Consider the following 461,373-nt stretch of genomic DNA (forward strand, 5'->3'; position numbering starts at 1 on the left):
ATATCCTAAACGTTCTAGCAATTCGTAACATTCATCCATACATCCATGAATATCTCCGATAATATCTAAGCCATTATCAGCATTTAAATAGTACGAAGCTTCTTCTGTTTCGATATTCACTGACTCGTCCCGATCTCTAATATAATATATTGCATGATAGCTTTCCCTTTGGATTTTGCGGATTTCCTGACGCATTACTTCAAATTGCCTTCTCACCTTCCCTTTTCCTCTCGGATAGGTGCGCTTTTCGTCTCTTTCAAGGAGAATAGGTAAAGAGAGATCAAAAACAATCGCTACTACAGGAACATGATATTTTTTTCCAAGAATTCGATATTTTTCCCGTTCTGCCTCTTTTAAATGGGTTGCATCGATATAGCTTCGCTTATTCAATGTCGCTCTTGCACTAATCATTTTTTCCATCATTTCAAAGGCAGCTCTTGAGATTTGGCTATATTCTTCCATCAAATTGGCAGCTACTTCTTTAGGCTGATTTGTCCAGTCTAAAAAGTCAATATTACTGACTAATTTCCGAAAATGATCGGAACTAATTACTTCTTCCGGTTGCAGAAAGCCTTTGTTTATCCAATTTTCCAATGTTGTAGATTTCCCACTATTTGATGGTCCTATTAGTAAAACAATACTGTTATGGGGTATTAGAATCGTTTTCATTTATCCACCTCTTTTCTGCGAAAATATTACCATCTGTGTAGGATAGCCGTAACCTTCTACATATTCGCCAATCCCATCGATTTGCGCCTTATAATTAGCATGACTTTCCCAATACTTGGTCCATTCTTTAAACTGTTGCTGCGTCCATTCAAAGCGATGGTCGCTGTGCCTTTTTGCCTCATTCATATCATATACAGCATTGTAATCTTGATTTGGTGTTGTCACAATTACATGATAAGGCTTGTATTTTGTAAAAATGGTGTCAAATATCTTCCCTAATCGATTTTCGTCAATGTGCTCGATGACTTCACAGAGAATAAAGATATCTTTCTTTTCCAATTCACTATCATAATAAAATAAAGAGCCCCATTTAAAAGTTGGAAGAAGAAAGTCAGACTTACCCACTAATGCCTCGATTCTTTTTTTAGCTTTTAACTGTTCTCGTTCAGAAGGTTCTACTGCGACAAGTTCTTCTATTCCCCTTATAAAGCCTAATTGGGCCGTTAACTTTCCTTCTCCAGCCCCCATATCCACAATTCGGCTATTATGCGGAAGCCCTTTTACAGTTTCTATAATTTTCTCATAACGCCACTGATTTAAGCTTTTCTTTTTTGTCAAAGGTGCTTGTTTTTCCTTTGAAGGCTTTGATTCTATTAACCTTGATTTTTCTATTAAATCTGAAAAAATAAGCGATTCCTTTATAATCTCATTTCTTTTCGGATGGAAGGAAAGCCATCCTTCTCCATATCGCTTCAGCTTATCCACTTCTTTTTCATCAATATAATAATGTTTATATTGGTCCATTACCGGGATCAGCACAAACAAATGGCGGAAACAGTCTTGAATCGTCTGATTTGCCTTCAGCGTAATAAATTTTGCTGAACTTTTTTTCGCGAATGACGCTGGTAAAAGTACCTTTCCATTTTCGATCGTAAGCTCGTATCCTAATGGTTCAAAGAGTCCTGCTAATTCATGATTGGTTAACTTGGTGGATAACGGTCCAAATGTAATTTCTAATGGAAAAGAATAGTTCACCCACTCTTTGAATTCATCTTTTGGCTTTCCATTCAATGCAGTTCCAACTGCTTTTCGTAAAACCGAGCAGAAAATACTGCTGACAGCACTTTCTCTATCATTAATATAATGCGTAATAGACGAAAAATTAGTTTGATTTTTCGTTAATTCCATATTATCTACTGTAACGAAAAATAATATATGGACTTCATGCTCCTCATTTTTGGTAAAAACAATGCGCACTAACCCGCCCTTTTCTTTTCTTTCATATAGGTTATGGGGATTTTTAGCAATAAGATGGGAGACCATCCTAGCATGCTCGCCATATACCTTTAGACTTATTTGCATATACTCACCTCTTTTTCTCTTAAAACCATTTGAATACTATTTTACCATATTTTTCTTTACAGAATTGTGCATATTTTATCTATAATTAAATAATGACTTTTTTTGAAAACAATACAGATTTTTAATAGGGATAATTGGCTGTTTTTCATAAAAAAGAACCACTATTACTAGTGGTTGCAGAATGAGGTCAAACTCCTTGAATTAGGAGTTTTGCCTATACTCTTTTTTGTAATCCCTTCTAATAGAGATGTTGTTTTCCGCTACAAATGTTAAAAAGGGGTTCAGAATGAAAACATTCTAATCCCCTTTTGTCGACAAACTGGAACCTCTATCCTCGTGGTTGTCTTGAGAAGGATTTTAAGCTTCTTCTAGGCTTGCAATGTCAACTTCTGTTTGTTCTTGACTTCCGCCTACAAGATGAACGATTGCGGTTGCATCTTTTTCTTTAATATCTTCCATCCAAACAGAAGCACCGTTATACTTTACTTCTATTTCTGCTGATGAGGAAAGTATTTGCTTTGCTCTGTTAATATCCATCATTCCACCTACTTTCTATATAAAGAACTGCTTATTTTCCCATAGTGTTTCCTTTGTTAAAATAGATGCTTTTTCATTATGTGAAAGTAGGAGGAATTCTATTCTCTTCATTTTTTTTGCCTTACTAAAAAAACTATTTAAGATGTTTTTCAATCACAATAAAGCAAGTGCTATCAGGAAATTTAACCACGTTTTGAGACGAATCCATCAATTTTACTTTCGGTAATAGATGCTCTGCATAGCCATCTTGTAAATAATGGTCAAACAATAGCACTTTCCCCTTATTGCCAATCACCCTTTTAATAACATCTTTATATTCAGCAGGGGTAAAGTACCCGAACTGCTCTTGTACTTCATGCGGATAGGCCTCTTCTCCCCATGTATAAGTATATAGAAATTCCATCGCATCATTTATCGACAATTGAACAGTGCTCTCGTTAATTTGCTCAAACTCGATCTGTCTGCCTTTAAAATCATTTACATAGCGTTTAAAAAAATCCAAGCCATTTGGCAGCTTAAATTCAATTTGTCTCCATTCTTCTTTCGGCTCGGTCATGATACCATCTCTAATAATGATTCTGCCACCTGGTTTAAGGACTTCAAATGCACTTGTCAAGCTATCCAAAATAACCTCTGGATTAAATTTCATCCCTTTATACGGAATATAAGAATACATCTCATGAAGAATCGAAGAAAATATAATGGTATCCATGCTATTCACCGCAAAAGTTTCTTTTAATTGCAGAGCATCTGCCTGTTTAACAAGCCATGTTTTCTTTTCTCTTATCTTCCTTTTTTCTAATGCCTCGATAACATTGGTAGAAATATCAATGCCGATAACAGTTGCATCGGGGTGGCAATCCGATAGAATATCTAACATAATTCCACCGCCTGCCCCTATATCCAGCAGCTTATTTCCTATTGCATAGTCAGCAATCATCTTTTTATGGTCTTCAGCATTATTCATATCAGCAAGATAGTTTTGTTCATTCTGCATTCGATCAAAGCCATCCTTTCGAAAACCAAAAAAATCATATAAAAGAATGATTGCCCGTTCATAAAGGGGTGATTTTTCTGCTTCCTGACAAAATTCAATTAATTTCTCCCCAGCCTTTGAATAAACAAATGTTACGCTAATATTTTCATTTAAAGAGTCAAGCGGAATAATCACTAATTCGACATGTTCATTTGCGCACTCTGTGCCGGCAATTAAATCATCAATCGTTTGTTCTTTCAAAAATGCCTCAATGATTCTCTTTTTGTATAAGTTAATTGTCTTTTTACCTTTATAGTCATAATAGATGTCTTTCATAAACGGTTCAAAGCTGATTTGCTTTATCGTTAATGGATCGACTTTTTGATAGATTAATAGGAAGATTTTCAAAAATTCTTCCAAGGAGAAATCATGCAGAGCAGACTCCACATACCACATATCCGTTTTATGAAAAAATAATTGAAGCAATTCAATTCTTTTCGATTCTTTTAAAAAACGACTATACTCTTCATCAAAATTTTCTCCGTTTTGGATAGCGGCTTTTCTCAGCCTCTTAATTCTTTCCTCTAATGGTAACTCTTGCTCCCTTTTCCCTTCCAAAATAGAGCTAATAACTTCTTTAACTTCCTCTTGAACTTCCTTCCATATTTGCGGTGAAACAGCTTCGATGATACATTGATTCAAGACATATAATAAACGGTACCTATCCTTTTTATCTACTACGAAGTTTTTATTCATAGATAAAATTAATGGTTCTAATTGACAATAGCGAACTTCTCCTCTTATAAATTGACCAATTAATCCATGTGTATAAATAAGTGTAAAAATAAGCTCTTCTAAAACCAAGTTACGTTCGCCATTTGTTGTCTTTCTTATTTCTTCTGCATATATTTGCGCAGAACCAATATTATGAATGCCTAATTGAAATCCCCGTTCTCTCCAATATTTACGCTGAGAAGGAGAGCCGCATTTTGCTACATCGCTCCATATTAAAACCTGTTCAATTATTTGTTTTTCAGCATTATTTAAACTTGTACAATTATCTAAGATTAATAGAGTCTTTTCCACATAGGACAAAACTGGATTGCTTTCTATTCCTTCTAACGAAGGAACTTGTTCTAAGTTTACATTCTTTTCTTTTGTTATATAAAGATATTGCAGCCATTTCTGTTGTCGCAATACCTCTTTATTTCCTTGTCTCACTTCTTGAATTGCCTGTAGAGAGGCCAGCATTTCATTTCCCTCCTGACGAAAATGATGTATACAATGTTATCACCGGACTTAAGTTAATTCTAAACAGTCTTATTATCATTTACAAAGCTTAATACTGTCTCTTTAAACGCATCTTGATTCTCTATGTATGGATGATGCCCGCCATTAATATAGTGAACGACCGCATCTTTACATGGAAAAGTTAAATGATGGTTTGGTCCAACAGCGTGATCAGATGTACCAGCTATAATTAAAGTCGTTTTTTTTATTTCTTTCATAAGTTCTGTAAAATCGTGATAATATTCTTTTAAGGAGAAAACCTTCTTTTGGAAATAGGGGTCAGTTCTTAATTCCTTATCTATCCTATCTACTTCTTTTTTCTTGTCTATATCGGTATATTGAAAATGATCGTAACTTCCGTTCTCGATTAATTTAAAAAGAATCGAATAGAATAATTCTATATAATCCTCCTGTGGGTCAGACGGGAAGATATTTCGTTGTTCTTGTAAAATTTCAAGTCCTCTATTTATTTGATACTCAAACGATTCATACATATTCAGTGTTACATTGACTAATATTAGCCCAATGGTATGTTCCGGAAATCGAGCAGCATAGTTAACTGCAAGAATGCCGCCAAAGGAATGCCCCATAATATACCATTTATTAATTCCTAGCGAAATTCTTAATTCTTCTAAATCCATGATTAATCTATTTAATGAATAATCCTGAGATAGGCAATGTTCAGATCGGCCGCATCCCCGCTAATCTAAATATATCATTTGCAAATCTTTTTCTAAAAGCCCATGGGCAAATAGCTGGAAAGGTTTGCTCCAATATCCTGGACCTCCATGCAGATAAAGGCATGGATCTCCGTTTCCACTCATTTCATAATATACTTGTAAGCCATCACTTGTTTTTACATACATGATTGTCTTCTCCTTTTACAGCAAATTACCTTATGAAGTCTCAATAAAAAGGTGCTAACAAATTAAAACATAGACCTTTATACCATTTAGTTTCATGATGCTTGCTTCAATGATTTTTCCTTAATAAAAATTCCGTTACCATTTTACTAAACCATTCTGGACTTTCATTATGAGGCGTATGCCCACACTGCTCTATTATTTGAATTTCTCCTTGTCGAACATTCTTATCAAAAAAATCTATTTGCTTTTCACAGGTTACTGGATCATATTCACCTACTATTAAAAGACTTGGTACTTGTATCTTCTTTAATAGTGGTAAAACAGATTCGAAGATCTTGCCTTCATTCCTTAATCTTGCAAAATGGATTTCAGACTTATCATAAAAACGATCCCATTGTTCGTCTGTATAAATACTTGTTTCTAGATTAATAGAATGCAAACTATATATTTCCATTCGTTTTTCTTGCAAATAAGAGCTTAGCTGCAAATAGCCTTCTACCAATTCTTTTGGTGACACAGCTTTAGCAATTAAACGATTGACTTTCTTCTGTAATGGCATCATATTATATCTTGCAAATAAGCTAGCCGTTCTTTTTAATAAGGATTTTGCTGTTAATTCGAAATCAAATGTAGGACACTCAAAAATTAACTTTTCGATAGCATATGGATAGCGATTTGCATATAGGACGGCTAAATATCCACCGAAAGAATGCCCTATAATCGACCATTTAGAAATACCTAGTTGGACACGTAGTTCTTCACAATCTTCTATTAAATGGTTTATTCCAAAAGACTCCTTCTTAAAAATTTCTTCAGAGCGACATACTCCTCTCTGATCTATAACAACTAAACGAAAAAAATTGTTTAGACGATGTGTTTGATTCATGGAAAAGTCAAAACACCCTTCACCTGGGCCGCCATGCAAATATAGAATAGCTTTTCCTGTGATTTTCCCATGCGTCTCCACATATAATTCTTTACTATTAATGTGCAAGTAGTTTACTGCCATCGATTTTCATCCTCCCTTTTTCCATTCTTCTTATGCCTATTGAAAAGGGAGGAGCTCGTGGAAATGGCCATAACCTTGAACGTTAATGGAAGCCTTCAATTAAATACATAAATATTCCTCCTACTCCTTATATTTTGTTTGTACAGGAAAAAGGATTTATCACTTCCCAGCCAATTCCTTCAAAAAACTTTCTTAACAGCCACAAATGGTCACTGCCAATAAGAAGCAAAATACAATCTTGATCATTATCCTTTGTAATCTCTAGCACATTATTAAATATATACAATTCTCTTTTCATCCATTTATCTAGAAATGGAATACCAATTTTTACACCCTGTTTATTTTCAACTAAGACAAAAGATAAATAAAGATCCTCAAGTCTATGTATATATGCGTTCTCATTCAATCGGCGAAATGCCTCTATTAATGAACTTGTTGCAGACAATACGGGACTAGCTTTATTTAAACTTTCCATTTTTTCAGATATTTCTAGATAATTTTCCTTTATTTCATTAAATAGGTTTTGAACATCTTCTTGCCCTAATTCCCCTTCCCAATTTACCCCATATACCTTATCATGGTGTAATTTATTCGCTAATCTAAAACCAATTTGTTCAATCTCATCTGAAGAATATTGATTACTTTCTTGATGAAATTTTTCAATAAGAAGCTGCTCATCTTTTTTATCCCATTCTAAGGCAATTTTGGAAGGTCTCCATTCTGCTAATAATTGAACTAATGCTTCGATCTCTTCGTTTTTCCTTTTTAACATATCAGCATTTTCCGCTAAATGAAAAGTGCCTACTAATATTATCTTCTTCCTCACATACTCACCACCATCGCTAAAAATAATTTATCGTTAATTATTGCTTTTGCCTCTTTTTTGAAATTCTATTTTCTAATTCTATTAAAAATAATTCAGCGTTCTGCGGCGATATTTTTACACTGCCAAGGCTCGCTGTCATGTAAAATATTTCGATTGCTGGTTCGCATGTTAAGTCGAAAACCAGTAAATATATCATTCGTCTTAGCAACTTTAGTAATATTTTCATAGCGGATTTTACTGTGAAAAGGTCCCCCTTTTACTATTAAATACTCATCAGTAAACACATACTTATTCCCAAATGTAATCCATGCAAAAAAAGAAGTACATAAGATAAAAATGGTGCTCATAATAATACTAGGCAATATGGTTCGTTCCTTCTCTATAAACAATGGACCTAACGTAACAAGCCTCATACTAAAAATAACGACTAACAACATGATAATAAAGAAGCGATCTACTTTCGAACGGAAAATCATGTTTTTCCCCCCTCCTCTTACCATACGTATAAGGATAATAGTAAGTTTCAGTCAATTGTCTTTTCTTTTATGTAAGCACGTTGAAATAAAATTTCATTTTATTATTTGTTATTAATTATTGAAATTTCATTTTAGTTTTATTATAATCATCTCAAGGAAATCGCTTTCAAATCTAAACAAACTTGGAGAAGGAGTATTTACAATGGAAGAAAAGCTTGAGCTATTAACAACAGAATCTCGAAATGAGCAAACAATGCAAATCGATACGGCTGAACCAATAGAAATATTGCGGTTAATGAATGAACAAGATCAACTAGTGGCTCTTGCAGTCAAGGAAGTCTTATCTGATATAGAGGTAGCCGTCCAATACGTTTTTGAATCCTTCCAAAAAGGCGGTCGCCTTATTTATGTGGGCGCAGGAACGAGTGGAAGATTAGGCGTTCTCGATGCTGTAGAATGTCCACCAACATTTGGTACAGATCCCGAAATGGTGCAAGGACTGATCGCTGGTGGAGAAACAGCCTTTTTTAAAGCGGTCGAAGGAGCAGAAGATCAGCCAGATCTTGGTATCAAAGATTTAAAAGCTATAAGTCTTTCAAAAAATGATACGGTGATTGGTATTGCCGCCAGTGGAAGGACTCCTTATGTTATCGGAGCATTGCAGTATGCAAGAGCAGTTGGAGCAAAAACAATTGCCTTATCCTGTAATAAAAATGCAGACATCAGTAAAGAAGCAGAGCAAGCAATCGAAGTGATTGTCGGTCCTGAGGTGCTTACCGGTTCAACCCGGTTAAAATCAGGCACTGCACACAAAATGATTTTAAATATGATCTCCACTTCCTCCATGATATTGCTAGGAAAAGCATACGAAAACTTAATGGTAGATGTTCATGTAAGCAATGAAAAGCTTAAGGAACGAGCAATCGCTATTATTTGCAAAATTGCAGATGTCTCCTATGAACAAGCATTAGAAACATTGGAAGAGGCAAACTTACAAGTCAAAACAGCAATCGTCATGTTAAAAACAAATTCAAGCAAGCAAGAAGCAGAGCAGCTTTTAGCAAATGCTAATGGTTATGTAAAAAAAGCAATTCAAAAGTAATCTGAAAAGGTGGTTTAGAATGTGGTAGCAGGTGGTTTAAAAATTATTCAAAGCATGTTGGAGCAGCTCCCCGCTTCCGAGCGAAAGATTGCTGCGTTTATACTAGAAAATCCAAATATGCTCTTAAACAGTACCGTTCATGAAATCGGCGCACATGCAGGTACAAGCGGAGCCGCAGTTATTCGACTCTGTAAATCCTTAGGCTTAAATGGCTTTCAAGATTTAAAAGTTAGAATTGCTGGCGATTTAGTGAAGCCCCTTGAACAAGGATATCGCGATATTGAACCTGATGAATCCTTCTACTCTATTGTTCAAAAAACAACTAGTAACAGCATTCAGAGTATCCGTGATTCTGAAGAAATAATTAATTATGAAGAATTGGAGCGCGCTGTCCACACTATATCTGCTGCAAAAAATGTTCATTTTTTTGGGATTGGCGCTTCCAATATTATCGCTAAAGATGCTCAGCAAAAGCTTCTGCGAATTCATAAAAACGCTACTGCCTTTACTGATATACATCTTGTCGCTACATTAATCGGAAATGCTGGCAAGGATGATATTGTTTTTGGAATCTCCCATTCAGGCGAAACTCCTGAAGTAATTAAAGTCATGTCACTTGCCAAAAAACATGGTGTAAAAACAATCAGTCTAACAAAATACGGTCAATCCTCTGTTGCTTCATTATCAGATATTAAGCTGTTTACTTCCTATTCAGCGGAAGCTCCCTTTCGAAGTGCAGCCACATCGTCACGTCTAGCTCAGCTATATATCATGGATATTTTGTTTCTTTCAATGGCAACAGCTCAATATGAGGACACTATTACCTCTATTGATAAAACAAGAGAAGCTATTCAATTTATTAAAGAAGGAAAGTAGCATTCGCTTAAATGTGTCTTCCCTATCTAGAAACAACATGGTGCCTGGACACATTTGATGGGATTGCAAAAATAAATAATAGTGGAGAGAAGGGAATTTAAGATGGCTGGTGAAAACAACAAAATTTTAGCAGAAAAGATTCTCAAACAATTAGGTGGTCCTGAAAATATTGTTAGCTACACACATTGTATGACAAGACTTCGTGTCACACCGAAAGATTCTTCCTTAATCAATAAAGAAGAATTAAAAAAAGTGGATGGAGTATTAGGAGTTGTAGTAGAAGAAACACTGCAAATTATTCTTGGCCCTGGAAAAGTAAATAAAGTTACAGAAGCCTTTAGTAGATTAATCGATGATGCTGGCGGGATTAATTTAAAAGAAAAGGCAGCAAACAAAAAAGCTGAGATTAACAAAAAGAATGCAACACCTTTCAAATTATTTTTGCGCAAAATTGCTAGTATCTTCATTCCTTTAATTCCTGCTCTTGTAGCTTCGGGATTGATAACAGGAATTACAAAAGCCATTGTCCAGGCCGGTGTGCTGGCAGAAGAATCACAACTTGCCATCATTTTATCTGTGATTGGCAGTGGATTATTCGGATACCTCGGCATATTAGTCGGCTCAAATGCAGCAAAAGAGTTTGGCGGTTCGCCAGCGCTTGGAGCTATTGCCGGTATTTTGATAATAAACCCCGCTGTTGCTGGCATTCATTTATTTGGCACAGATTTACTGCCTGGTCGAGGCGGATTAATTGGCGTGCTATTCGCAGCTATCTTTATCGCATTAGTTGAAAAACAAGTTCGTAAATATGTGCCAACCTCACTAGATCTTTTTATTACACCGACTGTCGCTTTATTGCTTACTGGTATTTTGACTTATCTTATATTTATGCCGCTTGGTGGTCTTATTTCCGATATTATTACAAAAGGATTAACCTCCTTACTGGATATTGGGGGCGTAGTTGCAGGATTTGTTCTTGGAGCAACCTTCCTTCCCCTTGTTGTCACTGGGTTACATCAAGGGTTAACACCAATTCATCTAGAGTTAATTAATACAATTGGTGATGATCCTCTTCTGCCAATTCTTGCAATGGGTGGTGCTGCCCAAGTAGGTGCGGCGTTTGCGATTTACTTTAAAACAAAGAAAAAACGATTAAAAAGAGCTATTGCTGGTGGTCTTCCTGCAGGGATTCTTGGGATTGGAGAGCCATTGATATTCGGTGTTACCCTTCCGTTAGGACGTCCCTTCTTAACGGCATGTTTGGGAGCTGGAGTCGGCGGAGCATTTCAGGCTGCATTCGGAGTTGCTACTGTAGCTGTCGGCGTATCTGGTATACCACTTGCATTCCTAGTTGTTACTGGTCAAGTGTTTCTATATTTAGCAGGGGTTTTAATTGCTTATGCCGCTGGATTTGTTTTTACGTATTTATTTGGCTTCAAAGATGAAATGGCTGGTGAGTTTGAATGATTGGCATATCCTTTTATTTAAAGGATCCTTTTGCGGAAGAACGAATTATCCGCGCTGGAAAATTAGGAGTAAAGCGGGCATTCACCTCTCTCCATATTCCGGAAGAGTCTGGGGAATTAGCGACTAGAGCCAAAGCGCTTATGACTCTGGCTGCTGAAGCAGGAATAGAGGTTTTTGCCGATGTTTCCTTAAAAACGCCTAGTCATTTAGGATTAAACAGTTTAATGGAGTTAAAAAAGCTAGGGGTTATTGGCCTTCGATTAGATGATGGTTTTGATAATGAAATGATTTTAACCCTTTCCAAAGCTTTTAAACTGGCTCTTAATGCTAGTACTTTCCAAGAGGAGGACTTGTCTGCACTTATAAAAGCTGGTCTGAACGCCAATCAATTGATAGCATGGCATAATTTCTACCCAAGACAAGAAACAGGATTATCCATTTCCTTTTTTCAATCACAAAATGAAATCTTCCAGCGTTTTGGAATACCTATTAGTGCATATATTCCAGGTGATAAAGAAAAACGCGGCCCCCTATTTGACGGTCTGCCGACATTGGAAAATCATCGGCACTTAGAGCCATATCATGCTGCATTAGAGTTATTTCTAGCAGGGGTTGAGGATGTTTACATTGGTGATTATGGAGTCAGTGAAGCACTACTTCATAAATTAATCGATTTTGACCAGCATCATTATGTCTCCATCCGCATCCAGGGTTACCAAGAAGGCGAGTTCCAGCTTCGTCCTGATCTTTCCCGAGATGTTCTCCGCTTCCTAGATACGAGAAGTCTAGAAAATATCTACCCGGAGAACACAGAAGCACGTCCAGCCGGCACAATCACAAGAGATAATGACCTTTATGGACGCTATCGCGGAGAAATACAAATCACCCTGTGTGATCTTCCAGCAGATGAGCGAGTCAACGTTATCGGAAAGGTGGTTGATACAGATATACCGCTTCTATCCTTACTAAAACCTAGTCAAAAAATAAAACTTGTTCCTGTTTACTCCTAATTAGAGCAAAATTGTAAAGAGGCAAGTTACAAAATATAAAAACATCCCAAATGCTTGCTTGGGGTGACAGTTTGTCGACAAAAGGGAATCAGAATGTTTTCATTCTGAACCCTTTTGTAATTTAGGGTCTTTTTCGTTATTTTATTGTATTTTGATTTCTTCTTTATGCTCTTCTTAAGCTGTTACCAGACTCACCCAAGTCCAGTTGGCGTTCATGGATGCAAAAATAAGCATCGCCTGCATAGACAATTTTTTAAGCCCCCTTAAAGTTGTCCATCGCATACCATGCTTTTCTTTTCCATCTGCGAAAACACATTCAATCGTTTCTTTTTGCATAAATTTTTCTGATAACTTGTTTATGTCGAAGGTGATCTAAAGCAAGATTTCTTTGAATAGAAGAATGTTTGGAAAGCATGACTTCACCTCTAAAAATTATCTACCTATATTTTAAAACCAGAACTCGCCCCATGAAAAGCGAACCCCTGTAGAAGAAATCAATACCCTATTAGAAGAGGACACAAAAAAGACCATAGGCAAAACCTCAAATTTCAAGGAGTTTGTCTACAGTCTGACATCCCAAAATGCTTGTTTAAGATGTTTTTATTTGCAGCTAAAGAACAACTTGTTTATACAGTAGTTCTTTCAATAAAACGAAAAAACATTTCCTCTTTCGTTATTTCTTTGCTAATAGCTTGTTGAAATAAGTTCTTTCCCATCTCTAAAAGCGGAATTTCCATTGTAGATATTTCCATCAGTTTTGCAATAGATTCGTTATGATAACCTATTATCGCAAGCTCTTCTGGAATTTTGATTCCTTGTTTTTGACAATAGATAACAATTCCTGCTGCAACTTGATCACTTGTCACAATTAATGCAGTCGGACGATTATCCATTTGCAGTAAATGATCCATCACTATTTTGGCATCTTCAAAGTAATTACAGTGATCGATAATATATTCTTCACAATAAGGAAGTTGATGTTCCGAAAGAAACTCTTTATAGGCATTTGCACGTAATTGGCTGCTTGGACCAGTTTTTCTTCCAATACAGTAGCCGATTCTTTGATGCCCCTTTTTATATAAAAATGCTAATGCTTCTTTGAAAATTTTATACTGGTTAACAAATGTAGAAGAAACTTCCTTCCCCTTTGTGTCTTCACACAAAACAATTGTTCCATAGGAAAGATATTCTTGAATTACAGACCATTCGCAAGTTCGCGAACAAATGATGAGGGAGTCAATTTGCTTTTGCTTCAACATTTGTAATGCCTCTAATTCCCTGCTTTCCATATAATCCGTCTGAAACAATACGAGTTTATAATTATTCTCCAGCGCTTGTTTTGCTATCCCTTTTAACAGCAACGCAAAATAAGGATGGTCAGAAAAAGGAAGGACAACACCAATCATTTGTGTTTTTCCTTTACTTAAATGAACTGCATTAATATTTTGTTCATAATTACTTTCTTTAATTGCCGCTAGTACAGCATTTCTCTTTTCCTTGCTTACATATGGATGATTATTAAGGACACGGGAAACAGTTGTTACAGAAACACCAGCCATCTTTGCTAGATCTTTAATGTTTGTCATACTTTTCACCTTTTCAAAACCCAATATCTTTTTTACCTTATATATTAAGAATACAGTTTCTGGTCTTTTCTGTATACCCCAATGAAATAGCCTGCAAAAGATGAAATTTATGTTACATCCATTGATTGTCCAGACGACTTTAAGCAAACATAAGCTAAGCTATAAAATAGAAGCAAAATAAATTTCTGCCCCGCTTATCTTATTTGCTTAAAGTGTAAAGGATGAAACGCATACCAGGTTAATGTGAAAAAACAGATAAGCATGGTAGATCTATGTATATTTTTCCAATGTATCCTATTTAAATAAGAGTGCCATTATAAAAAAATTAGGATACAAATACAAATGTCCATTTTTTATTTTTTCGTGCTTTTCTATCAGTCTTGGAGTAATTAATCCATCTCATTTGATTAATTCTGGTCATAATCATTAAATCGATTTCTGCTTGGGCCTCATCCATAATCTCCTTAATTGCTGACAAACTGAGGGAAAAATAACTAGACGCCTCTTTAAATGGGGAATGGTTAACCATTAGCTCCATAAACTGTTTCTCGCTCACAGCTATCTTCTCTAACTCTTCTTCTTTAGTCGTTATGTATTGATAAATTTCCCGTTTTTTTTCTGGCATATTTGCAATCGCGCTTCGATAAAAAATTTGCACTAATACAGGATTAACGGAATTCATTTCTGATTCCTCCATTTTTTGTGTAGATAAAAGTCGTCAAACCCATAAGCTGACGACTTTTCTTTCTATTCATTACCAGCTTGATTTTTTCACTCCTGGAATTTGTCCTTTATGGGCATATTCTCTAAAAGCAATGCGGGACATTTTAAATTTTCTTAAGTACCCTCTTGGTCTACCAGTCACTTCACATCTATTTTTCAAACGAGTCGGTGAGGAATCTCTTGGTAGCTTTCTAAGTGCTTCCAAGCCTCCCTTTTCTTTTAATTCCATTCGAAGCGCTTCATATTTTTCAACCATGGCTTGGCGTTTCTTTTCTTTTACTACTTTCGACTTTTTTGCCATTTCTGCTTCCTCCAATACATTTGAATTACATAAAACGAAATGATTACGATTTAATAACTATAAAAAAATTATTTTGTTTCTCTGTGCAAAGTGCGCTTTTTTAAACGCGGACAATACTTCATCAACTCGATACGGTCTGGATTATTTCGTTTGTTTTTGGTTGTAATATAATTTCTATCTCCTGTTTCTGTACATGCTAAGGTAATTTTCACTCTCATTTTTTCTTCCTCCTAATAAAATTGAATTTTTTTACTCAAAAAAACGCAGGCAGTGGATCAATAAATTTAGTCCAATCCTTTTTCATTTCCATATCAGTCAATAAACAAGCATCTAGCTCTTCTTCCATTTGCTGTTGATTCATGCCAATCCCAATAAACACTAACTCTGTCATGCGATCTCCGTAAAGAGGATCCCAACGTTTTTGTAAATCTGCATCTTCCTCCAAAACTTCTTTCTGCTCGCTTTCCGAATAAGCTGCTACCCACATGCCCGCTTCTTGTATGGTTAAGGACGGTCCAGCTTGGGAAAGTAATCCGGCAATATCATTTCTCGTGGCCAGCCAAATAAATCCTTTCGCCCGAACTACTTCAACTGGCCAGTCTTGCAACCACTGCATTAATCTCACAGGGTGAAAAGGTTTATTGCTACGATACACAAAGGAAGAAATTCCATATTCCTCTGTCTCTGGAATATGCTCTTCATTTAATTCTTTTATCCAGCCTGCACCTTGACTAGCAGCGTCAAAATCAAATAACTGAGTATTTAAAACTTGATTTAAAGGAATTCTGGAATATTCACTTTCTATAATTTTGGCTTCCGGGTTAAATTTTTGGATAACTGCTTTCAGTTCCTGTAGTTTGCTTTCCGAAACTAAATCCGTTTTATTTAACAAAATGACATTCGCAAATTCAATTTGATCAATTAACAAATCTGCTATTTCTCTTTCAGCCATTTCACCCACTGCTTGCTTTCGGTCTAAAAGACTTTCACCAGATGCATAATCATGCCAAAAACGATGAGCATCTAAGACTGTAACCATCGTATCTAACTGACAAAATCGCGATAAATCAATCCCTACACTCTCATCTACATATGTAAATGTTTGCGCAACCGGAATCGGTTCGCTAATTCCGCTTGATTCAATTACGATATAATCAATATCACCTAATTGCACAAGCTTTTCCACTTCAATTATTAAATCCTCCCTAAGTGTACAGCAGATGCAACCATTTTGCATTTCCACCAATTTTTCATCCGTTCTTGAAAAACCGCCCTGTTTCACCAATGAAGCGTCAATATTTACCTCACTCATATCATTGACAATCACAGCCACCTTTAGGCTTTCCCTATTGGATAGAATATGATTTAGCAAAGTAGTTTTGCCTGACCCGAGATAACCGCTTAAAACAGTAACAGGGATTTTCTTATTATTCAATACTCTCACTCCTAAAAAACAAATCGTTATCATTCCGATTTAAACTTTACACTTTAGTTATTTCTGATGAAGTAATAACTATTCTATAATAAAACGAAATGATTACGATTTGCAAGTGTTTATTATATACTTTTTTATTAGGAGTGACATTTAGTTACGGAAGGGAAGTTAAAATTTATGTTAAATTCCCCTTCTTCTGCTATCTTTATACTATTAGTCTCTGTATCAAAAATTCTAGTGCGAATATCATCTTTAGAAAGCAATAAATCATTTCCCTCTTGATCAAAAAAGTAAGCAATTGGGATAGAAAAACCGCAATTTCTATAGGAACCATCAGCATGACTTGTCTGCTAATTTCAACCTCCACCAAAACGATTAACTAGCTATGTTTGTGGTTGACCTGGCATGATATAAGTCGGTATATCTTTCAACATACCATTTTGCACTTCCTTCTTTTAACTTCTAATGTAGTAAGGTAAAACATAGGGCTACTAAAAAGAGATAAGTAATTTCTGAGTTGACCATTAACTAAATCAATTTTCCATATCTTTAAAATTTATCTTACTCATAATTTGTAGCTGTAATAAAATCAAAAGCACCTGTTGAGCTAATTTCATTTTGATATTGAAAATTATATATTAAAATCACAGCATTATATGATTTCTTTAGATTTATACTTTTCTGGATTTTTGGGATGACAATTTCTTCATACGAACACCCATCTAATAATGTTGCAATATCACTACTACTATTCTTATACACTTCTTTTTCTATCGTATCCTCATCTGTTTCATCCACATCAATCTTAAAATCGATAAAGAATTGGGATGGGACAGACTCGCCATCCTCATCATAAGTTAAATCTACATACTCTCCTATTGAGTCCTCATCGTTTATATTCCCTAACCAAACTGAAACCCACCCCTGTTTTTCCATTATAGTAGCCTCCTATTTTAGTCTTAAAGTATGAGGCAGAGACATAACTCCACCCTCTAATCTATTACTGCTAACAATTATCATGTGCTTTAACGGGGCTTCCCCCTACATAATCGGGATTGACATCTGATATAGTTGTTCTTATATCTTTAATCTCTTCAGTATTAAATATATCCACACTTAAATTGAGGAACCCTTTAAACTAAGTTCTACTCATGTAAATCTCCTGATTTTCTAAGTTAACGTGCATTTTTCTTTCTATTTTTTTATTTTTAATCCAATTTATAAGCAATAATTTTTCCTTCTGGATAAGCACCATTCCAACCGCAAGGAAAGGCACCAAGTTGATATATCTCAAACAAATCTTCAAAAAAAGATTTATTCTTTCCGTTTATCGCTCGATTAATGGCACAATTAGTAAGATCAGCTACAACATCGTTATAAAATATACTATATTTAAATGAGTTTTTGCTCACATTACCAGCAATAACTTCTAATAATTCTTCCAATCCTTTAGGCTTTTCCTTTTCTGACATTGCGTAATAAGTCTCCCAAACTTCACTCATTTCCAATTCTCTGATATCTTTCCAATTATACTCTTCCTCACCAAAAATCTCATCATAAGCTAAATATTCTGCTTTTTTTATATCATTAATAATAACAATTTTATTGATAATATTATTAGTAAGTTCGCTCTGGAAATTTTTCGAGAACCGAATTACCTCTTCAACTAAATTATTAAATACACCATAGTTCATTACTTTTATACCACCTTTCTCAAAGTCAACGGTTACCCCATCCACCTGCATGTACCATGTTATCTCACCTAATTATCGTCTTATTTTCACAAACCACTTAAAATATAATGCCTTGATGGTACTAGGATTCTAAGCTCTCCGTTCTCAAACAAAATTTTCTTTTCGTTTCACTAAATATCAGTTTAATTTATTATAAATTAAAAAAACCTTGAAAAGGCACTTTGCCAATCAAGATTTGTAATTTTTTTATTTTAAGGCACATACACAATAATTTCACCAATCGGGTATGACCCCTTCCACCCACATGGCCACCCTCCTTGCTTATAAATCTCAAAGATTTTTTCATAAAAATTGTCTGTTTTCCCATTAACTAATCGATTTAATGCACACATCATGAGGTCACCCTCAACTTCCTCATTAATATCAATATAATCCAAAGGAAGAAAGTCGTTCGAGTAATTGTTATAGTCATTAAAAAAATCATATAAATCATCTTGTTCAGTTACTAAATCCAAATCATATACCTTTTGAACAATACTTCCTGCTTCCTGTGATTTAACATTTTCCCATACAGTATCAACTTCACTTGAGTCCTGAGACCAGGCAAGGTTTTGTGCTTCCTTGAAATTATTTATTACCTCTAAATTATTTACATGAAAGTTAATCATATTAAACATCTTATTATGACGAATAAAATCCATTACTTCTTCTACTAATTGAGTGTTTTCACCCAATTTCATTTAGATAACCACCTTTCCCTTAATTCTTCTATTTTTCTTACAATATTGTTATAAATTGCTTTGAAAGCAACTATGTCTAGATAGACTACTAACATCGTCAAAAGGTATAGGTAAAAATACACCATTTGTAAAGTCATTCATTTTCATTTTTAATAACTGGAAGTTTATTTTATGGAATAGGAATTTTATATCTTGCTTGATAACCTATCCAACTTATAGAGCCGGGGAATCCCATTAACTCTAGTAAATTTTTTCCTAGGATCGTGTGAGATAGGGTTTCCAGAAGGACATGGAATAAGTCTATTTGCCTTATCTATAACTTTAGGAATATTTAAAAATAATGGCCGACATCCTATCGCTTTTGATTGCCTTGTTTCGTCTTCTTATCGTTTCATATGCAATGCTATATCTACCCCTTGCTTGACCTTGTGTAGATACTCGAATATTTCTGATAACTTCATAACATGTTATGCTTTAGGATTACCGTAACGCTTAGCCTCTATATTAATCAAATCATTGTATGGGGCTTTTGCGATGCAATCAACCCCTTTACCGATTAGTTCTCTTCTTTATATGCTAAGGCAATCTCTACTACTTCCTCTGGAGATAAATCCTCATCATTCCAAAAAATTAAGTCACTCGGAGCAGGATGAGGAACATTTTCTTCCAAAATTTCTATATATTCACTTACCTTTTCATCAGACTGCTTAGGATTACATATTTTTTTTACTAGTTCAACTAACTCATCTTTAGATAACTTTTTACTCATTTTTCTACCATTCCTAAATTACTGCCCTTTCTTTCCAAATTGATAAGCAGTTTTTTAAATATTTTAGTGTATTTTTGATGAAGTAATCATTAAATTATCAAGTTTGAACACTTCTTTACCCTTATCTATAGGCTTTTATGTAAGTATATATGATTTATGTTTACCATCATGTTCTACTATAGGAGCAATAGAGGTATTTCCCTCTAACATCCTTGAAATATTACGGTTGTTAGACTCCTTTGTAAGTCTATGATTTTCCACAGTCTTCTAAATCTCTTTTTCTAAAATTATCAAAGAATTAAATTGCTTACCTAACAGTTTTATCTCCTTGGCATTACACTAATTGACTCTTTTTATATAAGTTTGGTGTGGGTTTGAAGACTTCTGTCTAATTTAAAGCTATTACATTTTAAGGATTTTCCTATACGCGAGAGGTTATTCAAATAGATTTTCAAACTCAGTAGACCAAAAGAATCCTGCTTCCATACACTTACTATCAATTTTCTCTAGTTCCCCTTTTAGCCACTCCATTACTACTTTAGGTATATCGTTATCAATATAGGCATCCTCTCCGTTAATCTCTATTGCTTTATCAATCATGGATACATAAGCTAATATACATTCTGCAAACTGATTCAGAGATGAATTAACAAATATCACTTTATAATTATCCCCATTAGTAAGTGACACTATGTTTTCATCCTTCTCCGTTATACAGATTGGATTCCCCGAACCAGTTGACCCTAACTGTTCTGGCATATCAAATACATCGGTAATAGGTTTAAATTGGGACGAAGTAAATTCCAAATACGGCGGTGGAGTCTCCGGTAGACCTCCTATAGACAAAAACCTCTTAACTTCATCCGAAAAATATGTATTCATTAAATCTACTTCTTTAAATTTGTTCAGTGGGCCATTCTTAATACAATCCCATTTATTAATAAATTCTTCTGGTGTCATCACCATTCTCTCACCTTCTTGAATCTTTTATAAAGGTATCCAGCCTTCTTGCAGTTTCATCATCTATTCCAGCCCCTAATCCATTTTCCATATTATGGATACCAACAGTAGAAGAACCACCACGTTTTCTAGATTTGTGATTTTTAATATCCTTTTGACCTTTTTGACTTTCCCAGTAATAGGTTTCATCCTTTTCTACTATTCCTTTAAATAAATCTATATTCTTTAGCGAGTACAAAAAACACTTTATGTCTCAAATAAAAAGCAGTAACGTGAGTATACCAACTATCTTGGTTATCTCGGGCATCTGCCTACATTCCATTGAATCTGTCACCATTATGAATAGTTGTTCACTGTATTCCAATAGGTACTAGGTTCATTTTATCTGGTGCCAAATCACACATTCTAGTCTTCTTCCAATTACGGTATCTTAGCCATTCAAATTGTGCCTTGACATTACTTTAACCAGAGAATTTCTGGTACATCTTTAGTTTCTACCACAAGTCCAGCACCCTTGAAAACTACAAAACCAAATTCCATTCCAACTGCAATTGCTTTTTACTTTATCAATTTTCGCTTGTGGATAGTTAAATACTCTCCACCAATAAATGACTTTTTCCGTGACCAAATTTTGTTTGCTGAATTTTTCCACTGTAATGCCTAAAATACCAGTTAATTTATTATAAATTAAAGAAGGCGTAAAAACATTCAAGATATGTTTTATTACCGTTCTTTAATCAGGTAGTAACTCCAAGTAATAATTATCATTTTCTTCCATCTTTCTTAAAAATTCTTCAAGAGAAGTGGCAATTTGAACGTCATAATAATAAACTGGATTTCTATTATTATTATTCAATTCGATGGACATTAATGCCGATTCACTGCCTTCAAAAAATATTAGTTTATTATTCTCAAATTCTTCATAGATTTCTATGCCGGGATAAAACTCAAAATCATTAACTCTTAATCGAAAATCTCTTACAGAATAGGGACCCATAATTCGATTAATATTAAATTCTGAACCTTTAATAAAACCGTAGCCCACCTCTCTATAAAAATGAACTAACTCATTAGGGAATTTTAAATTAAGTGCCTTCTCAGCCTCTTTTATTTTGTTTTCAGCCACTGGATAAAAACTATTTTCTTGGTTTGTCTTAATAAATTCATAGCTCATTATTTTTTACCTCCTATACATAGGGTATTTGCTTTTGGGCTTTTCATGTATACCAGCTTGATGCGCATTTAGGAATATTAATTGTGTTAGTACAATCATTTAGCTAACTCTTCTTTTGTATTTCATCTGCAAATTCAATGCCTAGCTTTTGTTTACAACCCTTCTTTATAACTATATCTAATTAATACTTTAGAATAGAATCTTCTGTGTTTTTTAAAAGTATCTTGAAAATTGTTAGTAAGTATTTATTTGGCCTCCCTATCACTGTCAATGTCCAGAAGTGATAAATTTTATCTATTACCTATCATCTTCTGAGGTTTATTTTTCCTTTACTCTCTTTCTCATTAAAAAGTTTGTCTATGTAATTAATATTATCAAAAATCCAGTATCTATCCTCTTCAGGAATATAACTAGTAAAATCATCACGAATCCCTGTCCAATTATTAGGAACATAATTTTCAAAAGGTAATAGCTCAGGATAAAGGGAGAGAAGCTTTTTTTGATTAAAGTCTATAAATAATGATGGCCTCAATTCTAGAATAGTACTTCCATAATCTTGATGATCAACTAACTTTTTTAATTCTGAAGACGGTACGATATTATCAGTATATTCTTGTAAATAGAGACGATAAGTCTTTTCATTTACAACTGAAATGTTATTTCTTAGAGAAAGAGCAAAGTCCATATCAAAACTAAATCCATTTTTTTCATATAATTTTTTATATTTTACTATATCTAGTATCCAAACATCTCTTTCTGTTAGATACCATGAGAATTGAGAAGAAGTTTTTACCCCGACTATTATATTTTGGGCATACTCCGGTTTTAATAACAACGAAAACACCACTTTCTCATTCTATTTTTGCATAATGTTTATATTCTAAATTCAAACAAATCTATTATTCAATGATTTCTTACCTACCTAAGTTACGATTTATTTCTCTTCTTGTTAATAAAATAGCATATTGCGTATTTTCTTTATCTTGTTCTAATTCCTTTTCCATAATAAGTTTTCCATTAGCGTCCCATTCTTTATAGTTCAATTCAATTGATAACTCGACTTCACTTGTCGATTTAACATTTCCATTTTCATGCCAACAAATACTTTTTCCATTAACTAGTCCATATTTAAAGTACTCTTCACATTTTATTTTTCCACTTTCATAAAATTCGCGATTTAAACCATGAGCTAATCCATCTTTATAGAAACAAAAATAAATTAGATTCCCATTTTCGTACAGTTCGAATGCTAATCCGGTAAATGGCTTTCCACCTTCATCTTCAGGGTTATCAAGAATCTCGTCACTATATGAAGTAAACCATAAATCATCAAAGTTTACACCGTTTTTCAAGACAAAATCCTTTGTATATTTACTATCATTTTCCATAATTAAGCACCTCTAGTATATATTAAGATCAGGCTATGATGTATGCATAGTGTGGATATCTTATCTTTTTCTTTTTGTACCCTTTTGGCATGAAATTATTGAGCTTCCTTGCACGGATTAAATATACCATAAATTCTTCCAGCTTCGCATCAGACCTCGCCACTAATTCCTTCATCTCTAAAAACATCCATCAAGTCGTTTTCATCACAGTAGGCTTTAATTTCCTTTACTTGATATTTAAAACTTTATCCATCTCTTGCTTGTACTTACGTTGAACACGTCTATACCCAACAACGTTCAACCTCTTCACCCTACCGTTGCAGAAATTGTACATTATGTAACCTTTTTTGGTTATCCATTGTTTAGCGCACGTGCATTATTATTCATTTTAGTTTAAGTGCTTTACAAAAAGGAGCCCGTATCTTTAGTTAGTATTACAACCGTACTCCATAATGGTATTGCCATCATGGGGTCTCTATTTCAAGCAGTATTATTCATTCGCTTAACTAAGCATATTACATACAAACAAGCACTTGATACCTTAAATGTGATCAAGTGCTTATCTTGAGATTGGTTCTATTTAATCGGTCCCATAAATTCTGTAATAATAAGAATGTGTTCTCTTATTTTTACCTTTTTTAGATTTTCTACTTTTTCAGATCCACCTAGACCTAGTAAAGGAGTGTATCCAAAACATTCGTCATAATCAGGTCTACCATACTTACTATAAGCTTTAGGGTATGGTTCCCACCGTAATTCATCATTTATGAAGTCATTATCCTTTAAATCATCAAAAAAGAAATTAAAGCCAGATGAAACAATGTGCACGAGTCCTTTCCTAAAGTTCAACAAGTTAACATATTTATTTTTTTCCCACACTATAATATCACCCATCGAGGTCGTAAAAATTGGAATTGCTTGTTCGTACCTTCTATAACATCTTTCTAAAATATCCAAATACTCATCTGGATTAATTAATTTTAAAAAACCGTTTAATAATGTTCCAAAACCATATTTATACCATACTTCTATCAGTTCTCCCGGAAGTTTATCTTTATATTTTAAGATAATCCTTTGATCAACAGTATGATGTTATAAAAAATTCTCAAAGGTATCCAATTAAAATGCTCCCTTAATTTAATTTGTCAACTTTACATTCAAATAAGTATTCTTTGGTGACTTCTTGACATATTATTTTCCACTATTTTTTATGTCGTTACGCCATAGGATGTTCTCTTACTTGATTCCATCGATTCAAGAACGATTACTGGATCGTGTATAATCGCATCGACCGTTTCTGTAGCACTTTTCAAGAAAGTTCATATAATAATAGAGTCATAGTTAATTGTATAGTTGTAATTCCTTTAAAATTTCTGTCCGCCAATCATTCGCAATATTCCCATTCTTATAATTATCCAATAAAAAATTTATTCTTTGAATATAACTATCTGCATTCTCTACACATTTTCCAAAACAATCCATAAAATGGTCTACTAATGTATCATCAACTAAAGCTATTGGTTCTGGATAATATTTGACACCTTCTCTTTCAAATGCTTTTCTACTAATATAAGCAACTGCATCAATAACACAATTCCAAGCTATGACGTCTGTTTCATTATCTGACATTTCTTGAATTATTGTTATACCATTTTCCTCATTATCTAATAATTCATAAAGAATAACCCCTATATTTTCTTTCCCTTTTAGCCATTCCCAACATTTATATATAACTTCTTGGGCTAACATTTGATCTTCCTTGCGAGAAAATACCGACAAAACTTTTTCTGAGAGTCCAAGGAAAAATATTACTTTACCATCTTCTGTTAAACTACTAAAGTTAGCATTTTCCATAATTAACCTCCCACTAATCATTAATCTCCATTTTTAATCATTAAATTAAGCCTACTAGTTATTTTTATGCTTTCACCCATTTCTGATGTTACTTCGATTTTATCTTAACGTATTTTAACCTCTCATTACATAAATGTTAATTTTCGTAATGCTATTTAAACGAATAGCGAGTACTATACGACCATCTCTAGTAATAATACAACTTATATTTCACGTTACCCTATTGTTTATCGCCACGAGCTTTGTCATTGTCTTTAGTTTGCGGGTTTTGCAGTATCATAAGTCCCCCACACCATGTAAAATGTCAAATCATCCAATTTTCGTACTTTTTTATCAATCCTATATAAAATAAAACTCCATGATGTGCAGTACCTTCATGAAGTCTCTATTTTTCAAACATATCATTGCTCTTTTTGTCCAACTCAAATATCTTAATTGTATTTTAATTCACTTGCTTTATGTACACGTAAACCCTTTCGTATAACTAATTTAAGCATTAGAGTACTCTAAACACGTTATCTTTCCTCTTTACACAAATAATTGTAATGACCAAATTCAGGAAATACATCCCAGTTTCTTTCAAGGATATCGCTAGTTTCGCGCTCCTCGACTGAACCGGTCTTTAAATCTCTCTTTTCCATTGCTATAAAGCCATCTTCTCGGAAGCCCAAAATCAAGGTGCTTACTTCTATGTCAGTTTCATCATCATATTCCCAATACATGGCTGTTCTTAAAAAAATCTTACCATCACTCATAACTTCAAAATCATAATTTAAATATTTACGAATCAGGTCATCATAAAACCCTAACGAAACCCATTCATTTGTAACATTTACAATATACTTAGGTTTCTCATCCTCTAATAATACCGCCGTATATGGTTCTTGTTTTTGATGGTATGTGTATGCAGTACGGACATCAAGTATGTTCCAAGGCTTCTTTTTGATGTCCGACCATTCGTCACAATAATAAATTTTCATAGTCAATTATACACCTTCCCCTTAATATCCCTAATAATAATCCTGCTTTTTGCTGCCTCATCAAGAATTATTTGCTGAATTGGTTTATTTTGTACAGGTATTTCTAATATTAATTCACTTTAAGTCGCCCTTCTTTGAAAGCGTTAGAATTAAAAGTCCCATTTGTTATTTTAGAACCCGAAGAATGTTTTTTGTGATTTCATTTAAGTAACTCTTAGCTGTTTTTTTCTTGCACTTCACTAAGTTGAGTAAATTTTCTCGATACTATTTCCTTGTTGGGTGCATTCGAGTCAACTACTTACTTTTTACCCCTACTTCTTTTGCTTCCAACTCTACCTCATCATTATAAGGGAAACGAGGACGATTTTCCTTATTAAAATTATTACCTGCTTCCCAACGCTCTTTAAGCAAATCTGGTACAGATTTCTTTTTAGGAGTAACATCACCCGTACCCTTAGGAATATCTAAATTAGTACTTAATAAAGAATGAGAGCAATTAATAATCACTGCCACATGGTGCTGTTTATGTAAGTCTACACCCACATAAATGTGTTTCTGTTTTTCATGCATGGTTCATCCTCCTATTCAGTTGTCAATGATTGAATAAAAATGCCGGCAACCTTAGTTCGAGCGTTCACCTATCGGTGCGCTTTGGTACGAAAGCCTATCCATTTTCACCTTTACATAAGAATATATAAGAAAATGAGTCTCTTAAGTAACCATTTAAATTATTGCTTCATGTTTACCATTTGCTTGTATTTGTCCGTATATATATCCCTTTATAAAAAACTTTCTCAGTCTAATATTCGCTTCACTTGTTCTTTCGTAAATGCTTTCCCCTGGGTTGTTTGATACCCTTCTTCATTCAAAGCTTCTGTCAACCTAGACAGTGACCATTTTCTGTGTAAGTTTTTCAATTCAAATAACCGTTTCACTACTTCTGCATGCCCATTGCGTATTTTTTTTAGTTCCTTTTCCCCCTTTTGTTTGGTATAGCCAAATGTCGCCCTTCCTCCTGCATATCCACCTTCCTTCGCTTTCTTGTTTCTTCCTTTTGTTAGCTTTAGCGCTATCTCAAGCCGTTGATATTGGTCTAATAACTCCATTAAGCCATTTACCAAAAAGTCATTGGGGTCTTTCTTATGGATACTGTACATAGGTTGTTCAATGCTTTTAATGTCACAGTCATATTTCTTCAGCTCTCGTTGTATGAGTACCTTCACTATATCCGACCTCCATAATCGGCTTGTGTTCAGTACTACCACATAATCAACTTGGACAAACGAAAGGTGAGCCAACATCTCCTGTAAGCCCACCCTGTCTATTTCAAATGCTTCGTCATTCAATTTGGCGCCGCTAATTCCTTCCTCTCTAAAAATATAGATCAAGTTCCAGCCTTGTTCTTTACAATACCCTTTAATTTCATCTTCTTGATATTTCAAGCTGTATCCATCTTTTGCTTGCCCTTGTGTCGAGACTCGTATATACCCAACAACGTTCAACTTCTCACCCTCTCGTTACGAAAATTTAAATTTAGGTAACGCTTTTTAGCGACTAGCGAGTATTTATAGGTTCTTCTCTAATAAAAACTCAACCCACAATTTATTAAACCAACGCAGCTTATGGACTCCCCTTCACGTTTCCAATTGTTTATCGCCACGAGCTTTGTCATTGTCGTTAGTTTGTGGGTTTTGCAGTATCATTAAGTCTTCCTGCCACTTAAAATGTCATCTCGCCTGTTTATCATACTTCTCACAAAATCCAAATATAAAATCAATACTCCATGATGATACTATCTTCATGATCTATGAATTTCAGTAAAGCAATATCCAATATCGTCCATAGTTAAAATTTATAAAAAAACAAAAACACCTGATTCCTAATAAGGCAATCAAGTGCTTATGGTAAATTCTATAACATACTCCCGAATATTACTGAACTGGTCCCATAAATTCAGTAATAATAAGAATATGTTCCTTCAGTTTGACTTTTTTTAGATTCTCTACTTTTTCTGCTCCACCTAAACCTAGTAAAGGTGTATAGCCAAAGCATTCATCATACTCTGGTTCTTTATATTTTTCTATTGCTTCTGGATAAGGAAGCCAATCTAATGCCTTCTGTCTAAACGTCTCTTCCTCTAAAAATCTAAGAAACAAGGAATATTTTGAAGCTACCACTTTTGTTTTACCTTTTCGATAGTTAATCATTACAAGATAGGACTCTTGGTTTTCATCCTTTTCAAAAAGTATAACATCACCCATGGATGTACTGAAAATAGGTATTGTTCCTTTGCTTCTTAAATAAGAGTCATTTACTAAAGAGCTAAATTCATCCGGGTTAATTATTTTTAAATACCCATTCATAAATGTACCATACCCATATGTTTTCCATGCTTCAATCAAAGCTTCTGGAAGTATATTTTTATATTTATTAATTGTACACTCCTTTACTTCACTTACTTTCTTAAAATCTTTGAATAAGCTCAAATTACAAACCTCCTCTAATGTGTAAGCTTAACATTTAAATAGGTACTCTTTCGCTGCTCAGGTGTCATTAATTTAGCTAGTTCCCCTATTTGTTCATCCACAATATCGATTCTATATTTCCACTGTGATCCAATTGATGAGTTTATTCTTTTATCTCCCATACCACCAATATTTAGCAGATTACCTCCAGCTATTTGGTCTGGATTGTGAAGTGCTGCTTGCGTTTTCAACCAACTATTTGCTTTATCTCAGCTTCTTCCCAAGACATACCACTTTCAAATAATTCTTCTATTTTTTTATTTAAAGCTTTTTCTCGAGTCGCTTGTTGTGCAGCGTTACCTTCAATTGCACGCCCTTGTTCAATATACTTCTCACGATTTTTTAAATACTCATCAACTGTTAGTTCATTCATACCTTTTTCTGGTCTTTCAATTGTCTTGCAAACTCTTCGAAGTCATGTTTATCATTTCTTTTAAAATTAACTTCAACTTCTTTTATTCTTGGTACATCATCTAAGTGTTTTACATTACCCGTACCCTTAGTAGTCCCCTTCCCTTCCACTTTCCTCAAAGAGGCCGGAACGATTGAATTCATCCGATTTTCTATCGTGACTCTGCTCCACACATTGATAGGAGCTTGATTCGCTGTACTTAGTTGGAAGGACGGATTGGGCATAAAGTTTTGTCTAAAGAAGTGGGTGACTTCTTGGACATATTGTTTTCCACTATTTTTTATGCCATTAGGCCATAGACTGTTCTCTATCTTCCTTCCATCGATCCGTTGGAGCGATTCTGTTGATTTTTGTGAAATGGCTGAACGGATTCCGTTGGCTTTATTTTTACTTTTTTCTCCTTTTAACAGCTTAAGGTATTTTGCTTGGCCGACATATGGGAGGAAGGAAGTGGCTGCACTCTCCGATACATACATAATCCCTTCTTTTTCGGCGGTGTCTGTTATAGACTGCGTCATCGATTCAAGGACGATTACGGGATCGTTTTATAACTACATTTCGAATGCTTTCCAGCTGCTGTTATTATATCTGCTTCGCTCTCTTTCTTCCTGTAAGCCCACCCTGTCTATTTCAAATGCTTCGTCATTCAATTTGGCGCCGCTAATTCCTTCCTCTCTAAAAATATAATCAAGTTCAGGCCTTGTTCTTTACAAAACTCTTAATTTTCATCTTCTTGATATCTCAAGCTATATCTATCTCTTGCCTTACCTTGAGTTGAGACTCGTATATACCCAACAATGTTCAACTTTTCACCCTCCCGTTACATAAATTATAATTTGTGTAACGCTTTTTAACGAATAGCGAGTATTATACGACCCTCTCTAGTAAAAATACAACCCAATTTTTGTCTGCCTGATGCTAAACTAGAAATGCTATTTTAAATATGTACAATAATGCTTGGATAAATATGTACAAATTTGCTTTCATTTTACATACTAGTCTTGAGGTGACTAGTCATGTATATATCATTAAATGTCGATGTTAATTTTGAGATTAATAGTCTTTCAGACTTACCAAAATTCAAACAAATAATGGAGCATATGAAAATGAAAATTAATAAGAGTAAATTGGCTGAAGAACTTGGAGTAGATCGACGAACAGTTGAGAAATATCTAAATGGTTTTGTCCCCAAGAGGACAAGAAAAAAGTCCTCAAAAATTGATGAATATTATGAAGTGATCGCTGCTCTTTTATCTGAGGATTCTAAACAGGTGTTTTATTATCGGCGGGTGCTTTGGCAGTACTTAAAGGATAATCACGGTTTAGACTGTGGTGCTTCGACCTTTCGAGCCTATATCGCTCGAATACCTGAATTTAATGCTTACTTTGTGGAGGACAAACGTATTGCTTCTCCGAAGGGGACGGTTCGCTATGAAACTCCGCCAGGTAAACAAGCTCAATTAGATTGGAAGGAAAATATTCAATATGAAACAAAAGATGGCGAGCAGGTCGAGATCAATGTAGCTGCGCTTATTCTATCTACTTCAAGATTGCGAGTATTCCACTTGAGTATTTCCAAGTCACAAAGTACGCTGTTTTCCTTTCTAACAGAAGCTTTTGAAACGTTTGGCGGTGTTCCTGAGGAACTCCTTACGGATAATATGAAAACAGTGATGGATGAAGCAAGAACGGAACATTATCCGGGTAAAGTGAATGCAAAGTTTGAGCAATTCGCAAAAGACTTTGGCTTTAAAGTGAAAGCCTGTATCGCTGGCAGACCAAGGACAAAGGGAAAAGTCGAAACGACAATGAAATTGTTAGACGAAATTCATGCCTATCAAGGACAATTCTCTTTAGAGGAACTGCATCAATTTATACAAGAGTTAGCCAACAGAGTGAATCACCAGATTCACCAAGGGACAGGAAGAATACCAATGATTGAATATAAAAAAGAAAGGAACCACTTACTCCAGCTACCAACTGATAAAGTAAGAGATTCCTATCGCATTAAGCACACACAAGTAAAAGTCAATGCATCCAACATGATCTCCTACAAATCAAACCAGTATTCCGTACCACCAGAATATCAAGGAAAGAAAGTAGGTTTACAAGTGTATGATAACAACTTATGGATTTATTATAACATGAAACTTATTGCACAGCATCCAATCAGCAAAGCGAAGCTAAATTATCAGGAAGCACATTATAAAGCAGGTTTGGCTGTTTCAGCCCCTTACTATAACTATCCGGAAATCGATGATTTGGCAAAGAAAAATCTAGCAACGATTGGAGAAGTGTATAAATAATGAATCTATCCACTAATTATCAACAATTATTAAGAAACCTAGAGTATCTAAAGCTGAAGCAAATGACTCTACATTTAAATGAAGTAATTGATTTCGGAGTCCAGAACCAGCTGTCATTTATTGATACGTTAATCAAGTTAACCAACTATGAAATTGATGTGCGAGAACAAAATATGACGCAGTCGATGGTAAAGGTGGCTGCATTTCCACATATGAAAGAAATAAAAGATTTTGATTTCACTTTCCAAACCTCAGTCAATCAGCAACAGATTCAAGATTTTCTAACCTTTCGCTTTATTGAAGAGAACGAGAATATTGTTTTCTTAGGACCAAGTGGTGTTGGCAAAACACACTTGGCCACCGCCATAGGGATTGCGGCAGCAAAGAAAAGAACAAGTACCTATTTCATTAAATGCCATGATTTAATTCAGAATTTAAGACGAGCACGATTGGAGAACCGCTTAGAAACTCGTCTAAAACATTATACAAAATATAAACTATTAATCATTGATGAGATTGGTTATTTGCCAATTGATCAAGAAGATGCGAAATTATTTTTCCAACTGATTGACATGCGATATGAAAAGCGCAGTACGATCTTAACAACGAACGTAAACTTTAAGGCATGGGATGAAGTATTTCAGGAGCCTAAGCTGGCAAATGCCATCTTAGATCGCATCTTACACCATGCGAAGGTTGTGACAATGGTGGGAAATTCCTATCGTTTAAAGGATCATTTAGTGCAAGAAAACGAGTGATTTTGTACATCCTTAAACGAGCGAAAATGTACATATTTGTGTTGACATTTATAGCTAAACTAGTAACCTTCTTACGTAACCTACCTTTTATCGCCAAGAGCTTTGTCATTCTCGTTAGTTTTTTAGCCATTCCCTGTAATAACTACCCCTGCCATATAAAATGTCATCTCGCCTAATTATCGTACTTTTCTTACTATCCAAGTATTAAAACGATACTCCTTGATGGTACAACCATCATGAGCTTTCGATTTTCATGTAAATCATTTTCTTTTTGTCTCACTCAAAAATTCTCACTTTCTTTTTATTCACTAGATTTATGTATCTGTATCGTTACCCCTTTATCATTACGAGTTTTGTCATACCATTAGTTTGTGTGTTTTGCAGTATCATAAGTCCTCTTGGAATGTAAAATGTCATCTCGTCTGGTTATCGTGCTTCTCGCAAAATCCAAATATTAAATCAATACTCCATTATGGTACTACCTTCATGAGCTTTGAATTTCAAACTGGTCTCATTCATGTTGTTCTTACTTCACCAAAAACAAAAGCACCTGTCGCCTAAAAGGCAACCAAGTGCTTTATAGTTTACTTTTCTTCAAATTCCTTCATTCTCTCTAATAAATCAAAATCTAGCTGTTCTTTGTTTTGACTTATATATTTATATTCAAAATACTTAATTCTATCTGTTGGACCAAATTCACTTTCATGCCAATTTGTATAATCAAAATGTACGTTTAATTTACCTGTATCATTTAATATTAATGTCACTGAAAACCAAGGTTCTTGGTCATTATCAGTAAAAACTTTTTGGAGTTCAACAGTAAGTTGAAATAATTTATGTAGTTCTTTATTATAAGCCCTCTTATCTACACTATATAATTTTGGAATATAATGTGAAAAAATGTGTTGTTCCTCACCTTTTGGCGTAAAAAAGAAGAAAACTCCTCCTTCTCCTTCCTTAACTTCACCATTAAAATAGAAATTATCCCATTCAGTTGGAATCATATCATTAACCTGTTGTGCAATTTCTTTATATAACTCGTTTAATTCTGTTTCAAAACTCATCAATATCAGCCTCCTGATTTATTTGCAATCTCGTGGATCACTGGAAATTGGCCTTCAATTTCATATTCGACCATAAAGGAATCTGGTCGCATTGAATTATTAGAATAGATCGGTTCAATACTAACAGAGACTTTCTTGGGTGGTAGCTCTTTCAATGCATTGGCCCATTCAGTCTCCATTTCGTACCAAACTCCCCCCCTCCTATTAATTTGACTATTTTGTGGTACAAGATTATCAATATCAGGAGGACCATTAAATTGTGCTCCTATTAAATGTCCGCCATCATCATCTGGTAATCTGTCTCTTCCCCCTACATTTGCCTGAGCGTATTTATTTCCATTAGCCTTTTTCAATACAAGTTCGGGAGCATCTACATTTACAATACGTCCAAGTTCATCGGTAGTATATTTGTAGTTATCATTGGTTACGTACTTAGTATTTGGGAGTAGTTGTTTCTTACCATTTTCACCTTTTATTATGTGCTTTCCAAAATCAATTTCTTTAACTTCGTTGACTATATTACCATTACCCGTACCCTTAGTAGTCCCCTTCCCTTCCACTTTCCTCAAAGAGGCCGGAACGATTGAATCCATCCGATTTTCTATCGTGGCTCTGCTCCACACGTTGATAGGAGCTTGATTCGCTGTACTTAGTTGGAAGGACGGATGGGGCATTAAGGTTTGTCTAAAGAAGTGGGTGACTTCTTGGACATATTGCTTTCCACTATTTTTTATGCCATTAGGCCATAGGCTGTTCTCTTTCTTGCTTCCATCGATTCGTTGGAGCGATTTTGTTGTTTTTTGTGAAATGGCTGAACGGATTTCGTTGGCTTTATTTTTACTTTTTTCTCCTTTTAACAGCTTTAGGTATTTTGCTTGGCCGACATATGGGAGGAAGGAAGTGGCTGCACTCCCCGATACATACATAATCCCTTCTTTTTCGGCGGTGTCTGTTATAGACTGCGCCATCGATTCAAGGACGATTACGGGATCGTTTTATAACTACATTTCGAATGCTTTCCAGCTGTTGTTTATTATATCTGCTTCGCTCTTTTTCTTCCATATCTGTATCGTCAAACAGACTAAATAGAAGGCTGGGGGACCGATACGTTTCCCGAATGACGCGGCTAAGTCTATAGCTTACTCCCCATATAATTTGGGTGAGATTCCCCCAAATATCGTTCCGATCGACTCTCATCATGCTGTTTCTGGAAATAGGGGGAATACCTTCCTTTGCCTTCTTGTTTCTTCCTTTCGTTAATTTAAGGGCAATTTCAAATCGTTGGTATTGATCTAACAATTCCATTAAGCTGTTTACCAAAAAGTCGTTTGGATCTTTTTTATGGATACTGTAAAATGATGTTCAATGCTTTTAATATCACATCCATATTTCTTTAGCTCTCGTTGTATCAACACCTTTACAATGTCTGACCGCCATAATCAGCTTGTGTTCAGCACCACCACATAATTAATTTGGACAGACGAAAGGTGAGCCAACATCTCCTGTAAGCCCACCCTGTCTATTTCAAATGCTTCTTCATTCAGTTTTGCGCCACTTATTCCTTCCTCTCTAAAAATATGTACCAAGTTAAAACCTTGTTCTTCACAATATGTTTTAATTTCATCTTCTGGATATTTCAAGCTATCCCCATCTCTTGCCTGCCTTTGAGTGGAGTCTCGTATATACCCAACAACGTTCAACTTTTCCCCCTCCCGTTACATAAATTTTAATTTTTGTAACGTTTTTTAACGAATAGCGAGTATTATCCGACCGTCTCTAGTAAAAATACAACCATAAGTTAATTTTCTTATACAATAAAACAGCACCTCTTTACGTTACCCATTGGTTATCGCCACGAGCTTTGTCATTGTCATTAGTTTGTTAGCCAATCCATGTCATAACTACCCCTACCATATAAAATGTCATCTCGCCTATTTATCGTACTTTTCTTACTATCCAAGTATTAAAACGATACTCCATCACGGTACAACCATCATGAGCTTTCGATTCTCAAACAAATCATATTCTTATTGTCTCACTCAAAAATCTTCACTTTTTATTATTCACTATCTTTATGTATCCGTATCGATACCATCTTTAGCATTACGAGCATTGTCATTCTCTTTAGTTTAAGTGCTTTGCAGTATCATAAGTATTCCTACCACTTAAAATGTCATCTCGCCTGTTTATCGTACATCTTACAAAATCCAAATATTAAATCAATACTCCATGATGGTACTACCTTCATGAGCTATGAATTTCAGTAAAGAATAATCCAATGTCGTCTAAAGTTAAAATTCTAACAAAAAAACAAAAACACCTGTTGCCTAATAAGGCAATCAAGTGCTTATAGTTAGCTATATAGAGTAATCTATTACTAATCCTAATTTTAAGCTATCGAGCATGTTTAAAATTATTAGTTTTCGCCATTTCCCCTGTAATTTTACTTCAATACATTTTAATTTTCATCTCGACTAATTATTGTACTAATTTCCCATTAAAATATGGTTAAAGATTGTTATGGTATAACAAATAGTATATTTAGATTGCTACATCTTGGTACCCTACTTCATTCACCTGTTCATTCAATAAACGGAGTCCCAACCCATTTTCTATATCCCATGTACAATCAAATGTTATTCCAATATCACGTTCATCATAAATATCCCCATACGGAACAACAATACCAACTAGGTTAATCATTTCAAGTATTTGATCAGTTGTTTCAATTTCCGGGTAATTCTCATTGTGGTCAATATCATAACCCAATTCATGTCGCGTTTGTTTATAATAGTTTAAAATTGGTTGCAATATACTGTATTGTATTTGTTCCCATTTTTGCATCAGTGAGTTATAAGCAATATATTGTTCTTCATCAAACTTACCATCCTCTTCACCTTTTATCATAAGTGCTACCTCTGCTTCTTTTCCACAAAATTCTATAGTAGTGTACCTAGACCAACCATATTCATATTCAAGTTCACCAAAAACTGTATCATTTATTTTCATATTAGAATCACCTTTCTACTATTATTTTTTAGCAAATCCCCCAGGTTCAAACGCGCCTGCATTTATCTCACCTACACCACCAAGATGTCCGAATGTCTTGTTTATCTTTGATGGCACAAGTTGTATAGTTTTGACATCGTTTAATTCATGCCATGTTAATTTATTTCTTTCTCGGTATCTTTCTATATCTCTAGCTTTTATTCCACCAGCTTTCATCCCGAAATTTCGAGCAAGATTTGGGGAACTATTAAGCTGATCTGCTAATTTTTGATCTGCTTGAGCGAAATTAGCTCTTCTAGCATTTGTTCCTCTGTTTCCATTTCCACCTAACATGTAATCAATATCAAATTCGGCTTTTGCAACTGGCGAAAAATCAGGAACAGCATTTTTATATTGTATTCCATCAACACCAGCTTCATTTAATATTTTTTTCAACTGTGGATCCGGTGGTGGTTTAAGTGTACATTTAGATTCCCCTCTTGTTCCTTCAAATCCAACCTTTTGATTAATTAGTGAAGGTGTCTGATTAAGCCTTTCTTCATAAGAACTAGCAAATTCAGTTTGTCTGAAAGCAGCTGGAGTGTCTTTACCCGTACCCTTAGCAGTCCCCTTCCCTTCCACTTTCCTCAAAGAGACCGGAACGATTGAATCCATCCGATTTTCTATTGTGGCTCTGCTCCACACATTGACAGGAACCTGATTCGCTGTACTTAGTTGGAAGGACGGATGGGGCATGAAGGTTTGTCTAAAGAAGTGGGTAACTTCTTGGACATATTGTTTTCCACTATTTTTTATGCCATTAGGCCATAGGCTGTTCTCTTTCTTGCTTCCATCGATTCGTTGGAGCGATTTTGTTGTTTTTTGTGAAATAGCTGAACGGATTTCGTTGGCTTTATTTTTACTTTTTTCTCCTTTTAACAGCTTTAGGTATTTTGCTTGGCCGACATATGGGAGGAAGGAAGTGGCTGCACTCCCCGATACATACATAATCCCTTCTTTTTCGGCGGTGTCTGTTATAGACTGCGCCATCGATTCAAGGACGATTACGGGATCGTATATAATCGCATCGAGTGTTTCTGTAGCACTCTCTATCCTTTTCGTAGAAGCTTTTTTTAGAAAATCCGGCTCTATAGAATCTGGAATGATTCCTGATGCGGCCACGATTCCAGCATCGATAACAAGCGTAATAAGGCCTTTGGCTATCTCATAAATCGCTACTGCGAGACCTTTTACAAAATCCCAAGCTCCCTCTGCTGTTACAGAAATCACATCGCTTACCCTTTCAGAGAAGGTTGTATAGCGATCCTTGACCCGAGAGGCCTTGTTTGCATATTCATCATCTGTGTTTTCATACTTTTTTACTTTTGACTCATAGAGATCCCACAGCTCTTCCATTTTATTTTTTAGCTTGGATTGAACAGATTCCATATCATTTCGAATGCTTTCCAGCTGTTGTTTATTATATCTGCTTCGCTCTTTTTCTTCCGGATCTGTATCGTCAAACAGACTAAATAGAAGGCTGGGGGACCGATATGTTTCCTGAATGGCGCGGCTAAGTCTATAGGTTACTCCCCATTCAATCTGGGTGAGATTTCCCCAAATATCGTTCCGATCGACTCTCATCATGCTGTTTCTGGAAATAGGGCTAATATAGGCCGTTGTATCAGCCACATAGTTTTCAAACAATGTTAATAAATCCTCTATTTGCGTCTGATAGCTTTGGATATTTTTCTTAGATTGCTGCATGAGCTCTTCCCAGGCTTCCAGGCTCTTTCCCGCGTTCCTCTCTGTATAGCCAGCTATCGTATGCAGAGAAGTCTGCATCTGATGAAGAGCCCGCTTATATGTATGAAGCTGTTCAATGATCTGATCCAGAATCCCATAGTTAATTTTTAAGTCCCGTTTCATGACTGGCCGCTCCGAATGTCCTTGCTGATTTCTTCGTCTGCCTTTGTCATTTCTTCCAATATGCTTTTACCGGCTGTATAGACAGCATGCATATTTTTTACTAACTCTTTATTTACATCATTATTCATATGATCCAGAATAGCATCTACTTTATCAATGAAATCAGAATGAAAGTTTTTCAGCTGATTTCTTGTGCCCGTACGAAAGGTGTCTGTGTAACTACTAAACTCATCGATACTGGATTGCAGGGTTTGTAAAGTAGCCTGTAACTCACGGATATCCATCTTTATCTGTGCGGTTCCCAATGGTAAACTCCTCTCTCCTATTTTCTCATCTAAAAGGAACGGATTCAATAGCGACAATCAGTCGATTCAGTTCTATAATCATTTCTTCTATTTTTTCCCGCATCTCTTCTTCCACAGAGGCATTTTCTAAGTCCATTTGCTCAAAATTTTTCTGTATGCCCTCTTTGGCATCTTCCAAAAAAGAGATCATATTTGATACTAAGCTAGAGGAAAAGCTTGACGTATAGTTTGCCATTATCCTTCACCAGCTCTTTCCATTTCCACTTGTAACGATTGCATGTCCTGTGCGGAAAACTCAATCGATGTCATCTTTTTTTCTACAACTAGCTCTTCTTTCATAAGCAGTTCAAATGCTTCTTCCATCTCATCTTTAAAACCCATATGTATGACATTTGTAATCAAAGGCTCTGTGAAATAAAGGATGGCATCTTTCTTCATTTCTCCTACAGGATAAACCACACCGCCGTACGGAAAAAACGTTTGATAACCTGTTGGAACGGTATAACGCTTGGTGATGACAATTTTGGCTGCTGAAGAAGTTTGCTGTTCTGGCAGAAAGTAAAGCGGATTCAGTTCCACAACTGACCCTAATGGCAGCACTTCTCTCATTATTTCTATGCAGGAAGTAACGAAGGGGAAGAAAAGATTGTCCTGTAAACGATAATGGGACTGTCTAAACTGAATCACATGCTCCTTATCCTCTTTTCTATAATAAATGATTTCCTGGTTAGTGCTCTTTATATCATAGGAATGGAGCCCTTGCTTATAAGCAAAATAGAGTTCCCGAAAGACGAGCTCGTCCTCCAAATATAAGTCAGCAAACGCATGGATTGCCGCACGATATTTCCCCTTTGATTCATCGGATAAAGAATCCATGAGCTGAGCTATTTTTTTCATTGCCAACGCCTTTAACTGTTTTCTATCATTCAAATGGCTCCCTCCCTGCCATGTAAATATTTTACATACATATATTATAAATGAGGGAATTGGAAATGATAAGGTTAAAAATAGCTAAATACCAAAGACCTACTTATATTCCTTTATTTTCCTAAATACCCCTTCATTCAAATGCTGTCTACTAATAATTTTGAAGCCGGAAAGACTGACTCAATCAAAGGCTAATTTTGCTTTTTCCTACTAAATTTTCTAAATCAGATTCTATCCTCCTTAGTATATTTTTTGAAATCCCTGCAATCCTTGACCCTTATAAGGATGAGATGGATTTATTATTTTATTGCTTTTAAAACATATTAGCTCTGTTCTTTGGTAAAATATAGAATAGTTCAAAAATAAATTAGAGGATTTTTTTATGATAAATGTGATGAAAGGTTTTTTCGCGAGCTTTTTTTGTTATCTATTTCTTTATGCTATCTTATTTTTAATAGAAAATAAGATAGATGAACTTTTTGAAGCTCTTATTTTTCAGTCTATTAGTGGATTTTTCATTATTTTAATCCAGGCCATCATAATGGAGCTTTGTTTTAAAATAGAAGGATATAACCGATTGTTTGCCATAATGATAGGATTTATATACGGTGTTGCCATTTCTATTATATTTTCTGGAACACTTGATACGGAAATCTCCGTTCATTTATGGATTGGTTTTATTGGGAGTATTTGCAGTTTTATCTATGCGATTACTCGAAATGATTTCTAAATGAGGGCTGCCTACAGCGTTCTAAGAGAGATACATAAGGGCATTGCTTTACCGACAGCAAAAGATTATGATATGCAACAGCGGCAATTTGAAAATTTCATCCTTTTTTTAGAAAATGAAGGATTTATTGAAAGAGTACTAAGAATCGATCCCTTTTTCTCCATAAAACCAGCTAGATTAACGAAAAAGGGACAAGCCTTTTTGGAAAAATACAATTACTTAGAGGAAACTTATCCAGATAAACAAAATATGATGAAATGGATCCGAGTAGGAAAAGAAGTGTACTCGAATGAAGCTAATGAGGAAAACTAAAATCAATTAATAATAGCTCCAAGACTTCATTCCCATCAAGGAGCTATCTGTTTACGCTTTTTATTTCTCATTATTATTTAAGCTGGTTTTTTTCCCCTTAACCAGCTTCAAAGTTGCCACAATAAGAAAGCTAACTATCACCAATAATAGCCATGAACTCACTTTCCCAACATGAACAAGGCTCCAAGCATCTTTTTGATTGGGATATTCCCATGCACTAAAATAAGTTGCAATGTTTTCCGCTATCCAAATAAAAAATCCAATCAGTACAAAAGAGAGTGCTAGCGGCATTCGATATCTAATACCATTTACCTTGTATAATACCCATGATTTCCAAAACACGATTAGGACCAATCCAGATAAATACCAACGAATATCTATCCAAAAATGATGGGTGAAAAAGTTCAAATATATAGCAGCAGCAAGTGGCACAACAACTAAAAAAGATGGCCAATTTACTAGCTCTACCTTTAACCTCCGCCATGCCTGACATAAAAAACTCGCAACACTTGCGTACATAAAGCCACTAAAGAGAGGGACGCCAAAAATTTTTGTAATGCCCGCTTCTGGATAAGACCATGAACCCATATGAACCTTGAAAAGCTCAAGGGCAAGTCCAATCAAATGGAAAACGGTTATAACCTTTAACTCATCAATCGTTTCCAAACCAGTACGGACCATCACCCACTGCATAAAAAGACAGATAAGAAGCAGCCAATCGTATCTTGGTAACAAGGGAAGTTCTATCATTTTTGTCATTGCCAGTGACGCAAAAATAGCTAAAGGAAAAACACAAGCTAAAGCTTGTTGCCATCCGAAACAAATAAGCTGCTTTAATGCTCTTATCACTAGATTTCCTCTTCGTTTCTATATTCCAGTATATCGCCTGGCTGGCAATCCAATGCTTTGCATATTGCCTCTAATGTTGAAATACGGATTGCTTTTGCCTTTCCATTTTTCAAAATAGAAAGATTAGCCATTGTTATTCCAACCTTTTCCGATAATTCTGTTACACTCATTTTTCTTTTTGCTAACATTACATCAATATTTATTATAATTGCCATTTATATCACCTCAGACGATTAAGTCGTTTTCTGATTTTATATCAATTGCCTCTTTTAATAGCTTTTGAAGTACTGCAGCAAAAACGGCAATGACCATCGAAGCAAAAATCAGAACAAGTCCAATTAAAATAATTCCTGGCGCATCATCCCTTTCTGCTAAGAGGTAAAATAACGGCAATCCCACCACAAAAATCGCGCTTATAGAAATGGCACAGTTTTTTATTTTCTTTAGTGCATTAACGGACAACTCCGAAAATGCTTCATTCTTATCAATATAGTTTAACAGTTTAAATGCTTGATATAATGCGAAGTAGAAGGGAAATGCTGCTGCATAAAAATCAAGCATTATCAAATATTTTAAATAAGCATCATTAGGATACAACTCAGCAGCAAAATTTCCGATTTCTGGTACTAAAAAGATACATAAGGCCAGAATAGGTACGCCAATAAGAATAACAGCAATCTTTAAAAAGAGCGTTGATACTTGTTTCATCAAAAACACCTCACTATTTTATTTCTATTTGAATTTATCATACGATTTATCGATTTACAATAAATTTTTATTATTAATTATTTATTTTTTATTGTTTATAATAAAAAAGAGTAAAATAAAAAGTACCTCTTATAAAAAGAAATACTTTAACAATAAAATTATTTATCAATAAACTATCCTGTTACAAACATAAAGTCTTGTACAAATACGGAAACGGCCTTTAAATCAATCCGCTGGTTTTTATACAATGCTTCTGCCTTCTTCAGTTCTTTCTTTACTTCAGGAGAAATTCTTTCTGCTTCTTTTAACGAAATGTCTCCAATTAACAAATCAATTGCTATTTTTCGGATGTTTTCTTCGCGAGACTGATGCAATATGTAGGAAATACAACTAATTTGATCCATTCTTACACCTCTCTAAACATATTTTTATGAATAATTCTATGTTTAGACAGAAAATTCCTTCTTTTTCAAATAAAACAAAAAAGACAGTTCTCAGCTTCCTTTCAGAAACATTAATACTGTCCCTATGCGACTATTTTTTGCCGGCAAATTTATGTGATCCATCACAATTAGGCATTTTTTGGGAAAGGCCACAAATACAGTCATTTAATCCCTTGCCATTTAGGATTCTCTCCATTGCTTTTTCAATCCTTGTTACTTTTGTTTTTGCTTGCTTTGGCTGGGAAAAATGAAGAATGTATGCTCTTTGGCGTCCTGGTGTCAATCCTTCAAAAGCTGTTTTTAATGCTGGTATTTCTTCAAATTTCATTTCAAGTTCTTCAGGAATACTGAATTCTTTATGCTCTTTTATCGTCACTTCCAAACCGGATTTTTCCACTTCAATTGCTTCAAGAATATATTCTTTTATGACAGATTCCATTTTCACTATTTCTTGTAAATTCTTAAAGCGGATTTGCCGTGCTGCCTGGACATTTTCTGTTTGTTGGACTAGAATTCCTTGAGGATCCTTTAAGAGAGCACCTTTATGAAATAACAGGGCACAATACTCTTTAAATCCATGAATAAGCACAATGTTTTTATTTTTATAAGTGTAGCATGGATGCATCCATTTAAATTCTTCGGTCAGTTCTTCGCACTCAAGAGCAAGCTGTCTTAGCTTCACATATTCTTCCTGCCATTTGCTATCTTTGCTTAAATATTCTTCCACCTGAGGATTTAATTTTCTATTTGTCATACGAGTACACCCTTCTATTATTACTCTTTTCTCCAAAATGTCTTACAATTTGCTTTATCAGTAATATTAAAGTCAATCATTTTTTCTAATAAAGAAAAATCAACGGGATTGTCCCACTTTATTCGTACGAGCTGCTTCGTATGATCATAGCCAGCTTGCACAATTGCTTCTGAAAATTGGATGATTCCCGCTCGTTCAGGTGCAACTGCCAAATGCTGCTTTGCAATACTAAAGCCAATTATGAATGTTTCATGATCTGTAAACATCGGCTGATTCCAAGCCATTTTCGGAACTAAATTGGGGAATTTCTTCATTACCCACTGTAAAACCTCTTCTGTTCGAGACCGATGCTCTGGATTATCAATCCCTGCTAAAAAATCTGCAAATACTTCCATATTTATCCTCCAACATACATTCTATTGCCACTTAATGTTATTTTGATTCTGAGTCTATCATATCGTATATTCATTTGTTATTCTAGCTACAAAGAAGGTTAAGATTCAACACTTTTGCTATAGTTATAAGTTCTTTATACTTATTGTCTTAGCTATTATCCTTAAAAATATACTACACTTAATCCAACATAAATTAACATAGAAATGATAATAAACACTGAAAAGAATAGCCCCTTGCCAAAGCTAGACCAGTTTTTCATCCATCCCCATCTGCTTTTATTTCTATCAAGCCAAAAACAATCTGTAAGAACAACCAATCCTATTATTATCATTAAGACAATCGGATTCTTCTTCTCCCTCCCTTATGATCATTATATGAAAAGTTATTCTATTTTAATCTTGCTCTAAAAGTTCTTTACCGATTAGCTAAAATTCTCTTTTTTCTTCTATAAATTTTGTTATATTAAAAGAACAGTAAAATTCAATAAGTAATATACAAACACAAGGAGACACTTTGATGAAGGAAATTATATTTGTAACAACCAACAAAGGAAAAATTGCATCTGCTGAAAAGGAATTAAAAAATATAAAAGTGACTCCTATACAGGAAGAGTTAAGCGAGCCACGTACTGACGATATTAAAGAGATTGCTAAACAAAAAGTCTTGCAAGCATATGAAATCGTTAAGAGACCATGCGTTGCTTTAGATTCTGGTTTTTTCATCGAAGAATTAAACGGTTTTCCTAGAGCATATGTAAACCATATGTTAGATACTATCGGTATTACTGGTATATTGAAATTACTAAAAGAGGAAAATAACCGTGCTTGCGAATTTAGATCTTGTTTGGCCTATTATGATGGTGAACAAATAACCTACTTTGAGAGCAAATCACAAGGAACGATAGCTGAAGAAATAAGAGGTTTAGATAATGATAAAAAATGGTCTGATCTCTGGTATATTTTCATTCCCAAACATTTTAATAAAACACTTGCTGAATTTACGGAAGATGATTTCCATATATATGAAGAAAAGAAAGAAGAGTCCTGTATTCGTAAATTTGGAAAATGGTTTGAAGCGTTGTGATAGAGAAAATCTAATAAAAGCGGTGCAAGAACATACTTAAACACAATATGTTCTTGCACCGAAAAAGCAAACAAGGAATGCTTGGATTCTATTATCTTCATAATCTTAGTTTATTTTATTATTTAACAAATGAACATATAAATTGTTTATAGCAAATCCTTATTTTTGTTATAAGAACGTTTTAAAGAAATGTAGTTAACGAAAAACCATAGCAAACCTGCGAACACTATTAACACAATTGTTTCCATCCATTCATTTATGTTGGCTGGAAAACTTGAAAAAATAGCATAAAACAAGAAAAATAAAATGACAAAACTACTTGTTTTCATCACAATACTTCTTAATTCTTTCTTATAAGAATCTTCTGTTGCAATATCTGCATACTCAATGCCAGATAGTATATACCGCCCTAACACATAAAGGAGAAATATAGCAATAGGTAGTAATAGAGATGTTTTAGCATCTAAATTAACATAGTTATTCAGTATAAGCATTCCTGCAAGGATAAGCAAAAGGATTATTGCTCCTTCTGAAAAAAAGTACAAAATCCTTTTTTCCTTATATTCATCATTAGGTAATAAAAAAGATATCCAAGATCTCATGACAACTCGACCTCCCAAAATAAATCATCTAATGTTGTATTTAATTCTTTAGCAATAGCAATACATAAATTCAAACTAGGATTGTATTCTCCTTTTTCAATCAAACCGATAGTCTGCCTAGTAGCATTCACTCGTTTTGCAAGCTGTTCTTGTGTTAAACCTTTTTCTATTCTTGCTAGTTTCATTTTACTTGCCATATACTCACCTACACAATGAAATATATATTTAACAATATGTAAGATTTATCTTACATTATATATTTATAAAATGCAAGATAAATCTTACATAAAGGATCTTTTATTCGTAAAACTAGAAGAAGAACAGACCAAATCCTATGCAATTTGGTCTAGTTTATTAGTATTCCATTTTTTATCATTCGCCCTTAAGACGGAACAAATTTATTTTTTTAGTGGAACTTCAATTTCTAAATCTGTTAATATTTGAGGAGCTTCTTCTTGCATATATTCAATCGTTAGTCCTTGTCTGGGGATATTTATAAATTCTTCTTCGATAATGTAATAATCCTTTTCTTTAAAGGTTATGGATGTACTTGCTCCATAATATACTTTTCCCATACGATCCTTTAATGAAAAATGATTTGGATTTAGAAAAGGAAAGCGGCTATTTAATTCATACATTAATTTCATTACATTTCCCGTATACTTAACGCCAATAATATTGATTTTCCCCAAATCGCCTAAATCTAATTTAGTCCCCTTCCCTCTAAATGGTATTTCGATTAGATTATTAGTCTGATTAAGATTAGCAATCATTGGTTGAATGGTCACTGAATCTGTATTTTTTTCATCCAACCCTTCAAATGATTCCTGAATAGAGTTCATTACTTCTATATCGGTCTTTTTCGTGCCTTCTATAAAACCATCTAAATAAGGTACTACTTCTCCTTCATTTGTGATTAATTGAAACATTAGCATTTTATCGTTATTTTTTTGCACTGGACGTTTAAAGCTCATATTAACAACTGTAGTGATTGGTGTTCTTTTTATCTCCTTCACAGTAAATTCACTCTCATTGTTTTGTCTCGTAATCATCGGAGCAATCGTTTTTACGTTTTCCGTTTTGCTAAGTTTAAATTCAAATTGAAAGATCTCATACTTTCCGTTTATTACTACTGCATAATAGGGATGAACTTCAATTTCCTTTGGTAATTCCTCATTTTGCAAAAAATTTACTGTTCCAATCCCGGCTACTTTATTGGCAGTCACCTTTTCATAGTTCTCAGCATCTGTTGACTTACCTATAGCTGCTCTTGCTTCTTCCTTAAAAGAAATATTAAAATTATCAATCTGATACTCACTTATTGGCTCCTTCGATTCCACTACATAACTAAAGGAGATTCTTTCCCCATCATAAATTGCTTCCTCTATCGTCATTTCAACGTCATTACTTTTTGAAGTGGCTACAATATTTGATACTAATTCGCTGTCCTTCCCTTTCTGTAATCCACCATCCCCATATGCTTTGAAAATTGAATCGATAAAAGGGAGAGAGGAAAGTGTGTTTGCAAGAGTTGGAGACAATTTTGAAAAAGTCAGCAGCATCGAGATAAATAAACAAAACGTAATAGTTGCTACGACATGCTTTTTATATAAAACAAGTATATTAGGATGCGAGACATTCTCTTCCTTCAACTTTTTCACTTCGAATATAACTTTCTGTCGATCACTTTCAGAAAAGTTTACATCTTCCATAACATTTCCTAGTGTCTCTTTTATAAATTTGGAATCATTCTTCATCTGAATTCCTCCTTATGTAGAAATGGCAATAGATTTTTTCTACCTCTTCTCAGTCTCGTTTTCGCAGTATTCTTAGAAATTTGAAGAATATCTGCAATTTCATTTATATCTAGCTCTTCATAGTAGTATAAAAGGATTACTTCAGCGTATTTTGGCGGAAGTCTTAAAATTATATTTTTTAGCTCTGCTTGTATCGTTTGATTCATTACTACGTCTTCTGGTGACGGTATAGTGGCGCTCTTATGATTTATATCTTTCTTAAATAAGCTAAACCGCCTCGCATAGGCACTTTTTATATGATCCTTACACTTATTGATTGTAATTCGGTAAAGCCATGTCTTTAATTTTGCTTCTCCTTTAAACGTCTTTAAATGGGTATAACACTTAATAAAAACAGTTTGCACAATATCTTTTGCCGTTTCCATATCTTTTACATATGTATAAGCTAACCTTGTCAGTTCATCACCATACAAAATCATAATTTCTTCTAACAGCTCTTCTAATTCATTTTCTTCTAGCTCTCTTAATAATGAATGTTCTAGTCTTTTAGAAATCACTTCTTCCCCCCCCTTATAGATTCGCTAGTTAGACGATATAGTTATACCGTAGGATTCACTTTTTAAGGGTAATAAGTTTTCTTCCGTAATGATAATTACTCTTTATTCCTCTCCATCATAATTACTTGATAAATAAAAAAGCTAAATTCAGTTAAGAATTCAGCCAATCATTTTGCATCTGAATATTTTGTATTCAATAACAAGATTTTTCTTTAAACATAGCAAATTACTCCTGTTAAGAAGGATTCATCGATAAAATAAATATTAGGTAAAATAAAAACTTCACTAACAATGGAAACGCCTCGAATATCATATAACATGCTCCTATCCTATTCGATTATCTAATATATAATATGAAGCGACTTCTTTTTTTGTAAGCGTTATCTTTATGATAATAAAAAAAACTCTCAAACAGAGAGTCACCTTAACTAACTTTATAAAACTTATCAATCTTACCAGCCAATATTCTTAGAAAGTCATTAATGGTCATATTTTCAATTTTTTTAGAATACCATGACAATTTATTCCCCATGTCTTCTCCATCATAATTAACATTTAATGGAACATACCCTTTTGTTTTGGAAGCTAAAGTATGATCGAAGGCAATGATTAATACTTTCCCCTCAGGCGTTTCTAACTTCACTTTATACCTTGGAAATTTGTAATCTGTGCTATACTTTACACCTTTAATCTTAGCCTTTGTTTTCATACATTCTCCTTTTCGAGTGTGTCTATTACTATTATAGCTTAAATGGAGATAATTAGACATCTTTAATTGGGATAATGGAAACAATGGGTATATATTCATCACAAAACAACAAATATTTCTACCTATCTTACACCTTTTTCCCGTAAGTTATTATTCAGTGTCCGCTATTACCTCTACAGAGCCCTCCTCACTGTAATGGATGATATTCACAATTTTGTAATAAGCTTTTTCAATGACAATTGTTTCTCCAATGGAGGGAGGAATTTGATAAATAACTTGCTTTGATTGCCAGCCCTTTACTTTATGCTGATATAAAGTATTTAGTCTCACCATGTGTTATCGCCTCTTTCTAAGAATGATCCAACAACTAGTAGCTATATGAATATGTATGCATTTCTAAATTTGTCCTTTCCTTTTAAATAAAAAAACTGAAGCCGGTTTATGACTTCAGTTAAGAAAGAGCGCATTCCATAAAAAAAGCTCCATAAATATTCACAAAATCTCTCTCTCTATCCAGTGTTTGGGTCTTTCAAAATAGTTTGGTATTTTAGTATGAACATCGCCAATAGCGGAATTAATTTGCGATTGTGTAAGGAAGAGCGCAGCTTCCAGGTTTGCTGCCCTTAAGTCAGCGTCTCGTAGATCTGCACCAATAAAATCAGCTCCTCGCAAATCACTATTCCTTAGATTAGCAGCAATCATGAGCTTCCCTCGAAAATTTTCCCCTTGTAAATCTAATCCTTTTAAATTAGCCCCTATAAAGTCCGATTTATTTTTTAATCTCTTTCTCCCTTTATTCATCCAACTCTCTCTATACTTTATGCTTGAATCAATTAAGAGCTCGTTAACTTTCCTTCGATGAGAATTAAGATCAATTGTTAAAATCTCTTTCGGTGTTCTCTCGGTTAGTTCAACGGTTTCATCATAAATACGTTGAAGTTTGTCATGAAAAGAAGAAGTTTCCTTTAACGTAAGTGCTTGATTTAGATACCAGAGCATTTCATGTAGTTGTTGAACAAGCGGAAAGATAAGGAACATTTCTTCTGCATGCTTGCCCCTCCGCCAGTCCTCCCCCTTGTAAATGGTTTGAGATACATGCTGCCCCGCACCGAAGCATTCATATGATACACAACCGCGGAATCCTGTTTTTCTCAATTTATCATGGATGGAACAAGCATTGTCTGAACATAAATTTCTGCATGGCATTCCACTCTCTTTATCAAAGGGAAAATCTGCTGATTCTCCATATGGCAATGCTACACAACATAATCCAAAGCAATTTTGACAATCTGACTTTAACGCATTAATCATTTCCAAAACTCCTAGTAATTATTTATAAGCTTCTCGGTGAATCAGACATACTATTTACTAAAATAATATAAATAAGAATGGATATTGGTATAGTAATTATAAAGATTAAGCGAATACCTAATGGCGTAATACCAAGAAATTCACCTATCCCCCCACAAACGCCATAAATCGCTTTATTATTTTGGGATTTCCTCATTTTGCGATTCATCCTAACCCTCCCATTTCATCAAATAAGCATGTGAAATTTCATTATCCTTTTTTCTCATTTCAGAACTTTTCAAGAAATTGATTTCATTCTTCTTCAACTAATTGTGTCTTTATCATCATTTCCTTGCAATAAGTGTAAATTCCCAAGGGATATTCTCCTTTTTCCAACCACGGTGTTCCTCAAATCGATCGATTGTAAACCTAGCCGTAATAACTGCATTAAGAATTTCGCTAAGTGTATAAAAGCGGAGAGAAACATCGGGAAAACCAACTTGCTCTTCTTCAGGGAAAAAATGTTTATATGCGATATCGCCTGTATGTATTTCCGTATCAAAATAAGCATGCTTCGCCGAGAAATCCTCATTCAAGCATTTCAGCAAAGGATGATAATCGCTTAGAATCATTGTGCCACCCTTTTTTAAAAGGGAAAATAAAAGGGACAGAAGTTTATCTAAATCATAAAAATAATGGAGTACTCCACCTTCTAAATAGAGAATGTCAAACGTTTCTCCGTATGATTGTAAATTGATGTCATAAACATCTCCTACCATATAATTTATGGACGTATTAGCATAATACGCTAGCTCTTTCGCGTATCGTTCATTTTCCTTTGATAGATCAAAGACTGTCACCTCAGCTCCTAACAGTGCTAATGGCACTGCTTTCCTACCATTTGACCCACATAGATTTGCTATCTTTTTGTTCTCGACATTCTCTAAAAATGCTTGATGTTTTTTTAAACATGCTCGAGGGTTTTTCCTTATTTCTTTCGCTTTTTCCTTTGGGTGGCCATCTCGCTTTATCCAAAATTCATAGGCACGGTATTCCCATGCTGCTTTATTAGTCGCACTTTGCTCATTCATAAGAAAATCCTCCCCTTGAAATCACTCCCATAATCTTTCCACTTCTACTAATTCATTTTTCATAAATTTCATCCGGTAAATATCTGGCTTTGTCGTATGAAGTAAAAAATCTAAATCAAACCGCCTATCGTAGTAGCTCATCATTAACGTCATTACTACCCCATGGGTTCCAATTACAATCTTTTTTCCTACATATGTAGTTAGTAACTGTTTTAAAACCTTTATTGCCCGTTTTTGACATACTCTATTAGACTCAGCTCCAGCTAAGGCATGATCTGGATTCGAAAACGACTTACTAAGATATGGATACAATTCATTATTAGTTAATGGAACGGCATCTAGACTAAACACTTTTTCTTTTAAGTCTTCCATAATGAACACCTCTTTGCCCAAGGCTGCAGCTAAATCATTAATGGTTAAGATAGCACGTTGATAAGGACTGGAAACAAAAAGATCAATTTCTTCCTTTTGTAGCATTTTGCTTATACGTTCAGAATCCTCTTTTCCTTTTTCTGTTAACCCTCTTGTTCTTTCTGTTCCTTGGGCTTTTGACGATTCACCGTGTCTTACCATGTAAATATATGTTATCATTTTACTCTCCCACATTTTCCACTCTAATACGTAACCATTCCGTAGGTTTTTTCTTAATAAAGTGCTTTTCGATAAAGGTAAGAACTTCGTCATTTCCTGGCAGTGTTACGAATTCCTTTGCTTCTTCAAAAGACAACCATTTATACTCACTATGCTCATTATTTAACCGTACTTCTTGATTTTCCTCTACGATGCCAACAAATACTGGGGCAATATATAGGTAGTTTTCTACAGGCGAATATATTTGGTCAAATGTATTCGAACTATAAAAGGCTAGCTTGGTAATACCTGTTTCTTCCTTTACCTCTCTTAGAGCTGCTTCCCAAGCTTGTTCCCCTTGTTCTAGGCTTCCCCCTATGTAACACCACATATCTTTAAATACTGGAGTTGCTCGTTTCAATAATAAAACTTTATCTAAACCATTTATTTTTTTTAATAACACAACAGCAATTCCAGTACTGCAAATCGGTGTTTGTATCCCTTTCATTTTTTCACTCCAAACATTATGATAAATATTTTGTAAAGTTAAGTCCTTTTTTATTATAGTTCTTTTTTTTGAAACTGGTAATATTTCTTAGATTTTAATTTGGTTAAAAGGGTATAAAGCTATTAGTGAGTTTCATAACACAAAAGGAGGTTAAAAGATGAGTGTATTACAGAAAATTGCCTTAATACTTATCGTAATCGGTGCTATTAATTGGGGACTTATCGGCCTATTTCAGTTCGACCTTGTCGCGGCGATTTTTGGATGACAGCATGCAGGATTCTCTCGAATTATCTATAGTATAGTTGGAATCGCTGGTTTGTTGAGTCTTAGTTTACTTTTCTCATCAAAAAGCTTATCAAAAACAAGTTCCAAAAAGCGTACCGCCTATTAAATTGGAATATTCGCGCTTAATAATTACATGTCGACTATATCGTCATTAAAAAAATTAAAACGGCAAACAAAACTATGCATTTGTTTCGTTTGCCGTTTTTTCAATTATTATCTTGTTATAAAATATTCGCCACTAACTGAATTCCACTTAAGAACAGACCGATAATAAATCCGCATACGGCTCCGTTTACCCGAATCCATTGCAAATCTTTACCAACATTATTCTCAATCATATCGACAAGTGTTTCGTTATCCAGCTTATCCAGATTTTCTTTTACTAAATTGCCAATTTGATCATGGTTTTTCTCGATAAAATGAGAAATTTGGTGAATAATCCAAGGATCAATCTTTTCGCTATTTTCTTCGATTTTTTCCACTAACTGCAGAATAAATGGAAGAGCTTTTGTTTCCATAAACTCCTTATTTTCAAGAAGTTCGATTGCCTTCTCTTGTGCTTGCTTCAGACTTGTTAAGATTGTATGATTGGACTCAAGTGAATCAAGTACTTTATCCTTCCATGTATTGATTCCTGCTAATACTTTCTCGTTTTCTGGAAGGCTTTCAATTTCCTTTCGAATGTACAAAACCAGTGCTTCACGGTTTTGCTCCCCATCTTTTTGAAGACTACGCATTCCACTCAAGCAGAGATTTTGGACAATTTGCCCTAACTTTTCCTCTGTTAAAATATTCTGCAATGTTTTTAACGCAAATTGCAGCATGCCGCTTGCCTCGACATTATTTAACACATTCATCGAAACAGAGCCAAGTTTTCGAGCTGTTTCTTCTTTTCGCAGCCAAGCTTCCGTTTTTACTAGAATATGATCCAAAGCCTTCTTGTCAACTTCTTCTGAAATTAATTGATTTGTAAGCAGATTTAGAATATTACTTATTTGCACATCTGATAGAGCCGCTGACATTTGCTTACGCACAAAGGGAGTTATTTTTTCGACGTCTATATTTCTAATTGCTTGCTGTGTAGCCTTTATCATTGCTTTCTTTACTGGTTCTGATTCTATTCTTGTGTTGATGGCAGCAGTGATTTTTTCGGTAAAAGGAATATTCTTCACTTTATCCTGGATACTTTCCTTTGATAACCAATCTTTTTTCAAAACATTCACTAACCCATTTACCATCCTATCCCTATTTTTAGGTAGTAAAGCAGTATGTGGGATTGGCAAACCTAAAGGATGTCTAAATAGTGCTGTAACGGCAAACCAGTCTGCTAGTCCTCCGACAAGTCCAGCCTCAAAACCGCCATGAATTAGATGTATCAAACTATTATCTTGAAAAGGAAATGTCAGGATAAACCCCAATCCCATAATAAGCAGTGAATACCTTGCAAGCTTTCTTGATGATTTTTTTTCCACGCATTGTCCCTCATTTTACTTTTAAAATCGTTATTACATCTTTTTAGAGGTAGAACCTCTATTCTGTAGTATACCAATAATCACCTAAAAACAGAAAGAGAAAGTAGATATTTAGCGAATTTTTTCTTATGGTACAACAAAAGCCAAAAGATCTGTTCGACCTTTCAGCTTCCTCGCGCCGCTTTATCACTTGTCTAATAGCGATAAAAATTCATTCATTACCTTTCTATACTGTTCAGGTTCTTCTATATAGGCCATATGGGCACTTTCTTCAAATACATGAAAAGCTGCATGTGGAGTTCTGCTACTATAATATTCTGTTGATGCAGGTGTTGCTTCATCATAGCGCCCACAAGTATACAATGTTGGTATAGAAATTTTTGATAGCTGTTCTGTACAATCAAATGTTTTTAAGTTCCCTTGTACAGTAAATTCGGAAGGTCCCCACATTATTTGATACACATGTGGATTTCTAAAGTGCTTACCTTGTTTTAAATGTTCTGGATAAGGCTTTAATCTACATACAAAATGATCATTAAACACTTCAATCGCTTGTTGAAAGGCAGGTGTATCTGTATTTCCCTTTTCTTCACAGCTTCTGATCGTTTCTTGCACCTCTAGTGGTAATAAAGCTAAATTTTTCTTTTGATCTTTTTCCCACAATGGTGCACTTAAACACGGACTGGAGAAAATAATGCTGCTAATTCCTTCTGGATTATTAAAATAAGAAGCAGCTGCAAGAGTAGTGCCCCATGAATGGCCAAGAATATGGACTTTTTTCAACCCTAAACCTGTACGAACTTGAGCGACTTCTTCTACAAACCTAGCTAATGTCCATAGGGAATCATCATCTGGTCGATCTGACTTTCCACAGCCTAACTGATCATACAATATTACTGGTCGATCGGTTGCCAATTCTTTTAACCCTTGTAAAGAGTAAGAGCTAGAACCTGGTCCTCCATGTAAAACAAGCAGTGGAGTACCTTCTGCTGTCTCATTATGTATGATATACCATACTTTTCCCCCTGTAACCTCTAAAAATCCTTCTTTCATCCGCTTACTCCTTTTCGATTATACTAACTAGTTTAGCCTATATAATTATTCCAATATCTTTCTTTCAATTATCTCCACGCGGTTTCCAAATGGGTCACGGAACTCAAAGCGCTCATAGCCTTCAATAGGAATAGAATTGGTGATTTCAACTCCTAAATCACTAAGTTTATTTTTCCAATCCGACATACTATCTACTTGGTAAGCAAGGTGAGACTTAGTAGAATAACGATCAAATCCATCTTCTGTTCCAACATGGACATCCATATTTCCTAGTGATAGCCAAAAACCACCTCTTCCTTGCAAAGATGCAGGCTTCGCTATTTCTTTTAACCCCAGCTCGCCACAATAAAAATCCTTAGCCTTTTCTTCCATTCCTTTAGGAATGGTTATTTGCACATGATGCACACCAATTATATTCATCTTCGCTATTCCTCCCTATATCTTCGTCCTATTAATCTTATAATGAGCTAACCTAATAAAACCATATCGTAAAACTAATCACTTATGATTAGAAAAAATAATGGAGAATAGGGGTCAAGAAGTCATACATTTCCTGGCTTCTCGACCCTACGTAATAGGGCACAGAATAAATCATACATTAAATCATGAGACTAGCGAAGGTACTAAATACTTTTTACTCCTACAATTAGGTTTTTATTATTCCTTACCAAGCGAAAATCCCGCAAACAGCTTGCCGCCATACGGCTTTAATACTTTTTCCGTAAGCTCTATAATTTTTTCTTTTTCTCTGGTTCGATAAAAGCAATCAAATGCTTCAATAAACTCATCCGCTAATAGAGAATCATAGTGCCGTAAACTCCTGACCATCCATTTCGATGTACCAACCCATTGCTTATTTACTCTTAAAACAAATTCGTGGAGAAGAAAGCTTAATGTGCTCGCAATGAAAATTTCCTCTTGTTTATTGTCTGCTCCGATCAAATCATCTAGTACATCTGTTATAAAGTAACGCTTCGTACGAATTGTTTCCTCTGACCATTCTTTCGGTCCTTCTGCCAGCATTTGTTCTGCTTCTTGTTTGATTGCTTGTAAAGCTCCGTCGTCTCTTAACACGATTCCTTCTGTGATCATTCGCTGCATGGAAGGTTTTGCTATATTATAGTCCATTAAGAAGAAATCTTTATAGGAAGATAAATTATGTACAAATACTTCAATTGGCCAACCAAATTCCATCATGGACTCTCTATAAGAAGAGACGATCTTTTCATCAAAAATGACAATATCAAGGTCGGAAGTAGCTGTTGCTCGTGCCCTTACTACACTTCCTGCTAAAACAGCAGCATTACAATGTGAATAATATGTATCTATAAAAAGGCGGGCTGCTTCCACTGGCTCTAATCTTTCCATTAATTATCCCCCAATTCTAATCACTAGTATCATCAATCAATAGTTATTTTTAATTCCTTGACAAACACTGCAGTTCCACTAATCTCCACATCCAATTGACCATTCCTCTCAGAAACAATAACAGATACTCTCCCATCACGACCTATCTCCTGACCTTGTTCAATGACAATAGTTTTATTTTTCCATTCCTCATCCACATATGTAATATAATATGCCCCCATCACTCCCGACGCTGTTCCTGTAACTGGATCTTCGCTTGTACCAGAGTAAGGAGAGGAAAAATGCCTTCCATGCATAATTGCATTTACATCGTAGGTTTCCAGGCAAAATGGATGAATGGACGCATGAGGAATTTCCGCTAAAATAGCTGGAAACAAGTCATTTTTCACAGCCATTTTGGAAAATACACGCAGTTCTTTAATAGGAACAAGGAGTGTCCACAGCCCCGTATTGCCATAAAGAATCGGAATATTTGTATCTAAATCAGATTCTTTAAGACCGATTGCTTCTGCTAATGCTAATCGTGAACCTTTGAATTGTTTAAATTGTGGTGTAACTTGCTTCATCGTAATGGCAGGAGAAGACTGATCACGATAATCAATTTTAATCGGAAGCACACCCGCCTTTGTTTCGATAGAATAAACTTCTTTTTCAGAGAGCAGCCCCATCGTTTTAAGAGCAAAAACAGTAGCGATAGTAGCATGACCACAAAGATTCACTTCATGTCCGGGGGTAAAATAACGAATTTTTAGATCAGCACATTCTGATGGTGAAACAAACGCCGTTTCATTAAAGCCCACCTCTTTAGCAATTTTCTGCATTTCTATTTCGGTATATTTCTCTCCCTCTAACACAATTCCAGCAGGATTTCCCTTATCCGGCTTATTAGTAAATGCATCATAATGTAAAACAGAAATTTTCTTCATTTCAATTTTCCTCCTACAAGTCTATTTATCTATCATATTCCATCCGCTTTGCTGTTTCCCTTCCTATTTCCTTGCCATATAACTTCTCTACTATATGAAAGGACATATTGATTCCGGCAGATATCCCGCCAGAAGTTAGTATCTTTCCTTCATCTACAAATTTCACTTTCCTAACTATCTGAACCTTTGGAAATTCTTGCTCCAAGCGATCGATATCCATCCAGTGCGTGGTAGCCTTTAAATTATCCAACAACTCAGCCTTCGCTAATAAAAATGCTCCTGTACAGACAGAAGTCATATATTCTACTTTCTTTGATTGCATTTTAATCCACTTAATGACAACAGGATTATAAATTTCGATTTCTTCTGCTCCATAGCCGCCTGGAACAATGAGAATATCCAAATCAGGATGGTTTTCAAAAGAAAAATCCGCTTCTATTCTAAGACCATTTCTTGCTAAAATAGTTCCTCCTTTTTCTGAAATAGTATAGACATGAAATAATTTATTCTCTCCACCAGCTAAAGAAAACACTTCAAATGGACCAGCAGCATCCAATACTTCTACTTCATTAAAAATCAATATTCCAACAATGCGAGCCTTCATAATTCCCCCTAAAATAGTATTCGTATGTAAAATAATGAAAAATCAATTAAGAACCCTAGTCTTTACATCCTACCACGTTTTGTGAATTTTTAAATAATATTCCCACCAAATTTCTTATAAATAAATGGTATAATATTTGTTCGAATGAATTATTTGGGAGGAAAATATGATTCAAGCAATTGGCGTCGTTGATTTTCATTACAAACCAACGCGAACAACGAAATATAGAGAGAATGTAACAAAAAGGATTAACGCAAAAACTAATAAATACGATGATTCTTTTGAAGTTCTGACGATTTCAGAACCATATGATATGGATGGAGATATTTTTGTCCGTGTATCCTGCTCATTTACCATTTATATGTACGAAAAGGCCTATATTCGAAATCCCGAAGAATATGTTGGATCTGTATTTCCTACATTAAAAGAACGGATTACACCGCATATCATTGCAACAAAGGTTTATAGTTTAACAAAAAGAAGATGATTAAATGGGACTGTGCACATTTTTAGCGATTGTTAAGTTATAATAAAGTCATTTAGAATTGTATATAGTTGTTTGCAAGTCCTCCTTTAACTAACGTGGCATTTAGTACAATTAGAATGGAGGAACTAATAACCTTAATATCGAAAAGAATATACAAAACGTAAAAATCAAGAGGAGACACTAAAAAAATAAGAAGTCAACAAAACAAAGCAGGTGGGATATATGGGCGAAAGAAGCAAAAAAATGGAAACATATTATAATACAAAGGATATTGCCAAACGCAATGCACTATTAAAGCAATTAGTATTTGACTTGCCAGATGACGGAAAGGACTTTTTTTTAAGAGCTTATAAAAAAGAGCGATATTTAGATATGCGACTTACTGCCATTCGAGGATATGCTGCCTTTGCAAGCGAAGAAGAGGTGGCAATTTTAATGAATAGGATGTTGGAAATCTTAAAAAAGATCCCCGAAAGTACTCCATATAATTATCAGGAATATGAAATCTTGCGGTCAGCTTTTTTGATGCCCTACCTGCTGGAAAAATATAATTATGACTGTTTCAAAAAATTTAATGAACAGTTAGAAAAACAGTACGATGCCATGCCCGAAGTTTTCAAAGGAATTTTTACCTGCAATGAAAAAGGTGAACATATCCAACTGGTTCTCCCAGCAGCAGTACAGAAACGGATTAGAGCTTTCCTGCGTGGGTCAAAGACATCCCTGAGTGATTCTTGAACCCACAAGCCGCTTTTATCATCATGCTCGTAATATTCAATAGAAAATAATTTCGCCCCGCTATCACTTGGTATCTATGATAACTTTTAAAGAAGCTCCTTTGAGCACAAATATATATAATCTACGGAAATTAAACAACTTTAAAGATCTAACACTAATATGTATATCTTTCTATCAAATTTTAATAGCTTTAATATCATTTCAAAATTAGCAAGTATTACTGTTAATTTTCCTATTACGCAAATGGTTAATGGAGTAATAGGTATTCATACTATGGTGCCATTTGTTAATGAAAGTGGGAGGTTATAGCTTGGAGAAAACAAAAGGAAAAAAAGCGAAAAAGGACTCCTTTTTTGGGAGCCTGTTAGACATTTTAATAGACTTTTTTGAGATTTTTTATGGATTTTTCCGATTTTTATTTCGCTCGCTTTTGAAATTCTTCTAAATGTGCATATTTGGAGAGAGGCGGAAGAAGAATCCTTTCCCTCTCCTTTATTTATATTTTTCAGCCTTTCTATTTCCTTCTTAATTTGCCTTAAAGTTATACAAAGGCTTAATAATTTCTGCAATATCAATAGTCTCTGCTGTATGTTTAATTATCTCTTCCATTGGTTTATAAGCAAATGGACTTTCATCTAACGTACTATTCTTCACGGAAGTACTCCAAACTTCTTTCATGGCTGACTCAAAATCTTTTAAGCTAACGGTCTTTCTCGCTTTGGTCCTTGACATTAATCTTCCTGCGCCATGAGGAGCGGATTGGTTCCAGTCCTCGTTTCCTTTTCCAAAGGCAATAATGCTGCCATCTCTCATATTCAAAGGAATAATTACTCTTTCTCCTTTTCTAGCAGAAATAGCTCCTTTTCTTAATATCATATTTTCCATATCAATATAATTGTGAATAGTAGTAAATTGATCTAAAACTGCCCAATTCATCTTTGTAACAATAACATCAATCATGGCAAGTCGATTTAAATAAGCATATTGTTGCGCAATCTTCATATCATGCATATAGTCTTTAAATCCTTGGGACTCTAAATAAGCAAGTTCTTTGTTTATTTTTGGTAGTTCCATATTTTTTAAGCTTGCTTGAATTTCAGCATGCCTCCCCTCTTCCTTCAATTTAGCAATCATTTCTTTTTTGATCCCGTCGATATTAACTAAATTATCGTAAGCAAGTGTTTGGTAATATTCTGCTACTTGTGCACCTAAGTTACGGCTTCCACTATGTATAACGATATATACACTTCCATCAGCTGCTTCATTTAACTCGATAAAGTGATTACCTCCACCTAAGGTTCCAATACTATGTTCTGCTCTTTTTTTATTTATAGGAGCTTTCACCTCATCTAAATCAATTTGTTCCCTATATGAATGAGCTTTATCTCTGATCGAGAATCCGCTTGGAATAAACTTACGAACCGTTTCATCTAGTTCATCAAAATTCAAACTTGCTCTGTCTATCTTTAATTTTGCTACCGCCATACCACAACCGATATCTACCCCTACTAAATTAGGGACAATTTTATCTTGAATAGTCATAGTCGTACCTATCGTACAGCCCACTCCCGCATGCGTGTCCGGCATAATTCTAATCTTACTGTTCTTAGCAAATTCCTGATCACATAATTCCTTAATCTGTGCTTCAGCCACTTCTTCTAATTGATCCGTAAATACTTTAGCTCTATTATATTTTCCTGTTAATTCAATCATTTGGTCACTTCCTTTTTTCAGTTTTTTTACTTATAAAGCTTGTATAATCATTGACGTATAGCTCCAATTTGTTATACACTTAATATAACAGATGAAACTGGAATGGGAGGAATAAAACGAATGAATTCTATTTATATTGGGATATCTCTGCAATTATTTCTGGCAGTAATAGTTCCTATTATATTAATGGTGTATTTACAAAGAAAAAAAATGATGTCTTGGAGATCCTTACTTGTTGGTATTGTTATCTTCATTGTATTTTCGCAAATTCTTGAAAAAATCGTTCATTTCATCGTGCTTAGCCCTACTGGAACGGAGTTGAAATGGAGCAGCAATCCTTATCTTTTTGCCTTATACGGCGGCCTAGCTGCAGGTATATTTGAAGAAATTGGCCGCTATTTTGCTTTTAAAGTATGGTTGAAGAACAATCATCAATTTAATGATGGACTATCATATGGATTAGGACATGGAGGAATAGAAGCTATATTTATAGGCGGCATGTCAGCACTAAATTCTCTGCTCATCTCATCTATGATCAAAACTGGGAACTTGGAAACAATATTGGGCCCTGCTGCGACACCTGAAGCCATTAACAACATTAAAGAGCAATTTGAACAAGCTAATGTAATGCTTTTTGCATCTGGTGGTTTAGAAAGAGTCTTTGCCCTTGCACTGCACCTTGCATTATCCATATTAGTCCTTTATGCAATTAGACAGCAAAAATTTATATATGTTATTTATGCGATTCTTATACACGCAGCTATCAATTTCTTCCCAGCATTATATCAGGCGGGTACTATCACCAACCTACTTGTAATGGAAGTTTTTCTAGGGATAATTGCTGTACTATCCATCCTATTTATTGTAAAAATGAAACCAAAATTCGAGAAATAAATATTAGATATTCTGCTCTCCTTTTTATGGAGAGCTTTTTACCATTGTTCACCTTCCCATTCATCCATAATTACTATATCTTCTGTTGCGGCACCTGAACTGGTAATCCCACCATTTTCATAGCTATTAAGTGGTACTACATAATTATTTTTCTTATCATATCCTTTAACCCCATAATATAGTCCTTCACCATTGTAAGAAATAAAATCTTCCTCCTGATTCTCTATCTTTATTTGTGCTGCATTCCATATGGCTCCCCATTTATCTGGCACTTTGTATATACCATATGGTTTTCCACTGATTGATACGTCTTCCTCGATTTGAATTGCTGGTTCATACCATTCACCGCTCCAGCCACTTGTAAAATGTCGGTCTCTTATTAAATAGAAAGTAAGAGTTTCTATCTTTTTTTTGGAATCAAGATTCCATAGAAAATAGGATTCTGACTGATTTCCCGCCTTTATCCTCCATATAAGCGGTTCTCCAGTGGTTGATACATAGGTTACTTCCCATTTATTATCTATCCATTCTAATAAACTATAGCCATATTGATTATCACTAGAAAGATGTGGAATGAAAATATGCTTTTCATCTAAGGCTCTTTGGTCAAAAACTCTATTTATGTTCATTTCACCAGTATCTTCAATCATTTTTCTTATACTAGTTTCATTAGGAAGATCGGATGGAGAGCTTTCGGCTTCCTTTAAGAAAAGAAAAATAAAAAAGCATATAGCAATCATGACTACAACTAGTAAATACCATACTCTTTTAAATTTCATCTAATCTGTTCCCCCTTTTAATACAGATTCAGAGGAGCGAAAATAGTACTGACCCTTTTCTGTTGAAATAAGCATCCCCTTTCCATCTCTTTCCATATAAATGGTAGATTCATAGCCAATCCCCCACTTTGGAGTCGCTCCTAAAAGAATATAGGGAAAGCGTTCCATTGTCTGATGTGGCATCTGTTCTTCCTCTTCCCATTCTTCCTCCTTAATTTCTGGAAATGATTCATAATACCATTGCTGTGTATCCATTTTCCCAATCTCCCAAGAAGACAGACTTTCTATAAACAGCTCTTTATTAAGAACTGCTTGTTTGCCTGAAGGATGAATTAATAGAATGCCAGGATTATTTAGTTCAGCTAAAAAAGTCTCTACTTTATTGGTTGGATACAACAAACTCTGTACCAGAGTACTAAGCAAGGTTGTAATAAGAAAAATATAATTTCCAAAGAATCCAAGCCAAGCAAATGGTCGATACACCTTCCAACGTTCTTTCCGCTTTCCAAAAACCAATATAAGTATCCATACACCAAGTGGTAAAATAGCTATCTTTACTGGTGTTTCACTAACCATAAATGAAAAGTTAAAGCAAAATAAACCGATGTATAAAATAATGGCCATTTTCCATATAACAGGTTTTTCTGTTTGTTTTCTATACACATAACATACTGCACCAATAAGTATGCCCCAACCAATTATAGTCATCATACTTGTACTTAACGGAATGGGAATCCAATAATCAAACATATACATCTCCTATAAATCCATTGAATTAATCCTTATTTTAGCACAATTACCAAATAACAACATCTCATTTTGTAAAAAAGTGAATGATATCGTAATTGTAGAAATAGGATTATATTAGATGGTTTTAAAAGCATATGGTAAGATATTTTTATATGAGTGAATGGAAAATATAAGGAGTGCATGGAATGGAAAATTGGATAATAGAAACGATGGAAAATTTTGGATATACAGGTATTTTGATATTGATTATGTTTGAAAATATCTTTCCACCCATCCCTTCGGAAGTTATTTTGACCTTTGGAGGCGCTATGACTGTAAAGACTAGTATGACCATTACAGGCGTTGTCATCGTATCTACAATTGGTTCTGTACTTGGAGCTATTATTCTTTATTTTATCGGTTCCTTATTGGATATAAAAAGATTGGAAAAAATTATTGATAAATGGGGCCATATCCTTCGTTTAAAAAGAGATGATTTATATAAAGCAGATCGCTGGTTTGATAAATTTGGCTATTGGACAGTCTTCTTCTGCCGCTTTATTCCACTTATTCGAAGTTTAATTTCGCTGCCAGCAGGCATGGCAAAAATGAATTTTGGTATTTTTCTATTTTTAACAACGATAGGTACATTCACATGGAATTTCGTTCTTATTCGTATTGGAGCAACAGTTGGTGATTCATGGGAAGACATCGTTCATTATATGGACATGTACTCCAATGTAGCATACGTGATAATTGCTGTAATAGGTCTTGCTTTTATTGGACAATACATATATAAACGAGTCATTAAGCAAAAATAAAAGGTCGTGGCTGGGACAAAATAAAATATATAATGGATAAAGAAGAACAATCTCTAATTTAGTGGTGAAACCAATTCGTTCCATTACACTACAGACACTTGATGAGTCGGGGAGCAAACTAAGCCTCCTCATATAGTGAGGAGGAGGATTGGCGCTCGCCCGATGGAAAGCGAAGTGTATTCAGACAGCGGGTGATTACCACAAACCTCCATTCTTAAATTTAATTAACCCCCGAACAACTATACGAATATTTATTAGTGTGTACATATAATTGTTCGGGGTATATTTGATTGAAAGACTTATGTCCTACCCTCTTTTTGTTCCTTTTCATTTCGGTAACAAGATTTCTATTTTCCAACTAATCTATTTTTTAATCCAAAGCGCTATCCTAAGAAGGAGTTATTTTACCACCAATTTTGAACAGAAAAGGAATAAGCGCCACTAAAATAATCCCTACTGTAAATGTGGCAATGACTAACTCATTCCATCTAATTAAATTTATGGAAAACATATGATAGATTACGAATGAATTGATTGGAAGGTTAAGTAATAAACCAGTAAGAAGTCCAGGTGCATACTTTTTCAAGAAAATAGTTGCAACAAGATGAGGAAAAATAGCATTTAATATCATTGAACCTAAAAATCCAACAAAAATCCATTTCGCTAACACTGATTCTGGCCAGTATAAAAAGCTGGTTGCAGACACATAAGCTAATATAGTTACAAAAATAACAGCAATATAGAATTCACTTGAAGTAACTGGCTTTTGAAACCTCGAAGATTGCTGAGACCATTTAGGAAGCCAAATTGCCTCTTCTATATTATGAAGTGTAATAGCAAAACAAAAAAGTAGTATATGAGAATAGTCCATATCCCTTTACTCCACCCTTAAAGTAATTTTTCCATTTATCCGGACTTAATTTTTATGTTTCCAAATAATCCGGTTTAAAGAATAGTATGCTGCGACAATTAAGAGAAAAATAAGATATACATTTACTGGATGTGTGTCGATAATTCTTCCATGTAAAAAGGCAAACAAGAAATGACAATTATCCCAAGAACGAATATCTTTACTACTAATCTTTCATCCTTCATCCATTATTCTCCACATTCTCAGATGATTATAGAAAGCACTTTGTCTTTCCTATAAATAATGGAAAGTTATAGCTTTAATCAGGCTTCTTTAAGTTTGCAGCTTGAATTATGACTGCTGTCAAACCAGTATCAGATCCTGTTTCATGCCATTCTCCTTGCTCCCAAAAGACTGCCTCCCCTTTCTTTATAAGAAGCTTCCTATTATCGGTATCTCTAACCCAGCCTTCACCCTCGACTACATGGAACAGCTGTGGAACCGGTGCTGGATGATTACCTAATATTCCTTTTGGACCAAGCGTTATTATCCCAATATTCGTAGCTTCTTCTGTTTTCATGATTTTACAATAGCTAGCAGAAACAGAATTGTATTGCTCTATGCTTTTTCCTTCCCCAATTGTAATTAATTTCATTTACCATAATCCTTTCTTTTTATCGGCACAGAATAAACAGTTATTTATACGTTTTTATTTTCGTCATAAAATCCTCTATATCCTCACTAATAAGCTGTTTAAATTTTATTGTATCCTTTTTATACTTTATCGTTATATATTGATTCATTAAATTTCGCGTTAACTGAATTGCTTCTATATTTGCATAATCAAAACTTTCGATTAGTTCATTTCCAGGAATGGAGTCTGCACAGAAAATTAATCGTTTTTCTGTTGCTGCCAGCATTCCTGGACGCACTATTTTTTTATAAATAAACACTTCCAATGAGCATCTAATAGATCCTTGTATCGTTTCGTTTTTCTTTAGTTGTTGGTGCAATATTTGCAAATCTGCTATCATCATTTCTTCCTCCTTCGCCTTTTAAATTACTTTACGGCTGAAGTCGGCAAAAGATTCCTAATCTATTAACCTTAATCATTAGGATTAATGATAGCCAGAATTTGATGGTCTTTCCACTCTCCGTTTATTTTCACATTGCTTTTGGCTACTCCCTCTTTGTGAAACCCAGCCTTTTCCAGTACGCGAATCGAGCCAATATTATGGGGCATCACTCCTGCTTCTAATCGATGTAGACTAAGTGTATGGAAGGCATAATCAACTAATTTTTTCACAGCAAGAGTCATATAGCCTTTGCCGTTACTGTCTTTATCAAGAACATAACCAACAATAGCATTATGTGCCGGCTCTCGTCTTACCATATATAAATTAACACTTCCAATTAACTCATTGGACTCTTGTAGAAAAATGCCAAAATGATAATCAATGTCTTGCTTTGCATTTTCTTTCCATGTGTTAATAAGCTGCTGTTGAAAATTCAATGTATAGAACTCTTCCTTGCGAGCAATCGAATATTCCTTAAAGAAATCTCGATTTTTTAATTCGAGCTTCCATAGTCCCTCTGCATCCTTTTCCTCTAATAATCTTATGTAAATAGAATCAGTTGTTTGAACCATTTTTTATCCACCTCTCTAAATCCTATTTGTAATCATCTTTACAAATGAATACTACAAAATTTTCTAGAAATAATAAATGCAATTTATCATTTGATTTTCTGCTTTTTAAACTAGGTTATAATGAATATCTTTCTAGCAAAAAAAGGTAATTGCAAAGTGACTATATTAAAGGTCTTTTTTTCTATTGGTTAAATTTGATTGCGTAAAATTTATATTCCTATAAAAAGTTGATATTTTCCATTTCTTCGAGACGATTGTTTTTAATCTGAAAAACATTATTTCCTTCTACAGCCATTAACCGATTGTTATAAAAATACATTCCTGTACCTTCGTCTATTCCAAAATGTTCATGGGGCTGAAACTTAATAACAGCTTTCCTTAAATGATTTTCATCCATCCATTCACTAAAATGAACAGCAATAACCGTGTTTTTCAACAGCCCTAATCCTGTTTGCCACTTAAAAATTCGATCTTCATTGTCATTTGCTGAAATGATACAATGCTCCATACTAATTAGAGCTCCAGCAGAAAAACCAGCAATTGGTACTCCTGCTGAAAATTGTTCTTTGAGAATCCTTGATAAAGTAGTCTCGACAATATACTTTGCATAATGTTCCGTATTACCACCACCGATGATAATCCCGGCACTATTCTTTAGCAGTTCAGCGGCCTCTTTCTCTGAAATAGTTGGCAAAGGGATAAATTGGAATTCTGTTATTCCATTTTCCACTAATATTTTTGTATACTTGGGCATATATTCCTTCCAGTTTGGTCTATCGATAATTAGCAAAGAAATTTTTCCTGTTCGTACCGAGATCAGTTCGGAAAATTTTCTTGCCATTTTATATGTAAATGGCGGGCCGCCGCCAAATAAGAATAAATGTCTATCCATTATTATCCTCCCATATTCTCTGAACCGTTATTAATTGATTTCCTTTAAATATTAATTTATAAATATCAGGCATCTCTAAATTCTTCCAAAATGAATAATCATAGTCCTTTGAAAAATAATTCATGATTAAAACCATGATATTTCCATGTGTTCCGATAACAATTTTTTTATTTTCATATTGCTTTAGTATTTGAAATAAAGCTTGGACTCCTCTTTGTTGGGCTGTTATATTAGACTCTCCACCATCCCAGAAAAAGGTTTCCTCTCTCCAAACTTTTTCGATGGCAGTATTAAAATCAGGAATAGATCCTTTTGCCAATTTACGTTCTCTAAATTCGGAGATAAGCTTGATATCTGTTTGAAAATATTCTGCAATTCCTTCTATTGTCTGAATCGCTCTCTTATATGGGCTCGATAAAACGATATCGATAGCTTCCTTTTCCATTCGTTTAGCTACTTGTTTAGCATCCGAGCTGCCTTTCTCCGACAAAGGTCTGCCTCTTTCATCTTCGGAATAAATGGAGTGTGCATGCCTGACAAAATAAATCGTTGTTCTAGATTCCAAATTGCTCATCCCATCCAGCATTTTTTATTCATCTTTCAGAATAGAGTATACATTTATATCAAACGCCTTTCCATTCTGTTCATAGTACTTTCTCAAAACACCTTCATGCTGAAAGCCAAGCTTTTGAATAAGTTTATTTGATGCTTCGTTTTCTAAATAAATCATCGCTCCTACCCGATTTAAATGAAGCTCTTCTAATGCATAGGAGACAACTTTTTGGACTGCTTCAGCTGTATAACCAGAGCGCCCATATTCAGGATGGATTTCATATCCGATTTCTGCTCGTTTATGAGAAAGTACTAAATTGTTTAAACCAAGTGTACCAATAAGTCGGGTAGTCCCTTTGAGCTGCATGCCCCATCTAATTCCTCGTTGATTTTCAAAGTTATTAGAAAAATGCCCTATTAATGCTTCTACTTGCTCTATACTTGTAAATGCCTCTTGCCCATAATACTGCATGACTTCTTTATTAGAAAAATAAGCAAATAAATCCCCAGCATCCTCTTTCTCAATCTCTCTTAATAGCAATCTCTCTGTTTCTAATATTGGAAACATCCTTATTCCCCCTTTTCTCTGTTGATCTTTATTTTACCATAATTTTCTTATTATAAGGGATAGCCTTAGATTATCCTAGGGGAACTATTTTAAATATTTTCACTTCCCTTCAATTTTTTATTCTCATCCAAACATTTGGTTAAAATAGACAGAATCCAGATTATAAATCATTCTTCCTTAAAAAATGTCTGACTATCTATACATTTTATATGTAGAAAACGTTTTTCTTTTTCTTTTATTTTCCATTACAATTATTAATGCATGTTATAATAGTTGGTAAGCGATTAAAGGGAGGATAAACATTGGCGGCAATCTATTTTGTTTTTATTACGGCAATGATTTTATTGATTGTTCTTTCACTCATCTATTTTTGGTGGCGAACAGATAAATATGTGGAAAATCTCCAAGCAATTCGAAAATCATATTATGTTTTATTTTTTCTCCTTGTTTGCCTTGGAATTTTGACAAAGCAGCTGCAAATGGCTGACTGGACCATGATTTTATCATTAGCATGTGCAGCAGTGTTCATTGATATTGCGGTTTTTCAAACACCTGATATTCTTAAAATTTGGAATACTGAATTTCAACATAGTAATTATATTCGGAAAACGATTCGCAAAAATGAAGAAGTATTAGGCTACAATGCTAAAAAGGTTCAGAACTTCACTGAAGTTATTTCCAAAACAGCTGATCATTTTATGGAACGCAATCTTCCCCAGCATTGGCGTCAATATAAAGATGAATTACGGACCTATTTAAACCTATACGCAGACACATTTCAATTTCATATTGCGATTTTCCCTTTTGCGATTAGTGCAAGTGCGGAAGATTTAAAGCAAAACTTAGAATCTGCTTTTAATAGTGTAGAAATTTGCTATAATATTAGCTTTTTAGACAGAGAAGTGAAAGAAAATGTTATTCAAGATCTTCTCGCTGGAAAAAGTATCCCCTTAAAAGATCCAGAAAGTAATATAAATAATGAGGATTTAGTTAAAAATGTTTTCATCGTTGCATATTATGGGGAAAGTTACAATATGTTGATAGGTATCAGCTCCCAGTTCGTGGAAGTGGACGGAATTGACGCTTCCCACATTCTTAATTTAGCACAAATTTTCGATTGGTACATGGTTTAAGGCTCCTTTTTACCTGTTTTGTAGTATAATAATATGTAGAAAAAATGCATGAGCAAAATTTCACGATCTAAAGATTTATAGTTTTGGAGATTAATAGCTTGTGCCGGATTTTATAAAATTTTTCTATAAAGGAGGAATTGATATGGCAGAAAAAAAGAAAGCTGCAATTGCTTCCACTCCTACACCATTCAATAAACCAAAGAACCAATCAAAAAAATCAATGAATCCGAATAGGAGAAAGATGACAGTAGCAGTATCAGAAACATTTGAAGATATTCATGACATGAATAAGAAAGCATTAAACTTACTAGCTAAACGTGCCTAATGAAACAGAGTCTTTAGACAAGGAGGGGAATTTCTGCTCTAAAAAATTCCTCTCCTTGTCTAAGACTCTTCTTTTTTTCCGGTATATATTAAAATCTGTGAGATGTGCGGCTTAATATATGATAAATGGTAAATGATTGATTAAAAATAGGTTCGGAAATTCCCCACTAATTTTTTTTGAAAGCAAGCTATAGCTTTTTTGCATTATTTTATCAGACGAACAACTACCACCATTTATTGTTTATTTTCTTGCTGCTATATTTATCATCCTGTATTTCGTTTCCTGAATGTTCACTGCAGAAAAATAATAATTCAACGAGGAATGCTGCAAATAACAATTTACAAGCTAATGATTAGAAAAATTACTTGTATAAAAACACTAATTATACGGACAACCTATAAATAAAAAGTCACGAGGCTATTTTTGTATGACATTAATAAGAAAACAAAGCCAGAATCCCAATAGACGGCATATGTCTGTACCAGCCATGCATTTTTCTGTTTCCGTATACAATAAACAGGCTTTAGCTATTTTAGAAACGATTGAAAAAAGAAAAAGATGATCCTTTTCCTTCCATGGCCACTATTTTATTTTAGGTTCTTTCTTACTGTACTGCATATCTGCTTCTAAATGCTTATCCATATAGGAGTAAAATTTTTCCATTGTATCTTTTTCTTTTAAAATGCTTTGAAGCTTTTGAGGATCTTTCCTAACTACCTTATGTTTTTTTAATAGCTGAAATACATCTGGCAAAATACTGATATCTTCACTTTCTAAATGTAAAATGGATTGGTCCTTTAATTGAATAATTATATTGACATGTAAAGACGAGCCTAAAAGGTATAGGTAGACAGTAGGAACACGGTGTACATTAAATTCCACAGAGACGATGTCTTTATATCGTATTGTTCTTAAATCCCGTTTCTTTTTCCGTCTAAATAACCCGCATGGTGTAAACAGAATTCCTAAATCATTAAAGCTTGTATAATATATGGGATAAAGCTTACTTGCATAAGGAGGATATTTCTTTTCATATACCTCGATAATAACTGGTAAGACTCTGTTCTTTTTAGGTGATACAAACTCACTCCACTTCATTTCCGCTCCCTCCCAATTGTTAATTGCCTCCTTCAACCCCTTTTATCATTCGCTCTTTGATTATAATCTATTTTATTCTGTTACAATAATTATATTGCCAAGCAAATTCTTCTTTTTTAAACTCTATATTCAGCATAGTATATTCTATGTCTAAAGAAAAAGTTATAAAGATTCGTACATTAGATAATTTATTCGTTAAGTATAAGCTATTTTCCTCTATCTCCTCTGAAAATACAGCAATTTTCTACAGCATATTTTTTAGCTCTCCCCTTTTCAATCACCGTCAAAAAAAGGGGAGAAATGACAAAAATTATGAATGTTTTTGTCCCATTATCAGCAGATTTAGCTCTTCTTCTATTAATCCTAAATCTAAGCGCGCAAAAAGTGGCGTGACAGATAGTATTTCCTCAGGAAGTGTAGGCTGTAATCGCCACTCTAAATTTGTAATCCCAAGCATTGCTCTAATTTTCTGGGTGGAAAATGGGACAAAAGGTTCAAGAAGCTGGGCAAGATTGACAATCATAAATGTACAATTTGCTAATGTGATTTCACCAGCCTCCTTATCATTTTTTACTTGTTCCCACGGTTTTTGTTGATCAAAATAGCGATTTGCAGACCGAATATAAGCAAAAATTTCTTCTAACGCTTTTTTACTTTTTCCTCTTTCTATCCAATTACCTGCGCTTCGATAAACTTCGTCTGTGCTAGCAATGATTTCTTTGGAGACTTGTCTATTGGGAATCTTGCTGTTGTATGCTTTTTGAATAAACTTTAAGGTTCGATTCACAAAGTTCCCATAGGCGCCTAATAATTCACTATTATGACTATAAATAAATTCTCGCCACGAAAAGTCCGTATCTCTGGTTTCTGGAGCATTTATCGTTAAAAAATACCGAAGCGAATCAGGATCATATTTCTGCAAAATATAAGGAACCCAAACAGCCCAATTTTGACTAGTAGATAATTTCCTTTTTTCTAATGTTAAATATTCACTGGAGACAATATGGGTTGGTAGAGAATTTCTTCCCAATCCAAGTAAAATACTCGGCCAAATAACTGTATGAAATGGAATATTATCCTTTCCATGAACATAGTAAGATATTGTTTCAGAGTTCCAATAATCATCCACATGGAGACCTTTTGCTTTACAGGCCTCCATACTTGCTGTTAAGTAGCCTGCTACCGCTTCGATCCATACGTAAATTTTCTTTCCTTCAAAACCTTCTAATGGCACATCAATCCCATTAGGTAAATCTCTAGTTACTGCCCTATCTGGTAGTCCTTCTCGCAAATATCTTTTCGTTAAGGAAACTGCATTTTCATTCCAGAGCTGATTATCTTCTGCTTGTTTTACATAGTTTTCTAGCTCTTTCTGAAAATTGCCAAAAGCGAAATAGAAATGTTCTGTTTTCTTAATGACTGGCTCCTCCCCACAAATTTTACAACGTTTATCTTCTAATTCTAGTGGGTCTAATATCGAAGAACAGTGATCGCATTGGTCCCCTCTGGCTCTTTGCTTGCAATAAGGACAAATTCCTTCTACAAATCTGTCTGGCAAGAACTGATTATTCTTTTGGCAGTATGCCTGCTCTACGGTTTTTTTGGATAAATACCCCTTTTGCAATAAGCTTAGAAAAATCTCTTGAACAGAAGCATGATGATGCTTTGCATCTGTTCTTGTGAAAAGATCATATGAAAAACCTAGCTTAGAAAAACACTGGGAAAATTCAGCATGATAGCGATCCGCTATTTCTTGAACGGATGTATTCTCTTGTTGGGCGCGAATAGAAATAGGTGTCCCATTACAATCACTTCCTGATACGTAAAGAACTTTTTCTCCCTTTTGCCGATAATAACGGGCTAAAATGTCCCCTGGCAATAATGCTGCCACGTGCCCTAAGTGCAAAGAGCCATTCGCATATGGCCATGCTCCTCCTATAAATATACTCATATTTACTTCCTCCTTTTATAGAATTGCTTCTTTCGTTCATTTGAAATTATTTATCCAAATAAAAAAAGCATAAAAAAACGCCCTAATCTAAAAAGATTAGGACGAGTTAACCCGTGGTACCACCTAGCTTCACAAATAGTTTACACTATTTGCCTCTATTCAGTACGTCTTTAAAAAAAGAAGAGATACTGCTGCTGTTATAACGAGTGCCTATCTCGTCGTAGTCTACTCACGGATCTTTTTCGGTACGAAGCTCCAAGGTCATTTTCAATAAGGTTCATTTGCCTCTTTTCCACCGTCAGAAGCTCTCTATAAAATCTCCCCTTATTTACTTTTCCTTTTCAACGCCTACAAATTTATTAAGACTTATTGTAATTATATCCATGCTAAATGTCAATATGTTTTGAAAAAACAGGATAATTTCTACCATCCACCCTATATGACAGCGCCTACATAAACATGCAGATCATTAGGAACGATAATGTTTCCATCTTTACTGTACTTATCGAAAAGAAACCCCAGTTCTTCTACAAATTCATCATAAAAAGGATCACCTTTTTGCGGAGAATAAGATGCAGAAAGATTTCGGCCAATAAAATGTTCTTTATTCATTTTTAATGGATTGGATACCGCATAATGTTCATATCCATTTGTGAAAAAATGCTGCAGACCTAAACGATCAATATTTATACCGCCACTAAAACCTTGGAAATTCGGACAATATCTTTTGGATATTTTAGCAGTTTCTGAATTTAATTGACTCGTATGATCACGACTATTCCAAATGAGCATCACCTGACCATTTTTCCTTAGTATACGTCTGCATTCTTTTTTAAATGCATCCGCTTCAAACCAATGAAACGCCTGTGCAACTGTAATTAAATCCACACTATTATCTGCGATTCCTGTGTTTTCGGCTGAAGCATCTAGGCAAGTTACTTGTTTGAAGTCTTCCATTCTTGCTTTAAGAATAGATCTCATATCATCATTTGGCTCTATAGCGATAATATTTGTGCCGATATTTGCAGCTAGCTCGGTAAAGATTCCTGTGCCTGCTCCAATATCTGCGATGACAAAATGATCATTTGAGCCACTATACTCGGAAATAAGCTCCTTAAAAAAACGTTTAGGATAACCTGGACGATAGTGATCATATAATGTAGACTTCCCTGAGAATTTAGCCTCTGAATTCATTGTATTCCCCCTCTTTTTAACCAGACCATTTCCTTCTGCCCTAATTAATCCTATTTCCACCATATTAAATAAATATTCCACAAATAGCATTACATTCCTGCTATTGTTTGATTAGAAACAGTCCAGCTTCCATTCAGACTTCATGCTGGACTGTAATCTTATAGATTAGGCTTTAGCAACATAACTTGCCAATGCTTTTTGGACGTCATAAATACTGTTATCTTTTTTAAACTGTTTTGAAATGGCGGGCAATTCTGCCCCAGAGATCCAAATTTTTAATTCAGCATCCAAATCAAAGTGACCTGCCGTTTCTATACTGAAACGCGAAATACTTTTATATGGTACAGACATATACTCAACTTTTTTACCTGTCAGTCCTTGCTTATCAACAAAAATTAGTCGTAAGTCTGTGAATACAATTAAATCTCTGACTAATTTATAAGCAAGCTCGATTCTTTCATTCGAACCGATTATGCTGCTTAATTCTTTTTCTAGTTCTTTCAAATCTGTTTCACTTGCATTTCCCAACAACCCATTTAAAAAGTCCATTTAATCAACTCCATTTTTTGTTCATATAAAAATTTAAGATTTGTAGCTTAATTTAATTATCTACTTTCTTGCTAATGTTTGCAAAATATTCGATAATCATCTACTTGATTTTCTTTTACACCTGTAATAAAATTATTACATATGAAACATATAAAAAATGGAGACAAATTACTTCTTGTTCTTGAAGCATTATCAAACCCATACCGTTTGAAAATTATCGCTATCTTGAAAAATGAAAAGAAATATGTCAGCCAACTAGCAAGAGAGCTTGGAATCAGTAGACCGTTATTATATTTACATCTTCAAAAATTAGAAAATGCAGAATTAATTAAAGGTCATCATGAAATTTCTGAAGATGGAAAAGCAATGAAGTATTATGTGTTAATCCCTTTTTCGCTTCCTTTATCAGAGGAATTAATTGCAAACCTGGCTGATAGTGTCACGATTAAGAAAAGAAAGGAGTAAATAAAAAAATATTTTAGGGGGAACAAAATGCAAATATTTAGTATGATCAATCTCTTTATCGTAAGTATTCCTATTCTAATTGTACTTGGTTTCATATTTTATTTAGCAAGATATATGAAAAGAGCGGAAACTCGAGCAGATGAGAAGTTGAACTTAGAAAAAGAAAACATAGCTTATCAAAAAGAACAAATAGAAGCACTCCACAAATTGAAAGAAAGAATTGTGAACATCGAAAAATTGTTAAATGAGACAAATTAAAGGAGATAAACGATGAGCGTTCTTTTATTATTCTTGCCAACTTTAATTCTTTATATTTTTATTCCAGCTTTGCTGATTTTTATTCTCGTACGTTTTCTAAAAAGAAAAGAAGCACGAGCTATAGAAAGACTAAAAGTAGAAAAGGAAAGCCTTTCGATACATAAACAGCAAATGACCATTATTAATGACTTAAATAAAGAACTTTACGCGATTGAAAAAATGCTAAAAGATGTAGAATAATCTACACCATTTAGCATTTTTTTCTTTATCTTCATACATTATTCATTCAAAAAAGGGAAAAATAGTATTAAGACTAGGAAGGAATGAAGTGATGTATGAAAAGACAAACAAATTTACCATTGATAATCATGGTTATCCTCGCACTTGTTATTCAACCTTTAAATGCTTTCGCCATTTCACCGAATGTTGTTATTACAAAACAATATAAAAATATTGAAGAACTAAAATATCCATCCCTTGTTAGTGCTCCTAACAACAAAGCGCAGAATAGCGTGAACAAAATCTTATTACAACATATAAAAGCATCGTATAATCAATACATAAAGTTGATGAAAGAAATGGAAAACCTAAAAAAAGATCCAATTTGCAAAGAATCAGCATCTGCCTGTCAGTTTGAATATATAACCAACTATCAAGTCAAATATAACCAAAATAATAAATTAAGCATTTTGTTTTCTGACTATCAATTTACCGGGGGAGCACATGGGAATACAGTGATAACAACCTATAATTTCGACCTCAAATCAGGAAAGCTATTAACATTAGATGACTTTCTACCTTCCAAGGAACATTATGGCAAAGTCACAACTTATGCGATAGCATATATGAAAAAACACCCAGAAATTTTTTACTCAGATGCAAAAGAATTCACCGATTTTAAAGTGACAGACGAAACGAATTTCTATTTAGCAGATAACGGGATAGTGCTCATTTTCCAGCAATATGAAGTTGCCCCGTATGCTTCTGGCAATCCCTCGATATTCATCCCGGCATCTGTATTCTCTATATAAGGAATAATAATTTAAAAAGTAAAGGTGCATTATTATACATTGCTTGAAGCCGAAACAGCTTCATCTAAAAAACCGATTCTGAAAGAGTTATTTTATGCGAACTAAAATAACTCTTTCAGAACCGTATTATAATTAATGAAAAACACGAATAATCATTAGAAGATCGTATGTGAACTGCCCCCTGTCAAGTAGACAGTGGAAATAATAAAAAAGATCTAAGCGGCTTTAACTCTATATTCCATAGGGCTAAGGCCGTTTAATCGTTTTTGATATCTATTGTTATTATAAAATTGGATATAGTCATCTATCGCAAGAGAAAGTTCCTCAAAGGTCTTATATTTGTGTAAATAATACTTTTCGCATTTCAGTGTCCCCCAAAAAGACTCCATTGGACCATTATCAATACACTTTCCAACTCGTGACATACTGTGTGTTATCTCTGCCTCGTCTACTTTAAGCTTAAAACCTTTTGAAGTATACTGATACCCTCGATCACTATGGATAATTGGATGTTCTTCCTCCAATAAAAGTACGGTTGCTTGATCAAGCGTTTGGAATACAAGTTCATTATTATTCGAATGTCCTAAAACATAGCTAACAATGGATCCATCATAAAGATCCCGAATGGCACTTAAATATGCCTTCTTTGATGAACCATACTTAAATTCTGTCACATCCGTCACCCACTTTTCATTTGGTTTTGTTGCGGTAAATTCCCGATTTAAGATATTCTCTGCCACTTGTTGGGGAACGGAGCGTTTATAACGTTTTTTCTTGATACGAATGATCGAGCGTAAGCCAACCACTTTCATTAGTCGATAAATTCTTTTATGATTCAATCTTTCTTTAAACTGTCTATTCATGTGAAGGGTCATTTGGCGATAACCGAAGATGCCCTCCACTTTTTCATGGAGAATTTTCATCTCTTTCATGATTTTCTCATTCAATAGCTCTTGAGAAGAAGGAACGCGATGAAGCCACTTATAATAGGCGGATCGTGCAATTCCCGCTATTTCACTCAGTAAACGAATGCTTATATTCTCTTCCTGATGGATCTCTTGAATAGCGATATACTTATCCTCCGATTGGATTTGACTTATTTTTGCCTCCTTTCGATCTCCTCTAACTTTTTTAAAAATAAGTTTTCTGCACGTAATCGCTCATTTTCTCTTTCTAACTTCTTCATTTGAAGAGTTATTTTCTCCTCTTGAGTTAGCTCGGATTCCTCTTTCGTAGAACCACGCCTATCTTTCAATGCATCTACTCCGCCATCTTCATACTTCTTAACCCATTGATAGATTTGTTGATAAGAAACCTGATGAGTATTAGCTGCTTCTTGATAGTCTTTTTTGTTCCCTAAACAATCTAGCACAATTTGTATTCGTTCTTCCCAAGTCGTTTTTCTTCCCTTAGTCATAGAGCTCGTCCTTCCTTGTGACGTATCTTTTATTTCACTATGACTATTATACTTCTTAATCCACCTTCTAAGGACAGATGGATCTGATATTTCATACATTCTCGTAATTTCACGAATCGAGTAATTTCCAGAGGCATAATCTTGAATAGCGGATAACTTTAGTTCTTTAGAATACTTTTTCCAGGAAGAAGTCTCTTTTAGTCCTTCTAAACCGAATGTATCAAATTTATATTTCCATTCCAAAACGGTAGAAAAGTGCACCTTATAAATCGATGAAACTTGGAGTGACGAATTTACTTCCCCTAAAGCTTTCACTATTTGATATTTCTCTTCTACAGAATAAGATTTTCTAGGCATAAAAATACTCCCCTATAAGTAACCAGATTTTTATTTTTTAATCTGTCTACCTATAGGGGAGCATATCAATGCAGGCTTCTAATAATTATTCGTGTTCGTCTTTTTAGTGGATATTCAACTGCTATTTTCCTTTATTTTTTCTTTGTCTCTCTATTTCTGCTTGCAGGCGGCCTTCAGGAGCAAAGTCTTTTTCCCAATTTGGCGGCTTAATAATTTTACCATCTTCTTCTCTAAATCTTGGTTTACCATCTTCAAATAGCTTACCCATATTTGCTTCTTGAACAATTTGGAAGAGAGAAAATGGTTCAACACCAGCAATGACAAAACTTCCTTGATTAAAGTATTCTACATCCGTTAAAGCATCCATTTGTGCTACTAATTTATCGTCAACGGGTTTCTTTTCCGAAAGTATTTTATCAGCAGCTTTATTTAGTCCCTTTAAAAACTGCTCATATAATGCTTTAAATTTACTTTCGTCCCCTTCTGCTGTTGCATATAAAAATTCTACTAACTCTTCTCCAGTCCAAACAGCTCGATTAACAGCTGTTTTTTCTGCGATTGCAGTAGGTTCTGCAGCTACTTCATGTCCAAATGCTTCATGAAATTTTTTTACCATATGATACATTGTATTATTATCCATTATTACTCCTTCTCACAACTTTAGCCAATTCCCTCAACTAGTCTAGCTTGGTTTAGTTAAGAATTGCTGACTTAATTAATTAATCATAGATATTGTACCATTAGATTCCCTGTTTTGCAGGGGATTCGATTAATTTTAAAAAATTTCACGGCAAAAGGCTTCTCTATCTTTTATATAACACCTTTAAAATCCTATTATAATAATCTTTTTCAAATAGTGAAAAAACACTAATTTACTACAGTTTAATAGCCTGTTATAATACTAGAGGGAAAGAGGTGTTTAATCAATGGAGATATTTAGTATTCAAGAATTAGAAAAAGTAATACGTCATGTCGAAATTGAAGGACAAGGGGGAATTTTTCAAGAAGAAACAGGGAAACAACCTAAAGATTATCCGAAGGAATTCCTTGGTCGTATCGTTAATTACATTACTGATAATCAGTTAATTAAAAAAATCCAGAAATTAACCGATGATGAAGCACTTCACTTATTTGTAAAATCAGTATACGTTGTCTGTATTAAGGATTTACATAGCGCTGATGATATCCAGGAACAAGATCTTGTACAAAAAGTTTTTTCTGATTATTTAAAAGAAACATCGATGGCCTAATAAAATATAAATATATTTTGCAACATAACAAAGACTAGGATGGCTTCCACCCTAGTCTATTTTTTCCATTGATTTAGTACGGTACATATTACTGTATATAAGCTTTGTCGGATTTTTTTTGTATAATTTTTCATATTTCTTGTGGGCCATTAAGTTATCTTTCCAATTAGGAGGAAAGACGATTTTCTCTTTTAATTCTTGAAAAATACTCATGTTTTTCCCACCCTTATCTAGATGATAATCTTCGTATACCCGCTTCCACTCCTTCTTTAAACCTAATTTTCCTAATCCATTTTTATTTTTTAGTATGGAAAGGATTTTCCCAAAAAGAATCACACAATAGTTGTACTTCCCTCCATCTTTGCGTAAAATAAATAAATAGTTATCTATTTTTTAAAGGACAGGAAGTTAATTATGACAAAATTCGGTTGGTTTTTATCGTTGGTTGGATTTCTTGCAATCTTAAGTAGTATTCTTTATCCATTTGATGTTATTAGTAAGCAAACAGTCTTGATTCTTCTTTTTGGAGGCGCTGGAACTATGTTTGTTGGTTCAATGATTAGAAATTTATCCCTTCTTAAAAAAATTCCAAAATAACTGGAGGAAAACGGGAATACTAAGCTAATGCCCCATTTCTATCCAGTCACAAGGCTGTCTCTACAAACGGGACAGCCCTTTTCAATCAAGAGGAGGAAGGAAAATGGAAATTAGACAGCTACATTACTTCGTTGAAGTGGTGAAACAAAAAAATATGACAAAAGCCTCGGACAAGCTGCATATTTCACAGCCTGCTCTAAGTAAAGCGATCAAAAGCTTAGAAGCGGAGATTGGCTTAACCTTAATTCACCGTTCCAATAAAACCCATGAACTTACAGATGCAGGCTCAGTAGTTTATGAATATGGACAAAAAATTATTGCTCAAGTGGAAGAAATGTCATCCACCTTGCATGATATGACCAATTTAACAAGAGGAAATATTAATATTGGTCTTCCGCCGATCATTGGAAGCTTATTCTTCCCCAAAATAATAGCCGCATTTCATAAAGCATATCCAAATATCCAAATAAATATAAAAGAATATGGGGCGGCAAAAGTTGTGAAAAGTGTCGAAGAGGGTGAATTTGAAATGGGTGTCGCTGTTCTTCCTTTAGCAGATGAGGCTTTTAACGTCTTCCCACTTGTAAAGGAAGAAATGAAATTAATAGTACCTGTATCTCATCGGCTTGCAAATAAAAAGAAGGTGCAAATGAAAGAATTAAAAGAAGAAGAATTTATTTTTTACAGTGAAGAATTCGCCTTATATGAAATTATGCGCAAAAAGTTCATTCAAGAAGGTTTTGAACCAAATATTATCTTCAAAAGCTCCCAGTGGGACTTTATGGTTGAGATTGTGGCAGCGAACCTAGGAATTTCGATTCTCCCCGAATCAATATGCAATCGAGCAAATAATAATCAAGTTCGCTTTGTTGATTTAGAACCTATTACCAATTGGGAACTAGTTATCATTACGAAAAAGGATCGCTATTTATCCGTTGCTAGCAGAAGATTCATTGACTTTGTTCTTAACAATGAATAAGGTCTATATAGCTCTGCTAGCATCATTATAACTATTAGTTATATTAACTATAATTACTATGTATTTTACGAATAACCAAGTTAAGCGTATGATATTCATATACGAAACAGATGGAAGATTTCATTCCATCAAATGAATATCAGAAGGTGATCTCATTGAAGAATATAGTGATAATTGCTGGGCAAATCATATTCCTTCACGTTTTTCTTTTTATCGGGATGGGAATTAAAATGATTGTTACGATACCAATTCCTGCTTCAATGATTGGATTAATAATTCTTTTTATTGGATTAAAGCTTAAATTAGTGAAAGTGGAATGGGTAGAAAAAGGAGCAGCTTGGCTGCTTGCAGAATTGTTATTATTTTTTATTCCATCAGCTGTTGGAATTGTTAATTATAACGAAATTTTCAATATAAAAGGAATTGAAACAGTCTTACTAATTGCAATAAGCACATTTTTTGTTATGGGGGCTACTGGTTTTACTGCTGAAAAAATTTATAACAGAAAGAGACGTTTTAGCAAATGATCAAAATTATTATTCTTACCATTATGACTTATGTACTTTATCGAATAGCAAAAGCATGTTATAAAAAATATAATATGCCGCTATTTCACCCATTATTAGTTACCCCCATCTTGCTCATCTTATTTATTACTGTTTTTCATATTCCAGCAACAACTTATATGAAATCAGCTCAGCCTTTAACCCATTTATTGGGTCCAGCGACTATCGCTTTTGCTGTTCCTATTTATAAAAATTTACATTTATTGAAAAAGCATTTTTCCATTATTATCGTCAGTGTAACAACAGGCACATTGGTTGCTATCTTTTCATCCTATTTATTATCTATTTTGATTCGATTAAACAATGATTTTATTATGAGTATTTTACCGCGTTCCATAACTACCCCTATCGCTATTGTTGTTTCAGAAGAAATCGGTGGTCTGCCGACATTAACAACAATATTCGTCATTATAACAGGGGTTCTTGGAGGAATTATAGGTCCTTATGCTATAAAATGGCTGTCCCTTCGTTCTCCCATTGCAAAAGGCTTAGCGCTTGGAATGGGAGCACATGGGGTTGGAACATCAAAAGCAATGGAAATTGGTGAACAAGAAGCAACCTTCTCGACATTAGCCATGATATTAGCAGCATGGATCACTGTCCTATGGGGTACATCCTTAATTCCATTAATGCTTAGTTTGACTGTATGATTAATCGAGTTTTAGGGACAAAAAAATTTTATAGGAGCTGCATTAAAAACGCAAAAATAGTGCTAGAGACATTAAACTCCTAAGGAAAGGTGAATGTCTCTAGCACTATGGAATGTTCGATAAAAATGATCAAAAGAGCTCAAACGATATATGTTTGCATTTATGTATTTATTTGCGTTTATTTTAAGCTGGAAAATAAACGCAAATATCAAAAAATCTCCATCAGTGGTTTGGACCATACAAGATTTATCCCACTAAATATAACCTTCAGTGGAAAAGTCTTGTGAGGTCCATCCTATTTTGGAAAATTCCTCTTTTATTTTGAATATATACTATTATTATTTACTACTTGAAGCTCTCTAGTTGTTTTTACCATGTCACTTCCGCAGATTGGGCACTTTGGTGTCTCACTGCTTTTAAAATTATCACGAATCCAACATTTACATGTGTCTGATGTACAATCCCAAACCACCACTTCTTCTTTAACAATTTCTTCATTATTTCTTCTACCAAATCCCATTGCCAAATGAAGCACCTCCAGGAAGCTAATTATTTGTTAAAACTTCGATTCCCATATACGTTCATAAAAGTAAATCATTACTGCTACGAACTAAATAATGAACTACAAAACGATAGTTTTAACAGGATAAAAATAAAAAACACTTGTAAACCAGAGAAAAACATAAAAATCCCTAAACAAGTGTAAACAAAAAATATGAACAAAATCTATTATTAAATATACCATATCCTGATAAAAATGTCAAACTGTTTATTATGCCATACTTTCTACCCTCAATGCAAATATTATTTTAAAAAACTACTTTATTTTTTTTAAATCGATTAGAGAGCAATTTAGTCCTAGCAAGAATACAATTAGCTATTCCCGCTTTTATATGATATTATTTTCAGAGTGAAAACACTATAATATTGTTGCGAATTTATTGGAGGTTTATGGAGTGAACATTAAAGAATATACTGTTGAGGAAATTAACGATCCTACCGGCATTCTTGCTGGTCAGCGCTTTGAATTTTTTCTTACTGTCGAGTTTGATGAGGAAGATGAATTAGCAGATGAAGATCATTTACAAATAAAAATCTTATTTTCAGTAGACGAAAATGGATCCCGTATATTGAATTATCATTTTTATAATAGTTTAGAAAATAAATATTTGGATTATGGTTTAGAGGATGAAGAATTAGAACAAATACAAGCATTTTGCAAGAAGCATTATTTAGAGGATTAATATTAAACCAATGCCGTTCAGATGGAATTACGCTAATAAAGCTGGAGAAAATAATCTCCAGCTTTTTTCTTTATACTTCTACCGATTTTCCATCCTCTACAATATGGTGCATTAAATGAGCCAGATAGTGAATAGGGCCAAAGTCCTCTTCCTCTTCTTCTCCTTCTTCATATTGGAGATCATTTAGGTGCAAGGCAACAAATTGATAAAAATCTTTTAGTTGAAAACTAAAGCATGCTGTTGGTTCTTCCTTTTCTTCTTCATATTGCAGAACTAAGTATGATTCTTTACCTTGTTCATCTTCAGCGTCAAAATAAATAAAAAATCCGATATTTGTATCTAATTCAAATAATTGACGTGTACCGCCACTGGTAACACGATTAAAATCGTCCTCACTTAGTTTTTGCACAATCATTTGGTCTACTCCATCTTCTACATGAAAATTCACTGTAAATTCTTTCATGTTCTGCACCTCTTTCTTTCTCTATATCACTTAACAGATCAAAATAAACTCCACTTTAAACTCAATGTGGAACACAGCTGCATGAGCCGATAAGAAACAAACATCAAGGAAATTTTTTTCCCGCTTGATGAAAGTATTCTATCTTATTTTATCCAAACAGTTTCCATTTAGCAAAAAAAGAGCCCCGTAGGACTCTTCCTTACATTTTATAGTTTTGTTACATTTACAGCCTGCGGCCCGCGGCTGCCTTCTTCTATATCAAAATTAACTTCTTGACCTTCGTCTAAAGTTTTGAATCCTTCTGTTTGGATCGCTGAATAATGTACAAATACATCTTCTCCGCCATCTACTTCGATAAATCCAAAGCCTTTTTCTGAATTAAACCATTTTACTTTACCTGTTGCCATTTTTTTATTGCCTCCTAGATTTAAATAACAAGGATATATCCTATCCTTCATTTACCTAGTTTCCCCAATTTATTTCTTTTAAAACGCTGAAACATTAAATTCCATTATTTTCTTCCTACTATTAGGGAGACATAGGTATAAAGTAAACTTAAAACGATTACTTACTTCTGTTACGACTTCTAGGTCTTCTATCACCAGAAGAGTTCGGGCGTTTTCTATCATAGCTGCCTCGTTCTCCCCCACGATCAGAACGACGTCTACGATTACCGCCGCCAGATCGGTTATCTTTTTTCTTTGAACGCAGTGGTTCAACAGCCGTTAATTTAACTGGTGTAGCATCTGGCTCTTTTGTAAGAAGCTTCAATGCTGCTGCAAGTAGTGTTACAGAATCTGTTTCTTCTAATAAACCTTCTGCAACTCGCTTATACTCTGCATAGTCATTTTCTTCGATTGTTTTGGCAATTTTACTAATTGTTGCTTGTTGGTTTCCAGCTAACACATCTGTTAGAGAAGGAATCGGCTTCTTCGTCATTGATTTCTTCGTCACATTTTCAATAATACGTAAATGATCAAGTTCTCTAGGAGAAACAAATGTTACAGCAAGACCTTTTTTACCAGCACGTCCTGTTCTACCGATTCGGTGAACATAGCTTTCTGGATCTTGTGGGATATCAAAGTTATAAACATGAGACACACCGCTGATGTCAAGTCCTCTAGCTGCTACATCTGTTGCTACCATAATATCAATGCTTTGTTCCTTGAAACGACGAATTACTTGGTCACGTTTACCTTGTGGAATATCACCATGAATTCCTTCTGCAGAGTATCCACGTTTAATAAGACCTTCCACCACTTCGTCCACACGTCTCTTCGTACGACCAAAGACAATAGCAAGTTCAGGTGATTGAATATCCAGCAAGCTGCATAATACATCAAATTTTTGACGCTCTTGTACTTCGATATAATGTTGCTCAATGTTTGTAACAGTCATTTCTTTCGCTTTCACTCTTACAACTTGAGGTTCAACCATAAATCTTTCAGCAAGGCTTTGAATTCTTTTCGGCATTGTTGCTGAAAACAATAACGTTTGACGAGACTCTGGAGTTTCGCTTAAGATTCTTTCAATATCATCAATGAAGCCCATGTTAAGCATTTCATCTGCCTCATCAAGAACAATCATTTTTAAATCTTGTAAACGAATTGTCTTACGCTCAATATGGTCAATTAATCGACCAGGTGTAGCCGCAATAATTTCCGGCTTCTTTTTAAGTCCGCGAATTTGGCGGTTAATGTCTTGTCCACCGTATATTGGCAGGGTACGGATTCCTTTTACTGAGCCAATACGATTTAATTCTTCTGCTACTTGGACTGCTAATTCTCTCGTTGGAGCAATAACTAGTCCTTGAACTGCTTTGCCAACCTCAATTTTTTCTAATAAAGGCACACCAAAGGCAGTTGTTTTACCAGTACCTGTTTGAGCTTGTCCAATCATGTCCTTACCTGATAATGCAATCGGAATCGCCTGCGCCTGAATTGGTGTTGGCTCTTCAAATCCCATATTTGATAATGCTTTTTCTAAACTGCTGCTTAATTTAAAATCTGAAAAAGTTGTCAATACTTTTTCCTCCTTGTTATTGTACTCCGTTGATTGATATTCCTTAGAATATAGGGCCAGAAATGTCGTAGGATAGGATCTTTATCATTTTTAAATGAATGGATCCCACTAATTTTAGCGCATGATTACTCTTATATAGACCTTAAAACACCGCCCTATTATTAGGGACATTATTTGTTTAGAAAATACCAACCTAGAGTGTATTGTTTTATTTTGTTATAAATATATACTCTCCATTTTATTTCACTTTTTTTCATTTTCCAAAACATTAAGGTAAATAGGACCAATTAAAAGCCTGCATACCATACTTTAGTGGGAAATTATGTGGTTTTTTAACGGATGAATATAATGAAGTTGATGGAGAATTTTTTATCCAAATGCTAATCTAAGCCATTGATTTTTGTTATTCTTCCTTTCAATGAAAAACAAAAGCTTTATGGGAAACATCATTAAAAAAGGTGATGCATTTTGAAAGGCATCACCTTTTTTTGTTTTCTTATTAAGCTTTAGTTACGTTAGAAGCTTGTGGTCCACGGTTACCTTCAACGATTTCAAAAGTTACGTCTTGGCCTTCTTCTAAAGTTTTGAAACCTTCTGTTTGAATTGCAGAGAAGTGAACAAATACGTCTTGACCTTCAGAAGACTCGATGAATCCAAAACCTTTTTCTGCGTTAAACCATTTTACTTTACCTGTGTTCATTGTAAAACCTCCAAAAATGTGTTACACACTAAGCACCTAATATAACTTTTAGGAATCGATACGTCATTCAACATGAAAAAGCCGTAACTGAAATGATGTAGAAGAAATCGCCTACATACATTGCAGCTACGACCACCTTATCCATAAAACATATACCGAACTTAATTGCGTTACACTTATAATATAATTTTTTTACGTTTTTGTCAATAACGTTTTCAAAACTTATAATATTACACCAATGGTATATTTTTCCTATTTGATTTTTTAACGTTATTCCCCGATTGCTGCTTCTGCAGAGTCAACCGTATGCTTTAACAGCATACTAATCGTAACTGGTCCAACTCCTCCTGGAACCGGGGTAATGGCAGAGGCTTTTTCAAAACAAGCTTCATAATCAACATCTCCGATATTGCCTTTATTATAGCCGGCATCCAAAATAACTGCACCTGGTTTAATCCATTCACCTTGAATAAAATTAGGTTTTCCAACAGCAGCAATCACAATGTCTGCTTGTCTGACATGATTTTCTAAATGAACCGTTCTTGAGTGGCAGGTTGTCACGGTTGCATCTTTATTTAAAAGCAATGCAGAAACAGGCTTTCCTAAAATTGGACTACGCCCTACTACTACCGCATGTTTTCCATTAACTTCTATATTATAATGCTCCATAATTTTCATTATAGCTGCTGGAGTACAGGATGGATATTTACCAAATCCTAAAGCTGTTTGCCCATATCCAAAACTAGTAACACCGTCCACGTCTTTCTCAATCTCAATTGCTTCAAATGCTTTCCGTTCATCTATATGGCTTGGAACTGGATGTTGTAAAAGAATCCCATGCACCTTTTCATCCTTATTTAATGAATGAATCGTTGCTAACAACTCTTCTGTTGTTGTTTGTTTATCTAAATGAATTTTTCTTGATTCTATGCCGAGCTTTGCACATGCATTCCCTTTCATTCGTACATACGTTGCGGATGAAGGATCATCGCCAACTAATATTGTTGCCAAGCATGGAGTAATCCCTTTTTCCTTTAAAGCACTTATTCTTCCTCTTAATTCATCTTTTACTGCATTTGCTACTACATTTCCGTCTAAAATTAATTTTTCCGACATGTATATACCTCCTGGTAAATTATAAAAAAGAAGTGCTTTTTTGCCCTTCTGCCCAGACGACCGGCTATACATATACACAGCTCCCATATGGTTATTTCCATTTATGTCGTCAGTCACTATGTATTGATAAGTTCATTTGTATCATATCATAGCTCCCTTTCAAATAAAATAATCTTCCCGTTATTTTATTTGAAAGATAGTGGAAAGTACCAGATTAGTTTTATCAAATATAAAAGGACCTTTTAAGTCTGATGATCAACTCAGATTTAAAAGGTCCCATTCATGTATTCATCGATCGAATACAATTAAGCAATGCATATATTTAAGGAAATACACTTCTATTAAAAATGGTGTAATGCCTAAAACAACGAAAGCCCTACCTCTCTTTCATCCTTACGGTTCCTAGACCGCGCCAGTGTGAATTTAGGGTGAATTGTGCAGAACACAAAAATACATTTTTGAAAAAATAATGGAAGGATTAATCCGCATTAGGAAGGATTTAAATGTGTTTTTGAAGATAAATGGAGTGTAATTGTTTTGAATGCTATTATATAGTTGTTCCGTATACTTATAAATTTCTTGTTACTTTACACAATAATTCTACAAAATTCTGTTAAACCTCAAATACATACAAGGAACATCTTATCGCAAAATTTGCTTATAGTCAACTATTAGTTTCCCTATTTTTGTAAAAACGCTTATTTTGTGCAAGGGTTAATCGATATTCTCAATATTATCAGGCACTCGTTTCCCTCCATTTCATACACTTAATTACCATATTGTAATCAATGAGCTTCCTATCCTGTTGTCTGCTCGAGGCGACCGCATGAATCACTTACGTGCGGTCGCTTCGAGCTAACCAACCTATCATTTGTTCTAAAGAATTTCATTAAATGGGAAAGCCTTATTTCCTATTAACTTTCCATTACCCTGCGAACGGAATAGTTGCTTTGTGTATTTCTTTTTCTAGTTCGGCTGTTAGGGTATTAGTTCTTTCGGTGCTCCAATCGTAATATTCTGCCATGTATTCAATTACTGCATCTTTTACTTCCTTTACTTTAGCAATATCAAATAAAAGCATTGCTGTCCGTCTTAGTAGTACATCTGTCGGAGTTATTGCATATTCATATTCCATTGCATAGTGAATCCGTGCAAGTAGGACTGGGGAAAGTTCTTCATATTTCCCGCTTAACTCCTTTGCAATTTCATAAAGAATAGGCGCATTGCTGCCATATAGCCTTGCAATGTTTTCTGCTTCCTCTTTTGAAAGTCCTCCATTCATTCCCTTTGATACAACATCTTGGATATACGTAGAAAAACCTTTTGAACCACCAACATCTCCACCAGAGATTGGCATCGACTTTGTCATACATTGTTTAAATGACTTCCCCGTCTTCTCTTGCAATCTAGTGGAAACAAGATTAACAACTGTTTCAGCCATTTTACGATACCCCGTTAATTTCCCTCCAGCAATAGTAATAAGTCGACTGTCAGACTCCCAGATTTCATCCTTGCGAGAAATTTCAGAGGGATCTTTTCCATCTTCCAAAATCAATGGTCTAACTCCCGCCCAGCTTGACTCCACATCTTCTGCGGAAACGGAGATCGAAGGAAACATAAACTTAATTGCTTCTAAAAGATAATCTCTATCTTCTTTCGACATCGAAGGATGAATGGGATCTTCACTATAAAAAGTATCTGTTGTCCCAACATATGTTTTTCCATCCCGTGGAATAGCAAAAACCATTCTCTTATCTGGTGTATCAAAATAAATCGCTTGTTTTAAAGGAAATACAGATTGATCAATAACTAAATGAACCCCTTTTGTCAGCTGAAGCGCTTTACCTTTTCGGCTTCCATCAATCGTTCTTAATGTATCAACCCATGGTCCAGTTGCATTTACCACAACATTGGCATAAATAGGGTAAACCGTATTTGTGATAAGATTTCTAACTTCTACACCTTCTACTTTTCCGTTTTTATCATATAGGAAGTTCTCTACTTTCGTATAGTTAATCGCAGCTGCACCACAATCTACGGCCTTTTTCATTACCTCTACAGTCAGTCGGCTGTCATCTGTGCGATATTCCACATAATACCCTCCGCCTTTAAGACCATCTTTCTTAATTAATGGCTCTTTTGCAAGTGTTTCTTCTTTCGATAGCATTTTTCTTCGTTCCGATTTTTTTACTCCAGCTAAGAAATCATATACTCTTAGACCAATATTGGTGGAAAATTTTCCAAACGTTCCTCCTTGGTGTAACGGAAGTAACATCCATTCTGGTGTAGTTACATGTGGTCCATTTTCATACACCACTTCTCTCTCCTTCCCTACTTCTGCAACCATCTTCACTTCAAATTGCTTTAAATAGCGGAGACCACCATGGACGAGCTTTGTTGATCTGCTTGAAGTTCCTGCTGAAAAATCCTGCATTTCTACAAGAGCAACTTCCATTCCTCTAGCTGCGGCATCTAAAGCAATTCCCGCTCCTGTAATACCTCCCCCGATCACTAACACATCAAATTTATTATTCATTAACTGTTGTTGTATTTTTTCTCTACTACTTGGCTTCTTTTGCAAAGTAAAACCCTCCCTATACTTAAAAAACTTGTTAGTTTAATAATTTCCTTTCGTAATACATTCAAAACAATTTAGTTTGTACATGATCTATATACAAACAAAAAGAGACCACAAAGTTACATTACCAATAGAACGATAATGCTTTGTGGTCTCTCCATTTCTCCAGACAAAAAATATTAACTTGTGTTTATTATATCATATTAACCTAGATATTCATAGTATTTATATTATTATATTAAACTTTAAAACAGTAGGTTCCCCTTTTATTTAAAAGCCATTGTAGCCTTAACAGCTTTCTTCCATCCAGCATATAATCCTTCTCTTGTCTCTTCCTCCATTTTTGGTTCGTAGGAACGATCTAGGCTCCATTGTTCCGCAATTTCCTTTTGATCTTTCCAGAAACCAACAGCTAAACCAGCAAGATAAGCTGCTCCTAATGCAGTTGTCTCATTTATAACTGGTCTTTCCACAGGAACATTTAATATATCTCCCTGGAACTGCATAAGGAAATTGTTTCGAACGGCTCCTCCATCAGCTCGTAATGTTTTAACTTGAATATTCGAATCAGATTCCATTGCAGCCAGAACATCTTTTGTTTGATAGGCAAGTGATTCTAGTGTTGCCCGAATAAAATGCTCTTTTGTTGTCCCTCTTGTTACTCCAAACATTGCCCCTCGCACATCACTGTCCCAGTATGGAGTTCCTAATCCAACAAACGCTGGTACAATATAAACTCCATCTGTAGAATCTACTCTGCTTGCATAGTCTTCGCTGTCTTTCGCATCTTTTATCATTCTTAAGCCATCTCTTAGCCACTGGATAGCAGATCCTGCCACAAATATACTTCCTTCAAGGGCATAATTTACTTTTCCATCTATCCCCCATGCGATTGTTGTTAACAAGCCATGGTCTGATTTTACTGCTTTTTCACCTGTGTTCATTAACATAAAGCAGCCCGTACCATAAGTATTTTTCGCCATTCCCGCTTCAAAACATGCCTGACCAAATAAAGCAGCCTGTTGATCTCCTGCCACTCCTGCAATTGGAATTCTATTTCCAAAGAAATGTCCTTCCACTGTATGAGCATATATTTCAGAAGATCCTTTTACTTCTGGGAGCATCGATTTTGGAACTGTTAATATTTCAAGTAGTTCTTCATCCCATTTTAATTCATAGATATTAAACATTAACGTACGTGAAGCATTTGTATAGTCTGTTACATGCGCTTTTCCACCAGATAATTTCCAAATTAGCCATGTATCAATTGTACCAAATAATAAATCCCCGTTTTCTGCTTTTTGTCTAGCTCCATCTACATGATCTAAAATCCACTTTACTTTGGTACCTGCAAAATAAGCATCAATTAAAAGTCCTGTTTTATCACGGAAAAGCTGATTATATCCTTGTGCTTTTAGTTCTTCACAAATTTCATTTGTTTGTCTTGATTGCCATACAATGGCATTGTATACGGGCGCCCCAGTATTTTTATCCCATACAACAGCCGTCTCCCGTTGATTGGTAATCCCAATACCTTCTATTTGTTCCGGCTTAATATCTGATTCTGATAAAACTGTTGCAATAACAGCTAAAATAGAACCCCATATTTCATTTGCATTATGTTCAACCCATCCTGGCTTCGGAAATATTTGTGTGAATTCCTTTTGGGCCACATGCACAATATCCCCTTTTTTGTTGAAAATAATCGCCCTTGAGCTTGTTGTCCCTTGATCTAATGATAATATAAATTTTTCCATGAATAAAACCTCCCATTAGTAAATGATTATGCTACTTTTTTACCAATACTTTTACTTTCCCCTTTTGTCTTAAAAAATGCAAGTAATAATACAATGACAGTAATCGCTATTACAATCCAAAAGCTTGATAAGACAACCCCTTTAAAGATATACGTATAAAAAACGGCTGCTAGTGATCCGCCTAAAATGGGACCAACAACTGGTATCCAAGCATAACGGAAATTGGATGATCCTTTGCCGGCAATTGGTAAAACAAAATGGGCAATTCTTGGACCAAGGTCACGTGCAGGATTAATAGCATAGCCAGTTGTTCCCCCTAATGACATCCCAATTACAACAATAAGCAAGCCTACAGCAAGCGGGTTCAATCCCTCAGCAAAACTATTTGCTCCAATAAACAATAAGCCAAGCACTAACATAAACGTCCCTATCAATTCGCTTAATATATTTCCAAAGGTATGTGGAATAGCAGGACCTGTTGAAAAGACTGCTAATTTTGCTTCCGCATCCTTTGTTGCACCCCAATGCGGGAGATAGTGTAAATATACAATACATGCACCTAAAAAAGCGCCAATCATTTGTGCCAAAATATACGGCAATACTTGATTCCAAGCAAAATCACCAGTGATTGCAAGCGCGATGGTAACAGCTGGATTTAAATGGGCACCACTAATACTTCCGACAGCAAATGCTCCCATTGTAACTGCCAATCCCCAGGCAAGAGTAATCACAATCCACCCTCCACCATTAGAGAACGCTTTCTTTAAATTCGCACCAGCTACAACGCCTCCCCCAAATATAATCAAAATCATGGTACCAACAACTTCTCCCATAAACGCAGACATCAAAATCCCCCTTTTCCTTGTTTCACTCTGTTAAAATTCTGACAATGAATTATATTAAACTGCTTTACCCCTAAACTACCATCATACTAACATTTATTTTTATCATTACAGAGTGATTGTCATATAACATGCAAAAAAAGGAGAACACGACAGATTAAGCCACTAAAATTATGGTGACTACTGCGTGTATCTCCTTTTCTCCAACACATTAAATTAACTTGTAAGGTTATTGTAAACGCTTCCTGTTGGTCTGTCAATTATTTTTATTGTTTTCACTATAAAAAAATTATTTACTTTATTTTTTGCCATAATTCTTTTTTAGAAGTAGTTATACTAGTAGCCCCTGCTTCAATTGCATTGCTTATATCCTTATCCGTGCGAATCAAACCACCTGCAAGAATGGGTACATTTAAACTCTCTTTAATTTCTTTAATCATCCAAGGCATTGTTCCTGGAAGCACTTCGATATAATCTGGATGTGTTCGTTGTACTAGTTTAATGCTTTTCGCTATTGCATGACTATCAAGGAGAAATACCCTTTGAATTGCTATCACGTTTTTCTGCTTTGCTTTTAAAATAACCGATGATTTTGTAGATATAAGTCCATATGGTTTAAATTCTTGACAGATAAACTCTGTTCCAAAATCATCACTTTTCAATCCTTGGATTAAATCAACATGATAAATCATTTTCTTATTTGCTTTTTTTGCAAGCAAGCTTATATGTTTTAACTGTGAAACATGTACCTCTAAAAATACGCCAATTTCATAATCGCTTTTTAAAAACGCTTCGAATTCCTTCATATTTGATGATGCTGGAATAATAGGTTGATTCATTTCATTTCCCCCAAAAAGTTTCATTCTTAATCTCTTCATGACCATTCAAGGCTTCCCAACATTCACTACCGTTTCGTTTTAAATTCATATAGGCGAAATGCTAATATGCAAACAGCAGAATAGGCGATACCTATTGAGTAGCCACCTACAACATCTGTTGGATAATGGACACCTAAATATACTCTGCTTGTTCCTATTAAAAGAATAAGCATACAAGCAATTATGTAAGCCATCACTTTCTTTCCAGTTGAATTAAGCAAATGTATACATAAGTACGCACATGAGCTGAAGAAAATAAGAGAACCCATAGAGTGTCCACTTGGAAAACTATAGCCTTTTTCTATTATAACAGGCAATATATCCGGACGCTCTCTTTTGAAGAACCATTTAAGAAGCGTATTTAATAATGCACCAAAACCATTAGCAGAAATAAAAAAAATGGCTAAAGCATACTTTTTCTTCCATAGTAAAAGTACTGTAATAATTAGTATCGCTGCTGCGATAAACAAAATAGACCCTAAAAAGGTTATTCGTTCAACCCATATTGTTAATTCGTCTGAAATAAATGATTGAGTAAAATGGATGATTGTATCATCAAATGAAATAATATCTGAGCTCTTTACATGTCTTGCAATAATATAAAATAGCCCGCTAAAAATCAGGATAACTGCTAACATTACACCGATATATTTTGACGTTATTCTTCTCTCCATGTAAATCCCTCGCTGTTATATTTTAGTGCTAGCTATTTCGCAGTAGCTAGCACTTTATTTTTAAGCTTCTTTGACAACTTTCTTTCTTGTGGTCTTTTTCTTTTTTTCCTCTGTTTTCTTACTAGGCTTTGTATTATCAATAGATGCTTGTAGTGCAGCCATTAAATCCATGACATTCGATTCCCTTGGTTTATCTGTGCCTGTCACTACCTCTTTGCCAGCTTTCTTTGCTTCAATCAATTCAAGAAGAGCTGTTCTGTATTCATCTGTATATTTCTCTGGAGTAAATTCAGTGGTTAATTGATCAATTAATAAAATCGCTGTTTCTAATTCTTTTTTCTCTATTTGATTTACTTCCGGAACATTTGGTACATCGTCCACCTTACGAACTTCATCAGGAAAATGAATAGTTTCCATTACGAGAGTATTTTCATAAACCCGAATAATTGCCAGCTGTTCTTTGGAGCGAATAATAATTTTCGCAATTCCCACTTTCCCTGTCTCAAGTAAGGCTTGTCTTAATAAAGCATATGCCTTATTACCACCTTCACCGGAAGACATATAATAACATTTTTCAAAGTAAATAGGATCAATCTCTTCCATCTTCACAAAATCAATAATCTCCACTGCTTTATCTTCATTCTCTTTGTACAGGTTTTTCAAATCTTCTTCATCAAGCACAACATATTTTCCTTTTGCATATTCATATGCCTTTACGATTTCTTCTGGAGCAACTTCATTTCCACAAGCAGAACATTTCTTTTCATATTTAATTGGGGCATGACAAGCCTTATGAAGTGTTCTAAGCTTGATATCTTTATCTTCTATTGCTGAATGCAGCTTAATCGGTATGCTTACTAATCCAAAACTTATATTTCCTTTCCACATTGTATGCATAATTAATCTCCAATCTTATTAGTTGAACACAATATTTCTTTTATGAAAAAAGCAATATTCATCACTTTTTCTTCTATCTATTTATACATTGTGTCACCGTTTTTTTTTCATACTATTTAATTATTGGCAGCAGACACTGTTCATACTATGTACTTAAATAGATATACTAATAAGAGTTAGATAAATCAGGAGGATAGACAAATGCATACAGCTGCATTTTTTATTAGTAATTATTATAAAAAAACAGACTCATTTGGTGTCAGTGTCGTTGGAAACGAGAACATTATCACTGTAGGTTCTTTTCAAAAAGGCTTAAAAAAAGCAGAAAAAACAGCATTAATACAGATTATAAAAGAACATGCTATAAAGGAAGATGACGATTTATATTATTTAAATCCAGGAATTTGCGTAGAATTACAGTTTTCCTCCTTTCAACAGTATAAACTGAGCAACCCCGTTTTTATCCAATTTTTATATAATATAGATTGGAAAGACTGTACATTAGAGAAACTCGTCGCAACAGAGTCTACGCCTATTACTCATGCTGATAAACCTCTATTTCCCAACACCACGATTACGAAACTCGATTATATTTTATATTTAAAAGAGGTCAGTCCATATTTACTTCCTTTTTTAGAAAATCGCTTATTGACTACGATTCGATTTCCCCATGGTTTATTTGGAGAATCTTTTTATCAAAAACAATGTCCAGACTACGCTCCATCTTATGTACAAACATATAAGAACGACGACATAGAGTATATCATTTGCAATAACCTAGAAACGCTTATGTGGCTTGGAAATCAATTAGCGTTTGAATTTCATATACCATTTGAAACCATTTATTCTAATAGCATGCCTTCTGAAATTGTCTTTGATTTAGATCCGCCTTCTGTGGAACATTTTTATATGGCTATTAAAGCGGCAAAAGTTCTACAACAGATTTTGGAACGATTACATCTTTTATCTTTTGTGAAAATATCAGGAAATAAAGGAATTCAGGTATATTTACCACTTCCAGAAAAAACATTTACTTATGAAGAAGTACGTTTATTCACAGAATTTATTGCAAACTATATGATTGCGGCAAATCCAGAGCTTTTCACCATAGAACGATTAAAGAAAAACCGCAAAAACAGATTATACATTGACTACATCCAACATAGTGAAGGAAAAACAATTATCGCTCCCTATTCTATTCGCGGTAATAAAGGAGGATATGTTGCATGCCCAATTGAATGGGATGAATTAACGGAAGATTTACATCCTCGCCAATTTTCAATGGACGTTGTTTTACAAAGACTACAAAAAGGGATTCATTCCTTCGCTGGTTATTTTGCGGCAAAAGAAAAACAACCTTTTCGTCAAGTACTAGATGTGTTAACAAATGTCCAAAACACTGAAGGGCAGAAAAAAATCTGAATAGATGATTGCGAAAACTTTCTAATCATATCCTTGTATGCAAACATAAAGACAATAAAACGCCCAAACAAAGGAACGGAAATTTTTCTGTCTAATGTTTGGGCCTATTTCTAGAATAATTCTGGCTATGCATGTTGTTATACTAATTTGCATTCTTCAATGGGGATAGTGACAAATGACTCGATGACTGGATGCCTTAATGTTCTGCCTTCTGTCCATTCTAAAAAGGAGATTTTGACAGTAAGTGCTGGCCGCAGCCAGACTCCATCTTTCGCTTTCCTGAGATTAGCAAAAGGACTCTCATTTATAATGATTGGCTCAATCGCTTTTGAGACAGCAGCCCAGTCATTTGCGGTCAATTTACCCGAACCAGCACTTCCAATATAAACCAGCTTCCCCGACTCATCAAATAACCCAAGGTGGAGAGAATGGACCGTTTTATTTTTAAATGTTACTCCTCCCACTATAGCGATTAAATCCTGCTCTTTTTTTCGCTTAAGCCATCTGGCATCCTTTCCGCCCAGAACATAGGAACTACTAAGATCCTTGCAGACAATTCCTTCTAACTGATGTTGTTGACAAACAGCAAATAAACCTCTCATATCTGTAAAGTTTTCAACTAGACGAATATCTTTCGTCTCAGCTACTTTTTCATGCAATATTTTTTGTCTTTCCAGTAATGGTTTGTCTACCAGCCACTGTCCATCGAGGAACAGGATATCAAAAATCATATAGGTAATCGGGATTTCCTCTTGCAGCTCACTTAATCGCTCAAGTTTTCGCACTCTGTCCCGTCTCATTACTTCATAAAAGGATGGTTTCCCATCCTGTAAAGCAATGACTTCGCCGTCGAGAATACAATTTTTTGCCTGTACAAAGGAACCGGTCTTTAATAATTCAGGATATTGCTGCGTTCTTTCATTTTTCTTTCGATTAAATAATTTTGTGTCCTCTCCATCATAGTAGGAGAGAATTCTTGTTCCATCCCACTTAACTTGAGCAATCCATTGATCCCCTTTTGGAATTGCTTCTGTTAGTAGTGGTTCAAATGGCTTTATTGGTTTCATGTGCTTTTATTCCTTTTATTCTTACCATTTGCTAATAGAACAAAATTATACAAGGATCTTATCTATCTCAAACTGCAAACAAACCTCAGAATTTTAGAAATAGTAGTTGGTCTTTAGGATATTTTTTAATTTCTTCGAATAGAGATGAGATATTGCTTCCCGTCGGGCTCGCGCTGAGCCGCGGTCTGCCTTCAGTCTGCAGGGTATAAGACTGTCTCGCTAATCACGCAGGAGTCTCCCCCTTAGACTACAAGCAGCGCATAAAAATCATTTTTAACTTTTCTAAAATCATTTTGTCAACAAACTAATCTATTTTTAATTTTTTTGACGCTCTTAACCTTGCTGTTTAACTACTAATAATGCTAGAAATGAAGTTTGTCCATTTTCTAATCACTTTATCATCTATAACAAAAAGGTCAGTTTCTATTCCACATAACAGAATGTTGAATAGACCTAACCTTATCCTTCCATACTAACCAACTACTGTTCTCTCCAAATTTATTTTAAATGATTTTCGACATATTGCTTTGCTTCTTGTTGTAGTTTTTTATATTGAACAGCTTCTTCCTCGAAATATATCTTATTCGTTACGGCATAGTTTTCTATTGTATCCCATTCAAATGATACATCTGCACGATATACATAAGTAGCGTTGCCAATTAAATCAATTCGATATTGATCATTTTGATAATGTACATAGCAGCGAACTTTGCCCCCATTATTATACACATCCACATAGGTATTTTTTTCATTAAACCCATTTAGTATGGAAACAAGAGTGGAAGCAGACATAGCAGTCCCACAAGCATTTGTAAACCCTACTCCTCGTTCGTATGTACGCACATAAATACTTCCTTTTTCTAATATTGAAACAAAGCTAACATTTACACCGTCTGGAAAATACTCATTCGGACCATTCACATATTTACTTATCGTTTCTTGAATATCCGAATCAAGTACTGCCTTATCTACAAGTGTAATTAAATGCGGATTAGGTACAGCTAAAGCAGTAAATAATAAATCTTTATTTAACCCCGGAATTTTCTCATTTATTAGTGTAGTCGATTCTACCTCAAGCGGCAGATCCTTCGTCTGAAAAGATACAGGAGATATTTCTACCAAATACGTTGGGATATCCGGATAAATATCTGTTTCATTTTTCACTTCTAAATTTGCTTTCATTGTTTCAATCATCGCTTCCTCTACCTGAAGGAGTTCACAAACATATCGAGCGACACAACGAATACCATTTCCACACATCGATGCTTCGGAACCATCGGCATTAAAAACTCTCATTCTTGCATCAGCAACTTGACTAGGCATTACAAAAAGAATACCATCCGCTCCTAAAGAAGAAGCTCTATTACATAGCGTTTTAGCTATTTCTGCTCTTTCTTCTTCGGTAAACTGATAGGCGTCTGAAATTTCATCTATTATTAAAAAATCATTGCCACTTCCATGACATTTTGTAATTTTTATATTCATTTCATCGTTCCTCCAAGCTATATTTGTTTCTTATTTATTTTACTGTTCCTTTGTCTAACCTGCAATCAATTCTTCCTTGCCCAAAAAAAGAGAAAACCTTAACAGCTTTTAGTCAAGTCGTTAAGGTTATTACCATTCATCCATATAAATCATCATCTAATAGCTTCTTTGCCCATGAAATAGATTCTGCATATACTTTAAACAATTCCTTTTCTTGAATATCCAATTCTTTACAACCAAGTGCAATTCCCGACCAGTCAGCTGTTTCTGCTGCAATGACCAATTGAAGCACATCATATTGAACATTTTTCTGTCCTGATAAAGCTTGTACAATTGTCTCATCCAATGGTAGATCGGAAAGAATGGTATCCATATCCTTGTTCATAATGGTATCCATAAGAGAGAACATTCCCGTCAAAAAAAAACTTCCATATTCTATTCTTCCCGGTATAAGTTTTGCTACCGCTTCGCACATTTTAGAACGTATTAAGCAATTATGAATCACTTCTAAAGAAATTCCATTCTTCCAGTCCTTTTCCCTAACTGTAAGAATATAAATCCATTTTCGAAGTTCTCTAAGCCCAATATATACAATGGCATGTTTAATACTGGTTACTTTTTGCTTTACTCCATATCCTAGTGTGTTAATTAATTTCAATAACTTATATGATAAAGAAATATCCTGTTCAATCAATTTAGAAATACGGGTTATATCTGGATTTTCATCATGTAATAGCTCAAGGATCTTATAATATGCCGTCATATAGGTTGGCACATCATGGGAAGACATGATGACTGGTCTTGAAAAATAATAACCTTGAAAATAATGATAGCCGCTGTTTCTAGCTTGTTCATACTCCGTACTTGTCTCAAGTTTTTCAGCAATTAATTCAATGTGATGCTTTTTAGCAATCGCTTCTAATTCTGTTCGCACTTCTTTAGTCGTATGTTGAAAATCGATTTTAACCATATCTGCTAATAGCAGTAAAGAATAGGAGTATGGGTTACTTTTCTCTAAATTAAAATCATCTAAAGCCAATTTGTAGCCTAATTGTTTGAGTTCTAAACAAATATCTATAATTTTTTGACTTGGAACAACAGTTTCTAGAATCTCTATTACAATATCCCTTGGCTGAAAATATGTAGGAAGTTTAAGTTCTAATAAATTCTCAGTAAAATTAATAAAACAAGGTTTACCGTCTGATAATTTATCTATGCCAATATTAAGAAAACTGTTAATAATAACATTTGTTGTCGCCTGATCACCATTTATATTGGGGAAGGAATTAATATTATTATGTCTATATAGTAGTTCATATCCATAAACTTCTTCCATTCGATTAAATAGTGGCTGTCTCGCCACAAAAACTTCCATTTATTTACCTCCGTCAATCTTTTTGCGCTTAGTTATTGTCATTTTAATAAATTTATTAGTAGAAGGTTGTCGAACCTTGCTTGTAAGAAAATAAAATTCTTACCAGAAATGTCATCGTTAATGTTTAGGGGTCATCTAGGTTGTATTTAAAGGGAATGGAGAAAAGATTCTTTGATTCAAGGCTATATATAATCAAAATGATAGCTAATCCAGAAAAAAGAACTTTTTTACATTCTATTTTTCTAAAAGATATCTTGAATAAAACGGGGAATTCTAAAAATACAGGGCAGTTTAAAATACCATTAAATAGAGTAAAGCTATAGAGACAAAAAGCTTATGCACAAAAACGAGTATAGTTAGACAGCTAGTAACAACTTCTGAAAAAAGAAAATGACTTTCTAATTTCAGAAGTGATTTTGCTATTAATGTGTATATTGAAGTAAAAAATTAATCAAAAATAATGAGGATATGAAATACAAAGGCAGTGATACTTCTTTCGCTTTACCTAAAGCAATCTTTAAAATTGGGTAAAGAATAAACCCAATAGCCATGCCATCTGCGATACTGTACGTAAACGGAATCATTGCAATAATAAAGAAGCTAGGAAAACTTTCACTTAAATCCTTTAAATCCAGATTTCGGATATTCTGTAGCATTAATCCTCCAATAATAATTAAAATTGGTGCAATCGCACTATCTGGAATTAATTTTATGACAGGAATAAAAAATGCTGAACAAATAAACAGAATACCTGTCGTTACAGCTGTTAAACCTGTTTTTCCACCAGCGGTCATACTTGCTGAGCTTTCAACTGTAGCTACTGTTGGACTTGTGCCAAATAAACTAGATAGAAAGACAGAAATAGAAGTAGCTCGAAAAGCTTTTTGAAATCGCTCAGATTTGTTTATAAATTGGACATGATTGTTGACCAATCCAATATTCTCAAACACAAGGACCATTGTAAGAGAAAATACGGCAATCCAAAAAGGAATCGATGCAAGTTTGTCAAAAGACAGATGACCAAACACACTTTTGTATTCTTGAAGGTGAACCGACTGGCCACTTCCTGCATTTACATTAATCAGTCCAAACATCCAAGCAATGAAAGTACCAACAATAATCGTGATCAGAAAGTTTCCCTTCACATTTCTTAAAAATAGAATAATACTTATTAAAAATGTGAGTACTGTTGCTAGTACATGTAAATCATTAAAAGATCCCAAGGCAATAATTGAATTTGTTCCTCTTTCTACTATCCCGCCTTTTTCCAATCCAATTAGCATTAAAAATAGACCTAAACCAACGCTAATCGATTCTTTTAATGAAACAGGAATAGAATCACTGACAATTCTAGCTAGTTTCGTAAAAGCAACAATCATAAAGAGAATTCCAGAAACAAACACTACTGCCAACGCTTCTTGCCAGGTTAGGGCCATTGAATTTACAATGGTATAAGAAAATAACGCATTGATACCCATACCTGGTACAAGCAAAATTGGCACATTTCCATAAAAACCCATTAAAAAACAGCCAACAACGGATGTTAAAATGGTTGCAATGATTGCTGCTTCCAATGGAATACCTGCTTCTGCTAAGATTAAGGAGTTTACTACCACGATGTATACAACAGTAAAAAAACCAATAAACCCTGCAAGCACCTCTTGTTTAATGGATGTTTGACTTTCTTTTAGCCGAAAAAATGAAAAAATATAATCTTTCATCTGATATACCTATTTAGTTGTATCCCTCTCCCTACCCGCTTCCCCTATAAAATGCAAGTAAAGCATGTCAAAGACTGACATGACTTTTAGCATTCAATAAGGTAGCCACAAGAAATTATAATAGCAGATTGCCAATGTTTTGCCAATGTTTTTTAGGAGAAAATACTCATTTTTTCCTATTTTCCTTATTGCTATTTCTTATTATTTAGTTATTTTTCCTTAAATCAGCTTATCAAAGAAAAACTTTCTGTTCTAAAACTCCATCCATATTAATGATTCGTATAAGCGAATAACTTTGTCAATATAGCATAGAGGTGAATAATTTCTTTATCAGACGCATGGTGATCAATTGACAATAGCGGCAGATTAGGATCTTGAAAACGTTTGGCCCACTCTTTTGGCATCCAGCCCTTTCTTAACTGGGCCAATTTTTGACCATCTTCTTGCTCAAACTGATACTCCATTTGTCCAAAGGTTTTTTTCATTATGATTGTGTCTTCCCCATAAAGAAATTGGATCACTAATCGTTTTTCTGTCTTTATTTCTAGAATTCTGCTGATTATTTTTTTATCCTTATTTTTTATATCTATTCTATCTTTTTTTAATGTAAAAACATATTGGAGATCCCCTTGTGTATTATAAAAGCCATACGATTTTGTATAAAATCGATCGAATAAGAACGGCAAATACCAACGAATAATCGAGAATTTTTCATCTTTTATTTCTCCTATCTCTTGTCCATCTCTATCAAAAACAACCATTCTTAAGGATGGCGCAGGTAAAAAAGATAAAACCACCGTATTTGTTTTCAAAATTGATCTTGCTTGTCCCGCGGAGAAAAAATTCTCCATTTTCTCTAAACGTCGTTTATGTAAATAAAATTGACTAAAGCAAATTACACTGTATATTGCGAATGGGACTAAAAGGTAAAGAAAAATGATATTTGAATGATTAAATAGAAAGATGCCTATAAAAAGAAAGATAGGAATACAACTAATTAAACTAGCGTTCAAGGAAGATATGGCTGTATATTTATAATATTTTTCAATATTCATCATGAAGACTCCTTTATATCCATTCTTATAATGAAAGGTTAGCGCGACTGTGCACTTATCTTTCTCTTTCTTTTTATTCTATTAATTTCTAATGAAATCTATGATTAATTAGAAGAAAAATTTTAAAAGAGTCTAAACTATCATGTTACCTATTATTAAGGTTTGAATGTGGTAATATAAAAACCGAAGAAGTAGATGGTGGTTTATATGTTCATGCAGGGAAGTTGAGCTTTTTCAGCACATTGGTATGTATATGTGAGAAAAAATAAAATGCCAGCCTATTCGTTAAAAAGCGAGTCACCGAAATTGGTCGCTAATTTAAACGAATAAGCTGCCATTATAAAAAGGTTAATGATCTATATTATTTGATAAAACGAATCGTTAAAGGAATATGATAATCCTGGCCTTCATAAGCCTTAATAGCAGCAATGATTGTAAATACAAATGCCATAATTCCGATTATTGGTAAAATAATAAATCCGATTAAAAGAAACACAAGAATCCATGCTATGAAGGAATAAATGGCATAGGAAATTAAAAAGTTAAAATATTCTTTACCATGATAATCCACAAAAGGCGAATCTTTCTTCACGAGCCAGATAACTAATGGTCCGATAAAAGTAGTAAAAAAACTAGACACATAAATCAACATTGCAAAAACTCTATCATCATTTGATGATCTGTCTTTATTTAAATCCATGAAAGAAACCTCCAACTAAAATAATAATTGCTATGTTATTATATACGATTATTCTATATAAATGTTTCATTTTCTCATAATAATTGTCCAATTAATTCAAATAAGCTTTCATCCGTGACATTTATCATTCTTTCTTGCCTGTTTATATACTTTATCGGCAAGAGTTAAACCCTTTCTGCTATTGTGAATTAGTTTATCTTTCTTTACAATGATTCATTAATTTTTTACAATTTGTTTGTATTTTCCTATTTTCAATTTCACCGAAATTTTGTATGATATAGAAAAGTAATTTGTTATCATGAGATAATAATTAAAGATGGGAAGGCAAATGGTGCGCCACCGCTTTGGTTCTAGTGGGTTCGATTCCCACCCCGAAATTTTTTTTCAATTGGATTAAAAATTTCGAGGGTGGGCTTTTTCTTATGCATGAATAAGTTCTGCTCTCAAATGGAGGGATTATTGTGTTAAAAAAAAGAGATCTTGAAGAATGTCAAGCATTATATCCTTTAATGACGCATCCTGATGTCTTCCCTTTCGTGCGTCAAAAAGCTTCTTCTTATGAAGAATACCTTTTTCTTACCAAACAGACTATAGAAGCGGAAGAAAGAGGAGAACTCATTTCTAGAACGATATTAGATGAATGGCAAAATCCGATTGGAACCATAAATCTATATGATATAAACGAAAATATCGGTTTCCTCGGAACTTGGTTAGGAAAACCTTATCACGGCATGGGATACAATCAAATAGCAAAAGATTTATTTTTTGCTGAAGCATTTTTTGAGCTGAATATCGAAAGCATATTAATGCGAATTAGAAGCAATAATATCCGCTCACTAAAAGCAGCTGAAAAGCTTCCCTATGTGGTTTCTGCAAATGAAACAAGAAGTAATTTGTTACAAATTTTAAATACTTCTGGGATCCCTTATCAACTATTTGAAATTCCTAAAGATTTATTTACTCTATACACATTACGTCAAAATACGGAAGAGACGACAAATGATTGCAGAGAGGCGTAATTTAGCTCCGATAATAAAATAAGATCAGTCGATAGGAGAATAACTATCACTGATCTTATTTTATTCTTCTATAATATTGTCAGCGAATTGGATGAAAAAAAACCTCCATATATTCATCCCCGCCTCTGATTGAAAGATTATAGTAATTTATTGCTTCTTTTTATAGCTTTGATAATTCTTATTTCCACCAGAAAGATTATAGATATTCATAAATCCTAAATTACGCAGGATATTTTGGGCAGCATTTCCGGTTACACCACTATTACAATAAGTAACAGTGAGCCGATTTGGATCTAGCTCCTTGCATTTCTCTCGCAAATCGCCCAAAGGGATATTAATAGCGGTATCCACACATGACACATTAAATTGTTGTGCAGCTCGTGTATCAATAACTTGAATGGATTCCTCTTTTTCTATTCTTGCGGTTAAATCTTTTGGCGTGATTAATTGATTTTTCTTTTCAATTGCATTATGCAAAGCCATCCCAGTATACATGACAGGATCTTTTGCCGTACTAAATGGCGGCGCATATGCAAGATCAAGATGAAATAAATCTTCCGCTTTTGCATTAAATGTAATGGCTGTAACAAAAACATCTATTCTTTTATCGACACCTTCTTCCCCTACTATTTGTACACCCAATATTCTGCCTGTTTTCCGATCGGCAATTGCCTTGATTACTAATTGTTTGCCACCCAAATATTCAGCTCTAGCAGGCTTGATATTATGAAGAACTTCTATATCATAGCCTTCCTCCAATGCTTCCGTTTCGTTCATACCAGTTTGTCCAACAGCTAAGTCAAAAACACGAAGAATAGCAGTTCCTAAAATTCCTCTATGTTCTAATGATCCTCCGGTTATCACATCACCGGCTATTCTGCCCATTTTATTTGCTGTGCTTCCTAATGGCCGATATAGGGGTTTCCCGGTTATAAGGGAATAGCTCTCAGCAACATCCCCTACCGCATATACATCAGGTAAGTTAGTTTGCATCTTATTATTTACGGCAATAGCTCCAGAATGTCCTATATTTACACCGATTGACTCTGCTAACTGAACATTAGGCCGAACCCCTGTTGCTAAAATAACCAAATCTGTTTCTATAATATTTCCTGATTTTGTTTTTATTTCATTAGTAGTTATTTCACTAACTTCCTCATTCAATAGAAGGTTAACTCCTTTTTTTTCTAGATGGTCTTCTACATATGTAACAATATCTATATCCACATGTGATAATATGTGATCACTGCGTTGTACTAATATAACATCTAACCCTCTATTTGTTAACTGTTCAGCCATCTCTAAACCAATATACCCTGCCCCTATAATCGCAGCTCTTTTTGGCTCGTTCTTTTTTATAAATCGGTCAATAGCACTTGTATGTTGAATGGTTCGAATGTGGAAAACATGATCTTTATCTGCCCCCTCCATTGCTGGAGTGTAGGGTGATGCTCCTGTTGCAAATACTAATACATCATAAATATCCTCAATTACTTCATTTGTATTCAAGTTTTTCACTTGAATCTTTCTCCGCTTTGCATCTATAGCGATAACCTCATGCCGTACAAGAATATCTACATTATATCGTTTCTTAAACCAAGCCGGATTTCTCGGTGTTAAAGTTTCTAATTCATCAACTTCTCCGCCTAAGAAATAAGGAATTCCACAACCGGAGTAAGAAATGTCATAATCTGCATTATAAAGTGTGATTTCTGCCTGCTCGTCATTTCTGCGTGCTTTTGTTGCTACTGAAGTACCTGCCGCTACTGATCCTATAATAACAATTTTCATGATCATCCTCCTATAAACAATAGTGTATTTTATAATTTATCTTTTCCTGTACTGATACCCCATAAACGATTTTTCTAATGTCTATTAAGAAATGATTGATAGCCATAAGTATAAACCAATTAATGTAATCAAAAGGGTTGGAATGGTTAAAATTATCCCTGTCTTAAAGTAGGTTCCCCCTGAAATCTTTACCCCTTTTTGAGACAATACATGAAGCCATAATAAAGTAGCTAATGAACCAATCGGCGTAATTTTTGGTCCTAAATCCGAACCGATAATATTAGCATAAATTAAGCCTTCTTTTATTACTCCTGCTGCATTTGTATCCGCTATAGCTAAAGCATCAATCAAAACAGTGGGCATATTATTCATAATAGAAGAAATAACAGCCGCAATAAATCCCATCCCTATTGTCGCAAGAAACAGTCCATGGTCGGCAGCAGTTTGAATAAGACTTGATAACAAGCCAGTTAAGCCTACATTACGAAGTCCGTAAATGACTACATACATTCCTATAGAAAAGAAAACGATTGACCACGGCGCTCCTTTTATTACATTGCTAATGGATACTGCTTGCTTCGTCTGGCAAAAACAAGAAAAACAAGTGAAAGGCTGCCAACAACAGCGGATACCGGAATCGCAAGAAATTCACTGCCAAAATATCCAATTAGTAGAAAGGCTAAGATTATCCAAGAAAATCGGAACATTTGCGGATCCTTAATAGCTTCTGCCGGCAACCTTAGATGGTTTAAATCATACATTTCAGGAATTCTCTTGCGGAAGTAGATATATAGAACAAGCATACTTGCCAATAAGGAAAATAAATTGGGAATAATCATTCTAGAAGCATATTCAACAAATCCGATTTCAAAAAAATCTGCAGAAACAATATTTACTAAATTACTGACGACTAGAGGCAAAGAGGTTGTATCTGCAATAAACCCACTTGCCATGATAAATGGAAAAACCATTCTTTCTTCTACCTTTAATGCTCGAACCATCGATAGCACAATCGGGGTTAAAATAAGCGCTGCACCATCGTTTGCGAATAAAGCTGCCACAAGAGCACCTAAAAGGGAAACATAAAAAAACATTTTTAGCCCGCTTCCATTAGCCATTCGAGCCATATGTAGTGCTGCCCATTCAAAAAAACCTATTTCGTCTAAAATAAGGGAAATGATGATAATAGCAATAAATGCAAGTGTTGCATTCCAAACAATTCCAGTCACATCTGCGACATCATTAAAATCCACTACCCCGACTAATAAAGCGAATATTGCTCCCCCACAAGCAGACCAACCAATAGAAAGATTTTTGGGCTGCCAAATCACAAATGTTAATGTTAATAGAAAAATAATAATTGCCAAAAATGTGTGTAGCAAATTAAGACTCCCTCCATTAGTTACATATAATTTTAATCCCTTTTTATTCCAATACTGTTATATCCTCACATCCATTTGATAAAAATTGTAAAATTTCATTTATCAGTCCATAATATTTACATGTCTTGTTTAATGAATAAAAAACCCATTGACCTTTCTTTTGTTCTTTAACAATCTCTAAGTCTCTCATTTTACGGAGATGCTGACTAATAGCTGGCTGCGACATATTATATATTTCTACCAACTCACATACACAAAATGCTTTTTCAGACAACAAACTAACAATAGATAATCTTGTCTTATCTCCTAACAGTTTTAATACATCTGCTGTCTCTTTTATAGATAATACAGGTAAAGATTGGTTTTTCTTCATCATTTCCCCCCTTATTTATGCTACATATAAGCATATACTTATATATTTATGGAAAAGGTAACAAAAAACAAACACATTATTAATCAGTATTTGTTATCCTGTTATGATTAGAGAAAACTATTCTATCCTTTGAATCTTCATAATAATGGGAGTACTTTTACTTTGCAAGCAAAAAAATAATCGCGGTTGTCCCCCTCTATTTTACGAACAAATTTGAAGTTTTCGTTTTTTCTCTCCTTCAATCACCCTATTTATGGTATAATACGAAACGTTATTGTAAAGAAAGAGGACAAGCAGATGAAACAAACATATTCTATCAAACAAAAGCTATCTCAAATGATTATTATTTTATTTCCTGTACTGGTTACCCAGGTTGGTATTTTTGCATTAAGCTTTTTTGATACAACGATGTCTGGACATTATAGTCCGGTTGACTTAGCTGGAGTAGCAGTAGGCAGCTCCTTGTGGACGCCAATATATACAGGACTTAGTGGTATATTGCTTGCTTTACCTCCGATTGTCTCCCAATTAATAGGAAAAAACGAGCAAAAAGGGGTATCATTTTCTGTTATCCAAGCAGCATACTTATCTTTTAGTATGGCTATCGCCTTATTAATTATTGGTTACTTCTGTTTAGATTCAATTCTTGCAAATCTTGGCTTAGAACAGGATGTCTATAGAGTCGCATATCATTACTTAATCGCATTGAGTACCGGAATTATTCCTATTTTTCTATACTTTGTACTGCGTTCTTTTATTGATTCTCTTGGCCAGACGCAAATTACCATGTTTATAACGCTAATCGCAATACCGATTAATATTCTCTTAAATTTTGCACTAATCAATGGCATTTGGATTTTCCCCGAATTAGGCGGAGTGGGAACTGGATATGCAACTAGTATTACTTATTGGGTAATGCTCTTTATTGCGGTTTATATTGTCCATAAAAAAAATCCTTTTGTAGCTTTTCAGTTATTTAGCCAATTTCCGGCCGTATCATGGAATAAATGGAAAGAAATATTGACAATTGGCGTCCCGATTGGTTTTTCTGTATTCTTTGAAACAAGTATTTTTAGCGCAGTCACGATTTTAATGAGCAATTATGATACCAATACAATTGCTGCCCACCAATCAGCTATTAATTTCGCTTCTCTTTTGTATATGGTTCCCCTCAGCATTTCTACTGCTTTAACCATTCTTGTTGGTTATGAAGTTGGAGCTAGACGAACAAAAGATGCTAAAGCCTATAGTTGGTTAGGTGTTGGACTTGCTGTAATCATCGCATTTATTAGCGGAATGATTCTTTTGACGTTTCGAACTAACATTGCTGGTATTTATACGAATGACTGGGAGGTTCTCCATTTAACAGCCCACTTTCTTATTTATGCGATATTCTTTCAACTATCTGATGCAATACAAGCACCAATTCAAGGAGCTTTACGAGGGTATAAAGATGTAAATGTTACCCTTATCATGAGTTTTCTATCATATTGGGTAATAGGTCTGCCTAGCGGATATCTTCTTGCCACTTACACTAACTTAGGACCCTTCGGATATTGGATTGGACTCATTATCGGCCTTGCAACCGGTGCAATTTTCTTAACAAGCAGACTATTTAAAATTCAAAAACACAAATTTAGTGATAAACAATATGAAAATTAACACCGAACTGTGTCAATTAACACAGTTCTTTTTTATGAGATAAAAATAAATTCCTGCCCTAAATCTCCCTTTAGGCAAATACACACTTTTGGCATATGTGAATACAATAAAAAATAAGCATATATTTGTAAGTGAGAAAGGATGAATTTCCAATGTTCCCGTGGAATTTATTCCCTTTTAATAAAGATGCCAAAAGTAGAATGGACCAAATGAATCCGCAAGATATCCAAAAGTATGTGCAAGAAATGATGGATAAACTTATGCCTGAATCTCTACAAAAAATGGAACCAGAGAAAATGTTTCAGAGCTTTTCAAAAGGAGCAAATTATCGTAACGATAATCTTAACCATGCCGAGAAATTTAATTATGTTGTTTTTGAAACACATCATCATGTCTATGTCAGAATTCCTATTCTTGATAGCAGCTGGTTAGAGCATATTAAGATTTTTTATACATCCAATCAACTTATTATACAGCATATCCCCTTATTTGAAGATAAACACACAATCACACTTCCAGCAATTGTTCGAAAAAAAGGATCTGTCGCACTTTATAAAGATGATATTTTAGAAATAAGAATTCAAAAGAATATTGATATTCACTATTCAGAGATTGATGTTACAGAAATGAATTAATAGAAAGAGGAGATTTTTATGAGTTTTGATAACTTAAAAAAAATCTATCAATTTTCAGAGAATAGTCATAAGGAAGACTACTGGAAAGATATGTTTGGATCAAATGAAAAAGCATGGTTCTCCCATCCATCTGCATCCATAAAAAATAGTGATGCGTTTCCTGCTTGCGATTTTTATCTATTCCATTCTCGATATTATATTGACATAGAGTTACCAGGAATAGATATGAATCAGCTTTCGATACATTTAAATAACAATCTTTTATGTATTGAAGGTTATTACCAAACCATTATTCCTGATTGTGCCTATCTTTTAAAAGAACGGCAAAACAAACATTTTATTAAAAATATAACAATACCCAATTATGTAAATCAAAAAGATATTGACAAGAAATATGATAATGGAATATTACAGCTTTCTTTTCCCTATAAAGAAAAGGAGGGAAAGTAACTTCCCTCCGACTAATTATCCTCTTTAAATTTACCGATAATAATTATAGAAATAATTTATCATAGCAATAAAACGGTTTGTCTTTTCCATCAAAAAATGTCGAACCAACCTTATTATATCCATTCTTCACAAATAAGTTTTGGGCCTTATCATTTAATGAATATGTATCCGTTTTTAAGTAAAAAATATCTTGTTCAATCGCATACACTTCAGCAAATGCTAGTAAGTTACTTGCAATGCCGCCTCCACGAATATCAGGATCAACAACTAAACGGTGTAAAACCATATATTCCTTATTATCATAACTCCAATCAATTTTCTCATAATTTTTACCGCCAATTCGATCTATTGTAATAGAACCAACGACTTTATCATCCATAATAGCTACAAATAGATTATTGGTTTCCATATCAGCCAGGAAGCTGGCTTCGTTTGGATATTTATGAGACCATTGATCATTACCTTCTTCTTGCATAATGACCAAAGCCTTTTTTACAATCTCCATAATAACTGGTAAATCATCTATATGTCCTTGTCTAATTTCCACAAATAATTTCTCCTATACAATAATTTATTACCTGATGTCCTATTCTTTATTTTGCTTTATATAAAAGTAGATATTCAGGAAAAATCATTATATAAATTTCTAATCAAAAATACCACTATTTTGATTAATAATAGCGCTTAATCTAGAATTTCCATTTTTCAGATAAAAATATATCCGGACACAAAAAAATACAGCCTCATCATCAATAGATTGAAGCTGTATTTTTAAAAAGTTGCGGAAATTTATACTTTATTTACCAATAAATTGCTGCGTCCAATAATTACCATTTTCTACATAACCAACACCAATATGGGTAAATTTATTGCTTAAAATATTCGCACGATGACCTTCACTATTCATCCATGCATTTACTACTTCTTCTGGCGTTCTTTGACCTTTGGCAATATTTTCTCCGGCTGCTTTATACGTTACACCAAATTGTTTCATCATATCAAATGGGCTTCCGTATGTTGGGCTTGTGTGATCAAAATAATTATTTGCACTCATATCTTGTGACTTTGCTTTTGCAACTTTACTTAATTCATTATCTAGAGTAAGTGCTGGCAATCCATTCTTCGCTCTTTCTTTATTCGTTAAATCTACTACTTGCTTTTCAAATGCGCTCACGGAAGAACTTGCATTAGCTGAATTGCTTTTTGTAGATTCAGGGGTAGTATTTTGTTGTGTTGTATTAGATTTTGAATTTGGTTGCTGCTGTACATTACTAGTTACTTTTGGTTTCGCTGTTTCTTTTTGTACTTCTTTCGGTTTGACTGTTTCTTTCTGTACTTCTTTTGGTTTGACTGTTTCTTTTTGTACTTCTTTTGGTTTGACTGTTTCTTTTTGTACTTCTTTTGATGTTTCCTTCTGTTTAGTAACAGGATAAAAAGCCTGTTGGTTATCCATAGATCCTATTAACTCGTTCAAAACTTTATCTATATCTATATGATAATTAGAAGATATATTATGGAAAATTTTATTTAACTGTTCTTCTGAAAGATTGTGTGCTTGATAGATTGTTTTAGCTTCTTGTGGTTGAATCGTTGAAGCCTCCGCTTTATTTGCTAGTGGAGTTGCCATCAATAACGTTGAAGCAGCTGCCACTGAAAAAATTAAATTCTTCTTTTTCATTGTTTATTTCCTCCTTGGTTATCCAAATCGAAATAGTCGTAGATTTTGTTGTTTCGACTTACAACAACATCATACCATACGTTTTTTTGTCATATTTCTGGATATTAAAACCAATAGAAAGAAATTGGAATCATTTCACATGGGTAAAAAAGGGATATATAATAGGTTAATAGCTATATCAACTAATTTATCTCCCTTTGTTTCTACAAATATGAATGGTTATAAAATCCTTTTCTTATATTTTATAGTAACTGAACTATATTTTAGATTAAAAAACATCCTTGACAAACTTTTTTGGACTAACTTTAAATAACATTAAAGACAAACAGTTTACAAAAATTTAGGGTTTATTACAAGCTTTCAGTGTTTATTCTTATTCCTTAGAATGCATAAAAAACGGTAAATTTGGAAACCTAATATGGATTAAAATACCTTATAAAGAATGGAGTATTGATATGAACAAACCGTATTGCTGCCCCAATTGCAAAACAAATCGCAGTCGCTTTAATATTATTCAGCAAGTTCCTCAATCCGTTAAGCTAGATCCGCAAACAGGCAATGTTATAGAGGAATATTCATCTGAGAATTTATCTCCTTTTCATATGGGTTATACTGGTCCAGATTATCGAATTCAATGCGCTGCTTGTGGTTTGGTTGAAGATGAAAAAACCTTTATTAAGTTTGGAGAAATGAAAGGATAATAAACGGATTTAAGCATAATGGTAAAAAATGTGGGTGGGACAAAACAAAATATATAATGGTTAAAGACGAACAATCTCTAATTTAGAGGTGAAACCAACTCGTCCCATTACGTTACAGACATTCCATTTCACACCGTTTTTAAAGATTATTTCTTTCCAGCATTTATTTCAAAAGAAACTAAATGGAGCAGCCATGATACACGTAGACTCCTATGGGAGCTGCGAGAAAGTCCAAGACCACACAGGAAAGAGGAGGCTTGGCGCTCGCCCCATGGAAAGCGAAGTGTATTCAGGCTGCGGGTGATTACCACAAACCTTCTTTCTTAAAATAAATAAAAAAACCAAACAATTATACGAATTTTTTAGTGTGTACGTATAATTGTTCGGAGTTAGATTTGGTTGAATTACTTATGTCCCACTCTCTATCTTTTACCTGAACTATTCAAACGGATGTTCCTTCACTTTTACCTTCCATCCTTCTAATGGTGAAGTCCGAACTAATACTAGATCTTTTTTTATATTTCTTGTTCTGGCATTTTTCATATATACATTACATTCAATGGTAAGAGTAACTTGCAGCGCCTGCTCATAAACTTCAGGATTAACCACATTTAAACGATTTATTTTGATATTCTCTATCATAGCTAGTTCTGAAGACCAATCTTGCTTCGTTGTAATGTATGATAAAATGGTTGCATCTTTTTCTTTTATCCCTGCGATAAAGGCTTTGACTACATCATTGGGATTCATTTGTTCTAAGTACTGTCTTAATTGACCTGCTGCTTTATAGATCATTAATTTATGAGAAAAATCCATCTTATCTGTTTTATGTGTTGTGCTCCCTAAAAAATGCACACAAAAATGTCCAGGAAAGTTATTTGCTAAGGCACCTGCTCCATGAGGCATGCCATGCATGGAAGCTGCGAACCATTGATCATTTACCATAATGAGAATCGCTCTTCTTCTCCAACTCCATTTCCCTTCATAAATACCTTTCATTATCTTTGTATCTTTTACAGTTAATGGCTGTACATCTGCATGTTGGCTGCCCGCTCTCCGTTGTACCTTAAACTGCTTACCTGTTTCAATATCTAAAATAGTAAATTTGCTATATTTTGGAATAATCTCATTAATGGCATTCCATGATAATAATTGAATATCAAAACTAATCGGGGAAGAAATATTTTCTTCGGCTCCCATCACTAAAGGTGCCGGAGTTATAAGAATACAACAAAGAAAAAGTAATAGGAATTTTTTCTTGTTCACAATAAACCACCTTCAATATGATTTCCTATTGAAAGTTTGCCCTATTTTCTTCTCCGTACTCTGATTTATCTTCAATTGTTAAAATATCATGCTATTTATAATTGATCCAACGCTGCCCCTATCTTCTTCCAATCGACATTTTCTCCAATAAACACCATATTCAGTGGCATTTTCATGTCTTCTCTCATAAATAAAGGCATGCCGTATGAATATTGAAATAAGTCTGGATGTTTTGCTTGGTGAAATTGAACATATCCTTTTATGCGATAGATCGTATCAGGCAGCTCTCTTAAGAAATCTTCAAATTGATCTGCTCCAATGCTCTTTTGGAATGTATAAACAAATGTACTTAAATGCAAAGAATGGATGGATGTTTTTTCGATATCCTTATAGTAATGGCTCTCCATTTGGAGTAATTTTTCAAAAGGGAATTTGGAATAAGTAGTCAGCAAACTAAAAGCATGTGGATTAATCGATTGAAGCTCAAAGCTAATTTTTGCTTTTTCAGCTTCTGTTAACTCGTCTTCTTTATTAATAATTAATATACTTGCATGCCTTGCTTGCTCTAGAATAAGTTGTTGAATTGGTGCGTTTAAAGCTGATCGCTCAAGCCACTGTCTTCCATCTATAACTGTTATGATTCCTTTGAATCGTAGACGATTGGCAAAAAGAGGAGAAAGAATCCCATCTATCGTTTCAACAGGATGAGCAGCTCCAGTTGTTTCAAAATAAATAACATCTGGTTTTTCTTCCACTAATAATGTTTGTATTTGTGCTTCCACTTCATCTTGGATCGTGCAGCATACACACCCACCAAGTAACTCTTTTAATGGAATATCACCATCTATTTCATTAGAGTCAATGGAAATCCTGCCTAATTCATTCATTAAGACAGCCACTTTTCTGCCAAGCTCTTTCTCTTTTTTTAATATTTCTTTTAATAATGTTGTTTTTCCACTACCTAAAAATCCGGAGAGGACGTATATATCTGTCTGTTTCATCTTATATCTTCCTTTATTTATAATAATTTTTGAAAAAAGAGCATGCTTACTTTTTGAAAACAGCCTAAGAAAAAGAGGATGACAATTGTCTGTCACCCTTTACCATGAAGATCTTATTTTTTCATTTCATCTTTTAATACTTCTATCGCTTTTTTCATTTGTGTATCTGATTTTTGAAGTTTTTCCCGGAGTTTATTCATTAATTCTGTTGTTGTTTCTCCGGTAATAATTCCATCTTCTTTTAATTTTTCTTTCTTTTGAAATTCTTTTGCAGCATTTTCCGTACTATCATCAAAATAGCCATTTGTATTGTCTACATCATATCCTAATGCTTTTAGCATTTCTTGCGCCGTTTTAACTTCTTCTGAATTGCTGCCTTTTTTCAATTTACTTTCTGGATTAATCATTGTTAAGCTTGCATAACTTGGAAGTTCTACTTTATAGGATGGTTCAATCCCTTTTTCATGAATCCAGCTACCATTTGGTGTCAACCACTTATCTACCGTAAATTTAATATTACTTCCATCTGTGAAACTTTTTGCTTGTTGAACGGTTCCTTTACCAAACGACTTAACGCCAACAAGTGGAACATTGGCAGATTGATTAACCGCACCAGCTAATATTTCTGAGGCACTTGCACTTCCACCATCGATTAACACAACAAGTGGAATGTCCATATTACTGCTATTTTGCGAAGTAACTTTTTCTACAGTTCCATTTTTATGTTCGATTTGATAAATAATTTCCCCATCTGGGACAAATAAACCAGCAATTTTCTTTACTTCTTCTAATAAACCGCCTGGATTATGACGTAAATCAAGGACAATACCTTTCATACCATCCTCTTGATATTTATTTAAGATATCGACTAATTCCGTTGCTGTATGCTCCGAGAAGCTTGTTATTTGGATTTTAGCAATTTTATCTTTACCCATTTCTCCATAAACAGTCTCAATCGGAATCGTATCTCTTGTAATCGTTATTTTTAACGGTTCACTTGCACCAGACCGTTCTATTTCTAATTCTACATTTGTCCCTTTTTCACCACGAATTAAAAGAACAGCTTCTGAAGAACTCATTCCTTGTAATGACTCACCATCTACTGTAAGAATTTTATCGTTCGGTTTAATTCCTGCCTTTTCAGCTGGTGATCCTTTTATTGGCGATACTACTACAATGCTATCATTTAATTGCTGAATTTCTGCTCCTATGCCTTCAAAAGAGGAAGAAATACTTTGTTGGAAGTTTGCAGCCTCTTCTTCATTCATATAATCAGAATATGGATCATCAAGTGCTGTAAACATCCCGTCAATAGCACCATTCACTAAATCTACTGAATTTAAATCCTTGTAATAGTTATCCATTAATGTATCATACGCTGTATACAGTTTATTGAATTCTTCCCTCTGATTATTTACCGTAACAGCAGGCTCATCACCAAAAGAAAAAGCAATCGTTGTAATCCCAGCAGCGGCAATGACTACTACAAATAAAAGCATGACAAAATAAAACTTCTTAATTTTTATATATCCTTGTTCGCTTACTTGCTCTATTTCTTTTTCTGTATTATTGTTACTGTTATCCAAATACTTCACCACTTTCGTTTCCAAGAGAGTTTTACACTATGTATGCAAATAGAATACCACGTTTATTTTTACTTAATCAAATATAAGGAAATTCTTCTATTAATAGGGAACAGAAAAGGAATGATTGATGTGGTATTCCTCCTTTTCTGCGCCCTAGCTTATATTTTTCGAACGACCTTAAAGTACTCTTCTAAGGTCCAGTCATTTTCATAAATATCTTTTGCAGATTTTTTACCTACATATCGAAAATGCCACGGTTCAAATTCATATTGTGTGATTTTCTCCTTCCCTTTCGGATAACGGAGAATAAAGCCATATAAATGAGCATTTTCCTTTAACCATTTTCCTTCTTTCGTCTCTCCGAATTCCTCTGTTAATAAGAAGTTGGCACTCTCACTTGATATATCCATTGCAAGTCCTGTTTGATGTTCACTATTTCCAGGGTACGCAACTGCTTGTACCGCCTTCTCTTTTCCAACCCGGCTAACCTCCGCATCATAGACCTCCGTTTGACGGTTGTAAGAACGATAACCAGAAACTGCATAAAGTGTAATGCCACTTTTCTTTGCATCGTTAAACATGTCCTGCAACGCTTTTGCTGCTTCTTTTCTCATATAACTTTTTTCAATATCCTGATTACCAAAGGAAAATTCAACATTTGGTCTCACTAAATCCTTTGGAGCATAGCCATCTGGTAAGCCGAATTCTTTATTAACAAGAGAAACAATATTTGTTGGATTTTGAATGATCTTTCTTCCATCAACCTCTTTTATGTCATTAAAAAAAATAGATTCAAGTGTCCAAGGTGTTTTTTCTTCCTCTGACACTGTCTCAGAAGGTTGTTGCTCCTCATCCTTGACCTGATCCTCTTTGTTAACTGGTGTTTCCACTTCTTGTTCCTTTTCAGTTTTATCCCAAAAAGAAACTTTGTCTTGTATTGATTTTAAATCTACTTTTTCACACCCTGTTAACATTGCAATCGCTAATGCTAAAGATGAGATAGCTACTGATTTCTTCATTTATGTCACCTTACATATCATTAAATTTTCTACACTACTGGATTTTATAAAGGTATGCAAAAAGCATACCTTTTTCTATTGCTAATTATTTTATTGCTGCTTCTAAAGCCACTTCAATCATTTCATTAAATGTTGTTTGTCTTTCATGTGCTGTTGTTTCTTCGCCAGTTAAGATATGATCACTTACAGTTAAAACAGAAAGGGCTTTACGATTAAATTTAGCAGCTATCGTATAAAGTGCAGCTGTCTCCATTTCTATTGCTAAGATTTGATATTTCGCCCATTTTTCCAGCTCAGAATTATCGTTATAAAACATATCTGCGGTAAAGACATTTCCTACTTTTAAAGATAGTCCTTTATCCAATCCACTATCATACGCTTTTTTCAGCAAATCAAAGTCCGCTGTTGGCGCGTAATCTACTCCTCCAAAGGTTAAACGATTCATTTGAGAATCCGTTGAAGCACTCATTGCAAGAATGACGTCTCTTACTTTTACATCCTTTTGGATTGCACCACATGTTCCAACACGAATTAAGTTTTGGACATTATAGCTGCTAATTAACTCATTAATATAGATAGAAATAGATGGAACTCCCATCCCTGTACCTTGTACACTAATTCTTTTTCCTTTATATGTCCCTGTATAACCAAACATATTACGAACTTCATTATAGCACACTGCATCTTCTAGAAAATTTTCAGCAATATATTTTGCTCTTAATGGATCCCCTGGAAGTAAGACAGTTTCTGCAATTTCCTGTTCTTTTGCACCAATATGTACACTCATTTTTATTTCCTCCAATTGACACTCATTTCATTGTTTCAATCCAAATATTACATGCTTATGAAAACTTCACTATTTGTACTATATCATATTCTAATATGCTGTAAAACATATTTAATTTTAGCATAACAAATTTTTGATGAGGTTATACTAAAATTAGTTTTCCTACACTAAGAGAGGCAAAACTAATTTTTATCCTATTTTATAGGAAAATAAAGGATTCTGTCATGAGGGGGATTATAATGGGTAAAAAACATCGAAATAGGATTAATTCTCCAAAGAAGAATAATCATATACCAAAAGAGGCTATTATTGCAGAACAGGAAGCGCATGGAAAAGAATACTCTGCAACGGGACGCAAACGATAATATGACCTTTCAAGCTATTAGAGTGCTATAAAATTATGTATAAAAAAATGGTGAGATTTCCTCACCATTTTTATTATCTTTATTCATCAAGTTCTTCGTCAATAATGCATTTGTCCAATAAATATTCAAATGTAATGTCAGCCAATTCTTCCATTTCACCTTCAGTAGGAACGAATCCCCTTTTTACTAGCTCACGAAAGAAAAACTCTGCTATTTCCTCAGTATCAATAATTACGTCGATTTCTTTCATGCTTATCGCCCCCCTTTTTTAAAGAATATATGTGACATTAAGAAAAAAATGCTTTCACAATAAAATTATCTGATAAAACAGGCTTTTTTTCAAGAAATATTATCTAGTATATAGCAAATTAATTGAAAAAATAGACATGCTTTGCATCCGGTCCACATATAGTTTAAATAAAAAAGGGAGGCATTTAATAATGAATAAAATCCAATTCGTAGTCGAAGAAATAAAAATAGATTTGAACAAGGAAAACAGTGAAATCCTCACTATTTTTCATTCCCTTTTACAAAAGCTTTTTTCCCTTCTAGTCATTAGCAGCATACCGATGTTTATCTATCTATTATTCTAGATTTTCGTTTCATTATCTTTATCAGATCTGCTGCTGACCAACTTGAGTTTTCGAAGGGTTAACTTCATAACCTGCTCATATTCGGTATCTTTAAATAAAGAATATAAAATACTGTAATCATTATAGATATCTAGCAATCCGTCAATGAGCTCTTTCTTCTCCTTACTTCTTTCTAATAATTCTTTTTCGGTCTGCTGGAAAGAGCTATTCGCCTTTTTTAACTCAATGGATTTTTGTTTTTTATCCAATATATAAAGTAGTCCTAATTTTTGTATAAATGAATCTGCACTATCTGCATCTGCTACTAGGGTTAATTCATCTTCCCCTGCTTCTAGCCATTCTCCATCACTTACTCTAGAAAGCTCATAAATTACATCTTCCCATGCATCGTTTTTATATCTCCAAATTTCTGTTCGAAACCCCATTATTTTAAAAAGATTGGATCCATATCCTTTCACTTTGACTAAATCACCAATAAAGAAGCGAAATTCAATATCAATCTTCTCTGAATCCATAATTTCACCATCATACTCAGAAAGCATTTGCAAACTGGATTCCAAATATAAACCTTCACTTTTATTTACTTCATATACATGCATATGATCCAAATATTTTACATCCGTGATTTTTCCGACCGTTCCATATATCGTGATCACGACTGTATCACCAATTTTGAATTTTGGTTTTTTTCGATTCGCCATAATAACAAATCCTCTCTAAACAAGATTGTGTGGCACTGCTACTTATGCGTTTTTCCCCCACACTCTTGAATAGAATATTTGATCCATGAAGATGGGGGATATTAAAGGAATATTATCCTATCTTCAATTACCATGTAATTTCCATCCTTTTCCGGCTATACTTTCACTTATTTGGTACTACTATCATATGCAACAAACCACTATTCGCGCATAAAAATTCTCTATCTTCCTAATTGTGTTATTGTCACTCCTTAAACGGTTTATTCATTATATGTGTATAGGTTAAAAGGAAGAATACTTTCCAATGTTTAAGTACAAGCATCAGCTCTTCCTTTTTTTCTTCTTATTATTTAAGGAATAATTAACCTTTTAGACAGGCAACATTAAGAAGATAAAAAAACATCCAAACAAATTGTGGTTGGATGTTTTCAATAGCTATAATTCTTCTTTTCTTCTTGAAATAAATATTTCTCCCATGCCTCATCAAAAATACGCATGCTTGGAAGATAATGACCATTCAATTCTAGATAATCGCTTATTTCATCATAATCAAAACTATTTTTGGGAAAATCATGATCAAGATAAGCTTCATTCGCAAATTCGCTAATTTGATCATTTGGTTCGGGATGTCTAAACTTCATAAGAAAATGATAAAAAGATTTAGTCATGATCTCACCTTCCTTGATCGATAGATATAACGTATACTATACATAATTGAAAATAATGGTGCAAGTGATTTAGTTGAATTTAAATTCATTCAATAGTAATTGTCCGAAGAGCCTAAATTTCTTCTCATTCAAAATACAATAAAATTACTGGTTACCTTGTATTTCTGTAGGGTAATTTAATGAACAGGATATTCGTTAATTAATAAGGAGGGTAAGAAAATAGAAAAATGAAAAAAGGATTGAAATATTTTATTTACTCTCTTATTTTTATTGTCATAACCAGCATGGCATATGCATTAGTTCATTCTGAACAACCGAAAAGAAATGTTTACAAAAAAATTACGGATGGAAAACAAGTGAACTATTTAATTGTAGGCGATAGTATTGGCAGGAGTTCAGGGGCAAGCAACAATCATCGAAAATGGTTTCACCTTATGGAAAGGAGCTTAACAGAAAAATATGGAGGCTCATTTAAAAAACAGTTAGTAGTACAAAGCGGAGCCACTGCATTTGAAGGATTATATAAATTGAAAAATAGTTTATCTAAAAATATTGATTTAGTATTTATTGTATTTGGAGAAAATGATCGAAAATATATGGATGATAAGCAATTTTATTTCTTTTATCAGTCTTTGTTAGAAGAGGTTGTCCTCCGTTATCCTGATGCAGAATTAATAACAATTACAGAAAGCAGTCTAGATAATGAGGACTTTGTGAACGTTATAAAACAGATATCTAAAAACTTTTATGCAACAAATATTGATATGAGAATTCCTTTTCGAGAATCTAGATTATCAACTGAACGATTAACAAATGATCTTGTACACCCAAATGACTATGGATATTATCTATATGCTCAAGAAGTCGTTAATACGCTGCAAAAAGCAATTCACGATAAAAAGAAAGTACTGACTTCTACTATACCTGTTAATGAGGTATCTAGTTTGAAGATGAAAACCAGTTATCCTATTGATTCAATCGACCCTTCTTTCCGAAAAAAAGATGGTTATTATACATCCGGTAAAATTGGCGCAAATATTGAATATCATTTTAGTGGTTCTTTTTTAGGAGTAAACGTAATCAGAAGTGAAAAGGGTGGAATGATGGATGTATTTATAGACAATAACTATGTAACTACTATTTCCACATGGTGGCCATTTAAAAAAGAAAGATCACTCTATGTCACTAGCGGTCTAAAAAATACGGATCATAAGGTTACTTTTCAAATTTCCGCACATAAATCAAGATATAATATAACCGATCAACATTTGATCCAAATATCTTCTATTATCACTAATTAGCAAAAATACTTCCTTGAAGAAAGGGGGGGATACCTATCATGGCATCCCCCTTTCTTCTATTATCTAAATAAACTTAAATACTTACCGTATCCTTTTTCTTCCAATTCTTCTTTTGGTATAAACTTCATCGCTGCTGAATTCATGCAGTATCGTAAGCCTGTAGGTTGCGGACCATCATTAAATACGTGACCAAGATGAGAATCAGCCTCCTTACTTCTCACTTCTGTGCGTATCATTCCATGACTAGTGTCTTTCTTTTCCGTTAATTCTTCTTCATCAATTGGCTTTGTAAAACTTGGCCATCCACAGCCAGCATCATATTTATCAAGGGAACTGAATAATGGTTTTCCTGAAACAATATCGACATAAATCCCATCACCAAATTCATCCCAATATTCATTACGAAATGGTGGTTCTGTTCCATTGTTTTGTGTTACTTCATATTGTATGGGTGTTAATTTTTCTTTTAGTTTGTCTTTTTCCATTACTCATCTCTCCAATTCTCTTGAATATATGCTGCACGTCCTGATCCAATATGATAACGATTATAATGTTCAGGATTCTTTCTGTAATAATCCTGGTGATAATCCTCCGCAGGATAAAAAGTAGATGCTGGAAGAATTTTTGTTACAATCGGTTTACTAAATCTACCACTTGATTCTAATTGTTGTTTAGATATTTCAGCTGCTTGCTTTTGTTCCTCACTATGGTAAAAGATTGCTGTTTGATAGGATTGACCGCGATCATAGAATTGCCCCCCTGCATCAGTTGGATCAATTTGCTGCCAATAAATACTAAGCAAATTTTCATATGAAAAAACATCTGGATCATATGTAATTTGGACTGCTTCATAATGTCCCGTCGTTTCAGAACAAACTTCTTTATAGGTTGGATTCTCTTTATGTCCTCCTGTATACCCAGAAACAACTTTGATAATCCCTGGCTCCTGATCAAAAGGCTTAACCATACACCAGAAACATCCTCCTGCAAATGTTGCCACTTTTACATTTTCCTTCACATCTATACCCCCCTAAATAACTTTCTCCTCTTTTTTATTCCCTTATCTCCATGATTTCACACTATTAGCTTAATGTTTATAAGAGAAATATGCAAAAATTAAGTCTCTAAAAGAAACGTAAATCCCCTGATTCATAAGACCAAGGGACTTTTTATAAAAACAATCAAGTAACTACATCTTCTTAAATTGTTTATTCCTATTTTTCCATATTTTCTTTTGATCTGATTGTGCTTTTTTATCTTGTCGTCTCTCAAGAAAAGCCAGTTCTCTTAACAGCTTTTTATAGCTAAGTAATCGTTCTTCTTCGATTTTCCCATTTTCAATAGCAAGCTTTACTGCGCAGCCAATTTCCTTTTCATGCTGACAATCTCGGAATTTACAATATGCTGCAAATTCTTCTATTTCAGAAAAACTATTAGAAATACCCTCTTCACTATTCCATAATTGCAGCTCCCTCATTCCTGGAGTATCAATTAATACTGCACTATTCGGCAACAAAACCATCTCTCGATTTGTAGTAGTATGTCTTCCCTTTGCATCGGACTCTCTAATTCCTTGGACTTCCTGTTTATTGTATCCGCATAGATAATTTGTTAAAGTAGATTTCCCGACACCAGATGAACCTAATAAAGCGACTGTCTTTCCAGGAGAAAGAAATGTTGTCAACGTTTCTAATCCAATGTTATTTACAATACTTACTACTATAATAGGAATACCAAAAGCTACTGATTCTACCAAAGTGACTTTTTCACTAATATCATCTACTAAATCCGCTTTCGTTAAAACAATGACCGGACTTGCTCCACTTTCCCATGTTAAAGTTAAATAGCGTTCTATTCTTCTTATGTTTAAATCTTCATTCAATGAATTAACTAAGAAAATAGTATCAACATTGGCTGCTACTATTTGTTCTTCGGTACTATTACCTGCTACTTTTCTAGAAAATTTGCTTACTCGAGGTAATATGTTTATAATGGTTCCTTTTTCTTCAAGAATTCTCGGCGAAACAATCACCCAATCGCCAACTGCGGGTAATTCTTCTCTTGACTGTGCAGTGTATGCTAATTTTCCGGATACTTCACATAAAAGCTCACCATATTCCGTCCACACTCGATACATTCTTTTGTGTTCTAAAGAAATTCTGCCAATTATTTGATTTTCCTTTGCAACCATTTCAAACGCTTCTTTGATAGTTTCGTTAAAACCAATCTGGGTTAATTCCATGTATAGACCTCCAAATATTTGTAAATTAAAAAACCATGGTGCATACAGCCCATGGTTTCCCTACAAACATTTAGAAGTCTCCACATAAGAACTTATCCTCTATCTATAGATGACAAATACTCATTTATTGACGTAACCGTTTGGGCTGTATGCTATATGAATAAACGATTTAAAAAATGTATTGTTACTCATAAGACATCAGCCCCTTTCACTTATTAATTTTATTATATAAATATTCATTTAAATTGTAAAGCCTATTTTATTAGGCACTCTCCCTAATCTTTAGCATATTCTATTTTCAGAAGACTCATTTCTTCATCTGTCAAGCTGGATTTACTTTTAAATCGTAATGGAAAGTAAGAGAATTATGAATATTAGGGGGAAGTTCCATGACAAGAGATCATTTTCACTCCATCCAAGAAGCTGGAATGTATAACGTATTAAGTGATTACTATAAATATACGAATCCTGAATTACATGTATATTATTATCATAAGCATCTTCAAAGCTTAACCCATGCTTTAAAGAAGGAAAGTAAGTCTGCTATTGTCTCGGACATCCAGAGGCAAAATGAATATGGGAAAGTCAGGTTTTTACAAGGCACTAATAACTTGCCTGCTGTTGATATTTACATGAATGGTATATGTCTGTTAAGAGAAGTATCCTTTAAAACGATGAGCAATGAATTAACATTGCCTGCTGGAAAATATCAACTGGATATATATGAAACTGGGAAGCAGATAGATCCATTATCCAGTCAAATATTGAATATTGATTGTAATGCATATCATACTTTTGCTCTTGCTGGCAATGAAAGAAACCTCACAATACATTCATTTCCTGAATTTCCAATTGTACCAGCAAACGAAACAAAACTACGAATTATTCAACTGGCAGAAAACCTGCCAACCATTGATATCGCCGTTCAAAAAGGAGATATCGTATTTCCATCCATTCCTTATAGAGGAGCAAGTTCTTATTTAGGATTGTTTCCAATGACTGTCTATTTAGAAGCAAGAAATACAGAAACAAAGGAAGTATTAAAGAAATTTCCTGCTCTCCAATTAGAAGCCGATAAAACATATAGTGGATTTATTGTCGAAGAAACCGATGAAAAAACTTGTGAATTATTAATTTTTTCCTGTTAGCATAAAGAGGCTATTCTCAAAATCTCCCACCAATAATCCATTTACATTTGGGATAGGAGACTTTTTAGAAATAGCCTTTCATACATTACTTATTCAGTTGGCAGCAATAAATTAAATTGAATTATATTTTGCTCTAAATCAAATGTTTTCGCCTCTACTAACATTCCGTTTTTCAAGTCCATCTTAGTTAAATGAACATATATTTCTTCTTCATTTGGCTGAATATCAACCCAATCTGGAAAATTATATTGATTTTCAATGAAATTCATTACATAAGATACGGGTAACGGCAGATGACCAATACTTATTTCTTTTTGTTTTAATAATAAATCCCCATTTTCTAATGCTATTGGTTCAAAGGTTAATTTCATTTGAATATCTGTTTGAAAAATCGGCATCGTACCATATAGCTCTACTTGATCCGCTATATTTATTTCATAATGAATCGGACCATTAAGTCCTTCTTTTTCTAGAAAATGATTAATTAGCTTCGTCAAATCCTCACGATTTGTTGTAACAGCAAATGGAACTTCTTCTCCTTGCTGCTTTAATATCGGTGTCTTCTCAACTGGTTTAAATATCATTATCGCTATATAAATGATACCAAGTACAAGAACACCTGCTAATGTTAAAAATGCTAGTTTCCACTTGTTCTTAAACAACCTTTTCTCCTCAATTCTCCGTCTGCAAATTCTCCAGTATATCAGCTAGTGGCGCTGTTAACATCTTTTCATAGATGGCTTCAGCAATAAGCTGATATCCCTTGTCATTAGGATGAAAATAATCTTCATAAAGTAAATCTGATGTTGGATTTTCAAAAATATTCTCGATACTCACGAAATATGTATGCTCATATTTTGCTAATACCCTTTCACTTGTACTATTCCAATCGGCCACAATTTGATTCATTTCTTTGATATCGGAAAACATCTTGATAAATGGGTTATAGACCCCAACTACTATTACGACAGCTTTAGGATTGTATTCTCGTATACTAGCCAAAACATTATTTAGATTATCTTCATATTCGCTTAATTGTGCCTTAAAAGAATCCATTTGCAAATTGGTAATATTATTTCGTACAACTTTCATAATATCATTTCCACCAATAGTAATAATTACACCATCTGCTTTTTTAATTGACTCACTAACTTCCTCTGTTTTAATTCTTTTTAATAACTGATCGGACCTGTTGCCTCTTACCCCATAATTCAAAAAATCTGCCTTATTTACTCCTTTAGTTTCTTCAAGTAAAGTTTGCAGATATGGAATATATCCCCCTTTTCCAGTGCTGTCACCAACACCTTGTGTAAGAGAATCTCCAACAGATACTATTGCTAATTCTTTTGGTAAAAAACTGACTGGTATATCCTTTTTATTCAAAACTACCATATCTTTTTCTGTATTATAGAGTGTCTGATTGGAGCAGGAAACAAGCATTAAAAGAGAAAATAATAAAACAAGAAAGGTAAATGGTTTTTTCATCTTTTCACCTACCTTCATTTTTTATAGTATAGCATATTGAAGAGAATTCGAAATGAATTTATGCACTTATTTTTTTCCAATAAGCTCCCAATATGCATCCTAATCACTGCGAAATAAGTAAAAAATTCTCTTATTTAAACTTTTTCTTTTAGGAAACTCTAAATTCATCCATATGTAAGGAGAATTACTTTTTTTACTCATTAAGATAGAGAGGGATGAAAATTCTAAATAACGTGCCCCTTCCTTTTTCGCTTTGTACTTCAATATGTCCTTTCATCTGCTCAACCATCTGATAACAAACCATTAAACCCATCCCAGTCCCCTTTTCTTTTAACGAATAAAATGCAGTACCTAATCGGTTTATCTCTTCTTCTGTCATTCCTATTCCAGTATCCTCTATTTCAAATACCCCATATTTCTTTACTGGATAAAGGTTAATAGTTATCGTTCCTCCATTTTTCATTGCTTCAATTGCATTTTTTAAAATATTTATAAGTACTTGCTTTAATTCATTATTATTAGCTTCTAGGTATACTTGTTGAATATTCTTTTTAAAGTGAATACCTTTGCCCATCATTGCATAAGAGTGCATTAAGTCAATGACTTTATTTGCCAATGCTGCTCCATCAACCTTTTGTGATTGTTCCACATCAGGCTTTGCTAAAGATAAATAATCATTAATAATTGTTTCTGCGCGATTCATTTCCTCAATCATTAATTTAATATATGTTCTTTCTTCTTCACTCATATGTTCTTTTGCATAAAAAATTTGCAAAAAACCTTTGACGACAGTCATCGGATTTCTTATTTCATGAGCAACAGATGCAGCAAGCTGACCAACTGCATTCATTTTCTCCGCTCTTTGTAATTCCTTATTCATTTTCAAGTAATCTACAATATTATCCATTTGCATAAGTGCTTCTTCCATTGTAGTTAGTTGAAAATCCTTTGATATTGTTCCAAGCTCTTTTGCAGTATTGGTTAAACGATAGAAAAGAGACGCAAGATTAGCAACAACTTCATTATAATTTTTCATCAACCCTTGTAATTCTGAGTTCTCATTTATCTCCATTTTAACATCAAAATTCCCACCACTTATTTCATTCAAACCTACCATCATTTTGTTAATAGGGTGAAGGATTTTATTTAACCAGTTTCTTATATAAATAAACAGAAAGATAAAGCTAATTAAAAGGAAAAATATCATTTGAAGTGCGAGTTTTTTCAGAAAATAGAACTGGTCATTGAGTTTCCTTTCCATTCCAATAACGCCCACCAAATGGCCTTTTTTATCATAAATAGGAATGAAGGAACTCTTAAAATGGTCTTTATTAAGTTTGTATATGCTACTGTGCTGAACTTCATGCATAGTAATTGTTCTCTTATATACAGGCATTATATTTTCTGCTAGTCTATCAACATAATGAATTCCTATTTTTTGATTTTGCTGTGAGATAACAGCTATATGATTTTGCTTCTCATTTTCTGCTAATACCGATATATAAATGCGTTCCTTTATTTCCAAAATGCTTTTATTAAAATCTGGAGAGTTGATTATATTATGAAGTAGTTGCTTAGAATCAGTCCTTTTCGATTCACCCATATGCAAGGAAACATTATCACTTAATAATGTTAAAATTTCTTCCCCATCCTTTTCAAAATATGTCTTCCACTCTTTATACTGGTAATAGAATATGAATGTTACAAAAAGCATGAGAAGAAAAAAGGGCAGAAAAAAAGAAACAACTTGATATTTATTTACAAACGGAATAGTATTATATTTTTTTATCATACTGGCCACCTATTTCTTATATTCCTTGGTTACAAAAGACATACTATACTTGAAACTACTTCTCCCAATTACAATTGAATTATATATCGTTATTTATGTTCGTTATCTTAATTTATATGTTGATTCGACATTTTCACTTAAATTCCCTTTAATTACCCCATTTTTTTAATTCACTAATTTTAAAAAAAGAGGAGGTATGAATTGCTCTTTCCTTCTAATGAATAAGAGGATTCTACATTTATCCTCACAAAATCAAAGTGTTTCAGATATAACTTATTTAGACAGAAAAAGCCAAACAATCACAGGATGTTCCTATGATTGTTTGGCTTTTATTGTTTTTATATTCCTATAACCCACAACATTCTTTTTGTCGAGCAGCAATCTGCCTTTTGCTGAAAAGAATGATTATTCCATATAATAGCTAAACCCGATTGCCCCTGGTCCCGTATGGGTGGAAATGATAGGAGTTGTATAGTCAATATCAACTCTATTAAAACCAGTAGCCTTTTCTATTGCTTCTTTCAATTTAAGCGCAACATCTAGGCTGCCAGCGTGTGTAATGCCTACCCCTTTGATCTTTTTTCCTATGCTGTCTTCCGCAAAGGCATTAGCTAAATATTTCACTGCTTGTGAACGACTTCGTACCTTTGCTACAGGTGTATATACACCGTCCTCTAGAGTTGCAATGGGTTTAATATTTAATAAAGAACCTAGAAACGCTTTCCCTTTTCCTATTCTTCCGCCCTTCATTAAATTCTCTAATGTATCTACTACAACAAAAAGTTTCGTATGTTTTTTCACATGATTTAATCTTTGCAAAATTTCGGCTGCGTTATGCCCGTTTTTTACCATTTCGGCTGCTTCTAATACTTGAAAAGATAAACCTTTAGAAATAAATTCTGAGTCTACAACAAAGACGGTTGCCTTTGTTAATTGGCTGGCACTTTTAGCTGATTCTACTGTCCCACTCATTCCACCAGTCATATGAATGGAAATTATATCAAAGCCTTCGTCTGCAAGTTCATCATATTTTTCCACAAAAGTGCCAACAGATGGCTGGGAGGTTTTAGGTAGCTCATCTGCTGCTATCATCTTATCGATAAATTCCGCTGGTGAAATATCTACTCGATCCAAATATGATTTGTTATCAACATAAATAGATAAAGATACTACCTCAATTTCATATTTTTCTAAAATTTCTTGTGATAAATCTACCGTTGAATCTGTTACAATTTTGATTTTTTTCATTTCACACTTCCTATTAATCATTCATTTTTCAATTAAGCGCTTACTTTATTATACATTTATTTTTATTATATTCCTATGCTGCTTTGTATTTTTTTGAGCATCTATTATCCACTATACCACAAATTAAGCATTTCGTAACCTGTGAATCGCATCACAATCTCTGACGAAATAACTGAACTCAAAACGCTTTAAAAAGTAAATGCATGCTCAAAAAACCATGCGCTCAATAACAACGCGCATGGCCATATTAGATGGATTAGACCAGTAAATGGAATAAGTTAGAATCTCTATTCACTTCCGTATACGGAAATCCTTTTTTATCCATTCGTTCAATTAATTCTCTGTAATCATCCCTATTTTTCAGTTCTAAACCTACAAGTGCAGGACCACTTTCCTTATTATTCTTTTTGACGTATTCAAATCGAACAATATCGTCATCAGGTCCCAAAACATCATCTAAAAACTCTCTTAGTGCACCTGCTCTTTGTGGAAAATTAACAATAAAGTGATATAATAAACCTTCATATAATAAAGAGCGTTCTTTAATATCCTGCATGCGATCAATGTCATTATTACCACCACTAATGACAACCACAACATTTTTGCCTTTTATTTTTTCCTTATACAAGTCTAGCGCAGCAACTGGAAGAGCTCCAGCTGGTTCAGCGACTATGGCATGCTCATTATATAAAGACAAAATAGATGTACATACTTTGCCTTCAGGCACTAACACGATATCATCTACATAATCTCTGCAAATTTCAAAATTCTTTTGTCCAACACTCTTGACTGCTGCCCCATCTACAAATTTATCAATTTTATTTAATGTTACTACTTTATTTCTAATTAAGGCTTCCTTCATCGAAGGGGCACCAGCTGGTTCTACACCAATCATTTTCGTTGCTGGAGAAACGCTTTTCATGTATGTACTTAACCCTGCCATTAAGCCACCGCCACCGATACTTGCAAACACAAAATCAATCGGGACATCAATATCATTCATCATTTCGATTGCCATTGTCCCTTGACCAGCAATAACATTTTCATCATTAAATGGATGGATAAATGCTCTTTCTTCCGCTTCTGCACACGCTACTGCTTCTACATATGAATCATCGAAAGTATCCCCTATTAAAACAATTTCTACATTTTCTTTGCCAAACATTTTAACTTGTGTGACCTTTTGCTTTGGAGTTGTTGCAGGCATAAATATTTTTCCATGCACATTTAAATAACGACAAGAATAGGCCACTCCTTGTGCATGATTCCCTGCACTTGCACATACTACGCCATTTTTCATTTTCTCTTTTTCCAGCATCTTCATGGAATAAAATGCTCCTCTTAGTTTGAAGGAACGAACATGCTGTAAATCTTCCCTTTTTAAATAAATGTTGCAATCATATTTTTCGGATAACCGATAATTTTTTTGTAAGGGAGTATGGGCTACTATGTCTTTAATACCTTGGTATGCAATAATAATATCCTCCAATTGCACCCATTTTTTCATTACATTTTGTTCCATTTCCACACCCTCATTTCTAACCATTTTAATTTGTACATTATATCATGAATTATTCTTTTATCACTAACAAAATTTTAAATTTTCATTTTTTTTAAACTTTTTTGACCACGTAAAATTATCTGATTGCAGCGTATTCGGCAATTGTTTGTTTTTATGAAAGAAATCCATTACAATTAGGGGATAAGGAGTGAATAAAATTATGAATTTTTCGATTAAAGATTTCTCATTAAAAGAAGAGATTGCAAATAGTATTACCCACGGGATTGGCTTTCTTTTAAGTATACCTGCATTAGTGATGCTGATCATTAATGCTGTTGAAACAGATAACCCATGGAGAATCGTCAGTTTCTCTATCTTTGGAGCAACCATGATTATCCTATATTTATGCTCCACCCTATTGCATAGCATTACCCATGAGAAAGTGAAGGACTTTTTCGAGATACTCGATCATTCTTCTATATATCTTTTAATCGCAGGTACCTATACTCCTTTTGTTTTAGTTGCTATCCGTGGCGGGTTAGGCTGGACACTATTTGGAATCGTATGGGCTTTGGCCATTATTGGTATTGTCTTTAAATGTTATTATGTAAAAAAATATATAGTTACTTCCACCATCTTGTACGTTATTATGGGCTGGCTGATTGTAATGGCTATTGTCCCGTTATATCATGCCATTGGCACAACTGGTTTTATGCTTCTCGTAGGCGGCGGGCTTTTATATACGATCGGAAGCATCTTCTATGTCATGCAAAAGATTCCCTACTTCCACGCTATTTGGCACCTATTCGTATTAGCAGGGAGTGCTTTAATGTATTTTTGTGTGTATCTTTATGTATAGATAAAAGTGAATAAAATACACTATTAGTAAATAAGAGGATGGGATATAAGTATCTTGTCTAGAAATAAAGCCAAACAATATACGAAAGTTTGTCGTATAACTGTTTGGCTTTTTTATTAACTTTAAAATGAAGTGTAATGGAGCTACTCTCTGCGGGATGTAGAAACGCTTTATATAGCCCACACAGAGATCAAGCTTACTCAATTCGCATAGGTGGTAGAGTGTCTGTAGCAGAACGGAAACAAATATCTTTCCCTTCTCACACTCTCTCATAAACTAAAAAGGTATGCGGGTAAATATTTTGGTCATCAACTTCCCCTTTTTTTTCACTTACCAGCTTCCATTCCTGCCAATTTAATGCCGGAAAAAAGGTATCTCCTGAAAATTCATGATCAATTTGTGTTAAATACAATCTATCTGTTTTCTTAATTGTTTCTGCAAAAAGCTCCGCTCCGCCAATAATAAAAATTTCCTCAGTCTGTTTCTCTTTGCACCACTCATAAAAATCTTGAATAGAATGGAGAATCGTGCAGCCTTCACACTGATAGGCAGAATTTCTCGTTATGATGACATTTTCACGATTAGGCAAATTTCTGCCAATTGAATCCCTTGTTTTTCTACCCATTACGATTGGATGCCCAGTTGTTATTCTTTTGAAATACTTTAAATCATTCGGCAAATGCCAAGGTAATTGATTATTTACTCCTATTACATTGTTACGATCCATGGCAACAATTAAAGAAATCATACGCTTACTGCTCCTTTAATATGAGGATGGGCTTCATAATTGATAATTTCAAAATCATCAAATTCGAATGAGAAGATATCTTTTACATTTGGGTTAATTTTCAACTGTGGCAACGGCTTAGGATCTCTCGTAAGCTGCAGCTTTACTTGCTCAATATGGTTCGTATAAATATGAACGTCACCAAATGAATGCACGAATTCTCCTACCTCTAAATCACAAACTTGTGCAATCATATGTGTTAGTAAGGCGTAGGAAGCTATATTAAAAGGCACTCCTAGAAATACATCTGCTGATCGCTGATACAATTGACAAGATAATTTGCCTTCTGCTACATAAAATTGAAATAAACAATGACAAGGTGGTAATGCCATTTTCTCAATATCTCCTACATTCCAAGCACTCACTATTAGTCTTCTTGAATCAGGATTTGTTTTGATGGCATGAATTAATTCCGAAATTTGGTCAATTGTATTCCCTTCTCTTGTCGTCCACGAACGCCACTGATGACCATAAACAGGACCTAAATCCCCTTTTTCATCTGCCCATTCATTCCAAATGCGGACATTATTATCTTGTAAGTATTTCACATTAGTATCACCATTTAAAAACCAAAGTAATTCATGGATAATTGAACGTAAATGAAGCTTTTTTGTCGTAATTAAAGGAAAACCTTCGGAAAGATCGAAGCGCATTTGATATCCGAACGTACTAATGGTTCCAGTTCCTGTACGATCTTCTTTTTTTACACCATTTGTTAAAATATGTTCGCATAGATCTAAATATTGTCTCATTTTTTAAACACCCTTTTTTTATTAATCAAGCTATTGAATAGAAGCGATATAATGATATGTTTTTGGAGCATACTCAAAAAGTTTTTCCTTTTCCGTTCCACCAACATAAAACATAGCAAATGTTTCGGCGAAATATTCTTCCGCATATTGTAGAAAATATTGTCTAGTTGGAAATAGTCTACTTTTTTCTTCATTCCATATTGCTTTATATCCTTCTGTTTTACTTCCATATTTTAAAATTTTATAGTCAATAGAATGGGCTAATTCATGATACTCTAAATTAACTGAACTATGACCTTTTCCCTTTTCGCTTGCGCCAATCTTCACTAGCACAACCTTGCCTCCCCCAATACCAGGTACATCATCCCATGGTTTTTGGGAGGTGTATCCTCTAGGAATAATACCAGCGAATTTCTGTGCCGTTTTATTATCTGTTAATTTACCTGTAAATAATTTCACCTTTATTCCACTAGATTGTATCTTATTTAATAGAGTAGGAGGTAACTTATTTAATCTTTCAATTATAGTAGCTGCTTCTGTTTGGTCAAACTTCGCATCAGGCAGTATAATAATATTCCCTAAATTTTCTTTTGCATCGGTGGAAAGATGTGCTTTAACAACTGTTAAATCAGACAGATTTTTTAAGTATGTTTCATTATTTGGAAGCTGTGAGTTTCCCATAAGAATACTGGTTGCTGCTATCATTCCTACTGGTGCCAATCTTTTGAGCCATCTCATCCCTCTTCCTCCCCAATAAACCGACTGCACTTTTTATCCATTACTCATTCATCGGATAAGAATATACTAATCTATTAAAATTATATCATGTGGAGTCAACGCAAAATACTAGTTAATATTGGGTAAGAATTCCTAAAAAAATCCAAAAGAATAAAACATAGAGAAATCACCGCATACTTCTATGTTCACTCTTTTGGACATATGTCAGCAAGGAGAAAAATCAAGACAAAATTTTAATAGTTTTCCTCATTAAACCTCTAAACCATAATTCCGACATAGTGCAGCAAGTCCTCCAGAAAAGCCGCTACCTATTGCGTTAAATTTCCATTCTCCGCCATGTTTATAAAGTTCGCATACAATCACAGCTGTTTCAACTGAAAAATCTTCCCCTAGATCAAATCGGAGAATCTCCATATTATTATCTTCATTTACAACGCGAACAAATGCATTTGAAACTTGTCCAAAATTTTGTCTTCTTGCTTCAGCGTCATGGATGGTTACTGCAATCCCAATTTTGCTTACATGTGCAGGGATTTTTGTGAAATCGATAATGATTTGCTCGTCATCCCCATCGCCTTCTCCTGTACGGTTATCACCTGTATGTTCCACACCGCCGCTAGGATGAATAAGATTATTATAGAAGATAAAATCCACATCATTTATCACTTTCCCATTGTCATCGGCCATAAATGCCGATGCATCTAAATCAAAGCCAGCCCCACCGTCATATTGGTTAATATCCCAGCCTAATCCAATAATTGCTCTTGTTAAGCCTGGATTTGTTTTAGTTAAATCAATTCGTTGTCCTTTAGAAAGATTAATACTCAATTTCTATTCCTCCCTCGTCAAATAATAGATGGATCCTCAAATTACTATTGCTTTACCCCTATCATGAAAACGATTTAACCAACTCTCCTAAACTACCAGCATTTGTACCTGTGCCAACAGCCGCAAACTTCCAATCCTGTCCATGTCTGTATAATTCTCCAGCTATTACACTAGTTTTCCCTGCATAATCATCTGATAAATTGTAGTGAATAAGTGATTGATTCGTCAATGGGTTAACAATTCGAATAAAGGCATTTTGAATCATTCCAAAATCTTGTCTTCTTTTTACTGCATCATAAATATTAACAACAAATATGAGTTTATGTATATGTGCAGGAACTTTACTTAAATCAACGCGGATTTGTTCATCATCTCCATCCCCGTCACCTGTTAAATTATCGCCTGAATGGATTACACTGCCATCGCGACTTTTTAAATTGCCAAAATAAATAACATCACTATTTGCTTGAACCTTTCCTTGTTCATTTACCATAATTACAGATGCATCACAGTCAATACTTGCTGCCTGTCCTCCACCAAAAAGAGAACCGAATAAGCCCCCGCCCTTATTTTGTTGAACAGGATCCCAACCAAGTCCAATTAAAATTCTGCTTAATCCTGGATTCCCTTTTGTTAAATCAACTCTCTGACCTTTTTGCAAATTAATCGCCAATATTCCCAACTCCTATGTATGATATAATTTTACTTTTTTAAAGTTTTTTATTTTAACACTAATTCACACCGATTATTTAGCTCTAAAATAACGTCTTTTAATATTTCTCTACTATCTTATGATTCTAAAGTGCAATCAAACTCCTAGTAATAAACTAGTATCTTTCCCGATTAATGTTAAGATGGATGATATATTTTCTAAGACAATTTCTCGCCTCAGAAAATATATCCATTTCAATCAATGCAGCTAAACTTTATAGAGTTTCGAAACACTTTTCTTATCAATTATTCTCATGATAATTCATAAAAAGTGATTGGAATTAACTCTCTCATTAACCTTGAAGTTTCATTTGCTTAAAGTTATTTTGTAATTCTTCTAATTTCTTTGTGCCTTCTTCTCTTAACCGCTTATTTTCTTCTTCAATTGTTTTTGTTTCTTGCATTCCTTTTATAATAATATTCCAAGATTCTTCAATCGTCTCAATCTTAATGCTGGGACTTCCTGCAAGTCTTGCAATATCGACGCTTTGCTGGGATATATTTTGCGCATTCTTGACAAGCATTTCATTTGTTCTTCTGTCCAGTTCACTCATGCTATCTGCGACTAATTTTTGTCTTTTGGCAGCAACAGCTTGGATTAGTCCATTTTTGAAAATTGGAATCGTCGTAACAAATGCCGAATTAATCTTTCCAATTAATTTTGTATTTCCTCTTTGAAGCAAACGTATTTGCGGTGCTGTTTGCAGAGCAACCATTTTGGCCATTTCTAAGTCATAAACCCGCTGATCAAGGAGCTCTATCGCATTTCTAAGGGAGTCGAGCTGCATACCCGCTAATTGATCTCCAGCAGTTGCTTTAGCTTCGATTTGCGGAAGCACTTGTGTCTTTAATTCTTCCGACTTCATTGCCCCTGCAACTGCATATTTTTCGAGCGTCAAATAATATTGATAATTTTGCTCATACATTTCATCAAGCATCGTCGTCGAATCAACCATTTCATTTTGATATTTCGATATTTCAACATATACTTTATCAATCTCTTGTCCCATAGACTGATATTTCCCAAAAAGTTTTTCCATAATCTTTTCGCTTTTTTTAAACAGTTTGCCAAAGAAACCTTTTGACGCATCTTCAAAATCTTTCTTATCAAATTTATCCATTATTCTGCCGAGCTGTTTTAATAATTCTCCGGAATCTTCCACTTTAGTAGTTCTCATATTGTTAAGAATTTTATCGGAGAATTTTGAAATTTGCGTTGCCGGCTCTTTCCCGAATTCAAGAATCTGAATTTGATCCTTTTCATCAATAGACTGGGCCAATTTTTGCACTTCTGGCTCATTTCTAAGCGCTAATTTAATTTCTGATACTTTTTCTTCTGTTAATAATTCTGCGACCTGGTTATCCGCATTGTTTATATTTGATGGTTGCATGTTCATCCATTATCTCCCTTTCTACTCTTTAAAAATCCGCCAAACAGTCCCCTTTTCAAAAAGGATGGCTCTTTATACTCCATATCAAATACAACGTCCTCGAGCCAATGGGCATCAAATAAATTGTCTTGTATAAAGTTCTCCATATCGACATGTCCAGGTGGATTATAAATAATAATATCAACACCCAATGCATTCATTAAAATTAACATTGCTGCATCTTCTCGCGTGAATACGCCGCTTTTTTCTGTTTTAAATAATACAATACTTGGTACTTCTTGAGAGTAATCAAATTTTTGCAGCATTTTTAAAAGTTCATCTGGTATAAGTAAACATTGTGAAAATAGAAAAATTGCTACATCTTCATCTGATTCATCCGATTGTTTTATAAGTACTGGTCTTGAGCATACTCTTGAAATTGCAGCAGCTATCCCTTTTTGTAAGCCGGTTGGCAGCTGTTTATAATTCCAATAATGGGCACTCATCATCTTTTCCGGATCAAGTAAACCGTTTCTTCCCAGCGCTCCGCGATAATGATATCGGTAATCGCTAATAATTGCTCTTGTAAACGGAAAATCTTTAATCAATAGCGTATCCTCTCGATTGACTATTCCGTGAATACGATCCCAGTATTCTTTGCGATTTTTACTTACACCAAATATTTTAGCAAAAATAGCAGGGATATGCACTTCTCCATTTTTCACTTCAAAGTTTGGTCGAATCATAGCAAGCTCTTTCTCCAAAAGAAAAATTTCATCATATGTAGTTTTTAGGGTAACCGAAAAGGGGATATAATCTCTAAATTGCCATGGTTTATAAAGATTGGATCCCTCATGATGCAGTATACTCTCAATTTCCTTTGACGCTCGATATGCTACAGTCGCTGTTCTTTTTCTTTCTTCTGTAGGAAAGCTTTCAGGTTCTTTCCGTTGTGGATATTGATGCTGAAAAAACAGCTCCTTATCTAGCTTTAACTTTTCTAAAATATCTGTGCCATTAGGATGAACCATTACAATATCACACCCAATGGTAAGGAGATAATAGATAAAATAGGACTGACTTTTACTTGCATCACCATACCAAAGAAACTTAGGCATATTTTCATTTAATTCGGTTTCTTCTAAGACAGGCTGTAAATGATTAATCGACCATTTTACAATATCCACTACTAATCTTCTTAAATCCTTATTTTTCAAGCCGTTTTCTTCCAATTCTGCGAAATGCTGAATTACTTTAATAAAACTTTCCCGCAATTTCCGATGAATAGCTGGAACAGAGGATTTTATCAGTACATTCTCTCCGTCAAGAAAAGCAACAAATCGATTAATGGATAAATTCTGCTCATTCATTCGATTAAATACTTTTTGAATAGATTGGAAATGCTGATTATCGATTGTCCTATCGAGTGTTTCATCTGTTAATAAGTGTAAACCAGTATTATCTTTATGTATCCAATTAAACAGCTGATTATAATATTCATCCTCGTCTAGCGATATTCCCAGTAGTTTAACGACTGCCTGCCCGAAAGTAAATATACGATTACTGGTATCATATAATGGTCTTTCTTTAATAGGCTTTAGCAAAAGTTTAAACCAGTTTTCTTCAGACAATGGAAGTATTATATTATTAATGGTATAAAAGTCTTTATTCATTTTCTCCACTTCCTAATTTTAAACCAAAGATAACTTTCTATCTTTATCATAGCATAGCTCCTTGTAAACACTAAACATTCTACTTTATATTTATTTACGAATTTTTAATAAAAAAGTTTCATTTTTTGTAGTCCGAAAAGAAATCTTTCGTAAGATTTTAAACTGTATATAAACCCACAGAATTTTAGAATTATAAGTTTGTCTATAGTATATCCTATGTATAGGGTTATTGCTTTTTGTTTCAGGGGTTCACGCTTAGCCGCGTTCTGCTTTCAGACTGCAAGGTCTCAGGCTATCCCGCTTATCCTACAGGAGTTCCCCCCTAACCACCACAAGCAGCACATAAAAATCCCATTTAATTTTACTAAATCATTTTATCGTCACACTGAAATCTTTCGTAAGATTTTTCTTTATACTCTTCAACCTGTGTTTTTAGCACCTAACCTTCTGTTTGTGCATATAATACAGTACAATAGGCGAGTAGGTGCTAACTATGAGATCATTTTTTCGAAAATACACATATCATGAAATTGAGACAGATTTAAATTATGTGCAAAATGTTCTATCTTCCAACATGTATGTTTTTATTGATTTAATCTTTATTTCTCTAATAATTAGTTTTTTTATGGCCATCTTTTTCGAATCTATCTTATTTGGGATTATTATATTTGTTTGCTGCTATTTATTCTTTGTCGCCATTTATTGTTTATTGCTCAAATTGATAAAAGATTCACCTGATGATCTATAAAATATATTTATCTTCATTCAAATCCATCTCTTTAACGACTCTAAGGCGACCGTGATTCGGTCGCCTTAGAGTCGTTAAAGAGTAAATTCTTTATAAACTTTTCTTAAGATTTCTTCTCCAGCAGACGCACCTTTATGAGCTGTGGCTTTATGAGAGTATCTACTTGATTCACCACATATTAACTCGCCATGCCTAGGAATAAACGCTGTTTGGCATATATTTAAAAAAGGTAGATCCAATAAGGAATCTCCAGCTCCAATTGTTTGCTCGATTCCTTCTCGTTCCTTTATATACTTTATTGCCTCTCCTTTACAAACAGGACTCGGCATAAAGTAAAGCTTTCTTCCTTGCAATGAGATATTCCAGCCATTTGCTGCTGCTATTTTTGCTAGTTGTATTTTTAAATCGGAGTCTATAGTGGTATTTAGCACATAATAAAAGAAAAGATTATCAGCAATTTTCAATTCTCCAGGGAGAGAATACTCTCGGAGCATTTCCAATATCTCCTCTTTTTCGATACATTCCACACCAAGCTTCCGCTTTAGCCTTTCTTCCCACTCTTTCATGATTTCTCCATTATGATGTATTCTTGCCCCGTTACTGGTTACACAGTAAGATACCGGTACATCTCTTTCAAATATAAAGATCCGCTTATATTGCTCATATGTTCTTGTTGTCACAGGAATAAATAAATAGTGGGAAGCAATCTCTTTCAATAAACCATAGCTCTCCTTTGTCATAAAAGAGACATACTTCCCATTCTTCTCTTCGACCCCAATCATCGATTGATTCCAAGGAGTTTCCATTTCTTCTAAAGCACGTTTGGAATAAATTAATGTTCGATCTAAGTCAGATGCAAATAATTTCATCCCTCTTGCACAACCTTTTTAATCAAACCGCAGCATGTATAGCTCATTTGGGGATATGGAATTATTTCTACGCCTCTTTCTTCGGCAAGCAAAACGATGTGCTGCACATAAGGACTATCCGGATCTTTCATTAAAACCTTCCATGGCACTCTTCTTAAAAGGACTCTTGTAGTTTCTCCAACGCCTGGTTTAACATAATGCGTGCTCTCAATATGAAATTCCTCCTTAATGGCTAGAACTTCTTTCATCCCTCGAAAATCAACGGATTGATCAAAGCCATTCTCATTCATTCTTTCTTCAACTTGCTTTGAATTAATATTTTGAAAAGCCTCAGTAATTTTATCTAAATAAATATTTGATACATCATATGGCTCTAATTCCTGATAATATTTAGCACCATGAAAATCATCCATTTGAATATATCTTTCATTTAGTACGGTACGGCTGACAAGTCCAGACACAGTGGAATTTAAGCAAGCACTCGGTATCAAGAAATCTTCTCTCGTACCATAGAGTGTAGTACAGTATCCTGGATCTGCCAGTACAGCTAATGTATCATCTAAGTGAACCTGATATTTATTAAAAAAACTTTCACAGGCTTTTGTTAATTCAATTGAAATAGCTCCTTTACCTGTCCATCCATCAATAAATTGGATAGCAGATCCTTTATGTGTTTTTAATATGTACTTAATGGCATTTTCATCTATCCCTCTGTCTCTGATGATCGAAATACTATAGTGCGGTAAAGAAACATGATATTTTTCTTTTAAATATCGCTTAATTAATATCCCAATAGGAGTACCAGCTCTTGCTAATGAAACTAAGACCGTTTGTTTTCCATGTTTACGATAAATCTGCTCTGCGACAACTGCGGTACTAAGTGCTACCTTATCTTTATAATCATGCAGTGTCTTCCAAAAAAGCTGTAAATACTGTTCTGGTGGATTATATTCGATTGGTAATGTTTCGCTATAATGTGCTCCACTTTGAATCTTTTTTTCTCGTTCCTCGGTGGAACCTTCTAGTATAATTCCGTTTAAATTTTTCAAAAGAAAAATGACATCTTCACTATTATAAGATCCGAATTTCACTTGCTCATTTATGTTTAAATGCATCTTTACCTCCCGCTAAAATAGACGATATTAATCTTTTTTACCTGAACTGCTTTTAATGCCGTCAGCAGCTCTTTTAAGCTATCTTCTTTCACATTTCTCTCAAAGAATAAAAATATGTCATCATATTGATTAGGCTTTACATTATATAAGAAATTTACAATCTCTTTATCTTCTGGATTTGCAAAACAATATGCTGTTTGAGCTCCATAATGCTCTTCATTATGTGGATAAATTGGACTTCTTGTAGTCGATTGATAAGATATGTCTTCCCCCATGAAGCTAGCTAACTTCATGGGTATATACATAAATTCTCCTGTTCCGACACAAAGACTAGTTCCCCTCCTCTTCTTCTTGAGCATCTTTGCAGCCTCTTTTATCCAATCATCTGTTCCTTCTTCTGTATGAATCCCAAACCTGCCAGTATCCTTTAAATATCGGAAGCTATTGCACTCACCCGCAAGATTTGAAGACGTCAATGGCACAATGCGATCTTTCACATAATTTTCTAGACTAATATATTCTATCAATGGATTCCCTTCATTTGTTACCAAACTCTCCATTTTAGGTGTAAGATTTATTTGCTCCCCAACTAATTCAAAACTACCTTTCAATAAGGAGACAGATTGCACCGTTATTTGCAGCTCTTCTTCAAGAGCTTTCATTTCTAATTGCCATTTATTAGAGCGCCAATCGAGAATGGATGCCACCGTATATTTATCTCTTGGATAGTTTCTATGGAGATCTCGGATAATATTAATCGCTGTTTTTCCAGTTGTGAGTTCATCATCAACGAGAATTATTTCCCGATTATTAGCAAGAATATCCGTTTTTACGTAACATCGATGGGAAGTGGCATGTGAATGTTCTTCTTCAAATGAAATGATTGGATCCAGCTCGTTAATCTTTTCTCTTGTGGTATGAAAAAAGGATGCTTGTTTAAAAGCCTTGAAAAAAGAGTGGCCAAGTGCAGTTGCTGTTTCGGCAAAGCCAATAATAATAGGATTGCAAACTTCTTTTTGGATAAAAGGCTTATCCAGGAAAGGCAAAGAGGAATCATGATAAATCTCCAATAATTTCTCCTTTTGCGGTGAGTGCTTTCCTGTCATAATTTCTTCATATCTCGCTGCAAGCATAAAACCTGTTAGCAGACCTTTTTTTGGTTCTATTGGCAAATGCTTTCCCAGTAGTCTACTGACAAATAAAAACGCCCGTCTTTTATTGATTCTTGCAGCCATTTTAAAAAAGTCCTCGATAGGAAGCTGAAATGGATTTTCTTTAACATAAATGTCCATCTGTAAATGATCAATGATTGGTAATGAAATTTTCTTGTTTAAGTAAGTCAATGTATGTAAATCCTTCATGGAACACCCCGTAAACCTTTGATTTTAAAATAATTTTTTGCGCCCAATATAAATGAGGCTTAATTTCATTCATTTTATTGGAGAAACTACTTTTTATAACACCAATTTCTCCATTATTGCTATCCATAATATTTAATGCATCCAAATATTCTTCATAGGAAACAACGTTTAATGCCTGAACTGGCTTTATATGGGTCGGATGAATAATCGTTTTCCCTGTTAATCCATTCGTTATATCCATCATAACTTCTCTTATTAATCCGTCCATATGTTTATCAATTAGCTGTGTTCGCATACTCATTCCTGCTTTTCCATAACGTTTTCGAAAAGGTGTCTCTCTTAATTGAGGAATTAGAAATCTTTCTTTCGTCGTAAAATACTCCCAGACTGGTCCAGAAACAACATAGGCACTATCTGCCCGTGTAAATATATTAATAATATCTGAAATACAATCTCGAATAATGGCAATATCATATATGGTTGTTTCTGGGCTTCTACGTATCCCATATAATCCACAAAAATCAGTTGCACCTATTCTAACATTTAAAATTAAGTGCTTATAATCATCAAGCACTTTTTTTATGGAGAGAAGCTCATTCATTCGCGTTTCTTTTTCAATTATTTTTTTCGTTTCCAATATCGGCATTGCATATAAACAGTATCCGAGCTTGTTATATTTTTGTAATTCCTTTAAAATAATTTCTCCTGCTTCTGCTTCAAATTTTGGTATTACAATACCTGTTAATAAAGCGATCTTATCACCAAGTATATCCATTAAACTTAAAAACTGCGCAATGGAACGGATTCTAATAAAAATCAATGGCAATTCACTCTTTATCAGGGAGCCATTTTGGATAGCATGATCAATATCGGTTAACTCTTCTACTAATTTTCTTTCTGCTAAATCGACCTCATGATCGCCAATAGAATCCTCCAGACAAATAACCATAGAGGTTAAAGCAGGATGTTTCTTTCTCAATAAGTCCTGATAAATATTAGGTCTAGTTGCAGGCATATACAATGTCGAAGCAAGTGCGTAGGATAATACTTCTTTCTCCGAAGTGCTAAACACCTCTTCTGGTAATTTGAAGAAAAGACGTTCCAATTGTTTTTCATTTAAGTCAGAGAATAATTTCATTTCCTTTGCTCCATTCCAGTATTTTCATTCCATTTATATACTATTCTGAAAATTCACAAATAAATAGTTTTGTTTGAAAGAGGATAATTATTACTATTTTACTATAAAATTCATTTTTTGAGTATTATTTCGTTATGAATGGCTTTAGCTGCATCCATAAGGTTTTTATAGAGGTTTTCGGGAAGGGTTACAGCAAAGAAGTTTTCTTATTAATAAAATAGAGGATATCCCTAGTACTAACTATTGACAGAAACTAGAAATATCCTCAAAATTATTAAGCCTCGCCTTGTTGTTCTGCTTTCTTTTTATTTTTAAAGTGAATAACGAAAGTTGCTCCAAATGCTATTACTAACAATCCGAAGAAATAAATATGTTCGATGTGAATATCAAAAACGCCTAATAGCATCTTAACTGCGATAATCAAGATTAGAATATAAGCAGTTGCTTCCAGCTCTGGAATTTTATCAATTAATTTAAGGAAAACACCCGCTACACCACGCATCATAAGCACACCAAGAATACCACCCAGTAATAATACCCACACTTGGTTACTGACACCAAATGCTGCTAAAACACTATCCACTGAAAAGGCAATATCCATTAATTCAACAGAAATTACCGTTCCCCAAAATAATCCGAATGTGCGAATAAGAATTCCATTTTTGTTGATTCCTTTATTCTCTTCTTCTCCGTCTTCTGGTTGATTCGCAGCTTTTTTACGATCCACGAAGTACTTAATAGAGAGATAGGCCAAATAGGCCGCTCCTAGTATTTTCACCCATGAGAATTCGATTAAATAAACACCAATACCGATAGCTATAAAGCGGAATATGTATGCACCTAGTAACCCGTAAAACAACGCCTTTCTTCTTTGTTCTGGTGGTAAATGCTTAACCATCACGGCAAGAACTAATGCATTATCCGCTGATAACAAGCCTTCCAATATTACAAGTGTTCCAATATAGCCCCAGCTGACTGGGTCTGTTAGTACCTCACCCCACATTTGCCAGTTAAAAAACTGCGCATATGTATCTATAATCGTCTCAAATATCCCCATGAAAAAAGGTTCCTCCTAAAATATGCTTATAAAGTCTTAGCCAATTTGCAGACCAAAGTCTGTTGCTAATGCAGCTAAACCACCTTGGTAACCACTGCCAATAGCACTAAATTTCCATTCATTATTATGACGATATAGTTCCCCAACAACTAACGCTGTTTCAATAGAGAAATCCTCTCCTAAATCGTAACGAATCAATTCCTCATTAGATTCTTCGTTAACAATACGTACAAATGAATTAGAAACTTGTCCGAAATTTTGATTCCTTGCTTCTCCATCATGAATGGTAATCGTAAAAGTAACACGTTGAATATTAGCTGGAATACTTTTTAAATCTACGATAATTTGTTCATCGTCTCCTTCGCCTGCGCCTGTACGATTATCTCCGGAATGAACAATCGCACCATTTCCACCTGATGGATTATTGTAAAATACAAAGTCAGCATCATTTGTTACTTTTCCATTTTCGCCAAGTAAGAATACAGAAGCATCTAAATCAAAATCAGTTCCGCCATCATACTTATTTAAATCCCAGCCTAAACCAATAATTACTTTTGATAAACCAGGATTGCCTTTTGTTAAATCTACTTTTTGTCCTTTGGATAAACTAATTGCCATAATCTTTCTACCTCCAAGTTTTTTCAGTATAGTTCCTTTACGTAATCATAGATAAAAAAGTTTCAATTTCCCCTTTTTAGCTCATCCACTTTGGCGGAGTATTTTTATCCCAGTAAATTTCTCCAAGTGCATAATGAGTTTGGAATTGATCATGATACGTGTGGTAATGGAAGTTAAAATAATAACCTTCCTGTGGGGGACGATCCCTTCTTACATGAAATCGGATAATATCCTCGTTATCTCTCGTAATATGAAATATCCGTTCACTTGTACCTGCAGCAGGAAATTCAGTTACTGTTAAATAACTTAACTCTTCTTCTGGAAAAATATGAGTTACTTCATTAATTGCTTTTTCCATATTTGGAAGAACAACTAAACGAAATTCATCTTCAATTACTGGTTTAATTTTTGGCCCGAATTTTAAATAGCTTTGTGCTTCTGCTTCCTTCATCATATTGCTGATAAAATCTGCTCTTGAGAAATTTCCCTCAGTACTATCAACAAATATCGCTTCATCTTCGATACTTTCTCTAGCAAATGGTACTTCTCGCTCATCAATTGGTTTCTTATCATTATTATTATTATTTAAAAAGGTTGCTGGTGATGGTGAAACAAGACCAAACGTTAAAATAGAAACAAATACGACCAGGCTTTTACGAAGCCAATTAGGCATTTATTACACCTCGCTTTCCGCATCCTGATGTTAATATATGAAAAAATATTTATAGAATAAGTATATATTATTTACTAGCTAATCTTCTACTATTATCCTTATCATAGAGGTTATTTTTTTATTATTCTTTTTTTAACCAGATTCCATAATGGAATTTAGCTGTTTTACGCTTCACCTGTTCAAATTGAAATTGGTTAAATCTGCTGCTCCTAAAATGATCTTTCCATACGACTCTTTCTTTCGCCACTCGCTTTGCTTGATTGATTAATTCTACCGACACTTCTTCATAAAGTGCTAGTTGTTTTAACGGGTTGATTCCAGCTGATGAAATAGTTTCCTCAAACATAGGATCAAAATATACGCAATCTATACTATTGTCTTCTTTTCGAGCAAGTGCCTCTAATGCGTTAATATGCTTGACTGTAACCCTTCGCATTGCCTCATCAACAGCGGCATTACTCGTCTCCCATTCTTTCAAACCTACTTTTACAAGAAAAGCAATCACTTGATTCGCTTCTAATCCTTCCACTTTTCCGCTACTGCCCACGACATAACTTGCAACAATACTATCTGAAGCAAGTCCTAAAGTACAATCTAAGAAACTCTTTCCCTTTGTTAAATTGGTTGCGTCAATAAAAGGATCATTTTCCTTATTCATCAGCCTTTTTATTCGAAAGACTGCTGAATTTGGGTGAAAAAAGAAAGGCTCCTCTCCATTTAACGAACAGAACTCAAATCTATTTTTCCCAATTATCAGAATATCTGATTGATATTGCTCTTTTAAGTGCTGAATAGATACTTTTTCTCTCCTGACATATCTGCAGTTGAAGTCTTTGGCAATTCTATCTGCGAGAATTTGCATGTCCTTATTTGTCCTACCGGCAGTTGTTACAATCATATTTTTTCTCCTACTTCTATGTAATACTATATTCAATACGAATCATGTTAAGATTAGGTCATCATTATAAAATAGATAAATTTAAATTATCTATCGACGAATATAAACCCTATACAAAAAACCTAAAAAAGAAAGTCCATGAGAAAAAAGGTAACCCTTTATTCTCATGAACCAAGTTTTTAGCAATATTGTTCAAAAGCTGATACAAGATTTTCCATAATTGCTTCCATTGAATTTCCTTCAATATCGTAGCGATGAATAAAATGAACAACTTTATTATCTTTGATTAATGCCATGGACGGAGAAGAAGGCTCAATATCCCCGAAAAATTCGCGCATTTTTGCTGTTGCCTCTTTATCTTGGCCAGCAAATACTGTTACTAGTTGATCTGGCTTTTTTTCAGATGCAAGCACTGCCTGCGTTGCTGCTGGTCTTGCTAAACCTGCAGCACAACCACAAACAGAATTAACCACTACTAAAGAAGTACCTTTGTTTGTTTCAATAAATTGTTCCACAGCGTCTTCTGTCAGCAATTCTTCAAAGCCTGCTTGGGTTAATTCTGCTCTCATCGGTTTTACCACTTGTTTCATATACTCATCATATGCCATTGACATAAGTAATCCCTCCATAATATACGTATATTTTATTCCTAAATATACATTAGAAATGTTTTTCGTACAATCTTTAGCATTAGGAAAATATAGTTACAGCTTATTTTCGCGCTTCGGTCATTTGTTTCCAAACAGAACCTTTTGCTTCTTCTCCTAGTTCAATTCGCTCAATTGCTAGTTTTATTTGTAAGCTCACTTCAAATTCTGGATCATCCTCATGAGCCTTAAGTGCAGCCAATGCTCTCTCATCTCCAACTTCATACAAGAACATAGCGGCTCTCCATCGAACAATCTTGCTTTTATCATCTAATGCATGGATCATTTCTTCCATTGCTTCTGGAAACCCTAAGTCGGATAAGCAATCTCCTGCAGTACGCCGCACTGTTACCGTTTTATCCTTTAATGCTTTATATAAGGAAGGAAGAACAGCTGTATCTTCAATCATTCCAAGATAGACAGTCGTAAGTCTGCGGATAGATGGTTTTTCATCATCTAATGCTTTCGTTAGTACAGGAATATCATCTACTGTAGGATCTTCGCTTTGTTCCAGCTTTTGATATCTAACTTTCCAATCTGGATTCTCTAAATCTGCAAATGACAGCCTTGTTCGCACTCGTACCGGTTTTTCATTTGCTTCAGTTTGCGGATTTTTTGCATGCTCAATAATCGCATTAATTCGCTCTTGTGGATATGCTGCAACAAGTTCTTCCACCATTACATGCCCAATTTCCTCAAAGTCACCGTAGCGCACGCCGAAATCTTTCCATTTACGAGTCATTACTACATTATCTTCAGGTGTACGAACTTCTGATACTGCTTGAATAAAGGAATCAGGTAAACCGAACCTTCTTTCTTCAGTGCCATCCGATAATTTAATTTGCATGGGAATCCCTTTATACATTTGAACTTGAACATTTATCTCTCCATAATGTTCATTTATCTCTTTTGACTCCTCTGTAGCCTCGTCCTCCCCAAAGACATTCCGCACTTTTGAAAGTAATTCTTTCCAATCATAGCGGGCATTTCTTTCAACCGCTAGAAAATCAGCTACATGGTAAACCCCTTTAATCCCTTCAATGGAAAGGATATTTTGAATTAATTCAGGTGCTTCCGCTGAATTATCAACCTTATAATTATTACTTTTTCCCATTGGCAGCTCTTGGTCTAAATTAATTTTCATCGTATTAGGACTTGGTGTTGGCTCTATAGAAATAATTCTCATTTTCCATCCCCCTCTTTTTCAACATTTATCTTATCACGCTTAATGCTATATCGAAAATAAACAGCTTTTCTACGAATTATCAGCGATTTCAGATAAATAGCTCCAGCGTTCAATTAGGTGTTCTAATTGGTTATTTAATTGTTCTTGCTCTTTCATTAACTCAGCTGCTTTTTCGAAGTCACTGCCAGTCTCGGCTAATTCTGTTTCTATTTTAGCTAATCTTTCTTCGACTTTTTCGATATTCTCATCAATGGTTGCCCATTCCCTTTGTTCATTATAGCTTAGTCTTACTTTTTTCTCTTTTACTTCCTTTTTAGCAAGTGGTATTTCTGTTTTATCTTTTATTTGTTGATCTTCTTTTCTCTCCACCTCTAAATATTCACTGTAATTGCCATAATAGGTGTCGATAACACCATTTCCTTTTAAAATCAACAGTTGTTCAGCAACCTTATCGAGAAAATAGCGATCATGGGATACGGTAATAACCACACCATTAAAATCTTCTAAATAATCTTCCAGAACCATTAATGTTTGTGTATCTAAATCATTTGTCGGCTCATCTAATAAGAGTACATTTGGTTCTCCCATTAGTATTTTCAACAAATAAAGTCTTCTTCTTTCCCCACCAGATAGCTTCCCAATAATCGTTCCATGGGTATGAAGAGGAAATAAGAATCTTTCCAGCATTTGGGCAGCTGTAATGACTTTTCCATCGGAGGCTTCTATAACTTCAGCCGTTTCTTTTAGAAATTCAATCATTCTTTTAGATGTATCCATATCTTCATTTTCTTGCGTATAGTAAGCCACTTTTACTGTTTGACCAATGATTCTTTCGCCAGAATCAAGGGGTGCCTTGCCTGCTAAAATATTTAAGAAAGTTGATTTACCAGTCCCGTTTTTACCAATTATTCCAATTCTATCCCCTGGTTTTACAAGCAAATTATAATTATTTAAGATTATTTTATCATGGAAACGTTTGTTTGCCCCCAGCAATTCAAAGACTTGCTTACCTAATCGACTACCTTTCAAGGAGATATCTAATTTATCTTTAGCTTTAACATTAGCTAATTTATCATCTAATGCGTCAAAACGCTGAATTCTGGCTTTTTGTTTAGTAGAACGCGCTTTTGCCCCTCTTCTAATCCATTCTAATTCTCTTCTAAATAAATTCTTTTGCTTATCAAGAGTAGCTGCTTCATTTTCTTCCCTGATAGCTTTGGCCTGTAAAAAGTCACCGTAATTGCCTTTATAGCTATACAAATTGCCCCCATCTAATTCAAACATTCTGTTTGTGACACGATCTAAGAAATAGCGGTCATGCGTTACTAATAATAGTGCTCCTGTGTACCTGCTTAAATAATCTTCCAGCCATTTAACTGCCTCAAAATCAAGATGATTTGTCGGTTCATCTAAAATAAGCAAATCTGGTTCTTGAATCAGAACTTGTGCTAAAGCAACCCGTTTTTTTTGCCCGCCTGACAATTCGCCAATCTTCTTATTAAAATTAGTAATACCTAACTTCATTAATACCGTCTTTGCATTTGTATGAACTTCCCAGCCATTTAAAGCATCCATTCTTTTTTGTAAATCAAATAATTTTTCATGAAGCTTATTGTTCTCAGGATCATGGTTGATTTCCATTATCATTGCTTCATAATCTTTAACTAATGCTAAAACCGGTGCATCACCAGCATATACTTGGTTTAATACGGTAAGATCTGGATTTAATTCTGGACTTTGGGCAGAATAGGCTATACGAAAATCCTTGGGTGCTATGATATCTCCTTCGTCTGGAATATCTATTCCTGCAACAATTTTTAATAAGGATGATTTCCCAGTTCCATTGATGCCAATTAAACCTACCCGTTCTTTTTCACTTATTGAAAAAGAGATGTTTTCAAATAACTTTTTCTCTCCATATGTCTTTGTTACATTTTCAATTGAAATACTCTTCATTTTGTACATTCCATTCTTTATAAAATTCTTTTAGAAAGCTTTCCATAAATTGATGCCTTTCCACGGCCATTTTTTTAGCACTGTCTGTATGTAAATGGTCTTTAATTTTCAATAGTTTTTCATAGAAATGGTGAATAGAAGATGAGTTGTTTTTTCGATATTCTTCTTCTGTCATCTTTTCCCTTACTGCTATATGTGGATCATAGATAGGACTTCCTATACTTCCTCCATAAGCAAAAGTACGAGCGATGCCAAGTGCTCCAATCGCATCTAATCGATCAGCATCTTGGACTATTTTTGCCTCCAGGCCATTGGGAGTTATCCCATTTCCTCCTTTAAAGCCAACTGTTTCGATGATAGCTTTAATCTGTTCCTTCTCTTGATTCGCAATTGGAATCTGCATTAGTATATTTGCTAATCTCCGTTGCCCTTCGCTTTTTGATTTATTTAATTTTTCATCTGAAATGTCATGCAATAACGCAGATAGTTCAATAGTATGAGAATACCCAATTCCTTCTTTTTCTGAAAGTAATAAGGCTATTTTACGTACTCTATCTACATGATACCAATCGTGACCACTAGCATCATTCTCCATCTCTTGCTTTATTATATTTTCAACTTTCGTAATAAGCTTCATTTATTCTCACATCCAGCAATCTATTATGTCCATATTGTATCATGAAAAGTAGTTTTTCGAATATGAAAGAACAATCAATATAAATATGAAAGCCGGAGTAGAAAATAAAACTATTCTACACCGGCTTTCGTTTCATTATTCATTTCCTATTTCTTACTTAAAAAGGGCTTTATTTTTGGAAATACCTTCAATGCTGTTCGATAAAATACGTCTTCATGGTAAGTTTCTGGAATGAGCTTTTTTATAAACTCTATATATGGTTCAAATGGGGCTAGCGGCCAATCTGTCCCAAAAAGCAATTTATCATATGATTGGGCAAAAACTAATGCATGGCGTAAATGATCGAGAAAAATCCCTTCATGTGCTTCTTCCAGTTCTTTTTTTGTTCCAACGATTAAACCAGATAAATCGGCATATACATTCGAATTTTTATAAATAATTTCCGCACCAGTCAATGTCCAAGGATCACCGAAATGTGCCATCATAAAATTCACATTACGATGTTTCACAGCCACTTCATCAATTGCTAGAGGATGACTATATTTTAAGTATCCTCTTTCAGAGTATGTATCTCCAGTATGGAACACAACTGGTAATTGATACTTTTCTGCTAGTCGATAAACAGGTTCATATACTTCATCATAGGCATAAAAAGGGTAGTAGCCTAAATAAATTTTTATTCCCACAACATGTGGCTTTTGAATCTCCTGCTCTAATCGTTCTTGTGCCGATAAATCCATATCATATGGATTTATCCCAGCACAGCAGACGACATTGTCTGGAACCAATAAGTCCAAATCTAATCCCATTGGAGTCTGGGCCTTATAATCAGGAAAGCCCATCTCCGGCGTTTCTGTAACCCCCATCCCAATCGCAAGGACAATATCAGCCTTCCTCATCTCTTCTTTCAAGCCATTATAACTATAATCTACAAAGGAAAGATCTCGAGCTGTCTCTTTAAACGATCCAATATTTGAGTAGTGTATATGGGCATCAATTATTTTCATCTACGTATTCCCTTTCTGAAAATGCTATTTGCCTTACCTTATTAACTAAAGAAGACTGTAATTCCCCCTCGGTAAACAGAAGATAGGTTGGTTCTGTAAATAAGCGGTTCTCTGTTCTTCTGCACTTAGCATAGGAAATCAACTGTATCACATCTTTATTACTATAAAAATCTATACCTTTTGATTTATCACTTGCAATATAATAACACTTTTCTTGCTCTAGCGATAAATAGGAATGACCCTTTATATTAACTTCTTGCTCTTCTGAAGCAACCATATATTGTTTCGTACTCACCTTGTTATCCTGAATATGGAGAACAGCTTTTTCCTCCTCATTGCAAGTGATAAATAGGTTTGTATGCCATTCTTCTTCTGCCATACGTCTGCCTGCATCATCGATTATTTCTATAAATGTAATGAGCAAAGGAATCCCTGGCATTGTAAGGAAATATTGTTCATACTTTAACCCCTTCCATTTCTCATGATGCCTTATCGTTGTTACCAGCTTCACACCAGTCCATTCGTTATGATGGATATCTTTTAGACTAGTAAATGCACAAGCTGTCTCTTCCTTTAAGAGAGAAAATACATTTAAATCTGGCGGACCGTTTTTTATACCTCCACACCACGGATTCCACCAACTTTTTGCGATAGGCTTAGGAAAAGCATGCTCCAACCATTCCTTCCCATTTACTACTAAAGAATAGACGCCTGGATAGTAAGCAGGAGAAGCTTTAAAAGATACTATTCCATTCGAAACATGGTATACGGTAACTCCTTCTTCTATTTTTACTTCTGTTGTCATGTTCTTTCTGCTTGGCACAAAAAATAAATCATCGTTATCTATTATTTTTGCCGGCAAAGAAATGGTTGTTTTCACTGTGTTTAGCCCTAATTGAAGATCCCTTTGAGGCTGAATTTGGTAGATTTCTGATGCCCCCGTATCAATTCTCTGTGAATCTCCCTGTCTTTCATTCATTGTTATGGTCATTTCACCTTGTATTGCTTGATTACTATAATTCTTTATTCGTACTTTTAAGTCATTATCTCTATCTATAATGAGATTTGCCTCATTAAATTCAACCTTAAATCCTGGGGTAACAGTACTTGCGTGCTCTCTCTGTAACCCTTCTGCTGCTAACTCCCATTGCTGCCAATTACGATAGGCACCGATATTTACACTAATGGGCGAAAAAGCAACGGATTCATTTTTTCCGAGTATGCTTGTCGCCTCTACATGCACCTTCCAATTATCCATTTTGATGCGGGCCTCTTTAGCCCATGCAACACCGAATGGGGTAGAGTTTGGAGAAGTAAAATACCAATTCCCCGTTATATCCTTTGAATTTAATTCAAAAGGTTGTACTAGGTTCCATTCATTAAAGGAAACAACTTCCCCATTTAAAGGGAAATAGAGATTCTGCCATATGTCAAAAAATGTTTCCTGTACACTGATTTCTTTTTCTTCCAAACTATTATTAGTAATTGTTATCCAACGTTTAATCAACCCTTCTGCAAAGAGCTGATTTGTTAACATAATATCCAGATACGGAAAAGCATTAGACTTAAAGAATAGCTCTAGTTTAATACTGTTTCCAGTCTTTTCTGTACGAACTTTATATGGCTTTTGTTTAGACAGCTCATTGGAATAAGGCTTTCCAATAGACGGTGCAAACAGAGCAAAGTCTGTATGAGCAATTTCTGTCGTAAGATCTATTTTGCTTACGGTAAGTTGATGTGGACCATTATAAACCTGCCAACTCTTTTCTTGTTCTACTACAAACTGTTCGCCAATCCCTTTTAAGGCAAGCGCAATTTCCTTTTCAAATGTTAAAATCCCCTGCTCATTCTCCACAATTTCTCCTATGATTTTTTCTTTAAAACTGCCGCAGCTCTTCACTTGAACCGGAATTCGAATCCACTTCTTCGCTTTTTTAGCCAGTGCGAATGAATACTTATCCCCTTCAAAATATAAGTGGCCATTTTTGGGAATGGTGAAATATCCATTAATATCTTTTTCTAAATTATTACTAATCTCTAAATCTAAGTAAGTCTTCATTCCATTCGCTAAAATGGCCTCTATTTCCTTTCCCTCTATAGAAATAGGCGCTTGCGGGAAAACCCCCAGTTGTAAGCTTGTTTCTAATCCATTAATTCTAACTGTAACCTTTAATGCTGGAAAGGTCTTTCCATCTACAGGTTCTTCTCCTTTTTTAATCGTAAAGGGAGAAGAAATCGCTATTTCTTGATTACCCTTTATCTCTTGTGAACTTTGAAAACTGCATTGAATTCTGCCCTGATTATCTGCCAATGCTTCTAAGGAAAGCGGGTTTGCTGTTTTATTTTTCATCTTTAAATAGACCTTATGCTCTATTTCTTCTATACATTTATGATTGTCCATTGTTAATTCAATCTGAAAATCCTTTGTTTCCAAAGAGCAGATTCCTCTACTTGTTTTTTCAAATTTTACAACAACAGTCTCTGTTTCTTTTTGCCAAATATATTCATAATGTGTAAAACCTCTTTTAAGCATCCCATCTGGCTTTATTTCAAGATTTCTTTTTAAATCTGCATACCAATCCATGTTCTTTAAATAATGATTCATTACTTCATCATTTCGGACAGTTGGGATAAAATTCATAAGATGAGTATATTGGTCATTATCCTCCCAAAAAAAACCGCAGCGTTTATATAATGGAACTGCCTTAAGATTACCTGCCCAAGTATATAAATCAAGTCTTGGCCATTTTAATTCTGTCGCTGCATTGAGGGCATGCAGTAAAAGCAGCTTACCAATTTTCTTGCCATGATAATCTGGACGAACATTTAATAAAGGAACATACAAGGCCCCTGCATCTTCTTTATAAACAGAAAAACCACAGTACCCTACTACTTCTTCTCCTATAACAGCTAAGAATGTATCAATATTATCTGAGCTTTGCTGTTGATCGCGTACTTGTTCTTCTGTTTTTCCTGTTCCTCCCCAAGAATCTTTACTTTTTGTCCACATGTCGGCCACTTTACCAGCAAGACCATCATGGTAGCTTACTATTTTAATTGCCTCTGAACCCTTGATTATCTTTTCCACTAAGAACCCTCTTTCCTCTTATTTTCCATTTTTGTTTGCATTGTTACTTCTTTATTTGTATTCATCCTAACTCCTCCTTTCTTTATTGTAGGAATGTTTTTCCAATATTCCTATTCTATCGTATTATTATTGAGAATTTTTGTAAAGATAGCATAATAATAATTTTTCTAATAATTATGTATATCCAACAAAACTAGACAAAGCTCGTCAAAGGATTTTTTTTTCTTTTCGCGAAAATTATAAAGACAAGGGTTTTAAACGTCCTTCTTGCCATTGGTCTGTTTCAATTATTTTATAATGAGGGGTGTGTAGAATGTTAAGCATACAATCAAAAGAACTTACGATTAAGGAAGAAAACAGCAAATTATTAAGTGTGAAGGAAGCTGCAGAATATATTAATGAAGGTCCTGGAGTTGTTCGAAATTGGTTAAGAGAATTGAAAACACTCATACCAGTTATTATTGGCGAAAATGGCTACCGATATTTCGATCAAAAAAGCTTAGACATTTTAGTAAAAGTTAAACAAATGCGTAATGAAAAACAAATGTCTTTAAGACAAATTGAAGATGAGCTGACAAGCCCTTTACCCTCTATCCCCATTGCCGCTGAAGCTACGGAAAAAATTCTTCAAGATTTACAAACAATCAAAGAAGAATTAGAACTTCAAAAAAATTTCAATCAAGTATTAGTACAGCAACTAAAAAAGCAGCAAGAGCATATCGAATTTCAACAAGAACATATTGCCAGTCAAGAAAGAAAAATAACTTTATTAGAAAATCCAATTGTTCTAAAAGAAAAAGAGGAACAATACTATGCTAAATCTAGAAAAAAGAAGCTGGCCGATCTTAATGAGCGGGAAACAAAGGAGAAAAAAAGTGGATTTATCCGCCTCTTTTCTTATCGTTAATCGTTCCTTATCATAAAAAATAAGGATCTTCAGCCCTTTAGTGAAAGGGTGTTCGTTCACTAAAAGCAGAAGATCCCTATTTTTTTCTGTTATCGGATGAGCTTTTCAATATCCGCTTTTATCTCACTAGGACTTGTACTTGGTGCATAGCGGTCCACGACATTTCCATTTCGATCAATAAGAAACTTCGTAAAATTCCACTTGATTGCTTTCACACCTAATGTACCTGGTGCTTCTTTTGTTAAATATTGATAAAGAGGATCTGCCTCTTTTCCATTCACATCAATTTTAGCAAACATCGGAAAAGTCACACCGTAATTCATTTCACAGAATGATTTTATTTCTTCATTCGTTCCCGGATCTTGACTCATAAATTGATTACTTGGAAAACCTAGAACAACAAACCCCTCCTCTTTAAACTTTTGATACAATTCTTGCAGCTCTTTAAATTGAGGAGTAAAACCACATTTACTTGCAGTATTCACAATTAATATGATATTCCCTTTAAAATCGCTTAATGCCTGCATTTTTCCATCCATCGTTTTTACTTTAAAATCGTAAATGCTCATTTTACAATCTCCTTATACAGTTAATAATGAATCAATCGATTGAAGGGCAGCTAAAGTTTTTTCCATAAATTCCATCATCGTAATCATATCATCTATCTGTTCTTCTGTGATTAAACGATTAAAATCAATCGTAATATGATTCAGTATCGTTTGCTCCGCCTCAAGTGGCTGATAGCTGATTTCTTGCCTAATCTTCAAGTCTTTTCCCCATATATCTTCCACTAATTGCTGTAATAGTGGATAAAGAGTTTTGTCTTGCTTATGGCGTAAAAAAAGATGAATATAAACGGTAGCACCAATCCATTTTTCTTTTTTTACACTTTCTAATAGTTCCGCCGATAAATTTTGTAAATCAGCGGATAATTCAAACATTAGCTTAGCATTTTGTTGATTTTTCAATCGAAAAGTAATGGTATAATTTCTTGATAGCTTACTACTATTAAATACATCATTTCGATCTAAGACAATAATATCGCCATCTAAATCTTTATCATATATTAAGCCTTCCATTACTGTTCTCATATTTTCAAACGCAGTGGGATCAAACATCCTTTGTTCTCCTTTTTCCTAAATACAACCGTATTTTAAAACAATCCAACTGCTTTACCGTCTTCATCAACGTCCATGTTTAAAGCAGCAGGAGTTTTCGGTAAACCTGGCATTGTCATGACTTCACCAGTGAGTGCTACAAGGAAGCCTGCCCCAATAGATGGCTTGAATTCACGAATTGTAATCGAAAATCCTTCTGGTCTGCCAATTAATGATGGATCATCCGATAAAGAATATTGTGTCTTCGCCATACAAATAGGAAGATGTCCCCAACCATATTTTTCAAAGTCGGCAATCTGTTTCTTTGCTTTAGAAGAATATTCTACCCTATTCGCACCATAAATTTTTGTTGCAATCGCATGCACTTTCTCTTCTATCGTAGTATTAAGCGAATATAAATGTTGAAATCTTTGTTCCTTCTTTTCGAGAATCGCTAAAACCTTTTGAGCAAGCTCTATACCGCCATTTCCACCTTTTTCCCAAACCTCTGTTAAAGCAACGGGAATCTGTGCTTGTTCACAAAGCTCTTTTAACACGCTAATTTCTAATTCAGTATCTGTTACGAATTTATTAATAGCTACAACAAAAGGTAAACCGAATTCTTTAATACTGTCCACATGCTTTTGTAAATTAGCGAAACCTGCTCGCAGCGCTTCTATATTTTCAACCCCAAGCTCCTTCTTTGCTACTCCTCCATGCATTTTTAACGCACGAATTGTCGCAACTATCACGACGATTTCCGGATCTATCTCTTTATTTCTAGCCTTAATATTTAAAAATTTCTCTGCTCCTAAATCCGCACCAAATCCAGCTTCTGTGACAACATAATCTCCTAATTTGGCAGCAGCAGCAGTTGCTATGACACTATTGCAGCCATGGGCAATATTGGCAAACGGACCGCCATGAATAATCGCTGGAGAATGCTCGATTGTTTGAACCAAGTTTGGTTTAATTGCGTCTTTTAGTAGTAATGTAAGCGCACCTTCTACTTTCAAATCTCCCACGGTTACAGGTTCTCTGTCTACATTATACGCAACGACCATTCGAGCTAATCGAACTTTTAAATCCTTAATATCTGCAGCCAGACATAATACAGCCATAATTTCAGAAGCAACCGTAATGTCAAAGCCATCCTCTCTCGGAACTCCTTGTAATGGACCACCTAAACCAATCACTACTTTTCGCAGCGCACGATCGTTTAGATCAACTGCTCTTTTCCAGACTATACGGCGCTGATCAATACGACATTCATTCCCTTGATGTATATGATTATCTACTAAAGCTGCCAGCGCATTATTTGCTGTTGTAATGGCATGAAGATCTCCAGTAAAATGCAGATTAATATCCTCCATAGGTAATACCTGTGCTTTACCGCCCCCTGCAGCCCCTCCTTTTATGCCCATTGTTGGACCTAAAGATGGTTCTCTCATTGCTATGACGGTTTTTCTCTGTAATTTATTCAACGCATCCCCTAATCCAACTGTAACAGTTGATTTGCCTTCTCCAGCAGGAGTTGGATTAATAGCCGTCACAAGGATAAGTTTACCTGATTTATTCTTTTTCAACTTATTTAAGGTAGATGCTGTGATTTTCGCTTTATATTTTCCATATAATTCAAGATCATCTTCTGATAAACCAAGCCTCTCAGCAATATGTATTATTGGTTTCATAACTGCTTGTTGAGCAATTTCGATGTCAGATTTCATTTACGTCTATACCTCCATGATTATCCTCTGCTAATTTCGGTCTTCCTTTTAACATTGTACATTAAATGCGACGTGATACATACACGTTTCGACAAAATCATTATCTTACAAACATACTTATTATGTATCCACTAATCCTTTTTAACATTTCTTCCTTCCAAAAGATTATATAATATCTTTCAAAAATTCAAAACATTATGATTGCGACAAATTCAAATCAAACTTATAATAAGCTATGATATTGATGGGAGAAAGTAATAACTAATTTATCGTTTAAAACCGATTGTTATGAAAAAAATGCAGTAAGCACCACTGACATTACTGAAAAGACGATTATAACTTTAGGAGGAGACATACCTTTATGCCTATTAGAATTCCTCAACTTTTGCCAGCACGAGAAATACTGGAAGATGAAAATATATTTGTAATGGAAGAAGGGCGTGCAAGAACCCAGGATATTCGACCATTAAACATATTAATATTAAACTTAATGCCTCAAAAAGAAAAAACGGAGGTACAAATATTGCGATTGCTTGGTAACACTCCTTTGCAGGTCAATATCTCCTTTTTAAGAACAGCATCGTATGAATCAAAGAATACAAGTTCCTATCATTTAGAACAATTTTATCGCGATTTTGCAGCAATAAAAACAAATAAATACGATGGAATGATTATTACAGGAGCCCCTGTTGAATTAATGAGTTTTGAAGAAGTAGATTATTGGGATGAGTTAACCCAAATAATGGAATGGTCGAAAACAAATGTGACATCTACTTTACATATTTGCTGGGGTGCACAAGCAGCTTTATTTCACCATTTTGGGATTAATAAGTATGAACTGGATCAAAAGTGTTATGGAATTTATTCCCACCATGTATTAAATCCGTCAGATAAATTAATGCGTGGTTTTGATGACAGCTATTTAGCTCCACATTCAAGATATACTAATGTATCAAGTGAAGAAATCAATGCACACCCAAACCTTGAGCTGCTGTCTGCCTCTGATGAAGCTGGCGCCTTTATTATTAGTGGAAATAAAGGCAAACAAATCATGGTTACTGGTCACTTAGAGTATGATGCTAGCACACTTGCTGAAGAATACAAACGAGATAAAGAAAAAGGTTTAAACATTCATCTGCCTCTTGGATATTTTCCCGAGAATAATCCGAGTAAAAAGCCATTAAATAGCTGGCGATCCCATGCTCATTTACTATTTTCGAACTGGCTGAATTATTATGTCTATCAAGAAACACCTTATGAGTGGAAATAAAAATGCACCAAGTAAAAAAGACTGGCACATAAGATTCAAACCCAAACGAAGATTATCGTTTGGGTTTTTTAATGATAGACTATTTAGCTGTTATTTCCTCCATTATTCGAAAAATAAACTTCTTCATATGGCTGAATAACCACAAAGCCCTCTCCGGAAAATTTCATTTGAATAGATTCTCCGCTGCCTCTCCCAAAAAACGATTTAAGAGTTATGTCTGTTACAAATTCTGGTTGTAGACTTCCCGACCAAGCAACTGTCGCATTAGGATCTGTGAATACCGGGTTATTTGGAGTAACTCTTAACGTTAATGGTTCGTAATGTGACGTAATGGCGACGATGCCACTTCCTGACAGGTTGATATTAAATAAGCCGCCAGATAGCATCCCGGCAATTCTTTTCATTAACTTAATATCCCATTTGATAGACGGCTCAAATGCCAGTAAATCATTTCCATTTACAAAGATAGAATCACCATTTAAACGGAGAATGGATATTTTCTTTCCTTGGTCAGCTAAGTAAAGCTTCCCCGTTCCTTCTGCTTTCATTAAGGAAGCACCTTCACCAGTTAACGCTTTTTTAAACATTTTACCTATTCCATGTTCCAAAATACCTTCGCGGGTAAAACGAATGTTTCCTCGATAAGAAACCATACTTCCTGCTTTCGCCCAAATTTTATTTGTTAAATTAATTTCAAGCATTCTTTCAGTTTCTAGTTCGAAAACTCCTTCATTTTTATCTTGCTGCTCTGTCTTAGCTAAAAATTCCTCTAAGTCATATCTCCCCATTTTCTCACCTCTTCTAAAATTGTTAATTTAAGGATATCATTTAGCTAGTTGCATGAAAATAAAAATATAGGGTAAGGTTAAATATATTTTCTTCTATAATCTATCACTGCAGCCGGCAATTCATGATAATTTTAAACGTGTTTGTATATACTATTTTATATACATTAATTGGTAAGAAAAAAATCATATGTGATTACGAAGGAAAGGGGCTAATTATGGAAAAAATTGTTGCAGTAGAGCGAAATTATATGGGAGACATTATTAGTTTTAAAACATCTAATGGTAGAGTAATTTCCTATCGAAAAGCTTTGCTTGATATCGAAACTGGGGTAATTGATGGAGTAGATGTTGTGGAAAATGAAAGAGAGCAAGAAGATTTATCCTACTCGATAATAGATAACTTTGACAATTATCCACCTATTTTTTAACAGTTTCTTAAAAAATCAAGGGCAATTCTCTGTAGGCGTTTATTCTGCTTTATTAAAGCACACACCTAGAGAAAATTGCCCTTCCTTTATTCGATCGAATCGTTTTTTTGTTGGATTATTTTTAACTCTTCTACATGTTGTGGATTTTCTTCAAAAAATTGCACTAAATCCCCAATACGATCAATAGAGTCCCAGCTTAAATGGTGTTCTATTCCTTCCACATCATTATAAATATTTTCTTCTTTAACCCCAATAATTCGTAATAATTGCTCTAAAAGCTCATGTCTATACACTAATCGTTTACCGATTTTCTTTCCTTTTGGGGTCAAAACCAAGCCTCTATATTTTTCATAAACAAGATATTCATCCTTATCCAATTTCTGAACCATTTTTGTTACAGAGGAGGGATGGACAGATAGGCCTTCGGCGATATCTGATACTCGTGCATATCCTTTATCTTCTATTAGGTTGTAAATGCGCTCAATGTAGTCTTCCATACTAGGTGTCGGCAATTCAACCCCTCCTTTACCAGGATTACTCCTTTTTTCTATTCTATTCCATCATGCTTGTCTACGTTATATGTATGTAAATACCTGTTCAAACAAAAAATTCGCCTCTTTATAGAGGGAATAAGCGTTTTAAGGATAAGCTAGTTAAACTAGGATGGTATAAAAGTGTTTCTTAAGCATTTTACTATAAAAAAAATAAGGAAACAAGATTCTTTCTAACACAACCTTCTAAAAAGACTGTTTCCTTATGTAAAATTCCAATGTGCTATACCCTTCTATTTTAGCACTGTTGCAAATTTGTAGCAAAATCTATTCGGGAAATTCCATTTTCCAACTAAAATACTCGTTATCCTGATTTTTCTCATATTTCATGATAGCATCAAATTTATTTCCTTTTTTGCTAATTAATCCTTTAACTGGTGCTTTCCCATTCTTGAGTAGTGCTTTAACCATCGTTTTCGTCGGCTTCTTCTTCATGGTCGCAAGAAATTTATCATTTTTCCAAATGACATATTTACAGCCATTTTTCCAGTTACTGCAGCCAAACCCCTTTTTTCCTTCTATAACAGCATGACCACAAAGGGGACATTTTCCCAATACTTCTGTTTTGGCCTTAGCATATGTAACTTCTTGGATAATGATATCTTCTTCCTTCTTTATTGTTTCAACCGCGTTTGTTGTGAAGCTGCTAATTATTTGCAAAAATTGTTGTTTACTAAATTGTCCTTTTTCAATATCATAAAGTGCTTTTTCAAGTCTTCCTGTGAAATCTAAGTTAAACAAATCTTTAATCGGAAAAATTTCGACCATTCTTCTTCCTAACTCCGTACAAACTAAGCTTTTATTTTTTGCTTCTATATAACCGATATCTTTGAGTTTTTTGATCGTTTCAGCGCGAGTAGCTGGCGTCCCAATGCTAAATCCGCTTAAAATGGATAATACATCTTCCTCTGTATCCGCATCAAAATTTTTTCCGCAAGTTTCCATCAGCCGAAGCAGTGTCTTTTCCGTATGTTCCTTTGGCGGCTGTGTAGTATGGGTGCTAGTGGCTGCTTTTTGTGTAAAAACCTCTTCTTGCAAGTTTACTAACGGAAGCATAACATCTTTCGATTGTATATTCTCAATCTTTTTCCAACCCTCTACTAATTGAACTTTTCCTTTTGTTACAAAGCTACCTTTTAATTCCACATGATTCATGCTTGTGATGATTCTTGTCTCTTCTACCTCAGCAACAGGCATAAATTGCATTAATAACCGATTTTTTATCGCTACATATACTTGTTCTTCCTCTTGGCTTAATTTTTTTGGGAGGACATAAGTAGGAATAATCGCACTGTGGCTTTCCACTTTTTTATTATCAAAAATCCGTTTGGATGGAACAAATTTCACTTCATTTTTAAATGGTAAATCTGCTGCGAGGAGATTTACCACTTTTTGTGTTTTTGCAATTAGACTTTCTTCCAGGGCAATACTCGCTGTTCTTGGGTACGTGATATACTTCTTTTCATAAAGACTTTGCGCAACTTTTAATACTTTATCGGCCGTCCATCCCTTATATTTGCTAGTTATATAGCCTTGAAGATTAGAAAGATTAAACAAAAAAGGCGGATATTCCTTTTTCTTTTGCACTTTCTTATCTGTTACAATTGCTGTTTTGCCTTTAATCTGTTCTTCTATTTCTTTCAAATATAGTTCTTCTTTAAACTTTTCTTCTTTTTTTTCAGTATAAGTACCTATATAACTGCTTCCGTTTTCTGTCATAAACGTTGCCTGCAGTTTATAATAATTTTCTGGAACGAAATTTTCGATTTCTTTATCACGATCATAAATGATTTTAAGAGTTGGCAACAAAACTCTTCCAATATTTAATGCCTTCCCTTTGCCTTTTTGATATTTCAAAGTTGCCACAGAGGTTAAATTAATACCAATTAACCAATCGGCCCATTGTCTGCTGACACCAGCATCTTGAAGAGGACGTAACTCTTTATTAGAGCGAAGATTATTTAATCCATTCAATACTTCATTAGGTGTCCATTCATTCAGCAATAGGCGGTAAACTTCTTTTTCCGTTTTTAAATTATAAATAATACTATCTCCAATGAGTTGTCCTTCTCGATCATAGTCACATGCAGATATAATGGAATCTACATCTTGTCTTTTTATTAATCTATGAATAATTTTCAGTTGTTTTTCTGCTCCACGGTCAGGTTTGTCTCTATCTTTCGGATCAGACTTTACTTTGTATTGAAATTTTGGAGGGATAAATGGAAAATTTTCTAATTTCCATGTAGACATTTTTTCATCATAATCTTTTGCATCATTTAACTGCAATAAATGGCCAAAAGCCCATGTAACAATATAGCCATTTCCTTCAAAATAACCATCTTGTCTGTTTTTTATTTTTAAAGCATCTGCAATGTTTTTCGATACAGATGGTTTTTCTGCCAATATTAATTTCATCTATATCACCTTTTTTCATAACTTACGTTCCTTGTTATTTTATACAAAATAATATTATAATCGCAAAAAAGATAATTGTATAGAAAGGGGAAAAGCTGTAGAAATGCAACTAGAGGATATTGAGGTATTTTCAATTAACTTATAAGATTACTATATTTTTGCTACTGATTTAACCATACAAAAAGGGGGTTCCTTCCATACTAAATAGACGGAGAACATGGCCTCCGTCTTTCCTATAGTAACTAATATGCCACCTTCAGGGATTTTTTAATTTGTAAATACTGTTCTAATTCTTTTAAAACAAAAAAGACATGCGCCTGTTCTTCAAATGAATCCCAGTCATCAGGCAGTTTATCATGCTTGATCAGCTCTTCTACTCTTTGCAGTTTACTCAAAAATAATACGGCTGTATTTCCTGAATGGACACATAAACTAAGTTCTTCCAGAAAGTCTGCCACAAGCTCTCGTTGATTATCTAATGTCTCTACAGATAAAATCCGATCAAAAAGCCTTGATATGATCTCTAATTGCTTTTCTCGAATTGTGAAGTAATGATAATAATAATTCTCTTTTCGAGTAAAATGATTTTCAACATCACGATAGGCGACTGATTTTGCACATTGTACAATATCAGATGCACGCTTTAATTTTGAAGCATACTCTTCTGTGATTTCATTTGTCCGCAAGTAAACAACCATATCCATCAATAATGCTTTAAAATAGTACTCTATATCTTTTTGATGAACTTTCATTTCCTTATCTAGACTAGGCATATAGCTATTAACAAGTAATGCTGCTCCTATTCCAATTACGATTAATCCCCATTCATTAAGAACAACGTCCCAAGTCATATGGTTGGTGGAATATATATGGAGGATAATAACAGTACTTGTTACAACCCCTTCATTTACCTTAAGTAAGACAGTGGTTGGGATAAATAATAGCAATAATAAACCAATGATATACGGTTCATATGCCATACCCTCAAAGAAAACATAGGAAAATGGAATGGCAAGTATACATGCGATAAAACGTGAAAATGCACTATGCAAAGACTTTTTCTTCGAGTTTTGAACACAAAGTATGGTTATAATTGCTGAAGATACATAGAAATCTAAGTGAAAAAACTGGGCGATAGTTATTCCTATACTTACCGCAACTGCTGTTTTAAAAGTTCGATAACCAATTTTATATTTTTTCAGATTTCGCAAAGCTCTATGCATTCGCATCATCAATCACAACCAGTAACTAATAAATCATCCTGTAAAGAAGCTAACCTCGTATTTATTGCAATTTTATCACCAGCTTTTACTAAAAGTTGCACCACAGATCCACTAAATGGAACACTGACATCTTTTATTTCTCCTGCTAATGTTCTAATAGTCAAAATAGGTTCCCACTCATAGAAATAAGCTTTTTCCTTCATTAGAATCTCACTAACAGTTCCTTCAAATGGACTAAGGATCATCTGGTCTTCTCTGGAAATTTCATAATACGGACTTTGACTGCTCTTTACAATCGTTTCAATCATTTTAATAAATCTTCCCTTTTATTTATTTTTTACTTTTCTTGTTTTGGGTTTATTTCATAAAAATAAACTCAGTTATATAATAGTAATCATGTTAATAAAAACACATTTCCCCCTATAATTCAATGATTTCAAGAATAATTTTTGCTTTTTTTCACAGGAAATTTTTGCTTAACAAACTCCTTTTAAAAGCCTGTCAGAATTGAACTCCGCAAGTACAACAATGAAAGCGCGCACAGTTTTAAAAAAATAATTTTTCTCGTCATATAAAAAAACTAGCTGTCAGCTAGTTTACATAAAGTACTTCTTAATTTTGCTGTCTGTTTGGATATACCAATTTTCTTTTTCAATTATGTTTGATACAGTTAAAATAAGAGATGGGATTTTTTCTACAATGAATACGATTAACCCGATTTTTTTTACCAAAATGACAAACGACTCCCCATGTGAAAAGCTAGGCAGCACACTCCCTAATTGAAGAATACTTTTTACTAACGCTTCCTTACTGTCTTCCTCGAGAACAATATTTGGGGTAAATCGCAAAATCCAATTTTCCTTTTCAATTGAAAATCGATACATTAAGCCACCCTCTTATTCTAATTCCTAAAAAAAAAACAAAACTGCTATTTCATCATATGTGGAAAATCATTATTTATGTAACATTGTAGTTTGGGTAAAGACCTCTTTCAGATCCCTCCTCTTTTTCTCATCCAAGTATCATATTATCATCCATTTATTTTGAATCACACCATATTTAATTCTTCTATGTATTCGTTTTCTTTTTTATTCACTTTATAAGAAAACCCTTCCAAAAATTTAATTAAGTTTTCCGAAAAAACGCTTAGAAACCTTGACTACATATGGGTAATCGTGTATATTATAGACATCATTTAACAAAATTCAGAATAATTATTTTCTATTATTATTTTGTTCTATGAAAATATTTATTTTATAGGCACAATTCATGTGTCTTGAAAGGCTTAGGAGGAAATTTATTATGCAAAACGGTAAAGTAAAATGGTTCAATAACGAAAAAGGATTTGGCTTCATCGAAGTTGAAGGCGGAGATGACGTATTCGTACATTTCACTGCTATTCAAGGCGAAGGTTTTAAATCATTAGAAGAAGGACAAGAAGTTTCTTTCGAAATCGTTGAAGGAAACCGTGGACCTCAAGCTGCTAATGTTGTTAAACTATAATTAATAATAGTATTCAGGGGATTTTTCAAGGAGTTTTCTTCTTGAAAAATCCCCTTTTATTTTTTGCTTATGGAAAAAGTGACCTCATCACTTTGAACTGGATAGTTTTTCCCCGTATTCCCTTAGCTTATTTCCCACCGTACATTGCGAAATACAAAAGCGGTGAGCTCTCCTTTTACCATACTCTACTTTGTTTTGGCGATATAAAAAACAATCTTTACAATAATCTTGCATTAATTCATCTGCTTCTTTCATCAGTTCTTTTCTTTGCAAGCTTCACCACTCCTTTCTACTTACTTGCCGATTAGAGCAATTGCATTTTGCTATAGATACGTTTCCCTTCTAATGCTTGAGTTGCCAGTTTATCTGCTTCCTTATTGTCGTTTCTGCCAATTGAAGTATAAACCATACTTAAATGTAAAGTTTTGATTTTCGATTCTATCCGATCGAGCCAATTATTTAAATCTTCTTCATAGCATGGCCACTCGCCTTCTAATTGTTTCAATACTACTTGAGAATCCCCCTTCACTTCACAAGTAACACCCTTGACTTCCAATTCTTCTAAAAGATTTAATGCGTGGAAAAGAGCAGCATATTCAGCTTCATTATTGGAGAGGATATCATGAAATAATTCATTTGCCCTAACTCTAAATTTTTTCTTTCCTTGATGAAAGAAAAGTACGGCGCCAATCCCCGCCGTTTTCGTTTCTTTATGGTAACCTCCATCAAAATAAATCGTAAAGTCATGTGGCTCTTCTTCTAATTCTTCATTTAGCTTTCGTAATTCTTTTAATGTCCAGCTTGTGCCTTTTTCATCATAAAAAAGAATATCTGCTACATCATTGCGTTTTTCCAACTCATCCCCTGCTTCGAGAGCCATACTTGATTGAATCCAATCTGATGTAAAGTAGATAAAATCTTTCTTTTTCTTCATTTGAAATTTATATTCTAATTTGTATTTCATTACGGAACAACCTTTCTACATATAGAATGACGTCAATAAGGGCCGGACTATTCTTATTGTCCGTTAATGGAGGGGAAAATAAACTATTCTGCTAAAAGATATCAAAAATTCACCTAACTATACGGTTTTTATAAAGATTGATTAAGGAGCTCAAGAACCTCAAGAACCTTTTTGTTTTCTCCCCAGCTGTATGATCTCTCACTTTCTCCCATCTCCGTAAAAAATAGCTTATCAATTAGAACTTCACAGTATGTCATCTACTGAAACTATTGCAAAAACAACGGACTTTTAGAAACCAATCTTTTCATTTATAATATTTTACATCCTATTTCTTATTTATTTTTCATTTCCTATCCTGATGGAAACTTCTCACACCTAATAAGTCGATATAAGTTTAATGATATATATACAATTTATACAATTAGTATGAAAGTAAAATAGTCACAGATCGTACATAATCATTGCTTAATCATATCAAATTTTTTGGAGGTAGCAAAATGATTGAAGTTTATATAGATGGTGCTAGTGCTGGAAATCCTGGTCCAAGTGGTGCCGGTGTCTTCATAAAAGGCCATGGTTCTGCGGATAAATATTCATTTCCTCTTGGTTCAATGAGTAATCATGAAGCGGAATACTATGCATTGATTAAAGCATTAGAAATCTGCATCCATAATAATTATCTTACCGTAAGTTTTCGTACTGATTCGGAACTAGTAAGTCGTGCAGTGGAAAAGGAATTTGCGAAAAACAAAAAATTTGCTCCGCTTTTAGAGCAAGCTTTAAAGCTTATCAGTCAATTAGAATTATTCTTTATTAAATGGATTCCAAGTAATGAGAATAAAACAGCAGACGAATTAGCAAGAATTGCCATTAGAAAAAATAAATAAGGAAGTTTTCATCCTTTCTGTTTTAAGCCTTCCCATCAAAAGCAATAAAATATACATTTCTTTCAAACGGGATTTTTTTAGAAAATAGTGATTTAATCATATAATAAAACCCAATAATTAGCGGATAAAAAAGAGGTTGGCACCAAGTAAAGGCTTGGTAAAACAATCGTTAATAAAACTAGTAAGTAGAGCTGCGATTATATATTTGGTTATTTATGTTTTCCCTAAAGTTAGTTAAGTAACCGCATATGATTAATGAAACAGCATTTAGACTATTCAGGTGCAGGATTACAGCTGCAAACGCGAAGGTTATTTAGGATGTAGGATGCGATATGCAACAACCTTTTGGAATGCCTTAAAAAGAGCAAAAACCCATGCGATTATACGAATTTTCTAATAGCTTTCTCGTATAATCGCTCGGGTTATCTGATAACTGGATCGAAATATCCTCTTTTCTGGATGGAAAATAATATCCCTCTTTTTCTAGAGGGGAAATAAGTGATTTCTTTTTATAAAGCCGATTACTTCTTTTTTTGTTTTCAATTCGTTGTCGTTAAACATCTCGAGTAAGGAAACGAAAAAACTGCCATCAAATTTTTTTTGTATTTTTAAAGTACATTCAATTGCAGTTATGACAAGTTCATCTGTAGCATTTGTATATGCTTTACCAAAATAAATAAAACCTATCACATCTTCACCAAAGGAAAAGCCTTTACTTTCTAAAAAGAGCAAAAATTCCTCTACCGTTTTCAAACTTAACGTACATTCCCCTCTATCCTTTTACCTATATGTTACTTTATATCACGACAATTTTCTAGCTTTTTCAACATTTTTCCGTCTCTTTCCAAACGTTTGTCACCTATTTTTCTTATTCTAGTTATACAATTAAAAAGGCTAGAGAACATAAGAACTTTATTTCTCTAGCCTTTCGTTTACCACCGCAGTAATGAACGTTTCTTTTTTGTAAATAAATGTCCAAGAAAACCAACTAGTACCCCTAATAAAGCTCCTCCTAACACCTCTTGAGGCTGGTGGCCAAGCATTTCTTTCAGTTTTTTTGGCTGCTGCTCCTTAAAGGCGATATTTTTGTCTTTATTAATTTTATCGACTAACTCGCCTAAATCATTTACTTTTAATGTTAATTCACCTGTTTGTCTTCTAATCCCTTGTGCATCATACATAACAATTAAGCCAAAAATTAAAGACAAAGCAAAATCAATTGTTGGTAAACCACGCTTTAATGCTATAAATGTTGTAAGAGAAGATACGCCTGCCGAATGAGAGCTTGGCATACCGCCTGTTTGAAAAAACAAGCCTTTATCCCACTTCTTTGTTTTTAAAAATTGTATAGGTATCTTTAGAAACTGTGCCAACCCAATACTAATTAAAGCAACATAAATGCCCTTATTCATCGTCATCACCTCTTTTAAATAGTCTCTTTCTTTATGGATGATATTATTCTTGGTTGTTCATACTATGAATGAATTTTTATTTCCACAACTAGTTGATGAGGTGAATATAATGAGTAAAAACCATGGAAACAGAGGAAAAACAGCTGGAGGAGTAAATCCACAAGGCTACGGTCAAGACGCCGATATAACTCCATCTCCAAAAAGTAAATTGGAAAATGCAGCGAAAAAGAAAAATACAAAATAATGATATTCCAGTAACCTCGCTATGAGGATGGGGCTGTATTAAAGCCTCATCCAGCTTCTCTTATTCTTTTCCCCCTTCTTACAAATTTATATAGACATAGAACAAAGGAACAGAAAAAGTTATGCTGTAAAAATGTAAATGTCTAGTTTCCCTTTAAAAAACAAAACGAATAAAAAAAGATTATACGAAACATTCCATTAACATTCCGCCTAATCTTTTGGGTTAATCTGTTATTAAAATAAAGTAAGTGCTTCTTTCTTTTCTACGTAATGATGAAATCTTTTAAACTCTAGCTCTTCGAATTTTTTTACTGCACTTTCTGGATTGATATTTAGATAACTTTCTTCTAACAAACAGCTCACTGGTACGTCACATTTAATTTCTGCTAATTGCCTACTTAAATGGAGAATTTCAAGATCCGCTTCAATCTTTGTTCGTTGTCCCTTTGTAAGAAGGGATAAATTAGCTAGAATTCCTTCGATATTCTCATGAACTTGCAGCAGCTTCAATGCTGTTTTTTCGCCAATGCCTTTTACTCCTGGGTAATTGTCGCTTGTATCGCCCATTAAGCCTTTTAAATCAATCATTTGTTTTGGCGTTATTCCTTTTTCTTCTTGAAAACTAGAAGGTGTATAAAGCATATAATTACCATAGCCTTTCTTTAATAGAGCTACGGAAATATGGTCATCTAATAATTGAAGGATATCCTGATCTCCTGTAAGAATAATGACATTTGCTTCCCCTTTCATTTGCTTTGCGATCGTTCCTATACAATCATCTGCTTCAAATCCTGCTACACCTATATTCGGTACATTAAAACTTTCGACAACTTCCTTTACTAAATCAAATTGTGGAATGAGTTCAACTGGGGCTTCCGAACGATTCGCTTTATACGAAGGATACATTTCTGTGCGAAATGTTGTACTCCCCATATCCCAGCAAACCGCCACATGAGAGGGATTAAAATGTTCAATCGCTGTGAAAAAGTGTTTTACAAAACCATGAATCGCATTTGTTGGAATTCCTTTTGTATTGACCATAAATTGACCTGTTACTGCTGTAGCAAAAAATGCACGAAATAATAGCGCCATTCCATCTACTAACATTAGGTTTGCCTGTTTCTCCTTGTTCAAAATGCATCTCTCCTTTATATCCATTAGTTCATTATAACAGAATCTCCAAAAATTGTGGCTGGTAGCTTTTTCTTTTTCTATTACTTACTTAAAAGAATAAATATCCGCTTAAGTATATTGACAATATTTTGTTATTGTTTTATAGTTGATTACACAACTAATCAACCAATCAACAATATAAGGAAGGGGCAGATCGTGAAAGCTGTTTTTGATGACTCAAAACCTATTTTCCAGCAAATTTCAGATATGATTGCAAATGAAATCGTCGAAGGTGAGTTGTTAGAAGGTGACCAAATTCCATCCACCACCGAAATTTCTAAATTTTATCAAGTGAATCGTGCAACGGTACAAAAAGGGCTTGCTGCATTAGTGGAAGCTGGATATGTATATAAGCAGCGCGGAGTTGGAATGTTTGTTTCTAAAGATGCTAAGCAAAAGTTACTTGAAAAGCGAAAAGAAGAATTCTACAACGATTATTTAAAACCAATGTTTGAGGAAGCAAAGCGTCTTGAATTAAAAAAAGAAGAATTATTAAAAATAATTAAGGAGGATTATAAGCATGATTAAACTCGAAAATGTCTCTTTTTCATATGGAAATACGCCTGCTCTGCGGAATGTAAGTATAGAGGAAACAGAACCAATCATCATGGGGCTCTGGGGTCGAAATGGTTCTGGTAAAACAACGTTTATGAAACTTTTAGCGGGTATGGAGAATATTGATGCTGGAAGAATCAATGTAAGTGGGATTACCCCATATAATAATACAGAAACAATGCACAATATCACTTATATACAAGAAAATCATCCATTCTCTATTCTTTGGAATGTCGAAGATGCCTTATATTTCGGTCCATTATTTAATAAAAACTGGGATGCAGATTTAGCCGAACAGCTGGTTTCTCTTTTCGAACTTCCACGAAAAAAGAAAATCAAGAATTTTTCTAAAGGAATGCAAACGATGTTACAAATCATCCTTGGGTTAGCTAGTAAATCACCTGTAACGATCATGGACGAACCTACAAATGGACTGGATGCTCATATGAGAAAACAGTTCTATAACGCACTTTTAAATACGTATGAAGAAGATCCACGTTTAATCATTTTATCGACACATCATATTGATGAAATGGAAGCATTGTGTGAAAAAATTGCCGTCATTAACGAGCAGACAATCGTACGATATGAGGAAACAGAAGAATTAAAGAGTCGTGGGATTCATTTATCTGGATTAGCTTCAGCAATCGAGCCTTTAATAGAAGGATATCCCATTTTAGAGAAAAGAAAACTCGGAAAACAAATGACTGTGATGATGGACGACGTCTATTCGGACAACTGGATATCCAAAGCAAAAGATGCAGGTGTTACTATAGAAAAAGCTAAATTACAGGATTATCTTGTTAACTATACAACAAGAAAAGAGGGACAAAAAATATGAATACTTTTACAGGACCATTCCGATTAATGATGCGCGAAATGAGCATGACATTTTATATCAACGTTTTTATTACTTTTGCTCTGTTTGTTTTTTATAATGTTCTAGGATATATGGGTGTAGCAGAATCTGGTTCCTTTATCTTGTTCGGTCCCCTATTTGTCGTTTTTCTTTTATACCCATTTATTAATTTTAGTGGTTATCAATATATCCTTTCATTAGGAGGGACGAGAAAGCAGTTTGTATTAGCTTTCTATCTTTCCGCAGTCATTTATAGTGTTTTGGGTGGAGTAATTCTAAATTTATTCTATTTTTTCACTACCCTATTAACAAGCAGCAATTATCTTTTTCATTTCGCAAAATTCATCCATACCACGAACTGGCTTATTTATTTTTGGATAGATTTTTCTTGGATTTTCTTTTTATTTAGTTTAGGAATGATAGCAAAGACAGTTTGGTTTAATTATGGCACAGCATTTTTACTCGCTGTATCTACAATACTGCTAATAATCGGAACAATTGCCGTAGTTTTTGGTGACATGAGCTCTTTAATAACTACATTTTTGGAGCATCATTTAAAATTTGTTACCATCTTATTTGGATTATCAATCGTTTTTCTTTTATTATCTTATTCCCTAATGAAAAATGCGCATTTAGAAAAAGGGGGACGGTTGAATTTCAAACAATATAAACAAAATAATTTAGTCATTCATAGGTAAGTACACTATAGATAAATAATAGAATATAAATATTGAGGACAGCCTCTAAAAAACTAGCGAGAGCATTCGGATCCGCCGCAAGGAAATAAAGCCAAACAATCACTTAAAAGTTTGAATGTTTGGCTCTATTTTTGTTCATTTCCCGTATTCATCAAAAGATAGTCTTATTCTCCATATTTTTCAAAGGGAATTTTCCTCTTTCAAGTCAATTGGCGAACAGGTTTCAATTTCATTTTCTTCATAAGAAATCCAATCACTAAAGCTGCCTGGATAAAGCTTGACCTTATCTAGTCCAGCCATTTTTAAGGAAATATAATTAGGAGTAGCAGTAATGCCAGAACCACAATAGACAATATATTCTTTATTCGCATCTAGAGAAGAGAATCTATTCTTTTGCTCCCTTTCTGTTAAAAAGAAGCCGTTCTCTATCCCTTCTGTCCATACAAAGTTTATTGCTCCTGGGATATGTCCCTTTTTTTTATCAATTGGCTCTATTTCTCCTGTATACCTTTTATGCTCTCTAGAGTCAATCAATATCTTATCTTGGTCTTTTGTTTTTACTAGTGCTAAAACCTCCTCATAAGAGGCAATCATATGAGACTGAATAAGAGGAGAAAAATTACTCTTTGAAAATGCAGGGACTTCTTGTGAGGTCGGATAGTCCTTCTTTAGCCATTCCTTATAGCCACCATCTAAAATATATGTTTTCGAATGACCTATATAGTTCATTAACCACCAAAGTCTTCCGGAAAATGCCCCTTCTCCATTATCATAGGCGATGACTGTTGTATCTTTACCAACCCCTATATTTTCTAACTTATGAACAAACTCTTCTATGGCTGGCAATGGATGCCGTCCCCCATGATTACTGATTGGATCGGAAAGATCCTTTTCCAGATGAAAATAAACACTATTTGGGATATGACTTTTTTTATACCATTCTGAACCTGCATCAGGATTCTTTAAATCACAGCGACAATCAATCACTCTAATCGCATCCTGATCTATGTTTTTATTTAACCAATCAACACTTTTTACAAATTCCATCATTATTCCTCCACTACTGTTCTCATTTCTAGTTCGTTTGCTGCGCAAACTCTGTTTGTGTTGATTCTTTAATAATCCACTCTAGTTTTTCAATATTTTCATGTTCAGTTAATAACGCTGTTTTTCCATCATAATATTCGGCTACTTGTTCTTTTAGATTAACAAGAAGTATATCAAAATGTTGTGCAAATAATTCTTTATAAATAGCAAAAAAGGAGTTAATTTGTTCTTTTATATATATGTTACCATGCTCATCAACCAATTGTTCCATTTCTACTCCCATATTCTTTCGTTCATTCTTTTCAAAAAAACTCTTCGGATTTTTGTAATATTTCATGCCAATTTTATTAAGGATAGTATCTAATTCTTTAAAAGGGGCATGGAAAGTTATATTAGATTCTAACTCTCTTTCTATTTCTTCTTGTAAACGAATTTCTTCATTAATAGACTGAATCAAATGCCGAACTTCCTCATAACCTTCTATTCTTTGTTTATAAAAGAGTTGATCTAGTCTTAGGTTTACTGCTCGTAACTCTTGTTCAAATTCAAAATTCAATTGAATGAGAAACGAAGTAGTCGCAAGCGATAATTCCCTTTTCTTATTGTCTCCTCGTAAGATTGATGGATGATAAGCTTCCTTCATTAATTCATGAAAACGAAACATCACTCTTTGCTTTAAATAAAACAATTGTTCCTCTACTTCCATTTTGAATTTTGCCAGTGTATCCTGGAAATCTTTATTTTCTATTTGAGATAGAATGATCCGTTTTTCCTCCTTCAATCTCGATAACTCTTGTTCTGCTACTTCTTTTTTCGCAAAAGTTGATTCTACCAATTTTTTTAATAAATCTATTGTTTCCACGTAATCTTTCTGAGCAGATTGAAGCATCATGGACAGCCACTCATGTTCGATAAAGTCATACATTTGCTCTTCTGCTTTTTTCATCCACTTTCCATAAACATCATGCTTATAATAGAGACTAGAAACAGGAAGAATTCTTGGCGAACGTATCCCGTATAATTGCAATTGTTCTTGTAGATACTCCTCTACTGCTGCTTGCTCTTCTTCATTCTTTGCTAAATCAATTGCATTAATGACAAAGAATATTTTATCTTTTTCAAAAGCATCCTTTAATCGTCCAAGCTGCATTAAAAACGCGCGGTCTGCTTTGGAAAATGCATGATTATAGTAGCTGACATAAAAAATACAATCCGCTTTTTTCATAAATTCAAAGCTTAATTCCGTATGTCTGCTGTTAATGGAGTCTCCTCCTGGAGTATCAACAAGTGTTATTCCTTTTCTCGTAATCTTACAATCAAAATAAACATCAATGGATGCCACAAAACAAGAGGTCTCTTCTATTGCCACATAATTTGCAAGTTCTTCTAATTCAATGTTGATCTCACTGCCTAAATAATGACGATGGTCAGAATACCCTTTTAGGAAAGCTTGAAGATAGCGAAATTCATTGGCATATCTCTCCATTGGATTAGCCGCGAGCGTGTTTATTATCTTTTGTGCAGCTTCTAAAGAACTTGCCTCTTCCTTCACTAGCTGTAAATAGTCATTTATTTCTCTAAGCATTTCTGACTCTGACTTCCATTTAACAATAACTGTTTTATGTGGATGTTCGTCATCAATTGGTAATATTCTGTTTATTGTAGCAGTTGTTGGGTTTGGTGACACAGGCAAAATGGGATAATCAAGTAATGCATTGGCAAATGAAGATTTTCCAGCACTAAAAGCTCCAAATAAGCATATAGTATATGTTCGATTTTCAATAATGGCAGCTTTATGGAATAAATTTTTCGCTATATGCGCAAATCCCTTTACTTGTTGTAGCTTGCTGCTTAAAAAACGCAGCTGTTTTAATAATAAATCTGTATCCATTTCCTTACTTTCGATTTGTTTTTGAACTTCAGCAGGTTTTATATTCTTTTGTACGGTTTTTGTTTTAGGAGAGGATAGTGACCGATAAGTTATCTCTTCCTCGTTAGTTTCAAGTAACCTTCGCAAAATGCTCGCATCCACGTTTTGTATTTCACAAAGATGTTCAAGCTCTTCTTTCCACTCTTGCCATTTGGTCTCCATCTCCTCTTTTTTCATCTTACAGTTTACAAACTCTTGCCATTTCTTCTCTTCTTTTAAAAGATTTTCTTTTTCTTTCTGTAATTGCTGCTGTCGTTGTTCTTTCCATTGATTAAAGAGTTGGGTGATTTCTTTTCTGAAAGACTGCTTCAAATCATTTTCAACTGTTTCACAATAGACTAGAACATAATTTTCGGAAAGCTGTGCCTCTTTATTTACTAACGCTTTTAATGTCTGGGTACTTAAAATAGATGTAAGTCCTTTAATTTGCGAAAAGAACTCTGCCTTACCCTGTTTCTCAAAAAACTGAGATAATGGTGTTATTAATTGAATTTGAACAAGCTTTTCCAATTCTATGTAAAAAGTTGAAAGTCTATCTTCTCTTTCCCTTTGCGTTTTGCTTTTACTGCCAAATAGGCCAATTTTAAAATTTTTCTGTTCTGATTCTAGATATAATTTAGCTAGTTCCCGAAGATTATATGGCATGATATAGGCATTCTTAATAATCGAATGCCACTCATTTTCTAATGACATCACTGTTTTATTTTCATCCTCATCCATTGTTTGGATGGCTTTTTTGGTTGTCTCTAAGGTTGCTTCTAAAGAATGATACTCGTCTTCTGTTAATTCTAATAATTGGTCCTCGAAGGGAGCGATTATTTCAGCATTCTTTGTTTCTATAAAGGAAATATGATCTTTATATAGCTTTTGAAAGGATTCTTCCAGAGAGTAAGGCAGTATTAATTCTTGTTCTTCCATTTTTCTCATAATATAGTTCTTTAATTCTTTCAATCCTTGATAGAAAGAATTCGTTTCGATTAAGGTGGTAAAGAATATTTTCTCTGGCTTTATCCCATAAGATAAAAAAGAATCATATACACTTTGCTTAAAATCTGCAAACGAAATTTCTGCTTCTCGATGTTTATCCATCTGATTAACAATTAACACAAATTTCTTACCTGACTCCACAAGCTGCTTTGTAAAGTCAAAGTTGATTTCCGACTGAACATGATTATAATCAACTACATAAAAAATAATATCTGCAAGATGAATACTAGATTCCGTTGCTAATTGATGAGCTTGATCTGTACTATCTATTCCTGGGGTATCCATTAAAATAGCATTTTTTATTAGCAGCTCCGTATCTAATTGAACCTCTAATTCTTTTATATTTTCCACTCTTTCTGCTGCCTGTAAAACTGTTTTGATATCAAGCACTTCTTTGTAAACATCTGCTTGATTAGAATGGTATAAAACTTTCAGCTGCTTGCCACCCTTTTTTACTCGGATTATATTGGCTGTTGTGGGAATAGGACTTGTTGGTAAAACTGTTGTACCAACTAGGTTATTAATCATGCTTGATTTCCCGGCAGAATAATGTCCACAAAAAGTTGCAATAAATTCTTGTCTTGTCGCTTTTTTAATAAGCTCTTGTAATCTTTGCGCAGTTTGTTGATCATCATATGCCAAAAAATATTGGTAAAATGCTGCCCATTTATGTAATGTGTCTATATTCGTTGAAAGCATGATATACTCCTTTTCATCTATGTATTTCTTTTATTTTAACTATTTTCCACATAACAATAAAGTAAAATAAACTGAAAATTGAAAGCGAAGACAAAATAAACTTGGTCCATTTTCCTTATTATTCGAGGACTTCTGATACTTTTGACGTTAAGATAAGAAAATATTTTTCGATTATTATTGTTTAAATAAAAATAAAAAACTGTTTCTCCTTTTCAGCACTCCTACAAGCAGGTAAAAAGTGCTGAAATGAAAAAACAGTATACAATCCTTTTATATTAGTTATTTCTATTATTTCGTAGCTTTTATAGTATTATGTAAAACGTATTTCATAACAAATAAATAACTGATAAGTGTCAAACCAATTGGAAAAGCAATCATTCGTTACACCCCTATCTTTTTAGCTGAGAATAATTCTCTATCTCAATTAAATAATATCACTATTGAAAATCATTTTCAATAAGAAAAAAGTTATTCAATTTTTAGTATTTTTTCCCAAAAGACCTGATATATCAACAAAAATAGGAAATATGTACCATGAAAAACAACCTATTTACCGAAAAAAATATAAACAAAATAGGTCTAATTTATGATAAGATATTTTTATCATACGGATGGGGGAATAGTAAGTGACATTAACAAAAAGTACTACTGAAATTTTAAACGCAACTATAGAAGCTGTAAAAGGTGTTATTCCCTGCGAACAACAAATTGAGAAGCCAAGTTTAACTGTATCACCATTTATTTTACAATCTTTAGGGGTTTTAATAGGATTAACAGGTGATTTCCGTGGTCGAATTATTATCGACGGAAATGAACAGGTTTTTGGTAAGATTGGCGAATCCATGTATGGAATGTTCTTGGAAGGGCCAATGCTGGAATCTTTCTCTGGGGAATTAGGTAATATGCTTGCTGGAAATTTATCTACATTTGTATCTCAAAGTGGAATTGAAATGGATATTACACCGCCTACTGTTTTAGCAGGTCAAACGAAGCTGTCAGGGTTTGATAAGGCTCTAACCCTGCCGATTTCACTTCAAAATATTGGTCAATTAAACATAGTGCTAATTTTAGAGAATTAAAGGATTGTTTCAAGAATCTTTTAGCTTGCAGAATTTTTTTGTCTCATAACTAGTTTGTTATTTTCCATATGATGATCACTCTTATTGCATATTATCATAGAACAAACGAAAAAAAGCAGAATAAACATTTTCTTCTGCTTTTTTTACTGTTTACTTACTATCCGTATGGCTTTGTACTTCTATTTTTATTAGATTCTCCGCTTTATGCCCGCAGCATTTACATATTGTCTTTTCTTTATAGATAGTCAGGCAGTAGCTACAATAATAATTTACCATATAAATCACACCCACTTCTTCATAAACATATATTAGTATATTTATCATTTGTGGAATATGTGCGGAAACGAGAGAAGTTTAACCGTTTTGCTTATATTCTGGTTTATTGAGAGCTACTTTTATAAAAAACATGCCCCAAAAGTTAAGTTATATTATCACGATTGAGGAATATATTTATTACAGATCTAGTTGATAAACATCACTATACTTTTTGTATAAATAATCAATTAAATATTGGGCGTTTAATCCTTCCCCTGTTACATCCTTTAATATTTCGAGCGGTTTTTTCATTTTCCCAAAACGATGAATTTTTTCATTCAGCCACTCTTTAACAGGAAGCAAGTTACCCTGCTCTAATAAAGCATCAAAATCAGGTATATCTTTTTCCATCACTTGCTTTAGTTGGGCAGCATACATATAGCCTAGAGCATAGGATGGAAAATATCCAAAGCTTCCCCCTGCCCAATGCACATCTTGGAGTACTCCTTCTCCATCATTTTCAGGAACTACCCCTAAATAAGATTGATACTTTTCATTCCATATCGCCGGCAAATCCTTCACTTCGAAATCACCATCAAATAAGCCTTTCTCAATTTCGTAACGAATCATAATATGTAATGGATATGTTAGCTCATCTGCTTCAATTCTAATCAATGACGGCTTGGATTCATTAATAGCTCGATAAAAGTCTTCGACACTCACATCATCAAATTGACCATTAGCAAATGATTTCAAAGCTTCATAATTATGCTTCCAGAACGCAAGATTTCTTCCCACAAAATTTTCATAAAATAGTGATTGGGATTCATGAATACCCATTGAGGTACCTGTGCATAATGGTGTTCCGATAAGCTCTTTCGAAATATTTTGTTCATACAGTGCATGACCTGCTTCATGGATTGTTCCAAAAACCGCCACTCTAAAGTCAGATTCATCATATTTAGTTGTAATTCGAACATCGCCAGGATTGATTCCAGTCGCAAATGGATGCACCGTTTTATCTAAACGTCCAGCGTCAAAATCGTATCCTACTTGTTTTAATACATCAAGACTAAATGCCTCTTGACTTTTTGCTGGAAATGTCTGATATAAAAAATCAGTAGTCGGGGGATTTTTTGAAGCCGCAATTTTATGAACTAACGGTATAATTTTATCTTTTACATCTAAAAATACTTCATCTAAAACAGCAACTGTCATACCAGGCTCATACATATCTAATAAAACATCATATTTATTTTCTTTATGTCCCCAATATTCAATGAATCGTTTATTCATCTCTACTAATTTTTCTAAATAAGGCTGAAACAAGGAAAAGTCCGCTTTTTCTTTCGCTTCTTCCCATACACTTTCCGCTTTTGATTGGAGCATCACATATTCTTTATGTTCCTCTGCAGGAATTTTTTTATTGCGATCAAATTCCTTTTTCATTTCTTCAACTGTCTTTCTTGTAATTGGTGATAATTGAGCTTGGATACTTTCCTCAGAAAGGACAGTAAGATAGGACTCTAGCTCTTCAGAAGTTGATAATTCAAATAATTCAGAGGATAGGACACCGATTACTTCTGTTCGTTGGTCTACTCCCTTTTTTGGGGCACCTGTACGTAAGTCCCAGTAAATTAGAGCAAGTGCTTCATTGTAAGCCCCTATCTTCTTCACATAATTTATAAATTGTTCTTCCATTTCTTTTTGATTAATAGACAATATACTCTCCCCTTTTCTTATCTGTATGATTTTATCTTAACATATTGTTTGGAGTTGAGACATAAGTAATCCAAGCAAATATAAAACCGAACAATTAGATGAATGTGCCTTGAAAACCTTGTATAATTGTATACTTTTTCTTCCTAATAAAGAAGATTTGTAGTTATCCCTTGCAGAATCGGCCCATCCTATAAAAGAATGAACATACAAAAAAACTCATAAGATTATTCATGCATTGTTCGATAACAACTTAGAATTTCTTATGAGCCTTTTTATTATTGAACCAATTACATTGCTGTTACTGGTAAAGCCTCTATTACAGCATTCTTTACTAGGCCTGCTACATTTGCATCCATACATATATGAATCGTACCTTTATCTTCATGTGTACGGATTAAGCGACCAACACCTTGACGCAGCCTTAAAACCATATATGGCAAATCAACTTCTAGAAAAGGATTTTCTACATTTTCACGCTTACTTTTATAAACCGGATCATTTGGAGGGAATGGCAAAGAATAGATAAATACGTTTTCTAATGATCTTCCAGGTACATCTAGTCCTTCCCATAGATTTACTGCACAAAGGATTGAATTTTCCTCATTTTGAAATTTTGAAACAAGGGTACTAATTTCTCTTTCCCCCTCAAAGTATATCGGTAAGGAAAATTCCTTTGGCAGATTGTCCTTAAACCTAGCTAAATCTTCTTTACTATTGAAAAGAACAAGAGATCGACCTTCTGCTTTTATTAACTCTTCATAACAATATGCTTGTTTTTCCGTGTCTTCATTCTGATTGAATGACTTAATATATACAGCCATATTCTCTTCATAATCAAACGGAGAATCAACAGAAAACGATAAATAATCAGCTGCGCCAATACTTTTGGCCATATATTCAAAGGATTTATTCTCAGATAATGTTGCCGAAGAGAAGATAATCGGTTTTTGTTGACTAAATACTTCTTCTTGCATAATATCTTGAACAAGTCTTGGCATAATAACAAGCGTTCTTTCCCCGTTATTTTCCTCAAACCAGGTTATTCCATTCATTTCCTTTAAAAATAGACCTAACGAATGAGAAATCTGCTCTAAATACTCTTCTACCACTTTTAAGTCATACTCATTGATAACATACATTTCACTTTCAAAGACAAGCTCTTCTTCTAGCTCAGAAATATAGCCTGCCAATTTTTTACCTGCTTGGATTACTCGATCTGTTTTTTTGATTTCCTGTTTATCTGAACCTTCTGTTTTATAGGATGCATCTGTTAGTTCTCTAAAAAACTGTTCATTTTGATAAATAGTTTCCTCAATAATATTTAGGGTTTTCTCACGTACATCGTTTGCCATTAAACGTGTTAATAGATTTTCTAAGTTTTGCTCTGTCAATCTGTATGTTAATGCACTTTGGGCAGCATATTCTAATAAATGTCCTTCATCAAAAACAACACAAGCACTATCAGGTAATAAAGGAAGCTGTCCTTCTCTTTTTCTAGCTTCTTTTGTCCAAATATGTTCCATATAAAAATCATGGGAACAGATGATTAAATCTTTAGCATTACGATAATAATCTCGATGTAATGTCTGCCCACAGCGATGGCGTTTATCACAAGTAAAACAATCTTGCATGGAATCCCATGCTACCCCTTCCCAATCCTTATCATTTAAATCTGGATAATCTTTTCTGTCTCCATATGGTGAAAAAGATTGTAATGATCCTGTTCCGTGCACAAAATCTGGAAGGCTGTCATAAATTGTATTATACGTATCTTCCAATGTAATTTTTTGATCCAGTTTAGTTAAGCATAAATATTGGTTTCGTGATTTAGCTAAACGAACATCAATGTTTAATCCAAGCGCCTGCTCTAACTTTGCAATATCGCCTTCTTTTTTTACTAGCTGTTCAATTAACGTCTCATCTGAACAAGCAATAATGGCAGGCTTGTTTACATAACGGGCATAACAAATGCTATATAATAAATAGACAAAGGTCTTTCCAGTTCCTACTCCAGCCTCTGCAAAAATTGTTTTCTTTTCCTTAAACGCTTTTTCTAATTGATAAGCCATATATACTTGCTCATCTCGTAGTTCATAACCTGCTTCTGGAAGAATGTCATAAAAGACATCGCCAATCCACTCTCCCAGCTTCTCATAAAATGATTCTGTTTTTGATACTTCAAATGGCATGCTATTTTGCATGTAAACCCCTCCGACCTACGAATTATGCTGCTTGTCTTTAATCTTTATCTATTTAATAAGCAATGAATAATTTACTTAATTTTTTCATGACGAACCTTAATCATAGTCAATTTGACTGCAATATTCAAGTGAAAAGAGGGTTGCCTCCAAAAGAATCAGGCACCCTCTCTTACATCATTTCATTATTAATTATTTTGGAATATCTTCGTCCTGCTTTTTCTTATCCTCTATCTCTTGATAAGGAATAAGTCATGGCCTGCTGAACCATTTGTTGTGCTGCTGATAATTGCTGTAAAACAGCTTGATCAGCAATACCTTCTTCTTCTATTAGATTTACCGAAGAATTTAACGCACCGATTATTTTTGTATAATCTATATTACTATCTTTCATAAAACTTCCCTCCAGAAAATTACGTATAGAATAAATATATACTGTTACTCAAAAAATATACTTATTTATAAGATGTAACTTTCTAAAAAGCAGACTTTATGTGTTAGTCTCTTTTTCGCTTGCCCCAGTATTGATAATAATCTGTTCGAATGAATCCGTTAAATAGTTTGCGTTTTTTCGTCGCTTTTCTGCCATAATGTGTTTCAAACTCTTCATCACTTGTAAGCATATAAATAGACCATGTTTCAAGTGGTGCAAATGCTTGTCCCATTTCCTGATACATTTTTTGAACAGACGGTTTATCTCCTAACCGCTCTCCATATGGCGGATTGCCTACAATAACACCATTATCTTTCATTGTGGTAAAATCTTTTACTTGCATTTGCTTAAAGGTAATAAGGTCTCCCAGTCCTGCTTCAAAAGCATTTTCTTGCGCTATTTGAATCATCCGATGATCGATATCAGTTCCAATGATTTCAAGTGGTTGATCATAATTTGCGTTTTCTTCTGCTTCTTGACGTACCTCTTCCCATACTTCATTTGGCATCCAATCCCATGTTTCCGAGATAAAATCACGATTAAAGCCTGGTGCGATATTTTGCCCGATTAAAGCTGCTTCAATTGGAATGGTACCAGATCCACAAAAAGGATCTACAAAAGGTCGATCCGCTGTCCAATTAGTTAATAAAATTAAAGCAGCAGCAAGTGTCTCTTTCAAAGGTGCTTCCCCTTGTCCTGCGCGATACCCCCTTTTATGGAGTCCTTGTCCTGAAGTATCAATCGTTAATGTAACAATATCCTTCAAAATAGCAACTTCAATCTTAAATAACGCGCCGTTTTCCTCTAGCCAACCTGTTTTCTTATAATGAGTGCTTATCCGATTAACAATCGCCTTTTTAACTATTGCTTGACAATCTGACACACTGAAAAGCTTTGATTTGACAGATTTACCTGAAACCGGGAATTGTGCATTTACTGGAAGATATTCTTCCCATTTTATCGCTTTTGTTTTTTCAAAAAGTTCATCAAAGGTTGTTGCTTTAAATTCAGCAACTTTAATCTTTACACGATCAGCAGTACGAAGCCACATATTGCTTCTTGCAATTGCCTTTTCGTCGCCTTTAAATAAAACTTTACCATTATCCACCGAACATTCATAGCCTAGCTCTCTTACCTCTTTTGCAACTATTGCTTCAAGTCCCATTGCTGCAGTAGCTATTAAGTCAAAATTTCTCATAACGACTCCTTTATCATCATTTTAGCTGTATTTTCTTATGTATCATTATTGCTTGTTCTATAGCTTCAAATTAGTATGTATATTCCATATAAAAAGGATGACCAGATTATATGAATGACATACTGATTAGAAAAAAATTCTCCCAGCATATCAGACACAAATCTACGTGTCACCCTTTGTCATGTTATTATCATTATAATCAATATCACGCTCTATAAGCCATGTTCTGTTCCTTTGTACTCATGCGACTTTTCATCTCGTACTAAGGCGGTAATCATCTATCTACAGAAAATAATTTCTGTCCTTCTCTTCCGTTCATTTCCTCAGAGAAAGTTCCCCTACCATAATTTGGGTTTCTCGCTCGTGGGGTTTACCTCGTTCCACCCTTGTCATTTCTGACAAAGCTACGTCACTGTGGCACTTTCAAAGTATTCATACCATATCCGAAGACTTAGGTATTTTCCCTGCCGTCAGCATAAAGATGCTGCCCTAGCTTATTTTTTGACTAGGCACGAACACTACAAGCATCTCAGCTTGTGCGAGCATGGACTTTCCTCTACAAACAAGGTTTGCAGCGATTACCAAAGCGTTTTATTGATACAATAGCTATTATAGTTGTTTTACCTATCTAATGCAATGGTTATTATAGGAAATTATTAGCTTTTCAACTATAATACTGCATAGAAAGTTTAAAAACATTAATCATATAACTTACTTCCAAATACATGCTTTTCTAAATTAGATAACCTTTTTAAAATATCAAAGTTTGTAGTTCCGGCTGTCGTTGGAGCAGGCTGTCTACGACTAGCTTCCTCTGCCAGCTTCTTTAAACGTAAATTCTCTTGCTGCAGTTCTTCAATTTCTTGGTGAAGGGTTTCATAATCTTTAATAATTAAATCTAAAAACTTATCAACTTCTTCTGGTTTATAGCCCCTTACACCTGTTTTAAATTCTTTTTCTAAAATATCTTTTGCTGTTAATTTCATTTTATCTGATAGCATTTATCGCTCACCTCAGTCGATTACCATTTATCTCAATTATTTTTTCAAAGAAACGCCATTTTGTCAATAAATCTATTAATACTCGTCCTGAAACCTTGCTTCTTCTACAATATCTTGGAGATCTGAAAATTGAATTTTGCGAATTTCATATGAGTTTTGCTCCTGATACTTTTGTGCTAGCTCATATAAGTACTTAGGACTGCCAGGGTTCTCTTCATCATAAAAAAGCAGTAACACATCACTTTTTGTTAGTAAAAAAATATTCTTATCTTTTAATTGCTGGGGACTTTCATAGGGCTTCTTCGAAACAGAATCAACAAAATCAGCTTGCAAGATTATTTCTTCATACCATTCTTGATTAGCCTCTTTCCAATTCTGTTCCTGTTCAAGGAAAGGTGTAATCACCCCTAGTTTTAAGTCTGGATATTCTTCCATCTGCAAATCGTATACTACTTCTGCAGCCCATAGCTCTGTTCCAAGCTGGCCACTTATTAATACCCACTCGAGTCCTTCTTCGAGCAGTGCTTGCAAGTTCTTTCTAATCGCTATCTTTATGTATTCGGCTGCTAATTCGTCTCGCTTAAATATTCCAATTTCGAAAGGCTTATAGCCAGAAATGACGGCTATTTTCATAATAATCTAAGGAACTCCTTCACAATTACAGTAGTTATATAAAATATATCATAAATATATTATCCCATAAAGAATTTATATTTTTTTAGCCAAAGATTGCTGTTTCGCAGCCAGTCTATCATTACAGATTCATTATATGATAAGTATTTGATAAAATGAATGAAAATAATCTACCCAATAAATTTCCACACATTTTTATATAAACATAAACGAGTTTGCAGCAATGCCTCGTGTTCTCATTAGTGTGCAACTTAAGGAAAATGATTCCGTTGTATAGCAAATAACACAATATAATAATACGAGACCCGAAATGACAAAGAGGACTAGAATGAAAACATTCTGGTCCTCTTTGTCTACAAACTACAAGAAACTTAAAAAGCACCTTGTGTTTTTTCCTTATCGTTTTCTGAATGGAAATCCACCAGGCATTCCAGACATACCAGCTTGACCTGGGAAGAATTGACCAGTTGCTGTAAATGGAGTTCCTCCCATTTGAGGAACAGCAGGTGCAGTTGGGAATGGAGCTGGAGCAGGACCCATATTAGCTTGAGTATTAGTTACTACTGTCTCACTAGATTGAGTATGCGGGAAGAAATGTTGGTGCTCGTAGTTCACATGATTTACAGTAGTAGTGTGAGTTGGGTGAATATGCGGCACAATATTATTTGTAAAAGTGTTATTCACGCAACATTTTGTCGGATGAACTACTGCAGGTAAAATATGATTAGGTTTACAATGCATAAGAAAATCTCCTCTCAAATAATTTAGTTATCTTACAGTAACAACTTATGTTGAAAGAGATAATCTTGTACTAATACAAACACCTATTTTGTCATGTTTTTTAAAGCTTTGTTTATCGATGCAAAAAATTGTATAAAAGAAAAGCGTAAAAGCTGTCTTTTAGTGTTGAAAACAAGATGATGGTTAAACAAACAAGCACAAAAAATAAACACATAACTACTTTATACAATTCGTTCACTCCATTAGTATTTCATTTAGACTGTTTATCATTCTATGAAAAATACTTCTTTTCCCTATCTTCTTTCAAGAGAATATTATTTCACTTAATGAATACATTCCTATTTTAATAGGGAACGAGAGTACATACAACTAGGTGATTAATGGAATTATTGATTTCATTTAATCGTATGCAGTTTTCTAACTAGACGTTCGTGCCTTTTTTGAAGTTCTTGTTCCATCTTCCCTAATGTTTCTTGTTTATAAAGTAGATTTTGCGCTTTTTTTGTGAATTGTAATGCTCTTTGAGGATTTTTCTCTTTATGTTCAGCGAATTTTGCTAGTTCAATTAATGATTGAATAACCATGACCTGATTCGACTTCCCTGTATATGTTTCCGCAATTTTTTGCCACAAACCAAGAGCATCCTCAAACTTCTTCTCTCTTTTATACTCCTTAGCTAATAAAAAAGCTGCTTCTAAAAGCTCTTCTTTATTCTGCTCCTTAATACTCTCTAAGTTTTGCTTGGCAACATTTGTTTGCCCGATAATTGCGTACCATTTCCCTACCTCTAAAGTCTCTCTTGCACTGATTTTTTGATCTTTTCTTAACAATTGACTGCTTAGATGGGTGTACAAGGTAATTAAAGAAAGAATATCTATTTCATTATGCTTTAAGATGCCAAGCATTCCTTCAGGATTTTTTCTTTCTACAAAATCAAAGTAAATCATTGGAGCAAGAAACCCAGGAATGTCATTCTCCCGCTTTACCCCGAGAATTTCTTCTTCCACTATAGATAATTTTGTTCTTTCTAAACGATGCTTCCACATACGGCGGGAAGCGTGGTACAAATCAAAGTGACCAAATTCAGGAAGCTTTGGTACATGCTCCTTAATTAACGTATGTCTTGTTTTCACTTGCGGCCAATCAAAGGCCTTGCCGTTATAGGTTACGAGAGTTGTATAGTCTACATTCTCTAAAAAACTATTAAATAAAGGCACTTCTGCTCCAGGATGTGGCAATACATGCTGTTTTAAAACGATCTCCTCTTGTTGTAGCTGAGCATAACCAAGAATAAAAATAGTATTGCCTGCACCGCCTCCAAGTCCTGTTGTTTCTGTATCAAAAAAGAATAAATCCTTGGTCTGATGTCCTTTTGCAGAAAGGGGATGATCATAGCTTACCTTATTCCATTCATCAACCACCCCACAAAAATCTCGAAATGTATAGTTCCCGTGTTTATAATCGAGAGGATAGCGCACTTCTCGAATTAAGCAGTATTCACTATCCAACCAATAAGGCAAGACATTTTCCTGTTCCCACTCCTTCATAAAGGGGATTGTCCCCTTTTTTGCTTCGAGATTTTTCACAAGTATGGTCTGCTCTTCTTTTTTTAGATGTGTCTTCATTCTGTTCAATTTATTTTTAATAGACATTTTAATCCCCTTATATGGAAATCTCACTATTCTCTAAAAGCGAGAGAATTTTCACTACATCTCTTTTACTGTTATGCGCATGGCTCTCTGTCCCTATGCAGGAAGGACAGCCATATTCACAGGAACAATTTTTCACCATTTTTTTTGCTTCTTTTAATACGGCAGGCATTTCTTCATATATCTTCTTACTTAAACCAATCCCGCCAGGATATTGGTCATAGAAGAAGATTGTTGCTTTTTCATTATGTTCTGCTTTTACTTGTGGGACTACATGCAAATCTTGTGGATCTGCCATGACAAGTAATGGGGCAATATGCTTTAATGCATGAGCAGCCCCTAATAGACCCTGTTCTGTTTGCTCTTGTTCCCATACCAAATCACTTGGCTGAAAAGATATCCATGCTGCATTTGTATGGAGCTCCTCTTCTGGCAGAGTAATCGGGCCAGAGCCAATATTTTCATGGGTTTCAAATTTTATTTTTTTAAAAATAGTGCTCATTGCAACAATGCTGACATCACCAAATCCGGTTTCTGCTTTTAGATAGTTGCTTTTATTATCTTCTTCTAACACTTTTAAGGATACCGCTAAATTTGCATCTGTATAATAATCAACACTTACCTCGCGGACATATGCTTTCTTTTCTTCCCAATCAAGCTTTTCTACTTGATATTGTATTCCTTGATGCATATAAATTGCTTCTTCATGCAATAATGTCATCGCTGAAAAGCGATCGCTTTCGCCAATTACTCTGCTTTTACTTACATCCGAAATATCAATAATAACGATATTTTCTTGAGAAGCAGAACGGAGACTAATATTATGAGCTGGAAAAGAATCATTCATCCAATACCATTTATCCCCATTTTGAAAAAGAATGCGCTCTTCTGTTAAAAATTCAAGTATTTCGGTAATCTCACAATTGCCAAAAGTATCCCCTTCTTTAAAAGGAAGTTCGTAAGCTGCACATTTCATATGATCAATGAGAATAATAAGATTATCAGGATTTATTCTCGCCGTTTCTGGATTTCTGCTAAAGAAATAATCTGGATTTGCCACCATATACTGATCTAGAGGACTTGAGCTAGCGACCATAATAACAAGGGATTCATCATGCCTGCGGCCTGCTCTTCCTGCTTGCTGCCACGAACTTGCAATTGTACCAGGGTATCCAGTCATGACACAAGCTTGAAGTTGTCCAATGTCCACTCCTAGCTCTAACGCATTTGTACTGACCACACCATAAATATTGCCTTGACGTAATCCCTGTTCAATTTCTCTTCTTTCTGTTGGCAAATAGCCGCCTCGATAGCCGCGGATGGATTTAGGTCCAAGCTGAAATTTGACAAGTTCCTGTAAGTACGTAAGCAATATCTCTACTCGTACACGGCTTTTGGCAAAAATAATCGTTTGAATTTTATTTTTCAACAATTCTCCTGCTAATTGGCGTACTTCTAAAGTAGCACTTCTCCTTATATTCAAAGGGATATTCACAATAGGAGGATTATAAAAAACAAAATGTTTCTTTCCACTTGGAGCACCATTGTTATTTATTAATTGGACACGTTGTTCTGTTAAGTTTTCCGCTAATTCTTTTGGATTTGCAATCGTAGCAGATGTACATATAAAAATAGGATTGCTGCCATAAAATGCACAAATCCGCTTTAATCTACGGATTACATTGGCTACATGACTCCCGAATACACCTCTGTATATATGGAGCTCATCGATAATGACGTACTTAAGATTTTCAAATAGAGATACCCATTTTGTATGATGGGGCAAAATGGCAGAATGAAGCATATCTGGATTGGTAATAACAATATGGCCAGCTTTTCGAACTTTCTGCCGAATAGAAGCAGGTGTATCTCCATCATATGTATAACTATTTATTTGTAGTTCTGCACTTTCAATTAATTCATTCAATTCGCTTTTCTGATCCTGTGCAAGTGCCTTTGTAGGAAACATATATAATGCTCGGGCGTTTTTGTCCTCGGCAATCGACTGGATGACAGGCAGATTGTAGCAAAGCGTTTTACCTGATGCTGTTGGGGTGACAGCAACGATGCTTTTCCCTTCTCGAATTGCCTGATACGAGGAATGTTGATGTGTATATAACCGGGTGACCCCGCGCTTTTGCAAAGCATCTTTTAAATTAGGAATTAAATCATCTGGAAGCGGAACGGTAACAGCCTCTTTCGCTTCAATTGTATGCCAAAAAGAAATTCTCTCTTTATATTCATCTTTTGTTTTTAAATCCTTTATAATTTCTTGAAGATTTTTACGTACTTTCATTTTGTTTCACCTCTAATACATCTATTTTATCGAATAGACGTTCGATTTGAAAGAGATTTTAACAAGAAAAAAACAGCCATTATTTACTATTTGACGAAATAAAGGAATGAATCGCATTTGCCAGCTTCTCTGGTGCTTCCTGCATACTCATATGCCCTGTTTCTAATTGCACTTCTGAGACATTCCTATTTGAAGCAGAAGTAACGCGATCTAAGGAAACCACTTTATCCTTCGTTCCCTTTATAAGTAAAACAGGAATCTTCGCCTGTTCAACTACACCATTTCTATCTGGTCTTTTTCTCATTGCTGCTTGTGTCTCCATCGCCGCAATTCCATCGGTTTGATAGCCAATTTTTTTTGCTTTTTCTACTTCATCAGGTAAATTCATTAGTGACTCATCTGCGAATAAATTAGGAATTAACCCATTGACAAACTCTTTTATTCCAAAATTTTGGATTTTACGAATAGCATTTAATCGGCCTTCTTTCCCTTCTTCTGTATCAGAATAGGCAGTGGAATGTACTAAGCCAAAGCCTTTTAAATGCTCTGCAAAAAGTTCAGCAAAGGCCAATGTTACATAGCCCCCAAGTGAATGACCAAACATATATACTTTTTCTATCTCTAATTTTTTTAACAGCCTATTTATGTCCTTTGCTAAGTCTTCTATCTCAAATGGTTCACCGCTATAGGTAGAGCTGCCGTGTCCTCTTAGATCTACTGCTATTACATGATACTTTTCAGAAAGGAGTGGAATGATATACTCCCAATAATCGACACTGCCACAAAAACCATGAATTAATACAACGGTTTCTCCGTTTCCTTCTTCTATATAGGATAGTTGTTCATTGTCAACTACAATATGATTCATCTTTAAAAACTTCCTTTCTTTCTTTTTCCTTTAATATATCACTTTTTTTCTATATGGATGAACGAAACATCCTCTGACTATATAGAATTTCAAAAAATTTACACCCAAACACCAATTCAAGCTATTGGGCATAGGATAGTAGAAAAAGTATATCCATTTTTAAAGCAAAAAAGAAATACTTAAAGCTTTCATTCATATTTTAAGTGTAAGGAGTGAATTTATTATGTCATCCAATTTCCCAATGGATCCAAACAAAAAAGAAAAAACACCGCAGCCATTAAATGGGTTCATGCGTTCTATGAATCAGTTTTTTCAGGAAAAGCCAGTGAAAAACTTTCTGCAGCAAATGGATGAATTTTTTAGTAACCCATTTCCCAATATGGCTTTTCCACTGAGTGTAAATGAAACAGAAGGTGCTACGATTATTAAGGCAGAGCTGCCTGGAGTTAATAAAGAACAAATTCAATTGGACATCTATGATCATTATTTAACTATCAGTATTAATCATCAGGAAATTTTAACAGAGGAAAATTCGCAGACTAAAACATTTCATACAAGTAAAACGTATAAAAGAAACAGCCGAAGCATTGCATTTCCTCATCCAATTGATGAAAGAAAAGTAACGGCATCTTATCAAAATGGATTGCTTACGATTAAAGTCCCTAAACAAAAAGGAAAAAAAATTATGATTGAAGATCGAGACTAATCCATAAATTCAGAAAGAGTAAATTCTCCTTTCTCTGCACATATTAATAGTGGGTGTTAAAAGAATATCCTCTCCTTCCATACGGTAGAAGGAGAGATCCTTTTTCTATCCCTTCTATTTCTTTCTAATCTTACTTCCTGAGGTGATATGATGAGTTATAGAGATCAGTTAGATTCTCATTCTGCGCTTTTTCATCACAATTGGACGAGACCTAAACGTTCTAAATCCCAAGTAAATGGGCATACGCAAATGTCTCAGAATAATATCATTCTAAGAAGTAATGCAAAAGCACACCGCTGGTAGTAGAGAAAAAGAAATGGAGGCTGTCGCATGACAGCCTCTGCTTATTGCTTCCTAAAGGTATGTTACACCTTAAAGATTCCCCCGACTCCTTTTACCAATCCTGTTACTTGATTCATTGCATTCATCATCATTCCTGCAGTATCCATCATTTTATTAAAATCTAAAGAACCATCTTGTGATTTAAAAGAATTCATAATGCTTTTCATATTTCCTTGTTTTTTCGGAATAAAGGACTGCTTTGGATATGGATTCATAAAGCCTTGACTTTGATTCATATAATTGGGTGTGTATTGGTTCAGTTCACTGTTCTCCATATAATGAAGTGGATTTTGGAATATATCTTGTGTATTGTTTTTATAAGCATTTTGCGGGTGGTAATAATTCGATTGGTTATTTTGATAATTCGGCTGCATTGGTGGCATGTTGTAAAAATTTTGTCCATTCATGCCTGCTCCATTCCACTGTCCTTGATTTATATATGGATGATATAGTCTGTTATCAGATGACACAGGATGCGTATAAGCGGTCTGATAAGGTGGCATGTTCCAGCTTTGTTGATTAGATGCTTTATTCATGAAATTCTATCCTCCCACGTTAAAGATATCCTTATCTACTATATGATAATAACGCCTATACTGTGCATTGATGTACCAATAATTTGACCTCTATGTTATCTCAGAAGGAACAGGAATTTAAATTTAACAAAAAAGCAAAAAAAAAAAGAGAAATTTCATCTCCCTTTTACTAATCCTTATTTCGTTTCATTTTTTAACGCATCCAGTAATGTTTGCAGTATATATTTTACAGATTTCGCTGAATCAAGAAAGCGTTTTTTACTTGTTTGCGTAAAAAATGCCTGAATGGAAATAATTTCAATATGATCAGCGGCTGTATTTATTTGGATCTTATTCAAATAATCAGGCTTAGATTTCTGCACCCACTCTGTCGCCATTTCCTTCCATTTATCATTAAGCTCTTTAATCTGATTGGCAAAAGGTCGGACAATCTCATAAAAATCCTTATCAACTCCTGATTCCTTCACTTTATAAAACGTATCTAATGCATACTCTACTGCTTCTAGAAGCTTAGTTGTATATTCCATCAATTGATGATTTTCCGTCAATTTTGCCACTCCATTTTTACCTATTATCGTTAATGATTTTATTTTAACGATTTACTTTGCCAAGTTCAAGTAAAGAGGCATTTGTTGTCGCGGACCATCTGTATGAATAGTTAATTTACTGGCTGCCATTTTTTCTCCATAGTAGTGATTCCTCTTTCTATGTCATTTAAAGAAGTAATATGCTCCTTCACAAGATGCATGTTTTGATTAAAGGAATTTAAAAGCATTGCATCCAATGTATCTAATTCCTCTTGGATTTCCTCTAACAGATTCAATAACTTTTCTTTTGTATAAGCATTTTCCATGCAAATCCCTCCAGGCTATTTTGATATATACTCTTTCTTTTTTTTTAGCAACTATCCTGCATCGTTGACAAAACTAGAAGAGATTCGGCAAAGAAAGTACATATTCTTATTACTGGTTTAAATTTCGACAAGATTAAGCAAATATTAGGTTAACCATTTGTTTTTCTGACGAATAAGCGCATGTAATTGCTGCTGTTTTTTCAGATACCAATCAGTAATATGAAAAGGTTCTTTCTGTTCCTTCAGGATGCGCCACTTTTTCTTGATATTCTTTTTAAACCAATCATTTCTTAATATATATTGATGCCTCACTACTGGATAAGCAGCTCGTAAAATAGGTGTCGTATTGGTTAAATTTGGGTATATGTATTTTTCATAATCACTCCTCGAACCTGTATGTTCTATTTTTCTTGCAAAATCATAAAACTCTTGATATAAATTAGGTTTAAATAAAAGACTTGCTAAAGTATTGCCAAGCTTAATCCGTTCGCTTAGTGATGTGAAGTTAGAAACGCTTGCCCCATAAAGTGTTCCTTGCAAAGTTGGAAAAAGGACTGCGTTAAAATGGAAAAAATCTTGAAAAAGATATGGAAGATAATGAAAAACATGATGCTTAATTGTTGTGTTTTCTATGACAGGCTGTTGAATAACATTTTGTTCATTAATAATTAAGCTATTCATTAATCTTTTCTTATTTTTATTCTCCCAATAGAAATTCCATTCTTCTTCCATAAAAGAGGAAACTTGAAAAAATTTTAATAAATGAAACATTGGCAAGTTTTTTTTCGTCGAATATTCATAGAGTAATAATTGGGGGTATGCATCATGAAAGATCAGCCAATTAGCTTTCTCGTAAGTTAAGAATATTTGCTGTCTTTTTTCTTGACTAACTACTTGTGGGAGCCAAGTTCCATTCAAATCGCACATATTCCAGCCTGCATTTCGGGAAACCTGACTCGCAAGAAACGCCCATTGTATTTCTTTATGTTTGTTATAATAGTGGAGATATGCTTTCGTTCTCGAAATATTGTCAAAGTTGCACTTATCGGTAATTAGTCTTATTCTATTAATAAGTTTTTCTTCTTCCAATGAAGAAAAATATGATTTTTTACCTATCAAATTGTTCACCTCTTATGAACGCTTTATGGTATTATTGTTTGTTGATTGCAATAAGTTATACTTTGAAAGAATCTTTGTGAGGTGAAAAAATGAAGATTCATTATCCAAATGGGAAAAGGTACACTCCTTTAAAAAACGTACATACCAAGCCGCCCCAAAAGGTAAATTATAGTAATCGAGGTATGACACTAGAGGATGATCTGAACGAAACCAATAAATACTATTTAGAATTTGGAAAGGCAGTCATACATAAAAAGCCGACGCCTGTTCAAATAGTCCAAGTCGATTACCCTAAAAGAAGTGCTGCTGTAATAAAAGAAGCCTATTTTAAACAAGCTTCCACTACAGACTATAATGGTGTTTATCGAGGTAAATATATTGACTTTGAAGCGAAAGAAACGAAGCATACAACTTCCTTTCCGCTGAATAACTTCCATGAACACCAAATCAAGCATATGCGGTTGGTATGTGAGCAACAAGGAATTTGCTTTGTCATTATCTCCTTTTCTGAAACTAATGAAATATTCTATTTAGATGCAGAAAAACTATTTGTATTTTGGGAAAGAATGATAAATGGGGGAAGAAAATCGATTACAAAACAAGAATTAGCAAGCAATGGTCATTCCATCAGCCTAGGTTACCGACCTCGAATTGACTATATAAAAGTAATCGATACTATTTATGATTTTAACTAATTCCTTTTGTTTTTAGAAAGAAAGGTAGGAATAATTATGACAGATAAATATCAAACGCGAGAGGAGCGCCGTAAACAACTTGAAGCCTCTAAGAAAAAAGCTCCTAAAAAAGCAAAGAAAAAAAGCGGCAAGAATTTGTTTAAGCGCGTTCTGCTTATTTTATTAACAATCGGCATTATCGGCATTATTGCCGGTGGTGTGACCTTTGCTATTATGGTAAAAGACGCACCTGAATTAAATCCAGAGACATTAAAGGATCCTATTTCTTCTACTATCTATGACAAAAACAATGATGAAATAGCCAAAGTAGGTGCCGTAAACCGAGACTATGTAAACTATGAAGATATTCCTGATTTAGTGAAAGATGCGTTTATCGCAACCGAGGATTCGCGATTTTTTAAGCATCATGGAATTGATCCTATTCGCCTAGGCGGAGCTGTTATTGCAAACTTCCGAGATGGGTTTGGTTCTGAAGGAGCAAGTACGATTACACAACAAGTAGTGAAAAACTTCTTCTTTAACCAGCCGCAAAAAACATTAAGCCGAAAAGCACAAGAAGCATGGCTGGCTCTTGAATTAGAACGGAAATACTCAAAAGAAGAAATATTTGAAATGTATGTCAATAAAATCTTTATGTCTGAAAATATGAGCGGCGTGAAAACCGCAGCCAGAGTCTATTTTGATAAAAGCTTAGATGAATTAACCTTACCTGAGGCTGCCCTCTTAGCAGGAATGCCACAGGCGCCAAATGCGTATAATCCGTTTAATAATCCGGAAAGAGCAGAGAAAAGACGTAATATCGTCTTATCTTTAATGCACCAGCATGGCTATATTTCTAAAGCGGAAATGGAAAAAGCTCAAAAGACTTCTGTGGAAGATACATTAGTGGCAAAAGAAAAACGTAAATCAAATGACTTGCCATTTGATCCATTTATAAAACAAGTTATTGCCGAAATTGAGAAAAAATATCCGGATGTTAATGTATTTACAGATGGATTAGAAATTTATACAACAATGGATCAGAAAGCTCAGGAATATGTGGAAAAATTAATGTATGAAGGAGAAATCGTTCCTTTCCCTGACAAAGATTTCCAAGCTGGAATTACATTGTTGGATACAAAAACAGGCGGTATTTTAGCACTTGGCGGAGATCGTGATCCTGAAGTAAAGCTAGGCACAAACTATGCAACAGATATGAAGCGCCAGCCAGGATCAACAGCTAAGCCAATCTTAGATTATGGTCCAGCAATTGAACATTTAAAATGGGGTACTTATCAAACAATCGTAGATGAACGCAGTACCTATTCAGACGGAACACCGATAAGCAACTGGGATAACAGCTATAAAGGCTCTATGACTATGCGAAAAGCGTTAGAAATGTCAAGAAATATCCCTGCTCTTAAAGCATTCCAAGCTGTTGGTGCTGAAAATGCTAAAGAATTTGCCGTGAATCTTGGTATCCCGCTTGAGGAAGCATATGAATCATATGCAATCGGAGCGTTTGAAGCTAGCACACTAGAAATGGCTGGAGCTTATAGCGCCTTTGGTAATGAAGGAGTATATAATGCACCTCATGCTGTGCGATCCTTTAAATTAAAAGATGGTACAAAGATAAATATGGAACCTAAATCAAAAGTTGTCATGCAGGATTATACAGCATTCCTTATATCTGATATGCTAAAAGGCGTTCTTACAAGCAGCGATGGAACAGGAAAACTTGCAAATATTCCTGGATTGCCTGTTGCTGGTAAAACAGGAACAACCAACTATTCACAAGAAGAACGAACTAAATGGGGCATAACGAATTCTAAAAGTGTTCCTGACGCCTGGTTCGCTGGTTACACAACGAATTTCACCATGGCTGTATGGACCGGATATACGGAACGAAAAAATCCACTCACGCCTGGTGCTAATCAGAAAGTTGCCCAACAAATTTTCAAAGCTGTCATGGGACATATTTCTGAAGGGGTAGAAACAGCGGATTTCAAGAAACCAGATAGTGTGGAAACCGTTAAAATTGAGAAAGGAACCTATCCGGCGCGGTTAGCAAGTTCCTATACACCAAGTAGTCAAATACTGACCGAATATGCGGTAAAAGGAAATATTCTTAATGAGGTATCACAGAAATATAATAAACCAGATGCACCAAATGGAGTAAAAGCTAGTTATAATGAAAACAGTGATGAAATTGACTTATCTTGGAATTATGGCAAAAAAGATGGCATTAAATTTGATGTCAGCGTCAGTGTAGATGGTGGAGCTAGTGAGCAATTAACTGTCACTTCTGACACAAGTTTAAAAATCGCTAAACCTACTCCTGGCAGCACCTATAACTTCGCCGTAAAAGCAATTAAAGGTGATCAAGAAAGTGATCCTGCGTCTGCTAGTATTACTGTACCAGAAAAAATTGAGGAACAGCCGCCAGAGGAACCGAATGAGACAATAGATGACGAGGATAAGCAAGACGATCCTAACGGCGAAGATTCTGAGGACAATCAAGATAATGGCGACAATGATGACTCAGACAATGGGGATGAAAATCACAACGATCAAGATAACAACAATGGCAATAACAATGGTAATAATGGCGAGAACAACAATGGCAATAACAATAACAATAACAATAATGATAATAACAATACTGGTAACAATAATACTGGACAAAATAATCATCCTAATAGTAATGAACCTAACCAGAACCAGAACCAGAACCGTAATAGAGAACAAAATCAAAATGATTCTCAATAAAACGAACTTCCAACAGCGGGGACTTCCCTCCCCCTGTTAAATAATTAGTTAAATTAACCTGACCTCTTTTATTAATGAATAAAAAACCCAACCAATTATACAAAGTTATCACCTCCGTATAATTGGTTGGGGTTTTTTTGATAGAACATTTATGTTCCAGCTTTTTCTACTATTTAATTGCTTCTCTTTAATCTTACTAATTTAATCGCAAACTGTTTTTCTAATTCTTTATATAGCTCATCCAGCTGTTTAAAGGAATGATAACCATTTAATCTTTTTAATATAAACTGAAGTCGATCTTCTAAATTGAAAGGTTTTACTTCTAAACTAGGATCTACTAAACCATTTTTAAATGTGACCGGTTTTTCGTTAACCCAATATAAACATTCTAAAAAGTATTCCACTCCAATCGTTAGTCCTTGTTGAAGCCTATTAGAATCTCTTTCTTTCACAAATAATTGTATTTCCTGTTTAAGCTGTCTCCACTTATCAAAAACCAATTTTACACACTCAGAAAAGTTTGCTTTATTCCATGGCTGATAAACTACCTTATTATGATAGTAATTAGCCTCATGCAAAAAAGCTGGCATTAGTTCAAAGCTATCCGGAGCGATACTAGGAAATTGCTTTACAGCTGGGAACGGTCCATATATAAGCTCAGGTGGTGCATCTAATTGATTGTTAGCCATTAGACTATCCCCTTCGTCTTCATTCTCTTTTTCCCTTCTCGGCACAATGCTAGTAGTGGACAAGCCTCGCATTGCGGGTTTTGAGCTTTACAGTGATATCTTCCAAAAAAGATCATACGATGATGCGTTACAGACCATTCCTCTTTGGGAACTTTTTTCATAAGTGTTTTCTCTACTTCTAAAACGGAGTCTTTCCAACGACAAAAACCTAATCGCTTACTAACTCTCTCCACATGTGTATCAACAGCAATAGCGGGAATATTATAAGCGACAGAAACAACGACATTAGCCGTTTTTCTTCCGACACCAGGTAAATTAATCAGTTCATCCCGATCCATTGGTATTTCCCCATTATATTTGTCTAAAACCATTTGGCATAGTTTTTGAATATTTTTGGCTTTATTTCGATATAAGCCGATCGAACGAATATCATTCTGTAATTCTTCTAAGGGAACACTCAAATAATCTTCTGGTGTTTTATATTTTTGAAATAAATTTTTTGTTACCTTATTAACAAGGGCATCGGTACACTGGGCAGATAATGATACGGCAATCACTAATTCAAACGGATTAGAATGAACTAATTCACAATGCGCTTCTGGAAACATCTCTCCCATCGTATCTAGACAATATCTAATTTCATCTTTTTTTAACATGTGATCCTCCGAAATGAATATACTTACTCTCTATAAAAAAAAGGTCATCCTAAGAATAGTAAGACTAACATCTATCTACCTAAGAAATCTTTCTATTTGATAGATGTTTTAATGAAAGTCTAAACGTTATTCTAGTGACAATCCTAGCTTTCAATGTTGCCCTTTTTACACAAGTATGCTACTTTTTATCCTATATTAGGAAGAACAATTAGTACTCAGGAGGAAAGAAAAAAGGAGCCTCCTGCTTATTTTTGCCTATACATCCTTCTTCTCCATCAAAAGATTATTGATCCAACCAATTATAAAATGGCACAGTCTTGTTGTTAGAAGATTCTTTTGATTGTTCTGCTTTATAACCAACAGATTGATGCTGTCTAAACTTTTTCCCATGGCTCTTTGCTTGCTCGATTGTCTTAATTCCGTTCTTTTTCCATTCAAACAAGATTCGGTCAATATAACGAAAATTTAATTTACCTGAAATCACAGCTTCCCTAAGCGCTGCTTTTATAATTACTATTTCATGCTGATCGTCGTCAACCCACATATTTAACGTTTCAATTTCAAAAGGAGACAATGGTCTTCCAAATTCTCTTTCAAAACAAGTATATAAATCTGATTCTTCTTTTTCTATTAAAGCTTCTTCTTCTTTTTTATTATTTAGGAGAAATTGCTCAATTAATTTATTCCAAAGAGGCTCTAATGAATATCTCTCAAATCGGATTCCAGTATCACTATTTCCATCTAATATGTCGATAAAGCCTTTGCGGATAAGTTGACTCAATAATTCATGACATTCATTAATATCTATCGTCATTTGCGCAGCTATTTCTGCAGGGGTCGGAAAATCCTTCCCTCGTTCTAAGTAATAATGTACTTGCAGTAAAAGAACTAATTCTTTTTCATCTATTTTTAAATGTTTGTAATGTGTTAGAAGTGTGGAAGGAATATTTACATTCCCTTCTTGCAGCCATTTTAAAAAAATTGTTTTATTCATAAGGACACCTCTAATTAAGTATATCATGTTGGCAATAAGCATGTAATAATGAAAATCACCCAAACCTAGCAATAGTTAACAAAAAGAAGAAGGGAGAAAACAAGGAATGTTATCAAAGATGAAAACCTCACACTGTGTATTCGCTGTGAGGTCTTCCTCCTAAACTTTCCGTATTTTCTACCCTTGTTGATTAAGGATATAGACGATTTAATAATCTTGGGAATGGAATCGTTTCACGAACATGCTCCACTCCTGTAATCCAAGCAACTGTTCTTTCTAATCCAAGACCAAAACCAGAATGAGGTACTGAACCATATTCTCTTAGTTCTAGATACCATTTGTATGTTTCTGGATCTAGCTGATGCTCTTCTACACGTTTATTTAATAGATCCATATCATGGATACGCTCAGAACCACCAATAATTTCACCATAGCCTTCTGGAGCAATTAAATCTGCGCAAAGGACAACATCTTCTCTTTCAGGGTCTGGCTGCATATAGAAAGGTTTAATTTTAGTTGGATAATGTGTGATAAACACAGGCTTATCAAAACTTTCCGCAATCGCTGTTTCATGCGGAGACCCAAAGTCATCTCCCCATTCGATATCATCAAAGCCTTTTTCATGTAAGAATGTGATTGCATCGTCATAGCTTATTCTAGGGAAAGGAGCAGTGATTTTCTCTAATTTAGAAACATCTCTTCCTAAAGTGTTAAGCTCAAGCTGACAATTTTTCAACACAGATTGAACAACATATGATACGTATTGTTCTTGAACTTCTAAATTCTCATCAAACTCTACAAATGCCATTTCAGGCTCAATCATCCAAAACTCGATTAAATGACGACGAGTTTTAGATTTTTCGGCACGGAATGTAGGGCCAAATGAAAACACCTTTCCTAAAGCCATTGCAGCTGCTTCCATATAAAGTTGTCCACTTTGTGACAGATAAGCATCTTCCTCAAAATACTTAGTTGCAAATAGTTCTGTTGTACCCTCAGGAGCACTTCCTGTCAGAATTGGTGGATCGACTTTTACAAAGCCGTTTTCATTAAAAAATTCATATGTTGCACGAATTATTTCATTTCTTACTTTCATTACTGCATGCTGGCGCTTAGAACGTAACCATAAATGACGATTATCCATCAAGAACTCTGTTCCATGTTCTTTTGGCGTTATCGGGTAATCTGTTGAAGTATGAATCAATTCAATATTTGTTACTAATAACTCATACCCAAACGGAGAACGTTCATCCTTTTGAACAGTACCAGTAACATATACAGATGATTCTTGAGTAATTGATTTAGCTGTTTGGAAAACTTCCTCTGCTACGTCACTTTTGACAATAACTCCTTGTACAAATCCTGATCCGTCGCGAAGTTGTAAAAAGGCAATTTTTCCGCTAGAACGCTTGTTGGCAATCCACGCGCCTACTTTAACCTCTTTATCAACATATTTTGGTAACTCGGCAATAGTTGCTTTAATCACGATTAACTCCTCCAAAAACAAATAAATATATGTACTTAAATAGATACTTCGGTACACCCTATAGAAAAATAAATGGGATTAACGACCGATTGTTTCTACTCTTAGTAGCAGATTTAATAGAAATCATTCTACACCATAAAAAAATATTCTACCAAAACATTATACCTTTACATCTGCAGACAATCAACACTATCGATCACCTTCCAAGATAATATTAGCGTATACAACGACTTTTCTTTTATTTAATCCTACTCCGGTCAATTTCTCTTCAAAAATAAATAACAGAAAAAGAAAGAATGCCCTAAAAGAAATAGTATCTTTGTGGGCATTCTCTACTAATAAAACTTTACTTGTTAACGACGATTTTTTTTTCGACAAATTGCTCCATTCGCGTTACTGCTGCTTCTAGTTTTTCAAGTGATGTTGCATAAGATAGTCGGATGTAGCTATCTGCTCCAAATCCTGAACCTGGAACAACTGCTACTAATGCCTCTTCTAATAAAGCTGTTGAAAACTCATCTACAGACTTAAATCCAGTTAATTCTACAGCCTTTTGCACATTAGGGAAAAGATAAAACGCTCCTTGGGGTTTTAGACATGAAAACCCAGGAATATTATTTAATTTTTCATGAATAATATCTAAGCGCTTATTAAATGCTTGACGCATTTCTTCGACTGAATCTTGCGGGCCTGCATATGCTTCTATCGTTGCATACTGAGATGGTGTCGTCGGGTTTGAAGTACTGTGACTCGCTAGATTTGTCATCGCTGTAATAATTTCTTTAGAACCCGCTGCATAGCCAATTCTCCAGCCAGTCATGGAGTGAGATTTTGAAACCCCATTGATAATAATAGTGGCTTTCTTCAGCTCAGGGGATAAAGAAGCAATTGATACATGCTTGTTATCTCCATAAACTAACTTTTCATAAATTTCATCAGATATAATTAAAATATTATGTTCTAGACAAATCTCCCCAATTGCTTTTAATTCTTCTTCTGTATAGATCATTCCAGTTGGATTACTTGGTGAATTGATAATGATTGCTTTCGTTTTGGAAGTAATAGCCTCTTTTAATTGTTCTGGGGTAATCTTAAATTCATTTGATTCATAACCTTTAATAAAAACAGGCTCTCCTTCTGCCAGCTTCACTTGTTCTGGATAACTAACCCAATAAGGCGTAGGGATAATAACTTCGTCCCCTTTGTCCAAAATTACTTGGAACAAAGTATATAATCCATGTTTTGCTCCATTTGTGACGATAATCTGATTTGTTTCATAATCCAGCTGTTGATCTCGCTTTAACTTTGCCGCAATTTCCTTTTTTAATGCTTGTAAACCTGATGCTGGAGTGTATTTTGTATGTCCTTCATTCATGCTTCTAACTGCAGCGTCAATAATATTTTGAGGAGTGTTAAAATCAGGCTCTCCAGCTCCTAAACCGATCACATCATGACCATCTGCTTTTAAACTAGCTGCTTTTGCAGTAATGGCCAAAGTTGTTGATGGAGTTAATGCATTCACTCTTTGTGCTAACTGAATTTTCATTGTTATTTACCACTCCTATTGGTTAATAATTTTCAATTGTTAAAAGAATTTCTCCTGTTTCAAAGTCTATCCAATGATAGTTTATGGAGTCTTTATTTGTATGAGAATAGATCTCCCATACCGGTATGCCATCATACATTCCTAAACGCACATGATTGACTTTTTCTGGCGTCTGCTTCGATAATAATATATTAAGCGCTTCTTGTTTGGTCAGCCCATCTTTTTTCAATTTCTCGGTAACTTTATGGGTTTTTTCATTAATCCAAACAATAATATCCTTATTATCATCGTTTTTACCTTCTAAAATATAATAGGCTTCCTTGCCATTATATAATTGAAAGTTGTCGACTTCTTTCAAATCGACTTCTTTCTTAGCAATATCTTCCGCTACTTCCCTTGCAGATTTAACAGGCTTCATCGCTTGAACATATGTATTAATACTTACAGCTAGTCCAATAAGAACAACAACGACAATTATCCAAATCCATTTCTTCATTTTTCATCACTTCTTTAATACAATATTTTATACATAGGTTATTATAACAGGATTTATAAACAGAAAGAAATAATAATACTAATAATCAGTAGTTTTTTCTAGAAATGACCAGCCTGCATCCACTTCCTTTTCTATTTTTTAACAGAAATTCTGTTCTTTTAAAAGTTGATGTGTATGCAAGCTGCATTAATAAGATAACAGAAGGGTTATCTACTTCTACTTCAGCCACTTTTCAATAAACTCGACCATTTCGGCATTATTTTGCTGCTTAATTGGTACAGCAGGGATAGACTTTAAAAATGTTTCCCCATAAGAAGTGGAAACAATGCGCCGATCAAATACAATTATAAATCCTTTATCTTCTTCTGTACGAACTAATCTTCCGAAGCCTTGTTTAAATCGCAAAACTGCCTCTGGAAGACTATTTTCTAAAAACGGATTTCCGCCCTCATTCTTAATGCGTTCATTTTTCGCTTCTGTTAAAGGATCTTCTGGTGAAGAAAAGGGAAGTCTAACAATAATTAGGCAGGTTAAGTCTTCTCCTGGAATATCAATGCCTTCCCAAAAACTATTTGTTCCCAATAATATCGCCTTATCGTATCGTTGAAAATTACGTGTTAATCTCATTCGGCTTCCATTAGTAATTCCTTGGGCCAAAATAGCATATTCTTCTAGACAGCCACTTTCTTTCATGTAATCATATGTCTTTTTCAGCATATCATTTGCTGTGAAAAGAATAAGCATTCTCCCTTTTGTAGCTTGCGCGATATTAATGATTTGTTCGCCAATAGTCGATACATACTCATTTAATGAGACTGTATTCACTTCGGGTACATCTGTTGGAATAAGCAGCTGTACTTTTTTCTCATACTTAAATGGGGAATCAATTTGAACCTCTAACTGGTTTTTCCCTAGCCCTAAAACTTTCAAATAGTAATCAAATGAATTATTTACAGTTATAGTTGCGGAGGTAAAAACAATACTTTGTTTCTGATTAAAAAAACGATTCTGTAAAGGTTCTGCAACAGAAGATGGCTGTGTATACAAAACAGCATTATTAGGAAAACTTTTCTTATCTGCTTCCAACCAGGCTATATTGTCTCCTTCACGCAAAAACATCTCTCGCAAATGATTAATATATATTTGCCAGTCATTTAATATCGATTCAATTCGTTCAACTACAAGCATTTGCGAAGAGCTAAATTTTCTATTTTGCTCTTTTAATCGAAGCACTTTCTCTCCAAGCGCGTTTCTTCCATCCTTCCATAGAAAAACCATTCTCTCTGCAACGCTTTTGACTGCATTCCAATCTCCTGTTTCGGTTTTCTTTAAACGGTAGCTGCCTTTTCCTTCTTTACTTGACTGATTTGTTTTTTTCACATAACGTAGAACAGCACGAAACAGTTCATCTAATTCTACATGTAACGATAAAATAAATTGATTGAATTCCACTTTTTCCGTTAGAGATAAATCACCTAGCAAATGTTCTAAATGATACATAAGCTGCTTTTGATCTGTCGTCCCAATCGCATTGATACTTAATCGTACGGCTACATATGAAAAGCGGAAACCAAAATGCTTAGTAGCTGTTTTTTCAAAATGATGGCCCTCATCGATAATGGCATAATGATAAGATGGAAGCAAATGTTGATCTGCTGTTAGATCTTTTACAAGCAAAGCATGATTCGTAATAATCATATTAGCCTTTTGAGCAGCATTCCGGGTTCTCCGATAAAAATCCTTCTGGGCCCATTCTTTTGAAATTGGTAATGAAAAATTTCCGTCATTTTTTATTTTTTCCCAATAATTTATTCCACCGCTTGTTAAATTTAATTCATCTTTATCTCCCGTTTCGGTTTCGGTTAACCACACTAAAATCTGCATTTTTGTTAAAACAATATCATAGTTATCCTCTTGCTCCTTTAGAGATATTTCAAATTTATCTAAACTAATATAGTGATTTCTGCCTTTTAAAAGCGTATAAGTAATAGGAAACGGAAGAATTCTTTTAAGCAAAGGCAAGTCTTTATGAAACAGTTGTTCCTGTAACTGAGTTGTAAATGTACTAATAATAACTTGCTCTTTATTCTCTATCGAAAAATAAGCTGCTGGCACTAAATAACCAAGAGACTTTCCGACACCGGTACCAGCTTCAATAAGCCCATGCTGATTACTTGTTAGTGCTTGATGAACGGCATTCATCATTTCTAGCTGTCCTTCTCTTTTTTGATAAAAAGACAAAGTATCTTTCATTCGTTTTTCAACATTATTTACATCAAAAGAAACGGTATAATCTTTACTTTGGCTACTAATCAAATTATTAGGTAATCTTTTAAGTGTTAATCCACGATATACTTCCCAGCTTTCAGGTATATACTCAACTTTTGATTGTTTCTCTTGAAGTAATGTTTGTAAATAAATATCTAAATCGCTTTTTAGCGATGAACTTAGAAATTCTAATTGCTTTGTCGTAACTTGAGGCAGTGCATTCAGTTTCTTTAGCAATAAAAGCAATAGTTCTGCTGTCACATAAGCATCACTATCAGCCTGATGTGGTCTTGTATGGACAATCCCTTCCTGTGCGGCAAGGTCTGTTAATTTATAACTGTCTGCTGTAGGGTATAAAATCCTTGCTAGTTCGACTGTATCAAGGATAGGGCCATAAAATTGTCTACAACCTGCCTGTTCTAGCTCTTCATTTAAAAAAGATAAATCAAATAAAACATTATGTGCAACAAAATAAGCATCTTCTAATAAATGAACAATTTTGTCTGCTATTTCTTCGAAAATTGGTGCTGATTCCACCATTTCATCTGTGATTCCAGTTAATTCTTCAATAAACGGAGTTATCGGCTGAAGAGGATTAAGTAAGGAAGAGTACTCCTCAACAATCTTCCCATTCTCTATAACCACCGCTGCAAACTGTATGATTCGATCCCCTTTTCTCGGAGAATTACCGTTTGTCTCCAAATCAACTACTACAAATTTGTTACTCATTACGTCCACCTCAAACTTTCAGTCAATCAAACGGTATCATAAAAATGAAAAAAGGGAAAGATGTTCCTGCTTTATGTAATGATTCTTTTATTGTGCTTTTTTTTCGTTACTTTTACACTTTAGAGAAAAATAAACGAAAAAAAGGTTGGAACATAAATATTCCAACCAAATAGAAATCCGAATCATATACGTACATATTAAGCAATATTTATATAATTATTTTGGTTTTAAGTTTTTTCTGTTGTTATAGCACTGTTTTCTCTGGTTCTTGCTGAAGAATAGTTGTAATACGATTGTTTTCATCCATAATCGCTACTTTAGGCTTATGCTGGGTAAGCTCTTCATTTGAAACATAACAATAAGAAATGATAATAACAATATCTCCTACTTGAACTAATCTTGCGGCTGCACCGTTTAAACAAATCGTCCCAGTTCCTCTTTCACCAGGGATAATATATGTTTCTAATCTTGCACCATTATTGTTATTTACAATTTGAACTTTTTCATTCGCTACCATTCCAACCGCATCTAAAATATCTTCATCAATTGTAATACTGCCAACATAATTTAAGTTTGCTTCTGTTACAGTAGCTCGATGGATTTTTCCGTTCATCATTATCCGAAACATAAGGATAACCCTCCATTATAGTCATATGTTTATCTAGATGCATTGTCTAATTCAAAAATTATATTGTCTATTAGCCTTGCTTTACTAAATTGGACTGCAATCGCAATAATAATCTTCCCATTTAGCTCCTTTAATGTCTCTAATTGGGGATAGGATAATATCTCAAAGTAGTCAACCTTGCCGCTTGACTCTCTTTCAATGAAAGCAATAATAGAATTTTTTAATATTTCTCTATCTGCAGTTCCTTTTATTAATTCACTTCTAGCTATACTAAGAGCTTTATATAAAATACCTGCCTCTTGCCTTTCGGTTGGCGTAAGGCGAACATTTCTAGAACTCTTTGCTAAGCCATCTTCTTCTCTTACCGTATTAACGGCAACTAGATTAATAGGAAAATGAAAATCTTCTATTAATCCATCTACCACTGCGACTTGCTGTGCATCTTTTTTACCAAAATAAACATTCGTCGGCTGAACTAAATGAAATAACTTCGTTAATACAGTTGCTACTCCATCAAAATGACCAGGTCTTGACTTACCACATAAACAGTTCGTGCGTTTTTCCACTTTAACAGTCACAGACATTTGCCCTGGATACATTTCTTCCACAGATGGATGAAATAAATAATCTACTCCTTCTTCCATTGCCACTTGTTTATCATGTTCAAAATCTTTTGGATAGGAGGCAAAATCTTCATTTTGCCCAAATTGCAGTGGATTGACAAATACACTCATAATAACAATTTCATTTTGTTCTCTTGCAGCTTTAAGCAGTGCTCGATGTCCTTCATGTAGATACCCCATTGTCGGCACAAAGCCAATGGTTACTTGATTCTTTTGTAACGAAGTAGTTATATCCTGTAATTGCTTCGGATTTGTGAGGATATTCATTGGGTGTTTCCTCCATATAAGCTTTTTATTTCTTCCGCTTTCATCTGAAAGCTATGCTTCATTTCTGGAAAAGCCCCCATTTTCACTTCAGAAATATATTGATCGATTGCAAGAGAAATAGCTTCATTGACATTTGCATATTGTTTTACAAATTTTGCAACTCGATCCACACCATATGTGATCAAATCGTGATAAACAAGAACTTGCCCATCTGTTTCACTTCCAGCTCCGATACCGATTGTAGGAATATCCAGTCTCTTACTCACCTCTTTAGCAACTTGCATCGGCACACACTCCAATACTATCGCAAAAGCTCCTGCCGCTTGGCATTTTAATGCATTATCCATAAGCCGCTTCGCTTCATCCGAACTTTTTCCTTGTACTTTATAACCACCTAATACACCTACTGACTGAGGGGTTAAACCTAAGTGCGCCATCACTGGAATACCAGCATTTGTTAAATAGTTGATTTGTTCAATTACATCGTCTGCGCCTTCCAGTTTTACTGCATTTGCACCTGTTTCTTGGATCAAGCTTGCTGCATTTAATAAAGTATCGCGACGAGATAAATGATAGCTCATAAACGGCATATCAATGACGATAAACGTATCTTCAGCACCGCGTTTAACCGCTTTTCCATGATGAATCATATCATCCATTGTTACTGGAACGGTAGAATTATATCCAAGTACAACCATTCCCAAGGAATCCCCTACCAATATTAAATCTGTTCCTGCTTGTTCAACTAATTTAGCAGAAGGGTAATCATATGCGGTGAGCATCGTAATCTTTTCACCCTTCTGCTTCATTTTGATAAAATCAGTTGTTGCTTTCACTAAGTTTTCCTCCTTTTAAATAGGAAGAGGGAATGGCTTTAAACGAAAAAAAAACCTTCTACAAAGCATAGAAGGATTGTTTTATATGTCTATTTTCATCCCTCTGTCCTTGTCCAATTGTGGATCTAGGCAGATTAAATTATGGTTTATGCACATTCAAACAAACTGGTGCAGTTCATTAAGATACTGCCCGACAAAAGCATTATAACAAATATTTCTCTATCCTGACTATGGGCAAATTACGTTTCCAACAAAATATCCGCAGAGTAAATCGAATGCATAACACCTTGCTCATCTTCAAGTAGCAAAACACCATCTTCTGTAATACCCTTTGCAAGTCCCACTATACTTCCATTCAGCGTATTAGCCGTCACTTTTTGTCCTAGACTCACCGAATAGCTTTCCCACAGAAGCTTGATTGGATAAAAACCTTTCTCTAAATAAAGCTGATATAATTTTTCCAGCTGCAGCATGATTCCTTGGATAAGTTCTGCCCGATCCCAGCTCTTTTGTGTTTCTAGATAAATAGAAGTGGCACTTGATTGGAGATCTTTCTCAAAGTCCTCAAGCTGCTGATTCACATTAATTCCTATTCCGATGATCAACGAATGAACTCTATCACTATCTGCTTGCATTTCTGTTAAGATGCCTGTTAGTTTTTTTCCATGCAATAAAAGATCATTTGGCCATTTAATATCTGCTTGCACCCCAGTTACTTCATGAATTCCTTGGACGACTGCAACAGCTGTCAGCAATGTCAGCTGCGGCGCTCTCATTATCGGAATGTTCGGTTTTAAAATAAGACTCATCCATATTCCCTTATATTTAGGTGATTGCCATTTTCTTTCTAACCGTCCTCTGCCCCCTAATTGCTCTTCTGCTATCACTAATGTTCCCTCTTCTGCTCCCTCCAGCGCAAGTTTCTGGGCAATAGTTTGAGTAGAATCCACCGAGTCTTCAAAATGAATATTTCTTCCCATGTACTTCGTATTTAAGCCAAAAAAAATTTTATCCGGCACAATTTTTTCTGGTGAACTGATAATTCGATAGCCTTTTTTGCGGACAGCTTCTAATATAAAGCCATCTTTTCGCAATGACTCAATATGTTTCCAAATGGCTGTTCGCGAACACCCTAAAAGTTCTGCTAGCGATTCACCAGATAAATATTGATCAGGGTTATTAGTAAAGGCTTCAATTAATCCTTTTCTTATATCTGATGACATTGTTTCAGCCACTCCTTTATTAATTGCTTGTCATTAGAAAGCTTTTCTTCTACGACATTCCTTTCCACTAAGGAGAGAACATCTTTTATCCACGGACCAGGTTTTTTTTCTGTCCAGCTTAATAGATCGTTTCCGCCAATTTTAAGTTCTTCCATTGATTTAATCGGCAGCTTCTCATACCTTTCTTCTAGATGAACAATATCTATGTTTACCTCGTTATTTTTTAAAAGTTGATACATTTTTTCCACACTAACCGCAACAGATAATGTAGCAAAATACAGCGCCTGATTAGACCAATTAGTCATCTGTTCTCTTTGCAGCATCCAATATATTAGCTTTTGAATAGCCTTTATTTGCTTGACCGATAACTTCCATGCTCGCAAAAACAATTCTATCTGGTGCTTCTCCTTCCTTCCTAGACATAAAAGTAAAACAGCCCATTTTTCTTGCAATTCAAGCTTGGTCAGCGGTAATTTTGCGAATTTAGAAATCCCTTTTTCTTCTGAGGATAGCATCGGTAAAATTTGATACATCTTAGTTTCTACCATAATTTCTAAAGCTTCCAAACACCATGGACCATGTAATAGTTTTTCAAATTCAGCGGTTATTCTCTCTACCGCTATTTTTGAAAGCAGCTGTCGATTATTTCTAATGCCATTCAGCGTTTCTGTCTCTAGGTGGAAGCCTAAAGTACTCACAAACCGAATTCCTCTCATTATTCTTAACGCGTCTTCTTGAAAACGTTCGTTCGGATTGCCAACTGTTTTAATTTCTTTCTTTTCTAAGGATTCTTTCCCATTGAAATAATCGATGACATGGCCGTTTTTATCCATTGCCATTGCATTAATGGTGAAATCACGGCGTTTTAGATCTTCTTTTAGCTCTCGTACAAAATATACTTGCTCTGGTCTGCGGTAATCTCGATATGTGGATTCTGTTCGAAAAGTTGTTATTTCATATGTATGTTGATCCCATATTACCATCACGGTTCCATGGGCAATCCCCACATCAATAGTGTGAGGAAAGATCGATTTAATTTCTTCCGGCGTTGCGGAAGAAGCGATATCGATATCATGAATTTGCTTATTTAATAAATGGTCGCGAACTGCTCCTCCTACAAAATATGCTTCATAACCCGCTTCCTCGATTTTATTAATAATCGGGAGAGCTTCTTTAAACGGATTTATCATTCATTTCACCAGTTTCTAAAATAGATTTATAAATCTCTATATATTGGTCAACGATGATATCGGCCTTGAAATAATCTCGTACTCTCGAAATCGAACGCTGTGAAAATTGGGCATGCTTCTTTTCATCCGTTAACAGCTTTATCGAATGTTCAGCAATATCTTCTATATCTCCAAGTTCACAAATATAGCCTGTCTCATTTGGAACAATTACCTCGGGAATACCGCCGACATTTGTTCCTATGACGGGAACCCCGCACGCCATCGCTTCTAATGCCACTAAACCGAAGCTTTCTTTTTCCGAAAGAAGCAGCATGAGATCACTTAAAGAATAGAGCTCCTCCAAATTCTCTTGTTTGCCAAGGAATAATACCTTTTGTCTTAATTGGAGCTCATCCACTAATTTGGTCACCTTCGACATTTCCGGTCCATCACCAACAAGCAATAGTTTTGCTGGAATCTGATTTGCGATTTGTTTGAATGCTTGTACAACATCCGTAACTCTTTTCACTCCTCTAAAATTAGAGACATGAATAACAACTTTTTCTGTATCGGAAATTGCCAGTTCTTTTTTCAAATGACTTACGTCGACTTTACGATAAATTCGCTCATCAATAAAATTATAAACAGGGAGTATTTCTTTGTTTGGCTCAATTACTTCATGAGTTTGTGCGATTAATGAATTAGAAACTGCTGTTACTAGATCTGATTTTTCAATTCCAAAACGTATTCCCGCTGCAAGTGATGGATCATATCCTAGTACTGTTATATCCGTGCCATGAAGCGTTGTAACTATTTTGACGTCCCTGTTGCTCATCTGTTTTGCTAATATAGCACAAACAGCGTGTGGGATTGCATAGTGAACATGCAGCAAGTCTAACTCTTCTCGATTAATGACTTCTGCCATTTTGCTGCTTAATGCTAAATCGTATGGCGGATATTGAAAAACAGCATATTGATTTACTTCCACTTGATGGTAATAAATATTCGGATACATTTTATTTAAACGAAAAGGAATACTGGAAGAAATAAAGTGAATTTCGTGTCCTCTCTCAGCCAGCATCTTTCCTAATTCTGTTGCAATAACCCCTGATCCGCCAACTGTTGGATAACAGGTAATGCCGATTTTTAATTTTTTCATTTGTCTCCACCTAATAAATCTTGATTTAATAATATTGGCTTAGATTTTATAAATCCTTCTGCATAAATCACACCAACTTCTTTGCCAAACAGTTTTTCTCTTGCTTCTATTGTGTCAATATAACCATTTGTTAATGGGGTTTCCACACTGTTTTCACCTTTAACAAATTGACTTTGATAACAATTTAAACTAGCTTGCTTTTGCTCCATATAATCGCTAATATCAATAACAAAATCAGGTTTATGAAAACCATTTATCATATAATAGTATTGATTCTGTACTTTATGTGCTGATGTATTTCCAACCCGATAGTTTTTTATACCTGCTGAAAAGACTGCTTCCTTCACAATTCTGGTGCAATTTCCATGATCTGGATGTCTATCTTCCCAATAAGGGGAAAACACTAACTTTGGTTTGTATGTACGAATCACTTCCACTACTTTTTTTATAGCATTTTCTTCTAGATATAAACCTCGATCAGGAATCTGCAATGTAATCCTTTCAGCAATCCCCAAGACTTCTCCTGCCTTTTCCGCTTCTTGTTTACGTCTTTGTACTGTGCCATTTGAAGAAAGATTACTTTCTGTTAAATCACAAATTATAATCCTTCTCCCATGTGCGGCATATTTTGCAATAGTTGCACCCATGCCGATTTCTACATCATCGGCATGAGCACCAAAAGCGAGTATATCTATTTCATCAGTTATCATTGAGTTTTTCTGTGAATTTTTTTGCCACTGGTTCTGTCTTTCCATGAACTATCTTTCTCCAATCTATGTCACCTTGCTCGAGTCCTCGAATTAATACTTCTCCAGTTCCCATATTTGTTGCTAGAGGAACAGAATAAACATCACATAAACGGATTAATGCTGTAACATCAGGTTCATGAGGCTGTGCTGTTAAAGGATCTCTAAAGAAAAAAACCATATCCATATCATTATTAGCAATATAAGAGCCAATTTCTTGATCACCGCCGAGTGGTCCTGAATGAAAACGATGTACATCTAACCCTGTTGCTTCTTGAATTCTACCACCTGTTGTTCCAGTTGCGTATAAAGTATGCTTTGCAAATATATTTTTATAAGCAACAACAAAAGCAACCATGTCATTTTTCTTTTTATCATGAGCAATTAAAGCAATGTTCATCCTAATTCCACTCCTACTCCATAATATTTTCTAAACCGTATATCAATACATTTACCTTTAATACCTCTTCTACTGCAAATTTAACACCTGACATAAAGGAAGCCCGATTATAAGAATCATGTCTAATGGTTAATGACTCTCCATCTGATCCGAACATAACCTGTTGATGGGCAATTAAGCCTGGCAGACGTGTAGAGTGTATTCTCATTCCATCAAAATCTGCGCCTCTTGCTCCTGGAATGGTCTCTTTTTCGTCTGGATGACCTTGTTTTTTGCTTTCTCTTACTTCCGCAATAAGCTCGGCTGTTTTTACAGCAGTTCCAGATGGTGCATCCAGTTTTTGATCATGATGCATTTCCATAATTTCCACATCTGCAAAATAGCGTGCAGCCATTTTAGAGAATTTCATCATTAACACAGCACCCAAAGCAAAATTTGGCGCAATGATACAGCCGCGATTCATTTCTTCACATAATTTTTCTAATTCGGCTAAGTTTTCTTTAGTAAATCCGGTTGTTCCTACTACTGGTCTAACGCCATAGCTTAAAGCTGTTTTAGCATGATGCATCCCGAACTCAGGCGTTGTTAAATCAATAAGTACATCCGGCTTTTCTGTTTGTAGACATTTTTCTATATCCGTATATACTGGTACATCATAAGAAGCAAAGCCTTCTATCTCTTTTAAGCTTTTCCCCTCATTCTTATGATCTAAAACTGCAACAAGTTCAAAATTCTCTGTTCTTCCCATTAAATAAACTGCTTCTTTTCCCATTCTGCCTCTAGGTCCTGCGATTACGATTTTTACTTTATTCAATGTCCTAACTCCTTAGTATGTATTTTGTCTTTATTGATCTTTTCTTGTCCAACGATCTTTATCCCGTGTATTAAATTTATGCATAACACGATTATGCGCTTCTTCTAAATCGATATTAAGTGAATTGGCTAAACAAGTTAACACGAACAGCATATCCCCCATTTCATCCGTAATTTCTTTCTCTGTTTCCGTTTCTTTTTTTGGTTTCTCTCCATAGTAATGGTTTACTTCTCTAGCCAGCTCTCCTAACTCTTCTGTCAGACGGGCAAGCATAGCCAGCGGACTGAAATAACCTTCTTTAAATTGTCCTATGTATTCATCTACTTCTCTTTGTATGTCCTTCACCGTTTTTTCCTGATTCAATATAAGCACCTCTAGTCAATAAGTAATCTTATCCAATTCCATGTTAGCTAATCTAAACCATTTTTACAAACATTTTTGACGATATTGATATAAGTACCTAAAAATGCTTGTCTTTATTTACCTAACATTCTTTTTTCTTGCTTATCTGCTAGATTGCCCAACTGCATGTGATTCGATATAATGGATACGCTAATAATAATGCATTTTGTCTAAGAAAGAAGGCGAGTCGATGTTTAAAAGTATTAAAGTTAAAAATATCTTGTTCATCCTTTTAGGATCTGCGATATTTTCCTTCGGTATTGTTCATTTCAATATGCAGAACAATTTAGCAGAAGGCGGTTTTACTGGTATTACGCTTTTATTATATGCATTATGGAATTGGGATCCTTCCATCACAAATTTACTGCTAAATATCCCTTTATTTTTCATTGGATGGAAGTTATTAGGAAGAAATGTTTTTATTTACACGATTATTGGAACCGTAGCAGTGTCTATTTTCCTCTGGTTTTTTCAGCTTCCAAAGATCGAGTTACATATTCCCCTCACTGAAGATTTGACTCTAGCTTCTTTATTTGCAGGAACATTCATTGGTGTCGGCTTAGGTATTATTTTCCGCTATGGAGGGACAACTGGCGGAGTTGATATCATAGCTAGATTAGGGTTTAAGTATTTCGGATGGAGTATGGGAAAAACCATGTTCTTTTTTGACTTTTGTGTCATTACGCTTTCATTGATCACCTATCTATCATACAGAGAAGCAATGTATACATTGGTTGCTGTTTTTGTTGGGGCAAGAGTAATCGACTTTATTCAAGAAGGCGCATATGCAGCTAGAGGAGCGATGATCATTTCTGACGATAACGAAAAAATCGCTAATAAGATAATGAGTGAAATGGATCGTGGTGTTACTGTATTAAAAGGACATGGTTCTTTTACTAAACAAGATCGCGAAGTACTTTATTGTGTTGTCGCAAAAACAGAAATTGTTCGTTTAAAAAGCATCATTACAAGCATAGATCCACATGCATTTGTATCGGTTAGTGTCGTTCATGATGTAATGGGTGAAGGTTTCACTTTAGATGAATATAAACAGCCTCTCGAGAAATAAACTAAAAAATTGTATTCACTTTGCATTTAATGAAAGAAAATACTCGCAATGATGAATACAATTTTTTTGTTCTTACTATTGACTTAATAATCATTGCCAAAAATAGAATGATAGATCTCACCTATTATCCCTTTCATTTGATGTACACCTAAATCAGTATTTGTCATAATTATCGCGCCTTTTTTTAATAATGGGTAAGCTACAAGCATGCTCTGAAATCCAATCCCCCATCCTAATGAAGAAATTTCCACTTCTTTATTAGAACTATCTAAAAACACGCTCAGTCCGATCCAATTTTTGTTCCCTTGCGGACTGATTATATCCTTAGCATTTTTTCTCGATAATCCTAATTGACTTCTACCTTCCAAAGCATTCATTAATTCCAATACTAAAATCGCTAAATCAGCGGGAGTAGTCCAAATACCACAGGCTGCTGGATAAGGATAAAAGGGGTAGCTTCCGTAGACAATCTGTCCTTTTTTATCATGACCAGAAGAAATATTTTCGACACCTCTTATATCAATACAGCTCTGATTCATATGTAAAGGCTGAAAGAGAAATTCTTTTAATACTATGTGAAAAGATTTCTGCAAAGTATCTTCAATCAGTTGTTGAATAATGCAAAAGCCAGCGTCCGAGTAATGAAATGCACTCATTGGTTCACAACTAATCTGTATTTTCTGCCGATTGAATACGGAAGTTCCTTCTAATATGTCTATCATAGGAGGAACCTCCTCGTTTTCTTTCCATTCACTAAAACTACCTTCTGGGTCAATAATACCTGATTGATGACTCAAAAGATCTCTTAAAGTTACTTTTTTGCCTTTTATCTGTTTATTTGCTGTTAAATGCCAGGAGCTAAGTTTAACATTAACATCTTCATCTAAATCAAGCAGTCCAGTCTCTACTAGCTTTAAAACCAGCATAGCTGTCACAAACTTACTTATAGAAGCAGAATGGAAGCTTGTCTGTTCATTAATTTTATCCGTTTTACCTGATTCCTTCATGCCATACTGTTTGATACAACTAAGTTTTCCATCTTGTATTACCGCTATGCTTAAACCAGCTATCTTATAATGATTCATTCGTTCTTTTACATTTAGATTTGTTAGTGCCATCCCAACTCCTCCTATTTTCTTTTAGGGCAATTATAGCATAAAAAAACGAACGTACGATCTATTTAGATTATAATTATCTCAAAGCCGAAGCTTCTCTCGCCGTCTATAAGAAATGATATTCTAGCTATTACCTTATTTTAAAGAGGAATGAATTTCACTAACCCGCTTATCCGTTGGTAGTATATATGTCAATATTCCTAATAGCGGCAGCAGGCTACAAATAATCATAATTGCTTGCAAACTAAATGCGTCTCCAATAACACCAAAGATTACTCCACCAAGTGCCCCCATTCCAAATGCTAACCCTACAATTAAGCCAGACACAAGGCCAATCATACCTGGAAGCAGCTCTTGTGCATAAACAACGGTCACACTGAAACTAGACTGTAAAATAAAGCCGATGATAAATAATAAAGGTCCTATTAGCCAAAACGGCATATGTGGGAGTAGTAAAGCAAACGGTGCAGATCCGATTAAAGAAAAGAGAAGAATCGTTCTTTTCCCAAAGCGATCTGCCAATGGTCCACCAAGAAAAGTCCCAATTACACCAGCAAGTAAAAACACAAAAACAAATATTTGCGCATTTTCAATACTTAAGCCAAACTTCTCTATTAAATAAAAGTGAAGGAAATTACTAATTCCCGCTCCATACCACGAACGTGCAAATACAAGGAAAATTAATAAACATATTGCCAGAATAATTTCTTTATTAACAACAAATTCCCGCTTTCCTTGTTGTTTCCTTTGTGGATTTCTAATATACAATTCTCTCTTATACCAAGTTGATACTTGAAATAATACAATCATGCCAATTGTAGCTAGAAGAGTAAACCAAATGGTTCCGAATTGACCTGTTCGTACAAAAATAAAAGCAGTAAATACAGGTGCTAATGACTGACCTGCATTTCCGCCCACTTGATAAATTGATTGGGCAAGCCCGCGTTTCGCTCCGGCTGCCATATAAGAAACACGAGATCCTTCTGGATGGAAGATAGCGGAACCAAATCCAATAAATAAAACGGATAATAAGACCAAGTAAAAATTTGGAGCGAGAGAAAGGCCCAGCATTCCGATTAAGCTTGAGAACATTGCAATCGGCAATAAATATGGTGCTGGCCTTTTATCTGCCAAAACACCAAACACAGGTTGTAAAATAGAGGATGTAATGTTTAATGCAAAGGCAATCCAACCAATTTGTGTATAATTTAATTCCATTGACTTTTGGATAACAGGAAATAAGGCAGGCACAACCGATTGCATACAATCATTCAAAAAATGTCCAAGACTTATCGCAAATAAAATCCGATAAATAGTCATCTCCTGCCGCTTTTTCCCTTGTACATATTCAGCAGTTTGCAAAAAAACCCTTCTTTCTTTTGTTTTCTTTTATGTAAATGGCATTGTTTATTATACACCTAGCATCTTTTAAAATCTATAATTTTCTAAAAACTCAAAATTCAAAGAACTTGATTCATCAAGATATTTCTCTCCCATAAAAAGTTCCGTGTAATACCACAAATCTTCTTTTTTGATGGAGAAAAAACCCAACCAATGATACGAAAGGCTTTCGTATCATTGGTTGGGTTTAGTTTCGACTGGATAAATTAAAGCCCAGCTTATTTTTAATTTCTATTCATCTCTTAACATTCCTGTATAAATCAACAGCAAACGAACTAGTTCGAGAACAGCAACTGCTGCCGCTGCCACATATGTTAATGCTGCTGCATTCAACACTTTTTTCGTTTCTCTTTCCTCATCGTTTCTTATAATCCCTAATGACACAACTTGATCCATCGCACGGTTAGATGCGTTAAATTCCACTGGAAGTGTAACAAATTGAAACAATACGCCGGCCGCCATTAAGATGATACCTAATAACATCATCTCTGGAAGTCTTGCAAACATTCCAATTAAGATAAATATCCACGATGCATTGCTTCCAAAATTAGCAACTGGAACTAATGTAGAACGAAAACGTAAGAAAGAGTATTCTTGCTGATCTTGGATAGCATGACCAACTTCATGTGCTGCAATAGCAGCAGCTGCTACTGAATGCCCATGATAGTTATCAGTAGATAAACGGACAACTTTAGAACGGGGATCATAATGGTCAGACAATACCCCTCTTGTTTCCTCGACAGATACATCATAAAGCCCATTAGAATCTAATATTCTTCTCGCTACCTCTCTACCGGACATATGGGAGGAAGAAGCTACTTTGGAATATTTTTTGTATGCACTCTTCACCTTCATTTGTGCCCAAATAGGGATGAGAATTATTAGAATAAAATATATAAAAATCATGTTTTTCCCCCTATTATTTCTTGTAGTATATTTTTATTGTAAGCAGGAAAAACACCAAAGTCAAATATTATCCCTTTTTTGTTTTTCTTTTTTCCGCTTTATCCCCGAGATATTTCCGCCAGCCAACGTAGGATAAAGTAAGGATAATAATACTTCCGGTCGAAATAATTACCCACCATAAAGAGGGATCTGCCTCATCTTCATAGAGTTGATTAAAAACATCCTGCAATTCACTTTCTAATTGGGTTACTTCCTCCAAATCGCCTTGTTGATTAAAAACTTGTAATCGATACGTATTCATAAACTCTACAAGGGAGTTTAATTCTTGAAATTGTGCGGCGGAAACATCCAGCTTAAGACTTGGATAAATAATTTGATATAACGATAGAAAAGAATCTAACTTTTCATCAAATTTTTCCTTATCATCTAAAAGGATAGCATCCTTCATCTCTCGATAGGTTGACATAACAGGTTCTTCCATCTGTGTCCATAAAGGTTGTTCACCTGATGAAACAGCATCAACCGCCAATCGAAATTTCGTTACCGAATTTATCCGTTCGTCATTTTTAATTGATTGATTAGTGATTGCCTCTACCGCTTCATCATGTGTACCAGTTAAAATCCTCCGTTCATCTACTGTAAATGGACTTCCATTTACACTAACTGAGCTAAACTGGTTCGAAAAATAATCAAGAATTTTTTTTGCATCCTCATAACGTTCTGATCGTACAAGCTGTAATACCTCATCTGAAAGCGTATCTAGTTCATCCAATTCCTTTGCAGGCGTTTTTTGGTCTGCATATACAGAAAAAGAAATAGGCAAAAGTAAAATCAATATCATTAACAACATAACCAATTTAGCCTTCATTCTTGTCCCTCCTCTATCTACTATTAAAAATGTATGATGAGTTGGACAAGGTTAGACTAAAAAAAATGCAATTCTATTGAATCCTCCATTGTAATTCCTCGCTCTTTTTATAGGCATAATAGGCAATCGATAGACTTAAAACACTGAGCCAGAAAGTAAAGTAGCCGATATTTGCCATATATTGATCTAATACACTATATTTAGGCATCATTTTAAACACATAATCTATCACATCATTATGCAATGTCCAAATCGCTACGAGAATAATATGCCCCCATTTAAAACGATAAAAAGGAATATATAATAATCCTTGAATGGCCATTGCCCCATGTGAAATAATGAGCATCCATGAATCAATGCCAATTTTTCCTGTTTCAAAATAAACAAGGAAGTTCATAACTACTGCCCATATACCATATTTAAATAATGTTACTACTGCCAGCGCTTCCATTAGCGGCCAGTTTTTTCTCCATAAAAACGCGATCAATACTAGCACAAAAAAAAGGCTTGCCGTTGGACTATCAGGTACAAACAATAAAAATTTCGCCGGTGTTTCCGCCAACTGATATCTATACCAATAATAGCCATAAACCGTTCCGAAGAGGTTAATAGCGAGTAATAGTCCAATAAAAGATCGATTACTTAATATCATGTAAATGCTTCTCACACTTTTTCTCCTTTTTCTATCTTTATCGTCCTATTTTACCATAGTTTATAAAGTATCGGAAAATCTATCGATATTAAAATAATCCCGCAAAGTCTATTATCAGCTTTACGGGACTAACTGCTTTTTCATTTATTTTGAAAGAACTTCAATTGATTTGTTAAGGTAATAAACATCTCTTTATCGCCATTGTCTAATGCCTCATCAATTAATTGGAGAAGTTTTTCTTTTTGGAATTTTTCTATACTCTTCACTAAAAATTGTTCTGCAATCATTTTATCTTTTTCGGTAATTTGCAGTTTTTTCGGCATAAATGGATTTTCAACTAACACAGCTGCATATTGATGAACTTGATTCGATGCATAAAAATTAAGCTGAATATAAATATCTTCATCACGATTAAGGCGGATATCATGAAAAGACTTTTCTGCATCTGTAGTCATCACATTTTCTTTATAAAATCTAAAAGGTACTTCATCTACACAATGCGTGGACATAATTAAACCTCTTGGACATTTCTCTGCATTTTCAACAAAATGGACTTTTTCCATCAATTGATCATGACTCATTAAATAATTTAAAATCCATACACATTCCCGTCTCTTCAATTGATAGTGATTCAAAAACCAACGAATGAAGTCTTTTTTCTCGTTGACAGATACAGGGGTTTTCATTTTGTAATTCCCTCCTCTGCTTGCAACAAATTTTTACTATCCAACCTGTTTTACCTGCGTCTAAGGAAATGACAATTCTCTTTGCTCTTGATAAGCCTTTTGACAACGTTATTATTAAATCTGGTTCATCCAATAACTTTATTCGTTATCCGTAAGGCGTTGTAATATTTCAATATACTCTTCATTACTTGGATCTGTTTGTAAAAGCATATTAAAAATTTCGGCAGCATCCTTTCTTTTTCCTTCTTCTAAAAGAAAATATCCATAATCATATAGAAAATCTGGAACTTCTTTAAAGAAAGTATATGCTAATTGATATTTGTTTAATGCCTCTGAATATTTTTCGATTCCATGAAATGCTTTAGCAGCATCCCAATGTAATTGAGGTTCTTCTATTTCTTGGTTATCCATCATCTCAATTAACTCTAGGACATCATCAAATCGATCTTGTGTTAAAAATAATTTATTTAATAAAAGAACTGCTTCTGTGTATTCAGGATCTATTGCAAGCGCTTCTCTAAAATGTTCCTCAGCCTTTTGCTCGTCACCACGTTTTAAAGCCAATTTACCACCATATAAGTACAAATCTTTATTAAACTCATCTTGCTTAATTCCCTCGATAACTGTATTATACGCTTCATTCAGCATTTCTTCCTGCTCATAGCTGCGAGCTAAATAGAGATATAAGGAATGATAAGAAGGATCTAGTGCTTTTACCTCTTCAAACCGATTTATAGCAATTGTATATAATCCTGCTTGCGATGCAGTCAAAGCAAGATTAAAGAGCGTATTAATCTCGACTTTTTCCTCGAGCGCTTTTTCATAATAAGGAATAGCATCTTCAAATGCTCCCCCAGCACTTAGATTATCTGCAATTCTCCCATTTATATTTACGCCAGCGATATTTTCCTCTTTCGGTAACACCTTTTGGTAGGACTTAATCGCCTCGGTAATTTTTCCTTGTTCTGCATATAATTCACCTAACGCAAAATCGATAATTACTTCATCTGGTAAAATTTTTTGCGCTTCTTTTAGTTTTTGTTCGCTAACCTCATATAACCCATCCATTTGATAGAGATCAGCAAGCAATAGCAAAGCTTGAGGAAATGAAGGATCATTCGGGTTTAATTGTTCTAAATAAGAAATCGCGGCTTCTTCATTGCCTATTTCCATTTCTACTTCCGCAGCAAGAACAAGTAATTCCCCTTCTTCTGGGTAAGCTTCCAGTAAAACTAAGAATAAATCTTTAGCTTCCTCCAAAAAGCCTAACTGAAATAATTCTTCACCCAGCACAAACCTTTCTTCATTATTTCCCGATTTTAATACATTCTGGTAATATTTTAATGCTTTGTCTTGTTGACCGTCCTCTAATAAAGAAATAATTTCATTAACTCTTTCCATATAATAATCCTCTCTAATCCCCTTCTATACTGTTAGGAAGGAAGGTACTTTTACTTCCAGTAATTCACCAAATCCAGGGCGGTAAAACACTTTATCCCCCGCTCGAATACATTTGCCTTTGTGTATGGTCATTTGTATTCTATCATAATGATAATGAAACAAATCATTTTCTTCAATATTTATGATTGAATCATCCATAGCAAATAAATTATATGTTACTTCTCCACCTTGATACACATTCCCTTTAAATGGATATATCCCCATTTTCACTAAATCATGATAATCTATTGCTATTCCTTCATTTATCTCATGGGGAATAGAGGGTATTTTAACATCTCTCATTAAGATTGACCACATATTTTGTGCTATTTTCTTTTCTTGTGGATCTTTCGTTAAAAAAATCGGAACTAATGGAGCGTTATAGGGGAACAGGGCTTCTTTTATCCATCCCCAAGGTACTTGGTATAACGCTTTTATATCTTCTACCTCGATAAATATAACAGGGATTTTTTCTCTTTTGCATCCTCGTATAAAACTTGGTGATAGCAGTTTTAAAGGAATTTTCACTCCAGCAACATAATCAATCGCACAGTTTAACAAAGGATTCTTCATTTTTTTCACTTGTAACGGCAATTCCCTTTCTCTGTTAACCTCTAAATAAAACAGCAAGGTTGTACACCCTTTTTTAATTAAATTTTCTTCAATGTATTGTTTTTGTTGAGTATATGAAAGAATTCGCGTGACGTGATTATCAAGCATAACTGTGGTGGGAGTCATCATATAAGGGGAACCATCCATTCGCATATATTGATAAGAGTGAAATGTATCTCTCATCAATTCCACCCTGTTATCCTCAATTAGAATGGAGGTCTTTTTTACTCGCTGCCTCTTTAATAAATGTATATTTTCGATGATATACTGCATCCTAAATCACCACCTAGTCTTTTTAAGACAAGCTATGATTTAAAGTTTGCAAATATTCCTCCTGCATGATTTTAATCTTATTTATCGTCAGGAAAAAAATCGCCGATAAACATAATATGTTCATCGACGTCCTCTGTTATTATCCATTTGATAATGCATTGAGATGCTCGAAAAACGAAGGATAAGATACTGAAATTGCCTTAGCATTTTGAAGGATAAGTTCTCCTTCACAAATCTGTGCAGCAATCGCCAGCATCATACCGATACGATGATCTCCATGAGAATCCACTTTCGTTCCGATAAGCTTCTTCCCTCCCCGGATAATCATCCCATCCTCCGTTGCTTGTATATCCGCACCTAATTTCTTTAACTCGGTTACTACTGTATCAATTCTATTCGTTTCCTTCACCTTAAGCTCATGAGCATCCTTTATAACCGTTTCCCCTTCAGCCTGGGTAGCTAATAAAGCAATAATTGGAATTTCATCAATTAACTTCGGAATAATCTCGCCCTCAATCGTTGTTCCCTTTAAATCACTTGTAGACACGGTAATCGTTCCTGTAGGTTCAAATACATCGGTATCATTTTTATGAATCTCCATGCATGCTCCCATATTATGAAGAACATCTAGTATACCAGTCCTAGTAGGATTAAGACCGACATTATTTAATGAAATTTTACTGTTAGGAACGATGCAGCCAGCTACAAGGAAGAAGGCTGCAGAAGAAATATCACCTGGGACATGAATATCAGTTCCAGAAAGCTTTTGAGCACCTTCTACAAAAATCTCCTTGTCTTTTCTGCTAATTTCGCCTCCAAATCGCTGAATCATTCTTTCGGTATGATCTCTAGTAGGTACGGGCTCTATTATTTTTGTAACTCCATCTGCATTCAGACCTGCAAATAAAATGGCTGATTTAACTTGAGCACTTGCTACTGGTAATCGATAGGTAATACTCTGTAAATTACCGCCTCGAACGGATAAAGGAGTATATTTTCCGTCTTCCCTGCCATCAATTTTTGCCCCCATTTCTCTTAGAGGAGCAACAACTCTTGTCATTGGCCGTTTGCCAATGGATGAATCACCAATTAGCGTACTATGAAATGGTAAACCGGATAATATTCCTGTTAGCAAGCGGATAGTTGTCCCTGAGTTCCCAACATCCAAAATATCTTTTGGCTCTTGTAATGCCTCCATTCCTTTTCCGTGTATTACCACTTCTTTTTCATTTTGTTCTATTAGTACACCTAGCTTCCGGAAACAAGCGATAGTACTTAAGCAGTCATCGCCTAATAGAAAATTTGTAACCGTTGTTTTCCCATTTGCTATCGATCCAAACATAATCGAGCGGTGAGAAATTGATTTGTCACCAGGGACTGCAATTTCTCCTTTTAAGCCTCGATTTTTTGTATTAAGTGTGATTAAGTCCAATAGCTTCACATCCTTCTATCCTATCGTAGTATCATAATTAGAATAGGCAGCGATACACTTCTGTGCTCTTATTCTATCTTCTTCGGTTTGAAAACTAATTGCCAGAATCCCGAATATCTCTTCTCTGGTTTCCATTATTCTAATATTCGTTATACTTATTTTTTCTTGAGCTAAATAACCTGTAATCTCAGATATAACCCCTGGATAATCCGGTACATCCACATATAAATCATAAAAAGCTGGGATTGCCCCTTTTTGATCTTGGGGCAAACCATCTCTTACCTTTTTCGCTCGGGAAAAATAGTCATATAATTCTTCGGCACGTTCATTTTCAATGAGAGTAAGGACTCTGTCCATTTCTTTTTTCCATTCATTCATTAACTCAATTAACACGTTTTTATTATGTATTAATATATCCCGCCACATAGAAGGGCTGCTAGAAGCGATTCTTGTAATGTCTCTAAATCCTCCTGCTGCTAACCTAGTTACTAGTTTATGCTTTTCACTAATCTGATCTGCTTGATGTACAAGTGATGCAGCAACTATATGCGGCATATGACTGATAGCCCCAGCTAACAAATCATGCTCTTCAGGAGAAATAACAAGAAATTTCGCATTTGTGCCTTGTAACCATTTTAATAAACACTGAACATGCTGATCCTCAATTTTTTCATGGGGAGTTAATAAATAAAAAGCATTTTCAAAAAGAAGTACTTTTGATGCTGAAACACCACTTTTATGGGAGCCAGCCATTGGATGTCCCCCAATAAAAGTAACGTTTTTATCTAATAGTACTTGTGACTTTTTTGTAATAACAGACTTAGTGCTTCCAACATCTGTGATTATAACTTTTTCTTTCAATTCTATTTTAGAAAGTATTTCGATGATTTTTTCTGTTTCTTTAACTGGTGTAGAAAGAATAATCAAATCAGCAGTTTTTGCACCTTCTTCAATCGTTGTTGAAAGATTATCAATAACCCCCATCATACTGGCTAATTTCAAATTATCCACGGAAATATCAAAACCTGTAATGATGCTTTCTGGGTGTTCTTTTTTTATACATAAAGCTAACGATCCACCTATAAGTCCTAAACCTATTATGAAGACGCGACCGTTCATTCTATCACCGCCTTCTATTCCCAATTGTTATTGCGCCACTTTCTTTTCAGCAAGAAACTGTTTCATTGCTTCAATCAAACCATCGTTTTCTTCTTTTGAGCCTATTGTAATTCGAACAGAGGTTGGATAATTCAATGGAACACCTGAACGGACAATATACCCTTTACTCATTAAGTATTGAAATACTTCATCCCCATCTATTTTGAAATCAACTAGCACAAAATTTGTTTGTGATGGGAAGTAGGATAAATTATTTTCCTCACAGAAACGATATAACTGTTCAAGACCTTCTCTATTTTTCTGACGACAAGATTCCACAAACTCTTGATCCTTTAGGGCTTCTTCTGTTGCAATCTGCCCGAATGTATTAACATTAAATGGTTCCCTTACCGGATCTAATGTGTTTAATAAGCTAGCATTGGCAACACCATATCCTACACGGAAACTTGCAAGACCATATATCTTTGAAAATGTTCGTAAAACGATTAGATTATTAAACTGTCGTGTAAGCGAAATAGCTTCATAATAATCTTCCGCCACTACATACTCGTAATACGCTTCATCAAGTACTACAAGCACATCCTCTGGAACTTTTTCTAGAAAAGCAAGTAAGTCCTTCTCAGGAATATATGTACCGGTTGGATTATTGGGACTGCATAGCCAGACAACACTAGTATTATCATCAATAGCTTTAAGCATTGCAGGCAGATCATGTTCTGCTTTTTCTGTTAGAGGAACTTCTCGAACCTCTGCTCCATCAACGACTGCATTATGCTTATATTGCCCGAATGTATGACTAGCCATTACCGTATTTAAGCCTGGTCTTAACAAGGCTCTAGATATCATTAAAATAATTTCATCTGAACCATTTCCTAATACTAGCTCTTCTGGTTTAACCTTTAAAAACTCAGCTAATGCATAGCGGAGGTTTGTTGCATATCCATCGGGATACAACGCATAAGAGCCATCGACTTTTTTTAAAGCCTCTAATACTTTTGGAGAACTCCCAAATGGATTCTCATTAGACGCAAGCTTAACAATATGATCGAGATTAAATTGTTTTTTCACTTCTTCTATCGTTCTACCAGGTTGGTAAGCTTTCAACCCTAAAAGCTGCTGTTTCCATTTCATTATATTCACCTCAAGTTTATTGTTTTGTTAAATCTGGTCTTAATTGAATCGCTTTTTCTAAATAAGTATGCTGTATTTCATCCTGCGGCAGCTCCGTGTTCCAATGCATCATAATCCGAATACACTTTTCTAATGCAAAAGGAACAGCTATTTCTTTCATACACATGACTGGAACATATGTCCAATCTTCTTGCATACGAATAATTTTAGCTGGGAAAGCAGCATTTATATCATCTGTAACCGACAAAAATACGGATGCTACATCACATGCCTTTATCTTATTTGCGTTTATCATCTCTTTAAAAAGTCTTTCTGTCGCAGAGAGAATTTCTGCTTCGATATTGTTTTTAACCGTTATTGCTCCTCTAACGCCTCTAATCATCTACTTCCCACCTTTAAATAACCCTAATTCTTTTCTAATTACCTCTTCAGTCACTTCTACTAGAACAGGAAAACCTATTTCTTTCAAAAGGACAAAACGTATTGTTCCATTTATAGATTTCTTATCCTGTCTCATTCGATCAATTAAACGTTCTATTTCCAGATCACTTGGAATATCACAAGTATATCCTAGCTGTTTAAGCCACTTTATATACTCCTCCATCGAAAATACTATGTCGTATTCTCTTTTGCTTAATCTTAACGCAAATATCATTCCAATCACGACAGCTTCTCCATGAGTAAATTTTCCATACCCCATCTCTGCCTCAATTGCATGCCCTAATGTATGCCCAAAATTCAAAAAGGCGCGTACGCTTGTTTCTCTTTCATCTTTTTCAACAATCGCTTGTTTAACAAGAATACCTTTCTCAAGAATTTCAGACCAATAAGCTATTTTTACTTGTGATAAGTCACTTATCTTGCTATGTAGTTCTTGATAAAAGGTTATATCACTAATTAACGCATGCTTGATTACCTCTCCAAACCCAGATCGAAGTTCTTGAAGCGGCAGCGTAGATAGAAACGTTGTATCATAAAAAACAGCTTCTGGCTGATTAAAAACACCAATCATGTTTTTACCCAAAGGATGGTTTATAGCCACTTTCCCGCCAACCGCACTATCATGAGCTAAAATAGTGGTTGGGATTTGAATAAAAGGAATTCCTCTCATAAAGGAAGCAGCTACATAGCCTGCTAAATCACCGACCGCTCCGCCACCTAATGCTAATACTAGCGATTTACGATCAAGGTGCTGTTCTAGCATATAGGTCAAACAAGCATAAAAAACATCGAAAGTTTTTGCCTTTTCTCCTGCTGGCACTATATAGCTAATGACAGGAAAGGAGGAAAGTTTCTTTTCTACCGTTTTCAGGTGCAACTTTTCAACTGACTCATCGGTAATAATTAAAACTTTTGTTACATCAACAAATTCCTTTTGCAGAAATGCTGAAAGCTCATCAATAACACGTTCTCCGATCCATACATCATATTGTTTCGACGTTGTTTGAATGGAAACAGTCTGCATTAGAATTCCCTCGCGTGTCTATTGTGCTCAGCAATATTAGCTGCAAGCCCTTCAAATCGATCAGCATAAAATTGATCGACAATAGCTGCAGCAAGCTCCCAAGCAACAGCATGCTCTGCTACTACGGATGCCGCTGGAACTGCACAACTATCACTGCGTTCAATGCTTGCTGTAAATTCTTCTTTTGTATCGATATCTACACTCTTTAATGGTTTATATAGGGTAGGAATTGGCTTCATAACGCCTCTTACAACAATTGGCATACCATTTGTCATTCCACCTTCTAAGCCGCCTAGACGGTTTGTTCTGCGAGAATAACCTTTTTCTTGATCCCATATGATCTCATCATGGACTTCACTTCCTGGCTTTCTAGCAGCTTCAAATCCTATCCCAATTTCTACTCCCTTAAATGCATTTATACTCATGATTGCAGCAGCAAGCTTCGCATCTAATTTACGGTCATAGTGTACATAACTTCCCACACCAATCGGCATACCTTCCACAATTACTTCTACTACACCGCCAATGGAATCGCCATTTGCTTTCGCTTCATCAATGGCATTCATCATTTTTAAGCCTGCTTCTTCATCTAAACAGCGAACAGGAGAATTTTCCGTAATTTCCTTAAGTTTTTCAATCGACTCATAATTAGTTATATTTGATTTTATACCACCAATTTCGACAACATGTGAGGCAACTTTAATCCCTAGTAAGTCAAGGAGCTTTTTCGCCACCGCCCCTGCTGCTACACGAACTGTCGTTTCACGGGCAGAAGATCTCTCTAATACATTTCTCATATCACGATGACCATATTTAATGGCGCCATTTAAATCTGCATGTCCTGGACGTGGACGACTTATTTTTCGTTTGATTTCGTTTGCTTCCGCTTCATCAATTGGATCCTGTCCCATAACTTTGGTCCAATGCTTCCAATCATTATTTTCTACAATCAATGAAACCGGTGAACCTAACGTATAGCCATGTCTAATACCGCCGCCAATTTCAACGGTATCGGTTTCTATTTGCATTCTTCTTCCTCTGCCATGCCCCTTTTGCCTTCTAGCTAACTCCTTATTTATATCTTCAGCTAATAAAGGCATTCCAGCCGGAAGTCCTTCGATAATTGTAATTAATTTGGGACCATGTGACTCCCCAGATGTTAAATATCTCATAATGAATCCTTTCTCCCTTCAACGCTTTAAAGTGATTATGTTCCAATATAACATACCAATCCTGTTATGAATAGTGAAAATCTAAAAATCCTCGTAAAATATTACCACGTGATTATCCTATCCATAAGAAAAATAGCAATCATGTAAACAATGGCAAAACAACAATAATTTTTGCCATGTTGTTTTGCCATTAACTTATATTTTCCGATAAAAAAAAGTATCTGCTGTCTCAAATCCATATTTAGCAGGTGTAAAAATTTGCTCCGTACTCCCCACAAAGAAAATCCCACCAGGTCTTAATGCTTGAGAAAATTTATGGTAAAGTAAATCTTTTGCATCCTCTGTAAAATAGATGAGAACATTTCTACATACAATTAAATCAAATGGTCCGCCAAACGAATCCGATAATAAGTTTTGCTTCTTAAATGTTACATTTCTTTTTACTTCCTCTTTTATTTTGAACATTGCACCATCTTTCTCAAAATATTTATCCTTCTGAGCGATTGGTACTTCGTTTAATGCTCGTTCTAAATAAACCCCCTTCTTGGCCCTGTCTAAGGCGTTAATATCAATATCGGTCGCAAGAATTTGAAAGTCTCTCCATTTCATTTCATTAGAAAGAAGCATAGATAAAGTGTACGGCTCCTCTCCTGTTGAGCAAGCTGCACTCCAAACCTTTAATTGTGCTTTTGATTGTAGAAGAGATGGTAAGATTTTTTTCTCCAGTACTTCCCAGCGTTTATAATTACGGTAAAACTCAGAAACATTAATTGTCATTCGATCTAATAGCTCGTCCAATAAATGTTTATCCTTATGTATCGCTTTAAAATAATCTTCAAAAGAAGTAAAACCTCTTTTTTCATAAAGAGAAGTCAACCTTCTTTTCATTTGTGCTTCTTTGTATAAAGACAAATCTATTCCAGATAATCTGTAAAAATTCTTTATAAACTCTTGAAAATCCTTCTCCATTTAAAATTCCTCACAAGTATAATAAAATCAACTACTTTTTAAGTATATACGATTTTCCCACAAAACGGCCAAATTTTATTCCGATTATTCATATAATTACTAGAAAAGCGGAAGCGACTGGTTATCGGTGTACAAACTGGAGGGCACTGACTGAGATAAAGGAAACACGATGAACGTTAGTGAATCGATGTTGACTTATCGTAGGGAAGCGGCCGAAGTTTGCTAGACGATAGGAGCTGGAGCCATACATTGAAAAGCGGAAGCGACTGGTTATCGGTGTACATACTCCACGGTACCAAGTTTCTTAGTTTGATCGTTCAAATAAAATAGCTGCCCTGCATAGGACAGCTAAGTAAGCTATATTAGTAAATCCAACCATCTAATAGTTTCTTATACTCTACTAACTCTTCTTCTTTAAAGAATAGCGCAATTTCCCTTTGGGCACTTTCAAAACCATCAGATCCATGGATAATATTTTTATGTTTTACTACCCCAAAATCTCCACGTACCGTACCAGGCAAAGCTTCCAAAGGATCCGTTTTTCCCATCATCATTCTAGCCTTTGCAATGACTTCCTCTCCTTGCCAAACCATTGCAAAAACAGGACCTGAAGTAATAAAATCTACTAATTGAGTAAAAAACGGCTTGCCTTTGTGTTCTGCATAATGTTGTTCCGCTAAATTTTCTGTAATATGAATAAGCTTTGCACCAACAAGTTGAAAACCTTTCTCTTCAAAACGGGTTACTATTTTCCCAATTAAATTTCTTTGTACCCCATCTGGCTTTACCATTAGAAATGTTCTTTCCATAAGCTCACTCCTACCATATGTATTAGACTAGTAACATGGTCATTCATGAAAAACTTACCACAAAAATCCAATTTATGCAAAAGAAATTTAAAAACGCTTTCATGAAAAAAAGGTTCAAAAGGTTTGCTTATTCCTTTAAAATTTGCGCTTCCCTAAATATTTAGCGATATTATTAAGTGCAGATTTTGCTTTTCCATTTGGCAAATCACGAATAGTTTGCAAAGCCTTTTTTAAATACAAATCACTAACCTGCAAGGAACGATCGATAGCATCTGTATTTTTGATCATGGAGATAATTTCCATTAACTCTATCTTGGACATTCTCTCATGAACAGTTATCACTTTATCGCGCACTTTTTCTTGTTCCATCGCGAATAAAACAGGCAAGGTAATATTTCCTTGAAGTAAATCTCCACCAGCAGGTTTTCCTAATTCTTCTTCCGTACCAACAAAATCGAGAACATCATCTATAATTTGATAGGACATTCCAACATAATAGCCAAATCGATATAACTTATGTTGATACTCTTCCTCTACATCAGAAACAATGGCCCCTACTAATGAGCTAGCCGATATTAATAAAGCCGTTTTCCGCTTAATTCGTCGAAAATAATCCCTTATATTTTGATCAAATCGGTATTTATCTTTTATTTGCTGAATTTCACCGATACATACTTCCACTATCGTATTAGCAAGGACTTTGTGAGCAGCAGGCTTATCTATCTCACTCATAATTTCTATTGACCTAGCAAAAATATAATCCCCTGTATACATGGCAACTTTATTATCCCATTTTGCTTTAATCGTTGGTTGCCCTCTCCTTAAATCGGAGTCATCTATAACATCATCATGAACTAATGATGCCATATGAATTAATTCTAATGAAATAGCAGCCTTTTTTATAATTTGAATATCATAGTTACCAAACTGTCCAGCAAGCAATACGAATATCGGACGTATTCTTTTGCCGCCTGCTTGCAATAAATGTAACGATGATTCTCTTAAAATGGAAGAGTTCGCCTGTACCGTTTCTTCCAAAGCTTTCTCAATCTTATCTATATCCGAATTCAAAAATGAGTACATCATTTTTAATTTCACTAACTACTCACCCAACTTGTATCGATATTTTGAAATAATTATCCAGCATAAAAATGCTTATGTATAAATTTAATCCTATTTATGAAAAAAGAGTCTAAATACAAGGTCAAGAATACAGGATTAAAATGTAGTCCCCCATCAAAATCCAAATATGCTCTTTGGATTTTGATTTAGACTCTCCCCTATGATTGCATAATTATTTATAACCTAAATGAACCGCAGCAACACCACCAAAATAAGGCTTATATGTCACTTTTTTTAGTCCAGCTTCTTGAAACATCTCAGCTAGTTCTTTCATACCTGGAAAATCACGTGCCGATTCCTGAAGCCATGAATATTCCTTATAGCTTTTCGCAAATAATTTCCCGAAAACCGGCATAATGTAGCGAAAATAGAAATAGTATCCCTGTCTAAAGATTGGCATTGTCGGCTGGGACGTTTCTAAACAAACTACCAATCCACCTGGTTTTACAACTCTTCGCATTTCTTTTAAAACAGTTAAATAATCTGGAACATTTCGCAATCCAAAGCCAATTGTCACAAAATCAAACTGATTATCAGGAAACGGCAATTCCATAGCATTCCCATGAATAAGCTCAATATTATCATATTCCGCTGTCTTTTGTTTGCCGATACTCAGCATATTCTCACTAAAATCAAGTCCAACTACTTTACCGTTTGGTCCAACTTGCTCTGCTAAGCTAATTGTCCAATCAGCTGTTCCACAGCATACATCTAAACATGCTGCTCCTTTAGGAACATTCATTCTCTTCATCGTGTCTTTTCGCCATAGTTTATGCTGCTGAAAGCTAATGACTGAATTCATTTTATCGTAATTACCATAAATCTTTTCAAATACATTATGTACCTTTTCTTCTTTAGACTGTTGCTCCTGCATTTTTAATTACCCTTCCTCTACGTACAATTGTTGTTTATTTAAAGCATTTAATAATTGATAGGTATTTTCTCTAAACACCGTTTGTAATTCAGGAAGATTTTCTAGCATCTCTTCTAGTCGTGAACTTGTCTCTTTTAGATATTTATCTAATACGGTAGCTTTATCACTTATAGATAATAAATGGTTTTTATTCTCATACTTATAAAATGTTTCGACGACAATTGATCTTTGTGTGCTGTCATATAATTCTTTTTCTTTGCGTATTCGATAAAGAAACAAGTATTCCTCTATAAGTGAGTTCCATCGATCTAATTGATAAAAGTCCACAAGCTTTTTAATTAATGCTCCCTCAATATTTTTCAGACTTTCTATTACCTGCTCTATTGTTTTATCATTCTGTTGATAAAAGAATATTTTATTCTCATTTACCTCTTTAATTCCTTCTGCTAGGATTTTAAGCATTTTAAAGTCTTCGATTTCCGCTAATATTTTATAATATTGCCCACTATATAAATCCCCTGCTAATACTGTTAACTGTCGATTTCTTTCGTTCCCTTTATGCATCTTTTCATTTGTAACAAGCTCATGGGTATCAAGGGCAATTTGTATAAGTGTAATAGTTGCTGCATATGTAATTATTTCTTGCTTTTTTATATTTGCCTCTAAAAGGACAGATATAATTAGTAATATCTTATGTTCATCTATAACTGGATTTGGTATATGTTTTTGCAAATAATGATTCGAAGTTCGCTCAATCACTCTTTTTTTTACACTTTCTATTAATTCCTGCATAACCATAACATCACCCTTGTTCCCCATTTATTCCTGGTTTTCTATAATTTTGTTTCTCGCATCTACTTTTAATTAAGACAAGTGAAACCATCTCTCGAAAGATTGTCTATCTATCTTAGAACTACAAATTAACAAAGTAAACTTTTTTAAAAAGCCACTTTCCATTTCTATCACATATTCTAATTATTATATCACAAGAAAAAGTAAAGGGATACAATTGGCACTTAGTAAAGGTTCTGCTTTATCTTTTCCGAATTAACTGAACATAATTCAGTTTTGTTACTCTGCACCATGAAAAAACAACAGAAAAAAACCGCGATAATTTTCGCGGTTTTAGTGAAATACTATTATTGTATGTAATTATTTCACTGCGTCTTTAAGTGCTTTACCTGGTTTAAAAGCAGGAACTTTACTTGCTGCGATTTCAATTTCTTCACCAGTTTGTGGGTTACGACCTTTACGAGCCGCACGCTCACGTACTTCAAAGTTACCGAAACCGATAAGTTGTACTTTATCACCATCTTTTAAAGCATTCAAAATTGTATCGAAAACAGCGTCAACTGCTTTAGTAGCGTCCTTTTTTGATAGTTCACTTGCTTCAGCAACTGCATTGATTAATTCTGTCTTGTTCATGCCTTTCACCTCCTCCCGAGTGTTTCAAATAAAAGCTAAAAATTAGTTTCATATCTTTATTTGTAAACAAATTAACGGAATTATATACGTCCTACTGAATTTTTTCTTAATTGAGACCAATTGGTTTCTACTAAAAAGAAATGTCAGTATGAAAAGCCTTAAGCTTTTAATAAAGATTAAGAAACCTTTTATAACGCTAATTCCTTTAAAAGATTATCATAATCATTTCTGCATATCAAGAAATTTTATATATTGATAGCAATATTTTCTTATTTTGAAATAAAAGCGTAACATTAAAACCATATTTTTACCAATTTCATCCATAATTTGAGCGGAAATGGAACTATTCTCCCGTTGTACCAATAATGTAATAAACGGGTATATTTATAATAAAAGAAAAGCCTTTTTATTCATTCATCAAAAAAAGAACTCTAGAATAGAGTCCTTACAAAATAATTGCTATGAGTCCACCAGAGCCCTCGTTAATAATTCTTTCTAATGTTTCTTTCAGTTTATAACGTGCATTTTCTGGCATTAAGGACAATTTTGCTTGTATTCCTTCCCGGACGATGGAACTTAAACTTCTTCCGAAAATATCTGAATTCCAGATGGATAACGGATCATCTTCAAAATCTTGCATTAAGTATCTTACTAATTCCTCACTTTGCTTTTCTGATCCAATGATTGGTGCAAATTCACTTTCTACATCCACTTTAATCATATGGATAGATGGCGCAACGGCTTTTAATCTAACCCCAAATCTAGAGCCTTGACGAATGATTTCCGGTTCATCTAAACTCATATCCACTAATGATGGAGCTGCAATGCCATACCCAGTTTGTTTCACCATTTTTAAAGCATCTGAGATTTGATCATATTCTGTTTTAGCATGTGCAAAATCTTGCATTAATTCTAGTAGGTGGTCTTTTCCTCTAATCTCCACTCCTACAATTTCTTTGAGGATATCATCATATAATTCATCTGGGGCAAACAAATCAATTTCTGCGATACCTTGCCCCATTTCTATACCTGCAAGACCAGCATTTTCAATGAATTCATATTCACTAAATTGCGAAACTACTCTATCCACATCTCTTAATCTCTTAATGTCTTTAACCGTTTCTTTTACTGCTTCTTGATAATTATCTCTTAACCAATGATTTTCTCTTAATACCATTACCCAGCTTGGTAAGTTTACGTTTACCTCTAAAACTGGAAACTCGAATAGCGCTTCACGCATAACATTTAACACGTCTGCTTCGCGCATACTTTCTACACTCATGGCGATAACTGGAATATCATATTTTTCGGAAAGCTCTTGTTTTAGAGCATCCGTATTAGGATGATATGGCTGAGCACTATTTATAATCATAATAAATGGTTTACCAACCTCTTTTAACTCTTCAATTACTCTATTCTCGGCTTCTAGGTAGTTACTTCTTGGAATATCACCAATCGTACCATCCGTTGTAATAACGACTCCAATTGTACTGTGTTCTTGAATAACCTTTCTTGTTCCTATTTCAGCAGCTTCATGAAATGGAATAGGCTCTTCATACCATGGTGTATTGATCATTCTAGGGCCGTTTTCATCCTCATAACCTTGTGCTCCCGGCACAGTATAGCCGACACAATCTACAAGCCTGATATTCACTTCTAATCCTTCATCTACTTTAATAGAGGCCGCTTGATTTGGAACGAACTTTGGTTCTGTTGTCATAATTGTTTTTCCTGCTGCACTTTGTGGAAGCTCATCTTTAGTCCGAGCTCTATCACCTTCATTGTCCATGTTTGGGATAACAACCAATTCCATGAATTTTTTTATAAAAGTTGATTTTCCGGTACGTACTGCTCCTACTACACCTAAGTAAATATCACCGCCCGTTCTTTCGGCAATATCTTTAAAAATATTTACCTTTTCCAAGTGATCCCCTCCTGAACTTTTCCTAGTACATGGGATAGAATTATCCATTTAATACTATTAGACAATATATATTTATGATGTTGTCCTATCTCTTTATGCCTTATTTTTTATTTTCTCCCCCTTTTTTTTGCTAGTTTTTATTTTAAAGTTATAAGACCTTTGTTTATGAACGTAAAAATGATGCCCATCCATACGTTTTATTTTTATGAAACTAGCATGAATTCATTTATAAGCTATATTAATCCCATTTTTTCTGTGTATGAATAAATAAAACCTTCTCTTCAATATATACAAGAAAAAAAGGGATATGACACTTTTTGTTCGCAAATCTATAAAAAACTAGAAAAGGGGAAACTGATTATCGGCCAGTCTAGTAAACTTGCCAATCTGTTGCAATGACATATATCGTTCAAATGCAGCAAAGCGGCGAAAAACAAAAAAAAATCAAAGTAAGAAGTAGGGGAAACTTCTCACTTTGATTTCCATTGACTATTTAACCCAAACCCTGTTCATTCCACTAGGTTGCTTCAAAGCATTTTATGTTATTACATACATTTTCGAACCATTAAAACGCCTAAATTTCCATAAAAAGATTTCGTTCATTCTCCTTTCATAAGAAAGGATTTACAAAGTACACATCTTTTCCTTATTCTATGTACTGAGAAGCAAGAATGTTTATTAAATCTTCCATTTCATTCGTTTTTCCTCTGGCCATTAGGCTTTCGACTGCTTCCTTCGCATCTTTTCCATTGAATAAAATTTCGAATAATGCATTTGTGATAGGCATCGTAACACCGTATTTTTCGGAAAGCTGATGAGCTGCTTTCGTTGTTCGGATTCCTTCTACAACCATTCCCATTTGCTCCAGCACTTCTTCTAGTGCATGACCTTTTCCAAGCATATTACCTGCTCGCCAGTTTCTGGAATGAACACTTGTACAAGTAACAATTAAATCTCCAATCCCGGTCAAACCAGCAAAAGTAAGTGGATTTGCTCCCATTCTTGTACCTAGTCTTGCCATCTCAGCAAGTCCTCTTGTAATTAATGCGGCCTTTGCATTGTCACCAAAACCTAATCCATCTGCAATCCCTGCACACACCGCAATAATATTTTTCAATGCCCCGCCAATTTCTACACCAATAAGATCCGGATTTGTGTACACTCGAAAATTATGATTGATAAATAAATCTTGTACCAGTTCAGCTTCCTTCATATTTTTAGAAGATACTGTAACAGTCGTCGGATGACGTAAGCTTACTTCCTCCGCATGGCTAGGTCCAGAGAGTACAACAATACTCTTTCGGATGCTTTCAGGTATCTCTTCCTCCATTATTTCAGAAATTCTAAGTAATGTACCGGGTTCAATTCCTTTACTTACATGAACGAACGTTTTTGGTTCGTTAATATACGGGAGTAATTGAGGAATTACCTCACGCATCGCTTTTGTTGGTACAGCTAAAACAATGATATCCACATCATGAACACTCTCTTCTAACGAAGTGGTGCCTTTTACTTCATTGGGTAAGGTAATTCCAGGCAAATATTTACTGTTTTGATGTAAATTATTTATCTCTGCAATATTTTTCTCATCTTTTCCCCAAATATGAATAGTATGACCATTGTCGCCAAGTACTAATGATAGTGCTGTCCCCCAGCTTCCAGCACCAATCATTGCTACGGATTTTTTATCTTTCATCCTTTCCACCTCTTTTATTTTCTTTCTCTTGCAAATATTTTAATCGGTGTTCCTTCAAAACCAAAGGCATCTCTAATCCGATTTTCTAAAAATCGCTCATAAGAAAAGTGAAGCAATTCTGGATCATTTACAAAAACAACAAAAGTAGGCGGTCCAACCGCAACTTGGGTAGTATAGTATATTTTTAACCTTTTTCCTTTATCTGTTGGAGTTGGATTCATCGCAACCGCATCCATTATAACATCATTTAACACACTTGTTTCCACTCGGCGTGTATGATTTTCACTGGCAACTTTAATCATCGGAATTAAAGTATGAATACGTTTTTTCGTTTTCGCAGATAAGAATACAATTGGTGCATAATCTAAGAATAAGAAATGCTCCCTTATATTTTGTTCAAAGGTTTTCATTGTTTTTTCATCTTTTTCTACTGCATCCCACTTATTTACGACAATAATAACTGCTCTTCCTGCCTCGTGAGCATAACCAGCAATTTTTTTATCTTGTTCAATAATTCCTTCTTCCCCATCAATAACTACTAAAACAACATCCGATCTTTCAATTGCTCGCAATGCTCTAAGTACACTGTATTTTTCTGTAGACTCATATACTTTTCCTTTTTTTCTCATTCCAGCTGTATCGATAATCACGAATTCTTCGCCATTAACCGTTACTTGGGAATCAATTGCATCACGAGTCGTTCCTGCAACATTACTTACGATTACGCGCTCTTCGCCTAGCATTGCATTCACTAATGAAGATTTTCCTACATTTGGTCGTCCAATAAGCGAAAATTTAATGACATCATCATCATAATCCTTTGTATCACGTTTAGGAAAATGCTTTGCAGCTTCATCCAATAAATCTCCAAGTCCTAATCCATGTGAACCAGAGATCGGAAACGGTTCTCCAAAGCCTAATGAATAAAAATCATAAATTTGCTCTCTCATATCTGGATTATCTACTTTGTTAACAGCTAGCACAACAGGCTTTTTCGCTTTATACAAAATCTTCGCAACTTCTTCATCTGCGGAAGTAACACCTTCCCGACCGTTTGTTATAAAAATAATAACATCTGCTTCCTCTATTGCGATTTCTGCCTGCATACGTATTTGGTCTAAAAATGGTTCATCTCCAATATCAATACCTCCTGTATCAATAAGGTTAAAATCATGATTTAACCATTCTGCCGAGCTATAGATACGATCTCTCGTTACTCCTGGTATATCTTCTACAATAGAAATACGTTCTCCTACTATCCGATTAAAGATAGTAGATTTCCCAACATTCGGTCGTCCAACTATCGCAATAACTGGTTTCGCCATCGCTATCATCCCTTCATATACATAATCATTCTATCCATGCAGCATGATTCCTTAGCATAAACATCTCAAGGTAATCACGATGTTAAAGAACATTCTTAGATTATTTATTTCTTTTATGAACGTAAGCACTAAAGCTTTTTGTACTTTCCGTTTTTATAGCTTCGTTTTAAAAACGTCTTAAAAACTGATTCAAAACGAAACCAATAATCGATTGCTCAAGTAATACCCTTTAACAAAAATAGTAAAATAGGGACTAACCCTTAAACTGAGAGGCAGACCCCTAACTAAAATAGTTTATCAAACAGATGTTAACCTAGCAACATAAAACTATATTTCTTTTATATAAGCTTACTTTTTGATAGTTCTCTTATGAGAATTAATGTCTTACAATAATAAAAACTTCCTCGCTGATTTTATGGGCAATCCCATCTAATATCGCTTCTAAATTTGTCGCTACGGTTTCTAATTCCTTTGTATCTTGGCAATAAAATACACCGCTCCCTGGAGCAACTTTATTTGGATTAGTTGTTATGGAGGCTAAAATGTATTTCTCTATAGTCATTCTAACTCATCCTCCCTTTCTTCACGCTTACTTGGCATGCGAATCGCATTTTCTAGAGTTGGAACTGCACCAATGATGCGAATAGCTTTTTTTTCATTATGTATTTGGGGTAACACAAAAACAGCTACTCTCCCATCTTCAAGGTCTCTTTTTGCCAGAGGTACTAGCGCAGGTGTTCCGGAGTCACGGTATACCCCAAGAGCTGTTGTAACATCATATAAAATAGCTTGTCTTTGCCCTAAATTTGCAATGGTGGTTCTCGCGTTAAAATTCTTAGGTGTGAGAATAAATCCCATTCCATATTTCAACACTTCTTTCTGTCGCTCCGGTAACCCAATATTCATAATGTAAATAGTATCAATATGTAAACCAGCCCCTTTAAACGTCGGTTGAACATATTCTATATCCACTATATCCTTTAATTGACCACCAGACATTAGTTTCTTCGATATGACTACCGAAATGATCGCTGCAAGTATTCCTGTCCATATATTGAAAACAATATATCCAAACGTGCTGACTAATCCTGCAAACATTACTAAATAATTTCTACTTTCAAAAGCAATCGCGATTCCTTCAATATATGTTTTTCCTCTTGGTACCATTTCAAAACTATCTAGTTCTGTTAATGTATTTCTCTCCATATTTCTAACTTCTCGAAATTGAGACGCTGCAACAGTAAGAAATGTTACTGCCGTAAAATCCTTGTTTAATATCGATGGTATTGCAACCGAACCTAAACCTGCTGCAATAAAACCTAACGCTATATGAATGATTTTTCCATGCAAATAAGTCGGGTATTGTCTATAATCCGTGCGCAGCATAAACATCCTTAACAATGTTCCAACAATCACTCCAAATAAAATTGGATAAACGAAATTGCTCATAAGTTTTTTTGTCTCTCCTTTTCAAGCAAAAATACATAATTTTCCCATCTTGCAAGTGTTATTTTTAAGTAATAAAGTGAAATCAGTCCTAGCAAACCAAGTGTTAAAAAGTCGAAAAAGGCCATTGATCCAATGGAATAATCCATCTGATAGTTTCTTATAAGGAAGCTTAAAACCATCTCCCCATTAATACTTCCAATCAGCAAAACAAGTATTTGGCAAAATATATTTTTATGTAACAAGATAAGGAATGTAAATAATATACTTGTTTTCAGCCACACACCTGGAATAAATACCCAAACAGGATCAATAATGGCCATTAACTCATATGTAACATAAGCTAACATCATAAAAAAAGATGAAATAATCGTGTAAATACAGTTCTTCCACCGCAAAGTACCTGTATAAAAAAAAGACATTATTAACACAATCAGGAGCAAAATAGAGCAACTTATTCCTTGCCATTCCCAACGGTAAGGACTTAAAATAATTGCTGTTAATATGTAAATAGAATATTTCGTTCGGCTTGGGTTATTTTTGTCCATAAAAAACGTTGTTATTATCCAGATACACCATGTACAAAATAAAAAGATTGATCCTTCCACATCCTCACTCTCCTCTATTTTTCCATTATGTCTCGGAACTATGTAATTTAAACGAAAAAGTTAGAAGAGCGCATAGTGACTATTCTGTAAATTTTTTTCAGGAAATTTTTTCATTAAGTAGTTTTCTGCCTTCGGAAGAATAATAAAAAGAACTTCTATGAAAGAAAAGAAGGAGAACATCCATTTTATAATGGAAATAAAAAAGCAGGAGGCATTGTAAATGGGTAAAGATAGACAGGAAAAAAAATTAAAAAATAGTAAAAGAGTAGAATCTGATCGTGATCAAGCACTTCATTATAATGGTTCCACTCGGTTACAAAGTCCAGAAGAAGGAAGATTACTTAACGATAATAAGTAAAATACAAAAGAGGTGGCCAAAATGGCCACCTCTTGATTCCATAACATTAATTTTTTAATTTTTTCAATTGCTCTCCAATCATATCACCTAATTGGAAACCTTTTGATTCCTCAGGAAGTTCATACACTTCTTCTTCGTCTATTTCTTTTTCTGTTAATTCTTTAATACTTAAAGAAAGACGTTGTTCTTCTTCATTCACATCTAAAACCTTTACTTGGACTTTCTGTCCTTCTTTTAATACTTCGTGAGGTGTTCCAATATGCTTATGGGCAATTTGAGATATATGAACAAGACCTTCAACCCCTGGGAACACTTCAACAAAAGCTCCATAGGAAACAATACGTTTTACAGTTCCATCTAGTACGCTACCTTTTTCAGCGCGCTCTGCAATGTCTGCCCACGGTCCTGGCTGTGTTTCTTTAATAGATAAAGAGATACGATCATTATTACGATCAACACTTAATACTTTCACCTTTACTTCTTGTCCTTCTTGAACTACATCTGTCGGACTAGAAATATGATCATGAGATAATTGAGAAATATGAACTAATCCATCAATACCGCCTAAATCAACAAAAGCACCAAAATCTGTAATTCTTTGAACGGTACCTGTTAGTGTTTCGCCAACTTCAATTGAGTCAAGGAGGTTTTGTTTTTGTTTATTTTTCTCTTCCTCAACAACTGCACGATGGGATAAAATAAGGCGACTCTTGTCTTTTTCCAATTCTACAATTTTAAAAGAAATGGTCTTACCTTTATAATCAGAAAAATCTTCTACATAATGAGCTTCTACTAAGGAGGCAGGTACAAAACCTCTGACACCAAGATCAACCACAAGTCCGCCTTTTACCACGTCTTTTACTTCTGCTTCAAACACTTCGCCAGAATTAAACTTCTCTTCAAGCTGATCCCATGCTTTTTCCGCATCCACTTTTCTTTTTGACAAAACGAGAGCATCTTCTTCCACTTTAATTACTTCTAATTCAAGTTTGTCTCCTTCAGATACTACGTCACTCGCTTTTTCAATGTGCAGGCTAGATAATTCACTTATTGGTATAATCCCATCGAGTTTACTGTCGCTGATTGCAACAATTACCTGTTTCTCTTCCACTTTCGTAATCTGACCACTTACTACGTCTCCGACAGTATAATTATTTACAACTACATCATTTAATTCCTCAGACATATGTACTCCTCCTTCAACTCTATAGTGCCTGAACATTCTAGAAAAATGTTCAGGCAACCGAAAATAAATTAATCATCCTTACGATTTATAAGAAACCTTCTCTTTAAAGTTCTTACAAACTTCTTTTTTTGTCAAGTAAGAAACACTAGACTAGTTTGAAAGATTAAGTGATTTTTGCTTTCGTTTTCATTAATTGCTTATTTTTTCTCTAGTTAACCCCATGATTTTTTCGACTACCTCATTTATGGATAAGGAAGTAGTATCCAACTCAATTGCATCGTCCGCTTTCTTCAATGGTGCAATTTCACGTTCTGAGTCTAATTTATCTCTTGCAGCAATTTCTTGTTTTAATTGTTCTAAATCTGATTGATATCCTTTTGACACATTCTCTTTATGTCTTCTAATTGCTCTTTCATCAACAGAAGCTAAAAGGAAGACCTTTACTTCAGCGGTTGGAATAACATGGGTACCAATATCTCTACCATCCATTACCACCCCACCGTTTACAGCAAACATTTGTTGTCTTCTTACCATTTCTTCCCTTACAAGCTTATGTTTAGAAACAATGGAAACAGAGTTAGTTACTTGACTTGAACGAATTTCCTTTGTGACATCATGGTTATCTAAAAAGATTAGCTGTCCATGTTCCCCTGGGAAAAGCTCAATAACTGTTTCATTTAACATATTTATTAAACTTTTTTCATCTTCTAAATTTAAATGATGATTAATTGCTTTAAAGGTTAATGCTCTATACATAGCACCTGTGTCAATATAAATGTATCCTAATTGTTCCGCAACAATCTTTGCAACAGTACTTTTCCCTGCTGCTGCAGGTCCATCAATTGCAATGCTAATTTTCTTTTCCATAAATCCTCCTGAACTACTGGCTCAAAAATACCAATTAACTTATTAAAAATTCTCCTATTCTATTTCTCCTCTAAAAGGAATCGGAAACCTTAGCTAGTCCTATTCATAAAAGAGAACATTATTATAATAGGAAGAGCAAGTTTTGCTTTTATGGCTTCACTTTCTTTTATTTTAACATATTCTTTCGACTTTTTATCATTAAATCCTTTTCTTTTATCTATCTCTTTGGATAGGAAGTTTAAGAAAATTCATCCTTATCTTCCAAAGGTCTCAAGAAAGGAGACAAAATTAGAATCCATTACACCCTCATATTGAGTGATTGTTCTTATTTCCGGTATAAAGTCCCAAGTATGAAGCATTTGGCCTATAATAAAAAAGGCAATTTGAAGACCAATAATCTTTATTAAAATTCTTTCAACCGTTTTCACTCCATGCAACTCCTTTTCCTACTTTTCTTATACACAAAAGCTAGAGTCATTTAAAATTTAGATTATAGGAATAGTATCGGAGTAAATGCATGCCTTTATTCAAATTTCAAGCCCTTTCTTTTTTAGCGAAAGTTGACGGTCAAAGCTGAATCTCAGCATCGACTGACGATCAACTGGATCGACGTCCAAAAATTCAATAGCCATTTTATAGTTCTGTTCGTTGTATTCGAAGATTTTTTTTATTTCCGCAGATAAATGTAAATAATTATACTCACCATTTTGTAAAGGTAAGACTACCGAAACTTTAATTTTACTATTTTGCTGCAGATTTATATGTTTAGGAACTATTACTGCAGCCCCGCCTGCACTAAAATCCAACGAAACAGTTGTAAATGGTTCGACAGTATTCTCTTTCTTGAAAGGATGGATAGCCATATCAACACTTGTTTCAATTCTTACAAATTGTCGTCGCTGAATCTTAATCATTTGATCATCAGAAGGAAGCGAAAGGATTAACAGTGGAACATTATTCTCTTTTTTCCTACCGATAACTTCTGAATGAAATAAATAAGCGATACCTTCGTTTGTTACAAAGTTAATCCTTAACTGAGCTCCATTCATGAGAAAAACAAGCTTATTTGTTTCAAGGTGAATTGGATATTCAATACTGATTGATTTCTCCTCGACTCCTAAAATACGACTTTTATACTGTTCTACTTTTGTTTCGCCATGAATCGGTTCAATTACTAACGTATCTCCAATTGAAATCACTTTATCTCACACTTTCCTTCTTAATTATATAAATATCTTAATGCTAGATAACCTAATTTTTCCATATATAAATCGTTTAGAAAATTACCTTCCTAGACTTAAAGTCCTAATAATCAATTTGGTAAATTATATCAAAATACCTACTTTTATGTATCATTATTACATGAACGTTTTATATTTGGCAATACCGTCCCTTCCCTTATCACTTCAATCATTCCGCTTTTATTTACTAATAATTAAAAAAGCTGTCAACATCCTTTTATAAAAGTTTGTTGACAGCGACTTTCTAATTACACAACTTCTTCATATACAGGTTCAGCATTTTTTAACTTCTCTACCTTCTCTTCCACTCCATTATCGGCATTTATATAAATTCGATAAGTGTCCTCACCTAATGTCCCGATAAATTCATAACATAATACTTCTTTATTCAAGTCATTTAAGATGATTGCCAATCCATCATCCATTATTTTTACTTGTTTATTAATTTTCTTGCGTGCATCTTGTTTGGAAATAACCGGATCTTTTATTTCTCTTTCTTTATTTGCTATTAAATAATCCTCTGCTGCAAAACCAATGATATTTCCATTATCCAAGGCAACTTTCATTTTGACACTATCTGGGTAAATTTTCACCCCATCTATTTCGGTGACAAAATTAAACACACCAATATTCTCATACTGCATACTTTCGAATAACGCTAGATTTTTAAATTTATGTTCTTTTAAAAATTTAACTGCTTGATTACTTGCTTCATTTAGACTTATTTTATCTTTCTTGACTTCTCGTGAGACAATTGACCATATTGGATATCCTCCTTTTTTCGTGATATCCATACTAGCTTCTACATTTGTTCCCTTTTCTTTAAGAGAAACACTATAAAAACCGTAGTTTGATCCTTTGCCACTTTCTGTGACTTTTACATCAACAGGATTTTTAAAATCTGCAAATTCTTTTGCGATTTCCTTTGCTTCTTTTTCTGTAATTATCTTCCCTTTTAAATTTTTAAAGTTTTCATCTTTCTTTTCCATGTTTACATTTGTCACACCAAAGCTCGTTTCCTGATAACCTTCTACTTTATCTTCAACCGTTTTTAAACCGTCAATAATGGTATTATCTAATTGTTTATCGGTAGCTAATGCCATCTCAACATCCATCCAGCGAAGATTTTTTTCCAGTACTAAGTGCTGCACGTTTCGTAATTCATCTTGAATGTCTGCTGCATCTTTATACAGCTTTGTTAATGTTTTTGATTCCTCTTCCGATAAAGGTTCTTTATTTAAATCTCTTACCGCTGTCCGATAACTAAAATCACCGATTTTCGCTAGAAACTCTTCTGTTTTATTAAATGGTAGTAGTGTCAATGGTAGTTGACCTACATCGGAATGGGCTTCCGAAGTAATTCGCCATACTTCTGCCAATGCAGGAGACAGAGATTGTTGTGAATTCATTGCTAAAGTTGTCCCAATTTGATCATGAAGCAAATCTACTTGATAGGTTAAATCATGAAAAGCTCTCTGGTAGTTATTCTCTGCGTTTAATAATACAGCATTTTTCTCTTTATGTTCCTGATAGCCCCAAAAGGCCACCCCTGCGACTCCGAGTGTTAATACTCCTATTAATATTCCTCTTAACATTGTCTCACCCCACTATTTACAGAATATATGCTTACCTATTTGTTTAATTTGTGGTCGACCCCAGATCCATCCACTTGTTGCTGTATCTGGATTAAAGTAATATAACGCATGTCCTGTAGGATCCCACCCATTTATTGCATCTAAAACTGCCTCTTTTGCTTGTTCATTAGGCGTTAACCATATCTGTCCGTCAGCAACTGCTGTAAATGCACGCGGCTCAAAGATTACCCCTGATACAGTATTGGGAAATGATGCACTATTAACTCTGTTTAAAATTACTGCTGCAACAGCCACTTGTCCTACATATGGCTCCCCTCTTGCTTCACCATATACAGCATTCGCCATTATTTGAATATCATTTTGCGAAAAACCATTTGGAACATTTGCTGCAGTAGGTTTTTTTCCAGTTGTATTTTCTCCGCCATTTGTATTAGCAGTATTCTTTGGCGCATTATTGTTGTTAGTAGTACCTTGATTACTACTTTTATTAGTTGTATCGTTGTTGCTAGATGCATTATTTTGTTTAGCTGTTTGACTGTTATTATTTGTTTTCTTTTGTACTGTTTCGTTTTGCTTTTTTGCAGTGTTTTTGTTCGAAGAAGGCATTTTTTGCTTTTCTAAATCTACTCCTCCATAATGGGAGAACTTTTTCCCGCGATTTATCTGTTCCTTGACAAATTGCTCATTGTATTTCGTTGCACTTGCTAACTTATTCTTCGTTTTCGTACCGGCTAATCCATCTATCGGCAAACCATATTCATATTGAAAATTTCTTAACGCCCAATAGGTTTGCCAACCAAATACCCCATCAATCTTCCCATTATAATATCCTACATATTGAAGTCTTGATTGCAATTCAATAACATCATCTCCTACCGCTCCATGCTGAATAACCTGATTGGAAAAAGCATGTACTTTTTGTTCAGCATAAGGAAATACTAGTAGTCCTGACATAACAAAAAGGATGATTGATATTTTTGTGAGTAAAAACTTTTTATTCATGCTTATTACCCCCATAACTAATTACTATTAACATTAACTGTATTTTTTGTAGCAATTGGATTTTTATACAAAAAAAAAGTAGAGTGAATGACTTCACTCTACTTTTTTACATACTAGATACTTCAAATACTTATTCCAAAGAGGATTTTAACCATTCCCCTTTCATTGTGGTAAATATTCCCTTTACCTTATTCCTATTATGTCCCTGTCATTCTTCGAATATGTCCGCTGCTTAATTCTCTAGCACTTTTCACCTTTCTAAGGCCTAACCACCATAAATAAAACATAAAAGGAGTGATGAAGATCAGCCAATTTTTCTCTAGAGATACAATATAATCGTATATAGCGTGAAGCAGAAAAGGAACAAGCAAGGAATAGACAAGCCATTTCCCTCTAGGCACAATAAATTTACCTTTTCCAAAATAATAACCCATAATAACCCCAAAAAGGGCATGACTGGATACAGGAAGCAAGGCTCTCCCGATTGCATACTCCAGTCCATTTGCCACTAAATACAAAATATTTTCCATAGTAGCAAATCCTAAGGACACGGCAACCCCATAGACTATCCCGTCATAAGGCTCATCGAAATCGGCATGCTTCACCGCTGTATAAAAAACAATAAACCATTTAAAAAATTCTTCCAGTAAGCTCGTAGTAAGCAAGGAACTCCAAATTCCCTCTGGAATGACATGCTCTGCTTGAAAAACATATTGGATAAACATTATGGGAAACACAAGAAGTGCCCCTGTAATAAAAGACCGCATGACAAGTGATATTGGCTCGGAACCGTATTGGTCTTTTAAATAAAAATAGCTTAATAATGCTAAACCTGGTGCAATTCCGGCTGAAAAAATCGCCAACATTTTATTTCCCCTTTTCCCTTATATAAGAGTTGCACGGTCTCATTTATTTTTTTCTTGTATGGCTTTTGCGATCTGCACACCATGAAATCTACCATTTTCAATAAAGATTTCATTCGCATTATTTCCAGCAGCAATTACCCCAGCAATAAATATTCCTTCCACATTTGTTTCCATGGTTTCCGAATCAAATACAGGTCTTCCTGTTTCTTTCTCAATTTCTATCCCCATTTTTTTCAAAAATGCATGATCAGGATGATATCCGGTCATTGCAAAAACAAAGTCATTTTTTATTTCATGAAGATTTCCATTTACTTCATACAGAAGAGATCCCTCTTTTATTTCGACAACATTTGCCTGAAATTCCATTTTAATTATTCCTTTGCGGACTAAAGACTCGAATTCAGGTAAAATCCACGGTTTGATACTAGTGGAATATTCGTTCCCTCTATACAAAACGGTTACCCTTGCACCAGCTTTGACTAGCTCAATCGCAGCATCCACACTTGAATTTTTCCCGCCAATTACCGCTACATCATGATTGAAATAAGGGTGTGCCTCTTTAAAATAATGCATTACTTTATCCATGTCTTCGCCTGGAACGTTCATATAATTGGGATTATCGTAATAACCAGTAGCAACAATAACGTAAGGAGCGATATACTCCTCTTTTTTTGTTTTTACAAGAAACTCCTGTCCCTCTGTTCTATTGACGTCTAATACTTCTTCATACGCATGGATACGAAGATCTTTTCTTTTTACCACTTCGCGATAATAAACTAATGCTTGATTCCGATTGGGCTTATATTGTTCTGTTAAAAAGGCGACATCCCCAATCTCCAGTTTTTCACTTGTACTGAAAAAGGTTTGATGAGTTGGATAACCATGTATGGCATTTACAACATTCCCTTTTTCAATGATTAACGGATTTATATTTATTGCCTTTAAGGCGATCCCTGCTGCTAAACCACAGGGACCAGCACCAATTATAATTGCTTCTTCTCGTTTCAACATAATCACTCCTAACATTTTACAAAAAGGTTAGCCTCTTCTAACAAAATCCTTTCTTTTCTATTATGCATTTATTTTAGCTAATAGATGATTCATAACAGAAAAGGCGTACCTCTAAAAAGGTCCAATATAAAAAATCCCCTACCTATAAGGATAGGAGATTTTTGTAAAATCAGCAATAGATTTAATCAAATTTATATCCAACCGCGGAATCTAGATGCTTCCGCCATTTTTCTAACCCCCACCATATATGCTGCCAACCTCATATCAACTCGACGTATTTCGGCAGTATCATAGATGTTTTTAAAGGACTTACTCATTACTTTTTCCAGTCTTTCTTCCACTTCTTCCTCTGTCCAATAATACCCTTGATTATTTTGTACCCACTCAAAATAAGAAACAGTTACTCCTCCAGCTGAAGCTAAAACATCCGGAACTAATAAAATTCCTCTTTCTGTTAAAATGCGAGTAGCTTCTAATGTAGTTGGTCCGTTCGCTGCTTCCACCACAATACTTGCTTTAATATTATCTGCATTATGTTCTGTGATTTGATTTTCTATCGCAGCAGGCACTAAAATATCGCACTCCAACTCCAATAGTTCTTTATTTGAGATGGTATTATTAAATAAGTTTGTAACAGTGCCAAAACTATCTCGTCTATCTAGTAAGTAGTCAATATCTAATCCTTCTGGATCATGTAAAGCACCATACGCATCCGAAATACCAATGACCTTCGCTCCAGCATCATGCATAAATTTAGCCAAAAAGCTGCCCGCATTCCCAAAACCTTGGACGACGACACGTGCTCCTTCTATCTCTATGCCTCTTCTTTTTGCTGCTTCGCGTATACAGATAGTAACACCTTTAGCCGTAGCAGTTTCTCTTCCTTGTGAACCACCTAATACAAGTGGTTTGCCTGTGATAAATCCAGGGGAGTTAAATTCATCAATTCGGCTATACTCGTCCATCATCCATGCCATAATCTGTGAATTTGTAAAAACATCTGGAGCTGGAATATCTTTAGTTGGTCCAACAATTTGGCTGATTGCTCGTACATAGCCCCGGCTTAATCTTTCCAATTCACGAAAAGACATATCACGTGGATCACAGATAATGCCTCCTTTTCCGCCACCATAAGGAAGATCAACGATTCCACATTTTAAACTCATCCAAATAGAGAGTGCTTTCACTTCTGTTTCCGTAACATTAGGATGAAAACGAATTCCCCCTTTTGTTGGTCCCACGGCATCATTATGTTGAGCGCGGTAGCCTGTGAAGATTTTTACAGTCCCATCATCCATTCGCACTGGTATTTTGACTGTCATCATTCGAATCGGCTCTTTTAATAATTCATAAACTTCATCTGAATATCCAAGTTTATTCAAAGCTTTATGAATTACTGTTTGTGTTGATTTCAAAACATCGTGTTGCTCTTCTACATGATTCTTCTCATTAGATTTGTTGGCTACCATTAATAAATCCTCCTAAAAAACTACTTGTAGTTATCCACTGCAGTTCTTCTTTATAAGAATAATTATTTAGCTTCAATAGAATGCAAAACATAAATACAAAATTAGTTGCTAATTCAAAGCATAGTATACACTTTTACTTACATTATGCAAGATCATTTATTTACTTATTTAGATTTAAACGAATCCCTTCCTTCAGAAGGCTTTCATTCCATAATATATTCTTTTTTTACTGTGATAAACTGTTTTTTCCTCATTGCTAGTATCAGTATATTCAATTAAACGATTCTTTGTCCTACCTCACCCTCATTTAATTATCATTATTTCCTTTTCTTCTACACTTTCCCATACAGCTTTTCCCTGAGGCTAAACAAAAATTTAGTGGTAAAATACTATTATGTATCTTCCCCATTTCATTTTAACACTTTCAACAAGTTTTACCAATCATCAACTTAGAAATTTTTATGTACAAAATCCCCTTTAAACACACAAAAAAAGATAGATAATTCCAAACTCCGTCGAAGTTCCTATATCCCCGTTATCTGAGATTAACTTCAAAAATTGGAATTGTTCTATCTTAAAAATAGCTGGTTAAAAAAAATGCACTAATGTTTCAATAGCATTATCTTTTTTGATGACATTCCCATATTCTTCAATTATATATATACTCTTTAAACTCGCTTCTCCAAATTCACTTAGAATAGCAATAATTTGTTCTTCTTTAAATGAAGAAATATCGACAAAGCATAAATAATACCTTTCATTTAAATTATATAAAGAACCACCCTTAAAATTGTTTTGCTCTAACTGTTTTACCGCATCTATTACATATTCTATATCTGTAAACTCATATAATATATCCACTGTTTCTTCTACCGTTACTTGCATCTCTAAAAAGCCCTCTGATAATAATTCTTCCGTATCCAATTCAGTTTCAGTTATTGTTAAGATCATTACCATTCCTTGGGCTTTCATGGAAAATATCTCAACAGCTACCGATCCGTGTATCTCCATATCAAATATGTCATTTGCTTCTTCTAACATTTCATGAAAAAAATACTGCCACTTTATCGAGTCTTTCCATATATCTTCCTTGGTCAATCCACGTTCATACAAATCATCTGTGGTCAGATGGATTTTAATTCTGTTACTATTCAATCTCTCCAAACGCATGACTACGCCTCCTGCCTGCTCCTTGAAAAAACTCTTAATTTAGTTTATGAATGAAAGCAGGAATCGGTGAGTAATATTACAAAGTGGAGGATGATATATATAAGAGCCAACCGATTCAAAAAAGAAATATTGGTCAAATCGTAATAATGCTTTAAATTTAATTGTCCATTTGTTTATGTTGAATCTTGATAATATGAGTTTCTGGATGTGCGCCGAGCCTTAATGGAATACTTGTCGTGCCATATCCATTACTGACAAATATAGTAGTATTTCCAACCACTTTCGTTCCTCCTAATTCGTATGGACCAAATCCCAAAATTCGAATTTGGCCACCATGGGTATGACCACTTAACACTAAGGAAATCTGTTCCTTCTCTTCCATCTTTTCCACTATTTTCGGATTGTGACTGACTAATATTTTAAAATCACTATTCCCCACTTGCTCTAACGCTTTTTCTAAATCATCATATTCTAATGAATAATCTTCAATACCGAGCAAGGACCAGCTTTCCCCATCTGCAGATTGAAAAGTTATTGCTTTATTATTCAATAAAATAATATCTTCATCTAGTAATAAAGTCTCCAAAACATCTCGGTCTATCTCGTAGTCATTATTTCCCCAGACAAAATAAACAGGACCGATTTTTTTTAACTTCCGCAAATTTTCGCGTGTCTTCTCTAACTTAACTCCCTTCTCTAAAAGATCTCCGCCTATAATGACTATCTCAGCTACATCCACCGCCTCATTAATAACGGAATCATCAATTGATCTTCTATGGATATCTGAAATAAAGAAAAGGGTGATTTCACGGAAGGAAGCAGGAAAATTTGGAAAATAAAACATCTCATATTTAACATGATTTTCATTTGCAATTTTTCTCATATGTAAAATTAAAGCAATCCCTGCCAAAACAAGTAAAACAAATCCAACTAGTACATATATCATAAAGTCCCCCTAACTTCCCCATCTTACAAAGGATGATGTTTATATTTTAATACACCTCTTACACTTAATACCATTTTTAAGAAAATTTTTCTCTATTCACTCCCCATCTATATAGCTCCTAATGATAAGTAATTTACTCAAGAATTTCTGCTTCTCTTTTTCCTTCCCTTCAGCTATTCATACTTAAACCAAAACGAATTTGCTACTTTATTAAAAGCAAGCATGTAACTAAATCTTTCAACATAAGATGTAAAGTAAATTAAAAAAAGGAGGGAAATCTATGTCTTCATTTTACAGAGAATATCAGCCTTATATCAGTCCATTTGATCCTTGCCCACCCATAAAAACAAAAGTTTTTTCCACACCGCCTAATTTATTTTTAGGTTTTCAGCCACCAAATCTGCCCCAATTTAGTCCAATGGAAGCATTAAAAGCAGGAACATTATGGAAAGCATTCTATGACCCATATTTCAGTCCATATGAAAAAACGAAAAGGGAGTGAAAAGACAATGAAGCAGTTGCCACCAGAATATTATCAATTATTAGAGCAGCTTCAAGCTGTAGACTTTGTATTAGTTGAACTTACTTTATATTTAGATACTCATCATTATGATCAAGATGCCATAAATCAATTTAACCATTATGTAAAAGAAAGAGAAAAATTCAAAAAAATATATGAAAATAATTTTGGGCCCTTATTACAATTTGGAAATAGCCCATCTGGTTCCCCATGGGATTGGGATGCTGCTCCTTGGCCTTGGCAAGTATAAGAAGATATGTTTCTAAATAATTTTGCGATAAAGGAGAATGAAAAGATATGTGGATATACGAGAAAAAATTACAGTATCCCGTTAAAGTAAGTACTTGTAATCCTATGCTTGCTAGATTTTTAATTGAGCAATATGGAGGAGCAGACGGAGAACTAGCAGCAGCATTAAGATACTTAAATCAGCGGTATTCCATACCTGATCGGGTTATTGGGTTATTAACAGATATAGGAACAGAAGAATTTGCTCATTTAGAAATGATCGCGACTATGATCTATAAACTGACAAAAGATGCCACTCCAGATCAGCTAAAAGCTGCTGGACTTGGTGACCATTATGTCAATCACGACCACGCCTTATTCTACCATGATGCTGCTGGAAATCCTTGGACGGCAACATACATACAAGCTAAAGGAGATCCAATCGCAGATCTGTATGAAGATATAGCAGCGGAAGAAAAGGCAAGAGCTACTTATCAATGGATTATTAATATGAGTGATGACCCAGATTTAAATGATAGCCTTCGTTTTCTAAGAGAAAGAGAAATCGTCCACTCGCAACGATTTAGAGAAGCAGTAGAAATTATCAAAGAAGATCGTGCCCAACGAAAGATATTTTAGTATTCGCTTTATATAAATACAGTGCAGAGTTCCAAGTTTTCCATCCAAAGAGAAATCGCAACCTTAATATAGAAATGCTAACCATATTACGTATGATTGTTTCAGCTTTTCCGATAATCACTCGCAGACTGAATACCCTTCTCTCTGCATGGGCTGAGAACCTATTCTCCTCATCTCTGCGTTTCTGCGGGTGACTTTCTTGCAAGCTCCCATACGAGTCTACGTGTATTTTAGTCTGCTTTGTTTTTACCCTAACTACTTATAGATATAAAGCAGATATTTAAATAAGTAACAGGATATGTAATCTTCCACCTAACTAATTGTCACTTTGCTTGATGGAATAAATTGATATCATATGAATCTTTGATTGTATTATATATTTCATGCCGAACGTTCCAAGTCTCACTATTTCCGAATAAATCTTTGCTTTTGTCAATAAATTCACAGCGTAAGTCATGGTATTCCTTTTCCGCTTTATCTCTTTTTTGTCTCAACACATTCATATACCCAAATGCACCAATCAATAGAAATAAGAGATATAAATTTTCACTCTCTTTTACATATACGGAAAACATGACTGCAAATGAATGTGAATATGGTATAGCTATGTGTTTATATAACCAAATAAAATAACAGAATGAGGCAAAGATAGTAAACCACATAATAAGCAAATGTCGACTTTTTAATTTATCATATTTTTTCTTTTTCTCAATGATTTTTATGAGAACCTTTTTCGTCGTACCATCCAAATCATACCTTTCAGGGAAGATTGATCGTTCCAAAGTCACTTCCTCCTTTATATAGCACATTAAGTCTGATTTACCAATAGCGTTGTAATGTATAAACAACAATTTCAACATCTTTACTTAACTATATGTGGAGGAAGGACAAGTTAGAATAAGTTATTATGGTTCAATGATAATTTTCAGCGTTTGCCCTAATTGCACCTGATCTGTTGTCATATTGTTGGCTGCTTTAATTTTCCCCATACCATCTCCATTTGGATAATATTTTAAAGCTATTCGATATAAATTTTCACCCTTTGCTACTGTATGGTACACAATTTTTTCATTAGGATTTGTTTGACTAGAATTCTCTTCTTTTTCTTTTTGCTTCTGCTTCTGCTCCTTATCTATCTTTTTCTCTGAACGTTGCTTTTGTTCTTTTTGTTCTTTTTGTTCTTTTTGTTCTTTTTGTTCTTTTTGTTCTTTTTGTTTCTCTGCTTCCTTTTCTTTTTCTTCAGCCTTTTCTTCAGCTTTTTCTTTCAAATTATCTTCAGGAATTTCTTCTTCTTTTTTCACTGTTGAATTACTTACAATTACGAGTTCATCTTGATTATTGTCACTATCGTCAGGTGTTGTTTTATTATTAGGTGAGTACCCTTTTTGAATATTTACATTTTCAAATACTCCTGAAGTATTCTCGGTTGATAAAAGATTGGAAATATCTTTCCCATTTAATACTAATAATACAGCTACTGGTAATAAAATAAATAAAAATGCTAACAAGCTAATAATTGGTATCTTTAATTTTTTCTTCTTATTCTTGTGAACAGTACTTCTTGATGGGAGGGAAGAGTCTTGTCTTTCCTCTGTTACTGGTACTTCTTCTTCACTTGTCACTTTCTTTAATCTTTGTTTTTGTAATTGTGCCTGAACTCTATATGGATCCTCTTTCTTCATAAACATCCCATCCTTACAATTCCCCAAAATCCCCTAACAAAGGAGCGGTTATTCCATGACATTCCCCTTGATGTACTCAACTCGTTTGAAATAACTTGAACCGAATAATACAACCGAGTAAGAAATCAATAAGAAAATGCATAATCACTGTCACCCAGAGATTTTCTGTTACTTCAAATAAGACACCGATAACGAAACTTACCAAAATGACATTCATAAATAAAAAAGGATTAAATAAATAGCGGTAATGCATCATAGCAAAAAGGAGACAGCTTAGCAGCAGCCCTAAATTCGTTTGGATTACTCCTCTAAATAGTATTTCTTCGCAAAATGCTACCATTAATGCGATGAATGCAATATGAAAAGGATTCCTATTTTCAAAGACTCGCTTATTCACACCACCATCATCGTGGTAATGTTTAGAAAATCGTATCATCAAGAAAATATCTATTCCTGTTATTGCTAATCCTGCTATCAAACCAATGATAAAATCTGTCTGTTCATACTTAAATACTGTTGTTAATGGAGGGTTCGATTGAAAAACAAAAATATACAGTATGAAAGTGATGATAAGGAGAAGAAACTGTGTTATATATACATTTTTTATTAAGTCTCGGTCTGACAATTGATTAATTATGGCCGTATATTTTGCTTTATTCATTTATATATCCTACTTTACTATATTTAAAATAAATGCCAGCTGATTCTTCCAATCCACTAGTACCTCGTCATCCTCCATGCTTTTTTTATGAAAGAAATTAGATAAATCTATTCCGCATCTATCACAGCAATTTTCATTTTCTTTGCTTTCGTACTTTTCTCCGAAATACTCTAATATATACCTTCTCCGGCAAGATATAGAATGTAGCCATTCCATTAGATCTTGCACTTTTCGTCTTTTTTCATTTACCCGATTTTCTCTAAAATTGTTATATAAATCTAGAGAATGCAATAGCTCGGAGACCGTTTTATTATTCGGTTCAATATAAGACTCCAACACGCGCCATTGGGTCTCGGTAAAGAGCATTTCTAATTGATAGCCTTCTTTTTTCTGCCATGCTTCAAATGAAGGGAAATTTTTTAAGCGTGCTTTCCATTTATTAATTTGTAATTCGTCCGCCAATTCCGATTCAATCAACTGATAAGCAATCCACTCATCTCCTGGAGTATACAAGATGATGGATACACTCGGTTTGCCATCTCTACCAGCTCTGCCTATTTCCTGAAGATAGGATTCTAATTGTGTGGGCAGGTGATAGTGAATAATAAAGCGAATATCCTCTTTATTTATTCCCATTCCAAAGGCACTTGTTGCACATATAACATCTAATTGTCCTGCTAGGAATTGCTGTTGAACAAGAATACGATCTTCTTGCGTCATGCCGCCATGGTATGCCATTATTCGTTTGGAAGATTTTTCTTTCAAAAACGCTACTGTTTGTTCAGCTAGCTTTTTGCTAGAGAAATACACAATGCCTTGTCCATCAAGCCTTTGAATATATTCTAAAAGCTTATCCATTTTTCCTTGAACGTGTGAGACTTCCTCTAGATTTATAGCAATATTTGCTCGATCGACAGAATAAATGATTTCTTCAACCATTTCTAAATGTAAAGACTTTATGATATCCTCACGAACCGCTTCTGTTGCGGTTGCTGTTAGAGCTAATGTTAAGGGATTATTTATTTTTTGTCGAATCTCCCCTAATTTTTGATAATCCGGTCGAAAATCGTATCCCCACTGGGAAATACAATGTGCTTCATCTATAACGAATAGACTAATTTTCATTTTTTGCAGCTGATCTATGATATGTGGCAATGAAATCATTTCTGGGGATATAAAGATATACTTATATTGCTGAATTTGCCGTAATACTTTATTCTTTTCTGCTGGGTTCAAAAAGGAATTTAAAGCAACGACTCTTTTTTCCCCTTTCATTTTCATTTGCTCCACTTGATCCTGCATTAGTGACAAGAGAGGAGAAATAATAATTACTGTTCCCTCCATAAGCCTGCCAGCTAATTGATAACATAGAGACTTTCCTGTCCCCGTTGGCAGCATCGCTAATGTGTGCCTCTTGTTAAGAATGGATTCTATCGTTTCTTTTTGCCCACCTCGAAAGGCACTTAACTGATAGTAGTTTTTTAAGATTGCTTCTAAATTCATGAAAAATCACCGTATCCTGCCATCACTGCACGTATCTCAAAGTAAGAAACATCTGCTAACTGCTGCTTTATCACCTTTAAAGATTTAGAAGGCGATTTTTCCATACATGCTTTGATTTTTGATATATTCTCGCTGCTCACTAAATTATCTATAGGAAAGTTAGGCACATTCAATAGTATTTCAATAATATGATCTTCAATTGTGCTTTGTTTTAAATTTCTCACACGAACAATTTGCTCGATACTTAACCCCTTTTGGATTAAATTAAATGTTTTAGCCGTTGACTCTGTCAGGGTAAATGGTTTCTTACTTTCTTTAATCATTTGACTTAACAGTGGAAACTCCCCCTTATTAGATAGAATTTTCTCTATCATGTAATGAAGAATAGCAAGGAAAGATAGCTGATAATAGTATGGATCTAGTTCCAATTCTATTGCTGCTTGCTCTGAAGTTAGACCTATTCTATCACTTCCGGTAAGTCGGATAATAAGAATGAGCGGATCTAATTCACTCTCTTCCAGACAGTCAACTATTTCCTGATAGAGATAGCGATTCATTTCACTTCTATCTATAGACGACATAGTATGTAAGGTATTCTTCAACCATAGTTGTGCTGCAGGGTTTCTTTGTATCGGCATATAATGATTACTTTTTTTCGATAAGTGAGAAGTAACTTGTACAAATAATGAAAGTCTTTGCCAATATGGCCCAGTTAATGAATGATATCTCCAGCCTTTTAAATCTTTTGGAAATGGATTATCCTTCAATAATACTTCTAATTCTAGCTTTCTATCGTTTTTAACTAAATAATGATTTTCTCCTGTTTTTTCTAGCCATTCTTCCTTATATAAGGTATAAATTATTTGATCCAGTTGCTCTCTTGTTAATAAAGGGAATGCCTGAAATAAAGAGGTCAGCTGAAAGATATGAATATCTTGGATGGTTTGTGATGACTTTTTTCCATTTAATATATGAAGAATAGAGTAGATAGTTCTTTCTCCATTCATTTTATATAGACAGTTTAAAATGATTATTTTAATAAAGGACATATTTTCCTCTTCCTTCAGTTTGACAAATTTTGTTGAAATTTGTTTGTAACATTTCTTATATTTTACCATGAATTTTATTTTTTAGTGTACTTTGATCACATATCCTTCACATATTTTTCAATAAAAAGGGCTTTAAATATAATGGAAAGCGTTTGAGTTTTTGACTATTTTAAGGAAGGTAGTCCTTACTTTCTACTTTTTATCTTTCTTTTATATTGAAAAGTTAAAGATTCAGTCTTACAATAAGATAATAGTAAGGAGTATGCTAGTCATGTATATACTCCGTATGAATAACACTGGAGGTTTTTTTACTCATGGCAAAATATACAATTGTTGATAAAGACACATGTATTGCATGTGGAGCTTGCGGAGCAGCGGCACCTGATATTTATGACTACGATGACGAAGGGATTGCTTTCGTTATGTTAGATGATAATCAAGGAACAGTGGAAGTACCTGAAGTATTATTAGATGATATGTTAGATGCTTTTGAAGGTTGTCCGACAGATTCGATTAAAGTGAGCGACGAATCCTTTGATGGAGATCCTCTTAAATTCGAATAGCGCTCTTTATCATACACAGAACAGAAAGGGATAATGATTCCTTTCTGTTCTTTTTATTTAAACTGTTTCAGACTGTAGACAAACTCCTTGAAATTTGAGGTTTTGCCTATGGTCTTTTTTGTGACCTTTTTTAATAAGGTGTTGATTTCCGCTACAGGGGTTCGCTTTCCATGGGGCGAGCGCCGAGCCGCTTCGTCGCATACGCTCCTGCAGGGTCTCGGACTTTCTCGCATCTTCCCTAGGAGTCTCCCCCCTTCCGCTCCAATCAACCTGGTTTCATCAAGTTAGTCTAGAATTTTAACTGCTCTGGTTTAAAATATAGATATTTTTTAGAGGTGAAATCATGCTTTCCAAAACATTCTTCTATTCAAAGAGGTCAAAGTAGAAATGATTGCTTTAGATCAACTTGTTCCACCAAATCACTTAGTTACCAAAAACTCATTCAAAGACATGCATGGGAAAAGTATGTGGAAGAAGCAGATCACCTTCGACATAAACAAGTTATCAAAAAAATTTATGCCAAGCGAAAAGAAACGATTGAACGTGTTTTCGCAGATGCAAAAGAAAATGGCCAACTGGACTTGGGTGAGCCCGGTAACAGCTTAAGAAGAGCATAAAGAATAGATCAAAATACAATAAAATAACAAAAAAAAGACCATAAATTACAAAAGGGGATCAGAATGAAAACATTCTGATCCCCTTTTGTCGACAAACTGAACAATTCAGATAGACACTGAACTGTTTTTTGATTAAACATTCCTAGAAGGGATTTGTTTATTAATCCATACACCCATTTTTGAGAATACTAATGCAAAAATGATAGAAATAATTACTCCTTTTAACAAATTGAATGGAATAATAGCTGAAAGAACCGTTTGTTTTAATAAAGTTGTATCAGTCGGTATTTTCATTAATGTATTATAGAATGGCAGCATAATAAAGTAATTAAACAAACTTAATAATCCCGTCATTATGATAATACTAAGGGCTAAGCCGATAGCCATTCCTTTTTTGGATTTAATCGCATTATACATAAAATAAGTCGGTAAGATGAAAGAAATTCCAGCGATAAAATTCGCGAAATGACCAACAGGAATTCCAGTATCACTTCCGGTTATTAAATAATCTAATATATTTTTAATCAACTCAACTAATATTCCAGCCCCTGGTCCTAAAATAAGTGCGGCAACTAATGCTGGAATATCGCTAAAATCAACTTTTAAATAACTTGGAAATGGTGGGATTGGAAATTTAAGCATCATTAGCACATAGGCTAAACTACTCATCATTCCAATTAAAACATACTTTCTTACATTCATTTTTTTCTTCATTTTTTTCTCTCCTTCTAATTAGGATCCATCTACCTAAGAAGAAAGATTCAGCAATTTTTTAGGAATGCGCCAAATAAAAACCCTCAAGCTCTAGAGACTTGAGGGAGTAATTAAAGGTACGCAAACTCAATAAACGTTCTTAACAGATAATTTGAACGATTGCAGAACCTCCATCTTCTCCCATCCAGACTTTACTGTCGGTTTTGGAATTTCACCAAATCAACCTACCGTAGTAGGGTCACGGACTTTGAGTACAAACTCATCACCGTCGGTCGGGAATTTCACCCTGCCCCGAAGATAGACCAATATTAATTTGTTTTATTACATAAGTTATTATACCCTAAGGAATAAATATTTGTGAAGAAGTTTGCTTATAATTTCAAATTTTGTTCATAAATTCACAAATATATGCCATTTAAACTCAAAAAGAGTTCACAAAATACTATTATATTTATTCCTTAAAAAAATAGTATCTTGTGAACTCTTTTCGCGGTTTTTCCTCCATAAAAGCGTAATTCTGTATCTTTCCATATATAGCTTCTATGTATAATCCTCGCTTGTTTCTCCTAAAAGATACTTACTACTTTTTAAATAAATACTTGCTTTTTTATAGGGTATTGTTGATAGTTCCGAGTTATCCTCTTCTATATTAATTTCCATTTCCTTAATACTTCTCCTTATGTATTCTTCTTCTAACTTCTTTTCTTCCTCGTGAACTAAGTTCGAATGTGGTGTGTGGGTAAGGTTTTCGGATGGCTCTGTTATGACAGCCTCACTCTCTTCCTCCACAGCTATTTTCACAGTCTGCCCTACCTCTACATCTCCTAAAACTAAAATTGGATTAATAGCATTTTCTTTTGCAACAGTCCACTCTTTATTATGTATTTCAAAATGTAAATGAACGCCAGAAGACTGTCCTGTATTGCCCATTTCACCAATTACTTCACCCTTTTTCACCAATTGCTTTTCCTTTACGAATCGTTTATTCAAATGAGCATAGACCGTTTCAAGATCATTTTTATGTTTAACAAAAACAACATTTCCATAAGATTGGGAATAATAAGATCTGGTTACAATTCCTTCATCAACTGCATAAACGTCCTCTCCCAAATCGCCTGCAATATCTATTCCTTTATGTGTACCATTTCTAGTATTAAAGGTATCCGTGATTATTCCTTCACTTGGCCATGTCCATGTTTTTGTTCGTTCCGCTAAGGAGAAAGACTGTGCTTGAGAATGCTTCCCTCCTAAAAACAATAAACTAATGAACAAAAGCATGATAGCAGCAATAAGTATTCTCCTAATATAGTCTCCCATTTGGTATCCTCCTATTCTGTCCGTGTTCAACAGCCTATTTATGACCGTTTTCAGTTGAATACTACCTATTCTCTTTTGGTTGTAAAGTATTGTATCAATGGTTTATAAAGAACTCTTCAAGAAGAGAAGGTTTCTTTAAAAAAGTACTTAACGCGCTATCCTATTCACTTATCTGCATTCTATGTAAGTTTTAACCGCCTGCAAAGATAGAAAAATTACTTGCAGGCAAGTTTCTATCTGTCCCTATCCAATCTTCTCTTTCAACTTATGAGTACATGTTAATGGTTAGAACTATAGAATGCATAGAGAAAAATGCATATCTATTTTTTATGTATGTGCCAATAGCTGATTTTAATTGGAAAAGAGACACGATATATTGTCTACATTCTTTCTGATTTTATTCTAAGGTAATAAAAAACTTCCATAAAAAAGGAATTTTACGATGAAGTCTAAGGAGGAGATTAACGTAAAAAAGAACAAAGCCATTAGCAGACCGCATATTGGATTTTCGATATTTTCTTTTTTATGTATAGATGACTATGGATATTCATACATAATTAATCAAAAAAAGATGCCTTCTTTCTGTAATTCTTATTGGAAACTAATTTGTAAATTTATGTTAAAACAAAATAGATGATAAGGAATTGTCCTTAACTATACTAACAAAAAGGAAAAAATTGTCTTTTAGGGAGTTAGGCATAAAAATAGTCAATTAATACTAGTAGTAACAAAGCTATTTAAAGGAGAGTTCTGTGTGAAAAAGAATATACAAAGGAGAAGTGGAAGCTTAACAGTTGTGAGTGTGACCGCTGGAGGAGTAGCGGGATGGGTAGTTAATACTAATTTAAGTATTATTAGCGATACTGACATGACTCATTTATATGGAATATCCATTTTTCAGGAGTTATTGTCGGTCTATTGTGGGATATAGCTGATAAGTTAAATAAAGATTATGCATCTCTATTTATATATCAGTTATCTTAAATTTCAATCATTTACTATTATAATTTTGTAGAGTGAAATGACAAAGCGGATCGGAGCTCGCCCAATGGAAAGCGAAGTATATTCAGTCTGCAGGTGATGAAAAAAAGCATTCTTTCTTAAATGAATAAAACCCAGAACAATTATACGAATTTTTTAGGATATACGTATAATTGTTCGGAGTTATATTTGTTGAAATACTTATGTCCCAACCCATCTTAATATGTTTTTTCTCTATATAAAGTGCTAAAGCACGTAAAATGAACTATTGTAATATTATCTCTAATATAACTTCACTAATACAAAAAAATTCTCTTTTATTATTGCTCAATATCAACTTTATTGGCGGCAACCGGAACATCTAATTCTTTCGTTAGCTCAAATCCACCTACTTCTTTAACATTGGTATTCTCAAACTTTACTGTAGAATATTTAAAATCTTTTGCTGTTAATAAAATGGACTCAATTGCATGTAATGTTTTTTGATCTTCTTCCATTTTACTTTCATTAGATAAATGAACAACTAATTCTCCCTTGCTCTCGTCTTTTGAAACCTTATCAATATCAATAGTATCAGGGATGGAAGCTGACAAACCATGTGTGTCTATATTATTTTCCATGGCATCAAAAGCATTTTCAATCGTATCATATGGCTTTTCCCAAGGCACATATAATGGTTGATCATCTTGTTCATCATTCTCTAAAAGAAAATATGCTCTATTCTCTAACGGTTTATACTCAATACTTGTTTCTTCGCGATTTCCTAGTACTGCTCCTAGTTTACCGTCTGTATAAAACTCCATTTTCTTGGCGCCAATGGTTTGTAGTTGCTGCTGAACCATTGTATTAAAAAAGTCTTCGGAATGAGAACCAAAATTTGAAATTCCCTGTTTCACATTTACTTCGATGTAATCATCTTTTAAATCATATGCAAACATCTCTGGACTAATTGGGAAATAGCTGCTTAACTGTTTGTTGACGCCGATTACTTTCTTCACGTTTTCCACATACAAATCAAATCTAGACAGCTTATTTGGATTTTCCACTAAAATGCTGACAGGAACAATGACTTGGACATTTTTATCTGGTATTGGGTACGTTAATAATTCTTGCTTTCCTACCTCATCCTCGTAAATAGCCGATGGGATGAGTGAAGTAGTGAGCCTTTCTCCTTGTTCATCTGTCATGTCATAATTTTCACTTTCAGCGGTTTCAGCTATATCATAGCTTTTATTTTTCATTTCAGCAGAATTATCAGCCATCTTGCTTTCACGCTTAAAAGAGTCCTCTCTATTACTATCAAAGAAGCTTTGACTAATAATGAACAGGAGCATAAGCGTACATACGGTCGCCAGTACGGGCATTATTCTTCGCGATTTCCGTTCGCTCTTCTTTTTCATTTGGATTGTACGATAGATAAATTCTGGACTTCTCTCATCTTTTATATATGGCATCTGTTTAAGCACCAGTTTTATTTTGTCATCATTCCACTTTTGTTTCGGCATAAGAATCCTCCTTTCCATCATACTCTTCTAAAAAGTTGCGCAGTGCTTTTAAGGCACGGTGCTGGGTTGTTTTCACCTTGCTTTCTGTCCATCCTAGTGCTTTGGCTGTTTCCGCAATAGATAATTCTTGAATATACCGAAACACAATAACCATTCGTTGGTCTACTGTACAATATTGTAAGGCATGATAAACACCTTTTACTTCTTCTGCTTGCAAGGTGATTTCTTCTGGCAGAAATCCTTCTGCTTTTACTTGCTGTTTCGACCAGTCGAATTTATCCATAATACGGTCTTTCCAATTTTTTTGTTTGCGAAAGTGGTCAATTGCGACATTTCTTGCAATACTAAATAACCAGGTTTTCTCAGAGCTTTTCCCCTCAAAGCGATGATAAGATTTAAGTACACGAATATAGACCTCTTGCATTAAATCTTCGGCCGTTTCTTTATGGTTTACCATATAAAATAAAAATTGAAAAACGTCATGATGATACTTATTATAGATTTCATCAAAAACGGAGTTCATCTCATTCCCTCCCCCGTTCACTATATTAGTCGTAAGTTTAACTTATTTAGTTTCACTACTTATATGTAATTATTCTAATTTCCTTTATCCCATTAGTACGTAAACACAAGAAAAGATGCCCTGAAAAGTTTGACCTCACAAGTTATATCTGTATGTAATAATTTCATACATACAAAATGGAAAAATAGCTTGCAGGGTCAAATACTTTTTTAGACACCCCATACGTTCTATTATGTTAAATTGTTTCTTGTGAATCAAGAAGAATCGCCACATTCTCTAATTTTCTTCTTTATTTCGAGGTAAAAAGATAAAAAATGTCGTTCCTCGACCATATTTACTATAAACAGATATATCTCCCCCATGGGAATCAATAATATTTTTGACAATAGCTAATCCCAAGCCTGTCCCAGCATTACCTCTTGTTCTAGCTTTATCTGCTTTATAAAAGCGCTCGAAGACATATGGTAAATCTTCCTCTGGAATTCCAGAACCGGTATCCTCTACTTCTAGATACACTCCATAATCATCCGATCTGCCTCTTAAAAAAACTGTTCCACCACTTGGTGTATGGCGTATACTATTATCCATTATATTGGTTAGAACTTGTTCGATACGATCTGGATCAAGTTCGTACTCCCCAATATCCTCCGATATAGAGACAGTAAAGGTGATTTCTTTTTCTTTAGCGATGGCATTAAACTTTCTCGCTACCCGATTAATATATGGGTATAGATCAATTGTTTCCTTCCTTAATTCAAGATAACCTGTTTCCATTCTGGCTAAATCTAAAAATTCATTGACTAAACGACCCATACGTAATGATTCATCATAAATAATTCGAGCCATCTCTCTCTTTTCTTCCTCTGACTCAGCAATATTATCGACAATCGCTTCACTGTATCCTTGTAACATACTTATAGGTGTTCTTAATTCGTGAGAAATATTGGCTATAAAATCGATCCGTAGCTTGTCTAATTTACGTTCCTCTGTCATGTCGCGAATGACGACAATCGCTCCTCTAATATCCTTCTTATCATATAAAGGGCTGACAATCATTACCCAGTTTCTTCCCTGTAAAGTGATTTCATCTATTTGTTCATTACCAGTATGAACAGCAAGCTGGAACAATTTACGTAATTCTTCTGGGATTTGTGCTTGCATATCACTTAATTCGCCTTTTTCATAATACCAATGCTGCAAAAATTTCTCAGCAGGAGGATTCGTAAGCAATAAACTACCATTTCGATTAAGGGTTAGCACTCCGTCTGCCATTCCACTTAGTATATTATCTAACTGCTCCTTTTCTTGACTTAAGGCGTTCATATTAAAATTTAACCTTTTCGCCATTTCATTAAATGCGATGGAAAGTTCGCCAATTTCATCCTGTGCCATAATGGGAACCTTAGCTGCAAAATTACCTTGGGCAACTTCAAATGCAGCTTCTCTCATCTTCCTTAACGGAGCAGTAATCCTTGTTAGTAGGAAAAAAGCAAAAATCGTTGTTAGAATAATCGCAATAACAGCTGCTAACACAATAAATTTGGCGGTAGATTGTTTAGATTCATTCATCGATTGTAAGGACTGATAAATAAAAACAGCTCCATCCTCTCCATTCACATGGAGAGGGGATCCGACAATCGCTACTTGTTCAGGTGTATTGTCTTTATTGTTTAATTCTGTCCTTACAACTGCTGTCTTATTGCTTGTCATCACCTTGTTTAAGTCTTCATTGCCCTGTATGAAAGAATAAGAAAGTTCTTGCAAGCCACTCTCTGGATAATAATACACTTGATCTGGAGAGGAAACGATGACAGCTCCTGTTGAATGATCAAGTAGTTCTCCTACAATTTCCAAACCTATTTGATTATTATGCTCTTTCATTATTTCCGATATTTTTGTGGCGGTATTTGTTAATTCTGTTTCCGTCTGCTCGGTATAATACTGCTCAAAATACTCAAGAAGCATAATTGTTAGAATCGTTAATACAACGGAGACCAACAATAAAAAAGTAATCCAAAGCTTAAATACTACACTCCGCCAAAACTTCATCCATTGTTAACCTCAAACTTATATCCTACTCCCCAAACTGTTACAATCATGCTTGCTGCTTCTTCTGATACACGGTTTAACTTTTCTCTTAATCGTTTAACATGTGTATCAACCGTTCTTAAATCACCGAAAAATTCATAATGCCATACTTCTTTTAAGAGTAATTCTCTATCGAATACTTTATCTGGTGACTTAGCTAAGAAATATAGCAGTTCATATTCTTTTGGAGTTAAACTTACCTCTTTCCCACTAGCCAATACGCGGTGTGCATCATGATCAATAGTCAATGCTGGAAAGATGATGACATCTTTTGAAGAACTATCGCTTTGCTCAAAAGTCGTTTTGGTAGAGCGGCGTAATAAAGCTTTTACTCGCAGAACAACCTCTCTTGGACTAAATGGCTTTACGATATAGTCGTCTGTCCCGACTTCAAATCCTTGAACTCTATTTACTTCTTCTCCCTTGGCTGTAAGCATAATTACTGGAGTAGTCTTCTTTTCTCTTAGCTCCTTGCATACCTCCATACCATCTTTACCAGGCATCATTAGATCGAGTAAGATAACATCATAATCTGTGTTTAATGCCTTAGAAAGAGCGCTCATTCCGTCTTCCGCTTCTTCCACAATAAACTCTTCTCTTTCTAAGTACATCTTTAGAAGACGTCTAATTCTTTCTTCGTCATCTACCACTAGGATTTTTATTTCTTTCTCCATCGTTCATACCCTCCTAACAAAAATACACGAAACGATTATCTTTTTTATTGTTTCGTTAGCTGCATGTATAAATAAATGCCATGTCTATTTGTAATAGCTATTTATCTTATCGTTTATTATTTATACTGCATTTCTCCAATAACATTGTAATTTATATAAATGATTTATCTAATCTTCCACAATTATTATAGCATTATTATCATGTAGATATTGTTATCATCCATTGCAATATGTGAAACTTTTATGAACATTTTTGTGTAATTTCTGTCGTATTAAGTAGGTAAACATTGTTATGCAATACAAGGATATAGACGCTGGAGAATACGAAAATATATACAGTTTATCCTTTTTTCTTTTGCGCTTCTGCTCTTAGTAATTTCACTTCATGTGCAGTTAATTCACGAGCATCTCCAGGCTGCAAGCCATTTAAATTTAGGAATGAATATCTTTCCCTTTTTAATTTCATTACAGGTGTTCCAATCGCTTCAAACATTCTTCTGACTTGGCGGTTTCTTCCTTCGTGAATCTTCAGTTCGACAATACTTGTTCCTTTTTTCTTATCAACAGAGAGAATTTTCGCCTTGGCAGGGGCTGTTTTTCCATCCTCTAGCATAATCCCTCTTTCGAGTTGCTTTACTTTCTCACGAGCAGGGATGCCTTTGACTTTTGCAACATATACCTTCTCAATTTCTCCTTTTGGATGCATCATAAGGTTTGCAAATTCCCCGTCATTTGTTAAAAGAATGATACCTGAAGTATCATAGTCTAATCGTCCTATAGGATAAATTCTTGCTTCAATCTCAGAAAAATAATCCGTTACAACTTTTCTTCCTTTATCATCATTGACACTAGAAATTACCCCTCTTGGTTTATAAAGGATAAAATAAACTGGTTCTTCCCTCTCAACAGGAATTCCACTTACCTCAATTTTATCATTAGAACCTACTTTCACACCTAGTTCTTTCACTGTTTTCCCATTAACTTTTACTTTTCCGTCAAGAATTAATTCCTCTGCTTTTCTTCTTGATGCAATTCCAGCGTGTGCAATTACTTTTTGTAGTCTTTCCATCTAAATCACCTCATCCAATTTCTCAACAGTAAAAAATGATTGATCATATTACAAAATATTTTATAAGCGTTTATTTTTTATCCTATTATGAAAATAGACTAATTTCAAAACCTTGATCGTTCTTTTTTTGCCATTCCTATGAATTATGACATAAATGGACGAAATTTCAAAGAAATCTTTAAAATTAGGGATCTACTCATTAAATAAGAATTTTTATATAGTTGGTTGTTATTTTTTCTCATTAACCTTAACAATCTTTTAGAACTCTCATAGAAAGAGAAAGAATCTGCCAAACAACAAAAAAATGCCTTAGGAAAAGTTCCAATACCCCAAACTTTCCCTAAGACATTTTATGATTATTTACCAAACATTAAAGTTACAACTAAAATAGCAGCAATAAATCCAATAAGATCCGCTAGTAATCCAACTTTCAAGGCATCCCCCATTTTCTTTATCCCTACTGCCCCAAAATAAACGGTCAATACATAAAGAGTGGTATCGGTGCTTCCTTGTATGACAGATGCAAGCCTGCCGATAAAGGAATCTGGACCATATGTTGCGATTAAATCACTTGTCATTCCCAATGCTGCATTTCCTGATATTGGTCTTATAATTGCTAATGGTGCTACTTCGGAGGGAACGCCGATAAAGTCTAATACAGGCTTAAGAAAACTCATAAAAAATTCTAATGCCCCAGATGCGCGAAAAATGGAGATAGAAACAAGCATTCCAACTAAATAGGGAATGATGGAGAACGCAATTTGTATTCCTTCTTTTCCACCTTCAACAAAGCTTTCATATGTTGGAACCTTTTTAAATGTTCCATACAGTAAAATAAACCCGATGAGGGAAGGAATCATCCACAATGAAATTAAAGATACTATCTCCATCACTCATCACCCTTTTCTCATTCTCTTATGGTAAAAATAGCGATCAATTAAAATCCCGCCTATACAGGAGAAAATGGTTGCAATAATAGTTGGGCCTACTATATCTGTCGGAGAAGCAGAATGGTAATTCATTCTGATAGCAATAACCGTTGTCGGAATTAAAGTAATACATGACGTATTTAAGGCAAGAAAAGTAATCATACTGTTACTTGCTGAATTCTTGCCCCCATTCAATCTTTTCAATTCTTCCATTGCTTTAATCCCTAGAGGTGTTGCAGCATTACCTAACCCAAATATATTAGCAATCATATTCGATAATATATACCCCATTGCTGGGTGGTTTTTTGGAACCTCGGGAAAAAGCTTTGCTACTATTGGTCTAAATAGATTTGTAAGCTTTTGAAGTAACCCAGCCTGTTCTGCTATTTTCATCATCCCCAGCCAAAAAACCAAAACACTTATAAGCCCAATACATATTGTTACCGCTTCTTTTGCTCCAGAAAAAATCGCTTTATTTACTTCATCCATCGTTCCATTAACTGCTGCAAAAACAATTCCTATAATAGCTAGCGCTGCCCAAATATAATTAACCATGCTTGCCAACCCCAGTCATTGCTGTAAACATATTCTTAAAATAATCTAGAAAGCTTTTTGATTCTTTTGCCTTAGTGTTTTTAAAATGAATAGGAACACTATCTACAAGTTTACTATCTATATATATTTTTGCTTCTCCTACTATTTCAGGTACTTCCTCCTGATTTTTTTCCCATTCTTTCTTCACCTTTGTCAAACTATACTCAACCTTAAATAAATCTTCTTCTTTCTCTGTCACTGGGTATTCTAAATCAGACTTTATATATACTTTATTTTTATAAAATTTATTTTTAACTGTTTTTATTTTCCCTTCCTCAAGTACCTGCACTTTTTTATATGTTTTAAACGCGGTTTCAAACATATTAATATGATCATCCCAGTCATCCGGATCATTTAACGTTACTGCTATATATTCTACTCCATCCTTTTCCGCTGTACTGACCAATGTTCTTTTTGCTCTCTTTGTATACCCTGTTTTTCCTCCTGTTGAATGTTCATATAGACTTGTTAAAAGTTTGTTTTTGTTCCTCCAGACCCGATCCCACTCATTGTTTGTACTTTCCGAACGATAGCTTTTTGTCCCAGCAATTTTTTTATATGTATCATTATTCATTGCGTAACGGGTAAGCAGTGCCATATCGTAAGCTGTAGAATAATGGTCTTCATGATCATCAAGTCCATGGGGATTAGCAAAATGAGTGTTTTTCATGCCGATTTCTTCTGCTTTTTGATTCATTAAATAGACGAAGCCATCTAGACTTCCACCAACAGTTTCAGCAATAGCAACTGCGGCATCATTTCCTGAGCGAAGCATCAATCCATATACAAGATCTTCAAGCTTAATTTTTTCCCCTTCTTGTAAGTAGATAGATGATCCTTCCGTTCTAATTGCATTACTACTAACAGTCACTGTATCCTCTAATTTTCCAGACTCCACCGCAAGGAGCGCGGTCATTATTTTTGTTATACTAGCAATCCTTCTTTTTGTATGTGCGTCCTTTTCAAAAATAACTCGTCCAGAATCTTGTTCCATTAATATCGCACTTTGTGCACTTACATACATTTGTGCACTGCTTTTTTGGGGAATAGCGAGAAACAGAATGGAGGTAATGATTGTAAGAATAATAAGTTTACGTAATTTCATTTAACACAACCTCGTCTCCTTTAATGGTTTGTACAAGTTTATGAAAAAAAAGACAAGCATATGACTAATAAATAGAGCTTCCTAGCAAATAAAATATGCAGTCCTAAAAGGGACTGCATATTTTATAGCATATATCTCTGTTATTTTTAAATTATAGTTATGACTTCCCTTTAATAGGGGCGCCATTTCAATTCACTTGCTTTTAAAAATCGATTTTCAACATCTTTCCAATTAACAATGTTCCACCAATTATCTACATAATCGCCTCTATTGTTTTTGTATTGCAAGTAGTATGCATGTTCCCAAACATCAAGTACTAATAATGGAATGGTGTCCCACTGGGTTAACAGCATATGTCGTTCGGATTGAAGAACTTCTAGTCGCCTTGCTCTTGGAGACCATACTAAAAGCGCCCAACCAACACCTTCCACCGCTTTTGCTGCTTCTGAAAAGTGATTTTTAAAAGCATTAAAACTACCAAAATAGCTCCTTATTTCCTCCATTAATGCACCTTTGGGCTTGCCTCCACCATTAGGGCTCATATTATTCCAAAAAATTGTATGGAGATAATGTCCTGAACCATGAAATGCCAGCTCTCTAGACCAATGTTTCACAAGGGCAAAATCATTATTTTTTCTTGCCTCTTTTAGTTTCTCTTCTGCCTTATTCAGTCCTGTCACATAGGATTGATGATGCTTTTGATGATGGAGCTCCATAATCTCCTTTGAAATATAAGGTTCTAGGGCATCATAAGCATATGCTAACTGCGGCAATTGATGCTCTCCTGCTGCAATTGTCGGCTCCTTTATAAATATTGTTCCAAGCTGTTGTCTTTGGGCAAAATAGCTTTCCATTTGTTCATGAAGCTCTTCTGCTTCATGCTGAATTCTAATTAATTCCTCTGTTTCAATTGGTTTTCTTTGAACACCTTCCATTAACTGCGAAAATTTATCAAGCCTTTTCCAAATACTCTCTTCCTTTTGAACTTCTTCCGATTCTAATAACTGCTTTAATTCCTGGTTCCAAATTAACACATTTCTAACATATTCATTATAACTACTCATCTATGTGCCAACTCCATTTCCTCCATTATCGTTCTTATAAAAGGTATGATAAAAGGATGAGCATCATGTCTTTAAATTACCTCTTTACTGATCTTGTTGGATGTACTCTATGGTAGTTTTTCTTAAATGCGTGGAATTTGGACACAATTATTCGAGCAAAAGATAAACCTTCTTTTTTAAAATAATAAAAAAGTATCTAAGCCACTGCCTAGATACTCCTTTTTTATTCTTCTATTTGCTGAAACGATTCAAAAAACAAATCAGCCTCTTCTTGATTAAACTCTTCTTCCTTTTCTGTCAATGGAGGTAATTCCCCAATATTCTTTAATCCGAAGTGATCCAAGAATTCTTTGGTTGTTCCATATAGAATGGCTCTTCCCGCTCCCTCTGCTCTACCCACTTCTTTAATGAGCGCTTTTGCTGAAAGCGTATGAAGAGGTCTTTCCGTTTTCACCCCTCTAATTTCCTCAATTTCTGCACGTGTAATCGGCTGCTTATATGCAATGATTGCCAATGTTTCAAGAGCTGCCTGTGATAAGGTAGATGCATGTGGGGATTCCACTAACTTTTTTAGATAATCCGAATGCTCTTTCTTTGTGGCAAATTGATACGTACCAGCGATTTCAATAATAGAAATTCCTCTTGTTTTATCCTTACGATAATTTTTTATTAGCTCATCTATTAATTGTTCTACTTCTAATTGCTCCATATCTAAAACATGCATTAATTGCTTGATCGTTAATCCTTCATCTCCCGCGGCAAAGAGAAGACTTTCAACGATTGCTTTCCAATCATTCACTTTCAATCTGTTATTCAACTTCCTTTCCCATTACAAAAATATCTGCAAAGTTTCCTTCTTGTTCTACAAATATTTGTCGACGCTTTAAAAGTTCTAAAATTGCCAAAAAAGTCACGACAATATGTGATTTTGTGGCGACTGGAAAAAGGTCTTCAAAAGATGTTCTCTCTCTTCTAGTTCTTAAAAACCCGACAATTTCTTCCATTCGACTTTCTATTGGAATTTCTTGCCGCGTGATTTTTGTTGCTAACGGTGACTGTAACTTTTTACGTTTTAGCAATTTTTGAAAGGCAGCAAGCATATCATATAAAGAAACATCTAACTCTTGTTTGATGCTTTCTTCATTACTTACGTTAAAATCTGATAAATCACTTGGAGGTCTCGTAAATATAAGCCCTCTTTCCAATTCCATCTCTTTTAGATCATCTGCAGCCTCTTTAAATTTACGATATTCTACTAACCTCTCAATTAGCTCTTCTCGCGAATCTTCTTCCGGCTCATACATTAAATCGTCATCTAATAACTCTTCTTCATGCTTTGGTAAAAGCATTTTACTCTTAATCGCTAAAAGAGTTGCTGCCATCACCAAAAATTCACTCGCTACGTCTAATTGTAACACTTGCATGGCATGAACATAATCTAAATATTGTTCGGTAATTTCTGCGACGTTAATATCATAAATATCAATTTCCAATTTATTGATTAAATGAAGAAGTAAATCTAATGGTCCTTCAAAACTATCAATTTTCACATTATATTGCATTATTCTCACCAAAATCCTAATAGAATCCCTTTAACTTAATAATGATAGTATTAATATAAACGAAACACAATAGTTATCCAACAGAAAAATCACCATTTCCCTAATTTTAAGTCTTATCGTTACATTTTTTATCATTTATCGATATAATAACAGACATGTAATGGATCCTTTAACCCCATTTTAATTTCAGTAAAGAATAAGGAGATAATAATGTATCCAAATGAATATATAGAGTTTCTTGTACATTTTCATTGCGATCAAGATTATTTTGAGTGTCATGAAATTTTAGAGGAATATTGGAAAAAAGTCGATAGTGGCAATAAAGATTCTATTTGGGTAGGATTTATTCTCTTAGCAGTATCTGCCTATCATCATCGCCGAAAAAATTTTAAAGGAGCAGAAAAAACGCTTATAAAAAGTATGCAGTTATTAGAAAAGAAGCAGGAAATAATTAAGAAATTAGGTCTCGATGCCTCAAAATTACTTCTTTTATTAAAGCTACAAGAAAAGCATATTAAACAGCATCATGCCTTCTGTACCTATCATTTACCATTTACAGACCCTAACTTAGAAATGAACTGTATCGAATCAGCACATATAAAGGGACTGAAATGGAAAAATAGTGAGCCCGTTCCTTTTGAAATCATTCATCGTCATATAAGCCGAGATAGAAGTATGGTTATAAAGGAACGAGAAAACGCACTGCTTCTAAGAAAACAAAAGGATAAGCACCTTTAATAGTGCCGTCCTTATCACAAAAGAGGTGTTTTCTTAAAGAACCAATTCAATGGATTCTTCCTAGAAAACACCTCTTTTTTATTTATCTACTTGAACACCATCGTTACACTTAGATAAAAAATTGACAATTAATTCATTTGATTTTAATGTACGGTTCGGATAAAGACCTTTAACAGCTTGAACCATAGCTTTTCCAACACCTTGATGGCGATGAGATGGATTAACAGTTATATGCTGGATGGTAATGGAAGATTCATCTTCAAAGATAACGCCTATTAAGCCAATAATATCTTCCTCTTCCTTCCATAAAAATAATTGCCAATTTTCTTCCGACTCATATTGTTTAATTGTTTGTTGTAATACTTTTAAATCTTTTTCTGCAGGCATAAAAGAAAGCAATCCCATTGCAATCTTTTCAAATGCCTTTTTATATCGAATAATCATTAATATCCCTCATTATTTTTAAAACATATTCACTAACAGTTTTCCCATCAAAAATAAGATTCAATCAATCTCCTGATGTTAAATTAAAAATTTTTCATCTGTACGAAACTGAAACGAATTTTTACCATCCTCTTCCTTTTTGTAAGAATCATTTAGGACCGCCCCAAAAATATGATAAATGTTATTGGTTCTATCATACATAAATTAGCGGTATTCTTCAATGAAAATCTTTTAAGCATAAGGATTCATTCTATCCATGCCAAATTACCCTTATAGAGATAATACTATTTATCCAAGTCTTTCTTCCGTATACATCTTTGAAGAGAATTTTTTGAGGACTTCTAAAATTCTGCTTGTCCCTCTTCGTCTTCATTTCTAAATAGCTAGCCACTAAATATTTTAAACATTTATTACTATTACCGTTCCCTTTACTAGCTTTACTTCTTAATATTCCTGCCCGTTGATTGCTTTCTTGTTAGCCCGAACAAAGCAACTCTGAATTCTATACATAAAGATATTGAGAAAATAACTATCTAGCTTCTAAAAGGAAAAAACCTTTACTTTCCAATCTAAATCAAATTATTTACCACTTTAAATTTATTTAATACTATATAAAATATGCATATATATGTTAAAAAGCTACACAAAAACTTCATTTTTTCAGGAGTTACGGTGAATAATAAAGGGAAAGAAGACAATAAAACTAAAATAAGAAACTTATTGTAGTTGAATTACGTCTATTAGATGTAGTTATTTTAGATCACGGAAATTTATGCTATTTTATCAAATATGGATAGCGCTACTTTTCACCTAGTTCTGCAGAAGGAAAACAGGAGGTAAACGAATGAAAAAAAATAAATGGATATGGATGGTTCTAGCTTTCTTACTATTAATACCGATTCCAGCTTATGCTGATGTAGCAGTTGGGGACATGATTGTTACACTTGGTGAAAACTTAACAGCCGAACAAAAACAGCTTTTATTAACTGAAATGAAAGCACCTGAAGATGCAGAAATTATTACTGTTTCTAATAAAGAAGAGCATCAATATTTAGGAAAGTACATTTCAAAATCGTTAATTGGTACTAGAGCAATCTCTTCTTCGGCCATTACAATCGGGGACAAAGGTACTGGAATTCAAGTTACTACCAAAAATATTAATTGGGTCACGGACGAAATGTATATTAATGCCTTGATTACTGCCGGGGTAAAGGATGCAAAAATTTATATTACTGCGCCTATTGAAGTTTCTGGTACAGCTGCATTAACAGGAATTATTAAAGCATACGAAGTCTCTACAGATACTGTTATCCCAGAAGACGTAAAGCAAGCTGCCAATGAAGAGATGGTGGAGACAGCTAATTTAGGGGAAGATATTGGCCAAGAGGAAGCCACTGCTTTAATGGCTAAAGTGAAGGAGCAAATAGCAGAGCAAAAACCAAAAACAGTTGAAGAAATACAAACAATTATTCAAGATTCTGCTAAAGAATTAAATATCAGTTTAACGGATGAACAGCTTCAAAGTCTTATTTCCTTCTTTAATAAATTAAAAGAACTTAATATTGACTGGAATCAAGTTGGAAATCAGCTGAGTGAAGCAAAGGATAAATTAACGGGCTATTTAGAAAGCGAAGAAGGAAAAGGATTTTTAGCAAAGATTAAAGAAGTCTTTACAAGTATTGTTGAAGCAATCAAATCTTTCTTCTCTTAACTATTATTTACTCAAGTAAAAAAGGGAGTCTTAGCGACTCCCTTTTTTAGCTTTATTTTTTTAATGAAGCTGTTTCTTTTAATGGCAAGTCTAAGCGTAATAAATCTTCAAATGATTCTCTCTTCACTACCACTCTTGCTTCTCCATTTTCCACGAACACAACAGGTGGTCTTGGGATTCGATTATAATTGTTTGCCATCGAATATCCGTATGCTCCTGTACAGAATACAGCAAGTACATCATGATCGCCTGCTTTAGGTAAAGGAAGGTCCCAAATAAGCATATCTCCTGATTCACAGCATTTTCCTGCAATGGAAACTGTTTCATCTGGGGCTTGCAGCGGTTTATTTGCCAGCACTGCTTCATATTTGGCCTGATATAAAGCAGGACGAATATTATCGCTCATTCCTCCATCAATTGCTAAATATTTTCTAACATTCGGTACTTCCTTTCGTGAACCGATTTTATATAAAGTCGTTCCTGCATCCCCTACAAGAGATCTGCCTGGCTCAATCCAAATTTCCGGCATTTGCATTTCTAAGTTGTTTACTTGTTCTTTTACTTCCTTGATAATTACTTCTACATACTCAGCTGGCTGAATAGGCTGGTCTTCCTCGGTATAACGAATACCAAATCCACCACCTAAATTTAATACTTTTGATTCAAAATGATGATTGGCTTTCCATTCTGATAAATGTGCCATTATTTTTTGGGCAGCGAGAACAAAACCTGTTGTATCAAAAATCTGAGACCCAATATGACAATGAAGGCCTAGTACCTCTATGAACGGCGATTTAATCGCTTCTAACAACGCTTTTTCTGCTTGTCCATTTTGTAAATCAAACCCAAATTTAGAATCTTCTTGACCAGTTAAAATATAATCATGAGTATGTGCCTCAATTCCAGGCGTCACTCTTAGTAAGATCGACATTTTCCTATTTTTTTCTTCACATAGTTGAGTAAGCATTTCAAGCTCATAAAAATTATCGACAACAATGCAGCCAATCTGTTCGTCAATTGCCATCAATAGTTCTTCTTTACTTTTATTATTCCCATGAAAATGAATTCTTTCTACAGGGAAATCTGCAGCAATTGCAGTATATAACTCACCACCGGAAACTACATCTAATGATAAGCCTTCTTCGTTTGCTAGTTGAACCATTGCTATAGTAGAAAAAGCTTTGCTTGCATAAGCCACTTGCGCTTTTACTCCAAGCTGATCAAAAGTCTCCTTAAAACCTTTCGCCCTTTCTCTAATTAATTCAACATCATATACATAAACAGGTGTTCCAAATTTTTCGACTAATTCCAGTGTATCGACTCCACCTATTTCAAGATGACCTGCATCGTTCACTTTTGAAGTTCCGTAATAGTGCATGGATTCCCCTCTATTCTTCTATAAAATTATATCTCCTATTAAAAACAGACAGTCTACTTAACGAAGAACTTGTCTGTGTGTGAAACATATAAATATCATCATAATTAACATTAGTCTCACTGTGATAAACTTGTGAAAGGAGCGCTAATGAAAGTTTCACTTTATTAATAACTCTGTTTAATTATCCAAATGTACCATAAATTCAGCCAATTCTCAAGTGGCTGTTCAGCTAATTTAACAAAGGAGCGGACAGATTATTCCCTCTATTAATAAGAAGTAATCTGTCCGCATAAATATACTTTTACTACCTCTTAAATCGATCCTGTGGATGCAAATGACTTGGTCTAATTTTATTTCCTGGAACAGCACGGCGAATGATAATTTGGGCCAAAGCTATTGGATGAAAAGGAATAAATGGCCATAGATAAGGCACATTTAATGTTGTTGTTCGAATTAAGAATAGAAGATACAGGGTCATTCCAATAACAAAGCCAGGAGTATGAAAAATAGCTACAACGATTAACAAGACAAGCCGAACAATTTTGTTAGCGATCCCAAGTTCATAACTAGGTGTAGCAAAGTTACCAATTGCAGCAACTGATACATACAGAATAACTTCTGGAACAAATAGTCCTACATCAATCGCAATTTGGCCAATGAGAACAGCTGCTATCAATCCCATTGCGGTTGACAATGGTGTTGGTGTATGAATGGCCGCAATCCTTAAAAATTCAAGCCCGAGATCTGCAATGAAAATCTGTACAACAATTGGAATGTTTGTTGTTTCATTTGGTCCGATAAAAGCAAGCCTTTCTGGCAGCAGGGATGGCTCCAGCACAGCTAAAAACCAAAATGGCAGGAAAAAGATAGAGGCGATAATCCCTAAAAACCGAACCCATCTCACAAAGGTTCCAACCATAGGTGATTGTCTATATTCCTCTGCATGCTGCAAATGATGAAAAAAAGTAGCTGGTGTTATAATGACACTTGGAGATGTATCGACATAGATAATGACATGGCCTTCTAATAAATGAGTTGCAGCTACATCTGCTCGTTCCGTATATCTTACGAGAGGATAAGGATTATAGCCTTGCTTTAATAAAAACTCTTCAATCGTTTTATCAGCCATTGTTAGTCCATCTGTTTTTAAGTTTTTCATTTCCTTTTTTACAATTTCAATTAAATCAGGATCCGCCACTCCATCAATATACCCTACGGCAATATCGGTTTTAGAACGCTCTCCCACTCTCATAATTTCAAAGCGTAATCGTTCATCTCTAATTCTTCTTCTTGTGATGGCAGTGTTTACGATAATATTCTCAACAAACCCATCACGTGAACCTCTGACTACCTTTTCCGTATCGGGTTCTTCTGGCATTCTTCCTGGATAACTTCGCACATCAATAATAAGACCATGATCATAACCTTCAATAACAACTGCTACTAATCCAGACAGAACTTGGTCGACTAATTCATCCATTTTTTCAATAACTTGTACACTTTGGTGGACCAATTGATTCTGAATAATATCAAATGTATCTCTTGCTTGTGATTTACGATCCGCATCATTTAAAAATAGTAGCTGCTCCAATAATTCTGCAATCAACACACTATCGCATAATCCATTTACATAATATAAATTAACTTCTTTTCGCATTACTTTAAATTTTCGAACACCCAGATCGAAGCTAGTTCCAAGCCCGACCCGATCCTTCATATACTTTTCGATTTTATCTAGTTCTTCGTATATTTGGATCTTCTTTTCTGTCTTGCTGCTCATAAAAACCACTTCTTTCTAAAATATATTCTACTGCTTTCCGTGTAATCGGGGCGCCTTTTTCATAAGAGTCCTTTTTCCCCATCTTCCCAATGTCCCCAATACCAACAACAAGGGGAAGATTTAATTCATCTAGAATATACACAGTATCTCCATTAACTCTTCCTAACTCCATTTCTGGAATTCCATATTTGTCAACACCATATGGCGTCAATTCACCATCTTGGTCGATGGCAACATCTATTTTTGTCCATTCCTCTCGTCTTGTTCTGCTTGCTACTGCAAGTACTCCCAAGACTTCTAAATCAGGATGAGTAGCTATGTACTTTAGTGCATTCTCGCCATTTCCTTCTCCCACAAAGCCGCTATCATCAAACATGACTAAGACTGGATCATTTTTTGCTTGCTTAATAAAAGATAATATTTCCTCTCCGCTATGATTACTTGGATTACCGAAGGAGGTAGAAATACATCTTCCCCCAATCTCCTTTGCAACCATTTCAACAGCTCTTCTGGCATATTCATCTCCATCTGTTATAAGGATTACCTTTCTCCTATTTTCCATTTCCCATACTTCCTTTCTGTCTCCATTACATTCAGCCTCAAGGAATAAAATATACCCAATGAAATAAGGAGCCAAAGATCTTACCAAATACAAGAGCCATCATTAATACCAATAACTTGTCATCAATTCCAATTCGCTTTGCTAAAAGGGGGAATACATCCAGCACTTCTGTTAATGCTGCTGCTATCATCCCAATATAAATTCCTCCAGCAATGCCCATTATGATAAGCAGAAATGATGGTAAGGAAAAACTAGGTTCTCTCAAAAAAGCAAGTGTCCCAGAAACAGCTCCTAAAACAGCAGCCCATTCATATGCATAAATCTTACTAAATGTTTTTGTTAGCTGTGTCAGTCTTGGGATAATACCGAATACGGTTAAAAAGGCAACGTAACCAGCCCCAACGGTTATTCCCCACGCTAAACCGACAAAGATTACAAATAAGATATTAATGATCATCTAGTTTTTTTATGCTTTCTTTATTTTCATGCATAATCATGTACTGATCTAAGGACTGCTGATAATTGAATACTTCCACTTCTAATGGACTAGGCTCTTCATTAAGGCGTTTCTTAAACACATGGTTGAAAAAAATGACCATTCCAAGACCTAATCCTACAGAATAAGGAATCTGAAAAATTAATGGTTTTTCAATCTCCTTCCCTGTAATCATTTTATAAACTCTCTGATGAACAGATTGCATGCTTACATCTTCATGAAAGTTCATAATCGTTAATCCAGAACCAATAAAAAGTAATATCCAAACCAAGATAAATAACGGAAGTGTCACTTTTCTCTTCTTAAAAACAACCTCAATGATCGTTTGAGCTGGTCCAATTAGTTGGATTTCAACTTCTTTATGGATTTTTTTAATTTCACGAATAACTAGCGTACTATCAATAATGATTATATTCTTATCTTGTTCTGTAATATGGTATAGACATACATCCTTTAGTGTAGACAGCAATTCATCTGTTGCAATTATTTGTGCAAGGTCTTTCAGAAATATCCGTTCATTTGACTTTTTTTGAATGCGATGTCTCATTCTGATATATATTGTCTCTGCCATTTTTTCACGTCCTAACACGTTGTTTTCACCATGACTGTAGTATTCGATTATCATGATAAAATTATGAAAGTCTGTTAAATGGTAATTTTTTCACTTTTTATATAAAAACAAAATAGCCGCTAATCCACGATGCGGACTTGCGGCTATTTCCTTTAAAGATCCATTTGCTCTTTCATTTGTATTAATATTTTTTTCTCCAGCCTAGAAACTTGAACTTGAGAAATCCCTAGCCTCGTTGCTACTTCGGATTGAGTCTGATCTTTATAATATCGTAAATAAACAATCAGACGCTCTCGTTCATCAAGCTCCCTAATAGCTTCCTGTAAAGCAATCTTATCAAACCATTTTCCTTCATTACCATCATCTATTTGATCCAGTAATGTAATGGGATCGCCATCATTTTCATAAACAGTTTCATGAATCGAGGATGGCGCTCTTGCAGCTTCTTGTGCGAGAACGATATCTTCTGGAGGTATCTCTAAAAACTCGGAAAGTTCCCCGACTGTTGGTGTTCTGCCATATTGCTTCGATAACTCGTCCTTCGCCTTTCGAATTTTATTACTTAATTCTTTTAACGATCTACTAACCTTTACCGTCCCATCATCACGGATAAATCGTTGAATTTCTCCGATAATCATTGGTACTGCATAGGTAGAAAATTTTACATCATAGCTTAAATCAAATTTATCAACTGATTTTAATAGCCCGATACATCCTATTTGAAATAAATCATCAGGATCATATCCCCTATTTAAAAATCTTTGCACGACTGACCAAACAAGACGCATATTTTTCTGAACGATAGTATCTCTTGCTGATTGATCTCCATCTTGGCTTCGCTTTATTAAGTCCTTGACTTCATGGTCTTTTAGATACGTTTCCTTCTTATCTTTCTTTACCTCCACATCCATAGACGATTCTCCTTAATTGCTTAGCATTTTGCTTTTCATTAAATGCTTACGCAGACGAATCTCTGTTCCGCTATCTGGACTTGACTGAATTTCGATTTCATCCATAAAATTTTCCATGATGGTAAATCCCATACCAGATCGTTCAAGCTCTGGTTTTGTCGTAAATAATGGCTGTCTTGCTTCCTCTACATCGAAAATTCCTTTCCCTTCATCTCTGATGGTTAAATCAATGTATGAATCTTCTAATATAACAGAAATATAAACAATTCCATTCGGATCATTTTCATAACCGTGGATAATGCAGTTAGTCACTGCTTCTGAAACAACTGTTTTAATTTCCGTTAATTCATCCATTGTTGGATCTAACTGTGTAATAAATGCAGCAACCGTTACACGTGCAAATGATTCATTCTGGCTGAGTGCGCTAAATTGAATGTGCATTTCGTTTCTCATCTTAAGCTACCCCCAATCGTTGTAGGGCAAATTCTTCATTTGTTTCCAGCTTCATAATTTTAAACATGCCAGACATATCAAATAAACGCTGAACGCTTGGGGAGATAGCACAAATGACCATTTCTCCTCCAAGCTGTTTAATTTGCTTATATCTTCCCAATATAACTCCTAAGCCAGAACTATCCATAAACGTTAAATGTTCAAGATTTAACACGATATGACGAATACTATAGCTCTCGATTGCAGTTGTTGCTTTTGTCCGTAATTCTTCTGCATAGTGATGATCCAATTCCCCAGATAGGCGTATACAAAGTACATTATTTTTTATTTCCAACTCAATATTAAGACTCACTAGAATAGCCTCCTTATTTGGTTTAAAGAAACTATTCTAGGTTTTCATGCAATTTCCTTCTCCACAGACAAAACTAGTGTTCTTTCGCTAAAAACAGAAGGAATATAAATGAATTCGACAAAAGAAATAAAACTATTCTGTTTTTGTAAACATTCCTGCAGAGCGTTTAAATAATGTCCACCATTTTGCTGATTTCACTTCTTTTTGTGCTACCAACGGACTTGTCACAAGGGTTTTCCCGTCTTTTTTATAGGATATTTTTCCAATTTCCTGCCCTTTTTCAATTGGAGCTTTTAATTTTTTATTCATCGTAATTTCCTTCTCTAATTTATCGATTTGCTCCCCTTTTTTCGTTAAGATAGAAATTGGTTCGCTCGTAACGGCTGTCACTTCTTTCTCTGATCCTTTGCTTACTTTTACTTTACCAATCGCTTCTTCTCGTTTATGCAAAGGATGTGTTTCATATTGACTAAATGCATAATCCAGCATTTTTGTTACTTGAGCATTTCTTTCTTTCGAGGTTGGCGCACCGAAAACAACTGCAATTACACGCATTCCATTTTTCATAGCAGTTGCGGTTAAACAATATTTTGCTTCAGCTGTAAATCCTGTTTTTAATCCGTCCACGCCTGGATAAAACTTAACAAGACGGTTTGTGTTAACTAGCCAAAACTTCTTATCAGTATCTTCTCTTAAATAATCTTCATATGTGCCAGTAAATTTCGTTATATCTTCATATTTAAGCAATTCCTTTGCCATTAATGCCATATCTTTTGCAGAACTGTAATGATCTGTTACTGGAAGTCCTGTCACATTTTGAAACTTGGTGCTTTCTAAGCCTAATTCTTTTGCTTTTTCGTTCATTAATTGAACAAACTCTTCTTCAGATCCTGCTAATCTTTCCGCAACTGCTACAGCTGCATCATTTCCAGATCCAATGGCAATTCCTTTTAACATTTGCTCGGTTGTCATCTCTTCCCCAGGTTCAAGGAAAATTTGTGAGCCTCCCATAGATGCCGCATGCTCACTTGTACGTATTTTCTCATCTAACTTTAATTTTCCTTGATCAATTGCTTCCATGATCAGAAGCATCGTCATTATTTTTGTCATACTGGCAGGAGGAAGTTTTTCCTCGCTGTTTTTTTCATACATAATAGTTCCTGTATCTCGATCAATTAAAATGGCTGATTTTACATTTTCAACTAATTCTTGCTTTTTCTCAGCAGCTAAAGTGCCCGGTGCCAAAATTGATGTCATAAAACAGGTAATGATTAACAATGATATGATGCGTTTCATCTATTGACCCTCCATTCTATATAGCATCCATTTTTTCCAAAAAAAACAAGTTTATACAGCCAATGAAGAATATTCATGAAATAATTTGAATAGCACTAAAGGAAGATAGAATGTTTCATGCATTTCATAGGTATCGTTAGGCTAGTTTACTGATCTAGGTTATAATGAATAGAGTTCAAAGGAGGATAACAATTGATTCATTTAAAGACACCTGAGCAAATTGAAAAAATAAGAAAAGCAGGAGAAATTCTTGCTGATTGTCATAAAGAAATTAAAAAGTTAATCAAACCAGGCATTACTACGGAAGAAATCGATGCATTTGCGGAAAACTTTATTTTACAAAGAGGAGCCACTCCAGAACAAAAGGGCTATCACGGTTATCCTTTTGCAACTTGTGCATCTATTAATGATGTAATCTGTCATGGTTTTCCTTCCAAAAGCCCCTTAAAAGATGGAGATATTGTTACGATAGATATGGTAGTAAACTTAGATGGATGGCTTGCTGATTCCGCCTGGTCTTATGCGGTTGGGAATATCTCCGAAGAGGCAAAAAACTTATTAAAAACAACCGAAGAGGCATTATACATAGGGATAGAACAAGCGGTCATTGGAAACAAAGTAGGAGATATCTCCCATGCCATTCAAACGTTCGCTGAAGCAAAAGGTTATGGGGTAGTGCGAGATTTTGTAGGACATGCGATTGGCAGAGAAATGCACGAACTCCCACAAATCCCTCACTATGGTCCTCCACACGTTGGGACACCTCTTAAAGAGGGGATGGTTATTACCATTGAACCAATGCTAAATATCGGTATGTATCATGCCAAGGTTGATTTGGATGGATGGACAGCACGAACTGTTGATGGCAGCCTTTCTGCGCAATATGAACATACCTTAGCCATTACAGCTAATGGACCAGTAATCTTAACGAAACAATAAGGGGAAACACCCAATGGCAGATTGCAAGCCATTGGGTGTCTTTTTGTTGTCCTGAAAATATTCATATATTAAATACAAAAAAATGAACTTTTTAAACGATAAAATACTCTTATAAGCGAGAGGTGAAGACATGAATGATGAACAACTTGTACAGAAGGCAAAAAAGCGGAATAAAAAAGCCTTGCTTCAATTAGTGATGCAGCAAAAAGACGATTATTATCGTCTAGCATATTCCTATATGGGGAATTCTCATGATGCGATGGATGCAATGGAAGAAATGATCATCATCTTATATGAGAAAATTGCTCAGCTCGAAAAAATTGAATCTTTCTATAGCTGGAGTAAAACTATCTTAGTGAATATTTGTAAGGGGAAATTAAAAAAGAAACGTAGAGAAATAGTTATGGATGACTTAGAGCAGCACAATCTTTTACATACAACCGATCCCTATAAATATTCAGTGGAAACACTAGACATTGTACAATTATTAACAAAATTAACCCCAGTCCAAGGGGAAGCAATCAAGCTAAAGTACTTTCACGATTTCGATAATGAGACGATTGCCAGCATCATGAAAGTATCTACCGGCACAGTAAAATCCAGAATACACAATGGCTTAAAACGATTAAAGAAGATGTATGGAGGGGAAGATAAGTGGAATCTTTAGAGGATAAACTACTAGAGGAAAAAAAGAAAATCGCAGAAATAACAGCTCCGCCAGAATTAGAACAGCGACTAAGCAAAGCACTTTTTGATAAAAAAACAAACTCTCCTAACCTAAAGAGATGGTTTCTCTTTTCTGCTGCTGCAATAATTCTATTAATTTTTATGACGTATCAATCAAGTGCATTGGCTTATTACGGCAAAAAACTGTTAGGATTCGATACCATTATGAATCAATCCTTAAAAGATTTAAATGACAAAGGATTTGGGCAAAATATTGAGAAGTCTTATCTATTAGAAAATGGTACTATATTAACAATCAATGGACTTATGTCCGATGAAAATAGATTGGTTGTTTATATTACATTAGAAAATGATAAAGGCTTGCCAGATGATCTAGATCACATTTTTTCACCAAGGAACATTACTGGCTTTTTTACAAATGCAAAAATGAATAGCTCTGTTTTTGAAAAAAATGATGACAAAACAAAAATCACGGGAATATTAAATTTTGATCCCATTAATGCTTTTTCGAAAAAGCTCCAGCTGCACTATGTTTACTGGAAAGATGATGAAACAATGGAAGGTACAACTGATATCTCCTTTCCCTATAATCATAAGGAAGCATTACAAACAAAAATGAAGCAATCTATCAATAAAAAATGGAATGTAGATAAAGGTACTATTCATTTTAAAAGAATCACAGCTACTCCTACTCAAACGGTTATAGAAGGCACGTTTCATGTCGACAATTATGACCGGCTCAATCATGGTTTTAATGGAGTAGAGCTAGTCGCAAATGGTCAGCCTCTCTCCCAAGAAGGCTATACTACTTCTTCATCCATTAACAAAAACAATACATTTTCGATTGAATATGATGGCCTTCCAGAAGATATCCATTCACTCGAAATTCTCATGAAAGACTTTATCGGTTATAAATCGATAAATAAATCCATTGCGCTTACAGGAAAAGAAGAAAATAGAGTAATACCATTAGAGAATGATGAAGTAACTATAAAGAACATCCAGTTAAATGATATGCTATCAATAAGTATCTCCTCGAGTGATTCTGTTTTATTAGATAAAGTAAGTATTATCAATGAAGAGCAAGAAAGAATTCCTTTAAAAACAACAACCAATCACCAGTTGATAACTAACAAGGATGGAACAATTAATAATGAGCGATCATTGCTATTTGACACAAAATCTCGGCCGCTGGAACTGCATATTGGCGGATTGCATTATGTGAAAGAATACAATAAAACTTTAGCTATTCCTCTTCAATAAAGAAAGCAAAAGACTCACAAATGATCAGCTATTAGCTTCAATCGTGAGTCTTTTCTTCTTATTCTGTAATTATTTCATAAATTAGCGTAGGAGCTTTTACTTCATTTGGTGAAAGCTTAATATTTTCATCCAATTTTTTTATTACATCGTCTACTTCTTCCGTATTGCTATAAATCGTAACGAGTGATTCGCCAGCCTCCACTTTATCTCCTATTTTCTTGCGTAAAACTAAGCCTACCGCCAGATCAATTTCTGAGTCTTTTGTTGCTCGGCCAGCTCCTAATAACATAGCAGCAGTCCCAATGCTGTCAGCTGTTATTTCTGCGACATAGCCTGATTCTTTTGCTGGAAGCTCCGTAATAAATTTAGCTTTAGGTAATAAATCTGTTTGATCCACAACAGAAGCATCTCCACCTTGGGAACTTAAGAAAATTTTAAACGTTTCGAGCGCTTTGCCATTATCTATTACCTCTTGCAGCATTTCTCTCGCTCTATCCGTTGATTCTGCCTTTCCAGCTAAATAGACCATATGACTCCCTAAAGTTAAACATAGTTCCGTCAAATCTTCTGGTCCATGCCCCTTTAATGTATCAATTGCCTCTTTTACTTCTAGTGCATTTCCGATTGCATATCCTAAAGGCTGACTCATATCAGAAATAACAGCCATTGTTTTCCTGCCCACATTATTCCCTATTTGCACCATTGCTTCAGCAAGCTCTCTAGATGCATCCAATGTTTTCATAAATGCTCCAGCACCTGTTTTCACATCTAAGCAAATGGCATCTGCACCTGCTGCAATTTTCTTACTCATGATACTGCTGGCAATCAATGGAATACTGTTAACAGTCGCGGTTACATCTCGTAAAGCATATAACTTCTTATCAGCAGGAGTGAGGTTCCCACTTTGTCCAATAACCGCTAATTTATTCTTATTTACTAGGTCAATAAACTCCTCTTTTTCTATTTCCACATGGAAACCTTTTACTGATTCTAATTTATCGATGGTTCCACCAGTATGACCGAGTCCTCTTCCACTCATTTTCGCCACTGGAACACCTACTGATGCCACTAATGGTCCCAATACTAATGTGGTAGTATCGCCAACTCCCCCAGTTGAATGTTTATCCACTTTAATTCCTTCAATGGCAGATAAATCAATGACATCTCCTGAATGAACCATTGCCATTGTTAATTCAGCACGTTCAGCTGCTGTCATATCTTGAAAAAACACAGCCATACTAAATGCACTCATTTGATAATCAGGAATCGTTCCATCTGTATAGCCTTTAATAATAAAAGAGATTTCTTCTTTGGATAATTCTAAACCGTTCCTTTTCTTCTCAATTAAATCGACCATTCTGAATGCCATAATTTGAATTCTCCTTCATATGTATGGAATTTTTTTCTTTAAAATTGCAAAAATTCAAGTCAAATTACTGCTTTTTTTAATTTTTTGATTTATGTAAACGGTGTAAAAATATATCTGTCTAAAGAGTTACCGGTAAATCAGTAACTCTTTAGGATGAAAACTTCATTATGCACCTATATGTTTAATTAGCTCTTTCACATATTGCAGGAAATTTGCTTTTACCTTTTCTGTTGTTTCGATTACTTCTTCATGATTCAGTGGTTGATCTAGAATACCTGCAGCCATATTAGAAATACAAGAAATCCCTAATACTTTCAGACCTGCATGACGAGCGACTATTACTTCCGGAACAGTCGACATCCCCACTGCATCGCCGCCTAATACGCGAAGCATTCTTACTTCTGCTGGCGTTTCATATGATGGACCTGTGTTTCCCACATAAACACCCTCCTGAATACTCAGTCCAATACTGCTTGCGACCTTGCGTGCTGTTTCACGCAGATTTCTGCAATATGCTTCTGACATATCAGGGAATCTCACCCCTAACTTACTGTCATTTGGTCCGATTAATGGATTGGTGCCCATATTATTAATATGATCAGAGATTAGCATTAAATCACCAGGTGCAAAGTTTTCATTCACCCCGCCTGCAGCATTGGTTACAATTAATTTTTCTACTCCTAATTCCTTCATAACGCGAACCGGGAAGGTTACTTTATCAAATGTATACCCTTCATAAAAGTGGAAACGACCTTGCATTGCTACCACTTCGATTCCCTTAATTGTACCGAATACAAGTTGTCCAGCGTGACCTTCTACTGTTGATACCGGAAATTCTGGAATTTCTTCATAAGGTATTTTTACTGGATTTTCGATTTCCCCTGCAAGAACGCCTAAGCCTGAGCCAAGAATTAAACCAATTTTAGGTGTTTTCGCATATTTTTGTTTTAAAAAATCAGCTGATTGCTTAATCATCGTATAATTCATTTTTTATTCCCCTTATATTAAGTCATTTAAGAAGCTTGTGCCATGCTTTGGCATCTTCACGCTGAAATTATCTGCTACTGTTGCTCCAATATCAGCAAACGTTTTACGTAGCGGCAGCTCTTTCGGTTCCTTTAATGATTTGCTATATACTAATAATGGTACATACTCTCTTGTGTGATCTGTTCCATGATGGATCGGATCATTTCCATGATCAGCGGTAATGATTAATAAATCATCTTCCTTCAGTAATTCCAATACTTCTGGCAGTCTAGCATCATACTCTTCTAATGCCTTTCCATAGCCAATTGGGTCTCTTCTATGTCCAAATAAAGCATCAAAATCTACTAAATTTAAGAAGCTTAAACCTGTAAAATCCATTTTTAGTGTGTCAACTAGTTTGTCCATCCCATCCATATTGGAGACGGTTCTCAATGATTTTGTCACACCTTCTCCATCATAAATATCAGAGATTTTTCCAATAGCAATACTCTCAATTTGATTATCTTTCAATTCATTCATTACAGTTCGATCAAATGGCTTTAGAGCATAGTCATGACGATTTGCAGTACGTTTAAAGTCGCCTGGCTCGCCAATAAATGGTCTAGCAATAATACGACCAACCATATATTTCTCATCGAGTGTCAATTCTCTTGCTAATTCACAAATACGATACAATTCATCTAAAGGAACAATGTCTTCATGTGCAGCAATTTGCAGCACAGAATCTGCTGATGTGTAGACGATTAAAGCACCAGTCTTCATATGCTCTTCGCCTAGCTCATCTAGAATTTCTGTTCCACTAGCTGGTTTATTTCCAATGATCTTGCGTCCAGATTTTTCTTCGATTTCATTTAATAGTTCATCTGGGAATCCTTCCGGAAATACACGGAATGGTGTCGCAATGTTTAGACCCATTATCTCCCAGTGTCCAGTCATGGTATCTTTTCCGTTTGATGCTTCTTGCATTTTTGTATAATAAGCAATTGGAGTATCAGCCCGCTCAACACCAGCAATTTCCTCAATATTACTAAGACCTAATTTCGCCATGTTCGGCATATGAAGACCATTCATTCTTTGAGCAATATGCCCTAATGTATGTGCTCCTTCATCATTAAATTTTTTCGCATCAGGTGCCTCGCCAATCCCTACAGAATCCATTACAATTAGGAAAACACGATTATATTTATATGTAGACATCTTTTTCCTCCTTTTACCATTTCATTTAACCCTATTTTATCCTACTATATGTATCTTTATTAACCATAAAAATTATAGCATAATCGTCAGAAGTCTGACATCTTTTTCAAAATTGTTATCTTTCACTTTGGAAAAATAAAAATTGTTTTCTATTTTCTTCTTCATTATACCTTTTTTCATATAAAAAGAAAAAAGAACACTGTTCAAGTTTGCTGACAGTGTCTTTTTCTCCTTACTATTTACCCTTTTAAATAAAAACTATCTCCCGCCCACTAGGCACGAGGATGAAATTGACTATATACATCTTTCAATCTAGTTTTTGTTACATGGGTGTATATTTGAGTTGTTGAGATATCAGCATGACCGAGCATTTCCTGCACCGCTCTTAAATCAGCACCATTTTCTAATAAATGAGTTGCAAACGAATGTCTTAATGTGTGCGGTGTTATTTCTTTTTCAATATGGGCTTCCTTCCCTAAACGCTTTAAAATTTTCCAAAAGCCTTGTCTTGTTAATCGATTGCCATGGTGATTTAGAAACAAGGAATGCTCCGTGGATTTCTTTTGGTTTAAAAATGTTGGTCTCCCTTGATGCAAATAATCCTTCAATGCCCTCGTAGCTGCTCCGCCAATAGGGATGATTCTTTCTTTGTTCCCTTTTCCGATACAGCGGATAAACCCCATTGTAAGATGAACATCATCCATATTTAAATTGATCAACTCACTCACACGGATTCCTGTTGCATAGAGAAGCTCAAGCATCGCTTTATCTCTGAGTCCATAATGGTCATTTTTATGAGGAAAATCAAGCAGTGCTTCTACTTCCTCCATGGATAGAACTTTAGGCAATGTTCTTTCTGCCTGCGGTGTTTCAATATGTACAGTTGGATCCTCTTCAAGCACACGATCCCGGAATAAAAATTGATGAAATGCACGAATAGATGCTATATGTCGTGCGATTGTTTTAGAGGACTTTCCTTGGTCCTTTAAAAAACCTAAAAAGCGAATAATGTGGGAACGCTGTATTTCTTTGAGATTACATTGTTCTACATTTTTCATATATTTTATATAGCTTTTTAAGTCTCTTTCATATGATACAAGTGTATTACTCGCTAAACCCTTTTCCACTAATAAATAATGTATAAAATCTTTTAATTGATCTTCCATAGGACTATTCCCCATTTAAGTAAAACAGGAATATTCGATCCCTCCATGAATATTTTTCTGTTTCCAGACTATTATCTGCATTCACCTTGATGGCAGAACCTGATGGCTCATCATAGCGATGTAGTTGTTGATATTCTTGATTAAACCAAACGATTGCATAATAAAAAAGAATCGTACATCCTGTAAATAGGAGAAATACTTTTAGTGTATTTATAATTGCTTTTGTCCATCTCATCCAAAATCCCTCCATAACTTCTATAATACAAGCTATGCCAGATTGGACATTTAATATACCTAATGGACCTATTATTCTTATTATAATAGAAATAAATATTATTTAAAGCGTTAAATTCCCCCTTCGTTTTCATTTGATATCCTATGAATATGTGATAAAGGTAACATTCCTTCTTTGAATTAGTAAATAACAAAAATAAAAAACCTTCTCAACTGAAAAGGTTTATTCTGCGGATGAAACATCCTCGTTTTTTTCCGTGCAACGATGACAAATACCATGAAATGTTAGACGATGATCTTTAATTTTAAAATTCCAGTCACGCTCTACTAATTTCTCTACATCTCCTAGTAAATCTTCTTGAATTTCATCCACTGCTCCACATTCAATACATACTAAATGGTGATGAAAGTGGGCTGCACCTTCTTGTCTCAAATCATACCTAGAAACACCGTCACCAAAATTTATTTTATCAACAATTTTCAATTCCGTAAGTAGTTCAAGTGTGCGATATACGGTTGCCAATCCAATTTCAGGAGATTTCTCTTTAACGAGTAAGTAAACATCTTCTGCACTGAGATGGTCTTCTTCATTTTCTAATAATACTCGAACTGTTGCTTCCCTTTGGGGAGTTAATTTATAGCTCGAAGAATGCAACAGCTTTTTTATTCTATCTATTCTACTTTCCATTCCGAAAGTCCCTCCCTAGCCACTGTCCATCTCATTATAACAGAAGTAGGAAAAGAATCCTAATAAAAATTATTATAAATAACAATTAATAATAATTATTAATTTACAATGACTATCAACGATAATGAATGAAGCAGCACCCCTCTATTAAAAAGGGATAGTAATAATAATAGATTGTACCATATTAATGACAGCTTTCATTAATAATGGCGAAATATATGCCTCTACTGCAGCAGCAATGCCGATTACTATAAAGGCCATTATTAGAAGAATAGTATATCTAGCAAACAGCGGCAGCATTGGTTCTCCCTTTTTCTTCATAAACTGCTGGCGAATCATTTTAAAAGAGAATGCTACTGATAGTGTAGCAGAAATTATAAAAATTGGAATAACAATTAGATTTTGCGGCAGAACCGACACAAATGATAGTAGAAATCCATGCCATCCCATTTGATTTACTAAAAAGCCAACTGTGAAACCAACTACCATTCCTTTAATAAATAGTAGAATTAAAATAATAGGCAATCCTATGATCGAAATACCTAACAGCCAAATAAAACCAATATACTTACTATTATGCGAAAAGCTTTGAAAAAACAAATCTTTGCTGTCCGCTACTTGTCCATTCGAAACCTGTCCAAAAAACTGTGTTAAATAATAATAGAGATCTTCCTTTTGGGAGAGAGACAAACTATTCACTACAATTGCACCAAAAATAACCCCCATTAAAAACAATACAATGATAAATAAGTAAATTGAGGAATGATCGCGTATATGATTCACTAGGATATTCTGATATTTTTTCTTTTTCATTGCCTTTCCTCCCGCCAAGTCTGTTAGTTAATGTTTATGCAAAAAAAAAGGGCATATGACTATAAATCTATTATTAATAGAAATGAAAAAATAATCAGATTATTATATTATTGATTATAGAGATAGATAGATTAACAAATTGAGGTGAGTGTTTTGAAACCAGTATTAATCGATTTACCAGAAACGATCGAAACAGAAAGGCTAGTCATACGCCCCTGTATGCCAGGAGATGGCAAAGATGTATATGAAAGCATTCAGCGGTCAAAAGAAGACTTTAAACCTTGGATGAGTTTTGCCAATCAGGAGGAAACACTAGAAGAAGTGGAAGCAGGCGTACGAGAATCATATGCCAAATATATTTTAAGAGAAGATATTCGATTACATATTTATTTAAAAGCAACAAATGAATTTATTGGATCAACCGGTCTACATTCAATCGATTGGAAAGTCCGCGTGTTTGAAATTGGCTATTGGTGTGATTCAGCTCATACAGGAAAAGGCTATATTACCGAAAGTACAAAAGCATTAATAAAGTTCGCACAAAGTACTCTTGAGGCTAATCGTATTGAGATACGAGTAGATTCCACCAACATGAAAAGCCGTGCTATCCCAGAAAAACTCGGCTTCTCATTAGATGGAATTTTGAAAAATGAGACACTAAGTGCCGATACAGAAGAATTAAGAGATATTTGTCTTTATTCTTTGACATAATGAAGAAATCCCACAAATGATTATATGGGATTTTGATATTACTTATCTACTCTGACCTTGCCGTATTTGCCGCCCCCGCCAACTTGCAAGTCTACCATTCCCGTCCTTGCTGCAACAATATAATCTGCCACTTTCTTTGGCACAATCTCCACTAGTTTTTCATAGGGGGCTTCATGAATGATTTGCATTTCAGTTGAAAAATAATCGAGTAATTTTTGCAGCGTTTTTTTTCCTAATCCAGGTATATATTCTAACGGTATTTGATGAATATACGGAGGTCTACTAGGTGCACTGGCTGCATCTTTTAAATCGCTAATCCTTGCTGCCACCCCTTTTACCCATTTATGACTTCCGCATTCTGTGCAGATCCCTGTCGTTTCCGAGAATGGAGCATAGCATTTCATGCAAACTGTTTCGTGATATTTACCTAATTTCGGATCTAATCCATAATTGGCAATGATTTTTCTACCGTCTTCTTGATGAAGTACTTTTGCAAATTCAGCAAAAGAAGCGTCCTCCATTTCCATGACCTGATATTCCCGAGCCATTTTTTCTAAAGAATGAGCATCAGAATTGGTTATAAATGAAAAAGAATGTAATTCTGCGATTTGGTCTGCCATCTCGGTATCAGAACTCAAACCAAGCTCAATCCCATCAATCATTTTCTCGTCAAAAACTTCTTTAAAGGAACGATTAACTCCGCTACCATATAAACTTTTAAACGGTGTGAAGACATGGGCAGGAACGAATAGTCCATTTAATTCCTTTACTTTATACTGTAATTCTTTTCCACTGATATAAAGGCGCTGCGAGCTTAATGTTACATTTTTCATATGGTGAGAAATCCAATTAGAAAATTCCCTCATTTTAGCCAACGTCGGTAGATAGCATAGCACATGAATAGGACCCTTACAGAAAGAATCATATATTTCGAGCTCTGAGCCAAGAATAATCGTGATTTCTTCCATTCTCACCCCACCATCGGCTAATTCCAGCATCTTCCCTTGTGCTATTAACTCCTCCATTTCCAATATTACCTCAGGAGAATGGCAATCAATGATCCCAATCATATCAAGACCTTTTTGCTTACTGGCATATTCTATGATTGCCGTTAAAGTTAAGTTTCTTGATGCTGTTATTTTTACCGGTTTCCCGCTCTTTGTTCTACCAATATGGATATGTAAATCAGTGTAATACGAATTCATTTTTACTCCTTTAAATTTGCAATTTGTAAATATTGTACCCCAAAAATCGTTTTAGCATCAAAAATACGCTTTTCTTTGATAAATTCCAATGCCTCATCTAGTGAAATTTCTAATACATTCACAAACTCATCTTCATCAAGTCCTGCTGCATTTTCTTTTTGCTTTAATCCTTTTGCCACATATATATGAATAATTTCATCAGCAAATCCTGGGGAAGTATAGAATGAGCTTACCAATTCTAGAGATTCACATTCATATCCCGTCTCTTCTTCTAACTCTCTTCTAGCACAAAGAGCTGGTTCTTCGCCTTTTTCTAATTTCCCAGCAGGAATCTCCACAATTACTTTTTCAAGCGGCTTTCTATATTGTTCTACCATAACTAGTTTATTATCATCCGTTATCGCTATTACAGCAACCGCGCCTGGATGCTTTACAAGTTCTCGCGTGGACGTTTTCCCATTCGGCAATTCGACCTCATCCACTTGAACTTGAATGATTCTCCCACTATAAATATGCTCTGTTTTTAATGTTTTTTCTTCCAATGTACTCATTTGACACACTCCTGTTCTATTAAGCCAAAGCTCTGACATATAGATTATTATACTTCATTTCTGTTCAATGGAAAGGATTGGGGGAAGCTTTTGAAAGTATATATCCAGGAAAAAGGAATTATTTTATCAGGAAAGGCTTGGGAAATCCGCTATATTCTTAAAAAATACCAAACGGAATTTACTTATGTAAAAGATTGGATAAACGCAAATGCTGACAGCTCTCAAAAATAAGCCATATTCTTTGTGAATAAACAGCATCTTTCGTACAATAAGAGATATCTTTAATGGAGAGGTGTTCAATTTTGCAAAAGTCTCAATTAGGCAATTCTAACTTATTTGTTTCCAAATTAGGTCTAGGCTGTATGAGTCTCGGTACCGAAGAAAAAACTGCTTTCCCAATTTTAGAAGCAGCACTTGAAGAAGGAATTAATTATTTTGACACAGCGGATCTATATGATCAAGGGAAAAATGAGCAATTGCTCGGTCAGTTTTTCAAGAATAATCGCGAAGATGTCATTCTTGCTACAAAGGTAGGCAATAAGTGGGAAGAAGGACAAGAAGGCTGGGTTTGGGATGCAAGTAAAGCCTATATTAAAGAACAAGTAAAACAAAGCCTAAAGCGCCTTGGCACAGATTATATTGATTTATATCAGCTGCACGGAGGCACGATGGAAGATCCAATAGAGGAAACGATTGAGGCATTTGAAGAATTAAAAGAAGAAGGATTTATTCATTATTATGGTATTTCCTCCATTCGTCCCAATGTCATTCGCGAATATGTGAAACGTTCTTCAATTGTTTCTGTCATGATGCAATACAGCATTTTGGACAGACGTCCTGAGGAAGAAGCACTGCCATTACTTGCCGAAAACAATATTAGTGTTGTCACTCGCGGACCGGTTGCAAAAGGTCTTTTAAGTCCTAAATATCGCGAAAAACTATCGGAGAAAGGCTATTTAGATTATTCTCGAGAAGAATTGACAGAAGTATTACAAACACTGAAACAGAAATTCTTAGATAATCGTACACTTACAGAGGCTGCCGTGCAATATAATTTAGCTCATCCCGCCGTCGCTAGCATCATTGCAGGAGCAAGCTCAGCAGAACAGCTTCGCGCTAACGCAAAAGCAGTTAACAGTGCCCCTCTATCTGCGGATGAACTAGCATTCATTAAAAAAATTTCCAAAGCATCTGTTTATGAAGCACATCGTTAATAGGATAAGTGTTTTTTCGGAGCTTGTTCCCCGAATGGTTCATGGAATTTTCTATGAACCATTTTTATGATGGATGAATGCTGATATTACTCACTGTTTTTGAAAAGGTGGGGCTCATCTTGGTTATGAACGCTAGTTTTGAGCTCTGTCTCTTGAATAATGGTTTTCATCTTGCCTATGAACACCTTTTTTCTACTCTATCTATTGAATAGTTGTTTTCATCTCGAATATGAACACCTTTTTTGGGCTCTATCTATTGAATAGTTGTTTTCATCTCAAATATGAACACCTTTTTTGGGCTCTATCTATTGAATAGTTGTTTTCATCTTGCTTATGAACACCTTTTTTTGAGCTCTGTCTCTTGAAAAGCGGTGTTCATCTTGGTTATGAACGATGATTTTAACACCAATATATTATTCTTATCGAAATAACACCTTAACTAAATAGTAGAAACGAGGAATCACTTTGAAATACATAGAATTTGGTATAGGCAACAAATGGCTTATACGAACAGAAACAGAATTACAAGATGGAACAGAGTTTGAGGAAAAAGGAATAAAGAGACCTATTAAATTTCAATCATTATATACTAGAATTTGGGTTGGAAAAACAGTGCTTATTATCGACTCAAAAGAAGGATTTAAAAAAGCTACTAAAAATAGAAAATCCTTCAAATTAATACTTGGAATAAAAAGCCTCTAAAAGTTTATTTAACCTTCCTTAATCTCCAAAAGGAAAAGCTCTCTCCAATCGCGAATATAATATCGTAGTTAAAAAGCTACTACTATTCTTGTTTAAAGGGGTTTTTCGATTGAATCAAGCATTATTAATTATTGATGTACAACAAGAGCTGGTTGAAGGAAATGCGGAAACAAAAGGAGTCTATAACAAACAAGGTTTATTAGAAACAATCAATTTAGTAATAAAGAAAGCTATTGAATCAGGGATAGAGATCATTTTTGTAAGAGATAAAGATGTTGCAGGAGGAAAAGGACCTGGATTTGACATTCACTCCGATATAAATGTCCCTCGCGAAGTTAAAATCTTTGATAAATATGCAACCAATGCGTTCTATGGAACAGGTTTACTAGAGTATCTACAGGAAAAAGAAATGCACCATCTTGTTATTATGGGTTGCGAAACTCCTTATTGTATTGATACAGCGGTCCGAACAGCAACGGTTAATCATATGGATGTCACGCTAGTTGGGGATGGCCATTCCACAACTGATTCTTCTATCCTTTCTGCCGAGACCATTATAAAACATCACAATACAATATTACATGGCCATTATAATGTCGATCATTTTTCCATAGTTCGCAATTCTGCCGAGGATTTGTTTACACCTACTCATGATACATATCGATAATTTTCCCGCAAGAATAATCTAAAATTCCTAAACAAAAGTCATCTTAAAAATGGCTTTTGTTTAGCTAATTTCATTTATCACTCCCGATCTCCCAAGCACTTCTCAGTAAACCAATACCCTCTTCCATTTCTGTGTCTGTTAATCCCCCATACCCTAAAATTACTTTTGGATTACCTGTATAGCGTTTCTCAAAGTAATACAAGGAAAGCGGATATACCTTAACTCCAAAGATCAATGCCTTTTCTATTAATTGTGTTTCTGTCCACTCAGTATGAACTTCTAAAACAATATGAAGGCCAGCATTTTCTCCAATCACTTTTACAAATCCACCTAAATGATGTTGAATCGTTTGCAGTAATACTTGGCGCTTCTTTCGATATAATGTTCTCATTTTATTTAAATGACTATTCCAATGGCCCTCTTTAATAAAACGATATAAAGTGTCTTGGTGCATGCGAGAAACAGTCTGTTTATACACGGTAAAATGCTTCCTATATGTAGAATATAAAGATTTCGGGAGGACAGCAAAGCTTATGCGCAGAGATGGAATTAAGGATTTTGAGAAGGTTCCTAGATAAATAATCCGATTGTTCTTATCTAGTCCTTGAAGTGCCGGAATCGGCTTTCCTTTATAGCGATACTCCCCATCATAATCATCTTCTATTATATAACCTCCGTTTTTTTCTGCCCATTTAAGCAATTCTAATCGACGTGTAATAGGCATAATCATTCCATAAGGAAACTGATGAGAAGGCGTTACATAAGCAATATTTGCTTTACTCTCATTCAATTGCGAAACATTCATGCCATTGTCATCAACCGAAATTGGTAAAACTTTAATCCCCATATCTTGAAAAACTACTCTAATTCGATGATAGCCCGGATTTTCAAGGGCGTATGTTTTATCCCTTCCGATCAATAAACCAATTAACCCAATTAGCATTTGCGTACCTGCACCTAGAATAATGTGGTCGGGATGACAGTTTACGCCTCTTGTCGCATATAAGTGTTTAGCAATCTGCTCTCTTAAATTAAATTCCCCTTGTGGATCTCCATTCGAAAACCAGAAGTTTTGGTCTTCATATATCGATTGCATAGAAAGTTTTCTCCAAGTAGTATAGGGAAAATAGCTACTATCGACATTTCCTGAATTAAAGTCTATTTTCACAGGCTTTGCCTGTTCCACCTTTTGCTTTTCCTTATTCTCTTCAGTATCGAGCCAGCTACGAAATTCTTCATCAATAGTTAATACAAATAATCCTTTTCGCGGAATACTTTCCACATATCCTTCTGCACAAAGTTGATCATAGGCCGATTGGACTGTGTTTAAACTAATTTGCAAATGTTCCGCCAGCTTTCTTTTCGATGGCAATTTTTCATTCGGTGAAATATGTTTATTCATAATTTCTTGTTTAATAAAATCCGCTAACTGCATATAAAGGGGCTTTCCACTATCCTTCTGTAAAATTGGTGTTAATTCTAGCATTAGTATCCACTCCTCCCCTTCAGCTGATACCTTTAAAAAGAACAATTCTGGCACTTTAGATTATACCAGATTGCCATTACATTAGAGATAGAAAGGGAGGATTGGATATGTTAAATGACCAATTACTTATTAAAGAATTAACTTCTGAAGCAGAATGGGAAAAAGCTTTTCCTGTTATGAAACAATTGAGAACGCAATTAAATTTGGATACTTATCTTACATTAGTGTCAGAGTCTGTTCAAAAAGAAGACTACCGTTTGATTGCACTTTATAATCAGAATGAAATTGTCGCCCTTTGTGGGTTTATGCCTATGATAACCTTGTATAACGGCAAATTCATCTGGGTATGCGAATTAATTACAGACAGCAAGCATCGGTCGAAAGGATATGGAAAGGTATTATTAAACTATGTTCATGAGTGGGCTGTCGCTAATGACTATCCTATCGTGTCTTTATCCTCTGGTTTACAGCGAATCGATGCCCATCGCTTTTATGAAGAGAAAATGGAATATGATAAAGTAAGCTATGTTTATCTGAAAAAAATCTAATGGAAAGTAAAAGAGACATTTGCTGCTTAAGGAAATGTCTCTTTTATCGTTACTTGAAAAATACTCGTAAAAAACCCCCTTTTTCTTCATAACTACCTTCATTTATAACTTTTAACATCATCAGGACTTTCTAGCTTTTTTTTCCATTTTAAACATATAATGATATATTAAACTAGTAGAAGGGAGAATGATAATTATGAAAAAAATTTGGAATTTAGAAGATGACTATTATACATTAGATGCAATCACCCAAGAAGATATTGATTTTGCTGAAAAGTGCTTATTATGCAAATTACCTGAGGAATATATAAACCATTTAAAAATTAGAAATGGCGGTTCGCTAATAGACGATGCTCTACCAGTTAAATTTCAAAATTCTTGGGCAGATGATCATATTCCAGTCCCTTTTTTATACGGTATAAAAAAAGGCGAAGGTATACTTCAAACAAAAGAATTATTAAAAGAATGGGGAATTGAGGAAGACAGTTTTGTAATTATTAGTGGAGATGGTCACTATTGGATTGTTCTTGACTATAGAACTAGTAAAACGGAACCGAAAATAACATTTATTGATACTGATTTTGATTTAATAGAAGTTGTTTTTAATTCATATACCGAAATGATAGATTCTTTATATATACATGAATATGAAGATGAGGACTTTGAACAATATGAGGATGAAATTTCATTAGAAAACGCAAAAAATTTAATCCAAAGCAATGATTCTGAGGAAATAATATATGGAATATCTTTATGGGTAGGACAAATGGAGGAAATAGAGTCTTTAATTAAAATACTATTTGATTTTATTAAACTTAATAAAGATTCAGATGTTGTCTATAATTCTTTTGAAGAACTAACTAATTTAGTAGTTAATGACATGATAAGTAACAAAGATCTTGCAAAGAATACCGCTCAAAGATTATTAGCTGAAATGGAGAAACAGAATGATTCTGATCTGGATCCATTTAAGTATTTAGTAAAACAACATTTCAATTAAAAGTAATTACACCATCATTTCTATAAACAGAAAGCAAAAGTAAAAAGGCCGAATTCGACATATTGTAAATTCCGCCCTTTTACTTTTGAGTAATGACATCATTTAGAGTACAAAGTGATGAAAAAAACAATAAAAAAACTGATCATCAAACTCTTACGATTCTATCACTTTTACATAAGCACCTTTCTTCGCTTTTTGCAAAGCTGCATGATTCATCCCTTGAATTTTTTGCGAAAGGCTTGAAGCACTTATTAGTTTATTTCGGCAGAAAATTAATGGGTCAATAAGTCGAACCTTATTCTTTAAATGGATATCAAAATCCTCTTCATCTTCGATTACTTTCACACTGGGATGGAGCTTATTCCATAGCATTTGGAGCTCCACATTCTTGGCTGTACTTATTTTATGAATTAACTCCTTATCCTCCCCTAAAAAATCGGAAAATTGTATGATGCTATGAGCTAAAGCTGCTTTTAAAACTTTTGTTAACTGGTCATATCCATAAATATTTAATGGATGCATGAAAAAATCGATGACCTCTTTGTAATAGGTTTCAACAAACCATTCTGCCGAATCGACATGTTGTAAACACATTTTCCCTTCAACTATTACAACATTTTCTAAAAATCCCTCTACTTCCTTTAACGATATTTTTCCATATGTATACATATCCCGTAATGTATAGTCCACACGATCGGCACATAATTTTGGTGCAGGCTGCTCCAAAATCGTCCATTTAGAATCGTCTCCGATTATTTTCTCATAGTCATAATGATATTTTTCTAAGATTATCGGTATTTCAGAATCTTTTATCACAGAAAGAAATATTTCCTCATGATAATTCTCATTCTGTTTATCTAAGACAAAGTCAATAATATGGGAAAAGGCAGTATGAGACACATCATGCAATAAACCAGCAATTTGTTCCTCTATCGAACCTCCAAGCTTTCGGATTAAAAGCATAACCCCAATTGAATGCTCATAGCGCGTTACATTCCAGTTTTCATTTACTAAATAACTTGCTCCTCCTTGATGAATTCCTTTTAATCGCTGGATTGGCTTACTTTCTATTAATTCTATTAAAACTTTTTCTATCTCAAAATTCCCGTACAGTTTATCAGATATTAGCAAAATTATTCTCCCTTTTATTCAATGTAAAAATACAACTTTTTTTAAAAAATTACATACACTTCCAATAATTGTATAGTAAAGTATACATATAAAGTTTTATCTTGTCATGTTTTCAAAAAATGAATTTATGAAAAGCAAATCTGAAAGGAGTATGAATGTGCATCAGAATATCAGAGAAAACCAAAGTAATAAAAGCAGCCTTTTAGGTGTACTGTCGATTCTTTTTCCTATTGTCCTTGGACTATTGATTCTTAATTTTTTTACAGACATCATTCCGTTGGAGAAGATTCAAGGGTTACCTGTTCTTATGCCGCTCTTTTTGTGTCCATTTGGAGCAGTCATCGGCTTTTTAGGGTATAAACGGAATAGAGATACCCTATCACTAGTAGGTATAATTGCCAATGTAGTATTGTTTTTGTTCCCTATTTTTTACCACATACTAGGAACGCTTATAATGGGTGTTTAATATAAATTTATGAAAACCACTTGAAGTTTAGTGGTTTTCATCTACTTTTTTGTTCAGCCTCCCCTACTAACCTTTCTTTTCATATTGAAATTTAGATAAAGGAGAGAAATATTAGTAAACTTATAAAAAGACAAAACACTTTCAAATTAAAAAAGTATAAATTTGGAACTGTCTGGTTTAATAAATTAATTGGTATAAGGAAGCTTTCTAATTATTTTAACAGCCTCTCCATTTGTTTTTTCTGTACTTTAGCTAATGCTAATAAGGGGAATTGATCCCGCTTTAATTGTTCTATAATGCCGTTCGCTTCTTTCCATGCTAGGTTATACTGTTGTTTCGTGATTGAATTTTCTTTATATGCATTTTCCAGCTCCTCTTCATCCAGTAAATAAATTTGGTTAGATGGAAGCATTACAATATCTAAAAACAAATCATCCATCCAAGGAACATTTTTCTCTATTCCAATTTCCAGACAAATATCAATATACCACTGCACAATATCACCATTTGCATTAAACATAGTAGTGACAGAATGATGTTTATATAAGGGAAACTGATGAAGCCACATATAGCCATCTTCAAGGATACACACAGCTTTCTGATCATACCTTTTTGTTACTGACTCCACTACCTTTATTGAATGAAAGAGCGCCAAATATCCTGTAAACTCTTCCGTCTTCATAAACGTTTGAGCATATTGCTTTTCTATTATCCGTTTCCAGTTTTTATGATTACCAAATTTTCTTTTTACCGGTATACACACCCATCCTAATCAACATGATATCTGAAACCACCCTGTCTCTTTCGGAAAATCATCTCTACTTAACGGTCTCCCTAATATTAACTGGCGATAGGAAGTAATGGTGCCGTCATGTGAAACAATATAGATTTTCTCTTTTTTTAAATGTCTACAATTTGCTAAAAATTCTTCCGCCTGTCTTGTAAATTCACTATCTATAACAGTATTAAATCCGTTCTCCCATAATGACTCAGGGGGATTGTCGTCTAGTTCAAAGACAGGAAAAATATCTAGTATTTTCTCCTTTTCCATCATTAGATCACAAGGCAAGGTTTGTTTATTCGTTAAGAGAGGGAACATCCTTGGAGAAACATAAGGAGTTACTATTTTTTTACAATCGACTCCATCAGTCCATAGCATAGCTGTTTCCAATGTCCTTACTAAGGGGCTAATAAACACAATATCCTGAGTGGTTAAAGGCAAACGTTCCTTTAGCTTATTAGCTTGATCCCTCCCCTTTTTTGTGAGAGAAGGATTTCTTTTTTGTAAACTAGCAGGAAGGTTAAGTGTGTGTTCTCCCTCTCCATGTCGTATAAATATTAAGTCCATCTTATCCACTCATCCTTATTTTTGATTTCCTTTAACCAAGCAATAAGTTTCTCTACCATTTCGGGTGTAAATGCATGATTCACTTTTTCAAAAATTCCCCACTCCACATTGGTTCTTCCCTTCTCCTGGCTAAGATACTTATAATAATTTTCTTGACTCTCGATTGGAATTATCGTATCACTATCTCCATGCATAAGAAGAACTGGTGATAGACTCCTCGTTGTGTTTATTGGATCGTATTTCTTTAATAACTTCTCTTCTTCTTGAGACATCTCTTCTCTATCATCTCGTATACGAAATAATTTTTCTGTAAGGAGGAAGGAACCCGAGCCATTGATGTTTGCCAAGCCACTTATGTCAGGCTCTTTCGCAAAAATACCATTTGCTATAAATCCCCCCATTGAATTGCCTATTAATATGATACTGTTTTTCTTTATTCCTACTACGCCTAAAAAATCATTGAATTCATCAATAGTATGGAAAATAGTATCCCAAAAGTACTGCTGAGTAATGTTGTAATCAAAGTGATCTTCTAAAGGAAATCTTTCATCGTGATATAGGATGTCAGGAATTAATACGCCATACCCTTCTTGAGCAACTTCTTCGGCCAACTCTATGTATCCCTTCGCTGTTCCACCCCAACCATGATATAAGATTACAATTTTGTCTTTATTTTGAATATTTTTCGTAGATTGATAAAACTTCCATTCACCGATTATTTTTCTTTCCACTGTTGTCCCTGCCTTTTTCTGCTGATACTTAAATGAATCTCTTTGCTTTCCCGTATTCTATCAGCGCCTGATAAGGATCACCTTTTAATCCTAGAACCTGACAAAAAGCTGGCTCTGTTTTATAGCCTTGTTTCTTTCGTATAAGTACTTCTTCTTTTACGGATGGATTTATCCTTAAAACGGCGTGTTCAATTATCATATGGAGATACGCATATTGCTGCTTAACCGGGATAGGCTGACCAAACAATTCAAATTCAAAGCCATCAAAATAGAAATTTGCTTTTATTACTTCCACTTCTCTAATCATTAATCTTTTTAGGCGAAAATGATTCATTTTTCCAAAATAATCGATGACAATCTGGCTAAAAATTTCAAATTCGTAGACTTCCATTATAATATCTAAGTCGGAAGACTCTATATCCACTCCAATTGGAATGGTTCCGCAAAGAATTGGCTTATAAGAATGTAAAATTTCATTTATTTTTAATTTCTTCAATGCTAAATATGCTTGCTGCTGTTTAGCACTACCTCCCTGTAAATAATCTGGCGTATCAAATAGTATCCAGTCCATCGTTAATAAATCTCCTTTATAGCATGGAGTACGACTGGGTGTAGAGAAGATAAGGAAGGTTTGTCTATTATTGTCAACGATAAACTTTTTAAGAAATTTTTGCAATTCGCTACCAAGAACCAATAATTTTCTTCCTCTAATTCATTCTTATCTTTCTCTAACTCCTTCCTCCTATTTTTTATCCAAGATTCCAACACTTCCTTCTCTAAACCGTTATCTGCCATTTGTACAATGGGAATAATCATGCGTTCTTCTTCATCATGAATATAGACACTCTCCGACTGATAGATTTTACCCAAAATCGCCTTCACTATTTCTGGATAATTACTTTGCTTCATTTTTTTATTTTTGACAAGTTCATCGAAAGCATCTGCTGCATGTGCAACACTATGGGCCCATCCTTTTTCTCTAACATATCCCCTCACATCTTTTTCAAGATGTACATAGCTAATCAACTTATCCTTCACTTCAAGGATCTTTGCCCTTGATAAGAAATCATCGCGATTATCTTGATAAAGTATAAGTGCTATTAATAAAGAGGTGAAAGAACGAGTGAAAACAGAATCTGTATTCTTTTCGCCAATTCCTTTAAATAAAAATTGATCACTTATACAAATATCTAATATTTCAATTAATAGATCGTTATCTAGTTTGGATTCCAATATAAACTGACAAAATGTTTGATAAATCAAGTTATCTCTTAACTCGCTATCAGGGGAGCCAATATGTTTAAGCATGGACAGGATGACTTTCTGTTTTGTTTTTTCATCCGATGTTATTTCATCCAATTTATCATTTCCTAAGAAGTACTTTAACTCTTGTTCCTTCATTGCAATTATATTTTCTATTAAATTCAAATTCTCACTCCTATCAAAAACTAGGGAAGTATAATCCATTTTCATTTCTTTACTTTATGCATGACAAACTGTGAGTTGCTTTTTTTAAACTCATTCTTGTTGTAAAAGGAAATTAAATCTTCCTCACAAAATAAACTGATAACATCAATATTAGATAATTCATCTACCATTTTAGCAATTAGCTTTATGCCAATTCCTTTCCGATTAAAGGAGCTGGAAATAACAACATCCTCTATATACGCTCTAAAAATCCCATCCGATATTGCTCTTGCAAACCCAATGAGCTTGTTCTTTTCCCATGCACCTACAGAAGGCTTGCGAGGTGATAGAACTATATAAAAATGCAGGATGGTGGAAGGAAAGAACGGAGCAGGATATAGAAAAAATGTTATCCCAAACATTTAATTGGTTTCTCTTGCGATGTTCGTATTTCTATTTTCATGTCGTCTGCCTACCTATTTTTTATTTGTCAACTTTGTCAGCCAAAACAATTTCCAAAATACAAATTCATACCAGTCAACCTGTTATGATGCTTTTTTAGCATAAGCTTTTTAAGATCAAAACTCGGTTCGCTCCCCTTCAAAATTATACCATTAAACCTCAAAATATGATTAAATTTCCAAAACCAAAAAAGCAAAGTGACCTTCGATAAAAAAGGTCACTTTTTCTAAGATGAATGCTTTCTAGCAAAATATTCTTGCACTTTTTTAGCTACGACATTAGGTTTTACATCCATAACGGTTAAATCATCTATGTCTACCCACATAGGCAAATAAGTGCCACGATCTCGATTAGAATTAGTAAACTCTTCACCTTGCCCTGATCCAATCGTTCCATGAATGATATCAGCTAGAAAAAAATACTGAGTTCCTTGCTTCTCTAATTCTACAAGGCATTCTTTTAGTTCGACAGTTACCCCTAACTCCTCGAATGCTTCCCGTTTAGCTGCTTGCTCAGGGCGTTTCATCTGCTTCAATTCCTCCGCCAGGAAAAACAAAATAAACGGAATTATCTCTTACTCTTTTAATTAAACAAAATTTGTTCCCTTGGCTAATAACAACAGAACCCCTATTTCTCAATGTATTAACTCTCCCTTATTTTTACCATTCGGATTTTCCTCGCTAGCAATAACAATTAATTTTCCAATCACAAATTTATCATTCTGTTCTTCAATAAAATTCTATCATTTCGGCAATTTTGATTAAATCTCTTACATCTTTTACACCCGAGATAGTATATTGGTATCTATCTGTTTTTAGTATTAATTTTGGCTTTTTCTCCATATCTACTAAAACAGCCTCTTGATTATTAATCGTGATCTCGTATTCTTTTTTCACCACACTATTTATTCCGTTTCCTCGCATATTATTAGGCTTTTTTTCTGAATGGATAGAAAAATATTGGCCATTCTTTAACGGATAATCAACATTAACTAGAATGGAACGCTTTTCTTTTCTCGCACTTATTTTTGGTTCACCGACAACTACAATGGAAGATAAATTTTTAGTATTTAGGTTATATGGTAATATCGCTTCCTCTGATAGATAAACAGTTGTTTTATTTTCGATTTTATTCTGCTCTTCAACTGTAAAAACTACTCTTTCATCTTGATCCGCTTCCATATCGAAAGCTGCATTTTTTGCTGCCCCTTTTTCAAATGGGAGTGATTCCATTTCCATTTGAGTGAAAAGAAAGAGAATCACTGCCGCTCCTATAATTGCCACAAAAGGGAATGGTTGAAGTGCATTTTTCGTTTTCCGATTATTCTTCATCTGCTCCTTCAGCTTTAAATGCAAAGCATCTTTTCGTTCTTTATTCCAATATATATCAGCTTCTAAGTCCCTCAATTCTGCATCTAGTTGTTCCTTATATAATTTTTCCATTTAATTCTCCCTCCTTTTTTAATTCTTTCTCCAAAGCTCTCATGGCTCGAAATAAGGTCGACTTCACTTTAGCCTCTGACCATCCTAAAATCCCTGCCGTTTCTTCAATAGAGAATTCTTTTAATTTTCTTAGAATAATGATTTCTCGATAAGTTGATTTCAAGGTACTTAACGCCTTGTAAATTTCTAATGATTGTTCTCTGATCTGCAGCATCTCTTCAGGTAATGGATTCTCATCTTTTTTAAATAAAAAAGCTTCTTTTAGCAGTATTACCGGCTTCTTTTTTCTAATCATATCGACGGTGAGATTATGAGCAATCCGATACAGCCACGTTTTTTCACTTGCATCCCTTTTAAATGTTTCCAAGTGGATAAAAGCTTTCAAAAAAGTATCGTTTGTTAAATCTTCTGCCTGCTGATAATCTTGAATCATGATGAAAATATATTTAAAAATAGCTTCTCCAAACTTTTCATACCATTCTAAGATGATTTTATCTTTCTCATTTTCCACCATTTCCCCTCCTTTATTAAAAATTCTATGTATAGACGGATAGAGTTCTAAAAAGTTTTACTTTTTTTAAATATTTTCAAAAATAAAAAGTGGATTCCTGCAAAGAGGTCCACTTTCGGTAATTCTCTGTTTATATAAATTCCTTCATTCTTTTCATCGCAGAATGAACTGTAAGCCGGTGATAAGCGACTAATTTATTCATAAAAATCACTCCATAAACACCATATGGAGTTGGCGACAGCTTTAATAATTCTTCACGTGTTTGGAGATGGTGAATTTCTGCCTTTATTTGTAATTTACTAGCTGCTTCTATTACATTATCGATGGCTATATCGATATAGGGGCATTGCGCTGTGCGGAGAATGGTTAATTGGTTGTTATGAAGTGTCAGTCGTTCTTCCCAATCATTCGGAAAATATGGATTTGCTGCTTCATTTATTTTGTAGACTAATAACTCGAATCCATAGGGAGCATCTTCTAGTTCAGTGAAATCTTTTTTTAAGAAAACTTCCTTGCTTGGCGTCCAAGAGGTTGTTGGATTTGTTACCACGATAACGCCATCCTTTTTATGATTTTTTGCATCTTGAATTACCTTTTCAATTAGCTGAGTTGCATAGCCTTTACCCGTTATATTTACCCATAGACAATGGATGACATAGTAATTTTCCCCATATACTACTCTGGAGGAATGTTCTATGGGTGTATATTCAATAAAACCGGCCAGCTTGTCATTCTCCATTAGTTGAATATATTTCAATCCTTGTCCAAATTGATCTATTAACCATGCTTTTTTTGCTTGATAGCCTGTTGACTTCTGTTTGCTTCTTAAACAATAGCAGCCATTTGCTTGTATATTTTCTGCGGTTAATTCAATCAGCTCTATTTTATTCAAAATGTTTCTCCACTCCCCATCGCAAAATGTTCACTCATTTCTGCCAAAACTTCGAATTATAGAAACTATGGAAAAAACTATAATAATAGGATATCGCCTTTCCTTACACAAACGATATCCTATTATTTTATTTCACTTTTATTTTTGTTGCTTGACTCTTATTCTTTGCCTTATCTTGTGCATATATCAATAAGTTTGTATTTTTCTTTTGTTTTTTGATTGTCATTTTAAAGGAACCTTTTGCATCAGCTGTTGTTTTTTGCACGAATTTCTTTCCATTATAAATAGTAATAGTTGCGTTCGCTTCTACTTTTCCAGCAATAAGTGTCGTCTTCGATGTTACATTTGTCGTAATCTTTGGCTTTGCTGGAGGAGTCTTGTCGATAACTTTTATTGCTTTGGATGTACTATTCCCAGCTGCGTCTATTATCTTAATTACTAATTTGGTTCCTGCCTTTTGTTTTGAAATCTTTATTTGGAAACGACCATCTTTTTGTACTGTACTTTTTCCTAGTTCCTTTTTACCTGCCAGTACTACAACTTTTGCATTTACTTCTCCTTTTCCTGATACAGTTGTCGACTTATCTGTAACTTCCTTAATTTGAGGTTCGTTTGGAGGTGTTTTATCGATATTTTTTATGGTTATAGACTTAACCTGTTTATTTCCTCCCAAATCTACAACAGTAAAGGTATATGTTCCATTCTTTTTCACCATGTACTTTACGTTTTCATTATTCACTTTCTTCCCATCAGGTAGCTGGATATACCGAATTCCAAAATTATCCTTTGCGGTTATTTGGAGTTCTATATCTCGGTTTGTTGGTTTCTTAGTTTTTTGTGTAATAGTAATACTCGGCTTTATTGTATCTGTAACTTTTTGGCTAAACTCGCGTACAGAATCATAGAGATTCCTACTACCAGAACTTTTCGCATATACTTTAAATTGAAAAGTTCCAGTACCTGCTGGCTGCCATTCTAGCTTATTATTCCTACTATAACTTTGTATTTTTTTCCAATTATTCCCGTCTTTTATATAAAACTCATATAGAGGATTGCTTCCTCCCGTAGTTCCTCCAATAAATGTATACATCTTGGGTGCTTGTGAACTATCTTTTTCCAGAAACACCTCTGACACTGGTTCAACAATCGTTCCAAATGTTATGACAATATCACGATCCAAGCTTTTGCCTGCATAACCGCTAATAGCATTTTTATTTATCGTTAATTTATATTTTTTTCCCTTTGTTAATAATTCTGGGAGTATATGCAAATAATTATCATCAGACTCTATTTGAATAGGAATCTTCTTATCCCCCTCCATAAGAGTTATTCCATTTCTATCCTTCCATCTAATCCCCTGATTAAAAAAGAATAAAAGTTCAGAATCGATTTCCAGATTACTATTATCTTGTCTTAAACTTGCCCACACGTCATTTTTAACATCATAAAACAATGAATCCGTTAATTCAAAGGAAGACGGCTCAGTGTTTTTCATATACTCTACATAGTTATTTCCGTTCTCATCTTCATAGATAGCAATTAATCCATTTTGATAAAAGAGAGAATGAACAAAATAATCTTCTTTTAATGAATAGTAATAATCGGCAGATCCATAGCCATAAACATCTATTCCCCCAAAACTACTAGCTATATAAGTTCTTCTTCCAGAATCATCAAAGGCAATGTCATTAAAAGTTTCATATTCATTATTTTCCTCATCATAGCCCATCCTAAATTCAAAATCGAAAGTCATATCCTCTTCTTGTACAGTTGATAAACGAAATACAACCCCATTCATATTGTACATATATTGTCCGTCTGGGCTTATAACCATTTCCGAGCTTAAATGATAGTCTCCGTGATATGGGGAGTCATAATGGTCTACAATCTTGCCATTATCAATTAGATAGGCATAGGCATCTATTGGACTTATTGCTAAGTCCAATGTATAAAGACGGTGTAACTTTTCATTGTAGGAAATACTAGATTCCATGTAAATGGATGTATTATCATCGCCAGCATCTTCTGCTACTTCTTTTTTCGAATTTAAGGAATAAACCTTAATAGTTTCCCATTGATTAGAACCAGGAGTTATATAAAGGTAGCCATTCTGATCGATCGCAATATCCCATGGATCTGTGGATATTGGAAAGGTATCTAATAAAGTAAAATTTCCGGCATCCACTTCTGCAATGGCTCCTTTTAAGCCCTTTTCCGTATAATATGAATGTTTCATTAAATGCTGAGTCACATAGACTTTGTCCTTGTATACTTCCACTTTTTCTGCTGGGTATTTAAGATTTATCTTTTTTATTTCTCCCGTTAGATAATTTACTCTATGCAAAATAGGCTTACCTGTTTCTACCATATAAATATATGGGCGATTTGGATCAATCACTGCATCATCTGCTTGGAAATTAATCGATATCGCATTTGAAGCTGCCTTTATTTTGCTGTTAGAACCATAAGGAACAAATAATGATAACAGCAGTATAATAGCTATAAATAAATGCACTTTTTTTCGCAAAAAACTCTCCCCCTGTAAGTCTCTCTATAATCGTTGTTTAGTTTCATTAATTTTATACTTAATATAAAAGACAATTGAAATTCAAGCTTTCAATTATTTTTAAATCTTTTTTTGCTGATTTTAAACGACATTAATTCTCCTTTCTTCTTTTTTATCGGTAATCTTCTTCCATATTTTATCTTTTTCCCGTCCTCAACATTTTATATAAATAGTCATCTAAAAAGTTAATGCCTTAAGCATAAAATGGTGGTAAAAAATATAAACAGGAGTAGTCAAAATATCTCTACACCCGATGTGATAGATCCCCTTCTAATACAATCCTGCCCATATCACCGTTGATTTCTATAACAGTAAGACTAGTATCATGAATAAAAGGTGGTTCCCAGATTTTCTCCATTGGCAGCTCTTTAAAAATTGCTAGTAATAACTTTATCACCACGGAGTGCGTTACAAGCAGAACATTACCCGAAGCATAATTTTCTTTCACTATATTTAATGCTTGTTTAACCCTCTTTTCCACTGCAAAAAAATCTTCGCCATCGCTGGATTTGTAACGATGAGGGGCATTCCAAAAGAAATCAAATGCTTCTGGATAGCTGTCTTTCAAATATTCTGCTTTCTTTCCTTCCCATTTTCCCATATTAATTTCTTTTAAATGATCATCGAAAATAATCGGAATCTGCCTATCTCCTTTTATAAGGTTTGCTGTTGCGACCGTTCTTTTACTAGGGCTTGTATAGATTGCAGCAAATTCTATTTCTTTCAATCTTTCACCTAATAATACTGCATTCTTTTTTCCTTTTTCCGTTAAGTCTGAATCACTCCATCCTTGCATTCTTTTTTCTATATTCCACTGTGTTTCTCCATGTCTTGTTATGTAAAGGGTTAGCATTTCTAGATCTCCTAATCTACCATTTCTGAACAACAAAATGGTTTTTATTCCTTTTACCGGTGAAGTTTCCATAAAACCCTTTTTCAGTAGTGAACATAAGGATAGGGGGCGCCCCTTCCTAGCTTGTAATCTCCCTTATTAAATAATTTCCGTTTCAGAAATATTCAGTATTTGAAATGAATAATGATATTTTACTATATTTTTAGATTCGACCATTTACCTTAGCGGTTTGCCATGAACAATATGCCAATGAAGATGTTTGGAGTCTTGATACTTGCCAAGATTGGTGATAACTCTGCATGCACCATGTTCCTTTGTCACGGTAGCAGCTACTTGCTTTACAACGCCCAAAAGCTCCAATAGTAAATGATTATCTCCTTCTTCTAATGCAATAAGAGAAGCGATGTGTTTTTTGGGAATTGCTACTATATGAACTGGATAAAAGGGTTTTGTATGATAATATGCTAACACATTTTCTGTTTCCATCACTTTTCTAACCTTTGTTTTTCCACTAAGAACTTCGTCACAATAAAAATCTTCAGACATCTTTTTTCCTCCATTTCCTTTTTAAACACTTGTCTATGGTCTTTTCTCCCATGGTTCCACTACACCTACTACTTTTCTCTTCCAATTATTTTTTATGGCATCAATCACTCCAGCTGAAATCTCTTTATGTGTAAGCCATCTGGAGGAGCTATTCTCCACAATAAATCCTAATTGAATCTGATGATAGCTGCAATTAGGGGGAATCGTTAGTTCCTTCTTTATTTTGGACAAATCCGAGCTGCTCCCAGTAATGTGAAACAAACGCCAATTCTGTCTGCTTTCGGAAAGTTCGTCCTTTACTATATTCAAAGCATTTTTTCCTATCAAATGAACCCATGCTACAACCAAATCAATTGGTCCATTCTGTTGTATAGACCATTCTAATTTCTCCCTAAACGCAGTGTGATTTGTATAATCAACCAGTAAGGGGGTTATTTTCGTTTTATGGTCCAGGTTATCTATTAAACTATTTATTGGGGCAGCTTTTCTGCCAACAATAGATAATCTGCAATCCTCTTGCTCAGCCAGCCATCCAGACACATCAAAAAGCATTCCTGTGCCTCCAATAATTAAGGCATGCTTCATATTTTGCTCCTCCTTATAAATAAGCCTTTAACCAATCAGTTTTCATGTCTTGCTTACTACCCAAAACGCTCCTAAAATTTCCTAATAATTCCTCTTATCTTATTACTCTAACAAACTTAACCCGTTTATTTAAAGTAAAATCAGTGATATTCTATAAATAAGTTAAAAACTATGGGGGGAAAGACTTGAAGATTTTGAATTTTGGTTCTTTAAATATTGATAAAGTATATTCGGTTCCTCACTTTGTTTCTGCTGGCGAAACTTTATCTTCTACGAATTATGAAGAATTTCCGGGCGGAAAAGGATTAAATCAATCAATTGCACTTGCTAAAGCTGGAGCACAAGTATACCACGGAGGGAATATTGGAAAAGACGGCTTATTTTTAAAAGAAGTATTAGCGGAAGCAAATGTAAATGTTGATTGGATTGGTGAGAATGGGAACACAACTGGCCACGCCATTATTCAAGTCTCTGCTAGTGGAGAAAACTGTATTCTTTTATTAGGCGGAGCAAATAAAGAAATAACGATTGATCATATTAACCAAGTTTTAGCGAATTTTTCCCAGAACGATTTACTGTTATTGCAAAATGAAATAAACGATTTAGCATACATAGTGGAAACTGCACACAAAAGAGGATTAAAGATTGCTCTTAATCCATCACCTATCGATGAGACAATTACCAACCTAGATTTTTCAAAAATTGATTACTTAATATTAAATGAAATAGAAGCAAAAGCAATAACGAATGAACATACAAATGACAAGATTTTTCAAAAGCTTTTATCCTTAAACAAGCAGCTAAAAGTCGTCTTAACATTGGGCAATGAAGGTGTAATTTATAAAGATAGTTTAGAAGAACATAGACAAGCTGCTTTTAAAGTAGATGCAGTTGATACAACCGCTGCAGGTGATACCTTTTTAGGATACTTTTTAAGTCAAGTTTCCCAGCAGGCGGAAATAAAACATGCCTTGCAAATGGCTGCAAAAGCTGCTGCAATTGCTGTAACACGGAAAGGGGCCTCCTCCTCTATTCCAAATTTGCAAGAAGTAATGACGTTCACAAAGAAATAGATGATAAAAAAGTGAGAATTTAAGTAGTGATTCTCTCTTTTTTATGGAATCACAATCACCAAACGGAATATATATATTGCATTTAGCAATATATATTAGTTATAATGTAATATATACATTCCATCAATAAGGAGGATTGCCTTGAAGAACCATATTAAAATTGCAAGAATTCAAGCAGATTTAACCCAGCAGCAATTAGCGGATAAGATTGGCGTTACTCGTCAAACAATCAGTCTTATTGAAAAAGGAAAATACAATCCTACTTTAAAACTTTGTCTTGAGCTCTGTTATTCCCTCAACAGAACATTAGATGAATTATTTTGGGTAGACAAGGAGGAAGAAAAGTGAAAAAAATAAAAGATGAACGTCTAATTATGAAAAACTTACAAAATATTAAAGTAGCCTATATCATTCAAACGCTTGGTATTATTGGCATATTAGGCTATGACCTTATTACAAAAGGCTTAGTTGGAATGAGAGACAATCCGTTATGGTATGTATTTATTATTACTAGCATCATTTCAGCCTATCTATCAATGAATATAAGCGTCGATCATGAAAACAGCAAAAAGGACCCTAAAAAGGGACTATCTCTTTCTATTACTATTGTCACTCTGCTTTCCGTGCTTATTGGAATTCTAATAATCCTCTCTGATAGAGAGCGTATCTTAAATGGTGTTCTTATTGGCGGAATAGTATTTATATGCGGGATCATACCTGTACTTTATACTTATTATTTACGGAATAAAAAAGGAAGAGATTTGGATGATGAGGATGAAGTTTAACTCTCTTACTGACATTTATTTTAGCCTGCTGGATTAATCTACCACTTTCGCTTATAATTATTGTAGTGTAATACTAGAATCATAGCATTAATAAATGTTAGAAAAAGGTGTAATATGAATAATTTTTTTAGCAGGCTAACCCTTTTTTTATATATTATTTTTTTCCTCCTAACTGGAATAGCTTTTTATTTTATCTATAAAGATTTTACTACCACTTTTCCCTTTTATTTTATCATTGGATATATCATATTCCTATTTTGTTTTATATTTTACTTACTATGGATGGCAGTATTCACGTGGAAGAAAAACTTTAGCTGGTCTTTATTGGCAAAGAAGGTATCGCAATGTATTTGCCTGTTTCTCTTATTCAGCTTAGTTAATTATCTATTTTCTTATTTTTTTCATCCGAATCAGAAGACTTTTGCATTTTCTTTTACCTCTCTTGGCTTAGCAATAGGTCTTACGTTTCTAGATATTCCTTATTTTCAAGGTAAAAGTAAAAAATAAAGCGACAAAATTACATGATTTACTATGGCTTAAATCCCATAGTGAATCATGTATTTTTCTGCTTCCTGCGCTGCTGTTATTTTTCGAGCTAGATCAATAAGCTGCCCTGATTTTTTAGACGCAACGATATCTAAAAAAAATGGTAACGATTCAGGAGGAATAAGTGTTATTCCGTAATAGGCTAAACCTTTAGCCGGTCGTTCAGATGTTGGAAGTATGTTTTCATCATCGCTAATGGTTTTATCAGCTCTTGTATAAAATCATCATTTACAGGTATACAATCATAAATATCTGGAGTGTAATGATTATATACATACTGTTTATTGAAATTTTCAATGATTCCAAATTCGTGGGTAATAGTCAAGCTCTTCATCCTTTCAAATAAAGCCTGCCAATTTAAGTTAAATTTTAACAAAAGAAAGATGAGCATACTATATTTTTTAGGATATTCTAAAGTTTGCTGCAATGATCTGGAGCTTCCCTTTAAAAATACGTACATAGCTCCATTTTATAGGCGAAACAAATCTGCTGTTTCTCTAGATACCTCTGCAAGAATACCATCTTTATGCTTTAACAATTGTTGTAATGCTTTTTGAACAAATCCTTTTTCAAACGTTTCAATGGGCTGAGGTAATTCTTCTTGATCCAAAATATAATACATTTGATTAGGTTTAACGACAATATCAATAATTAAATCTTCATAGATAACCATATCGTTTTGAAACCAATTTTTTCTCACAATATTGAAATACGCTCCTAAATATTTTCCAGTTGCATCTCGCCAAAAGTATAAATTATATGGCTGATCCAACCAATAATAAGCAAACGTATAGGTCCCTTTCGGAATAACTAGTTTTTGTTTGCCTTTCCTCATTTCAAATGACTTTTCCACTTGATGCAAGAGAGTGATTTTCCTTTTATCCGATTGAAGAAGTTTGCATTGATATTCTTCTATGGTAGAATCATAGCGAATTTTCCGTTCGACTATATTTTCTCTATCCTTTAATTGCAAGTTTACCACTCTATCATCTCCAAATTCGATTCAACTTTACTCTTTTTTCCCTATCTTATAGGCAAAACAAACATTTATACAGATCAAATCCACAGAATATTCAGCTCAAATATTCTTATCCTGATACATTCTCACTAAATGTCTTTGTAAACATGCTAAAATAAGAATTACTAATTAATTAAAATCGAAGGAGGAGAGTAAATGTATGTAAAAGTATATGAATATCATATACCAACCGATAAAATCAAAGAATATTTCTGTATTCAAGAGAAAGCAAGCAACATCTATCGCAAGTATATCGATTCAACAACAACCTATTTACAAAGTAATGATGATCCGACAAAATGGCTGGAAATCACGACCTATCAGAGTGAACAAGACTATCATGCCAATATTGCTTTAATCAATGAACAAACGGAAATTGCTGCGTTATTTCAAGAATTCCAAGCTTTGCTTCACCCCAAAAATAGTCAAATAAAAGAAAAAAATTTCACCAAAATAACAGAAATAAAGTAATTATTAAAAAAGGATACCTTAATCGATATCCTTTTCTTCTTACTTAAAATCCTTCCAATTCATCGCATTTTCATTTAACAGTTCTTCAAAACTTTTATTTTTTTCTCTTTGTCGACGTTCTTCTCTTTTTCTTTCTTCTTCTGCTTTTTGCTTGGCCTCTTCTTGTTGTTTTAGTTCTTGCTTTTTATTTTTCAGTTGATCTGCTAACTGTTCATTTAGAAGATCCCCTAATGTAACAGGCTTATCCTCCTGTTTTGTTTTTTGTACATGTCTCCGCTGCTTTGCCATCTGAATCCCCCTCCTTCTTTGGATTTTACAGTGCAAGTTCTATTGTTTCTTCTAATTCGACTTCTACATTCCCTTTAATCGCTCTTGTAATCATGCAGCTCTCTTCCGCTTTATGGGCAAGTTTTGCTGCAAGCTTTATGTCTTTTTCAGCAGCCTCTTTTTTGAGCACAATCTTCGGGCGATGAATAATTTTTTTGTAAGTAAATACACCGTTTGTGACATCAACTACTGCTTCTGATTCTAATGTTAAGCTTTCCTTCTCAAGTCGACTTCTTTCCATCATTGCAGCAAGTGTAATAATAAAGCAAGTTGCTGCTGCTCCGAGAAGCATTTCATCTGGATTAGTACCGACACCAGGTCCTTCCATTTCTTTTGGAATCGATATTTTTGTTTTTAAATTGCCACTTTCGATTGTCCCAATATCATTTCGATATCCTGGCCAATCAGCTTTTAAATAAAAATGATGTTCTGCCATAATTCACCCTTCTTTTTACTATGCTGTATGTATAATAACATATTTTTTTACTCAAGTTATATTAGAGAATTGGATACGAAGACGATTGCTAGTATCTTCACTTCTATAAAAAAGGGGGGAAGCATGATGACTCAGAAACGCGACAAAGGCTACAGTCAAGCTGGTAAGCCTAATGCAGATACTGTCAAACAAACAATTGCCGCAGAAGAATTAGAAAAGGCCATCCATCCAACAAACAGACAAAATTCTAAACAGTAGTCCAAGCCACACCACACCTTCTACGAAGGTGTGGCTTTTCTCTCTCCCAGCTACCTTTATCTGTAACCATTTATTTCATTTTGCATAAAATTTTTTATCATAACAGCCATCTGTATAAGTCTAATTTTTGATAATTAAAGAAGTTGTCCATTTTGTTTCTTTCTAAAGAAATGATACACTCAAATTAGTTTCTGCTAAATTTTTCAACTTACTGGAGGAATCGGTTTGAGAAAGCTGTTTCGTTATTTGTTTTCTGTGTTATTATTTATTACTTCCATTGGTTTATACTGTTCCAATCGATTAATGTATATGAAGAAAAAAGACAATGACTTTATTGTAAATAGAGAAAAAGAAGCTGGCAGATTAGACCCTGTTTCTTATGAAAATTTAACTAAACAAGAAATTACCATTCCTTCTCCTTATGGTTATGCTTTAAAAGCAATCCTAGTAGAGCCTTTTGATACGAAGAAATATGTCATCATTTCCCATGGAGTCACGGAAAATAAAACGAGTTCGATTAAATATATGAACTTATTTTTAGAAAGAGGCTTCAATGGTATTATTTACGATCATCGCAGACATGGAGAGTCGGGCGGGAAAAATACAAGCTTTGGCTATTACGAAAAATTTGACTTAAAGCAAATTGTTGATTGGCTTAAACAAGAAAAAGGAAAAGATATTCTTTTAGGGATTCATGGTGAATCGATGGGTGCAGCAACAATGATTCTTTATGCTGGCGGAATCGAGGATGGCGCCGATTTCTATATTGCGGATTGTCCATTTTCCGATTTCAAGGAGCTTTTAGATTATGTCATCAAACAGGAAATAAAACTACCTGGAAAAATCTTTATTCCTATCGCTAATTTATTTTTACGTGCCAGAGCTCGCTATTCCATTAAAGATATTTCTCCTATCTCTGTCATTGATAAAATAAAAAGTCCGATGTTATTTATCCATAGCAAGAAAGATGATTTTATCTTGCCAGAAATGACGCAAAAACTTTTCGATAAAAAGAAAGGTCCTAAAAAATTATTTTTTGCTGTTAATGGTACACATGCTCAAAGCTATAATGAGAACAAAGAGGCTTATGAAAAAGCCGTTGATGATTTTTTAAAGGAATATGTGCAAAGTTAAAATTTAAGGCTTAACAACGCTAATTCTGCTAAATAATAGTGTATTCAGATAAAGCCATCGAAACGATGGCTTTTCTTATAATTCTTTATTATAAGATCGCCTTCTTGAAAAGCTCATCTTGCCCCTTCGTAAAAGAGAAACTATCCACATTCATTATAATAATTATTATTTCATTATTTTTAAAAATTTCTTTACATCCCCTAGAAGGTTTGATATGGTAAATAACATTAAAATGCCATAAACAAATACATGCGATGAAGAGAAGAGTACAATCATGCAATTCTTCAAAGAGAGCTCCAGTTGGTGGAAAGGAGTAGGAATAATGGTTGGAAGCAAGCCTCTGAGTGGCACATCGGATCCATATAGGTGATGGTGTGACAGGTGCTCCTGTTATCGAGCTAGGGTATACGTATGGACTTCATACCGTACCTACAAAGGATAATATGGTAACATATTGTCAAACTGGGGTGGCACCACGGCGCGCAGCAACTCGTCCTCAAGACTAAAATCTTGGGGGTGAGTTTTTTTCTTATCCAATTTTACATTTTTAAGGAGGAAATAAATTGCGTATAAACAAGTTAGTGAAGTCGTGGAAATACCCTTCTATCTTATTATCAAGCATTGGTGTTTCCAGTATTGGAGAATGGGTCTATTTTATAGCACTAAATTTAATCGTTCTTGATAGGATGGGAGTACTTGCTGTTTCGGGGTTGTATATACTTAGGGCTCTATCTGCATTTTTTACAAACTTTTGGTCCGGTAGTTTAATAGACCGATTGAATAAAAAACATCTGATGGTTTTGCTGAACATATTCCAAGCAGTGTTCATTGCCTTATTGCCTTCCCTAGCATCTCTTTCTGCCATTTATACACTCGTTTTTTTTATTAATGTAGCTAGTTCCATGTATGAACAAACGTCAGTACCGTACATTACCAAGTTAATTCCTCCAGATCAAAGAAAAAGGTTTAATTCACTTCGAAGCTTAATTGATTCTGGAGCATTTGTGATAGGGCCTGCCATAGCGGGAATGCTATTTATGATTGGCACACCTAATTTTGCCATCTATAGTAATGCAATAGCCCTTTTCATTTCAGCTCTTATCACACTTATTATGCCAAATATTGAAAAAAATGATTTTATTGAAACAGAAGATAAAAAAATAACTTTAAAGATTTTAAAACAAGATTGGAGATTAGTTGTCGATTTTAGCCGGAACCACCTGTATATTATCATTATTTATTTACTCTTTAGTACAGTGATGGTTTTGGCAACTGCTGTAGATTCACTGGAAGCAGCGTTTTCGAGAGAAGTGCTTCTATTGTCAGAGAGAGATTATGGATTTCTGGTGAGTATTGCTGGTGCGGGGATAATTGTTGGCGCACTAGTAAATATCATAATTGTTAAAAAGGTTGCTACCTCTTGGCTGATTGGTCTTGGATCCTTAATGGTATCGATCGGATATCTGATTTATGCATTTTCTGCTAATTTTTTGATAGCAGCAATTGGTTTTTTTATCCTTTCCTTTTCTATGGCTTTTCTTAACACCGGATTTAACACATTTTATCAAAATAATATTCCCGTACATATAATGGGAAGGATTGGTAGTGTGTACAGATGCATTGAAGCCTTTTTTATCATTATTTCGACCATACTTTTTGGGATAATGGCTGAAATGATTTCCATTAAGTCTGTTATCATATTAGGAAGCACCATTATGTTTGCAGTAACAATTATATTATTTATCTTTAATACACAGCCTTCGAAAGCAGCGTTTTATACAGAGGAATAATACTAAATATACATACTCGTTAGTGCTTTTCCTTATAATTAGATCTTGAATATGACAAAAATACAAAAGTCCTTGAGAATAGGATTTCTCTCAAGGACTTTTGCCATCAATCTAAACTAATTTTTTTATTCCATTAACTATAAGAATAAGGGTAATCCTATTTGTCTGCATATCCAGCATTATTATATCCAACATAAGTAAAGGACAGCAAAATGAAAGAAACAGGAGAAAATACTGCTAAAATAATAATTACAACCTTTCTTCCATATCTCTATGTTTATCAATAATTAGTATAATGTTCGTTTTATTATACATTTTGAAACATACGCTCTCTTTAAAAGCGAGTATCATATGTTCAGGATCTTACAGCAAAAGCCGAACTAAATCAAAAGTGTTTCTGCAGCTTTGATTTAGAGAACAAATACATTGTCATACCAAATAACATTCCACCTAAAAGCCAGATTAATACGTTCCACCACTCAAGGTTTAATTCGCCTGTTGACAAATATGGAAATACATATTCCATCAAAATTAACATACTTAAGCCCCATTGAATGCCAGCTAGGAACGACGATTTTTTCAATTGCTTTCTCTTTTCTTCGTACTCTTCTATAGAAGCACAATCCGTTTCATCAAGCTGTTTCTTTCTTATTTTTATAAGTGTCAGAATTGCATAAATCATATTAATAATGAAAAGCTATGGAGTTGCAAATGAAAGTGTATGATGAATTGTGTCGATAATGAGACTCATAATCATTAATAGTGTGGTCAAATACCACAGCATAATTCCAGAAAAGGCTAATTCTTTATGGATTTCATAGAGCTGGTATTCATCTCGATCATCATAAACCCCTATAAAACGATTAAGTATCTTATTCCTCATTAGTATTATCCTCCCAAAATAGTGTATTAAGGTCTGTGTTAAGCTCCTTGGCTAAGGAAATACATAAAGACAAAGAGGGATTATATTTATCATTCTCAATTAAATTAATGGTCTGTCTTGCTACACCTACTTTCTTAGCGAGTTCAATTTGGGTTAAGCTGCAATGTTTCCTATACTCTTTGACCTTGTTCAAGTTAGACATCCTTTCACGAAGACCTGTAAGTACATTATATATGACATTTCGATCGAATGTCAATTATACATGACATTTTTTCTTATATTCTTGTTATCCCAACTAAAAAACTGCACCTAATGAAGGTACAGTTTTTTTTATTTTACAAACGTGTTCCATTTTCTACACAATAAACAGGTTAGAACCTCATTAATAACTGGAACTTTTGAAAAAAGCAAGCCGCAATCAATTAATTGTTATCAAGAGATTTAAAACTATAACTTTATCAAATTTAATCAAGTTATTCTCTCATTCCTTTCATTAGGTCTAATCTTGTCGCTAATTTTGCGGGAATTAAGACTGCTCCTAAACCAATCAAAGGTGATAAGAAAAATAATCCCAATAGAAGTTTTGGTAATACTGCAAATGTATTGGCATCTAAGCCTTGAATGAAGCAATATGCCGATAAAGTGGATAATCCAATCGCTAATACACCAGCTGTTGTTGTTAGTAATGCGCCTTCCATTAGTAATAATGAAAGTAACCTTTTCTTAGTACTCCCCAATACTCGCAACATACTAAGTTCTTTCAGTCTTTCTTTAATACTGCTGGCAGTACTGTTCATTAACCCAATAACAGTAAATATAATAATCATGGCTACTGCCAAGTAAAGAAGGAATACTCGTTGAAGGAACTGCTGCTCCAACTCTGTCAACTCTTCAGCACGGCTATAGAGAATTGTATTAGAATATGCAGGATCCTGTAATAAGGCTTGAATCGACTTAACTTTTTCTTTCTTATCTCCGTGAAGAATGTTCATTTCTACCTGGTAAAGTGTGTCAATCCCAAACATTGCCTTCATATTTTCTCTAGTTGTAAAAAAATGATAGTCAGCATCCCCTATATGCTCTGTATCAGTAATAATTCCTTCTACTACAAACTCTTTTTCATCTAACTCATTAAAATCCTCTGACACATTCACTATAATAGTATCTCCTATATTAAATCCATACTCATCAGCCGTTTGTTCTGTTAGCATAACGCCATTTTCACTCATCTCTTCTGGAGTTGATAAACCATCAGTCTTAATACTACCAGAATCAAAACTATGTTGAAGGTCTGTTCCACTAATGCCTAATACTACTTCAGACAATTCCCTTTTATTTGGAGGGAGATTTTCTATTAAGAAAACCACTTCATTCGTATAGTAAAATGCTTCTAGATCAGGATCTTTCTCCACCTTTTCATAGAAAGAGTACGGAAATCCTTCTGCTAATTCTGAAGCAACGGAAATTACTCTCAAATCGTTTGGATTGTTCTCTTTTATCATATCAGTCGTTTCATCTTTTATAGTTGTTAAAATAACCATTCCAATTACCGTAATGACAATACCAATTGTAAAAATGGCTGAAAGCTGTACATTCCTGTTTAATTGCCTTAATAAATTTCGAGCGGCTAATAGAAATTCTACTGGTATCCTAATAAACTTAGCAATCCAATCTAACAATTTAACACTGAAAGCAAACATAAGCGGTATACTCGTAAACGCACAAACAATGAATAACACTCCGTTTATCACAAACATTGATTTGCTCTGTATGAAGTAAACATTTATCAAATAGACAACAGCAGTAACCAAGCTAATAGCTATACTTATTACGGTGTATCTTTTGGATAAAGCCTGAACTTTGGTTGAACCACGATAAGCAACTACCGGCGGTGCTAAACTTGCTTGATAAGCAGGAACAAGTGAAGAAAATAAAATGACAAGGCTAAATATTCCTAAATTCATTAACAAGTCAGACCATGGGAAGATAATCACACCATGCCCGACATTCATCCTATCTATAAACAAATCGAGTGCTCCTACAGGAAGCAAAATCCCAATAATTAATCCTGTGACTAAAGATATGAATCCTAATATCAAGGATTCAATCAGTACAAGACAGTAGATATGCTTTCTTTCAAAACCTAATATTCTTAATGTCGCCAATTCCTTTTGCTTCTCTTGAACTGACATACGCATCGTACTAATGATAATTAAAGCACTAACTAAATAAATAGCAATGTTAAGTCCTTGTATAACTGGACCAATCCCGCCGATATTTTCTCGCTCCTTATCGATTTCACTGCGTGAGTCGATAAAAAAATCTGGATTTATTTGACGTAATTGATTAATGACCATTTGCTTATTTTCATGATTATCCAATTGGATAATCACTGCCGTCGTATGATTCTCATTAGAAGTTGCTTCTTGAAGCCATTCATAATCAAAAATAGCCATATTACTTAGTGCTTGATTATCTACAGTAAATCCAGATATAGTCACTTCTTTCGTACCATTAGGAGGGAATTTCATTTTCACAGTTGAGCCTATTTCTAATTGATGTTGTTTCGCATATTGGGAAGAAACCAATACTTCCTCTTTTTGGGGAAATGCACCTTTTGCTAGTGAGACAACAGGATATTCAAATGCTAATTCTTCATTCTCAAAACCTGCATATATTAGTTCCCCCAACATATTCATTTCCGACTCTTTGTCTAAATATGGATATAGAAAGCGAGTAGTTTTCTCAACTGATTCTAGATTTTCCATTTCTTCTATTTCACCTGCTGAAACAGATTTCTCTGCCGTCTGATATCCTACTACTAAATCATAGTCTCCATATTGTTCCTTAATTGCTATTTCATTGGATGCTTCAATACTAGCAATTAATACTTGTATAGCAATAATTAAGGCAACACCTAATGTCACACCAATAATCAAAAAAAGATGTCTCGTTTTATGGAATAACAAGAATTTCCCTGCTGCTTTACATAATTGCTTCATACACCTAAACCCTCTACTTTCGAGGAGATAATTCTTATTTTCTCCTGACATTCTAGATTCGTGTTAGCTAATGAAAGCACATCCGCAATTTTCCCATCACTCATAAAAACTACACGATCTGCATAGGCAGCAACAGTTGGATCATGTGTTACCAGCACGATAGTATGATGTAAGATATGACTGAATCTTTGCAGGATTGCCATCATTTCTTTTGATGTTTTTGAATCAAGACTTCCTGTAGGTTCATCTGCTAGAATCAAGTCTGGTTCATTTATTAGTGCTCTGGCAATTGCTACCCTTTGTTGCTGACCACCTGACAACAGCGTTGGTTTAGAATGGATAAATGAGCCTAATCCGACTAATTGTAATATATCAATGGCTTTTTTCTCTATGTCTCCTTTTTTGTGTTGCTTTAGCATTCCTGGCAAGGTAACATTCTCTAATACTGATAACACAGGGATCAAATGGAAAAATTGAAAAATAAACCCTATTTTTTCACTTCGTAAGCGTGTCAATTGATAATCGGTATATCCTTTTATATTTTCACCACTTATAAGAACCTCCCCTTCATCGTAAGTGTCCAGCCCAGATATCATATTTAACAATGTCGATTTTCCTGAACCACTTGTTCCCATTATTGCAACAAATTCCCCCTTTTCAACCTCTAAATTTATTTGCTCAAGAGCTCTTATTTCACTTAAACCATGTCCATATTTTTTTGATAGTCTGTTGACTTCTAGAACTTTCATTGTGAATCCCTCCTTCATTCCCATTATAATTAGGCAATATAAAGGCAGGATCAGAGAATTATCAAGATTCTATCAAGAAACATTCATTTACTATCAAAATAAAATAGTTACCTGCGTTTACTCGAAAAAAAAGAATCGACAATGGATAGTTCTTTCCATTGTCGATTCTTTTTTGTTTGAGGAAGTATATTATGCTGAACCATTAATAGGGATCCGTACAATCACTTTTGCTCCTTTTTTCTTATCATTAGTCGCTTTAATAATCCCTTCATGTTTTTGAATGATTACATGTGTAATGGTTAACCCTAGTCCCATCCTTTGATTTGGACCACTTCTTGCAGATTCTCCTCTATATAATGGTTTAAATACATAATCCAATTCACTTTCAACGAAACCTTCTCCATTATCTACAATTACGGTCTCTACATAGCCTTTATCCTCTTTTATTATAACCTCGATTGTTCCATTTTCTGGGCTGTGGCGGATGCTATTAGCCAATATATTTTCAAAAGCTCTTTTCAGCAATGAAAAGTCACCACTAATTTGCTTATTCGTTACATTATTTACTTCAACAATTATATTTTTTTGAGCCAAGCTATAATACAACAGTTCTTTCACGTCAGATATTATATCTAGCATAGTGAAAGTGGTTATTTTTTCCAGCTTAATTTGTCCTTCAATTTTAGAATAATCAGCCAATGATGAAACTAATTCATTCAAATGATCAGCTTGTTTCAAACACATTTCAACATATTGTATTTTCTTTTTTTCTTTCGTAATAATCCCTTTCTGTAATCCTTCCAAGAAACCTCTTAACGAAAAAATAGGTGTTCTCAAATCATGAACAATAGAAGAAACAAATAGTTTTCTTTCCTCCTCCAACTGTTTATTTTTCTGCTTTGCTAATTCAAGTTTATGCGCCATCTTCATAAAAGCTTCTGTACTATTGTTCACTTCTTTAATTCTGGAAGCTGGCAAAGTAACATGATAATTTTCATTAGAGATTTGTTGAGAAGAACGATTAAGAGCATACAATGGCTTAATCAAATTTTTATGAAAGAAGATGATAATCAAACCAGCAACAATTGTAATTATCCCAGTTAATATTGCGAGATCATAATTTGGATGGTTATTAAGCACTGCCTGATCCGATATTGGGTAACTAATATATACAGAAGCTATTAGTGAATCTTCAGCATATATATTATATTGATCAAAACCACCAAAATCATATTGTTCATATCTTACGCCTGTTGTTTGATCATCCTTTTTATCAATTAATGCATTTCTGGATTCTACTATTCCTTTTGTATAGGTTATTTCCCCTGCACGATTGATTATAAATAATTCTACATTATCTTCCTCCGCTTTATGGATTAACTGCTCTCGCCAATCTTCTTCAAAGAATACTCTTCCATCCATATCCAAAACATTTTTCTCTATCCACTCGTTCCTCTCATAGGTTATATCATCAAATTGAGAGTGGTTATCTATCACTTTATGGAAAATTAACTTTGTTATTGATACTGGAACAAAAAAAATGACGAGAAAGCTAATAAAAATCAATAACTTAAAACTTATTTTATGCATATTTACGTTATCATCCTTTTTGTAATAGATAACCAACTGATCTAATCGTTTTTATTTCCGGAATAGAAGAAAAAACAGCTAGTTTTTCCCTTAAATTAGCAACATGAACGCGGACACTGTGATACCCTGTAAATTCATCATGCCAAATTCTTGCAATTATTTGTTCATAGGATAATACAATTCCTTCATTCTCCATAAAATATTCTAATAAATTAAACTCAATGGCTGTAAGGTCCACTTCTTGTGTACCAACAGTTACTGACCTTGTGTTTTTGTTTAATATTAGATTGCCGATGGAAAGTATCTTTTTTTCCCCTGAGCCACGATCTCTTGTAAGACTCATTCTTCTTTCAACAGCTTTAATCCTAGCTACTATTTCACTAGGACTAGCGGATTTAACAATATAATCATCTGCTCCAAGTGTAAGACCTCTAATTTTATCAGTATCTGTTTCATATGCACTTAAAAATAGAATAGGGATATCAGATTCTTTGCGAATGTTTTTACAAAAACTAAAGCCATCCATCCCTGGCATCATAACGTCTAGAAGAATACAATCTATTTTTGTTTGATGTAATATATCACTCGCTTCATTCGTATTTTTTGCACTATAGACTTGATAGTTTTCTATTTCAAGAAAATCTGTCATCAATAGGATGATTTCCTCATGATCATCCACGATTAAAATGTTGTTGAAAGTCAATTCAGCCACTCCTCCATCTATCAACAGATCACCGTCCATTAATTTCCATATTTACCGATTATAATTTGAGTCTATATTTTGCTATAGTGATTGTCAATGCAATGTTTATAAAAGTAGGATGATCCTTTGCACCACTCAATTCCTATTAAAATTAGATGGTATTAATCTTTCAGATACTTTTTTTGCTGACCATATAAATACAACAACCTGCCAACTTTACATCATTAACCATCTGAGAAAATATCCTGCACCTCAAAAGTTAGTATTATCCACTTACTGGTTATTTACAAATACTAAACTACAATCATTTTCAAATGATTGTAGTTTAGTATTTGTAGTTCCTTTTCTCCCTACCTGGGGATTCTTCTTAAAAAAAGGAAATAAGTAACTTCTAGCCATTATTGTGCAAAATTATAGATCTTCATTCTTTATTCAACTTCTTTAATATATAAGTACAATAGTTAGAATTATTGATATATTTTAAACTAATGACTACCCATAATAGTGATTGCTCTCTCTTCCATCCTCTGAATTTATCAACAAGGAGAAATTTTTTATATTCATTCTAGCTAACTTCTAAATTCCCTTCTACATCAACCACAATTGTGTGATGCTGCGAGGTGATAATTTCCAGAGGGAATACAGCTGAAATTTTATTAGAGAAGAACCATTCTCTTCCTGGTTTATTAAGGATTAAGAAGATGCCTTTTGATTTATCTCCCATAAAGTTGATGGATGTTAGATCTAAAGGTTTATTATCCCGTTCATTAATTCCCACTTCCATCAATCTTTTCCCTGCGGCTGCTACATCACTGACCGTTACCCCTATCTCACTGATGTTTATAACACTTTCAATAGAAAAAGGAGCCTTATCTTGTTCGGAAATAGAGTTCCTTGAAATAAACTCTACTATATTTCCAGAAGGATCATAAAAATAGAGAGAATGAGCTTGGAAATTGGAAAAATACACTTCATCTTCTCCCTCATCATTAATATTTAAGGCAACCCTTTCTTTTACCCACGACTTTGCTTCTGCAAATTTATTAGCAAAAATGTTAAAAGCAAAGTGGTAATATGGATTCCCCAATACATTTTCTGATGTAAATTTCAATTTGCTTGAACCAGCTTTAATGCAAAAGCTATGACTATCTTCCTTAATCAATGGAAATCCAAGAGTCTCTACATAAAAACTCTTCATTTTTTTGATATTATTCGTTTGCAGAGTTAACAGTTTTACTTCCATTATCTATATCCCCTCTTTCGTTAATATTTCTAATACTCCGTTAATTCTAATATATATCATCCTTAGTAGTCTAAAGTATTGCTTGATGGAGTTACTTCCATTTCATTCACGAGAAATCTCCCTTTCTTAAAGAATCACATCCATCCCGCTATTTGAGGATTGTTTTCAAGCATAGCCAAAACCTTTAGAAGAGATAATATCTGTATCTTTAATTATTACCACACTCCCTCTAACTCCCTTTTGATCATTTCTCATCCCATTGATATAATTTCTTACCCGTTTTAGTTTAATGTAAGTAGATTGTTCCATACTTCCCCAATTAGAATATTAATTTCTATCCTTCTCTTTATATATATTCTCTTACAATTTATGCGTGGGATGTCAAAGGAAATAAGAAATGGTTCGGTAGAGCTTTTAGTAATGGACGGACAAACAATGTATCATTACTCGCTGTTATAAATTTTGTATCGATATTTTTAATCTTGTCATTTGGTGTGAAATAGAAATGAATTCGTTTTATTTCATCGGAAATTAGATAATTTATAATGGTTTCCAATTCCACTTCTTTTCTACTGATGACATCATAAATATGAAGTTGCTCATCTTCCTTCTTAAAGAGAACGATTACGTCTTCCTCTTCGATATAAAAAATTGCGTCGTTAAATACTTGGAGAAAATAAAACATTAATAGTTGCTCGTTATTTTCGACAGCTAATTTGGTTGAAATAGATGTCCGTTTCTTTGCAAATTCCTTCATCAGTAGCAAATCACTTAGATTTTCTATATCTAATTGGCGTATGGTCTTGGTTGGCACCGTTTGTTTTTTTAAATCAGCTATACAAAGAGAAAAGCTGCTTTCTTGTACTTTTTCAAATCCAAACTTCGGATAAAAGTTCAAAACGGTTTCATTCGCAAATAAGTAGATAAAGTCTATTTCATTTTCATGCTTTTCAATGATATGGTTCAGCAATTTTTTAGAAAGACCTTGATTACGAAACTCAGGATGTGTCATTACTGTACCAACTTGAATAGCTTTATATTCAATCCCGTTACACACAACGGTCATTTTGTTGATAGAGGCATTTGCTATTACTTGTTCCCTATAGATAAACGAATAACATATATAGTTATCATTCCAGCAACCATTTTCATCCCATTTACTAAAGTCTATTCCAAATACCTTTTGAGCTAATTCATTAAAGCTTTCTTTATATGTTTCGATATGTTTATAGTCACTTATTAGTTGATATTTTGCCATCCTCCGCTTCCCCCCCAATATAATCTAATAAAAGAATCTTAGCATTCTCATTAAATTATATTTTGCTAAATCTGTAAGATACACCTAATATTTAACTCATAAATAAAAATAAGCCAACGCGACACTTAAAAACGCATTGGCTTATTTTTAACTATTATTCTTTTTTTCTTTTAATACTATTCTTTGAATACTCTTGACAGATAAATAATACCTTGCACTTAATATATTCATATCAGTACCAGCTAGATAATCATTATATATATTCTTATTTCTTTCCTTCAATTCTTGCCTTGTACTTGTGTTAGTCCCCCAGCTTTTCTTATTACTTTCATTCCTTGGTATATAGATACATTCACCATCGATATATTTTTGAACCTCCTTCAACAGTTCAGAAGGTAAAAGTTCCATTGCGTTTTTATAGCTCATTTTGCACTCCTAATAATTTTTTTCGTTTTATTAGAAATAAGCAAAAGCTACATTATGCATTTTACATAGCCTTTGCTATGCAGTAAAAATATACTTTCTCAACTCATATCCTCCCTTTCAGTAACGAACCCTCATTATTCTTAATTAAATCATACCATAATATAGGAAAATAAAAGAAGTTAACATAAGAATTTTCTGTATATTACTAAATAAATTAGAGTGTCTCCTTTAATTTATGAATCTTTGAGTGGGATATTAAATACACATCACCAAAAATGTCCACTTTATCTTCCTTTACTCTTACAACACAATCTTTATTCGATGCATAAATGTCTATTTCCTCTGATAAAGAAGATAGTTCCTTTTGAACCAATGCAAGGTTATTTTCTAGATCGAAATGAGACAGAACCGAAAAATTGCCAAGACTAATTCCATCATAAACAGTGCTTATTTCCACTTCATAGCCAAAGTGTTCAGAGCATAACCATTTTGCGGACATATTGATCGCACCAGCGCTTGCCCCCATTACAACAGCCTTGCTTTTTCGTATCAAATCCGACAGTTCATATTCCTTCAAAAAACTATTTAAATTAAGTGTATCTCCACCCAATAAGAATATAACTGAAGCATTTTCGATTAGAGCATGCGCATCTTTTTTCTGAACACTATAATTAATTAAATGATATGTATCAAACATAATGCCAGCCTGGTCAAGCCAAGATCGTTCTGTAGCCCCCTTCTCTTGAGCACAAAGAGGATTCGAGCTGATCATTACAAGCGATTTTCTATCAGTTATATCCTCCTGCAATATTCTTCCTAGCTTCTCTGGGAAAAAATTGTTAAACCAACCTAAATAATAGTGAGTTTTCATAGCTACCCCTCCTCAAATTTAATTTATCGTGACAAAGACTATCCAGCTTTCTCCAAATGTTACGACTTTCCTTCAAACTATGATTAATTTTACAATATATTAATTTAGAAGATACTGCCGAAAGGATAACGATCTTTAAATGCGCATAATACTATACGATACTCCTTTGAACCCATAAAAAAGTTTTTGTTATAACCTCTTAGATCAAATTCTAAATCTATCATTCTTTCATTTCTTTTGAATAAAAACCCCGAACCGTTATACGAAATTTTGACTACCATTTCCGTATAAGGGTTTGGGGTTATATTTGTTGTATACTCTATTCGTATACTAAATGAAATGAACTGCCATACATTTTAAGCAATTCTCTATGAAATTTTATATTTTAAATTGCTTTATCTTATCTTGTAAATCAGAAGCTAATTGTGCTAATGATGTAGAAGAAGCTGCTATTTCTTGCATCGATGCAACCTGCTCTTCGGTTGCAGCAGATACGTTTTCTGTACTAGCTGCTGCTTCACTTGCCATTGAATTCACTTCCAAAATCGAACCATTAATCGTATTAGTATGTTCTTTTAATTGATCAAGCGATTGACTTACTTCCTCTACTAATATAACTAGTTCTTGCACAGATTGTTCGATTCTATGGAATGATTCTCCTGCATCTTGAACAATTGTTAATCCTGTATCTACATCATTTGCAGCAGTTGTCATCGATAAAGAAGTATTCTTAGAATCAATTTGTATTTGGCTGATAAGATTAGTAATTTGCTCAGCCGATCCTGCTGTTTGTTCCGCTAATTTCCTTACCTCATCCGCTACAACAGCAAAACCTTTTCCTTGTTCCCCAGCTCTTGCCGCTTCGATAGCTGCATTTAATGCTAGTAGATTGGTTTGGGAAGAAATGTCCGATATTACCATAGTAATATCTCCTATTTGATTTATTCTAGTTTCTAATGTAGCTATTGATTCAGCAAGTGTCACCACATTATTATTAATGGATTTCATTTGTGTCGTTACTTCTGAAATACGTTTTGCACCTTCAAGCGATACATCCGCTGTCTGCTCTGCTGTTTCAGCCACTTTTTTTGCACGCACTGTTATATGGCCAGTCGTTTCATTTACATTACGGATGCCAGCTGTACTTGATTCCATCAATCTCATTTGGGTTTCAGAACCTTCTGCAAGCTGCTGGATTGTTTCTGAAATATGTTCACTTGCTTTACTGCTTTCTTCTGAACTGGAGCTCAATTGTTCCGATGATGAAGCGAGATGATGGGACGTTTCCGATAACATTTCAATAAGCCCCTTCATTCCATCCGCCATCCTATTATAACTATCAGATAAAGAACCTACTTCATCCTTCGCCTGATAACTTGATCTTGCAGAGAAATCTCCTTGTCCTCCTCTTTCCATTAAAGCCTGTAGACGTTTAATTGGGTTGACAATCATTGCGGATATATAGAGACCTAATAATACAGCAAGTATTACAGCAACAAATATAACTCCCCAAGAAATATATAGCATTGTCTTATAATACTTGTTATTTTCATTTGATATCTGTTCTGCATTTTCCTCATTTGCTGTTTGGAGTTCATCCAATTGACTGTTAATAATATTTCTCTTCGATTCAAGGTTTTTCGTATAAAGATTATAGGCTGAGTCATTAAAATTATTGTTTGCTAATGATATCACTTCATCTTGAATACTACTAAAGCCTGTATAGGCATCTTTAAAAATTTTATATTCATCCGCTTCTTTTTTGGAAAGCGAAATAGCATCTAACTTTTTGACATATTTATCCGATTCTTCCGAATTCCTTTTAATAGTCTCTAATAACTCTTCATTTCTCTTTTTATCCTCTGTTATCATTAGCTCTATAACTAAGCTGTCGTTTGTGCGGCGATAGTTTTGGATCTTTGCTATGTAAGTATTAGGTATTAAATTTTCTTCATACATTTCTTTAGAACTTTTCGCCATCTCCTTTATACCATATATTCCAAATAATCCGATCAGCACTAGTCCAATAGTACTAAACATAATGATAATCAATATTTTTTTAGAAATATTGATATTTTGTAAAAATTTCATTAAAGCTACCTCTTTTCATTGATCTAATCCTTATATCATATCGACATATATCGACGATACTTTAGCTTAAAAAACAAAAAACTTCGAAGGGCGAAACTGTTTAGGATTATTAGGAAAAAATATAGTACAAAAGGCTTGAATAAAATACAAAAAAGCGAATTTTGCTACATCTATCATTAAAGATAGTTTTCCTAGCAAAATTCGCTTTTTTCTTTTTTTACCAGTGTTCTTTGATAAATACATCTCTTCCTGACTTTTCTCTATCCTCTTTATAATGCTGCTTATTCTTCTTATGGTAATCTTGATGATAGTCTTCTGCTGGATAGAAGATGGCAGCTGGTTCAATTAATGTAACAATTGGCTTTTTAAATTTTCCGCTTGCTGCCATAGCTTGTTTTGATTTCTCTGCAAGTTCTTTTTGCTTATCATTATGATAAAAAATCGCTGTTCGATACTGTGGCCCGCGATCATGGAATTGACCATCTGGATCTGTCGGATCAATTTGCTGCCAATATAACTCTAATAAACGTTCATAGGGAAAGATTTCAGGATCAAAAGTGATTTCCACTACTTCAAAATGTCCTGTCGTTCCTGTTTTCACCTGTTCATAAGTTGGGTTTTCTACATGCCCCCCGCTATAACCTGAAACAATGCCGCCAATACCTGGCTGTTCTTCAAATGGGGATACCATACACCAGAAACATCCACCTGCAAAAGTTGCTTTTTCCATTTATCTCATCTCCCTATAGGTTTGGCCTTATCGTTTATTTTATCAAAAATTAGTGATAATCCTTTTATTAGATAAAAATTAGTATATAATACTTTGAACAAAGATACTATTTTTTTATACTTAAAAGAAAAACTACTTATTAATAGGGAAAGATAAGATGAATACATTACTCATAAAAAAAATGATTCAGAAATCACTTAAACAATATCATATGGAACCCAATTCACTCCCTCTCCATGAATATGAACGATTAGCAGTCCACATCATCGCTTTAAAAAAACAACATCCTGCCCATGAACTTTATGATCTAGTTCAAGATGTTGTTTATAGTTACATTACGAATACACTTTAGCTAATTCTATTTTTTATTTAGAATCCCGCCAACGAGCTTATCTGCAATTCCCGGAAATAGATTATAAAGAACACTTCCCCAATTCATCCACAAAGGTAAATTTAACTCACGTTTTGGATGTAGCATTAATTTTATTATTTTTTCAGCAACTGTATCAGCTGAAAGCATAAATTTCTGCACATTCTTCACATAATTCCCCGTTTTGTCAGCTGTATGAAAAAAATTTGTCTCGATTGGTCCTGGATTTACAGCAGAGATTTTTATATTTGAATTGGCTACTTCCAGTCGGAGACTATTTGTAAATCCTAGAACAGCATGTTTACTCGCAGCATAGGCACTTGATTTGGCTGTAGCGAGTTTCCCTGCCTGGGAGGCGACATTAATGATATGCCCGCCATTATTTTGCAGCATCGAAGGCAATACCTCTTTGGTACAAGCGATAAGCCCCATTACATTTACTTGAAACATTCGATTAACGTCTTCCATCTTTGCTTCATGAACCATATCAAAGATGCCAAATCCTGCATTATTGAGCAAAATATCAATAAAATCAACCTCTTGATATATCTTAGCAAAGACTTCCTTTACTTGCTCCGGATTGCTTACATCTAAAGTAAAATAAATAGCTTGTCCGGGAAACTGATTATTTATTTTCTTGCAAATAGCAGCGAGCTTATCTTCTGAACGAGCAAGAAGGATGGGACGAGCCCCCAAACGAGCAGCTTTTATAGCAATTTTTTCTCCTATGCCAGATGATGCACCTGTAATTACAATGTTCTTTCCATTTAATCCCTTCATTATCCACCTCAAAAAGCACATGCATGATGTAAAAATGCCCATTTACTTATTTCCTAAATAATCATCATTATATTGATATATTATATCGATTAAAACCTACTTTTCTCTTTCTTAGCCTTAATAAAGACAAGATTCCTTTCTCATTTTCACATAGAAGGTTCAAAATAACAACATAGACTTCACTCTTCTTTTTGTAAACAAACAAAATAACGTCTCATATTCTTAGGAATTCCTTTCATCTTAAACACCCCTGAATAAACCAGGTGACGAATCCGATATTCAAGAAAATCGGGATCCATATAAAGATGCTCTTCCTCTATCGTTCTCCAAATAAGCTGACTAGTCTTGATATAATCTAATTTTTCCTTTTCACTCATTCGTTTCAGTACTTCTACAATCGTTTGATCAAAATAATCCAAATCCACCGATACAATCGCTTGGTTTTCCCATATCCTTAAAAGTTCATCAGCATTGGCTATCGATTGCCACTCAGTTGCTAATCCTTCTCTTTGATTAGTTGTTACCATATAGCTGCTATCAATATGGTCTAATATAGATTGTAATAATTCGTTTTTTATTTCTGCTGTATGAATCATTGACTTTTCATTTGGTGCAATTTTTTTAAGGACTTCTGCTGTATCGATAAGATAAAGAGGATTTGATCTTTTTTTAAATATAAACATGAAAAATCTTAATGCTAGCTGTTCTTCGATGTTATTCCCATACCATATATATACTTGTCTTTTATCATCAATGTCATCTAAACTATTCATTTTATTCTGTAGTGCAGTTATGTAAGGATTTTTCTCCTCGAATTCTCGATTAATATTATCATAAATCCATTCAGACCGTTCCTTTTGACCATTATGTACATCCAGTTGACGTAATGGTCCAAACATAAAGGATCCATCTAAGCCGATCACTTCGACATTCTCTTGAAGATTAACAGCTAATCTACCTGCAATATATTGGGATGCGACAAGATGAATAGCTTTTTTATGTTTCACGTTTTTTCTCTTCTGTTGTTTTTTTATCGCTTTGTTGACGCACGTAACTATTTCTTTTAAACTTTCTTCATCCCAAAATAATCCTAGACCTTGCACTGCTTCACTATTTTCATGTTCAAAGTTTTGAAATTCTTGTCTATTTATAATTTTATAAAGAGCAGAATGCTTAGTTTTTTTTATGTCCTCTAATGTAATGTATGTGTATGACTCTATTTTGTAGCAATAGATGAGATTATCATCTATCAAGAAATATAGATAAGAACCATTTATTCTACTCTCCATTACGAATCTCCCTTTTTTGTAAAATTCTAAATTTAATTATACAATCAATGAACTAATTTTCCCACTACTCTATTTTTCTATTGACAGACAAGCCTTTCTTCTTGCATAATCAAATAAATTTATCATAGGAATGCGATGATTAAGATTAGTAAATGATAATGGCTTGCTAGAGAGTGAAGTTCTATGGCTGCAAAACTTCATCAAGATTCATTTCATTGAACCTACTTAGGAGTAGTTAGGCAAACCTAAACGTCAACCGTCGTTACCGGAAAAGAGTTGTATAATCACGCGCATGTGCAGATTATAATTGAACTAAGGTGGTACCACGGAAAAAACCTTTCGTCCTTTCATTATGACGAGAGGTTTTCTTATTTCCATACAACGATTTTATAGGAGGAATAAAAATGAAGAAAATTGCTATTATTGGTGCTGGTTCTATGAGCGAAGCGTTAATTTCTGGGATTGTTTCTAGTAAATTGCAGGAGAGTACAGAAATTACCGTCACAAACCGAGGGAATGTAGAAAGACTAATTGAACTACAAAATCGCTATGGTGTTGACTACTCTTTCGATTTAAAAAAATTAGTTGGAGAAGCTGATGCCATTATTCTCGCAATGAAACCGAAAGATGTAAAAGAAGCTACTGTACAATGGAAAAATTATATCACAAAAGAAACACTGCTCATTTCTGTTCTTGCTGGCGTAAATATGGACAGTCTGCAACGGCTGATCGGACTGGAAGTTCCCATTGCGCGTGCTATGCCCAATACTTCGGCAACAGTCGGGAAATCAGCAACAGGTATTGCCTTCAACTCCTTTGTAGAAGAACCACAAAAAACTTTCGTCCTTGACATATTTGAAACAGTTGGATTCGTTACATTTGTTCATGAAGAACAATTAGATGCTGTAACCGGTCTTTCTGGTAGCGGCCCAGCTTATATCTATTATTTAGTGGAAGCGATGGAAAAAGGAGCTGTAAAAATCGGACTAAATCGGGAAGTAGCTAATGAGTTGATAGTGCAGACAATCCTCGGCGCAGCAGAAATGATCGCATCGTCCTCCAAGAGTGCTCTTGAGCTCCGCAAGAATGTAACTAGTCCTGGTGGCACAACAGAAGCAGGAATAAACATTCTTGAGCAATATGATGTTCAGAAGGCTTTCATTTCGTGTATGGAAGAGGCAGCGGCCCAATCAAAAAGGATGGGAAAAGCACTTACAGAAGAACTTAAACTGTCTAAATAACGTTATTTAAAAATAAAAAGGATGTTGTGTGCTTTTTTGACAACATCCTTTTTAGCTTATATCTCGTATTCTGAAAAATCTTCTGCCATATATGTATTGGGAAAGATGGCTCTCGCTTCCTGCAACAATTGTTCTGTTAATGCTTGATCATATCTAGCACTAATATGTGTAAGAATGAGACAGTCTACATTTGCCCTTTTAGCTGTTTTTGCAGCTTGTACCGTTGTAGAATGATAGTATTCCGTTGCTATGGAACTTTCTTTTTCCGAAAAGGTTGCTTCATGAACCAATATTTTTGCCTCTTTTGCCAAAACCTCAGCAGAAGCACAAGTTCTAGTATCTCCTAAAATAGTGACAATTCTCCCTTTAATATTCGGGCCAAGAAAGGTTTTGCTGCCTATGACAGTACCGTCATCAAGGATGAGGTCTTCTCCCTCTTTAATTTTTTTATAAATAGGGCCAGGCATTATTCCAAATTGTTTTAATTTAGCTGTATCTAATTTTCCAGGTCGATCCTTTTCTATAATCCGATAGCCATAACTTGTAACACCATGCTCAAGTATTTTTGCTTCTACGATAAAATCATGTTCTTCCAAAATAATACCTTCATCGATTTCTATAATATTTAGCGCATACTTTAAAAAAGTTTTGCTGACAGCAAGGCTGATCTGTACATATTCCTTAATTCCTTTCGGTCCATATATCGTTAGTGGTGTCTCTCCTCCTTGGAAAGATCGACTGGAGAGAAAACCTGGTAAACCATATAGATGGTCTCCATGCAAATGGGTAATAAAAATTTTATCAATTCTTCTTGGTTTAATATTGGTATGTAAAATCTGGTGCTGCGTTGCTTCTCCGCAATCAAACAGCCAAATACTCCCCTTCTCTTCTAAAAGCTTTAAAGCAATCGCTGTTACATTTCTTGATTTAGCCGGAATACCTGCACCTGTTCCTAAAAATTGCAACTTCATAATAAGCTTGCTAATCCCCTTTCGTTTTCTTCCTGTCATGAAATCCTCTGTATAAATAAAAGCGTATCATTAAATACTAAATTAGAATAGATGAATTAAGTATACTTTACTAATGCCTGTTTATCCAAATCCCTAAATCTTTTAACTAGTAACTTTTGCTAATATATTGTAATATCATGTTGGATGAATGAAAAATTTCTGCTGTAAATACAAATAGTAAAAATATTTGCAAAAATTACAAACAAATTTGTTGCTATCTCCTTAAGAAAAAGATAAAATTTTATAACTGTATAGGTACATGTATTATTTAAGAGAAAATGCACCTTTGTAAAACAGCAATTTAATAATTTTCATACATATATAAATGAAATGAGGTACAAGAAAGTGAATGAAAAACAAACATCAAATGCACTTATTATGATCTTCGGGGCAACAGGAGATTTAGCCAATAGAAAACTTTTCCCCTCTCTTTATCGATTGTATAAAAAAGGAAAATTAGCAAATTTTGCGGTTGTAGGCGTTGGGAGAAGAACATTAACACAAGAACAGTTTAAGCAAAATGTTGTTAATTCTGTATCTGAAGCAATTGCAAGTTCTAAAAATGATGATCTTGAGACATTCGCTTCTTATTTCTGCTATCATTCACATGATGTTACAGATTCAAGTTCTTATGTAGAGCTAAAAAACATTGCTGATGAATTAGATGTAAAACATAGTTTAAATGGTAATCGTGTATTCTACTTAGCAATGGCACCTGAATTCTTTGGTCCTATCGCGATTCATTTAAAGCAGGATGGACTAACAGAAGTAAAAGGGTACAAACGTCTAATTATCGAAAAACCATTTGGTCATGATTTAGAATCAGCTAAAGAACTAAATGAACAAATTCGAACTGCCTTTTCTGAAGATGAAGTATATCGAATTGACCACTATTTAGGAAAAGCGATGGTTCAAAATATCGAAACAATCCGTTTTTCCAATGCAATTTTTGAAAATCTTTGGAATAACCGCTATATCAGTAACATTCAGATTACTTCAAGTGAAGTATTAGGCGTGGAAGAACGTGGAAGATATTATGAAACAAGCGGGGCACTTCGTGATATGGTCCAAAACCATATGCTGCAAATGGTTGCACTACTTGCAATGGAACCTCCAATTAAACTTACACCAGATGAGATTCGCTCAGAAAAAGTGAAAGTTTTCCGTGCTATGCGTTCTGTTGAAGTAGATGAAGTTGATAAATACTTTGTAAGAGGACAATATGGAAAAGGACTTGTGGAAGATGTTGAGGTACCGAGCTACCGCGAAGAACAAATGGTAGACCCTAACTCCAACACAGAAACTTTTGTCGCTGGGAAAGTAATGATTGATAACTTCCGTTGGGCTGGTGTTCCATTCTATATCCGTACTGGTAAAAGATTAGAAAGTAAATCAACAAAAATAGTGGTACAATTTAAAGATATTCCAATGAATTTATATAATCGTCCAAATCAAGAAATTACACCAAATCTTCTTGTTATTCATATTCAGCCTGAAGAAGGAATTACTTTACATTTAAACGCTAAAAAAGCAGGACAGAATATGGAAGCAACACCAATCAAGCTAAGCTATGCTAATACTGGTATTGCAGGAATCAATACGCCAGAAGCATATGAAAAGCTAATTGACGATAGCTTGCATGGAGACGCTACTAACTTTACTCATTGGGATGAAGTGGCATTATCTTGGAGCTATGTGGATAAAATTTCCCAAGCATGGGAACAAACACCTGCTACTCAATTCCCTAATTATGCTTCTGGTACAATGGGACCAAAAGAAGCAGATGAATTATTAGAAAAAGATGGTTTCTTCTGGTGGCCAGTTAATCAATTTGAAGTAGATGTTTGCTAACTCACCCTTCAAGTGACTGTCTAAAAAAACGTGAATCTTATTGTATTCACGTTTTTTCTTTCCCTAAATTATGATTTCAATCTAAGGAGTTTTTCATGAAAAAAATCAAATTAATCCTAACTGTCATTCTCGTATTCCTTTTATATAATTTACTCGTCTTCTACTTAGGATGGAATGGTTATGCATGGCTTGATTCCTTCAAACTATTAACCTATCCATCCATATATATTGGAGCAGTTATTCTTTTCTCCTATGCATATATTATCAGCCATTTCCTTAAGTCCATTACCATATTTAAAATACTTGGCGCGTATTGGCTTGCCATTTTTGAATATGGTATCTTACTGTTCCCACTAGCTAATTTAGGATGGCTTATATTAAACCAATTTATTCCGTCTGAAGATGCCACCAAAATAGTAGGAAGCGCTGCTGCAGCAATTCTTCTATTTTTACTTATTTACGGAACATTTAACGCTTACTCTCCTGTGATTAGAACTTATAAACTCGCAGTAGCTAAAAAACAAGCGAAAAGAGACTCTCTGAGGATTGCTATGGCTTCTGATATGCACTTTGGCACTTTATCAGGTAAAAGTCATCTAAACCGTCTCGTAACAAAAATAAACGGCTTACAACCAGATTTAATCTTACTGCCTGGAGATATCATTGATGATGATCCTATTCCTTTTTTGAAAAAGAATATGGGAGAGCAATTAAAGGTATTACAAGCTCCTTTAGGCATTTATGGGGTATTAGGTAATCATGAATATTACGGCAAAATGATTCCAACCTTTCTAGAAGAAATGAACCGAATCGGTATTCGCATCTTAATGGATGAAAAAGTAACTATTGATGAAACCATTCGATTAATCGGTCGTAAAGATAAAACGGACCAAAAGAGACTTTCCATTCCTAGCCTTCTTGAGAGTGAAAGTAACCATCTACCAATTATGATGATGGATCACCAGCCAGATGAACTGGAAGCAGCAATGAATGATGGGATTGATGTTATTCTATCCGGTCATACACATCGTGGTCAAATGGCACCAAACCATTTAATTACCAAACGAGTTTTTGAATTAGATTGGGGCTACAAGAAAAAGAAGCAGCTTCATGCAATTGTTTCCTCTGGATTTGGATTCTGGGGACCGCCCATTAGAATTGGCAGCAGATCAGAAATTGTTTATATTGAAATAACGTTCAAAGGGTAAATTGCTTTACTTTTAAGTTATTTATTTTTGTGAAAAAATAGTTTGCTAGATAAATGTGCTGCTTGCTATAGCAGCATATTTTTTTGCCTTCTCGTTGTAATTTGTTTGTAGATTTTGTAGTTGTTTAAATTCTTTGGATACGTAAAATTTATGTATGAAGGTCACTTTACTGCCTTTTTCTTTTTTGGTTGGTTCTAAACTGGCTGATGAACGCCTTTTTTCTGCTTTTCTCTCTTCATTGTGGTCTTCATTCAACCTATGAACACCTCTTTTCTTCCTCCTTCTCATATTTTTGGCTTTCATCCATCTTGTGAACACCACTTTTCCTCTGCACTCTCTTATTTTTGGTGCTCATTCAAACTCCATCTTCTCCTTCAAAAAAAAAGCACACTACATATAAAATCGTAGTGTGCTTTTTATCGCCATTCTTATTTTTCCATCCAGTTCGTATGGAAGATTCCTTCTTTATCAAGACGCTCATATGTGTGAGCACCGAAGTAGTCACGCTGCGCTTGTAGTAAATTTGCTGGTAAAGTTGCTGTACGGTAGCTATCAAAGTATGATAATGCGGCTGCAAAGCTTGGTACAGGAATACCGTTTAAGACAGCACCAGAGATTACTTCACGTAATGCTGATTGGTAGTTTTCAGTGATTTCACTGAAATATGGATCCAATAGAAGGTTCTTCAATTCTGGATCACGATCATATGCATCTTTAATTTTTTGTAAGAATTGAGCACGAATAATACAACCACCGCGGAAAATCATAGCGATTTCGCCATAGTTTAAGTTCCAATCGTATTCTTCAGATGCTTCTCTCATTTGCGCAAAACCTTGGGCATAAGAAACAATTTTGCTCAAGTATAGAGCTTTACGTACAGATTCGATAAATGCTGCTTTATCTCCTGTGAAAGGTTTAATTTCTGGGCCTGAAAGTACTTTGCTTGCTTTTACGCGTTCGTCTTTCATTGCAGAAATGAAACGAGCAAATACGGATTCTGTAATCATTGGAAGTGGTACACCTAAGTCTAGAGCACTTTGGCTTGTCCATTTACCAGTTCCTTTTTGACCAGCAGTATCTAAGATTAGATCTACTAAAGGTTTACCAGTTTCTTCGTCAACTTTTGTAAAGATATCTGCAGTGATTTCAATTAGGTAACTGTCTAGCTCCCCTTTATTCCACTCTGCAAATACTTCATGAAGTTCTTGTGCTTCTAAGCCTAAAACATGCTTCATGATGAAGTATGCTTCACAGATTAATTGCATATCTCCATATTCGATTCCATTATGCACCATTTTTACATAGTGACCGGCACCATCTGGACCGATATAAGTAGTACAAGGCTCATCGTTAACTTTTGCAGAAATATCTCGGAAAATTGGAGCAACTAATTCGTATGCTTCTTTTTGGCCACCAGGCATAATAGAAGGTCCTTTTAATGCTCCTTCTTCACCGCCAGAAACACCTGTACCGATGAAGTGAATACCAAGTTCACTAAGCTCTTTATTACGTCTTTGTGTATCTTTAAAGAATGTGTTACCGCCATCGATGACAATATCGCCTTTATCTAATAAAGGTTTTAATTGCTCGATTGTTGCGTCTGTAGCTGGACCAGCTTTAACCATTAACATGATTTTACGTGGAACTTCTAAAGATTGTACAAATTCTTCTAATGTATATGTTCCAACAATATTCTTGCCTTCTGATTCTTTAAGCATTTCTTCTGTTTTTTCTTTTGAACGGTTGAAAACGGAAACAGTATAGCCTCTGCTTTCGATATTCATAGCAAGGTTTTTACCCATAACCGCTAAACCGATTACACCAAATTGCTGTTTTGTCATTTTTTCCTAACGTCCCTTCTAAACTATGTATCCTTATAGTAGAATTCACTTAACTTTAGCAAGATTTTTTAAGTTATGCAACTAAAATGCAACTACTTTTCTTGATTATTTCAAAAAATTTTTTTCGTCACATATAACTTAACTAAAATTTCTTTCCTTGCAAAAAATCTTTATTGAAACTAGTTTTGGTACCAATGTCTTCTTCTTTTTTTGAAATATTATTTCTTTCTGATGCTGGCTCAATAATAGAAGCGCCATATTTTTCTTTCAGCTTATCTATTGCTGTCCATAATGGTTCTTTCGCTGCTTCTTTTTCAAAGGAAAAGAGATCAAGTTGTTTTACTACAATATTATTGTCGATTAAATCTCCTGCTGTTATACCTAATAAACGAACAGGATTTCCATCCCATGCTGTCGTAAAAATCTCTTTGCTTATCTGAAATATCTCTTCCTCTGATTTTATTGGATTTGCTAATTTTTTGCTCTTGGAATAGTTTTTTCTGTTTCCATAGCGAATGGTTACAGATAAATGATTAGCATGTACATGTTTTCTTTTCATTCTTGTAGCCACTTTATTCGCTAGGGAGGCCAATACTTGAAATAATTCCTGCTGATTCTTGACATCGCGCGGCAATGTTGTCGAATTGCCAATACTTTTAAATTCATTGGCAGCTTCTGGATCAACTGGCCGATTATCTTCTCCGTTGGCTTTCTCCTTTAAGCGAATTCCATTGATGCCAAGTGTTGCTTTGAGTGGAATAGACTGAGCCATCGCTAAATCTTTAATGGTTTCTATGCCAATTGCTCTTAGTTTTCCCCCTGTTTTTTTTCCTATACCATGCATTTCTTCTACTTGCATCGGCCAAAGTACTTTAGGAATATCCCGCTTTCTTAAAACCGTGATTCCCATCGGCTTTTTTAAATCTGAAGCTGTTTTGGCAAGAAATTTATTAGGGGCAATCCCGATACTGCATGGTAAGTCTAACCGTTCAAAAATTCGTTTCTGAATCGTTCTTGCAATATATATCGGTGTTCCTAACTCATGGCAATGTGTAATATCTACATATCCTTCATCAATGGAAACAGGCTCGACAATATCGGAAAATTCATGAAGAATTTGAAACATTGCAAGAGATGCTGTTCGATAACGATCAAAATTTGGAGGCAAAACAATTAAATCCGGACATTTTTTCTTCGCTTCCCATAAAGGCATGGTTGTTTTTACGCCAAATTTTCTTGCTTCATAGCTGCAAGTGACAATAATACCTCTGCGTTCTTTTTCATTTCCCGCAATTGCCAATGGCTTCCCCTTTAACTGTGGATCATAAGCCATTTCAACAGATGCATAAAAACTATTCATATCTACATGTAAAATAACTCGTCCCTTTTTCGGATAAAATTCTTTCATTTTGCTTTCACCAATTCTTTATGATCATTTATAGTCACTTCTATTCTTATTCCTCTGCTTTTAGCATAAATCTTACTGCTTACGCAGGCTGATTTTTCATATAGTCTTTAATTTCTTTTACACCTTCAAGTGTTTCTAATAAAATAGTTGGATCAAGCATTAACACCAAGCGATTTTCTAAATTAAGAACACCTGTTATATATTCTGTTTTCTGATAAGCAGAAATGCCGACTTCTTTTATTACTTCGTCTCTTATATCAAGAATTTCTTTTGCATCATTTACAATCATCGCAAACGAAATATCTTCTGTTCGCGCAACAATTAATTTATTATTTTCATTTTCTTCTGTTTTTTGATTATATAAAACCATCTGCAAATCAATGACAGGGATAAGCTCATCTCTTACTTTTCTTATTCCTCTTACAAAGGATGGCAATTGAGGAACAGGAGTAATCTGCTCTTCCTTTTCAATCGATATGACATAAGAAACATCTACGGAATATTCTCCATTTGCTACTTTAAATATAACAACCTTCTTTTCTTCCATTTATATTCCCCCAAGATTCTATTTTTACAGTAGTATTTACCTATACAATATTTTCCTCTGTTTTCTAGATAAATGCAAGTAAAAATAGAAACATTTGTTTGATTTATACTAAAAAGAGTGCTTCCCTAAAGAAAGCACCCCGACTCCATCATATAATTATTGACCAGTTACTTCTTCGATAATAGCAAGTACCATTTCAGCCAATTTATTTAATTCTTCGATCGGCATTTTTTCATTTGTTGTATGAATCTCTTCATAGCCTACCGCTAAGTTAACTGTTGGGATACCAAAACCACAGATAACGTTGGCATCACTTCCACCACCGCTTTGTTGCAGTTCACAGCTTCTGCCAATTTTTGCAGCCGCTTTTTTCGCTACTTCTACAACATGGTCACCTTCGCCAAATTTAAAGCCTGGATACATAACATCCACCTCGACAATTGCTTGTCCGCCCATTTCACTAGCTGCCGATTCAAACGCTTCCTTCATTTTCGCTACTTGTGCAAGCATTTTATCTTCTACTAATGAACGTGCTTCTGCAAGGATATCTACATGATCACACACGATATTTGTTTGTTTTCCACCAGCAAAACTGCCAATATTAGCCGTTGTTTCTTTATCGATACGACCTAAAGGCATTTTTGCAATCGCTTTTGATGCAATAGTAATAGCGGAAACTCCTTTTTCAGGTGCCACACCAGCATGAGCCGTTTTTCCTAGAATCGTTGCTTTAACTTTTGCTTGTGTCGGTGCTGCCACAACGATATTTCCTACCTTCCCATCACTATCTAATGCATAACCATATTTCGCTTGGATTAATTTTGGATCAAGTGCTTTTGCGCCTAATAATCCAGATTCTTCCCCAACTGTAATGATAAATTGAATCGTTCCATGAGGAATATTATTTTCTTTGATTACTGTAAGTATTTCAAGCATAACAGATAAACCAGTTTTATCATCTGCGCCAAGTATTGTTGTGCCATCTGTTACTATGTATCCATCTTTAATGGATGGTTTTACGCCAACTCCTGGAACTACTGTATCCATATGAGAGGTAAAGTAAATAGGATCCACGTTCTCTTTCGTTGCTGGAAGTGTACAAATTAAATTTCCTGCACCATGACCAGTAATAGCTGTAGTATCATCCTCTATCACTTCTAAGCCTAATTCTTCAAATTTCTTTTTTAGTACAATGCTGATTTCTTTTTCATATTTTGTTTCCGAATCAATTTGTACCAGTTCTAAAAACTGATTTAATAAACGTTCTTGATTGATCATTTTTCGTTCCTCCAAAAATTAGTGACATTATTAGTATACGCCTATAAAAAAAGAACATCAAATAAAATTCACGAGGGGGAAATCTCATTTTTCTTCTTATAAAAATAGAAAAGTTTCCTCAAGCAAATATTCCATCTATTTATAGTTGTACCATTCTGCTATTCTTAGTAAAATAGACAATAAGAATGGTTAAGACATGGAGGATACTATGAAGAAAAAGAAAAATAGATTACAAAAGATTGTTGTATATTTAATGATCTTTGTTATGCTTGCATCTACCCTGTTGATTGGAATTGGAATGTTATTTTAATTTAAGCTTATTTTCCATAAGAAAGCGAAGAAGGATAAAACTTCTTCGCTTTTATTCAATGGCCCCATATTCCTTTGCTAGCTCTTGAAAACCTTTATCTGAATTGGTAATCAACACTTTTGTTCCTAAAGGAATGAAATCATAAATAGATTCTATTGCCTCATTTTGCATACGGACACAGCCTTGTGACACGTATTTCCCGATACTTCCTGGATTGTTTGTTCCATGAATTCCGTACATTCTTCCATCTGTGTTATTTGCATCAAAACCAATCCATCTTGTCCCTAATGGATTATCCTCATCTCCCCCCACAATATCTTTTTTTCGATAATAGGGATTTGCGGCTTTAACTGTTATCGTAAATAAACCCTCTGGCGTTAAATCTTCTTTTTTACCGGTCGAAACACTTATCGTTGTCTGCACTCGATTTTCATCTATCAAGGTTAATTGATTCGTTTTTTTATTAATAATGAGAAAAGGATCTCCTGGCAATGGATTTATCCCTAATGGCCAAACGGGGGAAATTGTTAAGAGAATAGACAAAACTAGTTTTAACATCCAATCACACTCTCTTTTTTTCTTAGTTTGTGTGATTATTGTATTTTTATACGGAATAGAAAGTTCTTTTATCAAAAAAACAGGTTTCTTGATCTTATCGACTAAGAAACCTGTTTAACATTTTTATAGCATTTTCTCCAAAAACTCTTTGGCGCGGTCTGTTTTAGGATTGGTAAAGAACTCAGCTGGTGGAGCATCTTCCACTACAACTCCACCATCTAGGAATAGAACTCTATTTGCCGCTTCTCTGGCAAAGCCCATTTCATGTGTCACAATAAGCATGGTAATTCCGGTGTTTGCAAGTGACTTCATTACCTCAAGCACTTCTTTCACCATTTCAGGATCCAATGCTGACGTTGGTTCATCAAATAGGATTACTTCTGGATTCATCGCAAGGGCACGTGCGATTGCCACTCTTTGCTTTTGTCCGCCTGATAAACGGCTAGGATATACATTCGCTTTATCAGCAAGACCAACTTTAGCTAGAAGCTCCTGCCCCATTTTTTCCGCTTCGCTCTTGTTTAGTCCCTTTACTTTGATCGGTGCATATGTCACGTTTTGCAAAACCGTTTTGTGTGGGAAAAGATGAAAATGTTGAAATACCATCCCAACGTTTTCTCTTATTTTTTTTATATTTGTATTTTTATCTGTAATATCCGTACCATCAATTATTACTTTTCCTTTGGTAGGTACTTCAAGTAAGTTAATACAGCGCAGAAATGTAGACTTTCCTGACCCAGAAGGACCGATAATCGTCACTACTTCGCCTTTTTCTACTTGTGTATTTATCCCTTTTAAAACGTGAAGCGAGCCATAGGATTTATGCAGATTTTCAACATTAATCACTTCTTCTCATTCTCCTTTCAACTACTTTTGCCAATGTTGTCAGTATCATTACTAGAACGTAATAAATAAGACCGGCAAGAATCATCGGCTCCAAGTATGCATATTTTTCTCCGCCCATTATATAGGCTCTACGCATAATATCTGTTACACCAATAACAGTAACAACCGCTGACTCTTTTGTTAAGGAAACAGCTTCATTGATTAATGCTGGAAAAATGTTCTTTAAAGCCTGGGGCAAAATTAAATCGAACATCGCTTGCCTAGGGGAAACACCAAGCGCCATAGCAGCTTCTTTCTGGCCACGATCTACTGCTAAAATTCCAGCGCGAATAATTTCCGAAATATAAGCAGCTGAATTTAAGCCAAAGGAAAGAATGGCTGCAACAGCTGGCTCAATTTGGATACCAGTTAATTGCGGTACCCCAAAATAAATAATCATTAATTGCAGAACAAGGGGCGTTCCTCTAAAAACTGATGTATAAATAGCAGCAATCCAGCTAAGGACTGGCAGCTTACTAAGTTTAAATATCGAAAGTATAATTCCTAATACAAAACCAATTATTCCAGCCACCACAACAATTTGCAAAGTCACAGTGATTCCCTTTAACAAATATGGGAGAGAGGGAATAAATTGTTGGAAATCTAAGCCCATTACTATCTCAATCCTTTCTAAAAAAACGGAGGTGTTTTTATCTATTATATAGCTTAAAAAACAAGAAAATGTTTAGGGCATATTCTGCCCTAAACTATCCCCCGCAATTACCTTATCTTAGTTACCAAACCATTTTACAACTAACTTATCAATTTCGCCGCTGTCTTTCATTTTCTTTAATTCAGCATTGAACTTTTCTGTTAAGTCGCTGCCTTTTGGAAATGCAATAGCCGAACCAGCGTCTTCATTTGCTTCCTTCGCTGGGAAAGATGTTAATGTATCCTCTTTATTTAAATAACCTTTTGCAACAACATCCTCAATAATTGCTGCATCAAAACGACCTGCTTTAATTTCTTGAATTAATTGAGGAATACGGTCACGGTTCTCTACTGTAACTTTTACTGTTTTAGCGATTTCTTTTGCTGCATCTTCTTGAATAGATCCTAGTTGTACTCCAACCTTTTTACCATCAAGATCTTGAACAGTTTTAATATTGCTATCTTTTGTCGTTACAACTAAGTCTTTTGCTGTGAAATATATATCGCTGAAGTCAACATTTTCTGCTCTTTCCGGTGTTGGAGACATTCCGGATAATACTAAATCTACTTTGCCAGATTGTAAAGCAGAAATTAATCCGCTAAAATCCATATCCTTCACTTGGATTTGGTAACCTAACTTTTCGCTTAATGCTTTGGCTAAATCAATATCAAAACCAATAATCTCATCACTTTTTGCAGTATCAATATATTCAAATGGTGCATAATCCGCTGATGTTCCCATCACTAGTACTTTTTTATCAGCTGATCCGCTTCCGCTGTTTGCACCTTTTTCATCAGTAGAAGTACCACATGCACTTAAAATGACTACTATAGACAACAGCATTAATGCTAATAATTTTTTCATCTTAAAATCCCCCTATAGTTACTTATGCTTTTATTCTCTTTTAATATTAGTAGTTTGTCGCAAATTATAAGATAGTCTTTTAATTTATATTCATGCAACAATATGAATTTTAACACATACTAATAATTATTCAATACAATTTATACAAATTCACCAAATGAAATACTATTCTGAAAAAAATAAAATTTTCAAACAAAAGGTTGTATTTGATAAATTAGGACGAAAACTTTATCTAATATAGGTTTGAATCTCTTTTTTTCTTGCTGTAAAATCATTTGAACCTCTATTTCCATAAAAAAAACACCCCTTAAGTCAAATTTCACTTTAACTTTCAGGGTGCATGCAAGCTTATTTTACTTCTGTGCAATATTCTTCGAATGCATTTTGTAGTTTTTCTACCACTTGCATAGGATCATGTCCTTCGATTTCATGGCGTTCTACCATCTTAACAAGTTCGCCGTCTTTCATTAATGCAAAAGACGGAGAGGAAGGAGGAAAACCTGTAAAATAAGAACGTGCTTGTTCTGTTGCTTCTTTATCTTGTCCTGCAAATACAGTTACTAATTGATCTGGTCTTTTTTTATAATGTAAGGAGTAACCTGCAGCTGGTCTTGCAATTCCACCTGCACATCCACATACAGAATTAACCATCACTAAAGTGGTGCCTTTTTTGGATAAAGCTTCATCTACAGCTTCTTTTGTTGTAAGTTCTTCGTAACCAGCCTCTACTATTTCTTGGCGTGCTTGACGGACAACATCATTCATGAATAAATTAAAATCAATGTTCATCGTTTCGCTCCTTTTATGAAATATCTTCTTTTTACATTATTATAAAAAAAGTATTCATTTTCAATTTATTTGTTTGCAAAACTTCTTTATTCATTACACTCTTTAATAAATTGGCGTTGTTTCCTCTGACGTTGTCTCTAATATTTCCTTGATTCTCTGTAAGAATCTTCCACATACAAGACCATCTAATACACGGTGATCGAGAGACATACATAAATTCACCATATCAGAGATGGCAATCATATTATCTTTAATAACTGGTCTCTTCACAATTGATTCCACTTGAAGAATCGCTGCTTGAGGATGATTAATAATTCCCATTGACTGAATGGAGCCAAATGATCCGGTATTATTGACAGTAAATGTGCCGCCTTGCATTTCATCAACTGTAAGCTTGCCTTTTCTCGCTTTATTTGCAAGTTCTATTATCTCTCTGGCAATTCCTTTTATCGACTTTTCATCCGCATTTTTGATGACTGGGACAAACAGTGCATCTTCTGTTGCAACGGCAATGGAGATATTAATCTCTTTTTTCTGGATAATTTTATCGCCTGCCCAACTCGAATTAATTTGCGGAAATTCTTTTAATGCACGAGCAACTGCCTTAACAAAGAAAGCAAAGAATGTTAAGTTATAGCCTTCTTCTTTCTTAAAGGAGTCTTTCACTTTATTTCTATATTGAACCAGTTTAGTAACGTCGACTTCAATCATTGTCCAAGCATGAGGAATCTCATGTTTACTCTTTACCATATTATTAGCAATTGCTTTTCTTAATCCCGTAATTGGAAACTCCTTATCCCCTGCACTTGCTGGCACATTATGTACAATTGTTTCTCGTTGAGGAGTATGATTAACTGTTCCATTAACAGAGCCTTTTGCTTCTGTTTGAACTTGGGGAACTCCTTCTTGTATTGCTTTTTGAACATCTTTTCTAGTAATTCTTCCACCTGCACCTGTTCCATCTAAAAGCGTTAAGTCAATTCCCGCTTCTTGAGAAAGACGTAAAACAGCTGGCGAATATCTAGCTTTTTGACTTGAAGCAGCTTCAGTTAGGGGGGCTTCAGTTTTTTCTTTCGATTCTGCTTTTGCTTCTTTCTCTACCTGCGTATTGTCCCCTTCTACTTCAATGGTACAAATTACTTCCCCTACTTCAAGTGTCTGCCCCTCTTCTGCAAGAAGTTCTTTAATGGTTCCCGAAAAAGAAGATGGAATTTCTGCATTTACTTTATCGGTCATTACTTCTGCAAGAGGATCGTATTTATTTACGGCATCCCCTACAGCAACAATCCAATTACTAATCGTTCCTTCTGTTACACTTTCACCTAATTTAGGCATTGTTATCTTTTCAATCGGCATTGTTTTTCCCTCCTTGTTGTACGACTTAGAATTCTGCGAGCTTGCGCATTTCTGTTTCGACTTTTTCTGGTGTTACCAAGAAGAATTTTTCCATTGTTGGTGCATATGGCATTGCCGGAACATCTTCAGCCGCTAGACGCATAATTGGTGCATCTAAATCAAATAAACAGTTTTCTGCAATAATTGCTGCAACTTCACTAATAACACTACCTTCTTTGTTATCCTCTGTTACTAGCAGTACCTTGCCTGTCTTAGAAGCGGCTTCAATAATAGCCTCTTTATCGAGTGGATAAACTGTACGCAAATCTAAAATATGTGCAGAAATGCCATCCTCTGCTAACTTTTCAGCAGCCTGCAAGGCAAAATGAACACATAAACCATATGTGATGACTGTTATATCTTCGCCCTCACGCTTTACATCTGCTTTACCAATTGGTAACACATAATCTTCTTCTGGAACAAAACCTTTAATTAATCGATAAGCACGCTTATGTTCAAAGAATAATACCGGATCAGGGTCTTGAATTGCAGCTTTTAACAGCCCTTTAACATCATATGGTGTAGAAGGCATAACAATTTTTAGTCCTGGTGTATTAGCAAACATAGCTTCTACAGATTGAGAATGATAAAGCGCACCATGAATACCGCCGCCATATGGAGCACGAATAACAATTGGACAAGTCCAGTCATTGTTAGATCGATATCTTATTTTTGCTGCTTCTGAAACAATTTGATTGACAGCAGGCATTATAAAATCAGCAAATTGCATTTCGGCAATTGGTTTTAAGCCATACATCGCAGCTCCAATTCCTACCCCAGCTATCGCCGACTCCGCTAAAGGCGCATCTATTACCCGCTCTGCTCCAAATTGATCATACAAACCTGTTGTCGCTTTAAATACTCCACCTTTTACTCCTACATCCTCTCCAAGAATAAATACTTTGTCATCCTTCTCCATTTCTTCACGAATGGCTTGAGTTACTGCATCTATATAGGATATTACTGGCATCTTTCTGTTTCCCCCTTAATTCCCGTATACATATTTCAATGTATCTTCTGGTTGTGCATATGGTGCTTTTTCTGCATAATCCGTTGCTTCATTGATCACATCTGCCAATTTCTTATTTAACTCTTGATCCATTTCTTCTGTTAGTATTCCTGTAGAAAGCAAATACGCTTTAAAAGTGAATAATGGATCTTTTGCTTTAGCCTCTGTGACTTCTTCGCGCGCACGATAGCTGCTGTCGTCATCGTCAGAAGAATGAGGAGTTAAACGATAAGAAATCGTTTCAATTAAAGTCGGCCCTTCGCCTCTTCTTGCTCTATCAACCGCCTCTTTCGTCACTCGATACACTTCAATTGGATCGTTTCCATCTACAGTGTATCCCGGCATGCCATAACCAATTGCACGGTCAGAAACATTTGCACATCCTAATTGCTTTTCAATTGGAACGGAAATCGCATATTTATTATTTTCACAAAGAAAAATAACAGGCAGCTTATGCACACCAGCGAAGTTGGCCCCTTCATGGAAGTCTCCCTGATTAGAAGAACCCTCTCCAAAGCTGACAAAGGTTACGAAATCCTTCTTTTCTATCTTCCCAGCTAAAGCAACTCCCACTGCATGAGGTACTTGAGTCGTTACTGGTGATGAACCTGTAACGATTCTATTTTTCTTCTGACCAAAATGTCCTGGCATTTGTCTTCCGCCTGAGTTAGGGTCTTCTGCTTTCGCAAAGCCTGATAACATAATTTCCTTCGGTGTCATTCCAAAGGTTAATACAACACCCAGATCACGATAATATGGCAGCATATAGTCCTTTTCCCGGTCAAACGCAAAGGCTGCTCCTACCTGGGCTGCTTCCTGGCCTTGACATGAGATAACAAAAGGAATTTTTCCTGCTCTATTTAACAACCACATTCTTTCATCAATTCTTCGTGCGAGGAGCATCTGCTCATACATTTCTAATACTTGATCATCCGTTAATCCCGCCTCTAAATGGCGATTATGAACCATTGTCATACTATTACCTCCTAATTGATTCATGTTTGTTCCCCCTATTTAGCTAGACATTATTTTTTGATTTCTTTATTAACCATGAATGGCTTCCCCTTCAACAGCAAGGGCTGCTTCTCCAATTGCCTCTGTCAGTGTTGGATGGGGATGAATCGTATTCCCAATTTCCCAGGCTGTTGCGTCTAGCACTTTGGCAAGAGCTGCTTCTCCAATAAGATCTGTTGCATGGGCACCTATAATATGCACACCCAATAAATCATCGGTTTCTTGATCAGTAATTATTTTGACAAAACCATCTTGTTCTCCAAAAATAAGCGCTTTTCCAATCGCTTTAAAGGAGAATTTGCCTTTTTTTATCTTATACCCAAGCTCAATTGCTTCTTCTTCTGTGTATCCGACACTGGAAATCTCAGGACTTGTATAAATGCATTTGGAAACTGTTTTATAATCCAGTGGATGTGGTTTTTCACCGGCTATATGCTCCACTGCGATTATCCCTTCATGGGAGGCAACATGTGCGAGCTGTAATCCTCCTATACAATCACCAATTGCGTAAATATGCGATTCTTTCGTTTGATAGTATTCATTTGTTTGAATTTGATTTTGAACAACCGCAATGTCGGTATTTTCAAGACCAATTCCTTCTACATTTCCTATGCGGCCTACAGATACTAGCAGTTTTTCCCCTTCAAATGACTGGGACTCACCATTTTTTTCTGCTTGAATGATTACTTTATCCACATTCTTCTGCAAAGTTTCTGGAAGTACTTTAGCACCTGTTACAATCTGAATTCCCTTTTTCTTGAGGATTCTTTGTAATTCTTTACTAATTTCCTTATCTTCTGTTGGCACCAATCGGTCACTATATTCTAAAATAGTTACTTTAACATCAAAATCAGCAAGCATAGAGGCCCATTCAACCCCTATTACTCCCCCGCCAACGATTATAATGGACGAAGGAAGTTTTTCCATTTGCAGCGCTTCCTCTGAACTAATGACAGTCGAACCATCAATCTCTAGACCAGGTAAGCTTTTTGGCCGAGACCCCGTTGCAATGATTACATGTTTCGGAATCAGCATTTCGTTTTCTTCTCCATTATTCATTTCAACCGAAATAGTACCTGGCATGGGGGAAAAAATGGATGGGCCCATTATTCTTCCATTGCCTTCATAAACATCAATTTTTCCTTTTTTCATTAAATACTGAACACCGCTGTAAAGTTGGTTAATAATGGTAGATTTTCTTTCTTGCACCCGATTGAAATCTAATCTTATATCCGAGGTGATAATCCCAAATTCCTCGCTTTTTTTCGCCGTTGCATAAACCTCTGCACTTCTTAATAACGCTTTACTTGGAATACAGCCATTATGTAAACACGTTCCACCTAATTTGCCTTTTTCAACCACCGCTGTCTTTAAACCTAATTGAGAAGCACGAATCGCTGCAACATAACCACCCGTTCCTCCTCCTAAAATGACAAGATCATACTCTTTAGCCATCTATCTTCACTCCTCTCTTTCTCCATATTCTTTTGGTCTCTCTTCCTTACGTAATACTCTTAACACACCTTCTGCCAAAGATTGCCGTTCGTTTTCACCTGGATATATCATTATATCTGCAATCCAATTAACACGTTCCATAATTAATTTTACAAAATGGTTACTAAAGGCTAGTTCACCTGTTAAGATAATGGCATCTACTTTGCCAAAAAGCACGGTGCTCGCACTGCCAATTTCCTTAGCAATTTGATAAGCTAACGCCTCATAAATAAGAATATTGGGATTATCTCGTTTACCAAGCTCTTCCTCTATATCAAAAGAACCTTCAGGCGCTTTACTAAGGTAGGATTTTACTCCAGAATGATACAATAATTGATGCTTCATTTCTTCATATGTAAATTTACCTGAATAGCATAAATCAACTAAATCACCATGAGGTAAAGTACCACACCGCTCCAAACTAAATGGCCCTTCCCCATTTAAGCCATTATTTACATCTATCACTTTTCCATTTGCATGTGCACCGATTGTAATTCCATCTCCAAGATGGGCAATAATCAAATGTGCTTCTTCATATTTTTTGCCTAACTCCATCGCTGCTCGTCTTCCCGTTGCTTTATGATTGAGTGCATGAAAAACACTTTTTCTTGTAATGCTCGGATATCCAGAAATCTTTGCAATATCGTCCATTTCATCGACAACAACTGGATCAACTATATAGGAAGGAATCTCTAAATGTTCAGCAATTTCATAAGCGATAAGTGCTCCTAAATTGGAAGGGTGTTCTCCTCTTGTTTGGGCAAACAGCTCCTCCTGCATAGCAGCGTTTATCGAATAAGTTCCACCATCAATTGGTTTAAGGAGCCCACCTCTTCCACAAACAGCTGCCAATTTGGAAAGGTTTATTCCTTTATTCACCAAATAAGACAAAATCTCATCTGATCGATACTTATATTGAGCAACAATCGAAGAGAATTCTAGCAATTTATTGTAATCATGATGTAAATCGTCTACAATAATCGGTACTTCATTTTCATATAACGCGATTTCGGTTACTGCTGCCCGTGGGTTTATGACCAATATACGATATTTCCTCATTTTAATAAGCCCCTAAGAAAGAATTAATTTAAATGATACTTATCCAATTTATAGTATAAATTGCGGACTGACAGCCCCAATGTTTTAGCTGTTAGTGTTTTATTTCCATCTAGCTTTCTCAATGTCTGTTCGATTATAACTTTCTCGTATTTCTCTACCAGGACAGATAATGGTTGATTTTCTATATTAGCATCCTCTTGAAATTCCGCTTGTTGTTTTTTTATTACTTGCGGAAGCGCGAGATGCTCTACTTTAAGCACGGAATCTTCTTCACTAGCTTGTATCACCGAAAGCTGGAGGATTGCCTTTAATTCAAGGATATTCCTTGTATAACCATAATTTTTCAAAGCTTTTTGTGCTTCTGGGTCAATCTCTGTTATCCATCTTCCGTTTTCTTTGTTCAACTCGATAAGAAAATGTTTCGCTAACAGATAAATATCCTCTTTGCGTTCCCTTAAAGGTGGTAAGTATATATTTGATTTCATTAATTCATCATAAAGTTCTTCTAAAAAGTCCCCTGCCATTAATGCTTTTTCTAGCTTAATAGGGGAGGAAACAATCAAGCGGAAGGATAGCTTCTTCTCTTCCTGTGCTAATTCCTTCAGTCTATTTAATAGAGAGGTTTGTTCTGCCATCGATAAACAGGTAATATTTTCAAGATATACGGTTCCTTTTGATAAAGAATTCATTGTACTTAAAAATGCTCGTAATTGTTCTCGATTCTTCTGCGGATATATCCGTTTAAATAGATGAAACTTATTTTCGCTCCAATTATGAATGGCATTAGCAAGCATAAATTTACCAGTTCCCTCTTCTCCGCGGATAAATATAACCTGTTTACTCCCTGCCGCCAACTTTGCCTGTTCAATAGCGAAGTTCATGGATGGCGACTTATATATAAAATCATCAAACTGAAAGCTCTGTTCTAATCCTCGGATAATGGCTTTTGTCTGTTGAAGTTCTTTTTTTAATTGAGCCGTTTCTGTTTCATTATGAAGAATCTGCAAACAGCCCTTTAATTTCCCATCCACCATAATAGGTGTACTTTTTACCGTTAAACATAAGGTGTCTGTCTGAATGGTTATTTCTGCATCTCTTCTTGTTTGAATGACTTCTTCTCTATTTTTTCTCATTAATTGATGGTTATTTTGCTGATCAAGGAGAACAGCCAATTCTTTATATGACGAATTTTGCATAACAATATGGCCAAATTCATCTACTACAAGATAGGCTTCTGCACTTTTTTGCAAAAGCAATGTTAACAGCATTTGAAGGTTATCTTTATCAATCCATTGTCTTTTTTGGCTTTCTTCTTGTAAAACCGCTACAGCACCAATTACATTATTATCTTTTCCTATTAGCGGATAACGGGAAATAAGAAGATAATCCGCTTCAGAAATAGCAAACTTTTTCTGCTCTTCTATTCTTTTCGTATGTAATACTCTCATCATCCCACTGTTAGGGATAACGGATAAAATATGCTGATCCATTTGAAGCGGATATTGGTTCTGCATCAAACTTTGCGCACTTTTATTGAAATAAGAGATAACGCCGCGATCATCTATTATAATTATGCCTTCCTTTATTTCATCAAAAAGCGTATAAGAGGTTGACTGTATCATTCGATCAATCATTCGCACACTTCCCATCTGTCTATCCGTGCAATATATTTCATATCTATACTATACCTACTCCCTAAAAAATATGCAATTTTTTTCCCATTTTCTTTTATTTCTGAAAAGTAAAAAGGTTATGTCTGTTTTAACATTTTGAGATCGCTAACATGTTAAGGAGAAGTATTCAAATAGTTGCTTAAGAATTCTTTTTTCGCAAAAAAAGGTTTTCCGCCTCTTCTCTAAACTAGAGATTACAGCAGAAAACCCATTATATTATGATTGTGTCAGGACAGTTCGTGCAATAATTGGCTCATCTGTAATAATGGCAGATATTCCAGCATCCATTAATGCTTGCATCGTTTTCGGATTATTTACCGTATATGCCCTAACTTTAATATTATTTTCTTCTGAAGATTTTATTATCTCTCGATTTATCCGTTTATAATTAGGGTGAAATCCTTTGGCATTTATAGCATTGGCATAAATCCAAGGCTGATAAATTCCATCAGACAATAAAGGGGCCGTTTCAATTTCTGGAGCGATGCGATAGGTATGTACGAGACTATAATGATTAAAGGAGGAGAAAATAATTCTTTTTTCAAAACCGTATTTGCGGATGAGAGCAATTGTTTTCTCTTCCATTCCTTCATAAGCAATCTTGTTATTCTTCATTTCAATATTGCAGATTATGTCATTATCTTGCATCCAATCAAACAATTCGATTAAAGTGGGAATAGGCTCATTCTCGACTTGCTTAAATCGATGTCCTGCATTAAATGATCTTAACTCTTTATAATTGAATGCTTGCACATAGCCAGAAGCATTCGTTGTTCGATCTACCTTTTCATCATGGATGATGACTATTTCCCCATCCTTAGACATTTGAATATCAATTTCAATCCCATCAGCCTCTGCCTTTTCTGCCTCGATAAAAGCCATCATTGTATTCTCTGGATAATGTGCCGAAAAACCTCTGTGTGCAAATATTTTCGTCATAACAAATCACTTCCTTATGTAGAACTTCATTATATATGGCCATTTATGTAATGTTTTTGGTCAGATGAAAAAAACAGGCCCTAACCTAAGTCAGAGCCTGTATTACTTTTGTTAAATTAGTTTTTTACTACGTTAGCAGCTTGAGGTCCGCGTTGACCTTCTTCTATGTCAAAACTTACTTCTTGACCTTCGTCTAAAGTTTTGAAACCTTCAGTTTGAATAGCGCTGAAATGTACGAATACATCTTGTCCTTCTTCTGTTTCGATGAATCCAAAACCTTTTTCTGCGTTAAACCATTTTACTTTACCTGTAGCCATTTCTTGTTTCCTCCTATGTGCTTTATGCACAAATGTATTACTATCCTTGCTCGTAGTAAAAAATAAAGAAATATGTATTTCTCAACTATTTTCTAAAGAACAAAAATAAGTCTCCTTAATAGTAACAGGTTAATCTGCAGAAAGCAAATCTTTGAACGATTATTTTTCAATTTTTTAAAATAAATTCCTTATTTTGGATTACTCAGTTAAATAATCGCGGTAATATAACTCAACAAAGACTAGTTTAGCTAACAATAACGGAATATTAATAGATGTGCCTACCCTACTAATTAACTTACTTCCATGGACTTTTTTGTCTGTAAGTTTTCATCCACCAATGTTGGGGAGTGAGATTTCTCCTTTAAATGCGAAACTGATTTCGTATTTCTACTTTTGGATGAGTAGTATTTTTCTTTCTTATAATTTCCTTCATGAAATCATTAAAAGCGATTGTCTCCATTATAATCTCTCCTTTAAAGTAACCCCGATTCAAAATGGAATCCGGCTGATTTCTAATAGTTACTTTTATAATTATAAGTTGACATCTTCTTTTGTTAAGTTTCCATATTAACATTTAAAACACACTTTATCCTTAGTATTTTTTACGTTATTTTCAAAATAAAAGAGGGTCAGACATAAGTATTTCAACCCAATATAACCCCGAACAATTACACGTACATATTAGAAAATATTCCTATAATTGTTCGGGGTTTTTATGTATTTTAAGAAAAAAGATTTGTGGTAATCACCCGCAGACTGAATACACTTCGCTTTCCATGGGGCGAGCGCCAAGCCTCCTCGTTCCTGCGGGGTCTTGGACTTTCTCGCAGCTCCCATAGGAGTCTACGTGTATTCAGTCTGCTCTATTTTTTCCTAGTAATTGTAGTTTGCTTAAAAACTAAATAAGCTTTAAAAAAGGAGTGAAATGGAACGGAGGATACTCGACTCCTGCGGGAAGCAGAGCAAAGCCTAAGACCCCACAGGCTTTAACCGAGGAGACTTAGGTTGCTCCCCCGCGCATCGTGTGTCTGTAGTGTAAAGGAACGAATTGGTTTCACCACTGAATTAGAGATTATTCGTCTTTATCCAATATATATTTTGTTTTGTCCCACCCTCTTTTTATGAAAATTAACTATCTTTATAGAATTTAAAGAATAATAATTTGGTTCCTTCACTAAGATTCATTCTCTTTTTTAGTCCACTTTTTAATAATTCCATGATATACACTTAGGAAAAAGTAGTAAATGCAAAGAATAATTGCTACTTCAGATGGAGTACTATGATAAGGTCTATCATCAAATATCCCATATAGTAAAAATACAGTAAAGAAGATAACAGGATAAACGACAAAAGAATAAACAAAATTCTTTAAAAACATTATCCTCAGTCCTTTTATTTCAAATGTGATATTTAGCTACATTGCGTGTGAAATATACTAGAGTAACAGCCATTGATAACGCATTATTTTTAACACCCATTTTTAATATTCTTTTAGCTATCTTTTTATAATTTCCATCCTTAACATATTGAACCAAAGTTGTATTAGCTGCAATTGATAAAGTATCCCTATAATTATCCTTTATTTTTTTCAAATACAACCATCAATTTATCTCGCTTATTTTGACTTGGATACCAAGAAGGAGTTCTACTAATTGAAAACGTACTAATTAAATCTGAAGATTTTGTAACTTCTTCATTAGATATATCTAAACTCTCTTTCTTTAGTTGCTCAATATTTTCAGCCATTCCAAATGTCTCATCATACTTTTCAAAATTAATATGTGAAACATAGGAAAAATACTCCAAATCTTTTCACTTTCATATACATTCTGAACTATCCTAATTGAATATATTACTACTATATAATAAATTGGGGTTTTTTAGGAATTAATACATCTCTCTTTAACAACCACTGTATACTTACCACATCTTGTAAATACTTAATGTAATTTCTAATATGACTTGATTTGGCCTTACTTGCATCATCAATCTTAAACTCGTTTTATAAGTACATTGCGAAGAGTTAAAGTGTTTGTTCTTAACTTGCGAGGTTTTTCTTGGATAAATGTTTAGAATCGCAATACAACATAAAAGAATCGATTTGATAGTCCATTTCGCTCATACTCAAAAGAAAAAGCACCTCCTAAATTATCGAGTTTAATACAAACTCAATAAACTAAGAGATGCTTTTATAAATTGCTATTTAAAATATTGTTAGTTGGTCAGTAAAGTTATCGGCTACATCACTTGTGACAAGTTGTAAACAATTTACCGTTTCTCTAAAACCCTCTTCTACCAACAGCCCTAACCCTCTCAAGAAGCCTTATGTTCCAGCCTTAATTTATCTGCCACAATCGCGATAAATTCTGAGTTAGTCGGTTTTGCTTTAGACATGCTGACAGTGTAGCCGAATAAGGATGAGATGGAGTCGATGTTGCCTCTGCTCCATGCCACTTCAATGGCATGACGGATTGCCCGCTCGACTCGGCTTGCTGTTGTATTAAATTTCTTTGCGATATCTGGATACAATACTTTTGTAATGGATCCTAATAATTCGATATCATTATAAACCATGGAAATGGCTTCGCGTAAATAGAGGTATCCTTTAATATGGGCAGGAACTCCAATCTCGTGAATAATACTTGTAATGCTTGCGTCCAAATTCTTCGTTTTTGGTTCTTGTGTTTTGAAAGAAGAAGAAGATTTTCTGACAAATCCGGTTGTTTTGCCACTTACTTGGCGAATATGGCTTGCTAAATACTCCATATCAAACGGTTTTAAAATAAAATAAGAGGCACCTAATTCAACCGCTTTTTTTGTAACATCTTCTTGACCAAAGGCAGTTAACATAATCACGTTAGGCATAGGTTTATTCATTTGACGCATTCTTTCTAATACGGCTAAACCATCTAAATGAGGCATGATAATGTCTAGCACCATCACATCTGGTTCAAGCTGCTCCACTAGTTCTAAACACTCCTGGCCGTTATGCGCTACACCAATTACTTCCATGTCGTCCTGAGCATCTATATACTCTTCCAATAATCCTACCAGTTCACGATTGTCATCAACAATGCATACTTTTATTTTCTTCAACGATTGTTTCCTCCCTCAATCCAAATGTCTCTAATTTTATCTATATTTTTATTCTAAAGGACATTTTCGACAAAGCAACCAAAAATCCTTTGATTTTATAAAAAAAACTTAAAAAATAGGAAAAACCCTATTAATTCTCTCATTTTCTCACGTTTTCGACTGATTTCGATACATTTCATTTTTTTGTCGAAAAATCTTTATGGCTATATTATACACAACACTAGGCTATAGCAAAAGCAATCAAGTTACTTATCTTCCATATAGCCAAACACTTCTTTATTTGGAAGAAAAAATTATGACTTTTTTATGAATATTTTCTTGTTGGGATACAACTTTATACGGTATTATTAAAGTTGGACAAAAAAACGTCTAGTTTTTTTGTTTTTACCTTTATCTGCATAAAACAGATAAAGGTTGCACAAATTTATTAAGTATTTGTGTTTTCATTTTCCCAAAGTATAGAAAGGATTTTTTTATGGAGAACGTCACTAAGGAAAACAACACTTATAAAATACTATGGAAGCTAACGAGACCGCATACGTTAACAGCTTCTTTTGTACCAGTTTCCATTGGTACGGTATTATCTTTCCCTCATGCCTCAACAAACTGGGGTTTATTTTTTGCCATGATGTTTGCTTGTTTGATTATTCAAATCGCAACCAACTTATTTAATGAGTACTATGATTATGTAAGAGGAATTGATACTGCTGATTCAGTAGGAATAGGCGGAGCAATTGTTCATCATGGGATGAAGCCAAAATTAGTTTTAAATATGGCGATCAGCCTATATATACTTGCACTACTTTTAGGTATTTATATTTGTTCTAATACTTCTTGGTGGATTGCATTAGTCGGCTTACTCGGTATGGCGATTGGCTATTTATATACAGGAGGCCCGCTTCCAATAGCTTATACACCTTTTGGAGAAGTGTTTTCTGGTATATGTATGGGATGTATCTTCATCCTTATCTCTTTCTTTATCCAAACAGGTCACATTAGCCAAGAAAGCATCCTTATTTCTGTTCCAATCGCTATTCTTATTGGTGCGATTAATTTATCGAATAACATTAGAGATATTGAAGAGGATACATTAGGCGGCAGAAAAACGATTGCTATACTTATCGGCTTTAACAAAGCGGTTAACCTACTTGCGGCATTATTTATCTTATCCTACCTCTGGATTATTATTTTCGTTGCTCTCGGTTTCTTTAGTCCTTGGTTATTAATCGTACTGCTTAGTTTCAAAAAACCATTAGATGCCATTAAGGGCTTTAAAGGAGATCGAAGCCAAACACCGATTGCCATGAAAAACACTGGTTTAACAAACACCATGTTTGGATTGTTTATCACAGTTGGTTATTTGTTAGATTTTATCATGCAAAATATGTAGTAGTATAATGTCTCATGTAAAAGGATTGTCGATTCATCCTTTTACATGAGACATTTTAATTTTTATGAAGCTTTTTGCCCTTTTTCATATATATCGATTCCTGCCTCATTTAACATCCATTCAATGTGAACTCCATATCCGCTTGTCGGATCATTTACAAATACATGGGTTACAGCACCAATGACCTTACCATCTTGAATAATTGGACTTCCGCTCATTCCTTGAACGATACCGCCTGTTTTGCTTAATAATTCTTTATCTGTCACTTTGATGACTAGCCCTTTTGTTGCAGGATACTTTTGAGGTACAGAGCTTACTACTTCTATATCAAATAGCTTCACCTGATCATTATCCACAACCGTTAAAATTTGCGCTGGTCCTTCTTTCACTTGGTCTGATAACGTAATCGGCATCGGCTTATCCATTATTCCATTTTTAATTTGTTTATTTAATACACCAAATATTCCAAAAGGACTATTTGTTTTGATATCCCCGATTATTTCTTTATCTTCTGAAAATCTCGCTAATTTTTCACCAGGATTTCCGTTACTTCCTTTTTCAATACTTGTTACAGTAGATCTTAGTACTTCTCCATCATCCACAACGATTGGTTTTTTTGTATCCATATCTGAGATTACATGTCCTAAAGCTCCATATTTCATGGAATCTGGGTGATAGAAAGTCATTGTTCCAATCCCAGCTGCTGAATCCCTTATATAAAGCCCTAATTTAAATATGTTATCCCCTTTTTCCTTTAAGGGCATTAACTTTGTTTTAAACTCCTCTTTCTCTCTTTTTACAACCAACTCTAAAGGTTTGTTTCCTTCGCCTGCTTTTTGAACAAAAGGTGCTACATCTGCCATTTTTTCTATTTTCATTCCATTTATTTCGACTATCATATCGCCAACTTTTATCCCGGCCTTTTCACCAGGTGATTGCTTTCCTTCTTCTGTATTTACCTGATGGTGCCCAACCACCAGTACGCCAACAGTATTTAGTTTCACCCCAATGGACTGACCACCGGGAATTACTTTAAAGTCTTTAAGAACATTCACATCCACTTTTTTTATTGGAAAACCTGCAAGTTCAAGCATCATCTCATCTTTCCCACTAACTTTTCCTTGCAAGGAAAATTTCCCTTTTTCTTGACTTAATGCAACAACCGAATCTTCGTCTGCCACATTTGCTGTCACAGAAATCGCCTCACTATTGTTGATCTCCATTGATTGTCCTTCAAACAATGTAATGCTTTTTGGGATATGAAGATATTCTTGAAATGATTGATTACATACTAAAGATATTAATGAAACAAGGAGAATCCCACCAATTATTTTTCTAAGGATATCACTTTTCAATTCACTTCACTCTCCTCGCTTCTTTTCACCACTACTTCTCCGGCTACATTTATAAGTTTGCCTGTAACAGCATCATTTATAACTGTTAAAAATTTTAAATACCTACCCATAATGGATAATCCTTGCAATTAGTTTCCCACGCACCATTAAATAGACAACTCTTCATAAGAATAAAATAAACCTCTGCACATATACAGAGGTTTTACGTGTCTATATTTTATTCTTAGCTTTTTGCGCTAATTTTAACAGTTCTTTTGCATGTTTTTTTGTTAATTCCGTAATTTCCGCTCCTGAAATCATTCGTCCGATCTCTTTTACCTTATCTTGCTGCACTAATGGTGTGACAGACGTAGATGTGCGGCCATCCTCAATTTTTTTTGCGATAAATAAATGGGTATCTGCCATTGCTGCCACCTGCGGCAGATGGGAAATACAGAGCACTTGAGAATCAACCGACACATGGTGGATTTTTTCAGCGATTGCTTGTGCTACTCTTCCACTCACCCCAGTATCTACCTCATCAAATATGATGGATGTCACCCCTTGATGCTTAGAGAAAATGCTTTTTAAAGCAAGCATCATTCTGGAAAGCTCTCCACCGGACACAATTTTGGATAGTGGTTTTAACGGTTCTCCAGGATTTGTAGAAATGTAAAATTCCACTTCATCTATCCCTTTTTTCGTAACATTGTTCTCATCAGCATGAATTCTTACTTCAAAAACAGTCTTTTCCATGTAGAGTTCTTTTAATTCTTGATGAATACTATCTGTCAGACGAAGAGCTGCTCTCTTTCTTAAGGCAGTCAATTCCTTTGCTTCCACTAAAAGATCTTTTTTAAGAGAAGCTAACTCCTTTTCCAATAAATCGATATGGGTTTCTTTATTTTGTAATGTTTCTAATTCTTCCTCTATTTTTGCAGCATACTCTAGGATCTCTGCTACTGTTTTTCCATATTTGCGTTTTAAGGTATTGATTTCATTTAGTCTTGTTTCAATCTCATTTAACCTTTCGGGGTCATATTCTAGGTAATCTAAAGCACTTCTCATCTGTCTTGCAATATCCTCTAAAATATAATAGCTATTGGAGACAGACTCAGCCATATCCTTGTATTCAGTGTCTAAGCTTGCAGCTTCCTCCATATTCCCCATGACCTCACCAAGCCAATCCAGCCCTTTTTGTTCTCCCCTAAGAGCAGTATAGCCTGTTTGTATGCTATCATAAATTTTCTCGAAATTGCTTAATTTCTTCCTTTCTTCTAACAGCTCATCATCTTCATTAATTTTCAAATGAGCACTTTCAATTTCATTAAACTGAAATTGTAATAAATCAAGTCTTTGAGCCATTTGCTGTTCATTTTCTGTTAAATTCATTAGTTTCTTTTGAGTTTGAGTATAAGAGCGATAAATTTCTTCATATTCTTCTAAAACAGGAGCTAATTCTCCCATTGCAAAAGTATCCAGCAACTGTAAGTGCTTCGTTTCATCCATTAATTCTTGATGTTCATGCTGACCATGAATATCAATTAAAGTGGAACCTATTTCTCTTAATACAGCGATTGTGATAAGCTTGCCATTTATCCGGCAGACACTCTTACCAGATAAAGCTATATCTCTTCTTAATACAATAGCACCCTCATCTATATCGATACCAAACTCATTCATTTTTTGAAAACAAGGATGACCGTCTTCTATATAAAATAGCCCTTCTATTTCTGCTTTTTCTTCTCCATGGCGAACAAATTCCGCCGAACCGCGTCCTCCAACTAATAAATTGATCGCATCAATAATGATAGACTTTCCTGCACCTGTTTCACCAGTTAATACGGTCAGTCCCTTTTTAAATGATATGGATAGACTTTCAATGATTGCAAAATTTTTAATCGATAATTCACTTAGCAATTAATGTCCCCCCAAATTAAAGCATATCAAGAAAACGATCACTAATTTTCTTGCCATCATCTGCAGTGCGACAAATAATTAGACAAGTATCATCTCCACAAATCGTTCCTAATATTTCATCCCAATCAAGATTATCAATTAATGCTCCGATCGCTTGTGCATTCCCTGGCAGTGATTTTAGGACAAGCAAATTTTCAGCTGAATCGATTTTCACAAAGGAATCCATTAACATTCTTTTTAATTTTTGTAATGGATTAAAGCGCTGATCAGCTGGTAAGCTATATTTATATCTGCCATCCTGAAGTGGCACTTTCACTAAATGCAGCTCTTTAATATCTCTTGATACAGTAGCTTGTGTTACATTATATCCAGCACTTTTCAGTTCATCTACTAATTCGTCTTGTGTTTCGATATCATTATTCGTAATGATTTCTCTTATTTTTATATGCCTCTGGCCCTTATTCATATATTCCATCCTTTATCATTGGTTATCATTTTTATTCCATATGTATCACTTTTTATTAAAAGTATTTGTTCCTTATCATACGTTCATTCGATTTTTTTAGACAATCTTCCTTTTATCTATTTTACCGTGTTTGTTCGTCTTTTTACAAGAACAAAGAAAACAAATTACATCTCCGCTCTATCTTTATTCATGATAGACAAACCAAAAAGGGTCAGCCTGCATGGAGAACCTTTCTATTAGCATCCCACGTTACTAATAGTTCTCTTGCTGCAGTCAAACCCTTTTACATAGCTTATTCTTCCGTTTCTTTTTTTGCTTTCAATTCGGAATGTGCCGCTTCTACCGTCTCTTTTATTTGAAAATAATGCGTTTTTTCCTCTGCACGCTCATCCCAATAGAGGTGGAGTAAAAATTCAATATTTCCATCTCCGCCTGTAATTGGTGAAAATGATAGGTTTTTAACAATATATCCTTCTTCTATAGAAAAAGCTATAATTTTCTCTAAAACGGACTCATGGACTTTACGGTCTCTGACAATCCCTTTTTTCCCAACTTGTTCTCTTCCAGCTTCAAATTGCGGCTTCACTAAAGCAATAACATCACTGCCGGATACTAATAGTGTCTTTAAAACTGGTAAAATTAGCTTTAGCGAAATAAAAGAAACATCAATTGAAGCAATATTCGGCATCTCACCTTTTAAATCGACAGGAGTTACATAACGAAAGTTGGTTCTTTCCATGACAATCACACGTTCATCTTGTCTAAGCTTCCACGCTAATTGATTATAGCCTACATCTAAGGCATAAGATTGTTTTGCACCATTTTGCAGGGCACAATCCGTAAATCCTCCTGTCGAGGAGCCAATATCAAGTAAGACTTTATCTTTCATATCGACATCAAATATTTTAAGTGCCTTTTCAAGCTTTAAGCCACCTCTTGACACATATTGAAGTGTCTTTCCTTTAACAGATAACTTAGAATCTGTATTTATTTTTTCACCGGGTTTATCTAGTCTATTCTCTTCACAGTAGACAATCCCAGCCATTACAGCTCTTTTTGCCTTTTCCCTTGTTTCGAATAAACCTTGCTCAACTAATAATACATCAATTCTTTCTTTCTTCATGAATGCTCTAAGCCCTCTTTTGTTTTTTTCTAGCAATGGCTGAAATTCTTTTTACAACTTCCTCTTTTGTTAAATTTATTTCTTCTAATAATGAATTTACATCTCCATGTTCAATAAATTCATCTGGAATTCCCATGCGATCTATTACATTTGCTCCAAAACCATGGTCATGGGCATATTCGATACAATAACTTCCAAATCCGCCTTGCAGTACTGCTTCTTCAATCGTTAAAATTGGTATTTGCTTTTTCAATAAGTCAGAAAGCATTTTCTCGTCTAACGGCTTAATGAATCTCGCATTTACCACTTTAACATGAATCCCTTGTAATTCAAGCTGGCTGGCTGCTTCCATTGCCATTTCAATCGTTGTTCCAAATGTAAGAATTGCAGCATCAGAACCTTCTCTTAATACTTCCCATGTACCAATTGGAATCGTCTTTAATGTAGAATCAAGCTCCACACCAATCCCATTTCCCCGCGGAAATCTCATCGCAATTGGGCCATCATTGTACTGGATAGCCGTATTTACCATGTGCTGCCCTTCATTTTCATCCTTTGGCATCATTAAAACCAAGTTTGGCATATGACGTAAAAACGCAATATCATAAATACCTTGATGGGTTTCTCCATCTGCTCCTACTAAGCCGGCACGATCGATGCCAATAAAGACATTTAATTTCTGGCGGCAAACATCATGAAGCATTTGATCATATGCTCTTTGTAAAAATGTCGAATAAATGGCTAAAAACGGCTTCATTTTTTGTGTGGCAAGTCCAGCTGCTAATGTTACAGCATGCTGTTCCGCTATCCCGACATCAAGCATTCGACTAGGAAATTCTTTTGCAAATGATTCCAATTTTGAACCAACTGGCATGGCAGGAGTAACAGCAACGATTCGCTCGTCTTTTCTTGCCAACTTTAACACTGTATCACTCACTAGTTTACTCCATGCAGGTGCAGTGATAGCAGGTTTTACAAAATCTCCTGTCTCAATCTTATAAGGACCTGTTCCATGCCATGTACCGATTTTATCCTTTTCAGCTGGAGAAAATCCTTTGCCTTTTTTCGTAATGACATGCAGTAAAACTGGGCCAGATGTTTTCTTTGCATAGTTTAACTGTTCAAATAAGTCGTTATAATCATGACCATCTACTGGACCTAAATACGTAAAACCTAACTCTTCGAAAAAAACACCGGAAACTAACAAATATTTAAGACTATCTTTAATTCTTTCAGCAGTTGCAGCCATCTTGCCACCTACGGCAGGAATTTTCTTTAAGAGCATTTCTAGTTCATCTTTTACCCATTGATACTTCCCAGCAGTTCTTAATCTGCCTAATACTTGGTGAAGAGCACCAACATTTGGAGCAATCGACATTTCATTATCATTCAAGATAACAATCATGTTTTTCTTTTCATCGCCAATATGATTTAGTGCCTCGAGAGCCATACCCCCTGTTAAAGCTCCATCCCCAATAATAGGAATGATGTAGGAATCTTCCTTTTTTAAATCTCTTGCAACAGCCATACCCATTGCAGCAGATAAGGAAGTAGAGCTATGACCTGTTTCCCATACGTCGTGCTCACTTTCATTCATTTTTGGAAAACCACTTAAGCCTTTGTATTGTCTAAGCGTATCGAAATCCTTAGCACGGCCAGTTAATATTTTATGAACATAAGATTGGTGACCTACATCCCAAAGAAATTTATCCTTTGGGCTATCAAAACATTTATGAAGAGCAATGGTTAATTCCACCACTCCTAAGTTCGGACCAATATGGCCGCCAGTTTGAGAAAGTCTATTAATTAAAAAGTGACGGATATCTTCACTAAGGATATTCAGTTCCTCGTTCGATAATCCTTTTAAAAATGCTGGATTTTCTATTGACATTAAATCCATTTGTAACAACTCACTTTCATTCAGTATATAACCAATAAAGCGATGAAAACCACTCATTAATTGGTATATCTTCCTTCCGTTTAACCATTTCTTTTTGTCAAGATTGTATTATATATTAGAATACCTTATTTTTATCAAAAAACCTAATTTATTCGTATTATTAAATATGTATTATACCATTCCTTCACTGATAATAGTAGTAATTCTACATAGTTAGCACACAGAAGACTTTCCGTGCTTAAAAGAAGGATGCCTCAAAGCGGAGCATCACTAGCGCATTTTACAAATTTATCTTTTGAAAAAGCTCTAGTGATGTCAAATATTGAGACACCCTGATATGTGTTATTCGTTATTCTAAATTTCCCTTATATATATTTCGCTTAGTTTTATTATATACCATCTATAAAAAGCTTTTAAACCGTTTAAAGAGGATATTTTAATTATTTCTATAGGCAATTAAATCTGTAATTTCTTCTAATAGAAAGCGATCAAAATTTAAACCGGCTAGAAGACCTTTAGCCTGTTTAATATGCAAATCCAATTCTCTTTTTGCTCCATCCATAGTTAATATTTTCGGATAGGTGCTTTTGTGGTTATCCATATCGCTGCCAATTGGCTTTCCAATCACTTCTTCATCCCCTTCTAAATCGAGAATGTCATCTCTAATTTGGAAGGCTAAGCCTAGATGATAAGCAAAACGTTTTAATGTTTCTAACTCCGCGTCAGCAGCATCTGCTAATATCGCGCCAATTAAAATACTTACTTCTATTAGCTTTCCTGTTTTATGTAGATGTATATGTTCAAGATCTCTTTGATTTAAAGTCTTGCTTTCCCCTTCAATATCGGCAATTTGTCCACCTACCATCCCTTCTGCTCCAGCTGCTTTTGCTAAAAAGCCAATACTAGTAAGAATCTTTTCAGATGGAATATTTTGTTTTGTCATATATGTCATCATTTGAAAACTATATGTAAGAAGTGCATCTCCTGCTAGAATAGCTGTCGCTTCTCCGTAAACTTTATGATTCGTCGGTAAGCCTCTTCGCAGGTCATCATCATCCATACTTGGTAAATCATCATGAATCAAAGAATACGTATGAATCATTTCAATGGCAGCTGCTGGAAGCAAACCTTCAAGTGGATCTTTTCCAAATGCTTGCAGGGTAGCAAATAAAAGCAGCGGCCGGATTCTCTTCCCCCCTGCATTTAGGGAATAGAGCATAGAATCTTTTAAACTGGAAGGAGCATTAAGCTTTTCGACATTTTTCTTTAGTTCTTTTTCCAGTACTTCTTTATAGTTTTTTGTAAATGCTGACAAAGAAATTTTATTCAAGTGTTATTCCTCCTCAGCGATGGAAAAAGGTTGTTTTTTGCCGTTTTCTAGCACTACTTCTGCTAATTGTTCTTCGACATTTTTTAATTTTTCATGACAGTATTTAGAAAGCTCCATTCCTTTTTTATACGTGTTGATAGCCTCTTCTAATGGAACATCTCCTTCTTCTAGTTTTTCAACGATTCGTTCTAATTCTTCCATAGCTTCTTCAAAGGTTGGCTTATTTTCTCGATTAGTTGCCATGTTTATCTCTCCTTTATCTCCATAATTTCTGCCTCTACCGTACCATCAGCCAAGTTTAATTCAATATGCTCCTTAGGCTTAACTTGCTTTATACTAGCTATTAATTTCCCATTTTGATCATATGCTACATTGTAGCCTCTTTCCATTATTTTCAACGGACTTAATGCATCCATCTTTCCTATTGTCGAAAGAAAAGACTGCTTTTTTGCTTGAAGAATAAGCTCCGTATTACGAATCATGTTTTTTTGTAAATTAGCCAAATCTTGTTGGGCCTTCATCACATATTGATGCGGGTGATTCCTTACTAGCTGCTTTTTTATTAATTGATGCTGATTATTCTTTTGCTCAAAAACTCTTTGAACATTACGTATTAATAATTCTGTCTGTTTGTCTAATTGCTCCATTTTTTGATCGTATAAAACTTTAGGATAACGAAAAGCATAGGAACGTTTAATTCTATTTAAACGTAACTTTTGCAATTCTACTTTTTCTTTTATCCCTCTTATTAAACGGCTTTGTCTAGACAAAATCCTTTCCACCAGCTCATCGATATGAGGAACAGCGAGCTCTGCTGCACCAGTTGGTGTCGGTGCCCGCATATCTGCAACGAAATCTGCAATGGTAAAGTCTGTCTCATGACCGACAGCAGAAATAATGGGAATTCTGGAAGTGTAAATGGCTCTAGCAACGATTTCTTCGTTAAAAGCCCATAATTCTTCAATGGAACCGCCACCCCTGCCTACTATGAGGACATCAATTGCAGGAGACTCCTGTTCATTCGCCTGTTGAATCGCCTTTACAATAGAAGGAGCCGCTGTTTCACCTTGTACTAACGCGGGGTAAATCTGGATGTTAGCAATCGGATAGCGTCTTTTAATGGTTGTAATAATGTCTCTAATTGCAGCGCCAGTCGGTGAGGTAATAACACCAATTGTTTTCGGATATTTAGGAATTGTCTGTTTATGGTCTGCAAGAAACAATCCTTCTTGTTCCAATTTAGCTTTCAACTGCTCATAAGCTAGATAGAGCTGACCAATTCCATCTGGCTGCATATCAACCACATACATTTGATATTGACCGCTTGATTCGTATACGGTAATACTTGCTTTAATCAGCACCTTCATCCCATTTTCAGGCGTAAACTTCATTTGCTGATTATTCCGGGCAAACATAACTGCTAAAATTCTGGCTTTTTCATCTTTTAAGGTGAAATACATATGCCCACTTGAATGCTGCTTAAAATTGGATATTTCCCCTTTTACCATGACTTGCTGTAAATGAGGATCTGCATCAAATTTTCTTTTTATGTATTTCGTCAAAGCATGTACTGTTAAATACCGTGATTCCATTTATAAAAACTCCTTATACAGGATGGAAAAAGGGGTGTAGTATCATACACCACATCCCTTAATCATTCATGTTTATAGGTTATAGAAGGAAACAATTTAGGATGATAACAAATCTTATTTGCCGATATTGCATAAAAGATTTACATTGTCCACTAATCAGCTTTTTTCATCAAACCAACGTTTCTCTTAATATTACTGATTTTCTTTTATCTTAGATAATAATCCATTAACAAATCTACCAGATTGATCATCACCATAAAGTTTGGCAATCTCCACTGCTTCATCAATCGCAACATTTACAGGTACATCATCTGCTTGTCCATAAATCATTTCATATGTGGCTAGACGTAGAATGTTTCGGTCTACATTTGCAATTCTTTCTAGCGTCCAATTTTCTAAATATTGCTTTATGGTTTCATCAATAGAAACTTGATTATTTAATACCCCATCCACTAATTTTGTAAGGTAGGGATCAGATTTTTCTCCTTCTAATACATGCTCTATTGCTGTTTCTTTGTCTATATCACTAATATCAATTTGAAATAGTGCCTGTAAGGCCTTTTCTCTGGCAGTTCTTCTCTTCATTATTTAAGCTCCTTTAAAATCCTTCCATAGGTTTAAGACAACCTATTTATCTATGCTACATGAATAATAGCATAAATAAAAACAAAACTCTATCTTACGAGAAAAAAACCTATAATTAGTTTACTATTCTGGTCATTCTCACAAAAACAAAGGCTGTCCATAGAAAAAACTTATAGAAACTAAGAGGAAGACCTATTAGTTTCTATTTTATTCTTTCCTGTTCAGCCTTTGTTATTTAAAGTCATTCTATGCTAATTTTTAGGGAGTATTATTCCTTACATTTCTTGCTGTAATTCAGGTTCTTGTTTTGCTGTTTCGAACTGAACACCAACAATATGAATATTTACTTCCTCTGTTTCCAACCCAGTCATATTGATTAATGTTTGACGAATATTATCTTGAATCTGCTGAGCAACATGCGGAATAGATACACCAAAATTCATTACGCAAAATACTTCTACTTTTATTCCTTCTTCACTGAGGTCGACTTTTATCCCTTTGTTATGGAGCTTTTTTCCGAACTTTTCCACAACGCCAGTTGCAAAATTGCTTCTCATTTGAGCTACACCTTCTACTTCAGAAGCAGCAATACTTGCGATAACCTCAATTACTTCAGGAGCAATTTCTACTTTTCCTAGACCAGTATACTCTTGGTTCATTTCTAAACTTGTTGTTTCGCTCATTACCTATTCCTCCTTTTAATCTTCTGATTTCATTAAATCATACATTTCTAAAAACTTTGTGTTGAAGTTGCCTGCCACAAACTTTTCATGATTAAGGAGATTTAAGTGAAACGGAATCGTAGTATCGACACCTTCGATTACAAATTCACTCAGTGCTCGTTTCATGCGAGAAATAGCTTCTTGTCTAGTAGATCCATAGGCAATCACTTTCGCAATCATACTATCATAGTACGGTGGGATCGTGTAACCAGGATAAGCAGCTGAATCAATACGTACTCCTAAACCACCTGGCGGTAAATACATCTTAATTTTCCCTGGTGAAGGCATGAAATTTTTCGCAGGATTTTCTGCATTGATACGGCATTCAATTGCCCAGCCAGTAAATGTAACATCCTTTTGATTATGTTCAAGAGGTTTACCTGATGCAACTAGTATTTGTTCTTTAATTAAATCAATACCTGTTACCATTTCTGTTACTGGGTGTTCTACTTGAATACGCGTATTCATTTCCATGAAGTAAAATGCTTGATTCTGATAATCAAAGATAAATTCAACAGTTCCTGCACCTGTATAATTTACTGCAGCTGCAGCTTTTACAGCAGCATCTCCCATTTTCGCCCGCATTTCTTCGGTTAATACTGGAGATGGTGTTTCTTCCAACAGCTTTTGTAATCTTCGCTGAATCGAGCAATCTCTTTCGCCTAAGTGAATGACATTCCCATAATTATCAGCAAGCACTTGTACCTCTACATGGCGGAAGTCCTCGATATATTTTTCTAAATAAACACCTGCATTACCAAATGCCGTTAATGCTTCTTGCTGGGTAATGTTAATCCCCTTAATCAACTCTTCTTCCGTTTTGGCTACACGGATACCTTTACCGCCGCCACCAGCTGTAGCTTTAATAATTACTGGATATCCTATTTCTTTTGCAAGTTCCATTCCCTCTTCTACATCTTTAATAATGCCTTGGGAACCAGGTACGATTGGCACACCAGCCTGTCGCATTGTTTCTCTTGCAACATCTTTTGTCCCCATTTTATTAATAGCCTCTGGACTAGGTCCTACAAACGTGATTTTGCAATCTCTGCAAAGTTCCGCAAAATCAGCATTCTCTGCTAAAAAACCATATCCAGGATGGATAGCATCACATCCTGTTAAAGTTGCTACACTAATTATGTTTGTAAAGTTTAAATAACTGTCTTTTGAAGCTTTCGGTCCAACACAATATGCTTCATCTGCAATTTGGACATGTAAAGCCTCACGATCAGCTTCTGAGTATATAGCTACCGTTTGAATATCCAGCTCACGACAAGCTCTGATGATACGAACAGCTATTTCTCCTCTATTTGCGATTAATAGTTTTTTTATCATGGATTAACCCCTCTTTGTTACGCCTTTACTAGGAATAATGGTTCCCCGTACTCAACAAGTTCTCCATCTTTTACAAGGATTTCTACAATTTCGCCATCTACTTCTGCTGTAATTTCGTTAAATAATTTCATCGCTTCTACGATACAAACAACAGAATCCTTTGTAACCTTATCCCCCACTTTTACAAATGCAGGAGAGTCTGGAGAGGCTGATTGATAAAAAGTTCCTACCATTGGAGAAGTAATTTTATGTAAGTTATCATCACTTGATTTTGCAGGTGTGTCTGCAACTACACTTTCCACTGCTACTTCTTTTGTTGCTTTTACTTCTTCTGGTTGAAATGTTTTTGTCACAACTGGAGCTTGTGCTGCTATTTCCACCATGTTCTTTTTAATTTCAACTTTCACGCCATCTTGTTCATATAAAAAATTGCTAATAGTCGATTCATCTATTAATTTTATTAGTTCTTTAATTTCTGAAATCTTTAACATATAATTGCACCCCTTAAAACATTCTATTAGGACTAGATACTAATATCATACGATAAGACCTTATGATAATTCAATAAGCATCTTTAAAACATGACTTTTTTGCTACTAAACCTTTTTCCATATTTTTCTCAGAAAGTTAAATCTGTAGGAAATCATCTCTCTTTCTCCCTACTTATCATACCACTATCTTTATAAAATAACTATTCAAAGCTAACCAATTAATCCGAAATCGCTTACTATTATATTTACTTTAAAAAGAGCAAAAATTAATTATCGTGAGGAGGAATGAATAGCAGAAGTTTTTCTCTAATAACCATTATTTTAAAATTCCATGCTTATTCCTTTAACGAGGCTGCTGCTCTTCGGACGCTTTACCAAATTTACTCTTCAATAGTGATAAGATTATGTTAGAGGAAATAGTTGTATTCTTCTTCCTGCTGCTTTTAGTTATTTAAAAAACTGTAGTCACTTTCTAGCAGTGATCTACAGTTTTAAACGTACTATTCGCTTTTCCCCTCTTCTTGTCCTTGCTGCTTCACAGCTCTATTTATTTCGGATCAATTTTTACCGCAACATTTGCATTTGGTGCATCCATATTTTTGCGGACTAGCTGAACGATTTCATTGGCAGCATCTGCAGAAAGTTCTTCTGCTTTCACTGTTACTTTTACTGTGCCATCATCAGCAGTCTGAACAAGTACATCTTCATAGTTTTCTGCTTTAATAAGGCTTTCCATTATCTTTTCATTATCTGTCATTTCTTGTAGTTCGTTGATTTTTTCAGTTGCTTCATTTTTTTCTTCTGCAGTTTTATCTTTAGATCCTTGAATAGTTACTAACTCTTCTTTCATTTTGTCACGTTGTTCCATTAGATCTAGGCGCATTTGTTCAAATACTGCTTCAGAATCAGTAGTAGTAACCGTGCTTTCTCCTTTGCTATCTTTCGCTGCTTCTTCTGCATCATTGCTTTTTCCTTTATTATTATCCTCTGTTGCTGCAAATTCATTTACACGGGATTCCGGTGAAGTAATATAGTATACCGATAACACCACTACCAAGCTTAACATTGTTAACAACCATACCGTTTGCTTTTTTAATAACATCTATTCTTCCCCCTTAGTTTTGTTTAGGTTGTACAGAAACTCTATGACTAGGAACATCCAGCGCCCGAGTAACTGCTTCTACAATCATCGTTTTTACTTTTATATCTCCAGCTCCTTTTGCAACAACGAGAACTCCTGCAATTTTAGGTTTCATCGTCTCCACTACAAGCGGAACTTGTTTATCCCCATTCGGTACTAATACAACTGTTTCTTCATTCGATGTTTCTTCCACATTTCGATTCCCTCCCTGAGTATCCTTTTCTTCTGTTTTCTGGATCGTTTGGGATTGGTTTTTTTCATATACTTTCTTTTCTGATCCTTCTATATTTACATAGACAATAGCGTCTTTAACCCCTGCTATCGCTGATATGGCTTCTTTAATTTCTTTTTTATATTGTTCTTCATAATCAGCAATGGTTAAATTACTACTATTGGCTTTTTGCCCAAATGTCTCTTCCGCCTCTTCAGAAGATGCTTCATTATTATAAGCAGCGACTTCTTGAGCTTTATTGTCTTTAAAGAACATATTGCTTAACAGCATAATGGCTGCTCCAAATAATACAACGATGACAATATAAGTGGTTTTCCCCTGTTTTTTTTCGTTTCCGTCGCTTGACAGAACATTTTTCAACCAGCTTAATGGCCCTTTGTCCTTTTTATCCATTTTTCCCCTCCTCCCCTCCTTCGTACATAATTACAATTGCATCATTTCGCACTTCCCACTTTTCAGAAAGAAAGGAAATAATACTTTCTGTGTCCATTTGCTTTGTTTCCTTTTTATCAAGAAGAGGTTGCTGTGTATCAATTCGAACAGGGTTTACAGCTTCCACAACATTATTGGGATCCTGGCTTTCCTTCATATGAATAACCATTTCAGTTAGATTTGCAGGAAAGCCACCCTCTTTTTCTTTGTCAATTGATAATTGAATTGAATTAATCTCCATTCCGTAATTTGCTATCAACTCCTCATTTGCATCCTCTTTTAATTGGACAGCCATTTTATTTAATGTATATTCATCAAGTGAGGCTTGTATTTCTCTTTTTTTTAATTCAATGGAATTATTCATATTTTTTTGTTCAGGTTCACCCATGGCACTAGCTGAAAACACTGCTTCAAAGTCACTGGATATCAGCTTAAATACAGGTGTTAAAATGACGGTTATTAAGAGCAGGCCTGCGACCATCTTTGCATATTTCTGAAAGGTAGAGTTAGGCAGTAGCATATCTACGACCGTTGCTAACAAAATAAATAGAATAATATTTGTAACCCATTCTGTAATAAAATTCATTCTTTCGCCCCCTTTTTACCTAACCATCATCGTTAGATTACTAGCAACAATGATCACTGTAATGCTTAGAAAAAACATCAGGGATACAATCGCAAGTGCCGCAAAGACATAAATGACACTTTTACTAATAACATCCAAACATTTAATAACAGGCCCGCCGCCAATTGGCTGTAGAATCGCTGCTGCAAATTTATAGATAAAAGAAATCATTAAAATTTTTATGGCTGGAAAAGCTACGAGAAGAAGGAGAATAACTACTCCTGCGATTCCAACCGTGTTTTTTAATAATAACGAAGCATTAATGACTGTATCTGTTGCATCGGTAAACATTCGTCCAATCACCGGGATGAAATTACCAGTTACAAACTTAGCTGTTTTGATTGTAATTCCATCCGTGATTGCAGAAGATGCTCCTTGCACAGAAATTACTCCTAGGAAGATAGTTAAGAAAATCCCTAGAATCCCAATACTAATATTACGCAGCAAATTAGCTAGCTGAGTAACTTTATATTGTTCGGACAAACTGCTGACAACATGAAGCAGCGTTGATAAGAATAATAGAGGCAGCACAATATATTCAATTAACATACCGCTTGTATTCATCAAAAATAATATAACCGGATGGAAGAATGCAGCAGATATGGCACCGCCAGAGGCTGCCATAAGCGCCAGCAATAGCGGGACAAAGGCTAATATAAAATGAGTCATATTCGAAATAGCATCACTGGCATAAGTGATAGCGACATGGAAGCTATTTAATGCCAGAATAATTAAAACCATAAAGACAATCGCATATGCCACCTTACTGATGGAGCTTTTCTCAAATGAATTCTGAAGCATTTGAAGCATGACACTAAAAATAGTCAGTAGAATTAACGAACCTAATAATTTGCCATTTACAATAATCTCGTGGAAAGCAAATTGAAGCATTCCATGGAAGAACCCTTGTAAATCAAAGTTTTTATTCCCTGTCATAAAATCATATAGACTGCCTTTTTGACTTTCTGGGAGAAAACCACCATACTCTGTTTTAATGGAATCCCAAAAAGTTGTTAATTCATTGAGATCCAGAGATTCTAGTTGAGATTCAACTAATTTTGTCGGATCCATTCCTTCTTCCTTTATTTCTTCTGCTTCTTGAGAGTCTGGTGATTCATGAGGTGAGGCTTGTACAATCGGTTGATATAGAAAAAAGAGAGCTGCCATAACGAGTAGGACGACTTTCAGCTTTGTTTTCAATTTTTTCACCTCGAAATAAGCGGTTTCCTAAGTTAATTGGGAATCATATTTAAAATAGTTTCAACTAAGACGGTTAAGATCGGAACAGCCATTGCCAATATCAATATCTTCCCTGCTAGTTCAATCTTGGATGCGATTGATCCTTGTCCCGCATCTTTTGTAATTTGCACAGCAAATTCTGCAATATAGGCAATACCAATTATTTTTAGAATCGTTTCGACATAAACGGTATTTACTTTTGCATTCAATGCGATCCTTTCCACCATTTGGATGATTGCAGCTATTTGGTCTACAAGAAAAAGAAAGATGGCACAGCCGACAAAAACAACTAATAAAAAGGCGATATTTGGCTTTTGTTCTTTTACAACGAGTGCTAAAAATGTGGAAACAAGTGCAATTCCAACTATTTGAAGAATTTCAATGATGATATCCTCCTTTACCCTTGGAATAAAAATACTGCTTTGATTTTCTGGAATAAGTCATTTACAATATTCGCTACCATAAATAGAATGTAAATAAATCCAAATAATGTAACCCACTGTGCATATTCTTTTTTGCCGACTTGGTCGAGGATTGTGTGTAAAAAAGCAACAACGATTCCAACACCAGCGATTTTGAATATAATATCGACCTCTAAACCCATAAAAGTCTCCTCCTAAACTACATCAATAAAATGACAATCAGCAGACCCGAAAGAAATCCTAAGCTCCTTATCATTTTTTCATATTTCCCTTGTATTTCCCTTGCTTCCTCTTCTTCTCTTTCCAGATGGGTAAGTGTTAACATAATCTGCTTCTGCTGGGAAAAACGATCATGTCTTCCTAATGTTTCTCCAAATTGTTTCATAATTTCTAATTCTGAATCCTTCATCGCTGTTTTTTTCCAAATCTCATGCAAAGAGGCTGTCCATGCCTCTTTCACTGTTGTATCCTCTTTAAGCAGGCGTTCTGCAAAGCTCGCAAAAAAGGAACGTAATGGTTCACTTAATTGTTCAGCTAATCGTCTACTCGCTTCATGCAAGGGGGTATGTCCATACATAATCTCCGCCTCTAAAGATTGCAGAGCAGATTTTAAAGCGCGAATTTGCTTTGGTCTTTGACTTAATAGCTTGGAAAATTCCATTCCACCCCAGCTTGTAGAAGCAAGGATCAAGATTGCACCAATTATTTTAATCATTTATTTCACCTTCATTTCATCCATCAATAACTGGCCTTGTCCATTTTTTATCGCTGTCACAGTCCCAGGACCTTTCCTTCTATTTAATTCAATATATCGTTCGAATATGCCCATTTTTATCATGCTAGAAAGCAATGGTCGTTTTTTTACTTCTTCCAAGCTTGAACCATGTGTAGTCATTATTAATTGAATACCTGCATTCACTGCTTCTAGTATTGCTTCTTCATCCTCTTTCCGACCAACCTCATCCACTATGAGGACGTCTGGACTCATGGAGCGAATCATCATCATCATTCCTTCTGCTTTTGGACAAGCATCCAGTACATCTACACGGGGACCAAATGTCATTTGTGGAATACCATCCAAGCATCCGGCAATTTCAGACCGCTCATCCACAATTCCTACTTTAGCTGGTTTTAACAAAGTATTTTCCGTATCAGAAGAAATCAATCTAGCAATATCCCTCAATAAAGTCGTTTTCCCGGTCTGTGGAGGGCCAATAATCATCGTATGACGCCATTTCCCTTTATCATATAAATAAGGAATAAATGGGTTAGCAATGCCAATTTGCTCCTTTGCAATTCGAATATTAAAAGATGCTACATCCCTTATTGCCTTAACTTTGCTATCTTGTAAAATGACCTTGCCTGCTAGTCCAATCCGATGTCCACCTTGAATAGTGATATATCCTCTTTTCAATTCTTCTTCCATTGTATAGACCGAATACTGACTGATTTTATTCAATAATTGGTTCCCATCCTCTTTCGAAACAATAAATGGAAAAAAGATAGAACGTCCACTTATAAATACTTCTAAAGGTCTACCTATGCGAACTCGAATCTCTTCCATCCCTAATCTTTCTGATGGAGGGATTGTGAGAATATGATTTTCGATTGCTTTAGGCAAAAAAGAATAGATAGTATTCACAATAGTTCCTCCTTAATGAAATTTCCTAGTTTAAATTGGCTGCTTTGTAATGACATATATAGGATGACTTATTAAAATGTATGCTTGTCTTCTTTTTTTATGTCATCACTTCATTAATTCATTTTTTTTCAGAAAAAAAGCGACATTTAGTTACAAGTGGTTAAAAATTAGTTTTTTTTCAAATGCTATATAGGATTAAAAGCAAAAAATAAAGGAGGGGAAAAGACTTGAAAAGACTACTTATCGCCTTTCTTTCCATTAGTTTAGGGTTCTTTCTTTCCATGCAAACAATGGTAGAAAAGCCTGCTTTTAGCAAGGAACAACAGAGAAAACCAAAAAATGTTATTTTCCTCATCGGTGATGGTATGGGCATTGGACAAATGGAGATTGCTCGATTATTTGAACATGGAGTAAATGGAAGACTTTTTCTAGAAACACTTCCCTATACTGCCATAGTTCATACTTCATCTAGCAATAATCGGGTAACAGACTCTGCTGCTGGAGGAACAGCCCTTGCAATAGGAAGGAAAACAAATAATGGAATGATAGGTATTACACCAGAAGGAAAAAATGTAGATAGTATTTTAGACAAATTTAAAAAGGATGGTAAAAAAACGGCCATCATCACGACAAATTCTGTTACAGATGCAACACCTGCCAGCTTTACCGCAAGCGTCAATAATAGATGGGCAGACCAGGAGGAAATTGCTAAACAACAATTGAATAATAAGGTGGATATTATCATGGGAGGAGGCAAAAAGTACTTTACGCATAAGGATAAACGAGGAATTGATCTTATCGGTGCTTATAAAAAAGCTGGATATGATTTTCTAACAACCGCTGAGGAATTAGAAAAAACGAATGCCCAAAAATGGCTTGGATTATTCGGTGATGCTCATTTGAATTTTCAACTTGATAGAAGTCATATCAAAACAACTGAACCAACATTGGAAGAAATGACGAAAAAGGCATTAGACGTGCTATCAAGTGAACAAAAAGGATTTTTTGCAATGATTGAAGGAGGTCGAATAGATCACGCCTCTCATGCTTCTGATATAACTGGTATATGGAAAGAAACAGTTGCATTTGATGAAGTGGTTAAGTACTGTGTGGAATGGGCGAATAAAAGAAACGATACATTGGTTGTTGTTGCAGCAGATCACGAAACAATGGGCATATCTGCTACAGAAGCGTTAGATATTAGTGGTTTAAAAAAGGTTTCAGCGTCCCCTCATTATATGGCTCAGCAATTAATAAAGAAAAAAACAAAAAATGGCTATACGACAAAAAGCATAAAGAAAGTTTTTAAAGACTATGCTGGAATAGACCTCAGGAAAGATGAGCTGCTTCAGCTGCAAATAAATCCGAAAGTAAATAACGGACAAGTATATCGAGAACAACAAATGGACTGGAAAATTGGCACTATTATCGCGAACCATTATCATGCAGGCATAGTACATCCACTCACCCAGCAGCTTAGTTCAACAGGCGGCCATACAAGCAATATGATTGTTGTATTTGCAGTTGGGACAGGAGCAGAAGAATTTCATGGTGTTTTAGATAACACCGATATCCCCAGAAAAATTGCTGAGATTATGGGATATGCCTTCTAAGAAATAAAAAGGGAAAGTCCAACCAATTATAACCACTTCGTCATATGCTATCATGAGGTGATATGATATGTTTTCTAAACCAACTTCCGTGACATATATATCAAACGAATTTCGTGCAACTGGTAAAAACATGCACTTTGGGATAGATTTTGCCCACAATGGCATCAATGCAATTAAAGCTTGTGCTGACGGGATTGTCAGCAGATCCTATTACTCGGCAAGTTACGGAGAATGCATTATGATTCTTCATAAAATATCTGGACAAGAATATGAAACAGTGTATGCGCATTTGAAAAGAGGATCTCGAAAAGTGAAGGTTGGCGATTATGTAAAAAAAGGACAAGTTATTGGCATTATGGGAAGTACAGGAGAATCAACAGGTCAGCATTTGCACTTTGAATTACACATTGGTCGTTGGAATATCAATAAATCTAACGCAGTTAATCCATTACCATATTTTGAATTAGATTCTAATACAATCCCTTCACATAATACAGAATATATTGTGAAAAAAGGGGATACCCTGTATCAAATTAGCAGAAAATATAAGACAACGATTAAAGTTCTACGTGCTTTTAACCAGATAGAAAACCAAGATATCATCAAAGTCGGACAAAAAATCAAAATACCTTCCCAAAAGGCTGTCTATTATGTGGTCAAAAAAGGAGATACAGTCAGCCGAATAGCAAAAAATTTTCATACAAGTGCAGGAAAAATAAAGGAATGGAATCAATTGAAAAATGTAGACAAAATTTACCCTGGCCAAAAACTAAGAGTAGGATAAATTATATTTATCCTACTCTTAGACTGTAGACAAACTCTTATTTTTTGGAAATAAAAGACTGAGTTGGGTTTATTTATTAACTTCTTTGAAACAGGGTGTTGCTTTCCGCTATTTAATCGACACACCATTTTCTAAAATAAGCTGTTTATACCAATAATAGCTTTCTTTCGGTATCCTTCTTAAATCCTTTTCTTCATGCTCCGTTCTATTTACATAAACAAAACCGTAACGTTTTTTATATCCATTCAACCAACTTAACAGATCAGTAAAAGACCATGCGCAATATCCGATAATGTCCACTCCATCTGTTATTGCTTTTTTCATTTCTAATATATGATTCTTTAAATAATCAATACGGTAATAATCCTTTATTTGTCCATTCTCAGCAATTGTATCAATAGCACCTAAGCCATTTTCTGTAATAAAAATTGGTAAATCATATCTTGCTTGAACTCTTCTTAATGCTATTCGAAAACCAATTGGATCTATTTCCCATCCCCAATCTGTCTTTTGCAAATATGGATTTTCGACTGCATTAAACATCGGAATCTCTGGAGTCACTGCTTGACCGCTTTTAGGCTGCATTAAATATGGATCAGTTCCTAAAAATTCTTTTTCACAATCCTTGTCAGAAAGCTCCAATCGATTCTGCTGTGCTGTGCCACCATGGTAATAATTAATACCTAAAAAGTCTGGTTTAGCAGATTTTAATAAAATTTCATCTTCTTCCAAAACCGTGGGAGCAATTCCAAGTCTCACTAGTTGTTTCCTCACAAACCTTGGATAAGTCCCTTTACAATATACATCTAGCCACCAATCATTGTTAAAGGACTCGCCATTTTCTGCTGCCAATACATTAGCTGGATCTGCATTTAAAGGGTACATCGGTCCATATCCAAAACTTGGTCCGATCTTTCCATTCGGCACTAATTCATGAAATAACTTAATTGCTTCCGCATTTGCAAGATTAATAATATGATTGGCTTCATACATTCTTTTTAAATCGGTAACTCCAGGTGGATGTATGGCCCATCGGTAACCAAGTGTGGTGAAAACATTTTGTTCATTCATGGATACCCAATAAGTAACCTTTTTTCCCAATCTACGATATAACACTTCACAATATTTTTTAAAAGCTTTAATTGTTTCTCGAGACTCCCAGCCATTAAAGCGATCCTGTAATGATTGTGGTAAATCCCAGTGATAAAGAGTGATAACCGGCTCAATTTTATTAGCCAATAACTCATCTACTAATCTTTCATAAAATAATAAGCCTGCTTCATTCACACGACCGTCACCATCTGGAATTACTCTGCTCCAAGAAACGCTAAAGCGATATGCCCTTAAACCCATTTCTGCCATCAATCTCACATCATCCTTATATAAATGATAATGATCGACGGCTACATCTCCAGTTGTTCCTTCATATGTTTTTCCTTTTATTTTGGAGAAAGTATCCCAGATAGAAGGCCCTTTCCCATCAACATTCCAAGCACCTTCAATTTGGTACGCAGCTGATGCAGCACCCCATAGAAAATCGGCTGGAAAGTCATCTAGTTGTTTATGGTACATAACTTCTGTCCCTTCCTTTTCCTTAACCCTTCTACTCGTTTAGCCAAGTGTCCATTTTTGTTTGGATGAAACAATCCGGGTGGAATTATTCTCTACTTTCACTTCTGGAGCTGGAGGAATATCCGTTACTCCATGTAAAATAATTTCATATTTATTTATGCCAGTAACCTCTATTTCATACTGCCCGTGCTTTTTCGATAACATGACATTCGCTTGTTTTTCTCCATCTTTGCTATATATCGCAGCTGAAAGGAGTTGGTTTTCATGTAAATCAAATACGTGAATCTTCGGCTTTTCCGTATAATCATATACTGCATGTTCCCTGCAGCTTCCTTCGATAATAATGCTATTTGGGCGGACCAATAACGGCAGCGTAAAATAATCATACGATTGCTCATACCAATGACCACCCTCATATAATTCTCCTGTTAAATAATTGGTCCAAACTCCTTTTGTCTCTGGTACATAAAAATTAACTTTGCCGTCTTCTCTAAAAATTGGTGCTACTAATAGATTATCTCCGAGCATGTATTGACGATCTAAAGTATGAGTAGAAATATCATGTGGGAACTCTAAAACCATTGGTCTCATCATAGGTATCCCTTTTTCTGCAGTATATACAGATTGAGCAATTAAATATGGCATTAAACTCAGTTTCAATTTTGTAAAGGTGCGTGTAACCTCCACTGCCTCTTCTCCATACATCCAAGGCACTTTATACTCCCAGCTTCCGTGATAGCGGCTATGGGAAGATAATAGGCCAAACTGCGTCCATCTTTTATAAATATCTGGCGTTGCTCCTGCCTCAAATCCTGAGATATCATGACTCCAATAACCAAAACCGCCAAGGCCAAAAGATAACCCTGCCCGAAGTGTTTCAGCCATTGATGGATAATCAGAAGTACTATCCCCACCCCAATGTACTGGAAACTTTTGCGAACCAACGGATGCAGACCTGGCAAAGACTACGGCTTCTTCTTTGCCGCGCACCTCTACTAAAAGGTTATAAACTACTTCGTTATACAAATAGGCATAGTAATTATGCATTCTTTCCGGATCAGATCCGTCATAATAAACGCAATCTATTGGAATACGTTCGCCAAAATCTGTCTTAAAAGAGTCGACTCCCATATCAAGCAAAGAGGTTAACTGGGACTGATACCACTTTACTGCTGCAGGATTAGTAAAATCCACAATTGCCATTCCTGCTTGCCACTTATCCCATTGCCAAATATCACCATTAGCTTTTGTTAAGAAGTAGCCTTTTTCCATTCCTTCATCAAATAAAGGTGACTTTTGGCCAATATACGGATTAATCCAAACACAGATTTTTAATCCTTTTGCTTTTAACCTCGCTAACATCTTTTCAGGTTCTGGAAAGATATCTTGATCCCAAGTAAAATTGCACCATTCATATTCTTTCATCCATAAACAATCAAAATGAAAAACTTCTAAAGGAATATCATGCTCTGCCATTCCATCTACAAAAGAAGTAACTGTTTTTTCATCATAATCTGTTAAAAAGGAAGTACTTAACCAAAGACCAAAGGACCATGCGGGCGGCATTGATGGTTTCCCTGTCAATTCAGTATAATTTTCTAATACTTGCTTTAGATTTCCGCCCCCAATTACATAATATTCCATCATTTCACCAGGTACGCTAAATTGCACCTTCGACACCTTTTCACTTCCAATTTCAAAACTAGCTTTCCCTGGAGTATTCACAAATACACCATACCCATTGCTGCTTACATAGAATGGAATATTTTTATATGCCTGTTCCGTACCAGTCCCTCCGTCTGCATTCCAAATATCGACTGTTTGCCCGTTTTTCACAAAATTAGTAAACCGTTCTCCTAAGCCATAAATGTTTTCTCCTACACCAATAGACAATTGTTCACTGATATGGGAATCTCCCTGTGGATCTTTAATATATCCTTTACTTCTTGGATTGCTTTCTGTAAGGATTCGTCCCTTATATTTAAAAGTTATCGTAAAGGTTTCTCCCTTTGTCACAACGGCACTTAAATCCCCAGCAACAAAAGAATATGCAGATTCCGATTCTGAAATATCTGGAACAATTTCTTTTTTATTGATCACAAAACACGGCTCAAGTTTTTTTGTTCCTTTATAATGGTACATTCTGACACCGATTATATCTGGATGTGGAGTGAATAGTTCAATGGTCATCATCCCGCCATCTAATGTTGACCCTTTATGATTTATATAGGAAAAAGGAGCATATAAAGTTAAGATATTTTTTGATTGTCTTGTCGAATACACATGTGTAGCATAATTCACTTCAAAACCGTCTTTAACTAACCATCCGCCGTTAAGAAATTTCATTTCTTTCACACTCCCCTTGCTTTAAATGGTTTTCTACTAAAATATAAGCCCCCCATAAACCCGAATCATTATAATGCTTACAAATTTCAACAGGTATAATGAAATCTTGCCAGTAAGGTATGGAGTTTAATGCCTCGTTTATATAAGGATATAGTGCAGGATTTTGACTTATGCCGCCACCAATTAGAACCTTCTCGGGATTGAAAATAACGACAGAATTAAATATCGCTACCGCAACGTACTTACTCCACTCTCTAATTATCGCTTCTACCTTGTAATCATTTGTTAGAGAAAATATTTCTTCACCAGTTATTTCCGCTTCAGGCGGAAGTCTATATTTTTCTTTATAAAGGCTGATAAGTGCACTTGTGGATGCTAACTCATGAAGTGTTTTATTCGGATATTTCCCATAATCTGTAAGCATCATACCTAATTCACCAGCTCGATAAGAGTGACCCTTTATTGTTTGATTCTGATAGTAAATCGCACCGCCTACTCCCGTCCCAAGTGTTAAGAGAATAAAATCATTATTATCAATTGCTGCACCATTATACTTTTCTGCTATAGCGGCGCAATTCGCATCATTTTCTATATAGATTGGACAATCCATTGTTAATCTTCTCTTTACTTCATTTACTATATTTACTCCATTTATAGAAGTAATTGCGCCTGCAAGAATAGGAACTCCATTTACTGTATCAATAAACCCTGGAAAGCTTATACCTATTCCTTTAATAGATGCTAACAGGCTCAATTCTTCTATTTTTGCAGCCAAACTAGATAGAAAACTATCTTTGTCAACCTTATCTGTTTTGAATTTTCCTTTTTGAACAATGTGAGAGTCTTCGATCAATCCATATTTCACATATGTTCCACCTACATCAAAACTTATGACAGCCATTACCAATCTCCCCTTAAAGGGATGAAACAGTAGAAAGATAGGAAAAACTATTCTGCTTTGTTCCAACAGAGTCGTTTAAAGAAGAAATAGTTTTTATTTCCTCAGATGTTTCACCCATAAAAGTAAATCTTTAATTCTCCCATAACTTCATGCGATCTTTTACTAATCCAGTCATATCCGAACTAGCTTTATCAATCCCCATCTCTTTTAATTTTGTTTGCATTTCTGACCATTTCTGTTCAAACTCACTTGGAGGGGAAATGATAATATCAGTAATTGCTTGTGTTGTGTAGTCGTCTGCCTTTTGTTGAATCACTGTCAAATCACTGCTTGCTGGAATAGCTATTTCAAAAGCACGACCGTGCTTTGTCTGTCCTAATTCATCTGGGGATGGGAAGAAGTCTGCCCACACTTCATGACCATAACTACTTATAACCTCTTTTTCTTCCTCAGTGTAATTCGACATGGCTAATTCTTTCGTATCAGACCTTGATATTGGTTGTCCAGTGGAATCAACTGCTCCTGTTCCCCATTGTGGAAACGGGTAAATATAGTTCCCGACTCCTGTTTTAAGGGAATAATTAGGATCTGTTTGCGATTCTTTAATATCGGTAGCAACACGTTTTCCATCCTTGATTTCATAGTTTTCTCCTTCAATCCCCCAGTTAACTAAGATTTGTGCTTCTTCTGAAGCCATCCAGTCTAAAAATTCAAAAGCCTTTTCTTGTTGTTTACTTGTAGAGGAAATGGAAACACCAATCGTACCTGTATAGCCATAGTCTTTTGTATCTGGCTGTAAAATACCTTCTTCCAATGTCACAGGAAGTGGTGCGTAAGTTCTCCACGACTGGCCGTCTGCTTTAAGGGCCGCAATTCCATCATTTATATCCCAGTTTTGATCCGCTAAACCTATGACACGACCCGAAGATATTTTTGCGATATATGTGTCATATTTTTGAGTAAAACTCTCTGGATCTACTAATCCTTCATCATACATATGGTTGAGCCATTTAAAGTACTCTTTTACTTTCTCATCTTGGAATTTATATCTTGTCTCGCCTGTACTTTCATCCACCAGCCATTGCCCATCATCTTGATATCCAGATGCATATCCTGCTGGGTTTCCTACTGTAATGAGCCATCTCCAGTCACTACCTAATAAAGATAAGCCAATCGTATCTTGTCCATTGATTTGCGGATACTTTTCTTTATAAGCTTTTAAAGCATTCTCGTAATCTTCTAAAGTTTTAATCTCTGGATAGCCTAATTCTTTTAATACTTCTAATTGTATTTTAAATGTTCCGCTAGGATTTAATACTGTATTCGTCATGCCGCCTGTACCCACATGGTAAATCTGCGGATCTTCTGTATTGTTCTTTAGGCGGACTAGTTGATCACCATACAGAGCTTTCAAATTTTCCCCCTTGTCTTCAATCAGTTCATCTAATGGGATAACAGCTCCAGCATCAATTAATTTATTAAGATCGCCTTTGCCAAAAATTAAGTCAGGATAATCGCCGCTTGCAATCATTAAAGGAACTGCTTGTGTATCGCCACCAACCGGATGAGAAATTTCTAACTTTACCCCTGTTTTTTTGGTAATTTCTTTAGCAACCGGATTATCAAATTTGTCATCCTTCGTTAAATCCGCACTAAAAAACGTTAGGGTTGTAATGTCTCCATCTTGCTCTTTTTCTGAATCAACAGCATTATTACAAGCTGCAAGTAACAGACTTGCCGATAACACTGAACCTGCCATTATGATTTTCTTCCATTTCATTAAAAATCCCTCCTAATAATAAGCAAAATAGGCTAACCTAGCTGATTAATTTTTCACTGCTCCTAATGTTAATCCTGAAACAAAATATTTTTGCAGAAATGGATATACTAGCAATATAGGTACAGTAGCAATAATAGTGATTGCCATCTTAATAGATTCTGGAGTAGTTTTCCCTGCATTTAATTGCTCCATAGCTGAATTACTGACATTTCCCGTTGATTGTGCACTAGCATTGTCTAAAATCTTCATTAATTCATATTGTAGTGTTGTTAGATTAACATTCCCCCTCGCATACAAATAGGTATCGAACCAGCTATTCCATTGACCAACAGCGATAAAAAGAGCAATTGTAGCAATCGCTGGAATGCATAACGGCATAATAATCTTGTAAAATATAACAAAATCATTTGCTCCGTCTATTTTTGCTGATTCTTCCAGTGCATCTGGTAAACTATCAATAAAGGATCTTATAACGATTACATTAAAAGCACTTAGTAATGCTGGAATAATATAGACAGCAAAACTGTTAATCAATCCTAAATTGCGAATTAAAATATATCCAGGGATTAGCCCGCCACTGACATACATCGTAACAATCAGCAATGTTGTAAGATGTTTTCGAAAGATGAAGTCTTTTCGGCTAATGACATAAGCCATGACACATGTACATAAAACTCCTGCAATAGTACCAATGACTGTTCTTAAAACAGAATTGGTAAAGGCTAACAGCAGTTGATCATTATTGCTGAAGATTTCTATATAGTTTGCAAAAGTAAATTCCCTTGGCAAAATGTGCAATCCACCTTTAGCTGTATCCACTGAATCATTTAATGAAATAGCTAAAACATTTAAAAATGGATAGAGTGTGGCGATAATGATGATGATCATTATTGATCCAATGACTACATCAAAGCCAGTAGGTCGATTTATGCTCTTTTTCTTCCTGAATAAATTTGTCATATTAGCCTCCTTACATAAGTCCGCCATTCCCTGATTTTTTGGCAATATTATTAAATATAAAGATAAGAATAATACTAACGACTGATTTAAAAATTCCTATTGCTGTACCATAGGAATATCTAAACATACCAATACCGTAATCAAGAGCATACTTGTCCAGTACAAGCGCTTTATCTGCTACGATATTATTTCCAAGCAGCATTTGTTTTTCAAATCCGATATTAATAAGGTTGCCAATACTCAAAATTAATAGTATAAGGATAATAGGTTTGATAGATGGAAGTGTAATGTGGATCATTTGTTTAAACCGACTTGCTCCATCTACCCAAGCTGCTTCATACATTTCTTTATCGATACTCACCATTGCTGCGAGATAAATAATTGCATTCCATCCCATTTCTTTCCAAACGTCAGAGAATGTGACAATATACCAAAACTTATTGGGATCACTCATAAATTGTATTGGGCTATCAATAATATGGAGGGCCAATAATAATTCATTCAATGCTCCATTAGTTGAAAGCATGGTAGTTACAATGTTTGCTACAATTACCCACGATACAAAATGCGGAAGGTATGATACGGTCTGTGTAAATTTCTTAAATCTTGTGAACCGGAGCTCATTTAATAAGAGAGCCAGAGCAATTGAACTTGCGGTTCCAAAAACAATCCCTAACCCACCCATTCCCAAAGTATTAATTAATGCCCGATAAAACAATTCGTCCTCAAACAGTGCTTTAAAGTGCTTAAGTCCAACCCATGGGGATTCTAGAACTCCTAATGCAGGCTTATAATCTTGAAAAGCCATTATCCATCCAAAAAGAGGTACATAACAAAATACGATAAGCCAAATTACCAAGGGTAGTGCCATCATGATAAGTACTTTTTGATCTTTCAGCTTTTTCCAGGTGATCTTTTTCTCCTTTTGGGGCTTTTTTTCTTGCTTAACAAGAGGTGCTATCTCCATCTCTCCCCACTCCCTAACTAAAGTAACTTCTTTATAGATAAAGTATAATTGGTTACGCTTTCATTTTTAATAGTAATTCTTAGTGTAGTAAGTAGTAAAAAATAGTGTTTTGAAAGCGTTTAATCTATTGATATATACTTTCAAACAGTAATAAACCAAAAGTGCTCATGATTGAATGAGCACTTTGATAACAGGCAAATTTCTCTTCTAGAAGTACTACTTCAAATTTGCCTCTTGTATCTATTTCTAAGCTGCCCTATATAAAGGAATTCAGCCATCTAATTATTCGATTAATCAAATTCATTTACTTGCTTAAGCATCGTTACTAATTGGTCTTTTTTGATAACAAAATCAATATTGCCATTTTCTTTAATAGCGAACATACTATCATTAGTTTTCAATGGATAAAATTCTAGTTTTCGACTATGTTCGCTTCCGTCAGATGTAAAATCGTACGTCATTTTCAAATAAGGGTTATTTTCTAATGCCTCTCCTTTATATTCCTCATTTGCAGATAGTACAGCAATATATTGATATAAATTTCGAAAGTCTGCTTCGTCTATATTTCTATTATTTAATTGAAAGGAAGAAATAATTTTATCTGACTTACTATTAAGTCGATGGAAAGCAGTAATCTGCTCTGATTGTTTGCCTTCAATTGTCCACTTGTTCAAAGCATCTGCCATAATAAGGCACAGAAACTTATCGATAATAGAAAAAGGGTGATTTACTAAATTTTCAATTTGCCCTTTTGGAACGAAAAACAGCTTTTTTTCTTTATTAACGGTCGCATAGTATTGATTATTTTCATCCTTTAGCAATTGTAAAGTATATTCCTTACCCTCTTCTTGAATAATAATCTCCTTCCAATTGGTCAGCTTACTTTGATCGATTTCTTTTAATGGATCTGATACTTTTAAATGTGTAAGTGTAGACAAGATTTCATCCATTTTTTTGTATTCCACTGAATAATCGTGTGAATAATAGTCATGAAGAAACCATCCACTTATAAAGGGTGCTTTTTCGACCGATGAATAAGTAGTTTGTTTACTCAAGGAATAGTGAGCTTGCTTTCCTCGAAATTCAATCTTTTTTATCTGATCTGCTTCTAGTGGAAATGCCTTCCTTTCTGAAAAAATTATCGGTGAGTAGAATTTCACAAGGTTTGGAACATAAGAAAGCTGATAAGTTTGGTTTTGTCTCACTAAATAATATTGATTTTTCTTTTTATATAACTTCATTTGTGATTGATCTGCTGCCACCTCGATTAATAAATCCATTTCCTTCTGCTCTTTCACTTTATCTCCTCTCATACTTGATAAAGCTAGAACAAATTGATTTGCCATATCATCTTGGAAAGTCTGTTCCTTTACAGTCCAATAACTTCCTTCTTTGCTTAGTTTTATCGAACTGTCCTGTTGTTTAATACGCAGCTCACTTGCCTGCTCGATGTTTTTTAAGCTTATGCTGCTTTTTATAGGCGAAGCATGTTCTTTTTCTTGATTGCAGCTTGCCATCAGAAACATTACTAGAGGGATAAAAATATATAGATAGTTTTTTGGACTGATTTTCATTTTTTTAACTCCTTCTCTAGCCGATACAGCACCGGATTTGTATAATACATTAAAATAAAGCCGAACAGGCTAAAAGCAAATAAAAAGGATACAGCGGGGACATAGTAAAAAAAGACAACTAGAATAACAGAAGTGGATAAGTGTAAGAATGCTTTTCCTGGAAATCGCAACAATATAAACGGTCCTGCTTTTAATAATGTTTTCATATTACTTTCAAATCTGCTTAATACACTAAGACCAATACTTGTGGTGATAAAGACAATTGCTAAAATAATAGCAACTACACAAGCCAGTATTAAATTATTTTTTTGTAGCATATAAAAAAAATCAACAAATAAGATTAAAAGGATGGTTAACTGTATAAACCAATAAATAAAACTGAGTTTAAAATTTGTTTTATAATCCATGAAAAAATCTTTTACCGGAGTGATACTTCCTTCTCTTAACAATCGGCCGTTAGTGGAGAAAAGGGCAGTGAGACTTGCTCCCATAGGAAGAAGCGATATATAAAACAGCATAATATTTTCTAGGGAAAATGGAAAAAGCAATAAAGCAGTAAAGAATAATATGTTACTGAATACAAAACATAGATTCAAAAGAAAGAAAGTGGATATGTAATTTAGAGTTTGATAAAGCTTCCTACTATTCATCGCTTCACCCATTACCTTGTAATTTTCGGTATTCATTTGGTGACATGCCACAATGTCGCTTAAACTTTTTATAAAAATAGTCCAAATTAGCATAACCTGTTCTTTCTGCAATCTCATAAATCATTAAATTAGAATCTTTTAGTAGTTGTTTTGCTTTGCCCATCCGTATTTCATCTAGATATTGAGAGTAGCTTTTTCCAGTTTCTTTTTTGAATTTTTTGCCGATGTAAGCGTTGTTATAATTAAAGTGCTCTGATATAATTTTAAGATTTAAATCTTCCTTATAGTGTTTTTGTGTATATCTTTCTATTTCTTGGATAGTATTAATTCTATTAAAGCTTTCATTCACAATTTGCTGCAACACTCGATAACTATTTTCCATTTCCTTCATTAACTGTTCCATCGTTCTACTTCTTGCGATACTCTTTTCAGCAGTATTTACCACTTCCTGCAAGCGCTCTCTATCTGTTGGATTAATAGTATCTATCACGTTATTTACAACACTTTGGAACTCCTTACTGACATTCCATTTGATTTCATTTTCATGTAGTGAATGATAACGGAAGTTTTCCTTATATTTAAAAAGAGAATTTGCAAGATCTCCATCATACAAAATATCCTTTAACAGCTGCTCTGTTATATTTCCTGTAAAATGAGTTTTGGCTTGTAAACTTTTTATTCTTTCATTTGAAATAAGACCTAAGTTAGCATAAGAAAAGGTAATATCTTTTAACTTTCTTATCTCTTTATATAGCTGTTTCAAATGGCTGCTTTTATTTTGCCATGAAGACTGAAGTATAACTTCCCCTTCTTGACTAGCTATAGACAGCAGTTCCCTTTCCAAGGTATTTAAATCAAAATCATCTAAAATTAGTGTCAATATATACGTATAATCATCGTGTGTTAATAAATAACAAAGAACGTTTTTATTCTCCCTTATTCTTGTCTGAAATTCCCTTGCTATGGATTGGTTTGAAAAACGTATTAAACAAGCCAACCTATATTCTTGTGTACAGGGTGTAAAATCCCCTTCAAAAATATTTTTCCTTAGAACATTGTAGATATCATTATTCGTCTCTTTCTGTTTATCTACTTTTTTTCGTATCCCTAACAATATATCTGTTAATTCATCTTCATCTATTGGTTTTAACAAATAAGATACTGTTCCTAAGCGAATGGCTTTTTGAGCGTAAGTAAATTCTGAATATCCTGATAGAATAATAGAATAAAAAGTTTCTCCTCTTTTTTGGGCAGTCTGTATCATTTCTAACCCGTCCATCTCAGGCATTCGTATATCTGTTATTACTAAATCAGGCTGGTATTCTTTAATTAGTTTTATTCCTTCTTTCCCATTTTGGGCAGAACCAACAATTTCAAATCCATATTCCTGCCAATCAATAATATAAGGCAGCCCCTCTCTAATTACCGGCTCGTCATCAACAATTAGTACTTTTTTCATTATTTACGCCCCCTATGCTTTTATTGGGATGGTAACTTTTACAATCGTTCCCTTCCCTTCTGTACTAGTTATTGTTAGTCCGTATTTTTTTCCATACATTCTTTTTATTCTTTCATTCACATTATTCAAGCCAATACGGTTTCCTATTTTCTCTTTATGTAATATTTGTTGAATTTCGATTAATTTTTCTTTCGGTATGCCTTTGCCATCATCTTGAATAAAAATATGAATAGCTTCTTCCATTTGCACAATATTTATTAGAATAAGCCCACTTTCTACTTTTTCTTCAATCCCATGCACAAATGCATTTTCAACAATAGGCTGCAAGATAAGGGGAAGAATATGATATTGTGCCGTATTTACATCTGATGTAATTTCATATCTTATTCTATTTCCGAAGCGAAGCTGCTGAATTCGCAGATATAGCAGTAAAAAATCAATTTCCTCACTTAATTTCACATATTTCTGCTGATTATTTTCAAGGGATCTTCTTAAAAGTTTGCTTAAAATTTTTACACTTTCTGATACTTCTTTATCCTTATTCTTTAATGCTCTCATCCTTATCATTTCTAATGTATTATAAAGAAAATGTGGATTAATTTGGCTCGCCAATAATTTAAATTCCGATTCCTTCTGCTGCAGCTGCCAGTTTTTTTCTTGTAATTGATGCTGATAATTTTTATGCAATAATTCTCTTAAGCTTTCCATTGTTGTATAGAGCTGATTATAGATATCTCTTATTTCATCATTGCCATCAATCGTTATCGGAATATCAAAATCACCGTTTGCCACTTTATGCATAGAATCTTTTAATTGTAATATCCTTCTATCCATGGAACTCGTATATCTTTTAATAACAAATAATACTAGTAACATAACAAGACCGATAATTGTATAGCTCTTTATCATTATTTTATTTACTTCGTTCAATATTTCTTGATTATTCATTACTGTCACTACTTGAAAATGATTCGTAATGGACTTAGGCAAATCTAACATCTGCCCATAAAATATAAATGGTTTTGTGTCTTTCATTTCAATGGAATAAGTATCCCCAACATTTATTGGATGATTTTTCATTTTGTTTTGCAATTGTTTTGTTAAGTATTTTTTTGGTGTATGGTTCGTATATTGAAAATTCGTTAGCTTTTTGTCTAATAGTAATGCGTTATCAATTGTTGCTGAATTTAATATATCCATTAACAATAACTCATCTACATAAATGGCAAGAACACCAAGAAACTGATTTTCCAAGTTATATACGCTTCTGACTAATGCCAAAAAAGGTTTCTCTGTTACTGGATCTACTAAATTGTACCAATAAATCTTTCCTTTTCCCTGTAGAGCCATTTCATACCACTCCGTCTCTTTTATTTGTTCATCTGCAAAAACGAAGTTCGAATTGGTCATAAATGATTTATTATCTACAAAAAATCGAATATTGGCTAAATTACTATGATACCTAAGAAAATAATCAAATAAAGTGAATTCATTATACCCTTTAATCATTTCCTTAGGATTGGCATACCTTTTTGTTACTAGCTCTTCCAAGCCTTCATCCTGATATATCCAATCTGATATTTGGATAATGGAAGTGAAATTATCTTCTAACCCCTTCCTTACTCTTTCGGTTTCAACCAGTATATCTCTTTCTCGAGACTTGATCATATCCTGCCTTATATTTATTGTTAAATAAATACCTACAATAAATATTGGGATAACTACACTTAAGAACATTAGCATCAATCTTTTTTTTATAGGTATAAATTTACTATGCATCTTTTATCGCCTCTTTACTTAGACAACACTATTTTTTAGGAGAAGACGATATCCATGTCTTATTCGTTATTGGACTGCACATCACAACTTATCGCAAGAACTAATCAAATACTTATCTTTTTTCCAATGTATCAAAAGTACAAGTCCAAGTATATTGCCACTTACTTTTGTTTATCAGTTTTTGATGTGAGGTCTCTTTTTTCACATCATAATGATTACCCAAATTCACATTTGGAAAGCGATTTTCCCGTTTTTCTAAAATGACCGAAACATTGCCCTTTTCTAAATCCCATTCTAATGCTTGAACATAAAGATTATCAGGTAAATAGATACCAGTAGCCTTTCCTCTGCTTAAAAAGTATGGGACCGTCTTTAAGATGGTGACACTATCATCATGTTCCGGGTAGATTAGGCAATCATGAATTACTTTCGGCAAAGAACCATTTGCATCTACATTAAATATATTTTTATCGCGATAATGGGCAGTCGCCAATGAATCCATAAATGCATTTTCCAACACAAGTGCTTCCAATGATTCTGTTACTTCTTTTGTTTGCTCTAAACTTATCGCACACATTGCTGCATGCATTCTCCCATGGGAAGACGTTGTATCGCCTTCCAAATTATTTAACCAAGAATCCATTCGTTTTCGAAAAGCTATTTTTGCTGATTCCCATAATTCCGGTGTATCTTGATTAATCTCTTTTGTTTGGAACAGTGGATACAGATTGGAAAAATGACGATGATTGTCATTCTCTACTGTACTTGGATCTAGCCATTCCGCTATACCACCATCCTCTAACAAACGGTAAGGTGGAATTTGTTCATATAATTGTTTATAAATCTTTGCCACTTCGTCACCCAATTGGGTTTTCGCCTCAATATAGTACTTTATCACACTCTTAACAATCGCAATATCCATTGTTGTATTGTCTCCCATTCCATTTTCAGCTGAATAGCTTGGGGACAAGCGAAGTTTTCCTTCTTTACACTGCGCAAAGTCTAAATAAAATGCCAGCACTTCTTCATAAAAAGGGATGCATTCATGTTTCATAAAAGCTGCATCTTTTGTATAATGCCAATATTCATAATAAAAATAAGCGAGCCATCCGGCCCCTGATATCCAAAAAATGAGCGGCCATTCTTCATTCCAATGAACATGTTTTGCTGTAGTACTGGCATGTACAGGTACCAAAAATCCACGACAACCATAATAGGATTGCGCATTTTCTCTAAAATCTGGGTAATACTGTTTTAATCGTTCAAAAAAGCTGCGATATTCTGTAAAATAGCCACTGCTTGCTAATGATGAAATAGCCAGCTGGACATTTGTATCAAATGTATAATCACCACTCCAAGCAGGATGTAAGGTTCCCGACCATATTCCCTGCAATGTTGGAATTCCATTTGCCATTGATTGAATGACATATCGTGATGCTTGATAAAAAAGCTGCATAAATACTGGTGTTATTTGTTTTCGAGTTCGCATTTCTGAGAGAACTTCTTCAAGATAAATAGTTTCTTGTTCATCCGTTAATAACAGTTTGACAGCGTTAAATTTTTTAGAAAAACACTTTTTGTGTTCTATAATTGCCTTTTCATAACAATGGACTTGTCTTTCCTCTTTGTCTTTTTCGACGTATTGGATTGTAAAATAGATGGTGGTAGAATCATGAAACATTAGGCTATTTCTTTGAGGGATGATTCTCCCATCAGCGGAATCTATAGACCAGATTACATCATAGCCTGTTTGATCTTGATATCTATGTTCCCATTTTAACTGATCATTCGCTGCGACAGTTATCTTCTCTTTCATTTTCATTTCTTTCCAATTAACTGGAATAACGCTTCCAGTTAACGGTTTTTCACTTTTAATTTTACCAAAAATACAATTTTCCTTTTTGGAGGCAAATAAGGTTTCTTCTACCTTGCCTCCTATTGAAGAATTATAAGTTACTTGTATCATTCCATTTTGAAAATCAATGATCCGCTGATAATTTTCTATTGAATCTTGCTTAATCTCTATAAGGAACCTAGCAGCTGGTATAAAAGGATCACTCATCGTTAAACCCTCATAGCCTTGTTCTTGGGCTTTCTCATAAAAATAACTAATTCCTTCCCTATAGCCTTGCTTATCTATAATGGAGCGAAGTTCTTCTAGATGGGGAGCTAAATATGGCAGCTTTTGCATTTGATTATCTTTTAGAAATAGGTCTTGTACTGTAAAATCCAAATAAGTGACACTTGGAGTTCCATATAGAACTAGCCCCATTTTTCCATTACCAATTAATAGGCCATCTTCCCAACGATCAGCGATGGAACGATTAATTAATTTTGTCATCATTAACTCTCCCCTTTCTTTTAAATAAGTTATTTCGATGATTTATAATGAACATGAACTTTTCACCATTTTTCTTACGCAGCATTGTTTCTAACCCTCTGGTAGACGATATTGCGAAATCTATAGTCCATCTAACACTAGCTCAAGTAAAACTCCCTTCCCCTAATTCCTAGCATTGTATCTACATAAAACGCTTGTCCCTAACCTAAATAATGTTTGATTACAACAGATGTATATGGATAGAATTTTCCCTCTCCATAGGTCGCGAATACTTTTTCCCTTCGGAATAAATAATATTGCACTGCGCTCTGCAGTTGCTTGATTAATCATTTGCAAAATTCACCTGATAGTTTTTTTGTGGGAAGAGCATGAAATTCCTCTAAAATATGATTGCGCTTACATATTTTAATAATAACAATTATGCCATTAAAAATAGCTGTAAATATTAGTTATAAAAATAGAAAAATTAGTGGTTTCTAAAAAACAATTAAAATAAAAAAGAAGGAAACCAATGGTTTCCTTCTTTTTTGCCGCATTTGCCGCTTTGATGTATGGAGTTTCAAAACCTGCTCCACCAGGTGGGTGTTCGCAAAAGCTCTCATCATATGTCCTAATGACAAATGGCATTAGGCCTGCTGATCCTGCTTTAATATAGAACTCCCTAATTATCGATAAAGGTTGAAACTTCATACGATAACGTACAACGCAGCTTCTATGTTTTTATCATACATGATTAAGGAAAGAAAAGCAAATGGAAAATAAAGTATATTTTCCGATTTTCCTGCCTAATTATGCGCGTGAAACGTAACTTGCTTCAGATGTATTAATGATTAAACGGTCACCTTGGTTAACGAAGAAAGGAACTTGAACCGTTAGCCCTGTTTCCATTACAGCTGGTTTAGTACCACCAGAAGCAGTATCTCCTTTAATACCCGGTTCTGTTTCGGTAACTTCTAATTCAACTGTATTTGGCAGTTCTACCCCTAATGTTTCTGATTGGTACATCATAATATGGACTTCCATATTTTCTTTTAAGAATTTCAATTCATATTCAATAACAGCTTCAGGAAGTTCAATTTGGTCATAAGATTCTACATCCATGAATACATGCTGGTCACCATTTGCGTATAAATATTGCATTTTACGGTTATCAATTTGTGCTTTCGCTACTTTTTCCCCAGCTCTAAAAGTTTTTTCTTGAACAGCACCTGTACGTAAATTCTTTAATTTTGAACGAACAAAAGCTGCACCCTTACCAGGTTTAACGTGTTGGAAATCCAGTACGCGCCAAATTCCTCCGTCTACCTCAATTGTTAAACCTGTTTTAAAATCGTTTACTGATATCATGCAGTAATCCTCCTATAAAATAATCAATTCTTTCGTTGAATGGGTTAAAGCTTCATTATGATCTTCGGTTATAATTGTATCATCTTCAATACGCACTCCACCTAGACCTGGAATATAAATTCCTGGCTCTACTGTTACTACCATACCTGGTTCTAATGGAGCATTATTTCGGAAGGATAGATTCGGTCCTTCATGGACTTCTAACCCTATTCCATGACCTGTTGTATGTCCAAAATACTCTCCATATCCTTTTTCAGTTATGTAATCACGAGTAAGTGCATCTGCTTCGACACCAGTCATACCTGGTTTAATGCCTTTCATACCCTTAAGTTGAGCTGTTAAAACAATATCATAGATTTCTTTTAATTTCTCATCTGGGTTACCGACAGCGATTGTTCTCGTAATATCAGATACATATCCATTATAATACGCACCATAGTCTAATGTAATGAAGTCACCAGCTTCAATCACTTTATCGGATGCTACCCCATGCGGCAATGCAGATCTTTTTCCTGATGCAACAATAGTATCAAAGGAAGATGAAGTGGCGCCTAATTTTCTCATAAAAAACTCTAATTCATTCGAAACTTCCAATTCTGTTTTCCCGACCTTAATGAAATCAAGAATATGGGTGAAAGCAGCGTCAGCAATCTTAGCAGCTTCCTTTAATATCTTAATCTCTTCATTTGTCTTAATCAAGCGTAACTTTTCAATTATTCCTGAAACAGGCACTAATTCACCTTTTACTACTGTTTCTAACTCCTTAAACTGAGTAAATGTTGTATAATCTTGTTCGAATGCCAATTTCTTGATTCCTAATTTCTCTGCTTGAGTAGCAACCTCTTGTAGAATCGCTCCTTTATGCTGCACGATTTCAAAGCCAATACACTGATTACCAGCTTGCTCTACATAACGAAAATCTGTAATGAATAACGCTTTTTCCCCACTGATTAAGACTGCTCCAGCGGAACCTGTAAAATTACTTACATAGCGTCTATTATAAGTGCTTGATATTAAAATGCCATCTGCCCCAACCTCTGTCAGCGCTTCTCTTATTCTCTTCAGTTTCTCCATTAAAATCCTCTCCCTTAGTTTATACATTTCCTAGAGGCTCGTGGTTCAGCCTTCCCAATTCTAGACAAGGTAAAAATCTGAATGATGAAAAAAGTACACTCATGTTAATTATTTTAACATAAATACAGGTAGAATACAGGCGAAATTGTATGTAAACAGAGATTTTAGTTACCCTAACTAGCTGACCCAAAAACACAATCTTAGGAAACTGAAAATTAGAGTCTGTTTACCCCTTTTCAAATATACTATTGGCTTAGTCCCCTTCTCTCCCTGTCATATTCGTAACTGCTTTTTTGTCTTTCCATTTTTTTAACTGAATTTCACTTTCTTCATAAGAGATTGAGGTTCCAACAAAAACTCCATATAAAATATACAAACATACCGACGAAATGATCGTATCTCTTTTTAATTCCAAAAAAGGCGCCATACTTGGAAAAATGGGATTTAAAATAATAAAAACACAAACAAACAAGGCAATACCATACCCCATGCCTATGTAAATGGTTTTAAATTTTCTTAAGATAAGGTAATAGGCAAACGCTGCTCCAGTGGAGAAAAAACCAATGGCAATGAAGCTAATTACCGTTCCTAGCCATCCATATTTCCAGCTTCCAATCGCCCAAGGTTCTAAAATAAAATTAGGGCGTAATTCGGTAAAATTAAAAATATATCCTATGTAACCGATAAGCGTCCAGAATATTCCACCAAACATTCCTGTCCAAATTACTAAAGAAATAAAAGACATTGGCCTGCCTTTTTCATGTGAATCATGTTGATTATCCATCCTATCCACCTCCGAATAATAGTATGTCCCATTCCTTTTCTTTCCTTGCAAAATATCTGATTAACATCAATTATGGAAGAAAAGAATGTCCTGCTAGTGGTTTTTTGAATTTTTTAGTAATATAGTAATAGGGGAATTTACAACCTTCATATTCTTCCCTATAAATAGGAAGCTTGTTGTTTTCACCTAATTTATCCAGAGGTTGGTGTAATTATACATGTCAAGTGAACAAAAACCATTATACGGAGGCCAGGCTGTTGTAGAAGGTGTCATGTTTGGTGGAAAACATCATTATGTCACCGCGATTAGACGAAAAGATCAGTCTGTAGATTACTTTCATCTTCCAAGAACGTATAATGATAAACTTACAAAATTAAAAAAAATCCCGTTTTTAAGAGGGCTTATTGCCATTATTGAATCGAGCGGAAATGGAACAAAACATTTAAATTTTTCAACAGATCGGTTTGATTTAGATCCTTCTGAAGATTATAAATTAGAAGAACAAGAACCTTCTAAATTATCGATGGTTTTAGGGGTCGCTGTTCTGGGAGTCCTATCCTTTCTATTCGGAAAATTCATTTTCACGCTTATTCCAACTTTTTTAGCAGCTTTATTTATGCCGATTATTTCTGGTCATGTTGCCCAAATATTGTTAGAAAGCTTGTTTAAACTAATTCTTTTACTTGGGTATATTTACTTTGTGTCCCTCACTCCCATTATAAAACGAGTATTTCAGTATCATGGAGCTGAACACAAAGTAATTAATGCATATGAAAATGGGAAAGATTTGACTGTGCAAAATGTGCAAGCAGCTTCTAGATTACATTATCGCTGTGGATCGAGCTTTATCCTTTTCACCGTAATAGTTGGTTTATTCCTTTATCTATTCTTCTATCCAGAAAATCTGTTAGAAAGAGTATTAATCCGAATTGCTTTAATTCCAGTAGTTATCGGGATTTCATTTGAAGTACTTCAAATTACGAATAAATTAAGAGACGTTCCTGTGTTAAAATATCTTGGTTTGCCAGGTCTATGGCTGCAATTATTAACGACAAAAGAACCAAGCGATGATCAAGTAGAAATAGCAATACTTTCCTTTAATGAATTAAAAAGACGCGAGGAAGAAACAGAAGCACAATTATCAAGACAATGATTGAATAAATAGAAGCAATGGGTATTATCTTTTAAAAGGGATTACCCCTTTTTTAATGGTTCATATCATTTCGATGCGAAAAATCTTTTTTCTGAAAACTTTTTCAAGTGAACAATTTAACCCTTTTTGAATAAACTTTTCTTATTAATAGTTTAAAAGTTAGAAAAAATGCTTATCATGCTTTTAGGGAGGTGGCTTTTTTGAAGAACCGATTTTCACTTATCTTATTTGGAAGTATCATTTTCCTTGCTTTCATCGGTCTATCTGTAAATTTAATTAAAAATCCTAGTGGATTTTTTCTAAACATTGTTGTGATGGTCGCTGTTGGTGCCGCTATATGGTTCATTTATCGCCATTTCAGTACATCTAGCCCACAAAAAAAAGAGCAAAAAGCTTTTCTAAAAGCTGCAAAGCAATCAAAAAAAAGGCTACAGACAAGGGACAGATCATCTTCTGGACAACAACAATTAACAAAAACCTCTTCCATAAAAGCCAATAAGCATAAAAGAAGTAAGAGTACTGCTCATTTGACTGTTATTGAAGGCAAGAAGAGCAAAAAGAAGAATCGAGCTTCCTTATAAGGGCTCGATTCCTTTTTTAATATTCTTATCATTAGCGATACACCTCATAAGAGAAACAATTTAATAAGCCCATGATTTAAAAAATTTAATGGCACAATCTCTCCCTAGTTGTATGAGCTTCGCTTGATCCTCTTTCGTAAGCGCAAATTCTGTTGCTAAAACACCTTCAGTTGGTACAAATATGATATTTTTCTCATGCTTTCGCGAAATATATCTCGAATCGTGCGCATCTTTCATTGTTTCAAACATGGCTGCGAATAAATCAATGGCATTTGAGATTTTATGTTTTGGATGCTCCATGATATTATGACTTAACTTTATCCCTAATATCGGTCGTGTTTTTAATACATTTTCTTGATCAAATAACCACATTGGGAAATTACTTAATACACCGCCATCGACAATCACATTTTTATTTGCCTTACTGCCGATTATCACTGGTTCAAAAAAATAAGGAAGACTACAGCTCATTCGAATAGCCTTTGCAATGGAAAATGTCTGAGGATTGATGCCGTATTTCGGTAGATCATCTGGCAGAATCATTAATACGCCATTTGTAATATCTGAAGCGATAAAACGTAATGTTTGAGGAGGAATATCCGCAAAAGTTCTTAATCCTTTTGCAGCTAATTTCTCTTCTATCCATTTTTCTAATTCCTCTCCTTTATATAGACCTAATTTCCAATAGAGAAAGAACCATTTTGCAAGAGGAAAGGGGATAAATAACTTTCTTTCATCCAAAAACATATTCAAATCCAAATCTTCAAGAAGCTGGGCTATCTCTCTGCTTGTATAGCCTGCAGCAATTAGGGCTGCAACAATGGAACCTGCACTAGTTCCTGCTAGTCTAGCAAATTTAAAGCCACGCTGTTCAACTACCTCATAGGCGCCAACTAATGCCAGCCCCTTAATTCCTCCGCCAGAAAATACCCCGTCTATATACATTTAATCACTCCTTTTAAAAGCAGTTAAGGCGAAAGATATAGATGGAATCCCTACACCTCCCTACCTCAAATTTAGTATTACGAAGTGAAAAATAGTACAGAAGACAAGTTAAAAGTTCATGCTTTTATCAGCATCTCTTTAGCTCCACTAAAAATTGCTGTATGCAGTTAGGCATTTGTATCAAGCAAATTAGTGCAGGAACACATAAACTATTTTGAAAGCAGAAAAATCTAGGCACTTTTCCTTGCAAACAGGATAGTAAAAAGAGGTAGTATGTTTAGAGGTTAGGTGTTAAAAGAAGCGAAAAAGAAAAGAGGAGGAATCATTATGCAAAATCACTACATTGATGCAAATGATGTGAGGAGAATTCGCCCTGGCTTTGGTTTTGGAAGACCTGGCTTTGGTTTCGGAAGACCTGGTTTTGGCTTCGGAAGACCTGGCTTTGGCTTTGGAAGACCTGGGTTCGGACTTGGACTGGGATTACTTGGCGGGTTAGCAACAGGCGCGTTACTTGCTCCAGCTCTATATGGAGGATACGGTTATCCACCTTATGGTTATGGGTATCCACCGTACAGTTATGGGTATGGTTATCCACCTTATGGATTTTATTAAAACTAGTTGTTCCCAGTAGTGTATGTATGGTCCTGACAATGTAAATCATAACTAAATCATATAAACATTTGCAAATTTAATGAAAAGAAGAATTAAATATTGCAATCTTGCAATCAAAATACCTAAACAATAATATGTAAATGCCATTACATTATTGTTTAGGTATTTATTCGCGGCCAATATACATACTTCTGAAGTACTTTTACTAAGCTTTCGCTATTTCATATCATGTGATTTCATTTTATCTAATTCTTTTCTTCTTTTTTCGTGCAGATACTTTCTTCCGCCACTCCATTCTGCAAGAAGAAATAAACTTCCTAATAATAGAATAAGGATGTATGCAATAAAACTTTCGATTCGATCTGTTGCCAGCATCCATGTAACAAAGCCAATATAAAGTAAAGGTAAAACTGCTCCCCAGTAAATACTGTTTCTAGTTGAAAAGAAGAACTGAACAGCCAGAATACCAGCAGTAATAAAAACGCCATAAAAATCTATATCCATTATGTCTCATTCCTTTCTTTTTTATATTTTTCAATAATTAATTTTGCATCTTCCACACTTATACGATCATCAATTGACAGGCCTTTGATAAATTTAATAAACTCTTCGTTTTCCACGACATCATTCATTTTGATTTTATCTATTAAACGATCAAGTTTAAGTCTAACTGTTGGATAGGAAACCTCATAGATTTTGGCAATTTCTTTTAATGATCCTGAAGTTAGAATAAACTTCTTGATAAATTCTAGATCTTCAATTTCTAAGGTTAAAAGCCAGTTTGGCACATCTTTTATATCCACACAACCTCACTCCTTTCTATTTATCACAAAATTAGTTTAACATATTTTTTAATAAAGTAAAATAAAATATTAATTTTATTAAAAATATTTTATATCTATACTTTAATTTTTATGATAATTTAGTTAAAAATTTTAGAATTTTATTTAAGAATGAAAGAAGTTATTACTTTAAATCAAAAGAATTCCTTTTATGTCTACTTCTTTCTATTACTCTCTCTACCAATAATTAGGGTGCAGTTCACGTATGCGACGAAGCGGCTCGGCGCTCGCCCCATGGAAAGCGAACCCCTGTAGCGGAAATCAATACCCTATTAGAAGAGGTCATAAAAAAAGACCATAGACAAAACCTCAAATTTCAAGGAGTTTGTCTATGGTCTGAGAGGCTGTACATTTCACAGCCTTCTTTTACATGTAAAACAGTTTTGGGATTAATCGTTTCGTTATTAATCACATTTTGCATCCCCTCATCTATCCATCTGAGAAGAATTTGTTTCCCCATCAAATACTGTCACTATAACACCATCTATATTGTTGCCTGATAGCTCATAGTGAAGATTGTCTGGTACATGAATATCCGTAGTTTTTGCGAGCGGATAATAAGAGACATCATATTTTTTCTCATTTAGCGTAATCGAAATGTTTCTTTCTTCTTTTAAATAAGCTAAGTATTCTTCTAAAACTAAATCCTTTTCCGCCATAATTGCACTATGCGGCAATCCAACATAGCGAATGTGCCAAGGTTCATATTGAATTCCAGTAACTTCTGTTTTATCCTTGGGATAACGTAATATAAAGCCATATCTCCAAGCGTTATTCTCTAACCATTTACCTTCAGGTGCTGCCTCCATCTTCATTTGTGTAGACCCTACATCAAGTGATAAACCTAAATTATGTTCGCTATAGCCTGCCGGCAAAGCATAGTCTGCCCCCATCTCATGATACAGAACATTTTGCTCCTCAAAGTCTCGAAAGCCACTACTGATTAGAAAATGATCAACCCCTTCCTTTTTAGCGGCAGCTATCATCTCTGAGAATTTATGGAGTACCTCCTTAGACAATTTAATATCATTATCAAACAGTACAAATCCCTGTGTCCATTCTTTATGCCTGAATAACTCGACAATATCTGACTTTATACTCTCTTGATGAACCGGAAATTCATTATTAATCAAGAGCAAATTTCCTTGAAAGACCATTTCTCTTGAAATCTTTATCTTTCGTAAACCCTCATCGTTAGCACGATTTTCTAAATATCCACTGTTTTTTTGAATCACTATTTTATCTGAAAGAGGAGATTCTTTATAGACAAAGAAAAAAAACACACCTATTAATAATAACAATAAACATCCCCACTTCTTCATTTTAAAATCCTCCTTATTCTTATAAATAATAGAATAGGGACAACTTTTTAAAAAAAGAGTAGGGTAAAGTTTAAATTTTTCTTAAATTCTTTATAAAATTTCAATTGGAGCATTTTCCTGCGGTAAACGTACTTCAAACACAGTACGTATCAAATTACTTTCAGCTTTTATCTTGCCATTATGCTGCTCCACAATATTCTTTGCAATGAATAAACCAAGGCCTGTGCTATTTTCTTGCTGAGTTCGTGCTTTATCACCTGTATAAAACATATCAAAAAGAAAAGGGTGTTCTTCAGCCGGAATACTATCTCCATAATTTACAACCTGAACAACTACTACATCTTCTTCAACAAAACCATTAATGTCCACATACTGGCCATCATATCCATATCGAATAGCATTAGTTAAAAGATTTTCAAATACACGAGCTAATAACTCTCCATCTCCCCAAATAAGTAAATTAGGCTTAATGTTTATTCGAGCAATTAAATCATTTTTCTCAAAAATTGGATATAACTCTTCTTTTAATTGAAGAAGTAAATCACTTATATTAATTTCCTTCTTATCAATTGGCAGCATGCCATAGTTCATTCTAGTAATTTCGAATAATTCATCAATCAATCTTTCTAAACGCTGAGATTTAGTATAAGCAATCGTTAAAAAATGCTTTAGTTGTTCTTTAGTCAACTTCTCATTCTTCAGGATTAAGTCTAAATAACCTAAAATAGAAGTTAAAGGAGTACGCAAATCATGAGCCAAATTTACAACTAACTGTTCCTTACTACTTTCTGAAAAGTCGCCTCTTTGTATGGCCTCTTCTAATTTCTCGCTAGCCCGATTAATTGCTTGTCCAATATCTCCAAATTCATCATTTGAGTGGATTATTACTTTATGTTTAAAGTTCCCATGAGAAAGATAATGAATTCCATTGGATATATCCTTGAAATAATTTGAATAAGGCTTTGTGAGTATATAAAAAAACAATAAGGACAGGCAGAAAAATAGTATAAAAAAGAAGGCAAAATCTCCAATACTTTTGATGAATTGACGAAGCAGTACTAGTGAATCACCATATTGAACCATCGTATGATAGTAAAGTTGTAACACTTTATAAATGAAATAAGTGATGATACCTGTCAGAAACATACTGGCAGCAAATAATGCAGTTATTCTAGTACGAAAACTGCGCATAAATTTAGCCATTGAAGGCATACCCCACTCCCCATACAGTTTTGATAATCTTATTTTTCCGCTTATCTTCTCCAAGCTTTTTCCTCAATGTGCGTATATGCACCATCACCGTATTAGCTCCTTCAAAATATGCATCCCCCCATACTTTTTGAAAGATATTTTCAACACTATAAACTTTCTTCGGATGACTAGCTAACAAATGTAAAATATCAAACTCTTTCGGAGTCAGTTCAATCGTTTCTCCATGAAGCAACACAGTACGTTGCTCAAGTGAAATGACTATTTCACCAAATTCCAAGATTGTTTTATTAGTGTTTGCGATTGGATTATTCAGCTTCATAAATCGTCGTAATTGAGCATTCACACGTGCCACTAATTCAATGGGAATAAATGGCTTTGTCATATAATCATCTGCTCCAATCACTAATCCATGGACTTTATCAAAATCAGAAGTCTTTGCACTCAAAAAAATGATAGGCATATTATACTGTTCCCGAATCAGGCGAGTTACTTCATATCCATCCATTATCGGCATCATTATGTCTAAAATCACCAAATCAATGGACCGAGTCTGGATAGCTAATATTGCATCTTGGCCATTAAGCACTTTCACACAATTGTAACCTTCTTTTTCTAGATGGATTGCAACCAGATCAGCAATCTCTTCCTCATCATCTGCAATTAAAATCGAAATAGTTTTCATCTGTTTCACTCCTTTAAGAAGTTTCATCGCTTTAATAGCAAAACTCCAAGCTTCAAAAATGTTTAGGAGGAATATCTTTTTCAATATATCCTCTCCGAGTTCTATTCATTACTATAAGCTGTTATACTACTTTTACGCAACTTCTCCTGTCCCTATTTAGTATCACATAAATTCATTCTCAACTTTCAGCTATAAAAAAACCTCTTCATTAATATTAAGAAGAGGTTTTTTGGGGGGATGTTTTCAATTCAGCCATTTTTCTATACCTAATATTTATTAAAGTCCACATTTTAATTGTGTGTTGCAATTCGTACAAGTATTACAGCCACCAATTTCTTCGACGACGCCTTGTCTGCATACAGGACAAGTATCGCCTATCTCTGACCCAATCGTTACGTTTGTTGATTGCAATTCATTTATTGTATCAACAAGTACAACATGTGTTTTTTCCTGTTTTTGTAGTAGTATATCTTCGAATGTATTCTCTTCTGCCTTTAATGTAAGCACTTGACTGTCACGTGAACCATCAACATATACCGTACCACCCTTAGCGCCGCCACGGTATAATCTCTCATATACTTTCTGAACTTGCTCTACACTATAACCTTTTGGCGCATTTACCGTTTTACTAATAGAGCTGTCAATCCATCGTTGAATGATGCATTGTACATCAGCATGAGCCTCAGGTTCCAGATCCATTGCAGCAACGAACCAATTGGGAAGAGTATCTGGATCTGCCTCTGGATGTGCATCTAAATATTCTTGAACAATATCTGCTTTTACTTCGATAAATTTTCCAAGTCTCCCGCTGCGGAAGTAAGAGAAGGAAAAGTATGGTTCCAGACCAGTTGATACCCCAACCATTGTACCTGTGCTTCCGGTTGGTGCAACAGTTAGTAAATGGGAATTACGGATACCATATTGAAGAATATTGTCTCTAATATCCTTAGGCATTTTTTTCATGTAGCCAGTATGAATAAAAGCATTGCGTAATCCCGCTTCTCCCTCTTCTGTTTCTGCTTGTAAGAATGGGAAGCTGCCTTTTTCTTTTGCCAAGTCAATCGATGTTCTGTATGCAGTTGTTGCAATCGTTTCAAATACTTTATCTACTAAAACATTTCCTTCTTCACTGCCATATTCTGTTTCACAGTATATGAGTAAATCATGAAGACCCATTACTCCAAGTCCAACACGACGCTCTCCTAGAGCCTGGTCTTTATTTTCTTCCAAGAAGTAAGGTGTGGCATCAATAACATTATCCTGCAATCTTACGCCTACTTCTACTGTTTTCTTAAGCTTCTCAAAATTAACAGTCTTGTTTTCTTTATCTGCCATTTCTGCAAGATTAACAGCAGCAAGGTTACATACACTATATGGTGCCAGCGGCTGCTCACCACATGGGTTTGTCGCGACAACTTTTTGACCGTAGCTAGTTGCGTTTGTCATTTCATTTGCATTATCAATATAGAAGATACCGGGCTCTGCAGAATAAGTTGCACAGATATTAATTAGGTTCCATAATTCCTTTGCCTTCATTTTACGATAAATACGAACTCTATTTCCCTTTGCCTCCCACTCTCTTACATCACCAACTTTATGCCATTCTTCATTATAATGCTGCATTTGCTCCTTATCGTAACTTTCTACATCTGGGAAACGAAGTGCATATTCTTCATCCTTCTCCACCGCTTCCATAAATTCCTTTGTTAAGCAGACAGAAATATTTGCGCCAGTTAAAAATTCTGTCTGATGAACAGAATATGTCCCTCCGATTGAAAGCTTTTCTTCTGCATCCCTGAAAATTTCCTCGTTAAAACCACCTTGGCCAGGGATATTCTTATAATTTAGAATGCCTCGATACATGGCACGATCTTTGTCCGTTAATGGCGTAAATTTTAATTTATCTTGTGCATATTTTTTAATGGTTTGGTCTTGTGTATTATCGATCAAGAACCGTAAAATGCGAGGATTTTGCATTTTCGAAATAATGAATTCAATAATATCTGGATGCCAGTCAGCTAGCATAATCATTTGAGCACCACGACGAGATCCACCTTGCTCTACTAAATGGGTTAATTTTGCAATATCATCCAACCAAGAAACAGAACCTGAAGATTTTCCATTAACTCCTTTTGCTAATGTATTCCGCGGTCTTAATGTAGATCCATTTGTTCCTACACCGCCTCCACGACTCATGATTTCCATAACCTGCTTACGATGCTCGGAAATACCTTCTCTTGAATCTGGAACAAAAGGCATTACATAGCAATTGAAATATGTAACATCCGTTCCTGCACCTGCTCCATATAACACACGACCAGCCGGGATGAAGTTCAAATTAACAAGCTCCTGGTAAAACTTTTCGAACCATTCTTTTCTTTTCTCTTCCGTCTTTTCTACTGACGCTAGACCAGTTGCATTACGCTTAGCGATTTGCTCATAATATATCTCCAATGGTTTTTCAATAACATCTAAAGAACGAATGACAACTCCTGTTTCTGCTTCTTTTCCTTCCAGCACACCACGATAATCTTCTTCTACTAACACTGTTGCTGTGTTTAAGACATGATCAATTTCTTGAATAAATCCAAGTCCTCTTGCTGGAAACTTAGGGTCCTCTTTAATAGTTAAAACCACAAAATCACCAGCAGTTAATGTAATTTTCTCTGTATCTTTATACGTATAACGATCAAGCATTACTAGTCGAGAAACGCCTTTATGTGTTAGCTTCATATCTAGAGTAATTGGATAGACCTCCGGAAATAAAGCAATATCCTTATTCAGTTTCTCAACATTTAATTTAATACCCCGACTTAACATTGTAGACATACGGACAACTCCTTCACTCATATAAAAATGCTATCTAATTGATGAAAAATTTCTTTTATACTTAAATAAGAACTCCCATCCATAACCATGGTTAATTGAACCATACATCCCTTTCCAAACAGTTGATATCTATCCTTCTCTCCTTTATAGAAGTTTAAGAGTGGGATAAATCTATCAATAGGTGTCTAGTATTGCAATAACCTTAATCTATCACACCAAAACAGCGAAATCAATATATAGTATATAAACAAACATAAAACATCTATATATTGTGTATGGATAGAGTGTTAACCAATTTGTCAAATGATAAAATAAGTAAATTTTAAAGAAAAGGTAAGAGAAATGAAGAAAACTGGTTATTTAAAAGGATTTTCAACTTCTTTTGCACTTGCAGCATACAAAAAAGCATAAGCCATTGGTATAGAGCGCTTAATCGATTGAGATAATAGCTCAAAATATTTTTACATAAACATTTGTCTACAAAAGAAAAACACGAAATTCCATTAATAAAAGAATTTCGTGTTTAAGGATGTTATCGTCTTAAGTTCCATTCATCTTTTTCATATTTTTCTTTGGCGATTTTTTCAACATATCCTAATTCTTCATCTGTTAGTTGATAGTTTTCTAATTGAATATTTAATCCTACTTCAAAACCTTTTTTAAAGGCCTCTTTCGCCATTTCGATGGTAATATTTCTTGTGGTTAACTCATTAATTGCCACCGCTTTACTCTTAAATGCTTTTTGCATTCTCTCTTTGACACGTTCATTTGGATACTTAAATAAACGGAATAATTTATCCTCATCTAAATCAAGTAAAATGGAACCATGCTGCAAAATTACACCTTGCTGTCTTGTCTGTGCACTTCCGGCAACTTTTCTGCCTTCCACAACTAATTCATACCAACTGGGAGCATCAAAGCATACTGCGGATCTTGGGCTTTTTAAATTATTTCGCTGCTCTTCTGTTTTCGGCACTGCAAAATAAGCATCCAAACCTAAAAAATGAAAACCTTTTAAAATACCTTCCGAAATTACACGATATGCTTCTGTAACTGTTTTAGGCATATTAGGATGTTCTTCTGACACAATAACACTGTATGTTAATTCGTGTTCATGCAGTACACCTCTTCCGCCTGTCGGTCTTCTAACAAATCCAAGTCCCAATTCTTTCACTGCATCTAAATCAATTTCTTTCTCTACCTTCTGAAAATATCCAATAGATAAAGTAGCAGGATTCCAGCCATAAAAACGGATAACCGGCGGAAAAACTCCTTTAGAATGCCATTCTAATAAAGCTTCGTCTAATGCCATATTAAAAGAAGGAGAATGATTGCCTGAATCAATAAATCTCCATGTTTCTTTTACCATGATGAACCCTCTTTTTCTATGTATGATGTATTCCTAAATCCTTACTAAGGATATCAAAATATCAGATTATTTAAAAGTAACTTGCATGAGAAAAGTGGTATTCTTTGAAACTTTAGAAGACTCATGTAAGTATTTACTTTACTACTATACCAGTTGATAGATATAATAGAGATAGTGCAAGTAATTGAAAGGAGAAATGAGAATTGACAATGATTTATACTCTTCTCATCATTTTAGTCGCATTCCTTGTATATTCATTAGTGATGTGGCTGTATCAACGCCGAATTGTTAAAACTGTGAGCCAAGATGAATTCCGTCAAGGCTACAGAAAAGCACAATTAATTGATGTACGTGAACCCAACGAATATGAGGCAGGACATGTACTTGGCGCAAGAAATATTCCACTATCACAGCTAAAGATGAGAAAAAGTGAAATCCGTCCTGATAAACCAGTATACCTATACTGTCAAAATGGGATGAGAAGCGGGAGAGCAGCTCAATTTCTATATCGTAAAGGGTACAAAGATTTAACCCAATTAGAAGGCGGATTTAAAAAGTGGACAGGGAAAATTAAAGCAAAAAAATAATAATGCTCTTATAGGAATTATTATATAGAAGAAAGCTGATGCCAATTTACATGGACATCAGCTTTTTTATTACTTAAATATAAATAGCTTCATAGCACTGACGAATTACTTTGTATAGCGCAGAACAGGTTTTCTCGCTGCTAATGTTTCGTCCAAGCGACCGATTACCGTTGTATGTGGAGCCTCCTGAACGATTTCCGGTGTTTCTTCTGCCTCTTTTGCAATTTGAATCATTGCATCGATAAAGCTGTCTAATGTCTCTTTTGACTCGGTCTCAGTCGGCTCGATCATTATACACTCCTCTACATTAAGCGGGAAATAGATAGTAGGTGGATGATAGCCAAAATCCAGCAGCCTTTTGGCTATATCAAGTGTTCTCACACCTAGTTTCTTCTGCCGTCTTCCGCTTAACACAAATTCATGTTTACAATGACGATCAAATGGCAAATCGTAATGTTCAGCCAATCGACGCATCATGTAGTTTGCATTTAATACAGCATTTTCTGTGACCGCTTTTAAGCCATCTGGCCCCATAGAACGGATATACGTGTAAGCACGGACATTAATCCCAAAATTACCATAGAACGGCTTCACTCTGCCAATCGATTGAGGTCTATTGTAATCTAATACAAATTCTTCCCCTACTTTGGTCAATACTGGCTTTGGCAAGAATGGAATCAAATCAGCTTTCACTCCTACCGGTCCTGAACCCGGTCCACCGCCGCCATGCGGTCCTGTAAATGTCTTATGCAAATTTAGATGAACAACATCAAAACCCATATCTCCAGGTCTTGCTTTAGAAAGAACAGCGTTTAGATTGGCGCCATCATAATATAATTTTCCACCGGCATTATGGACTATTTCCGCCATTTCTAGAATATTTTCTTCGAATAGACCTAAAGTATTAGGATTTGTTAACATTAATGCTGCAGTATCCTCTCCTACTACACGTTTTAAATCAACTAGATCAACAAGTCCATGTTCATTTGATTTAACCGTTATTGTTTCTAAGCCAGCAACGGTTGCCGAAGCAGGATTGGTTCCGTGCGCAGAATCGGGAACAATTACCTTTGTACGATGCATATCTCCATTTGCTTCATGGTATGCTCTAATCAACATTAACCCAGTCCACTCGCCATGTGCACCTGCAGCTGGCTGCAAGGTTACTTCATCCATCCCTGTGATTTCAACAAGATGCTGTTGTAAATCATACATTAACTCAAGAGCCCCTTGTACAGATGACGCTTCTTGGAGCGGATGAATATGGGCATACCCATTGAATCTTGCCACATTTTCATTTATTTTCGGATTATATTTCATCGTACACGAACCTAGTGGGTAAAAACCAGAATCCAAGCCATGATTTCGTTTGGACAATGCAGTATAATGACGCATAATATCTAATTCAGAGACCTCTGGTAATTCTGGATTTTCTTCTCTGATATAATCATTTGGCAGTAATTGTGTAAGATCTACTGCCGGAATATCCATTTCTGGCAAACTATAGCCAATTCTGCCTGGTGTACTGCTTTCAAAGATAAGAGGTTGATTTTGATTAGACATGATAATCCTCCATTTCTGCAACGAATTCATCTATTTCTTCTTTTGTACGCAATTCGGTTACTGCAATGAGCATATGATTTTCTAATTGTTTGAAGTCTCTTCCTAAATCATAGCCACCAATTATACCTTTTTCTAATAATGCTCGGTTTACTGCCGAAATAGAGGAATTACATTTAATAATAAACTCATTAAAGGAAGGTCCTTCATACACTATTTCAAATCCAGCTTCCTTTAATTTGGTTTTAGCATAATGTGCTTTCTGTATATTAGCAATCGCCATTTCTTTCACACCATGTTTTCCAAGTGCAGTCATAGCAACGGAAGCAGCTAATGCATTAAGTGCTTGGTTCGAGCAAATATTAGAAGTTGCCTTGTCACGGCGAATATGTTGTTCTCGCGCCTGCAGTGTTAATACAAAACCTCTTTGACCATTGTCATCTACAGTTTGCCCTACTAAACGCCCAGGCACTTTACGCATTAATTTTGACGTTACAGCAAAATAACCACAGTGTGGACCTCCAAAGCCCATTGGAATTCCAAAAGGCTGCGCATCCCCCACGACAATATCTGCATTAAATTTTCCTGGGGGAGTCAGCGCCCCTAAAGCTAATGGATTACTAGATACAACAAATAATGATTTATGAGCATGAATAATTGCTTCTAAATCCTTAAGCGGCTCTACTCTCCCAAAAAAGTTCGGATATTGGATCATCACAGCTGCAACTGTATCATCTACCATTTCCTCTAATGCTTCTATATCTGTTATTCCCTCATTATGCGGAATCTCGATAACCTCAATATACTGTCCCTTTGCATAGGTTTTCACTACTTCTTTTGCCTCAGGATGGACAGCACTCGAGAGAAGAATTTTCTTCCGTTTCGTCGTACCTGCACTTAACATTCCTGCTTCTGCTAATGCCGTTGCCCCATCGTACATAGAAGAGTTTGCTACGTCCATTCCCGTCAGTTCACATATCATTGTCTGAAATTCGAAAATAGCCTGTAATTCCCCTTGAGAAATTTCTGGTTGATATGGAGTATAGGCTGTATAAAATTCAGATCGTGATAAAACATGATCGACAATAACAGGCGAATAGTGATCATAAACTCCTGCACCTAAAAAAGAAACATTCGCTTTTGCATCAGCATTCTTTTGGGCAAGTTTTGTTAATTCTTTCAATAAAGCTGATTCACTTTTTGCCGGTTTAATCGAATAGTTTCCTTGAAAACGCACTTTTTCTGGTATATCTGAAAATAAATCTTCTACTGAACTTACCCCTATTGCCGCTAACATTTCCTTTTGATCCTGTTCCGTCATCGGTAAATAACGATGCTTCATTCGTTTTTCCCCCAGTCATTAGCCCATTTGATTTATTTGTAGAAAAAAAGATTAAAAATTATTTTCGTTTATAAAAAGGAATTTTAGTTACTTTTGCCTTTAAATACTTTCCTCTAATTTCGACTTCTACTTCTGTATCTATTGCTGCATAATCACTTTGAATTAATGCAAGACCAATGTTTTTCTTTAAGGTTGGTGATTGTGTACCCGTAGTTACTTCTCCAATACATAATCCGTTTGCATATACCTTATAGCCATGTCTTGGTATTCCTCTATCTACCATTTCGATACCGGCTAACTTTCTAATCGGTCCTTCTTCTTTTTGCTTCATTAAAGCTTCTTTTCCAATAAAGTCTGCTTCTTTATTTACTTTAACCGCAAATCCAATCCCGGCTTCCAATGGAGAGATATCAGCGGTTAATTCTTGCCCATACAAGGCAAGTGCTGCTTCAAAGCGCAAAGTATCCCTTGCCCCTAATCCACACGGAAGTACGCCTAACGGCTCTCCTGCTGTCAATATTTCACTCCATAAGTCAATAGCATCTTCACTTTTACAATAAATTTCAAATCCATCTTCACCTGTGTAGCCAGTACGGGATAAAAGAACTTCTTTACCTGCTACATTCACCTTGTTCTGAAAGTGAAAATATTTTATTGAAGCATAATCAATAGAAGGGTTTATTTTTCTTAGCACTTCTTCTGCCAATGGACCTTGCAGTGCTAATTGAGCAAAATCTTGAGATAAATTCGTTAAGAGTACATCCCCACTTGCATGCTTTTGTAACCATTCGAAATCCTTTTCGATATTGGATGCATTTACAACTAATAAATAGTGATGCTCTGCTAGCTTATATGTTAATAAATCATCTACAGTCCCACCATTTTCATAGCACATTGCTGAATATTGAGCAGCACCAATATTGATTTTTCCAATATCATTTGTAAGCATTTTTTGCAGAAATGCTAAACTATCGTTCCCTTTAACTTCGATTTCCCCCATATGGGAAACATCAAATAAGCCTGCTTTTGTACGAACTGCCTCGTGCTCCTGTTTTATGCCAGAAAATTGTACAGGTAAATCCCAGCCTCCGAAATCGATTGTCTTTCCGCCATACTGTTTATACACTTCGTATAACGGTGTTTGCTTTAATAAAGTCAATGAACAGCACTCCATTCCCCTATGTATTAGACATTCTCATTTATTGCATATCATAAAATGGCAGCAAAAAAAGACAGAAACCCCCCTTTTAAAAAAGTAAGGGCTCTGTCCTTGCACCTGAAAGTTTACCGATAATGTCGGCTGTCCCCTTTGGTGGCTTACACATTTACTTGTAAGCACTCTCCAGAGCTGCGTCCAAATAGAGTTCTTTTGCCTGAGAGATTCACAAATAATATTGCTTGCTCCTTCGGCGCTACAAACGTAGTCTCTCCCCTATTTCTCATCCGCGATTCATAAAATTTTCTCCATTGGTCATACTAAATACTACCAGAAATAATGTTTGTTTATGTAATTAGCAAAATACGATTAATATTTATTTTTTCTCATTTAATGTTCATATTTTGTCCCAATATAAATAAATTGTGACAAAATTAAAAACTTTTTTACCCTTTTATCCTAACATCCGAATGAAAAGGTGGCAATAAGTTTTTATGTTTACTAGCTTTCTTTTTTTATTTCTCATATACATAACATTTTAGCTTTACCAGAGGAAACATTAGAAAGGATGAATAAACGATGACACTCCAAATCAATTTTGATGATTCGTGGAATGATCAGCTATTAAAGCGAATTTCAGATGATGGTCCATGGGCCAATTGGGAACTATATAAGCTAGCAGTAGAAGTGGAACAACATAATATCATACCAGAATTCGAAGGTCTCCAAGCCCCTAAATACCTATCAGACCTTTCTCCATTGCCTCACCAGCTGGAGGTTGCGAAAAAAGTAATAGAAGATATGAATGGAAAAGCTATTTTGGCAGATGAAGTAGGTCTTGGAAAAACGATTGAAGCAGGATTGATACTAAAAGAATACATGATTCGTGGTTTAGTAAAAAAGGTGCTGATTTTAGTTCCTGCCTCTCTTGTCACACAATGGGCTTATGAGTTAAATAGTAAATTTTATATTCCCGCAATGGTTCAGCGCAAAAGTTATGTTTGGGAGCAATGCGACATTGTCGTGTCTTCTATTGATACAGCAAAAAGACAGCCGCATCGTGATATTATAAACAATCTGGACTATGATTTGGTGATTATTGACGAGGCGCATAAACTCAAAAATAATAAAACAAAAAACTATGAGTTTGTCCAAAATTTAAAAAAGAAATTTTGTTTGCTATTAACAGCTACTCCTATCCAAAATAGAATTAGCGAAATTTTTAATTTAGTATCTTTATTAAAGCCAGGTCATCTAGGAAGCGAATCATCTTTCTATGAAAAATATAAAAAAGATGCTCGCTCCATTGATGATGATGAAAATCTAAAAGCATTGGTCAATAAAGTCATGATCAGAAACAGACGCCATGATACAGGGATTGAATGGACCAAACGAATTGTTGAAGCCGTTCCTATTGAATTTACAAAAGAAGAAAGAGCATTGTATGAAGGACTGGCAGATTTAAAAACTGAAACCAATCTTTCTAGCAACATCGAAAATCCCCGCAGTCCTTTTTCAATGATTACATTACAAAGAGAGGCGTGTTCCAGCAGAGAAGCAGTGTATTATACACTGCAAAACATGGTGAAGAAAGTGGAAAATCCAACACCACAATTCCAACAAAGAATACAAGAACTGGTAAAAAAAGTAGAAGCGGTTCAGCAAAATTCAAAAGCAAACAAGGCACTAGAGCTTATTAAGAAAATTAATGATAAAGTAATCATCTTTACCGAATATAGGGCTACACAACTTTATTTACAATGGTTTTTGAAGCAGCACGGTATTACATCTGTTCCATTTCGCGGTGGATTTAAACGCGGCAAAAAGGATTGGATGCGAGATCTCTTCCAGAATCATGCACAAGTATTAATTGCCACAGAGGCCGGCGGCGAAGGAATCAACCTCCAATTTTGTCATCATATTATAAACTTTGATTTACCATGGAATCCAATGAGATTGGAGCAAAGAATTGGCCGGATTCATCGGCTTGGTCAAAAAGAAGATGTGAAGATTTATAATTTTGCCGTAAAAGACACAGTGGAAGATCATATTTTAAAATTACTTTATGAAAAAATCCATCTTTTTGAAAAAGTTATTGGCGAGCTAGATGATATTTTGACGAAATTGGATTTTGGCAATATGGATGATTATATGATTGATATTTTCTCCCACTCTAAATCAGAAGGAGAAATGAAAATAAAAATGGATAATTTAACAAGCATGATTGAATTCGCACAAAGTATGAAGGAGGATGAGCCATATGAAGCAACAGGAAATTCATCAATTTCTTGAACGATTTTTTGTCGCAAATGATTGTGAGATAGTGGAGAATAAACCTGGTTATCTAACTGTCCAATTAACAATTGAAATGGACAAGGAGTTAATGAATCGACCTTTTTATTGGCATTATCTTGAAAAGACTGGCGGCGTTCCGAATCCTGCCAGTCTAACCCTCATTACTGATCCAAAGCTGGCACCAGAGGATTTGAAGGGTGAACTGATCCACTTTGGGTCTCCCCGTCTTCATCAACTTTTTGCTTCTGCAAAAAATTTATCAAAGTATATTCGTTTATATGAAAATAAGATAGCATATGGAAAGCAGCAAACCCCTTTACAACCATGGCTTGCTCTTAATGTGAAAATTTCCTATCAATGTGACAGAAAACGAGACGTATTTCAATCGATTGGACTGCAGCTCATCAATGGCCAAATAGCAACAGATTTCCAGGCAAAAGTGGAGAAAATGAACCTTTCTGCCAAAATTCCTGATTATGCATTTACGCTCTCTCCCTTAATCATGCCGAAAAGTGGGATAACAAGAATTGAGAATATGATAAAACAATCTTTATTATCAGAAGAGCATTTATGGGCAGAAGAAGCGAAGCAAAGGTGGAAAAAGGATTTAGAATTGCTAGAGCATTTTTATGAGGATATGGAAGAAGAACAAGAAACTTTGGAAACGGAAAGGTTAGCCCTGCAGGAACAATATGAGCCAAAGATTAATATTTCGATTATTAATGGCGGGCTCTTCTATTTGGCTTCAGAAGCTGTTTCGTAAAGATCAGCTTTATTAAAAAAGGAGTAAATTGCTGTCATAAGCAGCATCTACTCCTTTCCAAACCTATCTCTTTACATTTCTACGCTTGAAACTGAATAAAATTAAATAAGGTAAAATCCCAAACCACCTCAGCATGAAAGGTTCTTTCAGTCCTTTTCTTTCCGCTCTTAATTTTTTTCTTTCTTCTTTGGGCTGATCCATGTACTGGACAAATGTTTGGGTTAAATACTTCACATAATCATTGGTATTCATCTAATCACCTACTCTAGCATTTGTACTAGGATAGCCCTATCGTTTGTTTTTTATTCATTCAACCCATTTCGTCATTTTATTCTGCTCTATATCAAAGTAACTTATCGCATAAATCGGCTTTATCCCATCTTGCATCTTTAATTGATAATCGATTTTAAAAGTAGTACGCGAATTTTTTTCAATTGTATAAAAGACATTACCATGTAAAAAATTCTTTGTACCTGAAAGGTCAGGATTCTCTTTTGTTGAAAGGTCTAGCTCGATTTCTTTTAAGGAAGACAAAAAATAATATTCTTGAATATTGCTATTTTTGACTCCTGAATCTATCCCCTTCTTATTTACATAAATTCCATATAGTATAAATAAAAAATGGATAAAAAGGATATATACACATAAAGATAATGGGTAAATAAATCCTTTATTGTTCTTAATCAATTCCCATCACTCCAAAAAGGTAAGATAAGATCTTATACTAGTCTCTTTTGCCATACCAAATCGGTCTACTACCTTAACCCGAAATCCGTTCTTCTGCATAATAAATTCTACCTTGTTAATGGCTTGTAATGCTACCTCATGCCCTGTTGAATCTACTCGCCTTCTAACACTGCTTCCATATTTTTCATAAGTAACAACCCTGCCATCCACATAGAGTACCAATTTATTGTTTGAAACAGAAATTCCTTGTGACATTTTTGTTTCTTTTTTTAATTCAAGAATGAACACTTCCCACTCCATTTCTTGTAATTCTTTTTCCGAAAACTGCTTGTCAAGCATAAGTCGCAAAGGAGTTAACAGGAGAGTAAGAATAATCGTGAAAATAAAAAAGGAAAGAAGCATTTCTGCCAACACATAGCCCTTATTATTATTATTATTATGAAGTATTAATTTGTTCATTCTTTCCACACTTCACAGATTTTTTTGTTTTTCTGAAATACATCCTTATATTGCAAACAGACAATACTATCTTTTTCCCAGACAATCGAGTAGCTTGTTCCTTCTTTTTCAATCGTCGTATTCCCTCTCTCCACTTCCTCTAATTTAAGCTCTATTAAATGGTTATAAAACAATTCATTTACTAGCCTGCTATCCGCGGAATCTTCTAGCTGTTTTAACACATGGATATAAACCGGCATCCATGTTAGCGCTATTAACAGCCATATCGTAAAGGACAATAAATAATCCGGCAGCATAAAGCCTTTACAATTTAGTCGCATAAAATCGTCCTTTCCCTATTAAAACGGTTAATTTATAGGGTTGTTTACCAATTCTAAATTCATATGTGCCAAATTTCGAAAAATTACCATTCGAATTAATGTTAAAAGAAAGTGTCGCGTTAGTAGAAAATATAACATCATCTGCATAATAACGTTCCACAATATTCCCAGTATCAGCATCAGCACGCATGTAGTAATAATGTAAAGTTGGATATATCCTCACTTGAATGGGGATTTGATTTTCTAGCGCAAACGCTTGGGCATAATAAAGATCACCTTCCAATTGCGCTAAGAAGTGAGTTTCTTTAAGAGAAGTTTGTTGGGAAGTAACAAGGAATATGGATAGAGAGGAAAGAACAACTAGTAAAGACATGGCAACAAGCATTTCCATTAACGTAAAGCCTCTTTGATTATTTATCATGGATTTTCTGAACCTGATGTCGTAATTACTCCATTTTTAATATTTAACTCCTTGCCATTGGGACATTTTTTTTGGTCTGCTGTTATATAATTTTCCTCTTCTAGTTTAGCAAGATTCTCTGGATATGCTTTATGTTCTATATAGTAAGATTGAACCTCTGCTTGTACCATCTTTGTTAATGCTTCACACCCAGTATTATTGATTTTGGAATTATGCTTGGTTATATTGGGAATGGTGATAATTAATAATATGGAAATAACTACCAAAACAATCATCATTTCAATTAGGGTAAATCCTTGCTCATTCTTCATTTTTTTTCTCCTTTCAAAAGCCGTCCAGTAATTGAAACATTGGCATTAACACAGATAAATAAATAGAAATTATTAGAATTCCAACAGCTGTATACAATGTAGGTTGAAGGACTTTTAATGTTTTTTGTAAATTTTCTTCTATTTGTGTTAAGCAATAGTTACCGAAATAATAGAATTCCTGATCAAGCTTTCCATTTTCCTGGCCGTGCTGAATAATTTGTAATAGCTCTTTTTCCAAAAAATCAAAGGAAGCAAAAGCTTGTTCAAGTCGCACTCCTTTTTTTAACTGTGAAATAGTGATTTCGCCTATTTTGGAATATAGTTTTTGCTCCTTATTTTCAAGAAAAAATTGCATACACTCATAAATCGAAAAACCACTTGATAATAAATAACTTAACTGTACGGATAGTAGATAGGAAAAATAACGTCTAACAAATATCCCAATCATCGGAATACTCGCTAGTACATTTATTTGGTTAATAACATCTAATTTTCGAAAAGAAAAATAATAGTAGAGAAGCGCGGAAATAAAACATAGGGATAAGAAAACAAGAAGAAATGGAATAATGTGACCAATAAATTGGAGAAACAGGAGAAAGAAATTCTTGTTAATATTCATCGTTAAAAAGATAGAATTAAACTTCGGGATGAGGATACTTTGAACAAAGAAAAATAAAACGAAGGTAAAACACAAAAGAAAAAGAGGATAAGTAAGGATTTTTTTTAATTTTTTTATCGTATCTTGCTTATTCTGAATCATTCTACTTGCATCTTGAAAAGCACTAGCAAATCCGCCATGCTTTTCAGCAAAGTAAACAAAACTTATCACTTGATAATCAAAATTGAATCTTACTAGATTCTCAAAAAACGACTCTCCTCCTTTTAAAGAACCGTAACACGCATTAATATCTTCCAATCGACGATCAGGCATATAGTAACGAGAAGACTGGACTGCCTCTGCCATCGAATAACCTCTATCCAGCAGCTCACCAATACACTTTAAAAATTTCGCTTGTTCTATATTAGACCATGCATGATTATTCTTCATCATAAATCCACCGTTCATATTCTCCTTTCTTTATATAACCTAGCGCTATCCCTTTGGAAATAATATCTCCTAGTGATTTATAGTTCGCTCTCTGATATTCTCTTCGGTTATAGAGAATATCAGAAATCATCCTGCCTGTTATCATTTCAAACACGGTTGATCGTTTTAAGCGGTTATCTAAACGGTAACAGTTAGGAGAACAATCTTGATCACAAAATGGACACACCATTTCAACTAGTCTTTGAGCAGTAATAGCAATTAAGGTTTGTTCAATTTCAGTCTCCTTAATACCAAATTCTAGCAGTCGATGAATCGCACCTTTCGCATCCCTCGTATGCATGGTGCTCAATACTAAATGTTTAGATATTATAATAGACACATGCATTTTAAATACCTTCTAAATAGCACCACCTATCTGTTTCAACACATTTAAAATTAACTTTTAAACTAGCTTCCCTTTTGAAATGTAAAGTTGATGATTTATATGAATTGAAATATGATGCAAAGGAGTCAAAAAAATACTGAAATTAACATTACGTTTGGAGGTTAAAAAGTGCAAAACAAAATAGAAATAACTCTTCCAGAAGATGTATTAAGAAAATTGGTTAGTGAAGAAGTTTCTCGAATCTTAAAGGAAAAGGAGGAAGTTGGAACCATTTGGGATATGCAAAGATTGTGTAAAGAATGGTCACGATCTGATGAATGGATTAAAAACAATTTCCTTTATGAAATGGTTGATCAACAAATAGCCATTAAAGAAGGTAACAAGTGGATGTTTAGAGCGAAAGAAGCAAAAGCATTTATCAATGATTGGTTTATGAATAGGACTAAACGAAAAGCCTTTTGAGGATGGTGAAAAGCAATACATGCAAAAATTAAATGTATCATTAACTATTCAAATTCCTGATGATATGGTTTTAATCAAAAAAGTGGAATACGAAGAAATGAAATATAATGAACTAAAAGGTGTTTATTGGAACATGAAAGACTTGGAGCAAAAGACCACTCGAAAAAGTGAGTGGATTAAAGAAAATATTTTGTATCCAAGTCAATTCCGAAAAATTCTGGATGCTGAAAATGGCGGTTTTGTTTTTTATCCAAAAGTTAAAGGGCAAACCTGGGTTTTCCAAGCTTCCAAAATGACTAAGTTCCTTGATGTAAACTTTACAGCTATATTCACGAAATAATTCTGTGTAGCATTTTGTCTACTTTTGTCGAAATTATAGTATCTTATAATCACTAACTATAAGATATCATTAGATAAACAAAAGTAGGGGGAATAACTTTGGTAGAGACAAAAAAGAAAAAGAGTATTTTTAAGAAATGGTGGTTTTATGTAGGGATTATCGCTGTATTAGCTTTAATCGGAGCAATTCAGGATTTAGCTGATAACGGAAAGATTGATTCACCTAAAGAAAATGCAGAAGTAAAAAAAGATAATCCAAAAGAAGAAAAAGTTGATTCTAAAACTAAGGAAGTAGCGACAACGCCGAAGATAGAGAAAAAAGAAGAACCGAAAAATGATGAAACAGAACAAGAAATAAAGAACTACAAAAAAATATATGACGAGAAAATTAAACCTTTTATGACTGAATACGATAAGATTTGGAACGAAAATTGGAAACCAGCAATGAGCAAAATATCTAATGATCCAAATAAGTTTAAGGAAATAAAAGGTGAAATGGATAAAGTTCAAGAAGGATATGACAATCTAAACCTAAAAATTATCGACTGGAAAGCAAAAGGTTTAAATGACGATAATAATAAACAACTAGAAGAATATAGGGAGAACTTTTCACAAGCAGTTTCTTACAGAAGTAATGCTGCTCGTGCAATCAATCAAGCGATAGATGGTGTAGCAGACTTAGAATCAAGATTTGAAGAAGCAAAAAAATCCATTGAATTATCCGATAAATATGTACTTAATGCAGCAGTTACTCTTACAAAATTAGAAAATAAACTTGGATTAATAAAGAAAGAAGAAAAATAAAAAAACAGCCCTTCTCAAACGAGTTGGGCTATTATTATGCTGTGCATTTAATGTAGCGTCTGTCCACGCTTCTTATTAATTTATTTTTTACCATTCATCCATAATTTCTCTCATTACTTGCTTTGATTCTTCATAGAACCAAAACCTTTTTCCTTTTGCTTTGCGTCTCTCTAGTAACCTCATTCTAGAATCATGAAGAAACTCATTTTCTAAAAATGTTTTACTCATACAAGTTCGCTTAGACATTTGATCTAAATCCCAAGTAAACAAAGCTTCTTTTAATTGTTCTTCTAACTTTTGGTTAATATAAGAACGTATCTCAGCTTGGTTAACATTCACTTGAACATCAATAACATTCAGTTTATATCCCCCCTTCTAACTTCAAAATATAACATTAAGAAGCTAAGTAATCTTCTTGATAATCCCTATCATTATATACGAATATACGTTCGAAAACAATGTTGAAACCGAACAATCGTTCTTATATAATTATCCTATCGAAAAGGAGATGGGGATATGTTAAAAGACCGGGGTACGAAAAAATGGGTAGCAATGATGCTGCCTGAACATGTAGCAGCTGTGAAAAATGAAATTAATAATCAAGATAAGATTGAACAACCTGTTTTAGATGAAAATAAATTAAACGATATAGACTTACTAATACATGAAGCAATGGAATATAATCAGCTTCTTAAATTTAGCCTTTATAACAACGGTTATATAGATACTTTGATTGGCCGTACTGTTTACATAGATTATTTAAACAACCAGCTGCGTATACAAGACGAAAAAGATTATATACATTACGTATCATTTAGAAAATTAGTTGATGTAGAAAGAGCATAAATGGAGTAGAAATAATGAGTAGATTATCTGAGGAAGAAAGAGACATTTTTGAAAATGCTATATATTTACCGATGCTTCTTACTGTACTTGATCGTGATTATAAAGTAGCTGAGACTGCACCGTTTAAACTTAAGCAAGTCTACTTAAACTTAATCGTACACACGATGAAGAAAGTTCAAAAGGACATGCGAGAGAATAAAACGACAATGTATAAACGTAAGTGGAAACTAACAAAAGGCGATAACGATGGTTATTTTACCGAGTACAATTTCTATTTCAATGGTTACCATGAAGTGCATAGATATTTTAATGATAATCTAAGAAACAACACGGAAAAGCTACTTAATCAATATTTTTTACATCGTCATTGATCTGCAGGAAGTTATTTAAGAACGTTTCAATTAGAATTTTTAAATCTGAGGCGTCTTTCGCGGATTCATACTGTTCTTTTAATTGGAGTAATAAATCATAATCGGTCATTTTATCCCTCCTTTCTATAGGAGGCTTCTTTATTTTAAGCAGATATTCCTTCCAGTTCACAAAATGGACAAAACACTAAATTATATAATATTTTTCATTCTAAAAAAAAAATAAAAATAAAAGAATTTAAGTTAAAGGAAGAGAAAATACCATATTAAGTAAATAAAATGGTGAAAAATGTATAATTATCAAACTTTACAATTAATACCAATCAGATCTAAACTAACAACAAATTCGAAATAGGAGTGTTAGTAATGAGAAAGTCTAGCAAAAAAATCTTTATAATCTTAATAGCCTTCATAGTGTCCTTAAATCTATTAACCCCGTTCAAAGCAAGTGCTGCTGGATCTGCCGGATTGTATAAACAATATTTTGCAGGAAAATATAAAATCGATATAACAAATATACATAAAGGATGGGCTGGGCCATGGCCAGAAACTCAAAAAATAAACCATGTTAATATTCATATATATAAGAAGGATTCTAGAGGGAAGTTTTCCATTCATAAAGCTAATTATCATATTTCTGCAAAAACATCTGGAACAAAGGTATGTTACTATATCCATGATACTGTGAAAAAGAAAAGTTGGAAAAATTGTAAATCAGGATATAGTAAAGCTTCTGCTCAATCCGAAATGCAACAAAAATTAATAAAAGATATGAAAGGCGTTACTGCGGGGGAAATTGCAAAAACAGTTGCTGTTGCTGCTGGCGTTGTTATAATAGTGTGGGCATTTTGGCCAGTTAGCGCTATAGGTCTTGCAGCGGTATAATAATCATGAGGTGATAAATTTGACAAGTTTTTATAATTATATATTAAATTTAAGTAATACAGAAGATGACGAAGATGAATACCAAAGAAAACATATTCAAAATCGAAAAGATTGGAATAATATTACTAATTACTTTTTATCAATCGGTTCTATTATCCAATTTAAATATTGGAAAGATGACATTTTAAAAACTAATCAAGGTTACCCATCCTCTGGATACGGAATAGATATATTAACAACTTTAAATCACGAGAGTTTTATCGATAAAGAAGATGGTCTCAATATCATTTCTGTTAGGATTTGTGATAAGGTACTAGACTTATTTAATAAAAGTTACAACAAAGATATAGAAACTATTACTCCTTTTTTTCATTTTGTAATTTTAGATAAATCAAATGTACCAATATATACTTCACAAGATTTTGGTGATAACGTTCTTTTTTATTTAACAGAAAAGGACAAAAACAAACTTATAAACTACGTGAATTTATTTGATGAGATAATACTATTGCAAGATTGATTAGGAATTTACTGGTTGCCCTTCTCTATAGAGAAGGGCATTTATGTGAGGTATTCATGCCGTACAACTTATATAGATCTGCATTACTTTATGCGGATTTTTTGTTTTGGATAGATTAAATTAGGGTTTTTAATACTAGGATTTAACTTTTGAATTGCTGCTACTGATGTTTTATATTTCTTAGCAATCTTAGTAAGGTTTTCATTATTCTTTACAATGTGATAATCTGGCTTAGTTGCTTTAGCAGTAGTTTCTGAAGGATTAATCCAGCTACCTGGCACCCCTTTTTTAGTTGTGACATTAATCATGCCTTGGGATTCATTAAAGACATAGTACTTGCCTTTTGGTACGGTTGTCTTTTTGTCCTTCTTCGACTTAGCATCAGCTGCGGTAGCATAACCATTATGTTGTTTAGTTACTTGATAAGTTTTTACATTATCTTTTGCAGAAGAAGTTGTTTTCTTTGGCTTTTCCACTTTCTCTTCTGGAAGGTCTCTAAGAAATAATTCCTTCTCTTTCGCTCTTCTTTTAACCAATCCGTTTAATACTTTATTTCCTGATTTTATCCATACATCAAACTGATCAGCTGCTTCTTCATATTTCCCTTGATTTAGTAATTCAAGCAAAGTACTTCTTTGTAATGCACCTTCACCACAATTATAAGTAAATGATACAAGCGCATCAAATTGATTTTGATTAAGTGGTACTTTTACATTTTCGTTTACTGCCTTCTCAAACCGTGCAACATCTGATTTTAGATATGCATCTGCTTGCGCTTGTGTAATTTTCATATTTTGTTTTACATCAGGACCATAGTGGCCATAACCGATTGTCCAATATTTTTCCGTTTGAACTGCTTTATATGCAGTTAGACGTACACCTTCAAACGACTTAATTAAAGATAAGCCAGTATTAGATAATTTCATTTTTACCCCTCCCAATTAATATTTTTCGTCCATAATGTCGGGATCTTCTTCAGCCTTAAAGACTAGCGATAAAATCAATAACCATTGTTTCAACATACAATCACCTCAATAAAAAAGAGCAACCTATTGGTCACTCTTTGTACTTCCATCTCTTTTAGCTACAAGTTCATATAATCCAGTTGCTCCAAGTCCTGCAAATGCTCCACTCCACAGACGTAAAGGCAAATCTAAGTCGGTAAACGGTGCGGCAACAATACTAACGACAATACCAATGATTAAAGCAATCAATGGTAAGTAATTCTTTTTGATATTTACAGTTTGTTTAGCAAGCTCCACTAATGCAGCTACGATTGGTGATAAGATAGTTGCAAATAATAATACTATTTCCATTTCTAACACTCCTTATTGTGTAAATAATTTTTCGATTAACAAATAAAGAAGCCCTCCGCTTCCTGCGAGGACTCCTGCTACTTTCCATATTTGCTGTTGGGTAAAGTTTTTACGATCATTTGCTGATTGGCGAGAAAAAGTATCATTTTCCAATACGTGATCAATTAATTTTTGAGTCATTTCTTGTTGCTTACCTGATTCTTTTAATACCGTGTTTTCCGTTACTGTTAATTGATTACGAATTTCAGTATTTAACTTTTCTTGTTCCACCCTGTACTTTTCAAGTTCCTGCAACCTTTCTTCGTGATTTTCAACTTTCTTTTCCAATGTCAAACCCTCCTGCGCTGGCATTTTCCCATCCCCCTTTTCTCTCTGTAATCAAGTGGGCTCACCTCCTTAAAGGTAATAAAAAAGAACTCTCCTTTGTGGAAGAATCCTTTAATCAATCTATAATTCTATTAGAAAGTTTCTTAAAAACGATAGGGAATCATGATTTAGATCCCAATATCCTTTTTGTGCTCCTAAGCCTAAACTACTAACTATTTTCGGCATTGAAGCTAAAAACACTTGACACTTTGCTTTAGGAAGATTTCTTGGCATTTCATCAACGTTGTCTTCAAGTAACTCAAAAAAACTGTTAACACTGGTCATTATAGGATTTTCTTGTTGAGTTCTAAGACATAAATCTTCCAACATCGTACCACCATCCTCATCCCCAGGCATTATATAAACACCTACTTTTAACGATGAAGATTCACTGTATGTTCCTGGATCGTTTGGGTAAGGTAGCCCTAAATTTCTTAGTATATGACAAACGCTTTGAAAAGCCGCATTTAAATCTCCATCAGAATCTCGAATTATTACCATAGATTCAACAAGATCATCAAAACCTGTACGGTTTTTTAGAGCTAAGAGTTCGGATTTTAATCTTTCTATCCCTCCTAATTCAACTATTTGAACATCATCAAGCATACTAACAAGTTCCTGATTTTTCTTGAATAGAGCATTGAAAAATAGTGTTTCATCCTTGCCCTCGACTAGTAAGAGCTTAGATTTTGTGATTTCCCCATCTTCTTCAATAACTTGTCTTCTGTTTCCTGGTAATAATGGCATCATCGAACCTCCCATCCACGATCAATAGCAGACTCAAGGACTTCATAATCAAAGTTTTTAGGTATAATTTTATCTCCATCTTTTGCTCGTTCAACTCTTATATATCTAAATTTCCCTTTACAATCTTCAACTATGCCGTCTAAACAAGAGTTTAAGCATTCATAACTGTGCGTTGTGGCAAATATTTGACAATTATATTCCAAAGCAGCAGTACTTATAATCTCCCAAATCTTTGGTAAGGTAGAATAATGAATTCCATTTTCAATTTCATCAATTAATAACACACCATTCGGCATAGAAACTATCCTTAGTATGATTGATAGCAACCTAGAAATTCCATCTCCCATATATGAAATAGGAACTTTTTTACCTAAACCAATATTAGCATATAGCATTGTTGTACCATTGGGTAAAGCAACAGTTGAAATATCAATAAGTCTAGGTTCGATAATCTGCAAACATTTGATAATAATACCAGTCTGTCCTTTAATGTCTAATTCACCATAAATAACTGCATTTTCATGTGGATTTGAATGTGATTTTGAGGCCAAAAAAGATGCTCTTATTCCATGCGTACTAGCATTTTCAGCATTTAATTGTATTCCATTATTATCAAGTATCAGCTTAACTTCTTGTCTTTTATGGGTACTACCTGCATATTCTAAGGACAGATAATTAGGAATAACAGGACTCTCATCTGTTCTTATATGCCCATAATTATTAGATGACTGGATTGAAATATTCTTATCTTCCTTAAAACTCACTTTCATTGAATCTACTAAGCTTTTCTCGTTTCTAACCTCAATAAAAATTTCTTTATTAAGATCAAAATTATTAAATATCGGAGCAAATAAAGTTTCTGGTGTTAAAGATAACTCACTAATACCTCTCCAATTATATTGTCTTAATAACATGTTAGGATTTAATCTATCGTAAAACATAAACAACGCTTCCAATATAGACGTTTTACCTGCATTGTTTTTCCCTCCAAAAAGATTAATCATAGACAAGTCTTTTAAATTAATTTCATTTAACCCTTTAAAATCTTTTATATCCACTGATTTAATCATTATTTTATCGCCCCTGTATTTTTATGGTTAAACACCAGCTATTTACAAGAATTAGTATACAAGAAATTAGGACATTTGGAAAATTTTTTTAATATCTTTAATAGCATTAATTTCTCCTAAATGATAAAACCAATCATTATAATCATCCCTCTTTTCAGCATTATTCATTTTTTCTTGTGCTTTCTTTAATAGATCATCTATCTTATTTTCTAATTCTTCTCTCATTATCTCGCTCCTTCTAGTAAAAATGAATCAATTACTCATTGTGGCACCATACAATAGGTATCCTACTCTTTATTATCAGTTGTTTGTTCTTCCTCATTTAATTCCTCTACAATAGGTACAACAGATTTAACATCAATTCTCGATAAGATAATCTCACCGAGCATTATAGTGTTTATCTCGTTTTTATTAAGTTGTTCATTGATTGTGGAGGGATTATATTCATCTACCTCTGCAACATAATCGGCACCACTATGAGTGGTTATTTTTAATTTAAACATTAATATTCCCCTCCTCCGCGTGATTGGATAAAAAATTGTGTATAAAGTTGAGCGTTAATTCTACCAAGATTATCTGGAGTGATAAGGATTGTATGCCATCCACGATTCACTTTACCGCCACTCTTAGATAAATAAGGAATTAAGTCAATGTCATCTCCATTTAAAGCAGTTATAGGAACGGTATTACCATCAACAGTTATTTTCACTTTTGACGGTAATTGCTCAAGTTTAAAAATACCAAACTCGATATCGTGAGTATGGTTCGGTAGAGTAATTTCATGTGTATGGTTTGGTATCGTTACGTTATGGCTATGATTCGGTGTGCTAAACTCATGACTATGTGCTGGAATAGAAACAGAATGGGTATGATTTGGTGTACTAAATTCATGTGAATGTGAAGGCACTGAAACACTATGAGTATGATTTCCACTAGAGCCTCTAGTATATAAATTATTTGCAATCGTTCCTCCTAGAACAACCCTTGCTGTAGCTCCTCCAGTTGAAGATGCATTAGCGAAAAATTCTTTGTCCATTGATTCTTCATGTTCTACTGCACTTCCACCTTCAAACATTAAATGATAATGGTCTCCCCCAGCTGCACTTGTTTGAGTAGTCCCTCCACCTGATTCTGTTGATTTGCTTGTACCCCCACCACTTGATGAAGTTTGAGTTGTGCTTCCTCCACTTTCTGTCGATTTGGAAACTCCTCCACCTGAAGATGAAGTAGCAGTTGTTCCTCCACCGCTACTAGTTGATTTAACTACAGCACCGCCACCTTTTATTGCCCTTTCATATGCTCTAAATTTATCAGTCTTGTAGGATAAAATTGCTTTATTAAGCCTAACTATCTCGTCAGGAAAATAGACAAGGATTTCAGCTGGATTTTCACTGTCTGCATTATCGTTGTAAGAGTAGTTTGATATATTAGTAGCACCTTGTGCATACAACTCATTTATCTGCTGTCTACGCTCTAAATCTGTTTGGGTAGTACCTAAGTCATCGTCCAGATCTCCAAGCGTAAGGGATACATTCCAAGGTTCACCTGTTACATCTGGTTTACTTTCTTTCTTGATTCTTAAATCGGTAACAGGGAAGTCATCCACATTGATTCTTACTACTTTCCCCATACGGAATTTATCTTTTTCTAATCCTGTTATTCGAGATAATTCAGCAGCAGTAACATTCCATGTAACTTTTGGTTTCTTCCACTCTTTTAGCAGTCCTTTAGCACTTGCCATAAGGCTGTTGGGGTCTTCGAAACGAGTGTCCGCCCAAATATATTCTTTTACGAATCCAAGCTGTTTTATAGATTCTGTGTCCTCTACGTAAGGGATTCCATTATTAACACTTTTGATGGTTAATTGGTTATCTCCTTCACCATATCCGAGTGGATAAATCCTGTTGTAAATCCCCATCGGATTTTCCGTTACTTCCAATCCAATTAAGTTATATCGCTCTCTAATTTCACAGGTAGGCTCTGTTTCGACTTCCACAAGATTTAGTGTCCAAGGGTATGATTGAGTATCCCATGTCCATTGGTAATCAACATCAAATGGCTGCGGAATGCTAAAAATACATGATAATAAATTTTCATTTTCCCACTTATATGAAAATCTTCGAGTAAATGCTACTGTTCCAAGCTTCCAATGTTTAATGGTTTGCTGATCTATTAGCATTTGCAAATTCTCTCGTGTGGTTAAATTGACCGTTTGTTTATATCCAAACATAGATTTATCCAACAACGTTGCTAACACATGCTCTAGTTGATATGTAACCTCTTTTGCGGATTCATTCTTTAGTGTTTTCTTTGGAATGATACGGAATAAACCTATATATTCATCTTCATCCACAATCTCTATATAATGCAATGAATTACAATATGCATTTTTAGGATCATTTAAAGGCAAAGAAAAAGACGCTCCCCATAATTCGTTGAACGTCTTTTCGTAACTTATTCCATATGCATTTTCTAATATAGCTTGGTCTACAAAACTTTGATTTTTAACTGTTAACATGGGTACCTCCTTTCAAAAGAAAAAGAACTCTTCGTTATAGAAGAATTCTTTATATACCATCGTCGTATGATTGGCTTAATAAATTTAAGCCACTTTTATTGTTTTGTTCTTTATCTTATTTCCTTTATCTTTTATTGTTTGTAAAATTTTATCAGCTAAGTACGAAACAATCATTGATATCGGAATTACAAACAATAATGCAGTAAGTATAAATATAAATGAATTAAGAGATAATCCTAATTGTGTATAAATCTTCATGAAAATTGTTAAAAACAATGCATGAGAAAGATAAATACCATAAGATAAATTGGAAAACTTCAATAATAACTTATTGAAAGTTACATTGTATTTTTTTATACATATAATCATACACACAAAAGAAATAGACAATAATATTATACTTGGTCTCATTGATGTTGTTGCTTGAGCTTTCCCTACACTATCAATAAGTAAATAAGATTCTATGAAGACTCCCAAAAAAATCACTATTGTAGAAATAATGATTGTTTTACTATAGTTCTTTAATACGCTCATTTTTATATCAAATTTATTCGCGAACCATACTCCAATTCCAAAATAACAAATCCAATTAAAAATATTTAGTTTACTTTCTAATAATATTATTCCGAATAACTCGTCTGACATTTGGCTTAACAATGTTAGTACTAATAAAATAACAACACCTACAACCGACTGGCATAATTTTAATATCAGAGGATATATGATATAACATAATATAATTAACGGCACATAATATAAATGATAATATCCTGAACCAAATATCATGTTTTTTATAAGAGTACTTATACTTAATGAATCAGAAGTTAGGACAAAGTAAATTACTGTCCATCCAATATAAAGTGTAATTATTTTAGAGATTCTCTTTTTTAAAAATGAAAAATAACCATTTTCCAACTGATTTCTTTTTGAGATTGACAAACCCAATCCAGATAGTAAAAAAAACGTCGGTACAGCAAATCTAGAAATTTGATTAAAAAATAACGATAAAAACTCTAACGAACTTCCGCTAGTAGTATAATCCAAAGAAGTCGAAGTTACATGGATTAAAACAACACCAATAATCGCCAGTCCTCTTAATATATCTAATTCATTATAATGATTTCTCATTAAATATATCCTCCCAACAAATTCGTCAATAAGAGTAGTATACTAGATTATTAGACGAATTTGTTATAAAGTGGGATTTTTTTTAATTTGCAACAATTTTGTAAGAAAAATTTGTTTGTGCACTTGGAGCTGAAGCCCAATTAACTGTGAAGCCAGAAGTAGTTTTATTAGTTATCCACATTCCACCTGAATTCCATTCAGGTGAACAAATTACTCCATAATTACTATTCGCTTGTACATCTTTTCCTGTTAATGCAACATTGTAAGACAAACCTCCTGAAACTGGTATTCTCTTCTCAGAAGTTATTTTATCTATATACACCAATGAATTGTTTTTTACTAACGCTATTCCTTTTTCTGTCTTTATTCTATCGTTTTCGTTTTGATTGCTTAATTGAACAGTTGATTCATTTACAAGCAGATCCCATGTATCAATCCTAATCTTTAAATCTGAATTTGGTTTATAAATTCCCACAATTCCATTAGTTTCTACATCTGTTGCTCTAATAGTAGTTAAAATTGAAGTATCTAAAGTTGATTGTTTATAGTAAAATCTTCCACGTAGATCCCCACCAAACATTAACTTAGGATTGGTTAAATTAATATTTTTTACCGAACCATTATCTACAATTGCTGCACCATCACTTTCATGTATAAGGATATCGGGATTTATTATATTTAGTGTATCAATTTTTGAGTTATCTATTGTCAGGAACCTTCTAATATTTCCTAAGTGTCCAGGAATATCAAAATTCCCATTATCAATGGTAATTGTCCCGCAAATCATATCCTTAATAATAAATGCTTCTTCATACTCGGTTGGCATGTATTCATCAAACTCTAGATTTAAATTACGGAAAATTATATTATTTGCATAACCAAACCCATATCCTTCAGATAAGCGCCTATTTACTAATGTAATAGCACTAGTTGAAAAACCTTGCACATTTTCAACTATTATGTTATCTAAACGTTTTTCACTACTTGCATATAGAGCGACCGGCCGATGTGTTATTTCTTCTTTTTCTATTCCTTCATCAACATCAAACCATTTTTTCTTCCTAGGAAATATATTACGAATAATAACGTCTTTTATATCATCTGTCGGAAAGAATATACTCCCAGCGTATAATGCAACTAAATCATCAGATGAATAACCACTTATATTTTCAATGATCCCATTTGTAGAAGACATTCCAGTCAATCCATCTCCGTTGTATCCAAACTTCGACTCAGGACATTGGTCAAATTCTATATTATAAAAATGGAAATCTTTGCAGATTATATGAGCGATTCCCCAACCTGCAACCTCCTTAATTTTTATATCATGTACTTTTAAACCTTCTACATTCCAAAAGAAAAGACCTCTGTGCATATCTTGTGGTTGGGTTGTACCTTGTCCCCAAATTGTACCACCGTATATTTCAATATTTTTAGCTCCTTGTTCTGCTTTTAATATATGTTTACCTTCCCATTTATTTGGGTTAATCCCTTCATTTGTTTGATAAGAAGCAAACATAATAGTCGCGTTTTTACCTAATTCATATGTGCTATCATCATAAAGAATTAGAGAATTACTTGTTAGGTAAATTCCATCTGGAATGAATATTTTTCGCCCTCTATACATACTAAAAATATCATTTAATCTTTGTGTTGTATCTGTGATACCATCTGCAATAGCTGGAGGTAACGAGGATAGAATAGGTAAAAACAAAACATTTATTTCTTCACTTTCCATCTTCAACTGAGTTGTTTCCACATTTGTACTAACGTGATTATATTCTGTAATAAATCTTTCCTGCGGACCATCATTGTATATAGTTCCATCAGCACCTACAGATAATTGACCAGCAAGTGGACTTGAATCGCCTTCCAATATCGCTTGAGATAATTCAGATTGTGTACGTTCAGCAATTCCTTTAGCTTCATTTGAAACATTTATAGCGTTATTCGATATATTTACCGCTGTTCCAGATTTCTTTAAAGCTTCATTTGCATTATCAATGCTTTGATTAAGTTTTGGGAAGGATTGCCTAAGTGTATCTTGTGGGTTTAATTTTGGAGCATCCATTTATATACCTCCTTACTACATGTATGAATATCTCATATTCTCTGAGATTGTAAAATTAAGACTAGTGCCAGTAATTTTAAGATTATTTATTCCTGGTAATAATTCAATAAATTTCCCTGATAACATAGAAAAAGAGTCAATTCCATTTTTCTTAACCGAATATGTTTTCCCGTCTATTTCGAATGTTGTATTTCTAAAAGTACCCAGAGAAAAAGACTTCCCATTTGCTTGGAAAGTCACATTTGTTCCAGTACCATTAATAGTAAAATTGGCTCTCTGTGCTAAGGTGCCGTTATTAACAATTTCAATTGTGGTAGGACTAGTAATGGTATAAATACCCTTTCCTGTCATCCACAAGATATCACTATATATAGGAATTACATCATTTTCCCATGTGATTTCGTTTGATTTAGAAATGAAGTATTTATCTGGATCATTAGCAACAACAGTCAATTCGAATTGGTCCATTACAGCTAACATTTCGGGTGTTATTTGACTAGAAACCTTCGCTAAATAGTATTTATCCGGCTCGTAATCAAGCGTTAATTTAAACGTCTTAGGCTGTCTATAAGCATCAAATAAAAAAGCAACGAAGTTATTTTTCCTCCGCTGCCTTTCGTATCTATCACGTACAAATACTTTCAATGAAAAAGTGAATTGTTTTGCTCCAATTTGTGTTCCGAAACTTAATAAACCCGGTCTACCTGGTATAGATATTGTTTTATCACTAAATTCAGGCGTAGAAGGATGAACATGTCCAAATTCTTCGATTAGACCAAAGTCTTGAAAAGTATAATTATCTAATTTAGTTGGCAATGATCACCCCTCCTCCCCTTGCTTTTTGTACGGAATAATCATGTAATCCTTTAGCTATTTTCTTAATATCTGCTTCCTCTCTAACATGGAATACAGCACCATTTAATAAGCCTTGGTTATTGATTGTTACCGATTGTGTGGATGCAGAACCATTAGTTGATAAATCCGGCATAGCTGCTTCTTGCATCGCTTGAGAAGCTTTCGAAATTTTAGCCTGTGATCGTATTAAACCTTCTTCTAATCCAGCACCAATGTTCAAGCCGATATCATCACGCATAACTCTTGATGGACTGTTAATATCAAAGAAACTTGTAAATCCGTCTTTAATACTTTGGCCTATACTAGTTACTTTATCCCACACTTGTCTTCCCATTGAACCAATACCATCAATTAAGCCTTGGATAATATTTTTACCAGTTTGAAGCAAGTCGACATTCTCAAAAAACTCTTTGATGTTATTCCAAATGCTTTTAACTGTATCCTTAATGGTATTCCAAGCGCCTTCCCAGTCACCTTGAAGCAATTTCAATACAGTTTGGATAATACCTAGCACCAAATCAATCCCTGTTTTAACGATTGATTTTATTAATTCCCAAGCTATTTTTAATATAGTTGTAATTGCCGTCCATCCAGCTTGGAATAAACCTTTAATTACAATCATGATGATTTCAATAATCCCTTTAATGTAATTCATATACATTTCAACAAGAATCATGATTGCCTGTCCGTTTTCATCCCAGAAGGCCTTTATTTTACCCAAGACTTCTCCAAAGAAGGTCATTACTTCCGTCATAATTGTACTAACCAATTCTTTGATGTAATTTAGGACATTAAAAAAGACCTCCTGAATACTCGCCCAAATCTCTTGGACTTTATTTCGGAAGTCTTCGTTATTTTGATAAAGATTAACAAATGCAGCTACCAATAATCCTATTACTGTTATGATTCCTAAAACTATCCCTGCCATTGTTAAGAAAGGAGCAATTAACGTTCCAATACCTACACCAGCAGCCGCAGCAGCAGATTGAAGCACAAAGAATATAGGTGCTAAGGCTAGTATCAACCCTGCGACAATTCCAATTGCTGTTCCTAACGCTGTAAACGTTGCTGCCAATTTAGGATTTTCAGATACCCAATTCGCAAACATAGCAATAATCGATGCAATTATTTCTAATAAAGGTTTTAAAGCCTTTGTTAGTTCTGCAAATGCTAATTGCAAACTTACTGTAGGATCTTCTTGCCATTTAGCCATATCATTATTGAGGTCTTGTACCCCTTTTCTTAAATCAACTTGTTTGCCCTCAGCTTTTAAAATGGTATCAATAATCTTTGTGCCTTGGTCTTCCCACATGGTACCAAACATTTTAGTGCCTAATTGGTTTCTATCTGTTTCATCCTTAACTCCTGCCAAAGCTTTTGTCGCTTCTAGCATAGCAACTTGCCCTTTTTCTCCACCTTTAGCTATCGCATCTCCCCAAGCCTCAAATTTATCTATTGCTATTCCAGCTGAATCAATAATTTCTCTTGTTGCTTTATCTGTACCTGAACCAAAGTCAGCCATTTGAACACGACCCTCTTTGATTCCATCTAAAAGGTTATCGATATTCCAGGATTTTGTGTCTACTCCTGCTGCCATAATTTGTTGAACTTCTTTAGCTGAGAACCCAGCTTGAATCATTTGGTCTCCATATTCGGCAATGATATCTAATTGTTCAGGAGGAAAACCAATATCAAGCAATGTTTTTACAAACCCCATTGCTTCCTCATTTGAGATTTTTAAAGTGGCAGCAATCTCATTTCCTTCTTGAATCAGTTCATTAAAATCAATTTGAGTGTTTACACCAGCAATTGTAGCTGCCATTTCTACTACAGCTTCATTCGCCTGATCAGTAGCATCTTTATTTAGCGCCCATTGCCTTCTGACACCTTCAAGAGAAGCTTCTGAATCAACACCATAAGCTTCCACAGTTCTGATTGCATCTGTAACAGCCTTTTTTGATTCCTCTGGGATATCAAAGGATATATCAATTTTCGTATCTAGGTTAGTGGTTTCCAGTGCCTTTTCAATAGCACCGCTTATTCCGTCACCAGCAACTAATGCCCCTGCTACGTTTTCTATTCCGTAATCAAGTTCCTCTAATGCATTTACTGTTTCTCCAGACTGATCTTCAATCCTTTGTAGCTCTCTTCTGACTTCCTGAAGAGAATTGCCATCATCCACAGACCTTAAAGTCCTAGTCAATCTGTCTACATCAACATCAGCACCAAGGGCTTCTCTTCCGATTCGTTGAATTGCTCGTTCCAAGTCTCTGCTGGTCGCTGTTCCGTTTTGAATAGACCGAACCAACCTATGCCCTATTGCATCTGCATAATCCTCAATAGACGTTTCTGTAGCATTCATAAGAGTAGCTAAATCTTTTTGACTCTGACCGACTTTATCCTGTTCAACTTGCATGTCTTGTAGGGAATTTTCGAATCGTTGAAGAGTTCGCTCTGTATCTTGTAATTCACGTTGAAACGCTCGATATTGTTCTTCTTTGATGTCTCCACGCTGAAATTGTTGTTGTACCTGTGCTTCTGCTTCTTTTAATTGATCTAATTTCTTTCGAGTGGTTTCTACAGATTCGGAAAGAATTTGTTGTTTCTGTGCTAACAGCTCTACGCTATTAGGATTAAATTTAAGGAGCTTTTCAACATCTTTTAATTCAGTAGCTAGATTTTTAGATTTCTTATTAACATCAGACAATGCACCTTCAAGACTGGTCGTATCTGCTCCTAATTCAATCGTAATTCCTTTGATTCTACTCGCCATATATTTATCTCACCTCCACTTTAGAAACTGTCATAATCAGCCTGTGTGGCTTTTCTAGTGGCAACTTTTTTCTTCTTCTTCGGATTACTCATATCAAGGTAAACATCTATATAATCAAGACACATTCCAATGGTCATATCTTCAAGATCCAATCTAGTTAACTTGCATTTATAACAAAGAGCCAGGTATGTTTCGGTATTTAATCCTTCACCGTCCACATCGCCTGACTCTTTTTCATCTATTTTTTTTTTGATTGTATGTTAGCTAAAAGCATTTCTTGCACTTCGGAAATATAATCTAAAATGGGGAAGCTCTCGAATGATTCCAGCCATTTATCTGGCTCTGGAATACTGTGATTGGCTGTCTTTGCAAACGTCCAAATGATATTATAAAAAACTTCAAAATCTAGGTTATCTAAAGTCTCATCGTCCATTTCCTCGATACTTTTCAATTTACCTAGTTTGTGAAGTTTTAAGATTTCCGCGAAAAAGTCTTTACGGAATTGCATTTTATATTTAATTGGTGTAGCTCCATTGCTTTTCAATAATACTTCTTGACCATCTACGATAATTGTCTTTTCCATTAAGCAGCACCGCCACTAGTATCTTCTTCTTTTGCCATTGAAATAGATTGTGTAGATGCTCCCTCTGCTGCTCCACCTTTTACAAATACAGTGTTGTACCAAGCGTTATAAATAGCATCTGTTGTTTTATCGCTTGTTTTCGTTTTAACAATTGGTCTACCGTCAATTTGGATTGGGCTTGCAACGTAAGTTAATTCATTTGCGTTCGGTTCTACTGTATCTGTCTTTGTGGAAGAAGAAACTGTTGGTCTGTTGGCTGTACAATTGTACATAACATGACGAGTAGCTTTTTGGTCTCCATCAAATTCAAAAAGTAATGCAAAAGGCTTTGGTTTTGCATCTGCATATTCAGCTAATACACCGTCTGTTTCATCTATTTCCTCACCTAGACAATCTACAGCAAATGATTCCGGGATATTCGCAATACTTAATGTACCTTCATAACCTTGGTTATTTGGAGCACTGTAATAAAGCATGTCATCCGCATAAAATTCAATCATATCTCCTCTTGGCTCATTGGACATTTCAACTGCTCCTGGAATAGGTTTAGGAGTTCCAAAAGTAACAACCCCTGCTTCAACTGTATAAGGAGCATAATGTACGTTTTTCAAACCAAATACTACTTTATTTTCTGCCATTCTAAATCAACCTCACTTCGTATATTCTTTGAAATAAATTTTCGGAACTTATGAATACTTCATCTGGCTGGTAAGGTATTTCATTTTCGTCTAATAACGATTCAAGAATCCCCTCTGCTACCAAATCCTTTTTGTTTGTATAAAGTTCAATTGTTACATCACTTATTTTGTGATATGTCTTATTATCAGCAAGTAAATTAGGATTTCCGTCCACAAGATAACAAATGTAAGGAACGCTTGGAGCACCATTATTAAAATGAGAATAAGCCACAGGATATCCAGTTTGATCTAGTAACTTCTTCAATTCAACTAGTGTCATGATGATTCGATATCCCTTTCAACACGCTTGATATATTCATCCACAACCTTTTCTTCCACAGGTGCAATATGAACTTGTGGCGGGGTCCTGCCACCGTCTCTATTCGCATGTCCTTTTTCAAGTAAATGAGTTAGCTGATAATCAGTAGCATTGTGGACGATAACCTTATCCTTTTCTTTCTTCATTTTCCAACCCTTACGATAATCACCTGTTAACTCTGGACTGTTCGCCTTCAATTCCTTTACAGCTTCTTTTCCTAATTCTTCTTGATTATCCTTAACTTTTTCCGCAACTTCGTTCGTATAGATGTTTAACTGTCTCATGATTTCATTCTGTAATTGATTAATTCTAACCACCAGTTCTCACCTCACAATAAAGTTCTGTGAAGCCATCAGACCTCATATAAGACCGATAGACTGAATACTTCATAGTTTGATAATCAACTTTTTTTTCATTGTCATATTCGTCTGAATCAACGACTAAAGTTATTTGTGGTTTATGGTCCAACTGTCCTGCAGCTAGAAACTCCGCTCTACTTACACTCAATTTAGAACAGAATATTTGTCTAGGAATCTCCGTTTCTATATCCTGTCCTAATTCATCTTGAGTGGCGGTTACGCTAATAAGGACACAAACATCATCTAAGGAGATATTATCCTTGTTCCCCAAACTAGCTTTCAATGATGGCATCTGTAGTCCCCGCCTTCTTAATTAATCGGTTATGAATCTTAAATTGTATACTTCTAGACAATGGAATATTTACATGTCTATTTCGATAATTCCAAGCTGAATATTCAACTACTAACATTTGATCTTCAACTGATTCGAGATCTAAAGTTACTCCCATTGTCTCGATTTCTTTACATGTGCTTTCTATGACATTAGAAAAATAGGCATCTCTCAAATTATGAGTGATGCCCAAGTCTAATTTTAATAATGATAAGATAGTTTCCTTAACTGAATCATTCATCTTCTTCAACCACTTTGATTAAGGGGGTTTTAAGCTTGTTTGCAGAACTAGATAATTCTTCAACTCGCTCATTTTTCACTCTCCCCTTTCTCGGATATTTGTCTCCGACACGATAAATGTGGTTTTTATCTTGTAAATCTGTGAAATCTTTAATTACTACGTATTTCATTTGCTTCACCCTTTCTGTGGATTAAGCTCCTGCTGGTTCAGTTGTAGCTGGTGTATATGTGATGTAATATCCTGCTGCACTATCAACCTTTTGAACATCAAAGCGAACATAACCAGCAAGCAATTGTCCGTAGATATCATTGTCAATCCATTTTACAGAAGCTTGTTTACGATTAAATAGAGTACAGAATTCCTTAGCGTCTCCAACAAATCCTACAAGATCGCCTTCTGCTTCTCCGATAATGTCATCATCCAAGACAACAACCTCTCTTCCTTTGATTCGTTTACCAGAAGCAACAGTGATGTCATCTTGTAATAAATAACGGCCATTCCCATCTTTCAATAAGTCTAACTCGTTGAATAGGGAAGCAGATACATAGAATTTCACTGTGTAAACTTGTTTAAAGCCAGTGTTTAGCAATGTAACAATTCCATCTAAACCAGTAACTGCTTTTGGTGTAGCAGATTTAAAGATTTCTGCAATTTGTTCATTCTTCGTATTTAAGTCTTGGTCACGAATATCTTCTGCGATTAATCCTGTGATATCATAATCAGCATCATCAATTGCTTCTTGAGATACAGGGATATAACCACGATATGTTTCAATATCATAGTTAACTTCTGTGAAAGTAGGGTGCGCTAACTCTGGATTCTTAGCAAGTTCTGCAACAGAGTTCATTTTCCCATTTGATTTGTGGATGACAGGATATTTACCTGAACCTCGGTTAACTGGAACTGTACGAACATATTTAGTTAAGTCTACAACGTCAACGAGTTCTTTTTTAGGTGGTAATAATTCTTCAGGAATTAAAGCTCCACCTTCCACAGATGTAAAGCCTGCACGCTCTTTTAATGATCCTTTAGAACGAACATATTCGTTAATTGCTTCTCTTGTTTCTACATTTGCTGGCATATTCCTTTTCCCCCCTGCATTTGGCTTTTTACGGTTAGATGCTTCTAATTGTTTTTCTAACTCTTCGATTTCTTCTTCCAAAGTTGATTTTTCTTCTTCTGCTGACTCAATAGCATCATCATTTTCTTTTACGCTGCCTTCAATTGCTGTTAAGTCTTCCTCTGACTCAACTCCATCAATGGAAGCAGATAGCTCATCACGCTTCGCCAGCAATTCTGTGATTTTGTCCTCAACGTTTTTTAATGAACTTCTTTTTAAATTTAACTTTGCTCCGATTACTACTGGATTAGCCACGTTTCATCTTCTCCTTTAATTGAGCTTTTCTTTGCTCGAGTTTTTGTTTTTTAATTGCTTCAACATCTTTTTGTCTTGCTGCTACTGCTGTTTGTGGATATGCAGGGAAGGCAGTAATTGATACTTCCATTGTATCTGCTTCTCTTACAATCCATTTGACTGTGCCATCTTCTCGATATTCAACATCCTCTTTGAGTGGCATGAAACCGAAAGAACAACCTCTCACCTTTCCAGTTTGCACCTTACGATATGCGCTCTTTGCAAAAGGATCTTCTAAATCAATCTTGGCACGCCCCCATAAGCCATGAGAATCCGTTTTAAGTTCTAATGTTTGACTTCCTATGCTGCCTAAAACTACTCTTGTATCGTGATTATCTAGGCACATAATGTCGTTGTTTCGTAAGCTGTTATCAAATGCGCCTGGTGCAATTTCTTCAAATGCTCCCGGCCATAATTCTGTTTCTTGATTGAATACAGCAAAATAACCTTCTATAAATGCTTCTCCGTTTTCTGCATCACGAGTTTTTAACTCGGATTGAAAAACCATTAGGCGCTTCTCCATTTATTCATCACCACCTTTCAATTTACTTTGCTGACCGATAGATGCAGCAGGAATGTAGTTTTCTAAGATGATTAACTCATTCATTTCGCTATCAGGGTCTAAACCAATCCAATCACGTATTTCATTTCTTCTCATTGCGTTACGGTCCACAAGTTGAACACCTGCTGTAACCATTTCAGTAAGATCGTAAGAATATAAACTTCGTGGATTTAATCTAAAGAACCAATTTGGTGAATACAATAAATCTCTTGTTAATGTTTGCGATATTATCTGACCTATTGAATAGATTCTTGTATTAACAAAGTTGTTGTATTCTTCTTTATTAAAGGTTCCAACCCCAAGAAAAAAAGCCGGCACTCCAATGAGTCCAGCTACCGTTTTTTTATCCAGTTCTACACCTTCCACAATTGCTATGTCTTTCAAGGACAATGGTTTTACTTGCTCCACTTTGATTAAGTCAGCAGGAATAATCCATGGTTTCCCACCCTCTGTTTCATCAAAGTATTTGGCCATTACATTATCTCTGCCCTCTTTACTTGATAACTCTTCTGTTAGAGCATCCACAGAAATGATTAGAGAAGGCATATATTTACCACTCATAAAGTTATTTTTTGTGGCCGTTGCTTGATTTAAGTTCTTTACGATTTCCCTTAAAGGTACTCGATAACCAGTTCCTTTGTATGGATAATTTGGATCCGGATTAATTGCAAAATGTAAAACTTCATCAGGAGTATAAACCTTGCCATTATAATTAATCAGATATCCTTCGTTTGTATCTTCAAATGATACAGCAGGCATTTGAAAAGGAGTTAAGTCACTAATAAAAGTTGTCTCCGGGTCCACTCCAATATGAACAACAGAATTTCCATCACCGAATAATAAAAGATCTCGTACTATTTTATAAATCCACCCTTTGCGAGTCATATTCTTATAAGGTTCAATATCTATTTTTCTAGATAATTGGTTACGGACTCTTTTGTCTCCTTCTTCTGTATTCTCCATAAGGTGAATTGTCATGTTAGAAACAAGGTCGGCTATCTTATCCACTGCGATGAGTACGTCGGGATTATCCGATAAACGTGTATATCCTACTGTTTCAACATTTCCAAATCCTAAAGTAATTGACTTGGCTAAATCTTCTTCTAAAGAACGTTTTTTCTTTTTTCGATTCCAAAAAGCCATTTACACACCCCCTTTCTTAGTTGTTTAACCAACTTGATGCATCAGAAGCTCTAGTCATATCCTCAAGCATTTGAATAGAACCGAAGACGGCAGCATCAAAAATATCAATACGTTGATTAGGCATAACCTTTTCGTACTGAATCATATCGTCTGTTTTTTCAATAGCTGCTACATTTTGAACGCAATACTCAAAAGCTTGTGAATGGAGATAATAAAACTTTCCATCCTTCGCTTTTTTCTCAATTCTTCTGAATCCCTCTGACTTCTTGTAAAAATACTGTGGCTGGTCAACCATCTTAAAGCCTTTCTTTTTCATTTCTAAAAAGAACTCCCTAGAAAACTTACGGTCAAATCCAACCTTCTTAATCTTGAATCCAATCTTTTTCATGTCCACAAACCAATTCACAATATCTGAATGGTTAACAGTTGGCGTGTTACACATATCTAACCAACCATCGTCCTTCCAGCCAAACAGCGGAATATTATCTTCTTCTGCTTTTTGAGTAGCTGCAACTATCGGAAACCAAGCATGAGTAATTGTTATATCGATATCCTTGTACCTTCCATACAATGCGGCAGCAGTTAAGTCATGCATTTTAGATAAGTCAGCGCCCCCATACCAATCAATATTCAATTTAAGTAGATCTTTTATTGTCCATGTATAGTTACGGTCGGATACCTTAAATTCATCTAAATTGAAGTACGCTCTTAATGCAGAAGTAAAGATATTCAATGACTTAGCTAAAAAGTCTTTTCTTTGCTGTGGATCATTCTGAGCCTGTAGAGCATCATTCATAATATCGTTTGGTCTTATAGAAACTCCATACGCTGGATTAGCTTTCTCATGCTCTATGGGATTGGTGTAATCCACATTACCTTTTTCATCTTCATCTGCTTTGGCAATAAAAACAAAGTAAGCCTCATCCTTTATGGTTCCATCTAAAATCTTCTTACAATACTGCAATCTTTGATAACAAAAGCTAGTCATATCATCACCAGCAGTTGTTATACCTATCATCAATTTGTTTGTATAAGCCTTCATAGCTTCTTTGATGATGTTATATTGCTTTGGTGTTTTATAAGCATGCAATTCGTCTGCGATAGCGATATTACAGTTTAAAGAATCCTGTTTATCCGGGTTAGCTGCTAATGCTTGAATATAGAGAGAACCATCTTCAAAGTTGCCTGCGATGGAGTGTTCCTGGTTGTTGTCGATGACGCGGAAGTTGTCTTTCTCTCCCATTTGCCCAAGATTAAAGTTTATAAAATTGAAGCTTTCAAGTGATTGTTTTAATGCGGCAGCTACAATATAAACCTTTGAACCACTTCGTCTATTTAATAATCCCAACGCCCATGCTAATCCTGCAGCAAAAGATGTTTTTATATTTTTACGAGGCAAGTAAATGAACGCTTCTTTAAAACGTCTTTCCTTTGTTCCTTTATGATAAAAACCTAATAAGTTATAAACTTGGTATTTATGAAATGGTTCCAATAAAAAAGGCGTGCCACGTAATGGAGTACCATCTAACGATTCTCCTTGGGCATGCACAAATGTTTTCTCTATTATGCCAATTACAAACTCGGCATCTTTTGGGTTAAAATCATATTCAGGATTTTCTAAATCTCTAAAAAATCTTTCGCAACCTTGAATCTGTTCTTTGTTAGCAAGCTTCTTGCCCTCCACAATGCTTCGAGCATAATTCATTACTAAATCATAATTCTCAAAGCTCATGAACTATCACTCAAAATTAATTGTAATTTAGATTTAGGCTTGCTTTTCGTCTCTTCTTTCCGTTTCGGAACATCTGGTTTCTTTAAACTTTGGAACGTTTTTGGATTAATACAAAGAATATTTGAATAGGTTGCAATGTCTTTTCTTAATGTTTCCATAGCAGAATATACTGGAGTTTTACGATCATTTGTGGCACCAGCTTTGTTTGTATACTCCTCCGTAATCTGATATCCGGATTCCTCAAACGTTTTTTCAAAAGCCTGGTACTGTGCTAACATCCCAGCGTAGACATCAATTGTCTGATCATACTCTTCTTTATAAACTCCTAAATGCTGCATGTGTTTTATGGTCTGATTTTTCAATTGTTTCTTTGTCATTAACTTAGCCAAGATGTGTTCACACCCCCTTTCTGTTTTGAAAAAGTCGCTCTATTGGAAAAAGTTCCTCTCCTCGGTCTCCATGGACCCAAATTAAAAAGGATTAAGTGGGGGGGATACCATCGTGTCGTAAATTCTCACCTTATCCACCCAATATAATCCTAATGTTGTTAATTCATCTGTTATTCGATTGTGCATCTTATCATGACATGTCTTGCATAGGCTTAGTAAGTTCCAACTGGTTAATCTTAACTCTGGTCTGTCCTTCAATGGATTGATATGGTGAACGGTTGTAGCTTCTGTAGTCTTGCCATATCGTTTACATTCACGACAGCAGTAACCATCACGCTTGAGTATTCGTTTGCGTTTGTTCTTCCATGGTGTTGTTACATAGAAGTTAGACATCTAACTCATTCCAAATATCGTTGTACTCAATGTTTTTTATGCAAGCACCCTCGCCCTTACCTTCCACATGAACTAACTTGATATGAGGTAAACGTCTGCCGTTCTCATCGTTTGTCAGCCAATCCATAGAGATATTAATTATTCCTTTTATCTCTTCACCTTTATGAAACACCTTTGGTACTCCACTGTATTTATCTAAGGTTATTTGCAGAAACGGTTGTTCATCTTCTCTAGGCAATTCAATAGTAATTCCTTTTATTTTCTTACTTTCTTTACGCTCATACTCTTCAGCAAGACTTAATACTGTTTTTACTTGGTCTGGTGTAAGTTCGATACAATCCTCATAATTTCTTCCCACAATATGCTCTCTTATGAAAGCAAGCTTACTCCAATCAACAGCACCATCTAACAAAGGCTTCTTTTCTGTTACTGGTCTATCCGGTCTGTTTGTCATACTTGGTTTATCCATATCCCTCACCCTTTCATTTGGTTTAATCCTTGCAGAAGGAAAATCTTTGCTATGCATCATAATCACCCTTCTTTCTCCAAAATAAAAAGCACTCACAACATTGTGAATGCTCTTAACGCTTATAAATATTTTTTTAATTTTTCTGGGTCTGACACGTGCACCCAAGGAAAATCATTGTTTAAACTATCTATCCCTGGAGTGATTATTCTTCCGTATAAAAAGTCATAAAACACTTCATTTATTAAAAGTGCATCTTTATTCGAGATTCGTTCTTCCCAAGTTTTAG

The 461,373-nt window shown here is 34.6% G+C and carries 489 protein-coding genes, 2 other RNA genes, 11 pseudogenes, 4 riboswitches and 3 other annotated features (2 of these 509 running past the window's edge); of the genes and pseudogenes, 101 read left to right on the forward strand and 401 right to left on the reverse strand.

What is annotated here, in order from left to right:
- The 9 genes and pseudogenes from MHH96_RS18535 to MHH96_RS18575 form a co-directional block, all read right to left on the reverse strand.
- A protein-coding gene (locus tag MHH96_RS18535; RefSeq protein WP_047940569.1) for a polynucleotide kinase-phosphatase crosses the window boundary here: on the reverse strand, positions 1 to 669 show its start. It extends 1,932 nt beyond the left edge of the window; 669 of the gene's 2,601 nt are visible here — the first part of the coding sequence; its start codon is at positions 667 to 669; its stop codon lies off the left edge, out of view.
- Complete coding sequence (locus MHH96_RS18540) at positions 670 to 2,031, reverse strand: methyltransferase type 12 (protein ID WP_047940568.1); 1,362 nt, start codon at positions 2,029 to 2,031, stop codon at positions 670 to 672.
- 357 nt (positions 2,032 to 2,388) lie between these two features.
- Complete coding sequence (locus tag MHH96_RS18545; RefSeq protein WP_369988041.1) at positions 2,389 to 2,571, reverse strand: H-type small acid-soluble spore protein; 183 nt, start codon at positions 2,569 to 2,571, stop codon at positions 2,389 to 2,391.
- A 130-nt stretch (positions 2,572 to 2,701) separates the two neighbouring features.
- Positions 2,702 to 4,795, reverse strand: a complete 2,094-nt coding sequence (locus MHH96_RS18550; RefSeq protein WP_095320916.1) for a class I SAM-dependent methyltransferase — start codon at positions 4,793 to 4,795, stop codon at positions 2,702 to 2,704.
- A 59-nt stretch (positions 4,796 to 4,854) separates the two neighbouring features.
- Positions 4,855 to 5,523: pseudogene (locus tag MHH96_RS18555) on the reverse strand (alpha/beta fold hydrolase); the annotation flags it as partial.
- A 12-nt stretch (positions 5,524 to 5,535) separates the two neighbouring features.
- The gene (locus MHH96_RS18560; RefSeq protein WP_156485377.1) at positions 5,536 to 5,700 is read right to left on the reverse strand and encodes a hypothetical protein; all 165 of its coding nucleotides are present in this window, start codon (positions 5,698 to 5,700) and stop codon (positions 5,536 to 5,538) included.
- A 106-nt stretch (positions 5,701 to 5,806) separates the two neighbouring features.
- Positions 5,807 to 6,709, reverse strand: a complete 903-nt coding sequence (locus tag MHH96_RS18565) for an alpha/beta fold hydrolase (RefSeq protein WP_095320918.1) — start codon at positions 6,707 to 6,709, stop codon at positions 5,807 to 5,809.
- A gap of 127 nt (positions 6,710 to 6,836) precedes the next feature.
- Positions 6,837 to 7,535, reverse strand: a complete 699-nt coding sequence (locus MHH96_RS18570; protein ID WP_047940564.1) for a DUF5694 domain-containing protein — start codon at positions 7,533 to 7,535, stop codon at positions 6,837 to 6,839.
- Positions 7,536 to 7,627: 92 nt separating this feature from the next.
- Complete coding sequence (locus MHH96_RS18575; RefSeq protein WP_328283542.1) at positions 7,628 to 8,011, reverse strand: PH domain-containing protein; 384 nt, start codon at positions 8,009 to 8,011, stop codon at positions 7,628 to 7,630.
- Positions 8,012 to 8,213: 202 nt separating this feature from the next.
- Between MHH96_RS18575 and murQ the strand changes: the two genes are divergently transcribed.
- The 4 genes from murQ to MHH96_RS18595 all read left to right on the forward strand — a co-directional run bounded on the left by murQ (position 8,214) and on the right by MHH96_RS18595 (position 12,466).
- Positions 8,214 to 9,113, forward strand: coding sequence for an N-acetylmuramic acid 6-phosphate etherase (gene murQ / locus MHH96_RS18580; RefSeq protein ID WP_047940563.1), 900 nt, complete (start codon positions 8,214 to 8,216; stop codon positions 9,111 to 9,113).
- A 21-nt stretch (positions 9,114 to 9,134) separates the two neighbouring features.
- Positions 9,135 to 9,989 carry a MurR/RpiR family transcriptional regulator gene (locus MHH96_RS18585; RefSeq protein WP_047940562.1) on the forward strand — a complete coding sequence of 285 codons (855 nt, stop codon included), beginning with the start codon at positions 9,135 to 9,137 and terminating at the stop codon, positions 9,987 to 9,989.
- A 102-nt stretch (positions 9,990 to 10,091) separates the two neighbouring features.
- Positions 10,092 to 11,456, forward strand: coding sequence for a PTS transporter subunit EIIC (locus MHH96_RS18590; RefSeq protein ID WP_047940561.1), 1,365 nt, complete (start codon positions 10,092 to 10,094; stop codon positions 11,454 to 11,456).
- Entirely contained in the window at positions 11,453 to 12,466 is a 1,014-nt protein-coding gene (locus MHH96_RS18595; RefSeq protein ID WP_047940560.1) for a MupG family TIM beta-alpha barrel fold protein, read from the forward strand. Before MHH96_RS18590 ends, MHH96_RS18595 begins: the two co-directional genes overlap by 4 nt.
- 174 nt (positions 12,467 to 12,640) lie before the next feature.
- Here MHH96_RS18595 and MHH96_RS18600 read toward each other — a convergent pair.
- The 22 genes and pseudogenes from MHH96_RS18600 to MHH96_RS18705 form a co-directional block, all read right to left on the reverse strand.
- Positions 12,641 to 12,839: pseudogene (locus MHH96_RS18600) on the reverse strand (transposase); the annotation flags it as partial.
- Between the two features lie 253 nt (positions 12,840 to 13,092).
- A complete protein-coding gene (locus MHH96_RS18605; protein ID WP_047940558.1) occupies positions 13,093 to 14,052 on the reverse strand; it encodes a LacI family DNA-binding transcriptional regulator in 960 nt (319 codons plus the stop codon).
- A 325-nt stretch (positions 14,053 to 14,377) separates the two neighbouring features.
- A complete protein-coding gene (locus tag MHH96_RS18610; protein WP_047940557.1) occupies positions 14,378 to 14,734 on the reverse strand; it encodes a hypothetical protein in 357 nt (118 codons plus the stop codon).
- A 72-nt stretch (positions 14,735 to 14,806) separates the two neighbouring features.
- A complete protein-coding gene (gene rpsN / locus MHH96_RS18615) occupies positions 14,807 to 15,076 on the reverse strand; it encodes a 30S ribosomal protein S14 (RefSeq protein WP_047940556.1) in 270 nt (89 codons plus the stop codon).
- A gap of 68 nt (positions 15,077 to 15,144) precedes the next feature.
- Complete coding sequence (gene rpmG / locus MHH96_RS18620; protein WP_016203575.1) at positions 15,145 to 15,294, reverse strand: 50S ribosomal protein L33; 150 nt, start codon at positions 15,292 to 15,294, stop codon at positions 15,145 to 15,147.
- A 35-nt stretch (positions 15,295 to 15,329) separates the two neighbouring features.
- Complete coding sequence (locus MHH96_RS18625; RefSeq protein WP_235844419.1) at positions 15,330 to 16,511, reverse strand: GTP-binding protein; 1,182 nt, start codon at positions 16,509 to 16,511, stop codon at positions 15,330 to 15,332.
- A 561-nt stretch (positions 16,512 to 17,072) separates the two neighbouring features.
- Positions 17,073 to 17,447, reverse strand: coding sequence for an immunity 22 family protein (locus MHH96_RS18630; protein WP_047940554.1), 375 nt, complete (start codon positions 17,445 to 17,447; stop codon positions 17,073 to 17,075).
- 272 nt (positions 17,448 to 17,719) lie between these two features.
- Complete coding sequence (locus MHH96_RS18635) at positions 17,720 to 18,205, reverse strand: hypothetical protein (protein ID WP_047940713.1); 486 nt, start codon at positions 18,203 to 18,205, stop codon at positions 17,720 to 17,722.
- A gap of 251 nt (positions 18,206 to 18,456) precedes the next feature.
- Positions 18,457 to 18,945: a hypothetical protein gene (locus tag MHH96_RS18640; protein WP_061796295.1), complete on the reverse strand. Its 489-nt coding sequence runs from the start codon at positions 18,943 to 18,945 to the stop codon at positions 18,457 to 18,459.
- 556 nt (positions 18,946 to 19,501) lie between these two features.
- Positions 19,502 to 19,714, reverse strand: a complete 213-nt coding sequence (locus MHH96_RS18645) for a bacteriocin immunity protein (protein WP_047940552.1) — start codon at positions 19,712 to 19,714, stop codon at positions 19,502 to 19,504.
- A 435-nt stretch (positions 19,715 to 20,149) separates the two neighbouring features.
- Positions 20,150 to 20,677: an SUKH-4 family immunity protein gene (locus tag MHH96_RS18650; RefSeq protein ID WP_047940712.1), complete on the reverse strand. Its 528-nt coding sequence runs from the start codon at positions 20,675 to 20,677 to the stop codon at positions 20,150 to 20,152.
- A gap of 88 nt (positions 20,678 to 20,765) precedes the next feature.
- Positions 20,766 to 20,952: pseudogene (locus tag MHH96_RS18655) on the reverse strand (IS1595-like element ISSpps1 family transposase); the annotation flags it as partial.
- Positions 20,953 to 21,407: 455 nt separating this feature from the next.
- Entirely contained in the window at positions 21,408 to 21,848 is a 441-nt protein-coding gene (locus tag MHH96_RS18660) for an SMI1/KNR4 family protein (protein WP_047940550.1), read from the reverse strand.
- A gap of 304 nt (positions 21,849 to 22,152) precedes the next feature.
- Complete coding sequence (locus tag MHH96_RS18665) at positions 22,153 to 22,692, reverse strand: hypothetical protein (RefSeq protein ID WP_047940549.1); 540 nt, start codon at positions 22,690 to 22,692, stop codon at positions 22,153 to 22,155.
- A 70-nt stretch (positions 22,693 to 22,762) separates the two neighbouring features.
- Complete coding sequence (locus MHH96_RS18670; RefSeq protein ID WP_047940548.1) at positions 22,763 to 23,236, reverse strand: toxin-antitoxin system YwqK family antitoxin; 474 nt, start codon at positions 23,234 to 23,236, stop codon at positions 22,763 to 22,765.
- Between the two features lie 576 nt (positions 23,237 to 23,812).
- Positions 23,813 to 24,313: pseudogene (locus MHH96_RS18675) on the reverse strand (T6SS immunity protein Tdi1 domain-containing protein); the annotation flags it as partial.
- Between the two features lie 264 nt (positions 24,314 to 24,577).
- A complete protein-coding gene (locus MHH96_RS18680; RefSeq protein ID WP_061796297.1) occupies positions 24,578 to 25,090 on the reverse strand; it encodes an Imm6 family immunity protein in 513 nt (170 codons plus the stop codon).
- 515 nt (positions 25,091 to 25,605) lie between these two features.
- A complete protein-coding gene (locus MHH96_RS18685) occupies positions 25,606 to 26,070 on the reverse strand; it encodes a hypothetical protein (protein ID WP_061796299.1) in 465 nt (154 codons plus the stop codon).
- Between the two features lie 294 nt (positions 26,071 to 26,364).
- Positions 26,365 to 26,640 (reverse strand): hypothetical protein, encoded by a 276-nt coding sequence (locus MHH96_RS18690; RefSeq protein WP_235850450.1) that lies wholly within the window; start codon positions 26,638 to 26,640, stop codon positions 26,365 to 26,367.
- Positions 26,641 to 26,793: 153 nt separating this feature from the next.
- Positions 26,794 to 27,572: pseudogene (locus MHH96_RS18695) on the reverse strand (recombinase family protein).
- 429 nt (positions 27,573 to 28,001) lie between these two features.
- Complete coding sequence (locus tag MHH96_RS18700) at positions 28,002 to 28,556, reverse strand: T6SS immunity protein Tdi1 domain-containing protein (RefSeq protein ID WP_095257191.1); 555 nt, start codon at positions 28,554 to 28,556, stop codon at positions 28,002 to 28,004.
- Positions 28,557 to 28,570: 14 nt separating this feature from the next.
- Positions 28,571 to 29,150 (reverse strand): annotated as a pseudogene (locus tag MHH96_RS18705) (polymorphic toxin type 15 domain-containing protein).
- An 873-nt stretch (positions 29,151 to 30,023) separates the two neighbouring features.
- On the opposite strand from MHH96_RS18705, the gene istA reads away from it, so the two are divergent.
- Entirely contained in the window at positions 30,024 to 31,313 is a 1,290-nt protein-coding gene (gene istA / locus MHH96_RS18710) for an IS21 family transposase (RefSeq protein WP_061801336.1), read from the forward strand.
- Positions 31,313 to 32,071 (forward strand): IS21-like element helper ATPase IstB, encoded by a 759-nt coding sequence (gene istB, locus MHH96_RS18715; protein WP_061801337.1) that lies wholly within the window; start codon positions 31,313 to 31,315, stop codon positions 32,069 to 32,071. Before istA ends, istB begins: the two co-directional genes overlap by 1 nt.
- A gap of 584 nt (positions 32,072 to 32,655) precedes the next feature.
- On the opposite strand, the gene MHH96_RS18720 is transcribed toward istB, so the two are convergent.
- The 8 genes and pseudogenes from MHH96_RS18720 to MHH96_RS18755 all read right to left on the reverse strand — a co-directional run bounded on the left by MHH96_RS18720 (position 32,656) and on the right by MHH96_RS18755 (position 39,287).
- Positions 32,656 to 33,135, reverse strand: coding sequence for an immunity protein YezG family protein (locus MHH96_RS18720; RefSeq protein WP_093726036.1), 480 nt, complete (start codon positions 33,133 to 33,135; stop codon positions 32,656 to 32,658).
- Positions 33,136 to 33,140: 5 nt separating this feature from the next.
- Complete coding sequence (locus MHH96_RS18725) at positions 33,141 to 34,061, reverse strand: DNA/RNA non-specific endonuclease (RefSeq protein ID WP_341117850.1); 921 nt, start codon at positions 34,059 to 34,061, stop codon at positions 33,141 to 33,143.
- Between the two features lie 298 nt (positions 34,062 to 34,359).
- A pseudogene (locus MHH96_RS18730) lies at positions 34,360 to 34,835 on the reverse strand (recombinase family protein); the annotation flags it as partial.
- Positions 34,836 to 35,676: 841 nt separating this feature from the next.
- Entirely contained in the window at positions 35,677 to 36,144 is a 468-nt protein-coding gene (locus MHH96_RS18735) for a DUF6985 domain-containing protein (RefSeq protein ID WP_095322245.1), read from the reverse strand.
- Between the two features lie 21 nt (positions 36,145 to 36,165).
- A complete protein-coding gene (locus MHH96_RS18740; RefSeq protein WP_341118136.1) occupies positions 36,166 to 36,798 on the reverse strand; it encodes an HNH endonuclease in 633 nt (210 codons plus the stop codon).
- Between the two features lie 1,250 nt (positions 36,799 to 38,048).
- Positions 38,049 to 38,357, reverse strand: coding sequence for a hypothetical protein (locus MHH96_RS18745; RefSeq protein ID WP_047940544.1), 309 nt, complete (start codon positions 38,355 to 38,357; stop codon positions 38,049 to 38,051).
- A gap of 25 nt (positions 38,358 to 38,382) precedes the next feature.
- Positions 38,383 to 38,592: a hypothetical protein gene (locus tag MHH96_RS18750; RefSeq protein WP_047940543.1), complete on the reverse strand. Its 210-nt coding sequence runs from the start codon at positions 38,590 to 38,592 to the stop codon at positions 38,383 to 38,385.
- The gene (locus MHH96_RS18755) at positions 38,592 to 39,287 is read right to left on the reverse strand and encodes a DUF4176 domain-containing protein (RefSeq protein WP_341117852.1); all 696 of its coding nucleotides are present in this window, start codon (positions 39,285 to 39,287) and stop codon (positions 38,592 to 38,594) included. The genes MHH96_RS18750 and MHH96_RS18755 overlap by 1 nt, the downstream gene beginning before the upstream one ends.
- A gap of 379 nt (positions 39,288 to 39,666) precedes the next feature.
- Between MHH96_RS18755 and MHH96_RS18760 the strand changes: the two genes are divergently transcribed.
- Positions 39,667 to 40,014, forward strand: coding sequence for a hypothetical protein (locus MHH96_RS18760; RefSeq protein WP_144581695.1), 348 nt, complete (start codon positions 39,667 to 39,669; stop codon positions 40,012 to 40,014).
- Positions 40,015 to 40,326 (forward strand): hypothetical protein, encoded by a 312-nt coding sequence (locus MHH96_RS18765; RefSeq protein ID WP_336045413.1) that lies wholly within the window; start codon positions 40,015 to 40,017, stop codon positions 40,324 to 40,326.
- A gap of 60 nt (positions 40,327 to 40,386) precedes the next feature.
- On the opposite strand, the gene MHH96_RS18770 is transcribed toward MHH96_RS18765, so the two are convergent.
- The 6 genes from MHH96_RS18770 to MHH96_RS18795 form a co-directional block, all read right to left on the reverse strand.
- A complete protein-coding gene (locus tag MHH96_RS18770; protein ID WP_251689015.1) occupies positions 40,387 to 41,172 on the reverse strand; it encodes a DUF817 domain-containing protein in 786 nt (261 codons plus the stop codon).
- Between the two features lie 2 nt (positions 41,173 to 41,174).
- Positions 41,175 to 41,390, reverse strand: coding sequence for a helix-turn-helix domain-containing protein (locus MHH96_RS18775; RefSeq protein WP_047940541.1), 216 nt, complete (start codon positions 41,388 to 41,390; stop codon positions 41,175 to 41,177).
- 10 nt (positions 41,391 to 41,400) lie between these two features.
- Positions 41,401 to 41,883, reverse strand: a complete 483-nt coding sequence (locus MHH96_RS18780; RefSeq protein ID WP_095322248.1) for a DUF2975 domain-containing protein — start codon at positions 41,881 to 41,883, stop codon at positions 41,401 to 41,403.
- A 173-nt stretch (positions 41,884 to 42,056) separates the two neighbouring features.
- A complete protein-coding gene (locus tag MHH96_RS18785; protein ID WP_047940539.1) occupies positions 42,057 to 42,287 on the reverse strand; it encodes a hypothetical protein in 231 nt (76 codons plus the stop codon).
- A 130-nt stretch (positions 42,288 to 42,417) separates the two neighbouring features.
- Positions 42,418 to 43,080, reverse strand: coding sequence for a DUF1801 domain-containing protein (locus tag MHH96_RS18790; protein WP_095259034.1), 663 nt, complete (start codon positions 43,078 to 43,080; stop codon positions 42,418 to 42,420).
- A gap of 20 nt (positions 43,081 to 43,100) precedes the next feature.
- Positions 43,101 to 43,475 (reverse strand): iron chaperone, encoded by a 375-nt coding sequence (locus MHH96_RS18795; RefSeq protein WP_095320668.1) that lies wholly within the window; start codon positions 43,473 to 43,475, stop codon positions 43,101 to 43,103.
- A gap of 517 nt (positions 43,476 to 43,992) precedes the next feature.
- Here MHH96_RS18795 and MHH96_RS18800 point away from each other — a divergent pair.
- Positions 43,993 to 44,559: a non-canonical purine NTP pyrophosphatase gene (locus MHH96_RS18800; RefSeq protein WP_047940537.1), complete on the forward strand. Its 567-nt coding sequence runs from the start codon at positions 43,993 to 43,995 to the stop codon at positions 44,557 to 44,559.
- A 146-nt stretch (positions 44,560 to 44,705) separates the two neighbouring features.
- Here the strand turns inward: MHH96_RS18800 and MHH96_RS18805 are convergent, their stop codons facing one another.
- From MHH96_RS18805 to MHH96_RS18855, 11 genes are all read right to left on the reverse strand, one after another.
- Positions 44,706 to 45,161 carry a hypothetical protein gene (locus tag MHH96_RS18805; protein WP_047940536.1) on the reverse strand — a complete coding sequence of 152 codons (456 nt, stop codon included), beginning with the start codon at positions 45,159 to 45,161 and terminating at the stop codon, positions 44,706 to 44,708.
- Complete coding sequence (locus tag MHH96_RS18810; RefSeq protein ID WP_047940535.1) at positions 45,158 to 45,358, reverse strand: helix-turn-helix transcriptional regulator; 201 nt, start codon at positions 45,356 to 45,358, stop codon at positions 45,158 to 45,160. Before MHH96_RS18810 ends, MHH96_RS18805 begins: the two co-directional genes overlap by 4 nt.
- A gap of 201 nt (positions 45,359 to 45,559) precedes the next feature.
- On the reverse strand, positions 45,560 to 46,918 hold the full coding sequence (locus MHH96_RS18815) for a DUF4179 domain-containing protein (RefSeq protein ID WP_336045518.1): 1,359 nt from the start codon (positions 46,916 to 46,918) through the stop codon (positions 45,560 to 45,562).
- Positions 46,915 to 47,475, reverse strand: a complete 561-nt coding sequence (locus MHH96_RS18820) for a sigma-70 family RNA polymerase sigma factor (protein WP_336045517.1) — start codon at positions 47,473 to 47,475, stop codon at positions 46,915 to 46,917. The genes MHH96_RS18815 and MHH96_RS18820 overlap by 4 nt, the downstream gene beginning before the upstream one ends.
- 424 nt (positions 47,476 to 47,899) lie before the next feature.
- Positions 47,900 to 48,184 (reverse strand): hypothetical protein, encoded by a 285-nt coding sequence (locus MHH96_RS18825; protein WP_047940534.1) that lies wholly within the window; start codon positions 48,182 to 48,184, stop codon positions 47,900 to 47,902.
- A 150-nt stretch (positions 48,185 to 48,334) separates the two neighbouring features.
- Complete coding sequence (locus MHH96_RS18830; protein ID WP_047940533.1) at positions 48,335 to 48,517, reverse strand: hypothetical protein; 183 nt, start codon at positions 48,515 to 48,517, stop codon at positions 48,335 to 48,337.
- A 159-nt stretch (positions 48,518 to 48,676) separates the two neighbouring features.
- Entirely contained in the window at positions 48,677 to 49,495 is an 819-nt protein-coding gene (locus tag MHH96_RS18835) for a pentapeptide repeat-containing protein (RefSeq protein ID WP_341117856.1), read from the reverse strand.
- Positions 49,496 to 49,517: 22 nt separating this feature from the next.
- A complete protein-coding gene (locus MHH96_RS18840; RefSeq protein ID WP_061796326.1) occupies positions 49,518 to 49,703 on the reverse strand; it encodes a PspC domain-containing protein in 186 nt (61 codons plus the stop codon).
- A 115-nt stretch (positions 49,704 to 49,818) separates the two neighbouring features.
- On the reverse strand, positions 49,819 to 50,565 hold the full coding sequence (locus MHH96_RS18845; RefSeq protein WP_095259036.1) for a class I SAM-dependent methyltransferase: 747 nt from the start codon (positions 50,563 to 50,565) through the stop codon (positions 49,819 to 49,821).
- Positions 50,566 to 50,586: 21 nt separating this feature from the next.
- Positions 50,587 to 51,156, reverse strand: coding sequence for a histidine phosphatase family protein (locus tag MHH96_RS18850; protein ID WP_341117857.1), 570 nt, complete (start codon positions 51,154 to 51,156; stop codon positions 50,587 to 50,589).
- Position 51,157: 1 nt separating this feature from the next.
- The gene (locus MHH96_RS18855) at positions 51,158 to 51,643 is read right to left on the reverse strand and encodes an NUDIX hydrolase (RefSeq protein WP_341117858.1); all 486 of its coding nucleotides are present in this window, start codon (positions 51,641 to 51,643) and stop codon (positions 51,158 to 51,160) included.
- A gap of 157 nt (positions 51,644 to 51,800) precedes the next feature.
- On the opposite strand from MHH96_RS18855, the pseudogene MHH96_RS18860 reads away from it, so the two are divergent.
- Positions 51,801 to 52,034 (forward strand): annotated as a pseudogene (locus MHH96_RS18860) (DUF378 domain-containing protein).
- Between the two features lie 115 nt (positions 52,035 to 52,149).
- On the opposite strand, the gene MHH96_RS18865 reads toward MHH96_RS18860, so the two are convergent.
- From MHH96_RS18865 to MHH96_RS18890, 6 genes are all read right to left on the reverse strand, one after another.
- On the reverse strand, positions 52,150 to 53,400 hold the full coding sequence (locus MHH96_RS18865) for a DUF445 domain-containing protein (RefSeq protein WP_341117859.1): 1,251 nt from the start codon (positions 53,398 to 53,400) through the stop codon (positions 52,150 to 52,152).
- 186 nt (positions 53,401 to 53,586) lie between these two features.
- Positions 53,587 to 54,453: a proline iminopeptidase-family hydrolase gene (locus MHH96_RS18870; protein WP_047940528.1), complete on the reverse strand. Its 867-nt coding sequence runs from the start codon at positions 54,451 to 54,453 to the stop codon at positions 53,587 to 53,589.
- 45 nt (positions 54,454 to 54,498) lie between these two features.
- Positions 54,499 to 54,873, reverse strand: coding sequence for a VOC family protein (locus MHH96_RS18875; protein WP_047940527.1), 375 nt, complete (start codon positions 54,871 to 54,873; stop codon positions 54,499 to 54,501).
- A 237-nt stretch (positions 54,874 to 55,110) separates the two neighbouring features.
- Positions 55,111 to 55,821 carry a nucleotidyltransferase domain-containing protein gene (locus tag MHH96_RS18880; RefSeq protein WP_341117861.1) on the reverse strand — a complete coding sequence of 237 codons (711 nt, stop codon included), beginning with the start codon at positions 55,819 to 55,821 and terminating at the stop codon, positions 55,111 to 55,113.
- A gap of 32 nt (positions 55,822 to 55,853) precedes the next feature.
- Positions 55,854 to 56,747, reverse strand: coding sequence for a PhzF family phenazine biosynthesis isomerase (locus MHH96_RS18885; protein WP_095259040.1), 894 nt, complete (start codon positions 56,745 to 56,747; stop codon positions 55,854 to 55,856).
- 25 nt (positions 56,748 to 56,772) lie between these two features.
- Positions 56,773 to 57,354 (reverse strand): DJ-1/PfpI family protein, encoded by a 582-nt coding sequence (locus MHH96_RS18890; RefSeq protein ID WP_412759322.1) that lies wholly within the window; start codon positions 57,352 to 57,354, stop codon positions 56,773 to 56,775.
- Positions 57,355 to 57,517: 163 nt separating this feature from the next.
- On the opposite strand from MHH96_RS18890, the gene MHH96_RS18895 reads away from it, so the two are divergent.
- Both MHH96_RS18895 and MHH96_RS18900 read left to right on the forward strand, forming a co-directional pair.
- Positions 57,518 to 57,838, forward strand: a complete 321-nt coding sequence (locus tag MHH96_RS18895) for a hypothetical protein (protein WP_047940523.1) — start codon at positions 57,518 to 57,520, stop codon at positions 57,836 to 57,838.
- Between the two features lie 222 nt (positions 57,839 to 58,060).
- Complete coding sequence (locus MHH96_RS18900; RefSeq protein WP_053215567.1) at positions 58,061 to 58,576, forward strand: hypothetical protein; 516 nt, start codon at positions 58,061 to 58,063, stop codon at positions 58,574 to 58,576.
- Positions 58,577 to 59,101: 525 nt separating this feature from the next.
- Here the strand turns inward: MHH96_RS18900 and MHH96_RS18905 are convergent.
- Entirely contained in the window at positions 59,102 to 60,289 is a 1,188-nt protein-coding gene (locus MHH96_RS18905) for an RtcB family protein (protein WP_061796345.1), read from the reverse strand.
- A 120-nt stretch (positions 60,290 to 60,409) separates the two neighbouring features.
- Between MHH96_RS18905 and MHH96_RS18910 the strand changes: the two genes are divergently transcribed.
- A complete protein-coding gene (locus tag MHH96_RS18910; RefSeq protein ID WP_061796347.1) occupies positions 60,410 to 61,183 on the forward strand; it encodes a YhfC family intramembrane metalloprotease in 774 nt (257 codons plus the stop codon).
- A gap of 38 nt (positions 61,184 to 61,221) precedes the next feature.
- Here MHH96_RS18910 and MHH96_RS18915 read toward each other — a convergent pair whose 3' ends face one another.
- Positions 61,222 to 61,962 (reverse strand): hypothetical protein, encoded by a 741-nt coding sequence (locus MHH96_RS18915; protein ID WP_047940520.1) that lies wholly within the window; start codon positions 61,960 to 61,962, stop codon positions 61,222 to 61,224.
- Positions 61,963 to 62,712, reverse strand: coding sequence for a hypothetical protein (locus MHH96_RS18920; protein WP_061796349.1), 750 nt, complete (start codon positions 62,710 to 62,712; stop codon positions 61,963 to 61,965).
- A 185-nt stretch (positions 62,713 to 62,897) separates the two neighbouring features.
- On the opposite strand from MHH96_RS18920, the gene MHH96_RS18925 reads away from it, so the two are divergent.
- Positions 62,898 to 63,512, forward strand: a complete 615-nt coding sequence (locus MHH96_RS18925; RefSeq protein WP_061796352.1) for a DedA family protein — start codon at positions 62,898 to 62,900, stop codon at positions 63,510 to 63,512.
- 388 nt (positions 63,513 to 63,900) lie between these two features.
- Here the strand turns inward: MHH96_RS18925 and MHH96_RS18930 are convergent, their stop codons facing one another.
- The 7 genes from MHH96_RS18930 to MHH96_RS18960 all read right to left on the reverse strand — a co-directional run bounded on the left by MHH96_RS18930 (position 63,901) and on the right by MHH96_RS18960 (position 68,022).
- Positions 63,901 to 64,383 (reverse strand): HXXEE domain-containing protein, encoded by a 483-nt coding sequence (locus MHH96_RS18930; protein WP_047940517.1) that lies wholly within the window; start codon positions 64,381 to 64,383, stop codon positions 63,901 to 63,903.
- 298 nt (positions 64,384 to 64,681) lie between these two features.
- Positions 64,682 to 65,017 carry a cupin domain-containing protein gene (locus MHH96_RS18935; RefSeq protein WP_061796353.1) on the reverse strand — a complete coding sequence of 112 codons (336 nt, stop codon included), beginning with the start codon at positions 65,015 to 65,017 and terminating at the stop codon, positions 64,682 to 64,684.
- Between the two features lie 40 nt (positions 65,018 to 65,057).
- Positions 65,058 to 65,399, reverse strand: a complete 342-nt coding sequence (locus MHH96_RS18940; protein ID WP_082138225.1) for a PH domain-containing protein — start codon at positions 65,397 to 65,399, stop codon at positions 65,058 to 65,060.
- A 68-nt stretch (positions 65,400 to 65,467) separates the two neighbouring features.
- Positions 65,468 to 66,010 carry a GNAT family N-acetyltransferase gene (locus MHH96_RS18945; protein ID WP_061796355.1) on the reverse strand — a complete coding sequence of 181 codons (543 nt, stop codon included), beginning with the start codon at positions 66,008 to 66,010 and terminating at the stop codon, positions 65,468 to 65,470.
- A 217-nt stretch (positions 66,011 to 66,227) separates the two neighbouring features.
- A complete protein-coding gene (locus tag MHH96_RS18950) occupies positions 66,228 to 66,902 on the reverse strand; it encodes a Type 1 glutamine amidotransferase-like domain-containing protein (protein WP_061796357.1) in 675 nt (224 codons plus the stop codon).
- A complete protein-coding gene (locus MHH96_RS18955) occupies positions 66,895 to 67,467 on the reverse strand; it encodes a histidine phosphatase family protein (protein WP_082138238.1) in 573 nt (190 codons plus the stop codon). Before MHH96_RS18955 ends, MHH96_RS18950 begins: the two co-directional genes overlap by 8 nt.
- Positions 67,468 to 67,491: 24 nt before the next feature.
- Entirely contained in the window at positions 67,492 to 68,022 is a 531-nt protein-coding gene (locus MHH96_RS18960) for a GNAT family N-acetyltransferase (protein WP_047940512.1), read from the reverse strand.
- 302 nt (positions 68,023 to 68,324) lie between these two features.
- On the opposite strand from MHH96_RS18960, the gene MHH96_RS18965 reads away from it, so the two are divergent.
- The 3 genes from MHH96_RS18965 (at position 68,325) to MHH96_RS18975 (ending at position 70,042) form a co-directional block, all read left to right on the forward strand.
- Positions 68,325 to 69,155, forward strand: a complete 831-nt coding sequence (locus tag MHH96_RS18965) for a type II toxin-antitoxin system SpoIISA family toxin (RefSeq protein ID WP_047940511.1) — start codon at positions 68,325 to 68,327, stop codon at positions 69,153 to 69,155.
- A 142-nt stretch (positions 69,156 to 69,297) separates the two neighbouring features.
- On the forward strand, positions 69,298 to 69,480 hold the full coding sequence (locus tag MHH96_RS18970; RefSeq protein WP_047940510.1) for a hypothetical protein: 183 nt from the start codon (positions 69,298 to 69,300) through the stop codon (positions 69,478 to 69,480).
- A 427-nt stretch (positions 69,481 to 69,907) separates the two neighbouring features.
- Entirely contained in the window at positions 69,908 to 70,042 is a 135-nt protein-coding gene (locus MHH96_RS18975) for a hypothetical protein (protein ID WP_268874777.1), read from the forward strand.
- 20 nt (positions 70,043 to 70,062) lie between these two features.
- Here the strand turns inward: MHH96_RS18975 and MHH96_RS18980 are convergent, their stop codons facing one another.
- The 4 genes from MHH96_RS18980 to MHH96_RS18995 form a co-directional block, all read right to left on the reverse strand.
- Positions 70,063 to 70,578 (reverse strand): hypothetical protein, encoded by a 516-nt coding sequence (locus MHH96_RS18980; protein WP_047940509.1) that lies wholly within the window; start codon positions 70,576 to 70,578, stop codon positions 70,063 to 70,065.
- Positions 70,579 to 70,888: 310 nt separating this feature from the next.
- A complete protein-coding gene (gene metG / locus MHH96_RS18985) occupies positions 70,889 to 72,529 on the reverse strand; it encodes a methionine--tRNA ligase (protein WP_341117865.1) in 1,641 nt (546 codons plus the stop codon).
- Between the two features lie 94 nt (positions 72,530 to 72,623).
- Positions 72,624 to 72,883, reverse strand: a binding site (T-box leader).
- Positions 72,884 to 72,964: 81 nt separating this feature from the next.
- The gene (locus MHH96_RS18990) at positions 72,965 to 73,723 is read right to left on the reverse strand and encodes a class I SAM-dependent methyltransferase (RefSeq protein ID WP_047940703.1); all 759 of its coding nucleotides are present in this window, start codon (positions 73,721 to 73,723) and stop codon (positions 72,965 to 72,967) included.
- Between the two features lie 165 nt (positions 73,724 to 73,888).
- Positions 73,889 to 74,272, reverse strand: coding sequence for a PH domain-containing protein (locus tag MHH96_RS18995; RefSeq protein ID WP_341117866.1), 384 nt, complete (start codon positions 74,270 to 74,272; stop codon positions 73,889 to 73,891).
- A 141-nt stretch (positions 74,273 to 74,413) separates the two neighbouring features.
- Here MHH96_RS18995 and MHH96_RS19000 point away from each other — a divergent pair, with 141 nt between their 5' ends.
- From MHH96_RS19000 to MHH96_RS19015, 4 genes are all read left to right on the forward strand, one after another.
- A complete protein-coding gene (locus MHH96_RS19000; protein WP_047940506.1) occupies positions 74,414 to 74,737 on the forward strand; it encodes an ArsR/SmtB family transcription factor in 324 nt (107 codons plus the stop codon).
- 27 nt (positions 74,738 to 74,764) lie between these two features.
- Positions 74,765 to 74,995: a hypothetical protein gene (locus MHH96_RS19005; protein WP_047940505.1), complete on the forward strand. Its 231-nt coding sequence runs from the start codon at positions 74,765 to 74,767 to the stop codon at positions 74,993 to 74,995.
- 12 nt (positions 74,996 to 75,007) lie between these two features.
- A complete protein-coding gene (locus MHH96_RS19010) occupies positions 75,008 to 75,235 on the forward strand; it encodes a hypothetical protein (protein ID WP_047940504.1) in 228 nt (75 codons plus the stop codon).
- A gap of 95 nt (positions 75,236 to 75,330) precedes the next feature.
- The gene (locus MHH96_RS19015) at positions 75,331 to 76,026 is read left to right on the forward strand and encodes a DUF3298 and DUF4163 domain-containing protein (RefSeq protein ID WP_095322262.1); all 696 of its coding nucleotides are present in this window, start codon (positions 75,331 to 75,333) and stop codon (positions 76,024 to 76,026) included.
- Between the two features lie 215 nt (positions 76,027 to 76,241).
- Here the strand turns inward: MHH96_RS19015 and MHH96_RS19020 are convergent.
- Both MHH96_RS19020 and MHH96_RS19025 read right to left on the reverse strand, forming a co-directional pair.
- Positions 76,242 to 77,800 (reverse strand): IS3 family transposase gene (locus tag MHH96_RS19020; RefSeq protein ID WP_156485505.1). Its coding sequence is split into 2 segments (ribosomal slippage): positions 76,242 to 77,161 and positions 77,161 to 77,800, totalling 1,560 coding nucleotides; the frame shifts between segments, so codons are not numbered across the junction.
- A 121-nt stretch (positions 77,801 to 77,921) separates the two neighbouring features.
- Entirely contained in the window at positions 77,922 to 78,440 is a 519-nt protein-coding gene (locus MHH96_RS19025) for an HAD family hydrolase (protein WP_047940502.1), read from the reverse strand.
- A gap of 286 nt (positions 78,441 to 78,726) precedes the next feature.
- On the opposite strand from MHH96_RS19025, the gene MHH96_RS19030 reads away from it, so the two are divergent.
- Positions 78,727 to 79,050: a hypothetical protein gene (locus MHH96_RS19030; protein WP_047940501.1), complete on the forward strand. Its 324-nt coding sequence runs from the start codon at positions 78,727 to 78,729 to the stop codon at positions 79,048 to 79,050.
- Between the two features lie 51 nt (positions 79,051 to 79,101).
- On the opposite strand, the gene MHH96_RS19035 is transcribed toward MHH96_RS19030, so the two are convergent.
- A complete protein-coding gene (locus MHH96_RS19035; protein WP_156485378.1) occupies positions 79,102 to 79,263 on the reverse strand; it encodes a hypothetical protein in 162 nt (53 codons plus the stop codon).
- 201 nt (positions 79,264 to 79,464) lie between these two features.
- Between MHH96_RS19035 and MHH96_RS19040 the strand changes: the two genes are divergently transcribed.
- From MHH96_RS19040 to MHH96_RS19055, 4 genes are all read left to right on the forward strand, one after another.
- Complete coding sequence (locus MHH96_RS19040) at positions 79,465 to 79,647, forward strand: hypothetical protein (RefSeq protein WP_047940499.1); 183 nt, start codon at positions 79,465 to 79,467, stop codon at positions 79,645 to 79,647.
- Positions 79,648 to 79,750: 103 nt separating this feature from the next.
- Positions 79,751 to 80,626: a LysR family transcriptional regulator gene (locus tag MHH96_RS19045; protein WP_047940498.1), complete on the forward strand. Its 876-nt coding sequence runs from the start codon at positions 79,751 to 79,753 to the stop codon at positions 80,624 to 80,626.
- A 146-nt stretch (positions 80,627 to 80,772) separates the two neighbouring features.
- Entirely contained in the window at positions 80,773 to 81,153 is a 381-nt protein-coding gene (locus MHH96_RS19050) for a CidA/LrgA family protein (RefSeq protein WP_235844422.1), read from the forward strand.
- The gene (locus MHH96_RS19055; RefSeq protein WP_341117868.1) at positions 81,150 to 81,842 is read left to right on the forward strand and encodes an LrgB family protein; all 693 of its coding nucleotides are present in this window, start codon (positions 81,150 to 81,152) and stop codon (positions 81,840 to 81,842) included. The genes MHH96_RS19050 and MHH96_RS19055 overlap by 4 nt, the downstream gene beginning before the upstream one ends.
- Before the next feature lie 316 nt (positions 81,843 to 82,158).
- On the opposite strand, the gene MHH96_RS19060 is transcribed toward MHH96_RS19055, so the two are convergent.
- Positions 82,159 to 82,362 carry a cold-inducible protein YdjO-related protein gene (locus MHH96_RS19060; RefSeq protein WP_171510321.1) on the reverse strand — a complete coding sequence of 68 codons (204 nt, stop codon included), beginning with the start codon at positions 82,360 to 82,362 and terminating at the stop codon, positions 82,159 to 82,161.
- A gap of 436 nt (positions 82,363 to 82,798) precedes the next feature.
- Between MHH96_RS19060 and MHH96_RS19065 the strand changes: the two genes are divergently transcribed.
- Positions 82,799 to 83,086, forward strand: coding sequence for a DUF6509 family protein (locus MHH96_RS19065; protein ID WP_341117870.1), 288 nt, complete (start codon positions 82,799 to 82,801; stop codon positions 83,084 to 83,086).
- A gap of 70 nt (positions 83,087 to 83,156) precedes the next feature.
- Here MHH96_RS19065 and MHH96_RS19070 read toward each other — a convergent pair whose 3' ends face one another.
- The 11 genes from MHH96_RS19070 to ku form a co-directional block, all read right to left on the reverse strand.
- Positions 83,157 to 83,549, reverse strand: a complete 393-nt coding sequence (locus MHH96_RS19070; protein WP_172865064.1) for a cytosolic protein — start codon at positions 83,547 to 83,549, stop codon at positions 83,157 to 83,159.
- Between the two features lie 206 nt (positions 83,550 to 83,755).
- Positions 83,756 to 83,956, reverse strand: coding sequence for a cold-shock protein (locus MHH96_RS19075; RefSeq protein WP_047940491.1), 201 nt, complete (start codon positions 83,954 to 83,956; stop codon positions 83,756 to 83,758).
- Between the two features lie 157 nt (positions 83,957 to 84,113).
- Positions 84,114 to 85,571: a DEAD/DEAH box helicase gene (locus MHH96_RS19080; RefSeq protein WP_047940490.1), complete on the reverse strand. Its 1,458-nt coding sequence runs from the start codon at positions 85,569 to 85,571 to the stop codon at positions 84,114 to 84,116.
- A 499-nt stretch (positions 85,572 to 86,070) separates the two neighbouring features.
- A complete protein-coding gene (locus MHH96_RS19085; RefSeq protein WP_016203922.1) occupies positions 86,071 to 86,271 on the reverse strand; it encodes a cold-shock protein in 201 nt (66 codons plus the stop codon).
- A 270-nt stretch (positions 86,272 to 86,541) separates the two neighbouring features.
- Positions 86,542 to 87,387, reverse strand: coding sequence for a bifunctional 5,10-methylenetetrahydrofolate dehydrogenase/5,10-methenyltetrahydrofolate cyclohydrolase (locus tag MHH96_RS19090; RefSeq protein ID WP_061796388.1), 846 nt, complete (start codon positions 87,385 to 87,387; stop codon positions 86,542 to 86,544).
- 43 nt (positions 87,388 to 87,430) lie between these two features.
- Positions 87,431 to 87,514: riboswitch (ZMP/ZTP riboswitch) on the reverse strand.
- A 798-nt stretch (positions 87,515 to 88,312) separates the two neighbouring features.
- Positions 88,313 to 89,923, reverse strand: coding sequence for a glycerol-3-phosphate dehydrogenase/oxidase (locus MHH96_RS19095; protein WP_341118137.1), 1,611 nt, complete (start codon positions 89,921 to 89,923; stop codon positions 88,313 to 88,315).
- Between the two features lie 308 nt (positions 89,924 to 90,231).
- On the reverse strand, positions 90,232 to 91,722 hold the full coding sequence (glpK, locus tag MHH96_RS19100; RefSeq protein ID WP_047940488.1) for a glycerol kinase GlpK: 1,491 nt from the start codon (positions 91,720 to 91,722) through the stop codon (positions 90,232 to 90,234).
- A 26-nt stretch (positions 91,723 to 91,748) separates the two neighbouring features.
- Positions 91,749 to 92,567 carry an MIP/aquaporin family protein gene (locus MHH96_RS19105; RefSeq protein ID WP_047940487.1) on the reverse strand — a complete coding sequence of 273 codons (819 nt, stop codon included), beginning with the start codon at positions 92,565 to 92,567 and terminating at the stop codon, positions 91,749 to 91,751.
- A gap of 290 nt (positions 92,568 to 92,857) precedes the next feature.
- On the reverse strand, positions 92,858 to 93,403 hold the full coding sequence (locus tag MHH96_RS19110) for a glycerol-3-phosphate responsive antiterminator (RefSeq protein ID WP_341117872.1): 546 nt from the start codon (positions 93,401 to 93,403) through the stop codon (positions 92,858 to 92,860).
- A 65-nt stretch (positions 93,404 to 93,468) separates the two neighbouring features.
- The gene (locus MHH96_RS19115) at positions 93,469 to 94,116 is read right to left on the reverse strand and encodes a phosphatase PAP2 family protein (protein ID WP_061796390.1); all 648 of its coding nucleotides are present in this window, start codon (positions 94,114 to 94,116) and stop codon (positions 93,469 to 93,471) included.
- A 60-nt stretch (positions 94,117 to 94,176) separates the two neighbouring features.
- Positions 94,177 to 95,013: a non-homologous end joining protein Ku gene (gene ku, locus MHH96_RS19120; RefSeq protein WP_341117874.1), complete on the reverse strand. Its 837-nt coding sequence runs from the start codon at positions 95,011 to 95,013 to the stop codon at positions 94,177 to 94,179.
- A gap of 201 nt (positions 95,014 to 95,214) precedes the next feature.
- Here ku and ligD point away from each other — a divergent pair, with 201 nt between their 5' ends.
- On the forward strand, positions 95,215 to 96,435 hold the full coding sequence (ligD, locus tag MHH96_RS19125; RefSeq protein WP_341117875.1) for a DNA ligase D: 1,221 nt from the start codon (positions 95,215 to 95,217) through the stop codon (positions 96,433 to 96,435).
- Between the two features lie 137 nt (positions 96,436 to 96,572).
- Here the strand turns inward: ligD and MHH96_RS19130 are convergent, their stop codons facing one another.
- The 6 genes from MHH96_RS19130 to MHH96_RS19155 all read right to left on the reverse strand — a co-directional run bounded on the left by MHH96_RS19130 (position 96,573) and on the right by MHH96_RS19155 (position 103,838).
- Complete coding sequence (locus MHH96_RS19130) at positions 96,573 to 97,502, reverse strand: ATP-dependent DNA ligase (RefSeq protein WP_047940484.1); 930 nt, start codon at positions 97,500 to 97,502, stop codon at positions 96,573 to 96,575.
- A 498-nt stretch (positions 97,503 to 98,000) separates the two neighbouring features.
- Entirely contained in the window at positions 98,001 to 98,987 is a 987-nt protein-coding gene (gene dapF, locus MHH96_RS19135) for a diaminopimelate epimerase (protein ID WP_095259048.1), read from the reverse strand.
- A 136-nt stretch (positions 98,988 to 99,123) separates the two neighbouring features.
- Complete coding sequence (locus tag MHH96_RS19140; RefSeq protein ID WP_047940481.1) at positions 99,124 to 100,362, reverse strand: EAL and HDOD domain-containing protein; 1,239 nt, start codon at positions 100,360 to 100,362, stop codon at positions 99,124 to 99,126.
- A gap of 422 nt (positions 100,363 to 100,784) precedes the next feature.
- The gene (locus MHH96_RS19145) at positions 100,785 to 102,083 is read right to left on the reverse strand and encodes an NCS2 family permease (protein WP_047940480.1); all 1,299 of its coding nucleotides are present in this window, start codon (positions 102,081 to 102,083) and stop codon (positions 100,785 to 100,787) included.
- A 269-nt stretch (positions 102,084 to 102,352) separates the two neighbouring features.
- Positions 102,353 to 102,895 carry a hypothetical protein gene (locus tag MHH96_RS19150; protein ID WP_341117878.1) on the reverse strand — a complete coding sequence of 181 codons (543 nt, stop codon included), beginning with the start codon at positions 102,893 to 102,895 and terminating at the stop codon, positions 102,353 to 102,355.
- A gap of 604 nt (positions 102,896 to 103,499) precedes the next feature.
- Positions 103,500 to 103,838, reverse strand: a complete 339-nt coding sequence (locus MHH96_RS19155; protein WP_047940478.1) for a DUF4870 domain-containing protein — start codon at positions 103,836 to 103,838, stop codon at positions 103,500 to 103,502.
- 461 nt (positions 103,839 to 104,299) lie between these two features.
- Here MHH96_RS19155 and MHH96_RS19160 point away from each other — a divergent pair, with 461 nt between their 5' ends.
- Positions 104,300 to 104,857 (forward strand): GNAT family N-acetyltransferase, encoded by a 558-nt coding sequence (locus MHH96_RS19160; protein WP_047940477.1) that lies wholly within the window; start codon positions 104,300 to 104,302, stop codon positions 104,855 to 104,857.
- A gap of 147 nt (positions 104,858 to 105,004) precedes the next feature.
- On the opposite strand, the gene MHH96_RS19165 is transcribed toward MHH96_RS19160, so the two are convergent.
- The 3 genes and pseudogenes from MHH96_RS19165 to MHH96_RS19175 form a co-directional block, all read right to left on the reverse strand.
- Entirely contained in the window at positions 105,005 to 106,648 is a 1,644-nt protein-coding gene (locus tag MHH96_RS19165; RefSeq protein ID WP_144544914.1) for an FAD-dependent oxidoreductase, read from the reverse strand.
- Between the two features lie 84 nt (positions 106,649 to 106,732).
- Positions 106,733 to 108,030 (reverse strand): annotated as a pseudogene (locus MHH96_RS19170) (arsenic transporter).
- 43 nt (positions 108,031 to 108,073) lie between these two features.
- Positions 108,074 to 108,406, reverse strand: a complete 333-nt coding sequence (locus tag MHH96_RS19175) for an ArsR/SmtB family transcription factor (protein WP_341117879.1) — start codon at positions 108,404 to 108,406, stop codon at positions 108,074 to 108,076.
- 294 nt (positions 108,407 to 108,700) lie between these two features.
- Between MHH96_RS19175 and MHH96_RS19180 the strand changes: the two genes are divergently transcribed.
- The 3 genes from MHH96_RS19180 (at position 108,701) to MHH96_RS19190 (ending at position 111,150) form a co-directional block, all read left to right on the forward strand.
- Positions 108,701 to 110,065 carry an MATE family efflux transporter gene (locus MHH96_RS19180; protein ID WP_047940473.1) on the forward strand — a complete coding sequence of 455 codons (1,365 nt, stop codon included), beginning with the start codon at positions 108,701 to 108,703 and terminating at the stop codon, positions 110,063 to 110,065.
- 152 nt (positions 110,066 to 110,217) lie between these two features.
- Positions 110,218 to 110,700, forward strand: coding sequence for an Hsp20/alpha crystallin family protein (locus MHH96_RS19185; protein WP_047940472.1), 483 nt, complete (start codon positions 110,218 to 110,220; stop codon positions 110,698 to 110,700).
- Positions 110,701 to 110,718: 18 nt separating this feature from the next.
- The gene (locus MHH96_RS19190) at positions 110,719 to 111,150 is read left to right on the forward strand and encodes an Hsp20/alpha crystallin family protein (protein ID WP_047940471.1); all 432 of its coding nucleotides are present in this window, start codon (positions 110,719 to 110,721) and stop codon (positions 111,148 to 111,150) included.
- 43 nt (positions 111,151 to 111,193) lie between these two features.
- Here the strand turns inward: MHH96_RS19190 and MHH96_RS19195 are convergent, their stop codons facing one another.
- Together MHH96_RS19195 and MHH96_RS19200 are read right to left on the reverse strand one after the other, a co-directional pair.
- A complete protein-coding gene (locus tag MHH96_RS19195) occupies positions 111,194 to 111,697 on the reverse strand; it encodes a GNAT family N-acetyltransferase (RefSeq protein WP_144544910.1) in 504 nt (167 codons plus the stop codon).
- Between the two features lie 249 nt (positions 111,698 to 111,946).
- Positions 111,947 to 112,828, reverse strand: a complete 882-nt coding sequence (locus tag MHH96_RS19200; RefSeq protein ID WP_095320651.1) for a CAP domain-containing protein — start codon at positions 112,826 to 112,828, stop codon at positions 111,947 to 111,949.
- A gap of 455 nt (positions 112,829 to 113,283) precedes the next feature.
- Between MHH96_RS19200 and MHH96_RS19205 the strand changes: the two genes are divergently transcribed.
- Positions 113,284 to 113,529 carry a hypothetical protein gene (locus MHH96_RS19205; protein ID WP_047940468.1) on the forward strand — a complete coding sequence of 82 codons (246 nt, stop codon included), beginning with the start codon at positions 113,284 to 113,286 and terminating at the stop codon, positions 113,527 to 113,529.
- A gap of 438 nt (positions 113,530 to 113,967) precedes the next feature.
- Here MHH96_RS19205 and MHH96_RS19210 read toward each other — a convergent pair whose 3' ends face one another.
- From MHH96_RS19210 to deoD, 5 genes are all read right to left on the reverse strand, one after another.
- Positions 113,968 to 114,795, reverse strand: coding sequence for a hypothetical protein (locus MHH96_RS19210; RefSeq protein ID WP_179290064.1), 828 nt, complete (start codon positions 114,793 to 114,795; stop codon positions 113,968 to 113,970).
- A 95-nt stretch (positions 114,796 to 114,890) separates the two neighbouring features.
- Positions 114,891 to 115,796, reverse strand: a complete 906-nt coding sequence (locus MHH96_RS19215; RefSeq protein WP_047940467.1) for a CobW family GTP-binding protein — start codon at positions 115,794 to 115,796, stop codon at positions 114,891 to 114,893.
- A 113-nt stretch (positions 115,797 to 115,909) separates the two neighbouring features.
- The gene (locus MHH96_RS19220) at positions 115,910 to 117,382 is read right to left on the reverse strand and encodes a lmo1851 family serine protease (protein WP_047940466.1); all 1,473 of its coding nucleotides are present in this window, start codon (positions 117,380 to 117,382) and stop codon (positions 115,910 to 115,912) included.
- 158 nt (positions 117,383 to 117,540) lie between these two features.
- Positions 117,541 to 118,401, reverse strand: a complete 861-nt coding sequence (locus tag MHH96_RS19225; RefSeq protein ID WP_047940465.1) for a M15 family metallopeptidase — start codon at positions 118,399 to 118,401, stop codon at positions 117,541 to 117,543.
- Between the two features lie 85 nt (positions 118,402 to 118,486).
- Positions 118,487 to 119,188: a purine-nucleoside phosphorylase gene (gene deoD, locus MHH96_RS19230; protein WP_047940464.1), complete on the reverse strand. Its 702-nt coding sequence runs from the start codon at positions 119,186 to 119,188 to the stop codon at positions 118,487 to 118,489.
- A 239-nt stretch (positions 119,189 to 119,427) separates the two neighbouring features.
- On the opposite strand from deoD, the gene MHH96_RS19235 reads away from it, so the two are divergent.
- Complete coding sequence (locus MHH96_RS19235) at positions 119,428 to 119,553, forward strand: hypothetical protein (protein ID WP_095259060.1); 126 nt, start codon at positions 119,428 to 119,430, stop codon at positions 119,551 to 119,553.
- Positions 119,554 to 119,632: 79 nt separating this feature from the next.
- Here the strand turns inward: MHH96_RS19235 and MHH96_RS19240 are convergent, their stop codons facing one another.
- Positions 119,633 to 119,803 carry a YozD family protein gene (locus MHH96_RS19240; protein WP_082138223.1) on the reverse strand — a complete coding sequence of 57 codons (171 nt, stop codon included), beginning with the start codon at positions 119,801 to 119,803 and terminating at the stop codon, positions 119,633 to 119,635.
- Positions 119,804 to 119,993: 190 nt separating this feature from the next.
- Here MHH96_RS19240 and MHH96_RS19245 point away from each other — a divergent pair, with 190 nt between their 5' ends.
- Positions 119,994 to 120,146 (forward strand): hypothetical protein, encoded by a 153-nt coding sequence (locus MHH96_RS19245; RefSeq protein ID WP_156485379.1) that lies wholly within the window; start codon positions 119,994 to 119,996, stop codon positions 120,144 to 120,146.
- Here the strand turns inward: MHH96_RS19245 and MHH96_RS19250 are convergent.
- Positions 120,143 to 120,847 carry a hypothetical protein gene (locus MHH96_RS19250; RefSeq protein ID WP_047940463.1) on the reverse strand — a complete coding sequence of 235 codons (705 nt, stop codon included), beginning with the start codon at positions 120,845 to 120,847 and terminating at the stop codon, positions 120,143 to 120,145. The two genes, MHH96_RS19245 and MHH96_RS19250, sit on opposite strands and share 4 nt — an antisense overlap.
- 428 nt (positions 120,848 to 121,275) lie before the next feature.
- Positions 121,276 to 121,515 (reverse strand): YozE family protein, encoded by a 240-nt coding sequence (locus tag MHH96_RS19255; protein WP_047940462.1) that lies wholly within the window; start codon positions 121,513 to 121,515, stop codon positions 121,276 to 121,278.
- Positions 121,516 to 121,742: 227 nt separating this feature from the next.
- Here MHH96_RS19255 and MHH96_RS19260 point away from each other — a divergent pair, with 227 nt between their 5' ends.
- On the forward strand, positions 121,743 to 122,816 hold the full coding sequence (locus MHH96_RS19260) for an SGNH/GDSL hydrolase family protein (protein WP_047940461.1): 1,074 nt from the start codon (positions 121,743 to 121,745) through the stop codon (positions 122,814 to 122,816).
- A gap of 59 nt (positions 122,817 to 122,875) precedes the next feature.
- Here MHH96_RS19260 and msrB read toward each other — a convergent pair whose 3' ends face one another.
- The 3 genes from msrB to rsgA all read right to left on the reverse strand — a co-directional run bounded on the left by msrB (position 122,876) and on the right by rsgA (position 125,058).
- Positions 122,876 to 123,301 (reverse strand): peptide-methionine (R)-S-oxide reductase MsrB, encoded by a 426-nt coding sequence (msrB, locus tag MHH96_RS19265; RefSeq protein ID WP_047940460.1) that lies wholly within the window; start codon positions 123,299 to 123,301, stop codon positions 122,876 to 122,878.
- Complete coding sequence (gene msrA / locus MHH96_RS19270; RefSeq protein ID WP_082138222.1) at positions 123,301 to 123,834, reverse strand: peptide-methionine (S)-S-oxide reductase MsrA; 534 nt, start codon at positions 123,832 to 123,834, stop codon at positions 123,301 to 123,303. The genes msrB and msrA (MHH96_RS19270) overlap by 1 nt, the downstream gene beginning before the upstream one ends.
- 171 nt (positions 123,835 to 124,005) lie before the next feature.
- Positions 124,006 to 125,058: a ribosome small subunit-dependent GTPase A gene (gene rsgA / locus MHH96_RS19275; RefSeq protein ID WP_047940459.1), complete on the reverse strand. Its 1,053-nt coding sequence runs from the start codon at positions 125,056 to 125,058 to the stop codon at positions 124,006 to 124,008.
- Between the two features lie 389 nt (positions 125,059 to 125,447).
- Here rsgA and MHH96_RS19280 point away from each other — a divergent pair, with 389 nt between their 5' ends.
- Positions 125,448 to 126,206 carry a DUF4397 domain-containing protein gene (locus tag MHH96_RS19280; RefSeq protein ID WP_061796435.1) on the forward strand — a complete coding sequence of 253 codons (759 nt, stop codon included), beginning with the start codon at positions 125,448 to 125,450 and terminating at the stop codon, positions 126,204 to 126,206.
- Between the two features lie 89 nt (positions 126,207 to 126,295).
- On the opposite strand, the gene MHH96_RS19285 is transcribed toward MHH96_RS19280, so the two are convergent.
- The 5 genes from MHH96_RS19285 to ilvA all read right to left on the reverse strand — a co-directional run bounded on the left by MHH96_RS19285 (position 126,296) and on the right by ilvA (position 132,253).
- Complete coding sequence (locus MHH96_RS19285; RefSeq protein WP_047940457.1) at positions 126,296 to 126,868, reverse strand: YpmS family protein; 573 nt, start codon at positions 126,866 to 126,868, stop codon at positions 126,296 to 126,298.
- 10 nt (positions 126,869 to 126,878) lie between these two features.
- Positions 126,879 to 127,691, reverse strand: a complete 813-nt coding sequence (locus tag MHH96_RS19290) for an SGNH/GDSL hydrolase family protein (protein WP_047940456.1) — start codon at positions 127,689 to 127,691, stop codon at positions 126,879 to 126,881.
- 193 nt (positions 127,692 to 127,884) lie between these two features.
- Complete coding sequence (locus MHH96_RS19295; protein WP_053215563.1) at positions 127,885 to 129,483, reverse strand: ATP-binding protein; 1,599 nt, start codon at positions 129,481 to 129,483, stop codon at positions 127,885 to 127,887.
- A gap of 405 nt (positions 129,484 to 129,888) precedes the next feature.
- Positions 129,889 to 130,731, reverse strand: a complete 843-nt coding sequence (locus MHH96_RS19300) for a DegV family protein (RefSeq protein WP_047940455.1) — start codon at positions 130,729 to 130,731, stop codon at positions 129,889 to 129,891.
- 256 nt (positions 130,732 to 130,987) lie between these two features.
- Positions 130,988 to 132,253, reverse strand: a complete 1,266-nt coding sequence (ilvA, locus tag MHH96_RS19305; RefSeq protein WP_047940454.1) for a threonine ammonia-lyase IlvA — start codon at positions 132,251 to 132,253, stop codon at positions 130,988 to 130,990.
- Positions 132,254 to 132,452: 199 nt separating this feature from the next.
- Between ilvA and trhA the strand changes: the two genes are divergently transcribed.
- Positions 132,453 to 133,091: a PAQR family membrane homeostasis protein TrhA gene (gene trhA, locus MHH96_RS19310; RefSeq protein ID WP_047940453.1), complete on the forward strand. Its 639-nt coding sequence runs from the start codon at positions 132,453 to 132,455 to the stop codon at positions 133,089 to 133,091.
- 259 nt (positions 133,092 to 133,350) lie between these two features.
- Here the strand turns inward: trhA and MHH96_RS19315 are convergent, their stop codons facing one another.
- The 21 genes from MHH96_RS19315 to MHH96_RS19415 form a co-directional block, all read right to left on the reverse strand.
- The gene (locus MHH96_RS19315; RefSeq protein WP_047940452.1) at positions 133,351 to 133,839 is read right to left on the reverse strand and encodes a dihydrofolate reductase; all 489 of its coding nucleotides are present in this window, start codon (positions 133,837 to 133,839) and stop codon (positions 133,351 to 133,353) included.
- Complete coding sequence (locus MHH96_RS19320) at positions 133,836 to 134,630, reverse strand: thymidylate synthase (protein ID WP_047940451.1); 795 nt, start codon at positions 134,628 to 134,630, stop codon at positions 133,836 to 133,838. The genes MHH96_RS19315 and MHH96_RS19320 overlap by 4 nt, the downstream gene beginning before the upstream one ends.
- Positions 134,631 to 134,660: 30 nt before the next feature.
- Positions 134,661 to 135,368, reverse strand: coding sequence for an anthrax toxin lethal factor-related metalloendopeptidase (locus tag MHH96_RS19325; protein WP_061796437.1), 708 nt, complete (start codon positions 135,366 to 135,368; stop codon positions 134,661 to 134,663).
- Between the two features lie 249 nt (positions 135,369 to 135,617).
- Complete coding sequence (locus tag MHH96_RS19330; protein ID WP_047940449.1) at positions 135,618 to 136,196, reverse strand: TerD family protein; 579 nt, start codon at positions 136,194 to 136,196, stop codon at positions 135,618 to 135,620.
- A gap of 61 nt (positions 136,197 to 136,257) precedes the next feature.
- On the reverse strand, positions 136,258 to 136,869 hold the full coding sequence (locus MHH96_RS19335) for a TerD family protein (RefSeq protein ID WP_047940448.1): 612 nt from the start codon (positions 136,867 to 136,869) through the stop codon (positions 136,258 to 136,260).
- Positions 136,870 to 137,200: 331 nt separating this feature from the next.
- Positions 137,201 to 138,304: a toxic anion resistance protein gene (locus MHH96_RS19340; RefSeq protein ID WP_095259065.1), complete on the reverse strand. Its 1,104-nt coding sequence runs from the start codon at positions 138,302 to 138,304 to the stop codon at positions 137,201 to 137,203.
- Entirely contained in the window at positions 138,301 to 139,950 is a 1,650-nt protein-coding gene (locus MHH96_RS19345) for a YceG family protein (protein ID WP_047940447.1), read from the reverse strand. The genes MHH96_RS19340 and MHH96_RS19345 overlap by 4 nt, the downstream gene beginning before the upstream one ends.
- Positions 139,951 to 140,772: 822 nt before the next feature.
- Positions 140,773 to 141,567: an HAD family hydrolase gene (locus tag MHH96_RS19350; protein WP_047940446.1), complete on the reverse strand. Its 795-nt coding sequence runs from the start codon at positions 141,565 to 141,567 to the stop codon at positions 140,773 to 140,775.
- Positions 141,564 to 142,682, reverse strand: coding sequence for a cysteine protease StiP family protein (locus tag MHH96_RS19355; protein WP_047940445.1), 1,119 nt, complete (start codon positions 142,680 to 142,682; stop codon positions 141,564 to 141,566). The genes MHH96_RS19350 and MHH96_RS19355 overlap by 4 nt, the downstream gene beginning before the upstream one ends.
- Positions 142,683 to 142,684: 2 nt before the next feature.
- Positions 142,685 to 144,043: a phosphoribosyltransferase family protein gene (locus MHH96_RS19360; RefSeq protein WP_172885238.1), complete on the reverse strand. Its 1,359-nt coding sequence runs from the start codon at positions 144,041 to 144,043 to the stop codon at positions 142,685 to 142,687.
- Positions 143,985 to 145,181, reverse strand: coding sequence for an HpcH/HpaI aldolase/citrate lyase family protein (locus tag MHH96_RS19365; RefSeq protein WP_047940444.1), 1,197 nt, complete (start codon positions 145,179 to 145,181; stop codon positions 143,985 to 143,987). The genes MHH96_RS19360 and MHH96_RS19365 overlap by 59 nt, the downstream gene beginning before the upstream one ends.
- A gap of 274 nt (positions 145,182 to 145,455) precedes the next feature.
- Positions 145,456 to 146,238: a TerC family protein gene (locus MHH96_RS19370; RefSeq protein ID WP_047940443.1), complete on the reverse strand. Its 783-nt coding sequence runs from the start codon at positions 146,236 to 146,238 to the stop codon at positions 145,456 to 145,458.
- A gap of 36 nt (positions 146,239 to 146,274) precedes the next feature.
- Entirely contained in the window at positions 146,275 to 146,856 is a 582-nt protein-coding gene (locus MHH96_RS19375) for a TerD family protein (protein WP_047940442.1), read from the reverse strand.
- A 76-nt stretch (positions 146,857 to 146,932) separates the two neighbouring features.
- On the reverse strand, positions 146,933 to 147,529 hold the full coding sequence (locus MHH96_RS19380) for a YpjP family protein (RefSeq protein ID WP_047940441.1): 597 nt from the start codon (positions 147,527 to 147,529) through the stop codon (positions 146,933 to 146,935).
- Between the two features lie 121 nt (positions 147,530 to 147,650).
- Positions 147,651 to 148,427 (reverse strand): class I SAM-dependent methyltransferase, encoded by a 777-nt coding sequence (locus MHH96_RS19385; protein ID WP_047940440.1) that lies wholly within the window; start codon positions 148,425 to 148,427, stop codon positions 147,651 to 147,653.
- A gap of 179 nt (positions 148,428 to 148,606) precedes the next feature.
- Positions 148,607 to 149,041: a BrxA/BrxB family bacilliredoxin gene (locus tag MHH96_RS19390; protein WP_047940439.1), complete on the reverse strand. Its 435-nt coding sequence runs from the start codon at positions 149,039 to 149,041 to the stop codon at positions 148,607 to 148,609.
- 97 nt (positions 149,042 to 149,138) lie between these two features.
- A complete protein-coding gene (locus MHH96_RS19395; protein ID WP_341117882.1) occupies positions 149,139 to 150,260 on the reverse strand; it encodes a conserved virulence factor C family protein in 1,122 nt (373 codons plus the stop codon).
- Between the two features lie 69 nt (positions 150,261 to 150,329).
- On the reverse strand, positions 150,330 to 152,216 hold the full coding sequence (abc-f, locus tag MHH96_RS19400) for a ribosomal protection-like ABC-F family protein (protein ID WP_047940437.1): 1,887 nt from the start codon (positions 152,214 to 152,216) through the stop codon (positions 150,330 to 150,332).
- Entirely contained in the window at positions 152,197 to 152,853 is a 657-nt protein-coding gene (locus MHH96_RS19405; RefSeq protein ID WP_047940436.1) for an HD domain-containing protein, read from the reverse strand. Before MHH96_RS19405 ends, abc-f begins: the two co-directional genes overlap by 20 nt.
- Positions 152,854 to 152,999: 146 nt before the next feature.
- Positions 153,000 to 153,860: an amidohydrolase family protein gene (locus tag MHH96_RS19410; RefSeq protein ID WP_047940435.1), complete on the reverse strand. Its 861-nt coding sequence runs from the start codon at positions 153,858 to 153,860 to the stop codon at positions 153,000 to 153,002.
- A complete protein-coding gene (locus MHH96_RS19415; RefSeq protein WP_047940434.1) occupies positions 153,847 to 156,948 on the reverse strand; it encodes a GNAT family N-acetyltransferase in 3,102 nt (1,033 codons plus the stop codon). Before MHH96_RS19415 ends, MHH96_RS19410 begins: the two co-directional genes overlap by 14 nt.
- A gap of 313 nt (positions 156,949 to 157,261) precedes the next feature.
- Between MHH96_RS19415 and MHH96_RS19420 the strand changes: the two genes are divergently transcribed.
- Positions 157,262 to 157,855, forward strand: coding sequence for a MerR family transcriptional regulator (locus tag MHH96_RS19420; protein ID WP_047940433.1), 594 nt, complete (start codon positions 157,262 to 157,264; stop codon positions 157,853 to 157,855).
- Between the two features lie 89 nt (positions 157,856 to 157,944).
- Here MHH96_RS19420 and MHH96_RS19425 read toward each other — a convergent pair whose 3' ends face one another.
- Genes MHH96_RS19425 through MHH96_RS19435 form a run of 3 tightly spaced genes read right to left on the reverse strand, consistent with a single transcriptional unit; the run spans position 157,945 to position 160,679 of the window.
- Positions 157,945 to 158,424: a glutathione peroxidase gene (locus tag MHH96_RS19425; RefSeq protein ID WP_047940432.1), complete on the reverse strand. Its 480-nt coding sequence runs from the start codon at positions 158,422 to 158,424 to the stop codon at positions 157,945 to 157,947.
- A gap of 12 nt (positions 158,425 to 158,436) precedes the next feature.
- Positions 158,437 to 158,973 carry a hypothetical protein gene (locus MHH96_RS19430; RefSeq protein ID WP_047940431.1) on the reverse strand — a complete coding sequence of 179 codons (537 nt, stop codon included), beginning with the start codon at positions 158,971 to 158,973 and terminating at the stop codon, positions 158,437 to 158,439.
- 35 nt (positions 158,974 to 159,008) lie between these two features.
- Positions 159,009 to 160,679 carry a formate--tetrahydrofolate ligase gene (locus MHH96_RS19435; protein WP_047940430.1) on the reverse strand — a complete coding sequence of 557 codons (1,671 nt, stop codon included), beginning with the start codon at positions 160,677 to 160,679 and terminating at the stop codon, positions 159,009 to 159,011.
- Between the two features lie 361 nt (positions 160,680 to 161,040).
- Here MHH96_RS19435 and metA point away from each other — a divergent pair, with 361 nt between their 5' ends.
- Complete coding sequence (gene metA, locus MHH96_RS19440; protein WP_047940429.1) at positions 161,041 to 161,949, forward strand: homoserine O-acetyltransferase MetA; 909 nt, start codon at positions 161,041 to 161,043, stop codon at positions 161,947 to 161,949.
- 83 nt (positions 161,950 to 162,032) lie between these two features.
- Here metA and MHH96_RS19445 read toward each other — a convergent pair whose 3' ends face one another.
- Complete coding sequence (locus MHH96_RS19445; protein ID WP_095320644.1) at positions 162,033 to 162,737, reverse strand: AIM24 family protein; 705 nt, start codon at positions 162,735 to 162,737, stop codon at positions 162,033 to 162,035.
- Between the two features lie 215 nt (positions 162,738 to 162,952).
- Between MHH96_RS19445 and MHH96_RS19450 the strand changes: the two genes are divergently transcribed.
- Positions 162,953 to 163,165, forward strand: a complete 213-nt coding sequence (locus MHH96_RS19450; RefSeq protein ID WP_047940427.1) for a DUF3892 domain-containing protein — start codon at positions 162,953 to 162,955, stop codon at positions 163,163 to 163,165.
- Positions 163,166 to 163,251: 86 nt separating this feature from the next.
- On the opposite strand, the gene mntR is transcribed toward MHH96_RS19450, so the two are convergent.
- The 5 genes from mntR to MHH96_RS19475 form a co-directional block, all read right to left on the reverse strand.
- Positions 163,252 to 163,677, reverse strand: coding sequence for a transcriptional regulator MntR (gene mntR, locus MHH96_RS19455; protein ID WP_047940426.1), 426 nt, complete (start codon positions 163,675 to 163,677; stop codon positions 163,252 to 163,254).
- Positions 163,678 to 163,983: 306 nt separating this feature from the next.
- On the reverse strand, positions 163,984 to 166,134 hold the full coding sequence (locus MHH96_RS19460) for a type IA DNA topoisomerase (protein WP_047940425.1): 2,151 nt from the start codon (positions 166,132 to 166,134) through the stop codon (positions 163,984 to 163,986).
- A 242-nt stretch (positions 166,135 to 166,376) separates the two neighbouring features.
- Positions 166,377 to 167,366 carry an aromatic acid exporter family protein gene (locus MHH96_RS19465; protein ID WP_235844424.1) on the reverse strand — a complete coding sequence of 330 codons (990 nt, stop codon included), beginning with the start codon at positions 167,364 to 167,366 and terminating at the stop codon, positions 166,377 to 166,379.
- Complete coding sequence (locus MHH96_RS19470) at positions 167,366 to 167,665, reverse strand: hypothetical protein (protein ID WP_047940424.1); 300 nt, start codon at positions 167,663 to 167,665, stop codon at positions 167,366 to 167,368. The genes MHH96_RS19465 and MHH96_RS19470 overlap by 1 nt, the downstream gene beginning before the upstream one ends.
- A 288-nt stretch (positions 167,666 to 167,953) precedes the next feature.
- Positions 167,954 to 168,241, reverse strand: a complete 288-nt coding sequence (locus MHH96_RS19475) for a hypothetical protein (RefSeq protein ID WP_047940423.1) — start codon at positions 168,239 to 168,241, stop codon at positions 167,954 to 167,956.
- A gap of 418 nt (positions 168,242 to 168,659) precedes the next feature.
- Between MHH96_RS19475 and cspD the strand changes: the two genes are divergently transcribed.
- On the forward strand, positions 168,660 to 168,860 hold the full coding sequence (gene cspD, locus MHH96_RS19480; protein ID WP_009332654.1) for a cold-shock protein CspD: 201 nt from the start codon (positions 168,660 to 168,662) through the stop codon (positions 168,858 to 168,860).
- Between the two features lie 87 nt (positions 168,861 to 168,947).
- Here the strand turns inward: cspD and MHH96_RS19485 are convergent, their stop codons facing one another.
- Positions 168,948 to 169,133 carry a zinc-finger domain-containing protein gene (locus MHH96_RS19485; RefSeq protein ID WP_047940422.1) on the reverse strand — a complete coding sequence of 62 codons (186 nt, stop codon included), beginning with the start codon at positions 169,131 to 169,133 and terminating at the stop codon, positions 168,948 to 168,950.
- Positions 169,134 to 169,164: 31 nt separating this feature from the next.
- The gene (locus MHH96_RS19490; protein ID WP_095320643.1) at positions 169,165 to 169,824 is read right to left on the reverse strand and encodes a reverse transcriptase-like protein; all 660 of its coding nucleotides are present in this window, start codon (positions 169,822 to 169,824) and stop codon (positions 169,165 to 169,167) included.
- Positions 169,825 to 170,321: 497 nt separating this feature from the next.
- Here MHH96_RS19490 and MHH96_RS19495 point away from each other — a divergent pair, with 497 nt between their 5' ends.
- Entirely contained in the window at positions 170,322 to 170,711 is a 390-nt protein-coding gene (locus MHH96_RS19495; protein ID WP_047940420.1) for a reverse transcriptase-like protein, read from the forward strand.
- Positions 170,712 to 171,194: 483 nt separating this feature from the next.
- On the opposite strand, the gene MHH96_RS19500 is transcribed toward MHH96_RS19495, so the two are convergent.
- Positions 171,195 to 171,464: a DUF6123 family protein gene (locus MHH96_RS19500; protein ID WP_047940419.1), complete on the reverse strand. Its 270-nt coding sequence runs from the start codon at positions 171,462 to 171,464 to the stop codon at positions 171,195 to 171,197.
- 179 nt (positions 171,465 to 171,643) lie between these two features.
- Positions 171,644 to 172,123, reverse strand: a complete 480-nt coding sequence (locus tag MHH96_RS19505; protein WP_047940418.1) for a divergent PAP2 family protein — start codon at positions 172,121 to 172,123, stop codon at positions 171,644 to 171,646.
- Between the two features lie 109 nt (positions 172,124 to 172,232).
- Between MHH96_RS19505 and sspL the strand changes: the two genes are divergently transcribed.
- Positions 172,233 to 172,367 carry a small, acid-soluble spore protein L gene (gene sspL / locus MHH96_RS19510; protein ID WP_047940691.1) on the forward strand — a complete coding sequence of 45 codons (135 nt, stop codon included), beginning with the start codon at positions 172,233 to 172,235 and terminating at the stop codon, positions 172,365 to 172,367.
- Between the two features lie 233 nt (positions 172,368 to 172,600).
- On the opposite strand, the gene MHH96_RS19515 is transcribed toward sspL, so the two are convergent.
- A complete protein-coding gene (locus tag MHH96_RS19515) occupies positions 172,601 to 173,473 on the reverse strand; it encodes a 5'-3' exonuclease (protein WP_235844428.1) in 873 nt (290 codons plus the stop codon).
- 222 nt (positions 173,474 to 173,695) lie between these two features.
- Here MHH96_RS19515 and MHH96_RS19520 point away from each other — a divergent pair, with 222 nt between their 5' ends.
- From MHH96_RS19520 to MHH96_RS19530, 3 genes are read left to right on the forward strand one after another with little or no spacing between them, the layout of a single operon-like run.
- Positions 173,696 to 174,067: a GntR family transcriptional regulator gene (locus MHH96_RS19520; protein ID WP_047940416.1), complete on the forward strand. Its 372-nt coding sequence runs from the start codon at positions 173,696 to 173,698 to the stop codon at positions 174,065 to 174,067.
- Positions 174,060 to 174,935, forward strand: a complete 876-nt coding sequence (locus tag MHH96_RS19525) for an ATP-binding cassette domain-containing protein (protein WP_095259077.1) — start codon at positions 174,060 to 174,062, stop codon at positions 174,933 to 174,935. The genes MHH96_RS19520 and MHH96_RS19525 overlap by 8 nt, the downstream gene beginning before the upstream one ends.
- On the forward strand, positions 174,932 to 175,651 hold the full coding sequence (locus MHH96_RS19530) for a hypothetical protein (protein WP_341117883.1): 720 nt from the start codon (positions 174,932 to 174,934) through the stop codon (positions 175,649 to 175,651). The genes MHH96_RS19525 and MHH96_RS19530 overlap by 4 nt, the downstream gene beginning before the upstream one ends.
- Positions 175,652 to 175,831: 180 nt before the next feature.
- Here MHH96_RS19530 and MHH96_RS19535 read toward each other — a convergent pair whose 3' ends face one another.
- Together MHH96_RS19535 and MHH96_RS19540 are read right to left on the reverse strand one after the other, a co-directional pair.
- Positions 175,832 to 176,698 (reverse strand): sulfurtransferase, encoded by an 867-nt coding sequence (locus tag MHH96_RS19535; RefSeq protein ID WP_341118139.1) that lies wholly within the window; start codon positions 176,696 to 176,698, stop codon positions 175,832 to 175,834.
- Between the two features lie 28 nt (positions 176,699 to 176,726).
- Positions 176,727 to 180,314 carry a dynamin family protein gene (locus MHH96_RS19540; protein ID WP_047940412.1) on the reverse strand — a complete coding sequence of 1,196 codons (3,588 nt, stop codon included), beginning with the start codon at positions 180,312 to 180,314 and terminating at the stop codon, positions 176,727 to 176,729.
- Between the two features lie 626 nt (positions 180,315 to 180,940).
- Between MHH96_RS19540 and MHH96_RS19545 the strand changes: the two genes are divergently transcribed.
- Entirely contained in the window at positions 180,941 to 181,393 is a 453-nt protein-coding gene (locus MHH96_RS19545; protein ID WP_047940411.1) for a chemotaxis protein CheX, read from the forward strand.
- Between the two features lie 453 nt (positions 181,394 to 181,846).
- On the opposite strand, the gene MHH96_RS19550 is transcribed toward MHH96_RS19545, so the two are convergent.
- From MHH96_RS19550 to MHH96_RS19600, 11 genes are all read right to left on the reverse strand, one after another.
- The gene (locus MHH96_RS19550; RefSeq protein ID WP_369988352.1) at positions 181,847 to 183,349 is read right to left on the reverse strand and encodes a carboxypeptidase M32; all 1,503 of its coding nucleotides are present in this window, start codon (positions 183,347 to 183,349) and stop codon (positions 181,847 to 181,849) included.
- 308 nt (positions 183,350 to 183,657) lie between these two features.
- A complete protein-coding gene (locus MHH96_RS19555; protein WP_047940409.1) occupies positions 183,658 to 185,571 on the reverse strand; it encodes an ATP-dependent DNA helicase in 1,914 nt (637 codons plus the stop codon).
- 220 nt (positions 185,572 to 185,791) lie between these two features.
- Positions 185,792 to 185,962: a hypothetical protein gene (locus MHH96_RS19560; protein ID WP_156485380.1), complete on the reverse strand. Its 171-nt coding sequence runs from the start codon at positions 185,960 to 185,962 to the stop codon at positions 185,792 to 185,794.
- A gap of 103 nt (positions 185,963 to 186,065) precedes the next feature.
- Positions 186,066 to 187,199 carry a THUMP domain-containing class I SAM-dependent RNA methyltransferase gene (locus tag MHH96_RS19565; RefSeq protein ID WP_144544890.1) on the reverse strand — a complete coding sequence of 378 codons (1,134 nt, stop codon included), beginning with the start codon at positions 187,197 to 187,199 and terminating at the stop codon, positions 186,066 to 186,068.
- Between the two features lie 210 nt (positions 187,200 to 187,409).
- Positions 187,410 to 187,789, reverse strand: an RNA gene (rnpB, locus tag MHH96_RS19570) — RNase P RNA component class B.
- A gap of 108 nt (positions 187,790 to 187,897) precedes the next feature.
- Positions 187,898 to 188,200, reverse strand: a complete 303-nt coding sequence (gene gpsB / locus MHH96_RS19575) for a cell division regulator GpsB (protein WP_047940407.1) — start codon at positions 188,198 to 188,200, stop codon at positions 187,898 to 187,900.
- Between the two features lie 75 nt (positions 188,201 to 188,275).
- Positions 188,276 to 188,833, reverse strand: a complete 558-nt coding sequence (locus MHH96_RS19580; RefSeq protein ID WP_095322300.1) for a DUF1273 domain-containing protein — start codon at positions 188,831 to 188,833, stop codon at positions 188,276 to 188,278.
- Positions 188,834 to 189,229: 396 nt separating this feature from the next.
- Positions 189,230 to 189,574 (reverse strand): CotD family spore coat protein, encoded by a 345-nt coding sequence (locus tag MHH96_RS19585; protein WP_047940405.1) that lies wholly within the window; start codon positions 189,572 to 189,574, stop codon positions 189,230 to 189,232.
- A gap of 395 nt (positions 189,575 to 189,969) precedes the next feature.
- Entirely contained in the window at positions 189,970 to 191,226 is a 1,257-nt protein-coding gene (locus tag MHH96_RS19590) for a ribonuclease H-like domain-containing protein (protein WP_144580845.1), read from the reverse strand.
- Between the two features lie 10 nt (positions 191,227 to 191,236).
- Positions 191,237 to 193,519, reverse strand: coding sequence for a DEAD/DEAH box helicase (locus tag MHH96_RS19595; protein ID WP_144580847.1), 2,283 nt, complete (start codon positions 193,517 to 193,519; stop codon positions 191,237 to 191,239).
- Positions 193,520 to 193,598: 79 nt separating this feature from the next.
- Positions 193,599 to 194,387, reverse strand: coding sequence for an alpha/beta fold hydrolase (locus MHH96_RS19600; RefSeq protein ID WP_047940402.1), 789 nt, complete (start codon positions 194,385 to 194,387; stop codon positions 193,599 to 193,601).
- A gap of 223 nt (positions 194,388 to 194,610) precedes the next feature.
- Here MHH96_RS19600 and MHH96_RS19605 point away from each other — a divergent pair, with 223 nt between their 5' ends.
- Together MHH96_RS19605 and MHH96_RS19610 are read left to right on the forward strand one after the other, a co-directional pair.
- Positions 194,611 to 195,093, forward strand: coding sequence for an Hsp20/alpha crystallin family protein (locus MHH96_RS19605; protein ID WP_047940401.1), 483 nt, complete (start codon positions 194,611 to 194,613; stop codon positions 195,091 to 195,093).
- A 150-nt stretch (positions 195,094 to 195,243) separates the two neighbouring features.
- Positions 195,244 to 195,396 (forward strand): YpzG family protein, encoded by a 153-nt coding sequence (locus MHH96_RS19610; RefSeq protein WP_082138221.1) that lies wholly within the window; start codon positions 195,244 to 195,246, stop codon positions 195,394 to 195,396.
- A gap of 62 nt (positions 195,397 to 195,458) precedes the next feature.
- Here the strand turns inward: MHH96_RS19610 and MHH96_RS19615 are convergent, their stop codons facing one another.
- From MHH96_RS19615 to MHH96_RS19630, 4 genes are all read right to left on the reverse strand, one after another.
- Positions 195,459 to 195,971: a YppG family protein gene (locus MHH96_RS19615; RefSeq protein ID WP_095259081.1), complete on the reverse strand. Its 513-nt coding sequence runs from the start codon at positions 195,969 to 195,971 to the stop codon at positions 195,459 to 195,461.
- 176 nt (positions 195,972 to 196,147) lie between these two features.
- A complete protein-coding gene (locus MHH96_RS19620) occupies positions 196,148 to 196,519 on the reverse strand; it encodes a YppE family protein (RefSeq protein ID WP_047940400.1) in 372 nt (123 codons plus the stop codon).
- 110 nt (positions 196,520 to 196,629) lie between these two features.
- Positions 196,630 to 196,824, reverse strand: a complete 195-nt coding sequence (locus tag MHH96_RS19625) for a hypothetical protein (RefSeq protein WP_341117886.1) — start codon at positions 196,822 to 196,824, stop codon at positions 196,630 to 196,632.
- A 144-nt stretch (positions 196,825 to 196,968) separates the two neighbouring features.
- Entirely contained in the window at positions 196,969 to 197,943 is a 975-nt protein-coding gene (locus tag MHH96_RS19630; protein ID WP_047940398.1) for a DUF2515 domain-containing protein, read from the reverse strand.
- Positions 197,944 to 198,032: 89 nt separating this feature from the next.
- On the opposite strand from MHH96_RS19630, the gene recU reads away from it, so the two are divergent.
- Both recU and MHH96_RS19640 read left to right on the forward strand, forming a co-directional pair.
- On the forward strand, positions 198,033 to 198,638 hold the full coding sequence (recU, locus tag MHH96_RS19635; protein ID WP_047940397.1) for a Holliday junction resolvase RecU: 606 nt from the start codon (positions 198,033 to 198,035) through the stop codon (positions 198,636 to 198,638).
- A 36-nt stretch (positions 198,639 to 198,674) separates the two neighbouring features.
- Complete coding sequence (locus MHH96_RS19640) at positions 198,675 to 201,386, forward strand: PBP1A family penicillin-binding protein (RefSeq protein WP_341117889.1); 2,712 nt, start codon at positions 198,675 to 198,677, stop codon at positions 201,384 to 201,386.
- Positions 201,387 to 201,559: 173 nt separating this feature from the next.
- On the opposite strand, the gene MHH96_RS19645 is transcribed toward MHH96_RS19640, so the two are convergent.
- From MHH96_RS19645 to MHH96_RS19725, 17 genes are all read right to left on the reverse strand, one after another.
- Positions 201,560 to 202,075, reverse strand: coding sequence for a YpoC family protein (locus MHH96_RS19645; protein WP_053215562.1), 516 nt, complete (start codon positions 202,073 to 202,075; stop codon positions 201,560 to 201,562).
- Complete coding sequence (nth, locus tag MHH96_RS19650; RefSeq protein ID WP_047940395.1) at positions 202,075 to 202,731, reverse strand: endonuclease III; 657 nt, start codon at positions 202,729 to 202,731, stop codon at positions 202,075 to 202,077. The genes MHH96_RS19645 and nth overlap by 1 nt, the downstream gene beginning before the upstream one ends.
- Before the next feature lie 283 nt (positions 202,732 to 203,014).
- Positions 203,015 to 203,725, reverse strand: a complete 711-nt coding sequence (locus MHH96_RS19655) for a DnaD domain-containing protein (RefSeq protein ID WP_047940394.1) — start codon at positions 203,723 to 203,725, stop codon at positions 203,015 to 203,017.
- 190 nt (positions 203,726 to 203,915) lie between these two features.
- The gene (asnS, locus tag MHH96_RS19660) at positions 203,916 to 205,211 is read right to left on the reverse strand and encodes an asparagine--tRNA ligase (protein WP_047940393.1); all 1,296 of its coding nucleotides are present in this window, start codon (positions 205,209 to 205,211) and stop codon (positions 203,916 to 203,918) included.
- 346 nt (positions 205,212 to 205,557) lie between these two features.
- Complete coding sequence (locus tag MHH96_RS19665; RefSeq protein WP_047940392.1) at positions 205,558 to 206,757, reverse strand: pyridoxal phosphate-dependent aminotransferase; 1,200 nt, start codon at positions 206,755 to 206,757, stop codon at positions 205,558 to 205,560.
- A 22-nt stretch (positions 206,758 to 206,779) separates the two neighbouring features.
- A complete protein-coding gene (locus MHH96_RS19670) occupies positions 206,780 to 207,253 on the reverse strand; it encodes a cell wall elongation regulator TseB-like domain-containing protein (protein WP_047940391.1) in 474 nt (157 codons plus the stop codon).
- Positions 207,254 to 207,469: 216 nt separating this feature from the next.
- Entirely contained in the window at positions 207,470 to 210,250 is a 2,781-nt protein-coding gene (gene dinG / locus MHH96_RS19675; protein WP_341117890.1) for an ATP-dependent DNA helicase DinG, read from the reverse strand.
- 244 nt (positions 210,251 to 210,494) lie between these two features.
- Complete coding sequence (panD, locus tag MHH96_RS19680; RefSeq protein WP_047940389.1) at positions 210,495 to 210,878, reverse strand: aspartate 1-decarboxylase; 384 nt, start codon at positions 210,876 to 210,878, stop codon at positions 210,495 to 210,497.
- A gap of 29 nt (positions 210,879 to 210,907) precedes the next feature.
- Positions 210,908 to 211,768, reverse strand: coding sequence for a pantoate--beta-alanine ligase (gene panC, locus MHH96_RS19685; protein WP_341117891.1), 861 nt, complete (start codon positions 211,766 to 211,768; stop codon positions 210,908 to 210,910).
- On the reverse strand, positions 211,765 to 212,604 hold the full coding sequence (panB, locus tag MHH96_RS19690; RefSeq protein WP_047940387.1) for a 3-methyl-2-oxobutanoate hydroxymethyltransferase: 840 nt from the start codon (positions 212,602 to 212,604) through the stop codon (positions 211,765 to 211,767). Before panB ends, panC begins: the two co-directional genes overlap by 4 nt.
- Before the next feature lie 239 nt (positions 212,605 to 212,843).
- Positions 212,844 to 213,827, reverse strand: coding sequence for a biotin--[acetyl-CoA-carboxylase] ligase (locus tag MHH96_RS19695; protein ID WP_047940386.1), 984 nt, complete (start codon positions 213,825 to 213,827; stop codon positions 212,844 to 212,846).
- Positions 213,812 to 215,017, reverse strand: coding sequence for a CCA tRNA nucleotidyltransferase (locus MHH96_RS19700; protein ID WP_144580856.1), 1,206 nt, complete (start codon positions 215,015 to 215,017; stop codon positions 213,812 to 213,814). Before MHH96_RS19700 ends, MHH96_RS19695 begins: the two co-directional genes overlap by 16 nt.
- Positions 215,001 to 216,155, reverse strand: a complete 1,155-nt coding sequence (gene bshA, locus MHH96_RS19705; RefSeq protein ID WP_341117893.1) for an N-acetyl-alpha-D-glucosaminyl L-malate synthase BshA — start codon at positions 216,153 to 216,155, stop codon at positions 215,001 to 215,003. The genes MHH96_RS19700 and bshA overlap by 17 nt, the downstream gene beginning before the upstream one ends.
- Complete coding sequence (gene bshB1 / locus MHH96_RS19710; protein ID WP_341118140.1) at positions 216,152 to 216,865, reverse strand: bacillithiol biosynthesis deacetylase BshB1; 714 nt, start codon at positions 216,863 to 216,865, stop codon at positions 216,152 to 216,154. The genes bshA and bshB1 overlap by 4 nt, the downstream gene beginning before the upstream one ends.
- The gene (gene mgsA / locus MHH96_RS19715) at positions 216,855 to 217,301 is read right to left on the reverse strand and encodes a methylglyoxal synthase (protein WP_047940383.1); all 447 of its coding nucleotides are present in this window, start codon (positions 217,299 to 217,301) and stop codon (positions 216,855 to 216,857) included. The genes bshB1 and mgsA overlap by 11 nt, the downstream gene beginning before the upstream one ends.
- A gap of 13 nt (positions 217,302 to 217,314) precedes the next feature.
- Positions 217,315 to 218,115 (reverse strand): 4-hydroxy-tetrahydrodipicolinate reductase, encoded by an 801-nt coding sequence (gene dapB / locus MHH96_RS19720; RefSeq protein ID WP_047940382.1) that lies wholly within the window; start codon positions 218,113 to 218,115, stop codon positions 217,315 to 217,317.
- Between the two features lie 30 nt (positions 218,116 to 218,145).
- Entirely contained in the window at positions 218,146 to 218,478 is a 333-nt protein-coding gene (locus tag MHH96_RS19725; RefSeq protein WP_047940381.1) for a nucleotide pyrophosphohydrolase, read from the reverse strand.
- Positions 218,479 to 218,707: 229 nt separating this feature from the next.
- On the opposite strand from MHH96_RS19725, the gene MHH96_RS19730 reads away from it, so the two are divergent.
- Complete coding sequence (locus MHH96_RS19730; protein ID WP_341117895.1) at positions 218,708 to 219,586, forward strand: YitT family protein; 879 nt, start codon at positions 218,708 to 218,710, stop codon at positions 219,584 to 219,586.
- An 83-nt stretch (positions 219,587 to 219,669) separates the two neighbouring features.
- Here the strand turns inward: MHH96_RS19730 and MHH96_RS19735 are convergent, their stop codons facing one another.
- From MHH96_RS19735 to MHH96_RS19860, 26 genes are all read right to left on the reverse strand, one after another.
- Complete coding sequence (locus MHH96_RS19735; protein ID WP_061796508.1) at positions 219,670 to 220,704, reverse strand: serine hydrolase domain-containing protein; 1,035 nt, start codon at positions 220,702 to 220,704, stop codon at positions 219,670 to 219,672.
- 132 nt (positions 220,705 to 220,836) lie between these two features.
- Complete coding sequence (locus MHH96_RS19740) at positions 220,837 to 222,021, reverse strand: MFS transporter (protein WP_061796566.1); 1,185 nt, start codon at positions 222,019 to 222,021, stop codon at positions 220,837 to 220,839.
- 312 nt (positions 222,022 to 222,333) lie between these two features.
- Positions 222,334 to 223,008, reverse strand: coding sequence for a zinc metallopeptidase (locus tag MHH96_RS19745; RefSeq protein WP_047940378.1), 675 nt, complete (start codon positions 223,006 to 223,008; stop codon positions 222,334 to 222,336).
- Between the two features lie 67 nt (positions 223,009 to 223,075).
- The gene (gene ypjB / locus MHH96_RS19750; RefSeq protein ID WP_047940377.1) at positions 223,076 to 223,876 is read right to left on the reverse strand and encodes a sporulation protein YpjB; all 801 of its coding nucleotides are present in this window, start codon (positions 223,874 to 223,876) and stop codon (positions 223,076 to 223,078) included.
- 73 nt (positions 223,877 to 223,949) lie between these two features.
- Positions 223,950 to 224,543 carry a DUF1405 domain-containing protein gene (locus MHH96_RS19755; protein ID WP_047940376.1) on the reverse strand — a complete coding sequence of 198 codons (594 nt, stop codon included), beginning with the start codon at positions 224,541 to 224,543 and terminating at the stop codon, positions 223,950 to 223,952.
- 125 nt (positions 224,544 to 224,668) lie between these two features.
- Positions 224,669 to 225,214, reverse strand: a complete 546-nt coding sequence (locus MHH96_RS19760) for a ReoY family proteolytic degradation factor (protein ID WP_047940375.1) — start codon at positions 225,212 to 225,214, stop codon at positions 224,669 to 224,671.
- Positions 225,215 to 225,352: 138 nt separating this feature from the next.
- Positions 225,353 to 226,615 carry a tetratricopeptide repeat protein gene (locus MHH96_RS19765; protein ID WP_061796513.1) on the reverse strand — a complete coding sequence of 421 codons (1,263 nt, stop codon included), beginning with the start codon at positions 226,613 to 226,615 and terminating at the stop codon, positions 225,353 to 225,355.
- A gap of 24 nt (positions 226,616 to 226,639) precedes the next feature.
- Positions 226,640 to 227,539, reverse strand: coding sequence for a hypothetical protein (locus MHH96_RS19770; protein WP_047940373.1), 900 nt, complete (start codon positions 227,537 to 227,539; stop codon positions 226,640 to 226,642).
- 139 nt (positions 227,540 to 227,678) lie between these two features.
- Positions 227,679 to 228,971, reverse strand: a complete 1,293-nt coding sequence (aroA, locus tag MHH96_RS19775; RefSeq protein ID WP_047940372.1) for a 3-phosphoshikimate 1-carboxyvinyltransferase — start codon at positions 228,969 to 228,971, stop codon at positions 227,679 to 227,681.
- A gap of 15 nt (positions 228,972 to 228,986) precedes the next feature.
- Positions 228,987 to 230,090 (reverse strand): prephenate dehydrogenase, encoded by a 1,104-nt coding sequence (locus MHH96_RS19780; RefSeq protein ID WP_047940371.1) that lies wholly within the window; start codon positions 230,088 to 230,090, stop codon positions 228,987 to 228,989.
- A 27-nt stretch (positions 230,091 to 230,117) separates the two neighbouring features.
- Entirely contained in the window at positions 230,118 to 231,221 is a 1,104-nt protein-coding gene (gene hisC, locus MHH96_RS19785) for a histidinol-phosphate transaminase (protein WP_061796518.1), read from the reverse strand.
- Between the two features lie 16 nt (positions 231,222 to 231,237).
- Positions 231,238 to 231,603 (reverse strand): chorismate mutase, encoded by a 366-nt coding sequence (aroH, locus tag MHH96_RS19790; RefSeq protein WP_047940369.1) that lies wholly within the window; start codon positions 231,601 to 231,603, stop codon positions 231,238 to 231,240.
- Positions 231,604 to 232,686, reverse strand: a complete 1,083-nt coding sequence (aroB, locus tag MHH96_RS19795) for a 3-dehydroquinate synthase (RefSeq protein ID WP_047940368.1) — start codon at positions 232,684 to 232,686, stop codon at positions 231,604 to 231,606.
- Positions 232,686 to 233,858, reverse strand: coding sequence for a chorismate synthase (aroC, locus tag MHH96_RS19800; protein ID WP_047940366.1), 1,173 nt, complete (start codon positions 233,856 to 233,858; stop codon positions 232,686 to 232,688). The genes aroB and aroC overlap by 1 nt, the downstream gene beginning before the upstream one ends.
- 195 nt (positions 233,859 to 234,053) lie before the next feature.
- A complete protein-coding gene (locus tag MHH96_RS19805; RefSeq protein ID WP_047940365.1) occupies positions 234,054 to 234,827 on the reverse strand; it encodes a CheR family methyltransferase in 774 nt (257 codons plus the stop codon).
- 362 nt (positions 234,828 to 235,189) lie between these two features.
- The gene (gene ndk, locus MHH96_RS19810; protein ID WP_047940364.1) at positions 235,190 to 235,636 is read right to left on the reverse strand and encodes a nucleoside-diphosphate kinase; all 447 of its coding nucleotides are present in this window, start codon (positions 235,634 to 235,636) and stop codon (positions 235,190 to 235,192) included.
- 135 nt (positions 235,637 to 235,771) lie between these two features.
- Positions 235,772 to 236,734, reverse strand: a complete 963-nt coding sequence (hepT, locus tag MHH96_RS19815) for a heptaprenyl diphosphate synthase component II (RefSeq protein WP_047940363.1) — start codon at positions 236,732 to 236,734, stop codon at positions 235,772 to 235,774.
- A 196-nt stretch (positions 236,735 to 236,930) separates the two neighbouring features.
- On the reverse strand, positions 236,931 to 237,632 hold the full coding sequence (locus MHH96_RS19820) for a demethylmenaquinone methyltransferase (protein ID WP_047940362.1): 702 nt from the start codon (positions 237,630 to 237,632) through the stop codon (positions 236,931 to 236,933).
- Between the two features lie 6 nt (positions 237,633 to 237,638).
- Positions 237,639 to 238,424 (reverse strand): heptaprenyl diphosphate synthase component 1, encoded by a 786-nt coding sequence (locus MHH96_RS19825; RefSeq protein ID WP_161798381.1) that lies wholly within the window; start codon positions 238,422 to 238,424, stop codon positions 237,639 to 237,641.
- Positions 238,425 to 238,784: 360 nt separating this feature from the next.
- Entirely contained in the window at positions 238,785 to 239,057 is a 273-nt protein-coding gene (locus tag MHH96_RS19830; protein ID WP_016203034.1) for an HU family DNA-binding protein, read from the reverse strand.
- 445 nt (positions 239,058 to 239,502) lie between these two features.
- Positions 239,503 to 240,981, reverse strand: a complete 1,479-nt coding sequence (gene spoIVA, locus MHH96_RS19835; RefSeq protein ID WP_047940360.1) for a stage IV sporulation protein A — start codon at positions 240,979 to 240,981, stop codon at positions 239,503 to 239,505.
- A gap of 646 nt (positions 240,982 to 241,627) precedes the next feature.
- A complete protein-coding gene (locus MHH96_RS19840; protein ID WP_047940359.1) occupies positions 241,628 to 242,677 on the reverse strand; it encodes an NAD(P)H-dependent glycerol-3-phosphate dehydrogenase in 1,050 nt (349 codons plus the stop codon).
- Between the two features lie 14 nt (positions 242,678 to 242,691).
- The gene (der, locus tag MHH96_RS19845; protein WP_047940358.1) at positions 242,692 to 244,002 is read right to left on the reverse strand and encodes a ribosome biogenesis GTPase Der; all 1,311 of its coding nucleotides are present in this window, start codon (positions 244,000 to 244,002) and stop codon (positions 242,692 to 242,694) included.
- A 376-nt stretch (positions 244,003 to 244,378) separates the two neighbouring features.
- The gene (locus MHH96_RS19850) at positions 244,379 to 244,564 is read right to left on the reverse strand and encodes a capping complex subunit for YIEGIA (RefSeq protein ID WP_047940357.1); all 186 of its coding nucleotides are present in this window, start codon (positions 244,562 to 244,564) and stop codon (positions 244,379 to 244,381) included.
- Entirely contained in the window at positions 244,561 to 245,451 is an 891-nt protein-coding gene (locus MHH96_RS19855) for a YIEGIA family protein (protein WP_047940356.1), read from the reverse strand. Before MHH96_RS19855 ends, MHH96_RS19850 begins: the two co-directional genes overlap by 4 nt.
- Positions 245,448 to 246,056, reverse strand: a complete 609-nt coding sequence (locus tag MHH96_RS19860; protein WP_047940355.1) for a YphA family membrane protein — start codon at positions 246,054 to 246,056, stop codon at positions 245,448 to 245,450. Before MHH96_RS19860 ends, MHH96_RS19855 begins: the two co-directional genes overlap by 4 nt.
- Before the next feature lie 220 nt (positions 246,057 to 246,276).
- Here MHH96_RS19860 and MHH96_RS19865 point away from each other — a divergent pair, with 220 nt between their 5' ends.
- Positions 246,277 to 246,414: a YpzI family protein gene (locus MHH96_RS19865; protein WP_082138218.1), complete on the forward strand. Its 138-nt coding sequence runs from the start codon at positions 246,277 to 246,279 to the stop codon at positions 246,412 to 246,414.
- A gap of 46 nt (positions 246,415 to 246,460) precedes the next feature.
- On the opposite strand, the gene rpsA is transcribed toward MHH96_RS19865, so the two are convergent.
- The 11 genes from rpsA to MHH96_RS19920 all read right to left on the reverse strand — a co-directional run bounded on the left by rpsA (position 246,461) and on the right by MHH96_RS19920 (position 257,767).
- Positions 246,461 to 247,600, reverse strand: coding sequence for a 30S ribosomal protein S1 (gene rpsA, locus MHH96_RS19870; protein ID WP_047940354.1), 1,140 nt, complete (start codon positions 247,598 to 247,600; stop codon positions 246,461 to 246,463).
- A 189-nt stretch (positions 247,601 to 247,789) separates the two neighbouring features.
- A complete protein-coding gene (gene cmk, locus MHH96_RS19875; protein WP_047940353.1) occupies positions 247,790 to 248,467 on the reverse strand; it encodes a (d)CMP kinase in 678 nt (225 codons plus the stop codon).
- Positions 248,468 to 248,721: 254 nt separating this feature from the next.
- The gene (locus tag MHH96_RS19880) at positions 248,722 to 248,895 is read right to left on the reverse strand and encodes a DUF5359 family protein (RefSeq protein ID WP_047940352.1); all 174 of its coding nucleotides are present in this window, start codon (positions 248,893 to 248,895) and stop codon (positions 248,722 to 248,724) included.
- Between the two features lie 99 nt (positions 248,896 to 248,994).
- Entirely contained in the window at positions 248,995 to 249,666 is a 672-nt protein-coding gene (locus MHH96_RS19885) for a flagellar brake protein (RefSeq protein ID WP_047940351.1), read from the reverse strand.
- A 290-nt stretch (positions 249,667 to 249,956) separates the two neighbouring features.
- On the reverse strand, positions 249,957 to 251,303 hold the full coding sequence (gene ypeB / locus MHH96_RS19890; RefSeq protein WP_047940350.1) for a germination protein YpeB: 1,347 nt from the start codon (positions 251,301 to 251,303) through the stop codon (positions 249,957 to 249,959).
- Positions 251,304 to 251,315: 12 nt separating this feature from the next.
- On the reverse strand, positions 251,316 to 252,305 hold the full coding sequence (gene sleB / locus MHH96_RS19895; RefSeq protein WP_061796524.1) for a spore cortex-lytic enzyme: 990 nt from the start codon (positions 252,303 to 252,305) through the stop codon (positions 251,316 to 251,318).
- A 197-nt stretch (positions 252,306 to 252,502) separates the two neighbouring features.
- Positions 252,503 to 253,171 (reverse strand): glutamic-type intramembrane protease PrsW, encoded by a 669-nt coding sequence (gene prsW / locus MHH96_RS19900; protein ID WP_047940349.1) that lies wholly within the window; start codon positions 253,169 to 253,171, stop codon positions 252,503 to 252,505.
- Between the two features lie 39 nt (positions 253,172 to 253,210).
- A complete protein-coding gene (locus MHH96_RS19905; protein ID WP_047940348.1) occupies positions 253,211 to 254,179 on the reverse strand; it encodes a YpdA family putative bacillithiol disulfide reductase in 969 nt (322 codons plus the stop codon).
- A 194-nt stretch (positions 254,180 to 254,373) separates the two neighbouring features.
- Positions 254,374 to 255,651 (reverse strand): Glu/Leu/Phe/Val family dehydrogenase, encoded by a 1,278-nt coding sequence (locus MHH96_RS19910; protein WP_047940347.1) that lies wholly within the window; start codon positions 255,649 to 255,651, stop codon positions 254,374 to 254,376.
- Between the two features lie 588 nt (positions 255,652 to 256,239).
- Positions 256,240 to 256,821 (reverse strand): adaptor protein MecA, encoded by a 582-nt coding sequence (locus MHH96_RS19915; RefSeq protein WP_047940346.1) that lies wholly within the window; start codon positions 256,819 to 256,821, stop codon positions 256,240 to 256,242.
- A gap of 157 nt (positions 256,822 to 256,978) precedes the next feature.
- Positions 256,979 to 257,767: a metallophosphoesterase gene (locus MHH96_RS19920; RefSeq protein ID WP_061796526.1), complete on the reverse strand. Its 789-nt coding sequence runs from the start codon at positions 257,765 to 257,767 to the stop codon at positions 256,979 to 256,981.
- A gap of 280 nt (positions 257,768 to 258,047) precedes the next feature.
- Here MHH96_RS19920 and MHH96_RS19925 point away from each other — a divergent pair, with 280 nt between their 5' ends.
- The 3 genes from MHH96_RS19925 to MHH96_RS19935 are packed head-to-tail and all read left to right on the forward strand — an operon-like array spanning position 258,048 to position 259,154.
- The gene (locus MHH96_RS19925) at positions 258,048 to 258,269 is read left to right on the forward strand and encodes a spore coat associated protein CotJA (protein ID WP_047940344.1); all 222 of its coding nucleotides are present in this window, start codon (positions 258,048 to 258,050) and stop codon (positions 258,267 to 258,269) included.
- A gap of 7 nt (positions 258,270 to 258,276) precedes the next feature.
- Positions 258,277 to 258,537 carry a spore coat protein CotJB gene (locus MHH96_RS19930; RefSeq protein ID WP_047940343.1) on the forward strand — a complete coding sequence of 87 codons (261 nt, stop codon included), beginning with the start codon at positions 258,277 to 258,279 and terminating at the stop codon, positions 258,535 to 258,537.
- A gap of 47 nt (positions 258,538 to 258,584) precedes the next feature.
- Positions 258,585 to 259,154 carry a manganese catalase family protein gene (locus tag MHH96_RS19935; protein WP_047940342.1) on the forward strand — a complete coding sequence of 190 codons (570 nt, stop codon included), beginning with the start codon at positions 258,585 to 258,587 and terminating at the stop codon, positions 259,152 to 259,154.
- 323 nt (positions 259,155 to 259,477) lie between these two features.
- Here MHH96_RS19935 and MHH96_RS19940 read toward each other — a convergent pair whose 3' ends face one another.
- From MHH96_RS19940 to MHH96_RS19960, 5 genes are all read right to left on the reverse strand, one after another.
- Positions 259,478 to 259,936 (reverse strand): DUF2663 family protein, encoded by a 459-nt coding sequence (locus MHH96_RS19940; RefSeq protein ID WP_341117901.1) that lies wholly within the window; start codon positions 259,934 to 259,936, stop codon positions 259,478 to 259,480.
- Between the two features lie 123 nt (positions 259,937 to 260,059).
- Positions 260,060 to 260,836, reverse strand: a complete 777-nt coding sequence (locus tag MHH96_RS19945) for a LysM peptidoglycan-binding domain-containing protein (RefSeq protein WP_341117902.1) — start codon at positions 260,834 to 260,836, stop codon at positions 260,060 to 260,062.
- A 76-nt stretch (positions 260,837 to 260,912) separates the two neighbouring features.
- Positions 260,913 to 261,497: a CPBP family intramembrane glutamic endopeptidase gene (locus MHH96_RS19950; RefSeq protein ID WP_047940340.1), complete on the reverse strand. Its 585-nt coding sequence runs from the start codon at positions 261,495 to 261,497 to the stop codon at positions 260,913 to 260,915.
- 9 nt (positions 261,498 to 261,506) lie between these two features.
- The gene (locus MHH96_RS19955; protein ID WP_047940339.1) at positions 261,507 to 263,000 is read right to left on the reverse strand and encodes a RecQ family ATP-dependent DNA helicase; all 1,494 of its coding nucleotides are present in this window, start codon (positions 262,998 to 263,000) and stop codon (positions 261,507 to 261,509) included.
- Entirely contained in the window at positions 262,997 to 264,049 is a 1,053-nt protein-coding gene (locus MHH96_RS19960; RefSeq protein WP_061798295.1) for a helix-turn-helix domain-containing protein, read from the reverse strand. Before MHH96_RS19960 ends, MHH96_RS19955 begins: the two co-directional genes overlap by 4 nt.
- Positions 264,050 to 264,363: 314 nt before the next feature.
- On the opposite strand from MHH96_RS19960, the gene MHH96_RS19965 reads away from it, so the two are divergent.
- Positions 264,364 to 264,612, forward strand: coding sequence for a ferredoxin (locus MHH96_RS19965; protein WP_047940337.1), 249 nt, complete (start codon positions 264,364 to 264,366; stop codon positions 264,610 to 264,612).
- A 395-nt stretch (positions 264,613 to 265,007) separates the two neighbouring features.
- Positions 265,008 to 265,178 (forward strand): annotated as a pseudogene (locus MHH96_RS19970) (transposase); the annotation flags it as partial.
- Between the two features lie 183 nt (positions 265,179 to 265,361).
- Here the strand turns inward: MHH96_RS19970 and MHH96_RS19975 are convergent.
- Both MHH96_RS19975 and MHH96_RS19980 read right to left on the reverse strand, forming a co-directional pair.
- Complete coding sequence (locus tag MHH96_RS19975; protein ID WP_047940335.1) at positions 265,362 to 265,943, reverse strand: ECF transporter S component; 582 nt, start codon at positions 265,941 to 265,943, stop codon at positions 265,362 to 265,364.
- 168 nt (positions 265,944 to 266,111) lie between these two features.
- Positions 266,112 to 266,246: riboswitch (FMN riboswitch) on the reverse strand.
- Between the two features lie 237 nt (positions 266,247 to 266,483).
- On the reverse strand, positions 266,484 to 267,260 hold the full coding sequence (locus MHH96_RS19980) for a M23 family metallopeptidase (RefSeq protein ID WP_095320624.1): 777 nt from the start codon (positions 267,258 to 267,260) through the stop codon (positions 266,484 to 266,486).
- A gap of 754 nt (positions 267,261 to 268,014) precedes the next feature.
- Here MHH96_RS19980 and MHH96_RS19985 point away from each other — a divergent pair.
- Positions 268,015 to 268,191, forward strand: a complete 177-nt coding sequence (locus tag MHH96_RS19985; RefSeq protein WP_235844472.1) for a hypothetical protein — start codon at positions 268,015 to 268,017, stop codon at positions 268,189 to 268,191.
- A 370-nt stretch (positions 268,192 to 268,561) separates the two neighbouring features.
- Here MHH96_RS19985 and MHH96_RS19990 read toward each other — a convergent pair whose 3' ends face one another.
- The 11 genes from MHH96_RS19990 to MHH96_RS20040 all read right to left on the reverse strand — a co-directional run bounded on the left by MHH96_RS19990 (position 268,562) and on the right by MHH96_RS20040 (position 279,354).
- Positions 268,562 to 269,746, reverse strand: coding sequence for a GerMN domain-containing protein (locus tag MHH96_RS19990; protein ID WP_047940334.1), 1,185 nt, complete (start codon positions 269,744 to 269,746; stop codon positions 268,562 to 268,564).
- The gene (sigX, locus tag MHH96_RS19995) at positions 269,724 to 270,269 is read right to left on the reverse strand and encodes an RNA polymerase sigma factor SigX (protein ID WP_047940333.1); all 546 of its coding nucleotides are present in this window, start codon (positions 270,267 to 270,269) and stop codon (positions 269,724 to 269,726) included. Before sigX ends, MHH96_RS19990 begins: the two co-directional genes overlap by 23 nt.
- 276 nt (positions 270,270 to 270,545) lie before the next feature.
- A complete protein-coding gene (locus tag MHH96_RS20000; RefSeq protein WP_047940332.1) occupies positions 270,546 to 272,318 on the reverse strand; it encodes an ATP-binding protein in 1,773 nt (590 codons plus the stop codon).
- The gene (locus MHH96_RS20005) at positions 272,315 to 273,031 is read right to left on the reverse strand and encodes a response regulator transcription factor (protein WP_047940331.1); all 717 of its coding nucleotides are present in this window, start codon (positions 273,029 to 273,031) and stop codon (positions 272,315 to 272,317) included. The genes MHH96_RS20000 and MHH96_RS20005 overlap by 4 nt, the downstream gene beginning before the upstream one ends.
- A 340-nt stretch (positions 273,032 to 273,371) precedes the next feature.
- Complete coding sequence (gene rluB, locus MHH96_RS20010) at positions 273,372 to 274,100, reverse strand: 23S rRNA pseudouridine(2605) synthase RluB (RefSeq protein WP_047940330.1); 729 nt, start codon at positions 274,098 to 274,100, stop codon at positions 273,372 to 273,374.
- A gap of 356 nt (positions 274,101 to 274,456) precedes the next feature.
- The gene (locus MHH96_RS20015) at positions 274,457 to 274,990 is read right to left on the reverse strand and encodes a spore maturation protein (RefSeq protein WP_047940329.1); all 534 of its coding nucleotides are present in this window, start codon (positions 274,988 to 274,990) and stop codon (positions 274,457 to 274,459) included.
- 6 nt (positions 274,991 to 274,996) lie between these two features.
- The gene (locus MHH96_RS20020) at positions 274,997 to 275,584 is read right to left on the reverse strand and encodes a nucleoside recognition domain-containing protein (protein ID WP_047940328.1); all 588 of its coding nucleotides are present in this window, start codon (positions 275,582 to 275,584) and stop codon (positions 274,997 to 274,999) included.
- Positions 275,577 to 276,728 (reverse strand): D-alanyl-D-alanine carboxypeptidase family protein, encoded by a 1,152-nt coding sequence (locus tag MHH96_RS20025; RefSeq protein ID WP_047940327.1) that lies wholly within the window; start codon positions 276,726 to 276,728, stop codon positions 275,577 to 275,579. The genes MHH96_RS20020 and MHH96_RS20025 overlap by 8 nt, the downstream gene beginning before the upstream one ends.
- A gap of 170 nt (positions 276,729 to 276,898) precedes the next feature.
- Positions 276,899 to 277,792 carry a superoxide dismutase gene (locus tag MHH96_RS20030; protein ID WP_047940326.1) on the reverse strand — a complete coding sequence of 298 codons (894 nt, stop codon included), beginning with the start codon at positions 277,790 to 277,792 and terminating at the stop codon, positions 276,899 to 276,901.
- Positions 277,793 to 278,015: 223 nt separating this feature from the next.
- A complete protein-coding gene (gene scpB, locus MHH96_RS20035; RefSeq protein WP_047940325.1) occupies positions 278,016 to 278,597 on the reverse strand; it encodes an SMC-Scp complex subunit ScpB in 582 nt (193 codons plus the stop codon).
- Between the two features lie 4 nt (positions 278,598 to 278,601).
- A complete protein-coding gene (locus MHH96_RS20040; RefSeq protein WP_082138214.1) occupies positions 278,602 to 279,354 on the reverse strand; it encodes a segregation/condensation protein A in 753 nt (250 codons plus the stop codon).
- 210 nt (positions 279,355 to 279,564) lie between these two features.
- On the opposite strand from MHH96_RS20040, the gene MHH96_RS20045 reads away from it, so the two are divergent.
- Complete coding sequence (locus tag MHH96_RS20045) at positions 279,565 to 280,092, forward strand: DUF309 domain-containing protein (RefSeq protein ID WP_047940324.1); 528 nt, start codon at positions 279,565 to 279,567, stop codon at positions 280,090 to 280,092.
- 78 nt (positions 280,093 to 280,170) lie between these two features.
- On the opposite strand, the gene MHH96_RS20050 is transcribed toward MHH96_RS20045, so the two are convergent.
- Entirely contained in the window at positions 280,171 to 280,536 is a 366-nt protein-coding gene (locus MHH96_RS20050) for a GNAT family N-acetyltransferase (RefSeq protein WP_047940323.1), read from the reverse strand.
- An 844-nt stretch (positions 280,537 to 281,380) separates the two neighbouring features.
- On the opposite strand from MHH96_RS20050, the gene MHH96_RS20055 reads away from it, so the two are divergent.
- Positions 281,381 to 282,247: a DUF1002 domain-containing protein gene (locus tag MHH96_RS20055; RefSeq protein WP_047940322.1), complete on the forward strand. Its 867-nt coding sequence runs from the start codon at positions 281,381 to 281,383 to the stop codon at positions 282,245 to 282,247.
- A gap of 52 nt (positions 282,248 to 282,299) precedes the next feature.
- Here MHH96_RS20055 and lysA read toward each other — a convergent pair whose 3' ends face one another.
- The 9 genes from lysA to MHH96_RS20100 form a co-directional block, all read right to left on the reverse strand.
- Positions 282,300 to 283,625, reverse strand: coding sequence for a diaminopimelate decarboxylase (lysA, locus tag MHH96_RS20060; RefSeq protein ID WP_047940321.1), 1,326 nt, complete (start codon positions 283,623 to 283,625; stop codon positions 282,300 to 282,302).
- Positions 283,626 to 283,929: 304 nt separating this feature from the next.
- Complete coding sequence (locus MHH96_RS20065) at positions 283,930 to 285,405, reverse strand: spore germination protein (RefSeq protein WP_047940320.1); 1,476 nt, start codon at positions 285,403 to 285,405, stop codon at positions 283,930 to 283,932.
- Entirely contained in the window at positions 285,356 to 285,967 is a 612-nt protein-coding gene (locus MHH96_RS20070; RefSeq protein ID WP_047940319.1) for a stage V sporulation protein AE, read from the reverse strand. The genes MHH96_RS20065 and MHH96_RS20070 overlap by 50 nt, the downstream gene beginning before the upstream one ends.
- Before the next feature lie 37 nt (positions 285,968 to 286,004).
- A complete protein-coding gene (locus MHH96_RS20075; protein WP_152679991.1) occupies positions 286,005 to 286,424 on the reverse strand; it encodes a stage V sporulation protein AB in 420 nt (139 codons plus the stop codon).
- Entirely contained in the window at positions 286,414 to 287,034 is a 621-nt protein-coding gene (locus MHH96_RS20080) for a stage V sporulation protein AA (protein ID WP_047940681.1), read from the reverse strand. Before MHH96_RS20080 ends, MHH96_RS20075 begins: the two co-directional genes overlap by 11 nt.
- Before the next feature lie 152 nt (positions 287,035 to 287,186).
- On the reverse strand, positions 287,187 to 287,945 hold the full coding sequence (gene sigF / locus MHH96_RS20085; protein ID WP_061798315.1) for an RNA polymerase sporulation sigma factor SigF: 759 nt from the start codon (positions 287,943 to 287,945) through the stop codon (positions 287,187 to 287,189).
- Between the two features lie 12 nt (positions 287,946 to 287,957).
- Positions 287,958 to 288,398 (reverse strand): anti-sigma F factor, encoded by a 441-nt coding sequence (gene spoIIAB, locus MHH96_RS20090; RefSeq protein WP_047940317.1) that lies wholly within the window; start codon positions 288,396 to 288,398, stop codon positions 287,958 to 287,960.
- Between the two features lies 1 nt (position 288,399).
- The gene (spoIIAA, locus tag MHH96_RS20095) at positions 288,400 to 288,750 is read right to left on the reverse strand and encodes an anti-sigma F factor antagonist (RefSeq protein ID WP_047940316.1); all 351 of its coding nucleotides are present in this window, start codon (positions 288,748 to 288,750) and stop codon (positions 288,400 to 288,402) included.
- Positions 288,751 to 288,882: 132 nt separating this feature from the next.
- Positions 288,883 to 290,046 carry a D-alanyl-D-alanine carboxypeptidase family protein gene (locus tag MHH96_RS20100; RefSeq protein WP_047940315.1) on the reverse strand — a complete coding sequence of 388 codons (1,164 nt, stop codon included), beginning with the start codon at positions 290,044 to 290,046 and terminating at the stop codon, positions 288,883 to 288,885.
- Positions 290,047 to 290,238: 192 nt separating this feature from the next.
- Between MHH96_RS20100 and map the strand changes: the two genes are divergently transcribed.
- From map to MHH96_RS20115, 3 genes are all read left to right on the forward strand, one after another.
- On the forward strand, positions 290,239 to 290,985 hold the full coding sequence (gene map, locus MHH96_RS20105; RefSeq protein ID WP_047940314.1) for a type I methionyl aminopeptidase: 747 nt from the start codon (positions 290,239 to 290,241) through the stop codon (positions 290,983 to 290,985).
- Positions 290,986 to 291,115: 130 nt separating this feature from the next.
- Positions 291,116 to 291,652 (forward strand): RNA polymerase sigma factor, encoded by a 537-nt coding sequence (locus MHH96_RS20110; protein ID WP_341117904.1) that lies wholly within the window; start codon positions 291,116 to 291,118, stop codon positions 291,650 to 291,652.
- On the forward strand, positions 291,640 to 292,935 hold the full coding sequence (locus MHH96_RS20115; RefSeq protein WP_047940312.1) for a DUF4179 domain-containing protein: 1,296 nt from the start codon (positions 291,640 to 291,642) through the stop codon (positions 292,933 to 292,935). Before MHH96_RS20110 ends, MHH96_RS20115 begins: the two co-directional genes overlap by 13 nt.
- Positions 292,936 to 292,993: 58 nt before the next feature.
- Here MHH96_RS20115 and MHH96_RS20120 read toward each other — a convergent pair whose 3' ends face one another.
- From MHH96_RS20120 to spoIIM, 7 genes are all read right to left on the reverse strand, one after another.
- On the reverse strand, positions 292,994 to 294,304 hold the full coding sequence (locus tag MHH96_RS20120) for a pyrimidine-nucleoside phosphorylase (protein WP_047940311.1): 1,311 nt from the start codon (positions 294,302 to 294,304) through the stop codon (positions 292,994 to 292,996).
- Between the two features lie 165 nt (positions 294,305 to 294,469).
- Positions 294,470 to 295,291, reverse strand: coding sequence for a purine-nucleoside phosphorylase (locus tag MHH96_RS20125; protein ID WP_047940310.1), 822 nt, complete (start codon positions 295,289 to 295,291; stop codon positions 294,470 to 294,472).
- A gap of 12 nt (positions 295,292 to 295,303) precedes the next feature.
- Entirely contained in the window at positions 295,304 to 296,488 is a 1,185-nt protein-coding gene (gene deoB / locus MHH96_RS20130) for a phosphopentomutase (protein ID WP_047940309.1), read from the reverse strand.
- Positions 296,489 to 296,760: 272 nt separating this feature from the next.
- On the reverse strand, positions 296,761 to 297,654 hold the full coding sequence (xerD, locus tag MHH96_RS20135) for a site-specific tyrosine recombinase XerD (protein ID WP_047940679.1): 894 nt from the start codon (positions 297,652 to 297,654) through the stop codon (positions 296,761 to 296,763).
- A gap of 4 nt (positions 297,655 to 297,658) precedes the next feature.
- Complete coding sequence (locus tag MHH96_RS20140; RefSeq protein WP_047940308.1) at positions 297,659 to 297,889, reverse strand: YqzK family protein; 231 nt, start codon at positions 297,887 to 297,889, stop codon at positions 297,659 to 297,661.
- 222 nt (positions 297,890 to 298,111) lie between these two features.
- The gene (gene fur, locus MHH96_RS20145) at positions 298,112 to 298,576 is read right to left on the reverse strand and encodes a ferric iron uptake transcriptional regulator (RefSeq protein ID WP_047940307.1); all 465 of its coding nucleotides are present in this window, start codon (positions 298,574 to 298,576) and stop codon (positions 298,112 to 298,114) included.
- Between the two features lie 147 nt (positions 298,577 to 298,723).
- Positions 298,724 to 299,389 carry a stage II sporulation protein M gene (gene spoIIM / locus MHH96_RS20150; protein ID WP_047940306.1) on the reverse strand — a complete coding sequence of 222 codons (666 nt, stop codon included), beginning with the start codon at positions 299,387 to 299,389 and terminating at the stop codon, positions 298,724 to 298,726.
- A 153-nt stretch (positions 299,390 to 299,542) separates the two neighbouring features.
- Between spoIIM and MHH96_RS20155 the strand changes: the two genes are divergently transcribed.
- Entirely contained in the window at positions 299,543 to 300,100 is a 558-nt protein-coding gene (locus MHH96_RS20155; protein ID WP_047940305.1) for a GNAT family N-acetyltransferase, read from the forward strand.
- 38 nt (positions 300,101 to 300,138) lie between these two features.
- Here MHH96_RS20155 and MHH96_RS20160 read toward each other — a convergent pair whose 3' ends face one another.
- Together MHH96_RS20160 and MHH96_RS20165 are read right to left on the reverse strand one after the other, a co-directional pair.
- Positions 300,139 to 301,305 carry an endonuclease Q family protein gene (locus MHH96_RS20160; RefSeq protein ID WP_047940304.1) on the reverse strand — a complete coding sequence of 389 codons (1,167 nt, stop codon included), beginning with the start codon at positions 301,303 to 301,305 and terminating at the stop codon, positions 300,139 to 300,141.
- Between the two features lie 2 nt (positions 301,306 to 301,307).
- Positions 301,308 to 301,856 carry an NUDIX domain-containing protein gene (locus MHH96_RS20165; RefSeq protein WP_047940303.1) on the reverse strand — a complete coding sequence of 183 codons (549 nt, stop codon included), beginning with the start codon at positions 301,854 to 301,856 and terminating at the stop codon, positions 301,308 to 301,310.
- Between the two features lie 90 nt (positions 301,857 to 301,946).
- Here MHH96_RS20165 and mciZ point away from each other — a divergent pair, with 90 nt between their 5' ends.
- The 4 genes from mciZ to MHH96_RS20185 all read left to right on the forward strand — a co-directional run bounded on the left by mciZ (position 301,947) and on the right by MHH96_RS20185 (position 304,439).
- Positions 301,947 to 302,087: a Z-ring formation inhibitor MciZ gene (mciZ, locus tag MHH96_RS20170; protein ID WP_047940302.1), complete on the forward strand. Its 141-nt coding sequence runs from the start codon at positions 301,947 to 301,949 to the stop codon at positions 302,085 to 302,087.
- Positions 302,088 to 302,158: 71 nt separating this feature from the next.
- The gene (locus MHH96_RS20175; protein WP_047940301.1) at positions 302,159 to 303,070 is read left to right on the forward strand and encodes an aldo/keto reductase; all 912 of its coding nucleotides are present in this window, start codon (positions 302,159 to 302,161) and stop codon (positions 303,068 to 303,070) included.
- Between the two features lie 465 nt (positions 303,071 to 303,535).
- Positions 303,536 to 303,772: a DUF3977 family protein gene (locus MHH96_RS20180; protein WP_047940300.1), complete on the forward strand. Its 237-nt coding sequence runs from the start codon at positions 303,536 to 303,538 to the stop codon at positions 303,770 to 303,772.
- A gap of 109 nt (positions 303,773 to 303,881) precedes the next feature.
- Positions 303,882 to 304,439: a cysteine hydrolase family protein gene (locus tag MHH96_RS20185; protein ID WP_047940299.1), complete on the forward strand. Its 558-nt coding sequence runs from the start codon at positions 303,882 to 303,884 to the stop codon at positions 304,437 to 304,439.
- A gap of 70 nt (positions 304,440 to 304,509) precedes the next feature.
- Here MHH96_RS20185 and pdxR read toward each other — a convergent pair whose 3' ends face one another.
- Positions 304,510 to 305,925, reverse strand: a complete 1,416-nt coding sequence (gene pdxR, locus MHH96_RS20190; RefSeq protein WP_047940298.1) for a MocR-like pyridoxine biosynthesis transcription factor PdxR — start codon at positions 305,923 to 305,925, stop codon at positions 304,510 to 304,512.
- Positions 305,926 to 306,032: 107 nt separating this feature from the next.
- Here pdxR and MHH96_RS20195 point away from each other — a divergent pair, with 107 nt between their 5' ends.
- A complete protein-coding gene (locus tag MHH96_RS20195; RefSeq protein ID WP_047940297.1) occupies positions 306,033 to 306,473 on the forward strand; it encodes a GNAT family N-acetyltransferase in 441 nt (146 codons plus the stop codon).
- Positions 306,474 to 306,669: 196 nt separating this feature from the next.
- Positions 306,670 to 307,473, forward strand: coding sequence for an SMI1/KNR4 family protein (locus tag MHH96_RS20200; RefSeq protein ID WP_053215559.1), 804 nt, complete (start codon positions 306,670 to 306,672; stop codon positions 307,471 to 307,473).
- Between the two features lie 153 nt (positions 307,474 to 307,626).
- Here MHH96_RS20200 and MHH96_RS20205 read toward each other — a convergent pair whose 3' ends face one another.
- Complete coding sequence (locus tag MHH96_RS20205; RefSeq protein ID WP_061798380.1) at positions 307,627 to 308,604, reverse strand: HD domain-containing protein; 978 nt, start codon at positions 308,602 to 308,604, stop codon at positions 307,627 to 307,629.
- Positions 308,605 to 308,761: 157 nt separating this feature from the next.
- Between MHH96_RS20205 and MHH96_RS20210 the strand changes: the two genes are divergently transcribed.
- Positions 308,762 to 309,070 carry a hypothetical protein gene (locus tag MHH96_RS20210; RefSeq protein WP_235850459.1) on the forward strand — a complete coding sequence of 103 codons (309 nt, stop codon included), beginning with the start codon at positions 308,762 to 308,764 and terminating at the stop codon, positions 309,068 to 309,070.
- A 211-nt stretch (positions 309,071 to 309,281) separates the two neighbouring features.
- Here the strand turns inward: MHH96_RS20210 and MHH96_RS20215 are convergent, their stop codons facing one another.
- The 14 genes and pseudogenes from MHH96_RS20215 to MHH96_RS20280 all read right to left on the reverse strand — a co-directional run bounded on the left by MHH96_RS20215 (position 309,282) and on the right by MHH96_RS20280 (position 320,413).
- Positions 309,282 to 309,833, reverse strand: a complete 552-nt coding sequence (locus tag MHH96_RS20215) for a DUF402 domain-containing protein (RefSeq protein WP_236691774.1) — start codon at positions 309,831 to 309,833, stop codon at positions 309,282 to 309,284.
- A 9-nt stretch (positions 309,834 to 309,842) separates the two neighbouring features.
- Positions 309,843 to 310,418 (reverse strand): histidine phosphatase family protein, encoded by a 576-nt coding sequence (locus MHH96_RS20220; RefSeq protein ID WP_047941058.1) that lies wholly within the window; start codon positions 310,416 to 310,418, stop codon positions 309,843 to 309,845.
- Positions 310,409 to 311,149, reverse strand: a complete 741-nt coding sequence (locus MHH96_RS20225) for an alpha/beta hydrolase family protein (protein WP_235850598.1) — start codon at positions 311,147 to 311,149, stop codon at positions 310,409 to 310,411. The genes MHH96_RS20220 and MHH96_RS20225 overlap by 10 nt, the downstream gene beginning before the upstream one ends.
- A 28-nt stretch (positions 311,150 to 311,177) precedes the next feature.
- Complete coding sequence (locus tag MHH96_RS20230) at positions 311,178 to 311,720, reverse strand: DUF4269 domain-containing protein (RefSeq protein ID WP_047941060.1); 543 nt, start codon at positions 311,718 to 311,720, stop codon at positions 311,178 to 311,180.
- 2 nt (positions 311,721 to 311,722) lie between these two features.
- Entirely contained in the window at positions 311,723 to 312,577 is an 855-nt protein-coding gene (locus tag MHH96_RS20235; RefSeq protein ID WP_053215598.1) for a DUF2785 domain-containing protein, read from the reverse strand.
- A 41-nt stretch (positions 312,578 to 312,618) separates the two neighbouring features.
- Positions 312,619 to 312,978: a GNAT family N-acetyltransferase gene (locus MHH96_RS20240; RefSeq protein WP_053215599.1), complete on the reverse strand. Its 360-nt coding sequence runs from the start codon at positions 312,976 to 312,978 to the stop codon at positions 312,619 to 312,621.
- Between the two features lie 266 nt (positions 312,979 to 313,244).
- A pseudogene (locus MHH96_RS20245) lies at positions 313,245 to 313,656 on the reverse strand (NUDIX hydrolase).
- A 90-nt stretch (positions 313,657 to 313,746) separates the two neighbouring features.
- Positions 313,747 to 314,460, reverse strand: a complete 714-nt coding sequence (locus tag MHH96_RS20250; RefSeq protein WP_047941061.1) for a DUF4367 domain-containing protein — start codon at positions 314,458 to 314,460, stop codon at positions 313,747 to 313,749.
- The gene (locus tag MHH96_RS20255; RefSeq protein WP_047941062.1) at positions 314,444 to 314,974 is read right to left on the reverse strand and encodes an RNA polymerase sigma factor; all 531 of its coding nucleotides are present in this window, start codon (positions 314,972 to 314,974) and stop codon (positions 314,444 to 314,446) included. The genes MHH96_RS20250 and MHH96_RS20255 overlap by 17 nt, the downstream gene beginning before the upstream one ends.
- Before the next feature lie 127 nt (positions 314,975 to 315,101).
- Positions 315,102 to 315,863 carry a GNAT family N-acetyltransferase gene (locus tag MHH96_RS20260; protein ID WP_047941063.1) on the reverse strand — a complete coding sequence of 254 codons (762 nt, stop codon included), beginning with the start codon at positions 315,861 to 315,863 and terminating at the stop codon, positions 315,102 to 315,104.
- 127 nt (positions 315,864 to 315,990) lie between these two features.
- Positions 315,991 to 318,390, reverse strand: a complete 2,400-nt coding sequence (locus MHH96_RS20265) for an Ig-like domain-containing protein (RefSeq protein WP_341117907.1) — start codon at positions 318,388 to 318,390, stop codon at positions 315,991 to 315,993.
- A gap of 283 nt (positions 318,391 to 318,673) precedes the next feature.
- The gene (locus MHH96_RS20270; protein ID WP_341117909.1) at positions 318,674 to 319,282 is read right to left on the reverse strand and encodes a histidine phosphatase family protein; all 609 of its coding nucleotides are present in this window, start codon (positions 319,280 to 319,282) and stop codon (positions 318,674 to 318,676) included.
- A 216-nt stretch (positions 319,283 to 319,498) separates the two neighbouring features.
- The gene (locus MHH96_RS20275) at positions 319,499 to 319,828 is read right to left on the reverse strand and encodes an HIT domain-containing protein (RefSeq protein ID WP_047941064.1); all 330 of its coding nucleotides are present in this window, start codon (positions 319,826 to 319,828) and stop codon (positions 319,499 to 319,501) included.
- Positions 319,829 to 319,861: 33 nt separating this feature from the next.
- Positions 319,862 to 320,413 carry a short-chain dehydrogenase gene (locus tag MHH96_RS20280; protein ID WP_341117910.1) on the reverse strand — a complete coding sequence of 184 codons (552 nt, stop codon included), beginning with the start codon at positions 320,411 to 320,413 and terminating at the stop codon, positions 319,862 to 319,864.
- A gap of 185 nt (positions 320,414 to 320,598) precedes the next feature.
- Between MHH96_RS20280 and MHH96_RS20285 the strand changes: the two genes are divergently transcribed.
- From MHH96_RS20285 to MHH96_RS20295, 3 genes are all read left to right on the forward strand, one after another.
- On the forward strand, positions 320,599 to 321,486 hold the full coding sequence (locus tag MHH96_RS20285) for a ribokinase (protein WP_341117911.1): 888 nt from the start codon (positions 320,599 to 320,601) through the stop codon (positions 321,484 to 321,486).
- A 141-nt stretch (positions 321,487 to 321,627) separates the two neighbouring features.
- Positions 321,628 to 321,834 carry a helix-turn-helix transcriptional regulator gene (locus MHH96_RS20290; protein WP_047941067.1) on the forward strand — a complete coding sequence of 69 codons (207 nt, stop codon included), beginning with the start codon at positions 321,628 to 321,630 and terminating at the stop codon, positions 321,832 to 321,834.
- Entirely contained in the window at positions 321,831 to 322,271 is a 441-nt protein-coding gene (locus MHH96_RS20295; RefSeq protein WP_047941068.1) for a hypothetical protein, read from the forward strand. Before MHH96_RS20290 ends, MHH96_RS20295 begins: the two co-directional genes overlap by 4 nt.
- Before the next feature lie 688 nt (positions 322,272 to 322,959).
- Here the strand turns inward: MHH96_RS20295 and MHH96_RS25690 are convergent.
- On the reverse strand, positions 322,960 to 323,142 hold the full coding sequence (locus MHH96_RS25690) for a hypothetical protein (protein ID WP_369988174.1): 183 nt from the start codon (positions 323,140 to 323,142) through the stop codon (positions 322,960 to 322,962).
- A gap of 144 nt (positions 323,143 to 323,286) precedes the next feature.
- Complete coding sequence (locus tag MHH96_RS20305; protein ID WP_061798397.1) at positions 323,287 to 323,799, reverse strand: DUF402 domain-containing protein; 513 nt, start codon at positions 323,797 to 323,799, stop codon at positions 323,287 to 323,289.
- Between the two features lie 192 nt (positions 323,800 to 323,991).
- Here MHH96_RS20305 and MHH96_RS20310 point away from each other — a divergent pair, with 192 nt between their 5' ends.
- On the forward strand, positions 323,992 to 324,306 hold the full coding sequence (locus tag MHH96_RS20310) for a hypothetical protein (protein WP_047941070.1): 315 nt from the start codon (positions 323,992 to 323,994) through the stop codon (positions 324,304 to 324,306).
- 39 nt (positions 324,307 to 324,345) lie between these two features.
- On the opposite strand, the gene MHH96_RS20315 is transcribed toward MHH96_RS20310, so the two are convergent.
- Both MHH96_RS20315 and MHH96_RS20320 read right to left on the reverse strand, forming a co-directional pair.
- Positions 324,346 to 324,594 carry a YqkE family protein gene (locus MHH96_RS20315; protein WP_047941071.1) on the reverse strand — a complete coding sequence of 83 codons (249 nt, stop codon included), beginning with the start codon at positions 324,592 to 324,594 and terminating at the stop codon, positions 324,346 to 324,348.
- A gap of 25 nt (positions 324,595 to 324,619) precedes the next feature.
- Positions 324,620 to 325,069 (reverse strand): OsmC family protein, encoded by a 450-nt coding sequence (locus tag MHH96_RS20320; RefSeq protein ID WP_061798399.1) that lies wholly within the window; start codon positions 325,067 to 325,069, stop codon positions 324,620 to 324,622.
- A gap of 123 nt (positions 325,070 to 325,192) precedes the next feature.
- Here MHH96_RS20320 and MHH96_RS20325 point away from each other — a divergent pair, with 123 nt between their 5' ends.
- From MHH96_RS20325 to MHH96_RS20335, 3 genes are all read left to right on the forward strand, one after another.
- Positions 325,193 to 325,327, forward strand: a complete 135-nt coding sequence (locus MHH96_RS20325) for a hypothetical protein (protein WP_268874817.1) — start codon at positions 325,193 to 325,195, stop codon at positions 325,325 to 325,327.
- A 225-nt stretch (positions 325,328 to 325,552) separates the two neighbouring features.
- Positions 325,553 to 326,461, forward strand: coding sequence for an alpha/beta hydrolase (locus MHH96_RS20330; protein WP_061798403.1), 909 nt, complete (start codon positions 325,553 to 325,555; stop codon positions 326,459 to 326,461).
- Between the two features lie 245 nt (positions 326,462 to 326,706).
- Positions 326,707 to 326,962: a binding site (T-box leader), on the forward strand.
- 68 nt (positions 326,963 to 327,030) lie between these two features.
- The gene (locus tag MHH96_RS20335; RefSeq protein WP_047941352.1) at positions 327,031 to 328,251 is read left to right on the forward strand and encodes an MFS transporter; all 1,221 of its coding nucleotides are present in this window, start codon (positions 327,031 to 327,033) and stop codon (positions 328,249 to 328,251) included.
- Positions 328,252 to 328,636: 385 nt separating this feature from the next.
- Here MHH96_RS20335 and MHH96_RS20340 read toward each other — a convergent pair whose 3' ends face one another.
- From MHH96_RS20340 to msrA (MHH96_RS20400), 13 genes are all read right to left on the reverse strand, one after another.
- On the reverse strand, positions 328,637 to 328,834 hold the full coding sequence (locus tag MHH96_RS20340; protein WP_341117912.1) for a hypothetical protein: 198 nt from the start codon (positions 328,832 to 328,834) through the stop codon (positions 328,637 to 328,639).
- A 114-nt stretch (positions 328,835 to 328,948) separates the two neighbouring features.
- Positions 328,949 to 329,134, reverse strand: a complete 186-nt coding sequence (locus tag MHH96_RS20345) for a hypothetical protein (RefSeq protein WP_341117913.1) — start codon at positions 329,132 to 329,134, stop codon at positions 328,949 to 328,951.
- Positions 329,124 to 329,327: a helix-turn-helix transcriptional regulator gene (locus MHH96_RS20350; protein ID WP_047941077.1), complete on the reverse strand. Its 204-nt coding sequence runs from the start codon at positions 329,325 to 329,327 to the stop codon at positions 329,124 to 329,126. Before MHH96_RS20350 ends, MHH96_RS20345 begins: the two co-directional genes overlap by 11 nt.
- Positions 329,328 to 329,607: 280 nt before the next feature.
- Entirely contained in the window at positions 329,608 to 332,136 is a 2,529-nt protein-coding gene (locus MHH96_RS20355) for an ABC transporter permease (RefSeq protein WP_047941078.1), read from the reverse strand.
- On the reverse strand, positions 332,133 to 332,885 hold the full coding sequence (locus tag MHH96_RS20360) for an ABC transporter ATP-binding protein (RefSeq protein ID WP_047941079.1): 753 nt from the start codon (positions 332,883 to 332,885) through the stop codon (positions 332,133 to 332,135). The genes MHH96_RS20355 and MHH96_RS20360 overlap by 4 nt, the downstream gene beginning before the upstream one ends.
- 189 nt (positions 332,886 to 333,074) lie before the next feature.
- On the reverse strand, positions 333,075 to 334,475 hold the full coding sequence (locus MHH96_RS20365) for a sensor histidine kinase (RefSeq protein ID WP_047941080.1): 1,401 nt from the start codon (positions 334,473 to 334,475) through the stop codon (positions 333,075 to 333,077).
- Positions 334,476 to 334,485: 10 nt separating this feature from the next.
- Entirely contained in the window at positions 334,486 to 335,178 is a 693-nt protein-coding gene (locus MHH96_RS20370) for a response regulator transcription factor (RefSeq protein WP_235850124.1), read from the reverse strand.
- Positions 335,179 to 335,743: 565 nt separating this feature from the next.
- Complete coding sequence (locus tag MHH96_RS20375; RefSeq protein ID WP_047941082.1) at positions 335,744 to 336,421, reverse strand: VOC family protein; 678 nt, start codon at positions 336,419 to 336,421, stop codon at positions 335,744 to 335,746.
- A 367-nt stretch (positions 336,422 to 336,788) separates the two neighbouring features.
- The gene (locus MHH96_RS20380) at positions 336,789 to 337,679 is read right to left on the reverse strand and encodes a GNAT family N-acetyltransferase (protein ID WP_047941083.1); all 891 of its coding nucleotides are present in this window, start codon (positions 337,677 to 337,679) and stop codon (positions 336,789 to 336,791) included.
- 147 nt (positions 337,680 to 337,826) lie between these two features.
- Positions 337,827 to 338,105, reverse strand: coding sequence for a CD3324 family protein (locus MHH96_RS20385; RefSeq protein ID WP_047941085.1), 279 nt, complete (start codon positions 338,103 to 338,105; stop codon positions 337,827 to 337,829).
- Positions 338,106 to 338,319: 214 nt separating this feature from the next.
- The gene (locus tag MHH96_RS20390; RefSeq protein ID WP_047941086.1) at positions 338,320 to 338,976 is read right to left on the reverse strand and encodes a Type 1 glutamine amidotransferase-like domain-containing protein; all 657 of its coding nucleotides are present in this window, start codon (positions 338,974 to 338,976) and stop codon (positions 338,320 to 338,322) included.
- A 378-nt stretch (positions 338,977 to 339,354) separates the two neighbouring features.
- The gene (locus MHH96_RS20395; protein WP_047941088.1) at positions 339,355 to 341,067 is read right to left on the reverse strand and encodes a methyl-accepting chemotaxis protein; all 1,713 of its coding nucleotides are present in this window, start codon (positions 341,065 to 341,067) and stop codon (positions 339,355 to 339,357) included.
- Between the two features lie 217 nt (positions 341,068 to 341,284).
- On the reverse strand, positions 341,285 to 341,797 hold the full coding sequence (gene msrA / locus MHH96_RS20400; protein WP_047941089.1) for a peptide-methionine (S)-S-oxide reductase MsrA: 513 nt from the start codon (positions 341,795 to 341,797) through the stop codon (positions 341,285 to 341,287).
- A 157-nt stretch (positions 341,798 to 341,954) separates the two neighbouring features.
- Here msrA (MHH96_RS20400) and MHH96_RS20405 point away from each other — a divergent pair, with 157 nt between their 5' ends.
- Complete coding sequence (locus MHH96_RS20405) at positions 341,955 to 342,149, forward strand: YqzH family protein (protein ID WP_047941091.1); 195 nt, start codon at positions 341,955 to 341,957, stop codon at positions 342,147 to 342,149.
- A gap of 6 nt (positions 342,150 to 342,155) precedes the next feature.
- Here the strand turns inward: MHH96_RS20405 and MHH96_RS20410 are convergent, their stop codons facing one another.
- The gene (locus MHH96_RS20410; protein WP_047941092.1) at positions 342,156 to 342,947 is read right to left on the reverse strand and encodes an SDR family NAD(P)-dependent oxidoreductase; all 792 of its coding nucleotides are present in this window, start codon (positions 342,945 to 342,947) and stop codon (positions 342,156 to 342,158) included.
- 179 nt (positions 342,948 to 343,126) lie between these two features.
- Complete coding sequence (locus MHH96_RS20415; protein ID WP_047941093.1) at positions 343,127 to 344,236, reverse strand: DUF1835 domain-containing protein; 1,110 nt, start codon at positions 344,234 to 344,236, stop codon at positions 343,127 to 343,129.
- A 126-nt stretch (positions 344,237 to 344,362) separates the two neighbouring features.
- Positions 344,363 to 344,586, forward strand: a binding site (T-box leader).
- A 54-nt stretch (positions 344,587 to 344,640) separates the two neighbouring features.
- Between MHH96_RS20415 and proC the strand changes: the two genes are divergently transcribed.
- Complete coding sequence (proC, locus tag MHH96_RS20420; RefSeq protein WP_047941094.1) at positions 344,641 to 345,477, forward strand: pyrroline-5-carboxylate reductase; 837 nt, start codon at positions 344,641 to 344,643, stop codon at positions 345,475 to 345,477.
- 56 nt (positions 345,478 to 345,533) lie between these two features.
- Here proC and rnz read toward each other — a convergent pair whose 3' ends face one another.
- Positions 345,534 to 346,448, reverse strand: coding sequence for a ribonuclease Z (gene rnz, locus MHH96_RS20425; RefSeq protein ID WP_341118141.1), 915 nt, complete (start codon positions 346,446 to 346,448; stop codon positions 345,534 to 345,536).
- A gap of 417 nt (positions 346,449 to 346,865) precedes the next feature.
- On the opposite strand from rnz, the gene zwf reads away from it, so the two are divergent.
- Both zwf and MHH96_RS20435 read left to right on the forward strand, forming a co-directional pair.
- Positions 346,866 to 348,338, forward strand: coding sequence for a glucose-6-phosphate dehydrogenase (gene zwf, locus MHH96_RS20430; RefSeq protein WP_047941354.1), 1,473 nt, complete (start codon positions 346,866 to 346,868; stop codon positions 348,336 to 348,338).
- 95 nt (positions 348,339 to 348,433) lie between these two features.
- On the forward strand, positions 348,434 to 349,546 hold the full coding sequence (locus MHH96_RS20435) for a metallophosphoesterase (protein WP_047941095.1): 1,113 nt from the start codon (positions 348,434 to 348,436) through the stop codon (positions 349,544 to 349,546).
- Between the two features lie 45 nt (positions 349,547 to 349,591).
- On the opposite strand, the gene MHH96_RS20440 is transcribed toward MHH96_RS20435, so the two are convergent.
- The 5 genes from MHH96_RS20440 to MHH96_RS20460 form a co-directional block, all read right to left on the reverse strand.
- On the reverse strand, positions 349,592 to 349,801 hold the full coding sequence (locus MHH96_RS20440; RefSeq protein ID WP_047941096.1) for a hypothetical protein: 210 nt from the start codon (positions 349,799 to 349,801) through the stop codon (positions 349,592 to 349,594).
- A 173-nt stretch (positions 349,802 to 349,974) separates the two neighbouring features.
- Positions 349,975 to 351,387, reverse strand: a complete 1,413-nt coding sequence (gene gndA, locus MHH96_RS20445) for an NADP-dependent phosphogluconate dehydrogenase (RefSeq protein WP_047941097.1) — start codon at positions 351,385 to 351,387, stop codon at positions 349,975 to 349,977.
- A gap of 142 nt (positions 351,388 to 351,529) precedes the next feature.
- Positions 351,530 to 352,795, reverse strand: a complete 1,266-nt coding sequence (locus MHH96_RS20450; protein ID WP_144545228.1) for a DNA polymerase IV — start codon at positions 352,793 to 352,795, stop codon at positions 351,530 to 351,532.
- 79 nt (positions 352,796 to 352,874) lie between these two features.
- Positions 352,875 to 353,342, reverse strand: coding sequence for a chemotaxis protein CheW (locus MHH96_RS20455; protein ID WP_144545226.1), 468 nt, complete (start codon positions 353,340 to 353,342; stop codon positions 352,875 to 352,877).
- Between the two features lie 156 nt (positions 353,343 to 353,498).
- Positions 353,499 to 354,620 (reverse strand): tripeptidase T, encoded by a 1,122-nt coding sequence (locus MHH96_RS20460; RefSeq protein WP_047941100.1) that lies wholly within the window; start codon positions 354,618 to 354,620, stop codon positions 353,499 to 353,501.
- Positions 354,621 to 354,816: 196 nt separating this feature from the next.
- Here MHH96_RS20460 and prli42 point away from each other — a divergent pair, with 196 nt between their 5' ends.
- A complete protein-coding gene (prli42, locus tag MHH96_RS20465) occupies positions 354,817 to 354,930 on the forward strand; it encodes a stressosome-associated protein Prli42 (protein ID WP_235973367.1) in 114 nt (37 codons plus the stop codon).
- A 51-nt stretch (positions 354,931 to 354,981) separates the two neighbouring features.
- On the opposite strand, the gene MHH96_RS20470 is transcribed toward prli42, so the two are convergent.
- The 16 genes from MHH96_RS20470 to spo0A form a co-directional block, all read right to left on the reverse strand.
- The gene (locus MHH96_RS20470) at positions 354,982 to 355,488 is read right to left on the reverse strand and encodes a L,D-transpeptidase (RefSeq protein WP_047941102.1); all 507 of its coding nucleotides are present in this window, start codon (positions 355,486 to 355,488) and stop codon (positions 354,982 to 354,984) included.
- A gap of 123 nt (positions 355,489 to 355,611) precedes the next feature.
- Positions 355,612 to 356,334, reverse strand: a complete 723-nt coding sequence (locus tag MHH96_RS20475) for an amino acid ABC transporter ATP-binding protein (RefSeq protein WP_047941103.1) — start codon at positions 356,332 to 356,334, stop codon at positions 355,612 to 355,614.
- Complete coding sequence (locus MHH96_RS20480) at positions 356,327 to 356,986, reverse strand: amino acid ABC transporter permease (RefSeq protein ID WP_061798429.1); 660 nt, start codon at positions 356,984 to 356,986, stop codon at positions 356,327 to 356,329. Before MHH96_RS20480 ends, MHH96_RS20475 begins: the two co-directional genes overlap by 8 nt.
- 117 nt (positions 356,987 to 357,103) lie before the next feature.
- Entirely contained in the window at positions 357,104 to 357,889 is a 786-nt protein-coding gene (locus MHH96_RS20485) for a transporter substrate-binding domain-containing protein (RefSeq protein WP_047941105.1), read from the reverse strand.
- Between the two features lie 348 nt (positions 357,890 to 358,237).
- Entirely contained in the window at positions 358,238 to 358,678 is a 441-nt protein-coding gene (locus MHH96_RS20490; RefSeq protein WP_047941106.1) for a BrxA/BrxB family bacilliredoxin, read from the reverse strand.
- Between the two features lie 102 nt (positions 358,679 to 358,780).
- Positions 358,781 to 360,034, reverse strand: a complete 1,254-nt coding sequence (locus tag MHH96_RS20495; RefSeq protein ID WP_047941107.1) for a dihydrolipoamide acetyltransferase family protein — start codon at positions 360,032 to 360,034, stop codon at positions 358,781 to 358,783.
- Between the two features lie 25 nt (positions 360,035 to 360,059).
- A complete protein-coding gene (locus tag MHH96_RS20500; protein ID WP_047941108.1) occupies positions 360,060 to 361,043 on the reverse strand; it encodes an alpha-ketoacid dehydrogenase subunit beta in 984 nt (327 codons plus the stop codon).
- Positions 361,044 to 361,058: 15 nt separating this feature from the next.
- Positions 361,059 to 362,051: a thiamine pyrophosphate-dependent dehydrogenase E1 component subunit alpha gene (locus MHH96_RS20505; RefSeq protein WP_047941355.1), complete on the reverse strand. Its 993-nt coding sequence runs from the start codon at positions 362,049 to 362,051 to the stop codon at positions 361,059 to 361,061.
- Between the two features lie 75 nt (positions 362,052 to 362,126).
- Complete coding sequence (lpdA, locus tag MHH96_RS20510; RefSeq protein ID WP_047941109.1) at positions 362,127 to 363,551, reverse strand: dihydrolipoyl dehydrogenase; 1,425 nt, start codon at positions 363,549 to 363,551, stop codon at positions 362,127 to 362,129.
- A gap of 6 nt (positions 363,552 to 363,557) precedes the next feature.
- The gene (gene buk, locus MHH96_RS20515; protein WP_047941110.1) at positions 363,558 to 364,649 is read right to left on the reverse strand and encodes a butyrate kinase; all 1,092 of its coding nucleotides are present in this window, start codon (positions 364,647 to 364,649) and stop codon (positions 363,558 to 363,560) included.
- 23 nt (positions 364,650 to 364,672) lie between these two features.
- Positions 364,673 to 366,283, reverse strand: coding sequence for a sigma-54-dependent Fis family transcriptional regulator (locus MHH96_RS20520; RefSeq protein ID WP_047941111.1), 1,611 nt, complete (start codon positions 366,281 to 366,283; stop codon positions 364,673 to 364,675).
- A 255-nt stretch (positions 366,284 to 366,538) separates the two neighbouring features.
- Positions 366,539 to 367,261, reverse strand: coding sequence for a glycerophosphodiester phosphodiesterase (locus MHH96_RS20525; protein ID WP_047941112.1), 723 nt, complete (start codon positions 367,259 to 367,261; stop codon positions 366,539 to 366,541).
- Positions 367,262 to 367,377: 116 nt separating this feature from the next.
- Positions 367,378 to 367,578 (reverse strand): cold-shock protein, encoded by a 201-nt coding sequence (locus MHH96_RS20530; protein WP_047941113.1) that lies wholly within the window; start codon positions 367,576 to 367,578, stop codon positions 367,378 to 367,380.
- Positions 367,579 to 368,975: 1,397 nt separating this feature from the next.
- Positions 368,976 to 369,170, reverse strand: coding sequence for a hypothetical protein (locus MHH96_RS20535; RefSeq protein WP_047941115.1), 195 nt, complete (start codon positions 369,168 to 369,170; stop codon positions 368,976 to 368,978).
- A complete protein-coding gene (locus tag MHH96_RS20540) occupies positions 369,151 to 369,324 on the reverse strand; it encodes a hypothetical protein (RefSeq protein WP_161798385.1) in 174 nt (57 codons plus the stop codon). Before MHH96_RS20540 ends, MHH96_RS20535 begins: the two co-directional genes overlap by 20 nt.
- A 567-nt stretch (positions 369,325 to 369,891) precedes the next feature.
- On the reverse strand, positions 369,892 to 370,674 hold the full coding sequence (spo0A, locus tag MHH96_RS20545; RefSeq protein ID WP_047941117.1) for a sporulation transcription factor Spo0A: 783 nt from the start codon (positions 370,672 to 370,674) through the stop codon (positions 369,892 to 369,894).
- 475 nt (positions 370,675 to 371,149) lie between these two features.
- On the opposite strand from spo0A, the gene MHH96_RS20550 reads away from it, so the two are divergent.
- Entirely contained in the window at positions 371,150 to 372,064 is a 915-nt protein-coding gene (locus MHH96_RS20550; RefSeq protein ID WP_047941118.1) for a 1,4-dihydroxy-2-naphthoate polyprenyltransferase, read from the forward strand.
- Positions 372,065 to 372,126: 62 nt separating this feature from the next.
- Here the strand turns inward: MHH96_RS20550 and spoIVB are convergent, their stop codons facing one another.
- From spoIVB to spoIIIAA, 20 genes are all read right to left on the reverse strand, one after another.
- Positions 372,127 to 373,419, reverse strand: a complete 1,293-nt coding sequence (gene spoIVB, locus MHH96_RS20555; protein WP_047941119.1) for a SpoIVB peptidase — start codon at positions 373,417 to 373,419, stop codon at positions 372,127 to 372,129.
- 210 nt (positions 373,420 to 373,629) lie between these two features.
- Positions 373,630 to 375,318, reverse strand: coding sequence for a DNA repair protein RecN (recN, locus tag MHH96_RS20560; RefSeq protein WP_061798446.1), 1,689 nt, complete (start codon positions 375,316 to 375,318; stop codon positions 373,630 to 373,632).
- A 16-nt stretch (positions 375,319 to 375,334) separates the two neighbouring features.
- Positions 375,335 to 375,784 carry a transcriptional regulator AhrC/ArgR gene (gene ahrC / locus MHH96_RS20565; protein WP_047941121.1) on the reverse strand — a complete coding sequence of 150 codons (450 nt, stop codon included), beginning with the start codon at positions 375,782 to 375,784 and terminating at the stop codon, positions 375,335 to 375,337.
- A gap of 292 nt (positions 375,785 to 376,076) precedes the next feature.
- Positions 376,077 to 376,907, reverse strand: coding sequence for a TlyA family RNA methyltransferase (locus tag MHH96_RS20570; protein ID WP_047941122.1), 831 nt, complete (start codon positions 376,905 to 376,907; stop codon positions 376,077 to 376,079).
- A gap of 7 nt (positions 376,908 to 376,914) precedes the next feature.
- A complete protein-coding gene (gene dxs / locus MHH96_RS20575; RefSeq protein ID WP_047941356.1) occupies positions 376,915 to 378,807 on the reverse strand; it encodes a 1-deoxy-D-xylulose-5-phosphate synthase in 1,893 nt (630 codons plus the stop codon).
- A gap of 436 nt (positions 378,808 to 379,243) precedes the next feature.
- Positions 379,244 to 380,137 carry a polyprenyl synthetase family protein gene (locus tag MHH96_RS20580; protein WP_047941123.1) on the reverse strand — a complete coding sequence of 298 codons (894 nt, stop codon included), beginning with the start codon at positions 380,135 to 380,137 and terminating at the stop codon, positions 379,244 to 379,246.
- 3 nt (positions 380,138 to 380,140) lie between these two features.
- Positions 380,141 to 380,380 carry an exodeoxyribonuclease VII small subunit gene (gene xseB / locus MHH96_RS20585; RefSeq protein WP_047941124.1) on the reverse strand — a complete coding sequence of 80 codons (240 nt, stop codon included), beginning with the start codon at positions 380,378 to 380,380 and terminating at the stop codon, positions 380,141 to 380,143.
- Positions 380,381 to 380,382: 2 nt separating this feature from the next.
- Positions 380,383 to 381,729, reverse strand: a complete 1,347-nt coding sequence (gene xseA, locus MHH96_RS20590; RefSeq protein WP_047941125.1) for an exodeoxyribonuclease VII large subunit — start codon at positions 381,727 to 381,729, stop codon at positions 380,383 to 380,385.
- A gap of 192 nt (positions 381,730 to 381,921) precedes the next feature.
- Complete coding sequence (gene nusB, locus MHH96_RS20595) at positions 381,922 to 382,314, reverse strand: transcription antitermination factor NusB (protein WP_047941126.1); 393 nt, start codon at positions 382,312 to 382,314, stop codon at positions 381,922 to 381,924.
- A 275-nt stretch (positions 382,315 to 382,589) separates the two neighbouring features.
- A complete protein-coding gene (locus MHH96_RS20600) occupies positions 382,590 to 382,997 on the reverse strand; it encodes an Asp23/Gls24 family envelope stress response protein (protein WP_047941127.1) in 408 nt (135 codons plus the stop codon).
- A gap of 15 nt (positions 382,998 to 383,012) precedes the next feature.
- A complete protein-coding gene (accC, locus tag MHH96_RS20605) occupies positions 383,013 to 384,371 on the reverse strand; it encodes an acetyl-CoA carboxylase biotin carboxylase subunit (protein ID WP_047941128.1) in 1,359 nt (452 codons plus the stop codon).
- A 17-nt stretch (positions 384,372 to 384,388) separates the two neighbouring features.
- Entirely contained in the window at positions 384,389 to 384,862 is a 474-nt protein-coding gene (accB, locus tag MHH96_RS20610) for an acetyl-CoA carboxylase biotin carboxyl carrier protein (protein ID WP_047941129.1), read from the reverse strand.
- 547 nt (positions 384,863 to 385,409) lie between these two features.
- The gene (locus MHH96_RS20615; RefSeq protein ID WP_047941130.1) at positions 385,410 to 385,964 is read right to left on the reverse strand and encodes a SpoIIIAH-like family protein; all 555 of its coding nucleotides are present in this window, start codon (positions 385,962 to 385,964) and stop codon (positions 385,410 to 385,412) included.
- A 13-nt stretch (positions 385,965 to 385,977) separates the two neighbouring features.
- The gene (gene spoIIIAG / locus MHH96_RS20620) at positions 385,978 to 386,628 is read right to left on the reverse strand and encodes a stage III sporulation protein AG (RefSeq protein WP_047941131.1); all 651 of its coding nucleotides are present in this window, start codon (positions 386,626 to 386,628) and stop codon (positions 385,978 to 385,980) included.
- Positions 386,621 to 387,253, reverse strand: a complete 633-nt coding sequence (gene spoIIIAF / locus MHH96_RS20625; RefSeq protein WP_061798454.1) for a stage III sporulation protein AF — start codon at positions 387,251 to 387,253, stop codon at positions 386,621 to 386,623. Before spoIIIAF ends, spoIIIAG begins: the two co-directional genes overlap by 8 nt.
- A 15-nt stretch (positions 387,254 to 387,268) precedes the next feature.
- Complete coding sequence (spoIIIAE, locus tag MHH96_RS20630; RefSeq protein WP_047941133.1) at positions 387,269 to 388,501, reverse strand: stage III sporulation protein AE; 1,233 nt, start codon at positions 388,499 to 388,501, stop codon at positions 387,269 to 387,271.
- Between the two features lie 23 nt (positions 388,502 to 388,524).
- The gene (gene spoIIIAD, locus MHH96_RS20635) at positions 388,525 to 388,920 is read right to left on the reverse strand and encodes a stage III sporulation protein AD (RefSeq protein WP_047941134.1); all 396 of its coding nucleotides are present in this window, start codon (positions 388,918 to 388,920) and stop codon (positions 388,525 to 388,527) included.
- 8 nt (positions 388,921 to 388,928) lie between these two features.
- Complete coding sequence (gene spoIIIAC, locus MHH96_RS20640) at positions 388,929 to 389,135, reverse strand: stage III sporulation protein AC (RefSeq protein ID WP_016204918.1); 207 nt, start codon at positions 389,133 to 389,135, stop codon at positions 388,929 to 388,931.
- A gap of 17 nt (positions 389,136 to 389,152) precedes the next feature.
- A complete protein-coding gene (spoIIIAB, locus tag MHH96_RS20645; protein WP_047941135.1) occupies positions 389,153 to 389,668 on the reverse strand; it encodes a stage III sporulation protein SpoIIIAB in 516 nt (171 codons plus the stop codon).
- Positions 389,669 to 390,595: a stage III sporulation protein AA gene (spoIIIAA, locus tag MHH96_RS20650; RefSeq protein WP_047941136.1), complete on the reverse strand. Its 927-nt coding sequence runs from the start codon at positions 390,593 to 390,595 to the stop codon at positions 389,669 to 389,671.
- A gap of 227 nt (positions 390,596 to 390,822) precedes the next feature.
- Here spoIIIAA and MHH96_RS20655 point away from each other — a divergent pair, with 227 nt between their 5' ends.
- Both MHH96_RS20655 and MHH96_RS20660 read left to right on the forward strand, forming a co-directional pair.
- On the forward strand, positions 390,823 to 392,208 hold the full coding sequence (locus MHH96_RS20655; RefSeq protein WP_047941137.1) for an alkaline phosphatase: 1,386 nt from the start codon (positions 390,823 to 390,825) through the stop codon (positions 392,206 to 392,208).
- A gap of 67 nt (positions 392,209 to 392,275) precedes the next feature.
- Positions 392,276 to 392,992, forward strand: a complete 717-nt coding sequence (locus MHH96_RS20660) for a M23 family metallopeptidase (protein WP_053215601.1) — start codon at positions 392,276 to 392,278, stop codon at positions 392,990 to 392,992.
- 108 nt (positions 392,993 to 393,100) lie between these two features.
- On the opposite strand, the gene MHH96_RS20665 is transcribed toward MHH96_RS20660, so the two are convergent.
- The 15 genes from MHH96_RS20665 to MHH96_RS20735 all read right to left on the reverse strand — a co-directional run bounded on the left by MHH96_RS20665 (position 393,101) and on the right by MHH96_RS20735 (position 412,526).
- Positions 393,101 to 394,564 carry a glycoside hydrolase family 1 protein gene (locus MHH96_RS20665; protein ID WP_144545213.1) on the reverse strand — a complete coding sequence of 488 codons (1,464 nt, stop codon included), beginning with the start codon at positions 394,562 to 394,564 and terminating at the stop codon, positions 393,101 to 393,103.
- Between the two features lie 39 nt (positions 394,565 to 394,603).
- Positions 394,604 to 396,910: an alpha-xylosidase gene (gene yicI / locus MHH96_RS20670; protein WP_047941140.1), complete on the reverse strand. Its 2,307-nt coding sequence runs from the start codon at positions 396,908 to 396,910 to the stop codon at positions 394,604 to 394,606.
- Positions 396,897 to 397,811 (reverse strand): ROK family protein, encoded by a 915-nt coding sequence (locus tag MHH96_RS20675; RefSeq protein ID WP_047941141.1) that lies wholly within the window; start codon positions 397,809 to 397,811, stop codon positions 396,897 to 396,899. Before MHH96_RS20675 ends, yicI begins: the two co-directional genes overlap by 14 nt.
- 130 nt (positions 397,812 to 397,941) lie before the next feature.
- Positions 397,942 to 399,591, reverse strand: coding sequence for an ABC transporter substrate-binding protein (locus tag MHH96_RS20680; RefSeq protein ID WP_047941143.1), 1,650 nt, complete (start codon positions 399,589 to 399,591; stop codon positions 397,942 to 397,944).
- 45 nt (positions 399,592 to 399,636) lie between these two features.
- Complete coding sequence (locus tag MHH96_RS20685) at positions 399,637 to 400,551, reverse strand: carbohydrate ABC transporter permease (RefSeq protein WP_047941144.1); 915 nt, start codon at positions 400,549 to 400,551, stop codon at positions 399,637 to 399,639.
- A 10-nt stretch (positions 400,552 to 400,561) separates the two neighbouring features.
- On the reverse strand, positions 400,562 to 401,518 hold the full coding sequence (locus tag MHH96_RS20690; RefSeq protein WP_047941145.1) for an ABC transporter permease: 957 nt from the start codon (positions 401,516 to 401,518) through the stop codon (positions 400,562 to 400,564).
- A 290-nt stretch (positions 401,519 to 401,808) separates the two neighbouring features.
- Positions 401,809 to 403,092 carry a hypothetical protein gene (locus MHH96_RS20695; protein WP_047941146.1) on the reverse strand — a complete coding sequence of 428 codons (1,284 nt, stop codon included), beginning with the start codon at positions 403,090 to 403,092 and terminating at the stop codon, positions 401,809 to 401,811.
- A complete protein-coding gene (locus tag MHH96_RS20700) occupies positions 403,089 to 403,742 on the reverse strand; it encodes a DUF624 domain-containing protein (protein WP_251687619.1) in 654 nt (217 codons plus the stop codon). The genes MHH96_RS20695 and MHH96_RS20700 overlap by 4 nt, the downstream gene beginning before the upstream one ends.
- Before the next feature lie 4 nt (positions 403,743 to 403,746).
- On the reverse strand, positions 403,747 to 405,201 hold the full coding sequence (locus MHH96_RS20705) for a response regulator transcription factor (protein WP_047941148.1): 1,455 nt from the start codon (positions 405,199 to 405,201) through the stop codon (positions 403,747 to 403,749).
- 12 nt (positions 405,202 to 405,213) lie between these two features.
- Positions 405,214 to 406,980: a cache domain-containing sensor histidine kinase gene (locus MHH96_RS20710; protein WP_328282667.1), complete on the reverse strand. Its 1,767-nt coding sequence runs from the start codon at positions 406,978 to 406,980 to the stop codon at positions 405,214 to 405,216.
- A 112-nt stretch (positions 406,981 to 407,092) separates the two neighbouring features.
- Positions 407,093 to 409,324, reverse strand: a complete 2,232-nt coding sequence (locus MHH96_RS20715) for a glycosyl hydrolase family 95 catalytic domain-containing protein (protein WP_082138259.1) — start codon at positions 409,322 to 409,324, stop codon at positions 407,093 to 407,095.
- Between the two features lie 520 nt (positions 409,325 to 409,844).
- Positions 409,845 to 410,036, reverse strand: a non-coding RNA gene (ssrS, locus tag MHH96_RS20720) — 6S RNA.
- A gap of 74 nt (positions 410,037 to 410,110) precedes the next feature.
- Positions 410,111 to 410,668 carry an elongation factor P gene (gene efp / locus MHH96_RS20725; RefSeq protein ID WP_047941155.1) on the reverse strand — a complete coding sequence of 186 codons (558 nt, stop codon included), beginning with the start codon at positions 410,666 to 410,668 and terminating at the stop codon, positions 410,111 to 410,113.
- A 12-nt stretch (positions 410,669 to 410,680) separates the two neighbouring features.
- A complete protein-coding gene (locus MHH96_RS20730; protein ID WP_047941156.1) occupies positions 410,681 to 411,742 on the reverse strand; it encodes a M24 family metallopeptidase in 1,062 nt (353 codons plus the stop codon).
- Positions 411,743 to 411,995: 253 nt separating this feature from the next.
- Positions 411,996 to 412,526, reverse strand: coding sequence for a YqhR family membrane protein (locus MHH96_RS20735; protein ID WP_047941157.1), 531 nt, complete (start codon positions 412,524 to 412,526; stop codon positions 411,996 to 411,998).
- Between the two features lie 217 nt (positions 412,527 to 412,743).
- Between MHH96_RS20735 and MHH96_RS20740 the strand changes: the two genes are divergently transcribed.
- Both MHH96_RS20740 and MHH96_RS20745 read left to right on the forward strand, forming a co-directional pair.
- The gene (locus tag MHH96_RS20740; RefSeq protein ID WP_047941159.1) at positions 412,744 to 413,679 is read left to right on the forward strand and encodes a DUF1385 domain-containing protein; all 936 of its coding nucleotides are present in this window, start codon (positions 412,744 to 412,746) and stop codon (positions 413,677 to 413,679) included.
- 191 nt (positions 413,680 to 413,870) lie between these two features.
- A complete protein-coding gene (locus MHH96_RS20745) occupies positions 413,871 to 414,260 on the forward strand; it encodes an SA1362 family protein (RefSeq protein ID WP_236691776.1) in 390 nt (129 codons plus the stop codon).
- Between the two features lie 60 nt (positions 414,261 to 414,320).
- Here MHH96_RS20745 and MHH96_RS20750 read toward each other — a convergent pair whose 3' ends face one another.
- Positions 414,321 to 415,205 carry a patatin-like phospholipase family protein gene (locus MHH96_RS20750; RefSeq protein ID WP_047941161.1) on the reverse strand — a complete coding sequence of 295 codons (885 nt, stop codon included), beginning with the start codon at positions 415,203 to 415,205 and terminating at the stop codon, positions 414,321 to 414,323.
- 327 nt (positions 415,206 to 415,532) lie between these two features.
- Between MHH96_RS20750 and MHH96_RS20755 the strand changes: the two genes are divergently transcribed.
- On the forward strand, positions 415,533 to 415,817 hold the full coding sequence (locus MHH96_RS20755; protein WP_047941162.1) for a hypothetical protein: 285 nt from the start codon (positions 415,533 to 415,535) through the stop codon (positions 415,815 to 415,817).
- A gap of 216 nt (positions 415,818 to 416,033) precedes the next feature.
- Here the strand turns inward: MHH96_RS20755 and MHH96_RS20760 are convergent, their stop codons facing one another.
- The 7 genes from MHH96_RS20760 to MHH96_RS20790 all read right to left on the reverse strand — a co-directional run bounded on the left by MHH96_RS20760 (position 416,034) and on the right by MHH96_RS20790 (position 424,073).
- The gene (locus MHH96_RS20760; RefSeq protein WP_047941163.1) at positions 416,034 to 416,321 is read right to left on the reverse strand and encodes a hypothetical protein; all 288 of its coding nucleotides are present in this window, start codon (positions 416,319 to 416,321) and stop codon (positions 416,034 to 416,036) included.
- On the reverse strand, positions 416,321 to 416,620 hold the full coding sequence (locus MHH96_RS20765; RefSeq protein ID WP_047941164.1) for a DUF2089 family protein: 300 nt from the start codon (positions 416,618 to 416,620) through the stop codon (positions 416,321 to 416,323). Before MHH96_RS20765 ends, MHH96_RS20760 begins: the two co-directional genes overlap by 1 nt.
- A 464-nt stretch (positions 416,621 to 417,084) precedes the next feature.
- Positions 417,085 to 417,981 (reverse strand): VanY-A/VanY-F/VanY-M family D-Ala-D-Ala carboxypeptidase, encoded by an 897-nt coding sequence (vanY, locus tag MHH96_RS20770; RefSeq protein WP_047941165.1) that lies wholly within the window; start codon positions 417,979 to 417,981, stop codon positions 417,085 to 417,087.
- Positions 417,982 to 418,071: 90 nt separating this feature from the next.
- A complete protein-coding gene (locus MHH96_RS20775) occupies positions 418,072 to 419,184 on the reverse strand; it encodes a HAMP domain-containing sensor histidine kinase (RefSeq protein ID WP_047941358.1) in 1,113 nt (370 codons plus the stop codon).
- Positions 419,177 to 419,875 carry a response regulator transcription factor gene (locus tag MHH96_RS20780; protein WP_047941359.1) on the reverse strand — a complete coding sequence of 233 codons (699 nt, stop codon included), beginning with the start codon at positions 419,873 to 419,875 and terminating at the stop codon, positions 419,177 to 419,179. Before MHH96_RS20780 ends, MHH96_RS20775 begins: the two co-directional genes overlap by 8 nt.
- Before the next feature lie 276 nt (positions 419,876 to 420,151).
- On the reverse strand, positions 420,152 to 422,704 hold the full coding sequence (locus tag MHH96_RS20785) for a vitamin B12-dependent ribonucleotide reductase (RefSeq protein ID WP_144545202.1): 2,553 nt from the start codon (positions 422,702 to 422,704) through the stop codon (positions 420,152 to 420,154).
- A 532-nt stretch (positions 422,705 to 423,236) separates the two neighbouring features.
- Positions 423,237 to 424,073, reverse strand: a complete 837-nt coding sequence (locus MHH96_RS20790) for a lipoate--protein ligase family protein (RefSeq protein ID WP_047941167.1) — start codon at positions 424,071 to 424,073, stop codon at positions 423,237 to 423,239.
- A 209-nt stretch (positions 424,074 to 424,282) separates the two neighbouring features.
- Here MHH96_RS20790 and MHH96_RS20795 point away from each other — a divergent pair, with 209 nt between their 5' ends.
- The gene (locus MHH96_RS20795) at positions 424,283 to 424,660 is read left to right on the forward strand and encodes a rhodanese-like domain-containing protein (RefSeq protein ID WP_047941360.1); all 378 of its coding nucleotides are present in this window, start codon (positions 424,283 to 424,285) and stop codon (positions 424,658 to 424,660) included.
- A 105-nt stretch (positions 424,661 to 424,765) separates the two neighbouring features.
- Here MHH96_RS20795 and gcvPB read toward each other — a convergent pair whose 3' ends face one another.
- Genes gcvPB through gcvT form a run of 3 tightly spaced genes read right to left on the reverse strand, consistent with a single transcriptional unit; the run spans position 424,766 to position 428,721 of the window.
- On the reverse strand, positions 424,766 to 426,223 hold the full coding sequence (gcvPB, locus tag MHH96_RS20800; RefSeq protein WP_047941169.1) for an aminomethyl-transferring glycine dehydrogenase subunit GcvPB: 1,458 nt from the start codon (positions 426,221 to 426,223) through the stop codon (positions 424,766 to 424,768).
- On the reverse strand, positions 426,216 to 427,562 hold the full coding sequence (gene gcvPA / locus MHH96_RS20805) for an aminomethyl-transferring glycine dehydrogenase subunit GcvPA (RefSeq protein WP_047941170.1): 1,347 nt from the start codon (positions 427,560 to 427,562) through the stop codon (positions 426,216 to 426,218). The genes gcvPB and gcvPA overlap by 8 nt, the downstream gene beginning before the upstream one ends.
- Before the next feature lie 58 nt (positions 427,563 to 427,620).
- Positions 427,621 to 428,721, reverse strand: a complete 1,101-nt coding sequence (gcvT, locus tag MHH96_RS20810) for a glycine cleavage system aminomethyltransferase GcvT (protein ID WP_341117917.1) — start codon at positions 428,719 to 428,721, stop codon at positions 427,621 to 427,623.
- 102 nt (positions 428,722 to 428,823) lie between these two features.
- Positions 428,824 to 428,911: riboswitch (glycine riboswitch) on the reverse strand.
- A 2-nt stretch (positions 428,912 to 428,913) separates the two neighbouring features.
- Positions 428,914 to 429,005: riboswitch (glycine riboswitch) on the reverse strand.
- Between the two features lie 292 nt (positions 429,006 to 429,297).
- Between gcvT and MHH96_RS20815 the strand changes: the two genes are divergently transcribed.
- Both MHH96_RS20815 and MHH96_RS20820 read left to right on the forward strand, forming a co-directional pair.
- Positions 429,298 to 431,010, forward strand: coding sequence for a DEAD/DEAH box helicase (locus MHH96_RS20815; protein WP_047941172.1), 1,713 nt, complete (start codon positions 429,298 to 429,300; stop codon positions 431,008 to 431,010).
- A complete protein-coding gene (locus MHH96_RS20820; RefSeq protein ID WP_047941173.1) occupies positions 430,979 to 431,776 on the forward strand; it encodes a YqhG family protein in 798 nt (265 codons plus the stop codon). Before MHH96_RS20815 ends, MHH96_RS20820 begins: the two co-directional genes overlap by 32 nt.
- A 63-nt stretch (positions 431,777 to 431,839) precedes the next feature.
- Here the strand turns inward: MHH96_RS20820 and MHH96_RS20825 are convergent, their stop codons facing one another.
- Genes MHH96_RS20825 through MHH96_RS20860 form a run of 8 tightly spaced genes read right to left on the reverse strand, consistent with a single transcriptional unit; the run spans position 431,840 to position 435,407 of the window.
- Positions 431,840 to 432,028, reverse strand: coding sequence for a YqzE family protein (locus tag MHH96_RS20825; protein WP_047941175.1), 189 nt, complete (start codon positions 432,026 to 432,028; stop codon positions 431,840 to 431,842).
- 54 nt (positions 432,029 to 432,082) lie between these two features.
- Positions 432,083 to 432,463: a competence type IV pilus minor pilin ComGG gene (comGG, locus tag MHH96_RS20830; RefSeq protein ID WP_047941176.1), complete on the reverse strand. Its 381-nt coding sequence runs from the start codon at positions 432,461 to 432,463 to the stop codon at positions 432,083 to 432,085.
- A 6-nt stretch (positions 432,464 to 432,469) separates the two neighbouring features.
- Entirely contained in the window at positions 432,470 to 432,922 is a 453-nt protein-coding gene (gene comGF, locus MHH96_RS20835) for a competence type IV pilus minor pilin ComGF (protein WP_341117920.1), read from the reverse strand.
- Entirely contained in the window at positions 432,919 to 433,242 is a 324-nt protein-coding gene (locus MHH96_RS20840; RefSeq protein WP_047941177.1) for a hypothetical protein, read from the reverse strand. The genes comGF and MHH96_RS20840 overlap by 4 nt, the downstream gene beginning before the upstream one ends.
- On the reverse strand, positions 433,226 to 433,663 hold the full coding sequence (comGD, locus tag MHH96_RS20845) for a competence type IV pilus minor pilin ComGD (protein ID WP_082138260.1): 438 nt from the start codon (positions 433,661 to 433,663) through the stop codon (positions 433,226 to 433,228). The genes MHH96_RS20840 and comGD overlap by 17 nt, the downstream gene beginning before the upstream one ends.
- Positions 433,660 to 433,974 carry a competence type IV pilus major pilin ComGC gene (gene comGC / locus MHH96_RS20850; protein WP_047941179.1) on the reverse strand — a complete coding sequence of 105 codons (315 nt, stop codon included), beginning with the start codon at positions 433,972 to 433,974 and terminating at the stop codon, positions 433,660 to 433,662. Before comGC ends, comGD begins: the two co-directional genes overlap by 4 nt.
- Positions 433,975 to 433,987: 13 nt before the next feature.
- Positions 433,988 to 435,025, reverse strand: a complete 1,038-nt coding sequence (comGB, locus tag MHH96_RS20855; RefSeq protein ID WP_341117921.1) for a competence type IV pilus assembly protein ComGB — start codon at positions 435,023 to 435,025, stop codon at positions 433,988 to 433,990.
- Positions 435,012 to 435,407, reverse strand: a complete 396-nt coding sequence (locus tag MHH96_RS20860; RefSeq protein ID WP_341117922.1) for an ATPase, T2SS/T4P/T4SS family — start codon at positions 435,405 to 435,407, stop codon at positions 435,012 to 435,014. The genes comGB and MHH96_RS20860 overlap by 14 nt, the downstream gene beginning before the upstream one ends.
- Before the next feature lie 168 nt (positions 435,408 to 435,575).
- Between MHH96_RS20860 and MHH96_RS20865 the strand changes: the two genes are divergently transcribed.
- From MHH96_RS20865 to MHH96_RS20875, 3 genes are all read left to right on the forward strand, one after another.
- Complete coding sequence (locus MHH96_RS20865) at positions 435,576 to 435,869, forward strand: DUF771 domain-containing protein (RefSeq protein ID WP_341117924.1); 294 nt, start codon at positions 435,576 to 435,578, stop codon at positions 435,867 to 435,869.
- Positions 435,870 to 435,888: 19 nt separating this feature from the next.
- Positions 435,889 to 436,209, forward strand: coding sequence for a DUF771 domain-containing protein (locus MHH96_RS20870; protein WP_341117926.1), 321 nt, complete (start codon positions 435,889 to 435,891; stop codon positions 436,207 to 436,209).
- Between the two features lie 98 nt (positions 436,210 to 436,307).
- Positions 436,308 to 437,012, forward strand: coding sequence for a ribonuclease (locus tag MHH96_RS20875; protein WP_341117927.1), 705 nt, complete (start codon positions 436,308 to 436,310; stop codon positions 437,010 to 437,012).
- Between the two features lie 87 nt (positions 437,013 to 437,099).
- On the opposite strand, the gene MHH96_RS20880 is transcribed toward MHH96_RS20875, so the two are convergent.
- On the reverse strand, positions 437,100 to 437,351 hold the full coding sequence (locus MHH96_RS20880; protein WP_341117928.1) for a hypothetical protein: 252 nt from the start codon (positions 437,349 to 437,351) through the stop codon (positions 437,100 to 437,102).
- A 177-nt stretch (positions 437,352 to 437,528) separates the two neighbouring features.
- On the opposite strand from MHH96_RS20880, the gene MHH96_RS20885 reads away from it, so the two are divergent.
- Both MHH96_RS20885 and MHH96_RS20890 read left to right on the forward strand, forming a co-directional pair.
- Entirely contained in the window at positions 437,529 to 437,858 is a 330-nt protein-coding gene (locus MHH96_RS20885) for a YolD-like family protein (protein WP_341117929.1), read from the forward strand.
- A gap of 14 nt (positions 437,859 to 437,872) precedes the next feature.
- The gene (locus MHH96_RS20890; RefSeq protein WP_341117930.1) at positions 437,873 to 438,229 is read left to right on the forward strand and encodes a hypothetical protein; all 357 of its coding nucleotides are present in this window, start codon (positions 437,873 to 437,875) and stop codon (positions 438,227 to 438,229) included.
- On the opposite strand, the gene MHH96_RS20895 is transcribed toward MHH96_RS20890, so the two are convergent.
- Positions 438,201 to 438,338: a hypothetical protein gene (locus MHH96_RS20895; protein WP_341117931.1), complete on the reverse strand. Its 138-nt coding sequence runs from the start codon at positions 438,336 to 438,338 to the stop codon at positions 438,201 to 438,203. The two genes, MHH96_RS20890 and MHH96_RS20895, sit on opposite strands and share 29 nt — an antisense overlap.
- A gap of 254 nt (positions 438,339 to 438,592) precedes the next feature.
- Here MHH96_RS20895 and MHH96_RS20900 point away from each other — a divergent pair, with 254 nt between their 5' ends.
- Both MHH96_RS20900 and MHH96_RS20905 read left to right on the forward strand, forming a co-directional pair.
- On the forward strand, positions 438,593 to 439,111 hold the full coding sequence (locus MHH96_RS20900) for a hypothetical protein (RefSeq protein ID WP_341117932.1): 519 nt from the start codon (positions 438,593 to 438,595) through the stop codon (positions 439,109 to 439,111).
- 19 nt (positions 439,112 to 439,130) lie between these two features.
- On the forward strand, positions 439,131 to 439,631 hold the full coding sequence (locus MHH96_RS20905) for a hypothetical protein (protein ID WP_341117933.1): 501 nt from the start codon (positions 439,131 to 439,133) through the stop codon (positions 439,629 to 439,631).
- Between the two features lie 83 nt (positions 439,632 to 439,714).
- Here the strand turns inward: MHH96_RS20905 and MHH96_RS20910 are convergent, their stop codons facing one another.
- From MHH96_RS20910 to MHH96_RS21040, 27 genes are all read right to left on the reverse strand, one after another.
- A complete protein-coding gene (locus MHH96_RS20910; protein WP_341117934.1) occupies positions 439,715 to 440,557 on the reverse strand; it encodes a glycoside hydrolase family protein in 843 nt (280 codons plus the stop codon).
- A gap of 123 nt (positions 440,558 to 440,680) precedes the next feature.
- On the reverse strand, positions 440,681 to 440,947 hold the full coding sequence (locus MHH96_RS20915; protein ID WP_341117935.1) for a holin: 267 nt from the start codon (positions 440,945 to 440,947) through the stop codon (positions 440,681 to 440,683).
- A 12-nt stretch (positions 440,948 to 440,959) separates the two neighbouring features.
- A complete protein-coding gene (locus tag MHH96_RS20920; RefSeq protein ID WP_341117936.1) occupies positions 440,960 to 441,274 on the reverse strand; it encodes a hypothetical protein in 315 nt (104 codons plus the stop codon).
- Positions 441,275 to 441,394: 120 nt separating this feature from the next.
- Positions 441,395 to 442,063 (reverse strand): DUF3226 domain-containing protein, encoded by a 669-nt coding sequence (locus tag MHH96_RS20925; RefSeq protein WP_341117937.1) that lies wholly within the window; start codon positions 442,061 to 442,063, stop codon positions 441,395 to 441,397.
- Positions 442,060 to 443,130 carry an AAA family ATPase gene (locus tag MHH96_RS20930; protein ID WP_341117938.1) on the reverse strand — a complete coding sequence of 357 codons (1,071 nt, stop codon included), beginning with the start codon at positions 443,128 to 443,130 and terminating at the stop codon, positions 442,060 to 442,062. The genes MHH96_RS20925 and MHH96_RS20930 overlap by 4 nt, the downstream gene beginning before the upstream one ends.
- 66 nt (positions 443,131 to 443,196) lie before the next feature.
- Positions 443,197 to 443,355, reverse strand: a complete 159-nt coding sequence (locus MHH96_RS20935; protein ID WP_341117939.1) for a hypothetical protein — start codon at positions 443,353 to 443,355, stop codon at positions 443,197 to 443,199.
- Between the two features lie 62 nt (positions 443,356 to 443,417).
- The gene (locus MHH96_RS20940; RefSeq protein ID WP_341117940.1) at positions 443,418 to 443,633 is read right to left on the reverse strand and encodes a hypothetical protein; all 216 of its coding nucleotides are present in this window, start codon (positions 443,631 to 443,633) and stop codon (positions 443,418 to 443,420) included.
- On the reverse strand, positions 443,633 to 445,648 hold the full coding sequence (locus MHH96_RS20945; RefSeq protein ID WP_341117941.1) for a phage tail spike protein: 2,016 nt from the start codon (positions 445,646 to 445,648) through the stop codon (positions 443,633 to 443,635). Before MHH96_RS20945 ends, MHH96_RS20940 begins: the two co-directional genes overlap by 1 nt.
- Positions 445,649 to 445,732: 84 nt before the next feature.
- Positions 445,733 to 446,776: an acyltransferase gene (locus tag MHH96_RS20950; protein WP_341117942.1), complete on the reverse strand. Its 1,044-nt coding sequence runs from the start codon at positions 446,774 to 446,776 to the stop codon at positions 445,733 to 445,735.
- Between the two features lie 82 nt (positions 446,777 to 446,858).
- Complete coding sequence (locus tag MHH96_RS20955; protein WP_341117944.1) at positions 446,859 to 448,847, reverse strand: hypothetical protein; 1,989 nt, start codon at positions 448,845 to 448,847, stop codon at positions 446,859 to 446,861.
- A 15-nt stretch (positions 448,848 to 448,862) separates the two neighbouring features.
- Positions 448,863 to 449,663, reverse strand: a complete 801-nt coding sequence (locus MHH96_RS20960) for a distal tail protein Dit (RefSeq protein WP_341117946.1) — start codon at positions 449,661 to 449,663, stop codon at positions 448,863 to 448,865.
- Complete coding sequence (locus tag MHH96_RS20965; protein ID WP_341117948.1) at positions 449,653 to 452,475, reverse strand: hypothetical protein; 2,823 nt, start codon at positions 452,473 to 452,475, stop codon at positions 449,653 to 449,655. Before MHH96_RS20965 ends, MHH96_RS20960 begins: the two co-directional genes overlap by 11 nt.
- A 238-nt stretch (positions 452,476 to 452,713) precedes the next feature.
- On the reverse strand, positions 452,714 to 453,058 hold the full coding sequence (locus tag MHH96_RS20970) for a hypothetical protein (protein WP_249878221.1): 345 nt from the start codon (positions 453,056 to 453,058) through the stop codon (positions 452,714 to 452,716).
- Positions 453,058 to 453,696: a major tail protein gene (locus MHH96_RS20975; RefSeq protein WP_341117951.1), complete on the reverse strand. Its 639-nt coding sequence runs from the start codon at positions 453,694 to 453,696 to the stop codon at positions 453,058 to 453,060. Before MHH96_RS20975 ends, MHH96_RS20970 begins: the two co-directional genes overlap by 1 nt.
- 1 nt (position 453,697) lies before the next feature.
- Entirely contained in the window at positions 453,698 to 454,015 is a 318-nt protein-coding gene (locus MHH96_RS20980) for a hypothetical protein (RefSeq protein ID WP_224428271.1), read from the reverse strand.
- The gene (locus MHH96_RS20985; protein ID WP_341117952.1) at positions 454,012 to 454,371 is read right to left on the reverse strand and encodes an HK97 gp10 family phage protein; all 360 of its coding nucleotides are present in this window, start codon (positions 454,369 to 454,371) and stop codon (positions 454,012 to 454,014) included. The genes MHH96_RS20980 and MHH96_RS20985 overlap by 4 nt, the downstream gene beginning before the upstream one ends.
- A complete protein-coding gene (locus MHH96_RS20990; RefSeq protein WP_171509741.1) occupies positions 454,364 to 454,705 on the reverse strand; it encodes a phage head closure protein in 342 nt (113 codons plus the stop codon). The genes MHH96_RS20985 and MHH96_RS20990 overlap by 8 nt, the downstream gene beginning before the upstream one ends.
- Entirely contained in the window at positions 454,686 to 454,985 is a 300-nt protein-coding gene (locus MHH96_RS20995; protein WP_171509742.1) for a hypothetical protein, read from the reverse strand. The genes MHH96_RS20990 and MHH96_RS20995 overlap by 20 nt, the downstream gene beginning before the upstream one ends.
- Positions 454,978 to 455,154: a hypothetical protein gene (locus MHH96_RS21000; RefSeq protein WP_171509743.1), complete on the reverse strand. Its 177-nt coding sequence runs from the start codon at positions 455,152 to 455,154 to the stop codon at positions 454,978 to 454,980. The genes MHH96_RS20995 and MHH96_RS21000 overlap by 8 nt, the downstream gene beginning before the upstream one ends.
- Positions 455,155 to 455,175: 21 nt before the next feature.
- The gene (locus tag MHH96_RS21005) at positions 455,176 to 456,360 is read right to left on the reverse strand and encodes a phage major capsid protein (RefSeq protein WP_341117954.1); all 1,185 of its coding nucleotides are present in this window, start codon (positions 456,358 to 456,360) and stop codon (positions 455,176 to 455,178) included.
- A complete protein-coding gene (locus MHH96_RS21010) occupies positions 456,353 to 456,907 on the reverse strand; it encodes an HK97 family phage prohead protease (protein WP_341117955.1) in 555 nt (184 codons plus the stop codon). The genes MHH96_RS21005 and MHH96_RS21010 overlap by 8 nt, the downstream gene beginning before the upstream one ends.
- Positions 456,908 to 456,922: 15 nt before the next feature.
- Positions 456,923 to 458,104, reverse strand: a complete 1,182-nt coding sequence (locus MHH96_RS21015; RefSeq protein ID WP_341117956.1) for a phage portal protein — start codon at positions 458,102 to 458,104, stop codon at positions 456,923 to 456,925.
- Positions 458,105 to 458,120: 16 nt separating this feature from the next.
- Positions 458,121 to 459,836, reverse strand: a complete 1,716-nt coding sequence (locus tag MHH96_RS21020; protein WP_341117957.1) for a terminase large subunit — start codon at positions 459,834 to 459,836, stop codon at positions 458,121 to 458,123.
- Entirely contained in the window at positions 459,833 to 460,225 is a 393-nt protein-coding gene (locus tag MHH96_RS21025) for a P27 family phage terminase small subunit (RefSeq protein ID WP_249878212.1), read from the reverse strand. Before MHH96_RS21025 ends, MHH96_RS21020 begins: the two co-directional genes overlap by 4 nt.
- Before the next feature lie 81 nt (positions 460,226 to 460,306).
- Positions 460,307 to 460,618: an HNH endonuclease gene (locus tag MHH96_RS21030; RefSeq protein ID WP_341117958.1), complete on the reverse strand. Its 312-nt coding sequence runs from the start codon at positions 460,616 to 460,618 to the stop codon at positions 460,307 to 460,309.
- Complete coding sequence (locus MHH96_RS21035; protein WP_341117959.1) at positions 460,611 to 461,147, reverse strand: hypothetical protein; 537 nt, start codon at positions 461,145 to 461,147, stop codon at positions 460,611 to 460,613. Before MHH96_RS21035 ends, MHH96_RS21030 begins: the two co-directional genes overlap by 8 nt.
- Positions 461,148 to 461,206: 59 nt before the next feature.
- Positions 461,207 to 461,373 carry the 3' portion of a hypothetical protein gene (locus MHH96_RS21040; protein WP_341117960.1) on the reverse strand. It continues 154 nt past the right edge of the window, so the window shows 167 of its 321 coding nt (coding positions 155-321); its start codon lies off the right edge, out of view; its stop codon occupies positions 461,207 to 461,209.

The organism is Niallia sp. FSL K6-0212 (genome assembly GCF_038007605.1).
Lineage (GTDB): Bacteria > Bacillota > Bacilli > Bacillales > Cytobacillaceae > Niallia > Niallia circulans.

What these genes read in the sequence shown, in the direction of transcription:
- MHH96_RS18540 (WP_047940568.1), bottom strand. Translation starts at nt 2,031, where the DNA reads ATGCAAATAAGTCTAAAGGTATATGGCGAGCATGCTAGGATGGTCTCC.
- MHH96_RS18545 (WP_369988041.1), bottom strand. Translation starts at nt 2,571, where the DNA reads ATGATGGATATTAACAGAGCAAAGCAAATACTTTCCTCATCAGCAGAA.
- MHH96_RS18550 (WP_095320916.1), bottom strand. Translation starts at nt 4,795, where the DNA reads ATGCTGGCCTCTCTACAGGCAATTCAAGAAGTGAGACAAGGAAATAAA.
- MHH96_RS18560 (WP_156485377.1), bottom strand. Translation starts at nt 5,700, where the DNA reads ATGTATGTAAAAACAAGTGATGGCTTACAAGTATATTATGAAATGAGT.
- MHH96_RS18565 (WP_095320918.1), bottom strand. Translation starts at nt 6,709, where the DNA reads ATGGCAGTAAACTACTTGCACATTAATAGTAAAGAATTATATGTGGAG.
- MHH96_RS18575 (WP_328283542.1), bottom strand. Translation starts at nt 8,011, where the DNA reads ATGATTTTCCGTTCGAAAGTAGATCGCTTCTTTATTATCATGTTGTTA.
- murQ (WP_047940563.1), top strand. Translation starts at nt 8,214, where the DNA reads ATGGAAGAAAAGCTTGAGCTATTAACAACAGAATCTCGAAATGAGCAA.
- MHH96_RS18590 (WP_047940561.1), top strand. Translation starts at nt 10,092, where the DNA reads ATGGCTGGTGAAAACAACAAAATTTTAGCAGAAAAGATTCTCAAACAA.
- MHH96_RS18595 (WP_047940560.1), top strand. Translation starts at nt 11,453, where the DNA reads ATGATTGGCATATCCTTTTATTTAAAGGATCCTTTTGCGGAAGAACGA.
- MHH96_RS18605 (WP_047940558.1), bottom strand. Translation starts at nt 14,052, where the DNA reads ATGACAAACATTAAAGATCTAGCAAAGATGGCTGGTGTTTCTGTAACA.
- MHH96_RS18610 (WP_047940557.1), bottom strand. Translation starts at nt 14,734, where the DNA reads ATGAATTCCGTTAATCCTGTATTAGTGCAAATTTTTTATCGAAGCGCG.
- rpsN (WP_047940556.1), bottom strand. Translation starts at nt 15,076, where the DNA reads ATGGCAAAAAAGTCGAAAGTAGTAAAAGAAAAGAAACGCCAAGCCATG.
- rpmG (WP_016203575.1), bottom strand. Translation starts at nt 15,294, where the DNA reads ATGAGAGTGAAAATTACCTTAGCATGTACAGAAACAGGAGATAGAAAT.
- MHH96_RS18630 (WP_047940554.1), bottom strand. Translation starts at nt 17,447, where the DNA reads ATGGAAAAACAGGGGTGGGTTTCAGTTTGGTTAGGGAATATAAACGAT.
- MHH96_RS18635 (WP_047940713.1), bottom strand. Translation starts at nt 18,205, where the DNA reads ATGAACTATGGTGTATTTAATAATTTAGTTGAAGAGGTAATTCGGTTC.
- MHH96_RS18640 (WP_061796295.1), bottom strand. Translation starts at nt 18,945, where the DNA reads ATGAAATTGGGTGAAAACACTCAATTAGTAGAAGAAGTAATGGATTTT.
- MHH96_RS18645 (WP_047940552.1), bottom strand. Translation starts at nt 19,714, where the DNA reads ATGAGTAAAAAGTTATCTAAAGATGAGTTAGTTGAACTAGTAAAAAAA.
- MHH96_RS18660 (WP_047940550.1), bottom strand. Translation starts at nt 21,848, where the DNA reads ATGAGCTATGAATTTATTAAGACAAACCAAGAAAATAGTTTTTATCCA.
- MHH96_RS18670 (WP_047940548.1), bottom strand. Translation starts at nt 23,236, where the DNA reads ATGGAAAATGATAGTAAATATACAAAGGATTTTGTCTTGAAAAACGGT.
- MHH96_RS18680 (WP_061796297.1), bottom strand. Translation starts at nt 25,090, where the DNA reads ATGGAAAATGCTAACTTTAGTAGTTTAACAGAAGATGGTAAAGTAATA.
- MHH96_RS18685 (WP_061796299.1), bottom strand. Translation starts at nt 26,070, where the DNA reads ATGAAAATTTATTATTGTGACGAATGGTCGGACATCAAAAAGAAGCCT.
- MHH96_RS18690 (WP_235850450.1), bottom strand. Translation starts at nt 26,640, where the DNA reads ATGCATGAAAAACAGAAACACATTTATGTGGGTGTAGACTTACATAAA.
- istA (WP_061801336.1), top strand. Translation starts at nt 30,024, where the DNA reads ATGTATATATCATTAAATGTCGATGTTAATTTTGAGATTAATAGTCTT.
- istB (WP_061801337.1), top strand. Translation starts at nt 31,313, where the DNA reads ATGAATCTATCCACTAATTATCAACAATTATTAAGAAACCTAGAGTAT.
- MHH96_RS18720 (WP_093726036.1), bottom strand. Translation starts at nt 33,135, where the DNA reads ATGAGTTTTGAAACAGAATTAAACGAGTTATATAAAGAAATTGCACAA.
- MHH96_RS18725 (WP_341117850.1), bottom strand. Translation starts at nt 34,061, where the DNA reads ATGTATGTATCGGGGAGTGCAGCCACTTCCTTCCTCCCATATGTCGGC.
- MHH96_RS18735 (WP_095322245.1), bottom strand. Translation starts at nt 36,144, where the DNA reads ATGAAAATAAATGATACAGTTTTTGGTGAACTTGAATATGAATATGGT.
- MHH96_RS18740 (WP_341118136.1), bottom strand. Translation starts at nt 36,798, where the DNA reads ATGGATTCAATCGTTCCGGTCTCTTTGAGGAAAGTGGAAGGGAAGGGG.
- MHH96_RS18750 (WP_047940543.1), bottom strand. Translation starts at nt 38,592, where the DNA reads ATGGCAAACTATACGTCAAGCTTTTCCTCTAGCTTAGTATCAAATATG.
- MHH96_RS18760 (WP_144581695.1), top strand. Translation starts at nt 39,667, where the DNA reads ATGATAAATGTGATGAAAGGTTTTTTCGCGAGCTTTTTTTGTTATCTA.
- MHH96_RS18765 (WP_336045413.1), top strand. Translation starts at nt 40,015, where the DNA reads ATGAGGGCTGCCTACAGCGTTCTAAGAGAGATACATAAGGGCATTGCT.
- MHH96_RS18775 (WP_047940541.1), bottom strand. Translation starts at nt 41,390, where the DNA reads ATGGCAATTATAATAAATATTGATGTAATGTTAGCAAAAAGAAAAATG.
- MHH96_RS18780 (WP_095322248.1), bottom strand. Translation starts at nt 41,883, where the DNA reads ATGAAACAAGTATCAACGCTCTTTTTAAAGATTGCTGTTATTCTTATT.
- MHH96_RS18785 (WP_047940539.1), bottom strand. Translation starts at nt 42,287, where the DNA reads ATGGATCAAATTAGTTGTATTTCCTACATATTGCATCAGTCTCGCGAA.
- MHH96_RS18790 (WP_095259034.1), bottom strand. Translation starts at nt 43,080, where the DNA reads ATGACAAATAGAAAATTAAATCCTCAGGTGGAAGAATATTTAAGCAAA.
- MHH96_RS18795 (WP_095320668.1), bottom strand. Translation starts at nt 43,475, where the DNA reads ATGGAAGTATTTGCAGATTTTTTAGCAGGGATTGATAATCCAGAGCAT.
- MHH96_RS18800 (WP_047940537.1), top strand. Translation starts at nt 43,993, where the DNA reads ATGAAGGAAATTATATTTGTAACAACCAACAAAGGAAAAATTGCATCT.
- MHH96_RS18805 (WP_047940536.1), bottom strand. Translation starts at nt 45,161, where the DNA reads ATGAGATCTTGGATATCTTTTTTATTACCTAATGATGAATATAAGGAA.
- MHH96_RS18810 (WP_047940535.1), bottom strand. Translation starts at nt 45,358, where the DNA reads ATGGCAAGTAAAATGAAACTAGCAAGAATAGAAAAAGGTTTAACACAA.
- MHH96_RS18815 (WP_336045518.1), bottom strand. Translation starts at nt 46,918, where the DNA reads ATGAAGAATGATTCCAAATTTATAAAAGAGACACTAGGAAATGTTATG.
- MHH96_RS18825 (WP_047940534.1), bottom strand. Translation starts at nt 48,184, where the DNA reads ATGAAAACAAAGGCTAAGATTAAAGGTGTAAAGTATAGCACAGATTAC.
- MHH96_RS18830 (WP_047940533.1), bottom strand. Translation starts at nt 48,517, where the DNA reads ATGGTGAGACTAAATACTTTATATCAGCATAAAGTAAAGGGCTGGCAA.
- MHH96_RS18835 (WP_341117856.1), bottom strand. Translation starts at nt 49,495, where the DNA reads ATGATTAATGCGTTAAAGTCAGATTGTCAAAATTGCTTTGGATTATGT.
- MHH96_RS18840 (WP_061796326.1), bottom strand. Translation starts at nt 49,703, where the DNA reads ATGAATCGCAAAATGAGGAAATCCCAAAATAATAAAGCGATTTATGGC.
- MHH96_RS18845 (WP_095259036.1), bottom strand. Translation starts at nt 50,565, where the DNA reads ATGAATGAGCAAAGTGCGACTAATAAAGCAGCATGGGAATACCGTGCC.
- MHH96_RS18850 (WP_341117857.1), bottom strand. Translation starts at nt 51,156, where the DNA reads ATGATAACATATATTTACATGGTAAGACACGGTGAATCGTCAAAAGCC.
- MHH96_RS18855 (WP_341117858.1), bottom strand. Translation starts at nt 51,643, where the DNA reads ATGAAAGGGATACAAACACCGATTTGCAGTACTGGAATTGCTGTTGTG.
- MHH96_RS18870 (WP_047940528.1), bottom strand. Translation starts at nt 54,453, where the DNA reads ATGAAAGAAGGATTTTTAGAGGTTACAGGGGGAAAAGTATGGTATATC.
- MHH96_RS18875 (WP_047940527.1), bottom strand. Translation starts at nt 54,873, where the DNA reads ATGAATATAATTGGTGTGCATCATGTGCAAATAACCATTCCTAAAGGA.
- MHH96_RS18880 (WP_341117861.1), bottom strand. Translation starts at nt 55,821, where the DNA reads ATGGAAAGATTAGAGCCAGTGGAAGCAGCCCGCCTTTTTATAGATACA.
- MHH96_RS18885 (WP_095259040.1), bottom strand. Translation starts at nt 56,747, where the DNA reads ATGAAGAAAATTTCTGTTTTACATTATGATGCATTTACTAATAAGCCG.
- MHH96_RS18895 (WP_047940523.1), top strand. Translation starts at nt 57,518, where the DNA reads ATGATTCAAGCAATTGGCGTCGTTGATTTTCATTACAAACCAACGCGA.
- MHH96_RS18900 (WP_053215567.1), top strand. Translation starts at nt 58,061, where the DNA reads ATGGGCGAAAGAAGCAAAAAAATGGAAACATATTATAATACAAAGGAT.
- MHH96_RS18905 (WP_061796345.1), bottom strand. Translation starts at nt 60,289, where the DNA reads ATGATTGAATTAACAGGAAAATATAATAGAGCTAAAGTATTTACGGAT.
- MHH96_RS18910 (WP_061796347.1), top strand. Translation starts at nt 60,410, where the DNA reads ATGAATTCTATTTATATTGGGATATCTCTGCAATTATTTCTGGCAGTA.
- MHH96_RS18915 (WP_047940520.1), bottom strand. Translation starts at nt 61,962, where the DNA reads ATGAAATTTAAAAGAGTATGGTATTTACTAGTTGTAGTCATGATTGCT.
- MHH96_RS18920 (WP_061796349.1), bottom strand. Translation starts at nt 62,712, where the DNA reads ATGTTTGATTATTGGATTCCCATTCCGTTAAGTACAAGTATGATGACT.
- MHH96_RS18925 (WP_061796352.1), top strand. Translation starts at nt 62,898, where the DNA reads ATGGAAAATTGGATAATAGAAACGATGGAAAATTTTGGATATACAGGT.
- MHH96_RS18930 (WP_047940517.1), bottom strand. Translation starts at nt 64,383, where the DNA reads ATGGACTATTCTCATATACTACTTTTTTGTTTTGCTATTACACTTCAT.
- MHH96_RS18935 (WP_061796353.1), bottom strand. Translation starts at nt 65,017, where the DNA reads ATGAAATTAATTACAATTGGGGAAGGAAAAAGCATAGAGCAATACAAT.
- MHH96_RS18940 (WP_082138225.1), bottom strand. Translation starts at nt 65,399, where the DNA reads ATGATGATAGCAGATTTGCAAATATTGCACCAACAACTAAAGAAAAAC.
- MHH96_RS18945 (WP_061796355.1), bottom strand. Translation starts at nt 66,010, where the DNA reads ATGGTTCAAACAACTGATTCTATTTACATAAGATTATTAGAGGAAAAG.
- MHH96_RS18950 (WP_061796357.1), bottom strand. Translation starts at nt 66,902, where the DNA reads ATGGATAGACATTTATTCTTATTTGGCGGCGGCCCGCCATTTACATAT.
- MHH96_RS18960 (WP_047940512.1), bottom strand. Translation starts at nt 68,022, where the DNA reads ATGTTTCCAATATTAGAAACAGAGAGATTGCTATTAAGAGAGATTGAG.
- MHH96_RS18970 (WP_047940510.1), top strand. Translation starts at nt 69,298, where the DNA reads ATGGCAGAAAAAAAGAAAGCTGCAATTGCTTCCACTCCTACACCATTC.
- MHH96_RS18975 (WP_268874777.1), top strand. Translation starts at nt 69,908, where the DNA reads ATGACATTAATAAGAAAACAAAGCCAGAATCCCAATAGACGGCATATG.
- MHH96_RS18980 (WP_047940509.1), bottom strand. Translation starts at nt 70,578, where the DNA reads ATGAAGTGGAGTGAGTTTGTATCACCTAAAAAGAACAGAGTCTTACCA.
- metG (WP_341117865.1), bottom strand. Translation starts at nt 72,529, where the DNA reads ATGAGTATATTTATAGGAGGAGCATGGCCATATGCGAATGGCTCTTTG.
- MHH96_RS18990 (WP_047940703.1), bottom strand. Translation starts at nt 73,723, where the DNA reads ATGAATTCAGAGGCTAAATTCTCAGGGAAGTCTACATTATATGATCAC.
- MHH96_RS18995 (WP_341117866.1), bottom strand. Translation starts at nt 74,272, where the DNA reads ATGGACTTTTTAAATGGGTTGTTGGGAAATGCAAGTGAAACAGATTTG.
- MHH96_RS19000 (WP_047940506.1), top strand. Translation starts at nt 74,414, where the DNA reads ATGAAACATATAAAAAATGGAGACAAATTACTTCTTGTTCTTGAAGCA.
- MHH96_RS19005 (WP_047940505.1), top strand. Translation starts at nt 74,765, where the DNA reads ATGCAAATATTTAGTATGATCAATCTCTTTATCGTAAGTATTCCTATT.
- MHH96_RS19010 (WP_047940504.1), top strand. Translation starts at nt 75,008, where the DNA reads ATGAGCGTTCTTTTATTATTCTTGCCAACTTTAATTCTTTATATTTTT.
- MHH96_RS19015 (WP_095322262.1), top strand. Translation starts at nt 75,331, where the DNA reads ATGAAAAGACAAACAAATTTACCATTGATAATCATGGTTATCCTCGCA.
- MHH96_RS19025 (WP_047940502.1), bottom strand. Translation starts at nt 78,440, where the DNA reads ATGGATAATAATACAATGTATCATATGGTAAAAAAATTTCATGAAGCA.
- MHH96_RS19030 (WP_047940501.1), top strand. Translation starts at nt 78,727, where the DNA reads ATGGAGATATTTAGTATTCAAGAATTAGAAAAAGTAATACGTCATGTC.
- MHH96_RS19035 (WP_156485378.1), bottom strand. Translation starts at nt 79,263, where the DNA reads ATGAGTATTTTTCAAGAATTAAAAGAGAAAATCGTCTTTCCTCCTAAT.
- MHH96_RS19040 (WP_047940499.1), top strand. Translation starts at nt 79,465, where the DNA reads ATGACAAAATTCGGTTGGTTTTTATCGTTGGTTGGATTTCTTGCAATC.
- MHH96_RS19045 (WP_047940498.1), top strand. Translation starts at nt 79,751, where the DNA reads ATGGAAATTAGACAGCTACATTACTTCGTTGAAGTGGTGAAACAAAAA.
- MHH96_RS19055 (WP_341117868.1), top strand. Translation starts at nt 81,150, where the DNA reads ATGATCAAAATTATTATTCTTACCATTATGACTTATGTACTTTATCGA.
- MHH96_RS19060 (WP_171510321.1), bottom strand. Translation starts at nt 82,362, where the DNA reads ATGGGATTTGGTAGAAGAAATAATGAAGAAATTGTTAAAGAAGAAGTG.
- MHH96_RS19070 (WP_172865064.1), bottom strand. Translation starts at nt 83,549, where the DNA reads ATGAAAGAATTTACAGTGAATTTTCATGTAGAAGATGGAGTAGACCAA.
- MHH96_RS19075 (WP_047940491.1), bottom strand. Translation starts at nt 83,956, where the DNA reads ATGGCAACAGGTAAAGTAAAATGGTTTAATTCAGAAAAAGGCTTTGGA.
- MHH96_RS19085 (WP_016203922.1), bottom strand. Translation starts at nt 86,271, where the DNA reads ATGAACACAGGTAAAGTAAAATGGTTTAACGCAGAAAAAGGTTTTGGA.
- MHH96_RS19090 (WP_061796388.1), bottom strand. Translation starts at nt 87,387, where the DNA reads ATGTCGGAAAAATTAATTTTAGACGGAAATGTAGTAGCAAATGCAGTA.
- MHH96_RS19095 (WP_341118137.1), bottom strand. Translation starts at nt 89,923, where the DNA reads ATGAATAATAAATTTGATGTGTTAGTGATCGGGGGAGGTATTACAGGA.
- glpK (WP_047940488.1), bottom strand. Translation starts at nt 91,722, where the DNA reads ATGGAAAAATTTATATTATCATTAGATCAAGGGACAACAAGCTCAAGG.
- MHH96_RS19105 (WP_047940487.1), bottom strand. Translation starts at nt 92,567, where the DNA reads ATGTCTGCGTTTATGGGAGAAGTTGTTGGTACCATGATTTTGATTATA.
- MHH96_RS19110 (WP_341117872.1), bottom strand. Translation starts at nt 93,403, where the DNA reads ATGAATCAACCTATTATTCCAGCATCATCAAATATGAAGGAATTCGAA.
- MHH96_RS19115 (WP_061796390.1), bottom strand. Translation starts at nt 94,116, where the DNA reads ATGGAGAGAAGAATAACGTCAAAATATATCGGTGTAATGTTAGCAGTT.
- ku (WP_341117874.1), bottom strand. Translation starts at nt 95,013, where the DNA reads ATGCATACAATGTGGAAAGGAAATATAAGTTTTGGATTAGTAAGCATA.
- ligD (WP_341117875.1), top strand. Translation starts at nt 95,215, where the DNA reads ATGCATACAGCTGCATTTTTTATTAGTAATTATTATAAAAAAACAGAC.
- MHH96_RS19130 (WP_047940484.1), bottom strand. Translation starts at nt 97,502, where the DNA reads ATGAAACCAATAAAGCCATTTGAACCACTACTAACAGAAGCAATTCCA.
- dapF (WP_095259048.1), bottom strand. Translation starts at nt 98,987, where the DNA reads ATGAATATAAAAATTACAAAATGTCATGGAAGTGGCAATGATTTTTTA.
- MHH96_RS19140 (WP_047940481.1), bottom strand. Translation starts at nt 100,362, where the DNA reads ATGGAAGTTTTTGTGGCGAGACAGCCACTATTTAATCGAATGGAAGAA.
- MHH96_RS19145 (WP_047940480.1), bottom strand. Translation starts at nt 102,083, where the DNA reads ATGAAAGATTATATTTTTTCATTTTTTCGGCTAAAAGAAAGTCAAACA.
- MHH96_RS19155 (WP_047940478.1), bottom strand. Translation starts at nt 103,838, where the DNA reads ATGGATTTAAATAAAGACAGATCATCAAATGATGATAGAGTTTTTGCA.
- MHH96_RS19165 (WP_144544914.1), bottom strand. Translation starts at nt 106,648, where the DNA reads ATGAAAATTGTTATTATAGGATCAGTAGCGGCAGGTACTTCAGTAGCA.
- MHH96_RS19175 (WP_341117879.1), bottom strand. Translation starts at nt 108,406, where the DNA reads ATGATGAAGAAAAACCAATCTTTACCTGTATTATCTATAAAAGAGACA.
- MHH96_RS19180 (WP_047940473.1), top strand. Translation starts at nt 108,701, where the DNA reads ATGAAACAAACATATTCTATCAAACAAAAGCTATCTCAAATGATTATT.
- MHH96_RS19185 (WP_047940472.1), top strand. Translation starts at nt 110,218, where the DNA reads ATGTTCCCGTGGAATTTATTCCCTTTTAATAAAGATGCCAAAAGTAGA.
- MHH96_RS19190 (WP_047940471.1), top strand. Translation starts at nt 110,719, where the DNA reads ATGAGTTTTGATAACTTAAAAAAAATCTATCAATTTTCAGAGAATAGT.
- MHH96_RS19200 (WP_095320651.1), bottom strand. Translation starts at nt 112,828, where the DNA reads ATGAAAAAGAAGAATTTAATTTTTTCAGTGGCAGCTGCTTCAACGTTA.
- MHH96_RS19205 (WP_047940468.1), top strand. Translation starts at nt 113,284, where the DNA reads ATGAACAAACCGTATTGCTGCCCCAATTGCAAAACAAATCGCAGTCGC.
- MHH96_RS19215 (WP_047940467.1), bottom strand. Translation starts at nt 115,796, where the DNA reads ATGAAACAGACAGATATATACGTCCTCTCCGGATTTTTAGGTAGTGGA.
- MHH96_RS19225 (WP_047940465.1), bottom strand. Translation starts at nt 118,401, where the DNA reads ATGAAGAAATCAGTAGCTATCTCATCTTTAGCATTAGCGATTGCAATG.
- deoD (WP_047940464.1), bottom strand. Translation starts at nt 119,188, where the DNA reads ATGAGTGTACATATTGGTGCAAAAGAACAGGAAATTGCAGAAACTGTC.
- MHH96_RS19235 (WP_095259060.1), top strand. Translation starts at nt 119,428, where the DNA reads ATGGGTAAAAAACATCGAAATAGGATTAATTCTCCAAAGAAGAATAAT.
- MHH96_RS19240 (WP_082138223.1), bottom strand. Translation starts at nt 119,803, where the DNA reads ATGAAAGAAATCGACGTAATTATTGATACTGAGGAAATAGCAGAGTTT.
- MHH96_RS19245 (WP_156485379.1), top strand. Translation starts at nt 119,994, where the DNA reads ATGAATAAAATCCAATTCGTAGTCGAAGAAATAAAAATAGATTTGAAC.
- MHH96_RS19250 (WP_047940463.1), bottom strand. Translation starts at nt 120,847, where the DNA reads ATGGCGAATCGAAAAAAACCAAAATTCAAAATTGGTGATACAGTCGTG.
- MHH96_RS19255 (WP_047940462.1), bottom strand. Translation starts at nt 121,515, where the DNA reads ATGACTAAATCTTTTTATCATTTTCTTATGAAGTTTAGACATCCCGAA.
- MHH96_RS19260 (WP_047940461.1), top strand. Translation starts at nt 121,743, where the DNA reads ATGAAAAAAGGATTGAAATATTTTATTTACTCTCTTATTTTTATTGTC.
- msrB (WP_047940460.1), bottom strand. Translation starts at nt 123,301, where the DNA reads ATGGAAAAAGACAAACTAAAAGAAAAATTAACACCCATACAATATGAA.
- rsgA (WP_047940459.1), bottom strand. Translation starts at nt 125,058, where the DNA reads ATGGAATTAACCCAGATTGGTTTTAACGAAACTATCAAAGAAGCGTTT.
- MHH96_RS19280 (WP_061796435.1), top strand. Translation starts at nt 125,448, where the DNA reads ATGACAAGAGATCATTTTCACTCCATCCAAGAAGCTGGAATGTATAAC.
- MHH96_RS19290 (WP_047940456.1), bottom strand. Translation starts at nt 127,691, where the DNA reads ATGAAAAAACCATTTACCTTTCTTGTTTTATTATTTTCTCTTTTAATG.
- MHH96_RS19295 (WP_053215563.1), bottom strand. Translation starts at nt 129,483, where the DNA reads ATGATAAAAAAATATAATACTATTCCGTTTGTAAATAAATATCAAGTT.
- MHH96_RS19300 (WP_047940455.1), bottom strand. Translation starts at nt 130,731, where the DNA reads ATGAAAAAAATCAAAATTGTAACAGATTCAACGGTAGATTTATCACAA.
- ilvA (WP_047940454.1), bottom strand. Translation starts at nt 132,253, where the DNA reads ATGGAACAAAATGTAATGAAAAAATGGGTGCAATTGGAGGATATTATT.
- trhA (WP_047940453.1), top strand. Translation starts at nt 132,453, where the DNA reads ATGAATTTTTCGATTAAAGATTTCTCATTAAAAGAAGAGATTGCAAAT.
- MHH96_RS19315 (WP_047940452.1), bottom strand. Translation starts at nt 133,839, where the DNA reads ATGATTTCTTTAATTGTTGCCATGGATCGTAACAATGTAATAGGAGTA.
- MHH96_RS19320 (WP_047940451.1), bottom strand. Translation starts at nt 134,630, where the DNA reads ATGAGACAATATTTAGATCTATGCGAACATATTTTAACAAATGGTGTA.
- MHH96_RS19325 (WP_061796437.1), bottom strand. Translation starts at nt 135,368, where the DNA reads ATGAGATGGCTCAAAAGATTGGCACCAGTAGGAATGATAGCAGCAACC.
- MHH96_RS19340 (WP_095259065.1), bottom strand. Translation starts at nt 138,304, where the DNA reads ATGAACATGCAACCATCAAATATAAACAATGCGGATAACCAGGTCGCA.
- MHH96_RS19345 (WP_047940447.1), bottom strand. Translation starts at nt 139,950, where the DNA reads ATGAATAAAGACTTTTATACCATTAATAATATAATACTTCCATTGTCT.
- MHH96_RS19350 (WP_047940446.1), bottom strand. Translation starts at nt 141,567, where the DNA reads ATGAAATTATTTGCATCTGACTTAGATCGAACATTAATTTATTCCAAA.
- MHH96_RS19355 (WP_047940445.1), bottom strand. Translation starts at nt 142,682, where the DNA reads ATGCATTTAAACATAAATGAGCAAGTGAAATTCGGATCTTATAATAGT.
- MHH96_RS19360 (WP_172885238.1), bottom strand. Translation starts at nt 144,043, where the DNA reads ATGAAGGATTTACATACATTGACTTACTTAAACAAGAAAATTTCATTA.
- MHH96_RS19365 (WP_047940444.1), bottom strand. Translation starts at nt 145,181, where the DNA reads ATGAAATTATTCTCTGACTTAAATGAAAAACAATTGGAACGTCTTTTC.
- MHH96_RS19370 (WP_047940443.1), bottom strand. Translation starts at nt 146,238, where the DNA reads ATGGGGATATTTGAGACGATTATAGATACATATGCGCAGTTTTTTAAC.
- MHH96_RS19375 (WP_047940442.1), bottom strand. Translation starts at nt 146,856, where the DNA reads ATGGCAATTAGTTTATCCAAAGGACAAAAAGTAGATTTAACAAAAGGC.
- MHH96_RS19380 (WP_047940441.1), bottom strand. Translation starts at nt 147,529, where the DNA reads ATGCCTAATTGGCTTCGTAAAAGCCTGGTCGTATTTGTTTCTATTTTA.
- MHH96_RS19385 (WP_047940440.1), bottom strand. Translation starts at nt 148,427, where the DNA reads ATGATTGTAACAACTGCCGGTAGGACAAATAAGGACATGCAAATTCTC.
- MHH96_RS19390 (WP_047940439.1), bottom strand. Translation starts at nt 149,041, where the DNA reads ATGTCAATGGCATATGATGAGTATATGAAACAAGTGGTAAAACCGATG.
- MHH96_RS19395 (WP_341117882.1), bottom strand. Translation starts at nt 150,260, where the DNA reads ATGAGAATTATTTCTATAGAGCCAACACCAAGTCCTAATACGATGAAA.
- abc-f (WP_047940437.1), bottom strand. Translation starts at nt 152,216, where the DNA reads ATGAAGAGTATTTCAATTGAAAATGTAACAAAGACATATGGAGAGAAA.
- MHH96_RS19405 (WP_047940436.1), bottom strand. Translation starts at nt 152,853, where the DNA reads ATGAAGCTTATTACGAAAGTTGAAAATATAATAAAGCAAGAGATGGAG.
- MHH96_RS19410 (WP_047940435.1), bottom strand. Translation starts at nt 153,860, where the DNA reads ATGAAAATAATTGATGCCCATATACACTACTCAAATATTGGATCGTTT.
- MHH96_RS19420 (WP_047940433.1), top strand. Translation starts at nt 157,262, where the DNA reads ATGTTAAGCATACAATCAAAAGAACTTACGATTAAGGAAGAAAACAGC.
- MHH96_RS19425 (WP_047940432.1), bottom strand. Translation starts at nt 158,424, where the DNA reads ATGAGCATTTACGATTTTAAAGTAAAAACGATGGATGGAAAAATGCAG.
- MHH96_RS19430 (WP_047940431.1), bottom strand. Translation starts at nt 158,973, where the DNA reads ATGTTTGATCCCACTGCGTTTGAAAATATGAGAACAGTAATGGAAGGC.
- MHH96_RS19435 (WP_047940430.1), bottom strand. Translation starts at nt 160,679, where the DNA reads ATGAAATCTGACATCGAAATTGCTCAACAAGCAGTTATGAAACCAATA.
- metA (WP_047940429.1), top strand. Translation starts at nt 161,041, where the DNA reads ATGCCTATTAGAATTCCTCAACTTTTGCCAGCACGAGAAATACTGGAA.
- MHH96_RS19445 (WP_095320644.1), bottom strand. Translation starts at nt 162,737, where the DNA reads ATGGGGAGATATGACTTAGAGGAATTTTTAGCTAAGACAGAGCAGCAA.
- MHH96_RS19450 (WP_047940427.1), top strand. Translation starts at nt 162,953, where the DNA reads ATGGAAAAAATTGTTGCAGTAGAGCGAAATTATATGGGAGACATTATT.
- MHH96_RS19460 (WP_047940425.1), bottom strand. Translation starts at nt 166,134, where the DNA reads ATGAAATTAATATTGGCAGAAAAACCATCTGTATCGAAAAACATTGCA.
- MHH96_RS19465 (WP_235844424.1), bottom strand. Translation starts at nt 167,366, where the DNA reads ATGATGCGAATGCATAGAGCTTTGCGAAATCTGAAAAAATATAAAATT.
- MHH96_RS19470 (WP_047940424.1), bottom strand. Translation starts at nt 167,665, where the DNA reads ATGATTGAAACGATTGTAAAGAGCAGTCAAAGTCCGTATTATGAAATT.
- MHH96_RS19475 (WP_047940423.1), bottom strand. Translation starts at nt 168,241, where the DNA reads ATGTATCGATTTTCAATTGAAAAGGAAAATTGGATTTTGCGATTTACC.
- cspD (WP_009332654.1), top strand. Translation starts at nt 168,660, where the DNA reads ATGCAAAACGGTAAAGTAAAATGGTTCAATAACGAAAAAGGATTTGGC.
- MHH96_RS19490 (WP_095320643.1), bottom strand. Translation starts at nt 169,824, where the DNA reads ATGAAATACAAATTAGAATATAAATTTCAAATGAAGAAAAAGAAAGAT.
- MHH96_RS19495 (WP_047940420.1), top strand. Translation starts at nt 170,322, where the DNA reads ATGATTGAAGTTTATATAGATGGTGCTAGTGCTGGAAATCCTGGTCCA.
- MHH96_RS19505 (WP_047940418.1), bottom strand. Translation starts at nt 172,123, where the DNA reads ATGAATAAGGGCATTTATGTTGCTTTAATTAGTATTGGGTTGGCACAG.
- sspL (WP_047940691.1), top strand. Translation starts at nt 172,233, where the DNA reads ATGAGTAAAAACCATGGAAACAGAGGAAAAACAGCTGGAGGAGTAAAT.
- MHH96_RS19515 (WP_235844428.1), bottom strand. Translation starts at nt 173,473, where the DNA reads ATGTTAGTAGATGGAATGGCGCTATTATTTCGTGCATTTTTTGCTACA.
- MHH96_RS19525 (WP_095259077.1), top strand. Translation starts at nt 174,060, where the DNA reads ATGATTAAACTCGAAAATGTCTCTTTTTCATATGGAAATACGCCTGCT.
- MHH96_RS19530 (WP_341117883.1), top strand. Translation starts at nt 174,932, where the DNA reads ATGAATACTTTTACAGGACCATTCCGATTAATGATGCGCGAAATGAGC.
- MHH96_RS19535 (WP_341118139.1), bottom strand. Translation starts at nt 176,698, where the DNA reads ATGGAATTTGTAAAAAGTGTTGATTGGTTAAATAAAAACATAGATCAG.
- MHH96_RS19540 (WP_047940412.1), bottom strand. Translation starts at nt 180,314, where the DNA reads ATGCTTTCAACGAATATAGACACATTACATAAATGGGCAGCATTTTAC.
- MHH96_RS19550 (WP_369988352.1), bottom strand. Translation starts at nt 183,349, where the DNA reads ATGGAAGAACAATTTATAAATTATGTGAAGAAGATAGGGGCTTACAAT.
- MHH96_RS19555 (WP_047940409.1), bottom strand. Translation starts at nt 185,571, where the DNA reads ATGCAAAATAGCATGCCATTTGAAGTATCAAAAACAGAATCATTTTAT.
- MHH96_RS19560 (WP_156485380.1), bottom strand. Translation starts at nt 185,962, where the DNA reads ATGAAAGATAGTAATATAGATTATACAAAAATAATCGGTGCGTTAAAT.
- MHH96_RS19565 (WP_144544890.1), bottom strand. Translation starts at nt 187,199, where the DNA reads ATGAGAAATTTTGACTTAATAGCTACTGCAGCAATGGGACTTGAAGCA.
- gpsB (WP_047940407.1), bottom strand. Translation starts at nt 188,200, where the DNA reads ATGCTATCAGATAAAATGAAATTAACAGCAAAAGATATTTTAGAAAAA.
- MHH96_RS19580 (WP_095322300.1), bottom strand. Translation starts at nt 188,833, where the DNA reads ATGAAAATAGCCGTCATTTCTGGCTATAAGCCTTTCGAAATTGGAATA.
- MHH96_RS19585 (WP_047940405.1), bottom strand. Translation starts at nt 189,574, where the DNA reads ATGCATTGTAAACCTAATCATATTTTACCTGCAGTAGTTCATCCGACA.
- MHH96_RS19590 (WP_144580845.1), bottom strand. Translation starts at nt 191,226, where the DNA reads ATGTCTATTAAAAATAAATTGAACAGAATGAAGACACATCTAAAAAAA.
- MHH96_RS19595 (WP_144580847.1), bottom strand. Translation starts at nt 193,519, where the DNA reads ATGAAAGTACGTAAAAATCTTCAAGAAATTATAAAGGATTTAAAAACA.
- MHH96_RS19600 (WP_047940402.1), bottom strand. Translation starts at nt 194,387, where the DNA reads ATGAATCATATTGTAGTTGACAATGAACAACTATCCTATATAGAAGAA.
- MHH96_RS19605 (WP_047940401.1), top strand. Translation starts at nt 194,611, where the DNA reads ATGTCATCCAATTTCCCAATGGATCCAAACAAAAAAGAAAAAACACCG.
- MHH96_RS19610 (WP_082138221.1), top strand. Translation starts at nt 195,244, where the DNA reads ATGAGTTATAGAGATCAGTTAGATTCTCATTCTGCGCTTTTTCATCAC.
- MHH96_RS19615 (WP_095259081.1), bottom strand. Translation starts at nt 195,971, where the DNA reads ATGAATAAAGCATCTAATCAACAAAGCTGGAACATGCCACCTTATCAG.
- MHH96_RS19625 (WP_341117886.1), bottom strand. Translation starts at nt 196,824, where the DNA reads ATGGAAAATGCTTATACAAAAGAAAAGTTATTGAATCTGTTAGAGGAA.
- recU (WP_047940397.1), top strand. Translation starts at nt 198,033, where the DNA reads ATGAAGATTCATTATCCAAATGGGAAAAGGTACACTCCTTTAAAAAAC.
- MHH96_RS19640 (WP_341117889.1), top strand. Translation starts at nt 198,675, where the DNA reads ATGACAGATAAATATCAAACGCGAGAGGAGCGCCGTAAACAACTTGAA.
- MHH96_RS19645 (WP_053215562.1), bottom strand. Translation starts at nt 202,075, where the DNA reads ATGGCTAACAATCAATTAGATGCACCACCTGAGCTTATATATGGACCG.
- nth (WP_047940395.1), bottom strand. Translation starts at nt 202,731, where the DNA reads ATGTTAAAAAAAGATGAAATTAGATATTGTCTAGATACGATGGGAGAG.
- MHH96_RS19655 (WP_047940394.1), bottom strand. Translation starts at nt 203,725, where the DNA reads ATGAATAAAACAATTTTTTTAAAATGGCTGCAAGAAGGGAATGTAAAT.
- MHH96_RS19665 (WP_047940392.1), bottom strand. Translation starts at nt 206,757, where the DNA reads ATGAAAATTCAGTTAGCACAAAGAGTGAATGCATTAACTCCATCAACA.
- MHH96_RS19670 (WP_047940391.1), bottom strand. Translation starts at nt 207,253, where the DNA reads ATGAAGAAATGGATTTGGATAATTGTCGTTGTTGTTCTTATTGGACTA.
- dinG (WP_341117890.1), bottom strand. Translation starts at nt 210,250, where the DNA reads ATGAGTAACAAATTTGTAGTAGTTGATTTGGAGACAAACGGTAATTCT.
- panD (WP_047940389.1), bottom strand. Translation starts at nt 210,878, where the DNA reads ATGTTTCGGATAATGATGAACGGAAAAATCCATCGAGCTACTGTAACA.
- panC (WP_341117891.1), bottom strand. Translation starts at nt 211,768, where the DNA reads ATGAATATCCTCACAAATCCGAAGCAATTACAGGATATAACTACTTCG.
- MHH96_RS19695 (WP_047940386.1), bottom strand. Translation starts at nt 213,827, where the DNA reads ATGTCATCAGATATAAGAAAAGGATTAATTGAAGCCTTTACTAATAAC.
- MHH96_RS19700 (WP_144580856.1), bottom strand. Translation starts at nt 215,017, where the DNA reads ATGATAAATCCGTTTAAAGAAGCTCTCCCGATTATTAATAAAATCGAG.
- bshA (WP_341117893.1), bottom strand. Translation starts at nt 216,155, where the DNA reads ATGAAAAAATTAAAAATCGGCATTACCTGTTATCCAACAGTTGGCGGA.
- bshB1 (WP_341118140.1), bottom strand. Translation starts at nt 216,865, where the DNA reads ATGATAACTGATGAAATAGATATACTCGCTTTTGGTGCTCATGCCGAT.
- mgsA (WP_047940383.1), bottom strand. Translation starts at nt 217,301, where the DNA reads ATGAACATTGCTTTAATTGCTCATGATAAAAAGAAAAATGACATGGTT.
- MHH96_RS19730 (WP_341117895.1), top strand. Translation starts at nt 218,708, where the DNA reads ATGTTTAAAAGTATTAAAGTTAAAAATATCTTGTTCATCCTTTTAGGA.
- MHH96_RS19735 (WP_061796508.1), bottom strand. Translation starts at nt 220,704, where the DNA reads ATGGCACTAACAAATCTAAATGTAAAAGAACGAATGAATCATTATAAG.
- MHH96_RS19740 (WP_061796566.1), bottom strand. Translation starts at nt 222,021, where the DNA reads ATGACTATTTATCGGATTTTATTTGCGATAAGTCTTGGACATTTTTTG.
- MHH96_RS19745 (WP_047940378.1), bottom strand. Translation starts at nt 223,008, where the DNA reads ATGATTTTTATATATTTTATTCTAATAATTCTCATCCCTATTTGGGCA.
- ypjB (WP_047940377.1), bottom strand. Translation starts at nt 223,876, where the DNA reads ATGAAGGCTAAATTGGTTATGTTGTTAATGATATTGATTTTACTTTTG.
- MHH96_RS19760 (WP_047940375.1), bottom strand. Translation starts at nt 225,214, where the DNA reads ATGAAAACCCCTGTATCTGTCAACGAGAAAAAAGACTTCATTCGTTGG.
- MHH96_RS19765 (WP_061796513.1), bottom strand. Translation starts at nt 226,615, where the DNA reads ATGGAAAGAGTTAATGAAATTATTTCTTTATTAGAGGACGGTCAACAA.
- MHH96_RS19770 (WP_047940373.1), bottom strand. Translation starts at nt 227,539, where the DNA reads ATGCAGTATATCATCGAAAATATACATTTATTAAAGAGGCAGCGAGTA.
- MHH96_RS19780 (WP_047940371.1), bottom strand. Translation starts at nt 230,090, where the DNA reads ATGAACGGTCGCGTCTTCATAATAGGTTTAGGACTTATAGGTGGATCG.
- hisC (WP_061796518.1), bottom strand. Translation starts at nt 231,221, where the DNA reads ATGAAATGGAAACAGCAGCTTTTAGGGTTGAAAGCTTACCAACCTGGT.
- aroH (WP_047940369.1), bottom strand. Translation starts at nt 231,603, where the DNA reads ATGATTAGAGGCGTTAGAGGAGCAATAACGGTTAAAAACAATATCGAA.
- aroB (WP_047940368.1), bottom strand. Translation starts at nt 232,686, where the DNA reads ATGCAGACTGTTTCCATTCAAACAACGTCGAAACAATATGATGTATGG.
- aroC (WP_047940366.1), bottom strand. Translation starts at nt 233,858, where the DNA reads ATGAGATATTTAACATCTGGGGAGTCACATGGTCCCAAATTAATTACA.
- MHH96_RS19805 (WP_047940365.1), bottom strand. Translation starts at nt 234,827, where the DNA reads ATGGAGAAGGATTTTCAAGAGTTTATAAAGAATTTTTACAGATTATCT.
- ndk (WP_047940364.1), bottom strand. Translation starts at nt 235,636, where the DNA reads ATGGAAAGAACATTTCTAATGGTAAAGCCAGATGGGGTACAAAGAAAT.
- MHH96_RS19820 (WP_047940362.1), bottom strand. Translation starts at nt 237,632, where the DNA reads ATGCAGGAGCAACAGTCTAAAGAAGAAAAGGTACATAATGTATTTGAA.
- MHH96_RS19825 (WP_161798381.1), bottom strand. Translation starts at nt 238,424, where the DNA reads ATGCAGGAATTAATAGAAAGTGTAAAAAAAAGAGTGATTGAGCGAACT.
- MHH96_RS19830 (WP_016203034.1), bottom strand. Translation starts at nt 239,057, where the DNA reads ATGAACAAGACAGAATTAATCAATGCAGTTGCTGAAGCAAGTGAACTA.
- MHH96_RS19840 (WP_047940359.1), bottom strand. Translation starts at nt 242,677, where the DNA reads ATGAAAGATAAAAAATCCGTAGCAATGATTGGTGCTGGAAGCTGGGGG.
- der (WP_047940358.1), bottom strand. Translation starts at nt 244,002, where the DNA reads ATGGCGAAACCAGTTATTGCGATAGTTGGACGACCGAATGTTGGGAAA.
- MHH96_RS19850 (WP_047940357.1), bottom strand. Translation starts at nt 244,564, where the DNA reads ATGACTATAGAGAAATACATTTTAGCCTCCATAACAACTAATCCAAAT.
- MHH96_RS19855 (WP_047940356.1), bottom strand. Translation starts at nt 245,451, where the DNA reads ATGAGCAATTTCGTTTATCCAATTTTATTTGGAGTGATTGTTGGAACA.
- MHH96_RS19865 (WP_082138218.1), top strand. Translation starts at nt 246,277, where the DNA reads ATGGGTAAAGATAGACAGGAAAAAAAATTAAAAAATAGTAAAAGAGTA.
- rpsA (WP_047940354.1), bottom strand. Translation starts at nt 247,600, where the DNA reads ATGTCTGAGGAATTAAATGATGTAGTTGTAAATAATTATACTGTCGGA.
- cmk (WP_047940353.1), bottom strand. Translation starts at nt 248,467, where the DNA reads ATGGAAAAGAAAATTAGCATTGCAATTGATGGACCTGCAGCAGCAGGG.
- ypeB (WP_047940350.1), bottom strand. Translation starts at nt 251,303, where the DNA reads ATGTTAAGAGGAATATTAATAGGAGTATTAACACTCGGAGTCGCAGGG.
- sleB (WP_061796524.1), bottom strand. Translation starts at nt 252,305, where the DNA reads ATGAATAAAAAGTTTTTACTCACAAAAATATCAATCATCCTTTTTGTT.
- prsW (WP_047940349.1), bottom strand. Translation starts at nt 253,171, where the DNA reads ATGTTGGCGATTTTTTCAGCCGGAATTGCACCAGGTTTAGCATTATTA.
- MHH96_RS19910 (WP_047940347.1), bottom strand. Translation starts at nt 255,651, where the DNA reads ATGGTAGCCAACAAATCTAATGAGAAGAATCATGTAGAAGAGCAACAC.
- MHH96_RS19915 (WP_047940346.1), bottom strand. Translation starts at nt 256,821, where the DNA reads ATGCGTTTGGAGAGATTGAATAGTAACAGAATTAAAATCCATCTGACC.
- MHH96_RS19920 (WP_061796526.1), bottom strand. Translation starts at nt 257,767, where the DNA reads ATGATATATGTACTAGTTGGATTTGTTTTACTTGTTTTGGCAGGGATT.
- MHH96_RS19925 (WP_047940344.1), top strand. Translation starts at nt 258,048, where the DNA reads ATGTCTTCATTTTACAGAGAATATCAGCCTTATATCAGTCCATTTGAT.
- MHH96_RS19930 (WP_047940343.1), top strand. Translation starts at nt 258,277, where the DNA reads ATGAAGCAGTTGCCACCAGAATATTATCAATTATTAGAGCAGCTTCAA.
- MHH96_RS19935 (WP_047940342.1), top strand. Translation starts at nt 258,585, where the DNA reads ATGTGGATATACGAGAAAAAATTACAGTATCCCGTTAAAGTAAGTACT.
- MHH96_RS19945 (WP_341117902.1), bottom strand. Translation starts at nt 260,836, where the DNA reads ATGAAGAAAGAGGATCCATATAGAGTTCAGGCACAATTACAAAAACAA.
- MHH96_RS19950 (WP_047940340.1), bottom strand. Translation starts at nt 261,497, where the DNA reads ATGAATAAAGCAAAATATACGGCCATAATTAATCAATTGTCAGACCGA.
- MHH96_RS19955 (WP_047940339.1), bottom strand. Translation starts at nt 263,000, where the DNA reads ATGAATTTAGAAGCAATCTTAAAAAACTACTATCAGTTAAGTGCCTTT.
- MHH96_RS19960 (WP_061798295.1), bottom strand. Translation starts at nt 264,049, where the DNA reads ATGTCCTTTATTAAAATAATCATTTTAAACTGTCTATATAAAATGAAT.
- MHH96_RS19965 (WP_047940337.1), top strand. Translation starts at nt 264,364, where the DNA reads ATGGCAAAATATACAATTGTTGATAAAGACACATGTATTGCATGTGGA.
- MHH96_RS19975 (WP_047940335.1), bottom strand. Translation starts at nt 265,943, where the DNA reads ATGAAGAAAAAAATGAATGTAAGAAAGTATGTTTTAATTGGAATGATG.
- MHH96_RS19980 (WP_095320624.1), bottom strand. Translation starts at nt 267,260, where the DNA reads ATGGGAGACTATATTAGGAGAATACTTATTGCTGCTATCATGCTTTTG.
- MHH96_RS19990 (WP_047940334.1), bottom strand. Translation starts at nt 269,746, where the DNA reads ATGCCGAAACAAAAGTGGAATGATGACAAAATAAAACTGGTGCTTAAA.
- sigX (WP_047940333.1), bottom strand. Translation starts at nt 270,269, where the DNA reads ATGAACTCCGTTTTTGATGAAATCTATAATAAGTATCATCATGACGTT.
- MHH96_RS20000 (WP_047940332.1), bottom strand. Translation starts at nt 272,318, where the DNA reads ATGAAGTTTTGGCGGAGTGTAGTATTTAAGCTTTGGATTACTTTTTTA.
- MHH96_RS20005 (WP_047940331.1), bottom strand. Translation starts at nt 273,031, where the DNA reads ATGGAGAAAGAAATAAAAATCCTAGTGGTAGATGACGAAGAAAGAATT.
- rluB (WP_047940330.1), bottom strand. Translation starts at nt 274,100, where the DNA reads ATGGAAAGACTACAAAAAGTAATTGCACACGCTGGAATTGCATCAAGA.
- MHH96_RS20015 (WP_047940329.1), bottom strand. Translation starts at nt 274,990, where the DNA reads ATGGAGATAGTATCTTTAATTTCATTGTGGATGATTCCTTCCCTCATC.
- MHH96_RS20020 (WP_047940328.1), bottom strand. Translation starts at nt 275,584, where the DNA reads ATGGTTAATTATATTTGGGCAGCGCTAGCTATTATAGGAATTGTTTTT.
- MHH96_RS20025 (WP_047940327.1), bottom strand. Translation starts at nt 276,728, where the DNA reads ATGAAATTACGTAAACTTATTATTCTTACAATCATTACCTCCATTCTG.
- MHH96_RS20030 (WP_047940326.1), bottom strand. Translation starts at nt 277,792, where the DNA reads ATGAGTAGTTATAATGAATATGTTAGAAATGTGTTAATTTGGAACCAG.
- MHH96_RS20040 (WP_082138214.1), bottom strand. Translation starts at nt 279,354, where the DNA reads ATGCAATATAATGTGAAAATTGATAGTTTTGAAGGACCATTAGATTTA.
- MHH96_RS20045 (WP_047940324.1), top strand. Translation starts at nt 279,565, where the DNA reads ATGTATCCAAATGAATATATAGAGTTTCTTGTACATTTTCATTGCGAT.
- MHH96_RS20050 (WP_047940323.1), bottom strand. Translation starts at nt 280,536, where the DNA reads ATGATTATTCGATATAAAAAGGCATTTGAAAAGATTGCAATGGGATTG.
- MHH96_RS20055 (WP_047940322.1), top strand. Translation starts at nt 281,381, where the DNA reads ATGAAAAAAAATAAATGGATATGGATGGTTCTAGCTTTCTTACTATTA.
- lysA (WP_047940321.1), bottom strand. Translation starts at nt 283,625, where the DNA reads ATGCACTATTACGGAACTTCAAAAGTGAACGATGCAGGTCATCTTGAA.
- MHH96_RS20065 (WP_047940320.1), bottom strand. Translation starts at nt 285,405, where the DNA reads ATGAGCAGCAAGACAGAAAAGAAGATCCAAATATACGAAGAACTAGAT.
- MHH96_RS20070 (WP_047940319.1), bottom strand. Translation starts at nt 285,967, where the DNA reads ATGGAAAATAGGAGAAAGGTAATCCTTATAACAGATGGAGATGAATAT.
- MHH96_RS20075 (WP_152679991.1), bottom strand. Translation starts at nt 286,424, where the DNA reads ATGATCATTAATATCTTATTTGTAATCTTTGTCGGTTTAGCGTGGGGA.
- MHH96_RS20080 (WP_047940681.1), bottom strand. Translation starts at nt 287,034, where the DNA reads ATGGCAGAGACAATATATATCAGAATGAGACATCGCATTCAAAAAAAG.
- sigF (WP_061798315.1), bottom strand. Translation starts at nt 287,945, where the DNA reads ATGGATGTGGAGGTAAAGAAAGATAAGAAGGAAACGTATCTAAAAGAC.
- spoIIAB (WP_047940317.1), bottom strand. Translation starts at nt 288,398, where the DNA reads ATGAGAAACGAAATGCACATTCAATTTAGCGCACTCAGCCAGAATGAA.
- MHH96_RS20100 (WP_047940315.1), bottom strand. Translation starts at nt 290,046, where the DNA reads ATGAAACGCATCATATCATTGTTAATCATTACCTGTTTTATGACATCA.
- MHH96_RS20110 (WP_341117904.1), top strand. Translation starts at nt 291,116, where the DNA reads ATGAATGATGAACAACTTGTACAGAAGGCAAAAAAGCGGAATAAAAAA.
- MHH96_RS20120 (WP_047940311.1), bottom strand. Translation starts at nt 294,304, where the DNA reads ATGGCATTCAGAATGGTCGATTTAATTGAGAAGAAAAGGAACGGTTTA.
- MHH96_RS20125 (WP_047940310.1), bottom strand. Translation starts at nt 295,291, where the DNA reads ATGAATTATACGATGATTAAGCAATCAGCTGATTTTTTAAAACAAAAA.
- deoB (WP_047940309.1), bottom strand. Translation starts at nt 296,488, where the DNA reads ATGTCTACATATAAATATAATCGTGTTTTCCTAATTGTAATGGATTCT.
- xerD (WP_047940679.1), bottom strand. Translation starts at nt 297,654, where the DNA reads ATGGAAGATCAATTAAAAGATTTTATACATTATTTATTAGTGGAAAAG.
- MHH96_RS20140 (WP_047940308.1), bottom strand. Translation starts at nt 297,889, where the DNA reads ATGAGATGGACAAAAGCAATTATAAATACACTAAAAGTATTTCTCCTA.
- fur (WP_047940307.1), bottom strand. Translation starts at nt 298,576, where the DNA reads ATGGAAAGTAGAATAGATAGAATAAAAAAGCTGTTGCATTCTTCGAGC.
- spoIIM (WP_047940306.1), bottom strand. Translation starts at nt 299,389, where the DNA reads ATGAAAAAGAAAAAATATCAGAATATCCTAGTGAATCATATACGCGAT.
- MHH96_RS20160 (WP_047940304.1), bottom strand. Translation starts at nt 301,305, where the DNA reads ATGAATTCGTATTACACTGATTTACATATCCATATTGGTAGAACAAAG.
- MHH96_RS20165 (WP_047940303.1), bottom strand. Translation starts at nt 301,856, where the DNA reads ATGAGTACATTGGAAGAAAAAACATTAAAAACAGAGCATATTTATAGT.
- pdxR (WP_047940298.1), bottom strand. Translation starts at nt 305,925, where the DNA reads ATGCTAGAATTAACACCAATTTTACAGAAGGATAGTGGAAAGCCCCTT.
- MHH96_RS20195 (WP_047940297.1), top strand. Translation starts at nt 306,033, where the DNA reads ATGTTAAATGACCAATTACTTATTAAAGAATTAACTTCTGAAGCAGAA.
- MHH96_RS20200 (WP_053215559.1), top strand. Translation starts at nt 306,670, where the DNA reads ATGAAAAAAATTTGGAATTTAGAAGATGACTATTATACATTAGATGCA.
- MHH96_RS20220 (WP_047941058.1), bottom strand. Translation starts at nt 310,418, where the DNA reads ATGGACTTAATATTTATACGACATGGAGAGGGAGAACACACACTTAAC.
- MHH96_RS20230 (WP_047941060.1), bottom strand. Translation starts at nt 311,720, where the DNA reads ATGGACTGGATACTATTTGATACGCCAGATTATTTACAGGGAGGTAGT.
- MHH96_RS20240 (WP_053215599.1), bottom strand. Translation starts at nt 312,978, where the DNA reads ATGTTTGGGATAACATTTTTTCTATATCCTGCTCCGTTCTTTCCTTCC.
- MHH96_RS20250 (WP_047941061.1), bottom strand. Translation starts at nt 314,460, where the DNA reads ATGGAAAAATTATATAAGGAACAACTAGATGCAGAATTGAGGGACTTA.
- MHH96_RS20255 (WP_047941062.1), bottom strand. Translation starts at nt 314,974, where the DNA reads ATGGTGGAAAATGAGAAAGATAAAATCATCTTAGAATGGTATGAAAAG.
- MHH96_RS20270 (WP_341117909.1), bottom strand. Translation starts at nt 319,282, where the DNA reads ATGCTAACCCTTTACATAACAAGACATGGAGAAACACAGTGGAATATA.
- MHH96_RS20275 (WP_047941064.1), bottom strand. Translation starts at nt 319,828, where the DNA reads ATGTCTGAAGATTTTTATTGTGACGAAGTTCTTAGTGGAAAAACAAAG.
- MHH96_RS20280 (WP_341117910.1), bottom strand. Translation starts at nt 320,413, where the DNA reads ATGAAGCATGCCTTAATTATTGGAGGCACAGGAATGCTTTTTGATGTG.
- MHH96_RS20310 (WP_047941070.1), top strand. Translation starts at nt 323,992, where the DNA reads ATGTATGTAAAAGTATATGAATATCATATACCAACCGATAAAATCAAA.
- MHH96_RS20315 (WP_047941071.1), bottom strand. Translation starts at nt 324,594, where the DNA reads ATGGCAAAGCAGCGGAGACATGTACAAAAAACAAAACAGGAGGATAAG.
- MHH96_RS20320 (WP_061798399.1), bottom strand. Translation starts at nt 325,069, where the DNA reads ATGGCAGAACATCATTTTTATTTAAAAGCTGATTGGCCAGGATATCGA.
- MHH96_RS20325 (WP_268874817.1), top strand. Translation starts at nt 325,193, where the DNA reads ATGATGACTCAGAAACGCGACAAAGGCTACAGTCAAGCTGGTAAGCCT.
- MHH96_RS20345 (WP_341117913.1), bottom strand. Translation starts at nt 329,134, where the DNA reads ATGAGGAATAAGATACTTAATCGTTTTATAGGGGTTTATGATGATCGA.
- MHH96_RS20355 (WP_047941078.1), bottom strand. Translation starts at nt 332,136, where the DNA reads ATGAAGCAATTATGTAAAGCAGCAGGGAAATTCTTGTTATTCCATAAA.
- MHH96_RS20360 (WP_047941079.1), bottom strand. Translation starts at nt 332,885, where the DNA reads ATGAAAGTTCTAGAAGTCAACAGACTATCAAAAAAATATGGACATGGT.
- MHH96_RS20365 (WP_047941080.1), bottom strand. Translation starts at nt 334,475, where the DNA reads ATGCATAAAATAAGTTTTAAGTTATTGATTTTTATTAGCTTTCTCGTC.
- MHH96_RS20375 (WP_047941082.1), bottom strand. Translation starts at nt 336,421, where the DNA reads ATGGAAGTAAAACTGTTAACTCTGCAAACGAATAATATCAAAAAAATG.
- MHH96_RS20380 (WP_047941083.1), bottom strand. Translation starts at nt 337,679, where the DNA reads ATGGCAAAATATCAACTAATAAGTGACTATAAACATATCGAAACATAT.
- MHH96_RS20385 (WP_047941085.1), bottom strand. Translation starts at nt 338,105, where the DNA reads ATGAGCTATAAAAACGCAATGGAACTTTTACCTTCTGAACTGTTGAAG.
- MHH96_RS20390 (WP_047941086.1), bottom strand. Translation starts at nt 338,976, where the DNA reads ATGAAAACTCACTATTATTTAGGTTGGTTTAACAATTTTTTCCCAGAG.
- MHH96_RS20395 (WP_047941088.1), bottom strand. Translation starts at nt 341,067, where the DNA reads ATGAAATTTTTACAAAATATCAATATTTCTAAAAAAATATTGATTATC.
- msrA (WP_047941089.1), bottom strand. Translation starts at nt 341,797, where the DNA reads ATGGAAAAAGCAACTTTTGCAGGTGGATGTTTCTGGTGTATGGTATCC.
- MHH96_RS20405 (WP_047941091.1), top strand. Translation starts at nt 341,955, where the DNA reads ATGAATACATTACTCATAAAAAAAATGATTCAGAAATCACTTAAACAA.
- MHH96_RS20410 (WP_047941092.1), bottom strand. Translation starts at nt 342,947, where the DNA reads ATGAAGGGATTAAATGGAAAGAACATTGTAATTACAGGTGCATCATCT.
- MHH96_RS20415 (WP_047941093.1), bottom strand. Translation starts at nt 344,236, where the DNA reads ATGGAGAGTAGAATAAATGGTTCTTATCTATATTTCTTGATAGATGAT.
- proC (WP_047941094.1), top strand. Translation starts at nt 344,641, where the DNA reads ATGAAGAAAATTGCTATTATTGGTGCTGGTTCTATGAGCGAAGCGTTA.
- rnz (WP_341118141.1), bottom strand. Translation starts at nt 346,448, where the DNA reads ATGAAGTTGCAATTTTTAGGAACAGGTGCAGGTATTCCGGCTAAATCA.
- zwf (WP_047941354.1), top strand. Translation starts at nt 346,866, where the DNA reads ATGATCTTCGGGGCAACAGGAGATTTAGCCAATAGAAAACTTTTCCCC.
- MHH96_RS20435 (WP_047941095.1), top strand. Translation starts at nt 348,434, where the DNA reads ATGAAAAAAATCAAATTAATCCTAACTGTCATTCTCGTATTCCTTTTA.
- gndA (WP_047941097.1), bottom strand. Translation starts at nt 351,387, where the DNA reads ATGACAAAACAGCAATTTGGTGTAATCGGTTTAGCGGTTATGGGTAAA.
- MHH96_RS20450 (WP_144545228.1), bottom strand. Translation starts at nt 352,795, where the DNA reads ATGAAAGAATTTTATCCGAAAAAGGGACGAGTTATTTTACATGTAGAT.
- MHH96_RS20455 (WP_144545226.1), bottom strand. Translation starts at nt 353,342, where the DNA reads ATGGAAGAAAAGAAGGTTGTTATATTTAAAGTAGCAAATGGAGAATAT.
- MHH96_RS20460 (WP_047941100.1), bottom strand. Translation starts at nt 354,620, where the DNA reads ATGATCAATCAAGAACGTTTATTAAATCAGTTTTTAGAACTGGTACAA.
- prli42 (WP_235973367.1), top strand. Translation starts at nt 354,817, where the DNA reads ATGGAGGATACTATGAAGAAAAAGAAAAATAGATTACAAAAGATTGTT.
- MHH96_RS20470 (WP_047941102.1), bottom strand. Translation starts at nt 355,488, where the DNA reads ATGTTAAAACTAGTTTTGTCTATTCTCTTAACAATTTCCCCCGTTTGG.
- MHH96_RS20480 (WP_061798429.1), bottom strand. Translation starts at nt 356,986, where the DNA reads ATGGGCTTAGATTTCCAACAATTTATTCCCTCTCTCCCATATTTGTTA.
- MHH96_RS20485 (WP_047941105.1), bottom strand. Translation starts at nt 357,889, where the DNA reads ATGAAAAAATTATTAGCATTAATGCTGTTGTCTATAGTAGTCATTTTA.
- MHH96_RS20490 (WP_047941106.1), bottom strand. Translation starts at nt 358,678, where the DNA reads ATGAACATTGATTTTAATTTATTCATGAATGATGTTGTCCGTCAAGCA.
- MHH96_RS20495 (WP_047941107.1), bottom strand. Translation starts at nt 360,034, where the DNA reads ATGCCGATTGAAAAGATAACAATGCCTAAATTAGGTGAAAGTGTAACA.
- MHH96_RS20500 (WP_047941108.1), bottom strand. Translation starts at nt 361,043, where the DNA reads ATGCCAGTAATATCCTATATAGATGCAGTAACTCAAGCCATTCGTGAA.
- MHH96_RS20505 (WP_047941355.1), bottom strand. Translation starts at nt 362,051, where the DNA reads ATGGTTCATAATCGCCATTTAGAGGCGGGATTAACGGATGATCAAGTA.
- lpdA (WP_047941109.1), bottom strand. Translation starts at nt 363,551, where the DNA reads ATGGCTAAAGAGTATGATCTTGTCATTTTAGGAGGAGGAACGGGTGGT.
- buk (WP_047941110.1), bottom strand. Translation starts at nt 364,649, where the DNA reads ATGAGGAAATATCGTATATTGGTCATAAACCCACGGGCAGCAGTAACC.
- MHH96_RS20520 (WP_047941111.1), bottom strand. Translation starts at nt 366,283, where the DNA reads ATGATTGATCGAATGATACAGTCAACCTCTTATACGCTTTTTGATGAA.
- MHH96_RS20525 (WP_047941112.1), bottom strand. Translation starts at nt 367,261, where the DNA reads ATGACGAAAATATTTGCACACAGAGGTTTTTCGGCACATTATCCAGAG.
- MHH96_RS20530 (WP_047941113.1), bottom strand. Translation starts at nt 367,578, where the DNA reads ATGGCTACAGGTAAAGTAAAATGGTTTAACGCAGAAAAAGGTTTTGGA.
- MHH96_RS20540 (WP_161798385.1), bottom strand. Translation starts at nt 369,324, where the DNA reads ATGGCTGAAAATATTGAGCAACTAAAGAAAGAGAGTTTAGATATATCT.
- MHH96_RS20550 (WP_047941118.1), top strand. Translation starts at nt 371,150, where the DNA reads ATGGAGAACGTCACTAAGGAAAACAACACTTATAAAATACTATGGAAG.
- ahrC (WP_047941121.1), bottom strand. Translation starts at nt 375,784, where the DNA reads ATGAATAAGGGCCAGAGGCATATAAAAATAAGAGAAATCATTACGAAT.
- MHH96_RS20570 (WP_047941122.1), bottom strand. Translation starts at nt 376,907, where the DNA reads ATGAAGAAAGAAAGAATTGATGTATTATTAGTTGAGCAAGGTTTATTC.
- dxs (WP_047941356.1), bottom strand. Translation starts at nt 378,807, where the DNA reads ATGGATTTAATGTCAATAGAAAATCCAGCATTTTTAAAAGGATTATCG.
- xseB (WP_047941124.1), bottom strand. Translation starts at nt 380,380, where the DNA reads ATGGCAACTAATCGAGAAAATAAGCCAACCTTTGAAGAAGCTATGGAA.
- xseA (WP_047941125.1), bottom strand. Translation starts at nt 381,729, where the DNA reads ATGGAATCACGGTATTTAACAGTACATGCTTTGACGAAATACATAAAA.
- nusB (WP_047941126.1), bottom strand. Translation starts at nt 382,314, where the DNA reads ATGAAGAGAAGAACTGCCAGAGAAAAGGCCTTACAGGCACTATTTCAA.
- MHH96_RS20600 (WP_047941127.1), bottom strand. Translation starts at nt 382,997, where the DNA reads ATGAGCGAAACAACAAGTTTAGAAATGAACCAAGAGTATACTGGTCTA.
- accC (WP_047941128.1), bottom strand. Translation starts at nt 384,371, where the DNA reads ATGATAAAAAAACTATTAATCGCAAATAGAGGAGAAATAGCTGTTCGT.
- accB (WP_047941129.1), bottom strand. Translation starts at nt 384,862, where the DNA reads ATGTTAAAGATTTCAGAAATTAAAGAACTAATAAAATTAATAGATGAA.
- MHH96_RS20615 (WP_047941130.1), bottom strand. Translation starts at nt 385,964, where the DNA reads ATGTTATTAAAAAAGCAAACGGTATGGTTGTTAACAATGTTAAGCTTG.
- spoIIIAG (WP_047941131.1), bottom strand. Translation starts at nt 386,628, where the DNA reads ATGGATAAAAAGGACAAAGGGCCATTAAGCTGGTTGAAAAATGTTCTG.
- spoIIIAF (WP_061798454.1), bottom strand. Translation starts at nt 387,253, where the DNA reads ATGAATTTTATTACAGAATGGGTTACAAATATTATTCTATTTATTTTG.
- spoIIIAC (WP_016204918.1), bottom strand. Translation starts at nt 389,135, where the DNA reads ATGGGTTTAGAGGTCGATATTATATTCAAAATCGCTGGTGTTGGAATC.
- spoIIIAB (WP_047941135.1), bottom strand. Translation starts at nt 389,668, where the DNA reads ATGATTAAAATAATTGGTGCAATCTTGATCCTTGCTTCTACAAGCTGG.
- MHH96_RS20660 (WP_053215601.1), top strand. Translation starts at nt 392,276, where the DNA reads ATGTTTTCTAAACCAACTTCCGTGACATATATATCAAACGAATTTCGT.
- MHH96_RS20665 (WP_144545213.1), bottom strand. Translation starts at nt 394,564, where the DNA reads ATGTACCATAAACAACTAGATGACTTTCCAGCCGATTTTCTATGGGGT.
- yicI (WP_047941140.1), bottom strand. Translation starts at nt 396,910, where the DNA reads ATGAAATTTCTTAACGGCGGATGGTTAGTTAAAGACGGTTTTGAAGTG.
- MHH96_RS20675 (WP_047941141.1), bottom strand. Translation starts at nt 397,811, where the DNA reads ATGGCTGTCATAAGTTTTGATGTAGGTGGAACATATGTGAAATATGGA.
- MHH96_RS20680 (WP_047941143.1), bottom strand. Translation starts at nt 399,591, where the DNA reads ATGAAATGGAAGAAAATCATAATGGCAGGTTCAGTGTTATCGGCAAGT.
- MHH96_RS20685 (WP_047941144.1), bottom strand. Translation starts at nt 400,551, where the DNA reads ATGACAAATTTATTCAGGAAGAAAAAGAGCATAAATCGACCTACTGGC.
- MHH96_RS20690 (WP_047941145.1), bottom strand. Translation starts at nt 401,518, where the DNA reads ATGGAGATAGCACCTCTTGTTAAGCAAGAAAAAAAGCCCCAAAAGGAG.
- MHH96_RS20695 (WP_047941146.1), bottom strand. Translation starts at nt 403,092, where the DNA reads ATGAAAATCAGTCCAAAAAACTATCTATATATTTTTATCCCTCTAGTA.
- MHH96_RS20700 (WP_251687619.1), bottom strand. Translation starts at nt 403,742, where the DNA reads ATGAATAGTAGGAAGCTTTATCAAACTCTAAATTACATATCCACTTTC.
- MHH96_RS20705 (WP_047941148.1), bottom strand. Translation starts at nt 405,201, where the DNA reads ATGAAAAAAGTACTAATTGTTGATGACGAGCCGGTAATTAGAGAGGGG.
- MHH96_RS20710 (WP_328282667.1), bottom strand. Translation starts at nt 406,980, where the DNA reads ATGCATAGTAAATTTATACCTATAAAAAAAAGATTGATGCTAATGTTC.
- MHH96_RS20715 (WP_082138259.1), bottom strand. Translation starts at nt 409,324, where the DNA reads ATGATGACAAAATTAATTAATCGTTCCATCGCTGATCGTTGGGAAGAT.
- efp (WP_047941155.1), bottom strand. Translation starts at nt 410,668, where the DNA reads ATGATATCAGTAAACGATTTTAAAACAGGTTTAACAATTGAGGTAGAC.
- MHH96_RS20730 (WP_047941156.1), bottom strand. Translation starts at nt 411,742, where the DNA reads ATGGAGAAACTGAAGAGAATAAGAGAAGCGCTGACAGAGGTTGGGGCA.
- MHH96_RS20735 (WP_047941157.1), bottom strand. Translation starts at nt 412,526, where the DNA reads ATGGATAATCAACATGATTCACATGAAAAAGGCAGGCCAATGTCTTTT.
- MHH96_RS20740 (WP_047941159.1), top strand. Translation starts at nt 412,744, where the DNA reads ATGTCAAGTGAACAAAAACCATTATACGGAGGCCAGGCTGTTGTAGAA.
- MHH96_RS20750 (WP_047941161.1), bottom strand. Translation starts at nt 415,205, where the DNA reads ATGTATATAGACGGGGTATTTTCTGGCGGAGGAATTAAGGGGCTGGCA.
- MHH96_RS20755 (WP_047941162.1), top strand. Translation starts at nt 415,533, where the DNA reads ATGCAAAATCACTACATTGATGCAAATGATGTGAGGAGAATTCGCCCT.
- MHH96_RS20760 (WP_047941163.1), bottom strand. Translation starts at nt 416,321, where the DNA reads ATGGATATAGATTTTTATGGCGTTTTTATTACTGCTGGTATTCTGGCT.
- vanY (WP_047941165.1), bottom strand. Translation starts at nt 417,981, where the DNA reads ATGAAGAAGTGGGGATGTTTATTGTTATTATTAATAGGTGTGTTTTTT.
- MHH96_RS20775 (WP_047941358.1), bottom strand. Translation starts at nt 419,184, where the DNA reads ATGGCTAAATTTATGCGCAGTTTTCGTACTAGAATAACTGCATTATTT.
- MHH96_RS20780 (WP_047941359.1), bottom strand. Translation starts at nt 419,875, where the DNA reads ATGAAAACTATTTCGATTTTAATTGCAGATGATGAGGAAGAGATTGCT.
- MHH96_RS20785 (WP_144545202.1), bottom strand. Translation starts at nt 422,704, where the DNA reads ATGTCTACAATGTTAAGTCGGGGTATTAAATTAAATGTTGAGAAACTG.
- MHH96_RS20790 (WP_047941167.1), bottom strand. Translation starts at nt 424,073, where the DNA reads ATGGTAAAAGAAACATGGAGATTTATTGATTCAGGCAATCATTCTCCT.
- MHH96_RS20795 (WP_047941360.1), top strand. Translation starts at nt 424,283, where the DNA reads ATGATTTATACTCTTCTCATCATTTTAGTCGCATTCCTTGTATATTCA.
- gcvPB (WP_047941169.1), bottom strand. Translation starts at nt 426,223, where the DNA reads ATGTCTAATCAAAATCAACCTCTTATCTTTGAAAGCAGTACACCAGGC.
- gcvPA (WP_047941170.1), bottom strand. Translation starts at nt 427,562, where the DNA reads ATGAAGCATCGTTATTTACCGATGACGGAACAGGATCAAAAGGAAATG.
- MHH96_RS20815 (WP_047941172.1), top strand. Translation starts at nt 429,298, where the DNA reads ATGACACTCCAAATCAATTTTGATGATTCGTGGAATGATCAGCTATTA.
- MHH96_RS20820 (WP_047941173.1), top strand. Translation starts at nt 430,979, where the DNA reads ATGAAGCAACAGGAAATTCATCAATTTCTTGAACGATTTTTTGTCGCA.
- MHH96_RS20825 (WP_047941175.1), bottom strand. Translation starts at nt 432,028, where the DNA reads ATGAATACCAATGATTATGTGAAGTATTTAACCCAAACATTTGTCCAG.
- comGF (WP_341117920.1), bottom strand. Translation starts at nt 432,922, where the DNA reads ATGAACAAATTAATACTTCATAATAATAATAATAATAAGGGCTATGTG.
- MHH96_RS20840 (WP_047941177.1), bottom strand. Translation starts at nt 433,242, where the DNA reads ATGCGACTAAATTGTAAAGGCTTTATGCTGCCGGATTATTTATTGTCC.
- comGD (WP_082138260.1), bottom strand. Translation starts at nt 433,663, where the DNA reads ATGATAAATAATCAAAGAGGCTTTACGTTAATGGAAATGCTTGTTGCC.
- comGC (WP_047941179.1), bottom strand. Translation starts at nt 433,974, where the DNA reads ATGAAGAATGAGCAAGGATTTACCCTAATTGAAATGATGATTGTTTTG.
- comGB (WP_341117921.1), bottom strand. Translation starts at nt 435,025, where the DNA reads ATGATGAAGAATAATCATGCATGGTCTAATATAGAACAAGCGAAATTT.
- MHH96_RS20860 (WP_341117922.1), bottom strand. Translation starts at nt 435,407, where the DNA reads ATGCATGTGTCTATTATAATATCTAAACATTTAGTATTGAGCACCATG.
- MHH96_RS20870 (WP_341117926.1), top strand. Translation starts at nt 435,889, where the DNA reads ATGCAAAAATTAAATGTATCATTAACTATTCAAATTCCTGATGATATG.
- MHH96_RS20885 (WP_341117929.1), top strand. Translation starts at nt 437,529, where the DNA reads ATGTTAAAAGACCGGGGTACGAAAAAATGGGTAGCAATGATGCTGCCT.
- MHH96_RS20890 (WP_341117930.1), top strand. Translation starts at nt 437,873, where the DNA reads ATGAGTAGATTATCTGAGGAAGAAAGAGACATTTTTGAAAATGCTATA.
- MHH96_RS20895 (WP_341117931.1), bottom strand. Translation starts at nt 438,338, where the DNA reads ATGACCGATTATGATTTATTACTCCAATTAAAAGAACAGTATGAATCC.
- MHH96_RS20900 (WP_341117932.1), top strand. Translation starts at nt 438,593, where the DNA reads ATGAGAAAGTCTAGCAAAAAAATCTTTATAATCTTAATAGCCTTCATA.
- MHH96_RS20910 (WP_341117934.1), bottom strand. Translation starts at nt 440,557, where the DNA reads ATGAAATTATCTAATACTGGCTTATCTTTAATTAAGTCGTTTGAAGGT.
- MHH96_RS20915 (WP_341117935.1), bottom strand. Translation starts at nt 440,947, where the DNA reads ATGGAAATAGTATTATTATTTGCAACTATCTTATCACCAATCGTAGCT.
- MHH96_RS20925 (WP_341117937.1), bottom strand. Translation starts at nt 442,063, where the DNA reads ATGATGCCATTATTACCAGGAAACAGAAGACAAGTTATTGAAGAAGAT.
- MHH96_RS20930 (WP_341117938.1), bottom strand. Translation starts at nt 443,130, where the DNA reads ATGATTAAATCAGTGGATATAAAAGATTTTAAAGGGTTAAATGAAATT.
- MHH96_RS20935 (WP_341117939.1), bottom strand. Translation starts at nt 443,355, where the DNA reads ATGAGAGAAGAATTAGAAAATAAGATAGATGATCTATTAAAGAAAGCA.
- MHH96_RS20940 (WP_341117940.1), bottom strand. Translation starts at nt 443,633, where the DNA reads ATGTTTAAATTAAAAATAACCACTCATAGTGGTGCCGATTATGTTGCA.
- MHH96_RS20945 (WP_341117941.1), bottom strand. Translation starts at nt 445,648, where the DNA reads ATGTTAACAGTTAAAAATCAAAGTTTTGTAGACCAAGCTATATTAGAA.
- MHH96_RS20950 (WP_341117942.1), bottom strand. Translation starts at nt 446,776, where the DNA reads ATGAGAAATCATTATAATGAATTAGATATATTAAGAGGACTGGCGATT.
- MHH96_RS20955 (WP_341117944.1), bottom strand. Translation starts at nt 448,847, where the DNA reads ATGGATGCTCCAAAATTAAACCCACAAGATACACTTAGGCAATCCTTC.
- MHH96_RS20965 (WP_341117948.1), bottom strand. Translation starts at nt 452,475, where the DNA reads ATGGCGAGTAGAATCAAAGGAATTACGATTGAATTAGGAGCAGATACG.
- MHH96_RS20970 (WP_249878221.1), bottom strand. Translation starts at nt 453,058, where the DNA reads ATGGAAAAGACAATTATCGTAGATGGTCAAGAAGTATTATTGAAAAGC.
- MHH96_RS20975 (WP_341117951.1), bottom strand. Translation starts at nt 453,696, where the DNA reads ATGGCAGAAAATAAAGTAGTATTTGGTTTGAAAAACGTACATTATGCT.
- MHH96_RS20980 (WP_224428271.1), bottom strand. Translation starts at nt 454,015, where the DNA reads ATGACACTAGTTGAATTGAAGAAGTTACTAGATCAAACTGGATATCCT.
- MHH96_RS20990 (WP_171509741.1), bottom strand. Translation starts at nt 454,705, where the DNA reads ATGCCATCATTGAAAGCTAGTTTGGGGAACAAGGATAATATCTCCTTA.
- MHH96_RS20995 (WP_171509742.1), bottom strand. Translation starts at nt 454,985, where the DNA reads ATGAATGATTCAGTTAAGGAAACTATCTTATCATTATTAAAATTAGAC.
- MHH96_RS21000 (WP_171509743.1), bottom strand. Translation starts at nt 455,154, where the DNA reads ATGAAATACGTAGTAATTAAAGATTTCACAGATTTACAAGATAAAAAC.
- MHH96_RS21010 (WP_341117955.1), bottom strand. Translation starts at nt 456,907, where the DNA reads ATGGTTTTTCAATCCGAGTTAAAAACTCGTGATGCAGAAAACGGAGAA.
- MHH96_RS21015 (WP_341117956.1), bottom strand. Translation starts at nt 458,104, where the DNA reads ATGGCTTTTTGGAATCGAAAAAAGAAAAAACGTTCTTTAGAAGAAGAT.
- MHH96_RS21020 (WP_341117957.1), bottom strand. Translation starts at nt 459,836, where the DNA reads ATGAGCTTTGAGAATTATGATTTAGTAATGAATTATGCTCGAAGCATT.
- MHH96_RS21030 (WP_341117958.1), bottom strand. Translation starts at nt 460,618, where the DNA reads ATGTCTAACTTCTATGTAACAACACCATGGAAGAACAAACGCAAACGA.
- MHH96_RS21035 (WP_341117959.1), bottom strand. Translation starts at nt 461,147, where the DNA reads ATGATGCATAGCAAAGATTTTCCTTCTGCAAGGATTAAACCAAATGAA.